490 protein-coding genes, 3 tRNA genes and 1 pseudogene (2 of these 494 cut by a window edge) are annotated in these 461,373 nt (G+C 35.9%); 226 read left to right on the top strand and 268 right to left on the bottom strand.

What is annotated here, in order from left to right:
- From CES88_RS07890 to CES88_RS07880, 3 genes are all read right to left on the bottom strand, one after another.
- Window positions 1-252 carry the 5' portion of a hypothetical protein gene (locus CES88_RS07890; protein WP_290733153.1) on the bottom strand. Its footprint begins 846 nt before the window's first position, so only the first 252 of its 1,098 coding nucleotides appear in the window; the start codon lies at window positions 250-252; its stop codon lies off the left edge, out of view.
- 138 nt (window positions 253-390) lie between these two features.
- Window positions 391-864, bottom strand: a complete 474-nt coding sequence (gene bcp, locus CES88_RS07885) for a thioredoxin-dependent thiol peroxidase (RefSeq protein WP_290733152.1) — start codon at window positions 862-864, stop codon at window positions 391-393.
- A 9-nt stretch (window positions 865-873) separates the two neighbouring features.
- Window positions 874-1,644, bottom strand: coding sequence for a hydroxyacylglutathione hydrolase (locus CES88_RS07880; protein WP_290733150.1), 771 nt, complete (start codon window positions 1,642-1,644; stop codon window positions 874-876).
- Window positions 1,645-1,715: 71 nt separating this feature from the next.
- Between CES88_RS07880 and CES88_RS07875 the strand changes: the two genes are divergently transcribed.
- Together CES88_RS07875 and CES88_RS07870 are read left to right on the top strand one after the other, a co-directional pair.
- Window positions 1,716-2,972, top strand: coding sequence for a M48 family metallopeptidase (locus tag CES88_RS07875; protein WP_290733148.1), 1,257 nt, complete (start codon window positions 1,716-1,718; stop codon window positions 2,970-2,972).
- 196 nt (window positions 2,973-3,168) lie between these two features.
- Entirely contained in the window at window positions 3,169-3,396 is a 228-nt protein-coding gene (locus tag CES88_RS07870; protein WP_290733146.1) for a hypothetical protein, read from the top strand.
- 2 nt (window positions 3,397-3,398) lie between these two features.
- Here the strand turns inward: CES88_RS07870 and CES88_RS07865 are convergent, their stop codons facing one another.
- A complete protein-coding gene (locus CES88_RS07865; protein WP_290733144.1) occupies window positions 3,399-3,863 on the bottom strand; it encodes a methylated-DNA--[protein]-cysteine S-methyltransferase in 465 nt (154 codons plus the stop codon).
- Here CES88_RS07865 and CES88_RS07860 point away from each other — a divergent pair.
- Window positions 3,862-4,500, top strand: a complete 639-nt coding sequence (locus CES88_RS07860; RefSeq protein WP_290733142.1) for a hypothetical protein — start codon at window positions 3,862-3,864, stop codon at window positions 4,498-4,500. The genes CES88_RS07865 and CES88_RS07860 overlap by 2 nt on opposite strands.
- On the opposite strand, the gene CES88_RS07855 is transcribed toward CES88_RS07860, so the two are convergent.
- Both CES88_RS07855 and CES88_RS07850 read right to left on the bottom strand, forming a co-directional pair.
- Complete coding sequence (locus CES88_RS07855; RefSeq protein WP_290733140.1) at window positions 4,492-5,238, bottom strand: GAF domain-containing protein; 747 nt, start codon at window positions 5,236-5,238, stop codon at window positions 4,492-4,494. The genes CES88_RS07860 and CES88_RS07855 overlap by 9 nt on opposite strands.
- 11 nt (window positions 5,239-5,249) lie before the next feature.
- The gene (locus CES88_RS07850; RefSeq protein ID WP_290733138.1) at window positions 5,250-6,101 is read right to left on the bottom strand and encodes an alpha/beta fold hydrolase; all 852 of its coding nucleotides are present in this window, start codon (window positions 6,099-6,101) and stop codon (window positions 5,250-5,252) included.
- Between the two features lie 86 nt (window positions 6,102-6,187).
- Here CES88_RS07850 and CES88_RS07845 point away from each other — a divergent pair, with 86 nt between their 5' ends.
- Together CES88_RS07845 and CES88_RS07840 are read left to right on the top strand one after the other, a co-directional pair.
- The gene (locus CES88_RS07845) at window positions 6,188-6,571 is read left to right on the top strand and encodes a hypothetical protein (RefSeq protein ID WP_290733136.1); all 384 of its coding nucleotides are present in this window, start codon (window positions 6,188-6,190) and stop codon (window positions 6,569-6,571) included.
- Window positions 6,568-6,993 carry a gamma-glutamylcyclotransferase family protein gene (locus CES88_RS07840; protein WP_290733134.1) on the top strand — a complete coding sequence of 142 codons (426 nt, stop codon included), beginning with the start codon at window positions 6,568-6,570 and terminating at the stop codon, window positions 6,991-6,993. Before CES88_RS07845 ends, CES88_RS07840 begins: the two co-directional genes overlap by 4 nt.
- Here CES88_RS07840 and CES88_RS07835 read toward each other — a convergent pair whose 3' ends face one another.
- On the bottom strand, window positions 6,994-7,125 hold the full coding sequence (locus CES88_RS07835; protein ID WP_290733132.1) for a hypothetical protein: 132 nt from the start codon (window positions 7,123-7,125) through the stop codon (window positions 6,994-6,996).
- Between the two features lie 324 nt (window positions 7,126-7,449).
- Here CES88_RS07835 and CES88_RS07830 point away from each other — a divergent pair, with 324 nt between their 5' ends.
- Window positions 7,450-7,866, top strand: coding sequence for an ApaG domain-containing protein (locus CES88_RS07830; RefSeq protein ID WP_290733130.1), 417 nt, complete (start codon window positions 7,450-7,452; stop codon window positions 7,864-7,866).
- Between the two features lie 2 nt (window positions 7,867-7,868).
- On the opposite strand, the gene CES88_RS07825 is transcribed toward CES88_RS07830, so the two are convergent.
- From CES88_RS07825 to lipA, 5 genes are read right to left on the bottom strand one after another with little or no spacing between them, the layout of a single operon-like run.
- Window positions 7,869-8,666, bottom strand: a complete 798-nt coding sequence (locus CES88_RS07825; protein ID WP_290733128.1) for a DUF2797 domain-containing protein — start codon at window positions 8,664-8,666, stop codon at window positions 7,869-7,871.
- A complete protein-coding gene (locus tag CES88_RS07820) occupies window positions 8,667-9,350 on the bottom strand; it encodes a hypothetical protein (protein WP_290733126.1) in 684 nt (227 codons plus the stop codon).
- Window positions 9,351-9,352: 2 nt separating this feature from the next.
- Complete coding sequence (nth, locus tag CES88_RS07815; RefSeq protein ID WP_290733124.1) at window positions 9,353-10,009, bottom strand: endonuclease III; 657 nt, start codon at window positions 10,007-10,009, stop codon at window positions 9,353-9,355.
- Between the two features lie 52 nt (window positions 10,010-10,061).
- Window positions 10,062-10,805, bottom strand: coding sequence for a hypothetical protein (locus CES88_RS07810; protein ID WP_290733122.1), 744 nt, complete (start codon window positions 10,803-10,805; stop codon window positions 10,062-10,064).
- Window positions 10,802-11,767, bottom strand: a complete 966-nt coding sequence (gene lipA / locus CES88_RS07805) for a lipoyl synthase (RefSeq protein ID WP_290733120.1) — start codon at window positions 11,765-11,767, stop codon at window positions 10,802-10,804. The genes CES88_RS07810 and lipA overlap by 4 nt, the downstream gene beginning before the upstream one ends.
- Before the next feature lie 247 nt (window positions 11,768-12,014).
- Here lipA and CES88_RS07800 point away from each other — a divergent pair, with 247 nt between their 5' ends.
- From CES88_RS07800 to CES88_RS07785, 4 genes are read left to right on the top strand one after another with little or no spacing between them, the layout of a single operon-like run.
- A complete protein-coding gene (locus CES88_RS07800; protein WP_290733118.1) occupies window positions 12,015-12,440 on the top strand; it encodes a hypothetical protein in 426 nt (141 codons plus the stop codon).
- A 56-nt stretch (window positions 12,441-12,496) separates the two neighbouring features.
- A complete protein-coding gene (gene yidD, locus CES88_RS07795; RefSeq protein ID WP_290733116.1) occupies window positions 12,497-12,712 on the top strand; it encodes a membrane protein insertion efficiency factor YidD in 216 nt (71 codons plus the stop codon).
- Window positions 12,690-14,075, top strand: a complete 1,386-nt coding sequence (locus CES88_RS07790; protein ID WP_290733114.1) for a D-alanyl-D-alanine carboxypeptidase — start codon at window positions 12,690-12,692, stop codon at window positions 14,073-14,075. The genes yidD and CES88_RS07790 overlap by 23 nt, the downstream gene beginning before the upstream one ends.
- A 9-nt stretch (window positions 14,076-14,084) precedes the next feature.
- The gene (locus CES88_RS07785) at window positions 14,085-14,528 is read left to right on the top strand and encodes a 6-carboxytetrahydropterin synthase (RefSeq protein WP_290733112.1); all 444 of its coding nucleotides are present in this window, start codon (window positions 14,085-14,087) and stop codon (window positions 14,526-14,528) included.
- A 50-nt stretch (window positions 14,529-14,578) separates the two neighbouring features.
- Here CES88_RS07785 and CES88_RS07780 read toward each other — a convergent pair whose 3' ends face one another.
- Window positions 14,579-15,487 carry a MerR family transcriptional regulator gene (locus tag CES88_RS07780; protein ID WP_290733110.1) on the bottom strand — a complete coding sequence of 303 codons (909 nt, stop codon included), beginning with the start codon at window positions 15,485-15,487 and terminating at the stop codon, window positions 14,579-14,581.
- Between the two features lie 87 nt (window positions 15,488-15,574).
- On the opposite strand from CES88_RS07780, the gene CES88_RS07775 reads away from it, so the two are divergent.
- The 4 genes from CES88_RS07775 to CES88_RS07760 are packed head-to-tail and all read left to right on the top strand — an operon-like array spanning window position 15,575 to window position 19,842.
- Window positions 15,575-16,951 carry a TIGR01777 family oxidoreductase gene (locus CES88_RS07775; protein ID WP_290733108.1) on the top strand — a complete coding sequence of 459 codons (1,377 nt, stop codon included), beginning with the start codon at window positions 15,575-15,577 and terminating at the stop codon, window positions 16,949-16,951.
- Between the two features lie 14 nt (window positions 16,952-16,965).
- Window positions 16,966-17,916 (top strand): DUF523 and DUF1722 domain-containing protein, encoded by a 951-nt coding sequence (locus tag CES88_RS07770; RefSeq protein WP_290733106.1) that lies wholly within the window; start codon window positions 16,966-16,968, stop codon window positions 17,914-17,916.
- Window positions 17,916-19,214, top strand: a complete 1,299-nt coding sequence (locus tag CES88_RS07765; RefSeq protein ID WP_290733104.1) for a deoxyribodipyrimidine photo-lyase — start codon at window positions 17,916-17,918, stop codon at window positions 19,212-19,214. Before CES88_RS07770 ends, CES88_RS07765 begins: the two co-directional genes overlap by 1 nt.
- 37 nt (window positions 19,215-19,251) lie before the next feature.
- Entirely contained in the window at window positions 19,252-19,842 is a 591-nt protein-coding gene (locus tag CES88_RS07760) for a flavin reductase (RefSeq protein WP_290733102.1), read from the top strand.
- Here the strand turns inward: CES88_RS07760 and CES88_RS07755 are convergent.
- The 3 genes from CES88_RS07755 to cysS all read right to left on the bottom strand — a co-directional run bounded on the left by CES88_RS07755 (window position 19,832) and on the right by cysS (window position 24,897).
- The gene (locus CES88_RS07755) at window positions 19,832-21,334 is read right to left on the bottom strand and encodes a bacteriohemerythrin (RefSeq protein ID WP_290733100.1); all 1,503 of its coding nucleotides are present in this window, start codon (window positions 21,332-21,334) and stop codon (window positions 19,832-19,834) included. The genes CES88_RS07760 and CES88_RS07755 overlap by 11 nt on opposite strands.
- Before the next feature lie 71 nt (window positions 21,335-21,405).
- Window positions 21,406-23,427 carry a primosomal protein N' gene (gene priA / locus CES88_RS07750; protein WP_290733099.1) on the bottom strand — a complete coding sequence of 674 codons (2,022 nt, stop codon included), beginning with the start codon at window positions 23,425-23,427 and terminating at the stop codon, window positions 21,406-21,408.
- 6 nt (window positions 23,428-23,433) lie between these two features.
- A complete protein-coding gene (cysS, locus tag CES88_RS07745) occupies window positions 23,434-24,897 on the bottom strand; it encodes a cysteine--tRNA ligase (protein WP_290733097.1) in 1,464 nt (487 codons plus the stop codon).
- A 102-nt stretch (window positions 24,898-24,999) separates the two neighbouring features.
- Here cysS and CES88_RS07740 point away from each other — a divergent pair, with 102 nt between their 5' ends.
- Both CES88_RS07740 and cdd read left to right on the top strand, forming a co-directional pair.
- Window positions 25,000-26,328: a dihydroorotase gene (locus CES88_RS07740; protein ID WP_290733095.1), complete on the top strand. Its 1,329-nt coding sequence runs from the start codon at window positions 25,000-25,002 to the stop codon at window positions 26,326-26,328.
- On the top strand, window positions 26,328-26,732 hold the full coding sequence (gene cdd, locus CES88_RS07735) for a cytidine deaminase (protein ID WP_290733093.1): 405 nt from the start codon (window positions 26,328-26,330) through the stop codon (window positions 26,730-26,732). Before CES88_RS07740 ends, cdd begins: the two co-directional genes overlap by 1 nt.
- On the opposite strand, the gene CES88_RS07730 is transcribed toward cdd, so the two are convergent.
- Window positions 26,729-27,010 carry a hypothetical protein gene (locus tag CES88_RS07730; protein WP_290733092.1) on the bottom strand — a complete coding sequence of 94 codons (282 nt, stop codon included), beginning with the start codon at window positions 27,008-27,010 and terminating at the stop codon, window positions 26,729-26,731. The genes cdd and CES88_RS07730 overlap by 4 nt on opposite strands.
- A 184-nt stretch (window positions 27,011-27,194) precedes the next feature.
- Between CES88_RS07730 and folE2 the strand changes: the two genes are divergently transcribed.
- Window positions 27,195-28,115 carry a GTP cyclohydrolase FolE2 gene (folE2, locus tag CES88_RS07725; RefSeq protein WP_290733091.1) on the top strand — a complete coding sequence of 307 codons (921 nt, stop codon included), beginning with the start codon at window positions 27,195-27,197 and terminating at the stop codon, window positions 28,113-28,115.
- A gap of 47 nt (window positions 28,116-28,162) precedes the next feature.
- Entirely contained in the window at window positions 28,163-29,350 is a 1,188-nt protein-coding gene (locus CES88_RS07720) for an endonuclease/exonuclease/phosphatase family protein (protein WP_290733090.1), read from the top strand.
- A gap of 7 nt (window positions 29,351-29,357) precedes the next feature.
- Here the strand turns inward: CES88_RS07720 and CES88_RS07715 are convergent, their stop codons facing one another.
- From CES88_RS07715 to CES88_RS07650, 14 genes are all read right to left on the bottom strand, one after another.
- Window positions 29,358-30,767, bottom strand: coding sequence for a chemotaxis response regulator protein-glutamate methylesterase (locus tag CES88_RS07715; RefSeq protein ID WP_290733089.1), 1,410 nt, complete (start codon window positions 30,765-30,767; stop codon window positions 29,358-29,360).
- A gap of 2 nt (window positions 30,768-30,769) precedes the next feature.
- Window positions 30,770-32,632: a CheR family methyltransferase gene (locus CES88_RS07710; RefSeq protein WP_290733088.1), complete on the bottom strand. Its 1,863-nt coding sequence runs from the start codon at window positions 32,630-32,632 to the stop codon at window positions 30,770-30,772.
- 13 nt (window positions 32,633-32,645) lie between these two features.
- On the bottom strand, window positions 32,646-34,883 hold the full coding sequence (locus CES88_RS07705; protein WP_290733087.1) for a methyl-accepting chemotaxis protein: 2,238 nt from the start codon (window positions 34,881-34,883) through the stop codon (window positions 32,646-32,648).
- A 36-nt stretch (window positions 34,884-34,919) separates the two neighbouring features.
- A complete protein-coding gene (locus tag CES88_RS07700; protein WP_290733085.1) occupies window positions 34,920-35,330 on the bottom strand; it encodes a cache domain-containing protein in 411 nt (136 codons plus the stop codon).
- A 208-nt stretch (window positions 35,331-35,538) separates the two neighbouring features.
- Window positions 35,539-36,045, bottom strand: a complete 507-nt coding sequence (locus tag CES88_RS07695; RefSeq protein WP_290733083.1) for a chemotaxis protein CheW — start codon at window positions 36,043-36,045, stop codon at window positions 35,539-35,541.
- Window positions 36,045-38,174, bottom strand: a complete 2,130-nt coding sequence (locus tag CES88_RS07690; protein ID WP_290733081.1) for a chemotaxis protein CheA — start codon at window positions 38,172-38,174, stop codon at window positions 36,045-36,047. The genes CES88_RS07695 and CES88_RS07690 overlap by 1 nt, the downstream gene beginning before the upstream one ends.
- 209 nt (window positions 38,175-38,383) lie before the next feature.
- Window positions 38,384-38,458 (bottom strand) — tRNA-Val (locus CES88_RS07685).
- 83 nt (window positions 38,459-38,541) lie between these two features.
- Window positions 38,542-38,961: a VOC family protein gene (locus CES88_RS07680; protein ID WP_290733079.1), complete on the bottom strand. Its 420-nt coding sequence runs from the start codon at window positions 38,959-38,961 to the stop codon at window positions 38,542-38,544.
- Window positions 38,962-39,131: 170 nt separating this feature from the next.
- A complete protein-coding gene (gene lon, locus CES88_RS07675; RefSeq protein WP_290733077.1) occupies window positions 39,132-41,552 on the bottom strand; it encodes an endopeptidase La in 2,421 nt (806 codons plus the stop codon).
- A gap of 382 nt (window positions 41,553-41,934) precedes the next feature.
- Window positions 41,935-43,293 (bottom strand): DUF3373 family protein, encoded by a 1,359-nt coding sequence (locus CES88_RS07670; RefSeq protein WP_290733076.1) that lies wholly within the window; start codon window positions 43,291-43,293, stop codon window positions 41,935-41,937.
- Between the two features lie 13 nt (window positions 43,294-43,306).
- Window positions 43,307-43,561 (bottom strand): hypothetical protein, encoded by a 255-nt coding sequence (locus CES88_RS07665; RefSeq protein ID WP_290733075.1) that lies wholly within the window; start codon window positions 43,559-43,561, stop codon window positions 43,307-43,309.
- A gap of 215 nt (window positions 43,562-43,776) precedes the next feature.
- Complete coding sequence (locus CES88_RS07660; protein WP_290733074.1) at window positions 43,777-45,948, bottom strand: methyl-accepting chemotaxis protein; 2,172 nt, start codon at window positions 45,946-45,948, stop codon at window positions 43,777-43,779.
- Window positions 45,949-46,078: 130 nt separating this feature from the next.
- The gene (gene clpX / locus CES88_RS07655) at window positions 46,079-47,389 is read right to left on the bottom strand and encodes an ATP-dependent Clp protease ATP-binding subunit ClpX (RefSeq protein WP_290733072.1); all 1,311 of its coding nucleotides are present in this window, start codon (window positions 47,387-47,389) and stop codon (window positions 46,079-46,081) included.
- A 16-nt stretch (window positions 47,390-47,405) separates the two neighbouring features.
- Window positions 47,406-48,014 (bottom strand): ATP-dependent Clp protease proteolytic subunit, encoded by a 609-nt coding sequence (locus CES88_RS07650; protein WP_290733070.1) that lies wholly within the window; start codon window positions 48,012-48,014, stop codon window positions 47,406-47,408.
- Between the two features lie 310 nt (window positions 48,015-48,324).
- Between CES88_RS07650 and CES88_RS07645 the strand changes: the two genes are divergently transcribed.
- From CES88_RS07645 to CES88_RS07635, 3 genes are all read left to right on the top strand, one after another.
- Window positions 48,325-48,927 (top strand): peroxiredoxin, encoded by a 603-nt coding sequence (locus CES88_RS07645; RefSeq protein WP_290733068.1) that lies wholly within the window; start codon window positions 48,325-48,327, stop codon window positions 48,925-48,927.
- An 85-nt stretch (window positions 48,928-49,012) separates the two neighbouring features.
- A complete protein-coding gene (locus CES88_RS07640) occupies window positions 49,013-49,615 on the top strand; it encodes a DedA family protein (RefSeq protein ID WP_290733066.1) in 603 nt (200 codons plus the stop codon).
- A gap of 130 nt (window positions 49,616-49,745) precedes the next feature.
- A complete protein-coding gene (locus tag CES88_RS07635) occupies window positions 49,746-50,051 on the top strand; it encodes a hypothetical protein (protein ID WP_290733064.1) in 306 nt (101 codons plus the stop codon).
- A 94-nt stretch (window positions 50,052-50,145) separates the two neighbouring features.
- Here CES88_RS07635 and CES88_RS07630 read toward each other — a convergent pair whose 3' ends face one another.
- The 9 genes from CES88_RS07630 to CES88_RS07590 all read right to left on the bottom strand — a co-directional run bounded on the left by CES88_RS07630 (window position 50,146) and on the right by CES88_RS07590 (window position 58,548).
- Window positions 50,146-51,207 (bottom strand): porin, encoded by a 1,062-nt coding sequence (locus tag CES88_RS07630; RefSeq protein WP_290733063.1) that lies wholly within the window; start codon window positions 51,205-51,207, stop codon window positions 50,146-50,148.
- A 151-nt stretch (window positions 51,208-51,358) separates the two neighbouring features.
- The gene (locus CES88_RS07625; protein WP_290733061.1) at window positions 51,359-51,928 is read right to left on the bottom strand and encodes a hypothetical protein; all 570 of its coding nucleotides are present in this window, start codon (window positions 51,926-51,928) and stop codon (window positions 51,359-51,361) included.
- Between the two features lie 3 nt (window positions 51,929-51,931).
- Window positions 51,932-53,242: a PhoH family protein gene (locus CES88_RS07620; RefSeq protein ID WP_290733059.1), complete on the bottom strand. Its 1,311-nt coding sequence runs from the start codon at window positions 53,240-53,242 to the stop codon at window positions 51,932-51,934.
- A gap of 156 nt (window positions 53,243-53,398) precedes the next feature.
- Window positions 53,399-54,508 (bottom strand): hypothetical protein, encoded by a 1,110-nt coding sequence (locus tag CES88_RS07615; RefSeq protein WP_290733057.1) that lies wholly within the window; start codon window positions 54,506-54,508, stop codon window positions 53,399-53,401.
- Between the two features lie 5 nt (window positions 54,509-54,513).
- Window positions 54,514-55,479: a hypothetical protein gene (locus CES88_RS07610; protein WP_290733055.1), complete on the bottom strand. Its 966-nt coding sequence runs from the start codon at window positions 55,477-55,479 to the stop codon at window positions 54,514-54,516.
- Window positions 55,480-55,565: 86 nt separating this feature from the next.
- Window positions 55,566-56,783: an aminotransferase class I/II-fold pyridoxal phosphate-dependent enzyme gene (locus CES88_RS07605; protein WP_290733053.1), complete on the bottom strand. Its 1,218-nt coding sequence runs from the start codon at window positions 56,781-56,783 to the stop codon at window positions 55,566-55,568.
- A 7-nt stretch (window positions 56,784-56,790) separates the two neighbouring features.
- Window positions 56,791-57,264, bottom strand: coding sequence for a pantetheine-phosphate adenylyltransferase (gene coaD, locus CES88_RS07600; protein ID WP_290733051.1), 474 nt, complete (start codon window positions 57,262-57,264; stop codon window positions 56,791-56,793).
- Between the two features lie 59 nt (window positions 57,265-57,323).
- Complete coding sequence (locus CES88_RS07595) at window positions 57,324-57,905, bottom strand: RsmD family RNA methyltransferase (RefSeq protein ID WP_290733049.1); 582 nt, start codon at window positions 57,903-57,905, stop codon at window positions 57,324-57,326.
- A gap of 19 nt (window positions 57,906-57,924) precedes the next feature.
- Window positions 57,925-58,548: a hypothetical protein gene (locus CES88_RS07590; RefSeq protein WP_290733048.1), complete on the bottom strand. Its 624-nt coding sequence runs from the start codon at window positions 58,546-58,548 to the stop codon at window positions 57,925-57,927.
- Between the two features lie 267 nt (window positions 58,549-58,815).
- On the opposite strand from CES88_RS07590, the gene CES88_RS07585 reads away from it, so the two are divergent.
- Window positions 58,816-61,644 (top strand): hypothetical protein, encoded by a 2,829-nt coding sequence (locus CES88_RS07585; RefSeq protein WP_290733046.1) that lies wholly within the window; start codon window positions 58,816-58,818, stop codon window positions 61,642-61,644.
- Window positions 61,645-61,698: 54 nt separating this feature from the next.
- Window positions 61,699-63,330 carry a ChaN family lipoprotein gene (locus CES88_RS07580; RefSeq protein ID WP_290733044.1) on the top strand — a complete coding sequence of 544 codons (1,632 nt, stop codon included), beginning with the start codon at window positions 61,699-61,701 and terminating at the stop codon, window positions 63,328-63,330.
- On the opposite strand, the gene CES88_RS07575 is transcribed toward CES88_RS07580, so the two are convergent.
- Complete coding sequence (locus CES88_RS07575; protein ID WP_290733042.1) at window positions 63,327-64,778, bottom strand: ATP-binding protein; 1,452 nt, start codon at window positions 64,776-64,778, stop codon at window positions 63,327-63,329. The two genes, CES88_RS07580 and CES88_RS07575, sit on opposite strands and share 4 nt — an antisense overlap.
- Window positions 64,779-64,975: 197 nt before the next feature.
- Between CES88_RS07575 and CES88_RS07570 the strand changes: the two genes are divergently transcribed.
- Window positions 64,976-65,866 carry a TonB C-terminal domain-containing protein gene (locus CES88_RS07570; RefSeq protein WP_290733040.1) on the top strand — a complete coding sequence of 297 codons (891 nt, stop codon included), beginning with the start codon at window positions 64,976-64,978 and terminating at the stop codon, window positions 65,864-65,866.
- Here CES88_RS07570 and CES88_RS07565 read toward each other — a convergent pair.
- Both CES88_RS07565 and CES88_RS07560 read right to left on the bottom strand, forming a co-directional pair.
- Complete coding sequence (locus CES88_RS07565) at window positions 65,859-66,284, bottom strand: hypothetical protein (RefSeq protein ID WP_290733038.1); 426 nt, start codon at window positions 66,282-66,284, stop codon at window positions 65,859-65,861. The genes CES88_RS07570 and CES88_RS07565 overlap by 8 nt on opposite strands.
- Window positions 66,274-66,747 carry a hypothetical protein gene (locus CES88_RS07560; RefSeq protein WP_290733036.1) on the bottom strand — a complete coding sequence of 158 codons (474 nt, stop codon included), beginning with the start codon at window positions 66,745-66,747 and terminating at the stop codon, window positions 66,274-66,276. The genes CES88_RS07565 and CES88_RS07560 overlap by 11 nt, the downstream gene beginning before the upstream one ends.
- 154 nt (window positions 66,748-66,901) lie before the next feature.
- On the opposite strand from CES88_RS07560, the gene CES88_RS07555 reads away from it, so the two are divergent.
- Window positions 66,902-67,642 carry a hypothetical protein gene (locus CES88_RS07555; RefSeq protein ID WP_290733034.1) on the top strand — a complete coding sequence of 247 codons (741 nt, stop codon included), beginning with the start codon at window positions 66,902-66,904 and terminating at the stop codon, window positions 67,640-67,642.
- On the opposite strand, the gene CES88_RS07550 is transcribed toward CES88_RS07555, so the two are convergent.
- The 7 genes and pseudogenes from CES88_RS07550 to clpS form a co-directional block, all read right to left on the bottom strand.
- On the bottom strand, window positions 67,639-68,589 hold the full coding sequence (locus tag CES88_RS07550) for a hypothetical protein (protein WP_290733033.1): 951 nt from the start codon (window positions 68,587-68,589) through the stop codon (window positions 67,639-67,641). The two genes, CES88_RS07555 and CES88_RS07550, sit on opposite strands and share 4 nt — an antisense overlap.
- Window positions 68,564-69,655: an aminopeptidase gene (locus CES88_RS07545; protein WP_290733031.1), complete on the bottom strand. Its 1,092-nt coding sequence runs from the start codon at window positions 69,653-69,655 to the stop codon at window positions 68,564-68,566. Before CES88_RS07545 ends, CES88_RS07550 begins: the two co-directional genes overlap by 26 nt.
- Window positions 69,643-70,260: an autotransporter domain-containing protein gene (locus CES88_RS07540; protein WP_290733029.1), complete on the bottom strand. Its 618-nt coding sequence runs from the start codon at window positions 70,258-70,260 to the stop codon at window positions 69,643-69,645. The genes CES88_RS07545 and CES88_RS07540 overlap by 13 nt, the downstream gene beginning before the upstream one ends.
- Window positions 70,261-70,357: 97 nt before the next feature.
- On the bottom strand, window positions 70,358-71,836 hold the full coding sequence (gene miaB, locus CES88_RS07535; protein ID WP_290733027.1) for a tRNA (N6-isopentenyl adenosine(37)-C2)-methylthiotransferase MiaB: 1,479 nt from the start codon (window positions 71,834-71,836) through the stop codon (window positions 70,358-70,360).
- Between the two features lie 572 nt (window positions 71,837-72,408).
- A pseudogene (locus tag CES88_RS07530) lies at window positions 72,409-72,489 on the bottom strand (histidine biosynthesis protein HisIE); the annotation flags it as partial.
- 540 nt (window positions 72,490-73,029) lie between these two features.
- A complete protein-coding gene (gene clpA, locus CES88_RS07525; protein WP_290733025.1) occupies window positions 73,030-75,387 on the bottom strand; it encodes an ATP-dependent Clp protease ATP-binding subunit ClpA in 2,358 nt (785 codons plus the stop codon).
- 9 nt (window positions 75,388-75,396) lie between these two features.
- Entirely contained in the window at window positions 75,397-75,750 is a 354-nt protein-coding gene (clpS, locus tag CES88_RS07520; RefSeq protein ID WP_290733023.1) for an ATP-dependent Clp protease adapter ClpS, read from the bottom strand.
- 128 nt (window positions 75,751-75,878) lie between these two features.
- Between clpS and CES88_RS07515 the strand changes: the two genes are divergently transcribed.
- A complete protein-coding gene (locus tag CES88_RS07515; RefSeq protein ID WP_290733021.1) occupies window positions 75,879-76,382 on the top strand; it encodes a TerB family tellurite resistance protein in 504 nt (167 codons plus the stop codon).
- 11 nt (window positions 76,383-76,393) lie between these two features.
- Here CES88_RS07515 and CES88_RS07510 read toward each other — a convergent pair whose 3' ends face one another.
- The 5 genes from CES88_RS07510 to lptC all read right to left on the bottom strand — a co-directional run bounded on the left by CES88_RS07510 (window position 76,394) and on the right by lptC (window position 81,391).
- Window positions 76,394-77,566 (bottom strand): hypothetical protein, encoded by a 1,173-nt coding sequence (locus CES88_RS07510; RefSeq protein WP_290733019.1) that lies wholly within the window; start codon window positions 77,564-77,566, stop codon window positions 76,394-76,396.
- A 135-nt stretch (window positions 77,567-77,701) separates the two neighbouring features.
- Window positions 77,702-78,070: a ribosome-associated translation inhibitor RaiA gene (gene raiA, locus CES88_RS07505; protein WP_290733017.1), complete on the bottom strand. Its 369-nt coding sequence runs from the start codon at window positions 78,068-78,070 to the stop codon at window positions 77,702-77,704.
- A gap of 70 nt (window positions 78,071-78,140) precedes the next feature.
- A complete protein-coding gene (gene rpoN, locus CES88_RS07500) occupies window positions 78,141-79,613 on the bottom strand; it encodes an RNA polymerase factor sigma-54 (protein WP_290733015.1) in 1,473 nt (490 codons plus the stop codon).
- Window positions 79,614-79,649: 36 nt separating this feature from the next.
- A complete protein-coding gene (gene lptB / locus CES88_RS07495) occupies window positions 79,650-80,381 on the bottom strand; it encodes an LPS export ABC transporter ATP-binding protein (protein ID WP_290733013.1) in 732 nt (243 codons plus the stop codon).
- A 2-nt stretch (window positions 80,382-80,383) separates the two neighbouring features.
- Window positions 80,384-81,391, bottom strand: coding sequence for an LPS export ABC transporter periplasmic protein LptC (gene lptC, locus CES88_RS07490; RefSeq protein WP_290733011.1), 1,008 nt, complete (start codon window positions 81,389-81,391; stop codon window positions 80,384-80,386).
- A 227-nt stretch (window positions 81,392-81,618) separates the two neighbouring features.
- On the opposite strand from lptC, the gene mutS reads away from it, so the two are divergent.
- The 4 genes from mutS (at window position 81,619) to CES88_RS07470 (ending at window position 86,538) form a co-directional block, all read left to right on the top strand.
- Window positions 81,619-84,279, top strand: a complete 2,661-nt coding sequence (gene mutS, locus CES88_RS07485) for a DNA mismatch repair protein MutS (RefSeq protein ID WP_290733009.1) — start codon at window positions 81,619-81,621, stop codon at window positions 84,277-84,279.
- 55 nt (window positions 84,280-84,334) lie between these two features.
- The gene (locus CES88_RS07480; RefSeq protein ID WP_290733007.1) at window positions 84,335-85,027 is read left to right on the top strand and encodes a murein L,D-transpeptidase catalytic domain-containing protein; all 693 of its coding nucleotides are present in this window, start codon (window positions 84,335-84,337) and stop codon (window positions 85,025-85,027) included.
- Window positions 85,028-85,136: 109 nt separating this feature from the next.
- A complete protein-coding gene (locus CES88_RS07475) occupies window positions 85,137-85,742 on the top strand; it encodes an RDD family protein (RefSeq protein ID WP_290733005.1) in 606 nt (201 codons plus the stop codon).
- Window positions 85,705-86,538, top strand: coding sequence for a transporter substrate-binding domain-containing protein (locus CES88_RS07470; RefSeq protein WP_290733003.1), 834 nt, complete (start codon window positions 85,705-85,707; stop codon window positions 86,536-86,538). The genes CES88_RS07475 and CES88_RS07470 overlap by 38 nt, the downstream gene beginning before the upstream one ends.
- Here CES88_RS07470 and CES88_RS07465 read toward each other — a convergent pair.
- On the bottom strand, window positions 86,533-86,814 hold the full coding sequence (locus tag CES88_RS07465) for a hypothetical protein (protein WP_290733001.1): 282 nt from the start codon (window positions 86,812-86,814) through the stop codon (window positions 86,533-86,535). The genes CES88_RS07470 and CES88_RS07465 overlap by 6 nt on opposite strands.
- 86 nt (window positions 86,815-86,900) lie before the next feature.
- A complete protein-coding gene (gene aspS / locus CES88_RS07460) occupies window positions 86,901-88,688 on the bottom strand; it encodes an aspartate--tRNA ligase (protein ID WP_365992708.1) in 1,788 nt (595 codons plus the stop codon).
- 35 nt (window positions 88,689-88,723) lie between these two features.
- Here aspS and CES88_RS07455 point away from each other — a divergent pair, with 35 nt between their 5' ends.
- A complete protein-coding gene (locus CES88_RS07455; RefSeq protein ID WP_290732999.1) occupies window positions 88,724-89,236 on the top strand; it encodes a DUF192 domain-containing protein in 513 nt (170 codons plus the stop codon).
- Here CES88_RS07455 and CES88_RS07450 read toward each other — a convergent pair.
- The 6 genes from CES88_RS07450 to CES88_RS07425 form a co-directional block, all read right to left on the bottom strand.
- Complete coding sequence (locus CES88_RS07450; RefSeq protein ID WP_290732997.1) at window positions 89,208-90,050, bottom strand: hypothetical protein; 843 nt, start codon at window positions 90,048-90,050, stop codon at window positions 89,208-89,210. The genes CES88_RS07455 and CES88_RS07450 overlap by 29 nt on opposite strands.
- 96 nt (window positions 90,051-90,146) lie before the next feature.
- Window positions 90,147-91,064: a hypothetical protein gene (locus CES88_RS07445; RefSeq protein ID WP_290732995.1), complete on the bottom strand. Its 918-nt coding sequence runs from the start codon at window positions 91,062-91,064 to the stop codon at window positions 90,147-90,149.
- 75 nt (window positions 91,065-91,139) lie between these two features.
- The gene (locus tag CES88_RS07440) at window positions 91,140-91,367 is read right to left on the bottom strand and encodes a YggT family protein (RefSeq protein ID WP_290732993.1); all 228 of its coding nucleotides are present in this window, start codon (window positions 91,365-91,367) and stop codon (window positions 91,140-91,142) included.
- A 42-nt stretch (window positions 91,368-91,409) separates the two neighbouring features.
- On the bottom strand, window positions 91,410-92,321 hold the full coding sequence (locus CES88_RS07435) for a YhjD/YihY/BrkB family envelope integrity protein (RefSeq protein WP_290732991.1): 912 nt from the start codon (window positions 92,319-92,321) through the stop codon (window positions 91,410-91,412).
- Between the two features lie 314 nt (window positions 92,322-92,635).
- Window positions 92,636-92,905, bottom strand: a complete 270-nt coding sequence (locus CES88_RS07430) for a hypothetical protein (RefSeq protein ID WP_290732990.1) — start codon at window positions 92,903-92,905, stop codon at window positions 92,636-92,638.
- Between the two features lie 6 nt (window positions 92,906-92,911).
- A complete protein-coding gene (locus CES88_RS07425; RefSeq protein WP_290732988.1) occupies window positions 92,912-95,233 on the bottom strand; it encodes a DNA polymerase II in 2,322 nt (773 codons plus the stop codon).
- Window positions 95,234-95,610: 377 nt separating this feature from the next.
- Here CES88_RS07425 and CES88_RS07420 point away from each other — a divergent pair, with 377 nt between their 5' ends.
- From CES88_RS07420 to pheA, 4 genes are read left to right on the top strand one after another with little or no spacing between them, the layout of a single operon-like run.
- Window positions 95,611-96,702: a chorismate mutase gene (locus tag CES88_RS07420; RefSeq protein WP_290732986.1), complete on the top strand. Its 1,092-nt coding sequence runs from the start codon at window positions 95,611-95,613 to the stop codon at window positions 96,700-96,702.
- A 21-nt stretch (window positions 96,703-96,723) separates the two neighbouring features.
- Window positions 96,724-97,881 (top strand): pyridoxal phosphate-dependent aminotransferase, encoded by a 1,158-nt coding sequence (locus CES88_RS07415; RefSeq protein ID WP_290732984.1) that lies wholly within the window; start codon window positions 96,724-96,726, stop codon window positions 97,879-97,881.
- Complete coding sequence (locus CES88_RS07410) at window positions 97,878-98,606, top strand: prephenate dehydrogenase/arogenate dehydrogenase family protein (RefSeq protein WP_290732982.1); 729 nt, start codon at window positions 97,878-97,880, stop codon at window positions 98,604-98,606. Before CES88_RS07415 ends, CES88_RS07410 begins: the two co-directional genes overlap by 4 nt.
- Window positions 98,603-99,424 carry a prephenate dehydratase gene (gene pheA, locus CES88_RS07405; RefSeq protein ID WP_290732980.1) on the top strand — a complete coding sequence of 274 codons (822 nt, stop codon included), beginning with the start codon at window positions 98,603-98,605 and terminating at the stop codon, window positions 99,422-99,424. Before CES88_RS07410 ends, pheA begins: the two co-directional genes overlap by 4 nt.
- Here the strand turns inward: pheA and CES88_RS07400 are convergent.
- Both CES88_RS07400 and CES88_RS07395 read right to left on the bottom strand, forming a co-directional pair.
- The gene (locus CES88_RS07400) at window positions 99,421-100,023 is read right to left on the bottom strand and encodes a septation protein IspZ (RefSeq protein WP_290732978.1); all 603 of its coding nucleotides are present in this window, start codon (window positions 100,021-100,023) and stop codon (window positions 99,421-99,423) included. The genes pheA and CES88_RS07400 overlap by 4 nt on opposite strands.
- Window positions 100,024-100,058: 35 nt before the next feature.
- Window positions 100,059-101,045, bottom strand: a complete 987-nt coding sequence (locus CES88_RS07395) for a WYL domain-containing protein (protein ID WP_290732977.1) — start codon at window positions 101,043-101,045, stop codon at window positions 100,059-100,061.
- A 105-nt stretch (window positions 101,046-101,150) separates the two neighbouring features.
- On the opposite strand from CES88_RS07395, the gene CES88_RS07390 reads away from it, so the two are divergent.
- On the top strand, window positions 101,151-101,645 hold the full coding sequence (locus tag CES88_RS07390) for a hypothetical protein (RefSeq protein ID WP_290732975.1): 495 nt from the start codon (window positions 101,151-101,153) through the stop codon (window positions 101,643-101,645).
- Here the strand turns inward: CES88_RS07390 and CES88_RS07385 are convergent.
- The 13 genes from CES88_RS07385 to CES88_RS07325 all read right to left on the bottom strand — a co-directional run bounded on the left by CES88_RS07385 (window position 101,607) and on the right by CES88_RS07325 (window position 113,388).
- Window positions 101,607-102,482: an RluA family pseudouridine synthase gene (locus CES88_RS07385; RefSeq protein ID WP_290732973.1), complete on the bottom strand. Its 876-nt coding sequence runs from the start codon at window positions 102,480-102,482 to the stop codon at window positions 101,607-101,609. The two genes, CES88_RS07390 and CES88_RS07385, sit on opposite strands and share 39 nt — an antisense overlap.
- The gene (locus tag CES88_RS07380; protein WP_290732971.1) at window positions 102,472-103,332 is read right to left on the bottom strand and encodes a flagellar motor protein MotB; all 861 of its coding nucleotides are present in this window, start codon (window positions 103,330-103,332) and stop codon (window positions 102,472-102,474) included. The genes CES88_RS07385 and CES88_RS07380 overlap by 11 nt, the downstream gene beginning before the upstream one ends.
- Window positions 103,333-103,365: 33 nt before the next feature.
- Complete coding sequence (locus tag CES88_RS07375; RefSeq protein WP_290732969.1) at window positions 103,366-104,142, bottom strand: MotA/TolQ/ExbB proton channel family protein; 777 nt, start codon at window positions 104,140-104,142, stop codon at window positions 103,366-103,368.
- Between the two features lie 183 nt (window positions 104,143-104,325).
- Window positions 104,326-105,783 carry a hypothetical protein gene (locus tag CES88_RS07370; protein ID WP_290732967.1) on the bottom strand — a complete coding sequence of 486 codons (1,458 nt, stop codon included), beginning with the start codon at window positions 105,781-105,783 and terminating at the stop codon, window positions 104,326-104,328.
- Window positions 105,780-106,478 (bottom strand): hypothetical protein, encoded by a 699-nt coding sequence (locus CES88_RS07365; protein WP_290732965.1) that lies wholly within the window; start codon window positions 106,476-106,478, stop codon window positions 105,780-105,782. Before CES88_RS07365 ends, CES88_RS07370 begins: the two co-directional genes overlap by 4 nt.
- Window positions 106,479-106,541: 63 nt before the next feature.
- Entirely contained in the window at window positions 106,542-106,871 is a 330-nt protein-coding gene (locus CES88_RS07360) for a hypothetical protein (protein WP_290732963.1), read from the bottom strand.
- 332 nt (window positions 106,872-107,203) lie between these two features.
- Window positions 107,204-107,422: a hypothetical protein gene (locus CES88_RS07355; protein WP_290732961.1), complete on the bottom strand. Its 219-nt coding sequence runs from the start codon at window positions 107,420-107,422 to the stop codon at window positions 107,204-107,206.
- Between the two features lie 262 nt (window positions 107,423-107,684).
- Window positions 107,685-108,848: a chorismate-binding protein gene (locus tag CES88_RS07350; protein WP_290732959.1), complete on the bottom strand. Its 1,164-nt coding sequence runs from the start codon at window positions 108,846-108,848 to the stop codon at window positions 107,685-107,687.
- A 2-nt stretch (window positions 108,849-108,850) separates the two neighbouring features.
- Window positions 108,851-110,194, bottom strand: coding sequence for a replicative DNA helicase (dnaB, locus tag CES88_RS07345; RefSeq protein ID WP_290732957.1), 1,344 nt, complete (start codon window positions 110,192-110,194; stop codon window positions 108,851-108,853).
- 100 nt (window positions 110,195-110,294) lie between these two features.
- The gene (gene rplI, locus CES88_RS07340; protein WP_290732955.1) at window positions 110,295-110,915 is read right to left on the bottom strand and encodes a 50S ribosomal protein L9; all 621 of its coding nucleotides are present in this window, start codon (window positions 110,913-110,915) and stop codon (window positions 110,295-110,297) included.
- A gap of 1 nt (window position 110,916) precedes the next feature.
- A complete protein-coding gene (locus CES88_RS07335; protein WP_290732953.1) occupies window positions 110,917-111,975 on the bottom strand; it encodes a DUF2232 domain-containing protein in 1,059 nt (352 codons plus the stop codon).
- Between the two features lie 20 nt (window positions 111,976-111,995).
- Window positions 111,996-112,619 (bottom strand): 30S ribosomal protein S18, encoded by a 624-nt coding sequence (rpsR, locus tag CES88_RS07330; protein WP_290732951.1) that lies wholly within the window; start codon window positions 112,617-112,619, stop codon window positions 111,996-111,998.
- A gap of 151 nt (window positions 112,620-112,770) precedes the next feature.
- Window positions 112,771-113,388 carry an LON peptidase substrate-binding domain-containing protein gene (locus CES88_RS07325; protein WP_290732949.1) on the bottom strand — a complete coding sequence of 206 codons (618 nt, stop codon included), beginning with the start codon at window positions 113,386-113,388 and terminating at the stop codon, window positions 112,771-112,773.
- 127 nt (window positions 113,389-113,515) lie between these two features.
- Between CES88_RS07325 and CES88_RS07320 the strand changes: the two genes are divergently transcribed.
- The gene (locus CES88_RS07320) at window positions 113,516-114,181 is read left to right on the top strand and encodes a winged helix-turn-helix domain-containing protein (protein WP_290732946.1); all 666 of its coding nucleotides are present in this window, start codon (window positions 113,516-113,518) and stop codon (window positions 114,179-114,181) included.
- On the opposite strand, the gene CES88_RS07315 is transcribed toward CES88_RS07320, so the two are convergent.
- The 3 genes from CES88_RS07315 to CES88_RS07305 form a co-directional block, all read right to left on the bottom strand.
- A complete protein-coding gene (locus CES88_RS07315; RefSeq protein WP_290732944.1) occupies window positions 114,178-115,758 on the bottom strand; it encodes an Rne/Rng family ribonuclease in 1,581 nt (526 codons plus the stop codon). The genes CES88_RS07320 and CES88_RS07315 overlap by 4 nt on opposite strands.
- 24 nt (window positions 115,759-115,782) lie before the next feature.
- A complete protein-coding gene (locus tag CES88_RS07310; RefSeq protein WP_290732942.1) occupies window positions 115,783-117,003 on the bottom strand; it encodes a NupC/NupG family nucleoside CNT transporter in 1,221 nt (406 codons plus the stop codon).
- A 93-nt stretch (window positions 117,004-117,096) separates the two neighbouring features.
- Window positions 117,097-117,525 carry a hypothetical protein gene (locus tag CES88_RS07305; RefSeq protein WP_290732940.1) on the bottom strand — a complete coding sequence of 143 codons (429 nt, stop codon included), beginning with the start codon at window positions 117,523-117,525 and terminating at the stop codon, window positions 117,097-117,099.
- A 119-nt stretch (window positions 117,526-117,644) separates the two neighbouring features.
- Between CES88_RS07305 and CES88_RS07300 the strand changes: the two genes are divergently transcribed.
- The 3 genes from CES88_RS07300 to CES88_RS07290 all read left to right on the top strand — a co-directional run bounded on the left by CES88_RS07300 (window position 117,645) and on the right by CES88_RS07290 (window position 121,252).
- A complete protein-coding gene (locus CES88_RS07300) occupies window positions 117,645-118,994 on the top strand; it encodes a thymidine phosphorylase (protein WP_290732938.1) in 1,350 nt (449 codons plus the stop codon).
- Window positions 118,995-119,008: 14 nt separating this feature from the next.
- The gene (locus CES88_RS07295) at window positions 119,009-119,827 is read left to right on the top strand and encodes a purine-nucleoside phosphorylase (protein WP_290732936.1); all 819 of its coding nucleotides are present in this window, start codon (window positions 119,009-119,011) and stop codon (window positions 119,825-119,827) included.
- 108 nt (window positions 119,828-119,935) lie between these two features.
- Window positions 119,936-121,252, top strand: coding sequence for a 3'-5' exonuclease (locus CES88_RS07290; RefSeq protein ID WP_290732934.1), 1,317 nt, complete (start codon window positions 119,936-119,938; stop codon window positions 121,250-121,252).
- Here the strand turns inward: CES88_RS07290 and CES88_RS07285 are convergent.
- The 6 genes from CES88_RS07285 to CES88_RS07260 form a co-directional block, all read right to left on the bottom strand.
- On the bottom strand, window positions 121,249-122,772 hold the full coding sequence (locus CES88_RS07285; RefSeq protein WP_290732932.1) for a histidine kinase dimerization/phospho-acceptor domain-containing protein: 1,524 nt from the start codon (window positions 122,770-122,772) through the stop codon (window positions 121,249-121,251). The two genes, CES88_RS07290 and CES88_RS07285, sit on opposite strands and share 4 nt — an antisense overlap.
- Complete coding sequence (xseA, locus tag CES88_RS07280; protein WP_290732930.1) at window positions 122,769-124,058, bottom strand: exodeoxyribonuclease VII large subunit; 1,290 nt, start codon at window positions 124,056-124,058, stop codon at window positions 122,769-122,771. The genes CES88_RS07285 and xseA overlap by 4 nt, the downstream gene beginning before the upstream one ends.
- Window positions 124,059-124,150: 92 nt before the next feature.
- A complete protein-coding gene (locus CES88_RS07275; protein ID WP_290732928.1) occupies window positions 124,151-125,563 on the bottom strand; it encodes a S41 family peptidase in 1,413 nt (470 codons plus the stop codon).
- Window positions 125,564-125,577: 14 nt separating this feature from the next.
- Complete coding sequence (locus CES88_RS07270) at window positions 125,578-126,642, bottom strand: M23 family metallopeptidase (protein ID WP_290732926.1); 1,065 nt, start codon at window positions 126,640-126,642, stop codon at window positions 125,578-125,580.
- Window positions 126,630-127,421, bottom strand: coding sequence for a hypothetical protein (locus tag CES88_RS07265; protein WP_290732915.1), 792 nt, complete (start codon window positions 127,419-127,421; stop codon window positions 126,630-126,632). Before CES88_RS07265 ends, CES88_RS07270 begins: the two co-directional genes overlap by 13 nt.
- A complete protein-coding gene (locus CES88_RS07260; RefSeq protein WP_290732913.1) occupies window positions 127,409-128,113 on the bottom strand; it encodes an ABC transporter ATP-binding protein in 705 nt (234 codons plus the stop codon). Before CES88_RS07260 ends, CES88_RS07265 begins: the two co-directional genes overlap by 13 nt.
- Window positions 128,114-128,416: 303 nt before the next feature.
- Between CES88_RS07260 and CES88_RS07255 the strand changes: the two genes are divergently transcribed.
- Entirely contained in the window at window positions 128,417-129,277 is an 861-nt protein-coding gene (locus CES88_RS07255; protein ID WP_290732911.1) for a hypothetical protein, read from the top strand.
- Here the strand turns inward: CES88_RS07255 and CES88_RS07250 are convergent.
- The 12 genes from CES88_RS07250 to sppA form a co-directional block, all read right to left on the bottom strand.
- A complete protein-coding gene (locus CES88_RS07250; protein WP_290732909.1) occupies window positions 129,274-130,701 on the bottom strand; it encodes an HD domain-containing protein in 1,428 nt (475 codons plus the stop codon). The two genes, CES88_RS07255 and CES88_RS07250, sit on opposite strands and share 4 nt — an antisense overlap.
- 60 nt (window positions 130,702-130,761) lie before the next feature.
- The gene (locus CES88_RS07245; RefSeq protein WP_290732907.1) at window positions 130,762-130,983 is read right to left on the bottom strand and encodes a hypothetical protein; all 222 of its coding nucleotides are present in this window, start codon (window positions 130,981-130,983) and stop codon (window positions 130,762-130,764) included.
- A gap of 115 nt (window positions 130,984-131,098) precedes the next feature.
- Window positions 131,099-132,649: a sigma-54-dependent Fis family transcriptional regulator gene (locus CES88_RS07240; RefSeq protein WP_290732905.1), complete on the bottom strand. Its 1,551-nt coding sequence runs from the start codon at window positions 132,647-132,649 to the stop codon at window positions 131,099-131,101.
- A 138-nt stretch (window positions 132,650-132,787) separates the two neighbouring features.
- Entirely contained in the window at window positions 132,788-134,110 is a 1,323-nt protein-coding gene (locus tag CES88_RS07235; protein ID WP_290732903.1) for a hypothetical protein, read from the bottom strand.
- Window positions 134,111-134,118: 8 nt separating this feature from the next.
- Window positions 134,119-134,916 (bottom strand): TonB C-terminal domain-containing protein, encoded by a 798-nt coding sequence (locus CES88_RS07230; protein ID WP_290732901.1) that lies wholly within the window; start codon window positions 134,914-134,916, stop codon window positions 134,119-134,121.
- Window positions 134,916-135,329 carry a biopolymer transporter ExbD gene (locus tag CES88_RS07225; protein WP_290732899.1) on the bottom strand — a complete coding sequence of 138 codons (414 nt, stop codon included), beginning with the start codon at window positions 135,327-135,329 and terminating at the stop codon, window positions 134,916-134,918. Before CES88_RS07225 ends, CES88_RS07230 begins: the two co-directional genes overlap by 1 nt.
- Before the next feature lie 9 nt (window positions 135,330-135,338).
- Window positions 135,339-136,031 carry a MotA/TolQ/ExbB proton channel family protein gene (locus tag CES88_RS07220; protein ID WP_290732897.1) on the bottom strand — a complete coding sequence of 231 codons (693 nt, stop codon included), beginning with the start codon at window positions 136,029-136,031 and terminating at the stop codon, window positions 135,339-135,341.
- 75 nt (window positions 136,032-136,106) lie between these two features.
- Window positions 136,107-136,949 (bottom strand): hypothetical protein, encoded by an 843-nt coding sequence (locus CES88_RS07215; protein ID WP_290732895.1) that lies wholly within the window; start codon window positions 136,947-136,949, stop codon window positions 136,107-136,109.
- Between the two features lies 1 nt (window position 136,950).
- A complete protein-coding gene (locus tag CES88_RS07210) occupies window positions 136,951-137,814 on the bottom strand; it encodes a hypothetical protein (RefSeq protein ID WP_290732893.1) in 864 nt (287 codons plus the stop codon).
- Between the two features lies 1 nt (window position 137,815).
- Entirely contained in the window at window positions 137,816-138,226 is a 411-nt protein-coding gene (locus CES88_RS07205) for a hypothetical protein (RefSeq protein WP_290732891.1), read from the bottom strand.
- Window positions 138,226-139,455, bottom strand: a complete 1,230-nt coding sequence (locus CES88_RS07200) for a hypothetical protein (RefSeq protein ID WP_290732888.1) — start codon at window positions 139,453-139,455, stop codon at window positions 138,226-138,228. The genes CES88_RS07205 and CES88_RS07200 overlap by 1 nt, the downstream gene beginning before the upstream one ends.
- A 9-nt stretch (window positions 139,456-139,464) precedes the next feature.
- Window positions 139,465-140,403, bottom strand: a complete 939-nt coding sequence (sppA, locus tag CES88_RS07195; protein WP_290732886.1) for a signal peptide peptidase SppA — start codon at window positions 140,401-140,403, stop codon at window positions 139,465-139,467.
- A gap of 142 nt (window positions 140,404-140,545) precedes the next feature.
- On the opposite strand from sppA, the gene CES88_RS07190 reads away from it, so the two are divergent.
- Window positions 140,546-140,851, top strand: a complete 306-nt coding sequence (locus CES88_RS07190; RefSeq protein WP_290732885.1) for a hypothetical protein — start codon at window positions 140,546-140,548, stop codon at window positions 140,849-140,851.
- Here CES88_RS07190 and rlmN (CES88_RS07185) read toward each other — a convergent pair.
- Entirely contained in the window at window positions 140,848-141,918 is a 1,071-nt protein-coding gene (gene rlmN, locus CES88_RS07185; protein WP_290732883.1) for a 23S rRNA (adenine(2503)-C(2))-methyltransferase RlmN, read from the bottom strand. The genes CES88_RS07190 and rlmN (CES88_RS07185) overlap by 4 nt on opposite strands.
- A gap of 76 nt (window positions 141,919-141,994) precedes the next feature.
- Window positions 141,995-142,672, bottom strand: coding sequence for a response regulator transcription factor (locus CES88_RS07180; protein WP_290732882.1), 678 nt, complete (start codon window positions 142,670-142,672; stop codon window positions 141,995-141,997).
- Window positions 142,673-142,778: 106 nt separating this feature from the next.
- On the opposite strand from CES88_RS07180, the gene CES88_RS07175 reads away from it, so the two are divergent.
- Window positions 142,779-143,606: an endonuclease/exonuclease/phosphatase family protein gene (locus tag CES88_RS07175; RefSeq protein ID WP_290732881.1), complete on the top strand. Its 828-nt coding sequence runs from the start codon at window positions 142,779-142,781 to the stop codon at window positions 143,604-143,606.
- Here the strand turns inward: CES88_RS07175 and CES88_RS07170 are convergent.
- From CES88_RS07170 to CES88_RS07160, 3 genes are all read right to left on the bottom strand, one after another.
- Window positions 143,596-144,294 (bottom strand): response regulator transcription factor, encoded by a 699-nt coding sequence (locus CES88_RS07170; RefSeq protein WP_290732880.1) that lies wholly within the window; start codon window positions 144,292-144,294, stop codon window positions 143,596-143,598. The two genes, CES88_RS07175 and CES88_RS07170, sit on opposite strands and share 11 nt — an antisense overlap.
- A 130-nt stretch (window positions 144,295-144,424) precedes the next feature.
- Window positions 144,425-144,832, bottom strand: coding sequence for a hypothetical protein (locus CES88_RS07165; RefSeq protein WP_290732879.1), 408 nt, complete (start codon window positions 144,830-144,832; stop codon window positions 144,425-144,427).
- A gap of 8 nt (window positions 144,833-144,840) precedes the next feature.
- On the bottom strand, window positions 144,841-146,601 hold the full coding sequence (locus CES88_RS07160) for a hypothetical protein (RefSeq protein ID WP_290732878.1): 1,761 nt from the start codon (window positions 146,599-146,601) through the stop codon (window positions 144,841-144,843).
- Between the two features lie 193 nt (window positions 146,602-146,794).
- On the opposite strand from CES88_RS07160, the gene CES88_RS07155 reads away from it, so the two are divergent.
- The 9 genes from CES88_RS07155 (at window position 146,795) to CES88_RS07115 (ending at window position 157,812) form a co-directional block, all read left to right on the top strand.
- Window positions 146,795-147,943, top strand: coding sequence for an acyl-CoA dehydrogenase family protein (locus tag CES88_RS07155; RefSeq protein ID WP_290732877.1), 1,149 nt, complete (start codon window positions 146,795-146,797; stop codon window positions 147,941-147,943).
- A 199-nt stretch (window positions 147,944-148,142) separates the two neighbouring features.
- Window positions 148,143-149,276 (top strand): acyl-CoA dehydrogenase family protein, encoded by a 1,134-nt coding sequence (locus CES88_RS07150; RefSeq protein ID WP_290732875.1) that lies wholly within the window; start codon window positions 148,143-148,145, stop codon window positions 149,274-149,276.
- Window positions 149,277-150,539 (top strand): hypothetical protein, encoded by a 1,263-nt coding sequence (locus CES88_RS07145; protein WP_290732873.1) that lies wholly within the window; start codon window positions 149,277-149,279, stop codon window positions 150,537-150,539. It abuts the gene before it with no gap.
- A gap of 129 nt (window positions 150,540-150,668) precedes the next feature.
- On the top strand, window positions 150,669-151,580 hold the full coding sequence (locus CES88_RS07140; protein ID WP_290732871.1) for a GGDEF domain-containing protein: 912 nt from the start codon (window positions 150,669-150,671) through the stop codon (window positions 151,578-151,580).
- Window positions 151,577-153,307, top strand: a complete 1,731-nt coding sequence (mutL, locus tag CES88_RS07135) for a DNA mismatch repair endonuclease MutL (RefSeq protein WP_290732869.1) — start codon at window positions 151,577-151,579, stop codon at window positions 153,305-153,307. The genes CES88_RS07140 and mutL overlap by 4 nt, the downstream gene beginning before the upstream one ends.
- Window positions 153,304-154,275 carry a tRNA (adenosine(37)-N6)-dimethylallyltransferase MiaA gene (gene miaA, locus CES88_RS07130; RefSeq protein WP_290732867.1) on the top strand — a complete coding sequence of 324 codons (972 nt, stop codon included), beginning with the start codon at window positions 153,304-153,306 and terminating at the stop codon, window positions 154,273-154,275. Before mutL ends, miaA begins: the two co-directional genes overlap by 4 nt.
- Before the next feature lie 63 nt (window positions 154,276-154,338).
- The gene (locus CES88_RS07125; RefSeq protein ID WP_290732865.1) at window positions 154,339-155,208 is read left to right on the top strand and encodes a pyruvate, water dikinase regulatory protein; all 870 of its coding nucleotides are present in this window, start codon (window positions 154,339-154,341) and stop codon (window positions 155,206-155,208) included.
- Window positions 155,208-156,545: a CBS domain-containing protein gene (locus CES88_RS07120; protein WP_290732864.1), complete on the top strand. Its 1,338-nt coding sequence runs from the start codon at window positions 155,208-155,210 to the stop codon at window positions 156,543-156,545. The genes CES88_RS07125 and CES88_RS07120 overlap by 1 nt, the downstream gene beginning before the upstream one ends.
- Window positions 156,535-157,812, top strand: a complete 1,278-nt coding sequence (locus tag CES88_RS07115) for an Nramp family divalent metal transporter (protein WP_290732862.1) — start codon at window positions 156,535-156,537, stop codon at window positions 157,810-157,812. The genes CES88_RS07120 and CES88_RS07115 overlap by 11 nt, the downstream gene beginning before the upstream one ends.
- Here CES88_RS07115 and CES88_RS07110 read toward each other — a convergent pair.
- From CES88_RS07110 to CES88_RS07095, 4 genes are all read right to left on the bottom strand, one after another.
- The gene (locus CES88_RS07110; RefSeq protein ID WP_290732860.1) at window positions 157,801-159,846 is read right to left on the bottom strand and encodes a serine/threonine-protein kinase; all 2,046 of its coding nucleotides are present in this window, start codon (window positions 159,844-159,846) and stop codon (window positions 157,801-157,803) included. The two genes, CES88_RS07115 and CES88_RS07110, sit on opposite strands and share 12 nt — an antisense overlap.
- Window positions 159,847-160,010: 164 nt before the next feature.
- Window positions 160,011-160,526, bottom strand: coding sequence for a hypothetical protein (locus tag CES88_RS07105; RefSeq protein WP_290732858.1), 516 nt, complete (start codon window positions 160,524-160,526; stop codon window positions 160,011-160,013).
- Window positions 160,527-160,529: 3 nt separating this feature from the next.
- Complete coding sequence (locus CES88_RS07100) at window positions 160,530-161,420, bottom strand: alpha/beta fold hydrolase (RefSeq protein ID WP_290732856.1); 891 nt, start codon at window positions 161,418-161,420, stop codon at window positions 160,530-160,532.
- Complete coding sequence (locus tag CES88_RS07095; RefSeq protein WP_290732854.1) at window positions 161,404-162,171, bottom strand: GYF domain-containing protein; 768 nt, start codon at window positions 162,169-162,171, stop codon at window positions 161,404-161,406. The genes CES88_RS07100 and CES88_RS07095 overlap by 17 nt, the downstream gene beginning before the upstream one ends.
- A gap of 167 nt (window positions 162,172-162,338) precedes the next feature.
- Between CES88_RS07095 and CES88_RS07090 the strand changes: the two genes are divergently transcribed.
- Window positions 162,339-163,763, top strand: coding sequence for a hypothetical protein (locus CES88_RS07090; RefSeq protein ID WP_290732852.1), 1,425 nt, complete (start codon window positions 162,339-162,341; stop codon window positions 163,761-163,763).
- An 18-nt stretch (window positions 163,764-163,781) separates the two neighbouring features.
- Here the strand turns inward: CES88_RS07090 and CES88_RS07085 are convergent, their stop codons facing one another.
- The 3 genes from CES88_RS07085 to CES88_RS07075 form a co-directional block, all read right to left on the bottom strand.
- A complete protein-coding gene (locus CES88_RS07085) occupies window positions 163,782-164,843 on the bottom strand; it encodes a cyclic nucleotide-binding domain-containing protein (RefSeq protein ID WP_290732850.1) in 1,062 nt (353 codons plus the stop codon).
- Between the two features lie 20 nt (window positions 164,844-164,863).
- Window positions 164,864-166,027 (bottom strand): thiolase family protein, encoded by a 1,164-nt coding sequence (locus tag CES88_RS07080; protein ID WP_290732848.1) that lies wholly within the window; start codon window positions 166,025-166,027, stop codon window positions 164,864-164,866.
- Between the two features lie 73 nt (window positions 166,028-166,100).
- The gene (locus CES88_RS07075; RefSeq protein ID WP_290732846.1) at window positions 166,101-166,439 is read right to left on the bottom strand and encodes a hypothetical protein; all 339 of its coding nucleotides are present in this window, start codon (window positions 166,437-166,439) and stop codon (window positions 166,101-166,103) included.
- 66 nt (window positions 166,440-166,505) lie between these two features.
- On the opposite strand from CES88_RS07075, the gene CES88_RS07070 reads away from it, so the two are divergent.
- Window positions 166,506-166,943, top strand: coding sequence for a hypothetical protein (locus CES88_RS07070; RefSeq protein WP_290732844.1), 438 nt, complete (start codon window positions 166,506-166,508; stop codon window positions 166,941-166,943).
- Between the two features lies 1 nt (window position 166,944).
- Here CES88_RS07070 and CES88_RS07065 read toward each other — a convergent pair whose 3' ends face one another.
- From CES88_RS07065 to CES88_RS07045, 5 genes are all read right to left on the bottom strand, one after another.
- Window positions 166,945-167,421: a GNAT family N-acetyltransferase gene (locus CES88_RS07065; protein ID WP_290732842.1), complete on the bottom strand. Its 477-nt coding sequence runs from the start codon at window positions 167,419-167,421 to the stop codon at window positions 166,945-166,947.
- Between the two features lie 117 nt (window positions 167,422-167,538).
- Window positions 167,539-168,627 (bottom strand): hypothetical protein, encoded by a 1,089-nt coding sequence (locus CES88_RS07060; protein WP_290732840.1) that lies wholly within the window; start codon window positions 168,625-168,627, stop codon window positions 167,539-167,541.
- Window positions 168,628-168,731: 104 nt separating this feature from the next.
- Window positions 168,732-169,874, bottom strand: a complete 1,143-nt coding sequence (locus tag CES88_RS07055) for an acyl-CoA dehydrogenase (protein ID WP_290732838.1) — start codon at window positions 169,872-169,874, stop codon at window positions 168,732-168,734.
- A gap of 11 nt (window positions 169,875-169,885) precedes the next feature.
- Window positions 169,886-170,689, bottom strand: coding sequence for an enoyl-CoA hydratase-related protein (locus tag CES88_RS07050; protein ID WP_290732836.1), 804 nt, complete (start codon window positions 170,687-170,689; stop codon window positions 169,886-169,888).
- Window positions 170,679-171,530, bottom strand: a complete 852-nt coding sequence (locus CES88_RS07045; protein ID WP_290732834.1) for a 3-hydroxybutyryl-CoA dehydrogenase — start codon at window positions 171,528-171,530, stop codon at window positions 170,679-170,681. The genes CES88_RS07050 and CES88_RS07045 overlap by 11 nt, the downstream gene beginning before the upstream one ends.
- Before the next feature lie 245 nt (window positions 171,531-171,775).
- On the opposite strand from CES88_RS07045, the gene rpsT reads away from it, so the two are divergent.
- Window positions 171,776-172,036: a 30S ribosomal protein S20 gene (rpsT, locus tag CES88_RS07040; RefSeq protein WP_290732832.1), complete on the top strand. Its 261-nt coding sequence runs from the start codon at window positions 171,776-171,778 to the stop codon at window positions 172,034-172,036.
- 75 nt (window positions 172,037-172,111) lie between these two features.
- Here rpsT and CES88_RS07035 read toward each other — a convergent pair whose 3' ends face one another.
- A complete protein-coding gene (locus tag CES88_RS07035) occupies window positions 172,112-173,068 on the bottom strand; it encodes a hypothetical protein (RefSeq protein WP_290732830.1) in 957 nt (318 codons plus the stop codon).
- Window positions 173,058-173,702: an LPS assembly lipoprotein LptE gene (locus CES88_RS07030; RefSeq protein ID WP_290732828.1), complete on the bottom strand. Its 645-nt coding sequence runs from the start codon at window positions 173,700-173,702 to the stop codon at window positions 173,058-173,060. Before CES88_RS07030 ends, CES88_RS07035 begins: the two co-directional genes overlap by 11 nt.
- 94 nt (window positions 173,703-173,796) lie before the next feature.
- On the opposite strand from CES88_RS07030, the gene CES88_RS07025 reads away from it, so the two are divergent.
- Complete coding sequence (locus tag CES88_RS07025) at window positions 173,797-174,333, top strand: DUF721 domain-containing protein (protein ID WP_290732826.1); 537 nt, start codon at window positions 173,797-173,799, stop codon at window positions 174,331-174,333.
- Here the strand turns inward: CES88_RS07025 and CES88_RS07020 are convergent.
- The 7 genes from CES88_RS07020 to CES88_RS06990 form a co-directional block, all read right to left on the bottom strand.
- Window positions 174,304-174,876 carry an RsmD family RNA methyltransferase gene (locus CES88_RS07020; protein WP_290732824.1) on the bottom strand — a complete coding sequence of 191 codons (573 nt, stop codon included), beginning with the start codon at window positions 174,874-174,876 and terminating at the stop codon, window positions 174,304-174,306. The genes CES88_RS07025 and CES88_RS07020 overlap by 30 nt on opposite strands.
- Window positions 174,827-175,423 (bottom strand): Sua5/YciO/YrdC/YwlC family protein, encoded by a 597-nt coding sequence (locus CES88_RS07015; protein ID WP_290732822.1) that lies wholly within the window; start codon window positions 175,421-175,423, stop codon window positions 174,827-174,829. Before CES88_RS07015 ends, CES88_RS07020 begins: the two co-directional genes overlap by 50 nt.
- Window positions 175,420-176,430 carry a hypothetical protein gene (locus CES88_RS07010; RefSeq protein WP_290732820.1) on the bottom strand — a complete coding sequence of 337 codons (1,011 nt, stop codon included), beginning with the start codon at window positions 176,428-176,430 and terminating at the stop codon, window positions 175,420-175,422. Before CES88_RS07010 ends, CES88_RS07015 begins: the two co-directional genes overlap by 4 nt.
- 224 nt (window positions 176,431-176,654) lie before the next feature.
- Window positions 176,655-177,704, bottom strand: coding sequence for a hypothetical protein (locus CES88_RS07005; RefSeq protein WP_290732818.1), 1,050 nt, complete (start codon window positions 177,702-177,704; stop codon window positions 176,655-176,657).
- Between the two features lie 7 nt (window positions 177,705-177,711).
- A complete protein-coding gene (locus CES88_RS07000) occupies window positions 177,712-179,082 on the bottom strand; it encodes an MlaD family protein (RefSeq protein ID WP_290732816.1) in 1,371 nt (456 codons plus the stop codon).
- 12 nt (window positions 179,083-179,094) lie between these two features.
- Window positions 179,095-179,844, bottom strand: coding sequence for an ATP-binding cassette domain-containing protein (locus tag CES88_RS06995; protein WP_290732814.1), 750 nt, complete (start codon window positions 179,842-179,844; stop codon window positions 179,095-179,097).
- Between the two features lie 2 nt (window positions 179,845-179,846).
- Window positions 179,847-180,647, bottom strand: coding sequence for an ABC transporter permease (locus tag CES88_RS06990; protein WP_290732812.1), 801 nt, complete (start codon window positions 180,645-180,647; stop codon window positions 179,847-179,849).
- Between the two features lie 161 nt (window positions 180,648-180,808).
- Between CES88_RS06990 and CES88_RS06985 the strand changes: the two genes are divergently transcribed.
- The gene (locus tag CES88_RS06985; protein WP_290732810.1) at window positions 180,809-181,558 is read left to right on the top strand and encodes an FHA domain-containing protein; all 750 of its coding nucleotides are present in this window, start codon (window positions 180,809-180,811) and stop codon (window positions 181,556-181,558) included.
- A gap of 19 nt (window positions 181,559-181,577) precedes the next feature.
- On the opposite strand, the gene alr is transcribed toward CES88_RS06985, so the two are convergent.
- The 3 genes from alr to CES88_RS06970 all read right to left on the bottom strand — a co-directional run bounded on the left by alr (window position 181,578) and on the right by CES88_RS06970 (window position 184,739).
- Window positions 181,578-182,705 carry an alanine racemase gene (alr, locus tag CES88_RS06980; protein ID WP_290732808.1) on the bottom strand — a complete coding sequence of 376 codons (1,128 nt, stop codon included), beginning with the start codon at window positions 182,703-182,705 and terminating at the stop codon, window positions 181,578-181,580.
- Between the two features lie 3 nt (window positions 182,706-182,708).
- Window positions 182,709-184,169 (bottom strand): hypothetical protein, encoded by a 1,461-nt coding sequence (locus CES88_RS06975; protein WP_290732806.1) that lies wholly within the window; start codon window positions 184,167-184,169, stop codon window positions 182,709-182,711.
- Between the two features lie 78 nt (window positions 184,170-184,247).
- On the bottom strand, window positions 184,248-184,739 hold the full coding sequence (locus tag CES88_RS06970; RefSeq protein ID WP_290732804.1) for a shikimate kinase: 492 nt from the start codon (window positions 184,737-184,739) through the stop codon (window positions 184,248-184,250).
- Window positions 184,740-184,830: 91 nt separating this feature from the next.
- Here CES88_RS06970 and CES88_RS06965 point away from each other — a divergent pair, with 91 nt between their 5' ends.
- From CES88_RS06965 to glyA, 8 genes are all read left to right on the top strand, one after another.
- A complete protein-coding gene (locus CES88_RS06965) occupies window positions 184,831-185,397 on the top strand; it encodes a DUF177 domain-containing protein (RefSeq protein ID WP_290732802.1) in 567 nt (188 codons plus the stop codon).
- A gap of 106 nt (window positions 185,398-185,503) precedes the next feature.
- Window positions 185,504-185,713 (top strand): 50S ribosomal protein L32, encoded by a 210-nt coding sequence (gene rpmF / locus CES88_RS06960; protein ID WP_290732800.1) that lies wholly within the window; start codon window positions 185,504-185,506, stop codon window positions 185,711-185,713.
- A gap of 174 nt (window positions 185,714-185,887) precedes the next feature.
- Window positions 185,888-186,889, top strand: a complete 1,002-nt coding sequence (locus CES88_RS06955) for a beta-ketoacyl-ACP synthase III (protein WP_290732798.1) — start codon at window positions 185,888-185,890, stop codon at window positions 186,887-186,889.
- A 14-nt stretch (window positions 186,890-186,903) separates the two neighbouring features.
- Window positions 186,904-187,857, top strand: a complete 954-nt coding sequence (gene fabD / locus CES88_RS06950) for an ACP S-malonyltransferase (RefSeq protein ID WP_290732796.1) — start codon at window positions 186,904-186,906, stop codon at window positions 187,855-187,857.
- Complete coding sequence (fabG, locus tag CES88_RS06945) at window positions 187,854-188,618, top strand: 3-oxoacyl-ACP reductase FabG (protein ID WP_290732794.1); 765 nt, start codon at window positions 187,854-187,856, stop codon at window positions 188,616-188,618. The genes fabD and fabG overlap by 4 nt, the downstream gene beginning before the upstream one ends.
- Before the next feature lie 33 nt (window positions 188,619-188,651).
- Entirely contained in the window at window positions 188,652-188,876 is a 225-nt protein-coding gene (gene acpP, locus CES88_RS06940) for an acyl carrier protein (protein WP_290732792.1), read from the top strand.
- Between the two features lie 113 nt (window positions 188,877-188,989).
- Window positions 188,990-190,231, top strand: coding sequence for a beta-ketoacyl-ACP synthase II (fabF, locus tag CES88_RS06935; protein WP_290732790.1), 1,242 nt, complete (start codon window positions 188,990-188,992; stop codon window positions 190,229-190,231).
- 11 nt (window positions 190,232-190,242) lie between these two features.
- A complete protein-coding gene (glyA, locus tag CES88_RS06930) occupies window positions 190,243-191,493 on the top strand; it encodes a serine hydroxymethyltransferase (protein WP_290732788.1) in 1,251 nt (416 codons plus the stop codon).
- 17 nt (window positions 191,494-191,510) lie between these two features.
- Here the strand turns inward: glyA and CES88_RS06925 are convergent, their stop codons facing one another.
- The 3 genes from CES88_RS06925 to CES88_RS06915 all read right to left on the bottom strand — a co-directional run bounded on the left by CES88_RS06925 (window position 191,511) and on the right by CES88_RS06915 (window position 194,426).
- Window positions 191,511-191,858, bottom strand: a complete 348-nt coding sequence (locus CES88_RS06925) for a hypothetical protein (protein WP_290732787.1) — start codon at window positions 191,856-191,858, stop codon at window positions 191,511-191,513.
- Window positions 191,855-192,841: a hypothetical protein gene (locus CES88_RS06920; RefSeq protein WP_290732785.1), complete on the bottom strand. Its 987-nt coding sequence runs from the start codon at window positions 192,839-192,841 to the stop codon at window positions 191,855-191,857. The genes CES88_RS06925 and CES88_RS06920 overlap by 4 nt, the downstream gene beginning before the upstream one ends.
- Window positions 192,842-192,914: 73 nt before the next feature.
- Window positions 192,915-194,426: an FMN-binding glutamate synthase family protein gene (locus CES88_RS06915; RefSeq protein ID WP_290732783.1), complete on the bottom strand. Its 1,512-nt coding sequence runs from the start codon at window positions 194,424-194,426 to the stop codon at window positions 192,915-192,917.
- A gap of 192 nt (window positions 194,427-194,618) precedes the next feature.
- On the opposite strand from CES88_RS06915, the gene nrdR reads away from it, so the two are divergent.
- The 4 genes from nrdR to CES88_RS06895 are packed head-to-tail and all read left to right on the top strand — an operon-like array spanning window position 194,619 to window position 196,547.
- Window positions 194,619-195,104 (top strand): transcriptional regulator NrdR, encoded by a 486-nt coding sequence (gene nrdR / locus CES88_RS06910; RefSeq protein ID WP_290732781.1) that lies wholly within the window; start codon window positions 194,619-194,621, stop codon window positions 195,102-195,104.
- Window positions 195,085-195,558 (top strand): transcription antitermination factor NusB, encoded by a 474-nt coding sequence (gene nusB / locus CES88_RS06905; RefSeq protein ID WP_290732779.1) that lies wholly within the window; start codon window positions 195,085-195,087, stop codon window positions 195,556-195,558. Before nrdR ends, nusB begins: the two co-directional genes overlap by 20 nt.
- A 1-nt stretch (window position 195,559) precedes the next feature.
- On the top strand, window positions 195,560-195,952 hold the full coding sequence (locus tag CES88_RS06900; protein ID WP_290732777.1) for a hypothetical protein: 393 nt from the start codon (window positions 195,560-195,562) through the stop codon (window positions 195,950-195,952).
- Window positions 195,945-196,547, top strand: a complete 603-nt coding sequence (locus tag CES88_RS06895; RefSeq protein ID WP_290732775.1) for a hypothetical protein — start codon at window positions 195,945-195,947, stop codon at window positions 196,545-196,547. Before CES88_RS06900 ends, CES88_RS06895 begins: the two co-directional genes overlap by 8 nt.
- Before the next feature lie 23 nt (window positions 196,548-196,570).
- Here the strand turns inward: CES88_RS06895 and CES88_RS06890 are convergent, their stop codons facing one another.
- The 3 genes from CES88_RS06890 to greB form a co-directional block, all read right to left on the bottom strand.
- A complete protein-coding gene (locus CES88_RS06890) occupies window positions 196,571-197,359 on the bottom strand; it encodes a class I SAM-dependent methyltransferase (RefSeq protein ID WP_290732773.1) in 789 nt (262 codons plus the stop codon).
- 76 nt (window positions 197,360-197,435) lie between these two features.
- The gene (locus CES88_RS06885; RefSeq protein WP_290732771.1) at window positions 197,436-197,816 is read right to left on the bottom strand and encodes a DUF6165 family protein; all 381 of its coding nucleotides are present in this window, start codon (window positions 197,814-197,816) and stop codon (window positions 197,436-197,438) included.
- Window positions 197,813-198,301 (bottom strand): transcription elongation factor GreB, encoded by a 489-nt coding sequence (greB, locus tag CES88_RS06880; protein WP_290732769.1) that lies wholly within the window; start codon window positions 198,299-198,301, stop codon window positions 197,813-197,815. Before greB ends, CES88_RS06885 begins: the two co-directional genes overlap by 4 nt.
- An 88-nt stretch (window positions 198,302-198,389) precedes the next feature.
- Between greB and def the strand changes: the two genes are divergently transcribed.
- From def to CES88_RS06865, 3 genes are all read left to right on the top strand, one after another.
- Window positions 198,390-198,926, top strand: a complete 537-nt coding sequence (gene def / locus CES88_RS06875) for a peptide deformylase (RefSeq protein ID WP_290732767.1) — start codon at window positions 198,390-198,392, stop codon at window positions 198,924-198,926.
- Between the two features lie 86 nt (window positions 198,927-199,012).
- Window positions 199,013-200,281, top strand: coding sequence for a hypothetical protein (locus tag CES88_RS06870; RefSeq protein ID WP_290732765.1), 1,269 nt, complete (start codon window positions 199,013-199,015; stop codon window positions 200,279-200,281).
- On the top strand, window positions 200,278-202,218 hold the full coding sequence (locus tag CES88_RS06865) for a phosphatidylserine/phosphatidylglycerophosphate/cardiolipin synthase family protein (RefSeq protein ID WP_290732763.1): 1,941 nt from the start codon (window positions 200,278-200,280) through the stop codon (window positions 202,216-202,218). The genes CES88_RS06870 and CES88_RS06865 overlap by 4 nt, the downstream gene beginning before the upstream one ends.
- Here the strand turns inward: CES88_RS06865 and CES88_RS06860 are convergent.
- Both CES88_RS06860 and CES88_RS06855 read right to left on the bottom strand, forming a co-directional pair.
- Window positions 202,215-202,499, bottom strand: a complete 285-nt coding sequence (locus CES88_RS06860) for a hypothetical protein (RefSeq protein WP_290732761.1) — start codon at window positions 202,497-202,499, stop codon at window positions 202,215-202,217. The two genes, CES88_RS06865 and CES88_RS06860, sit on opposite strands and share 4 nt — an antisense overlap.
- An 8-nt stretch (window positions 202,500-202,507) precedes the next feature.
- Window positions 202,508-203,251, bottom strand: coding sequence for an SDR family NAD(P)-dependent oxidoreductase (locus CES88_RS06855; protein ID WP_290732759.1), 744 nt, complete (start codon window positions 203,249-203,251; stop codon window positions 202,508-202,510).
- A gap of 81 nt (window positions 203,252-203,332) precedes the next feature.
- On the opposite strand from CES88_RS06855, the gene CES88_RS06850 reads away from it, so the two are divergent.
- The 11 genes from CES88_RS06850 to CES88_RS06800 all read left to right on the top strand — a co-directional run bounded on the left by CES88_RS06850 (window position 203,333) and on the right by CES88_RS06800 (window position 214,764).
- A complete protein-coding gene (locus CES88_RS06850; RefSeq protein ID WP_290732757.1) occupies window positions 203,333-204,154 on the top strand; it encodes a sulfite exporter TauE/SafE family protein in 822 nt (273 codons plus the stop codon).
- A gap of 63 nt (window positions 204,155-204,217) precedes the next feature.
- Window positions 204,218-204,294 (top strand) — tRNA-Asp (locus tag CES88_RS06845).
- 311 nt (window positions 204,295-204,605) lie between these two features.
- The gene (locus tag CES88_RS06840) at window positions 204,606-204,944 is read left to right on the top strand and encodes a helix-turn-helix transcriptional regulator (RefSeq protein WP_290732755.1); all 339 of its coding nucleotides are present in this window, start codon (window positions 204,606-204,608) and stop codon (window positions 204,942-204,944) included.
- 18 nt (window positions 204,945-204,962) lie between these two features.
- A complete protein-coding gene (locus CES88_RS06835; protein WP_290732754.1) occupies window positions 204,963-205,319 on the top strand; it encodes a hypothetical protein in 357 nt (118 codons plus the stop codon).
- A 512-nt stretch (window positions 205,320-205,831) separates the two neighbouring features.
- Window positions 205,832-206,281: a hypothetical protein gene (locus tag CES88_RS06830; RefSeq protein WP_290732752.1), complete on the top strand. Its 450-nt coding sequence runs from the start codon at window positions 205,832-205,834 to the stop codon at window positions 206,279-206,281.
- Complete coding sequence (locus CES88_RS06825) at window positions 206,281-206,907, top strand: TetR/AcrR family transcriptional regulator (protein ID WP_290732750.1); 627 nt, start codon at window positions 206,281-206,283, stop codon at window positions 206,905-206,907. The genes CES88_RS06830 and CES88_RS06825 overlap by 1 nt, the downstream gene beginning before the upstream one ends.
- Window positions 206,908-206,918: 11 nt before the next feature.
- A complete protein-coding gene (locus CES88_RS06820; protein ID WP_290732748.1) occupies window positions 206,919-211,457 on the top strand; it encodes an efflux RND transporter permease subunit in 4,539 nt (1,512 codons plus the stop codon).
- Window positions 211,454-211,864: a hypothetical protein gene (locus CES88_RS06815; RefSeq protein WP_290732746.1), complete on the top strand. Its 411-nt coding sequence runs from the start codon at window positions 211,454-211,456 to the stop codon at window positions 211,862-211,864. The genes CES88_RS06820 and CES88_RS06815 overlap by 4 nt, the downstream gene beginning before the upstream one ends.
- 178 nt (window positions 211,865-212,042) lie before the next feature.
- Window positions 212,043-213,377, top strand: a complete 1,335-nt coding sequence (locus tag CES88_RS06810) for a cytochrome ubiquinol oxidase subunit I (protein ID WP_290732744.1) — start codon at window positions 212,043-212,045, stop codon at window positions 213,375-213,377.
- Window positions 213,377-214,450, top strand: coding sequence for a cytochrome d ubiquinol oxidase subunit II (gene cydB, locus CES88_RS06805; RefSeq protein ID WP_290732742.1), 1,074 nt, complete (start codon window positions 213,377-213,379; stop codon window positions 214,448-214,450). The genes CES88_RS06810 and cydB overlap by 1 nt, the downstream gene beginning before the upstream one ends.
- A gap of 8 nt (window positions 214,451-214,458) precedes the next feature.
- Complete coding sequence (locus CES88_RS06800) at window positions 214,459-214,764, top strand: hypothetical protein (RefSeq protein WP_290732740.1); 306 nt, start codon at window positions 214,459-214,461, stop codon at window positions 214,762-214,764.
- 1 nt (window position 214,765) lies between these two features.
- Here the strand turns inward: CES88_RS06800 and CES88_RS06795 are convergent, their stop codons facing one another.
- The 9 genes from CES88_RS06795 to CES88_RS06755 form a co-directional block, all read right to left on the bottom strand.
- Window positions 214,766-215,200 carry an OsmC family protein gene (locus tag CES88_RS06795; RefSeq protein WP_290732738.1) on the bottom strand — a complete coding sequence of 145 codons (435 nt, stop codon included), beginning with the start codon at window positions 215,198-215,200 and terminating at the stop codon, window positions 214,766-214,768.
- Between the two features lie 88 nt (window positions 215,201-215,288).
- Window positions 215,289-215,915 (bottom strand): peroxiredoxin, encoded by a 627-nt coding sequence (locus tag CES88_RS06790; protein ID WP_290732736.1) that lies wholly within the window; start codon window positions 215,913-215,915, stop codon window positions 215,289-215,291.
- 79 nt (window positions 215,916-215,994) lie between these two features.
- Entirely contained in the window at window positions 215,995-216,687 is a 693-nt protein-coding gene (locus CES88_RS06785) for a VIT family protein (RefSeq protein WP_290732734.1), read from the bottom strand.
- Window positions 216,688-216,720: 33 nt separating this feature from the next.
- Complete coding sequence (locus CES88_RS06780; RefSeq protein ID WP_290732732.1) at window positions 216,721-216,996, bottom strand: DUF1971 domain-containing protein; 276 nt, start codon at window positions 216,994-216,996, stop codon at window positions 216,721-216,723.
- Window positions 216,997-217,007: 11 nt separating this feature from the next.
- Window positions 217,008-217,535, bottom strand: a complete 528-nt coding sequence (locus CES88_RS06775; protein WP_290732730.1) for a sulfur transferase domain-containing protein — start codon at window positions 217,533-217,535, stop codon at window positions 217,008-217,010.
- Window positions 217,532-218,017 carry a sulfur transferase domain-containing protein gene (locus CES88_RS06770; protein WP_290732728.1) on the bottom strand — a complete coding sequence of 162 codons (486 nt, stop codon included), beginning with the start codon at window positions 218,015-218,017 and terminating at the stop codon, window positions 217,532-217,534. Before CES88_RS06770 ends, CES88_RS06775 begins: the two co-directional genes overlap by 4 nt.
- Window positions 218,018-218,023: 6 nt before the next feature.
- Window positions 218,024-218,431 carry a DUF6691 family protein gene (locus tag CES88_RS06765; protein WP_290732726.1) on the bottom strand — a complete coding sequence of 136 codons (408 nt, stop codon included), beginning with the start codon at window positions 218,429-218,431 and terminating at the stop codon, window positions 218,024-218,026.
- A complete protein-coding gene (locus CES88_RS06760; protein WP_290732723.1) occupies window positions 218,428-218,841 on the bottom strand; it encodes a YeeE/YedE family protein in 414 nt (137 codons plus the stop codon). The genes CES88_RS06765 and CES88_RS06760 overlap by 4 nt, the downstream gene beginning before the upstream one ends.
- 10 nt (window positions 218,842-218,851) lie before the next feature.
- On the bottom strand, window positions 218,852-219,712 hold the full coding sequence (locus CES88_RS06755) for an MBL fold metallo-hydrolase (RefSeq protein ID WP_290732721.1): 861 nt from the start codon (window positions 219,710-219,712) through the stop codon (window positions 218,852-218,854).
- Window positions 219,713-219,809: 97 nt separating this feature from the next.
- Here CES88_RS06755 and CES88_RS06750 point away from each other — a divergent pair, with 97 nt between their 5' ends.
- Window positions 219,810-220,430 (top strand): Crp/Fnr family transcriptional regulator, encoded by a 621-nt coding sequence (locus CES88_RS06750; protein ID WP_290732719.1) that lies wholly within the window; start codon window positions 219,810-219,812, stop codon window positions 220,428-220,430.
- On the opposite strand, the gene CES88_RS06745 is transcribed toward CES88_RS06750, so the two are convergent.
- Window positions 220,427-220,897 (bottom strand): Dps family protein, encoded by a 471-nt coding sequence (locus tag CES88_RS06745; RefSeq protein ID WP_290732717.1) that lies wholly within the window; start codon window positions 220,895-220,897, stop codon window positions 220,427-220,429. The two genes, CES88_RS06750 and CES88_RS06745, sit on opposite strands and share 4 nt — an antisense overlap.
- A gap of 228 nt (window positions 220,898-221,125) precedes the next feature.
- Here CES88_RS06745 and CES88_RS06740 point away from each other — a divergent pair, with 228 nt between their 5' ends.
- The 3 genes from CES88_RS06740 to CES88_RS06730 are packed head-to-tail and all read left to right on the top strand — an operon-like array spanning window position 221,126 to window position 223,104.
- Window positions 221,126-221,929, top strand: a complete 804-nt coding sequence (locus CES88_RS06740; RefSeq protein ID WP_290732715.1) for a sulfite exporter TauE/SafE family protein — start codon at window positions 221,126-221,128, stop codon at window positions 221,927-221,929.
- Complete coding sequence (locus CES88_RS06735; RefSeq protein ID WP_290732713.1) at window positions 221,926-222,435, top strand: DUF3365 domain-containing protein; 510 nt, start codon at window positions 221,926-221,928, stop codon at window positions 222,433-222,435. Before CES88_RS06740 ends, CES88_RS06735 begins: the two co-directional genes overlap by 4 nt.
- A 42-nt stretch (window positions 222,436-222,477) precedes the next feature.
- The gene (locus CES88_RS06730) at window positions 222,478-223,104 is read left to right on the top strand and encodes a class I SAM-dependent methyltransferase (protein ID WP_290732711.1); all 627 of its coding nucleotides are present in this window, start codon (window positions 222,478-222,480) and stop codon (window positions 223,102-223,104) included.
- Window positions 223,105-223,120: 16 nt separating this feature from the next.
- On the opposite strand, the gene CES88_RS06725 is transcribed toward CES88_RS06730, so the two are convergent.
- Together CES88_RS06725 and CES88_RS06720 are read right to left on the bottom strand one after the other, a co-directional pair.
- Window positions 223,121-223,984 (bottom strand): hypothetical protein, encoded by an 864-nt coding sequence (locus CES88_RS06725; RefSeq protein ID WP_290732709.1) that lies wholly within the window; start codon window positions 223,982-223,984, stop codon window positions 223,121-223,123.
- Complete coding sequence (locus CES88_RS06720) at window positions 223,956-224,162, bottom strand: hypothetical protein (protein WP_290732707.1); 207 nt, start codon at window positions 224,160-224,162, stop codon at window positions 223,956-223,958. The genes CES88_RS06725 and CES88_RS06720 overlap by 29 nt, the downstream gene beginning before the upstream one ends.
- Window positions 224,163-224,577: 415 nt before the next feature.
- Between CES88_RS06720 and CES88_RS06715 the strand changes: the two genes are divergently transcribed.
- Window positions 224,578-224,754, top strand: coding sequence for a hypothetical protein (locus tag CES88_RS06715; RefSeq protein ID WP_290732706.1), 177 nt, complete (start codon window positions 224,578-224,580; stop codon window positions 224,752-224,754).
- A gap of 135 nt (window positions 224,755-224,889) precedes the next feature.
- Here CES88_RS06715 and CES88_RS06710 read toward each other — a convergent pair whose 3' ends face one another.
- The 8 genes from CES88_RS06710 to CES88_RS06675 form a co-directional block, all read right to left on the bottom strand.
- The gene (locus CES88_RS06710; RefSeq protein WP_290732704.1) at window positions 224,890-226,092 is read right to left on the bottom strand and encodes an ISL3 family transposase; all 1,203 of its coding nucleotides are present in this window, start codon (window positions 226,090-226,092) and stop codon (window positions 224,890-224,892) included.
- A 231-nt stretch (window positions 226,093-226,323) separates the two neighbouring features.
- Entirely contained in the window at window positions 226,324-227,013 is a 690-nt protein-coding gene (locus CES88_RS06705) for an endonuclease (protein ID WP_290732702.1), read from the bottom strand.
- Between the two features lie 38 nt (window positions 227,014-227,051).
- Window positions 227,052-227,321: a hypothetical protein gene (locus CES88_RS06700; protein ID WP_290732700.1), complete on the bottom strand. Its 270-nt coding sequence runs from the start codon at window positions 227,319-227,321 to the stop codon at window positions 227,052-227,054.
- A 2-nt stretch (window positions 227,322-227,323) separates the two neighbouring features.
- Window positions 227,324-228,949: a protein-glutamine glutaminase family protein gene (locus CES88_RS06695; protein ID WP_290732698.1), complete on the bottom strand. Its 1,626-nt coding sequence runs from the start codon at window positions 228,947-228,949 to the stop codon at window positions 227,324-227,326.
- Between the two features lie 80 nt (window positions 228,950-229,029).
- Window positions 229,030-230,226 carry a PilT/PilU family type 4a pilus ATPase gene (locus CES88_RS06690; protein WP_290732696.1) on the bottom strand — a complete coding sequence of 399 codons (1,197 nt, stop codon included), beginning with the start codon at window positions 230,224-230,226 and terminating at the stop codon, window positions 229,030-229,032.
- A gap of 75 nt (window positions 230,227-230,301) precedes the next feature.
- Window positions 230,302-230,823 carry a YgjP-like metallopeptidase domain-containing protein gene (locus CES88_RS06685; protein ID WP_290732694.1) on the bottom strand — a complete coding sequence of 174 codons (522 nt, stop codon included), beginning with the start codon at window positions 230,821-230,823 and terminating at the stop codon, window positions 230,302-230,304.
- Between the two features lie 18 nt (window positions 230,824-230,841).
- Window positions 230,842-232,200, bottom strand: coding sequence for a hypothetical protein (locus tag CES88_RS06680; protein WP_290732692.1), 1,359 nt, complete (start codon window positions 232,198-232,200; stop codon window positions 230,842-230,844).
- Window positions 232,201-232,304: 104 nt separating this feature from the next.
- Window positions 232,305-233,564, bottom strand: a complete 1,260-nt coding sequence (locus CES88_RS06675; protein WP_290732690.1) for an Hsp70 family protein — start codon at window positions 233,562-233,564, stop codon at window positions 232,305-232,307.
- Window positions 233,565-233,636: 72 nt separating this feature from the next.
- Here CES88_RS06675 and CES88_RS06670 point away from each other — a divergent pair, with 72 nt between their 5' ends.
- A complete protein-coding gene (locus CES88_RS06670) occupies window positions 233,637-233,828 on the top strand; it encodes an SEC-C metal-binding domain-containing protein (protein ID WP_290732688.1) in 192 nt (63 codons plus the stop codon).
- A 33-nt stretch (window positions 233,829-233,861) separates the two neighbouring features.
- Window positions 233,862-234,164 carry a DUF1330 domain-containing protein gene (locus CES88_RS06665; RefSeq protein ID WP_290732686.1) on the top strand — a complete coding sequence of 101 codons (303 nt, stop codon included), beginning with the start codon at window positions 233,862-233,864 and terminating at the stop codon, window positions 234,162-234,164.
- A gap of 11 nt (window positions 234,165-234,175) precedes the next feature.
- Here CES88_RS06665 and CES88_RS06660 read toward each other — a convergent pair whose 3' ends face one another.
- A complete protein-coding gene (locus tag CES88_RS06660) occupies window positions 234,176-234,919 on the bottom strand; it encodes a helix-turn-helix domain-containing protein (protein WP_290732684.1) in 744 nt (247 codons plus the stop codon).
- A gap of 110 nt (window positions 234,920-235,029) precedes the next feature.
- Here CES88_RS06660 and CES88_RS06655 point away from each other — a divergent pair, with 110 nt between their 5' ends.
- The 4 genes from CES88_RS06655 to CES88_RS06640 all read left to right on the top strand — a co-directional run bounded on the left by CES88_RS06655 (window position 235,030) and on the right by CES88_RS06640 (window position 237,290).
- Window positions 235,030-235,155, top strand: coding sequence for a hypothetical protein (locus CES88_RS06655; protein WP_290732682.1), 126 nt, complete (start codon window positions 235,030-235,032; stop codon window positions 235,153-235,155).
- A gap of 102 nt (window positions 235,156-235,257) precedes the next feature.
- Window positions 235,258-235,773 (top strand): NADPH-dependent FMN reductase, encoded by a 516-nt coding sequence (locus CES88_RS06650; RefSeq protein ID WP_290732680.1) that lies wholly within the window; start codon window positions 235,258-235,260, stop codon window positions 235,771-235,773.
- A 308-nt stretch (window positions 235,774-236,081) separates the two neighbouring features.
- Complete coding sequence (locus tag CES88_RS06645; RefSeq protein WP_365992784.1) at window positions 236,082-236,453, top strand: tRNA-binding protein; 372 nt, start codon at window positions 236,082-236,084, stop codon at window positions 236,451-236,453.
- Between the two features lie 72 nt (window positions 236,454-236,525).
- Window positions 236,526-237,290, top strand: coding sequence for a DUF3703 domain-containing protein (locus CES88_RS06640; RefSeq protein ID WP_290732676.1), 765 nt, complete (start codon window positions 236,526-236,528; stop codon window positions 237,288-237,290).
- A gap of 3 nt (window positions 237,291-237,293) precedes the next feature.
- On the opposite strand, the gene CES88_RS06635 is transcribed toward CES88_RS06640, so the two are convergent.
- The gene (locus CES88_RS06635) at window positions 237,294-237,578 is read right to left on the bottom strand and encodes a hypothetical protein (protein WP_290732674.1); all 285 of its coding nucleotides are present in this window, start codon (window positions 237,576-237,578) and stop codon (window positions 237,294-237,296) included.
- Window positions 237,579-237,751: 173 nt separating this feature from the next.
- Entirely contained in the window at window positions 237,752-239,032 is a 1,281-nt protein-coding gene (locus CES88_RS06630; RefSeq protein ID WP_290732672.1) for a chloride channel protein, read from the bottom strand.
- A 75-nt stretch (window positions 239,033-239,107) separates the two neighbouring features.
- On the opposite strand from CES88_RS06630, the gene CES88_RS06625 reads away from it, so the two are divergent.
- The 11 genes from CES88_RS06625 (at window position 239,108) to arsH (ending at window position 246,195) form a co-directional block, all read left to right on the top strand.
- The gene (locus CES88_RS06625) at window positions 239,108-239,659 is read left to right on the top strand and encodes a GNAT family N-acetyltransferase (RefSeq protein ID WP_290732671.1); all 552 of its coding nucleotides are present in this window, start codon (window positions 239,108-239,110) and stop codon (window positions 239,657-239,659) included.
- Between the two features lie 82 nt (window positions 239,660-239,741).
- The gene (locus tag CES88_RS06620) at window positions 239,742-240,473 is read left to right on the top strand and encodes a YebC/PmpR family DNA-binding transcriptional regulator (RefSeq protein WP_290732669.1); all 732 of its coding nucleotides are present in this window, start codon (window positions 239,742-239,744) and stop codon (window positions 240,471-240,473) included.
- 13 nt (window positions 240,474-240,486) lie between these two features.
- On the top strand, window positions 240,487-240,930 hold the full coding sequence (locus CES88_RS06615; protein WP_290732667.1) for a GyrI-like domain-containing protein: 444 nt from the start codon (window positions 240,487-240,489) through the stop codon (window positions 240,928-240,930).
- 20 nt (window positions 240,931-240,950) lie between these two features.
- Window positions 240,951-241,526 (top strand): LemA family protein, encoded by a 576-nt coding sequence (locus CES88_RS06610; RefSeq protein ID WP_290732665.1) that lies wholly within the window; start codon window positions 240,951-240,953, stop codon window positions 241,524-241,526.
- Window positions 241,527-242,276, top strand: a complete 750-nt coding sequence (locus tag CES88_RS06605; RefSeq protein ID WP_290732663.1) for a TPM domain-containing protein — start codon at window positions 241,527-241,529, stop codon at window positions 242,274-242,276.
- Window positions 242,276-242,893: a TPM domain-containing protein gene (locus tag CES88_RS06600; RefSeq protein ID WP_290732661.1), complete on the top strand. Its 618-nt coding sequence runs from the start codon at window positions 242,276-242,278 to the stop codon at window positions 242,891-242,893. The genes CES88_RS06605 and CES88_RS06600 overlap by 1 nt, the downstream gene beginning before the upstream one ends.
- An 11-nt stretch (window positions 242,894-242,904) precedes the next feature.
- The gene (locus tag CES88_RS06595) at window positions 242,905-243,618 is read left to right on the top strand and encodes a Bax inhibitor-1/YccA family protein (protein ID WP_290732659.1); all 714 of its coding nucleotides are present in this window, start codon (window positions 242,905-242,907) and stop codon (window positions 243,616-243,618) included.
- 59 nt (window positions 243,619-243,677) lie between these two features.
- Entirely contained in the window at window positions 243,678-244,079 is a 402-nt protein-coding gene (locus CES88_RS06590; protein ID WP_290732657.1) for a MerR family DNA-binding protein, read from the top strand.
- 13 nt (window positions 244,080-244,092) lie between these two features.
- A complete protein-coding gene (locus tag CES88_RS06585; RefSeq protein ID WP_290732655.1) occupies window positions 244,093-244,515 on the top strand; it encodes an arsenate reductase ArsC in 423 nt (140 codons plus the stop codon).
- Window positions 244,508-245,548 (top strand): ACR3 family arsenite efflux transporter, encoded by a 1,041-nt coding sequence (arsB, locus tag CES88_RS06580; protein ID WP_290732653.1) that lies wholly within the window; start codon window positions 244,508-244,510, stop codon window positions 245,546-245,548. The genes CES88_RS06585 and arsB overlap by 8 nt, the downstream gene beginning before the upstream one ends.
- Window positions 245,548-246,195 (top strand): arsenical resistance protein ArsH, encoded by a 648-nt coding sequence (gene arsH / locus CES88_RS06575; RefSeq protein WP_290732651.1) that lies wholly within the window; start codon window positions 245,548-245,550, stop codon window positions 246,193-246,195. Before arsB ends, arsH begins: the two co-directional genes overlap by 1 nt.
- Window position 246,196: 1 nt before the next feature.
- Here arsH and CES88_RS06570 read toward each other — a convergent pair whose 3' ends face one another.
- Window positions 246,197-246,589, bottom strand: a complete 393-nt coding sequence (locus CES88_RS06570; RefSeq protein WP_290732650.1) for an SET domain-containing protein — start codon at window positions 246,587-246,589, stop codon at window positions 246,197-246,199.
- Window positions 246,582-247,037: an SET domain-containing protein gene (locus CES88_RS06565; RefSeq protein WP_290732648.1), complete on the bottom strand. Its 456-nt coding sequence runs from the start codon at window positions 247,035-247,037 to the stop codon at window positions 246,582-246,584. The genes CES88_RS06570 and CES88_RS06565 overlap by 8 nt, the downstream gene beginning before the upstream one ends.
- Before the next feature lie 193 nt (window positions 247,038-247,230).
- Here CES88_RS06565 and CES88_RS06560 point away from each other — a divergent pair, with 193 nt between their 5' ends.
- Together CES88_RS06560 and CES88_RS06555 are read left to right on the top strand one after the other, a co-directional pair.
- A complete protein-coding gene (locus CES88_RS06560; protein ID WP_290732646.1) occupies window positions 247,231-248,172 on the top strand; it encodes a RimK family alpha-L-glutamate ligase in 942 nt (313 codons plus the stop codon).
- 9 nt (window positions 248,173-248,181) lie between these two features.
- The gene (locus tag CES88_RS06555; RefSeq protein WP_290732644.1) at window positions 248,182-249,144 is read left to right on the top strand and encodes a succinylglutamate desuccinylase/aspartoacylase family protein; all 963 of its coding nucleotides are present in this window, start codon (window positions 248,182-248,184) and stop codon (window positions 249,142-249,144) included.
- 26 nt (window positions 249,145-249,170) lie between these two features.
- Here the strand turns inward: CES88_RS06555 and CES88_RS06550 are convergent, their stop codons facing one another.
- Complete coding sequence (locus CES88_RS06550) at window positions 249,171-249,470, bottom strand: hypothetical protein (RefSeq protein WP_290732642.1); 300 nt, start codon at window positions 249,468-249,470, stop codon at window positions 249,171-249,173.
- A 167-nt stretch (window positions 249,471-249,637) separates the two neighbouring features.
- Window positions 249,638-251,128: a SulP family inorganic anion transporter gene (locus CES88_RS06545; RefSeq protein ID WP_365992782.1), complete on the bottom strand. Its 1,491-nt coding sequence runs from the start codon at window positions 251,126-251,128 to the stop codon at window positions 249,638-249,640.
- Between the two features lie 185 nt (window positions 251,129-251,313).
- On the opposite strand from CES88_RS06545, the gene CES88_RS06540 reads away from it, so the two are divergent.
- The gene (locus CES88_RS06540) at window positions 251,314-251,853 is read left to right on the top strand and encodes a YceI family protein (protein ID WP_290732639.1); all 540 of its coding nucleotides are present in this window, start codon (window positions 251,314-251,316) and stop codon (window positions 251,851-251,853) included.
- A 1-nt stretch (window position 251,854) separates the two neighbouring features.
- Here CES88_RS06540 and CES88_RS06535 read toward each other — a convergent pair whose 3' ends face one another.
- Together CES88_RS06535 and CES88_RS06530 are read right to left on the bottom strand one after the other, a co-directional pair.
- Window positions 251,855-252,766 carry a RimK family alpha-L-glutamate ligase gene (locus CES88_RS06535; RefSeq protein ID WP_290732637.1) on the bottom strand — a complete coding sequence of 304 codons (912 nt, stop codon included), beginning with the start codon at window positions 252,764-252,766 and terminating at the stop codon, window positions 251,855-251,857.
- A 99-nt stretch (window positions 252,767-252,865) separates the two neighbouring features.
- Window positions 252,866-254,215, bottom strand: coding sequence for a M14 family zinc carboxypeptidase (locus tag CES88_RS06530; protein WP_290732635.1), 1,350 nt, complete (start codon window positions 254,213-254,215; stop codon window positions 252,866-252,868).
- Window positions 254,216-254,374: 159 nt separating this feature from the next.
- On the opposite strand from CES88_RS06530, the gene CES88_RS06525 reads away from it, so the two are divergent.
- Window positions 254,375-254,638, top strand: a complete 264-nt coding sequence (locus CES88_RS06525) for a hypothetical protein (protein WP_290732634.1) — start codon at window positions 254,375-254,377, stop codon at window positions 254,636-254,638.
- Window positions 254,639-254,640: 2 nt separating this feature from the next.
- Here the strand turns inward: CES88_RS06525 and CES88_RS06520 are convergent, their stop codons facing one another.
- Window positions 254,641-255,033 carry a hypothetical protein gene (locus CES88_RS06520; RefSeq protein ID WP_290732632.1) on the bottom strand — a complete coding sequence of 131 codons (393 nt, stop codon included), beginning with the start codon at window positions 255,031-255,033 and terminating at the stop codon, window positions 254,641-254,643.
- Between the two features lie 112 nt (window positions 255,034-255,145).
- Between CES88_RS06520 and CES88_RS06515 the strand changes: the two genes are divergently transcribed.
- Both CES88_RS06515 and CES88_RS06510 read left to right on the top strand, forming a co-directional pair.
- Window positions 255,146-255,604: a CBS domain-containing protein gene (locus CES88_RS06515; RefSeq protein WP_290732630.1), complete on the top strand. Its 459-nt coding sequence runs from the start codon at window positions 255,146-255,148 to the stop codon at window positions 255,602-255,604.
- 20 nt (window positions 255,605-255,624) lie between these two features.
- Window positions 255,625-256,326 carry a response regulator gene (locus CES88_RS06510; RefSeq protein WP_290732629.1) on the top strand — a complete coding sequence of 234 codons (702 nt, stop codon included), beginning with the start codon at window positions 255,625-255,627 and terminating at the stop codon, window positions 256,324-256,326.
- On the opposite strand, the gene CES88_RS06505 is transcribed toward CES88_RS06510, so the two are convergent.
- Window positions 256,323-257,537 carry a glycoside hydrolase family 3 protein gene (locus tag CES88_RS06505; protein WP_290732628.1) on the bottom strand — a complete coding sequence of 405 codons (1,215 nt, stop codon included), beginning with the start codon at window positions 257,535-257,537 and terminating at the stop codon, window positions 256,323-256,325. The genes CES88_RS06510 and CES88_RS06505 overlap by 4 nt on opposite strands.
- Window positions 257,538-257,754: 217 nt before the next feature.
- Here CES88_RS06505 and CES88_RS06500 point away from each other — a divergent pair, with 217 nt between their 5' ends.
- Entirely contained in the window at window positions 257,755-258,648 is an 894-nt protein-coding gene (locus CES88_RS06500) for an alpha/beta hydrolase (RefSeq protein WP_290733279.1), read from the top strand.
- Here CES88_RS06500 and CES88_RS06495 read toward each other — a convergent pair whose 3' ends face one another.
- From CES88_RS06495 to CES88_RS06485, 3 genes are read right to left on the bottom strand one after another with little or no spacing between them, the layout of a single operon-like run.
- Window positions 258,649-259,269 carry an HAD family phosphatase gene (locus CES88_RS06495; protein ID WP_290732627.1) on the bottom strand — a complete coding sequence of 207 codons (621 nt, stop codon included), beginning with the start codon at window positions 259,267-259,269 and terminating at the stop codon, window positions 258,649-258,651.
- Complete coding sequence (locus CES88_RS06490; RefSeq protein ID WP_290732626.1) at window positions 259,269-259,697, bottom strand: hypothetical protein; 429 nt, start codon at window positions 259,695-259,697, stop codon at window positions 259,269-259,271. Before CES88_RS06490 ends, CES88_RS06495 begins: the two co-directional genes overlap by 1 nt.
- A 15-nt stretch (window positions 259,698-259,712) precedes the next feature.
- Window positions 259,713-260,729, bottom strand: a complete 1,017-nt coding sequence (locus tag CES88_RS06485; RefSeq protein ID WP_290732625.1) for an NAD(P)/FAD-dependent oxidoreductase — start codon at window positions 260,727-260,729, stop codon at window positions 259,713-259,715.
- 118 nt (window positions 260,730-260,847) lie between these two features.
- Between CES88_RS06485 and CES88_RS06480 the strand changes: the two genes are divergently transcribed.
- Together CES88_RS06480 and CES88_RS06475 are read left to right on the top strand one after the other, a co-directional pair.
- Window positions 260,848-261,315, top strand: a complete 468-nt coding sequence (locus CES88_RS06480; protein WP_365992642.1) for a methylglyoxal synthase — start codon at window positions 260,848-260,850, stop codon at window positions 261,313-261,315.
- A gap of 25 nt (window positions 261,316-261,340) precedes the next feature.
- Window positions 261,341-261,541 (top strand): hypothetical protein, encoded by a 201-nt coding sequence (locus tag CES88_RS06475; protein WP_290732622.1) that lies wholly within the window; start codon window positions 261,341-261,343, stop codon window positions 261,539-261,541.
- Here CES88_RS06475 and CES88_RS06470 read toward each other — a convergent pair.
- Together CES88_RS06470 and CES88_RS06465 are read right to left on the bottom strand one after the other, a co-directional pair.
- The gene (locus CES88_RS06470) at window positions 261,527-262,354 is read right to left on the bottom strand and encodes an RluA family pseudouridine synthase (RefSeq protein WP_290732621.1); all 828 of its coding nucleotides are present in this window, start codon (window positions 262,352-262,354) and stop codon (window positions 261,527-261,529) included. The genes CES88_RS06475 and CES88_RS06470 overlap by 15 nt on opposite strands.
- A complete protein-coding gene (locus tag CES88_RS06465) occupies window positions 262,354-262,647 on the bottom strand; it encodes a hypothetical protein (RefSeq protein ID WP_290732619.1) in 294 nt (97 codons plus the stop codon). The genes CES88_RS06470 and CES88_RS06465 overlap by 1 nt, the downstream gene beginning before the upstream one ends.
- 52 nt (window positions 262,648-262,699) lie before the next feature.
- On the opposite strand from CES88_RS06465, the gene CES88_RS06460 reads away from it, so the two are divergent.
- Genes CES88_RS06460 through lgt form a run of 3 tightly spaced genes read left to right on the top strand, consistent with a single transcriptional unit; the run spans window position 262,700 to window position 264,908 of the window.
- On the top strand, window positions 262,700-263,608 hold the full coding sequence (locus tag CES88_RS06460; RefSeq protein ID WP_290732617.1) for a radical SAM protein: 909 nt from the start codon (window positions 262,700-262,702) through the stop codon (window positions 263,606-263,608).
- A 12-nt stretch (window positions 263,609-263,620) separates the two neighbouring features.
- Complete coding sequence (locus CES88_RS06455; RefSeq protein WP_290732615.1) at window positions 263,621-264,085, top strand: DUF2489 domain-containing protein; 465 nt, start codon at window positions 263,621-263,623, stop codon at window positions 264,083-264,085.
- Between the two features lie 28 nt (window positions 264,086-264,113).
- Entirely contained in the window at window positions 264,114-264,908 is a 795-nt protein-coding gene (lgt, locus tag CES88_RS06450) for a prolipoprotein diacylglyceryl transferase (RefSeq protein ID WP_290732614.1), read from the top strand.
- Here lgt and CES88_RS06445 read toward each other — a convergent pair.
- Complete coding sequence (locus CES88_RS06445; protein WP_290732612.1) at window positions 264,900-266,615, bottom strand: hypothetical protein; 1,716 nt, start codon at window positions 266,613-266,615, stop codon at window positions 264,900-264,902. The two genes, lgt and CES88_RS06445, sit on opposite strands and share 9 nt — an antisense overlap.
- Before the next feature lie 125 nt (window positions 266,616-266,740).
- Between CES88_RS06445 and CES88_RS06440 the strand changes: the two genes are divergently transcribed.
- Window positions 266,741-267,748, top strand: coding sequence for an AI-2E family transporter (locus CES88_RS06440; RefSeq protein WP_290732610.1), 1,008 nt, complete (start codon window positions 266,741-266,743; stop codon window positions 267,746-267,748).
- On the opposite strand, the gene CES88_RS06435 is transcribed toward CES88_RS06440, so the two are convergent.
- From CES88_RS06435 to CES88_RS06425, 3 genes are all read right to left on the bottom strand, one after another.
- Entirely contained in the window at window positions 267,745-268,416 is a 672-nt protein-coding gene (locus tag CES88_RS06435; RefSeq protein WP_290732608.1) for a hypothetical protein, read from the bottom strand. The genes CES88_RS06440 and CES88_RS06435 overlap by 4 nt on opposite strands.
- A gap of 78 nt (window positions 268,417-268,494) precedes the next feature.
- Window positions 268,495-268,698, bottom strand: coding sequence for a hypothetical protein (locus tag CES88_RS06430; RefSeq protein WP_290732606.1), 204 nt, complete (start codon window positions 268,696-268,698; stop codon window positions 268,495-268,497).
- Window positions 268,699-268,706: 8 nt separating this feature from the next.
- Window positions 268,707-269,054 (bottom strand): response regulator, encoded by a 348-nt coding sequence (locus CES88_RS06425; protein WP_290732604.1) that lies wholly within the window; start codon window positions 269,052-269,054, stop codon window positions 268,707-268,709.
- Between the two features lie 132 nt (window positions 269,055-269,186).
- Between CES88_RS06425 and serS the strand changes: the two genes are divergently transcribed.
- Complete coding sequence (serS, locus tag CES88_RS06420; RefSeq protein WP_290732603.1) at window positions 269,187-270,455, top strand: serine--tRNA ligase; 1,269 nt, start codon at window positions 269,187-269,189, stop codon at window positions 270,453-270,455.
- Between the two features lie 84 nt (window positions 270,456-270,539).
- A complete protein-coding gene (locus tag CES88_RS06415; protein WP_290732601.1) occupies window positions 270,540-271,181 on the top strand; it encodes a response regulator in 642 nt (213 codons plus the stop codon).
- A gap of 257 nt (window positions 271,182-271,438) precedes the next feature.
- Here CES88_RS06415 and CES88_RS06410 read toward each other — a convergent pair whose 3' ends face one another.
- The 3 genes from CES88_RS06410 to CES88_RS06400 are packed head-to-tail and all read right to left on the bottom strand — an operon-like array spanning window position 271,439 to window position 273,135.
- Window positions 271,439-271,993, bottom strand: coding sequence for a M23 family metallopeptidase (locus tag CES88_RS06410; protein ID WP_290733277.1), 555 nt, complete (start codon window positions 271,991-271,993; stop codon window positions 271,439-271,441).
- Entirely contained in the window at window positions 271,981-272,493 is a 513-nt protein-coding gene (locus tag CES88_RS06405; RefSeq protein WP_290732599.1) for a GNAT family N-acetyltransferase, read from the bottom strand. Before CES88_RS06405 ends, CES88_RS06410 begins: the two co-directional genes overlap by 13 nt.
- A 36-nt stretch (window positions 272,494-272,529) precedes the next feature.
- Complete coding sequence (locus CES88_RS06400) at window positions 272,530-273,135, bottom strand: zinc-dependent peptidase (protein WP_290732597.1); 606 nt, start codon at window positions 273,133-273,135, stop codon at window positions 272,530-272,532.
- Between the two features lie 169 nt (window positions 273,136-273,304).
- Here CES88_RS06400 and CES88_RS06395 point away from each other — a divergent pair, with 169 nt between their 5' ends.
- From CES88_RS06395 to rapA, 4 genes are read left to right on the top strand one after another with little or no spacing between them, the layout of a single operon-like run.
- Entirely contained in the window at window positions 273,305-274,402 is a 1,098-nt protein-coding gene (locus CES88_RS06395) for an AAA family ATPase (RefSeq protein ID WP_290732595.1), read from the top strand.
- The gene (locus CES88_RS06390) at window positions 274,393-274,761 is read left to right on the top strand and encodes a hypothetical protein (protein ID WP_290732593.1); all 369 of its coding nucleotides are present in this window, start codon (window positions 274,393-274,395) and stop codon (window positions 274,759-274,761) included. The genes CES88_RS06395 and CES88_RS06390 overlap by 10 nt, the downstream gene beginning before the upstream one ends.
- A gap of 15 nt (window positions 274,762-274,776) precedes the next feature.
- Entirely contained in the window at window positions 274,777-274,935 is a 159-nt protein-coding gene (locus CES88_RS06385) for a hypothetical protein (RefSeq protein WP_290732591.1), read from the top strand.
- Between the two features lie 18 nt (window positions 274,936-274,953).
- Window positions 274,954-277,659: an RNA polymerase-associated protein RapA gene (gene rapA / locus CES88_RS06380; RefSeq protein ID WP_290732589.1), complete on the top strand. Its 2,706-nt coding sequence runs from the start codon at window positions 274,954-274,956 to the stop codon at window positions 277,657-277,659.
- Here the strand turns inward: rapA and CES88_RS06375 are convergent.
- Together CES88_RS06375 and CES88_RS06370 are read right to left on the bottom strand one after the other, a co-directional pair.
- On the bottom strand, window positions 277,649-277,861 hold the full coding sequence (locus CES88_RS06375; RefSeq protein ID WP_290732587.1) for a hypothetical protein: 213 nt from the start codon (window positions 277,859-277,861) through the stop codon (window positions 277,649-277,651). The two genes, rapA and CES88_RS06375, sit on opposite strands and share 11 nt — an antisense overlap.
- A gap of 79 nt (window positions 277,862-277,940) precedes the next feature.
- A complete protein-coding gene (locus CES88_RS06370; RefSeq protein ID WP_290732585.1) occupies window positions 277,941-278,885 on the bottom strand; it encodes an HD domain-containing phosphohydrolase in 945 nt (314 codons plus the stop codon).
- A gap of 158 nt (window positions 278,886-279,043) precedes the next feature.
- Here CES88_RS06370 and CES88_RS06365 point away from each other — a divergent pair, with 158 nt between their 5' ends.
- Window positions 279,044-279,679, top strand: coding sequence for a DsbA family protein (locus tag CES88_RS06365; protein WP_290732584.1), 636 nt, complete (start codon window positions 279,044-279,046; stop codon window positions 279,677-279,679).
- Between the two features lie 10 nt (window positions 279,680-279,689).
- Window positions 279,690-280,253 (top strand): peptidylprolyl isomerase, encoded by a 564-nt coding sequence (locus tag CES88_RS06360; protein ID WP_290732582.1) that lies wholly within the window; start codon window positions 279,690-279,692, stop codon window positions 280,251-280,253.
- Between the two features lie 18 nt (window positions 280,254-280,271).
- Here the strand turns inward: CES88_RS06360 and CES88_RS06355 are convergent, their stop codons facing one another.
- Complete coding sequence (locus CES88_RS06355; protein WP_290732580.1) at window positions 280,272-280,724, bottom strand: GNAT family N-acetyltransferase; 453 nt, start codon at window positions 280,722-280,724, stop codon at window positions 280,272-280,274.
- 88 nt (window positions 280,725-280,812) lie between these two features.
- Here CES88_RS06355 and CES88_RS06350 point away from each other — a divergent pair, with 88 nt between their 5' ends.
- Complete coding sequence (locus tag CES88_RS06350; protein ID WP_290732578.1) at window positions 280,813-281,838, top strand: hypothetical protein; 1,026 nt, start codon at window positions 280,813-280,815, stop codon at window positions 281,836-281,838.
- Here the strand turns inward: CES88_RS06350 and CES88_RS06345 are convergent.
- Window positions 281,832-282,860, bottom strand: a complete 1,029-nt coding sequence (locus CES88_RS06345) for a serine/threonine protein kinase (RefSeq protein WP_290732576.1) — start codon at window positions 282,858-282,860, stop codon at window positions 281,832-281,834. The genes CES88_RS06350 and CES88_RS06345 overlap by 7 nt on opposite strands.
- 177 nt (window positions 282,861-283,037) lie before the next feature.
- On the opposite strand from CES88_RS06345, the gene CES88_RS06340 reads away from it, so the two are divergent.
- On the top strand, window positions 283,038-284,873 hold the full coding sequence (locus CES88_RS06340) for a hypothetical protein (protein WP_290732574.1): 1,836 nt from the start codon (window positions 283,038-283,040) through the stop codon (window positions 284,871-284,873).
- A complete protein-coding gene (locus CES88_RS06335) occupies window positions 284,870-285,586 on the top strand; it encodes a Type 1 glutamine amidotransferase-like domain-containing protein (RefSeq protein WP_290732573.1) in 717 nt (238 codons plus the stop codon). The genes CES88_RS06340 and CES88_RS06335 overlap by 4 nt, the downstream gene beginning before the upstream one ends.
- Here the strand turns inward: CES88_RS06335 and CES88_RS06330 are convergent.
- Complete coding sequence (locus CES88_RS06330) at window positions 285,573-286,676, bottom strand: peptidogalycan biosysnthesis protein (RefSeq protein WP_290732571.1); 1,104 nt, start codon at window positions 286,674-286,676, stop codon at window positions 285,573-285,575. The genes CES88_RS06335 and CES88_RS06330 overlap by 14 nt on opposite strands.
- Window positions 286,677-286,686: 10 nt before the next feature.
- Between CES88_RS06330 and CES88_RS06325 the strand changes: the two genes are divergently transcribed.
- Complete coding sequence (locus tag CES88_RS06325) at window positions 286,687-287,313, top strand: class I SAM-dependent methyltransferase (protein WP_290732569.1); 627 nt, start codon at window positions 286,687-286,689, stop codon at window positions 287,311-287,313.
- Between the two features lie 7 nt (window positions 287,314-287,320).
- Here the strand turns inward: CES88_RS06325 and CES88_RS06320 are convergent, their stop codons facing one another.
- Genes CES88_RS06320 through cmoA form a run of 3 tightly spaced genes read right to left on the bottom strand, consistent with a single transcriptional unit; the run spans window position 287,321 to window position 289,381 of the window.
- Window positions 287,321-287,692, bottom strand: coding sequence for a YbaN family protein (locus CES88_RS06320; RefSeq protein ID WP_290732568.1), 372 nt, complete (start codon window positions 287,690-287,692; stop codon window positions 287,321-287,323).
- The gene (gene cmoB, locus CES88_RS06315; protein ID WP_290732566.1) at window positions 287,673-288,653 is read right to left on the bottom strand and encodes a tRNA 5-methoxyuridine(34)/uridine 5-oxyacetic acid(34) synthase CmoB; all 981 of its coding nucleotides are present in this window, start codon (window positions 288,651-288,653) and stop codon (window positions 287,673-287,675) included. The genes CES88_RS06320 and cmoB overlap by 20 nt, the downstream gene beginning before the upstream one ends.
- Entirely contained in the window at window positions 288,653-289,381 is a 729-nt protein-coding gene (cmoA, locus tag CES88_RS06310; protein WP_290732564.1) for a carboxy-S-adenosyl-L-methionine synthase CmoA, read from the bottom strand. The genes cmoB and cmoA overlap by 1 nt, the downstream gene beginning before the upstream one ends.
- Before the next feature lie 127 nt (window positions 289,382-289,508).
- Here cmoA and CES88_RS06305 point away from each other — a divergent pair, with 127 nt between their 5' ends.
- The 4 genes from CES88_RS06305 to CES88_RS06290 all read left to right on the top strand — a co-directional run bounded on the left by CES88_RS06305 (window position 289,509) and on the right by CES88_RS06290 (window position 294,704).
- On the top strand, window positions 289,509-290,195 hold the full coding sequence (locus CES88_RS06305) for a hypothetical protein (protein ID WP_290732562.1): 687 nt from the start codon (window positions 289,509-289,511) through the stop codon (window positions 290,193-290,195).
- Entirely contained in the window at window positions 290,188-290,874 is a 687-nt protein-coding gene (locus CES88_RS06300; protein WP_290732560.1) for a response regulator transcription factor, read from the top strand. The genes CES88_RS06305 and CES88_RS06300 overlap by 8 nt, the downstream gene beginning before the upstream one ends.
- 113 nt (window positions 290,875-290,987) lie before the next feature.
- Complete coding sequence (gene acnA, locus CES88_RS06295; RefSeq protein ID WP_290732558.1) at window positions 290,988-293,660, top strand: aconitate hydratase AcnA; 2,673 nt, start codon at window positions 290,988-290,990, stop codon at window positions 293,658-293,660.
- Window positions 293,661-293,798: 138 nt separating this feature from the next.
- Window positions 293,799-294,704: a fatty acid desaturase gene (locus CES88_RS06290; RefSeq protein ID WP_290732556.1), complete on the top strand. Its 906-nt coding sequence runs from the start codon at window positions 293,799-293,801 to the stop codon at window positions 294,702-294,704.
- Here the strand turns inward: CES88_RS06290 and CES88_RS06285 are convergent.
- Entirely contained in the window at window positions 294,691-295,590 is a 900-nt protein-coding gene (locus CES88_RS06285) for a hypothetical protein (RefSeq protein WP_290732555.1), read from the bottom strand. The two genes, CES88_RS06290 and CES88_RS06285, sit on opposite strands and share 14 nt — an antisense overlap.
- A 132-nt stretch (window positions 295,591-295,722) precedes the next feature.
- On the opposite strand from CES88_RS06285, the gene CES88_RS06280 reads away from it, so the two are divergent.
- Entirely contained in the window at window positions 295,723-296,322 is a 600-nt protein-coding gene (locus tag CES88_RS06280; protein WP_290732553.1) for a hypothetical protein, read from the top strand.
- Window positions 296,323-296,324: 2 nt separating this feature from the next.
- Here the strand turns inward: CES88_RS06280 and CES88_RS06275 are convergent, their stop codons facing one another.
- From CES88_RS06275 to CES88_RS06240, 8 genes are all read right to left on the bottom strand, one after another.
- Window positions 296,325-296,792, bottom strand: coding sequence for a Dps family protein (locus CES88_RS06275; protein ID WP_290732551.1), 468 nt, complete (start codon window positions 296,790-296,792; stop codon window positions 296,325-296,327).
- Window positions 296,793-296,892: 100 nt separating this feature from the next.
- Window positions 296,893-297,471: a hypothetical protein gene (locus tag CES88_RS06270; RefSeq protein ID WP_290732549.1), complete on the bottom strand. Its 579-nt coding sequence runs from the start codon at window positions 297,469-297,471 to the stop codon at window positions 296,893-296,895.
- A gap of 123 nt (window positions 297,472-297,594) precedes the next feature.
- On the bottom strand, window positions 297,595-297,999 hold the full coding sequence (locus tag CES88_RS06265; RefSeq protein WP_290732547.1) for a hypothetical protein: 405 nt from the start codon (window positions 297,997-297,999) through the stop codon (window positions 297,595-297,597).
- A 12-nt stretch (window positions 298,000-298,011) separates the two neighbouring features.
- A complete protein-coding gene (locus CES88_RS06260) occupies window positions 298,012-299,844 on the bottom strand; it encodes a DUF4105 domain-containing protein (RefSeq protein ID WP_290732545.1) in 1,833 nt (610 codons plus the stop codon).
- Between the two features lie 114 nt (window positions 299,845-299,958).
- The gene (locus CES88_RS06255; RefSeq protein ID WP_290732543.1) at window positions 299,959-300,987 is read right to left on the bottom strand and encodes a succinylglutamate desuccinylase/aspartoacylase family protein; all 1,029 of its coding nucleotides are present in this window, start codon (window positions 300,985-300,987) and stop codon (window positions 299,959-299,961) included.
- Window positions 300,984-302,201 carry a RimK family alpha-L-glutamate ligase gene (locus tag CES88_RS06250; RefSeq protein WP_290732541.1) on the bottom strand — a complete coding sequence of 406 codons (1,218 nt, stop codon included), beginning with the start codon at window positions 302,199-302,201 and terminating at the stop codon, window positions 300,984-300,986. Before CES88_RS06250 ends, CES88_RS06255 begins: the two co-directional genes overlap by 4 nt.
- Window positions 302,198-302,647, bottom strand: coding sequence for a RimK/LysX family protein (locus CES88_RS06245; protein WP_290732539.1), 450 nt, complete (start codon window positions 302,645-302,647; stop codon window positions 302,198-302,200). Before CES88_RS06245 ends, CES88_RS06250 begins: the two co-directional genes overlap by 4 nt.
- Window positions 302,647-305,850: a S41 family peptidase gene (locus CES88_RS06240; protein WP_290732537.1), complete on the bottom strand. Its 3,204-nt coding sequence runs from the start codon at window positions 305,848-305,850 to the stop codon at window positions 302,647-302,649. The genes CES88_RS06245 and CES88_RS06240 overlap by 1 nt, the downstream gene beginning before the upstream one ends.
- A 154-nt stretch (window positions 305,851-306,004) precedes the next feature.
- Between CES88_RS06240 and CES88_RS06235 the strand changes: the two genes are divergently transcribed.
- From CES88_RS06235 to CES88_RS06215, 5 genes are all read left to right on the top strand, one after another.
- Entirely contained in the window at window positions 306,005-307,129 is a 1,125-nt protein-coding gene (locus tag CES88_RS06235) for an aminotransferase class V-fold PLP-dependent enzyme (RefSeq protein WP_290732535.1), read from the top strand.
- Between the two features lie 11 nt (window positions 307,130-307,140).
- The gene (thiI, locus tag CES88_RS06230) at window positions 307,141-308,346 is read left to right on the top strand and encodes a tRNA uracil 4-sulfurtransferase ThiI (RefSeq protein WP_290732533.1); all 1,206 of its coding nucleotides are present in this window, start codon (window positions 307,141-307,143) and stop codon (window positions 308,344-308,346) included.
- Window positions 308,347-308,507: 161 nt separating this feature from the next.
- Window positions 308,508-310,778: a carboxy terminal-processing peptidase gene (locus tag CES88_RS06225; protein ID WP_290732531.1), complete on the top strand. Its 2,271-nt coding sequence runs from the start codon at window positions 308,508-308,510 to the stop codon at window positions 310,776-310,778.
- Window positions 310,779-311,006 (top strand): hypothetical protein, encoded by a 228-nt coding sequence (locus tag CES88_RS06220; RefSeq protein ID WP_290732529.1) that lies wholly within the window; start codon window positions 310,779-310,781, stop codon window positions 311,004-311,006.
- 18 nt (window positions 311,007-311,024) lie between these two features.
- Window positions 311,025-311,672: an RDD family protein gene (locus tag CES88_RS06215; RefSeq protein WP_290732527.1), complete on the top strand. Its 648-nt coding sequence runs from the start codon at window positions 311,025-311,027 to the stop codon at window positions 311,670-311,672.
- A gap of 2 nt (window positions 311,673-311,674) precedes the next feature.
- Here the strand turns inward: CES88_RS06215 and CES88_RS06210 are convergent, their stop codons facing one another.
- Window positions 311,675-312,763 (bottom strand): PilT/PilU family type 4a pilus ATPase, encoded by a 1,089-nt coding sequence (locus CES88_RS06210; RefSeq protein WP_290732525.1) that lies wholly within the window; start codon window positions 312,761-312,763, stop codon window positions 311,675-311,677.
- Window positions 312,764-313,990 (bottom strand): C1 family peptidase, encoded by a 1,227-nt coding sequence (locus CES88_RS06205; protein WP_290732523.1) that lies wholly within the window; start codon window positions 313,988-313,990, stop codon window positions 312,764-312,766.
- Window positions 313,991-314,078: 88 nt separating this feature from the next.
- On the opposite strand from CES88_RS06205, the gene CES88_RS06200 reads away from it, so the two are divergent.
- Window positions 314,079-315,056, top strand: a complete 978-nt coding sequence (locus tag CES88_RS06200; RefSeq protein WP_290732521.1) for a glycosyltransferase family 9 protein — start codon at window positions 314,079-314,081, stop codon at window positions 315,054-315,056.
- Here CES88_RS06200 and CES88_RS06195 read toward each other — a convergent pair.
- Window positions 315,037-316,686, bottom strand: a complete 1,650-nt coding sequence (locus CES88_RS06195) for a hypothetical protein (RefSeq protein ID WP_290732519.1) — start codon at window positions 316,684-316,686, stop codon at window positions 315,037-315,039. The genes CES88_RS06200 and CES88_RS06195 overlap by 20 nt on opposite strands.
- Window positions 316,687-316,693: 7 nt before the next feature.
- Window positions 316,694-317,632, bottom strand: a complete 939-nt coding sequence (locus CES88_RS06190) for a hypothetical protein (RefSeq protein ID WP_290732508.1) — start codon at window positions 317,630-317,632, stop codon at window positions 316,694-316,696.
- Between the two features lie 64 nt (window positions 317,633-317,696).
- On the opposite strand from CES88_RS06190, the gene CES88_RS06185 reads away from it, so the two are divergent.
- The gene (locus CES88_RS06185; RefSeq protein ID WP_290732506.1) at window positions 317,697-318,698 is read left to right on the top strand and encodes an enolase C-terminal domain-like protein; all 1,002 of its coding nucleotides are present in this window, start codon (window positions 317,697-317,699) and stop codon (window positions 318,696-318,698) included.
- Here CES88_RS06185 and CES88_RS06180 read toward each other — a convergent pair.
- Entirely contained in the window at window positions 318,695-319,939 is a 1,245-nt protein-coding gene (locus tag CES88_RS06180) for a hypothetical protein (RefSeq protein WP_290732504.1), read from the bottom strand. The genes CES88_RS06185 and CES88_RS06180 overlap by 4 nt on opposite strands.
- Window positions 319,940-320,105: 166 nt before the next feature.
- Here CES88_RS06180 and CES88_RS06175 point away from each other — a divergent pair, with 166 nt between their 5' ends.
- The 3 genes from CES88_RS06175 to CES88_RS06165 all read left to right on the top strand — a co-directional run bounded on the left by CES88_RS06175 (window position 320,106) and on the right by CES88_RS06165 (window position 323,533).
- A complete protein-coding gene (locus CES88_RS06175; protein WP_290732502.1) occupies window positions 320,106-320,891 on the top strand; it encodes a hypothetical protein in 786 nt (261 codons plus the stop codon).
- 81 nt (window positions 320,892-320,972) lie between these two features.
- Window positions 320,973-322,364: a lytic transglycosylase domain-containing protein gene (locus tag CES88_RS06170; RefSeq protein WP_290732500.1), complete on the top strand. Its 1,392-nt coding sequence runs from the start codon at window positions 320,973-320,975 to the stop codon at window positions 322,362-322,364.
- A 32-nt stretch (window positions 322,365-322,396) separates the two neighbouring features.
- Complete coding sequence (locus tag CES88_RS06165; RefSeq protein ID WP_290732498.1) at window positions 322,397-323,533, top strand: glycosyltransferase family 1 protein; 1,137 nt, start codon at window positions 322,397-322,399, stop codon at window positions 323,531-323,533.
- Here CES88_RS06165 and CES88_RS06160 read toward each other — a convergent pair.
- Both CES88_RS06160 and CES88_RS06155 read right to left on the bottom strand, forming a co-directional pair.
- On the bottom strand, window positions 323,520-323,909 hold the full coding sequence (locus CES88_RS06160; RefSeq protein ID WP_290732496.1) for a biopolymer transporter ExbD: 390 nt from the start codon (window positions 323,907-323,909) through the stop codon (window positions 323,520-323,522). The genes CES88_RS06165 and CES88_RS06160 overlap by 14 nt on opposite strands.
- Before the next feature lie 9 nt (window positions 323,910-323,918).
- Complete coding sequence (locus CES88_RS06155) at window positions 323,919-324,437, bottom strand: MotA/TolQ/ExbB proton channel family protein (protein ID WP_290732494.1); 519 nt, start codon at window positions 324,435-324,437, stop codon at window positions 323,919-323,921.
- 225 nt (window positions 324,438-324,662) lie between these two features.
- Here CES88_RS06155 and CES88_RS06150 point away from each other — a divergent pair, with 225 nt between their 5' ends.
- Both CES88_RS06150 and CES88_RS06145 read left to right on the top strand, forming a co-directional pair.
- On the top strand, window positions 324,663-324,968 hold the full coding sequence (locus tag CES88_RS06150) for an HPF/RaiA family ribosome-associated protein (RefSeq protein WP_290732492.1): 306 nt from the start codon (window positions 324,663-324,665) through the stop codon (window positions 324,966-324,968).
- Window positions 324,969-325,158: 190 nt separating this feature from the next.
- Complete coding sequence (locus CES88_RS06145; protein WP_290732490.1) at window positions 325,159-325,545, top strand: hypothetical protein; 387 nt, start codon at window positions 325,159-325,161, stop codon at window positions 325,543-325,545.
- 22 nt (window positions 325,546-325,567) lie between these two features.
- Here the strand turns inward: CES88_RS06145 and CES88_RS06140 are convergent, their stop codons facing one another.
- From CES88_RS06140 to pstS, 7 genes are read right to left on the bottom strand one after another with little or no spacing between them, the layout of a single operon-like run.
- On the bottom strand, window positions 325,568-327,391 hold the full coding sequence (locus tag CES88_RS06140) for an ATP-binding protein (protein WP_290732488.1): 1,824 nt from the start codon (window positions 327,389-327,391) through the stop codon (window positions 325,568-325,570).
- A complete protein-coding gene (locus CES88_RS06135; RefSeq protein WP_290732486.1) occupies window positions 327,384-328,109 on the bottom strand; it encodes a response regulator transcription factor in 726 nt (241 codons plus the stop codon). Before CES88_RS06135 ends, CES88_RS06140 begins: the two co-directional genes overlap by 8 nt.
- Before the next feature lie 2 nt (window positions 328,110-328,111).
- On the bottom strand, window positions 328,112-328,780 hold the full coding sequence (gene phoU / locus CES88_RS06130; protein WP_290732484.1) for a phosphate signaling complex protein PhoU: 669 nt from the start codon (window positions 328,778-328,780) through the stop codon (window positions 328,112-328,114).
- A gap of 10 nt (window positions 328,781-328,790) precedes the next feature.
- A complete protein-coding gene (gene pstB / locus CES88_RS06125; RefSeq protein WP_290732482.1) occupies window positions 328,791-329,555 on the bottom strand; it encodes a phosphate ABC transporter ATP-binding protein PstB in 765 nt (254 codons plus the stop codon).
- On the bottom strand, window positions 329,552-330,415 hold the full coding sequence (pstA, locus tag CES88_RS06120) for a phosphate ABC transporter permease PstA (protein WP_290732481.1): 864 nt from the start codon (window positions 330,413-330,415) through the stop codon (window positions 329,552-329,554). Before pstA ends, pstB begins: the two co-directional genes overlap by 4 nt.
- A complete protein-coding gene (pstC, locus tag CES88_RS06115) occupies window positions 330,412-331,425 on the bottom strand; it encodes a phosphate ABC transporter permease subunit PstC (protein ID WP_290732480.1) in 1,014 nt (337 codons plus the stop codon). Before pstC ends, pstA begins: the two co-directional genes overlap by 4 nt.
- An 8-nt stretch (window positions 331,426-331,433) precedes the next feature.
- Window positions 331,434-332,420, bottom strand: a complete 987-nt coding sequence (gene pstS, locus CES88_RS06110; RefSeq protein WP_290732478.1) for a phosphate ABC transporter substrate-binding protein PstS — start codon at window positions 332,418-332,420, stop codon at window positions 331,434-331,436.
- Between the two features lie 238 nt (window positions 332,421-332,658).
- On the opposite strand from pstS, the gene ggt reads away from it, so the two are divergent.
- A complete protein-coding gene (gene ggt, locus CES88_RS06105) occupies window positions 332,659-334,446 on the top strand; it encodes a gamma-glutamyltransferase (protein ID WP_290732476.1) in 1,788 nt (595 codons plus the stop codon).
- Window positions 334,447-334,508: 62 nt separating this feature from the next.
- Here ggt and CES88_RS06100 read toward each other — a convergent pair whose 3' ends face one another.
- Both CES88_RS06100 and CES88_RS06095 read right to left on the bottom strand, forming a co-directional pair.
- Window positions 334,509-334,730: a hypothetical protein gene (locus CES88_RS06100; RefSeq protein ID WP_290732474.1), complete on the bottom strand. Its 222-nt coding sequence runs from the start codon at window positions 334,728-334,730 to the stop codon at window positions 334,509-334,511.
- A gap of 163 nt (window positions 334,731-334,893) precedes the next feature.
- Window positions 334,894-335,916 carry a hypothetical protein gene (locus CES88_RS06095; protein WP_290732472.1) on the bottom strand — a complete coding sequence of 341 codons (1,023 nt, stop codon included), beginning with the start codon at window positions 335,914-335,916 and terminating at the stop codon, window positions 334,894-334,896.
- Between the two features lie 248 nt (window positions 335,917-336,164).
- On the opposite strand from CES88_RS06095, the gene CES88_RS06090 reads away from it, so the two are divergent.
- The gene (locus tag CES88_RS06090) at window positions 336,165-337,067 is read left to right on the top strand and encodes a hypothetical protein (RefSeq protein ID WP_290732470.1); all 903 of its coding nucleotides are present in this window, start codon (window positions 336,165-336,167) and stop codon (window positions 337,065-337,067) included.
- A 99-nt stretch (window positions 337,068-337,166) separates the two neighbouring features.
- Here the strand turns inward: CES88_RS06090 and CES88_RS06085 are convergent, their stop codons facing one another.
- The 7 genes from CES88_RS06085 to CES88_RS06055 form a co-directional block, all read right to left on the bottom strand.
- Window positions 337,167-337,700, bottom strand: a complete 534-nt coding sequence (locus CES88_RS06085; protein ID WP_290732437.1) for a hypothetical protein — start codon at window positions 337,698-337,700, stop codon at window positions 337,167-337,169.
- A gap of 187 nt (window positions 337,701-337,887) precedes the next feature.
- Window positions 337,888-338,823: a dipeptide ABC transporter ATP-binding protein gene (locus CES88_RS06080; RefSeq protein ID WP_290732434.1), complete on the bottom strand. Its 936-nt coding sequence runs from the start codon at window positions 338,821-338,823 to the stop codon at window positions 337,888-337,890.
- A 1-nt stretch (window position 338,824) separates the two neighbouring features.
- A complete protein-coding gene (locus CES88_RS06075) occupies window positions 338,825-339,793 on the bottom strand; it encodes an ABC transporter ATP-binding protein (protein ID WP_290732431.1) in 969 nt (322 codons plus the stop codon).
- Between the two features lie 2 nt (window positions 339,794-339,795).
- Window positions 339,796-340,680, bottom strand: a complete 885-nt coding sequence (locus CES88_RS06070) for an ABC transporter permease subunit (RefSeq protein WP_290732428.1) — start codon at window positions 340,678-340,680, stop codon at window positions 339,796-339,798.
- Between the two features lie 5 nt (window positions 340,681-340,685).
- Window positions 340,686-341,702: an ABC transporter permease subunit gene (locus tag CES88_RS06065; protein WP_290732425.1), complete on the bottom strand. Its 1,017-nt coding sequence runs from the start codon at window positions 341,700-341,702 to the stop codon at window positions 340,686-340,688.
- Complete coding sequence (locus CES88_RS06060; RefSeq protein WP_290732421.1) at window positions 341,702-343,297, bottom strand: ABC transporter substrate-binding protein; 1,596 nt, start codon at window positions 343,295-343,297, stop codon at window positions 341,702-341,704. The genes CES88_RS06065 and CES88_RS06060 overlap by 1 nt, the downstream gene beginning before the upstream one ends.
- Before the next feature lie 120 nt (window positions 343,298-343,417).
- Window positions 343,418-344,164 carry an endonuclease gene (locus CES88_RS06055; RefSeq protein WP_290732418.1) on the bottom strand — a complete coding sequence of 249 codons (747 nt, stop codon included), beginning with the start codon at window positions 344,162-344,164 and terminating at the stop codon, window positions 343,418-343,420.
- Window positions 344,165-344,416: 252 nt separating this feature from the next.
- Here CES88_RS06055 and CES88_RS06050 point away from each other — a divergent pair, with 252 nt between their 5' ends.
- Window positions 344,417-346,195 (top strand): L,D-transpeptidase, encoded by a 1,779-nt coding sequence (locus CES88_RS06050; RefSeq protein WP_290732415.1) that lies wholly within the window; start codon window positions 344,417-344,419, stop codon window positions 346,193-346,195.
- Between the two features lie 52 nt (window positions 346,196-346,247).
- Here CES88_RS06050 and CES88_RS06045 read toward each other — a convergent pair whose 3' ends face one another.
- From CES88_RS06045 to CES88_RS06035, 3 genes are read right to left on the bottom strand one after another with little or no spacing between them, the layout of a single operon-like run.
- Window positions 346,248-346,907: a metallophosphatase domain-containing protein gene (locus tag CES88_RS06045; RefSeq protein WP_290732412.1), complete on the bottom strand. Its 660-nt coding sequence runs from the start codon at window positions 346,905-346,907 to the stop codon at window positions 346,248-346,250.
- Window positions 346,904-348,043, bottom strand: a complete 1,140-nt coding sequence (locus CES88_RS06040; RefSeq protein ID WP_290732409.1) for an MFS transporter — start codon at window positions 348,041-348,043, stop codon at window positions 346,904-346,906. Before CES88_RS06040 ends, CES88_RS06045 begins: the two co-directional genes overlap by 4 nt.
- Window positions 348,040-348,396, bottom strand: a complete 357-nt coding sequence (locus CES88_RS06035) for a hypothetical protein (RefSeq protein ID WP_290732406.1) — start codon at window positions 348,394-348,396, stop codon at window positions 348,040-348,042. Before CES88_RS06035 ends, CES88_RS06040 begins: the two co-directional genes overlap by 4 nt.
- Before the next feature lie 45 nt (window positions 348,397-348,441).
- On the opposite strand from CES88_RS06035, the gene CES88_RS06030 reads away from it, so the two are divergent.
- On the top strand, window positions 348,442-349,212 hold the full coding sequence (locus tag CES88_RS06030; RefSeq protein WP_290732404.1) for a nitroreductase family protein: 771 nt from the start codon (window positions 348,442-348,444) through the stop codon (window positions 349,210-349,212).
- On the top strand, window positions 349,212-349,760 hold the full coding sequence (locus tag CES88_RS06025; RefSeq protein WP_290732401.1) for a hypothetical protein: 549 nt from the start codon (window positions 349,212-349,214) through the stop codon (window positions 349,758-349,760). The genes CES88_RS06030 and CES88_RS06025 overlap by 1 nt, the downstream gene beginning before the upstream one ends.
- Here CES88_RS06025 and CES88_RS06020 read toward each other — a convergent pair.
- A complete protein-coding gene (locus CES88_RS06020; protein ID WP_290732398.1) occupies window positions 349,747-350,598 on the bottom strand; it encodes a hypothetical protein in 852 nt (283 codons plus the stop codon). The genes CES88_RS06025 and CES88_RS06020 overlap by 14 nt on opposite strands.
- A 59-nt stretch (window positions 350,599-350,657) precedes the next feature.
- Here CES88_RS06020 and CES88_RS06015 point away from each other — a divergent pair, with 59 nt between their 5' ends.
- From CES88_RS06015 to CES88_RS05995, 5 genes are all read left to right on the top strand, one after another.
- Window positions 350,658-351,107: a response regulator gene (locus tag CES88_RS06015; RefSeq protein ID WP_290732395.1), complete on the top strand. Its 450-nt coding sequence runs from the start codon at window positions 350,658-350,660 to the stop codon at window positions 351,105-351,107.
- Window positions 351,108-351,280: 173 nt separating this feature from the next.
- Complete coding sequence (locus tag CES88_RS06010; RefSeq protein ID WP_290732392.1) at window positions 351,281-351,775, top strand: DUF4402 domain-containing protein; 495 nt, start codon at window positions 351,281-351,283, stop codon at window positions 351,773-351,775.
- A gap of 124 nt (window positions 351,776-351,899) precedes the next feature.
- Window positions 351,900-352,679, top strand: coding sequence for a hypothetical protein (locus CES88_RS06005; RefSeq protein WP_290732389.1), 780 nt, complete (start codon window positions 351,900-351,902; stop codon window positions 352,677-352,679).
- Between the two features lie 80 nt (window positions 352,680-352,759).
- Window positions 352,760-355,189, top strand: a complete 2,430-nt coding sequence (locus CES88_RS06000) for a hypothetical protein (protein WP_290732386.1) — start codon at window positions 352,760-352,762, stop codon at window positions 355,187-355,189.
- Window positions 355,186-355,593: a DUF4402 domain-containing protein gene (locus tag CES88_RS05995; RefSeq protein ID WP_290732383.1), complete on the top strand. Its 408-nt coding sequence runs from the start codon at window positions 355,186-355,188 to the stop codon at window positions 355,591-355,593. The genes CES88_RS06000 and CES88_RS05995 overlap by 4 nt, the downstream gene beginning before the upstream one ends.
- Here the strand turns inward: CES88_RS05995 and CES88_RS05990 are convergent.
- Window positions 355,590-355,859: a hypothetical protein gene (locus tag CES88_RS05990; protein WP_290732380.1), complete on the bottom strand. Its 270-nt coding sequence runs from the start codon at window positions 355,857-355,859 to the stop codon at window positions 355,590-355,592. The two genes, CES88_RS05995 and CES88_RS05990, sit on opposite strands and share 4 nt — an antisense overlap.
- Window positions 355,860-356,134: 275 nt before the next feature.
- Between CES88_RS05990 and CES88_RS05985 the strand changes: the two genes are divergently transcribed.
- A complete protein-coding gene (locus CES88_RS05985) occupies window positions 356,135-358,126 on the top strand; it encodes a CocE/NonD family hydrolase (RefSeq protein ID WP_290732377.1) in 1,992 nt (663 codons plus the stop codon).
- Here CES88_RS05985 and CES88_RS05980 read toward each other — a convergent pair.
- Window positions 358,123-360,594: a U32 family peptidase gene (locus CES88_RS05980; RefSeq protein ID WP_290732374.1), complete on the bottom strand. Its 2,472-nt coding sequence runs from the start codon at window positions 360,592-360,594 to the stop codon at window positions 358,123-358,125. The two genes, CES88_RS05985 and CES88_RS05980, sit on opposite strands and share 4 nt — an antisense overlap.
- A 108-nt stretch (window positions 360,595-360,702) precedes the next feature.
- Here CES88_RS05980 and CES88_RS05975 point away from each other — a divergent pair, with 108 nt between their 5' ends.
- Window positions 360,703-361,335: a hypothetical protein gene (locus CES88_RS05975; protein ID WP_290732371.1), complete on the top strand. Its 633-nt coding sequence runs from the start codon at window positions 360,703-360,705 to the stop codon at window positions 361,333-361,335.
- Window positions 361,336-361,356: 21 nt separating this feature from the next.
- Here CES88_RS05975 and CES88_RS05970 read toward each other — a convergent pair whose 3' ends face one another.
- The 3 genes from CES88_RS05970 to rlmN (CES88_RS05960) form a co-directional block, all read right to left on the bottom strand.
- Window positions 361,357-361,779, bottom strand: a complete 423-nt coding sequence (locus tag CES88_RS05970; protein WP_290732368.1) for a hypothetical protein — start codon at window positions 361,777-361,779, stop codon at window positions 361,357-361,359.
- Between the two features lie 80 nt (window positions 361,780-361,859).
- Complete coding sequence (locus CES88_RS05965; RefSeq protein ID WP_290732365.1) at window positions 361,860-363,194, bottom strand: serine protease; 1,335 nt, start codon at window positions 363,192-363,194, stop codon at window positions 361,860-361,862.
- Window positions 363,195-363,290: 96 nt separating this feature from the next.
- Window positions 363,291-364,364 carry a 23S rRNA (adenine(2503)-C(2))-methyltransferase RlmN gene (rlmN, locus tag CES88_RS05960; RefSeq protein WP_290732362.1) on the bottom strand — a complete coding sequence of 358 codons (1,074 nt, stop codon included), beginning with the start codon at window positions 364,362-364,364 and terminating at the stop codon, window positions 363,291-363,293.
- Between the two features lie 66 nt (window positions 364,365-364,430).
- Between rlmN (CES88_RS05960) and CES88_RS05955 the strand changes: the two genes are divergently transcribed.
- Window positions 364,431-365,225 carry a tRNA threonylcarbamoyladenosine dehydratase gene (locus tag CES88_RS05955; RefSeq protein ID WP_290732359.1) on the top strand — a complete coding sequence of 265 codons (795 nt, stop codon included), beginning with the start codon at window positions 364,431-364,433 and terminating at the stop codon, window positions 365,223-365,225.
- A gap of 21 nt (window positions 365,226-365,246) precedes the next feature.
- Complete coding sequence (locus CES88_RS05950) at window positions 365,247-365,906, top strand: TatD family hydrolase (protein ID WP_290732356.1); 660 nt, start codon at window positions 365,247-365,249, stop codon at window positions 365,904-365,906.
- On the opposite strand, the gene CES88_RS05945 is transcribed toward CES88_RS05950, so the two are convergent.
- Entirely contained in the window at window positions 365,896-366,576 is a 681-nt protein-coding gene (locus CES88_RS05945) for a ParB/Srx family N-terminal domain-containing protein (protein WP_290732354.1), read from the bottom strand. The genes CES88_RS05950 and CES88_RS05945 overlap by 11 nt on opposite strands.
- Window positions 366,577-366,756: 180 nt before the next feature.
- On the opposite strand from CES88_RS05945, the gene CES88_RS05940 reads away from it, so the two are divergent.
- On the top strand, window positions 366,757-367,440 hold the full coding sequence (locus CES88_RS05940) for an START domain-containing protein (protein WP_290732351.1): 684 nt from the start codon (window positions 366,757-366,759) through the stop codon (window positions 367,438-367,440).
- Window positions 367,441-367,498: 58 nt separating this feature from the next.
- Window positions 367,499-367,906 (top strand): response regulator, encoded by a 408-nt coding sequence (locus CES88_RS05935; protein WP_290732348.1) that lies wholly within the window; start codon window positions 367,499-367,501, stop codon window positions 367,904-367,906.
- Here the strand turns inward: CES88_RS05935 and CES88_RS05930 are convergent.
- Both CES88_RS05930 and CES88_RS05925 read right to left on the bottom strand, forming a co-directional pair.
- On the bottom strand, window positions 367,903-368,913 hold the full coding sequence (locus tag CES88_RS05930; protein ID WP_290732345.1) for an ATP-grasp domain-containing protein: 1,011 nt from the start codon (window positions 368,911-368,913) through the stop codon (window positions 367,903-367,905). The two genes, CES88_RS05935 and CES88_RS05930, sit on opposite strands and share 4 nt — an antisense overlap.
- Complete coding sequence (locus CES88_RS05925) at window positions 368,910-369,914, bottom strand: putative zinc-binding metallopeptidase (RefSeq protein ID WP_290732342.1); 1,005 nt, start codon at window positions 369,912-369,914, stop codon at window positions 368,910-368,912. The genes CES88_RS05930 and CES88_RS05925 overlap by 4 nt, the downstream gene beginning before the upstream one ends.
- Window positions 369,915-370,131: 217 nt before the next feature.
- Between CES88_RS05925 and CES88_RS05920 the strand changes: the two genes are divergently transcribed.
- The 5 genes from CES88_RS05920 to leuS all read left to right on the top strand — a co-directional run bounded on the left by CES88_RS05920 (window position 370,132) and on the right by leuS (window position 376,972).
- Complete coding sequence (locus CES88_RS05920) at window positions 370,132-370,563, top strand: hypothetical protein (RefSeq protein ID WP_290732340.1); 432 nt, start codon at window positions 370,132-370,134, stop codon at window positions 370,561-370,563.
- A gap of 57 nt (window positions 370,564-370,620) precedes the next feature.
- A complete protein-coding gene (locus tag CES88_RS05915; RefSeq protein WP_290732337.1) occupies window positions 370,621-372,558 on the top strand; it encodes a prolyl oligopeptidase family serine peptidase in 1,938 nt (645 codons plus the stop codon).
- 64 nt (window positions 372,559-372,622) lie between these two features.
- Entirely contained in the window at window positions 372,623-373,723 is a 1,101-nt protein-coding gene (locus CES88_RS05910) for a FliG C-terminal domain-containing protein (protein ID WP_290732335.1), read from the top strand.
- Between the two features lie 96 nt (window positions 373,724-373,819).
- Window positions 373,820-374,083 carry a hypothetical protein gene (locus CES88_RS05905; RefSeq protein WP_290732334.1) on the top strand — a complete coding sequence of 88 codons (264 nt, stop codon included), beginning with the start codon at window positions 373,820-373,822 and terminating at the stop codon, window positions 374,081-374,083.
- A gap of 114 nt (window positions 374,084-374,197) precedes the next feature.
- On the top strand, window positions 374,198-376,972 hold the full coding sequence (leuS, locus tag CES88_RS05895; RefSeq protein ID WP_365992604.1) for a leucine--tRNA ligase: 2,775 nt from the start codon (window positions 374,198-374,200) through the stop codon (window positions 376,970-376,972).
- A 36-nt stretch (window positions 376,973-377,008) separates the two neighbouring features.
- Here the strand turns inward: leuS and CES88_RS05890 are convergent, their stop codons facing one another.
- Window positions 377,009-378,055, bottom strand: coding sequence for an ABC transporter substrate-binding protein (locus CES88_RS05890; protein ID WP_290732332.1), 1,047 nt, complete (start codon window positions 378,053-378,055; stop codon window positions 377,009-377,011).
- 126 nt (window positions 378,056-378,181) lie between these two features.
- Here CES88_RS05890 and msrA point away from each other — a divergent pair, with 126 nt between their 5' ends.
- Both msrA and CES88_RS05880 read left to right on the top strand, forming a co-directional pair.
- Complete coding sequence (gene msrA, locus CES88_RS05885) at window positions 378,182-378,769, top strand: peptide-methionine (S)-S-oxide reductase MsrA (protein ID WP_290732329.1); 588 nt, start codon at window positions 378,182-378,184, stop codon at window positions 378,767-378,769.
- 70 nt (window positions 378,770-378,839) lie between these two features.
- Window positions 378,840-379,247, top strand: a complete 408-nt coding sequence (locus CES88_RS05880; protein ID WP_290732326.1) for a MerC domain-containing protein — start codon at window positions 378,840-378,842, stop codon at window positions 379,245-379,247.
- Here the strand turns inward: CES88_RS05880 and CES88_RS05875 are convergent, their stop codons facing one another.
- The gene (locus CES88_RS05875) at window positions 379,248-379,664 is read right to left on the bottom strand and encodes a Fur family transcriptional regulator (protein WP_290732323.1); all 417 of its coding nucleotides are present in this window, start codon (window positions 379,662-379,664) and stop codon (window positions 379,248-379,250) included. It lies immediately after the preceding gene.
- Window positions 379,665-379,758: 94 nt separating this feature from the next.
- On the opposite strand from CES88_RS05875, the gene CES88_RS05870 reads away from it, so the two are divergent.
- From CES88_RS05870 to CES88_RS05855, 4 genes are all read left to right on the top strand, one after another.
- Window positions 379,759-381,123, top strand: a complete 1,365-nt coding sequence (locus tag CES88_RS05870; protein WP_290732320.1) for a CobW family GTP-binding protein — start codon at window positions 379,759-379,761, stop codon at window positions 381,121-381,123.
- Window positions 381,120-381,743: a peroxiredoxin-like family protein gene (locus CES88_RS05865; protein WP_290732317.1), complete on the top strand. Its 624-nt coding sequence runs from the start codon at window positions 381,120-381,122 to the stop codon at window positions 381,741-381,743. Before CES88_RS05870 ends, CES88_RS05865 begins: the two co-directional genes overlap by 4 nt.
- A gap of 107 nt (window positions 381,744-381,850) precedes the next feature.
- A complete protein-coding gene (locus CES88_RS05860; RefSeq protein ID WP_290732314.1) occupies window positions 381,851-382,321 on the top strand; it encodes a DUF3015 domain-containing protein in 471 nt (156 codons plus the stop codon).
- Entirely contained in the window at window positions 382,306-384,171 is a 1,866-nt protein-coding gene (locus CES88_RS05855) for a DUF4105 domain-containing protein (RefSeq protein ID WP_290732311.1), read from the top strand. The genes CES88_RS05860 and CES88_RS05855 overlap by 16 nt, the downstream gene beginning before the upstream one ends.
- Here the strand turns inward: CES88_RS05855 and CES88_RS05850 are convergent.
- From CES88_RS05850 to ung, 9 genes are all read right to left on the bottom strand, one after another.
- Window positions 384,168-384,728 carry a hypothetical protein gene (locus CES88_RS05850; protein WP_290732308.1) on the bottom strand — a complete coding sequence of 187 codons (561 nt, stop codon included), beginning with the start codon at window positions 384,726-384,728 and terminating at the stop codon, window positions 384,168-384,170. The genes CES88_RS05855 and CES88_RS05850 overlap by 4 nt on opposite strands.
- A 57-nt stretch (window positions 384,729-384,785) precedes the next feature.
- Complete coding sequence (locus CES88_RS05845) at window positions 384,786-385,535, bottom strand: methyltransferase domain-containing protein (RefSeq protein WP_290732305.1); 750 nt, start codon at window positions 385,533-385,535, stop codon at window positions 384,786-384,788.
- On the bottom strand, window positions 385,519-386,337 hold the full coding sequence (truA, locus tag CES88_RS05840) for a tRNA pseudouridine(38-40) synthase TruA (protein WP_290732302.1): 819 nt from the start codon (window positions 386,335-386,337) through the stop codon (window positions 385,519-385,521). The genes CES88_RS05845 and truA overlap by 17 nt, the downstream gene beginning before the upstream one ends.
- A gap of 10 nt (window positions 386,338-386,347) precedes the next feature.
- Entirely contained in the window at window positions 386,348-386,719 is a 372-nt protein-coding gene (locus CES88_RS05835) for a hypothetical protein (RefSeq protein WP_290732299.1), read from the bottom strand.
- Window positions 386,720-386,773: 54 nt separating this feature from the next.
- Window positions 386,774-387,277 (bottom strand): YbaK/EbsC family protein, encoded by a 504-nt coding sequence (locus tag CES88_RS05830; protein WP_290732296.1) that lies wholly within the window; start codon window positions 387,275-387,277, stop codon window positions 386,774-386,776.
- A gap of 285 nt (window positions 387,278-387,562) precedes the next feature.
- Entirely contained in the window at window positions 387,563-388,288 is a 726-nt protein-coding gene (locus CES88_RS05825) for an ABC-2 family transporter protein (RefSeq protein WP_290732293.1), read from the bottom strand.
- A 65-nt stretch (window positions 388,289-388,353) separates the two neighbouring features.
- The gene (locus CES88_RS05820; RefSeq protein ID WP_290733275.1) at window positions 388,354-389,067 is read right to left on the bottom strand and encodes an ABC-2 family transporter protein; all 714 of its coding nucleotides are present in this window, start codon (window positions 389,065-389,067) and stop codon (window positions 388,354-388,356) included.
- Window positions 389,068-389,152: 85 nt separating this feature from the next.
- Complete coding sequence (locus CES88_RS05815) at window positions 389,153-390,145, bottom strand: ATP-binding cassette domain-containing protein (protein WP_290732290.1); 993 nt, start codon at window positions 390,143-390,145, stop codon at window positions 389,153-389,155.
- Window positions 390,129-390,824 carry a uracil-DNA glycosylase gene (ung, locus tag CES88_RS05810; RefSeq protein WP_290732288.1) on the bottom strand — a complete coding sequence of 232 codons (696 nt, stop codon included), beginning with the start codon at window positions 390,822-390,824 and terminating at the stop codon, window positions 390,129-390,131. Before ung ends, CES88_RS05815 begins: the two co-directional genes overlap by 17 nt.
- Before the next feature lie 51 nt (window positions 390,825-390,875).
- Here ung and CES88_RS05805 point away from each other — a divergent pair, with 51 nt between their 5' ends.
- On the top strand, window positions 390,876-391,205 hold the full coding sequence (locus tag CES88_RS05805) for an acylphosphatase (RefSeq protein ID WP_290732286.1): 330 nt from the start codon (window positions 390,876-390,878) through the stop codon (window positions 391,203-391,205).
- Here the strand turns inward: CES88_RS05805 and CES88_RS05800 are convergent.
- Complete coding sequence (locus CES88_RS05800) at window positions 391,202-392,083, bottom strand: serine protease (protein WP_290732283.1); 882 nt, start codon at window positions 392,081-392,083, stop codon at window positions 391,202-391,204. The two genes, CES88_RS05805 and CES88_RS05800, sit on opposite strands and share 4 nt — an antisense overlap.
- A gap of 93 nt (window positions 392,084-392,176) precedes the next feature.
- On the bottom strand, window positions 392,177-393,070 hold the full coding sequence (locus CES88_RS05795; RefSeq protein WP_290732280.1) for a 1,4-dihydroxy-2-naphthoyl-CoA synthase: 894 nt from the start codon (window positions 393,068-393,070) through the stop codon (window positions 392,177-392,179).
- 102 nt (window positions 393,071-393,172) lie between these two features.
- Here CES88_RS05795 and CES88_RS05790 point away from each other — a divergent pair, with 102 nt between their 5' ends.
- Both CES88_RS05790 and CES88_RS05785 read left to right on the top strand, forming a co-directional pair.
- Entirely contained in the window at window positions 393,173-393,646 is a 474-nt protein-coding gene (locus tag CES88_RS05790) for a YbaK/EbsC family protein (RefSeq protein WP_290732277.1), read from the top strand.
- Window positions 393,643-394,689, top strand: coding sequence for an ABC transporter ATP-binding protein (locus tag CES88_RS05785; RefSeq protein ID WP_290732274.1), 1,047 nt, complete (start codon window positions 393,643-393,645; stop codon window positions 394,687-394,689). Before CES88_RS05790 ends, CES88_RS05785 begins: the two co-directional genes overlap by 4 nt.
- Here CES88_RS05785 and CES88_RS05780 read toward each other — a convergent pair.
- Both CES88_RS05780 and CES88_RS05775 read right to left on the bottom strand, forming a co-directional pair.
- Window positions 394,686-394,916 carry a hypothetical protein gene (locus tag CES88_RS05780; protein ID WP_290732271.1) on the bottom strand — a complete coding sequence of 77 codons (231 nt, stop codon included), beginning with the start codon at window positions 394,914-394,916 and terminating at the stop codon, window positions 394,686-394,688. The two genes, CES88_RS05785 and CES88_RS05780, sit on opposite strands and share 4 nt — an antisense overlap.
- The gene (locus CES88_RS05775) at window positions 394,906-395,883 is read right to left on the bottom strand and encodes a FecR family protein (protein WP_290732268.1); all 978 of its coding nucleotides are present in this window, start codon (window positions 395,881-395,883) and stop codon (window positions 394,906-394,908) included. Before CES88_RS05775 ends, CES88_RS05780 begins: the two co-directional genes overlap by 11 nt.
- 214 nt (window positions 395,884-396,097) lie before the next feature.
- Between CES88_RS05775 and CES88_RS05770 the strand changes: the two genes are divergently transcribed.
- Together CES88_RS05770 and dtd are read left to right on the top strand one after the other, a co-directional pair.
- On the top strand, window positions 396,098-397,057 hold the full coding sequence (locus CES88_RS05770; RefSeq protein WP_290732265.1) for an FHA domain-containing protein: 960 nt from the start codon (window positions 396,098-396,100) through the stop codon (window positions 397,055-397,057).
- Between the two features lie 8 nt (window positions 397,058-397,065).
- Window positions 397,066-397,500, top strand: coding sequence for a D-aminoacyl-tRNA deacylase (gene dtd / locus CES88_RS05765; RefSeq protein WP_290732262.1), 435 nt, complete (start codon window positions 397,066-397,068; stop codon window positions 397,498-397,500).
- 1 nt (window position 397,501) lies between these two features.
- Here the strand turns inward: dtd and CES88_RS05760 are convergent, their stop codons facing one another.
- Window positions 397,502-397,735 (bottom strand): hypothetical protein, encoded by a 234-nt coding sequence (locus CES88_RS05760; RefSeq protein WP_290732260.1) that lies wholly within the window; start codon window positions 397,733-397,735, stop codon window positions 397,502-397,504.
- A gap of 188 nt (window positions 397,736-397,923) precedes the next feature.
- Here CES88_RS05760 and CES88_RS05755 point away from each other — a divergent pair, with 188 nt between their 5' ends.
- The 3 genes from CES88_RS05755 to CES88_RS05745 all read left to right on the top strand — a co-directional run bounded on the left by CES88_RS05755 (window position 397,924) and on the right by CES88_RS05745 (window position 399,231).
- Window positions 397,924-398,187 (top strand): hypothetical protein, encoded by a 264-nt coding sequence (locus CES88_RS05755; RefSeq protein ID WP_290732257.1) that lies wholly within the window; start codon window positions 397,924-397,926, stop codon window positions 398,185-398,187.
- Window positions 398,188-398,298: 111 nt separating this feature from the next.
- A complete protein-coding gene (locus CES88_RS05750) occupies window positions 398,299-398,655 on the top strand; it encodes a hypothetical protein (protein WP_290732255.1) in 357 nt (118 codons plus the stop codon).
- Window positions 398,656-398,661: 6 nt separating this feature from the next.
- Window positions 398,662-399,231, top strand: a complete 570-nt coding sequence (locus tag CES88_RS05745) for a hypothetical protein (protein ID WP_290732252.1) — start codon at window positions 398,662-398,664, stop codon at window positions 399,229-399,231.
- Here CES88_RS05745 and CES88_RS05740 read toward each other — a convergent pair.
- The 4 genes from CES88_RS05740 to CES88_RS05725 all read right to left on the bottom strand — a co-directional run bounded on the left by CES88_RS05740 (window position 399,228) and on the right by CES88_RS05725 (window position 402,840).
- Window positions 399,228-399,977, bottom strand: a complete 750-nt coding sequence (locus CES88_RS05740; protein ID WP_290732249.1) for an alpha/beta hydrolase — start codon at window positions 399,975-399,977, stop codon at window positions 399,228-399,230. The two genes, CES88_RS05745 and CES88_RS05740, sit on opposite strands and share 4 nt — an antisense overlap.
- Window positions 399,965-400,924 carry a M14 family zinc carboxypeptidase gene (locus tag CES88_RS05735; protein ID WP_290732246.1) on the bottom strand — a complete coding sequence of 320 codons (960 nt, stop codon included), beginning with the start codon at window positions 400,922-400,924 and terminating at the stop codon, window positions 399,965-399,967. The genes CES88_RS05740 and CES88_RS05735 overlap by 13 nt, the downstream gene beginning before the upstream one ends.
- Window positions 400,925-400,940: 16 nt before the next feature.
- On the bottom strand, window positions 400,941-402,398 hold the full coding sequence (locus tag CES88_RS05730; protein ID WP_290732243.1) for a YiiX/YebB-like N1pC/P60 family cysteine hydrolase: 1,458 nt from the start codon (window positions 402,396-402,398) through the stop codon (window positions 400,941-400,943).
- Window positions 402,399-402,498: 100 nt separating this feature from the next.
- Window positions 402,499-402,840, bottom strand: coding sequence for a hypothetical protein (locus CES88_RS05725; protein ID WP_290732241.1), 342 nt, complete (start codon window positions 402,838-402,840; stop codon window positions 402,499-402,501).
- A 98-nt stretch (window positions 402,841-402,938) separates the two neighbouring features.
- On the opposite strand from CES88_RS05725, the gene rarD reads away from it, so the two are divergent.
- From rarD to CES88_RS05710, 3 genes are read left to right on the top strand one after another with little or no spacing between them, the layout of a single operon-like run.
- Complete coding sequence (gene rarD / locus CES88_RS05720; protein WP_290732237.1) at window positions 402,939-403,826, top strand: EamA family transporter RarD; 888 nt, start codon at window positions 402,939-402,941, stop codon at window positions 403,824-403,826.
- Window positions 403,819-404,643 carry a hypothetical protein gene (locus CES88_RS05715; RefSeq protein WP_290732234.1) on the top strand — a complete coding sequence of 275 codons (825 nt, stop codon included), beginning with the start codon at window positions 403,819-403,821 and terminating at the stop codon, window positions 404,641-404,643. The genes rarD and CES88_RS05715 overlap by 8 nt, the downstream gene beginning before the upstream one ends.
- Before the next feature lie 21 nt (window positions 404,644-404,664).
- A complete protein-coding gene (locus CES88_RS05710; RefSeq protein WP_290732231.1) occupies window positions 404,665-405,468 on the top strand; it encodes a hypothetical protein in 804 nt (267 codons plus the stop codon).
- Window positions 405,469-405,539: 71 nt separating this feature from the next.
- Here CES88_RS05710 and rpsD read toward each other — a convergent pair whose 3' ends face one another.
- Window positions 405,540-406,166: a 30S ribosomal protein S4 gene (gene rpsD / locus CES88_RS05705; RefSeq protein ID WP_290732229.1), complete on the bottom strand. Its 627-nt coding sequence runs from the start codon at window positions 406,164-406,166 to the stop codon at window positions 405,540-405,542.
- Window positions 406,167-406,407: 241 nt separating this feature from the next.
- On the opposite strand from rpsD, the gene CES88_RS05700 reads away from it, so the two are divergent.
- Together CES88_RS05700 and CES88_RS05695 are read left to right on the top strand one after the other, a co-directional pair.
- Complete coding sequence (locus CES88_RS05700) at window positions 406,408-406,794, top strand: hypothetical protein (RefSeq protein ID WP_290732226.1); 387 nt, start codon at window positions 406,408-406,410, stop codon at window positions 406,792-406,794.
- Window positions 406,795-406,874: 80 nt separating this feature from the next.
- Window positions 406,875-407,384 carry a hypothetical protein gene (locus CES88_RS05695; protein WP_290732223.1) on the top strand — a complete coding sequence of 170 codons (510 nt, stop codon included), beginning with the start codon at window positions 406,875-406,877 and terminating at the stop codon, window positions 407,382-407,384.
- Between the two features lie 41 nt (window positions 407,385-407,425).
- Here CES88_RS05695 and adeD read toward each other — a convergent pair whose 3' ends face one another.
- From adeD to CES88_RS05675, 4 genes are all read right to left on the bottom strand, one after another.
- Window positions 407,426-409,177 (bottom strand): adenine deaminase, encoded by a 1,752-nt coding sequence (gene adeD, locus CES88_RS05690; protein ID WP_290732220.1) that lies wholly within the window; start codon window positions 409,175-409,177, stop codon window positions 407,426-407,428.
- Window positions 409,174-409,836, bottom strand: coding sequence for a hypothetical protein (locus CES88_RS05685; RefSeq protein WP_290732217.1), 663 nt, complete (start codon window positions 409,834-409,836; stop codon window positions 409,174-409,176). Before CES88_RS05685 ends, adeD begins: the two co-directional genes overlap by 4 nt.
- A gap of 8 nt (window positions 409,837-409,844) precedes the next feature.
- Window positions 409,845-410,609 (bottom strand): aminotransferase class IV, encoded by a 765-nt coding sequence (locus CES88_RS05680; protein WP_290733274.1) that lies wholly within the window; start codon window positions 410,607-410,609, stop codon window positions 409,845-409,847.
- An 89-nt stretch (window positions 410,610-410,698) separates the two neighbouring features.
- A complete protein-coding gene (locus CES88_RS05675) occupies window positions 410,699-411,199 on the bottom strand; it encodes a rhodanese-like domain-containing protein (RefSeq protein ID WP_290732214.1) in 501 nt (166 codons plus the stop codon).
- Between the two features lie 85 nt (window positions 411,200-411,284).
- Here CES88_RS05675 and CES88_RS05670 point away from each other — a divergent pair, with 85 nt between their 5' ends.
- From CES88_RS05670 to CES88_RS05660, 3 genes are all read left to right on the top strand, one after another.
- On the top strand, window positions 411,285-412,520 hold the full coding sequence (locus CES88_RS05670; RefSeq protein WP_290732211.1) for a hypothetical protein: 1,236 nt from the start codon (window positions 411,285-411,287) through the stop codon (window positions 412,518-412,520).
- Between the two features lie 12 nt (window positions 412,521-412,532).
- Complete coding sequence (locus CES88_RS05665) at window positions 412,533-412,913, top strand: response regulator (RefSeq protein WP_290732209.1); 381 nt, start codon at window positions 412,533-412,535, stop codon at window positions 412,911-412,913.
- A gap of 82 nt (window positions 412,914-412,995) precedes the next feature.
- A complete protein-coding gene (locus tag CES88_RS05660) occupies window positions 412,996-413,745 on the top strand; it encodes a YebC/PmpR family DNA-binding transcriptional regulator (protein ID WP_290732207.1) in 750 nt (249 codons plus the stop codon).
- A gap of 40 nt (window positions 413,746-413,785) precedes the next feature.
- Here the strand turns inward: CES88_RS05660 and CES88_RS05655 are convergent, their stop codons facing one another.
- Genes CES88_RS05655 through CES88_RS05640 form a run of 4 tightly spaced genes read right to left on the bottom strand, consistent with a single transcriptional unit; the run spans window position 413,786 to window position 415,052 of the window.
- Window positions 413,786-413,992: a hypothetical protein gene (locus CES88_RS05655; RefSeq protein WP_290732205.1), complete on the bottom strand. Its 207-nt coding sequence runs from the start codon at window positions 413,990-413,992 to the stop codon at window positions 413,786-413,788.
- Window positions 413,993-414,385 carry a Grx4 family monothiol glutaredoxin gene (gene grxD, locus CES88_RS05650; RefSeq protein WP_290732203.1) on the bottom strand — a complete coding sequence of 131 codons (393 nt, stop codon included), beginning with the start codon at window positions 414,383-414,385 and terminating at the stop codon, window positions 413,993-413,995.
- 10 nt (window positions 414,386-414,395) lie between these two features.
- A complete protein-coding gene (locus CES88_RS05645) occupies window positions 414,396-414,650 on the bottom strand; it encodes a BolA family protein (RefSeq protein ID WP_290732200.1) in 255 nt (84 codons plus the stop codon).
- A gap of 15 nt (window positions 414,651-414,665) precedes the next feature.
- Complete coding sequence (locus CES88_RS05640; RefSeq protein ID WP_290732197.1) at window positions 414,666-415,052, bottom strand: hypothetical protein; 387 nt, start codon at window positions 415,050-415,052, stop codon at window positions 414,666-414,668.
- Window positions 415,053-415,159: 107 nt separating this feature from the next.
- Here CES88_RS05640 and CES88_RS05635 point away from each other — a divergent pair, with 107 nt between their 5' ends.
- Window positions 415,160-418,051, top strand: coding sequence for a helicase C-terminal domain-containing protein (locus CES88_RS05635; protein WP_290732194.1), 2,892 nt, complete (start codon window positions 415,160-415,162; stop codon window positions 418,049-418,051).
- A 123-nt stretch (window positions 418,052-418,174) separates the two neighbouring features.
- Window positions 418,175-418,705 (top strand): hypothetical protein, encoded by a 531-nt coding sequence (locus CES88_RS05630; protein WP_290732192.1) that lies wholly within the window; start codon window positions 418,175-418,177, stop codon window positions 418,703-418,705.
- 90 nt (window positions 418,706-418,795) lie between these two features.
- Here the strand turns inward: CES88_RS05630 and CES88_RS05625 are convergent, their stop codons facing one another.
- Window positions 418,796-419,539, bottom strand: a complete 744-nt coding sequence (locus tag CES88_RS05625; protein ID WP_290732189.1) for a hypothetical protein — start codon at window positions 419,537-419,539, stop codon at window positions 418,796-418,798.
- A gap of 45 nt (window positions 419,540-419,584) precedes the next feature.
- Here CES88_RS05625 and CES88_RS05620 point away from each other — a divergent pair, with 45 nt between their 5' ends.
- The 23 genes from CES88_RS05620 to CES88_RS05510 all read left to right on the top strand — a co-directional run bounded on the left by CES88_RS05620 (window position 419,585) and on the right by CES88_RS05510 (window position 444,404).
- Entirely contained in the window at window positions 419,585-420,028 is a 444-nt protein-coding gene (locus CES88_RS05620; RefSeq protein ID WP_290732185.1) for a potassium channel family protein, read from the top strand.
- A 21-nt stretch (window positions 420,029-420,049) separates the two neighbouring features.
- Window positions 420,050-420,403: a SirB2 family protein gene (locus tag CES88_RS05615; RefSeq protein WP_290732183.1), complete on the top strand. Its 354-nt coding sequence runs from the start codon at window positions 420,050-420,052 to the stop codon at window positions 420,401-420,403.
- Window positions 420,403-421,728 (top strand): MATE family efflux transporter, encoded by a 1,326-nt coding sequence (locus CES88_RS05610; RefSeq protein WP_290732181.1) that lies wholly within the window; start codon window positions 420,403-420,405, stop codon window positions 421,726-421,728. The genes CES88_RS05615 and CES88_RS05610 overlap by 1 nt, the downstream gene beginning before the upstream one ends.
- Window positions 421,725-422,387, top strand: a complete 663-nt coding sequence (locus CES88_RS05605; protein WP_290732176.1) for a class I SAM-dependent methyltransferase — start codon at window positions 421,725-421,727, stop codon at window positions 422,385-422,387. Before CES88_RS05610 ends, CES88_RS05605 begins: the two co-directional genes overlap by 4 nt.
- Window positions 422,388-422,422: 35 nt before the next feature.
- Window positions 422,423-422,911, top strand: a complete 489-nt coding sequence (locus CES88_RS05600; protein ID WP_290732171.1) for a YchJ family protein — start codon at window positions 422,423-422,425, stop codon at window positions 422,909-422,911.
- A 224-nt stretch (window positions 422,912-423,135) separates the two neighbouring features.
- A complete protein-coding gene (locus tag CES88_RS05595) occupies window positions 423,136-424,476 on the top strand; it encodes a Na(+)-translocating NADH-quinone reductase subunit A (protein WP_290732168.1) in 1,341 nt (446 codons plus the stop codon).
- The gene (locus CES88_RS05590; protein ID WP_290732166.1) at window positions 424,477-425,682 is read left to right on the top strand and encodes an NADH:ubiquinone reductase (Na(+)-transporting) subunit B; all 1,206 of its coding nucleotides are present in this window, start codon (window positions 424,477-424,479) and stop codon (window positions 425,680-425,682) included.
- A 9-nt stretch (window positions 425,683-425,691) separates the two neighbouring features.
- Window positions 425,692-426,453, top strand: a complete 762-nt coding sequence (locus CES88_RS05585) for a Na(+)-translocating NADH-quinone reductase subunit C (protein ID WP_290732164.1) — start codon at window positions 425,692-425,694, stop codon at window positions 426,451-426,453.
- Entirely contained in the window at window positions 426,453-427,070 is a 618-nt protein-coding gene (locus tag CES88_RS05580) for an NADH:ubiquinone reductase (Na(+)-transporting) subunit D (RefSeq protein WP_290732161.1), read from the top strand. Before CES88_RS05585 ends, CES88_RS05580 begins: the two co-directional genes overlap by 1 nt.
- 3 nt (window positions 427,071-427,073) lie before the next feature.
- Window positions 427,074-427,685 (top strand): NADH:ubiquinone reductase (Na(+)-transporting) subunit E, encoded by a 612-nt coding sequence (nqrE, locus tag CES88_RS05575; protein WP_290732159.1) that lies wholly within the window; start codon window positions 427,074-427,076, stop codon window positions 427,683-427,685.
- Between the two features lie 24 nt (window positions 427,686-427,709).
- Window positions 427,710-428,936, top strand: coding sequence for an NADH:ubiquinone reductase (Na(+)-transporting) subunit F (nqrF, locus tag CES88_RS05570; protein ID WP_290732156.1), 1,227 nt, complete (start codon window positions 427,710-427,712; stop codon window positions 428,934-428,936).
- Window positions 428,937-429,010: 74 nt separating this feature from the next.
- Window positions 429,011-430,228, top strand: a complete 1,218-nt coding sequence (locus tag CES88_RS05565; RefSeq protein WP_290732153.1) for a DEAD/DEAH box helicase — start codon at window positions 429,011-429,013, stop codon at window positions 430,226-430,228.
- Between the two features lie 163 nt (window positions 430,229-430,391).
- On the top strand, window positions 430,392-431,105 hold the full coding sequence (locus tag CES88_RS05560) for a hypothetical protein (RefSeq protein ID WP_290732150.1): 714 nt from the start codon (window positions 430,392-430,394) through the stop codon (window positions 431,103-431,105).
- Between the two features lie 97 nt (window positions 431,106-431,202).
- Window positions 431,203-431,517, top strand: coding sequence for a YbjQ family protein (locus tag CES88_RS05555; protein ID WP_290732147.1), 315 nt, complete (start codon window positions 431,203-431,205; stop codon window positions 431,515-431,517).
- The gene (locus CES88_RS05550) at window positions 431,517-431,963 is read left to right on the top strand and encodes a heavy metal-binding domain-containing protein (RefSeq protein WP_290732144.1); all 447 of its coding nucleotides are present in this window, start codon (window positions 431,517-431,519) and stop codon (window positions 431,961-431,963) included. The genes CES88_RS05555 and CES88_RS05550 overlap by 1 nt, the downstream gene beginning before the upstream one ends.
- 7 nt (window positions 431,964-431,970) lie before the next feature.
- Entirely contained in the window at window positions 431,971-433,452 is a 1,482-nt protein-coding gene (locus CES88_RS05545) for a hypothetical protein (protein WP_290732141.1), read from the top strand.
- Between the two features lie 83 nt (window positions 433,453-433,535).
- Window positions 433,536-434,717, top strand: coding sequence for a HAMP domain-containing sensor histidine kinase (locus tag CES88_RS05540; protein WP_290732138.1), 1,182 nt, complete (start codon window positions 433,536-433,538; stop codon window positions 434,715-434,717).
- Between the two features lie 63 nt (window positions 434,718-434,780).
- Entirely contained in the window at window positions 434,781-435,797 is a 1,017-nt protein-coding gene (locus CES88_RS05535; protein ID WP_290732135.1) for an FAD:protein FMN transferase, read from the top strand.
- A gap of 9 nt (window positions 435,798-435,806) precedes the next feature.
- On the top strand, window positions 435,807-436,046 hold the full coding sequence (gene nqrM, locus CES88_RS05530) for a (Na+)-NQR maturation NqrM (protein ID WP_290732132.1): 240 nt from the start codon (window positions 435,807-435,809) through the stop codon (window positions 436,044-436,046).
- 132 nt (window positions 436,047-436,178) lie between these two features.
- Window positions 436,179-438,908 (top strand): 2-oxoglutarate dehydrogenase E1 component, encoded by a 2,730-nt coding sequence (locus CES88_RS05525; protein ID WP_290732129.1) that lies wholly within the window; start codon window positions 436,179-436,181, stop codon window positions 438,906-438,908.
- Window positions 438,909-438,919: 11 nt separating this feature from the next.
- On the top strand, window positions 438,920-440,149 hold the full coding sequence (gene odhB / locus CES88_RS05520) for a 2-oxoglutarate dehydrogenase complex dihydrolipoyllysine-residue succinyltransferase (protein WP_290732126.1): 1,230 nt from the start codon (window positions 438,920-438,922) through the stop codon (window positions 440,147-440,149).
- A gap of 14 nt (window positions 440,150-440,163) precedes the next feature.
- Window positions 440,164-441,567, top strand: a complete 1,404-nt coding sequence (gene lpdA / locus CES88_RS05515) for a dihydrolipoyl dehydrogenase (RefSeq protein ID WP_290732124.1) — start codon at window positions 440,164-440,166, stop codon at window positions 441,565-441,567.
- Between the two features lie 140 nt (window positions 441,568-441,707).
- A complete protein-coding gene (locus CES88_RS05510) occupies window positions 441,708-444,404 on the top strand; it encodes a hypothetical protein (RefSeq protein ID WP_290732121.1) in 2,697 nt (898 codons plus the stop codon).
- On the opposite strand, the gene CES88_RS05505 is transcribed toward CES88_RS05510, so the two are convergent.
- Window positions 444,385-445,413 (bottom strand): hypothetical protein, encoded by a 1,029-nt coding sequence (locus tag CES88_RS05505; protein WP_290732116.1) that lies wholly within the window; start codon window positions 445,411-445,413, stop codon window positions 444,385-444,387. The two genes, CES88_RS05510 and CES88_RS05505, sit on opposite strands and share 20 nt — an antisense overlap.
- A gap of 108 nt (window positions 445,414-445,521) precedes the next feature.
- On the opposite strand from CES88_RS05505, the gene CES88_RS05500 reads away from it, so the two are divergent.
- The 3 genes from CES88_RS05500 (at window position 445,522) to CES88_RS05490 (ending at window position 448,740) form a co-directional block, all read left to right on the top strand.
- On the top strand, window positions 445,522-447,858 hold the full coding sequence (locus tag CES88_RS05500) for a PilZ domain-containing protein (protein ID WP_290732113.1): 2,337 nt from the start codon (window positions 445,522-445,524) through the stop codon (window positions 447,856-447,858).
- A 202-nt stretch (window positions 447,859-448,060) separates the two neighbouring features.
- Window positions 448,061-448,306, top strand: coding sequence for an AbrB/MazE/SpoVT family DNA-binding domain-containing protein (locus CES88_RS05495; RefSeq protein ID WP_290732110.1), 246 nt, complete (start codon window positions 448,061-448,063; stop codon window positions 448,304-448,306).
- Window positions 448,306-448,740 carry a PIN domain-containing protein gene (locus CES88_RS05490; RefSeq protein WP_290732107.1) on the top strand — a complete coding sequence of 145 codons (435 nt, stop codon included), beginning with the start codon at window positions 448,306-448,308 and terminating at the stop codon, window positions 448,738-448,740. The genes CES88_RS05495 and CES88_RS05490 overlap by 1 nt, the downstream gene beginning before the upstream one ends.
- A 93-nt stretch (window positions 448,741-448,833) precedes the next feature.
- Here CES88_RS05490 and CES88_RS05485 read toward each other — a convergent pair.
- Window positions 448,834-448,920 (bottom strand) — tRNA-Leu (locus CES88_RS05485).
- 138 nt (window positions 448,921-449,058) lie between these two features.
- Here CES88_RS05485 and CES88_RS05480 point away from each other — a divergent pair.
- The 5 genes from CES88_RS05480 to CES88_RS05460 are packed head-to-tail and all read left to right on the top strand — an operon-like array spanning window position 449,059 to window position 453,859.
- Window positions 449,059-450,579 (top strand): hypothetical protein, encoded by a 1,521-nt coding sequence (locus CES88_RS05480; RefSeq protein ID WP_290732102.1) that lies wholly within the window; start codon window positions 449,059-449,061, stop codon window positions 450,577-450,579.
- A 60-nt stretch (window positions 450,580-450,639) separates the two neighbouring features.
- On the top strand, window positions 450,640-451,161 hold the full coding sequence (nuoB, locus tag CES88_RS05475; RefSeq protein WP_290732099.1) for an NADH-quinone oxidoreductase subunit NuoB: 522 nt from the start codon (window positions 450,640-450,642) through the stop codon (window positions 451,159-451,161).
- The gene (locus tag CES88_RS05470; RefSeq protein WP_290732097.1) at window positions 451,148-452,764 is read left to right on the top strand and encodes an NADH-quinone oxidoreductase subunit C; all 1,617 of its coding nucleotides are present in this window, start codon (window positions 451,148-451,150) and stop codon (window positions 452,762-452,764) included. Before nuoB ends, CES88_RS05470 begins: the two co-directional genes overlap by 14 nt.
- Window positions 452,761-453,162 carry a 4Fe-4S dicluster domain-containing protein gene (locus CES88_RS05465; protein WP_290732094.1) on the top strand — a complete coding sequence of 134 codons (402 nt, stop codon included), beginning with the start codon at window positions 452,761-452,763 and terminating at the stop codon, window positions 453,160-453,162. The genes CES88_RS05470 and CES88_RS05465 overlap by 4 nt, the downstream gene beginning before the upstream one ends.
- Window positions 453,149-453,859 (top strand): glycosyltransferase, encoded by a 711-nt coding sequence (locus CES88_RS05460; RefSeq protein WP_290732090.1) that lies wholly within the window; start codon window positions 453,149-453,151, stop codon window positions 453,857-453,859. The genes CES88_RS05465 and CES88_RS05460 overlap by 14 nt, the downstream gene beginning before the upstream one ends.
- Here CES88_RS05460 and aat read toward each other — a convergent pair.
- The 4 genes from aat to CES88_RS05440 are packed head-to-tail and all read right to left on the bottom strand — an operon-like array spanning window position 453,856 to window position 458,278.
- Window positions 453,856-454,527 carry a leucyl/phenylalanyl-tRNA--protein transferase gene (gene aat / locus CES88_RS05455; protein WP_290732087.1) on the bottom strand — a complete coding sequence of 224 codons (672 nt, stop codon included), beginning with the start codon at window positions 454,525-454,527 and terminating at the stop codon, window positions 453,856-453,858. The genes CES88_RS05460 and aat overlap by 4 nt on opposite strands.
- Window positions 454,514-455,620 carry an arginase family protein gene (locus tag CES88_RS05450; RefSeq protein ID WP_290732084.1) on the bottom strand — a complete coding sequence of 369 codons (1,107 nt, stop codon included), beginning with the start codon at window positions 455,618-455,620 and terminating at the stop codon, window positions 454,514-454,516. Before CES88_RS05450 ends, aat begins: the two co-directional genes overlap by 14 nt.
- A gap of 8 nt (window positions 455,621-455,628) precedes the next feature.
- Complete coding sequence (locus CES88_RS05445; protein WP_290732081.1) at window positions 455,629-456,573, bottom strand: NAD(P)-dependent oxidoreductase; 945 nt, start codon at window positions 456,571-456,573, stop codon at window positions 455,629-455,631.
- Window positions 456,557-458,278, bottom strand: coding sequence for a YiiX/YebB-like N1pC/P60 family cysteine hydrolase (locus tag CES88_RS05440; protein WP_290732079.1), 1,722 nt, complete (start codon window positions 458,276-458,278; stop codon window positions 456,557-456,559). The genes CES88_RS05445 and CES88_RS05440 overlap by 17 nt, the downstream gene beginning before the upstream one ends.
- Before the next feature lie 171 nt (window positions 458,279-458,449).
- Here CES88_RS05440 and map point away from each other — a divergent pair, with 171 nt between their 5' ends.
- Window positions 458,450-459,226, top strand: coding sequence for a type I methionyl aminopeptidase (gene map / locus CES88_RS05435; RefSeq protein WP_290732076.1), 777 nt, complete (start codon window positions 458,450-458,452; stop codon window positions 459,224-459,226).
- The gene (locus CES88_RS05430; protein WP_290732073.1) at window positions 459,226-460,047 is read left to right on the top strand and encodes a (2Fe-2S)-binding protein; all 822 of its coding nucleotides are present in this window, start codon (window positions 459,226-459,228) and stop codon (window positions 460,045-460,047) included. The genes map and CES88_RS05430 overlap by 1 nt, the downstream gene beginning before the upstream one ends.
- Here the strand turns inward: CES88_RS05430 and CES88_RS05425 are convergent.
- A complete protein-coding gene (locus tag CES88_RS05425; protein ID WP_290732071.1) occupies window positions 460,018-460,641 on the bottom strand; it encodes a hypothetical protein in 624 nt (207 codons plus the stop codon). The two genes, CES88_RS05430 and CES88_RS05425, sit on opposite strands and share 30 nt — an antisense overlap.
- Before the next feature lie 143 nt (window positions 460,642-460,784).
- Between CES88_RS05425 and tatC the strand changes: the two genes are divergently transcribed.
- Window positions 460,785-461,373, top strand: the 5' portion of a protein-coding gene (gene tatC / locus CES88_RS05420) for a twin-arginine translocase subunit TatC (RefSeq protein ID WP_290732068.1). Its footprint extends 146 nt past the window's final position; only the first 589 of its 735 coding nucleotides appear in the window; it begins with the start codon at window positions 460,785-460,787; the stop codon falls past the right edge of the window.

The raw sequence follows: 461,373 nt of genomic DNA, 5'->3' as shown, positions 1-461,373 counted from the left end.
TTCTATTTTTACTTCTAAGTTGTCCTTGGCCCAATCTGTCTCAAGACATTCTTTCTTTCTATAGCTTGACTTAACTTTATTGCAGGCCTCTTTCTTTCCTTTTACTTTCTCTGGTAGGAAAGTCCAATCATTCTTACCCTCATCGTGAACTATATCGAAGAGGTTCTCAACATTGTAAGACATAAGCTCAATAGATTTCCCAAGACATGGAAGACTTGCAAATATAACTAACGAAATTAAGAGTGATTTCAAAGTAATTCTCCTGAAAGGTTGGTTTCCCCTTTCTAGCAAAGTCCTCACTGTTTTTCTAGAATTCTTATGTCAAAGTTTGATTAATTATGAAATTTATTTAGAAGAGAGATGAAAGAAACCATCTCTCTTTTCGGATACTTAAAGATTAACGTTAAGCCATTCAATTAGATCATCATGATGCGTCTTAGTTTTGAACTTATCCATAATATGAAGTAGCTTTCCGTCTTTTCCGATTATAAAAGTCGTTCTAACAACGCCCATATACTCTTTTCCCATAAACTTTTTTAAGGCCCAACAACCATACTTCTCAGTAATTTTATGTTCAGGATCTGAAAGTAAATCAAAATTTAGCTCATCTCTTTCAATGAATTTTACAAGCCTCTTTTCTTCATCAGGAGAAACCCCTAGCACAACAGTATTTAACTTCTTAAGAATAGCTTTACTATCTCTGATCCCCTGAGCTTGAACAGTGCAACCAGGTGTCATTGCCTTTGGGTAGAAATAGAGAACAACATTCTTCTTACCCTTAAAGTCCTTAAGAGAGACTTTTTCACCATTTTGATTAACCATTGTAAATGCTGGTGCTAAATTACCTACTTTTGGAAGTGACATGCTTTCTCCTTACCATTTATTTCTCAATTCTCTTAATCTTAGAAAAATTTCTTTTTCTGACTCTACATTACCACTTAGTCGACTGACAATTTCTTCATTATTTAATCTAAAGAAAGTATTAAACTCTCTCTCATCTGCCACTTTAAAATTCATTTTTGTTGAATCAGCGCTCTTTACTTTCTCAAGCCAAGTGCAGGCGCATTTATTACTGGGTTCTCTATCCAGAGTAAATTCTAAATTATTCTGAATGTAATCGTGCCCAGGATAGAGAATGACATGGTCTTCCAATGAATGAAACTGCTCACTAATAGTCTTATAAAGAACTGCCGGGTCCCCACCGTTATGACAATTTCCAACTCCTGCATTAAAGAGCGTATCTCCCGTAAAAATGGCCACTACTTTTTTCTGGTAAATATACTTTAGACACAAGTGCGCAAAAGTATGCCCAGGAGTATCCATAACCTCTAGCTCTCCATCTCTTACAGCGACGCAGTCTCCTAAGGATAAATACTCATCAACATGAGGGATTTTCCCTTTGGCATTTATATGTGCCAAAACCCTAGCTCCAGTCTTCTCTACGATACCTGCATTTCCGCAATAGTGATCAAGATGTTCATGGGTATTAATGATCATTTCTATTTTTAAATTTAGGGAAGAAGCAAAGTCGAGCATTTGATTTGCGTCAAACGGATCGACACACACCGCATTTCCATTTTCTCTTTCAATTAAATAAGAAAAGTTTCTAAGTGGACTAAAAGTATAGATTTGATGAACAAGCACTTTGACACCTATTTTTAATTACGAGTAAAATCTCTATGTTATTTCATTAACTCAAATCACTGAGGACAATTATGCAAGCAGCTGAAGCCGTAACTAAGGCCTTCTTATTCTTTCTTTTTTCAAAATCTCTCATTGAGTCGTATCTCGATAATAGAAATAGAAAGCACATCTTGGCCAATAGAAATTCTGTACCTGAGAAATTTAGTGGTCAGATCACTTTGGAAGATCATCAAAAAGCTGCAGATTATTCAATTGCAAAAATCAAAGTTTCTAAAGTTTTTAATTTCGTTGAGCTTGTTATTCTCCTGATTTGGACACTTGGTGGTGGAATCGAGGCGCTAGATAAATTTGCAAAAAGCTTTGGTCTCTCGGAGTTAACAACCGGCGTTTTCTTCTTTGCCATCTATATGCTAATTAGCCTTCTTCTGGGACTGCCACAATCAATCTATTCTACTTTTGTTTTAGAGGAGAAATTTGGTTTTAATAAGACGACTCCTAAAACATTTATCATTGATATGCTCAAAGGAATTGCCCTAGGTGCAGTTATTGGCTTTCCAATTATCTACGCTATTCTTTGGATCATGAATGCCCTCGGAACTTATTGGTGGACTTATGCGTGGGTTTTTCTCACTCTTACTCAATTCGTAATTATTTGGGCGTATCCAAGATTCATCGCACCTCTCTTTAATAAATTTTCAGAGCTTGAAGAAGGTGAAGTTAAAGATAAGGTTGTTGCTCTTTTAGATAAGACTGGGTTTGAAAGTAACGGTCTCTTTGTTATGGACGCAAGTATTAGAAGTAGTCATGGGAATGCTTACTTCACGGGATTTGGAAAGAACAAGAGAATTGTCTTCTTTGATACTCTTATTAAAAATCTTTCACCTGATGAAGTGACAGCTGTTCTCGCTCACGAACTCGGACATTTTAAAAAGAAACATATCGTGAAAGGTTTAGTTAAATCTGTAATTCTAAGTTTCATTGGTTTTGCAATTCTAGGATTCCTAGCTGACTGGGTTCCTTTCTTTACTGGACATGGAGTGGCCACACCAAGTATTCACGCGGCCCTACTTCTCTTTATGATGGTATCTGGAGTCTATACATTTGGACTGATTCCACTTAATGCCATGACTTCAAGAAAGTATGAATTTGAAGCTGATGAATTTGCAAGCCAATATGCTAATGCCAAAGACCTAATTACCGCACTTGTAAAACTTTACAAGCATAATGCGAGTACACTTACTCCAGACCCAGGATATAGTAAATTCTATCATTCTCATCCTCCTGCACTAGTTCGTGTAAAGCATCTTGAATCACTCATTAAGGCCTAAGTAATCTCTTGGAGTTGGTACAGTTTTGACACCAACTCCACTTTTTCTTCTGACAGTTTCAACCATTTTCTTACATCAAATCTCTAAGTTACCGAAACACCGTGTCAATATATTTTATATAGAAAAAACTTTTTTGACACGTAGAGAAAACAAGTCCATTTTGAACAAGTAAGACTTATTTCTGTGAGAGGGAATTATGAAATTATTAATTATTTGTTCAATTCTTTTTAGTGTGATGACAAGCGTGAGCGCTGCTGGAAAAACTCAAAAGCAGAGACCATTCAACGATGAAGGGCCAAGATGTAAAGAAGGTTGTGGAAAACCTGACAGACTAAAGGCCGAACCTAGCTATATTATTCTTTCAGCATCTAAAGATCCTAAGCCTCCATTTAACGATGAAGGACCAGGTGGGTCTAAAGGGTAAGACTAGATATTAATAGCTACTCCTTCAATTGCGAGTAGCTTTTCTTTTAATCTCAATCCACCTGCATAACCACCTAAACCACCATCTGATTTAATGACTCTGTGACAAGGAATAATAATTGGAATCCTATTCTTATTATTAGCTCCCCCTACTGCTCTTTGACCACCTTCTAGATTAATCGCTTTAGCAATCTCTCCGTAGGACTTAACTTCACCGTACTTAATTTTCTGTAACTGCTTCCAAACAGACTTTTGAAATTCAGTCCCTTCAAGATCAAGCTTAATTGAAAATTTCTTCAACTTTCCATCTGCATAATCATTTAGCTCTTTAGTAACAGTCTTTATAAATTTTTGATCCGCAGATGATGATTCAACTTTGCGAGGAATTGTAAACGAGAGTAAACTTAATCCTTTACTAGAATACTGAATATAGAATTTACCCAACTTAGTACTTAGGATTGCGTCCATGAAAGTTATCTCCGTTATTGATTGTGCTACCGAAACACTAACAAATAATTGCTACAATCGACTAGTGGATTCTTTCCTTATACCTATGAAATTCCACTGCCCTTCAATGTTTGGAATGGATAGCTTAACTTGCGACACCTCAAGTGCATATATAATCCTTGGAAGTTATTCTAATGTTGAAGACAGACTTTCTTGGCAGAAAGAGCTCGCTGAATTTACTCATAGAAAACTTAATGAAGGAATCCCCGTCCTAGGTATCTGCTTCGGTCATCAACTCATGGCCGATTACTACGGTGCAAAGGTCACTAAGAATAGTGGAGAGCTTCCCCATAATGGTGTGAGAAAAATTAAAATAGAAAATGAGGGGGAGGCGACTTTCTTTGTGGCACACAATTTTCAAGTCACAGATCTTCCACTATACCTAGAAAGACTTGCTACATCCAAAGAATGCCAAAATGAAATCATCGCTCATACAGAGCTTCCCTTTATAGGTGTTCAAGGACATCCCGAAGCTTCGAAGTTCTTTGTATCTAGTACTTTAAAAGATACTCTTATTTCAAAAGACCAACAGGAGCTCGCTTTTAAGAATGGATTAAACTTTATTAGAAACTTTCTTCTTAAATACGAGCTACTTTAAAGGAAAAGTTAGACAGTAGTCTTTCATCTTCTCTTCGATTTCTTTTGAAAAAGCTGCTTGAAGATTAGAGTCGATATCAAGTTCAGCAATGCAGTCCCCGTAGGAATTTTGAAGAGGTATAATTAACTCTGACTTTGTTTTTAAACTACAAGCAATATGTCTTTCATCACTATGAACATCCTCAATATTTACAACTCGCTCCTCTCTTAGAGCGAGCCCACAAAGACCTTCAGAAATAGGAATCTTCACATGTTCTGTAGACTCTCCGATATAAGGGCCAAGAAGTAAGTCCTCAGACTTTTTCTCAATCAAGTACTCTGTTTTATAGTAAATCCCTATCCAGTCGGCAATTTTTGGAATCATATTCTTTGCTTCAAGAATCCACTTATAAACCTCAACATTATAAGTTAATTCCCTAGAGTCAGTCCCTCCTCTTAAAATAGGAGACAAACTCTGTGTAAGCTCACTAAGGATTAGACTTTGCCTCTCAGTCAGTTCATGCTTTAAAGGTATTTTTACTTGCAGTGCACCTATAACTTTTCCAAAAGACTCTATTGGAAGCATGAGCTCTCTTTTCTTTTCAACCTTTTCTTTTTTAAAATTTAAAACACCAAGAGAATTATTCGTTGATGATAATAATTCTAAAGACTCGGCTCCCTGAATATAAAGAGCTAGTGCATAGTCACAATCAAGAACATTGAGTAAGAAGAGATTTTTTATTTCTACATTTATATCCACAAGTAATCCTATTATAAAACTGAAATTAATGACTCTTTTAAGAATTCAAAATACGGTGTTCTGTACTTCTCAATCTCATTGTGAGTTTCATGATAAGCATCTTCAATTGGCTGAACTTTAAAACTCTTATCTACCATACTTAAGTAGTGCTTCAATTGGCCAATACTAACGACTCTATCTTCAGTTCCATATGAGACAAATGATGGACAAGTGATTCTAAGAGGCTTTGAGAATACTTCTTTTGAAGCTTTTACCATTTCAAATAAGAGTTTTGAGTGAGGCTTCAAAATATTAAATTCATCCTCAATATACTTCTCTTTTACTCTTGAATCATGAGAAAGATAATTAAGATCAACAAGACCTCCAAGCTTTATTGAAAATGGCATCCCCGCTAACTTTTGAACAAAACCAATGGGTGAGATATTCATTAACTCTCCAAGAGCTCCTGGAAAGCCTGCAGGAGGAGCATTTAGAAAAACAGCATCAGGATAATTTTCCTCATCAGCTAGAGTTTGCATATAGCCCGCAGTAATGAGAGCTCCCATCGAGTGTCCAAATAAACAAAAACTTTCCATTTTATAAGATTTCTTTAAAAAGAGTATAACTTCTTTTAAGTCACTAAAGAAAAGTGAGAAGTCTTCAACATATCCTCTCTTTCCCCCCTGACTTCTTCCGTGACCTCTAATATCGTACTTTAATATATTGAAGCTATTTCCAAAGAGCTCATCAATATAAGAATGTCTATTTAAATGCTCACCTATTCCATGTGTAACAATTAACCACTTCTTCTTTCCACTTTCAGAAACTTCTAAGTGCAATTCCTTTCCATCAATAGTTTTCAAAAATTTATAATCGCGTATCACATAAACTCCTTTTATTTCCTCTATAATAGCTTATTTTACTTATTATTTCACTTTGAGAATAATTAACTTTGCTTTAGAATATGTGAATGTACTGTCCAAAATGTTTAAATAATACTTTAGCAATTAACTCTCGTGGCGTTGTTCATTTAATGATCAATGGCAAGAAAATGGATTCGGGAAGATTTCTCTTCAATTTTGGCGAGATGACTAATAACGAACTCATTGAAGCTTTTACAGAGAAAATTGAAAGTTTCTTTAAGTGGTACTCCAATTTTCAAAACCAAGACCCTATTGCTCTAGTAGAGCTTTACACAAGTGATCTAAGTTGTGAAGACGGGTGCCCTATTCCAATTGAACATTATGTATCAGTAATTGATCTTCTCATAAAGAAAGAGACACTCGATAAAATACTAAACTCTGCAGCAGAGAAGTATAGTATGACGATTGAACTCAACCACGAGAAAAATTGAAGATTTTCGTATTTGGATCACTTTTAAGCCAAGATGTCTTAAATATTGTTCTTGGAGAGAATCACATTCGCCTAGATAAACTTCCAATAAAAGAAATAAGTAATTTTCAAGCTTACTATGTAGAAAACGAAGACTACCCTATGCTTGTAGAAAAAGAATACGAAGTTCTCTCAGGAAAAGTTATTACAATTGATAATAAAGAACACTTGGATAGACTTACTCATTATGAAGGTGAAGAAAATCCTTTGAAGATAATTTCAGCTGATGATTCCCTTTACGCTTTTCTCGCAGACTCCACACTCACTCCAAGTCCTAAAAAATGGGACCTTAACAACTGGCTTCAGTCCCCTGCTTATAAGGACTTTCTAGAACGCGTGAAAAAATTCATGTCTCAAATTGAATTAGGTTTAGACAATTGGTAACTAATCTTCTCCAGAAGATCTCTTAGAGCAAGCGAGCTGCTCTGAATACTTTTCTAATTTTCTCTCGGCCATTTCTTCAAACTCTTTTTCCATGTCATCAGATATCTCTATTTCAATTTTCTGTTCGGACATAGTCTCTCTCCCTGCCAATTCAAATAACTTTAAAACTAGAAAAAGAGTACCACGTTCAATCATATTTTTTACTTTCAACTACTTAGAGAGTGAAGAAATCACCGAAGCTTTGACGATAAAATATATTTAAAAATGTAAATATTTCCCCATAATATCTAGTTTTTACGAGGAAATTAATTCTATATAGGTCAAATTAACTCCCTCAAATTATTGCCATTATTCAAACTTAAGAGATCTTCTAAGTCTCTTTAGGGAATATTGATTTTACTAAAATTCAAAACCGTATAAAATTAATTTAAGTGCGCTCAACGATAGGACGAAGTCATGCTAGAGCTTAGAAAGGTTCATACTCTTTCAGTAAAAGTGGAACCGATTTATATCCCAGAACTATCTCAACCGGCCAAGAAGGACTATGTTTTCAATTACACTATTACTATAAGTAATGGTGTAGAAAGTGATATTCAAATTCTTGGAAAAACTCTCTTCTTTAGAGATGGAAAGAGGAAAGAAGTTTGTATTGAGTATGATGAGGTCAATGAAGAGCAAGCATGGGTCCCTGCCGGAGACTCTTACGACTACTCAGAGTTTCATACAATGAGAACTTCAACAGGAAATCTTCGCGGAAGCTTACTTGTTCGAGTCATTGAGACAAACGAAGAATTAGAAGTAGAAGTTCCCCTCACATTTTTTAGAATTTTTAGTAATAAAGAAATTATAAGCTTACAAAAAGTCGCAAGGTAGCTTTAGAACTCTACTGATATAAAGTATCCTTGATGCTTTCTCATATTAATCACACCGCAGTCAAAAATTAAATACTGCCCCTTAATCCCATTTAGAGTTCCCTCTATCTCTGGATTCTTATCAAAACCAAGTGATTTAATTTTTGTTGGATACTCATTCACAGGATATTCGATGTGAATAACTTCTTCATCTAAATCTTCCGCATCGAAATCGTCTAATAAATCTGCAAATTCTTCAAAGAGATTTTCTCTCGCTTCCTCTAGATCAATTTCATCCACATCATTTTGAAGCATCTTTCTCCAATTTGTTTTATCGGACAAAGACTTTGAAATTTCTTTTTCTATAAGCCCAGAAGTTAGACGATCATCAACCCTAAGAATTGGTAGTGCATAGGTCGCCCCTTGATCCATCCAACGGGTTGGAACTTGAGACTCTCTTGTTATTCCAATTTTCAAATGACTTGAAACAGAGAGATAAACAATATGAGGTTGAAAGCAATTTGCCTTTCCCCACTCTGGCTCACGGCAAGTTCCGTCCGCAAAGTGACATAGCTCAGGTTTCACAATACAGATATCACAGGCAGCAAGTTTTTGAGAGGCCCTAAAAGAATAGCCCTGATTGTAGCTCTTCGAAATTTTCTCACCTGTTGAAATACAATTTATCTGACCATCGAAAGTAAGCTTAACTTTCTTTCCGATTAAGTCATTCATAAGTAGAAGCTCTTCTCCAATTGGAAGTTCATACTTCACCGGGGAAGAGAGAGTCGTTTTCATTTTTAAAATATTTCCACTTACTTTCATCTACGACTCTCTTAGAAATTTATCTAGTCCATTAACTACAACAGGTGGAACTTCATGTGCACCTTGAAACTCTATATACTCAGGAGTATTCTCAGACTTCTCTAAAAATAATTTTAAATCTCTCGCCCCAACTATTGGAAGAACAGGATCACTGATGCCATGACTTTGGAATATCTTAAAAGGAAGCTTCGTATGGCAGGCCTTCTTCCATACGTCTTCTGCAACCATTGTCGATGAAAGCAAGAAAAGCTTATCTACTAATTCTGGATTATGAAAAGCAATATCAGCACTTACCATAGACCCCTGCGAGAAACCACCTAAGTAAACTTCATCGAATTCACTTTTAAGTTTCAAAAGAACACTTTTAACTTTATTTCGAGCTTCTTCAATTCCTTCTGGAATATGTCCTTTAAAGAAGTCTGTAAAAGTTCCGTTATTAAGAGCTTTCTCTAGCCCATACATATCAATTGGAAACCAACATCTTCCTGTTTCATAAGGACCCATTGAAACAGATTGGATACCATTTAAGAAAAACCAAGATGGATTTCTATCCTTAATTACGATGTCTGCAAATGGAACGAAATCCTGAAAAGTAGCACCGTACCCATGTAGGACAACGACAGCAATCTTTGAGTCTCTTCTAGTTACAATTGCATCAATATCTTCAATTCTTTCAACTTTCATTATTAAGCCTTTTGGTATTTCTTAGGTCTCTTTCTATCTGGGAAACATGCTTGGCAGAGCTCACACTGAAGACCGTCACATTGTCTTGCAGTACAATATTCCCTACCAAAGAAGATAATTTGTAAATGAAGCTTATTCCAGCGATCTTTTGGAAAACACCGCTTTAAATCTTTTTCAGTTTGAACAACATTCTTCCCATTAGTCAGCCCCCACTGTTGTCCAAGTCTATGGATATGAGTGTCGACTGGAAATGCAGGTATCCCAAATGATTGAGCGAGAACAACTCCGGCCGTTTTATGTCCGACACCAGGAAGCTCTTCTAGATCTTCAAAGTTTGCAGGAACTTCTCCGCCATGCTTCTCCAAGAGTATTTCACTGAGTCTATGAATCGCCTTTGCTTTTCTAGGCGCAAGACCACAAGGCTTCACAATCGCTTCAATTTCAGCAACCGTTAACTTTATCATATCTTCAGGACAAGTAGCTTTTGCAAAGAGAGCTGGAGTTACTTGATTCACTCTAATGTCCGTGCACTGAGCAGAAAGTAAGACAGCAATCAATAATGTATATGGATTTGTGTGATCTAAAGGAACAGGGGTTTCTGGGAAGAGTTCTTCAAGTTTCTCATCTATGTACGCTGCGCGTTCTTTCTTTGTTTTCATCAAAACAAAGTACCAAAACAGGGACAATTATTCTAGCAAACTAAGAAGTTTTTTAGATAAAGAGAGAATTAGATTTTGAGCTTCCCTTTAATAAGCTCATAGAAATTACTTCAAAGAAATCCTCCCTTCCTGAGACGACTTCCTCCAAACAAATATAGCGACTTCCACTAAGTCCACAAGGATATACTTTCGTTAGAAGGGCCTGCATCTTCTCATCTCTATAAAGGTTTAGAGCAAGCCCGTGATAAGTAATGAACTTATGAGAACAAAGTCCAATAGAAGCAAGCTTCTTATCTTCATGCCAAAGGCCTATTAAGTCGTGCTCACACGTTAAGTTCTTTATAGAGAATTGTGTTTCTAAGAGATCTTGAATTTCTCGAAGAACTCCTTTTAGAAAGTCCATTACTTTAAGTTTTTGATTTTCTAAACTAATAATTGGATAGAGAACCAGCTGCCCTGGGTAGTGAAAGGTAATTCCCCCTCCTCTTTTGATATCATATAAAGGAACTTCTATTTCTCCTCGAAGCTTTTCGTCAAAATCAACTAGATTATTATCTGCTTTAGTTCTTCTTTGAAGTCCTCTACCAAGAGTTAGGCAATGAGAATGGTTACAAATAATAAAGACTTTCTTTTCTTTATTAACAGAGACTTTTTGAATTATCTCTCCTTGAAACTTTAGAGCAAGTTCATAGTCCCAATTCTCTTTAATTATAAAGAACGTGTCTCTGCCCTTTGAGAAGATATTCTCTAGCTTTAGATCAAACTCAATAAGGTCTATGCCCTCAAAGAAAATCAAATATCAAATCCTTGGTCTCTCAAATGCTTCAAGTAATCTGCCGCCTTGTAACTACTTCTTACGAGCGGTCCACTTGCAACAAACTTAAATCCTTTTTCATAGGCAATATTTTTAAGTTCTTCAAACTCTTCAGGTTTATAATACCTAGTAACAGGAAGATGTCTTGGAGTTGGTCTTAGATACTGACCAAAAGTGATAATGTCACAATCAACCGAACGTAGATCATCCATACACTCAATTAATTCATCAAGTGTTTCACCAAGACCTACCATAACAGAAGTTTTCGTTGTCGTTTTAGGAAACTTCTCTTTATAAAATTTTAAACAATCTAGAGTTTTTGTATAACCGGCCCTTCGATCTCTTACAACATGAGTAAGTCTTTCGACTGTTTCAATATTTTGAGCGATAACAAATGGTCTTGCGTTGCCAAGAGTTAGCATATGCTCCTCAACCCCGTTGAAGTCAGGAATTAAAACTTCCACAAAAGTAGAAGGGTGATGAGTTCTTACAGATTCAATAACTTTAGCAAAGTGAGAAGCTCCAAAGTCAGGAAGATCATCTCTATCAACACTTGTAATTACTAAATAATTTAAAGACATCACCTTTGCCATATTGGCAGCATTAGCGATTTCTTCTTCGTTAATAACTCCTTGAGGGTTTCCTGTATCTACATGACAAAATTTACAGGCCCTAGTACAAGTTCCTCCCAAAATCATCATTGTTGCAGTCTTGGCGGCCCAACACTCTGAGAGATTAGGACAACTCGCCTCTTCGCAAACAGTCCATATTTTATTTTCTCGAAGATTCTTTTTTAGATCTTTATAATTATCTCCACCAGGCAAGCGAACCTTAAACCAGTCTGGTTTCTTTTCTAGATTCGAAGGTCTTTTGGCCCGAAGAAGCTCTTGGGCCTTCTCTCTCTTTTGTCTGATTTTTTCTCTCTGCTCGTCGTAATCGTACACGCTTTCCCTCTTTATTTTTTTCTAATATGCTCCACCGCCCAAAAGCTGTAAAGACTGTGAGCTCCATTGGTAGAGTATTTACAATTAGTTAGGCCAAAGTAGTTTCATATTGGAGGACATTCTTGCCCCATTACCCCTAAGGTGACACCAGCTTTTACAAGATTTCAATATGTTACTTTTGGCATACGCCTTGCTTTACCAAGAGTGAGATCAAGAGGGTCTCAGGTAATGAAGAAAAGGAGTTCACATGAAAAATAAATTAACAGCCCTACTAATTATAAAGCCATTAATCATTCTCGCTCTTGTCATTGCTTTTAAGCCCTCAGCAAACCTTGTAAAGACAGAGACTTTAAGTGAAGAGATTCAATCTATGAGAGGCTACTTCCTAGAAGATCAAACCTTAAAAATAGTTGTTACCCACAAGAGAGTGCAAATGCTTAAAGATAAGATTTTAAAATCAAATCAGAGAATCATAGAAAATCATAAGGATCAATTCGTGAAGATGGTAAAAGATTTTAATTTGGCCATTGAAGAATTCGAGAAACTTACTGAATATAAATCTAAGAATTGGAATAATAATAGAAAGAAATTCATCTCTTTAATGAAAGGTGTCGAGGCCCAGCAAATGGATCTGCACCAACTCCTAAGTCAAAGAAGAACAGTTAGTATCTAACCCTCAAAATCAATCGTCTATTGGCCAAGAGTAACTTCTTAATGCTATAAAAAGCTATGCGGAAGTTACTCATTTTTCTTATTAAAATCTATCAAGTGGCCATCTCCCCAATCTTTGGAAGTAAGTGTCGTTTCTACCCTAGTTGCTCTCATTATACGAAAGAGGCCATCACTTCACTTCCTCTTCATCTTGCACTATTCTATAGTTTAAAACGAATCTCAAAATGTCACCCATTCCATAAAGGCGGTTATGATCCAGTTCCTAAGAATTAGTCTAATTTGTCTCCTGACTTTAAATTCTCACTCATTTGAGTTTAAATTTAAAAATACAAAGAGTGAAAAAGTCTCTATTAACTTCTCTGAAATTCAAGGTGCTAAAATATTCACACAGTCAGATGAAGAAGTTATTACTCCAGCATCAGTCTTGAAAGTTTTCAGTATGTCTTACGCTCTAGATACGCTTGGAGCTGACTTTACATTTAAGACTAGAGTTTTCTATACAGGAAAAATTTTTGGGGACACTCTTCAAGGTGATCTCTACCTCGTGGGCGATGGAGATCCTTACTTAAATCATCCTCAATTAATAAACCTAGCTTTAGCTGTACTAAGAAAAGGTATCAGAAAAGTCTCTGGTTCACTTTTCTACGATAACACTCTATTCCCACAGGTTGATACTCTCTCCAAGCTAGGTCTCGGTGATCAAACTTATAACCCAAGTGTTGGAGCACTCAATGCAGAATTTAATCGTCTAAGTATCTGGACGAGTAGTCGTCCACCTAAATCAATTATCCCAGGAATGCCATTAAAGATTGAAGAAGCGAAAAGTGGTTTCATGCCAACTCAAGACTTTAGATGGAAAGATAGTGATCAAGAGTCGTGGTGGATGAAAAAAGGAGCGAAGCTTTCTCTAAGAACAGATCTTCCAATTAGAGATGCAGGAATGTGGAGCACGAACCTTTTAAACTTCCATCTTCAATCATTTGGAATTGAAATTCAAAATGTAGCAATGAAGAAGCTTCCAAAGAATGCGAGATTCATCTCAATTGAAGAAAGTCTACCTCTATGGAGTTTAGCCACTCTTACAATGGAATATTCTAATAACCTTCTAGCTGAAGCGATTGCTCTTCGCGCCTGTACAAGAGCAAAGATCAAACCTCTAAATCAACAAGGTTGTGCCATAGATCTCGCTAGATATATTAATTCAAAAAATCCTTCAAAAATATTTAATGCCTCTGGTCTATCAATTAATAATGAATTAACGGCCAAAGATATTTCTACCTTTTTAAAAAATAATTTCACTAAATCTTGGAAAAATCACACACTACTTAGCCTCCTCTCCTACTCTGGACAATCAGGCTGGATTAGAAATAGACTTGCTGAGCCCGACTATAATCTAAGAGTTTTTGCAAAAACGGGTTCACTTGATTTTGTAAATAATATTGCGGGATTCATTAGAACAAAGAATAATAAGTGGTATAGCTTTAGTCTCTTACACACAGAAGACAAAAAGAGAGATGCCCTAAGTAAAGAAGATCCTAAGAGTTTTGAAGCACTTAAGAGTCAAGCGAATTCTTGGAGAAAGAGCTCTTTGGATAGAGTTGATCAATTTTTAAAAGACTTTATAGATAATAACTAAGGAATATGAATGACAGAATTTATCTCAACAAAACACTTCATAGGATTTCCATGTACTCATAGACAATGGAAGGCCGATTCTCATTGTAAGTATGTTCATGGTTACTCAAGATCGTTCTACTTTGAATTTAAATCAACGGAACTTACAAAAGAAGGATGGGTTGTAGACTTTGGAGGATTAAAAGAAGTAAAGGTTTGGCTCGACGATATGTTCGATCATACTTTCTTAGCATCTTCTGATGATCCATTCCTAGATACTTTTAAACAACTGGATATTGATGGAGTTATACAACTCAGAGTTCTTCCAAATGCAGGAATGGAAGGTACTGCTCAGTATGTCTATGATCAGGTGAATCCAATGATCAAAAAACTTACTAATAATAGAGCGTGGATTTCAAGACTTGAAGTTAGAGAAAATGAAAAGAACTCCGCAATTTTAATTCCTAAAGAGTAAAGATAGGAAGTAGTACGAATTGAGTTCGTACTACTTTTCAAATAATTTAGTTAGAAAAATGATCTCTCTATTAATTCATCAAATTTTTCAAAACTATCCATGATTTTAATTTCTTTAATATTCTCAAAGTCTGGAAACTCTAAACTCCATCCCCCACCAAGAATCACAGTGGTTTCTCCAATAAGGAATTTATCTAAACTCTTTAAGTAGGGGATCATATTCTTTTCGTAATTCCACTGGTCAGAAGATACGACCCCCATAACAACCGTTTTTACCTTAAGAGCATTAACTGCTTCTGCTAAGCATTCTGCGGGGTGGGATGCTCCTAGATAACAGGTCGTAACTCTATTTGATCTACAAAGAATATCTGCAATTAAAATTGAAAGCTCGTGCAAATTGCCATCAGGAGTTGCGAGAGCTATTCTCTGATCAGTATAGCCAATATTTGGAAGGTTGATTTGACCAAGCTGCCCTCTCACAATTGTTGAAACAATATGCTCCTGAGTCACGGAATAAACTCCCTTAGAAACTTTCAATCCAATTTCTTGCATCAACGGCAAGATTACCTTAAAGATAAAATCTTTTGAGCCAACACTCATTCTCAAATGTTGAAGCTCTGAAGCGACACTATCAATATCGTAATTTGTTAAGTGCTTGAATAATTTTGAAATACTAACACCTGTAAGTCCTACAGAATTAGTGCCTAAGTCTTCAGAGTTTTTCTTAAGAGTCTGCAAACTCGAAAGAGATAGCTTTGCAAGAACTGAGATGGAGTGCTCCCGATCTAAGAGGAATCCTATAAGTTTCGCTCTTTCAAGGTCCTCCTCACTATAAAGCCTTTGCCCTCCCTCACTTCGAACAGGGCTAAACGCCTGATATCTCGTCTCCCATGTTCTAATCGAATGAGGAAGGACACCGCAAGCCTTTGACAATACTTTAATTCCGACAATATTTTTCATAATAGACTCTAATTTCAACAAAATCTTGATTAACTAGTGTATAGTCTAATACGTAATCAAGGATTAATCAACAGCGGAGACAGAAAGGTGAAAATACTAATTACTGGAGCCACAGGCCTAATTGGCACAAGACTTTTAGAAACTCTCATTCTTAAAGGATACGAAGATATTAGAGTCCTAACTACAAATAAAGAGAAAGCTAAATCTAAAATCAGTTTTCCTATTGAAATTTGTGAATGGAATCCGATTGCTGGCACAATAGAAAAAGGAGCTCTAGAGAATGTAAGTATTGTCTTTCATCTCGCAGGAGAAGGTGTTGCTGAAGGAAGATGGAGTGAAAAAAGAAAGAAGAGTATTTTAGATTCCAGAGTTAAGGGAACAAGTATTTTATTAAGAGAGATTAAAAAGTCTTCAACTACTCCAAAGAAGTTCATTTCTTCATCTGCAGTTGGTATCTACGGAAGCAGCCTTTCAGACAAAACTATTACATCAGAAGACTCTCTTGGAGAAGGCTTCCTCGCCGAGATTTGCAAAGCATGGGAAAATTCCCTAAGAGACCACGACATCAAAGGAATGAATGCTCATACACTTAGAACAGGTGTTGTACTTAGTGAGGAAGGTGGCGCTTTAGCAAAAATGCTTCCTCCATTTACTCTTGGTCTTGGAGGAAAGCTTGGGTCAGGTAAGCAGTATATGAGTTGGATTCATATAGATGATCTTGTAAATGCTTTCCTATTTCTTATGACCAATGACTGTAAGAAGTTTTCTTATAATGGTGTCTCGCCTACTCCAGTTACAAATCTTGAATTTACAAAAGTACTGGGAAATGTTCTTAAGCGTCCTACAATCTTTCCCGTACCAGGAGTTGTCTTAAAATTAATCTTTGGAGAAATGTCTGAAATTCTCCTAGAAGGACAAAGAGTTTCTCCAACACATCTAGACGCCGAAGGATTTGAGTTTAAGTATAAGAACCTCTATTCAGCTCTCAGCAATATACTAAAATACAATGTTAAGGGTGAAGTTTTATTTAAGCGACATCAATGGGTAAAGTCTCCACTAGAAGATGTATTTCAATTTTTTTCGGATGTTAAGAACCTAGAAACCATTACTCCTAAAAACCTAAGTTTTAAAATTGTAGGAATGAATACCGATCAAATAAAAACAGGTTCTCTCATTGACTATAAATTAAAAATTCATGGAATTCCTGCGAAATGGAAAACAAAAATAAATAACTTTGAAAAAAACAAGTCATTTATCGATGAACAACTCAAAGGTCCTTACTCAAAGTGGGTTCACCAACACGACTTTCAATCTTTAAAGAATGGAACGTTAATTTCAGATAAAATCGTATACAAAGTTCCCTTTGGAATTCTTGGTAACCTTGTATCTGGCTGGTTTATTTCAAGAGATGTAAAAAGTATTTTCAACTATAGAAATGCAGTCATTGATAGAAAGTTTAATTAACGGGAGCCATGAACATGACTAAACCTAATATTGCCATTAGCTCGTGCTTACTAGGAAATCTTGTCAGGTATGATAAAAATCACTGCCAAGACAAGTGGATCATTCAGGAGCTTTCAAAGTTTGTTAATTTCGTTCCCGTTTGTCCAGAAATGGAAATGGGTCTTGGGGCTCCAAGAGAGGAGATTCATCTTTATTTTAACAAAGAAGATAAAGAAAATATAAAACTAAGAAAGAAATTTGAAGGCACTGACCTTACAGGCCTTGCTCTAGAAACATACTCTAGAATGAATGCTACATTAAGCAATAAAAGCATTGATGGTTTTATTCTAACAAAGAAATCCCCTTCATGCGGTTTAGATAACGTTAAGACTATTCAACTTGATGATTCAAAAGTCGTGACGAGATCCACAGGACTATTTGCAAAAAATGTTTTAAGTAATTTCCCATCCGTCCCAACTATTGATTCGGGAAGAATGATAAATAAAGTTCTTAGGGAGAATTTTATAAAATCGGTCTATGCTCACTATAGACTGAGGAATACAGAGAGAACCCCTGCCGAATTTCAACAATTCCATCAAAAGTATAAGTATATCCTCATGGATCACTCTCCTAAAGAACTAAAAAGACTAGGACAGATTGTCGCAAATGCAAAGAAGAACGACATAGAAGAAAGTTTTCAAGAGTACAGAACTTTATTGTTTAAAACTTTTAATAAAGAAGCGACGACAGGAAGAAGATTCAATACTCTTCAGCATCTCATGGGGTACTTCAAGAAATACCTAACAGCAAAAGAGAAAAGTGAAATAGTTTCACTTTTAGAAGATTTCAAAAATGGAATTATAAATCATATAGTTCTCTTGAAATTTTTTGATTTGCTTACAAAGAAATATGAACTGTCATACTTAAATGGACAGTACTACTTCATGCCTTATCCTAAAGAATTGAAATTAGCAAAAGAAGTATAATGAAAGAAAGAGTTAATATATTCTGGTTTAGAAGAGATTTAAGGATCAAAGACAATAAAGCCTTTTACCACGCCCTATCGTCTGGACTAAAAGTTATACCTATCTTTATATTTGATAAAAATATTCTAGATAGCCTAGATAAGAATGATGCAAGAGTTAGCTTTATTTATGACTCTCTCATAAAAATAAATGAGGATCTATCTTCATCAAACAAAAGCATTAAAACATACTTCGACACCCCTAAAAAAGCTTGGTCTCAAATACTGAAAGAATTCAATATAGAGGAGGTATTTGTCAACGAAGACTATGAGCCTTACGCATTAAGAAGAGATCAAGAGATTTCAAAACTTCTTCAAAAGAAATCTATAAAAATGAATTCCTATAAAGATCAATGTATTTTTGCAAAGAATGATATTTTAAAGAAAGATGGTACTCCTTATACTATCTATACGCCCTATAAGAATAAATGGCTTGAGAACTTAAGCCCCAAAGATCTTGCAAGTTTTAGGTCTGAAAAGCTTATTGATAATATTTCAGATAATTTTAATAAATACTTACATGACCTAGAAGAACTAGGTTTCAAAAGAGGGGAAGTAAAAATCCCGACAAGAATATTGAGAAAGAAAAAAATAGAGTGCTATGACAAAACAAGAGATATCCCCTCTCTCGAAGGGACATCTCTTATTGGTATCCATTTACGCTTTGGCACAATAAGTACTAGGCAGGCCGTAGCTATTGCTCATCAAACCAATGCCACCTGGCTGAGCGAACTCATTTGGAGAGAATTCTTTATGCAAATTCTCTATCACTTTCCTCATGTGGCGGAATCTTCGTTTAAAGAAAAGTATAATGCGATTAAGTGGAGAAATAATAAAGAAGAGTTTAAATTATGGTGCGAAGGAAGAACAGGCTTTCCATTGGTCGATGCAGGAATGAGAGAACTCAATAACACAGGCCATATGCATAACAGAGTAAGAATGGTTGTAGCAAGTTTTCTAGTTAAAGATCTTCTTATTGATTGGAGATGGGGCGAAAAATACTTTGCTTCAAAACTCCTAGACTTTGATCTCGCCTCTAATAATGGAAATTGGCAATGGGCTGCAGGAACAGGCTGTGACGCTGCTCCTTACTTTAGAATTTTTAATCCTATGACCCAATTAAAGAAATTTGATCCAGACCTAGTCTATGTAAAGAAATGGGTTCCAGAATATGGAACAGAGAACTATACAAAGGAAATGATTGATCACAAAGAAGCTTATCACCGAGCAATATTCACCTATAACAAAGCAGTTAAATAATATGACAAATGAAAATCAAATATTCATATCTAACACTATGTTTAAAAATTTTGATGATAGAAAACGAGTACGTTTTATTAACTCATTGTCAGGAATAAAGTCTGCTAATTTAATTGGTACAATTTCTTCAAGTGGACAAACAAACCTAAGTATTGTGAGCTCAGCCTTTCACCTTGGAGCTTCGCCAGCATTACTTGGAATTATCATTAGGCCTGATATTTCTCCACGACATACGCTCGAAAATATCAGATCGACCAAAGTACTTACTCTGAATCATGTAAACGAAAATATTTATAGAAATGCTCACCAAACAAGTGCCAGATATAAGAGAGAAGTTTCTGAATTTGAAGCCTGCTCCCTCACTGAAGAATACCTGGAAAATTTCAAAGCTCCCTTTGTAAAAGAATCACATGTAAAAGTAGCACTTGAGCTTTCAAGAGAAGTTTCTATTAAAGAAAATGGTACCCATATGCTCATCTTAAAAATTCTTGGAGTATGGATACCAAAGAGAATAATGAATGATGACGGCTATCTCAACATAGAGGATACGCAAGCAGTCTGTGTTAGTGGTCTAGATACTTATCATTCAATTCAAAAACTAGAACGACTCCCCTATGCTAAGCCGTAAGTTTAGCTCTGCTCTCTTGATAAACACCGGCATACTTAGTATCCACCCCCATAATATGACTTATGAGCCAATTTTTAAGAAAGCCCACTAATTTAATTTTATCAACAGTACCATTTCTTATACTCTCTTCAAAGCTTCGAAGAAATGAAAGAAGGTTATCATGGATTTTTTTATGAGCATCATATTCTTCATAATTGAAACTTCGCATAAACTCTTCTTCATGGGTAAAATGTTCAACAGTGTAGTCACACATATCATTAAACTTTGGAAGCATTTCTAAAGAGGTTTCTTTATTTAAACTTTCAACAAGTAGATTTATTTTTTCGACTAGAATTTGATGTTCATCATCCATGTCGTCGACATGAATCAAATAGGAGTCATCCCATTCGAACAACTCAGCATCATTAGATTTAATTCTTTCATGACCAGTTGTTGCAAAAATCATTCTAGCAACAACTTCATCTAACTCCTCTGATTCTTTTGATACGCTATAAGCAACTTGTTTAGATTGCCCTACAACAAGGTTAATCTTTTGATTAACTTGATTTAATAAATTTACGGCTTTTGTTATCTCCTCTACTCCAATCCTCTGCTCTTTACTCGCAGATGAAATTTCTAGAACAGATCTATTTACCTCATCAATTCTCATCGATATATCATCTAAAGAGTTATCACAAAGAGTAACTGCAACTTCTCCTAGCTCAATACTTTCTTCACTCGTTGCTGATATTTTTTCAACTGCAATCTGACTCTCTTCCACAATTTCATCAACTCGTAGAACACTCTCTTCTAACATTTTAGATATCTCATTTGCAGCGCTACCACTAAGGTTTGCTAAGTTACCAATCTCTTCTGCTACAACTGAAAAACCTTTCCCGTGCTCTCCGGCTCTCGCCGCCTCCACGGAAGCATTGAATGAAAGAAGCTTAGTTTGAAAAACAATATCATTAATAATTTTCGTTCTTGTATTAATCTCTTTTATTACATTACTAATTTCTAAAATCTTTTCATTTGAATCTGAAATATATTTTGAAAAAGAAATATTTCCATCTTTTATTTTTATAAAACTATCTTTTAAATTATTAACTGCTTCCTTTCCCTTCCCAGATGCATTAATACATTCTGATGAAAGAGTTATCGAGGTTTCGCAATGAGATGAACTCCTTGCTGCCATGGCATTAATTTCATCGAGAGCTATTGCTGTTTCATGTAGTGATTCAGACTGTTGCAATGAACCTTCTTCTAGTTCACGATTTGTATTTAGAATTTGATCAGATGTACCTAATATGACTCTATTTGATTTCTCTAGTCTCTTTAACTCACTTTCAATTCTAGCCATTGATACCGACTTTTTAAAAAATAAGTAATAGATAATTATATTAGAAATAAGAAGGGAGATAAGCCAAATAAGCTTAGATACTGTTAAATAAAAATTGGATACTGACAAAGCCAAAACTCCAACAAAGAGAACAACTATACCTATTTTTTTCATATTCACTCCTAGTACATATTCTAACGGTGTACCAAGTAGTGGTGTGAGTTAATTTTTGGTTAAGAGAAATTTTAGAAAATTTGATAAGGATCAACATCAATCTTATAAGTAATTGAATTTGAACGGATATAAGACCTTTCAAAATAACTTAAGAGCTTATGAAGATGATTAATATCATGTGCCTTAAGAGCGATATACCAAGTGAATTGGTTAAGTCTCTTTTCTATCATCGCTGGACTAGGGCCAAGAATATCTACATCAAGACCATTCTTCGACGCCACTTCTTTTAAAGAATGGGCAACAGAAATTACATTATCGGTTAGCTTTCCTCTAAATCTAGAGTTGAAATAAATCGCGGCCATTTTTGAAAAGGGTGGAAATCTTGAAATATCTCTAACAACTAATTCATCTTCATAGAATTCAGAAAATGAATGATCTTTAATATAATCAAAGACCTTGTTAGACGGGCTCAATGTCTGAATGAGAACTTTCGCATCAGGAGAATATCTCCCAGCACGCCCATTGATCTGAGTAATGAGCTGGTATGCTTTTTCTATTGCACGAAAATCAGGGAAGTTCATAATAGAGTCAACGCCTAAAACTAGAACAAGATTAACTTTCTCAAAGTTATGTCCCTTAGAAAGCATCTGTGTTCCTACAAAGACATCAATTTCTTTATTATGAAATCTATTTAATTTATCTTCGAGTTGCTTAACATTCTTTATTTCATCTCTATCAAATCTCTCAATATTGTAATTTGAAAGGTGTGCTTGTAGTACTTCTTGAATTTTCTCTGTTCCGAATCCCTTTTGTAATAAACTCATATTTCCACATTCGGGACAAATCTCAGGCATGGGAATTTCGTAATCACTATGAGCACTTTTTAAGACATTCTTGCTCTTGAAATAGCGAAGTGGGGTGTTTGTATTTGGATCTTCAAACTTCTTTCCACAGCCTCGGCATTGAATATGATTTGCAAAACCTAATCTATTCACAAAGACTAATACTTGTTCGCCTAGCTCAAGTTTTTCTTTTATCGCTTCTAATGCCTTTGAATGAATTGGCCAAAGATCATTCTCTTCAAAATTTCTTCCCACTGTCTTCTTTTCTTCTCTACAATCAATCAACTCAATCGCAGGAAAACCTCCCGACGCTCTCTTCTCTAGTGGGTAGTAGTTCTCACTTTTCTCAGAAAAAGAAAAGAAATTCTCAACAGTTGGTGTTGCGGACCCTAGGACAATTGGACAATTGGAAAGCTGCGCTTTCTTTATCGCCACATCTCTTCCATTATAAGGACAGCGATCACTCTGCTTAAAGGACTGATCATGCTCTTCATCAACAATGACAAGACCTAAATTCTCGATTGGTAAAAAGACTGAACTCCGGACTCCCATCACAAGTACAGGACGATCACTTTCTTTGAGTTCTTTCCATATCGTATTCTTTTCAGAGTCTCCTACACCACTATGGTAAGGAAATACTCTGCAGTCTAAAAACTCGGCAAATGTATTGGTAAACTGGGGTGTTAAGTTAATTTCAGGAAGCAAGAAGAGAATAGACTTCCCCTGCTTTAGAGTTTCCTTCATTAGACTTAAGTAGACAGATGTTTTTCCAGAGCCTGTCACTCCATGAATGTAGTGACGATCAAACCCCTTAGAGACTTTTGAAAAAATACTTTCAAAAGTCGCTTGTTGATCATCATTGAGAATGTGAGGGAGTTCCTTTCCAGATCCTTCCACAAATTCAACTTTACGAGGCTTTTTTAAAATCTTTGGTAAACACTCAATAATCGTCATACCAAGATTGTAGTGGTAGTAGCGAGACATCCACTCATAGAGTTTCAGCTCTTTTTCACTTAAACAAAAGAGATCAATTTCTTTTGAAAGTACTGGCTTTAACTTATACTTATCTAATTCGTCTTGAACTGACTGGGAACTTAATCCAGACTCTATAACACAACCTGCGGCATTTCGCCTTCCAAGAGGAACTTGAACCAAATCCCCTCTCTTAACATCAAAATCCTCAGGGCATTCGTAAGTAAGAATTCCTTCGGGACCTGGGTATTTAACGGCAACTTTGCAGTAAGTAGTCACTATAAATTAAACCTTTACGTTCCACTTAACTCCGTCATCAGTGTCTTGAAAATCAATCCCCATTGCATGAAGAGCATCTCTAGCCTCATCGGCCTTGGTCCAGTCTTTATCTATTCTAGACTGCTCTCTCATTTTAACTAACTCAAGAACTTTATCTCTATCGATTCCTTTTTCTTTCAACATAATTTCATCAATTGAAGATAAGAAATCATTTGGCTCCTCTTGAAAGAGTGCCATCATTTCTCCATATTTTAAAATCCATTCTTTGAATGTATTGGCGGTAGTCCATGAGTTAATGTCTTTCTTTTTCTTTAAGATATTTAAAGCATTAAATGCTCTAACAGTTTCAAATAGAGTTGCTATAACTTCACCTGTTCCAAAGTCATCATCAAGAGATTTTTTAATCTTTGCATCTGATTGCTTTAAAAGTTCTGAAAACTTCTTTTCAACTTTTCCAGACTCATTCTTTTCAAATGTTTCAACAACTGTATTAATAACATTTAATGTTTCATAGACTCTTCTAAGTCCCGAAATTGTTTGATGTATTTTCTCATCGGTCACATTGAAATTACTTCTATAGTGAGCTGAAAGCATTAGGTACTTTAGAATCTCTGGATGGTACTGATCCATAAATGCACGTCCTGTAATGACATTTCCTAAAGACTTCGACATTTTCTCATCTTTAAGATTTATAAATTCATTGTGCATCCAGTAGTTACAATACTTAGTACAATTACAACCTTCTCCTTGAGCAATTTCATTTTCGTGGTGTGGAAAAATTAAATCAATTCCACCACCATGAATATCAATCGTTTCGCCAAGGATTGCCTTAATCATGGCAGAACATTCAATATGCCAACCAGGTCTTCCCTCTCCCCAAGGAGAAGTCCAATGAGGTTCACCTTCTTTAGACGGCTTCCATAGAACGAAGTCATAAGGATTTCTCTTTCTTGAATCGACTTCAACTCTTTGACCTGCATTGAGTTCATCGAGATTCTTATTAGAGAGCTTTCCATAATCAGCATAGTTGTCGATTGAATAGAAAACTTCCCCATCAATTTCATAGGCCTTATCATTTTTAATAAGTGTCGCTACGTAATCAATAATCTCATCCATATACTCTGTTACTTTTGGATTATGAGTATGCTTCTTTAACCCAAGACGATTGAAGTCTTTTTCAAATTCTGCAATATATTTTTCAGAAATAACAATTGGCTCGACACCTTCGTCATTTGCTTTCTTGATTATTTTGTCGTCCACATCAGTGTAGTTATAAACGAAAGTAACATCATATCCACTAAGTTCAAGCCAATTTCTAACTAAGTTAAAAGTTATGGCCCCTCTAAAGTTTCCAATATGAAGAAGATCGTAAACAGTTGGCCCACAAAGGTAGAGCTTTACCTTTCCACTTTCAAGTGGCTTAAATTCTTCTTTCTTATTGCTCAGAGTGTTATACAATTTAAGTGACATTTTCTTTCTCCATTTACTTCTTTTTTAGCACAGCGTTTTCTATTTTCAAAAGTCCAATGTACTATAAGTTTAAAATTTTAAACGATTAGGGGCCTAAGAACTATGGAAAAATTTGATCTAATTATTAAGGGCGGTACTTGTGTACTAAAATCTGGTTTAAAAAAGTGTGACCTTGCAATTAAAAATGGGAAAATCACAGTAATAGAGCCTCACTCCGACGCTAATGCGACTAAAACTATTGATGCCACTCACAAGCATATATTCCCTGGATTAATTGACACTCAGGTTCATTTTAGAGAGCCGGGGCTTACTCACAAAGAAGATCTCGCCTCTGGATCACTTTCTGCAGTTCTTGGTGGAGTCACAACCTACCTAGAAATGCCCAATACAACACCTCCAACAACAACCAAAGAGTCTATTTTAGAAAAGATAGAAATTGCGAGTTCAAAGTCTCTCGCAAACTTTGGTTTCTACATGGGTGGTACGGCCGATAATTTAGAAGAGCTCAAAAAAGCGAAAGATATTGAGGGATGCTGTGGAATTAAGATTTTCCTTGGAAGCTCTACTGGAAATCTACTGCTTTATAGAAGAGATAAATTAGAAGAAATTTTTAAGAATACGACGGGAATCATTGCTCTTCATTCAGAAAATGAAGAGATGCTAGTTGCCAGAAAGAAAATAAGAGATGCTGCAACAACGGCCCACGCTCACCCTGAGTGGAGAAATGTTGAAACGGCCCTCTCTTCAACGAAGAGAGTTATAGAAATCGCTAAAGAGTGCAAGAGAAAGGTGCACGTTCTTCATATTACCTCAAAAGATGAAATTGATTTTCTTGCAGAAAATAAAGAGCACTGTACTGTAGAAGTAACTCCTCAACATCTTACTCTTTCTGCACCAGAGTGCTACGACAAGCTTGGAACCTATGCTCAAATGAATCCTCCAATAAGAACTGCCGATCACACGGCAGGACTCTGGGGAGCACTAAAGAAAGGTGTCGTTGATGTTATCGGTTCTGATCACGCTCCTCACACTAAAGAAGAAAAAGATCAAGGATATCCAAACTCTCCTAGTGGTATGCCAGGAGTCCAAACGATTTTTCCAATCCTTCTTCATCATGTAGAAATGGGAAATCTTTCGCTAGAAGAAGTAGCAAAGTATCTCTGCTTTAATCCTGCGAAACTCTACGGACTTAATAAAGGTCACCTGGAAGATGGTTTTGATGCCGATATCACCATAGTTGATATGAATGAGAGAGTAGAAATAAAAAATGAAGATATGGCCTCTAAGTGCGGTTGGACTCCCTTTAATGGATATACATATAAGGGAAAAATAAATTACACTATCGTTGGTGGAAATATTGTTGTTGAAAATGGTGCTGTAAATAAGACGCACTTTGGAAAACCGATCAAGATTAATCAAAGGAATTTCTAATGGATGAATTAATAGATAAAGCTTATAAAGTTGCTCTGGAAGCTCGAAAGAATGCTCACGCACCTTATTCAAAATTTCTTGTCGGTTCAGCAATTAAGATTAAAGGGCACGACGATATTTTCCCTGGCTGTAATGTTGAAAATGCAAGCTATGGAGCAACTATTTGTGCTGAGAGAAATTCATTAATTGGAGCAGTAGCAAGGCTTGGAAAAGTTGACGTTGAATTTGTTGTTGTTGCTTGCGATACAAAACCTGTGACTGTGCCGTGTGCTCTCTGTTTACAGGTCTTAAGTGAATTTGCGACACCAAGCACACCTATTCACTTGGGAGATTTAGAATCTGTTAAGAAAACAGTTCTCTTTGGCGATCTTCTACCGATGCCTTTTAATACACTCGATTGTTAATTCATCGAGTGTAGTGTTTTTCTACTTCCGTAATCACACTCAATACACTGAGCAGATTCCTCCATTACTAAAGTTGTACAATCGGCCCAATGAGTAATAATTAATTTCTTTCCGCAAGTCGGACAATCTTCAATGGTCTTTGTCACTTCTTCAATATCACCGTGATACTTTTCAAGGTGTTCAAGCTCAAATGCTCTTTCTCTTACACTCATTTTCTTCCCTTTTAGGTTAACTTCATCTCTATCGGTGTAGCTCTTTAAAAAGTGAGGAGTTTTCATTGGAGTAAAATAGTTAAAATACTGGAATAAATCAGTAAAAAATATAGGCTAGAAGCACCCTAACTTGTCATTTTTACTTAGTTTTACATTTGTCTAATCTTTATAGCGCTATAATTTGATATAATTTGCTAAAGCGTCAAAAAATAGGTATTTTTTTGGCCTAATTTGCAAGTAAGGATTAACGATGGATTTACATACTTTACGAAGTAACCATTCAGATATTATGGACTGTGAAGTTAAAGACTCGACAGGACTAAATGATTTTCAAAAACTCTCAAATGAATTTGGAGTTGCAATCCCAAAAGTTGGAATTGAAAGATTTAGAATTCCACTAAAGTTTAAGCATGATGATGGATCAATCATGAGCCATGACTGCGAAGCCTCTATGTTTGTCTTCTGTGACGCGCATAAAAACGGTGTAAATATGAGTCGTTTCTGCGCCATCTTACAAGAAGAGTCAGAAATTTCGGCCATCGATAATGCTTTTTTTAAAAAAATTCTACACCGCTATAGAACAGACCTTCGTGACTCAAACACAGAAGAGTTAATACCAGAGTCATTTCTAAAATTAGATTTTAAATTTCCAGTAAAGCAAAAGTCTCTAAAATCTGAAAACTGGGGTTGGCAATATTATAATTGCTCACTCGAAGGAAGAGAGAATAGAGACGGACAAGTCATCATGAGTATGACTGTTAACTTTGAATACTCTTCAACATGCCCATGCTCTCTATCAATGGCAAAGCAATACGAAAAAGGCTTTGCCAGTGGAGAAATCACTGAAGGGAATGGAATAGCTACTGCCCATAGTCAAAGATCAAACGCAACAGTAACAATTGACTATAATATGGAAAAGCCCGTATCACTTATTCAATTAATTGAAATGTTACGTATTGCTCTTCCAACTGAAACACAGAGCTTAGTTAAGAGGCTAGATGAACAAGCATTTGCTATTTTAAATGGTGAGAACCCAATGTTTGTAGAACACTCTTCGAGAAGAATTAGTGCTGTTCTAAATCAAGAAGAAGCAATCCTAGACTGGAAAGCAAAAGTAGAACACTTCGAATCTTTGCATAGCCACAACGCGGTTGCGTATATATCTAAATAAATGATAAAAAGGTTTCTAACGTGAGACCTTTTTTATTTGGATATACTATGAAAACTACTCTCCTATTACTTTCCCTCATGCTTACTTCATGTATGAAAGATACAGTCAAAATTAATGTTCTTCATTACAATATAAAGGAGCTTGATTCTTTAAAATTAAGGGATCAGTCAAATAAGCAAATTGCAGCGGTAAGTGAAGTTATCTCAAAATTTGAATTTGATATTTTCTCTCTAAATGAAATTCAATATGACCTTCCAATGATTCCCAATAAAGCGCTAGATACAACGGGACAAAATATAAACATCCTGGCCAAGAGATTAGGTCTCGAGAATTACTCTGCTATTTTCTATCCTGCCAACACAGGAATGAAGGCCAATCGCGATCCACATGGAAACTATATTACAGACTTCAAAACTCCTGAATCCAGACAGCTCGCCGATTCTGTTAATTTTGGACTCTTCCCAGGGCAGTATTCAACGGGAGCACTCATAAAAAATAATATCAAGATACTTAGCTCAAAGAGTATTCAAAATGTAGTATGGAAAGAGTTTAACACTACTATTGATCTAAAAAAATATACAGATAATAATGGAAAACCACTTCCAGAAAACATGAAACTATTTGATAAGAATTTTACAGATATACTTGCGGAGAAAGACGGATTTAAATTTCACATTATACTCTTACATACTGTGCCAGCTTTTCACTTTGGAAATAAGAAGTCTCCTAATTATGATAGGAATGCTGATCAATTAAGATTTTTAGAATGGTACTTAACGAGTGACACTGATCTTAATATTGCGGGATTAGATGTCGAACCTCTTAAGAAGGATGAGCCCTATATTGCAATGGGAGATTGGAATACAGAGCTTTCAAATAATAAGAACCCTGGAAGTGCAGTTCTTAGAAGTTTGAAAGAGAAATCTACTTTTTGGATGAAGGAACCTTTAAAGGTTACTAATGAAGGCCCTTCTTTTGCCCCGGAGAGATTAAGGCTTCAATTAGATTACATTGCCATCAGTAAACACTTTAAAGTCCTTGAGGCTGGGGTTTATAGCCCTAAAGAAGATAGAAAAGATCTTGGCTGTGAGAAAATTATCCCAGGAGAAAATATCCGCTCATATACACAGAAAGAGAATAAGAAAACTTGTTTTTCAAGTTTTAACAAAGACTTTTTAAATGCAAAGTCTGCTTCTGATCATTTTCCGATTTGGGCAAAATTAGAAGTAAAGTAGCGAGCCTCTAGCTCGCCTGCTCTCTTTTAAAGCTCTGAGAGAACTCAACCATCTTCTCGGCGATATTCTCTTTATGAACAACCTCTGAGGCTCCTCCCAAAGCAATGGCCTCTTTAGGCATTCCAAAAACGACGCAACTCTCTTCGCTTTGCGCGATCGTTAGAGCTCCGAGATCTTTTAATTTCTTTATACCTGCAGCTCCATCCTTTCCCATTCCGGTAAGAATAACTGCAATAATATTTTCTTTTGCCGTTACGCTCTCAAAGGACTGAAACATATAATCTACAGAGGGTTTGAATCTATTTACAGGTGCATCATCAGTAATTTGAATAACCTTCTTATCTCCTCTTCCTTTAATTTTCATCTGCTGTCCACCAGGAGCGATGTAAACGTGGTTATTTTTCACGACATCTCCATCACAGGCTTCTGTAACGGTGAAGGGACAAAGGCTATTTAGTCTGTCAGCGAAGGCCTTAGAGAAAACGGCGGGAATATGTTGAACAATCAGAGTCGGAGGGATATTACTTGGAAGTCCACAGAGAATATCTTTCAACGCAGTTGTTCCCCCGGTTGAAGACCCAATAACAATCGTACAATCCTGATTAAATATATTCTTAGATCTATTAATAATACTTGATGAACTTCGACGATTACTTTTAAACTTTGAAGCTTCAAGAACTTTTTCAACCATTAATGGTCCAACGATTGAGAGTTCTTCAATTTTTGGCTTTTGAATATAATCGAAAGCTCCACTTTCTAGAGCATCTAAAACCAAAGGTCCTTCCTCAATACTAACTGACGTAATCATTATCGCAGGTATTTTATACTTAGGCTGAATAATCTTTAGAAGCTCAACACCATTCATTTCAGGCATATGAATATCTAAAGTAATAACATCAGGTTTGTGTTTACGAATCAGCTCTTCTACATCACTAGGTTTTTCTGCCGTTGCAACAACATTAATTTTTTCTGACTTTGATAGAACTTTTGTTAGTAAGTTTCTAATCGTTTTTGAATCATCTACGATTAAAACATTAACAATTTTATTATCAACTTTTTTCTCTTCTTCCTTGCTTACACGAAGCTTTCCTTCGTTTGGATAATAAACAACTTCAAACTTCTCATCTCTCTGAACAAGCTTCTCATCTTTAAATTTGATTCCTTCTATTCTAGACTTTACTTCTCTAAGAAAGCTGGCACTACCTACAGACTTTATAGTCATCATACTTTTTATAGTATTTAACTCTTTCTCCGCCTTCTTTAAAAATTCTTCAAAGAGACCTTTCTTAAAGTCTAAATTACTTAATAGAGTTGCACAGGACTTACCAGATTCAACTTCAAGACATATAAAGCACTCAAAGTTTACTTTGAAGTAAAACTCCGATTGAATACTTCCAGTAAAGAAATTCTTTTCCACCTTTATTTCCTACTTAAGTATTCTGAAGACATATAAGCAAAACTTGTTACAGGAACAATATCTGTGGCTACTTCACTAAGAGATGAATTAATTCCAATATCTTCGATAAGTAACTGAGCATTCCCCCAGTTTAGAATTTTTTCACCACTATGTTTAGAACATTGTCCAAATATCATCACAGAAGTTTTCGAATCTTGATGGTGATGATGGGCCTGTTCAAATACTTTTTTAAAATCTGCAATATATACTTTTCCAGCTTCAAACTTACCGTTTACAGAATCAATAACCTCGATAGGGTATTTAATCTTATCACTCATATCTTCTTTCAAGGCTTCTAAAATATTATCTTGTCCCTCAAAAAGCATTAGTGTTGCAGGCTGTGCTCCATGTAACTCATGGAAGAACTTCACTACCTTCTTTTGATCAGAAATCGAAGAAACAAGAATTCTAAATTTTGAAGAAGGATCTTCAATTATTATTTCTTTTTCAAATTCTTTATCAACAGAACTTATATGTTGCTTTGTTAAACTCTTATCAATATATGAAACACGAACCTTTGTTTTAATCTCTTCCCCTCTCTCAAGTAAATTATTAAGAGCTGGCTTTTCGATAAAATCAGAAGCTCCTGCACGTAGACATCTCATTGCAGCATCAGAGTCATCTCTCGATGCAGACGATATCACTACAACGGGAGGATGATCTGTATCATAGTACGTCTCAAGATATGTTACTCCATCCATTTCAGGCATATGAATATCTAAAGTAATGACATCAACTTTACCTTTTAAAAGTTTCAGCTGATCTCTCGCATCAATTCCATTGTTAGCAGTTCCTACAACCTCAAATTGATCATCACTAGTAAAAACTTTCTTAAGTAATGTTAAGATACTTGAAGAGTCATCAATACAGAAAATTCTAAGTTTCTTAGGAATACTCGTCACAGCTTCAACAACAGGTGTAATAGGAGTTGTCACTCTATCAGCAATTGTCATAGCTGGTTTAACTTCTTCTATTACTTTATGTCCATAAACTGATGGTCCACAATTTCGAAGACCTACTTTAAGAGCACTTAGAGACTCTGATATTCCTGAATAAAGAAAACCATCTGTATATAAGTGTTTTAAAAAGTTACTTGTTATTTCTTCAATCTGCTCAGTTTTAAAATAGATGAAGACATTTCGGCAAAAGATGATATCAAACTTTTCACTACGCATTTCTTTTTGAAAAGTGAGTAGATTATAAACTCTGAACTCACATTTTTCAGAAATACTCTTCTTCGCTTTAACAAAGTCTGAAATCTCCCCTGTCCCTCTCGCCCAGTGATTTGCGAGATAGTTCATAGGAACTGACTTAATTTCTCTACGGTGGTAAACACCATTCTGTGCGATACGTACAGATTCTGGATCAATATCACTTCCGATAATTTTATACTTCATTGTAGGGTCTATTTTTGGAAGATAGAAGTCGAGAAACATAGAAAGAGAATAGACTTCTTGCCCACGACTACAAGCTGCCGACCAAATTTTTATAGTATTCTCACCACGGGCCTTAACCTTCCCAATAAGTTCTGGTAAGTTTGTTTTCAAATGTTCAAAATGTGTAAACTCTCTAAAGAAGAATGTATGGTGAGTAGTCAGCAAGGAGACAAGAACTCCGGCTTCTTTTTCTTTGTGTAAATCAATGTGACGTATATACTCTTCTGCAGTTGAAAGACCTAGTTCGCTCATGCGTTTCTTGATACGTGTTTGAACCATTAACGCTTGCTTTTCGCCTAAAACATTTCCAGAAATTCGAGCAACAATCGTACTAACTTTTTCAACTAGTAAATCGTAAGAATCTTCAACTAGTTTATTTGCAATGCTCATGTATTATCCTTATTTAAATATCTTCAAAACGACTATCTTCACGACTTGGTAAATCGTGACTCGCTTTTAAATTTACTTCTTTGGGAGTACTCAATTCCTCTCCTTCACTCTCTACCTCTTCGGCTCTTTTCACAGGTGAATTTAAAGAAATATCATGAACTTCTGCTGTCTTATGGTTATCTTGTTTTTTCGAGCTAACTTGCTGTTTTTCTTTTGAGCTCTCTACGATTTTAGATCCTCCAGAAACTAGAAGACTCAAACTTTCCACTACTATAGACAATTTATTAGCTTGTCCATTAAGTCCTTCAGATGACTCTAGAGCTTCTGTGGAAATAAGTGATGTCTGATGAGTCATCTCATCTAATTGACTCATGGCCTTTGATACTTCCTCAATTCCAATTGCTTGCTCATTTGAAGCATTAGTAATTTCAGAAACTTTATCATTCACTTCTAAAACATTTAATAAAATTTGGTCTAAGACTTGTTCACATTCATTTGCCGTCCTAGTTCCCACATCAACTTTCTCTTTTCCAATATTTGAGAGAGACTCTAGCTTTGATTTTGAATCAGCGACAATCGCTTCAACTTTTTTGACACTCTCTCCAAGCATCTCACTAATTTCGGTTGCAGCACTCCCACTAGCAGTTGCCAGAGAACCAACCTCTTCGGCCACCACAGCAAAGCCCTTCCCATGCTCTCCTGCTCTTGCAGCTTCAACAGAAGCATTAAAAGAGAGAAGTTTCGTCTGAAAAACAATATCATTTATTATGTCAGTCTTACTTCCAATCTCATTAATTACTGTAATAATCTCATTCATTTTCTGACTAATATTATCCATCTCTTTAACGATATCTGAATTTGATCCATTTATTTCACTCATTGCTGTAATCATACTAGTAACAGAAACCTTACCTGCTTCTGCGACCTCCTTTGATTCTCTAGACTTTTGGCTTGAAAGCTCTACATTCTCTAAATTTCTACTAACCATTGAGGATAGTTCATCTAGAGTTGAAACGGTCTCCTGTATCGCTGAGGCTATTTTAGTTGAACCATCACTTAGATCAACTGAATTTGATTTCATTTTATCAGCATTTCCACTCACTTCTTCAGCAACACTTCCAAGAATCTTATTAGCGTCAGCAATTGGTTTAACTAGTCTCTTTGTTACGAAAGCTCCAATAACAATAATTACTACAAGTGCTATTCCCGAAAGAAGTGACATTGAAATCATCATTGCCCTAACGGGCGCAAACATTTCTTCGGTTTGAATTTCAGCAATTAATCCCCAAGTATTCCCAAACATCTCAACATTAGAATAGTAGCTTAGGACTTCTTTTCCATTAGGATCTATAATAAAGTGAGTTCCAGCATTTTTTTCAATTGCCTTATCAATTGACTCTGAATGAACTTCTTTCTTATTCTTAAATGAATCAATAACATTAAACTCTTCTTTATTTACAAAGAAGTCTGTTCTAAGTAGATTGTCAAATCCTACTAAATAGACTTGACCAGTTTCTCCCATACCGACACGACTCGACATGATAGAGTTCATTTCATTTATATTAATCTGAGAGATTACAACTCCCATATTGTCGCCTTTATTAATTCCTTCAGATAAGTGATCGAATTCAGCTCTCTGTCTTATACAAAAGAACGATTGTACTGAATTAGTAACAGGGTTAAATTCGTACTCACTAAAGTGAAGACCAGCTTTTTCGTCAGCAAGAGCTGCTTGATAACACTTAGTAAGAAGAGAATCTTTATACTTCCCCTCATTTAAATTTCGTCCTAGGTAATCCCCTTTGGAGTCCACCTTTGCTGACATTATAACTTGAGAATCTAAAGAAACTAACAAGATATTCTCTAATGAAAAATCTTGTACTAATTCCTTCGTTCTATCACCGTAAATTTTCTCTAATTCTTTATACTGGGTTGTATTTATATTCTGATCGGTACCAGGAAAAAGACTCGCACCATAGAAAGCACTCTCATAAGCTAAGAATAGACCTTCAATCAGCCTGTTTTGCCCCAACCTTTCTGAGAATGTCTTTGTCTGTTTCTCAAATACGGTGAGACGATTCTTCATCATCTCACCCATACTTGAAAATTGATTTATAGACTGCGCTTGTAGAGCATTTTTTGACTTAAAATAGGAAACACTAGCAACAATTGATATGCAGACAAAGCCTACAATCACAATGGTTAAAAGTAACTTAAATTGAAAACTCTTTTGTTTTTGTATATTACTCACTTATCTATTTCCTATTTTTTCTTATTCTAATTCTAATTATTTCCAAACACCTGCACCAGCAATCCATCCCAGATCACCACCACAAACTTTTACATACGAAACTTTTGGTGTTGCTTTTTCAGCACCTGGTTTTGCCCATACATAATCAACCCAGCCACCAGCAGCATTTGCCTTAGCCATTTTGTCGAACTCAACAAATAGAGCTTTTCCGTTTTCATCTTTACTAGCTTTTAAAGATTTTCCATTAAGTCTTCTCTTAATTGGATGAAGAACCATATTCACATCTTTATCTTGAATCCAAACGTAGTTTGATCCACAGAAACGAAATTTACCAATTTCTCCTAGAGCTCCCTTCCCTTTTGAAGAGATAAGCCCACACATTTTTTCAACCGACTCTTTTGCTTGTTCTTTTGTGCAGTCTGCTGCATTCACACTTAAAAACGACATTCCAATCATACTAGCTACTAGCTACTAGCTACTAGCATTTTTTTAACTTTCATAAGTTCTCCTTTTATATTAACTACTTCGGCTATTATCGCTGAATATATAAGAAAAATTATTAAAGGATAAAAAATTAAAGTTTTCTTAAGGCAAAAAGAAGGCCATCTGTTCTAGATGGCCTTCTTTATTTTAAATTTCTTTTATTAATTTGTGATTAAGCAGCTTTCTTAGCAAGAGCGCTTACGTCTTTTATATCTAGAACTTTAGCGACATTTAATAAAACAGTTAGAGAGTCTTCTTTTCTGTAAACCCCATAAATATATTCAGCGTTTACTTGAGTTTCAATTTCTGGAACCTCATTAATATCTTTTAACGTAAAAGCTAGAACTTTATTAATAGAGTCAACAACAATTCCTAAGTTCATGCCATCAAGGTCCACAATAATAACGCTCTCTTCAGAGTTATTTTCTTTTGCCTTAATTTTTAATTTTGTTCTCATATCAACAACTGAGATAACTTGTCCTCTTAGATTCATAATTCCTAAGAAGTGGCTTGGAGCCTTTGGAATTGGTGTTGTCTCAGGAACAGATATAACTTCTCTTACAGATAGAAGTGGAATTGCATACTCCTCTTCTCCTAAACTGAATTCTAAGAAGCGCTGTAGCTCTGAGTTTTCTTCACCTACAATTGATAAGCTTTGATTTAGTTTTTCTTCGTTCATTACGCCACCTTTCCTATTAAATCTTCTTTAATACTTGAACTTTTCTTCATTTTCCCACTATATAATTCATTCAGATCTAGAATAAAAGATGGCTTCCCATCACCTAGAATTGAACTTCCCATAAATCCTTTACTACTTTTAATTTCATTTCCAAGGTTTTTAATAACAACTTGTTGCTGATGTAAAATATCGTCAACAAGAACAGCAAATGGATGTTCTGCCGCTTGTATAATAATTGCAATCTTATCTAAAGAGTTTCCCTCATCCATTGCTACAGACAAAGTACCGCCAACACTAAATAGCGGAAGTATCTGTCCTCTTAGATTTAAACACTCACCCCAGCCTGTTACTTTACTCACCATTTCTTTTGTTGGCTTTAAAGACTCATGAACCTGTGAAAGTGGTATGATAAATTTATTATCACCAACTCTAATAACCATTCCATCGATGATTGCCATCGTTAATGGTAGAACAACTTTAAAAACGCTTCCCTTACCTAGTTCTGTTTTCACTTTAACTTCACCAGAAAGTTTTTCAATATTTGTTTTAACAACATCCATTCCTACACCACGTCCAGAAACTTCTGTGACTTGTTCTTTTGTAGAAAAACCTGGATGAAAAATGTACTGAATTATATCTTCATCAGAAATTTGCTGATTCTCTCTTATAAGACCTTTTTCAATGGCCTTATTTCTAATAACGTTTGCAGGAATTCCTTTACCATCGTCAGTAATTTCAATAACAAGATTATTTCCTTCATGGTAAGCACTTATTCCAACATTTCCAGCTTCACTCTTGCCTGCCGCGATACGCTCTTCCGTGCTTTCAAGACCATGATCCACTGCATTTCTTACAATGTGTACAAGAGGATCAGCGAGGTGCTCTAAAACTGTCTTATCAATCTCAGTCTCTTCTCCATTTAATTTCAAATTAACTTTCTTATTTAGAGTTTTCGAAGTATCCCTAACAATCCTATTCATTTTTTGAAGTGTTGACTTAACTGGAACCATTCGTAGAGACATAGATATTTCTTGAATTTCTTTAGAGAGCTTACCAAGTTGTGAAATTGACTTATTCATTAACTGATCTTGGGAAGCGGCAAATCTTCCTTGATCAAGAACTGTTTGGAGAATAACTAATTCCCCAACAACGTTATTTAATTTTTCAACTCTTGAAAGAGAGACTCTTATACTTTCATCTTCTGTCACTTTCTTTACGGGCGCTGATTTCTTAGCTGCCAACGGAGTAATAGTTTCAGGTGTCGTTGTAGTCTTTTCAATTGGAGTAATTGACGGTGTATCATCAATTGCATTATTAAATTTTAATCCATTTTTTTCAGATGAATTCTTCTCAAGCTCGGCCATTACTGTTTCATCACAGTTTCCAAGCTCTCTTAAGGCCTCAAGTGCCGCTGCTGAGATCTCTGGTTCTTCTTGCTCAACTTCTTCAGCTTTAAAAGCTTCCATAGGTTCACTAAAACTTATTCCACCTTCAAGTTCGGCCATAACCGATTCATCACAGTTTCCAAGCTCTCTAAGGGCTTCTAGTGCCGCTGCTGAAATCTCAGGCTCAGAAGAACTTTCATCTTCTGCTTTTTCAGAAATAGCTTCATCAAGAATACCATCTAGGTCTTCAGTATCATCTGACTCCCAGTTATCTGCGTTAGCCACAAGCTCTTCACTTGGCACTTCAACTTCTTCAATCACTGGGTCTTCTACAGCCTCAACAGAAGCTGCAACTGCATTTCCACCGAGTGCATTTAAAATATTAGCTACAATTTCAGTGCTATCAAACTCGGCATCCATATCATCTTTTAATCCATGGATCATATTTGTTATATGGTCATTACACTCTAGAAGAAGTGAAACCATACTATCTGTAACTGCAAGATCACCTGTTTTTAACTTTAAAATCAAGTTTTCCATTTCGTGAGTAAACTCAGCAACGTTTCCAAAACCAACAGCTCTAGAGGTTCCTTTTAAGTTATGAGCAAGTCTGAAAATTTGATCTAGAATTTCAGTACTCTCTTTATCATTTTCTAATGCTAGGAAAGACTGTTCCGTGTCTTCAAGTAATTGAAGAGACTCGTCTAGGAAATCTTCTTTTAGTTCTTTTTCAAAATCATCCATCTCATAACCTATCTATGTGAACTTCACTGTTCTATTTCAAGTACTTTTCGACATTTTAAGCTTTAAGTTTAAATGAATTACGAGCATTAAGAATAAATTAAGGTAGACGTACTTTCGGCAAGTTAGGTGCTATGAAAATGGACTATTGTTTATTTGGGGCCTAGAAATAGAAAAACCTTCAATAAGAAGGGTTTAAATAGAGAAAAATCTGGTGGGGGTAGCAGGGATTGAACCTGCGACATCTGCCTTGTAAGGGCAGCGCTCTCCCACTGAGCTATACCCCCAGATCTATTCGTTTGAATCGAGGGCTAGAATATATATCTGGCCCATTTTTGTCAATTTTTTTTTAAAGAAAATTAAAAACTTTCTACCAACTTCCAGAATTTTCCATAGAAATAAATGGCTCAACAGGTGACATCGCCTTTCCTGCCTGCAAGAGCTCTATTGAAATTCCATCTGGGCACTTAATAAAGGCCATATATCCATCTCTAGGAGGTCTTAAGATAGTGACCCCACTATTCATGAGTTCTAGACACTTTTCATTGATATTATCCACCCTAAAGGCCAAGTGACCGAAGTTTCTCCCTTCTGAATAGGCTTTCTCTTCTTCCCAATTGTGAGTGAGTTCAACTTCCGCCTCTCCCTCTTCAGTCGCCAAGTAAACCAGAGTAAACTTTCCATTTGGATAATCATTACGTCTAATCTCTTTTAGCCCTAATTTATTCACGTAGAAATCTAGTGATTTCTCTAAGTCTAAAACCCTAATCATTGAATGCAAGAATTTCATGTCATCTCCCTTATCGAAGATTAGATTAAATCCATATTATTCTAATGTCATGTGAAGAATTTAATAAGGAAATTTTGTCTAAGAAAAAGAAAAGGGAGAACAATGTCTCCCTTTTCACCCCAATACCATCAAGCAAAAAAATACCACTTTTTTAGCTGATCAAAAAATTTTTAATTAGCAACTTCCATCGCCGGAGTATCTGAATCGATAACCTTAAGCTGAGGAGCCACATGTTGCATAAATTGCTCAGGATTTTGTAGTTCAAGAGCATTCTTTAAAACATTATCAACTTGGTAACATGGAATTATTGTTAATCCACTCTTTACCTCTGCAGGGATCTCAGGAAGATCTTTCTCATTCTTTATTGGAATGATGACGGTTTCAATTCCCGATTGCTTAGCTGCAAGTAATTTTTCTTTAAGTCCACCAATTGGAAGAACACGTCCTCTAATTGTAACCTCTCCAGTCATTGCAACATTCTGTTTAACAGGTATTCCTGTAATTGCAGAAGTCAAAGCAGTAACCATTGTGATACCTGCGCTTGGACCATCTTTAGGAGTTGCCCCCTCTGGAACATGCACATGAATATCATTCTTCTCGTACCAGCTAGCATCAATTCCTAGCTGAGCACTTATTGATCTTACATAACTAAGAGCTGCAGAAGCTGACTCTTGCATCACCTCACCAAGTTTACCTGTAACTTTAACTTGTCCTTTTCCAGGAACTGTTACAACTTCAATGTGAAGTAACTCTCCACCTACAGAAGTCCATGCAAGTCCATTTACTAAACCTACTTGAGGCTCTACTTCGATAGCTGTTCTATCAAATCTCTTAGGTCCAAGATACTTCGTTAGTTGTTTAGGAGTTACGTTAAACTTCTTACCTTCAGCATGCTCTTTAGCAACAACTTCAGTAGCAATTTTACGACAAACAGTATTTAGAAGTCTTTGAAACTCTCTAACTCCAGCTTCCTTCGTGTAACCTCTAACTACTTCTAGAACAGAATTATCATTCATTGCAATTTCGTAATTATCTAAACCATTACTCTTGATTGCTTTTTGAAGAAGATATCTCTTACCAATTTGTAGTTTTTCTTGCGGCGTATAACCAGAAACACTAATGATTTCCATTCTATCTCTAAGTGGTCCAGGGATTTTCCCAAGATCATTTGCAGTCATGATAAACATAACTTGAGAAAGATCGTATTCACACTCAATATAGTGATCAGCAAAGTTCTTATTTTGTTCTGGATCAAGAACTTCTAGCATTGCTGCCGCAGGATCACCTCTCATATCAGAACTCATTTTATCTATTTCATCTAAGAGGATTACTGGATTACTTGTTCCAGCCTTCTTAAGAGCTGAAATAATTTTCCCTGGCATGGCCCCAACATAAGTTCTTCTATGTCCTCTAATTTCAGATTCATCTCTTACTCCACCAAGAGAAATTCTTACGAATTTTCTATCAAGCGATTCTGCAAGAGATTTTGCAATTGAAGTTTTACCAACACCAGGAGGACCTGCAAGGCAGAGAATTGTTCCCTTTCCTTCATCCTTAACGAGAGATCTTACTGAAAGATATTCAACAATTCTTTCTTTAACATCTTTCATTCCATAGTGATGACTATCTAGAATTTCCCAAGCTTTACTCACGTTATTGTCGTCAGTAGTGTATTCACCCCATGGAAGATTCGTCATCCAGTCAATATAGTTTCTAACAACGGCTGCTTCAGCAGACATTGGAGACATTGACTTAAGTTTCTTAATTTCTTTTAAAGTTTTCTCACGAGCTTCTTCTGGCATAACTTTCTTAGCAAGCTTCTCTTCCATCTCACTGATGTCAGACTTACCATCATCTTTTTGCCCAAGCTCTTTTTGAATGGCATTCATTTGCTCATTCAAATAATATTCTTTTTGAGATTTTTCCATCTGTTGCTTAACGCGAGTTTTAATTCTTCTCTCAACGTTAATAACTTCAATCTCTCCTTGCATTTTTTCAAGAAGAAGGTGAAGTCTATCTTCAACATTTACAGCTTCAAGGATTTCTTGTTTCTCAGGAATTTTCATACTCAAGTGAGCTACGATAATATCCGCTAATCTTGAAGGATCAGTGATTGAAGAAATACTCATAAGAAGTTCAGGTGGAATTCTCTTATTAAGTTTTACGTATTGTTCAAAAGTACTTTTAATACTTCTCATTGTTGCTTCTAAATTTACAACGTCAACAACATCAGCGTGTGACTTTGTAACTTCGGCCCAGTAACCTTCAGGCTTTGCAACAAATTCGTTAATATTTGCTCTATACTTACCTTCAATTAATACCTTTACAGTATTGTCAGGTAATCTAAGCATTTGAATGATGTTAACAACAGTTCCTACATCATAGACATCACCCCTTTCAGGATTTAGAACATTGGCGTCTTTTTGAGTTACAAGGAATAATTCGTTGTTGTTCTTCGCAGCTTCTTCTAAAGCAGCAATCGATTTCTCTCTACCGACGAAAAGTGGTACCACCATATGTGGAAAAATGATGACGTCTCTTAGTGGAAGAAGAGGGAACCTCTTTGAGTCAACAGACTTGTTGTCTGACATAGTACCTCCTGCACTACTGGTATTGGTTGGGAAAACATATTAGCGGACTTCATGTCTCTAAAAATATGTCTTGTATAAATTGTCTCGTAAAATCAAATCTGGGTCAAAAAAAAAGTGAAGGCATCCTTTTCCTCTAAAAAAAATTTATACTTCGTAATATCGCCTCTCTAGGGCCTTTTATAGCTGATAAAGTACTGATTATTTGTTAGTAAAATAAAATGTCAGAAAATGTTATTTGAAAAAAAATTAATCACTTATTTTTAAAAGTGACTAAATGTTAGATAACTCTCACCTGCTGGTGCAGGCAGGCACTAATCAATAAAAAAGGCCACTCCTAGGAGTGGCCTTAAACTTCAAGTTATTAGTAGTGGTTAATTACCAATTAGAAATTAAATTGTAAGCTTGAATAGATTGCAGATCTCTCTGTTTCTATATCTGTAGGAGCACCTAGGTAAGCACCTAAGAAGTTTGTTCTCTTAGTTACACTCTTTTGCCAACCAACTCTAAACTTAAAGTTTTGATCAATTGGTTGAAGCCAGAAAACGTGCATTGAGTTTCCACCTCTAGGAGTATAGAAACCTACAACATTCTTTGCTGTTGTATCATAGAGAAATGCATCTTCATCTGAATCTAAATATTCAAACCCTAGAACTGCTTTTCTTAAAACTTTAAATGGCATTTCATAGTTCAAATTAAGAATCCAAGCATCACCATCTAAATCTGTGTCTCCAGTTGTTCCACCGTACCATGTACCAAGTCCAGTGAATTGCCCTTTTCCTTGTAGATTTCCTTTTAAGAACGAGAATCCAAAAGATAGACCAGTATTCGCGATACCATTGATCTCTAAATTTAAAACATGTCTTTTAACATCAAGCTGAGCATTACCAGTGGCTGTTGTAGAGTTAAAAGCATCTAGTCCTGTGAAGCTTAGATATTGGTAGATAACATGAATTCTTCTTGCCCAAGACATATTTGTTCTTTCATACTCGGCCATTAGAGAATATACATCAGCAGTTTCATCTACTTCGTTTCCACTACCGTCTTTTAAACGTTTACTAGATTCACTTATATTCCTTTGATTAAATGGTGTATAAATCCCTCTAAATTTAAAAGCATTTCCATTATAAGAATTTGCATAAGTAAGTGCCATACCATCAAATACTCCACCAAATACAAGTAGTGGATACTGACCCATCATAGGGCGACTTTCTTGAAAGTGCTTAGGAGCTCCATCAATTGTTGGAAGTCTACCAACGGTGAAAGTTAAATTATCTGTAAAGCTGTAATTAACAAAAGCTCTTTCAAGATAAATTCTTGAATTATCTGTTCCTTGCCCTTCTCCAAGCTCATTAAAGGCACCATCACCAGTATAGTTTCCACCACCTTTATTTAGAGTATTCATATACTTTGACATCGCCAATCGACCAAAGAAAGATAATTTCTTTGTAGGTGTTGCTGTTATGTCTATTTCTGAAAAGATTCTGTGATGTTTAACTTCATCTTTTGTACCCGCAGCAATTGTCTTAGTTGTAGTTGGAGCATCAAAACTTCTATAAGAATAACCTTTCTTATACTCTGTTTTAGCTGCATCAAACCTATATTCTAAACTCCCAGAAAATGACCACCAATTTTCATAACCAGCATACTCAAGAGCTTCTACTCTTTCTTCTAACGTTTGTGCTTGAATACTTCCAACACTGGCAGTAGCAATTGCACTTAATACTAATATTTTCTTTAACATATTTCTCTCCTACTTATCCACCAATTGATGATGAAGCGTCTTTACATTGAAGCGTACAATCACCAACAGTAATCGTTGCTGATGAACAAGTTTTTAATTTAATCACATTTCCAGCTCTACCAGGTGTTGCAAGAGCGGCTGCATCTGCATCACTTTTCCCACACTGGGTCTTTACTGCTTTAATGAAATCATCCTTCGCACCTGCATGAGCTTGATATGAAAAGATCAGCGCATAAAGAGATACGAAAGCACATAAGGCTTTAAACATAAACACTCCCTCGTTTATTAATTATGAATTAAATAAGTATAGATAATATTTCAAAAGTATTGAAATAAAAATAGAAAAATAAATGGAAACTTATGGCACTAAAATAAAGTATATCTCTCACAATACAGTCATAGAGGTCTTTTTGAGTCTTTCACCCAATAGTAGAAGACAATACCTCTCAACTACTTAGTGAAATAATTAATGTTATCTTTAGGTTAAATATCTTCAAATCGAGGGTCATCTCCTTTTGGAATGTCTGACCCAACGACCTGAGGCTCTTCTTTGATAGATTCCTTAATATCTTCTTTTTTAGAAGTTTTCTTCTCTGCTTTTTTAATATTCTCTTTTTCTTCTTTCTTTTTAAAGTTAAGAATATTCTTATCATTCTTTTTTATAGGAGAAGATACGTTTCTTCCCTTTCCTCCAACAACCTCATTCTCTAAACTTTCAACAACACCATTTAAGAAGTTAGATTCTTCATTTAATTGTTTAGAGCAGTTGAGAGTCCTATCAGCAATCTGAGAGTTCTCATGTGTTGAAGTTTGTAATTGATTCATGGCCTCTGCAATTTGAGAAACACCTTGATCCTGTTCTCGCGTAGCTGTCGATATCTCATCTGCCATAACTGCGACTTTCTTAATATCTTCTACAATACTATTTAAAGCAGAGTCACATTTTCCTGAAATGGCAATTCCCTCTTCAATCTTATTCTTTGATTTCACCATTATTTTTTCGATTCCATCCTGCGACTCTCTTACAATTTTTTCAACTGTTGAAATACTATCTGCCAGGATTCCTCCGATTTCATCTGCGGCCTTACCACTCATTTGAGCAAGATTACCAACTTCTTCAGCAACAACAGCAAAACCTTTTCCATGCTCACCAGCTCTCGCCGCTTCTACCGAAGCATTGAATGAAAGAAGTTTAGTTTGAAAAACAATATCATTTATCACTTTTGTTTTTTCTGATATTTCATTAATAACTTTTACAATGTCATTAAATTTCTTATTACTTTCAGTTGTCTGCTCTAAAATTTCTTCATTACTAGACTTTATCTCATTCATTGAATCGAGAACTTGTGAAACAATTTTCTTTCCTTCATTTGCATTATTCTCTGAACTCTTAGCGACTTCAACAGACTTCTCTGCATTTTGAGCACTCATCTTTACCATTTGAGATACTTCGTCGAGAGTTGAAGCTGTTTCTTGAATTGCCGATGCCTGATGAGTCGACATATCAGAAACTTTAGATGACATACCTTGAAGATCATCTACAAGGCCCACTGTACGGCCAAAACTCTCTTTCAATCCAGATATAACCTCAGTCAATTTCTTATATAGATTATTTGATATGAGGTAAGAAACAATAAGGCAAATAACTAACATAATACCAAACGTCCAATAGAATAGTTCTCTAAGGGTTCTAATATCTTCAAATGCAACTTTTGGATTCATCCCTACGATTACGGACCAACCAATTGAGCTAACGAACTTCTCATTTTCAATTTTTTGAAAAGCATAGAGAGATTCATTACTTCCAAAGAAAGTATTTGTAACAAGACTTCCCTTCTTTCCTTCTTTTAGCTCTTTTGAAACTTCATTATTAAAAGAAAATAAATTCTTACCAGCCTCTCTCTGTATAACATACGCTCCCTCTTTATTTCTCCCTAGAGAAGAAAGAAGATCTCCATTTGAATCAAGAATGTAAATAGAGATGTCATCTTTACCTGAAGACTTAAGAGAGTGATAGAGAGAGTCAAGTTCACTTTCAACCCACTGGTAATTTGTAAATGCAGTTAAAACTCCGAGAGGATCACCATATTCATCTTCCAATAAAGTTGTAAAGTGTGTTCCATACCTCTTATTTCCATAGGCTTTTGAAATTAATTCATCATTCTTAGGTTTTCCTAGTCTTGAACCAAAAATTTTCTTTTTAAAGTTTTGAGTTAATTTGCCACCAACGGTATCTTTGAACCATTCTTCATTAGAAAAATTATGTCCTTCAAAAACATTCGATTGAATTGCCTTACCATTTGCATTGATAGACGAACTTCCAATAAAGTTCCCTTTCATATCTGTAATAATAAGAACATCATTCATTGGGTAAAGAGTAATGATTTCATTCAAGATAAACTTCATTGTTTCTTTGTCTTCATAATTTTTAAGAGCATTATTTTTAGCAAAGGCCTGCACATTATTATACTGAGAATAGAATACTTGTGAGACTGAGTTTGAAAGAGAATCTGAGTAAAGTGAAAAGCTATCGACAATGCTTGCTCTTTGTTTTTTTAGACCTTGTTCAAATTGGAATAATACTATTAGACCAAAAAGAAATACCATTCCACCCGAAATAAATAGAAGCTTTGTCTTAAGTTGCACTTTTCTCATTTTCTTTCCTCAATTAACAATATAATATTCATTCTGATCGGTAATTATAGAAATTTAATTAAGAGATATAAAAAAAAACCCCAGGTTATCTGGGGCCTCTTTAAAAAATTAATGTTTTCTTAAGCCTGAGTTACGAAGCTGACTCAATATCACTCTTCGCCTTAAGAGTTCCACCTGTTCCACCACGAGGAGTTCTCTCTCCTTCAATAGTCTTAGGTGATTCTGTTCCTTCAATTGAAGCCTTTGTAACAATGATTTTACAAATTTTTTCATTAGATGGAACTTCATACATAACATCTAACATAGTTTGTTCAAGAATTGCTCTAAGCCCTCTCGCACCTGTCTTCTTACGAAGAGCAGTTGAAGCTACTTCTCTAAGAGCATCTTCTTCAAATTCAATTTCAATTCCATCATACTCAAAGAGCCTTTGGTATTGTTTTGTAATAGCATTCTTTGGCTCAGTTAGAATTTGAACAAGGGCCTCCTCATCTAATTCCTGAAGAAGCGCATTAACAGGAAGACGTCCAATAAACTCTGGAATAAGACCAAATTTTGATAAATCTTCCGCCTCAATTCCACCAAGTTTTTCAACCACTGATTGTTGAACTTTTTCTTCTTTTGTTACAAGTCCCATTGGACGTTTTGTAAGTCTCTTCTCGATAATTTTATCAAGACCAACAAAAGCTCCTGCAACGATAAAGAGAATATTCTTCGTATCTACCTGAATAAATTCTTGTTGTGGGTGCTTTCTTCCCCCTTTTGGAGGGACGGAAGCAACTGTTCCTTCAACGAGTTTTAGTAGTGCTTGCTGAACACCTTCACCAGAAACGTCTCTAGTAATTGAAGGGTTCTCACTCTTTCGCGCGATCTTATCGATCTCGTCAATATAGACAATTCCACGTTGAGCTCTCTCAACATCGTAATCGCAAGATTGAAGAAGATTTAAAATAATATTCTCAACATCCTCACCAACATAACCAGCTTCAGTCAAAGATGTCGCATCTGCAATTGCAAATGGAACATTTAAATACTTCGCTAGAGACTGAGCAATTAAAGTCTTTCCAGAACCTGTTGGTCCCGCTAAGAGAATATTTGATTTTGACAGCTCAACTTCGTCTTTACGACCTTTCGTTGCACTACCATGAGAAACTCTCTTATAGTGATTATGAACAGCAACAGAGATAATCTTCTTCGCTCTATCTTGTCCAATAACATAGTTATCAAGATGAAGCTTAATCTCGTGAGGCTTAGGAACATTGTCTAATGATGCTTTACTTGTAGACTTAACAGAGTCTTCATAAATAATATCATTACAAAGTTCAATACACTCATCACAAATATAGGTACCAGGACCTGCGATTAGTTTCTTAACTTCTTTTTGAGACTTTCCACAAAAGTTACATTCAAGAGTACTATTGTAGCTACCATTTTTCTTAGTCATTACGCTGGTCCTTTATCTATTTCTTTTTTTCAATTATGTGATCAATAATACCAAGCTCAATCGCTTCTGATGGAGATAGGTAATTATCTCTATCTGTTGCAGCAACAATCTTATCCATAGTCATCTCTTTAGAAGAGTGATTAATATAAATGCCATTAAGTTGATCTTTTAAATCTTGTATCTCTTTCGCTTGAATCTGAATATCTGAACACTGTCCCTGCGCTCCACCAAGAGGTTGGTGAATCATAATTCTAGAATGTGGCATTGAATATCTCTGCCCTTCAGCACCTGCAGTCAATAGAAGTGATCCCATTGAAGCAGCTAAACCCACACAGTACGTGTGAACTGGACAAGAAATATATTGCATAACATCGTAGATACCGAGTCCTGCATAAACAGATCCGCCTGGACTATTTATATAGAAATGAATTGGAGCATCTGGATCATCTGTTTCTAGAAAAAGCATTTGCGCCATTATTAAATTAGCAACAGTATCATTTACCTGTGTTCCAAGGAAAACAATCCTATCTAATAATAGTCTTGAATAAATATCGTACTGTCTTTCCCCACGCGCCGTTTGTTCGATAACAATTGGATTTGGAATGTGCATTTTGGGATTACTCATGGTTTTCTACCCTCTGTTTTATTAAGTAAATGATCGTATTCTTTAGTACTTGTCGTACTACTTCTTAAAATACTTTAATCAAAAGACTAAACTTTCGAGATTAATGGCACAATAGAAAACCTTTAACTTCTTGAGTTATTTCAATACTTTACTTGAACAAAACGATTATCATCAAAAAAGCCTTATACAGACTGATAAATACACGCTGCACTAGTTAGACGGTTTAACCTACCTAGTCTTGTAATTGCCCATATTTGGCCTTAAAGTCTTAAAAAATTATTTTTAATCGAAAAGCATAAAGGAGACTTTCATGACTACAGAAACTGTTTATCCAACATCACTAGTTGGTAAAGAAGCACCAGAATTCAAAGGTCAAGCCGTTGTAAATGGTCAGATCAAAGAAATTGCACTTTCAGACTTCAAAGGTAAGTGGAAAGTACTTTTCTTTTACCCATTAGATTTTACATTTGTTTGCCCAACAGAAATCACTGCATTCTCTGATAAAATTGAAATGTTTAAGAGCCTAAACTGTGAAGTTATCGGTTGTTCAGTTGATTCTGAATTCTCTCACCTCGCTTGGACTCAACAGCCAAGAAATAAAGGTGGACTTGGGGAAATCAACTACCCACTTCTTTCTGACTTAACTAAAGACGTAGCTAGAAGCTACGGAGTTCTTATGGACAATGCTGTGGCATTCCGTGGAACTTTTATTATTGATGACAACAACATTGTTCAACAATGTTCAATCAACAATCTATCTGTTGGTAGAAATGTTGAGGAAGTTGCTCGTCTTGTTGAAGGTTACCAATACACAGCTCAGCACGGAGAAGTTTGTCCTGCTGGTTGGAACAAAGGTGCTGACACAATGAAGCCAGATCCAACTGGTTCACAAGAGTACTTCACAAAGCTATAATTTTTTAATAAATTTTAAAAAGTTTATAAATGAAGGCCACAATCTTGTGGCCTTTCTTTTTTCAAGGGCCCGAAGATAAATGGAAATGATACTTGAATATATCCAAGCTAACGTAGCAATTGCACCTTACCTAATTTTTGGACTGCTCTTTCTCGCAGGTTTCAATATTCCAGTCTCAGAAGATGCCATGCTCTTCATTACCGCACTAATAGCAGTAAAAAATCCAGAATACACTTATCAATTATTTGCAGGTGTTTTCCTAGGCGCTTATATCAGTGATCTTATCTGCTACGCTTTTATGGGAAGATATCTTGGAAATAAGATTTTCAAATCAAAATTTCTATCTTCTATTGCCTCCCCAGAAAAAATTGAAAAAGTGAATAACTTCTACAATAAATATGGAATCATGACTCTCCTTATTGGAAGATTCATTCCCTTTGGTGTTCGAAACGCACTCTTTTTAACTGCTGGTCTTGGGAAGATGAATGCCTGGAAGTTTGCGATAAGTGATCTCATCGCCTGTACTGTCTCATGTGTCTCCTTCTTCATCCTCTATTACAACTTTGGAGAGACAGTGATTGAGTATGTTAAAAAGGGAAATATAATCATATTTTCTTTTGCTATAATTGCTGGAATAGTCTTCTTTATTAGGAAGAAAAAGAGCAGGAAAGACCTTAACACTCTATAATTACTAGCTTTTCACAAAAGTTGTGTAAATTATATAATCGCTCTGCGTTCTCATTGTTTTTACAGATTCAATCTGTCATAAAGAGTTCACAAAAATTGTGAAACTAGAAAACACTAAAAATGAGAATTGAATGACAGCAGATAACTCAAAAATTATATCTTTAAAAAACTGGAAAGAAGCCGCTCTTGAGCTAAGAGAAGAAACTTCATTTCTAAACTATCTAAAGGCATTAAGTTTCCATGATCTCATGAATGAAGCTGAGTCTGCTAGAAATGAATTGAACTCAGGTTCAATCAATAAAGAAGTTACCTTAAAATCTAAAACTATTTTAAAAGAATTTTCAAATAGATTAAAAGCTGACGGATTGAGCGCTGGAATAATCTCAATTACTGAGTCTGCTGAAAAGAAATTATCAAAGCTCAAAAGCTTCTTCTAATAGTAGAGATACTATTAAACCCTCTTTTTCGATATACATAAAAAAGGCCACTCATAAGAGTGGCCTTAGTATTTAAAATCTTTAAAATTTCAAATTAGAATTTAACTACAGCACCAACAGATAACACAGTTGCATCATTATTAGTTGCAGTACTAGTTGAATCTTTATTGTCTAATAAAGAAACAATTGTATTCATAGATACATTCTTATTGAATGCATAATCATAACCTGCAGAAATTTGAGAACTTTCTTCAGTAGCTGCTCCCACTTCTTCTTCTAATTTATAGTAAGCTACTTTTGCAGTATGCGCTGCCATAGCATAAGTAAGACCAGCAGTCATTCTAGTAGTTTCTGTTGAAGCACCTGTGAAAGGCTTAACTTCTTGCTTAGACCAACCAGCCTTGAAAGTAAGATCTCCAAAACCAAGAACTGTACCAAAGTGAAGATTAGAGTTATCAGAGTTAGAAGACATTGCCCAATGAGTATAAGAAGTTTGAAGTCTTAAGCTCATTGCATCCATTTTCTTATCAAATGATAGTAAGTGAGTTGTATAAGTTGGTTGTCCACCAGCAGAAGTCGCAGTATTTGATCTATTATCGTTCTTATCAACAGAAACTGTATACTGAACACCAGAGAATACTGGAGTTGCATACTTAATTACATCTTTTCTTGATCTATACATGAAACCAATTCCACTATCTTGACCTTCAACAAATGTAGCGTAATCAATACCAACACCAGAAGCTACCGTGCCTGTAAAAGTATCAACTTTTAATACAGCAAGTGCATCAGCTGTATAATCTTGACCCATTGTTAAAGTACCGTAGTTAGATACTAAATCAATTTTAGCAAGTCTAATTCTAAGACGTCCTGAAGAACTAGCCCCAGAGTCAGCAGCAGAAGAATTCAAACCAAGCTCTAGAGCATAGTTAGCAGTTAGAGAAGAATTGATCTCGTAAGAACCTTTCGCTCCAAGTCTTGATTCAGAGTTATCAGTATCGATAACACCAGTCATAGATTTTCTATTGGCGAAATCTTCTTGATTTACATACATGTAATTCTTCGTTAGTTTTCCGTAAATAGTTGGCATTGCCATTTCTGCTTGCGCAGTTGTTGAGATTGCTACTAGCGCAGCAAGTCCTAATACTTTTTTCATTCATCCTTCCTTGCTATAGAATTTAAAAAAGTTTTTAATTTTCAATTGTATAAGTCTATTACTTCTTTAAGAAAAATTAAAGAAAGAAAGCAATCAAAATAAAAAATTAATAAAAAATTAATGAAGAAAAAAATAATTACGAATGGAATAATTAAAGAGATTCTAGTGATTGATAATCATGGAGAACTTTCTGTCTAAGAATTGAAAGCTTTTGAGACTCATCATAGCCGAGAAGTTTTGCAATATGACGAATAAGTGAAATTCTCTCCTCATCATTTGCATGGGACTCAAATAAATTTAGAAGAAAGATTGTATTCTTAGCGAAAGTTGAAACGTAATTTTTAATAGATTGTTTAGCTGAATCGCTGGCCAAAACAAATTCACAGCCGATTCTTGTTACAAAGATTTGATCAACTTCACTCATACCTTCAAATTGCCTAACGGTTCTAGCTTTGACTCTAATAATATTCGAATCAAATTCTTCAATTTCAAGACTCTTAAGCCTTGCTGGACTTACAGAATGAAATTCAGGAAATTGTGGTAAGCAAAGCATCAGCGGAATGGCATTGATTTCAGGAACAGAAGGAAGGTTTTCAAGTAGTACTCCCCCTTCTGAGATATTCAAGGACTGCGCTCTAAAAACATAACAATCGCTCTGAAAGAGAGCGATTGTTTTTAAAGGAGATCTTAAATGTTTTCTCTTAAATTTTGCGTCGGCCATAACTTACAGAAGCTTACTAGCAACCTCTGAAAGTGCTGATCTCTCACCAACTTTAAGTGAAGTATGAGCAACAATATCTTCAGCTTTAAGTCTCTCTACACAATAAGAAAGACCATTATTAATTTCATCTAAGTAAGGACTATCAATCTGCTGTGGATCACCTGTTAAGATAATCTTCGTTCCTTCACCCGCTCTTGTAATAATAGTTTTTACTTCATGAGGAGATAAGTTCTGGGCCTCATCAACAATTAAGTACTGACCAGGAATTGAACGTCCTCTAATGTAAGTAAGGGGCTCTACATGTAAAAGTCCGTGTTCTATTAAATCATCATATGAAGAGTTTCCACCTTTATGTTGATTAAAGAGAAAATCCATATTATCAAAAATTGGTTGCATCCACGGAGCAAGTTTTTCATTCACATCCCCTGGTAGGAAACCTAAATCTTTCCCCATAGGTTGAACAGGACGAGAAACTAATAGTCTTGAATATTTCTCTTGATTAATAGTCATTTCAAGACCTGCAGCAATTGCGAGTAGAGTCTTACCTGTTCCCGCTTTCCCGACTAATGTAACAAGCTTCACATCATCATTGAGAAGAGCATCAAGAGCAAATTGCTGTTCCATATTCTTTGGGTAAATTCCCCATATCCCTTCTCTCATTGGAATAAGAGGAACGATTCCCTTCTTAGAAAGTGAATATCTTCCAAGGGCCCTTTTTCTATCATTTCCTTTTTCTTGAAGAATTAAGTATTCATTAGGATAAATATCCATTTCCTCAGCATCTTCAAAAGCAAGGTGACGATTTTTTTCAAAATCAGCGAGCTCACTTCCTTCAACTTCTAGAGTTCTATGACCGTGATAAATCTCATCAAGAGAGATATTCTTCTTTCCATAGTCTTCGGCGTCAACGCCTAAAATATCGGCCTTAAGTCTTAAGTTAATATCTTTAGTGATAAGAATTGAATCCTCACCCTCTTCTTTTAAAGCAAGAGCTGATGAGAGAATTAAGTTATCATTAATTTTTAAATCAATAACTTCGTCGTACTTGCTTTTAACTCTCTTATCTACAGAGATAATTAATTGTCCACCGTGCTCCAGAGCGACACCTTTTGAAAGTGAACCTTGCTTTCGAAGATCATCAACTAATCTTGAAAAATGTCTCGCATTTCTCCCGTTCTCATTTTGATCTTTCTTAAACCTATCCACTTCTTCAACTACAACAAGTGGAATAAAGACATTATTATCCCCAAATTGAAAAATTGCAGTTGGGTCAAAGAGAATAACGTTAGTATCTAGGACAAAAGTCTTTTTCAAAAGAAACCTCCACAAAGAGTGCCAAAAAGCCTCTTAGTTATATAAGAATGTGTATGTAATAAATGATTTTTAAGATAGGAAAATGAAATAGTCTCATCCTTGATTATTTCCATTCCCTTTAATTGTAGATAAAAGACTAAGAAGATGCAAAATAAATTAGATATCTATGTCAATATCGAAGAGATTTAGCTGAAAAACAGCTCTTTTTCCTTCGGATTCCTTATATTCTACCCCTAACTCATTGCTATAGAACCCTGCGATAAGTTTAAATGGCCAAAGCCTTACCTCTAGACCATAACTTACATAACCCTCAGAGTACCCTCCAAGTAAAGATACAAAGGGAAGATCTAACTCTAATCCAAGGTGAAGTTTTCTTGCAAAAGGCATGTAAACATTTAACGGGTGAAGATCTGCTGAGAGTGAGTAAGCCACTATTCCAAAATTCTGCTTCCAGTTTACCCCAGTATTCACAAACATTTCTTGTTCAGGAATATCAACGTCACCTGAAACTTTTCGAAACTTTGTTCCGCCAACATCGAGAATACTTGCCCCCCATGAAAGTTCACTAAAGCTAGACTTCCAAACTTGTTCAAAACCTATATCAACTCCCCACGCCTTCCCTTTTGACCAACCTAGAGCATTTCTAATATCATCAACGCTTTCAACATTACTTTCAATCTTACTAAGAAGCTCTGTTCCAAAGAGGTCGTAAACCCCAGAGAGTCCTTCTCTTTGTGTATGTTTTAGAGAAATTCCAATAGAACTTCTCATTCCTGTTTTGGCCTTTTTACCTTTACCAAAATTAAAGGCAAAGCCAGCAACAAAACCTCTATCAACTCTATAGTCTATATCCAATAAGGGATGGATTGCATTTTGCAGAAGAAGACTCGTTCTCGTCTGAGCAAAGAGGTTGAACCCAAATGTTGCCATTTTAAGTCCAGGAAAAGCTCCTGCTTGAATATAGACAGGAAAGCCTAATAAACGATCGGCTATTGCGGCTGCATCGCTCTTTGGAAAATCTTTAAAACGATCCACTTCATCTAGAGCGTTAGTCACACCTATTTGAGGATTTAGTGGCGATATTTCTACGCCTGTATTTCTTCCAAGAGCAGCAGGGTTATAGAAGAGAGTAAACTCATCATCCGCTCTCGCAGTATAAGCATCCCCTAGAAGAAGAGCTTTAGAGCTACGTCCTAAGTGAATCACCTCTTGTCCAAAAATAGGAAGAGAAGAGAGAAATATAAATAGAAGTAAAATTCTTTTCAAATTTTCTACCTATGTAGTGTTTCAAAAACTGCTGCGTAAAAATACATTATGTCTTCATCGTTTCCATCAAAGAGAGACTCACATCTTGCTTGTGATGTCGTATCAAAAATTCGTGTATCAAAGGTTGGTTTAACAGCAGTAATACCAAGTTTTGCTAACTCTACTGCCGTAGAAATATTTGCAAATTCGGAAAAGTCATCACCTGTGAACGTATCGATAAAGCTATCCAGAGTATCTACGAAATTATTAAAGAGAGTAATACCAGTACAAGCATTTTCAATATTTACTAAATCAACGCCATCAACTAACTCAGGGTGACCCTCATCAGAACCGTTAACACAAACACCAGTTGTGCCAAGAACATCTAAGAAAGCATTTACGTTAGCGTTGTAATCAAGGTAGCAAGGATTAGTACTAGTATCGTTACCTGCTCCTTTTATGCCCGTAACAAAAGAAGCATTACCAAAGTAGAAAGAAAATTTTCCAAGCTGAGTTAGTGATAAGTAGAAAGCAAAAGAATTCAACTCCATTCCCTTACTACCAAAGAGAGCGCTTCTCATGTCCGATGTCGGATTTGTTGTTAATGAAGTTCCGCCTGCGTATAGAAGTGTATCTAAAGCAAGCTTTGAATAAGTGTATGAAGCATTATCGAGTCCATCAATTTCACTAGTTGTAAAAGTACTCATCGCTCTAAGAAGTAAATCAGGATCAGAAACTTTTTCCAGATCAGTTCCAAAGAGAGTTGTAGTCTTATAACCAGACTTACATGCATATGCAGAAGCTAGCGTTTTAATAAAGGTTGGATTATTTGGCTGAGAACCTTCGCTCTCTAGAATAGTAATTGCACTGTCGCAGTCGCCTCTAGTAAGCGCAAGATTCGCCCGAAGAACTGCATTATCTACTTTCTCTTCACTCTTTCCACAAGAAAGTAGCAACAGCAATAGAGATAAAATTAAAAATGATTTATACATGAGCTTTCCTCTCGGACAAATTTGCCCGATACCGATCTATTATCTCCTAAAGAAGGTAATAGACGGTAGAGAGAAAAAAACTCTAATTAATTTAGTTTTACAAATTTGATAATTTTATCAAATGCTTCAGAAAAGAGCTCCTTTGTACTAACTAGAGATAACCTAGCAGTATTAGGGGCTCCAAAAGCTTCCCCTGGAACAATAGCTACGCCTGTTTCAGTCAAAAGCTTTTCGCATATTTGACTAGAATAGTCCGCCATATCTTCAGAGTCCTTTCTGAATTCCTCAATAATTGGAGTATTAGAAAAATCTATTAAGAAATAGAAAGCTGATTTCGTTTGATACCAGCACTGAGAAAGTTGATTTTCACGCAGCTTGTCCTGTACCACTCTTGCATTTTCACGCAAGTGAGACTTAATTGGATCCAAGTAAGTTGGTATTAAATTAAAGTTAAAACCAACAAGTGCTTTTTGAGTTAAGCTATTCGCTCCCGAAGCTGTTTGCCCCTGAAGTCTAGACATTGCAGAAACAACATCTTTAGGGCCAATACAAAAACCAATTCGAAGTCCTGTTAGCGCCATATTCTTTGAAACACCATCAACAATAATAGTTCTCTCAAGAAGAGATTTATCGTATTGATAAAAGTAAGTAGGCTTTGGATCAAAGTAACTTAATTCAAAATAAATTTCATCACTAATAATTATAACATCAGGAAACTCGAGCATTAAACTCGCAAAAGACTTCATCCACTCTTCACTATAGTGAACACCCGAAGGATTATTGGGACTGTTGATTACAATCGCTTTTGTTTTCTTATTCAGTACACTTCTAATGTCTTCAATATTTGGTTGAAAGTCATCATAAATACTAGCGCCGACAATAACAGGTTTTCCCTCATAGAGATTTATAATTTCTGGATATGAGAGCCAATAAGGAGCGAGGACAACAACTTCGTCTCCTGGGTCAATAATTGTTGCAAAGATATTTGAAAGAGAATGCTTTCCACCATTGGATACAATAACATCATGTGTGGAATTAACATCAACCGATCTTGACTCATTAAAATAAGTTAGTGCCTTTTCTCGAAGATCTTTTAAGCCTGATACTGGCGAGTATTGAAAGCTATTCAAAAAAACAAGTTCATTTCTAAGACTTTCAGTAAATTCTACAGCGGGTCTAAATGGTAGTTGTCCTGCTGTTAAGTTCCAAACTTTCTTTCCTTCACTTTCCATACTTAGTGCAAGTGAGTTTAACTTTAAAGTTATACTTTCAGAAATACCACTAACTCTCTTACTTATTTTCATTTATACCTCAGGCTTTTTTTAGCCAACTATTAATTACATTTGGAACGAATTCACTTACATCACCATCGTGCTTATAAACTTCTTTTACAAGTGATGAAGAGATATAGTAATTCTGTCCTTCCGTCATAAGAAAGACTGTTTCAATTTCAGGATAAAGTTTATTATTCATAGAGGCCATTTGAAATTCAACTTCAAAGTCTCCAGTCGGTCTTAAACCACGGATAATTGTATCTATACTTTTCTTCTTAGCATAATCAACGAGTAGCCCATCCCAAGAATCTACTTTTACTCTACTTTCATCTTTAAAATGTTCTTCCAACATCTCAGTTCTTTGCTCTACGGAGAAAAGTGGAACCTTACTCGGAGAGACTGCTATTAAAACTGTAATCTCATCAAATAAGTTTAATGCTCTTTTTAAAATATCATCATGACCATTTGTAAAAGGATCAAAAGTTCCTGCATAAACAGCTTTCTTTACCATTTAGAGCTCCATAGAATTAATTCTTACTTGGGTATTTTAACTTAGGATTACAAAATTGCCTAGCGAACGATGAGAATAAAGCTCGTTCCTTGTGAGTAACTTTTCATATCGAGAAAGAGATTTTCCAAATATTTTTTCTTAACACCTTTTTGTTCATCAGACTCAATCCAAAGCTCCCCTTGAAAGTCGACTTTTGAAATAAGATCGATACATTTGTGATAAATATCATGCAGCAAGTAAGGAGGATCTAGAAAGAGAATCACCGACTCCTTTGCTTCATCGTTCATCGTTTCATAAGTGTGCAAAAAGCTCTCAAGCCACTTTACAGCGTTTGATTTTATTAACTCCACTTCCCCCAATTCACCTGAGGCTTTGCTAATGGATTCTACATTCTTCTTAGTAAGTGCAAAAACCTTTGAGTTTGGTTCAATTAATGTTACTGACTCAGCTCCTCTTGAAAGAGCTTCGAGACCCATTGCACCCGTTCCTGCGCACAAGTCATAAAATCTATAGCCAGACATATCTTGCCTGGCATCAAATATCTTTCTTCGAAGCATTACTGAGGTTGGACGAATTAAATCACCCTTAGGAACTAAAAGGGCCTGACCTTTGGCCAAACCCCCTAATATTTTTATAGACATTTATTAAACCGTTTTATGATTATGCAGCTTTCTTTTTAGCGGCATTTCCAGAAGTGGTCAAAGGAATATTGAAGTTCACTCCCCCATCCATTGTCACAGTGCAACCGTGCTCACTAGTAATTTCAATTAGAACTCCACCCATCTCAACGCATAGTCCCTGCTCACCATCAACTTTCAAAGTTGCAGCTTCAGTTCCTATTTTGAAGTTTAAATTGAAGTTCATTGTTCCCTCTGCGGAAAAGTCCATTGCTGCACCGTCTGCTGTTGAAACTTTTCTTTCGCTTGTAGGCAAAGTAACAACGTTGTCAGCAATTTCAGCTACAACATCATCTTCCATTTCATTGATTAACTCATCGGCCATCATATCATCTTCAGAGTCTTCAAATTCTTCTAAAGAGGCTTCAGGACTTGTTGCCTCTGTTGCCATCTCCGAAGCCATTGAGGCGACTTCATTATCAATTTCATTTTGTAGGTTAGTTTTCTCAGAACTTACAACCGCTAGTTCTTCTGGAGTACGTTCACCCTCTTCGACGAATTCTTTCTCGAGACTCTCAATTTCACTCATTATATCTTTGAGTTCTGAGTCGTTAAAACTCTGCTCTGCGATCTCTTCCATTGCTTCGTCAAGTTTCGTGTCTTCCATGCTATTTCTCCTACAATTTCTAGCAATACTGCGCGTAACAATAATTTACATAGACTCATCGACCTCAGATGTAAGAAACTTTAACATTTCAGAAAACTTTATTTATTTCAATACCTTACAATAGTAATCCACTATTACTCACAAAGATAAAAATTGATTGTGAATGACTTTTTAGGCCCATTATTGTAGAAAGTCCTACCCACAATTAATAACTGAGAACTATTACAAAATGCACTACGCGAAAAGATATATATTCGGTGAAGAGAATTGAGTACTAAGTACTTCAAGGCCCAATCTTGGCTAAACTCAACACCTTCTAGAAATGGCCTGCGCCCTGAAGATTTAGAAAATACTCTTCAAGGCAGCCTTGATCTTGAGCTTCCAATGGAAGCTAGCGCGAAGAACTACGTCTTTAAACCTCAAAACTTTCTCGTTCCAGGTTGGAGCGGAGAAGGCCTATTTTCCAAGCCAGGTTTCGTTGTAAAAAAGGCGCACAAGCATTTGATCTCAGACGCGAAGTCTCAATTCAAAGAAATTATAAATAGAAATATTTCTCAGCACAAAATCATCTATAATGAATTCTCAATCTTCTTAGAGGCTAGAAAAATTGAAGGCTACCCAATTGATAGCCCAATTAAATTCTCGAACTATATCTCTAGCGCTAAAGAATTTGATGAAGTTGTAACCGAGTTCATTGACCTCTACTGCTTTCGATCAGTTATTGTTTATCTTTATAAGGCTAGATTTCTTCTCGTACTTGCAAAGAGAATGGAAATCAGCTTTGACAAAATTGATCTACACAACCCGAACTCTATTCTAAGTAGAATATTTAAAACTGGCTCTAGCTCTGAGCTAAAGTGTGAATCTTTTAAAATTCACCAATTCAGCTGGTACAGACCATCACACTTTGTTTCTGAAAGTATTAGAGAAATTAAAGAATGCTTAACTCTTATTTCAACAACCGAAATGATTAAGCTCGCGACCTATGATCTAAGTAAATTAGAGTATTCTCACTCATACTCCCATAAGTCATTTGGACTTCTAATTAATAAGCTACTTATTCATTTTCCAAAGTGGTTAGAGAATTCAAAATCAGAGAAGGCCTACCCACTCTATGGTTTACTTAACGGAAAATCCAGCGAGAGAGTTAGCGCCCTAACAACAAAGTTTGCAGGAAATAATCTCTCTTCTCTGAGTCTTTCCCATTGGATGGCCCAAGAAAATAACGTCATTCAAAACTGGAGTGAAGTCATCTGCCCAGAGTTTAAAGGCGATGAATTTTTTCAAGGCAAGTTCACTCAGATTTGCCAAGAAATACAATTTCTAACATTCTTAGTTGATCTTGCAACTTATCAAGGACACGATCTTCTTGGTCTTATCTGCAAGATCATGAATGATAAATTCACAAAGTCTAATTCAAATGATGCCGGACAGATGTCAATTTTTGGAAGTTCAGACATAAAAACAACTCGCACAACTTATGACAGAGTTGTTTTAAACCTGACAGACTTACCGAAGAAGAACCCTCATCACTTCTTAATGGGAAAAGTTTCAAATGAGTTAAAAGATCTAAATAGAGATGGATACTTATTCGTCTTTACGAATCAAAAATTCTTTGTTCCATCTCATAACGATAAAGTGGAACAGTTTTTAAAAGATGTAAGAATTGAAGCTATGTTTAACCTAGATCAACTAAATGGTCGTGGTGAGATAGCGAGCTTTCTCTATGTCTTCAAAAAGAGAAAACAATTTACACAACCAGCTTTTCTAACTCCAATTGCAAGTTCAGAAAAAGAAGCATGTTTAAGCTTTAACTGGAGTGGGAATTTAGAAATATTTAATAAATTTGAAACTTTTGTAGACGAGTTTCAAAATTTTATGGACACAAAGTCATGTGCTGCAACACCTGTCTATCAAGCAGAGCCTTGCGCTAATCTATCTTTTGACTTTCACCAAGACGCTATTCTTGATGGACTACTCTTAAGTTCTACGAGTAAAGACTCTTCGAGTATTACACACCCTAGCTTCTTTAAGAATTTAACAAAGTCATGTGTTCCTCTTGATTCATTTTTTCAAATTGAAAGTTTTGCATCTGAACAAGCTCAATCTAAGAAAGGAAATCTTACTTCAGACTTACTGGGTATTACGATAAGAAAAGAAGAGCGCTTCCCTCTTCTTCTCATTGTGAACTACACTAATCCTAAAGATATCACTCTTGAACTAACTAGCGCAGATGTCTACCAAGCAAAATTAGAAGAATACGGAATGGCCTATTTTCAATACTTCGGCCTTATTCCAAAGAGAAATGATATTAATTTAAATGTTTTTAGAGAGTATTTTAATACTCAACTTGGAAGACAAATTATTCAATTATTTTTAAATGGTGGTGACACTAAGATTAAGTCAAAGTTAAGATCTCTCTTAGTGCCTAAGTTCTTCCTTGAAAATAATCATATACCGACTCATATCTTGGATGCTTTTAAGGTATTCAATAATAGCTCAAGTGAAATTTTAAACTCTCACCCAATAGAGTTAACTGGAGCATTTGATCAGTCAGTAAACTTCTTAAATACTACTGAACAAAAGTATCCTTGGCACACTCTAGGAATGATTTCTCATTTCAAGCTTTCACTTACTAGAGCATTAGAAAAGCTCGATCATACCCCTACAGAAATTTTTAAGAATCCTGTAATTGTTGAGCAATTAGTAAGTACATCCTCTCAGAGTATTTACCCTAAGAGCGCCGATATATTTGTAAGAATGCCTCTAAAAAACCCTGCTCACATCCATCTTCCACTAACTCAAGTTGAAATTGGAACAGAGGGAGAGAATCACTACGTTGAGCTACTCTCAGGGGAAAGTATTATTATTCAACTCTATACTTCGAGTAATCTCGCCCAATTTATAAAATTCATCCTATCCTCTGCTCTAGGAATGGAAATCTCTTCTATACTTCAGAATATGAAAGTTCCATCAGCTACTAATATTGATATGATTCTTTCAAATCATTCAAGTTTAAAAGATGCACTCATTGACCTCCAAGAGAGATGCTCTAAGAGAATACTTTCAATCCTTACTACAAATATCAATTCTTAATTACTTCCCAAGAATTCGTTTTCGACTATAATAGAATTAACAATTGAGTGCGAAATGAAAACGGACATAAAGAAGATACGAAAAAATATTTACCAATATATGAAGACAAAGGCCCATGCACTTGAAGGGAATTTGTCAGAAGAGTTAATCTCTTATCAGAGAAGTCAAAATAGATACTCTAATAGAGATTTTCTTATTTCAAGTTTTCAAGCTCTTGTTAAATCACTAAAGAAGTCTAAAGTTATCTATCTTGGAGATTTTCACTCCTTTGATCAAAGTTCAAGAAACTTTCAAAGAATAATGAGACCTTTAACAAGCTCAAAGAATCCTCTTACCTTAGGTGTAGAATTTGTTCACTTTGAAAATCAAGTTCATATAGATAACTACTTAGAAAATAATATTACAGAAATTGAATTTCTTGAGAATATTCATTACTACGAATCGTGGAGATTTCCTTGGAATCAATATAAAGTCTTCTTTGATCTTGCCAGAAAAAATGGCTATAAAATCTTAGCTCTAAACTCCAATGGTACCCTTTCCAAAAGAGATAAGAGGGCCGCTGAAATTTTAAACGAGTATATAAAAAATAATCCAAAGGATAAATTACTTGTACTCTTTGGAGAATATCACATTACTCCAAGTAAACTCCCTAGGCAGGTTCTAAAGAAAATAGGCCCTAAATTTACTCAAACAATTGTGCATCAAAATCTCGATAAGGTTTACTGGAAACTTGAAGAAACAGAAATGGGGCGAAAGAAAACTCAAGTGATTGAGTTTGATGAAAATGAATTCTCCATACAGTCTTCAGCACCTTGGGTTAAATACGAAAGTATGATTTACTGGTATGAAAACCTACTCGAAGATCCTGAATTTGATATACATCAATATATGATGGAGTCTGGACTAAAGAGCTTTACAGAAAATGCTAATGACACCTTCTTATTTCTAACAGAGAAAATGACTACAGCATTAAACTTTAAAATTCCAAAATCTTCCCTAGAAGACTTTAATCTCCACGACCACCAAAAGATGAGCTTTATTTTAAAAAAGGCCGAATCTATCAAGTCTTCATCTGTTTCTAAATATTTCAAGGGTTTGGTTGTAAAAGGTCGAAGCTTTAAAGTACCTAATACCAATGACTACTACTGCTCAAACTACTCTATTAATAGGCTCTCCTATTTAGGTGGAGTACATATTTGGCACTTAAAGAGAAGTCTAGATAAATTACAGACAGTAAAGATTCTCTCTAGTAGTTCTCAAGAAAAGAAATTCACTTTCCTCGTTTATCAATTCTGCTTTGCCTACTTTTGCTCTAAGGTGATTAATCCATACCGAAAGTGTGACCTCTACGCTGATATATTTGAAAAATCAAAAATGAAGGAGAATAGCGATAGTATCTATTTAAAGAAGTGTTTAGAACTTATAGAGCACGACCAAAGAGATATAGACATAAACTATACTCTCAAAGGAATGCCTCTCGATAAGACTTATAAAATGGCAAAGATTATTGGTTATATGTTTGGAGATTTAATTTTTGATTTTCATTTTGAAAAGAACTCAAAAAAATATCAAGATATTTTAAATATTCTTTGCTCAAGGGATATTACACAAGAAAATTTTATTGAACTTAGCAAGTCCGTACTTCCTAAGAGAAAGTACAAGACTTACAAGAAGAGATTCTTCTAGAATGATTGTTGCTTAATGGCCTCTAAGATATCCCTCTTAGTTCCCGCTTGAACACTCGCCACTCTTTTACTATTAAGTTCAGCAGATTTCATCACAACTTGAACTTTTCCACCTGAAATTTTTCCGTCTCGGTAGAGATTTTCAAAAGAAATTGAACCTAGGGAGTCTTCAATAAGCTCTTTAGAGATTTGAAGAGATAGAGGCATATGTTGATCAATATCACCTAATCCATTAACTGCGGATAAGAAATCTTTTGAAAATCCCTCTCCTGTATCTACAAGATTTACGCAAACATTTGATCCAATTCTTTTAGCATCTACTGAAATTCGCCCTGTGGTACCTCCCACCTGACAATTCTTAACTGCATTCATTATAATATTATAAACAACTTGCTCAACAGCTTCATCTTCCCCTTGAACACCAAGATTTTCAGCAATGTTTAAATCAATGATTACACCTTCTGCCAGCAATTTATTACTTAGGTGATTAACAACCTTTGTAAGGGTTTGATCAAGACCAACTACAGGACCCTGATAAGTTTCCTCTATGGCTTCAGAGATAGAATTGCCTTCTGCACTTCTAACGATAGAGTCAATCGCTTCCGATTGGTTCCAGATATTATCAATTTCAACCTCTGTTACATTTCTATTTGTAACCATTGCTTGAATTTTCCCTACGGAATCTTTAGTAGGGTTAAGAGTGCTTAGTGCATGGAATTGAGAAAATAGCTTAGAGCAATAAACTAATTGATTTTGCTCGAGGGCATCTTTAATAATTGTTGCAACTTCAGAGTGAACAATAGCATCACCACTTTCAATTCTATCTCTAGCATCTTTTTCTGAATTTGAATTTCTCTGCTCAAGGCCTCTTCTTTGAGCAAAATCCCATAGAAGTAAGAGAGGTACAATAAAGCATAGACTTATTAAGAGTATTGTTAGATTACTCTTTGAAAGAGAGATACTACTCTCTTTACTCATAAGCTCTCCATCAACATTATCGTATTTCATTTCTAACTTTTCAAATCTATCGCTAAGATTGCTAAGGATGACTTCTATATCTTTTCCAGAAAATGAATTCGAGCTTTCTTCTAATCTCTCATGAAACCAATGAATGTCTGAAATAAGAGCATTAAGAGTCTGCCCTAGCTTCACAGCATTTGCAGCAAAGATTTCTTCAGCAAAACCACTAACCTCACCTAAACACTCTTCAGTAGTTTTCATAAAACCAGACTCTAAGTACATTGATGTAGAGTCTCCAATTACTTTAGCTGTGTAACTTTGATTTAATCTCGAAAAGCAAGTTGAAAGATTACTCTTTAAAGAGGAGATATCTGATATTTTAACATTCAATTTATGCTGAAAAACACCAGTCATAATAAGTAGTGCAGTAGCTCCTACTCCAATGATGGCCTTCTTACTTTTCAACCAATTTTGAACTTCGTACTTCATATTTTCCTATCCTTGGAAAAACAATTGAGGACTATTAGTAAATTAAATCCTTTAACTTATTGAAAATCTGTAGCAGTAAACAAGCTGCTACTACTATTTTTGCAAGTTGAGATTGCCGAGTCAAGGAGTGGTGAAAAATGCCTTGATATTTTAATAAACCCTATCTAAACACTTGTTATCTGGTATACATTATAAAGATGAATACGCGGTCAAAATTTCAATTCGAAAGTTATGGAACTTCACTAGCACTCTCAGTTCTTCTCAATATCCTTCTTGTGATATTGACTTCGCTCGTATTTAAAATAGACCCACGAATCCCGGAGAATTCTAATCCACTACTCGATGGTAAGCAGGTTATTAATATAAAATCTTTCAGAACTGTTGGGGTAAAAAATGGAAAGAAAAAAGATTTCTCAATGCCAACGAAGAACCCTACCAAGCAATCTTCCCCTTCAAAAAAAAGTGGTCCCAATGGAGTTAGCCTAAGTCAACTAGGTTCTGTAGCTGAAAAATCTAGCACGGAGGCAGCGAAGAGAGTCTCCCCAACCCGCTCTATTGAATATAAGAAATCTGAATCTAATTTTTCATTCACAGCTAAACCCCCTTTAAAGCAGAGACTACATAAACAGCAGCAACAGCTACAAGGCGACGTACTTAAAAATCTTGCGGCCAACCCTAGTTTTGCAAGTGCTCTTAGCAACAAAGGATTTAACGTTCAATTCGATCCACCTGAAGGAATACCTGAAGATGAACTCAATAGTGTTGAGAAGATATTCTATAGTTTTCAAAAGAGAACCTATGAGACTTACTTAAATTCATTTTTAAAAACTTACTATGGAAATTTGACGACAAACCCAGCTCTCAAAAAAGATCTCACTTCTCAAAGACATAGACTAAATGCGAGAGTTCAATTTGACCGAGAAGGAAACATCGTTTCAGTAAAGATCCTAAAGTCTTCTGAGAGTGACTCTGTCCATAAGTTATTTGAAACGACATTAGATCAAATGAGGTCAATCCCCAATCCTCCTAAAGACCTTCTAGGAAAAGATGGAAACTTTACGATCTACTACTCACTATATATTAATTAAAAATTTTCAGATAGCTCCAAACCGTTGTCACAAGACACAAGCTTAAAACAACAGGCTTACTTAAAATAGCGTCTTTGAAATCAGAAAAGAATATGAGTGCTTGTCTATTCACTTCATTCATTCTCTTTCTCTTCAGTAGATGTACTTTTCTTTTTACTTTCTCTGTAGCAAGAACGGCCTCAGAAGAGAAAATCACTTTTACTTCCTCAGTCGAAGTAACAAAAGGTATTTGCTTTAAGAAGACTTTTCGATCGTTCTTCAGTCTTAATAATTTCTTATTGCAAGTATCACAATTTTCAAAATGTCTTGAAAGAAACTCTCCAGCCAGCTCTCCATTTTCTAAAATCAATGATGCTTTATGCGAATGAGGACATCCATATTCCTCTTTACTTACTACGTCCATGTGATTAGTTGACATCTGTTGGTCTTCCTAGATATTCGTAAACAGAGTTTACTCCCATATGATACTTTTCTATGGCCACGATTCTATCAGCGCCAATGATTTCTCCAATTCTTTCCCAAGAAAAAGAAAGCTTTTCTCTAACAAAGACAACCGCTCTACTCTCCAATGAGGTTCTATAAAAAGGCCCAAAGCCATGAGGAATCGTAAAACTTCCACTTAGTTGACCAACTCTTCTCTTTGCCAATCTATAGACATGAGAATAGAGAATAGTTGTTAAACGTAACTGATCCTTTCTGAGACGTTCTTCATTTACATAGTAAATTGGAAACTTCTCTGCCACATCCTTATCAATTAAGATTAGGTCAATCGCATCTATAACTAACTGCCCAGCCTGTAAATCATCTGGTAGCAAGCTATATGCAAAAGGATAAAGTTCATTAGATTTTGTTTTAAAGAATTGTTCTAAGTGTTCGTTCATTACTAATATTTTACTCTCGCCCACTAGTGAGCGCAATAGCTAAGACCATAATCATTTCATACACTTAAATATCCCACGAAACTACTCAACATAAAAGCTAAAGTTTTATTAACTTTGAGTCGATAAAACTAAGGAATAAATATAAGGGCCAATTATGAAATGGAACAATTTAAATTTTATTATTCTTTTAATCGCTTCACTCACACTTACATCGTGTGTGGAAACTAAAACAAATAAGAAGAGCTCAGATACTTCAACAACTCAATCGACAGTACTCTTGCCTAATAATAATGCAGGTAATGGAGATTCCGATGATGGATACGTAGATGATTCAGATCTTCCAAGCTACTACGACCTACCTCCAGTAAGTGGAGGTCCTGAAGGCGTAATTGTTCACGGAACAAATCATCCAAATCGAAATCCACCTCCAAATGGAATTTTCTGGTCATCAGAACGAAATATGAGTTCAAGTAACCAACAGATCTTAAAAACAGATTCTAGATTTAACATTAGGTTGATGGCGCTTTCAGCTCCAAATCAAAATACTACAGACTCAAATGGAACAAAGTGTTCTCAACTTCCTGTTGGATATCAAAAACTTCAAGTAAGTCTTTGTGTAAGAAAACAAAATGGAGCTTGTGTTTATATGCACTTATTTAATGATTTGTATGTAAATGAATGGTCGCTAACAAAAGAATTCAACATTCCATCAAATACAAATGATCCACTTGTAATCGACATTATCGATGTCAAATGGGACTTCAGCTGCACTTGGGATGGAAGCAATAATTCAAGTTACTGTCCTTATAGTGGAGTATGGGATCAAGACTGCGTAAGATTTAAAATGCAGGTCTCAACTGACGGAACTCAAGATCTTCCAGGAGGAAGATACTAGAACAAGTCAATAATATCTTCACAGAGGTTTCTACCATAGGCTTTAGAAACCTCTACCACTAATCCTGGACAAGTAATATTTACTTCTGAAATTGATTCTCCAAGAATATCAAACGCAATCCAATGAACTCCGTGTTCAGCTAGCTCTCTACAAATATCTTCACAAGACTTTCTCTGCGAGTCAGTGAGGTCATAACGAGTGTAACTTGCCCCTTGAGCAATATTCGCTAAGAACTCTCCCTTCTTTGGAACTTTTAGAATAGATCCTAACTCTTGCCCTTTAAAATAGAAGCTTCTCACCTCACCATCTTGAACTTCTTTGGCAAAAGGCTGAGCCACAACAGGACCTTGATAATCTTTAACCTTCTCTTTAAAAATAGAGAGAAAATCACCTTCTAGTGAAATCTTCTCAACACCAATTCCTTGATATAAGTCTAGAGGCTTCAAAATAAGCTCTGTATGGCCTTTTGCCATAATTCCTTTAACGTATATGGAAAAACCATCTAGGGAGCTTCCTACGTATGTTTCTAGGCTTGATTCATGCTCATACGCGTAGAGTTTTTCATTGAATAGTAAAATTCCATCAGGATCATTCAAAATCTCAACACCGAGTGTTTTAAAATATCTTTGCATCCACAAAAATCTTAAGTATCTACCGTCAAAAGGAGGATCTAATCTCATGTGAAAACAACTCTTATCATCTGCTTCCCAAAATCGGGACTCAGTCATCTTGAAGTTCTTAATGTAGCAGCCGTCATCTTCAAACTCCCCTTCAAAATCAAAGACCTTAAGTTTAGGGATTTCATTATTTACGACATAGAAATCTTCTTCAAAAATTAATGCAACATCCAGACCTCGTTTCTTTAGAGTGAGGGCAAACATCAGAGTTGAATCTTTTTTAATAACTAATTTTTCAAGGGGATCAATTAAGAGAATATGCTTTTTCATCTGAAGACCTATTTTTATTGAAGAGCCACTTAGAGAAACTCTTCTCCTTATCTGCTCTTTCAAATTCATTGAACTCTTTTTCAATATAATGAAAAAAGTCTTTTAGGTCACCTGATATTCGGTTTCGTAGAACTAATAATTCATCTACTTTATTTTCATAAGTCATAAATGCTGCCAAAGAAGCCTGGTTCCACTCTCTCTTGAGATAATAACACTTATCGTCAGCAATTTGGAATGACTTACAAGTAGACTTCAGCTTAGGCTTAATAACTTCTTTAACAAATTTCTCAACAAAAGGATTAGCTTCCTCTATTGTTTTAAAATTTTGAGCTCTTAAGTCCTTATCTAACTTTCTGGCCAATTGAACTAAATTCTTGGCCATTTCTTTATTTAACTGACTTTCTTCTTTTACTCTCTCTTTCAATCTTAAATCATCTTTGAAATATTCTAAGGCCATTTCTTTTCCAAAGTAGTTGGCCAAGTTCTCATTAAGCTCAACTTCATCTTTGATGAAGAAGATAGTGTGAAATAATTCATGAAAAATCAGTTCTGCTAATTCAAAGTCATCAAAGTAAAAGAAAGAAGAAAGTATTGTGTCTGTGAAGTAGCCTAAAGTAGAATATGCATAGACAGGTCGAGTATATGTAACAATTCCTTTCCTATTTAAATCTGCAGCAAAAGAATCGGCAGAAGACTTCTTAAAAAAACCTAAATAAGGAAAACATCCCATAATTGGAAAGCACTCCTTCCTCGCTTCAATTTTATCAAAGTCAGAAGAAATAACTAAATAAGTGACAGCAGCATCGTGAAGAATCGTTGTCTTATTATAAATACTAGTTTCTTTCTTATTCCAATACTTATAGAAGTACTTTTTATAAACTTGAATTTTCTTAATCTTGTCTTTGTCTTTCTTAGAATATCTTACATCGTTTAGAATACTTTCATTTTCTTTAGCCGTTGCAAGCAACTTGACTTGTCCAGTTCCCTGCTCAACCAAGTAGCCAAATTTTGCGCATGAACTAAGAAATAAAAGAGATGAAAAGAGGAAGAGTTTTAAAGTAACCAAGTGAAGCCAGCAGTGTATCTTAAATCATCTTTAGCACTATTCCAGTCAAAGGCCCTAATATAGGTTTGAATAGAACCTCTTAAACTAAGTCTTTGAGTTAATCTAAATTTCAAACTAAAGGTTCCAAACATAGAGTCTTGCCTTTGCTTAATTTCTGGAGAGACTGATGTGAAGCTATTTCCGGAAATATCACTTCTTACCGTATAGTTCGTTTGAGTTCTTTTAAAAGTCCTAGCGTAACCAAGACTAATTGAAGGTTGAATTAATGCTTTTCTAGATGCAAATGATTGTCTAAGTCCTAAACCGTAGGATTTAGTTTCAATATTGGTTTGTTGTCCTAATATTGAAATATCTAAATCATCATAAGTAACAGTTTCATTGATCACTGTCTTATCACTATTTTCCATGTAATTAATTTCAAGAGCTGTATACTGCCAAAGGTAAGTAGCAATTGAGCCAGACCAAGTTCTAGATGTATTCTTACTATCTCTATTAGTTCCAAAAACATCTTTGTCATAACTAAAATCCATTCCAAGTTCAATCATGGCATATGAATTCAATGAAAGTAGTAATGTTAATAGAATTGTAGAAATTTTTAAGCGCATAGTGGACACCTCAGTCATCTAATATTCTACTATTTTCTGAGTGTACTTTCCTCAAGTGGCACTATTTTCACACCACTCGAGTTCTATCTATCTAATTTTACTGGAGTGTTGGTATTCTCTTCCCTATTACGGTTTGTAATTCTCCTTGGCAAGAGAGGGCCGTTGTCTCAATGACTTTCACATCTACCCAATTCCACTGAAGATTTTGTTCTGGATCCTTCGGCAGAAAGTGAACAATTCTATTGCAATTAGTTCTTCCCTTCCACTTTGTTTCACCTTTAAAAGTTCTCTTTCCTTCAACTAGAATTCTAAAAGTCTTACCTTCCATTTCTTTTCTAACATCGGCCTGAATTTTTAATTGGTGAAGTTGAATCTCTCTAAGTCTTGCTCCGCGAATATCATCAGTTAAATGATCTTCAGATCTAGCGGCCCTAGTCTTATTTCTCTTAGAATAGGCATATGAGTAAATGAAATCAAACTTCGCATCATCTAAGAGTTTTAGAGTTGCCTCATGTTCTTCATTTGTTTCATTAACAAATCCCGCGATAATATCTGTCGAAATAATTATATCAGGTTGAATCTCTCTAAGCTTCGCCACTCGGTCCAAGTAGTGCTCAACTGTATACTCTCTATTCATTCTCTTTAAGACAGTATTTGATCCTGATTGAATTGGAAGATGAAGATGTTTTGATAGCTTCTTTGAAACTCCATGAGTCATAATTAGCTCATCTGAGATGTCATAAGGATGACTAGTTGTATATCTTATGATCTCCAGTCCTTCTAGTTTTTCAAGTTCAAGTATAAGTTGGGCAAGTGACTCTCCATTTTCTTTTCCAAATGAATTCACATTTTGTCCAAGTAAAGTCACTTCTTGAATACCTTGATACTTAACAAGTCTTCTAATATCTTCTACGACTTCATTTACTTTTCTTGAACGCTCTTTTCCACGAGTATAAGGAACGATACAATATGTGCAATATTTATTACAACCTTTGATAATATTCACGAAGGCCTGTGGTGTTCCATGAGAAATTTTTGTTTCAATAGAAAAATTTTCTGATCTATCCCAGCTATTGATAAAGAACTTTGAGTCTCCAGCATAAGTTCTATAAACCATATCGTTTATTGAATCAATTGTGTCTGGCCCAAAAGCAAAGTCTAAATGTTTATATTTTTGAATTAATTCCTTTCCTTCAGTTTGAGCAACACAACCACCAACTCCAACAACTAGATTATCTTTCTTCGCTGCTTTCTGATGCTTCATATTTCCAAGATGTGAATAGAATTTATTATTTGCAAGATCCCTAACAGCACATGTATTGAAGAGAACAAGATCGGCGTCTTCAACTTCTTCGGTTTGAGTAAAGTTCAAGTTTTTAAGGTGTGCCATAATTCTGTCTGTATCATGGTAATTCATCTGACAGCCGTATGTTTTCATCCACACTTTTCGTGGAGGAAATATAACTTCTCCCATTTGAACTAATCGAACTCCTGACTTTTCATCAGTAAACCATTCTTCTCTTGGTCCATCAATAGTTCTAAGTCCCAATCCGCTTGGTGCTTCAGTAGTATCCATAAGTAATCTCCGAATCAAAAGAATCAATAACCTTCAACCATTCAGATCAAAAAGTCCTCGAAACTCACACAGTTGTTAAGCCTGCTGATTTAGTTTTATTTGGCCGCAAGTTATCAATAACACGTTTGAAAGTAAATATTCATTTTAGAAAATGTCATTATTACTTCATGTAAACAGCTGAAATTACTATAATTTAAAAACGGCCACTGTTAAAATAGCCTGTGGGTCAGTCAGGGTAAATTGAGAGAAAGCAAATGAGAAGGCCTCTAACTTATAGATTTTATTTACAAAAATGTAGATTTCTTAAATTTGAACCAAAAAAAAGGCCACTCATTGAGTGGCCCTTTAAGTATTTGAGTAAAAATCAATTACTTTTTCTTAGCTGGAGCTTTTTTTGTAGCTTTTTTAGGAGCTGCTTTCTTAGCTGGAGCTTTCTTAGTAGCTTTTTTAGGAGCTGCTTTCTTTGTAGCTTTCTTAGCTACTGTTTTCTTAGCTGCTTTCTTTGCTACTTTCTTAGTAGCTTTCTTTGCAACTTTCTTCTTAGTTGCTTTTTTTGCTACTTTCTTAGCAACTTTCTTAGCAACTTTCTTTTTAGTAGCTTTTTTAGCTACTGCTTTCTTTGTAGCTTTCTTAGCAACTTTCTTCTTTGCTACTTTCTTCTTCGCTACTTTTTTCTTAGTTGCTTTCTTAGCTGTTTTCTTCGCAACTGTCTTTTTAGCTACTGCCTTCTTAGTGGCTTTCTTCGCTACCTTTTTAGTAGCTTTCTTCTTTACTGCCATGACATCCTCCCGGCTTTTAACACTTATAGATTCAGAATAAACATAATTTTATTTTAACGCAAATAAAAAAATACCCTTTTATTACGAATCTGTTAAAAAAAAAATTAAACAGTTTATAAACTGATTTCGGTTTTAATTTAGAATTACTTTACAAAAAAAAATGACCACAACGAAACCGTCGATGAACACAGGAGTTTCACAACTTCATTTTCTAATGTTTTTATGATTTTTATAAAAATATCATCTCTTTTGAATGAATTTGAATACAAAAATGAAGGGAATTATTTTTTTGATTTATTTTTAATTATTTTGAGTAAAAAGCGCAAAATATGCCTCTGGAAGCGAAAAAAGGACAACTATAATTGGCATATTTCTATGTTTTTATCCAAAAATAGTGTCCTTTAAAGTTAATTCTTAGGAATATTTAAAAGTAATTTCATCTTTGTGGTCTAAATCGATAATAACTTTTCCGCCTTTCGATAGTTCACCAAATAGAACTTCATTTGAAAGTGGCTTCTTTATTTGCTGATCAATAATTCTTCCAATAGGTCTTGCTCCCATCTTAGGATCATAACCAGTCTTAGCTAACCACTGTCTAGCATTCTCAGTTACTTCAATTTCAACATTCTTAGAAGCAAGTCTACTTTCTAAATCGAGTAAAAACTTATCAACAATCTTCACTATAAATTCATTACCTAATTTATTAAAGTGTATGATTGCATCCAGTCTATTTCTAAACTCTGGGCTAAAGAAGTTCTTAAGAGTTTGGTCTCTCTTAGCAGTATTACCTTCTGACTTTGCTTGTCCTAAGCCAATAGACCCTGCTTCCATTTGTTTAGCACCAGCATTTGTTGTCATAATAATGACAGTGTTCTTAAAATCAGTTGTTCTTCCCTGCGCATCAGTTAGAGATCCATGATCCATGACCTGAAGAAGAATATTATAAATATCTGGATGAGCTTTCTCAATTTCATCTAGTAATAAAATACAATGTGGATTCTTCTTTACAGCGTCAGTTAGTATTCCCCCGTTATCATATCCAACATAACCTGGAGGCGCTCCAATCAATTTAGAAACTGAATGCTTCTCCATATATTCAGACATATCAAATCTTTCTAAATGAGAACCTAAATTGTGCGCTAATTGTCTCGCTAATTCCGTTTTACCGACCCCAGTAGGTCCTGCGAAGAGAAAACTCGCCATTGGCTTACCTTCATGCCCAAGACCTGATCGAGAGAGGACAATAGCATCTGAGACCTTTACAACGGCTTCATCTTGTCCATAAATAACGAGATCAAGATTAGACTTTAAATTCTTTAAACGATCCCTATCATTTCCAGTAACACTAATCTCTGGAATCTTAGCCAGTTTCGAAATAATAGCTTCGATATCTTTCTTTGTTATATTTTTCTTTCTCTTATTCTTTGGAAGTAAGTGAACTCTCGCACCGACCTCATCGATAACATCAATAGACTTATCAGGATTTTTTCTATCCCCTAGAAATTTATTTGAAAGATCAACAGCTGTTCTTAAGACAACATTTGAATACTTCACACCATGGTGATCTTCAAACTTAGACTTAAGACCTTTTAGAATTTGGTAAGTATCTTCTAAAGACGGCTCATCCACATCAATTTTTTGGAACCTACGACTAAAAGCATGATCCTTTTCGATAAATTTTCTAAATTCATCATGTGTTGTACTTCCAATACATTTTACTTTTCCGGATGAAAGCGCTGGCTTCAAGAGATTTGAAGCATCCATACTTCCACCATTAGTTGCTCCTGCTCCCATTACGGTATGAATTTCATCAATGAAGAGAATTGCTCTCTCACCTTTCTCTTGAATATCATCTAATTCTTTTAAAACATTTTTTAGTCGCTGCTCAAAGTCTCCACGAAACTTAGCTCCAGCAAGTAGAGCGGCCATATCTAAACTAAATATAGTAGTTCCATTAAGAACTTCAGGAACACTTCCTTCTTCAATACATTTAGCAAGTCCTTCAACAATTGCGGTCTTTCCGACCCCGGCCTCTCCAACTAGAAGAGGATTATTCTTTCGTCTTCTGCAAAGAATTTCAACAATTCGGTCCAACTCAGAACTTCGTCCAATGAGAGGATCAATTTTATTTTTTCTAGCTAGAATATTGAGATTTACACAATACTCTTCAAGCGCAGCATTCTCTTTTTTCTCTTTTCTAAGTCTAGAAGGTGTTATTCCGCCTTCGACCTCAGAGTTGTCAACATACTCATCATCACTTGAAGTTGGCTCATCTGCTCCGTGTGCAATATATTTCACAACATCGAATCTTTCGATACCATGTTTTTGAATTGAGTAGAGAGCAAAGCTTTCTTTCTCTTGAAACATCGAAATAAGAATATTAATTCCCATAATATGTCTCTTTCCAGAAGACTGAACGTGTATAGCAGCTCTTTGAATAACTCTTTGTAGAGAAAGAGAAATTTCTGGTTGATATTTTATTCCATTTTCACTAGCAAGCTTTCTAAGTTCTTCGTCTACAAATTGCTGCTTACTTAGATTTTGAACTTGATCCTCTGTTAGAATACTGAAATTTGATTGATCATTTAAAAATGTAACTAAGTCTTCCTGAATCTCATCTACATTGGCACCCAAGTCGTGAAGAACGTCAATTACCTGATCATCATCTAACATTGCAATGAGAACGGTTTCGAGAGTTAAGTACTCATGACTTTTTTCATTTGCAATTTGAATAGCTTGATTAATAATTTCTTCTAGCTTTTTTGACATCATAATTTCCTCTTAGGCTTCTGGTTCAATAGTGCACTTCAACGGGTGACCGTTCTCCTTCGCTTCTTGATTTACCTTCTCTGCTTTCGTCTCTGCAATTTCAAAGCTATAAACTCCACAAATACCAATTCCTTCGTTGTGTACTTTAAGCATAATTGCTTGAGCTTCTTCTAAGTTCTTTGCAAAAACTTTCTGCAAAATATAGATGACAAATTCCATGGTGGTGTAGTCATCATTATGAATGAGTACTTTATATTTACGAGGCTTCTTAATTTTAACCTTTTTAATAGTGGCGACACCTCCTTCGCCGTACTCATCCTCCTCACTTAAGATGGGGTTGAATCTTCTATCGTCAAGGTTATTCATTTTTTCATATATAGACATTGTTAACTCTCATTTGCCTTTAGTGTTTAATATTATTATCCTTTTATTAAATAGTCTTTTCAACTAAACAAAGCTGAATTGATATAAATTTAAACAAAAAGGTTATAACTATGAGTTTTTGGGACATATTTATTGGAAAAACGGAGTCAAAACCGATTTCCAAACTACAATCAAGCATACTTGAGCAATTTCCTAACTATACAGAGGAAAAGCGTATTCTCCTCACTTGTCTAGCCGGACTTTGTGCAAGAGTCGCTTATGTTGACTTCGACATTTCATCAACTGAAAAAGAAGCTATTGAAAGATCTTTAATACAATGGATGAACCTAAGCGAGAAAGAGGCTGACTTTGTTGCAAGTAAGGCCTTAGAAGAAGTTAAGGAATTATCAGGTATTGAGCCTAGAAAATATTGTACAGCTTTAAATGATATCTTAGACAATTCAGAAAAACTACATGTCTTAGAAACACTCTTTCAAGTTTCAGCAGCAGATGGAAATGTAGAAGAACATGAAAGCGAAGAAATTAGAATCATAACAACTGGGTTTCTCTTAGAACATAAACACTTCATTGCGGCGAGAGCAACTGTTGCAAAATTTATTGGAGCACTTAAATAATATAAAATATTTTACTTACAGTACTTAGAGACGACCTTCTCTAGGTACTTCTCTGGAATTTTTGTTCCAAATTCTAAAGAGCACATTAAATTACCCTTATCTCTTTCAAGTTCATAATAAACAACTTCTCCACTCTTTGTATCAAAGTATTCAATATAGCAATCTTTAAACCCCAAAGTATGTCCGAACTCATGAGCAATTGTCTTAACTCTCTCGGTTCCAAATAAATTCTTATTTAAATAAATTGTACTTAAATCATTTAAGGACACTCTAGAGAGTCCAGCATCTACCAGCTCTAACCTTGCTCCACTACTTCCCAATTTAAACTTTACTTCAATATCATCTCTTTTCCAGTTCTCAGAGATCGCATTCATGAGAGAGACACTATTTGTATTTTGGTATATCGGAATTGTTAATACTTTCTTATCTGTTTGTTCGCATTCAATTTCTAAAGGCGACTCATTCATTCCAAAAACTTCCTGATTAAAGAAGCTTCTTACTTGTTTAAGAATTTCTCTTACAAACTCATCTTCTCCGCCATAAATTGATGCAATATCATAGTGGACTCTACAGTAGCTCTTCCTCTTAAAAAGCGAGCATATATTAATTGTCTTCTCTCTTTTTTCCTTTTGAAGAATTTCTCTATCAGGCATTAATGTAGAAAGACAATTCTCTTCACAGAACATTGTTTCAAGTTCAATAAAGTCGTTGAGCTCTTTTGCATTATTATCTATAAGATTAGTTAAGTGACACTGATGAAAAGACCATCTATCAAAATTAATTCTAAGCTTTTGAACTCTTCTCTTAATCTCTCTAAATTCGCTATTTGTAACAGTTGTCTCACTCTTTAAAGTAATTACATTTTGAATATCTTCAATACTTTCTTCAATGAGAACTTCACTTAATATAATTGGAGAAAAAGAAGACCTATTCGATTTAAAATTTCTCTTTTGAGGTTTTAAAATAGGATCAAAGACTTTAAGTTCACTAAGAGAATCTTCAAGCGCAATTATTCTAGAGTTCAAATCAAGCACTCTTTCTCCACCGCAGCTCTTTGATGATAGAGCGGCTTCTATATAAGCAGCGTTATCATCCACATCACTTTTCGAGTTCTTCTTAACTCCACAAGACGTAAGAGTTAAAGAGGTGAATAAAAGTACGAATAATGTCAAAAATTTAGACACTAAATTCTCCTAAGTAGCTAAAATATGCTTAAAGCATGAATGCTACTTAATATAATCCAAATTCAGTGCCAAGATAGAAACAAAAAAGCCTCCAATTCAGGAGGCATTTTTGTAGTTTAACTTTTTTGGAGTAGATTAAGCTACGTAATCTTCGTCGTACTCTGCCCAGGCCATTTCAGGGTCATTGATTTGCATTTCCCTAACGCCTTGTCTCTGCTTACTGTTTTTCCACTTGCCTTTCTTCTTTTGTAATTGTTTCTCTAATTTATCAACAACTACATCAATAGTCTTATAAAGGCTGTCGGAGTGTCCCGTTGCATGATAATGGAAAGTCGGTCCACCAAGGTCTACTTCTGCGTAGTGGTTGCCCTCTTTCACGTAGCAACTCCACTTTAGATTAATCTCACCGTCAATAAACTTCTTAAGCTTAGCTGACTTTTCGTGGATTCTGTCGTCAAGTGATTGAGTGTGCTCTAAATGAAGAAATGTGATAGTCACTTTCATAAACGTCCTACTCCTGTCGTTATATTATTCCTACACTTTGTCAGTGTATGAAACTTATCGTAATAAATTATTAAGATTTTACCTTTCTTTTTGAAGAAGATTCGATTCCTAGCATCTCTCGGTACTTAGCTACTGTTCTTCTTGCAACCTTAACGTCATCACGACTTAAAAGGTCGGCAATTTTCTGATCAGACAGAGGCTTCTTAGGACTCTCATTAGCAACAAGTTCTTTAATTTTAAGCTTTAGAACTTCACTCGAAATATCATCAGCCCCATTTTTTCCACCGATTCCTGTATTAAAGAAGTACTTTAATTCAAATAGTCCAATTGGAGTGTGCATATATTTATTTGTAGTTACTCTTGAAACTGTCGATTCATGCATTCCAATTTCATTGGCGACGTCTTTAAGAATCATAGGCTTTAAATACTTTGGACCTTTCTTAAAAAATTCTTGCTGTTGTCTCACAATTGCTTTTGAAACTTTATAAATTGTTTGTTGTCTAGTTTGAATAGACTTTAGAAGCCATCTTGCAGATTTAAGCTTATCCATAACGTATTCACTTGCTTCACTCTTTTCACCTTTTGAAGTCGCAAGTAACTCTTGATAGAGTTTTGAAATTCTAAGACGTGGTATCCCTTCATCGTTAACCTGAACCACGAACTCTCCTCCAACTTCTACAACATAGATATCAGGAGTAATATAGTGAGTATCTTGATCGGCAATTAAACGACCTGGCTTTGGATGAAATTGATGAAGAAGTTTTGCTGTCTCCATAATAATATCTGTCGAAGCACCAGTTTCTTTACTAATTTTAGTAAAGTCTTTTCGGTGAAGATCTTCTAGGTGAAAAGTAATTATTTTTTCTAATAGTGGAGATCTCTCTTCAGCAATTCTTGCTTGAGCAAGAAGACAGTCTGTTAAGTTTGCAGCTCCACACCCAACAGGGTCAAAACGTTGAACCATTTCAAAAACATCAAATGCGTGATCTCTATCTAGTTCAGTCTTAGAAATAATCTCATCGTACGAAACTCCAAGATATCCATCGTCGTTAATATTGTGAATAATTTCAATTCCAAGATCTAGCTCTTGATCAGTAAGCTCTTCCATGCGAAGTTGCCACTCAAGGTGATCCGCAAGAGACTTTCCTTTAGAAATAATATTTTCATAATTTGGTGTATCGTCATTTGAAGCAGGACCAACCATCGAAGGTGTCGATGAAGAATTATTATAAGTCTCTACATACTTTTGCCAATCAAAGTCATCATCTTTTGAAATAACTGGAGCTTCATCGAAGTTCTCACTTCTTGCTTCTGCTCCTTGGCTTTCTAATTTTTCAACATTGTAATCGTCTTCAGACTTTTTATCAGGAGATTCGTTTCCATTACCAAACTCTTCGAGCATTGGATTTTCAACCATCTCTTCGGCAATAACAGAAGTCATTTCAAGGTGAGTTAACGTTAAGAGCTTGATCGCCTGCTGCAATTGCGGCGTCATCATCAAGTTTTGAGATTGTTTAAGACTTTGTGAGATCTTAACTGCCATAGTTCCACCTTTTATTATTAAAAAAGTTGGGTGACATTACATCTTAAATTCGTCACCCAAATAGAACTTCCGTGCTCTTTCATTATTTACAATTTCATCTGGTGTTCCACTAACAAGTAGTTCACCACTATTCATAATATAGGCCCTATCAACAATCCCTAAGGTTTCCCTTACATTATGGTCTGTGATCAAGACTCCAATATTTCTATTCTTTAAACTTCGAATCACTCCCTGGATGTCACTTACCGCAAGCGGGTCAACACCAGCGAAGGGCTCATCGAGAAGTATAAACCTTGGCTCCAATGCCAGTGCTCTTGCTATCTCAACCCTTCTTCTTTCCCCTCCTGAAAGTGCTGAACCAAGTGACTTTCTAATATGTCCTAGTCCAAAATCTTCCAGTAGAGATTCGAGTAGATTCTGCCTTTTCACTTTAGGCAATTTTCTATTCTCTAAAACAGCGTAGATATTTTCTTCCACTGTTAAATCTCTAAAGACAGAAGCTTCCTGTGGTAAGTAGCCTACCCCTTTAAGTGCTCTAATATGAATTGGATACTCAGTGAGTTCATCTCCAGAAAGTTCTATCCTTCCTTCATCTGCCCTTACTAATCCTACAATCATATAAAATGATGTAGTTTTTCCAGCTCCATTAGGTCCTAAGAGACCGACAATTTCACCTTGTTCTACTCTAAGGCTTACGTCTTTTACGACAGTTCTACCCGAGTAGGTTTTCCTGAGGTTGGTGGCCTCTAGAAAGCTTCTTTCTTCCATAATTACCTTAGTATAAAATTAGTGTTCGCATCATCTACTTCAACAACTTCGTTATTCTCACGGAGCACTATTTTATTTCCAGTAATTACATCACTTTGTTGAAAAACCTTCGGGTAGCCAGTGAGAATAATTTTACTCTCACTCATCATACCCTCAAGTTTTTCACCAAAAGCACGTCTTTCAAAGGAGGAAACACGACCATCCTTTTCCAGTTTTACTTTCTCTACAACCTTCACATCGTCATAAAGAACGAAATACTTGAGCTTTTTGTTATAGTTTTCCAGAAATATTTCTCCGCGGTGAGAATCCGCCTTAAGTTGTTGTTTTTCCAAGTGCACTTTTTCAAGTAAATCGATTTGTAGAGTCACCATATTTACGTCAACTTGTTGGGCCTTAAACCTAATACTTTCCTCGTAAACACGTTTTCTTTTAATGATTCCTCTCACATCACCCTGATAGCGACTTCTATCTTTTGAAGGCCAAGTGACAGCACTATTGGACCAGACCTTAATATCTTCCTTACTCTTGTTCTTCATGGAAATACTCGTCGTTTCTACATTTCCTGTTGAAACGATTTCGTCTTTATTCATATGATAGATTGTTTTATCCGCAGTTAAAGTTGAAGTTTCCATATTGAACTTCACTTCGTTTTCAAAAATGACTTGGTCTTCCTGCCTAAAGAGAAAACCTTTTCTGGCTTCATACTGAACAGGTTCCCCATTATTAGTGAAGGCAACACCACGGGGTTCAACAAAGAGAGATTTCCCCGTCGCTGAATTCATAGAAAGTTCTTTGGCATCTAAGTGAAGAACTGGCTTCTGATCTTTTACTCGATAAAATGAAACAGTTTCAAAGTAACTTTCTTGATCGTAATTCTGTGAATCGTCTTGACCTTGATTTTTTAAGGCCTGAGATCTCTTCCATTCTACACTTTCACCCCATAGAGCTATGAAACCCATGGTAAGTAAGAAACTAAAGACAATGACTGATTTCTTGATAATATTAAGCAAAATTACGCTCCGCACCTTTAGAGAAGATTATATCACTCTTCCTCTCGGGTAGCACATGGCTAATATAGTCTCGTTTTTTTCATTATTTTTCAATAACTTATTAGCTCACTCTGGAATTACTTAGAGGTTTTATTTTACGATCAAATTCCCCCTATGTTACTGTGCCCCTACGAAAAAACTTCAATTTAATCAGGGATTTAACTTTGTCCACACACACACTAGACACCTTGAATGAAATAATAAACCACGGTGTAAAATTGACTCCGATGATGGTTCAATTCTACGATATAAAGAAAGAATATTCAGAGCACTTAGTTCTCTTTAGAATGGGTGATTTCTATGAAGTTTTCTTTGATGATGCAAAGAAGGCCTCTAAGCTTTTAAATATTACGCTCACTCAACGTGGAAAACTTGGAGACTTCCCTATCCCAATGGCGGGAATTCCACATCATGCAGCAGCTGTCTATATAGATAAGCTGAGTGCCTTTGGTATTAAGGTTGCGATCTGTGAACAAATTGAAGATCCAAAAGAAGCTAAGGGAATTGTAAAAAGAGCAGTTGTTCAAGTTGTCTCTCCAGGATTACCTTATGATTTAGAAAAAGCAGATGGAGCTGATCACAAGTATATTGCTTCTGCTGTAAAAATAGAAAATGATTACTACTTGTCTGCAATTGATTTTACGACAGGTGAATTCAGCGGATATAAGCTCACTAGTACAGAAGACTTCTTAGATAAGCTTAGAATGCTCGCACCAAAAGAGTTTATCTGCGCCATGGGAGATTGGGATGAGTTAAAAGAGCTAGACACTCTTCTTGGTGCACTAGGAGTACTAAAGACTCATCTCTCTAAAGAATATTTTTCTGAAAAATATACAGAAATCTATATTGAAAAACTTATTCCTTCTTATAAGAGAGATAAAGTTATTTCTACTTGTAGTGAAATCCTAGCTCCAATTGGAGCTCTCGCCTACTATATTTGTTCAACACAAACTACAGAGAACTTCTGCCATATTAGACCTTTTAAAATGACTAGTGAAAAAGGTCACATGAAGGTAACGGCTCCAACACTAATTGGTTTAGAAATTCTTCCAAAATCTAGAGAGACCTACAAAGATTCTCTACTTGGGTTTCTCGATAAAACAAAGACGGCGATGGGCTCAAGGAATTTAAAGCAAGTTTTTATCAACCCTCTGAATGATTTAAATGAGATTACTGAAAGACAAAACTTTGTAACTTACTTCTTAGATAATTCAGAGATTTTATCTGACGTTAGAGAAAAACTTAGTGATGTAAGAGACCTAGAAAGAATTATGGCGAAGGTTTCAACTAATAAGACAACGGCTGGAGACCTCTTAAACCTTTCAAGAGCTGTTGCCACTTACGAAGATTTAAAAGATGTTTTCTCACATGAGTCTGCAAACTTTCTTTCAACTCTTAAGAAAAATGAACTTGGTATTCTAAAGAAATTATCTAAGAGAATTGAAGAAACTATCAATGACGAAATTGGAGCAGCTCTGGAGAAAGGAAACTTAATCCGAGAAGGTTGCGACAAAGAAAGAGACCGCCTCGCTAAAATGAGCACTAACACAGCAAATGAGCTCTTAGAACTTGAAGCGCGCTACAGAGAAGAAACAGGTATTCCTAAACTTAGAGTAAAGTCTAATAATGTTGCAGGCTACTTTATCGAGATTTCCAAAACCCACTCTGATAAAATCCCTGAAAGCTTCAAGAGAAGACAGACCCTAGTTAACTCTGAGCGATATACGACAAAAGAGCTAACTGAATTTGAAAAAGAAATCTTCTCAGCAAAAGAAAAGTTAGAAAGATTAGAGAGAGAAATTTTTAAAGGTCTTATTGCTGAAGTTACTGAAAATAATGCTGCCATCATGATGCTTTCAAAATCACTTGGACTGCTAGATGTCTTTCAAAGTTTTGCATGGGTAGCAAACCAAGAAGAATTCATTAAACCAGAGATGCGTGATGATAGAAAACTTTCTAACCTTGAAGGCGCTTGGCATCCTCTTATAAAATCAATTATTAAAGATCAATTTGTTGCTCACGACCTAAGATTAGATGAAGAGTGTTACTTTGGTTTAATTACAGGTCCCAATATGGCCGGTAAGACAACAGTTATGAGAGAGGTTGCAATTATTCAACTTCTTGCTCAAGTTGGCTCTTTTGTTCCTGCAGAGAAAGCGGAAATTGGTCTCTGCGACTACCTCTTTAGCCGTCTTGGCGCTAGTGATGATATCTTAAAGGGTCAATCAACATTCATGGTTGAAATGGCCGAAACAGCAGAAATCCTAAGACACGCGACCGATAAGTCTCTTATTATTCTAGATGAAGTTGGTAGAGGAACTTCTACTTATGATGGTCTTAGTATTGCTTGGTCCCTTGTTGAGCACTTTGTGAATAAGACAAAGGCACTAACTCTATTCGCGACCCACTATCATGAACTAATTGATATTGTAGATCAACTTCCTGGTGCGAAGAATTTAACAGTTGAAACTTTTAATAAAGATGGAAACGTTCAATTTCTCTATCGTCTAATTGAAGAAGGTGCTTCACAGAGTTTTGGTATTTATGTTGCCAAGCTTGCAGGTCTTCCAAAATCGATTCTTGATAGATCTTCACATATCTTAAAAAGCTTAGAGCACGATAGTAGTCATGAGAATTCACTTCCTTCTGTAAGTTCAGAAAAAGAAATGATCAAAAATTCTAATTCACAATTGAGCTTCTTCGCAAGTCCAGAAGTGATTGTTGAAAGAGAAATACCTGAGCATCTTCAAAAGCTTGAACTCAATTTAAGTGAAGTCGATGTGATGAATATGACTCCACTTCAAGCACTGAATAAGCTTAGTGAGCTCAAAGAATCTCTTAGACAATAATTTCGCTCAAGTATAAATCCCTAAAATATTCATAGCTTACTCCGAGAAGTAAGCTATGAAAAAATTAATCTTACTTACATTCTTGTTTTCTTTTAACACTCTGGCCTTCGATGGATACCATATTGAAGGACGTGAAGAGACTATTAATCACTTTGTAGCAGAGGGAGTTCCTGAGACTCCTCTAGTTGAGGCAATGGATTTCTTTGAAAGAAAATCTCATCTTCTTAGTAATCAGAGATTTATTACAATTGGTGATTTCTCCCAAAGCTCTAGAGAGAAGAGACTCTATATTATGGATCTTCAAACGGGAGAACTTCAAAGGGAGTACGTCGCTCACGGAAGTGGAAGAAATAGAATTGGTTTTCCAAACGGAGATAGAAATCACGATGGATACCTAGACAAGTGCATGCATTCAAAGTTCAGTAGAAGAATTAGACTCGTAAAACATAGACGTTTTGGAATGACTCGTCCTGGATTTATGAGAGTAGATAGCACCTACTTTTCAAGTAAGTTCAATTACAATTCAATGGAAGGACATAATGCCATTAGACTAACAGGTCTTGAGAGTTCCTCCTCAGATGTTAGACCCAATGCTGTTGTCTTTCACGAAGCTGACTACGTTAAAAACTACTCAAAGATTCAGGGACGTACCCTTGGTTGCCCAGCAATAGCAGTTGGCAGAATGAAGACAGTTCTACCTAAAATAAAAGGTGGAAGTCTTTACTATTCTTACGTTCCACAGTGCTAAGGACATACCCGACCACATAGGTCGGGAGCATTTTTTTCCCGACTAAAGAAAAGCTCAAAATATCCTCTATTCATTCAAGATTCCCTCTCGAAAAGTCGATACGCCTACTATGTGGAAGAATGAAGAAAACGTAACACATTTATCAGCGGCCAAACCTCCAAAGAAGAGTCTAGTTAAAGATCGTATGTATGCTTTTACTATGGACTTATTTCTTATTGGCATTATTAATAAAGCGATAATGTTTACTTACCTAAACTTCATTAAAGCATTCTTCTTTCAACTCCCTCTTGGAGTTAGAGCAAACCTAGAAGATAAGCTCTACGCGGTAAATTCTATAAACTTTCTAGTTGTCTTCACAGGTTATTTTTTACTTTCCTACTATCTCTCAGAGGGAAAGACTCCAGGAAAAATAATGTTCAACTTAAAGGTACAGTGCCCTCACACTCATAGTGATCAACTCTCTCTTAAAACTTCTATTCTTAGAACTATTGGATACTTTGTAACAATACCTACAGGTTTTACACTTTTACTAATACCTTGTTTTAGAAAAGATAAGAAAGGAATTCCTGACTGGCTATCTGATTCATTTGTAATGAATTCCGATGAAGAGTATTACATTGAATCTCTCGAAGACACTGGCTCTTCTAAAGTGACATTACTCTTTCCAGAAGATCCTATTGCAAAGAAAATTTCAAGTAATAAGAAAGCTTCATGATAAATCTCACCTTGTTTCAAACCTTATAGAGCATTACAATATTGGAATGACAAAAAAATTATCTCTTTTACTATTTCTAGTAATGACCTCAACAAGCCATGCACTCCCTTTTAAAATTTGCTATGAAAGTCCTCACTTCTTTCCATACGACACAGATGGAGATAAGAGTCAAAGGCTCAGCGTTGTAATTAAAACAATCAATGAAGCAAGTAAGGAAACAGGATTAAAAGTTCAATACATTAGGGCCTCATGGGATAGGTGCCTTAAAGACATTGAATCAAATAAAGTTGATGCTCTTTTAACGTCTCTATGGACAAAGGAAAGAGATAAAGTAGCCAGCTTTCCTAAGAATAGTAATAACCAATTAGATAAGAGTTTATATCTCTTAAAGGCCCACTATAAGATTTATACCCATATAGATTCAAAATTATCTTGGGATGGGCACTCACTTTCCAATATAAATGAGGGGATTAGCGCACCAAAGAGCTATATTGCAAGTGAAAAGCTAAAAGGTATGAAAGTACTTAAAGAAACTGATATTAAAGTTAAACAGGCATTTGATCTCATTTTAAAAAAGAGACTTGATGGCTACGTTGTGCTCAAAGAAGTCGCCGATATCATTTTAAGTGAATACCCTAGAAAGTATTTAATAAAGGAATTAGAAAAAGATTTTCTTACTGACTATCTCTATATTCCAGTCAGTAAGGAATTCGAAAAGAAGTCCCCGAAGAAAACAAAGAAGTTCTTTGAAGAACTAGCAAAAGCTAGAAAGAAATATATGCCAAATGGTTTATAGAAAATCAGAAATATCTTGAAATAATTCTTCAGCTCTCTCTTGGATCTTTAAGGCCATAAATTCATCATCAGATAAGTGACGAGTCTTTTCAAAAGGTGCCATGACTTTCACTTTTTCAACTGTAACTTCAGCACTCCCAGATTCCCAAGGACGAAGAACCCTCTTCTTTCTAGATCGACCAGAGAGTTTTTCTTCCTTTCTCTCAAGAATAACATCTAAAATAGATTTTACTCCATTAGATGCTTTCTTATTAATGTCACTTAAACTAATGGCCATAAATTCCTCTATCCTATTAGGATATCAGAATTCTAATTATTTAAAAGAGAATTTAGGCCCAGAGAATTTGGGCCTAAATGAGTTATTTACTTCGTCCAGTTAAAGTGAAGTTCTTTAAGCTGAGCTTCGGCCGGAGCAGAAGGAGCTTTAGACATTAAATCGCTTGCAGAAGTTGTCTTAGGAAATGCAATTACATCTCTAATAGAATCCGTTTTCGCTAATAGCATTACTATTCTATCAAGACCAAAAGCAAGCCCACCATGTGGAGGAACTCCGTAATTGAGAGCTTCAACAAAGAATCCAAATTGTGATTGAATTTCTTCCTCTTCCATTCCAAGAACTTCAAACATTTTCTTTTGAATATCTTGTTCGTGAATTCTTATTGATCCCCCACCAAGTTCATAACCATTACAAACAACATCGTAAGCTTGTGCTGGCATATCTTTTAGTGATTCTGAATCTTTTGGATCTGCGCCAATAAAAGTCGCTTTCTGATCAGGCTTAATCATTGTGAATGGGTGGTGACGAGCAATATATCTCTTACCGTCTGGATTCCATTCGAGAAGTGGGAAGTCATAAACCCATAAGAACTTATAACCTTCTTCAATTATTTCTAGTTTCTTTCCAAGATATCTTCTAAGAGCATCTGCACAAGCATGGGCCGCATCTAAATCAGTATCAGCACAGAATAGCCAAGTCCCATCTCCAGCATTCTCTTCAAATGCGCATAGTGACTGGTAAATTTCATCAGTAATAAATTTAGAAATTCCTGCAGATCTCTCCTCTCCCGCAACTTTAAAGAAGGCCACACCTTTTCCACCATGTGGCTTAACCACATCAGTAAGAGCATCTGTATCCTTTCTTGAAAAAGCTCCCATAGCAGCTGGAACAAAAATCGCTTTAATTAATCCGTTTGCCTTAGCGACACTTGAGAATACAGAGAAGTCAGAGTCTTTAAAAATATCTGTTACAATTCTATGCTCTAGCCCAAATCTTAGATCTGGTTTATCAGAACCATAGCGAGCAAGAGCTTCATCATAAGACATCATAGGAAGAGTAAATCCGTCTTCAAGTTCAAAAAGCTCTCCAAGAATTTTCTCTACAATATTTTTAATATATTCAGGAGTCGCAAAAGAAATCTCCATATCAATTTGAGTAAACTCAGGTTGTCTGTCAGCTCTCAAATCTTCATCTCTAAAACATCTACAAATTTGAAAGTACTTATCAGTAGATCCAATCATTAGAAGTTGTTTTAAAGTCTGTGGAGATTGAGGAAGAGCGTAAACTTTTCCAGGATGAACACGAGACGGAACAACATAGTCTCTCGCTCCTTCCGGAGTTGATTTATAAAGAATAGGAGTTTCAACTTCAATGAACTTCTCTTCTTGTAAAATTCTTCTAACCGTATTTGTCGTCTTAGATCTTAGAGCGAGAATATCTTGTAACTTCTTCGTTCTAAGTTCTAGGTATCTATACTTTAGGCGTAGATCTTCTGTAGCCTCGACCTGTCCATATGGAAGAAAAGGAATATTATCAATATCATTTCTAGAAAGAACTTCAAGTGATTCTACTTGAACTTCAACAAGTCCTGTATCCATTTTCTTATTCTGAGCATCAGAAGGTCTCATTGCAACTTTCCCCGTTGCTTTAATGACTGACTCAAGAGCACAATCTTTTAAAACAGAGAGGTCACCTTTGAATTGTTCAAAGCCAAGCTGAGTTAATCCATACTTATCTCTAACATCAATAAAGTGAAGTGCCCCAAGGTCTCTATACTTATTTACCCATCCACAAAGCGTGACAGTTTGCCCTACTTGATCTTCTCTAAGCTCACCACAATTGTGAGTTCTCATTAGTCCCTTTAATTCGGCCATTTGCTTTATCTCCCCTCATAATTTAGAGTTAAGTCATGAAGACATTTATAACGCATTTTGCACCGATGCTCATTAAAAATATTCTTAAAACCCTAATAATATTGCTCTGTCTCTCTAGCTGTAGCTCTTCTAATACTGTATTTAAAGACAGAAAGAGAGTTACTCTACTCATTGACGGTAAGCACTCTATCGAGACCATTCTCTCAATTAGTGATGAAGAAAAAAATCTAGGCCTAAGTGGAACGAAGAAAGAAGAATTTAAAAAAGACCACGCAATGCTCTTTCATTACAAGAAAGACGGACTGCGCAAATTCTGGATGCCCAACACACTTTTTGACCTAGATATCTTCTTTCTTGATTCCAATATGAAAGTAATTGCAGTTGAAAGAAATGTTCCTCATCATCCCGGCGTCCAAGAGCCTCCGAAAATTTACAGAACAAAAGTTTATAATTGTAGACACGTCTTAGAAATGAGAAGTGATTCACCCCTGGCAAAAGAGCTAGAGGTGGGAGAAAAGGTTATAACTTCGAAAGGCTCTTATCTCTAGGGAAGAGAATTAAGTACTCATCTCTTGCGATAAAACCTAAATTATCTCTTACAAGTTTTTTCTGGTACATCGAGTTCTTTCCAATTTTCTTAATTTCAATCGCCAAGTTTTTGTTTTCAAGTATGATTCTTTCTTGTTCATATTGCTTCTCTTCTAAAAGATTTAGCGATGAATAATAATCCATCACTCCTCCTCCAGAAAATACGAGTCTAAAAAGTAAGAACGTGCAAAAGGCCCATCCAAACTTTACAAGATAACCAACAAGACTTCTGTCACTATTATTTTTAGATTTAGTATTAACTTTTCTCTTTGCGCTCGTATAACCAACTTTTGCAGGGGCCTTAACCGCCGCCTTTCTCATTGGAGTTAGAAATTCTGCTTCATCAGGCTTTCCGACTGTTCTTCTTGTTGCTGTTACAGAGGGCTCTGCTTCACTAGCTTCTTTCTTTTTTAAAAGACCACCACCCCAAGATCTACCACTCTCTCCACTTGAAGACATTTGAGCACTAGGCTCACTACTAAATCGGCTGGCCGGTCTCTTTGGAATTCCTGACGGCGTTCCTGAATTTTGAGCGGCCCTCAATCTTTCAGATATATTTCGAGATCCTGCTCCAACAGGTCTAGGACCAGTAGAGCTAGAAAATAATGGTCCATCGGTCGAAGCACTATTCGCCTGACCTTGAATATTATCTCTCTTTGCTTGTTTCGCGCGATTGCGCTCAATTGCTTTTCTTAGACGATCACTTGCCGGATCTGCACCAGCTGACGGTGCACTCTGAGCTCCCCTTTGATGGGAGTCGAACGAAAATTCCAATTTAAACATCCTGTTTAAAGTTTAGTACTCACAAAACCATCCTAATTTTGTGACAACATCCTGTTATTACTATTCTAAAGGAAGAGAGCATTCTGCTCAAGGGTTATTATTAAGAATTTCTTCCACTGAAATCCAAAAACCTCTAACCGCTGCAACTTCCTGTAGGAAAATAACTAATCTCTGATGATCGACAGTTAAATCGGCCGGATCAAATTCAAAGTTAAATTCACCTTTTTCAAAAATATCTTTAAAATTTAAAAAATTACTGTCATTTAAATTAAATGGTTTTATTTCAAAACTCTTATCCGAAGTAGAATACTCAGAAATTGAAAACAATCTTCTAAGAAGACCTTCACACTTTGAAAACTTAAGGGAAGAAATTCCTCTATCCCCTATTGGACCTAGCCTCATGAACTGTTGATCTCTTTCTACAGACTGCGCCTTAAAGTAGACTTTCATTCCATTTTCATTACTTTCAAGCCACCAGCTAAAACCAGGATCGCTCAAATTACAAACCATTTCCTCTTGAATTGGAAATCTCTTATTAAGAATATATTCTGCTATCATTTCAGATTGTTCGATCGAAGATGTTTCAAAGTAATGAATACCAGATAATTCCTCTCGGTCATTAATTTTTAACTTCTTCCAACTACCTTCTTCATCATTCATCACGCTATGAACTGACTCATTAATATTGTGGCAAAGAATTCCTCTTACACAGAAGGTTGAAACGCCTGAGTCTATTTTAAAAATAAGACCTGGAGATACTGGAAAAACTGATTCAAGAGAATGTTCTACACCCTCTTCTTCAAAGTCTATTGCAATTTCTTGTGGGAGTTTTTCATCAAAACTAGATTCTTCGCTGACTTCTACAACAACTTCTTCATTTTTAGAAAATTGAAAATCCCCATCAAAGAGTGATGGTTGTCCAAAGTCCTCTGAACCTTTGAGAGCTTCGCTCAAGGCCATTGTTTCTTTTGCTAAAAAATCTATATCTATATATGGCGAATCCATTCAGCCCCTTTTTCATCCATGAAAAAAAGTAAACATACTAAAATTGTGTACTAAACGAATTAAAAAGACAAGCTTTTACCAGAGAGCTTTTAGAACAGAAAGAATGACAACAACAATTAAAGGAGAAAAATCGAAAGGTAAATCATTTGGAAGATATCTTCTCACTGGTCCACATGTGTAATTGGCCATCTTATGAATTCTCATTACCCAAATATTTCTTCTATATTGAGGTAGATATGTCAAAATGACATCTACAAATAATAGTAAAATATATAATTCAATAAGTGTTCTAATTAGACCCACAATATTCTCCTCTTAGAAAATATATCTCTTTTCCAAGATAATTCAAGTCGCGATACGTTTAAGAAATAACTTCTTGTCTAATAATGTTGTACAAATACATGTTCCAAAGTAGAAGAAGCTCATTGTAAAATAAATCCAAATCACACCAACTATAAGTGTATAGTAATCACCATAGTTTTTAATCAATCCATCTCTCACATATATAAAGTAAATCCAAAAGAGATTTTTTCCAATTATCACTAAGAGACTAAAAATCATAGCCGCTATTACTGACTGCTTAAGAGTAAGTTTCCAAGAAAAGAACCACCTATACAAGAAAGCAAAGAAGGTAGTAAAAATAACTCCATGAAAGACATTTGATTTTAATACGTAAGAAAATCCATAATTAACATTAGAGAAATAGGCACTTATTTTTAATAAGCTTGGGAAGTTAGTGGTAAGAAAATTTACTACAATATTATTTGTTAGAAATTGACCTGAATAAAAGAAAATGGATGGAAGAAAGAAGAAGAAACTTAGAGAAAGAATTGTAACACCAATAACAAAAATTCCTTTTAAATGTTTAACAAACTTTAAATAACTTCTATCTTCTGTAATTAAATATAAACCATTCCAAATTGAATCGAAGAACGAAAGTGATGAAATCAAAAGAATTCCAAAGTTAAGGATAGTGAACTCTCCCCCAGCAAAGAGTGGACCTTTTACAATAGTTTGAATTTGAGTAAGAATTTCTGGTGCGACATCGGGAAAGAAACTTTCAACAAGATTGAAAATCTGTAATTGGGTGGAGTTAATATCCCCAATAAATAATCCGACCACTCTAATTAAAAGTAAGAAGAATGGAACAACTGTTAAGAGCATATAGAAAGTAGAAGAAGAAGCGAGAGTCGTTCCCCTCTTTTTCTGAAACAACAAAATTGAAGTTGCTAATAAATTATAAATATCTTTCATCATAGAAATCTATTCTACTAAAAAATAAAAATTTGTGAGGAAAAGTTAAGGACCCTCTCAGATCCAGCTAAAAATCTGAGAGGGTAATGTTACAAAGACCAGGAGAATGTCAATGGATATGTAAGTCTTTGTAAATCAAAATAACACTTTAATTTCAACAACTTAATCCACCTAAAGATTAAGTTCCTACCTCATTGATAAATCACTTTCGACTTTTTTGCAAAAGAATTAATAGATGATTTGATAAATGTTTAAGTCTTTTTTAACGCACAGAGCGTCCAGTGAATAATATTAAGAAGTTGGAAAATTGGGGTAAATCACTTGTCTAATTCGTTCTTTAGTAAATTTGTTTTATTTACTTCCTCACAGGCCAATTCATATTTAAGCTTACAGCTCTTCTTCAAATATCTCTGGGCCTCATCAGGACTCTTCTCTCCCGAGTGGAGCTTATGCGCAACAAAGCAAGCAGCCCCATTTTCCTCGTTATCACAGAACCAGCTATAGACTTCGAGTTCATATCTTGTGTAAAGAACTGTCGCCATGAAAATGATAAAGACAAAGGCGGCCATTTTATATTGATACTTCATAAAACCTCAAAAGAAAGATAATTGATCTCCACAAATGATATCATCAAAACTCTTATCAAAAATTCCTAACACAGAATCAACGAGAGGTTTTATTTGCTTTTCGATATAGTGCTCGTAATCAATATTTGAATATTCAAGCTCTATAGGAAAAGGACCAGATGTTGTCATAATATATTCAATACTCTTCATTTTGCTCTGACCAGTCTTTTCTTCAAGAATTTTTGCAGCCTTCACATGGGGAGGAATTGACTTAGTATACTCTGAGATAGATTTTGTTAATCTCTTCCTATAAACAAGTTGATCATCAAACTCGCCATTCTTAAGTCTATCAACATAACCTTTAATATAATTTTCATAATCTTCATCATGAAAGATTTTTTCAAAGAGAGTGTATTGAAAATTCTTCGCTAGTTTTGTCCAATCAGAGCGAACAAACTCCATTCCAGAAAAATAAAGTTTATCCCCACTTTCTGTCTGAAGAAGTCCTACATACCTCTTTTTGGCCCCTCCCTCTCCTCCTCTAGCATATGGAAGAAATAGCTTCTTAAAAACTTTTTCAAATTCCATTTCAAGGTGAGACTCTACACCAAACCTTACCTCTAGCTTCTTGGTAAGAAATTCATTTGCACGTCTTGCAAGCTCATTGGACTTTTCTTTAATCTTATAAATATCTTCTTGCCTTAATTGAACAAAAACAGAATCCGTATCTCCATATAGGACTTCATAACCGAGGCTCCTAAAAAACTCTATCGCCTCTAAAAGAATCCACTGTCCTGTCTCTGTAATAGCACTTGGAAGATCCGCATGATAAAAGCGACAACCAGGAGAGCCCATAACTCCATAGAATGAATTCATTAGTATTTTTATGGCCATAGACAGGTGATCATCCCCAATAGACTTAGCCTGCAACCTCTTCTCAAATAACTCTGTTATAAAGCTAGGAAGTATATTTTCACTTCGAGAGAACTCATGACCCGAAGGTGTTTTTACCGGATTAATATCACTCATAATTCTTGAGTAAGGATCAATTTTAAAAGTTTTTATAATTGAAGGATAGAGACTTCTAAAATCTAAAACCACAACATTTTCGTAGAGACCGACTTTAGGCTCCATCACATATCCACCAGCAGCGTGAGCGTCTCTTTGAATGTCTAAAACATTTGGAGCAACAAAGCCCTTTCTATGAATCAAAGGAAGAAGGAAATGATCAAAAGCTGCTGTAGATAGACCTATCCGGTCAAGTTGTAATCCAGAAATTTTCGAACGAGTAATACATAGATCAATCATTTCTGTCTTATTAAAAATATCACTTACGAGAGTACAATCCATCAGATTATACTTTGCGAGAGATTCCTTATCTTCTTTAAATCTTCTTTCAATCTCTTCAACTTTACTCGTACCTGTTGCACTAATATCTTTATTTGCACCCAGAAGTTCATGAGCAACTGTATCTAGTTTGAAATTTTCAAAATTATAGAAAGCTCCTCTAAGGGTTGGAGGGCCGTCTAAAACGACTCTTCCAGGAATAGAACAAGTATAGGTTCCACTCTTTCTCTGATGAATTTTAACTTTCTCTCCATCTCTTCCAAGATAAAAAGGAATTCCATATTGAGTATACTTTCTTTCGAGAAAATCAAGGTCAAAGCCAATGACATGCCAACCAATAATAATATCTGGATCTTTTTCGAGAATATTTTCTTTAAAAGCGAGAAGAACTTCCTTCTCTCCTTTGTAGTAAGTGAGCTCGTCACTGATGACTTTATTTTCATCAGCAACCATGAAAACGTTCTTAAACTCTATTCCTTCTCCGAGCTGATAATGAACACCTATAGAATAAAGGTCATTTCCAAAACTCGTTTCAATATCAAAAGAGAGAACTTTAAGTTTAGCTTGGTAATTGGCTTTCTTTATTTGAGGATTCGTAAAAATTCTAAGTCTTCCTCGCTCATGGAATTCTCCCTGAATTTCAACATCACCGTTAATAAACCTCTCCATTAAGTAGCGTTCATTAGGCCTTATGTCTGATTCAAAAGTTCTTATTCCATTCTCTGCGAGAAAGTCTCTTGCTGTATACAAATCACTTTGCTTTGAAAAATAAAGAGCGTCTACGCTTTGCTTTGTAAAACTCTTAAGCCCTACATTCTTTCTCTCTAAAAGCTTAGGGATATTTATAGATTGATGCTTTGATTCAATAAAGAAAACAGGACGAAAGTTTGTGATCACAACTTTTGTCGGCCCCCTATCGGTTGAAAGATAGAAATTCAATTCTACGCCACTGGTTGAATCAATAAAGTTAGAAGTGAGAATAAAGCCTTTGGTATTTTCCATATTGCTTAGTTATATACCGAGAAAGGGCATACGCCAATGAAATCGCTTTAAATGCTTTTAGATTTCAATACGTTGAACTAGTATTTAGGCCGTATAATTCATTTACACCCTAGGGATTTATTACACTTAGATGTGGATTATTAGTAAGTTAGCTTATTATTAAATAAAGCGAGAGAAAATAGAGCTTCTGCGACTAAGAGAATGCTTAACAAGTATAATATTTAATTATACTAAATATGAATATTATTAATTTTATTTTAAAAACAATACAAGTTATATATAGGGCTAGACAAGTATTAAGGAAGAGATTTTAGCCTTGATTTAACTACAAAGAAACCTATAGTAATAGACTGCTTTAATTACTTCTGGAGAAGACGATGGAATTTTTGCCACTCAATAAATGGTTACCAAATTTACAAAAACCTTTAGTCATCGCAGGTCCATGCTCGGCAGAAAGTCATGAGCAAATGATGAGTACAGCGCGAGAGATTGCAAAAATTCCAGACGTAAGAATATTTAGAGCTGGAATCTGGAAGCCTAGAACAAGGCCTAATTGCTTCGAAGGTGTTGGAGAAGAAGGATTAAAGTGGTTAGCTGATGTGAAAGCAGAAACTGGTCTTCTTACAACCACTGAAGTTGCCAATACTCAACACGTTGAACTTGCCCTAAAGCACGGAGTTGATATTCTCTGGATCGGAGCTCGTACAACAGTATCCCCTTTTGCAGTTCAAGAAATTGCAGATGCACTAAAGGGAACAAATATTCCTGTGATGGTAAAAAACCCAGTCAATCAAGACCTTGCCCTTTGGATTGGGGCCCTTGAAAGAATCGCTGGTGCAGGAATAAATAAAATAGCTGCAATTCACAGAGGTTTCTCAACAGGAGATACTTCAAAATATAGAAATCTTCCTCTTTGGAAGATTCCAATTGAGTTAAAGAGCAAGTTCCAAAACCTTCCTATCATCTGTGATCCAAGTCATATTGCAGGTAAGAGAGACCTCATAGCTTACGTCTGTCAAAAAGCAATGGACGCAGACATGGAAGGCCTCATGGTAGAAACTCATATTGACCCTTCAGTTGCTCTATCTGATGCTGCCCAACAAGTAACACCAGAAGCTTTACATGCAATTATTCAAGGACTTTCACTTAGAACTGAATTTGGTATAGATAGAACATTTGAACAAGAATTAGATGCTCTAAGAGCACAAGTTGATAGAGTTGATCAAGAAATACTTGAAGCGCTAAAACAGAGAACGGAGATTATCACACAAATAGGACAGGCCAAGAAAGAGAAGAATATTATGCCTCTTCAAATTCAGAGAATGGATGAGCTTATGAAGAAGAGAATTGATCTTGGTAAGAGTTTAGGACTAACTGAAAATTTTGTAAAAGATATCTATGACACAATTCACAGTGAAAGTGTTCGTATTCAAAGCCAAATAGTGAACGACTTTGACAGCAAAAAATAGAAATCTGTGTATAATAAACTCATGGAAAATTCTAAAAGAGTAAACAGTATAGAACCTTCGAAAAGTATTTCACTATCTGCAAAAATTGCAGAGCTAAAGAAACTTGGAGAAGACATTATAGGTCTTAATGTGGGAGAGCCTGACTTCGCAACCCCTGCCCCAATTATTCAAGCGACAATAGCCGCTCTGAAAGACAATGAGACTCGCTACTCTCTTGTTCAAGGCCTAGATCAACTCCGAGAAGGCATCGCCTACTACTTAAATAAGAAGTATACTTTAAATGCCAATAAAGACCACATCCTCTTAGGTAATGGTTCAAAGCATATTCTCTATCTTATTTTTCAAACACTCTTAAATGATGGCGATGAGGTCATCATTCCATCACCTTACTGGGTAACTTTTCCAGAGTCAGTTAAGTTGGCCGGTGGAGTACCTCGCTTTGTAGAAACAAAGAAGAACTTTCAACTAGATCTAAAGACGATTGAAGAGGCCATCACCAAGAAAACAAAGGCCATACTTATAAATACTCCCAATAATCCTACAGGAGCTGTTTACAATGCAGAAGATTTACAGGGAGTTGTAGATTTAGCAGAGAAGTATGATTTAAAAATTATCTCTGATGAAGCCTATGAAATACTCACTTACAATAAAGTTAAACATGTTAATATATCATCTCTAAGTGAAGTTGCTTTTCAAAGAACGCTAACCGTTCAGTCTTTCTCAAAGAGTTTCTGCATGACAGGCTTTAGAATTGGTTATCTATGTGCAGAAAAATCATTTATTGATGACGTAAATAAACTACAGGGACATCTCTCTGGAAATAACTGTACTTTTGCTCAGTACGGAGCACTTGAGGCCCTTAGATTAGATGCGGGGCTTATTAGAATTTTAACCAAAGAGCTTGAGACTAGAATGAAACTCGCCCATGAGCTCTTCAGTGAATTCTTCCCTATTCAAAAACCAGATGGAGCTTTCTATCTCTTTCCAGATGTTAGTGATTTAATAAAGAAGCTTGGACTAAAAGGAAGTGAAGAACTTTCTCTATATCTTCTTGAGAAGGCAAAGGTTGCAATACTACCAGGGATTGCTTTTGGAATGGAAAATCACCTGAGAATATCTTTTGCTCAAAGCAGAGAAGAAATTATTGAAGCTCACAAGAGAATAAAGGCAATACTATGAAAGTTGGTATTCTAGGCTTTGGACGTCTTGGAAAGTTACTTACAAGAAACCTATCTAAGGATGCGACGACATTAGTCTATGACGTAGAATTAAATGAAAGAGAAGTACTTGAAGCTGGAGCAACAATCTCCTCACTTGAAGAAATTTGCCAATGCCCTATTCTCATTCTCTGCGTTCCTATCTCTGTAATAGAAACGATTGCAAAAGAGATTTCAACACTTGTTACTAAAGATACACTTGTGGTTGATGTATGTTCTGTAAAAGTTCATCCAATGAATTTACTCATGAAGGCCCTTCCAGAAGAAACTGAAATTCTTGGAACTCACCCAATGTTTGGTCCAGACTCCGCCGCAAAGAGCCTCTATGGTTGTAAAATTGTTCTATGTAAACAGAGAATAGAAGAAGAAAAGTACAAGAATATAAAAGGATACTTAGAGTCTCATGGTTTAAAGGTCATTGAAGCAACAGCTCATGAACACGACAAACAAATTGCGAATAGTCTTATTCTTACCCATACAATTGGTAGAACTCTCATGGATATGCAATCTAAAGAAATGGAGATAGATACGAAAGGATATAGACGATTGTTAAAGATTCTAGAAACAGTTGAAAATGATAGTGTTCAACTTTTCAAAGATATGAACAAGTACAACCCTTATGCCAAAGAGATGAGAGAGTCTCTCTCCTCTTCACTAGAAAGAACATTAGAGAGCGCTCTCAAATGAAAATAGCATTTCAAGGTAAACGAGGCGCCTATAGTGAAATGGCCATCAGGCAGTACTTCACTAATTCTGTAGATCCTATTGGTTTTAATCTTAGTGAAGAAGTTTGCTCTGCTCTTGAAGAAGATGATGTCGCCATCGGTGTACTTCCTGTTGAAAATAGTATTGTTGGAAATGTTGCGGTTAATGTTGATCTTCTTTTAAAGCATCACTTCTTTATTATTGGAGAAATCTATCTCTCCATAAATCACTGCTTACTTGCTAGAAAAGGAGTTAAGCTCAGTGATATAAAGACGGTTAAGTCTCACCCTATCGCTCTTGCCCAGTGCCATGACTTTCTAGTTAAAAATGGAATCAAAGGCATTCCAGAATTTGATACCGCAGGATCTAGTGAACTTCTCTCAGAGAGCAATATCACAAATGAAGGAACTATAAGTTCTTCTCTCAGTGCTGAATATTATGGACTAGATATAATCTGTGAAGAAATTCAAAAGGTAAATACCAACTTCACTCGCTTTGTCATTTTTGTTAAAGAGAAGAATATTCCAGAAGGTCTTAAGCTTGAAAAAACAAGTATTGCTTTCTCCACCAACCACAAGCCAGGGGCCCTACTTAGTTGTCTCCAAGAATTTGCAACCTTTGGACTAAACTTAACAAAGATTGAGTCTCGCCCTATTCCTGAGAATCCGTTTATGTATACTTTCTTTGTTGATTTTCTTGGTTCTATTCACGATGAAAATGTTAAGGACTGCTTGCTTAAATTAAAAGAGCATACAAGCTCAGTTAAAATTCTTGGAAGTTACCCAAAAGCAAAATTCTAAGGTTTAGTAGATAAGAGAACTTCCTTTTCCATCTTTGATCTGGCGTAATCTTTTGCTAATTTTCGACTCCAAAAGATTTCAAAGATATAGAAAATAGCGAAGAGAATATAATTTCCAATTGTTTTAAAAAAGGCCCAGACATCAGTACTCTCATAAATGGCAACATATCCCATAAAGAGTCCTGTCACAAAGAAGTAATAAGTGAGATGTCTCTCCATGGAACTTACAAAGAACATTGGAGGTTTTGACTTTAAAGGTAAACTTTCTAGGAATTCAACAAGTAGGCCTTTTCCAATTTTTATTCGATAAAACATAAAGCTAGAAACACCAACTCCTGTGATCGCAGGCTGGAGCTTAAACCATATTCCCTCTTCACCTAAGAGACTCAAGCACCCAAGAAATAGAATAAGAAAGAAATTCGCTTTAGAGATAGTATGAACATGTTTAACTATAATTTTTTCGGCAGTTATTTCTAAGATCGCAAGAATTAAGCCACCAGTAATCGCAATTCTAACAGGATAGTATTCATCTAAATACCAATATGCAATTGCAGGAAGAAAAGATATGAGAAAGAAACTCTTAGAAAATGATTTATCCATATTATAGAACTAACATGGATAAATCCCTTTTGTCATTAACCAGCTTTCTTATAGTCCTGCTCTAGTGACTCTAGTTTAATTTGACAGTAATCTAAATATTTCTTCTTCAGACTACTAGGATCTAAAATTTCAATATGATCTTTTATACTTAATATCCACTCAAAGAGCTCATCACACGGCTCCACTGATGCTGCCCAAATAAGATCACCATTCATATTTGTTGTAACGTATGGATTACCAAGAAATTGATAGGCAGGCCTAAGATCCACCGATTCCGATGAGATTATCTTCAGGACAAGCCTCTCTTCTTGACCCGTAATAGCTCGCACAGCAGAAATAAAATCATTTATTTCAATAGAGCTAAAGTTGGGACTATAATTTGTTTCAAGATCTATTTTAATTTTGTTAATTTCTAAAATATTGAAATAGATAAGACATCTATCATTGTAGTCTTCACCAACAAGGCAAAGCTCTCCCTCTAGAAAAACAGCTTTCCTTGGATAGAAGTCTATACATCTCTTATCGTGTAGCTCTATATTTAAACAAAAGTCTCGACTCATGGCCTCTTCTGTTTTCTTTAAAAAATCTCTATGTTTTAAGTCAAGGTTTTCAAGTAATTCAAACCTCTTTTCTTCATCGTGAATCGCTTTAAATAGATCATGCGAAGAATACTCAGCTTCAACTTCGCTGAGCTTTTCACTAAGAATTTCATAGTGAGCTGTTCCCGACTCTTCTTGCATCTTTGGAAAGTGGGCCTGAAAGGCAAGCCACTCTTTGAAAGTTAGCTGCATTGAAATCATATATTCTGCTTTTACAGGATGAATATAATTTGTTCCACTGAGTTCAGATATTTCAACAAAGTAATTTAGGTTTTGTAGAAATGAGACTGCGTCGGTAAATAGGTCTTCGCTTATTTCTGATACATTTAAAAATTGTTTTAAAGGCATGGGCTCGTTGAGATTTTCTAGACAAGTAAGGAATGTCCAGAATTCTTCCTTTAAAATCAGTGAGTTATTGTGCATTAACGTTTCCTTAATAAAGACAATCTAAATAACTTACCATTCTTATCGGTTATTCTCTCAAAGCTCTTTAGTGATTTTTATTAAAAAAGAGTGCATAATAGGTCTATGGCATCGAAATTACTTACAAAGTACCCTATTCTTGCAGTTGGTATCCTACTAATGACCCTCTTTCTCTTTCAACTTAGAGACAAGGGAATCTTTCAATCGCGAAGAGAGAGTATGACAGCAAGTTCCTGTAAAGCGGTAGGAGTGATGCTCAATAAGAGAATTCCTTCCAATTGGGATTCAACTTGCGAGGGAAATAATCTAGCAATTTCTATCAATTTCGCCATCGAAGAAAAAAGTTTCAAAGACGTTGAGAACTTGCGGGCCATTATGTACCGAGACCTTGCTAATGATTTGATCTTAATTGCTAAGAACTCTCCAAGTGATAGTTTAGAGAGAACTGATATTGTACGAGTGAGAATGAATCATTCTAAACTTGAAATAAATGCTGTTACTGAGGGACGCTTTATTGTGAAACTCTCAACTATAAAATCAGCTGAGCTAATAAAAGAACATTTAAAAGCAACTGTTCAAGTCAAAGAGCTTAAGAAATAATTCATCTTTTAATGAAGTAACCTCAAAAGAAATATCTTCAATTCTTATTTCATACTTATAGGCATGTAGGTAAACTCTCTCACTTGAGGTCCCTTCATATAATGTATCTCCAAGGATAGGAAAGCCTATAGTGCTAAGTTGACAGCGAATCTGATGCCTCACTCCTTGCCCTAATTCAATTTCCAAAAGGGAGAGGTCACTCTTTTCATCATATTTTAAAAGGGAAACCTCTATTGCGACCTCTCTCTCTCCAGAGTCACATGAGCGCATTCTTGCCCCCTTCTCACCATAGCTCTCTAGATAGTGAGAATGCTTTCCTTCTAATTGAAACTCTCCCGAAACAATAGCCAGATAACTCTTCTTCTTAGCACTCTCCAAAAAAGTACCACGTACCTTTTGGTATATTTCCTTACTTTTTGCAAAGATCAGAACTCCACTAGTTTCATGATCTAAGCGGTAGAGAAGTCCAGATTCAGCCTGTTCTGACTTATCTAAAAATACACTCCAAGAGTTTCTCGATCGAAGAAAATTTACAATAGTACTATTCTCCCCGTAGCTCAGCGGGTGCCCATGAATGCCTTTTGGTTTATTAATAGCGATAAAATTCTCGTCCTCTTTTAAAATCTCTAACTCTTCTCCCTTATAGACAGGGTTTACAAAACCTAAGTTGAGAATCTCTAAAGGAATAAAGACTTCCTCTCTCTCTCTTAAGGAAGATTGTAATTTCTTTTTGGAAATATATTTCTTTATAAGAGATTTAGAAAAAGAGAGCTCCTTTGTTAGGAGCTCTTCAAATGAATTAAATGAAGTTAATGTGCAGAAATTTTTATCTTGCATCTACTTTATGACCTTCAGTGTTTAGATCTACTTTTCTCAAAATAAAATCAACTCGTCTAGATGCTCTTTCAATTTCTTCCTGCTTACGACCAGGAATATTTTCAGGCCTTATATCACCATAGAAAACAGTTGTTATTTGTTCAGGTTTTACCCCTCGTCTAATAAGTGATCTTGTCACAGCACTTGCTCTCGCGGCAGAGAGTTCATAAGCATCTTTTGTTTTATCTTTTGAGACTTCTCCTCGACTCGAATACCCTTGAACAAACACAGACCAATCTTTATTAGTTAAAAGTGTTACAAGTCTAGAGTAGACATCAATTGAAACTTTCGAGTTATCTATTTCAAGAGTTCCATACTTAAAGAAAATTTTATCTTTAACTTTTACTTTTATTCCTTCAGGCATTTCATAAATGTTTACAGAATCTGAAAGATTGAATTCATAGAGATCATTCTTCATCGTCTTTAATTCTTCATCAGACTCTCTATTGATTTCATGCTTATCTAGAATCCCTTCCATAGTCAAAAAATCGATTGGGAATGGTCTTACCGGCTCCTGGGAGTCAATCATCGTCGGTGAATCATCTGGCGACTTCCCTCTTTGAATTACTTCACCGTGCTTTAAAACGTTTCCACCAAAAGCATCTCGAATTGAACCAAGAGCTGCTTCATACTTTGCAGTCTCAGTTTTAGCAAATGAAAGTAGAAGAACAAAGAATGTTAAAAGAAGTGTAACGAGGTCAGAGAATGTGGCCATCCAACCAGGAAGCCCTGGAGCACATTCAGGGCATTTCGTTTCTTCAACTTGAGGAGAATCATCTCCTCCTGCCATATTTTCAGCTTCTTCAGCCATATTAAACCTCGTCTTCCATAACGATTATAAACTTTATTCAGCAGCAGCCGCTTCCTCATTTCCACCATCTCTTTGAGCCGGAGGAAGAAAGGCATTTAACTTTTCTTTAATTAATCGTGGATTTTCTCCTGCAACAATTCCAAGAGTTCCCGCAATAATTATATTCATTTTAGTTGTTTCAAGTCCCGACCTAAAAGAAATTTTATTCTTAAGAGGATTACAAAAAACGTTTGCAATAATTGCACCGTAGAATGTTGTAAGAAGTGCAACGGCCATTGCAGGACCAATTGCCGAAGGATCAGAAAGGTTCTGAAGCATCTGTACGAGACCAATCAGTGTCCCAATCATTCCCATCGCCGGACCATCATCGGCCATTCCAGAGAATACATCAGCGCCAACTTTATGTCTCTCCACCATCGCATCAATTTCTAATTGAAGAATTGAAGCGATAACTTCAGGAGGTCTATTATCTGCAGCAAGAGTCATTGCTTTCTTTAAGAATGGATCATCAATTGGAACTTTCTCTAGAGCGAAAACAGATTCTCTTCTTGCTGTCTCTGCAAGATTTCCGATTTCTTCGATTGTGTCCTTTGGATCACTTGGAGAAAAGAAGAAACCTTTCATTGCAAATGGAACAATATTTTTTAAAACTTCCATTGGCCATTTAAAGAAGGTTACCCCAATCATACCAAGACCAACAACTAGTGTTGAAGGAACATCAATAAAGATACCTAAATCCCCACCTACGAGAATCGAACCTAGGATTGCAGCGGTTGCTACAACCAAACCAATAATGGATGCTATATCCATAATCAACTTCCTTGTGATTGCTTTTATAGTCTAACTATCGGAAATTTTAGAAGCTCCTTTAAATTTAATTAATGAAACTTATTGAAAGTCCAAATAGTTCGATACTTCTATTATAAGTAAGTTTCTATGTATTTTCGCTATGATAGCTTTTACCTAGTGATGACCGAGCAAGCCAGTCGGAGACTAGAGAGAATTAAGGTAGTTTGAGAACTCTTTCTTCTCTTCTTTAGAGAGTTCTCCCCCAAGTGGCATTCTAATGCTTGAATCTTTTGAGTTAATTCTTTTTAGGATTTCATCTTTATGAGATTTAATTTTTTCCTTATCAAAGAAAGGAATACTTCCTTGATGGCAAATCATACATTTTACTTTCACCATTTTCTTAAACTTATTTTCAACCTTCACTACTTTCGGCTTTTTAATTTCAGACTTCTTTAAAGCCTCACACATCAGAGCAATATCTCTATCTTTTGATTGCTCCGCAATTTGCTTACACAATTCGCCAGAAATATTTAGAACCATGACCTTATTCGCTCCATTCGCACCTTCCCAATCAGTACAAACATCTTGCCAAATTTTTGCAAGCTTACTAATGGAATCATCAAAGCTAGCACCTTCAAAACATTCCCTAGCCTTATCTATTGACTTTGGAATAACTTTTGGAAAAGAGCTATAGACGAAGCTTAAATCACTTCCTCTTTGGTCTAAGTAAACAATTCGATTATCTTCTAGGAAAACAGGATAATAAGAATTCCCCTTATTATTTTGAGTCACAGGGATAACTGATTTTGTATTTCTATCGTAGACAAATATATTTCTTACTTCAGCCCTATCGTTAAAGTTTGGAGGCATTTGTAATTCTCTAGAATTCTGACTAGCGGCCCATTTGCTTACAGTCTCCGTCACATGAAAGACGACCTTACTATTGTCTCTACTGAAGTCCGCTTTTCCAGATGGGAAATCCAATCTTTCAACTTCTTGAACACTCTTCCCTCCGTTATCTATTCTATAAATTACAGTTTGATTCTCGTTCACATCTAAACTTGTAAACTCCTGCCCATCTTTAGAAATCATTGGAAGACGTAGTTGAGGTAAATTTTGCAGATGATCTTCTGAAGTATGTGAATAGAACTTCTTTCCGTTTAGTGAATAATCTCTTAGAGCGACACTTCCTACTCTCTCGTCATAGCTTAGTACTCTATAATTATTCCCACCAAGCGTTCCTACACTTTGATACGTTCTTGATGTTTCCATCTCAGTTGTAACTAACGACTCATCAGGATTACCACGAAAGCTTCTCTTAATATCCCAATCTTTCATAGGAATGAGATTCAATGTCCAATCCTTCTTCCCTGGAATTCTCCAGTTTATAGAGGTCATGACTTTGCCATCAACACTTGGAACAGGGTCAGCACTTCCAGGAATTAATAATTCCTCTCCTGTCTCAGTATCTAGTCTCCAATTCTTATGATTACCAATATAGTAGATATATCTTCCATCGGGAGACGTTTTAAAGAAATAATTTGGCTTATGCTTAGGTGTTACTCTCTTTAAAACTCTGTTCTCGTCTAAATGACAAAGTCGCTTATCTATTTTTGCATTTAAAGAAAAAGAAATAAGAAAAAATAGGAGAGAAAATTTCAAAGAGTTACCCCTAGGTGCTTCTTTATTAAATCTTGTAAAGACTTCTTTCCATTAAATCCCGGAACTCGCTTTATCAATTCACCATCTTTATAAAAAATAGTACTCGGATAGTGAATCGTTGCTCCAAAGGCTTCAAGCTTTCGAGAGTTCATTCGCTTCAGATAATCTAGTGGCAAATCAAACTTCTGAATTGATTTATTCGCAAGATCAATATCTGCATTTAAGTCTAAAAGAATGGTCACAGAAATCTTTAAAGATGATAGATACTTCTTCATTTCAACTAACTCATACACAGAAAGTGACATATGTGGTGACCACAAATAGATCACTCCCATCTTCTCCTTCTTCAACAGCTGATCAAGATCTCGGTCCAAGAATCCTCCATGTGAGGAAGATATTTTTAATACTTTCATTTTACAGTCTGGCGCTGAAAATTCTAATTTAAGATTCACTCCATTTTGAATGGAAGTAATAAGAGACTTATCTGCCCCAGCGTCAACTTGTACCTTTCCCCCACTCTCAAAGTCTGTCGACACACTTCCGTCTAAACTCTTCCTCCATTCTTTAGGTTCGCCAAGAGACGATATGGCCTTAAAAACAGCATCAGAACATTTTAATTTTTTTAAAAGTGGAGCCTTTTGGGCATATGACAGTGGAGTCGAGAGAATGAGAATTACTATTGCGAAAATCTTCATTCACTTATTATAGGCTAAATAAGCACTTCGCTCTAGATAGGTTAAAACCTACCTAGATACTATTTAGATGCTACAAGTTGCTGTTTCAAAGTTCAGATCAAATGCACTCGCTGTCTGAGATAACTCAATAGAATCGTCTATTGCAGCAAGCTTTAGTAGAGTACCTTTATCAGTCTTTAAGAAAATTCCTTTCCTAGACTTCGACACAACTTCAAGAAGTTGGTTTCGGCTTTTACCATTTTCCTCAATAGTCACTCTAGCGGCATCACCATTGATGAACTCAAGCTTAATCTTGCTTCCATTTGCATGGACATTTTGACATTCAACTACACTTTTCCTTGCTTGAGCACTGAAAGAGGCCAGAACTAAAAACATCCAAATTAACTTTTTCATAATTTCTCCGAAAAAAGTCTTCTTTATAAGGGGCGGTTTAAACCACTACTCCAGCCCATTATAAACCCTATGGGAATTTTTTATAGGTTAAAAAAGCTTAATTTTTGGTAAACGACATAAGGTACCGTAAGGTACCACGTACCTTACGTTATGAGTGCTGAGTCAATAAAGAGGCTTCGACACACAACTCATAACATTAGGTACGTGGTACTTTTTGGGAAGTACTTTTTGGGAATAAAAAAACCCGGCCGAAGCCGGGTCATTAAAAAAGATGTCTACCCTTAAATTGAAAACAACTCCTATGTTTCCCCGCCCAAGGCTTAAGAGTGTCATCAACCTCTTACGTGTTCAATTGTCGATTCCAAATAAATGGCCATCGACTTTCTAAGCTGGGACATTGAAATAGGCTCTTCATCTAACAAAAGTTCCTTTTTGATGAAATCAATTGGAAACCCTGTCATTTCAGAAAGCGCTGAAAACGAAACCGTTTCTTCCGTACTGGTCGATTGTGAATTCAATTCTGCCGTACTGGCCAAATCTTGTTGTGTCATTCCTACACTCCTTTGTACCCTACTTCAGCTAGTCTCCAATATTTAAGATTATCTTATTCTTAATATTAGAAAGACCTGTCCTTGCCGAAGGCCCATGTTTTTTTATGGTGCATAAAAATAATACTTATCTCGTTTTAACCATGTCAAATAAATGAGTGTTCTTACAGCGAATTGTAAGACTTTATTAGATTCTTCAATTAACTATAAATTGTTGAATTTATAAGATTATTAGAAAAATACTCAGGTAAGAATAGAGCGTCATTTAAAGATTTCTTACAAAGCTATCTTTCTTAAGATACATCTCCAGAAACTCTTCATCCACTTTACTAAGTAGTGTAATCCCTCCACCCGCGTGGTAGTGCATCATTCTGGACTTCAGTTCAATTTCCGCTGAGCGAATATTTATAGAGGATGCGAATATCTCCTCATCAATTAGAATTGTGCTTCCACAGTAAAAACCACGGGGAGATGATTCAATATTTTTTAATATTTTCATTACATTAATTTTTGGGGCTCCAGTAATACTTCCCCCAGGAAACATTGCTTTTAAGATATTCAATAGAGATGTCTGCTCTCTAAGGTCGGCCTCAACAACGGAGTATTGATGAATAATTCTTGGAACAACTAATGGAGCACACTTCTTGGCGACTCTCGCTACCTGTAGATCAATTCTAGTCAAATCATTACGAAGCATATCTGTAATCATATTTAACTCGCCCTGATCTTTCTTGGAAGACTTAAGCTTACGCCACGCCTCCCGCCAGTTCTTCCCTCTAGGTAGTGTCCCCTTAATTGGCATTGTCCATACTTTTGGACGAGCAGAACTCAAGTCTCCCTGAAAGAGACACTCTGGAGAATTACTCAAGTAGAGCCTGTCTAAAGTAGGAAGATATGTAGCATGTGCATAGAGAGATCGATTCTCTTCAAGCTCCCATAGCTTGGAGCAAATCTCCTCAGCACTAAAGTCCTGCTTCCATCGATAGCTAAAAGGGAAAGTTAAATTGAATTGATAACAATCTCCACGTAGGAGATGCTCATATCCCTTCTTAAATGCATCTTCGTAGGCCTTCTTAGAAACAGCACTAACTGGTAAAGGCTCAAGGGATGGTATACCTTCTAAAGGCTTCCACTGCTCTCTCACGCTATACTCTACTTCAATAGCAAGAGGAACAGAGGTAGAAGGAGTTGAAGTCTCATTAAGAATTTCACCTAACTCATAGAAGAGATGAGAAATATATTTTCGTTGAATTCGAATACTGTCTAAATTCGATTTACTTTGTTCTAAATGTTCTAAGAAATCATAAATAGAAATATCACTCTTCACTCCTGTTAAGAGATCAATTGAATGATTTAAGAAAAATAATCTCGCATAATTTGGCCTAGAGTACTTTACGAAGTGATCTCCAAGCCAGAAGACTGACCACATAATTAATTCTGGTTATCTATATTGAAGGCAGGATTTTCAAAGCTTGTGTATTGACCAATCCAAGATAGCTTAGCCGTCCCAGTTTCCCCGGCCCTATTCTTACCAACAATAATTTCAGCAATCCCAGGCTCTTTCGTATCAGGGTTATAATACTCGTCTCTATAAACGAACATGATGATATCCGCATCCTGCTCAATCGCTCCAGATTCACGAAGGTCACTAGTCATTGGTCTCTTATTAGGTCTTGATTCAACACCACGGTTCAGCTGAGAGAGAGCAATAACAGGACAACCAAGTTCCTTTGCCATTGCTTTTAATCCCCTCGACATCTCAGAGATCTGTTGCTCTCTTGACGGGTTCTTAGTGTGAGAGTTCATAAGTTGAAGGTAGTCAATAATGATTAGACCAATCCCTTGCTCAGTTTTAATTTTTCTGCACTGAGATTGAATATCTAAAATTGTAGAATCACCGGAGTCATTAATAAAGATTGGGAACTGTGAAAGTTCTTGTACTGCTTTTCCAATGCTACGAAGATCTGTATCTAAGAAATTCTTCTGTCTGATTCTCTTTGAATCAACTTTCGCTTTTTGAGAAAGAAGTCTCATGGAAAGTTCGTTTGATAACATCTCCAGAGAGAAAACAGCAACTGGAAGCCCTGAAGTCGCACAAGCATTTTGCGCAATATTAAGAGCAAGAGCAGTCTTTCCCATGGCAGGACGAGCGGCAAGAACAATTAATTGCCCTGGCTGCATCCCAAGGAGCATCTCGTCTAATTTTGGATAACCTGTTGGCAATCCATTTATTTCACCAGGAACTCTCGAAGTATCTTCAAGCTCTTTTAAGTTAAGTTTTAGACATGAATTAAGTTTTTGCATCTTTCCAGATTTGGCTTCATTTGTAAGTTTGAAGAAACTCGACTCTACTTCTTGAATAAAGTCTTCTGACTTACCACCAAAGTCATACCCCATTGAGGCCACACGCTCGGCAGTTCTGATAACTTCTCTCATACCAGACTTATCTTTAACAACTTTTGCGTAGTGATATATATTTGCAGCAGAAGCCTGATCTTCAACAATCTCCATAACAGAAGATTGTCCTCCGACAACTTCAAGCTTTCCTAATTCTGTTAATTTTGAACATACTGTGACGAAGTCAATTGGTTGATTTCCACTATTTAAATCAGCAATTGCTTCATAAATAACCCCGTATTGTGGGTGATAGAAATCTTCACCCTTTAATTTTAAGTCACTCATTTCATCAAAGGAATTTCCATCAATAATTAAACATCCAAGAAGAGATTTCTCGGCTAGTAGATCGTGGGGCAATTGTTTAATATTTTTTTCCATTGGAAATCTCCAGAAATTAGACTTTTAATTTAATATAGGCCCAAGGGATTAACCTTGGGCCTTAGATGTAACATACGCTACAAAAAATCTGGACTAAATCTTAAGATCTTAAGATTCTGTTGGCTTCTTCTTTAAGTTTTTCTTCTTCAGTAAGTTCTTTTACTTCGTCAGTAACTTCTTCTTCGCCATTTTCTTTTGCAAGAGCTGCTGCTTCAAGAGCTGCTGCTTTTTTCTTATCAGCATCTTCTTGCTTCTTCTTCATTTCTTCAGCTTGAGCAGGATCAAGAGTAACATTTACTTTGAAGTTTGCTTCAACACCGTCAAATAATTTAGCAATAACATCAAAAGTTCCAAGAGCTTTGATTGGGTTAGGAACTACAATCATTCTCTTTTCAATTTCGATACCTTGAGCTTCTAATTCTTTAGCAATTTCTAAGTTAGAAACTGTACCAAAAAGTTTTCCAGAACCAGCTACTCTTCTTACGAATTCAAGAGTTGTTCCTTCTACTTTCTTAGCTCCAGCTACTGCTGTTGCTTTTTGTCCTTCCATCTTTGTTGCAAGAACTTTTTGTTGGTGGTTAAGATGTTTTGTATTTGTTTCATCAGCAAGTACAGCAACTCTATTTGGAATTAAATAGTTTCTTGCATAACCTTGAGAAACATTTACGATCTCACCAACATTTCCAAGAGTTTTTACTCTTTCTGTTAAGATCACCTTCATATTATATCTCCTTCATTTTATTCTTTTTTTTTAAGAACTTTCTAAAATCAATCCAAATGTTCGCCACTCCCAATATTGCTACCGCTTGATAGCCCATAAATATTGAAAGAATAACGATAACACTTCTAAAAAATCCAAAAACGCCATAAGCATCTAGTGCGTCTGAGATAATTCCAAAACCTTGAAAGAAATAGAAAATACCTAAAGAGTAGACCATATTCAGACCAATTGTTTCCATTAATTCATTCTCAAGCACATAAGTTCCAAGAGGAATTAGTGCCATCGCAACGATTAAAACGTAAACAAATTGCTCTGGAACTTTAAAGCGAACAAGGTCTTTCATCTTATAAGGATAATCGTGAAATTGACGCCAAATGAGAGAGTTTCTCATAAGCATAAATTGCGAAATCCAAAGGATGAAAAATGTTCCAACAAACGCTACTGCGAAAGTCATCTTTAAAACTAAGAGAGCTACTTCTTTTGGTTTTTCAATAATATATTTCATGGCCTCGGCTTGCTCTCCGCCTTCAGCTAAAAAATTATCAAAACCTTTACTTGTCTTTAAATTATCCCCTACGAGAATAACTCCCTCTGTGAAAATATCCATTGGAGATTTTCCAGAAACAAGGACAAGCGTACCGAAAATCAATGCAATAATTGCAAACATTGAAAAACCATTTTTAAGAAATCCAGAAACAGGGTTTTCCTTTTTCCAAACTACTCGCGCCGTTACAAATGCCACAATGGAAGAAACCAGAAAGTATGAACTCATCATACGAACACTAGCAAGACCAGCAGAGGCAAAAGACACTCCAATGATAATAGCTATTGTCGCCACAATAAGTGACCAAGTCTTTCCTTTTCCGTAAAGCAAGAATGCAATACTCATTGGAACAGGTGCAAAAACAAATAATGGTCCCGCAACAGACAATAGTAATGAGATGACAGCTAGAAATACGAGCTTCCCATTAGTCAATTGACCAAAAATCTTCTCACGAGCTTCTGAATCAGAACCCTTTGAAGTTTTTAAGTAATTGTTATCGTCGTTTTGGTTAGTCATTTTACAATCAGTACCTTGAATTACTCAGCTAAAGTATTTGTAATATGACTTACAACACCCATGTTTCTCGCTCTCTTAATTGCAGTATCTGCAAGTCTGTGAGCTTTACGGCTAATACCTGAAACACGACCTGGATTAATCTTTCCAAATTCGTTAATTAGCCAACCATAAGTTTTTGGGTCTTTCCAATCTGGAGTGATGTTGTTTGAAGCAAACCAACAAGACTTTCTTCTAGAGAATCTCTTCTTGTCTTTTTCAAGATCACTGTCAGAATCGTTTTCATCAAGAATACTTCCGTTATACTTCTTAGAAAATGGAGACTTGAATTTCTTCGCGAACTCAACACCTTCTTCAGCAGTATCACCGATTTTAACGATCATCTTTTTAATGATAGTCTCGTTAATTCTTAGACGTCTTTCGATTTCAAGGTTTGTTGCACCATTACCAGAGTATACAAAGTATAGGTAATGACCAGTTCTAACACCCTTAGATGTAGCCTGTGCAAAATGCTTGTTACCCCAGTCATCAGAGATTAATACTTCACCAGCATTTGCTCCAACAACATCAGTAACCATAGTTTGAAGAGCTGCTCTTTGCTCCTCAGTAGTTTCCGTCTTAGCCACTACGGCCAATTCATAAATCATAAAAACCTCCCGGACAATTTATGGCCCCACCTAGTTAATGATGGAGCGAGATTTACGCAAAAATGTTTCGAAAAGATAACAAAAAAGGGGGGAAAGGTAAATGGCCGAAGCTCTTTCTTTATAGCCCATAACTATCTGTTATTAGGTATTTCTAGCAATTAAAAATAAGATACTGAATCTTGTCATTAATATCGCTCATTTCTAGAATTTCCTGTTTGATTTCAGGTGATTCAATCAGTAATTCAACGTAGAGTCCAACAATCCTACAGGGCTGCGTCAAACAAGGGTTCAAAATATCTTTTTGACACTCAAGCTTCACTGTCTTTGAGACCCATTTCTCCAACTGAGTTTTAAGTCTTCTAAGTAGCAGTATATTCTCTGGCTTCAATTCATTTTGATCTAAGAGCTCTTCATATTCACAAATAATATAAGGCGCACTTGAATCGATAACTTTTGTGACCTTGCCTTTAATTTTACCGGGTAGCATTATCACCATTGATCCATCAGCACACTCTTGCACGACTTCTGGTACTCCCATACAAAGTGTTTTATGAATATGAGGTAGCGCCTCGTGAAGAATACTAACGCAACTAGACTCAACAGCTTTATCCCCTTCTAAAAGTCCGTAAGCAAGTGCAATGGGAATATTTTTGGCACAAGCATCCTTCACCATCTGCAAATATCTTGGCTCAAAGATATTCAAAGGCTTACGCGTACCTGGCTGCAAAGAAATCTTTGGAAGTGGAAATATAAATACAATTTTGGACATTTTTGGATAATAGTAGTCTCTGCTAAAGTAAGCAAGCTCTTCTAGAAAGGGCCTAGACAAAAACCTCAATTAATAGTCAAGAGAACTTAAGTTTTCACAAAATGTGATCCCCTTTATCATTTCGACTATGAGTAATAACTTTCAAATATATTTACTTGGATTAAACTTTAATCAGACTCATCCCTTAATTAATGGACTTGAGGATGACTTCACTATTATTAGAACAGATAGCATTGAAGAAGATCTCATTGCAGAAGAAGCTCCTCTTCTTATCATTTTTGACTACAAGCTAAAATTAAGTTTGCATAACTTATTGAACAAAGCTCTTGAAGAGTCAATTCCAACAATAGCAATGATTCAATCTCTCAATGACCAAGAAGCAACAAAGTTAACTCTATTAGAAGAAGGCTTTGAAGATGTCCTCTCCTTAGAGATGAGTGATGAAGAAAAATTAGCGAGAGTAAAGAGAAGTGTTAAGCGCTATTTAAAAACAAGTAGAAAGGTCATTCAATACCGCGATCTAAGTCTCGACAAGAAATTTGAAACGGCCATCTACAAACAGAGAAGTCTCAATCTCTCAAGAATAGAATTTAATATACTCTACACATTATTTGATCATGCGAAAGTTTTAGTCTCAAGAGAGAAACTCATCCGATCGATTTGGAAATCGACGAAGTCCAATAATCTCAACACACATTTAGCCAATATAAGAATAAAATTAGAAGGAACCCCGATCAAGATTATCACTCAAAGGGGGCAAGGTATTAAAGCTGTTTTAGAGCCTGATAATTAATATTCTTGAGAGAAAATCTCATATTGTTCAATATGATAATTATTCTCTGAGCGAATCTGTAAAGACTTACCATAACCTTCTTCAAGATTTTCGATTAAGTCTAAATCATCTCCGCAAAGCCTAGCTGTAACTTCTGGATGAGCGTAAATATAAACCTTATTTCCAGAGGCCTTAGTTAAGACTTTAAGTAGCTCTCTAATCAATTCGTAACAAACCGTTAGAGTCGATTTAACTTTCCCAGTTCCTTCACAATACGGACAAGGCTCACAGAGGACACGTGTAAGAGTATCTCTCGTTCTCTTCCTCGTCATTTCGACAAGGCCAAGGCCAGAAATAGGAAGAACATTTGTTTTAGATCTATCTTTTTTCAGAGCTTCAATTAAGAGATTGTAAACCATATCTCTATGCTCTTCTCTTTCCATATCAATGAAATCAATAATGATGATCCCACCACAATTTCTTAAACGAAGTTGGTAAGCGATCTCTTTAACGGCTTCCATATTTGTTCTAAGAATTGTCTCTTCTAAATTCTTTCTACCTACAAATTTTCCCGTATTCACATCAATAGAAACCAGAGCTTCTGTTTGATCAATATTTAATGATCCACCAGAGCGAAGAAAAACTTTATTACTAATTCCTCTTTCGATTTCCATATCGACACCAAACTTTTCAAAAATCGGCGTTTGATCATCGTAGAGCGTAGTCTTTCCCTTCATTGATGGAAGATACTTCGTTGTAAATTTCTCTACTTCTTTTTGGTTTTCTTTCGAGTCAGTGATGATTTCTGCAACATCCTCATCTGTAATATCTCTAAGAAGTCTTTGAATGAAATTTAAATCTCTATAGCAAACAGTTGATGGCTTCGCCTTTTCTGCTTTCTTTTGAACATCTTTCCAAATCTTCACAAGCATATTGTAGTCAGATTTTAAAGTTCTATAACTCTGTCCCTCTGCTACAGTCCTAGCGATGACACCTTTTCCTTCCGGTCTAATAGTGTCTAGAATTTCACGAAGTCTCTCTCTCTCACCTTCATTTTCAATTCTTCTAGAAACTCCTGTGTGCTCAATAAATGGCATGAAGACAACGTGTCTTCCAGCAAGAGTAATTTGTCTTGTAATACGAGGGCCCTTAGTTGAGATTGGCTCCTTCGCTATTTGAACAAGTATCTCTTGTCCTTCTTTTAAAAAAGTTTCAATAGTTGCGTGCTCTGGGCGAAAACGCATATTTACAGACTCATTTAAAGTCGAAAATTCATCGGGAATAACTTCACCAATTCTCTCTTGCGACTCTATCATCTTGCGCGTTTTCTCTGCCATCTCTCTCTGTTCTTGAAGAGTTGGAATATAGGCATCATCTACATAGAGAAATGCGGCTTTTTCCCAGCCAATATCAACAAAGGCAGATTGCATTCCAGGAAGAACTCTTAAAACTCTTCCCTTAAAGATATCTCCTACCTGAGGAACTTTATCTTCACCCTCTCTCATTCTCTCCATGAGGAAGTCGAGAATTTCACCATTTTGAACTAGTGCCGCACGACACTCATTCAAGGTTTGATTAATAATTAATTGCTTACCCATATTATTTTATTCCTTAATTAATTCTTATAAAAACATTCCTGCGACAGCGGCAGTCATCAAACAAGCAAGTGTACCACCTACCATTGATTTAAATCCAAGCTGGGCAAGATCTTTTCTTCTATCTGGTGCGAGAACACCAATTCCACCAACTTGAATAGCGATTGAACTAAAGTTAGCAAAACCACAGAGAGCGTAAGTTGATATAGCAATAGATCTTGGAGAAATTGATCCATCCGCCATGGCCTTTGTCAGATCAAGGTATGCAACAAATTCGTTTAAGATCATTTTCTTCCCTAATAAGCTTCCAACAATTTGGCAATCGGCCCAAGGAACTCCAAGTAGCCAAGCGACTGGTGCAAATAAATATCCAGAGATTAACTCCATTGAAAGTTCAGGATAGTTAAACCACCCACCAACAAAAGAAAGTAGACCATTGAACATTGCAATGAGCGCGATAAACGCCAAGAGCATTGCTCCTACATTTAAAGCGAGCTTTAAACCTTCACTTGCTCCATTAGCGGCAGCGTCTACTAAATTCGTTGTCTCTCTTTCAACTTCTAGCTTGAGATCTCCAAGAGTCTTTGACTCTTCTGTTTCAGGCACTAATAACTTCGCACAAACTAAAGCCGCTGGAGCCGACATAACTGATGCGGCAAGAAGATGAGCGGCATCAATACCAAAGCCAACGTAGGCCGCTAGTACACCACCAGCAACAGTGGCCATACCACCAGTCATCAATGCCATTAACTCCGACTTCGTCATCAGAGAAATAAAAGGCTTGATCACAAGTGGAGCCTCAGTTTGCCCAGCAAAGACGTTAGCTGCAGCAGCAAGGGATTCACCACCAGATGTCCCCATAACCTTCACCATGACTTTTGCCATAAAACGAATTACCACTTGCATAAACCCTAAGTGATAGAGCACTGACATAAGTGCACTCATAAAGAGAATTGTAGGCAGAACTTGAACGAAGAAGATGAAACCAAATTTATCTATCCCAGTTAAACTTCCAAAAATAAATTTTGATCCCTCGTTTGTGTAAGCGAGAATTCCCGTAAAAAATGTTCGAGCAAATTCAAAGAATGCTTTTCCAAATGAAGTTTTTAAAATGATCAGACCAAGAAAGATCTGCAAGCCAATACCTGAGACGACGGTTCTCCAAGCGACTTTCTTTTTACTTGTACTCATTAAATAAGCTGCGAGAATCATGCACAATAGGCCGAAAAAAGAAATGAATCTTTCCATAGTAATCTACTCCATCATTAGTTCTGATAGACTTTAGCAAAGCGAAGAGCAAATGAAAACTCTTCGCAAAGCAGCAATGAAAGAAAAAATTAATTAAAACGAGAAGTTGTAATTAAATGAAGGAATACTCTTTGTTTGAGATAAGAATGTCTTTTCAATCTCTGACTTTTGCCAAGCTACTCTTCTCGCTGTTGAGAATTCTTCAGCTGATTCGATTGAGCCAGACTCTATTACGCCTTTACTCTTAGTAGCCTGCTGCCATGCAACGATTCCAACACCTGCAATGATACCAATAGCGCCACCCACAAGAATATTTTTCAGGTGATCCTTTGGCTCTTTAGTGAAAGATAGAGTTGAAAGACCTAAGACCGCACCGCCGAGCCCTATGGCCGCAACAGTTGTCAAATCCCCTACTGACTCTTGTAAAATACCTGCTTCACCTTCAGCAAATGCGCACGGCGAAAAACTAAGAGTTATTGCACTTAAAAGTATTAAAAGCCTATTACTAATTTTATTGAACATTAAAACCACCTTAAACGGGCATTTACAGTTAAAGGCCCGGCGAATATGATGTTGTTTCCTTTCTTTTTTAGAAAGTTATATATATTACGATGCTTTTTTTTTAATAATGAGTCAAGTACATGAAAAATCTCGAAACAAATTATAAATTTTCCGCCTACGACATTATCGCAAAAAAACGCGATGGTTACAAATTAAGCGATGCAGAAATCAAATGGTTTATTGCTGGAGTCACTGACAAGTCTGTTTCAGACTATCAAATGAGTGCTCTACTAATGGCCATTTATCTCAAAGGTTTTGATAAGTCTGAGACTGCTTCTCTAACTGACGCCATGCTATTTTCAGGATCTACGATAAACTTTGAAGGCGTCGACGTTATCGACAAGCATAGCACTGGTGGTGTTGGCGATAAGGCCTCTTTTATCCTAGCACCAATTGCTCATGCTGCTGGCGTGAAAGTTCCGATGATGGCCGGTCGTGGTCTCGGTCACACAGGTGGTACCATTGATAAGGTTGAGTCCATCAAAGGTTTTAAAACTTCTCTAACTCTCAAAGAGTTTAAAGAAGCTGTAGACAAGAATAGAATGGCACTTATTGGCCAAACAGGAGAAATTGCTCCTGCAGATAAGAAGATTTATGCCCTAAGAGATGTGACTGCAACAGTTGATAGTATCCCTCTAATTACTGCCTCTATAATGAGTAAGAAACTGGCCGAAGGTGCTAATGGTATCGTCATGGATATTAAGACTGGCTCTGGCGCATTTATGAAAACTCGCGCTAATGCTCGGGCCCTTGGAAAGAGTTTAAGAGATACAGCAACTCGCTTTGATAAGAAAATGCTTACAATGATTACTGATATGAACCAACCTCTTGGTGAAGCTGTCGGAAATAGTTTAGAGATTATTGAAAGTATCGAAGTCTTAAAAAACCGTGGTCCAAAAGATATTACAGATATCTCAGTAGAACTAGCGGGCGCTATGATCTACCTAGCAGAAATAACGAAGACCTATAAAGCTGGAGTTAAGAAGGCGAAAGAAGTTCTAAAGAACGGGAAGGCCTTAGAAAGTTTTAGAGACCTCATTCGACTTCAGGGCGGTGATGAACTAGTTGTTGATGATTATTCAAGACTTCCACTCGCAAAGAATACAAAAGAAATACTTTCCACAAATGCTGGCTATATTACTTCTATCGCTTGCCAAGAATTTGGAGAGCACGTTGTGACTTTAGGTGGTGGAAGAAAGAAGACGGAAGACCTCATAGATTTTGGCGTTGGTTTTATTGTCCATAAGTGTGTTGGTCAAAAAGTTAAGAAAGGCGAAAAACTAGTGACTGTTTACTTTAATGATAATCAAAGAAAACTAGTTGAAGAAATTGAAGAAGAAATTTTAAAACAAAATATAAAGATTAAGGCGACTAAGCCTAAGGTATTAAAACCGTTAATTTATGATATTGACGAAAACCCACTCTGTTAAAATTGGAAGAGACGATGTACGAAAAGCTAGGAGCAGCCGCTGCTCATATAAAGAAAATAAAGCCATGTAGTCCAAAAGTTGGAATCATTTTAGGTTCTGGGCTTGGCGATTTTGTTAACCAAATTGAAGATAAAACAATTATCTCTTACGATGACATTCCTTTCTTTCATAAAACTACTGTTGAGGGACATGCTGGACAATTAATCCTAGGAAAAATAGAAAATACAGAAGTTGCCATTCTTCAAGGTAGATACCACTCTTATGAAGGCCTTGACATGGACGACGTTGTTTTTCCAACAAGACTTCTTTCTACTTTAGGTGTTGATACTCTTATTTTAACAAATGCAGCTGGTGGTATTAATACAAATTACAAATCAGGTGATCTCGTTATCATTGAAGATCATATTAACATGACAGGAAAGAATCCTCTTCTTGGGCCAAATATTAAAGAAATGGGTCCTCGCTTTCCAGATATGACTAAGGCCTACCATCCAGAACTTCGAGAAATTATTCAAGCATCCGCTACGGATCTTGGCTACACGATGCAGACAGGAATCTATGCCGGAGTTCTTGGACCAACTTATGAAACACCTGCAGAAGTTAGAATGCTAAGAATTCTTGGAGCTGACGTTGTTGGAATGAGTACAGTTCCTGAGTGTATTGCTGCCAATCACATTGGAATGAAAGTCTGTGGAGTAAGTTGCGTGACAAATATGGCCTCAGGAATCGAGAATGTTGAATTAAAACATGAAGATATTAAAGATGAAGCTCTTAGAGTCATGGAGAAATTCACAAAAATTCTAAAAGAAACAGTTAAGAGAATCGGAGCTTAGAGACTTCTGGGGGGAGTTAATTCCCCCTTCAATATTTCACTAGGCTTTATTAGAATATTACTACTATAACCCAAATCCACACGAGCGAATGTTCGGTGAAGGTCATCCATGTCAGAAGCATTTGAACTCATAAAGAATTTAGAATTTTGCGTCTTTGATTTAGAAACTACTGGCGGAAACCATAAGTCAGATAAAATCATTGAAATTGGCCTAGTAAAGATTAGAAACTTTGAAGTCATTGCACAGAAAAATTATCTAATAAAACCAGAAATAAGAATCCCTGAATTTATTCAAAAATTGACTAGTATCAAAGAAGATGACGTCAAAGACTCCCCTATCATTGAAGATGTCATTGATGAGATTTTAGAATTTATGGGAGATTCAATTCTTGTTGCACATAACACAAGCTTTGATGTTCCTTTCTTTAATTCTGTTCTAAAAAGACTAAAAAAGCCGATTTTAAAAAATAAGAGCCTTTGTACGAATCTAATGACAAAGTACTTAATTCCAAACCTCATGAACTCAAACCTAAATTACATGAGCAAGATTTTTGGAATTCAACATAAGAAAGCTCATAGGGCCCTTGATGATGCCTTGGCCACTGCGGATCTGTTACTTATTTACCTAAGAATATATATTGATAAAGGTATCACTAAGATTAACCACCTCTACTATCCTAGAGGAAGGTATGAGCTAGACAGGGCCAACTTCAAATCAGAAGATAAAATAGAAGATATAAAAGAGAAGTTTGAATCTCTTAAAACTCCGCACATTGTAACGATTAAGGGAGAGAATGGAGTCATCCTCTTCGCTCTTCCTTGCAATAATACAGCGGCTGAAAGAGAATTAATTTATTCAAAGCTAGAGTCTCTTGACTGGAAGAACCTAACGATTAAATTAGTTGGACCATTTTTAGAGGCCTTAATTAACTATAGCAGCCTATTTAATAAAGTAGATTCAAGTGACAGAGGCGAGATCACTCGATTTCTGTGGAAAGAACATCTCCCATCAGAAAAGCCTCCACTTAAAGACGATATAAGAGGTGACAACTTACTTGGGAATAACTTTGGTGACTTTATTATTATAAATAATTTAGTTCCCGAGCAGTATATTATTTATCCTGTGAACTCACTCTCTCAAAAGTCTGAACTTGTCTTTAGGTATCCAGGTCATAAGAAGAAATTAATTCAATATATAAATTCAAAGTCTAATAAGCTTAGTAATAATAAGTTAAAGAAAACTTTCTTTAACCCACTCTTTAAGCAATTCTTAGATATCTATATTTTAAATGAGAAAGAAGCTGGGAATCTATTTGTCTTTAAAAAGAGTCTACCCGCTAAAAATCAAGAAAATTTCTTCCAGCAAATGGAAGCTTTTCTAAAAGAAAATCCAAACCCGCACTCATATCCAAAATACTATATTTAAGACTTTTTAAGATTCTTTATTAAAATAACACTTTCTTCACCTAATATCTCAAGCTCCAAAAGACTAATTAGGTGAAGAAGTAATTTTGATTTTGAAATAACATCGTAGACTTTCATCTCAGGAATAAATCGAAGTTTAATTTCGTTAACTTCTTCTAAGACCTCTATTTTAATTTGATCAAACTCTCCAGACAAAAGTTTCTGATGATGCCCTAGAGTAAATGCCTCACTTAAAATTAAGTAGAAAATCATTGATGAGATACTATTATTTAAACTTCTTGAAAATGGTGTTCTCTGTTTATAGTCAAAAACCATTTTCAGATTAGACTCAACCATTCTTGACCTTAGAAGTTGAAGAGATTGATCTACAGAACTTTCAAGTGTATCAATATGTGCATGAGTAGGATCAAGCTTAGAAAAGCCTAGAAAAACTTCAATCAACTTATGACATCTCCTCGCTCCTCTTTCCATATCGCTTATAAGATGTTCAGATTCTTCACCAATATCATCTTCAAGTTTTAAGAGAGTAAGTGCTGCCAATATTCCTGCAATTGGATTATTTAATTCATGTGCAATAGAGCCCGAAATAATTCCTAACTCTTCTGAAGTAATACTTAGACCACCTTCTCGTATTGAAGATTTATCAGTGATGAAAATATAGGAAATATACTCTCTTCCTTTAATCCTAAGAGGTGTCTTTAAGACTTTATAGAACTTATCAATGCGCTCTACTGTTTCTCCATTTTCTAGCTTTAGGCAATCACTTGCATAGAGTCCTAGAGCTGAAAAAAGAGTATTATGAATGACCAACTCCCCTTTCGACGAAATCAAGCAAGAAGAGAAGTTTAAACTATTTAAAATAATCTCCCAATCACTCTTAGTATATTTTTCGAGAGCTTCTTTTTCTCTTTTTTGATCCTGATAGATAATGAGTAACCCAAGAAGTAGCTTACATTCATCATCTATCTCTTCACCGCTCGAAAAACAGAAATATAGGCCCGACTCTTTTGAATGAGTTCTAATTATAGACTGATAGTTCAAGAACTTCTTATCTTCTAAGAGATCCTCAGTACTGTTAATGTGAATATTTATATCGAAGTATTCAAAGAGAAAATTTTTCAACTTTTCTCTCTCATTCATTTCAAAAATATCTCCCCATGAAGAAAGAAAATTCAAAAAATCATTTAAAGGAAAATCACCAAAGCTCGATAGTTTTGACTTAAAAAATGAATTAAAAAGCTCTTTTTCACTTTCACTCATAAAGAGCCACTGCTCTTGAGAAAGAGATTCTTCAATGAGAGAGAGGATGCTCACAAGGTATTTACTTGAAAAATTAGGAATAGTGATTGTTCTATCTCCACATAGAGACGGAGTTCTCACAATTTGCCATCCTTTAAACTCTAGATCTTCGCACTCACTAATAAGTAAATTATGGTGACTTCCGCTAACCCAACCTGAAGATTTTAAAAAGTTTTCAACTTCAGGACTCTCTAATGTAGACGAATAAGTTCTAAAGCTCACACTTTACTCACTTTATTCTTACCATCACTAAATTGAATACTTAAGGTTGCTCCATTAGGAAGAGCAGTGAACTCTTTTGAACTTGCCACCACATGACCATCTTCACTTGTCACATAACTATATCCTCTTTCAAGAACATTGTTAGGACTTAGAGCATTTAATAGCTCAATAGACTTAGAGACTCTATGCTCTCTATCTTTAAGTATATTATCTAGACTGGCCTTCATTCTCTTCATATTATCATCAATGCGAAACCAATGATCATGGAGACCGATAAGCTCGACGTCTCTTTTTTCTAAAGAACATTTCTCTAGCCTAAATTTATAATCTTGAAAGAGATTATTTACTCTTGAAAGAAGTGCCTCTGGTCTAAGTGCTCCCACACGGTCTCTTCTAGAATAAATTATATTTTTCGCACTATTATTTAAGTGTCTTCTCACATTTTCAATACGAGAGAGAATTTGAGTCTGCCCTTCACTTAAGACTTGAGCAGCAGCGGAAGGAGTCTCACAGCGCATATCACTTACAAAGTCTGAAATAGAATAATCAACTTGATGTCCTACAGCGCTAATAATTGGGATAGGGCAATTATAAATATCCCATGCTAAGGCCTCATCATTAAAGGCCCATAAATCTTCTAAACTTCCTCCACCACGAGTAAGAACGATAACATCAACTTTATTATTTGGATTATCTAGAGAAAATTTAATGGTATTAAAAAGAGACTTTCTAATGGAAGCTGCCGCTCCATCACCCTGAACGAGGGTCGGAACAACGAGAATATCTGTCCAAAGAGTCCTTCTCTTCATTATGTTTAGGAAATCTTGTAGCGCCGCTCCTCTTAGAGCAGTTATTACTGCAATCTTCTTTGCCATAGTTGGAATTTTCTTTTTCACTTCGAGATCAAAGAGCCCTTCCTGCGCTAGCTTTTTCTTTAATTTTTCAAACTCTGCAAGAAGATCTCCTCCCCCTCCAGCTTTTGTTATTCTCTTTGCAATTAATTGAAAAGATCCTCTCTTTGCATAAACTCCAATGCTTCCAATACACTGAACTTTATCCCCATCTTTTAGCATCTTTACTTCAGGATTTCTTAAAGCATCCATTTTAAATAAGCAGGCCGAAAGAGAAGAATTTCTATCAGATAAAGTGAAGTAATAATGACCAGAAGAAGAAAGAGAGAAATTTGTGACTTCTCCCTCAATAGAGACACTACGAAATTGACCTTCTAAGAGGCCTTTTACTTTTCCCACAAGGGTTGAAACTGAATCATAGCGAATATTACTCATGGGAAAATACTAGCAATTTAGAGACAATATGCAAATTTTTAGAGAAAGAAAAAGTGCCGATTAAGAAGAATCGGCACTGAGTTATTAGTCTTTTATTTATTCATTTTCTTAAAGAGATCAAATGAACGTATATAATTAACCGCTTGCAGAACTTGATAATCATCACTTGGGTTATACTTAATCATCCACTTATTCTTATGATCTTTCTTCTTATCTTTTTTAAGCTTTTCAAGCTTCTCCATTCTAAGTTTTCTGTCTTCTTTTTCATTCTGAATTCGAAGTTTCTTCTCTTCCTTTGTCTCAATAGTTGCAGTTAGGTGATTCTTTAAATCAGATTCTCTAATATAACCCTGCTCTTTCTTATTTTCCGTCACCCAATTGGCTTCAACTTCATCAACAAAGACGTCTGGAACAATTCCTACAGCTTGAATCTTTCTCCCTTTAGGAGTCATATATTGAGCAATAGTAAGTTTGACACCTTTCTCATCATCAATTTTAGCAACTGTTTGAACAGAACCTTTTCCAAAAGATTGAGACCCCATTATAATTCCACGTTTCATATCTTGGATCGCTCCAGAAACAATCTCACTAGCAGAAGCTGATGAAGAATTAATAAGTACAACAAGAGGTAGGTCTAATTCTTTATAACCTGATTTTTTTACGTATCTTATTTCTTTATTCTTAGGGTCTCTTCCCTCAGTACTAACAACAATTCCATCTTTTAAGAAGATCGAAGATACATCTACTGCTTCATCTAAAAGTCCCCCTGGATTTGATCTAAGGTCTAGAATAATTCCTTTGAGGCCACCATCTTTCTTTGTTTTCTTTCTAATATCTTTAAGTGCATCAATAATCCCTTCCGCCGATCTCTTTTGAAATTGCTTCAGTCTTACAAATGCATAATTCTTTCTTACCACATCATATTTAACTGGCTTAATCTTGATTGTTTGCCTAGTAAGAACAAAGCTCTTGATACCATCTTCATTTTCACGAACAACGCCGATAGAGATTTTATCTCCATTCTTTCCACGCATTTTATCTACTGCTTCTTCAAGCGTCACGCCAATCGTAGATTCATGATTGATTTCAACAATTCTATCACCCGGAAGGATTCCGGCCTTAAAAGCCGGTGAATCCTCAATAGGAGTTACGACTATTAGATGTCCACTTTTTTGAGTAACTTCAAGACCAAGACCACCAAACTCTCCTTGTGTCTCTTCTTGCATTTTTGCAAAGACTTCTTTATTTAAAAAGGCAGAATGAGGATCAAGTGTATTCATCATTCCTTTTATTGCACCTTGAATAAGCTTATCTGTATCTACTTCTCTATAGTATTGAGATTCAACGAGAAAAAGGACTTTATTAAAGAGCTCTAATTTTTCAAATCTTGATTTTGTAACAGCGAGGACCTTTTGCGTACCCACAAAGCCCATAAGTAAACCACCAACAGAAAGCGAAATACATAGAGCGATAGCTCTAAAGCTTCGCGCACCCTTTTTTTTCATAATTGTTCCTTAAACTATATTTTTACGTTGTTTAGATTATTCTTTGCTAAGAAATTATCATCCATCAAGAGTGAAGTATTCTGAGCGATATTCTTCTTTCTCACTTCAAAGTATAATTTCCCTAATTCTCTCGACTTACTATTTACCAGAGTGTATCCAAGAATTTCTCCAGAGGCTACACTTTGTCCTTTCTTAACTTTACTTTTTAATTGTCCTAGGAAAATCGATCTTGTCTGATTTCCATGTTCAATCATTATAACATTTCCATAATTTGATAATGACCCTATGAAAGAGACTTTTCCATCAATTGTATTCTTTATTGGTTGCTTCGATCTAAACTTAAAGTTAATTCCTTTCTTTCCGTACTCAACACCGACATAGTCTTCAATTGGTGATGAAAATTTATATCCAACAAGAACGGGCTTGGAACTACTCTTTTCCTTATTCTTTGTATAAGTAATTTTTGATTTTAATGAAGATATCTCAACAGAGAGATCACTCTTCTTCTTCTCAATTGAAACATACTGAGAAGCGTATTCTTTTTTCTGGTTTTCTAAATTAGTAATAACTTCAAGAATTTCTCTCTCATTCTCTTCTAATCCTTTAAATGATTTCTGAATTTCATTATACTTGAGTTGCTTCAGCTCCAAGATTTGCTCAATTGACTTAAGTTTTAAGATCTTTTGAGAGAGTGCTTTTGCCATCATCTTCTTAGTCAATAGATCGGCGCTAGTTTCTTCATCATTAAAAGAGTTCGCAACGACAGACCCTAAGAGATTCTTCACTCTTACTTTCTCTTCTCTTACTACTTCAATGTACTTTTCAATTTTTTCGGAGTTCTTATAGATTTGATTTTCAATTTGTCTCTTCGATTCAAGAATCTCTATATAATCTTTATTTCTTGTACTTAAATTCTTCTCTAAATTAATTATTCTAGCATTTATTTTCTTTAAGGTTCTTTCTTGTGATCTCAAATTCTTTCTAAGATCTGAGATCGTAACACTCTTTGCTGCAAACCCTTTAGCACAGCTAAAGAGCAAGATTAAAAGGAATAATAATTTCGGGGCTATTCGTGCCACTGTAGATTCCTAAGTTGAATAGATGAAAGAGCTGTAATTAAGCAAAGTCCTATAACCGCTCCGACTGTACTTAAATCACCAAATGAAAATGTTAAAGAGAAACAAAGAGCAAAGAGAGTTGCCATTCCTGTAAGCATTACTTTTAGACCTACCTTACTTCTTCTTTGAAACTTCTCGATTAAGTATGAACTCTGCTGAACCTTTGTTGAAAATACTATTGCAATGAGCCCCCAAATAATAAGACTCGCAACACTTACAACAGTAATTCCCCACTCTTTAAATTGTGAGAATAATTGATTCTTTAATTGTTCAGCTTTTGAAATTGCATTAACAGCTCCAAGAGTTAGCTTAGAAGATCCAACCAAACGAACGAGATAGTCTCTAATCAGGTTCTGACTTCTTTCTTGAAGATTCTTATCTAAGATGACCTTTAAACCTGCATAGTCTAGGTCCATATCCTCAATCTTCATTCCAAGATCTAAGTTAGATAAAACCTTTGTTACTTGATTCTGTATTTCGTTCTCTCCTAAGATCTCTACTCTATTTACCCCAGGTAACTCCGTCAGTTTTCTCGAAATACGTTCATGATTTTCAGCCCCTGAAATTAACGCATGAAAGTAAGGTCCAGAACTCAGATTACCGGTGTCATTAAATACGCTCTTTTCAAGACTCGTAAAATTCAATGATCCTACAAGTAAGACTAGAGAGGTAGTAATAAAGAGTCCTCCCCAAACTGGATTATTCTTAACATTTTGAAAAAAGCTACTTAAATAAAACATGCATGCCCCGAATAAACTAACTTACCTCCGTCTAGATGAACGATTCTCCCCGAGAATTGCTTAACCAATTCTTTATTGTGAGAGGCCCAAATGACTGTAAGTTTTCTTTTTACATTATATAGATTTAAAATATCGAATATTTTTCGTGCACTCTCTGCATCCAGAGAACTTGTCGGCTCATCACAGACAATAATATCGGGTCTTGAAAGAAGTGCTCTGATGATTGCAATCTTCTGCTTTAATCCACCATTAGCGTTCTTCATTTTGATATCTAAACGATCTGTAATTCCGACGATTCTTGATAGTTCCATTATATCTTTATCAAATTCTTTTCTAGAGTTATAAAATTTTGGATCAAAGCAGAAGTTAAGATTCTCTCGACAAGTAAGGTTCCCCAAAACTCTTAAGTCCTGAAATACTTGTGAAATAAAAATAGAAGAGTCTGGTCTCTTCACTCGTCCACTGTCAGGCTCTATATCTCCAGCAAGCACTCTTAGAAGAGTTGTCTTCCCTGCTCCAGAAGCTCCAGTAATAAAAACAACCTCACCTCTTTCCACAGAGAACTGAACATGACTAAGTCCAATTGTACTTCCAAAATTTACAGAAACATCTTCTAGATAGAAGAGATTTTTTGATGTGAAATTTGAGCGATTTTGTGAGCTTTGCGTTTTATGAAACGAAGTGTTGATCATCCTGACCTATCCTTAGAAAATAACTATTCAAATCATCCTAATTTGAAGCTGCATTATCTGCTACAGCTCTTTTATTCTACCCAATTGCAGGATTTTAGTAAAGAAATCCATTAGATAAGATCGATTTTTGAAATTTTTTCGCTACTAAATGCTCTATTTCACATACTCACTTTACCTGAGTAAAGACATCAGTTTCAAATTGGCCCCAATGCGCGACGTGGCATTCGTCATATTTAGGCCAGACATATCTTGAGCCCTCAAGTTTGCCATGATAGAAATTAGTCTAACTTCGAAGGAGTCGTTATGAATATTCAAGCTTGGGAAATGGAAAAAGATTTAATTCTTTCTACAAGAATTAAGCATTATTCAAATAATTTTACAGCACTAGGTTACTATGACTTAGTTTATGTAGAAGTTGATGAGAACGACTGTCCGATTATTAACTCTGATGGAAGAAGCTATAGTGCTTTCACTTCAAAAGAGCTCGCTCATAGAAGTAAAATTCAACTAGAACTTGAAGATATTATTGGAAATGAAATTCCACTGTCATCTAAAACGGTTAATTTAAAATCTTTCATGATTGGTGACTTAACTTTCTCTCTTTCTGATAGTAACGAAATTCGCTTCATTAAAATTAATCCTATTCAATTTAAGGACAGTACAGAAGTCACTCTCCTACATGAAGAAGTATTAATTATTCCTATTAAAGATGCTCTAACTTCAAAATATATCTTAACTTCAGCTGACGAATCCATGGCCCTTCTTGCCATCAAGCCTGATGATGAAAAGAGAATGGGAATGGAGCTAGTCTTCTATTGTCTTACGACAAAGAATCTTCCTGATGATTTAGAGGAACGCGAAGAACTTCTCAATAAGAGAATCGCAGAACTATCTTTTTACAGCTCAAGAGTTCCTATTAGAAAAGGAAGTAGTTCAATTCTCTGTGTAATCGTGAACCTAGAAAACTCAATGGAAGAAACTGCTTTCATTAGAAATTATAGAACGATGGATAATCATAGCGATGTTATTTTTGTCACAAGTGATTTGAAAATTAAAACTGGGGATTTAGAAACTATTCCCTACGATGGAGAGAGCATTGATACTGTCTTTATGCCAATTATCAACTGGCAAAGTAGAAACCACAATACTCACTCATTAGTTTAACTCGAAATTAATCCCGCTTTAATTAACCTCTCGTGTGTTTTCATTGAGCAAAACACATTAGGGGTATAATTCATTTTCTTATGAAGACTTGAGATAACAGAATTCTCTACATCGGCTAACAGCTTAATGTCTCCATTCTCGTAACTAATCTTCACAGGATCTCTCTCTAATAAGAGATTAGACTTCTGTCCATTCTTAGCAATGGCCTTAGGAGATTTCACATAGATAATATCTTTCTTAGGAAGATCTGGAAGAATCCAATCTGAAGGATCTCCATTCTTAGCAATATAGTCTTCTAATTCTTTTACTTTTGCTTGAGCACGTTTAACGATTCTCTCGTTGTCACTTGCTTTATCTTGATCAAAGAGAATTTGCTTAAACTCTTCACAGTTAATTGTCTTAGCACCTTTCTCTAAAAGAAGTGTTAAGGCCATATCTTTTATATGTGGGACCTTATCAAGATCTCCATTGGAGTAATGCTTTTGAACCAATGTTATAAAGTAATTATCGTTGAAGCCATAGAACTTCATTGGATCATTGGCAATCATATCTAGAAGATCGCTATACCTATAGATATAACCCTTTTCTAAGAAGTGAAACGTTATTCTCTCAGCAATAGCATCATACTTAGATCCTCTTGGAGAACGTATCACCTGAGAGTACCAAGCAAACCTAGACATGAGGAAATCTTCAACACAGTGAAGAGCATTATGTCTAATAGTTAAGATATCGTGTTGATTTACTTTCTTTACTTCAAAGTGATGCAGAAGATAATCTCTATCGTAAGCACCGTACTTAAGACCTGTGTAGTGAGCGTCGCGGAGAAGATAGTCCATTCTGTCACAATCAATTTCAGAATGTAGAATTTGGTTCGCTAAAATTGATGGGTCCACACCTTTTACAAGGTCTGAAATTGTTTGCGGGTCTAGCCCATACTTCTTTAAAATATGAGTAATCCCACCTTCATAATCGGTATTTTTAATAATGAATGATCCAAGATTTTCATGGTCATCTTGAAGACCTTTTCCACCTTTACAATTAGTTGTTTCACCAAAAGTAATATAGGCAGATTCAGTTGTATGAGAGAAGACAAATGTTCCGAGATCGTGAAGAAGAGCGCCAATCCTAAGAGTCTTATGATAGACCGCTTCTTTAGTTAGACACTTCTCATCCATTAGCTCTTCATCAGAAACACCTCTTGAACACGATTGTAAAATTCTATGAGCATTAAACATTACTCCAATAGAATGCCCAAAGCGCGAATGTTCGGCACCTGGAAAAACATAGAAGCTGAATCCTAATTGCTTAATCCATCTTAATCTTTGATAGAATGGTGAGTGAATGATTTCATATTCAACTGGTGTGAGCTTTATAAAGCCATAGATAGGGTCGAAGACAACTCTTCCCTTTTTATTGACGTCCATGTTCAACCTCAGGAATTCTTTATCTAAAAAGAATACCGGCCTTCCCGGCCGGATTTATACTTATTGTAACTTTGCTTTTCTTTTTGCTTTTGCTTTCTTCTTTCTAGTTTCTTTCTTTTCTTTTTGCTTTAGACTTCCGACTAGGGCTGAAAGAACAAGTTGAGCTTCTCTTCTAAGTCCATTATCTTGAACAAATCTATAGAAGTTTTCGATATCTGCTGCAGAACGAAAATTTCTAATACCTTTATTTTCGAATGCAATTGTATCTGTAGTCGTACTCACGGCTCCTCCTTAAAAGAACTTAATCGCCCCAAAATGTCTTTTGAGGCGAATTTCAATAATACTTAGTATGTTTCAATAATTCAAATTTAATTTTTACACAGTGCTCTTAGTCTGATTAAGCTTCTTTTGGCTCGATCATTCCATATGAGTGAAGCTTGTTATAAAGAGTCTTCACTGTAATTCCTAGAGTTTTAGCTGTTTTAGTCTTATTTCCACCTAGGTGCTCTAGAGTGTGACAAATATGCTTTCTCTCTAATTCATCAAGAGTCATTTCACTAAACTCGATTACTTTAGAATCACTTACTTCTTCAACTTTTTCAGCTTGAGAAACACTTTCTGACAAGTGATCTTTCTCAACAATCATTCCATCAGAAAGAATAAACGCTCTCTCCATTACAGATTGAAGTTCTCTAACGTTTCCTGGCCAGTGATAATCTTGAAGTGACTTCAACGCTCCAGGAGCTAGTGACTTTTGAAGATCAGCGCTCTTACCTTTGTTTAAGAAAAATGATGCAAGCATTTCAATATCTTCAACTCTATCTCTTAGAGCTGGCGCTCTTAGTGACATTGTATTTAGTGCGTAGAAAAGGTCTTCTCTAAATAATCCCTTGTCTACTAGCTCAGAGAAATCTCTCGCGCTTGAAGCGATGATTCTAACATCTGATCTATAAGGAATCTGACCTCTTAATCTAAATGCCATTTTTTCGTTAATAAATTTGATTAACTTTGACTGAATCATTACAGGCATTGATTCGATATTATTAATAAAAAGTGTTCCGTTATTTGCTTGTTCAATTAATCCTAATCTTACGTTATGTGCTTCTGTGAAATCTCTTGCTTCTTCACCAAAGAGTTCAATTTCTAATTGTGCTTCACTTAGAGAAGAACAATCGACAGAGATAAATGCTCCTTCTTTTCTCGCACTTCTGCAGTGTACTCTTCTAGCAATCATTTCCTTACCTGTTCCAGACTCACCTAGAACTAGCGTTGCAACGTCTACTGCTGCTACCTTATCTGCAACTCTAATGATTTCTTTCATAGAGTCTGATTTACCGATAATATCTTTTTCTTCAATTCTGTAAGAATCTAAAATATTTACACTTGATTTACTCTGCTCTAGTTCTTTTTCTTTTGCTTCAATTTGTCTTGATAATGACTCATTTAAGAACTTAGCTGATAGATAAATTTTCATGTTCTTTACTGGTTTTTCGATGGCACCAAGAATCTCTAAAACATCTGTAATGTCTTCTCTAGAGAATGCTCTATCTTCTGAAAGCGACTGAATATGAATTGTTCCGATCATGAAACCATCACAACCTAGTGGTAAACAAAGCTCAGCAACAGTGTCTCCGTTATCATTAGAAGAGAATAAAGGATCTCTTGAAATATTATTTGAGAAGTATGATTTCTTTGTTCTTAAAACGTAACCAGCAATTCCGGCACCCTTTTCGATAATCTGACTATTTTCAACTGACTGACCATTTTCACTTACTAGTGAGCTTGACCCATTTTCTCTTACTCTAAGAATTCTCACTCTATCGCTTATTACGATCTCATTTAAGCATTTTGAGATTTCATTAAAAAATACTTGCTCATCTAGAGTTGATAATAAGATAGACGATAATTCTTCAATTCTTGTAGAGTTTTTAGCCACCATCTCAGTCATTGTTCATCTCCTAGTCAGTTATATTGATTTATTTAATTAATTACGCTAAGCGTTAACTAAGAAAATAATACAATGCGCCTGAACTTTTTACAAGACTAAAATGCTCGGGTGTTCATTTTTTTTACTGTATTTTCCCAATTACAGCAACTTAGTCCATCTAGGAGTTGTACAATTTCCAAAATTTTCAGTGATGGCCCCTATAATTTCTCCATCATTGTCCATTATGTATATATTTTGTACGGCCTTGGTCCTAGAGAGGACTCTTTGACTAGAAAAGGCTATAAACTGTCCATCATTTGAATAGGTAGGGTCTTCGTTAGAACCAAAGTCCTTAGTTAACCTAGCTAAATTATTACCATCACTGTCAATTCTGAAGATATCAAAACGTGTGTCTAGCCATGAACTAAAAGCAATAGTCTTACCATCTGGAGCAAATCTTGGAGTAGCATTAAACTTTCCAACATAACTAATTCTCTTCACAGCTTTAGTTTTCATATCCATTGTATAAATCATTGGCTTCCCGGCCCTTCCAGAGAGAAAGGTCATAACAGAACCGTCAGTATTAATCGAAGGGTCTACGTCCGGCGAGTAGCTATTAGTTAACCTTGTCAGCGCTTGCGTCTTCAAATTCATTATAAAGATCTCAGCATTTCCCACATGGCTTAGAGTCAAGAGAATGGACTCACCGCCAGGCATGAAGACTGCTCCTGAGTTAAGCCCGCTTCTATTAGATACAAGAGAGTTTCTCCCCGTTTTTAAATCATAGACACGAAGATTTATATTTCTATGCTTAGAAGTTTCATTCTTTATAAGAGAGTAGAGAACTTTTGTTCCATCATGTGAGATTGCAGGTGAAATAACGACTCCTCCGTGGCGAGTAATTCTCTTCTTATTCCCTCCATCAAAGTCCATCATATATAATTCTTTAACCGGCTCTGCTCTTGTTCCATGACGATCTGAAACGAAAATCATTTTTGAATTAAAGATAGAATCTTCTCCAGTGATTTTCTTATAGGCCACGTGAGCAAATTTATGAGCAATTTCTCTAGGGTTATTTCCTTCAAAGTCATACTCTTCCTCAGAAATAGTTTCCCCCTTACCAACATCGTGGGCCGAGAGTGTGACTTTTAGTCCATTAGAAGATTGCTTAAAGAATCCTCTAATAATATAACTAATTCCCTGTGCCTTATAAGAAGAGTAGCTCAAACTCCCCTCTCCTATTGAAGAGAGATCTTTTTTTACAGAAAACTTCTTCATATAAAATGAAAAATCATTTCTCACAACATCCATTATAGTAGAGGCGTTTGAAATACTATTTCCAGTTACTCCATTTTGAAGGATTGGTTTTGCAACTTCTACTTTAGAAAGTTCTAACTCCGCTTCACCGACAGCGACTATATTAATTTGTGCCATAGTGGAATAAGTTAATAACATAAGTATTAAACTAATCATTTTCTTCATCTCTACTCCTATAGTGGAAACCCTAGAACAATCTCACCCTTAAGGGCATTTGCCCTACTCGCCGATGGGACGTTGGAAAAAGGTGCAGCAAGCTCGACTGCCTTGATCGCTCTGTTATCAAATTCCTTCTCTCCACTAGATTCAAAAATTTCGGATCTAAGAAGAGAGCCATCTGATTTTAAATATATTCTAATTCTACACTTTAAATTTTTATCTAAGAGAAACCCTGGAAGTTTCCAGTGCTGCTTCACTTCTGCTGAAACCGTTGAAGCATACATTTGAAATTCACTAAGTTCCTGGTCAGATCGTCCCGTTCCAGAAAGAGCGACGCCTTTAGATATCTTATTTCCTTCGGCCACTAATTTCTTTAAAGTATTAGAGTCAACTCCGATTCCCTGATCAGAACCTTTCTTTTCAACTTCTTTGTATTTCTTTTTTTCAACCTTCTTAGCTGACATTCCTTTCATCATGTCTAAGAAGTTTGGCTTTGCTACTTTCTTCTCAAAAACAGTGTCATCTTTATTAATTACTTCTGCCGCTTTCTCTGACGGTTTTTCTACTGCAGCTTCTCCCTTAGCAGGAACTTGCATTGTCTTTAACTCTTTTAATGTAAACTTTGGCATTGAAACCATATCAACTTTAACAGAAGCTGAAATAAGTTTTATATTGTAATCTCTCGTTTCAGAAATTTTATCGTGAACTAATTTTCCAAATAAAAAGAAGAGCGCAACAAAACTCAGATGGAAGAAAAATGACCAACTAAAGTAATACTTAAATGTTTTATTACTTACAGTATTCACACTCATTACTTTTTCTCAATCTCCGTGACTAAGGCAACCTTTAGAATCCCTTCTCTTTTTAGAAAAGACATAAGTTTTGCAACATCTCCATACTTCATTCCAAAATCAGCTCTAAGAAAGAGAGTATCTGTTTTATTCTTTGAAAATAAGCTTTTCACTTCGGGAATAATTTCACCTCTTAAAACCTTTGTTTCACCAATATAGTAATCTCCACTTGCAGTAAAAGAGAGAACAACTTGTGTTGTATTTAAACTGATTGGATTTACTTCTTTTGTTTTTGGGAGATCAAGCTTAATTCCATTTAGCATCAGAGGAGCTGTGATCATAAAGATCACGAGAAGAACTAACATAACGTCTACGAGAGGGGTTACATTAATCTCTGATATTGCTCCCTTCTTATTTCCAACATTAAAGGCCATAACTTCTTCCTATTTTGCTAGTGATCTTTCCACAACATTTAGAAACTCTTGTCCAAAACTTTCCATCTCAGACTGTATGTGAGCATTCTCATTATTAAATTTATTATAAAACCATACAGCTGGAATAGCTGCGACAAGTCCTACTGCAGTAGCAACTAGCGCCTCGGCAATCCCTGGAGCAACAGCATCTAAAGTCGCACCACCACCAGCAAGTCCAGTAAATGATCCAATAATTCCCCAGACTGTTCCAAATAAACCAACAAATGGAGTTACTGAACCAATACTTGCCAGCGTCGAGAGAAACTTTTCAAGTTCTACGTTAATTTCATGAACACCTTTCTTCATTCCCCTTTCAAGAAATTGGAGCCCATACTGAGAGAAATGTTTCTCTAATCGATCCTTATCGTCATTTAAGGCATCTTTTAACTTTGAGAGCTCTAGATAGCCATGAGTAAAAAGAGAGCGATGAGGAGACATTGATAAATTGTGACAACTCTCCATTACTTCTTTTAAAGAAGATGAGTTCTTGTAAACCTCTAAAAAGTCTCTACTATTTTCTTCTAATTCTTTAATTAACTTCTTCTTTTTTAAAATTATTGCCCATGATACAACCGACGCAATAATTAACGATAAAAGAACTGCCTTAACAACGAGACTTGCATCTAGCATAATGTGGAAAATATCTAATTCACCTGTAGTCAAAATGAACTCCTTAAATTTAGTCAAAGTATTACTATTATTTTATACGGTTAATAAAAAGCTGCAACCGGCAATGGTTTATACTTGATCTTCTAAATCGGAATTCTTCCTCTTTAAATAAATCATGTAACCAGTAGATACTAATGTAAGAACGACAAAGAGCAAGAGATTTGGCGCTTGCATAGGCATTAAATAAGAAAAGTCACTTCCCCAAATAAAATCTACTCCAAAAAGAGAAATTAATGGACAAATAAATATTGCTAAAATGAGTAAAGGATAACTCCAACTCTCCTCTCTCCAATAAGATGAAGAGAAACAAAGAATGAGATAGAATGGAAGAGAAGCAAGCGCAAAGCTAGAATGTGTAAAGACATGAACATTTAAAATATAACTTAGTGTTATAAAGAGAATTGTTTCAATATTTCTCTTTGTCTTAGACACTTTATAGATATTCTGAAGAAATAAGAGAAAAATGACTTCCGAAAAAATATAAATTAAAGATCCAAAGTATGAGGAGAATATTTTAAAGAATTCAAATGTTACTCTCTCGGCTACAATAGGTTTTAAAAATAAAATTGCAAAGACAAGATTAAAGACGATCAAGGTTAAGAGATTTCTTTTTGGAGCAGAGTAATTATCCAAGAAAAATGTACGAAGAGGCTTTCTAGATGTTGATCGTATTGAAATAAATTTACTAATAATAAAGAAAGCTATAATTTTCACAAAAGAAGCAATTTCCCATCCTTGATCAAAATTCCAATTCTCAACAATATTTAAAGAGTGATCTAATTGAAGATGAAAGAATGTTATGACTGAAGAGACAATGAGATAAACTGCCCAACAAAGAAAGAAATAAAATAGTATAAATGAAAGATGAATGAGAAATCTCTTTTTCTCTTCTGCGGCCTTATTCTCTTTCATATTACTTTGGAGTTAGCCAATTAAGCTGAAGCTCAGGAGAAGGATAAATCTTCACGTATTGCTCGTATAAAGTATTCGCCTTGACCAAAGTATCAATTTTTCGAAGTAGTGAAAAGTAAGCATTCCAAAGTTTTAAATTATTCTTTAGAATCTGCTCCATTTCTTTTGTTATCGTAAACTGCTGCTTAAAATTAAATCCTTCAGAAAGAACAATCTGGTCATACTTTTTTAAAATATTTTTTATTAGTTCTTGATCAACCTTCTTCCCCTGAAAGTTTGAACCAAGCATGGCCTTCATCTCTTTTGTCATTGCCATCTCTTGGAAAAAGCCTTGTTTCATACGGATATAGTTTTCAAAGAGAAGAATCGATATCTCTAATTTTGTTAAATCCATTGTTCTAATAAAAGGAATAGAAAGCAAGAAGAGAACTTCATTCTTTCTATAAGGTAGAGCAAAGTGAAAGACATTTGGAGAATCCACTAATAGGATTTTAAATTTTAATTCAAAAATACCTACGCTCTTTAAAACTTGCTCAAATGATTCATCAAGTCCGTAGTCGGGTTTCTTAACATTCCATTTTAAAATAGAAGCATTCTTAACTAACCAATACTCACTTATAAATGGCCAGAACTCATCTTCACTTGGAAATTCATATCTGGCCTTATCTTTTTCTAATCTCTTCTTCTTCTTATCTAGAGCAATCAGAGATTTCTTACGAGCAGCTTCCTCTAACCCATCACTTTTAATCACATCTTTTATTTTAGAAAAATCGATAAGCTCATTTTCCATTTCTTCTTTTGACTTTTCTGCACCAAAGCTAAGAGAGCATAATATCAATAGAGTTATTACTAGTTTAGATTTCATATTAATTAGCTCTCGACTTACCGGTTACATATTGGTCATATAATTTACCCCAATAGAACATATCGTTTATCTCTAGATTCATTGAATCAAAGAACTTTGGGTACTTATCTTGAAAGCATTCTACTTTTGTCGCAGAAAGATAATCTCCGTTCATATATCCATCGTAAGATCCCACTTTTACAATCTTCCAAGTCCTATTAAAGAGAACTCTTGAACGAGTTTTTGAGATCATTTTAAATACTTTCACGGGATGTCCACACTCAGTCGTTGTCAAATAGATCGAATGCTTTGAAGGGCTCTTATGTACTTGAGCAAATATTTTATTTACGTACATGACCTTATCTAGAACTTTCGTTTGTTCTTGGGCCATTGTTACATTTAAAAATAAGAATAATATTAAAAATTTCTTCACTATACCTTCCAACGGAATTGGATTGTTTCCCATGAATAACACTGGGGACAACGCCAGAATATTTCATCAGAATTATATCCACACTCATTACAGTAATGCTTCGTTAATGATTGGTGAAAACTATTTAAAAAGTCTTTTGTATACTTAACAACATCTTCACTCTTTCCTAAGTCTATTAAGAGTTTAATGTATTCGCTATAAATTGCCTGAGAAGTATGAGGATGGCTCGCAACCCAAGGACTCATAATGGCATAGGCTTTTTCTAATAAGTTTCTAGACTTAAGAAGTCTCACTTTAGAGAGAATCACTGATGGAGAATTTAAGAATTCACTATCATCTAATTCTAAAAAATAATCTCTAAGCATACTAAGTCTTGTACTATATTGTTCTTGCTCTTCCTCTGCTCCCTTAAAGCCTTGTTCAAGAGATTCAAAAATAAAAGAGGCGTACATAGGATGCTCTTTTAAAAGTTCTAGCAGTGAGAACTTTGCCTGCTCTAAATTTCCATCGTGAAGTTGAACCCTAAGTCTTAAGATTTTTGCTGATACAGAAGGTGCAAATCTAAAAGCATCCTCTAAGTCTTCCCTACTCTTAGAAAACTCTCCTTTCTCAAAGAAAATTTTAGCTTTCTGAACAAGTATATGAGAGATCGTCTCCGCTTGATTATTATGCCCCACTTTTGAAAGCATTATTCTATAGTGATAGGCTTGATCCCAGTCTTCAACATCTTCATAAATTCTACATAGAGATTGAATCACTTCGAATTGATCTCTATTAATTTTTAGAACATCTTTATAAGTCTCAACCGCCTTATCTATGAAACCACCCTTATCAAAATCAATAGCAAGTTCCTTCAAAGCTCTTAAACGATGAGATTCAGAAATATTTTCTCTCGCAATAAGAGACCTATGAATACTAATTGCCTTTTCAATTTCACCATTACTTCTAAATAGCCCTCCGAGAGCGAAGTAAGTTTCAATTGTTTCTCTGTTGATATCAACAGCGTTTAGTATTTCCTTAATCGCAAGGTCTTTATTTCCAGAAATTAAATACTGAGTAGCATTTAAGAATACTTTTGATTGAGCTTCAAAAATAGAATTTCTATATCTCTTTGAGAGCTTCACTCCCGTGTCTTTTTCAACAAGATAATGAAAGAAGAGAATTGTCATTATAACCACCGCAACGATGGCCAAAAGATATTCTTGAATCCATTCTAAATATAATTCCAACTTATATTCCTATTTACCAAATATTAACATTGGCATGTAATCTACCATTGTACTTAGACGAATATTACTCGTCGCTTGATCTAAATTATCAACAAGATCCCAAAGGCCACTCTTCTTTTTCTTCTTTATATATTTAAGAGCAAATTCGCCTTCCAAGTTTAGCTCCTTATGAATAGCTCTCCCTGCTGTCCAAAGGCCTCCAAGCTCATCAACAAGACCTAAGTCCCTCGCTTCTTCTCCTGAAAAGATTTGTCCCTGAGCCAGTTCAATAATGTCTTTCTTTAACTTATCTTTCCTAGTTTCTTCAATAGCACCCATAAATTGTCTATGTACAACTTTGATCATACGATTCATGATGTCTGACTCTTCTGTCGTCATGCCTCTATGAGGTGAACCAATATCTTTGTATTTTCCAGCTTTAACAGGAGTGGCCTTTACTTTAATAAATTCGTAGAGCCTTGAAAGGTCTGTGAAGTTCATTATGACTCCAATTGAACCAGTAAGAGTTCCCGCTGAAGCATAGATTCTTCTAGTGGCAGCGCCTAAGTAATAACCTCCACTAGCAGCAATTGCATCAAAGCTTGCGTAGATTGGCTTCCCTTTAGACTCTTTATCTTCAGGATTATAAGCACTATCTATTCTTCTAATTTCTTCATAGATTTCTTGCGTTGGACCAACGGCTCCACCTGGAGAATTAATTCTTAGAATAATTGCCTTAACAGACTTATCCTTCTCAGCACGCTCTAGAAGTTCAACCGTATTTTTCGCTGACATTATTGGGCCAGAGACCTCAACGACTGCAATTTGTCCTTTCTTATTTTGGGTATCAAAGACTTTAGACTCGTCATTAAAGACTTTTACAGTATAGGTCGCAAAGACCATGAGAATTATAAAGAAAAGGAATACCATTAAAAGGATTCCAATAACTGCCCTGTTTTTAGTTTGCACTCGAATTCTCCATCTTGGAAAAATTATTATTTCCCTATATCTTCCCAAAAACAATAGGTTCCGTAAACTTAACACAAAAGATTCCCTAATGTTTTTTAGTAATATGTCGATAAATAGTTGAGAAAATGAATATGGAGTCAATATGAGACAAGCAATTCTAGCAACAATTTTATTATTAGTGACTTTTGGTGCTTCTGCAGAGAATTATCAAGCTCCTGAAATCAAAATTTCAAGACACCCAGACCATTCTGGTCAGGTAATAAAGAAAGGTGATTGGGATTCAAAGTATAAAGTAGAAGAAGAAAGCCTTCCAGATAGAGATGTTGCTTCGGAGCCTGAAGTGACCCCTAAAAAGAAGAGAACTCCATCTTCCGAGAGAAAGCCATCTTCAAAGTCAAAGAAGCCAAAGGTTGAACCATGGCCGTTTGATCCTTCTGAAGCAGACTAATCCGCCCAAAGATTTAGCTTATCGTGCTCACTTTTAAGTTGACCACAAGCTGCAAGAATATCAGTTCCCTTAGTAATTCTCGTCGTACAAATATATCCCCTACGAATCAATTCATCCTGAAACCATTTTATTTGCTCATCGCTTGGTCTCTTAAACTTTGACTCTGGATACTCATTAAAAGGTATTAAATTAACCTTAGAAACCTTCTTGTCTAGAAGATCGCTTAAACCGTCCAAGTCCTCTACTCTATCATTTAACCCGGCAATAAGAATATACTCGTAAGTAATCCATCTATGGGCCTTAAGAGGTATTTTCTTAATCGCGTCGAATAGTCTTGTGAGGTCATAGGCCTTATTGATAGGCATGAGTTCTGTTCTAATATTATTATGAGCTGCATGAAGAGAGATCGCCACATTCACGGGAGGAAAGTCTTGAAGCTTTTCAATCTGAGGAACTAAACCAGAAGTTGAAAGAGTGATCTTTCTCTGCCCAAGCCCAATCCCTTTCTCTTCCATAAAGACACGTGTTGCTTGTTTTACATTATTAAAATTATGGAGAGGCTCTCCTTGTCCCATATAGACAATATTTGTAAGCCTAGATTCCTCATCTACATTTTCTTTTAGCCACTTCGTAACAGCGACGTACTGACCGATAATTTCTCCACTAGTAAGGTGCCTCGTTAAGCCCATCGTACCTGTATGGCAGAAAGTACAGCCAATAGCGCACCCAATTTGAGATGAAACGCAGAGAGTGAGTCTATTATTCTTTGCTGGAATCGCTACAGCTTCCACAGTATTTGAGTCACTCATACCCACAAGGAATTTTCTCGTTCCATCAGTACTGACCCCATTCCAAACAATTTTTGGAATAGAGAGATCAAAGTTTTCTTGAAAATGTGTCTTGATTTTTGAAGAAACATTGGACCACTTGTCTAGATCAAACTCGTATCTTTTAAAGATCCAATTATAGATTTGATCCGCTGCGAATTTGGCAAAGCCACCTTCTTTTAGGTGGTCTCTTAGCTCTTCAAGCGTTAATGAATATAGTGAAGTTTTCTTTTCACTCAAGTGAATTCCCCAGAATAAATTTTACAGAGGAATACATAACTCTTATTAAGGGCTTACACAAGCGTTCAGGGAAAGTTTACACTCGCAGATTGAGTACAATTCCCCTCGCTTTGACTACACGAATTTCAATACTTGGATCAGTGAGCTTCTTTCTTAAATTAGAAATGTGAGTATCAATAGTATGGTGTCCAACATCATTTGTGGCCCAAACACTTTCAGAGACTTGCTCCTTTGTGACAATTCTCTCCGCATTCTTCCATAGAACGTAGAGAATCTTATACTCCGTAGGTGTTAAATCAACAACTTCCCCGTTAATTTCAACTCTTTGAGTATCTGTTATAACTCTCGTTGCCCCATGCCTATAAATTACCGGCGTGTCCTTAGATAGTCTATTAATTCTATTGTTTACACGCGCGAGCAATTCTCTGGAAAGCACTGGCTTTAAGATATAGTCATCAGCACCTAATTCTAGTCCATCAACTTTTGTTTGAACTTTTGTAATACTTGAAAGGAACATTACAGCTGTCTTAGTCAGGTCAATAAATCTCGATATTTCTCTAAATACATCAAGTCCATTCATCATCGGCATATTAATATCTAATATAATTGCATCAAATTTATTTACTTTGAGCATGTCTATCGCTTTTAAACAGTTATTCTCAGCAACAACATCAAATTCCTTCGAGAGAATTTCAGAGATGGTATCTAGCATGTCTTGCTCATCGTCGAGCAGAAATATCTTCTTTTTTTCCATACCTAATTACATCAATTAACAGGACGTTACGCAAGATTAAAAAATCATTATTTTAAATACCTTAAACTTTCGTTAAACTATAGACGAAAAGGATTTAAAGGATCATATGAAGATATTAGCTCTTGGATTACTCTTATTTATAAATTTTCAAAATAGTGCCAATGCATGGCTTGGAGTAGAAGTCCCTGAAGATGATAATGTTATTAAGCCCTTTGGTCATTCAAAGAAAACTGAAATTGAAAAAGAGACAATAGATGTCTTTGTCTGGAATATCTACAAAGCAAATAAAGAAAACTGGAAAGAACAATTCACTGCTCAAACTCCTTCGTTTGATTTCTTTCTCCTACAGGAAATGCTTACAATTCCGCTAGTGGAAGAAATTTTCAACAATACAGAAGAAGCAAACTTCACAACAGCAACCTCATTTATCTACAAAAAAAACTCTCAAAGAACAGGTGTTGCAACAGGTGCTAAATATTCTCCTTCATGGAAGAAGTTTTTAAGAAGTAAGAAGAGAGAGCCAATTCTCTCAACTCCAAAAATCACTTTATTTACAAAGTACCCTATAAAAGGTTCAAGCGAAGAACTACTTATTGTGAATATTCACGCCATCAATTTTGTTTCATCTTTTACACTTCACTCCCAACTCAAGGATGCTGCAGACATCATCAAAGAACATAATGGTCCTTCAGTTTTTGCCGGAGACTTCAACACTTGGACTCTGGAAAAACAGATTTTTCTAAAGAAGATTACAAAAGAAGTTGGGATGACAGAAGTCACGTTTAAGAATGATGATAGAAAAAAGATGTTCGGATGGATTTTAGACTTCATCTTTGTAAAAGGTTTAGAAATCGTTGATTCGAAAGTTCACTCTGACCTTGATGGTTCGGATCACAAGGCCATTAGTGTAAAGTTAAAATTTATTAAACACTAGCTTCAGCAGACTTATCTTTCACTAAGCTAATGCCTCTTCCCTTACTCGCCTTAATTGCGTAATCAAAGCCATTAATTTTTCTTCTTAAATTACAAATGTGTGTATCAATTGATTTAGATTTTCCATAACGGCTATCAACCCATAGAGACTGAACAAGGGACTCTTTAGTATGTAGTCTTTCAGGATTTCTAACCAATGTTAAAAGAATCTTAAACTCGATTGGAGTAAGTAGTCTGTCTTCAGATTGAATAAATGCTCTTTGATCACTTATATTTAAAAATAAATTTCCCACTTTCAATTCTAGAGCTGTGGACTGACTATACTTCTGCACTTTATTCATTAGTCTTGCGTTTAACTCGTTCATCGAAATTGGTCTTGTGACAAAATCATCAATTCCATAAGAAAACGCTTTCACTCTATTTTCTACAATATCAGAAGACGAAATTAAAACTAGGCCAACTTGTAAACGATCAACTATCATCAATAAGTCGTTTAAGAAATCAAAGAACTTCCCATCGGCAGCGCAATCATCTAAGAGAATGAGGTCGATATCATTCTTCTTAACAAGAGTATCCAGTAAAATTTCTCTATTATTAAAGAACGATGTTTTAAAATTACTTGAAAGAACTGTTTTTAATTTAAGATGATTTTCAATATTCTCATCAAAATATATAATCTTTGCTTGCATAACTTCCCTGTAGTAGATATTTCTTACTTAGGAATTTTAGCAAAAATTAGAGTTATTATAAGGTAGAGAAACCTCAATTTTTCTTGATAATTCTGGTAATTTCAATTAGTTAGAAGGAATGCTATTCCATTCAAGTTCTATCAAAAACCTTTTGTAGAAACGATTTTCTTTGAGTTACTGAGATATTTTCAATTAAGTTCCCTCTGTTATTTAATGAATCGAGGAGATCACTAACTTTTGAAGACTCTTCAATAATTGAATTAAACTCATCCATTGAGTGAAGACTTATATATGGAAGTTTCATTTCATCGCAAATATAAAAACAGAATTTTGTAATTTCATCAACACTGATAAAAGGTCCAAGTCCAATTTCATTTTCTGGATTTTGAACATTAAACTCATAGCAATACTTTTCTAATTGCTCAGGCTTTATGGCACCTTCATTAGTTAAAACATGGAGTAAGTAATAAGAGCCTTGAGAGTGAGATAAATCATTCATTGGACTTTTATACCTATAAATTGCAATTAACTTATCCATTTATCCACCTATGAAAAAACACCGAAATCAATAGAGAACGAACCATCTGGCAAGAGCTCTCCCTGAATTTCATGCTGTTGAGTTGAAAGATCACAATTATATTCATCAATTATTTTTAGTAGAGCAAAGTTCTTAGCAAATTTTAATTTCACTTTCTTCTTATAACTTGTTGGGTTGTAAATACTAAGTCTTCTTACTTCTTCGTAGTTAAGCTCATTAACAGAAGAGCCTCTAGTTCTCCAGAAGACTTCAATATTATCGGAAATTTCAACACTGATATGTTGCACTTCAAAAGTTCCGATGAGCTTCTTCCAAAAGTTTACTCGATCGATAATTCCACGGGTAAGAAGTTTTTCACCATTAAAGACAATGAGCTTCCCTTCTCCTAATTGAGCGTAAGAAACTTCAGTGAGAAAGTTTACTTTTTCTACTTCTAAATTATTTTCTAGAAAGAACGATTCCAATCTTCTTGCTAATCTAGTTTCAAGTTCAGAGCTATCTAGTATAACTTTTCCACCATTCATAAATATTTTAAGAATTGTTTTAAAGTCACTCTCAATCAATTCTGCACCTTGCACGAAGAAGAACTGATCTAAGACATTCTTCCCCTCTCTCCATCCAAATGAATCTTTATCAATATAAGAAAAACAGCTATAGAAATCAGTATTTAAAGCGTCTACTAACCCTAAGCTACTCCAAGTTTTTGCCCCATCTTCAAAGCGAACAAGGTTGAAAATATTTAAAGTATTAAAGTGAACACCTTCATTTTCATAAACATCGTCTTCTGAAAGCTTTTGAGCTAAGAAAGTCCCCTCTACCATCTCAGAAAGCTGTCTTCCCAAAACTCCCTTCTTCTTTCTCTGTGGTAATAGAATAGACGAAGGAATAACTCCTCTTGCAATACATTTTGAAATATCTTTGGAGTATTTTGAATTTAAATCATTGGCACTCATTCTATTTAAAAGGTCTTCTAAAGATCCTCCTAGAAAAGAAAACTTCAATGTCCCTTCCCAATTAGCACCAACTCCAGCACTTAAAGCCTCTAAATAAAGTGATGTAATTGTTTCGGAAAATTCTCTTTTTACAATGGCCTCTTCCTCGATGGACTCAATGCCTTGAAACTCAGAATTATCTCTAAGAGCACGGGCCTTGAGAAATCTACTAAATGCCTGCTCAAAAACTTTTGAATAATCATCTAAGTAACTGACGTACTCATCATTTTCTAAATTTCCACAAATATAGCCGTAGACATCAGAAGTGATTCCACTCTCAGAAAGATATTGTCCGAACTTTGAGCAAAATTTCGAATAGGCTTGAAAAACTCTTGGATCGTAAAAGGAATAGAGTTTATTAATATTCTCTTCGTTATCAATTATACCGTAGGCCATGCCTTCTTTATTTAGAGAGATTGATCTTGCAAGAAGATGCGGAACTCCACCATTTACCAAGAAAGGAACTGGAGTAAGTGGCATAAGGAAAGTAATCTCTTTTCCTAGCTCACAAGCAATATCAAATAATTTCTTTAAATCTGTTTCTGGCTTCGTTTCAGCAAAATCGTAGCTATCACCCGTGTCTGAATGAAAAGACCAATTTACTGGTACTAATATCTTATCACCCTTACTAAATTCTTCTAATTTAGTCTTCCATAGAGATGATGAAGTTTTCCAGTAAAGAAACCAATTCTCTCCGGGAAATACTGCGTCTGCATCTCTAGTCACAGGTGTCGTTAGACTCAATGAATACCTCGTGTCTGCACTTATATCTTCCATGATTATTCCTTAAACCCTTAAAATTCTATCAATTTGTTTAAAATGATGTAAAGCATCTTTTATATAGAATTTCGCGAAGACCCTAAGACTTGTCAGACTTTCCCTCCATTTGATATAAAAATTGCGTCAATTTCACAATAAGTCATTGAAGACACTCAATAAAATAGACCTGCGAATTCAAAAGGATTATTAAATGTGGTTTTTTACAGAAGAAGAAAAACAAATTAAGGAACTCTGCGCAGACTTTGCACGTAGAGAACTTGCTCCAGTTGCGGAGAAGCACGATACAGATGAAACTTTTAATATTGAAGCTTTCAGAAAAATGGGAGAGCTCGGAGTCCTTGGTATTACCGCCGATCCAAAGTATGGTGGAGCAGGAATGGGTGCCGTTGCTGCAACGATCGTTATGGAAGAGTTTGGAAAGGCCTGTGCCTCTTCAACTTTAAGCTACCTCGCCCACTCAATCCTTTGTGTAAATAATATTCAAAATAATGCTTCAGAAGAGCAGAAAGAAAAATACCTCCCAAAACTTATTTCTGGTGAGCATATCGGTTGTATGGGAATGAGTGAACCAGAATACGGTTCAGACGCTGTCGGTATTCAAACAAAAGCTGAAAAGAAAGACGATCACTACCTTCTTAACGGAACAAAGATGTGGATCACAAACGCTGAGTACTCAGATGTGGCCTACGTCTATACAAGAACTGGAAAAGAGAGAAAGAACCTTTCGACCTTCATTATTGAAAAAGGTGCCGAAGGATTTTCTGTTGGAAAACCAATTCATAAGATGGGGATGAGAGCATCACCGACTGGGGAACTTGTCTTTGATAATTGTAAAATTCCTCATTCTGCCCTTGTTGGAAATGAAGGTGACTCTATTTACCATATGATGAAGAATCTAGAACTTGAGAGAATTACAATCGCTGGAATCTCCCTAGGAATTGCTCAGGCCTGCGTTGATCAATGTGTAAAGTATGCGGGAGAGAGAGAACAATTCGGTAAAACTCTTGGTAATTATCAAATGATTCAGAAGATGATTGCAGAAATGGCCACTGAAACTGAGATGATGAGAAGATTCTTATACACTGTTGCCAAAGAATACGATGATGGTAAGAAAGGACCGATGGTTGCGGCTCAGGTAAAACTTCAAATTCCTAAGATGGCGACAAAAATTGCATTAGATGCTATTCAACTTCACGGTGGATACGGATACTCAAGAGAGTTTCCAGTTGAAAGAATGATGAGAGATAATAAGCTAAATGAAATTGGTGCCGGAACAAATGAAGTGATGATTATGATCATTGCAAAAGAGCTACTTGCCCTTAATAAAACTGCTAATTAAAATCATGGCCCTAAGAAATTAGGGCCACTATACTTTTCTCAAAGAACGCTCCCTCCTCATAATTCAAAGATACCAATACTATAAGTTATTAGAACTAGGTCTCATTTTTCTTCTTCCCTCTTCTAATATTGCTAAATCATTGAGTTTTTTGCTACTATCCACTCTAAATTTAACAAGAAAATCAAGCAGGGGAACTTACGTGTTAAGTGAATTACAACTCGAATTATCTAATCAACTAAAGAGATTTTGCCTAGATAAAATCGAACCTCATATGGAAGAAGATGACCACAATGAAAACTTTAGAATGGATATTTATAATCAAATTGGAGAGCTAGGCGTAGCGGGAGTTACAATTCCAGAAGAGTTCGGCGGAGCTGGACTTACTTATCAAGACCTCTGTGTGGTTCTAAGTGAGCTTGCAAAATCTTCAGTCTCTTATGCTGTCACTCTTTCAGTTTCTGTTATGTCTCAGTCTATTTTAAATGAATTTGGAAATGAAGATCAAAAGAAGAAGTACCTTCCGGCATTAACAAGTGGTGAAGAAATTGCGGCCTTCGCTCTTTCAGAATCTCACTCAGGATCTGATGCTGCTGCACTTAAAACAACTGCAAAGAAAGTTGAGGGTGGATATATTCTAAACGGTACAAAAATGTGGATTACCTCAGCGGGAATTGCAAAAACTTATATCGTTATGGCGCGCACTGGTGTCGAAGGACATAAGGGAATTTCAGCGTTCATTGTTAGAGATGGAGCAAAAGGTTTCACATACGGCAAGAAAGAAAATAAAATGGGTTGGAAAATCTCTCCAACCAGAGAGCTTGTGTTTGAAAATTGCTTTGTTGCAGACTCTGACCTTCTTCAAACAGAGGGAATGGGATTCAAAATCGCCCTTAGTGCTCTAAGCCGTGGTCGTATTACAATAGGATCAATTGCCGTCGGTCTCGCTCAAAGAGCTCTAGATGAAGCTGTTAAATATTCTCTTGATAGGAAACAATTCAACCAACCAATCTTCGACTTTCAAGGTCTACAATTTATGATGACTGATATGGCAACTGAGATTGAGTGTTCAAGACTCTTAGTCGAAGAAGCCGCAAGAAATTTTGATAGCGGTATTAAAAATCAAAAAATCGCCTGTATGGCAAAACTTAAAGCAACTGATACTGCGATGAAAGTAACGACAGATGCAGTACAGGTCCTTGGCGGAGTTGGTTACACTAGCGAATATCCTGTTGAAAGATTTATGAGAGATGCAAAAGTTCTTCAAATTGTAGAAGGAACAAATCAAATTCAAAAAGTTGTCATCGGAAGATGTCTAAAACAAGAGTACGTATAGATGAATATTGAGCTAAATAGTCCCTTTGATAAAGACCAATCACTTTTTAGCGAGAGTTTTTTAACTGAAAAACTCAACGCCTTTAAAGAAATTATTAAAGACCCAAGCATTGGCTTCTTTCAATTAGCAGATAATGTAGAGCTCGCAAAATCTTGCGAAGACTTCTATGCTAAAAATAAAGACATTAAAACTTTTGTTCACGTTGGAATTGGCGGAAGCTCACTTGGTCCTGAGATGCTTGTGTCTGCTCTTGGAAAGAGTGATGTACGTTTTGAGTTTATCAATAATATTGATCCAGAAAGAATTCTAGATCAATTGACAGGGATTAACCCCGCCGACGCCCTCTTCTACTTCGCTTCCAAATCAGGTGGAACAGCAGAAATGACTGCGGCCATGGCCCTTATAATTAACTGGCTAGAGGAAAAAGGGTTAACTCAAAATGAATGGAAGAAGAAATTTGTTTTTGCAACTGATCCTAAGAAAAGTATTCTCCTAGACTTAGCAAATGACCTAGATATTCCAACTCTTGATATTCCATCTGATATTGGTGGAAGATTCAGTGTTCTAACCCCCGTTGGACTTCTTCCAGCACTCTACGCAAATATTGATATTTATCAGCTTTTAGCAGGAGCAAAGAAAGGTGCTGCTAATTGTCTTAATGAAGATGTTAAAAATAATGAGCTTTTAAATACATGTTCTCAACTTTTCGATCTAAAAAACTTCGACATTACTCAGACAGTTTTCATGCCTTACTCATCAAAGCTTAGGGACTTCTGCTTTTGGTTTGTTCAACTTTGGGCCGAGAGCTTAGGAAAGAAATTAAATACTAAGGGAGAAGAAGTCTTCACTGGGCTTACTCCTATTCCTGGATATGGAGCTACAGATCAGCACTCTCAAATGCAATTATTTATGGAAGGTCCGATGGACAAGTGCCTTCTTTTATTGGAAATAGAGAAATTTTCTTGTGACTTCTCTCTTAACTCAAAGCTCGATTATCCATCATTCAATAAGTTATCTAAGCATAATTTATCTGACCTCATGAAGGCCGAGCTTTATGGTACGATAAAGGCCTTAAAAGAAAGTGGCATACCGCATATTCATTTCAAGATTAGTGAGAATAACGCCGAAGCTATGGGAGAGCTTATTATTTTCTTTGAAAGCTTAACTGCTCTAATGGGTCATTATCTAGATGTGAATCCATTTGACCAACCAGGAGTCGAACTTGGAAAAGTCTACGCCTATGAAAAGCTTGCAAATAGTTGAGTATTTCAATTGGACTAGGAAGTAATGTAAGCAGTTGTATTAAGAGGCCCTTGGGGCTAGAATTGTGAGTAGTTAACAACAATAAATTCATATATATTTTCAGATATTGATAAGAAGAAAGGTATAAAAATGAGTGACGATTCTACAGTTGTACTAACCGACATTAAAGCAGCGTTGGCTTCAGCAGAAAAAGAAGCTGAACAAAAGTCTGCGGCCCTCTTAGTTGTTGGTGGAGATTTAAATGGAACAATCTTTGACTTAAATCAAAGAGAAGTTACATGTGGAAGAAATGCAGACAATGTAATTCCTCTAGAGTTTAATGGGATTTCAAGACATCATTTTAAAGTTGTAGATCAAGGTGATGACAACTGGTCTGTTGAAGATACAGGTTCAAAGAATGGTACATTTTTAAATAATAAGAAAATTGAAGGATCTGTTGCTCTAAGTAAAGGCGATATGATTAAGCTTGGAAGTATGGCCCTTAAGTTTCTCCCAAAGGGAGATCCTGAGAGACTAACTTACGACAAGTTAAGTATGGAAGCCAATACTGATGGACACACAGGTTGTTACAATAAAACATACTTCAATAATAGAATTGAACTTGAAGTAAAGAAGTCAAAAGTAACAGGTGATCCTCTTTCACTAATCCTCTTTGACCTTGATCACTTTAAATCACTTAATGATAATTATGGTCACGATGCTGGAGACTTCGTTCTTAAAGAACTTGCTCATATAATAAGAGGCGGTGGCGTTAGAGATAACGATGTCTTCGCTAGATACGGTGGGGAAGAATTTGTTATTCTTCTTCCAAAGACAAATTTAAAACAGTCTTTTGAAATTGCAGAAAGACTTAGAAAACTTGTTCAAGATCATGACTTTAACTATGAAGGAAAGATTCTTCCAGTAACCGCTTCTATTGGTGTTGCAGACTATCGCCAAGGAGTTACAAATGGAACAGACCTCTTTAAGAGAGCTGATGAATCAGTTTATAAGTCAAAAGAAGGTGGAAGAAACCAAGTAAACTTCTATCGAGCGCAATGACCCTAGAAGAAAAACAGCATAAGATAAATCTCCTTCCGGAGCATTTAATAGATCAGATCAAGGCCGGTGAAGTAATTGAAAGACCGGCCTCACTCGTTAAAGAGCTCCTCGAAAATTCGCTCGACGCAGGCTCTACAAATATAAAAATTACGATTATTGAAAATGGACTTGAACTCATCTCTATTGAAGATAATGGTGATGGGATTCTCTTTGAAGACCTTCCCTATGCATTTTGTAGACACGCGACTTCTAAGATTGAAAGATTTGAAGATATTTATAATCTCTACAGCTTTGGCTTTAGAGGAGAGGCCCTCGCTTCTATGGCAGCCATTTCTAGGATAACTTGCTCTTCTACCCCTAAATCTAATCCAAAGAATGGTGGAAAAATTGTTATTCATGGGGCAAAGGAAATGTCTCACACACCCGTCCCAGGAAAGAAGCACGGAACTTCCCTCTTTATAAAAGATCTCTTCTTCAATACACCCGCTAGATTAAAATTCATTAAATCTAAGACTAGTGAAAAGAATGCCATGAAGAGAATTATCAATGCCTTCATTCTCACAAACCCTCAAACACAATTCTCAGTGAAATGGGATGATAAAGATAAGAGTATTTTTAAACCTGTTGAAAAAGAAAATCTTAAAGAGAGAATAAAGACAATAATTCTACCTAAGAATGCTAGCAATAAAGAACTCTATGAGTTTTCTGGCGAATATGAAGGTCATAGCGTTCATGGATTTGCTTCTGCACTAACAAGTAAAGGCAATGCCGGAAAAGGTCAATACCTCTTTGTAAATGGAAGACTCTTTACTGACAGACAAATTCACGCCTCGATACTTAGAACTCTAGAGAAAGTGTGGCCATTTGGAGAGACTGGACACTACTGCGTAATGCTAGACGTTCCACCAACTCAAGTTGATGTAAATGTTCACCCTAATAAAACACAAGTTAAATTCTTTAAGGCGAATATTGTTTTCTCACTAGTCTCTGCGAGTATTAAAAAATTTATTGATGAAAATACAGAAGAATTAATTAGACCACAAGAAGAGCTCTTTTCAGAATCAGAACAAAGAGATCAGGGCCTACAAATGTTTTCTAATAATCCATTTTCAACTTATAGCAACCAAGGCACTCGCCCTAGTAGCTTTAATTTTGATCGATCGAAGATTACAACTGCCACGATCAATGAAGATTCCAACCCTATTCAACTAAATAGACTCAATGATAGATACCTAATTTATCAAGATGAAACTTCTACTAAGTCAATGATTGACTCTTTTTCACTCTTTATCAATTATTGGCTACATGATTTTAAAAGAAACTTCCCTTATATTGAGTCCCAAACAACTCCCCTCTTAATTAGTGAACCTTTTCAATTGGGTGATAAAATTCTAGGTAATTTAGATTTTTTAAAGAGCCTTGGACTAGAAATAGATAAACTTGATGAAGAAACATTTGCACTAAGAACTATTCCAAGCTGCCTTGACTCATTTAATATTAGAGAAGTTTTAAGTGATATTCTAAGAGAGATTAATCACCTAGAACTCAGTAAAGAAAACTTTGAAGACGTTTTAAAAGAACTAATTAATAACCTAGATATTAGAGATTTCTTTTTAAGCGATTTCTCAATTATTCATATTCTTAAAGACTATTCAATGATAGAAGCACTACAAACAAAGTCCATTATAAATTTAGATAATAAAGTTTTAGAAAAGCTCTTTAAATGACTACTAAGAAAATCATCATTATTTCTGGTCCAACAGCATCTGGTAAAACATCTACGAGTATGAATATATATGATCAACTTATCCGAGTAGGATTAAGGCCAGCGATTGTAAATTTTGATTCACTACTATTTTATAAAGAACTCTCCATAGGAACAGCTAAGCCTACTCAAGAAGAACTTCAAAATTATGAACACCATCTTGTAGACATCAAAAGTGCTAAAGAGCCTCTAAATGCTTCTGAGTTCTTAGAATTAGCTGACAAGACCTTAGACAATTTAATCGATGATGGAAAAATTCCTATATTTGTGGGTGGATCAGCCTTCTATGTAAGGGCCTTTATTAAAGGAATGTATGATTCAACCCCTATCTCCGAAGAACTCAGATTATCAATAGAGAAAGAGTATAATCAAAAAGGAATCTCCTTTATTAGGGAGTTTCTAAAAGAAAATGATCCAATATCTTTTGAAGCTCTTCACGAAAATGATCATTACCGAAATATTAGGGCCTATGAGCATTTCCGAGCAACTGGCTCTCCAATTAGTCTTGAAAAAGAAAAGGCCGAAAAAAATAACCCTTATGACTTCTCAGTTAACCGACTAAAAGGTTTTGAGATTATTCATATCTACTTAGATCTTCCAAAAGATGAACACTGGAGTATTATTAAAGATAGAACTTCTAAAATGATTGAGAGTGGACTTATAGAGGAAGTAAGGAATCTTCTTAATAACGGATTCACAGGTAAAGAAAAACCCCTCACCTCTATCGGCTATAAAGAAACAATACAATTTATTAATGGAGAATTCTCAACCCAAAATGAATATATTGAGCGCATCGCAATATCAACTAGACAACTAGCGAAGTCTCAAAGAACCTTCTTTAATAAAGTGACCCCTAAAGATATATTTCACCCTCTCAAAGACAAGAATAATATAGTCAATTTAGTCATTTCAAAGTTAAAAGTAGACTAGGCTTTTTTTTCTCAATCTCTTGTTAAGCCATTAAATTTGTTAAAATTAATAAAAGGAATTTTTATGGCATCACTTCCAAGAAAGTTAAAGATTATCATTATTTCAGATGGAACAGGAGAGACAGCAACCGCTATTTCTAGGGCCATCATGACTCAATTTCCTGATCGAGAAGTTTACTTCACTCGCTTTAAGAATGTGAGAACAAATGAACAAGTTGATGCCATCTTCACTGAGGCGGCCATTCATCATGATTTAATTATCTATACAATAGTTACGAGTGAACTAAGAGACTATATTGGTGTTGTAGCAAGAAATCGTCACGTACGTGCGCTAGATTTAATTGGGCACGCACTTACTGCTTTTTCAAATTACTTTGAACAAGAACCTAAATCAGAGCCTGGTCTACTCCATGCCGTTAATGATGAATACTTTAAACGTGTTGCAGCTATGGAGTTTACTTTAAACCATGATGATGGAAGAAATCTAGAAAGTTTAAATTTAGCAGATGTTGTACTTGTTGGAATTTCAAGAACAGGAAAAACTCCACTCTCGGTTTATTTAAGCCAGCATGGGGTAAAAGTCGTAAATGTTCCTCTAATAAAAGGAACAGAAATCCCTGATTCTCTATTTAAAATAGATCAAAGAAAAATATTTGCTCTTACTATTAACCCTGATGCTCTACTTGAAATTAGACGAAAGAGATTAACAAACTTAGGAGCTGCAAATCACACTGGTGATTACGCAGAACAAAGTAAAGTTATCGAAGAACTTGAATGGGCCAACGATCTATTTAGTGAAAATAAGAGATGGCCAGTTTTTAACGTAACAGACAAAGCAATCGAAGAAACAGCTTCTGAAGTATTGAGACTTATAAATATGCGTAAGAATAATATTTTCAAACAGAGCAAGAGAAACGAAGAGCGTGAAGACTAATGAGTATATTTAAAAATTTCTACGACATTCAAATTCATTTCTCAAATGCTATTGGTACTAAAATCATAAATGAAGATGGAATAAAGCTTGGTATGCTCTGTGACTTCTTTGTTGATTATGAAGAAGTTTATCCACTCGTTCTTGCAATCCAGTATAAGAGATCAGGGCAATCGTTCTATATTTCATGGAATGATATTATTGAATATTCACATAAGAAAATTATTGTAAAGAATAATAGCTTTCAAGGGAGAAGTAGAACTTACCCTAAGGCCACTACAAGTAGAGTTATTACTCCAATATTAGCGAATCAATTCACTGGAGACACAGTCGAATATCCTCCTCTTGGAAAAATTGTTCTAGATAGGCAGATTGTTGATACTGCTGGAAAGAAAGTCGTTCGTGTAAACGATATTCAAATGATCAAGGCCGGAAGCAACTTAAGAGTCACTCACGCGGCTATTGGTTTAAAGTCAATGATCAGAAGGCTTGGTTATGAAAACTTTATAGATAAGATTGTTAGTATCATAAGACCTAATTCAAAATATCTATCAAGTGAAATACTTATCAACTGGAAATTTGTTCATGCAATTCCTAATAAAAGTATTCAATCCTCAGTAAAATTAAACTTATCCAATGAAGATATTAAAGAACTCCATCCAGCTGACCTTGCAGATATCCTAGAGGATCTCGACAGTCATGGACGAGGAATTATTTTTAATAATCTAGATGCTAAAATGGCTGCTGAAACTCTTTCAGAAGTCGACGATGAACTTCAAGCAACACTTCTAAAGAATGAAGACCCTGAAAGAGCTGCCGACATTATTGAAGAGATGGACACTGATGATGCTGCCGATATTCTCAATGAAATTGGAGGGGCTACAGCAGAAGATATTATTTCTAGAATTGAAGATGATGAAATTCTAGAAGAGATCCAAGAACTACTAGTCTATCAAGAGAATACTGCCGGAGGACTAATGTCTACAGAGTATCTCTATGTTGAGCAAAAAGATAAGAAGTCTGACATCCTTGAAAAAATCCAAGAAGAACATGAAGACCTCGAAACAATTTACGCCATCTATGTTGTAGATGCTGATCACAAACTTATAGGTCATTGCTCTCTTAGACAGCTAATTACGCAGAAAGAAAATATTGAAGTTTGTGAAATTATGAATACAAAAGATATAAAATCTTTAAAGCCCAATGTTCCTTGGAAGGAAGTTGCAAGCTTTATGAGTAAGTATAATTTAATTTACACTCCTATCATTGATGATTCTAATGAGCTACTCGGAATTATCTCCATTGATGATTTACTACCACGGTTACTAAATGAACGATAAAACAGAGAAAAAGGGCTCACCTAGCCTTTATACTAAACTGCTAATTCTTCTCTCTATTGTTGGACCTGGAATTATTACGGCCAATATAGACAACGATGCTGGAGGAATAGCAACCTACTCTCTAGTAGGGGCAAGGACTGGTTTTAAACTACTTTGGACACTTGTCCCAATTACTGTTGCACTTGTTATGGTTCAGGAAATGTCTGCAAGAATGGGCATTGCTTCAGGAAAAGGACTTGCCGATCTAATCAGAGAAAAGTTTGGCCTCAAAGTAACGTTCTACTCTCTGTTTCTACTTATCTTCGCTGATCTTGGAAACACTATGGCCGAATTTGCAGGGATAGCCTCTGCTGGTGAAATTTTTGGTATCTCAAAGTATGTATCAGTCCCTTTATGTTCTCTATTTGTTTGGCTTCTCATCACAAAAGGTAATTATAAAACAGTCGAAAGAATTTTCATTGCAGGTTGTGCCATCTATCTCTCTTATATTGTATCAGGCTTTATGATTGGACCAGATTGGGGAGAGGTTGCTAAGGCAACATTTATTCCAGACTTTGATGTTTTAACATCGGAAAATATGCCCTTAATTGTGGGCCTTGTTGGAACATCAATTACTCCATGGATGCAATTCTATATTCAATCTGCAGTAGTAGAAAAAGGTATATCAACAAAGCACCTCTGGCATTCAAAGATTGATGTAATAGTTGGATGCTTCTTTATGTTTCTTGTAACAATATTTATTATTATCTGCTGCGCAGTAACTATTCATAGCGCAGGAGTTAATATCAATACAGCAGCAGACGCTGCAAGAGCATTAGAACCACTTGCGGGAAAATATTCAAGCATACTCTTTGGAGTTGGATTATTTAATGCCTCTATATTCTCAGCAGCTCTACTTCCTCTAGCGACAAGCTACTATGTTTGTGAAGGTATGGGATGGGAATCTGGTGTGGATAAGACCTTTAAAGAAGCTCCTAACTTCTTTACAATATTCACACTATTAATCTTAATTGCGGCGGCAATGATTCTTATTCCGGGAATAAATCTTTTCAATATCTTAATTTGGACTCAGGTTATTAATGGTGTTCTTATACCTGTTATTCTTCTCTTTATCATCAATCTCTGTAATGACCCCGACATAATGGGAGAATTCACGAACTCCACAGCCTATAATTTTATAAGCTATGGAATTGTTCTATTAATGTTCTTGATTAATGGTGCCTTGATCTATTACGAGGCAATTCAGAGATTTTTTTTAAATAATTAGTTCACAGAAATCGACAACTGCATCTTCAATTAATTCAAAGTCGATTTTTCTTTCTATATTTTGCTTTCCAATCTTATAGAAGATACTTTGAGGAGTTGGAACACCCTTCTCTGTATTCTTACTACTGATTGGAAATGGAATCCCTCTTCTTCCTCTAAATGGAAGCTCTTCCTCTCTGGGTTCTCCAAACATAGTAAAGCTAATACTTCCTCTAGCACAACTTCTAGACATCTTTAAGTATCCATATCCTTGATAGCTAGTTTCTTGAACTTCAATACTCTCATTATCACCTTCTGCTGGTGAAATTTTTTGAATAAAGTGCTTACGTCCAGAAGTCTCAACTCTCAACCAGTGATCTTTTCCAGAAGCAACCTTGAATGAGTTTAAAAAATCCACTTTTATTTGGTTACCATCTATAAATACGTTCTGCTTATGCTTATTAAATCCCTTAAGTGTGATCGTAGCCTCTCCAGCCTCTTCTTTAATGACATCAACACCTGCTTCACTCTGAGTATCAGACGAAGGAATTCTCTTAGTAGTGTTTTGAGTGGCTGGATTTGACTTTACTTCAAGCCCTACTAATTCTTTAACCATATTCATATTTGAATACCCAAAGAATAATCCTCCAGCAAGAACTGCAATTGAGGCGACTTTCGTAACTAATCCACTGTCTTTTTTCTTTTTTACTTTCTTAATAGTTGTTCTACCAGAAGATGTTTTTCTGGTTTTAGTAGCATCTGGTCTTGAAACTTTTCGTGTACTTCCATCGATTGATTTATTTACAACAGTCTTTGGCCTAGCTTTTCCTATTGATAATTCTTGAGTTCCATCGGCCAGATGACCAAATTTCTCATCTATATCAACACTAGACTTAGTTTGAGCTCTTGATCTCGCCCTAGTCTTTGTTTTTGTAAGTGGTTCCTCTTCTTCAAACCCAAAGTCGAGAACTTGCTCCTTTCCTCTATCTGCAGGACTTGCATCAGACTCTACAGACTCTCTTTCAGAACTAGAAGCTCCTCCAGTTCCACCAATCTGTTCCCTCTTTAAATCTTCAAGATAAGGTTTTAAATCAATTTTTCCAAACTCAAATAGCTTCTCTCTATCTTTTTTAATCTCTTCTTTAAATAACTCTTTTGCAAAGAATCCTAAATCAGATGAATTAAAATCAGGATAGTTAGAATATAGGAACTTAATAAGAGCTCTGTTAAGTTGGTCTAAGTTTTCAAATCTCTTATTTCTATCTTTGCTTAACGCCTTTAAAACTATTTCATCAAGCTCTTTAGGAACATTAGGGTTAATACTAGAAGGTGCTGGAACTTTACATTCCTGAATCTTCTTTAAAACAGCAAGATCATTAGAAGCTTTAAACAGCTTTCTAGAACAAAGCATTTCCCAAAGTGTAATACCAACGGCAAATTCATCGTAACGAGGATCAAGCTCATGTCCCTCTAAGTATTCTGGAGCAAGATAAGAGAGTTTCCCTTTGATTGTTCCAGCCTGTGTTGCTTCTGAATTTGTTTCTGTCTTAGCGATACCAAAGTCGATGACTTTAATTGCACCATCAAAAGTCAGCATGATATTATGCGGAGAAATATCTCTATGAATAATTTGTAAATCTTTCCCTGTTAATTTATCTGTCAAAGTATGAGCATAATGCAAACCTTGGCAAACTTGGGTAATGATATAAACTGAAATTTCGACAGGAAAAACAAATTTTCTTTCTTTTAGTTTATCTAAATATTCTTTTAGATTTCGTCCGTCACAATACTCCATTGCAACAAAGAGTTGATCTTGTTGCATTCCATAGTCGTATGTTTGAACAATATTTGGATGTAAGAGACCAAAAGTAGTTTTAATTTCATCCATGAACATAATTCTAAAATTTTCATCTTTTGAGAATTGAGGTTGAACCATTTTTATGGCCACAACTTTGTCCGCTTGCTCACCTAGAAATCTAGCACGACAAATTTTTGCCATCCCACCATCTATTAGGTGATCTAAAATTAAATAACGACCAAATCTTTCTCTATCCACAATACAACCTTATAATAACCGACGTATTATATTTTATTCATCTACTCATCGGTTATCGTCATAAATTCTTGAGAGAAAAGACAGTTTAAAACTAGCCGCCACACCACATAAGCAACTGAAATCACAATAACATAGTGACTTTTTTATTGAAAATGTAGAAATCTTTAGAAAGAAATTGTCTTAAAATTTGGAAATTCAACCTTGAGACTATTACCCAAGTTTGATTTAGAACAAAAAATTGCAATATCATAGAGTTGGAAAGAATTCGTAATATATTGGGGATGAAGCCTTAGAGCTCCTGCAAATTCATTCATAATATATTTTTCAAAGCCTTGGGAGCTGGCCTGCTTTATGAAGTTATTCTTTGAGATTACTTCGCTTGCACTTGAATAATATAGGGCAAGGTAACTCTTAGAACAGCTCTTTAAAGAAACTTTTTCCGAAGTTGAAAACCAGTCATAGAAGGGAGAATTTGGTGTAACTTCTCCAAGAAGAACATCAAAAACCATAGTCATTTCTTGGTACCAGGAAATCCTCTTGAGTTTTAACTCATCTTTCCAAGAACTATTTCCTACAGAGCCTCCCGCAAGCTCAAAGTCATTAACTTGGACAATATTTCTTCCAGTTAATGAACACGATGTAGTAAGTAAGAGAGCTAACAAGAGAATGATTTTTTTCATAAATTACCTATGGATATCTTCTATCCAATTATAAATATCATTAAAGACCTTGTCTCTATTTTTTTCATTGAAGAGATCGTGACCAGAATGCGCATACATACACTCACTTGCTAATTGCTTAGGCATTCCCTTCATAAATAGTGAGCATTTACTCCAGTTTACAAGAAAATCATTCTTCCCAAGTAGCATCAACAGTGGAACATCTAAGAAATAAGAGTAATCGAGCAATTGCTTGCTCTTTCTAACAATTTCTTCAACCAGTGAAATAGACATGTAATGATTGATAAGAGGATCCGAGTTATAACTTTCAATTCGAATTCTATCGCTGGTTAAATCACCTCCCTTAATTTTATAAGGGAATCGTATCTTACCTGCAAATTGATTTATTTTTTTTAAAACACTTTCATAGAAGTTATAAATCTCAATATTCAAATAAAGAAGTGGATTACTAAGAATAACAGAGCTTATTTGTGTTCTAGCGATTAATTCATATTTTTGGATATAGGATAGTGCAACTAATCCACCTAAACCCTGTCCAATAAGAACTTTCTTGGTATCATGTGTTTCGTCTTCATTTAAAATAAGATGAAGGTCTTCAATATACTCATCAAAGTTTTCCACATAAGATCGTGTTCCCGAACTTAGCCCGTGTCCCTTCAAATCTAAAAATGTAATATTAATTTCTTCATCGAACTTCTTCCATAAATCTTTTGCTAGAAGCTCATAGCGACCATGATGATCGCATATATCGTGTAGAATTATAAAGTGGTGTAAGACTCTTGTTTTCTTGGTCTTCCACTCTTTTACGTAGAGGCTTTCTCTCTTTGAATGAGATTTTATGCTAAAAGAGTTTACCTCTAAGAACTTAAACTCTTCCCTAGCCTCTATTAACATAGCTTTCTATTGAGCTCTTCGCTTCATTATTTAGTTCTATAAACCTTAATGAAAATCCTTGTCCGCCATCTAGTAATCTTACAATCTCACCCTTTGCTGTAAAACAGTAATCAGAATTGTCAGGATGAACATTCATCGAAACTTCTTCTCCGACAGATCCTGGAAAATTAGAGACGAGTATTTGTAATCCACCAATTGAAATATCTCTACAAACACCTTCAAAGAAGTCTTCATGATCATGAAAGAACATTCTAGCAACAAATGGTTTTCTTAAATTCTTTCTTCTATCAATTTCGTCAATAACTGGAGGCATAGTATTAAAGAGACTTTCATAAATTGGCACATCGGCCAAGAATATCCATTCTTTCATCTGCCCTGGTACATAGATAAGAGTTTTTTCATTTATTCTCTTTTCAGAAAAAGCCTGCACTAATTCATCTAGATCATAAGGCCCATACTCAACTTCTTGAGTCCCTCTATCTATTCCAATTTTAATCATAAATATTTTTTCTGACTTAGAAATTCCTTTCCAGTTGAAAGAGCTACTTTGTGAAGGAGCTTCTTCCAATACTTCTGCGCCAAGCAGGTGGCCAAGTTCTTCAACTTCATGGAACTTCTTCCAATTATCAAATCCTTTAGTCCAAATATAACTTTCAGAATCTAAGGCACCACTCTGTAAAAGCTCTCTTAACTTAGGCTCTTCCACAGGCCCAACACGATCTTTTCCTTCTACATAATACCAACTAGTCATTATACTCTCCGAACAATTTATTATTACTAACTTTCATTTTAACTCACTGAAATCCTGTGTCATTGGCGGATTTTTTGCCCAAATTCTTATTAAGTCGTATGAATCCGCTCAAGTTTTCAACATTTTCTTCCGATTAAGCTAAAGATAAAAATTATTTTGAGGTCAACATGATTAAAAATAATACTAAGTGGATACTTATATTAATTACTTCTCTACTCTTTCTCTCCTGTAACAAAGAAGAGTTCGGTGTGGGTAAGCAAAATTCTACAATTTCAACAGCTCCAGTAGAGACAGGTAGCACTGATGTTTGTTCAGACTATACATTAATTAGACCACCAGTTGATCTCCTCTTTCTTTGGGATAATTCAACTTCAACTAACTATATACACCCAGATAAGAAGTCAGCACTCAATAATACACTTAATTATATTTCTGATAGATTTGATTATCAGGTTATGATTGCTCCCCTTGTTGGTAGTGGAAATAATAACTCTTACTTCTTTAGTAGAGCAGGAAGTACTCCTGCTGGTGTTAATATTATTTCAAAATCAAGTGCTGTCTCAGCAATTGAAGCGCTACCTTTGCAAAATGGTGCAGCTGAAGCAGGTGGCGCAAGAGCAAGAGATCTCATTAGAAATAATATAAACAATGGGGTCTTTAGACCTAATGCTTATACAATCATAGTTCTTCTTTCTAATGAAGATGATGACAGTTATGTGCAAAATGATTATGGATCAAACTTAACTGAAGCAAGAAAACTTGGTGATGGTATAACTCATGACCTTCTCTGTTTAAAGGGAGGTACTTATAATGGAAGTTATAGAAACTCCTACTCTGCTTACCCTACAAATTGTAGTGGTGTTACAAAACTAAATTCTTCAATGATGAGGTTTCTAACAATTGCGCCAAGCTCTAATATCGCTTACAAGAAAATCTCTAGCAATATTGCAGTTAGTGGAAACTATAGTCAGTCAGACTTTACAAATCTCTCTGGAAGTTCCTTTTCAAATATTTTTGATCAAGTGAATAGTGTTATTGCTGATCAAGTAATTAATCATAAGTATAACTTCTGGCCTGTTGCTGGATCAAACGTAGAAGTTGACTCAGGTTCAATACGTGTCTTTAGAAATAATGGTTCAGAGCTAGATTCTGGAGAATTTAACTATATTGGAAAACAGACAAATAAGAATACAAGATATTATCCTTCAGCAGGAGAACCTTACACAGGTCATATGCTTGAGTTAATCGGATCAGGCGAAGTGGTTTTTCCAAATTGTTTAAAAGTTACTTACAAAGCTCCTGCTGCTTACTACGGCTATTGCCATCTTCCGGCTCAACCACTAGAGAGTAGTATTGAAGTTAAAATTAATGGTACCTTAATTAGTAATTCCAAGTGGGAACTTCTAAAGACAGGAAGCTCTCCGAAATATTTTGCAAGTAAGAATATAAGAATTAAATCATCTAGTGATTTCTCACCAGAGACTCCAGCAGAAACAAAGTCTGGTTACTTTATAAAACTAGACCCAAGTGCCGTTTATACAAATAGCCAAACTTGTAATGTGACATACCACTCAACAGGACAGGTAAACTAACTAGAAGGATTATTCCTTCTAGTTATTCCCCGATTTTTCATCGTTAACTTTCTTGACTGCATTCATCATACGAATAGATGGGTAGAGCTTCTTTAGTTTAGAGTAGTGAACAACTGAAGTTAGCTGATTTCCTTCTCCGACAAGAATATCTTCACATAATTTACAAGTGACGGCATCCCTAATATCTTCATCAGAAATAAGAACCTTTTGCTCTTTAAAGTCGCTTAGAATTGATGAGATATTTGCCTGCCCCTTCTCCTTGTCTAATCCTGCTTTAGCTAATTGTCTTAGAATTGCACCAAGAAGAATTTCACAGCGTTTTGAAATTTTTATTTTCTTAGCATCCTCAGTTATTCTCTGAGTATTAAAGAAGACTAACATTTGTCTGAACTGATCTATATTTGAAACTCTCATTAATTTTGGTAGGCCATCGGGATCATTTGCTAGTTCAACAAAGTTACTATCAGTACAAATTCTCATAAACTCTTCATACTTAACTTCTGAGAAAGCGTAGATATCAAACATATAGAATTTCAACTTATTCATATGAATTTCCATCTTATTATCTTTAAGCTCTCCATGAGACTTAAACGTAAGATAGAGTGTCGAGAGAAACTTTATAATATCTGTGGAATGGAAAAAGACATACGACCCCACCCCTCCATCAGTACTTCTACCGACCGAGTTTGTTTCGAGTTCTTTCACTTTTGTATTTGTTTTTCTAAGTCTATCTGCGAGAGTATTAATAATAGTCTTAAACCATGGATTAAGGCCTGACATTGTTTTTCCAAAGGCATTGTAAGAAATTTCAATGACCTCTGTCGTAACTAGAGCTGCGGCAGAACAACTTCTTCTATTGGCCTTTTCATCGAAGTAACCCATCTCACCAATAACTTCACCAGATCTTAGAATCGCCAAATCAACGAAGCCTCTACCTTTTGGTATATAGAGTCTTATTTGACCTTTTTGAATAATATATAGAGAGTCAGCGGGATCATTTTGATTAAAAATAATCTCTCCCGCCTTAAATGTTCTCATTCCTGATTTCTTAGCGACTTGCTTCCCTGCTGTCGTTGTCATTTAAACTCTCTTTTTATCTTTTACATTCTTTCAATAATTAAACTAAGCGCTTCACCACCACCAATACAGATAGCGGCCATACCGTACTTTGCATTTTTCTTTTCTAAAGCATTCATTAGGGTAACAACAATTCTTGTTCCAGAACACCCAATAGGATGTCCTAAGCTAACACCACCACCAAATACATTTACCTTATCTCTGCTAATTTTAAACTCTTCCATTGCCGCCATTGTAACAACAGCAAAAGCTTCATTAATTTCAAAGAGATTTATATCTTCAATCTTTAATCCTGCTTTATCTAGAGATTTCTTCATGGCCTCTACTGGAGCAGTTGTAAACCAAGTTGGATTTTGGGCATGAGATGCCCAAGATAGTATTTTAAATTTTGCTTGGTCTTTGTATTCTTCACCTGCAAGAACAACTGCCGCAGCACCATCATTTATTGTTGATGCGTTCGCTGCTGTAATAGTTCCGTTCTTATCAAAAGCTGGACGAAGAGCTGGAATCTTTTCAAAGTTAGCTTTAAAAGGTCCTTCATCTTCAGAAACAATTGTATCGCCCTTTCTACCTTTAATTGTGACAGGAACAATTTCATCTTTGAAGACACCTTCACTTGCAGCGCTTTGCGCTCTCTTAAAAGATTCAATTGAAAATTCATCTTGCTGTTCACGAGTAAATTTATACTTCGTCACACATTCTTCTGCACAATTCCCCATAGGTCTGTCAGAATAAACATCCCAGAGACCATCCCATTGCATTGAGTCCTTCATTTCAGCACCGCCAAATTTAGCAACTCCTACTCTTGAATTCATAATTAAGTGTGGAGCAAGAGACATATTCTCCATACCACCAGCAATAACAACTGAGTTATCTTCACATTTAATAGACTGAGCCCCCATGATTATAGTCTTAAGACCTGAACCACAGACTTTATTAACTGTTGTACAAGGAACAGATTCTGGAAGTTCAGCAAATAGTGCTGCTTGTCTCGCAGGAGCTTGTCCAACACCAGCTGTTACAACATTTCCCATAAAAACTTCATCAACTTTTGAAGTCTCAATACCTGATTTTACAATGGCACCTTGAATTGCCGCGGCCCCTAATCTTGGAGCAGGAACACTTGATAGTGCGCCTAAAAAACTTCCACTAGGTGTTCTCGCACCCGATAGTATATAAACTGACATAGTGTCTCCTTTTGCATTGTTAGTCCGAAGTATTAAACCATAGCTTACCTAATTCGTAAGGCCCAAGGACGCCTCAGCAACATCTTGCAATGCGAAAGCTTTGATCAAAATCACTCTGCTCTTCTTCATCAAATTTAAAAGAAACTCTATTGATAATACTTTGATCTGCGTAGTCAAATATAGGGATTAAGTTACTAATCTTATACTTCTTCCATTTACCTGAAATTTTAAAGTAGATTTCCACAAAGTCTAATTTCTCTAAGATCCCAAGGGATACAGGCGTTGAAAAAATCAGCTCGGTGCGATCAATTTCGGCAAATTCCAAACAAGTTTTATCCCAACTCTCTCTTCCTGAAAGCCTCTGGTGAACTATAACTTTAATTCGTTTATTTCTTGTGATTAGACTTCGCATAATCGTCTTGCTCCTTGCCTCTATATAGTGTAAATCTCCCATACAAAAGCTTCAAAGAGGTAATAAATGCTATCGAGAAAAGAACAAAATAGTCAGGCAATCGCGCTACCTGAAGAGTGGACTAAGAAAGTCTGTACTCTTCTTAACGAAGTCTATGAAAGTAACTGTAAAGCCGAAGGTAAGACCATTGAAGTCTACGGTTCAACTTATCCTGACGAGTTCTTATTCATCTCAACTCTTGTGGATACAAACGATGAAAGAGTGGCCTCTGTGAGCTATTTTATTTCTGCGGACCTAGACAAGAAAACAAATCCTGAAAAGATGCTAAACGACTTAGTTGACTCAATTGGTGCGTTTTTCGACATCTACTTTGGAACAAAAGACTGGGATGACTATCAAGCCGAATGGTTAGAAACTGAGTTTAAAGGACATAGATTCTTTTATAAGATTTCAAGAGAGAATATTGCCCTCCACATAATGGCGGACAATTTACTAAATCAATAAATTAAATACTCATGGAGAGATGATATTGCTGAGTCTCTTCATTGAATTTTTCTTGCACAAAACCTAAATTTTCATAGAGTGTTCTTGCTATTCCATTCGCGTGAAAGACACATATTTCAATTTTCTTTATACCCTTCTCTTTAAGAATCTCGCGCCCCTGATTCATAATAAGACGCCCAAGACCTCTTCCTCGATATTTTTGATCTAAGTAAATATCAAAACCAAAGGCTGACTTCTCATCATAATTAAGCTGAACCCAAATATATCCAGCTTCTTCCCCTTCAAATTCAACAACTCTCCAAAGGTCCTTATTAGCATTTGTCGTGACAGGATTCATTTCATTATTCTCAGAAAGCTCTACCTCTATTTCATCAATTTTCTTTGAAGTGGCGAGAGACATTTCTCTCAAGAAATTCTTATAAGAGAATTCTCCATACTCTTTAAATTGATCTTTGGTCATTTCCTTTAATAAAATCACATTTACTCCTAATTCAAATGCCTTGAATTTAATTTTAACACAGAATAATTTTTTTATTTTTACTAGGAATTATTTTTTCAGGCAAAAAAAAAGCCTCGGAAAACCGAGGCCACAAACTTATTCGTCGTTAAGGTAACTCTTAGAAGAGGTTCCCTTTGTCTGTTCAAAAGCGATGTCCTGATCTTCTGCATCTTCACCGTCATCATTTAGGTCAAAATCAACTTCATCAGCATCAATTCCTAAATCTTTTAATACAGCAAAGAAAGACTTCTCATCAGTTAAATCCTCTAAGATAGACTCTAAGTGCTTAAGAGGATACTTATTAACAAGCTCCTCAATGAACTCTTGAAGTTTTCCTTCTTCTAGAATTGAATTTCTTCTCTTAACTTCATTCCAGTTCTTAATGTAATGAAAACGACAGTATCCAAGAGTTGTTACAGGGTTGTCACAATTTTTCTCAAGACACTCATCCGTATCTTCAGTAAAGAAACTCAAAGACTGGATAGCCTCAAATATTTCATTTAGAGAGAAGTCATCCGCCAGAGAAACAATCTCTTCCGTCAGTTGATCTCTTGCTTCAAGTAAATCTTTTTTAGAAGATTTCTTTGACTTCGATTCAACAACTTCTTCCTCTCCAAATAACTCAATTTTTTCTTCTTTAATCGACTTATCGACTGCGGCCTTCGCCTCTTTCTTATTACTTTTCTTAGAAACTGGTGTTTTCTTATCAGCAGAAACTTTAGCCGCTTTAACCGTATCTTTTTTCTTAGGAGCAGACTCTACTTTCTTCGCAGCAGGTTTCTTCTTCGCAGAAGCAGTCGCCGCTTTCTTTGCAGTTGTCTTCTTTTTAGTCGCAACTTTCTTTGCGACCTTTTTTTCAGCTTTCTTTACTGTTTTCTTCGCAACTTTCTTCGCTACTTTTTTTGCAACTTTCTTCGCAGTTGTTTTTTTCTTAGCAACTTTCTTAGCGACTTTTTTCTCAGTTTTCTTTGCCACTTTCTTCGCGACTTTCTTTGCTACTTTCTTAGCTGTAGTTTTCTTTGCAGTTGGCTTCTTCTTAGCAGTAGAAGTTGATGTTTTCTTCGCAACTTTCTTCTTTGCAGTCTTCTTAGAAGACGTCGCTGCCTTTTTCGTAACTTTCTTCACAGTTTTCTTAGCTGTTTTCTTCTTAGCCATTCCAATATTCTCCAAGATCTTTTTTAACAAAGTAGACTTCCTATAAAAAAAGATTAGCCCTGTTTTACACAGGGCTTCATTTTTATAATACTATAAGACTTATTCGTATCATTATTGAGTATAATCAGCAAGCTTTACTGAATTTCTTTAAGCTCACTCATTGCAATCACAATTCTCTGAACCTCAGAAGTTCCTTCATAGATTTCAGTAATTTTGGCATCACGGAAGTATCTCTCAACAGGGTACTCTTTTGTATACCCGTTTCCTCCACAAACTTGAATGGCCTTTGTCGTTATCCACATTGCAGACTCAGAAGCAAAGAGCTTAGCGTGAGCAGATTGCTTTGAATAACTCATTCCCTTATCTTTAAGTTGCGATGCTTCATAGATAAGAAGTCTTGATGCAGCAATTTTCGTACTCATATCTGCCAACATAAACTGTATGGCCTGTAAGCTTGAAAGAGGCTTACCAAATTGAACTCTCTCATTAGAGTATTTCAGAGCATATTTAAATGCTGCTTCTGCAATTCCTAGAGCCTGAGAAGCAATTCCAATTCTTCCACCATCAAGTGTTCCCATCGCAATGCTAAAACCTTTCTCTTCCACACCAATCAAATTTTCTTTTGGTACTTTTACTTTATCTAAAGAAATTTGAGCTGTTGAAGACCCTCTAATTCCGAGCTTATCTTCACACTTCATAACTTCAAAACCTTCAGAGTTAGTTTCTACAATAAATGCAGAAATCCCTTTATAGTTTTCAGTCTTTCTTGTTTTAGCGAAAACGATAGCAAGTCCAGCTTCTTTACCATTTGTGATAAAGTTCTTAGTCCCAGTAAGCTCGTAGTAATCACCTTTATCTTCAGCAAATGTTGTAAGTGATCCAGCATCTGAACCGGCGTTTGGCTCACTTAAACAAAAGCAACCAATCAACTCACCTGAGGCAAGTTTTGGAAGATACTTCTTTTTTTGTTCTTCGTTACCATATGCAAGAATTGGATAAGTTCCAAGTGAAGTATGTGCAGAAACGAGAACACCAGTAGAAGCACATCCTCTAGATATCTCTTCAACGATGATCGAGTAAGATGTGTAATCCATTCCCGCACCACCATATTCTTCTGGAATATAGCTTCCTAAGAATCCATTCTCACCTAACATCTTAATTAACTCTTCAGGAATTTTTCCCTCTGAATCTATTTTTGCACCTCTTGGAGCAACTTCACTATCTGTGAACTTTGCTACTAGATCTCTAATTTCTTGATAATCACTCATTACACTCATACTTCTTCCTTTTATTTTCCTATAAATACTGGTTTTCTTTTTTCAACGAAGGCAGCTGTCCCCTCTCTCATATCAGCAGAGTTAAAGATTGCTCCAAAGGCCTTTGCTTCAACATTTAGTCCATCTGTAATAGTTAAATCATTACCTTCATTCATTACTCTCTTCGCTTCATAAATAGCATGAGGAGAATTTCTCATGGCCTTAGAGAGATATACCTTAGCTGCTTCTATCATTTCCTCTTTAGATTCAAAAACAGAAACAACAAGTCCTATCTCTTTTGCTTCTTCGATAGCAACATTGCGACCTGAGTAAGTTATTTCTTTAGCTCTATTTCTACCTACAAGTTTTGATAGTCTCTGAGTTCCGCCAAAACCAGGAATTAGGCCAAGCTTCACCTCAGGTTGACCGAATACGGCAGTCTTTGTTGCAAAAATAAAATCACAACTCATTGCCATCTCACAGCCACCACCAAGAGCATAACCATTCACACAAGCAATAACTGGGATGTTTAATAATTCAAAGAGAAGTGTATTATCTTGACCTAATCGAGCAAAGGCCTCTGCCTCATCAGCAGACATCAATGTCATCTCTTTAATATCTGCTCCTGCAATAAAGGCCTTCTCTTCGGCTCCAGTCAGAATCATTCCTTTCGCAATAGTGAAGTCTTTATTAGCTTCCATAAATTCTTTAAGAAGAGCATTTATCTCCGAATGGACTTGATGACTTAAAGCATTTAAAGCTTTCGGTCTATTCACAGTAATCGTTGCTATTTCATTCTCAACTTCAAAGAGAATCGTTTCATAATTAGTATTCATAAACACCCTTTCCAACCTTACGACCAAATCTTCCTGCCGTTACATACTTCTTAAGAAGAGGACACGGTCTATACTTAGTATCGCCAAGTCCTTCGTGTAAGACTTCCATTATTGCAAGACATGTATCCAGACCAATAAAATCTGCAAGCTCAAATGGACCCATCGGCTGGTTACAACCAAGCTTCATTGCATTGTCTATTCCGCGAGCATCCGCTACACCTTCAAATAGAGTGTAGAAAGCTTCGTTAATCATTGGCATAAGAATTCTATTTACTGCAAAACCTGCAACATCATCAGCGCGAACTACAGTCTTTCCCATTTTTTCAGAAACTGCTTCAACTGTATCAATAGTCGCCTTACTCGTTTCTAGTCCTGTGATCGTCTCAACTAACTTCATAACAGGAACAGGATTCATAAAATGCATTCCCGCAACAGCTTCAGGCCTTTTCGTTACTGCTGCAATTTCTGTAATAGAAATTGATGAAGTATTAGTCGCTAAAATCGCTCCCTCTTTTGCGACTGCATCTAATTGCTTAAAAATTTCAAATTTAATTTTCTTATTTTCAGTAGCGGCTTCAATTAAGAGATCACAGTCTTTAAGTGCTGCCATATCAGTAATACCAGTCAACCTTCCCTCAACCTCTGAAACAAAAGAATCATCCCACTTACCTTTTTCAACTCCTCTTTTGAGTTGTTTAGTAATGAAGTCTAAACCAAATTTTAGCCCTTCTTCAGAGATATCAAAAACGAGCACATTATAACCAGACATTGCCGCGACCTGAGCAATCCCTCTCCCCATTTGGCCAGCGCCAACTACACCAATTGATTTGATTTCAGACATATAGAATCCTTTGTCGTAAATAAGCTATGAAAATTCCACACGATCATACGGCCTTTACCACCATTTCACAAACACGTAAGCTGTTGAAAATCTATTTAAGTTACTGAAATTCATCGTATTTCTTTCAACTCTTGCAAATAGTGGGAATAAGCTCTTGCCATTAACACTTATATGATCTAAAAAGTATGTTCTATACTAAATATTAATGAAGTGCATTAAGTAAGTACATAACGTAGGAGTGACTTGTGGCAAACCACAAATCTGCGAAAAAAAGAGCAAGACAAACAATTGTAAGAACAGAAAGAAACGTTGAGAGAAAATCAATGACTAAAAATGTTGTAAAAGCTATCCGTACAGCTATCGAAGCTAAGGATAAGGAAACAGCATCAGGTCTTTTGGTTAAGACTCAAAAGCTTTTAGCAAGACTTGCTAAGCACGGAGTTATCAAGCATAACACTGCTGCTAGAAAGACTTCTAGACTAGCTTCGCAAATTAATAATCTTTAATATTTAAAGTATTATAGATATCGGAAAAGGAGCCTTTTTAGGTTCCTTTTTTAGTTTCTATAGAATGAAATAAAGTTAAAAAGACGAGAGATACTCAAGTCTCAACTTATTTTTAAGTAGTGCACTTTTAGACTTAGCATCTATTTCAAGCTCACCAAATAAATGAGACTCCCTCTGCAATTCATCTGTTGTCCAGGCCTTTGCATGAGATAAGATTTCTCTATCGTACTTACTCAGACGACTCTTTCCATCACAGTAACTTGTGTCCATCATTTTAAAGAGATGTCCCTGCATGAAATTAAAAAGTGATCTCAACTGTTCAAAATCTATTTCTTTAGAGCTAACCATCCCAAAGAAGTGTGACCTCTTCTTAGTACAAAAGAGGTTTGCCAACTGAAAGTGGTCAAGCTTACTGGGGCGAATTAATTTTTGAATATATTCAAGCTTAATATCATTTCCACCAGGGAAGTATAGACTAATTAAATTTATCGCTTGGAAAAACTCATAACTAGTATTTTCAAGGGCCGTTAGAAGATAGTTCTTCACGTTCATAGGAAGTGATAGTTTGAAGTAATTACAGATAAATTCTAAGTGTTGAAGACCTTCCCAAAACCTTGGTGCATCGATACGAATAAATTCCGCTTCCATTTTCTTAGAAAGTTGCTCAAAGTTTTTAGACGGTTTAGAAAAACTTAAAATTAGGAATTGATTAGAAATTTCTAATGGATTTTCTTCTAGCCACTTCTTCGTATTTGCTGGAAGATTTTGGGCCTCAATTACAAGGTAGCTTTCATTATTTCCAAAAAGAGAAATAGTTTTAAACTTCTCTTCTAGCCAATCAATGGTTATGTCAGAGGCATTAATTTTAAAATAATCCCCGCTCTCAGTGAGTTCCCTAGGCATTGTGGCCAAGAGAATATGTGAAATGAACTCATCACAGAATTGAAAAATATAAAGTCCAGGTTTACTAGAATTTATAATCGTCTGATTAGATTTAAGAAAATCCCATGGGAACCACTTACTAGAAGGCATTTAAAACTGTCTCCCTAAAGGTACTTCCAGCAGAAACGGCTAAGGCCTCTACTGCTTTATTCAAAATTTCTCTATTTTGTGTTGAGTTAGTAATGGCTCCTCCATCTGGTCCCTGAGTGAGATCAAGGTAGCGAGAGAAGCTAGTAGTTAAATCAATCGTACTTGAAAAGATAACCTTTGGGTGTTGCTCAATAAAGGGAAGAAAGTCCTTATTCAAAAGCTTCATATCAACTGCTGTAGGACTTTTTATTAAGACAATCACAAGTGCTAATTTGATAGTGGTTTGATTAGGAACATAGAAATCTCTCCTTCCGGGAAGATCTTTAATCAATGTTGTTCCTGTTGTTTGGTAGAAACTATTTCTTCTATCTGTAGAAGTAATGATACCGATAAGAGTAGCATCTGCTTTATTACTATTTCCACTATAGATTTTAAGAGTCGTATTTTGAGATAAAACCGAGCTAATATTCTCAGTCATGGAGGTGCTAGCATTAGGAACTAGGGACTTATTTAAAAAATTAGGAATTGCCACAGATTTTACACCATAAGTAGCAAATGGATTATTTTGATAACGAAACTGATACCCCGCACAAGAGTAAAGAAGAATAAGGCTTAAGAGTGATAAAATCTTCATAAATACGTCATCTATTGTTTATATTTTTAATTAAATTAATCTACCACCTCTTAACACGGTTGCCAATTCTGCTGATTTGATAGAATGTTACGAAGTGAAGAAAACCAGTCAATTTACCAGCTTAAAGTGTCTGCTTGAAAAGAATGCATCAGGTGGCGTCAGAGCATCAAAGGCCAAGTACTTTGGACAGGATACCTTTGACTTTTTTTCTCTTATTGAGGTCTGGCCAACAATTGTTGGAGAAAAACTTGGGAAATATACAATTCCTCTAAAGAACCATAATGGGAATTTAACTGTTCTCACAAATCATTCAGCTTTTTCGCAACAGCTTGGTTTTCTTGAAGAAGAAATAAAGAAGAAAATTATCGCGAGATTTCCTTCTCTAAAAGGAAAAATTAATCGCATTTACTTTAATTACAATACAGAGCACTTTAATGGACAAGTCTCTCTCTCTAATAAAATTCTAAAAAAAGATACGAAGGATGTAGAGAAAGAACAAATTATCTTTCATAAGTACTCTCCAGTATATAAGCAATTAAAAGTAGAAGCTGATAAGCTACTTTCAGAAATTAAAGATGAAGAAATAAGAGAAGTTCTTAGTTCAATCTACATCCAAACAAAATCTAAATAGACCTACTTCTTCGTAGTCGCCCATTCTAGTGATTCTCGAATCTAGTTCCTCTAAGTTATCTCTATGCGAAAAGTAAGCTACTCCTCCAGGATTAAGGCAGTCCTCAACCTTTTTAATTAGATCTTGAAATTTAAAATTCATTGTAAAGCGACATATATTTCGATTAGCATCACTTCCTAGTCTTGAACGAGAAGGATCAAAGTACGGAGGGTTTGCAAGAATAACATCATACTTCTTCTTGTTTAGAAAATCTTTAAAGTTTGTAATGTGAATACTGTAATTACACGTTAGAATTTTTGAGTTTTCTTCAAGGTGGTTTTTAAACTCTTCTTGAAGCTCAACAAAGGTTATATCTTTAACAGAATTGTGCCGAGTTTGAAATTCTATTGAAATAACCCCACTACCTGCAAAGAGTTCCAGGATACTTAAAGATTTCTTTTCACTTTCTAGTTCAGTCGCCAAAATTGCAAGTTCAACACTATCCCGTGAAAATTTATAAAAATGTGGTTGAGAGTAATTTAAAATGTTCTCTAATTTCTTCAATATACTTTCCCTCTCGAACTATTTGAACACCACTATTGCTGTAGAGAACTATAGTGGATGATCGCCCAGAGCATTTTGTCTCAGTCTGCCCGCTAAAGTATTCATTACTCATAAATTTATGAAAGAAATCATCTGCATCGCTTAGAGATATAATAGGAGGTCGCTTTGTAAGATTAAGGCTTGTGGAGGTTATTGGCCCTCCAACTTCCCGAAATATCGGTCGAAGCTCATCTGTGTCCATACAACGAATTGTTAAATAGTCACTATCTTGGCAAATCCACACGGGAAGATCTACTTTCGCCCATTGCTTAGGAACGCCGATTGTTGACTCAAATTCAAAGAATTTATTCAACCACTCTCTCGAAAACTCTTTCGGAAGATTAATATATTCATTAATCATTTCAAAACTTTGAAAAACGATACTGAGAGGTTTCTTATTCGCATGACCTTTTATAAGGGCTATTTTATCATAACATTCTTTAGAGAATATACTTCCGCCAATGCCCCAAACTGTATCTGTAGGATAAACAAATAATTTTTTTTTCATAGTATTAACCACCAGACAAAGTCTTCTCTTTCCTCACCCATTTCTATCAACTTCATTATAGGAAAAGATGTCTCTCGTCCATCAAGAAGAGCTCTATGAAAGTAATTTCTTTTTAAAGTAAAAATTGGCTTCTTAAACTCACTATCTTTCAAACTTAGATTTTTTTTAACGATTGAATCTTCTAATAAGTCTAAAATTACATAATCACTCGTTAAGCTCTTCCCATAGGCCGTACTCAAAGAGTCGACAATTTGAGTACGTGTCTTATCATCTGGAGAGAGATTGTCTTTAAATATCCAATAATCTAAAATATTAAGTCTCTTCAATATTCGAGATTTTTCTATTTTAGATATAAACTTCTCTTTATCTTTATTTGATATTCGATTGATAACAGCCTTCATCCAAAAAGAAGGAAATGACGTACCGTAAAGAGTTGTACGCATATTTTCTCTAATTTCATTCAGTGACCAATCAAATGAATTTGATTCAAACTTAATAATTTTCCCTTCTAAATCTAAGAAATGAAAATTTGAATCTAATATTCTTATTAATTTCTCATCTTCTAAGGATTCTCTTAGATTCGAAAAAAGATCATTAATTAATTTAAAATATTTTTCTTTATTACTCTCAGAAATAAACTCTTGAGAAAGATCATTTATATACACTACTTCATTTATAGATATTAATTTCTTGAAGTGTTCAGCTAGAAGTCCTTTATTTCCTATTTGTCCGTAACCAACACTAAAGAGAAGGCTGCTTATAAAGGAAGACTTCGAGCTCTCGGCCTTTTCGATTAATTTATTATAGAGATTAAATCTATTTAGCTTTGATTTGTTATTTTTGATCAAGGACATGATAGAGGATATTTCATCTAATTCATTTTTACCTGGGTACTTAGCTTTCCAAATACTTTCAATATTCTCCAGCTCTTTCTTTGAAAAACCTCGAGAATGTAAAAAGCTTAAAATCTCTTTTAGATTATTTCCCTTTTTATAAGGATAGTGCAAAATATCGAGAGTTCTTTCAGAGAACTTCGGGTTACATTTCTTAAAAAAACTTTTAAATTGCTCATTTAGAAGAAAGTCCGTTTTAGATAAAGCTATCGCGAGCTGTAAGTCAAACTCACTCTTATAATTACATTCTTCAATATCTGGAATACTTGAAACAAGAACTTTTAGGCCATCTCCCCCTATTCGAAATGCAATATTGTAGAGGTTTCTTACCAGAGGAGTTAATTCAAAAAAGTTTTTTTTTTTACTTCTCCATTATAGAGTGACTGAGCTTGAACATTTTGTATCAAAGGATTTGAAAATCTAACAACTTCGCTATTAATGATGTTAGTAAAGTAGTAATAAGCTCCAGAAGCAATTACAAGAATAAGAAAAACGAGGACATAGAAAAGGTACCGATCATTTCTCTGCGGCTTGGAGACCTTTTTCTTGCTTGAAGAAGAAGATTTTTTAGAAGTCTTTTTCTTACTTACTGATGATTTAGCTTTTTTTTTTGTAGATACTTCTTTTGCTGCAGGAGGAATATCTGGAGTAACATCTTCCATTACTTGTGGAGGCTCTGAAAATACGATGTCGTCTTGTGTAATATCTGCAGAACTTAAATCAAAATTAGGGTCAGTAGCATCAGGATCAAAACTCTCTGCCGCAGGGGCTGACACATCCCCCATATCTGGATACTCCAAATCATCACCATCAGGGAGCTTTCCCTCTTCATCATGACCTGGCTCTTGATTTTCCACATGAGCATTCATCTGAACAGGAGCTGACTTCGGAGCTGTCGATGGCTCCACCACAGGCTTAGAAACAGCGACAGGGTTAACTTCAACAATTCCCATATCTGGATATTCTAAATCTTCATTACTTGGAGTTATCACTTCCTCTGAAGGAGACCCCATATCAGGGTAATCAAGATCATCTTCAACAGGAACGACAGGGTCACTACGATCTTCTATTTCGAGAGAGTCTAATTCATGACTCGGGCTAGGCATTGTGCTTGGATTAAGAGAACCCGTATTTTCTGTTGGCTGATGGGTATTTGCAGTTAGAACGTTTGGAGCTTCTGAAATAGGATTAAACCCTTGTGGTATATCTCCATGAATATACTTTTCAACAAGATTCTCTTCTTTAATAGAAATCCAGTATCCATTTCCACTCGTAACTTCATCGTCAGGAGCTAATGAGCCTTTGTTAACAAATTCAATAATCTTTTGTTTTGTAACTGGACCTAAAATTTGCTTATTTTTAGTTCTTATTAACCAACACTTTTCCATTTCTTACCTATAAGAAAAAACCAAGTAAACCTTTAATATCTTCATCATTAAATCGAAGACCAAGACTAAAGAGAGCTGACCTATCTTTAGTTGCTAAATCTACACCTGATACTTTACCGTAAAATACATTCCATAATTGAACTTCAGTTGAAAGCCTTAGATTTGGACCAACATGATCTCTATAATCAAAGACATCGAAAGAGAGCCTAGTCGCTCCATTAAAGAGATCATAGTCTATCCCTGCACCACCAGTAGACTCTATAATTCCACCTCTTACATATAAGTCATGAAGTTTTCTACCGATTTGAACATCAAAGCGAAAGACATCCTTCTTCTTAACTTTCTCTGTTTCAATCGTTGTTACGCCACCTACTATTCTAGTTGTTTGTTTTTCAGACTCAGGCCCATAATTAGACGAACTCAAACCTAAAATATAAAACCTCTCCGGCGAAGGAAAAATTCTAAGGGCTCCACTTGTTGTACTACCTTCTTCGGTTCCAGCTCCCATGAACCCAGAAAGTTCAGTTCTAATATCACTTACTCTTCCAACAATTTTATTCACACTAGAAAGTGTTTGCTTAACTTCATCCGCAATTTCTTCTTCAACAAGAATTTTCCCAAGAGTTCCTTTACCAACTTTAATGTCTGCTACAAGCTGCTTCATATCCGCAGTCATTGCATCTGCATTAGCAAGAATTTTTCTAAGATCCTTCATAGCACTATCTTGCTCTTGATCATCAGTTTGAAAAGCGATTTGTTCAGTGAATCTTTCAAGGTTCGCAATTAAGTTATTCATTCTTTCTTCATTGCCTTGAATAACGTTCTTCAGAGACTCTGTAGCAATTCGAGCATTTGCAGCAACTTGAGTAAAGTCATTAAGAATCTTTTTCACAGGAGAAACCTCTCCCTCCGGAGCAATTGACTCTCTTAAAGTTTTCATCATAACTTTTACATCTTTAAGAACGTCACTTGCATCTTTTACAAGTTTCTCAACACCTGCTCCTTCATCAGAAACAATGAAAGCATTTTCAGTTAATCGCTCTTGAGAGTCACCCATGTGAATTTGAATATACTTATCACCTAGAAAACCAACAGTCTTAACCTGAAGTTTTGAATCTTTCACTATCACAACTTCATCAAGAACCTCGAAAGTAATTAAGGCTTGATTTCCCTGTAGCTCAATTTTCTTAATTCTACCGGCATTAATACCCGCAACTTTAATTGGAGTCTTTGGAAAAATCCCCGAAGCATCAGTAACAATAGTTCTGTATGTTACATATTCTCCAAAGCCAGATTGGTTAGAAGTGATCTTTAAAGACATATAAGCAACCATCGCCATAGTTGCAATGGCCATTAATCCAATTTTAAATTCGTTCATAGCTTATACTTCTCATAAATTAATAAATTCCTGCACAAGAGGGTTTGTTGATTTTTTAAATTCTTCCACAGGTAAGTACTCAACAATACTACCACGGTCTAAGAAGGCTACAAAGTCAGAAATCCTAAGGGTAGCTTTTACGTCATGTGAAATGATAATTGACGTCATTCCTCGGTCACTATTTCTCTCTGCTGTATCTACAATTAAATCGTTGACCATTTTTGTCGTAATTGGATCAAGTCCTGTTGTAGGTTCATCATAAAGCATAATATGTGGATTAAGAGCAAGTCCTCTAGCGAGTCCCACTCTCTTTCTCATTCCACCAGACAATTCAGATGGTAAGCCTCCATAGGAAACTTCTTTAATACCTACTGATTGTAAAAGATCTTTAGACTTTTCAAGAATTTCTTCTTCTGAAAGCTTTGTGAACTCTCTCATTGGAAAAGCAACATTTTCCACAGCACTCTTAGAATCAAAGAGGGCCGCATATTGAAATAGCATTCCAAAGTTTTGTCTAAATTCTCTAAGCTTCATTGGATCAAGGGTTGAAAGATCACTCCCAAGAACCGAAACTTTTCCGCTAGTGGGCTGGTGCAGACCAAGCATATGTTTTAAAAGCGTAGACTTTCCTGCACCTGAGAAACCTAAAATCGTGGTAATTTTATTTCTTGGAATATCAAAGTTTAAATTATTTAAAACTGTATGTTTTCCAAATATCTTTGTTAAATTAGAAATGCTAATGGCAGGATTTTCAAACTTCATGATCAAAGTACCTGAATTAGAAAACTGGTTAAGAAGTAGTCTAAAACGAGAACAGAAATCATTCCCCAAACAACAGCAAGATTTGTTCCCTTCCCCACTCCTTCAGCACCCTTTGTTACATTAAATCCGAAGTAAGTTCCTATAACGGCAATAATAAAACCAAAAACTGTCGCCTTGATTATTCCTTGAATAATGTCACCAACGAACATAAATTCACCGAGTTTTGACAAATACATAGTTTCGTCAATCATCAGGGCCACTGTTCCAACAATATATGATCCAACATTTCCAACAAAGAGAAATGCTATACTTAACATTGGAAGAGCAAAAGTTGCGGCAAGGATTCTCGGAACTGCTAGATATTGATAGCTGTCAATTCCCATTACTTCTAAAGCATCCACTTGTTCTGTCACTTTCATTGTTCCAATTTGAGCGGCCATTGCAGCTCCAGCTCTTCCAGCAACAATGAGTCCACTTAAAACTGGAGCAAGCTCTTTTGCGAGGGAGATCGCGACCACCGAACCAACAAGTGAATCTACATTTATTAATTTAAAACCAAAGTAAGTCTGGTAGGCCATTACCATTCCAGTAAAGCTTCCGGCCAAAGTGATAATAAAAAGGGATTTATTCCCAATAAAGTAGAACTGCTCAGCAAAGAGTTTAAATCTAAAAGGAGGTTTTAAAATCCAGTAGAAGAATTTAGAAATGAAGCGACATATATTACCGAGACCTTGAATGTTCTCGATTGTAGCCTGACCAATCATTTCTACAATTTTTTTGAATTGTGTTGTTACTAGAGTCATTACCTGAATAAAACCGTCAAATTAAATAAGTTATTAATTATATATGTGATAAAATTGTAAACGAACATTTACCTCTAGGCGAATTTAAAACTAGAAATATTTAAATAATTTGTAAAAATGCCGTTGAGTATCTAAATGCGCTATTTATAAGGTAAGAAGTTGTGAAATTTTATCTAATTAACTTAGAATCTTCTGATTTTTTTGAAGTATTGGACCAGCTTAGCGTAGGAAGAAAGGATAACTGTGATCTAGTCCTAAGAGATGATCTCGTTTCAGGTAGGCACTGTAGGTTTCATATAAAAGAGCATCTACTCTTTATTGAAGATTTAAATGCTTCAAATCCAGTTCAGATTAATAACCTTCAAATAGAATCAAATTCAAAAGTAAAATTAAGAAACAAAGATAAAATCAAAATTGGCTCAATAGAGTTCTATTTAAGTACACAATTGCCAAAGAATGAATTAACTTACAAATCTCTTATTCTAGAGAAAGTAAAAATACATGAGACCTTTGATTCTGACTTAGACTTTGAAAAGAATGAAAAGCACTGGAAAGACAGTAACGCTCCACGCCCTCAAATAAATAGAAAGAAGCCCAAGATTCATAATCCCTCTTCTTCTAACTCTAATCCAGTAAATTCAGGCGGCGACACGTTAGAGGATTTACAAGTACAAGTGATTAAATTATCAGAAAATATGACATTACTAAATGAGAAACTTTGTAAAACAAAGAAGTTTTCTGGAGAAGAGATTCAAGAAAAAATTTCTCTTTATTCTGAAAAAATAAGTCACTATACAAAGAAAAGAGATGAAGTTTTTGCGATTCAAAACCTACAAGAACAACTCTTGGAATTAAAGAATAAAAAGAAGGAACTCGAGTTTAAAATTCGAAATCTCGACCCCGAAAAATAATGGCTATAATTCTTTCAAATTAAGAATAAATCTTAGGAACTCTCTGAGTCAGATTGATAAATACTTCGTAAGGAATAATTTTGACATCCTGACAAAATTCACTAAAGCTCTCAACTGAATGATTCCAGACTGTGAAAGTGTCCCCCACTTTTAGCTCTGGCAAGTTATCACTTGAAAAGAAAACTTGTGCCATATCCATATTTACTCGACCGACAATTTTTCCAGCAATATCTCTATGATATAAATGCGCTCCGAGATAGCGAGTTGAAAAACCGTCTCCATATCCAAGAGCAATAATGGCCACCCTTCCTGCCGATGGGCAAGGTGTCGCACCATAACCAACAGGCTGTCCCTTCTCTACATCAAAGAGAGAGATGACATAAGTTTCAAGTTTTGAAATAATTTCACCAGTCCACTGACTAAGCTGCGAGTACTGCGGAAGCAATGAACTTGGCCCATACATCATAAGTCCTGGTCTAACATGAGTTTCTAAAAGACCTGCACCTTGCTCAATGGCCCCAGAATTTGAAATAGAACTAGCTTCAACTTCAATATTAGCATCTTTAAAAGATTTCTTAATTTTCTCAAAATTTTCAAATTGTAAGAGGTTTCTCTTATTGGTTTTTATTGGCATTGAGGAAGAAGATAAGTGAGTCATTAAATGATAGACTGATTTTCTTCCTGCAATTTTAAGACTCTTAATCACTTCATCAACGCTAGACATCTCAAGCCCAAGTCTATTCATACCAGTATTAAACTTTATAAAAAGTGGGAAGTTTTCAAATTCACGATTTGTTAAAATGAAATCTAGATCTTCTCGATTTGAGATGACGGGAACAATTCTTCTATTTAAATAAATCTCAGCACACTCTCTAAGCTCAACTTGAACGTCGGAAAATACATAGATTTCAAATTCTAGATCGTATAATTCTTCTCTAAGTAAAAGAGCTTCTCCAAGACTAGCGCATCCAAATTCAGTTATCCCAAGTTTTTCGACACTGTGGCGAACAATGGGAATTACGCCATGCCCGTAAGCATTGGCCTTAACCATAAAAATAATTTTATTATTTATACAAATACTTTTGAGTTTCTTAAAGTTACTTTCTAATTTTTCAAAACTAATGATGTGCCTAGAGCGAAATCTCATATTTTAAAGAGTCCTCTCCGGAGCTTTTCCCCAAACAATTTCCTGAGTCTTTTTCTTTATTGCAATAGACTCTAATTCATCGAGAGCAGAGAATTTAACATCTTCAACGTGAAGAAGATAGGCCTCTGCTGAGGCTGGAATCATTTTTATTTCAGGCTTTAAGTTTTTAGAGAGAAGAGCATCTGCTCTCTCAAAATAGCGCCAGTAAGAAAAACGTACGCTTATATTTTTCAAATGGCTCATCACTTGATCGACGTGTTCATGATCACAAACAACACCGATATTTGAAACACCCATTGAAATAAATTTTAATTCATAACTAAATGTAGAAGTCACTCTTGTAACGAAGTCTTGAAAGAATTCTTTCCAAGAAAACTCTCCCGAGTCTCCTACTCTTGCCGTCTGAATTAATTCAGAGAGGTCAATATCAACGAGAGCAAATTGATTCTTGATATCACCAACTGAGGCCATTTTTATTTGCTTATCAAAGAGAGAGAAAGCTTCCCAAGGAGTTATAAATCTTGCTTCTCTCTTAATAACAGCTTTTCCATTATCTCTAAAGTAAGCATAGATTCCATTTAAGTGACTCTCTAGAGAAGACCAGTCAATTCTTTCGGCAAGCTCCATGTCATTTAGTTTTAAGTAAATAATTATATCTGGATTAACATCACTACCTGTGACATTGAGAGACATCACTTCGCCACCAAGTAACTCAACAGCAACTTGAGAGCTCATATTTTGAGCGAACTCTGCGATCCCCTGCTTACAAGTTTTTCCAAGAAAGAGCGATGGTACAGAAACATACTTCATCGACTGCCCTTCAGGAGAAACAAGCCTTTGGCCATTGGCACTTAATTCAACAAAAGAAAACTCTACAATATCTTGAAGCTCAGAAAAAACTGTTTCACATGCATCAAAGAAATCAAATGAAGTTCTCTTAGCACTATCAAATTTTGTAAAAATACCTTTTAAATATTTCTCAAAATAATTATCTTCTTTGTAAACCTGAGAGACTTCGATAAGACCTCGAACTTGATTGAATAACTTTCCTTTTTCAAGTTCAAGATTACTCAGCATATGCTCATATGAGATCATCTTATTTAGACGTTTTAAAATAGACTTGATTTGCCCTTTATAATTTGCGCCGTGAAGAATTGTTCCAAGGTTTAAGAAATCAAAAGTTGAATGAAGAAGAGGAGCTGAGCCTGTTGTAAAATAAAAGGCCATTGGCATTTGCTCATTGATCACGAATGGGTGCTTCTTTAGAAGTAAATTCCCTTCATGCATTTTCTTTACATCAATTAGAGAGAGAGTTGGTAGTACTTCAAGAGTACCATTCCAAAATGAATCGAGATCTTCATAATAGTGCGGAACTACTCCAAGCTCGCGGAAGATATCCGAAAACTCTTTGGCCAGTGCCATATCTTCAAGCAATAACGCGACTGTTAAACTATTCGAATTCATATTTTTCTCCCATTGGCGAATATCTCCATATTATGACTTTCTTTACACGATACGTCTAATATCAAAACCATGGCCGCTTTAAAAAAAAGATTTAAGAACAGTCCAATTTGTTGGCCAGACCTGAGAATCAGAGGGCAGAGAGCAGTCTTGAGCTTTTTCAAAGACCTCCTCCCGCTGAGTAAAGAGAGCTAGAAGCTCCTCGCGGCCCTTATCCAATTGAGGTCTATTTTCATCGCCTTTAATTCTCTTCATCGCCTCTTCAAATGTAACTGCGAGATGTAAAATTTTAACACCTCTTTTGGAGAGAAGTTCTCTATTTTCTAATGAGTCGAGGGAGCCTCCGCCAAGGGAGAGAAGCCCCTCCTCCCCAATAGAATCAAGAGCCAAGGAAAGAGATTTACTTTCAAATTCTCTAAATTTCTCCCATCCGCTCTCACGAATAAAGTCCCCTAGCTCCTGATTTAATTGCTCACTCATAAATTTATCTAAATCAACAGAATTGGCCTCGGGATACATTTTTAAAAATGATGTTTTCCCCGCTCCCATAAATCCACAAATAGCTATAATCACAAAAACCTACGTCTGAAAAAAAGATATATCCAATGTACTTTTAGCTTCTTATAAGCTACAAGCCCTACATATTTACTATGAAGAGGCTACCATGTTGCAAAGAGACATAAAAGACAAACTAGACGAGTATCCAAGGCTCGAAAGTTTTTTAGAGGAAGAGAGAGAATATCATCTCGATAAATCATGTGAGTGGGTTAATGACTTACTTGCCGAGCTAGAAGAAAATCTAGAAGAGCACGAAAAAGATCCTGAAAATAGAAAAATGACCGTGAATCTTAGAATTAAGAGAAAAGGAATCCCTAGCTACGGCGAAGGACTGATCGTTCGCGGAGATTTTGACTGTAATTTTCTTACTCCTTGCATTAAATGCCTCGCCCCAGCAGCAGAAACAGCTAGAGGAGAATTTAGCGCTGTCTTTATAACTGATAAGTTTGAAGATGCAGAAGAATTCGACGAGAATTTATCTGTCTGGGCAGACAATTCAGAACTAGAAGTTTACTTTCACAATAGAGGAAAGTGTCACATTAAAAAAGTTGTTCATGAGCATATTTATCTTGGTCTCAACCCATACCCTCTGCATAGTGAAAGCTGTAAAGGCCTATGTGGACAATGTGGAAGTGACTTAAATCACGACGATTGTGGACACGGGGCCCAATAAGTCCTATAGAATGAGTTAAAAAGCTTGATAAATGGGTTAATATAGCGTAAATATTCACCCTTATTAGAAAAATAATTAAGTTAAAGTTACATATCTGGAGTAGAAGATGGCAGTACCAAAGAAGAAAACCAGTGTTTCAAAAAAAGGTTTAAGAAGAGCTGGGCAACACCATAAATTATATGCAAACAACAATGTTGTAGTTGATAACACAACTGGTGAATTAACTAAGAAGGGATGTATTTCTCCATCTGGTTTCTGGAAAGGTCAAAAGATCTTCGAAACAAAAGCAGATAGAGAAGAAACTACTGAAGAGTAATTCTTTTTAAAATAAAATTTAAAATAAATTAGAAGCAGAATTATTGGGAAACTAATTTTTCTGCTTTTTTGCGTTCATAGTCTAAATATCCCCTACCTCCTCTCTCTCAATTAACTCTTTTCATATCGAAAGCAAATTTGTTATTTTACTACCTCATAAAGATAGGAAGGAAAAATGACGGAATATAAGGTAAAGATTAAAGGGACAGGAATGTTTGTTCCTAAGAAAGTTTTAACTAACGATGATCTTTCAAAAATGGTTGATACAAATGATGAGTGGATATTTGAGAGAACAGGTATTCGTGAGAGAAGAATTTCAAATACTGAAGGTGGAGAATTCCCAAGCGACATGGCCTACCATGCAAGTCTTCAAGCTCTGAAAGCAGCGAACCTAGAACCAAACGATATTGACATGATTCTCTTTGGTTCAGTTACTCCTGATTACAAACTTCCAAACACAGCAGTTATACTTCAACAAAAATTAGGAATTACTAATCACTGTGCAGCTCTTGATATTGCAGCTGCTTGCTCAGGTTTTGTTTACGGAACTAATATGGCACAAGCAATGGTTAGAACGGGAATGTTAAAAAATATTTTAGTCGTTGGTTCTGAAATGCTTAGTACAGAAGTGAACTGGGAAGACAGAGGGACCTGTATTCTCTTTGGTGACGGATGTGGTGTTGCAATCATAGGAAGAAGCGAAGAAGGCGAAGAGTCTGATATTCTCGCAACTCACCTAGGAGCTGATGGCACAGGTAAAGAATTCTTTGACCAACCAATTGGAGGAGCTGTTCATCCTCTTACGGCCACACACCTTGATGATAGATCTCACTTCATGCAAATGAAAGGTAGAGAAATGTTTAAAGTTGCAACAAGAACTCTCGCTCAGAATGCTAAAACAGTTTTAGAAAAGGCGAATTTAAAATTAGAAGATGTAGATTGGTTAGTTCCACACCAAGCCAATATTAGAATTATCGAAACAACAGGAAAGCTTCTTGGCATTGATCCTGAAAAAGTAATCGTAAATATAGACAAGTACGCCAACACTTCTGCCGCAACAGTGCCAATGGCATTTCATGAAGCAATTCAAGACGGAAGAATTAAACGTGGTGACATCGTACTATTTGATGCTTTTGGTGCAGGACTCACGACAGGGGCCACTCTACTACGTTACTAAACTAAGGATTAGAAATGACAAAATCAGTTACTCTATTATTCCCAGGTCAAGGTGCTCAGTATGTAGGGATGGGAAAGTCTCTCGAGGGTCACACAGCATTCAACCTCTTTGAAAAGGCAAATCAAGCTCTTGGCTTTAACCTAACTCAAATGATGTTTGAAGGACCAGAAGATGATCTCAAACTTACTAAGTTCACTCAACCTGCAATCTTAAGTCACTCTGTTGCTCTCTTTGAAAAAGCAAAAGAAATTCTCGAGGAAAAGAATGTAAAGATCGATCGTGTACTAGGTCACTCTGTTGGCGAATACGCAGCCCTTGTTGCCGCAGGAGCGATTTCTTATGAAGATGCTCTCAATGCAGTCCACCTTCGTGGAAAGTATATGCAAGACGCTGTTCCAGAGGGAAAAGGCAAAATGTTTGCCATCATGAAAGTTCCACAAGAAAAAATTATAGATGCCTGTAAAGCGGCTAGTCAGGAAGGCTCTGAAGTCATGCCAGCCAACTTTAACGAGCCATCACAAATTGTAATATCTGGAGAAGCTAATGCTTGTGATAGAGCTGTTGCATGGTTAGAAGAGAACTGGACAGAGCCTTATAGAGCGGTTGAGCTAAAAGTCTCGGCACCATTTCATTCATCATTAATGAAGCCTGCTGCAAATAATTTACATAATGCTTTCACTAGCATTGCATTCAAAGACAGCACTCTTCCTTATATTGCAAATGTTGATGCGAAAGAATATCCGGCAGGAACAAGTGCTCAAACAATTCAAGATAATTTAATTAAGCAAGTCGATGGTTCAGTACTCTGGACTCAAAGTATTCAAGAACTTCCTGATGACACTATTTGTATTGAATGTGGACCAGGAAGAGTTCTCATGGGACTTGTTAGAAAAATAAATAGAAATATCAAAGTCATCTCACTAGATAAAGAAGGTGCCTTTGATGAGCTTAAGGAGCTTCTATCATGATGGCCAAATTTGAAGATTTAAAAGACAAGATAGTTTTAGTTACTGGAGCAACAAGAGGAATTGGAAAAGCAATTGCAATGAACCTTGCCTCTCAAGGAGCTCACGTTGTTTTTAATTTCCGTGAAGGAAAAGAAGATATCGCTAAAACGATCGAAGAAGAATTAAAAGCTGCCGGTGCAACAAATGCAACAGGTGTTATGTTTGATGTAACTAATAGCGAGCAAATAAAAACGGCCCTTGATTCTTTTAATAAAGAACACGGAGCGATTACGGGACTTGTAAACAACGCAGGAATCTCGAAAGATCAAATTGTTCTAAGATTAAAAGAAGAGGATATCGCGCAAACAATTGATACAAATCTTAAAGGATCAATTCTTGTAACGTCAGCTCTCTCGAGAGCATTCCTTAGAGCGGAGAATGTTTCAGTGGTAAATATTAGCTCTGTTGTAGGTCTTATGGGAAATCCTTCCCAAATTGCTTACGCGGCCTCGAAAGCCGGAATGCTAGGATTTACAAAGAGTTATGCTAAGGAACTAGCCTCTAGAAACGTAAGATGTAACGCAATATGTCCAGGTTTTATTGAAACAGATATGACCGAAGCACTTGATGAAAAGGTAAAAGAGGCGTATCTTGCTTCGATCCCGTTAAACCGCCTTGGTGATGTAAAAGAAGTGGCTAACCTAGTGAATTTTTTACTAAGTAGCGCCTCATCATATATTACAGGGGAAGTTATTAAGATTGACGGCGGATTATATATTTAAGTAAAGTATTCAAACACATATAAGGAGTAAACAATGGAAGAAAAAGTAATTAAACTTGTAAGTGATGCAACTAAGATTGATATTGCAAAAATCAACGCAGGAACTAGCTTCGTAGACGATCTTAACCTTGATTCACTAGACATCGTAGAGCTAATGATGAAAATGGAAGATGAGTTTGGAGTAGAAATTCCAGAAGAAGACGCAGAAGGTCTTAAGTCTGTATCTGACGTTGTTACTTACTTAGAAAAGAAACAATAAGAATTTAAATAAAATCAGATAAAAAAAAGGGAAGCAACTATAGGCTTCCCTTTTTTTTTACACTATATTTTATGTGTTGAAATTCAATATTAAAAATAGCTGAGGATCTACAAATGAATAGAGTTGTTATTACAGGAATGGGAGCCATCTGTGGTCTTGGTCATTCACTAGATGAAGTATGGGGAAATATCGTTGAAGGTAAGCCTGGTATTTCAAAAATTGAAAATACTCCAATCGAAAAACTCGCAGTGCAAATTGGCGGCGAAGTTAAGAACTTTGAAATCGATCCTGAAATCTTAGAAGCAAAAGAAGCTTCTAGATATGATAAATTCATTCACTTCGCTCTTCACTCAGGCTACGAAGCCTGGAGAGATGCAGGTCTTGAAAACCACACTTATAGTCCCGAAAAAATCGGATCTATCCTTGGTGTAGGAATGGGTGGTTTCCCAGAAATAGAAAGATCATACGAAACATTTATGGAAAAAGGTCCAAGAAGAATTTCTCCATTCTTTATTCCAGGAATTATTCCTAATATGGCCACAGGTCTTTTAAGTATTAAGCTTAACCTCCAAGGTGTGAACTACACGATTGCTTCGGCCTGTGCTTCGGCAGCTCACGCAATCTCTGCAGCAGCTTTTGAGATCATGGCCGGAAGACAAGATGTAATGATCACAGGTGGTGCAGAATCTGTTCTTTCCAACCTACCAATGGGTGGATTTATTTCAATGAAGGCACTTTCAAAAAGTATTGAAGAGCCAGAGAAGGCATCACGTCCTTTTGACGTTGATAGAAACGGATTTGTTATTGGTGAAGGTGCAGGAATTTTAGTTCTAGAAAATTACGAATCAGCAAAAGCTCGTGGAGCAAAAATTTATGCTGAAGTTGTGGGACATGGAACTTCAAGTGACGCTCACCATATTACAGCTCCTCATCCAGAAGGTGATGGTGCTTATAGATGTATGAAGATGTGTGTTGATTCAGCAGGTATTACTCCTGATAAAGTTGGCTATGTAAACGCTCACGGAACTTCAACACCACTTGGAGATCTTGGAGAAACTAAGGCAATTAAGAAAACTTTTGGAGATCATGCAAAGAATATGTATGTCTCTTCTACAAAGTCTATGATTGGCCACCTTCTAGGTGCTGCTGGTGGAGTCGAAAGTATTTTCTGCGCAATGGCGCTTTATAAAGGAATTCTTCCTCCAACAATTAACCTTGATAATCAAGACCCTGAATGTGATTTAGATTATGTTGCAAATAAGGCAAAAGAAGTTCAAGTTGAGTACGCACTTAATAACTCATTTGGTTTTGGTGGAACAAACTCATCACTTCTTCTTAAGAGATATACTGAATAAAAGGATTAAATATGTTTCATAAAGATGCAAATTCACTTAGCATAATGGACTCTGAGATTACAAAGCTAGTAGAACTAGAAAGAGTAAGACAAGAGGAAGGACTCGAACTTATTGCTTCAGAAAATTATACTTCTAAAGCAGTAATGGAGGCGCAAGGAACGATACTTACAAATAAGTATGCCGAAGGTCTTCCAGGTAAGAGATACTATGGTGGTTGTGAAGTTGTAGACTCTATTGAAACTCTAGCAATTGAAAGAGTTAAGGAATTATTCGGAGCAAAGTTTGCCAACGTTCAAGCTCACTCAGGATCAGGGGCCAATATGGCGGCCTACTTTTCACTCTTAGAAGTTGGCGATAAAGTTCTTGGAATGAATTTAGCAGAAGGAGGCCACCTTACTCACGGTTCGCCTGTTAATTTTTCAGGAAAGTTATTTGAAATTATCCCTTACGGACTTGATCTAGAGACTGAAACGATTGACTACCAAGCACTAAGAGAGCTTGCAATAAAAGAAAAACCAAAGATGATTATTGCTGGAGCTTCAGCATACCCTAGAACAATTGATTTTGAAAAATTTAGAACTATTGCCGATGAAGTTGGTGCATACCTCATGGTTGACATGGCCCATATTGCTGGTCTTGTTGCCGCAGGCCTCCATCCTAACCCGGTTCCTCACGCTCACGTTGTCACATCGACAACACATAAAACGCTTAGAGGACCAAGAGGTGGAATCATTTTAACTAATGACGAAGAACTAGCAAAGAAGATCAACTTCAATGTCTTCCCTGGAATTCAAGGTGGACCACTTGAGCATGTAATCGCAGCAAAAGCAGTCTCTTTCAAAGAAGCACTAGACCCTAGTTATAGAGAATATCAAAAACAAGTCATCACCAATGCAAAAGCTCTTGGAGAAAAACTTCAAAGCGAAGGGATTGAAATTGTTTCGGGGGGAACTGATAATCATCTTCTACTTTTAAAGACTGACTCTGTTAATCTATCAGGAAAGAAGGCCGAACACGCTCTTGAGGCTGCAGGAATCACTTGTAATAAGAATATGATTCCTGGAGATAAGAGGTCTCCATTCATTACTTCTGGTGTAAGAATTGGAACTCCGGCGATTACAACAAGAGGATTAACAGAAAAGCACATGGATCAACTTGGTGCTTGGATGTCTAAGGCATTAAAGAATCATGATAATGAGGAAGTGTTAAAAGAAGTTAGGGCCGAAGTCTTAGCTCTATGTAAAGAATTTCCTGTCTACTAAACTATTTCGCAATCAGACTAGAGGCAGCTCTTGCCTTTAGTCTCTGGATGCTTAGTGACTTCGAGAGTAACGTTATCAGGATTGCCAAAAGTTATGAACTGAATAGTTAAAGTCATTTTCTTAGAATCAAATGAAAATTTTCCAGAATCATCATCTCCAGAACATTTGTAACTACCCGAATCATTAGTACAGAAGAATATCTCTTCTCCTTTAAGAGACTCCACAGTGACAAAATTTTTCTTGGAACTATTCTTAATTTTAAGCTCTATATTATTTTGTTTTTCAAGTTTAAAACTATAGCAGAAGTCTTTAGCAAAAGATTTTGTAATCGCTAGACATAGGAATATCGCTAGAATTAATTTCATTTTCCTTTCCTAGGTCCACAGTTTTTTACGTCATCTATATCTTGCATACCGTCAGCATAATTAACAACCATTGAAGGCCCATTCTTCGCAAGCTCCTTAATCATCCAAGCATTACTTCCTGCAATTGAAGGACATCCATGACTTGATTGGTACGGAGAGACGTGCATATACTTATAATCTACAGCACTTCCATTATTTGTTGATTGTAGTCCAATTAAGGCAAGAGCATCGGCCTTATTATCTTTAGCTTTTCTTCGAATTTCTTTATAGCCAGACTTTTGGCTACTGAAATCAAACGTCTTCATTCCTGTAAGAAAGACACCTTTGACCGTAGACTTTTGACTTGAAACATTTTTGAATTTTGGACCTGTTCCCATATTGAAGTAAGACTTTACAACCTTTCCTTTACAGATATCGATGTAATACATTCTTCCTCTATAGGTACTCAATTTTTCTTTCGTATTATTGATAACGATTTGGCACTTATTTGGAATACCATTTTTAAGAGCTCCCTCAAACTTACCTCGTGTCATGCCGCCAATAGAATAGTGTCTTGTATCTCCTAACATATAACAATTCTTATTTTGGAAACTCTTTGAATTTTTTTTGAAAGCTTTTAAAGCGTAAGTTAGTGCATCTTTTGGAACTTCACCATCTGTGAATAATTTCTCACAGTTTTGAATCCACTTCTTTCCGAGTTCTGGATAATTACATAGTTCATTCTTTGAAGAAGCTCTTTTCGTTTTACTTGCCATAAACCTATCTTCAGCAACTGGGCATGATGCTCTGTTACCGCTCAACTTTTCATTAATATAATCATTCACATCATATGCTGATGGCATTTTTTCAAAGTTCTCTGTTAATTTCTTCGCATCTGAAGAAACATCTGGACTCAGACTCTGACCAATAGAACCCAAGTCACCCGTCTTTCGACAGGATGTTAAAACTAAAATTAATAGAACAAAGAAACTAGAATATTTCATTTATACACTCTCACTAAAAGCTTATCGGCTCTAAATGGATTAAACTTAAACAGAAGGCTTTTCAGCGAAAAATCTATTTGATATCAAATGGATAGATCTCTCCTAAATTTTTAACCTTAGTAGGTGAAATTCTTCTAAAAATATCTGATCTTTTCAACTTATTTGGGTGGTCCACTCCTGCACTTCCAAGAATTTCTCTAACTGAGTTAATAGTTTCTTGATGAAAATTATTAATACGAACCCCTTTATTTTCGACATCAAGGCCCCAAGATAAACTCTTATCCTGAGTCGCAATTCCCGCAGGACATTTATTTGTATTACAAATTAAGGCCTGAATACAACCGAGGGCCAACATCATTGCCCTTGCTGAGTAACAAGCATCTGCACCCAATGAAATTGCTCTTACCATATGAAAGCCTGTAATGATTTTTCCAGACACAAGAACTTTAATCTGATCTCTAAGTCCATACTTCTTTAACGTATCACAAGCAAGGACAAGTCCCTCCGTCATTGGCGTTCCAAGACTATCTGAAAATTCTAGAGGAGCGGCACCTGTTCCACCTTCTCCGCCATCGATAACAATATAGTCAGGATAATTATCCCTCTCTTTCATTCTTATACAAAGCTCTTCGAACTCATGTAATTTACCAAAGCAAAGCTTTATGCCTATAGGCTTTCCTCCACTCAGATCACGTAACTTTTGAATAAAGTCAATTAACCCATCACTATTATGAAATTCAGTGTGCCCTGGAGGTGATATTACTGCCACAAACGGTTTTACTCCACGAATTCTCGCAATCTCTGGTGTATTCTTCTTTGCAGGAAGAATTCCCCCGTGACCAGGCTTCGCCCCCTGAGAGAGTTTTATCTCAATCATCTTCACAGACTCTCTTGTTGCATTCTCAATATACTTTTCTTCAGAAAAATTTCCATCGTGATCTCTCGCTCCAAAGTATCCCGTTCCTATCTGCCAAATAATATGACCTTCATGTTTTAAGTGAAAATCACTGATACTTCCCTCGCCAGTATTTTGAGCAAATCCACCAAGACTTGCCCCTTTATTTAAGGCCTCAACAGCATTGCCACTTAGAGAGCCATAGCTCATAGCAGATATATTTAAAATACTTGCATTGTACTTCTTTGAGCAATGCTTAGAGCCTATTTCAACCCTTAGATTCTCTAAAGGAACTTCATGCTCACTTAGAGGATACATCGAATGATTAATCCACTCATAACCTGGTTCGTAAACATTCACTTGTGTTCCAAAAGGCTTTGTTCTTAGAACACGTTTTGCTCTTTGATAGACAACACTTCTGTTAATTCGATTTATAGGAGTTCCATCGGTGTCGCTTTCTACAAAGTACTGATAGATTTTTGGACGAAGCTCCTCCATTACATAGCGCAACCTTCCAAATAAAGGATAATTCTTCTTAATAGTATGCTTAGTTTGTGTAAGATCATAAATCCCAACCAACCATGACGGTAGGAGAATAATCAACCACAGTGACCACAACGGGTGTAGGTAAATCAGAAAAGACGCTACAGGAATTGTAACCACACAAAATACAATGAACCACTTTCTCATGAATTTCTCCCTTAACAACTCCCTAACGGGTAATTCACTGAAAATATTAAGAAAAGAATGGAGTCTCTTTATTAAAAGAAGAAACTCATAAGCGATTGAAATTATATGTATATTTTTCAGACATTTTAAATAATGCCTTGCCAATGAAGCCTCATATAACGTAAAAAACCTTTTAAATTATTAGGAATTACTATGCATTGCCCAATTTGCCACGTTACCGACACAAAAGTTGTAGACTCTCGCTTAATGCCAGAGGGTTTAAGTGTGCGCAGAAGAAGAAAATGTGAAGGTTGTGATAATAGATTTACGACCTACGAGAAAATTCAAATTCAAATGCCAGCCGTGCTCAAACATGATGGTAGACGTGAAAGCTATAACCGAGACAAGATTCTAAGTGGTCTCAAAAAAGCTTCTCAAAAAAGACCCGTTTCAACAGAAGACCTTGAAAAGCTAATGGAAAAAATTGAAAGGCATATGCTCGAACATTATCCAAAGGAAGTTCCTTCCAATGTTGTCGGTGAATTAACAATGAAAGAACTACTTCATCTTGACCCAGTTGCATATACAAGATTTGCTTCGTTCTATTGGGATTATAAAGATATTGAAGGATTTGTTTCTTCTTTACTTAAAAACCTTACAGCTTCAAAAGGAGTAGAACGTGAGCAACTTCAGCAATAAGACAATTGCCAGAGAATTTTCATTTAAACTAGTTTATAAAGTACTATGCTCAAACGAAAATCTTCTAGATCTCGTTCTAACCAAGAATCCAAAAGCTGAATATGAAAGGTTCATCGAAGAATTTATCAAGTCTTGTGTTGAACCAGATGAAGAGCATCCAAATAACCAACTACCTTCTGGTTCGCAAAACTTTGCGCTCTCTCTTTCTGGTGGTGTTTTTACAAGTAAATCAACTCTAGAGTCAGAAATTAGTAAGCACCTTCATAAGAGAAAGATTCATCAATTAGAAAAAATTGATTACGCTCTCTTAATGCTTGGTGCATATGAGATCCTCTATGTTAAGGCGACACCTAAGCCAGTCGTTATAGACGAAATGGTTAACTTGGCCAAGAAGTACGGAACTGCAGATTCTTATTCTTTTATAAATGGAACTCTAGACTCAATAGGAAAATAAGATGGATAAGGAATTATTAAACACAATTGATAATTCTATTAATTCCATTCTTTGGATCAGTGAAAAAGAGTTTCAAAATTCAAGTAGATACTTCCAAGAATTCAACTATCTCACAAGCGGAATTCTTGAGAAAAAAGAATCGAACCTCGTAGGTCTCTATCAAACACAAAGTTTTAATAATATTTTAAATATTGCCTTAATTAATAAGGCAGCAGATCAATCAACTCTCTTAGCAGTAGAGTCTACCCTATCAATACTAATTAAAGACTCTCCAAGTAAAATACTTATTGTCCACGAAGGTGTGGAAGATAAATTAGTCGAAAAGTTTTCAAAAAAATATAAGAAGCATACTTTCCTAGAATTTTCTCCAAAAGAGGATACTACAGATGAATAAGTTAATCCTACTTTCTCTCACTATGATTCTCTCACTCTCATCTCTTGCAGACTGTGAAAGAGAATACGACAAATTTAAATTAGTCGCCCTTACAGAGCCGGTAATCACTCCAATTAGAACAGGAGTGTACTTCTCAACAGGTGCAATTTCTTCTACAGGTGCGACTCTCGGAGGAACTCTCTCCTTAAATATAGAACTAAGTACTGCTGGAATTCTCTATGGTGCTGCCTTCACTTATGAAGGGACTTACTTTATTAAAGCAACTATTTCAAACTTCAAGAAGTTCAAAGGCAGAGCTTACGCTCAAAGGTTAATTATTGAATCTAAAGTTGGTCTCGGGGATACGCTAGAAGAATTCATTGACGATGTAAATGAAGGCCTCAATGACTATACTCAACTATCAAAAGAGCAAGTTATTGATGAAGTGCTACTTGGGAACTCCACTTTTGATTTCTGCCAAACGAGAGAGACTATGTTCACTCTTAATAATATAAAGAACCATATAATTAAGAAATATACACCACTTAATGATGTTGAACCTGATTATGACTATGATTTAGATATCGATATTATTGATGGTGGATACGAAAACTAAAAAACCGGCCTAAGCCGGTTTTTTTATTTTAAAGCACAAATATAAGTGACCCAAGATTCACAATTCTCTTCGACCTTGGCCGGATAGAAGTTTCCATCACCTCCACCGTCGCCATCCTCGCCTTCCCAGTATGGAATGACACTTGAGAATCCTGCTTCTTTCATAATATCCTGAAGCTCTGTTAGCCCCCACATTCTCCAATCATATGTAAAAACTTTTTCATGCTTCTTACCTTGATACTTAAAATGAATGTAGTACAAGACCTCTGAAGTTATTGGATTAAATTTATCGCAATCCCAGAAATATGTATGATCATCATGGTCCGTTTCCTCTACCATTTCTTGGCAAGCATCTGTTCCACCAAATAGATCAATAAAGAATGCTCCATTATCATTTAGTCCCTCTCTGACTTTTTTAAAGTAATTAAGAAGGACTGCTCTTTCTTTAAAAATAAAATAAGAGAAATTAAATGCAACAACAATATCTGACTTGAATTCTCTGCTGTCTAAAACATTTCCTTCAATATAACTCATTCTTGATTTTTCAGCTTCGCTTAATCTTGAATAATGATTCTCTCTACCGTATTTAATTGGCTCAGAGTCTAAATCAACCCCCCAGGCCTTATGCTCTGAAGATTGCTTCACCCAATCACAGGCCATAGCAGCTGTACCACCAAAATCTTCTCTTAGTGTGAAGGGTTTCTTCTTAAAATACTTACGATACTCTTTATTGATAAATTCAATATCTGTTTCATGGTTTTGAACTGAAGATTCGTAAAGTTTATACTTATCTTCAATTGATAGCTTTGCCATCAAGGACTCCTCTAAAATATTTTTTAAAAAATGTACCATAGATCAATGAGAATGTTGAAGAGATAATAAAAGAAAACTAGTATTCTTCATAAGATTTTACTTCTTTCATAGAAGATCCGTACTTATTATTCACTTCATTCTTTACTGCAAAGCGCTGATCATTAGTTATATAAACTGAACGGGCCAAGCTTATGAATTGAGAAGAGAAGTCACTTCTCTTCTCACATTCACGAATATCGTCCTCTATTTCCCATAACTCCGTATTAATCTTTTGAAGCTTAGATAAGTAATTCTCAATTCCACTTAGACGTAATTCCTCAAGAGTTTTATTTAAAGCCTTATATTCAGACAATACTAAATCTGTTTTACTAGTATCTTTTATTTTCTCCATTTTAATTTTTAAAATAGAGATTTTATCTACTAATTCACCAAGAGAAACTTCACATTGTATATTCATAATATTTCCTTATATTCGACTTTTATAATTTCTAATTCAAACGTATTTCTAGGAGCTGTAATCGTAACTGAGTCTCCAACACTTTTTCCAAGAAGAGTCCTTCCAATTGGTGACTTCCAACTCACCCATCCCTTTGAAATATCTATTTCATCAATTCCAACTATTGTATAAATCCTTTCCTCTCCCTCTTCATTTTCAACTGTAACCGTTGCTGAGAATTGAATCTTTTCAGAATTCATATCTAGAGGATTTATAACAACCGAATCTTCAAGTCTCTTCTTTAAAAACCTGAGTCTTCGATCAATTTCTCTAAGTCTCTTCTTACCATAAATATAATCAGCATTTTCAGAACGATCTCCATTCCCTGCGGCCCAAGCAATCGTTCTTGTGGTCTCTGGTCTTTCAACTTTTATAAGTCTTTCCATTTCATCTGAAAGCTTCTTGAAGCAAGAAGGTGTCATGTAGTTACTTTTACTTTGTTGCAAACAAGAAATCCTTATTGATTCGTACAGATAAGTATTAATTCTAGCGACTTTTTCAAATTTATTCTATCATGGATTTACAGGAGTGATTATGGCGATAAAAGAATTAACTAGAATGGGAAACCCAGTACTTAGAGAAGTCGCTCAAGAGTATGATATTTCAGCTATTGGTTCTGAAGCTTTTAGCTCTCTTATTGATGACCTCGTTGATACAATGAACGAAAATGGTGGCATAGGTATAGCCGCACCACAGATTGGTATTTCTAGCCAAGTAGCGATTATAAAAATCCCTGGAGATTCAGAGAGATATCCAAATGCAGCAGAGAGCGAATTATTTATTATAGTGAACCCTATAATTGAAGTTCTCGATCAAGAACTTCAAGGTTTCTGGGAGGGGTGCTTGTCTGTTCCAGGGCTCAGAGGTTTTGTCCAAAGGCCTAGGAAAGTCAAAGTTACTTACTACAACCAAGACGCTAAAAAGTCAGAAATTGTCTTAGAAGACTTCTTAGCGACAGTTTTTCAACATGAGCTGGACCACCTTTTTGGAAAACTCTATATTGATAGGGTTAAGGACTTAAGCAAGCTAAGCTATGAAGATGAGTATGTACAATTTTGGTCAAACACATAAGCATTTGAAATGACTTGCTTAAGTTTAAATTGAGCTAAACAAAATCTCTCAAAATACCGATAAAAAATAGGATTTGAGGGAAGTAATTGAAATATTCACGACGTTACAAACACATTCTTATTTGGATACCGTTCTCCATTTTTATTTTACTAGTGGCGACTTATTCACTATCTAATTTCTATGGGCCTTATTATCAATATTGGGCCAATCAAATTCAATCTGTACAACAGGATAGATCCATTGCAAGCTCAATCGGAAGTCTTGAGTATGATGCCTATAAGGACTACTTCTACGGTAATGCCTTTAATAAATACCTAAACTATAAAATATCCTCTGAAGTATGGAGTAGTGGCACTACAACTAATTCTAATATCTTAACAGTGAAGGCATTCCAAGAAGCGATTCAAGTAACGCTTGAAGAAAATAAAACTAAGGGAAAGCCTATTGTAGAATTATTTCAAGAAAATATTCTCTCCTCATCAACCGAGAGGTTTATAAAGCTCTTGAAAGAAAGTGGTATGAAAGAAGGAAAATTTCAAGTTGATATTCACTTTCAACCTCAATTTGAACAAAGCTTAAGCTTTAAAAATGAACAATCTACTAATCAGCTCGTTAATATAAATCATTTAACTCTTAAGGAAGAATTAGAGAAATCAAATCCAACGATTACAGAGTCTGTCTTTAATTCGAAAATGTCCTCATCTCAGAAACGTTATCAATATAGCGGAGGAACAATAAGTGTCCTAATAGATCTTAAAAAAATCAAGAAAGAGGAACCAATCGCTCAAGTTCGCTTCAGAAGATACTTTCGCGCAGATGACCTTACTGAGCCAGACCTTGAAATTAGCTCCAATAACCTAAAAGTAAAAATGCTTCATCTCGTATCCCTCAAAAAAAGTAACCATAACTTTATTACTGTTGATCTATATAAAGATATATTACTTAGCTCAAAGAAGTCGAAAAGAGATAGACTTGAAATATTCTTTGGAAAGCTTGTTCCATCAATAAAGAAAGAGGGGAAATGGTTAAAGTCTAACTTTAGCCAAATTAATAATGCCTCTATAACTACTGGAGACTTCTTTCTACATGGAAGATATACAGCTTCAACAATAAAACTAAAAACTAAAATCAAAGTCGAAAAGTTGGTCTACTCCTTTGAAGAAAAGAAGTTTACTAAAGACTCTTTGATTTACGTTCAATTAAATGGTCGTGTTCCCGCATCAATTGATAAACTAAGAGAGAGTTTTCTCATAAAAAATATTTTTCGAGAAAATATTGCAGAGAAATTAATTCGATCATTAGAATTAGATAACTTTCTATATGTTAGTGACGAAAACTCAGTAGGTAGTCTATGAAGAACCTACTCTCTATTTTCATCCTTCAATTTTCCCTATATTCACAAGGAAGTAACTTTAATTTACAAGAAAGAATAGAGATCAGCAGCTACTATAAAGATTCATATGCTATAGTATATGGAGACTCTTCTTATTCTGATTTAGGAGAATTTAAAAAGTCTATTCAAAAGCTTGACCGAGAAAAAAAGAAAGAAGCCAAGGCCTTAGTGGATGAGCTCTCAAGTATAATTCCCACAGACTTCCTAAGACCAATTATTTACTGGAAAGTAATTTCTCCAAACCAGAGAAACCTTAGTCAGACTCTTGCTTATATCATGACTTATAAGGCAAATATTCTTCGTGATAGTTATCAGTCTCCACTAGTGAGTTCCGAAGAAAAAGAGAAAGTAAAAAAGATAATTACTAAGATTTATCATAGAAAAGATATCACTGAAAATAACTTCTACGACTCTTTAATCAATGACTTTAGACAGAAGTCTAATCTAATTTCTAGTTTTTCTGATCTTAAGAATTTTATCTTGGCCATAAAAGAAACGAAGCCGATCTCCTATTCCTTGCAAGAAGGGCTGAAAATATCTCCCTATACTTTAAGTTTTTCAGGTTTGATACCAGGTAATCAAGTTGAAATATTCAACAAGAATGCCACTGATAAAGAAAGAATTGATTGGTATTTAAACCAAGAGAATAAAGACCTTACAGAAATGCCTAAGACAAAGCATGGGCAAGGTCATATTGCATTTAAAACAGACCCTATTTTCATCAAAGTAAAAGAGATGATTGTAGAAGCTAAAGAATCTATTTTCATAAGTGTAAGAATTATAGATGGAACTCTTGGCATGACTGTCATGAAATACCTTTTAAGAGAAACTGAGAAGAAACTCTCTAAGAACTCAAACTTCAAAGTATTTATTCTCGTTCAAGAAGAGACTCAGACTTTAGAGTACTTAAAATTGGAAACGAATTTAAGGGTTAAGCTAAGAAATAATGTTTTCTTAGTGAAGACATTTGATGAAGAAAGAGAGAATAATTCAAAATTAATTGTTATAGATGCTAATACTGAAGAGCCTCAGGCCCTTGTTGGATCTAAGAATTGGAGTGATCACTCTGGAGGATATTTCTTTGATAACGATATTTGGATCAAAGGTCCTGCCGCTGCACTCTTGCAAAGCAACTTCTACAGCGATTTTGAAACTGCCCTCCTAAAGAGTTCTCAGTACTTAAATAATTCCAAAAATATTTTAGATACTTTTAAAATAAGAAGAGATTCTTATCCTCTTTTAGGTGATGAAGTCGTTCGTCTCGCGGAATCGTCTTTAGACGGAAAGATTAAGAATACAAGAAATATAGTCATAGACATGATTAGAAATGCCAAATCCCATATCTACATGGAGCAACTCTATCTCTATGACTCCTATATTATAAATGCTCTTATTAAGAGAAAGCTTGAAGTGCCAAAGCTTGATATTAGGATACTAGCTGATCACAATAGTAACGTTGGCCTAAATGGTCTTCCTAACACGATCTACTTAAGAGAGCTCAACTTATATAATATTGAAGTCAAAGCGAGAAAGACAACTTCTAGCGCAAAGAATCTTCCAAATGGTGAACTGCAAATTTATCATCAAGAAAATCACAGAAATACTCTCTCTATTGATGGAAAAACTCTACTTACAGGTTCCGCCTCTCTTTCTCCAAATTCACAAGAGGGAAATACAAGAGAGATCGGTGTTCAAATATTTGATAAGAAATCAATTCGAAATTTTGAAAATAATTTTCTACTGACATGGAATGATCGAAATAAAGTGATGGATTTAGATATTCAAAACTTTCGTGCAACTATCGACAATTCGAGTCTCTCAAAAGAGATCTCTTCACTGATTAACGCCATTGCATCTAGCCTGATAAAAGCAAAAGATGAGCTTAAAAAGAAATTCTAATCTTCTTTATTTAACTGCGAAATATCACAACCAGTATCACCACCTTGAAGCTTAAAGGCCTCTTGTTTTGGTTTTACAAGCTTTTCTTTAATTTCCTCTTCCGTATCGCAAGATTCATCTACTTTCTTTTTTAAATCAGAGAAATCGTCCTTAACTGAAACGGAATTAGCGTTCTTTGAAAAGTCATAATGAGGCTGAGGTTTCGAAGTCTCTAAAACCTTTGTTTCTTCCTTATTACAACTGATGAGAATTAATAGTGATATAAGAATCGTTTTTTTCATAACAGTACCTACTTACTATAATTTGCAATCGGCATTTGCATAAATGCTCTATACATCCACCTTGGTAGTCTCTCTAGTATAAACATTACTGTTTTCATTTGCCATGGAAAAACGAAGAGAACCTTCTTTCTGTCTAAGGCCTTTCTAATTTTCTTAGCGGCCTTCTCAGAACTCATAAGCCACGGCATTCCGTGATCATTTTTCTGAGTTAAAGGAGTATCAACAAATCCCGGAGCAATACAAGTTACGTCTATATTAAATGATTTCAAATCCATTGAGTAAGACTCACAGAGTTTTAACACTGCTGCTTTAGAGGCTGAGTATGATGATGCTCCAGGAAGCCCTACCATTCCAGCAACACTTGCAACCGCGGCGAGGTGACCTTTCTTATTTGGAAGCATATTCTTAAGTGCAGCTTCAAAAGTATTTAAGACACCTAAGACGTTAATATTAATTACATCTCTAGAGGCTACGAAGTCGGGTTCCTTAGTTTTACTACCAACACTTCGACCGGCACTCGCAATCATTAGATCGAGAGAGCCTTCACTAAATTCATCTACTGCTGCAATTAACTCTTCTCTATTTGTGACATCGACTTTATAGGTCTTTAAGTTCTTAAACTTTTCAAGAGCGCCGGTTTCAATTCGAGATAAATCTCTGCCACAGATCCCAACAATATGATCATCCTCTAAATATTCTTTTGCTAGCGACCAACCAATTCCAGTTGTCCCACCCGTAATAAAAATTTTCATAAATTATCCTTTTGTCTATTCTATCTAAGGAAATGAATGTGGCAACTGTACATCTCCTATTTGCCTCTATAAACTCTAATCATGATACTTTTAGGACTTGTAATTACTGGTATTTTCGTAGGACTACTCTCCACTTTCTTTGGAGTTGGCGGAGGAATTCTGATCGTTCCTACCCTCTACACGTTCTTCTCTTACCTCCCCCCTCAAGTAGTCATTGCAACATCGCTCACGCTTATCTTCTTCAATTCTTTTAAGAATGTTTTCTTTTTTATAAAGGCGGGAGTTAAGCCAAATTTTAAATATCTTGCTCCCATTGCTCTCTCCATGCTTACAGGTGTGATTATTGGTGGAAAGCTCACGCTGCTTATGGATGGAAAAACTATTAAACTAATCTTTAGCATCTTTGTTTTTCTCATCGCCCTTAGAACTATTTTAAATAAGAAAGAAACTAATAACGAAGAAAAGTGGGCCCCTGAACTCAATATGAAAACAATCCTGCTTGGTATACTCACAGGTCTCATAGGAGGTCTTATTTCGGGAATGACAGGCCTTGGAGGCGGGGCTATCCTCGTTCCACTATTTATAGTTATTCTAAATATTCCCTTTAAGCTCCTCTCAGTTAATAGTAACACCTGCATGGTAGTTGGAACTTTCACAGGAATGCTCACATACCTACTACAACCAACTCCAACTTTTGTTTTCAACTATAGATTTCTAGAAATGGGACAGGTGGGATATGTAAATTTCTCAGTGGTGATCGCACTCTTCATCGGTTCGTCTCTTTCTTCTAAGCTTGGAGTAAGTTGGACACAGAGAGTTAGCCCAAAGCTCGCCAATAGATTATTCTCGGTACTGCTACTGGTCATTTCAATAAAAACTTTTGTCTCTTCACAATTTTATTAAAAAAGACCAATTTCTCTATTGACTCTACACCTATAAATCCTTATATTTAATCTCACGAAATGCGGGGGAGTAGTTAAGTTGGTTATAACGTCGCCCTGTCACGGCGAAGGCCGCGGGTTCGAGTCCCGTCTCTCCCGCCATTTTTAGTACATAAAAAAGCCCGTCTCTGATGGGCTTTTTTAATTCCCTAAAATCACACGGAAGACCTTTCAATAGTTTAAATAATTCAGTTTTTAACAAAATCACAGTAGATCACAAAAAGTCACGATCGTTGCCTAAATTTTGCCTACAATTTGCCTACGACTAATTCAGTCACAATTTTCATCCATATTTTTACCCTAACCAACTTATAGAAAATGGGAATTCATAATCAATTTCCATCACTTCTAGATATTAAGTTGGTTATAGAATTATCAAAGAGCGATTCACAATCTAACAAAAGGAGAAGAACGTGAATTTAGCTTTACAGGAATGCGAGAAGCTTCCAACAGCACAAGTTTTTAGACATCTGCGCATCTCAGCTGGAATGAGAATAAGGGACTTAGCGAAGCTTCTAGGAGTTAGTCACACCCTTATTTGCCACTACGAGCAATCAAGACAACCGATACCGTCAGACAGGATAAAGGATATGTGTCGAATTTTTAATCTCACCCTTGATGACTTGAATAAGTTACTAAAAAGCGGAGATATACCCATAAACCATAAAGATGAGTGTCACCTTTTAATATCCAAAATGGATAACGAAAAGCTCAAGACTGTATACCAAGTTTTAAAATCAATGGCATCTTAACCATAAAAGGAAATTAACATGAACGGTAAAAAGCAAACACAAATAGTAAGTACAATTGGCAACAGAACAACATTACCAATAAAACGAAAGACAAAAGAGCTAACAGACAAACTTTTGAAGAAGTTAAACAAGACCAAGCTTGGAAGTAAAATTTATCCTGATGATTTAGTTCAATTTTGGGTTAGCAAGATGAATGATGATCTATGTAAAGAATTACAACAATCTAAAATCACAATTGTTGATGAAATGCCAAGAATAAGAAAACTATGGGAAGACAAAAATATAAAAATATCTGATGAGAAATGGGAGCTAATGAAGATAACTGGTGAACTAACAGACTTTTTTAGACAGCACTCTATGATCAAGTTGCAATAACAATTTACAATAAGCTAGGACATTTTTTGGGATGTCCTAGCTATTACAAAGGAGTGCTCATACGTGAGCAATATGAAAAAAATCAATTAGCATCCGTGCATACTTAATTATGAATTATAAAAATGAATCTGGGAAATATACAAAATAAAGAAGTGGCCTAAGCCGCTTCTTCTGGTACACTTTCTTTAATATATTGTTCTAGATCATGTAGCCAATAGTTTGGAGCGACACGAGACTATATTCGAATCTTCTCTTAGTATTTCAAAATTTTTTACAAAAATATCTTTACCAAACTCATTCTTTATATTTTCAAGCTCTTGCATACGATTTAACTGCCGACAAGTTTTATTTATTTTGAAAGTAATCAATAAAAACAACACTCTAGGTGTAATGAAGCGATATATTCACGTAATTACATTATTATTTAGTTGCATTTGCAATTACTTACACCTATAACTATACACCCGTATAGTTATAGGTCTCATAAAAAAATAGGTCAAAAAAGGATAAAAATGAATAAATTAATCTGTATCGTTTTAGTAATTACATTAAATACTGCTTTTTCTAATGAGCACAATCACAGCAAAGATTCAAAAGAACATGATCATTCTATATCCTCTGGTAAAGTAAAAGATCTTGGTGCTAAGAAGTTTATACCAACTGAAGATTTAAAAATTCGAATGGAAAAAATACTCAATCTTGTTAAAAAGAATAAAAAAAATAAAGATAATAAAACAGAAGTTAAAAAGGTGGGTAAAGCTATTTCTCTGGTAATAAGTGATATCTTCAAGACTTGTAAACTAGAGCCTGATGCGGATGAGGCTATTCACCCTGTACTTGCCGGAATTTTGACAGGATCTTCAGCTTTTGAGAAAGGGGACTATAAGACTGGCTTAAGTAGAATTCATGAAAGTTTACTAGATTATGAAAAACTTTTCTCACATGAAGAGTGGAAGCATTAATGTCTAGAAAATCAACAAATACTGATAAAAAGCTCTTGGTTGAGGGACGAAAGTTATTAATAAAGAAAGGTGCATCGAATTTAAGCATAAGAGAAGTCTCAACAGCAGCAAAAGTAAACTTAGGAATGTTTAGTTATCACTTTGGTAATAAAGACAAGTTTATTAAGTTGATACTAAGTGAAGTATATGAAGATTTTTTTGTGGATTTTGAATTAATTGAAAAAGAAGATAATCTCGCAACCCTTGAAAGCCAATTATTATCAATGGCAAAATTTGCTAGAGATAATCGTCATCTAATCCTTGTCCTTTTAAACGATATTCTAAATGGAGAAGAAGCTGTTCGAAAATTTGCTCGATTAAAAATGAGAAAGCATTTTATGATACTCGCAAAAACTATAAAGGATTGTCAGAAAAATAAAATTCTAATAGAAGCTCCCCTACCTCTTATTCTGACTCAAATTGCCGGTAGTATTGGACTTTCAAATTTAATACCAGGCTTACTCAAGAATTTAGGTGTAAATAAGGTTTTTGATCTAGGCGTGAGTGCCGTCAGTAAAAAACTGATGACGGATGAAGCAATCAAAATGAGAGTTGATATAGTTATTAAAGGACTCAGAAGAGAGTAAATAAGGATATTATGAAAAGCGTAACATTATATTTTATTAGAAGGCCTATACTTGTTAATTTTATTTTAGCTTTAAACTTTATACTCGGTGGATATTTCATTTACAAAGTCCCAAAAGAGGCATTCCCTGGAGTTTCGATGAATCAAATTGTCATTGTAACTAAATATCCGGGAGCTTCTTCAAAAGATGTTGAATTAAATGTTACTGGAAAAATCGAAGACAAAATTGCTGAGATTGGCAATATCAAGGAATTTCGATCTAGCTCTATTGAAAGTGTATCGAGAATAACAATTTTTGCTGATGATGATTTAAATGATTTTCAATTTAAAGATTTACTAGCAGATGTGCAGTCTGAGATTGATAAAATAGATGATTTTCCTTCCGACATAGAGGGGCAACCCGTTATTACCAGTGTAACGACCGAAGATAGACCCATTATGGAAATAGCATTTTCAGGTTCATATGATCTTTTGAAAAACAAATTACCTCAAATCGAGGATGACTTAAGAAAAGTTTCTGGCGTATCAAGTGTAACAACGGTCGGGTTACCTGACGAAGAAATCCATATCGAAGTGGATGCTAAAAAGGCCTTTGATAGGGATATTGATTTAAATTCAGTTTACTACGCAATTAACTCAAGAAATCAGGTGGGAACTGGGGGGACGTTAGAATCCTTTATCGCTCAAAAGAAGATTGTATCTTTCAATAAATACGAAAAAGCTGAAGACGTTTTAAATACAGTCATTAGGATGTCTCCAGACGGCCAAGGGGTCTATCTTGGTGATGTCGCGAATATAATTTATCGACCGAAAGACGATAAACTTATAGTCAGAAATAATGGTATGCGTGGTGCAACCATTTTGGTGGCCATTCGCAGTGGTGTTGATCAACTTAAGGTGTCGGACAAAATAAAAGAACTCCTTAAGCTAGAAGAGCTTCCTACCGGAACAAGTTACAAACTCAATAACGATGTTTCAGATAATGCTAGAAGCAAATTTACCTTATTGAAAAATAATGGGCTAATCGGCTTTGTACTCGTCCTTATATTACTATTTTATTTTTTAGGAGGTAAACCGGCTTTTTGGACTGCCTTTGGAATTCCGTTTACTGTATTTGGAAGCATGATTTTGTTTGTGCCAATGGGACTGACTCTAAATTCAGTTTCAATGGGAGCATTTGTCATTGTTTTAGGAATGATTGTTGATGATGCGATGGTTATCAGTGAGCGATTTGATGTAAATATAGAAAATGGTGAAAGTCCAGAGGAAGCAGCAAGCAATTCGGTTGGAAGGCTATGGAGGCCTGTTCTAGCAGCTTCATTAACAACAATTACAGCATTTTTACCATTATTGGCACTGGGAGGTTTGCCCGGAAAATTTATATGGCAAATGCCAACAGTTGTAATGATCGCATTATTTGTATCATTGATAGATTGCTATTTGCTGTTACCGGCCCACTTAGCACATGGATCAATAAAGAAAGGTGGCTATAAAAAGAATAGTGTTGTTATATTTTGGGAAAATCTTTATGAAAAAATACTTACCAAAGTTCTAAAATTTCGCTATCTCGCAATACTAGGGTTTCTTGGATTATTTGTGTTCAGTGTATTCATTGGAGCTACTAAGGTTCGGAAAGACTCCTTTCCTCAAGAAGCGTCAGAAGGATTTTCTCTAAAAATTACTTTAGAAAAAGGATACGCTCCAGAAAAGGTAGAAGCAATAATAAAGGATGTTGAAAATAGCATTGGAAATTTAAAAGAGAATGAACTTGTTGGGTATACCACACGAATAGGAACTCATAGTTTAAGTTCTCTTACAAATTTTGGAACTGAGGAAAATTTAGTCTCATTCTTAGTGTATCTGACTCCATATAGCGATAGAGAAAGAACCGCTCAAGATTTAATAAATGAAATAAATAGTAAACATTCAGAGACATTTAAATCTAAAGGGTATGATTTAGAGTTTGATCTAATGAGGATCGGGCCACCTTTAGGTGAACCTTTTGAAATTATTATGTCTTCTAATAAAAACGAAGATAGAAAGGAATCGTCTGATAAAGTTATTAGTTTTTTGAAAAAAATCAAAGGTATCTCTGATGTTAAAGATGATTTCATTCCGGGAAAAGATGAAATTAATCTTAAATTAAACTACAAGAAAGTTGCTCAGGCAGGATTAACGCCTGTAGATATTATAAGAACCTTGAGAATTGCTTTTGATGGACAGGTCGTAACGGATTACTCCTCTATAAATAAGTCCTATGATTTTAGATTAAGGCTGGACAAAAAATCGAGAGGTGACTTTGATTTTATTTCCAAGCTTCCTATCGCAAATAAGCGTGGTCAACTAATTAAGCTTGATACGATGATTGACTATGAAGAAAGACCTTCTTACGCTGAGATTAAGCATTATAATGGTCTACGCTCAACTTCTGTTACAGGGAACATTAATACCAAAGAGATAACCGCAGTGGAAATGCTTGATGTATTTAAGTCAAAGTTCGTTAAAGAAAAAAATATTAAATATACGATTAGTGGAAGACCTGTAGAAGAGGCAAAGATTTTCTCAGGACTAATAATAGCAGCAGGTTTGGCCATTGTTGGGATATATTTTATTTTAAGCTTAATGTTTGATTCATACGCAAAACCCTTTTTGATATTAACGGTAATTCCTTTTGGAGTTGTGGGAATATTCTTGTCTTTTTATCTTCACAATTTACCTATTTCAATGTTTGCTGGAATTGGACTCATTGGGCTTGCTGGAATAGTAGTAAATGATTCAATCGTTCTAGTGGATCATATAAATCAGCTTATGAAAGATAATGGTGGCTTTTCTAAAGAGCTACTTATTCAGGGAGCCAAAGAAAGATTAAGGCCAATTTCACTGACAACAATTAGTACTGTGCTGGCCGTCGCTCCTACTGCTTACGCTATTGGTGGGTATGACCCTTTATTGTCTCCTTTGTCTTTAGCAATTCTTTACGGACTTCTATTTGGTACTACCGTTGTTCTACTTTTTATGCCCACATTATATTTAATTGGAAATGACTTAGGGGATAAGTTTAAAAAATATAGAGGTGCTAAAATGAACAATATAGCAATGCTACTTATTTTTTCAGTGGTGGGAGGGTTTTTACCTGAAAATGCTATTGCACAGGAGAAATTGAATATTTCCTCAATAGTAAAAATATTAGAAGAATCGAATGAATTTAAAATACAAGATGAAAACGCAGTTCAAGCTGAATATCAAGAGAGTGGAGTTGACGGTATGCTTGATGGGAAGTTATCAGCAAAGCTATTTAAGTATACATCCGAAAACTATCCAAATCCTCCAATTACATTAGATTCAAAGAAAGAGGGTTATGGGCTTTCTTTAGATTACGAGAAGCTGACTTCTTATGGTTTTAAATTTGGGTTAGGTGTTGGTTTTGAAGACAAAGAAATGGGAACGATCCCAAGTAACAATCAATTCTCCTTGGATGCCATGGATAGTGTTTATAAGACATCAATCGCAATTCCATTGTGGAGAAATTTTGGCAGCCGAGAATACCACTTTAAGAAAAAGGCAGTATCGCTACAAAGGAAAGGTATTGAATATAGGACACAAGCTGAGAAGGATAAGGTTGCTCGTGATGCCATTGTCATTTATTGGAATTTAGTTAAATTAGTTAGAGAAAAAGAAATTGCTCAAAGTTCTTTAGATAGATTCAAGGGACTCCATAAGCATAATTTAGTAAAAAGAAAATCAGGCATTATTAGTAAATCAGAACTTCTTACCTCAGAAGTTGAAATAACTAACCGACAAAAAAATCTAGCAGAAATTAATTCAAAAATAGAGATTGAGAGCATAAAGCTAAAATCTATTTTAGAAATTGGATACAACCCAAAAATATCCATAGAGCAAATGAAGATTTCAAAATCTTTACTGAGTCTTTCAGATAACGAGGTTGTAAATATAATTAAAGAAGGTCTGGTGAGTTCTCAAATAAAAACAAGGAAAGAAATTTCTGAAAGCTTACTGAGAATTGAAAACGAGGCCGCAAAGTCAAATGTTGACTTATTTGTTTCACTAAAGAGCTTTGGCCGAGGAGGTGGGATTAGTGAATCCATTGAGGAGAACTCTCAAGACAAATACGAAGTATATGCAGGCATAAGTTGGGACTTTGATTTAGGAGGAAAGAAAAGCTCAAGTAATATTAATATGGCCCTGAGCCAGAAACGACAAGCTGAATTTAGAGAGAGACAAGTAGAATTAAATTTGAATAATGGCTTTGGAGAAATTAAGGGTAGAGTTCAATCAAATACAGAACAAATAACTTATTTAAAGAAAATAATAGTTCAGCAGAAAGAAATTTTAAAAGCTGAAAAAAAACGATTTAAAAATGGTAAAATTACAACTCTTGATTATGTCAAATTACAAGAAGCATATGACCGAAGCTCACTTCAAATTATTGGGTTAGAGTTTTTAAATGAAGTAACATCTCTTAACCTTTTTAATACCATTGGAAAAATGGAGATATATTTAACTAAATATAAAAATGGAGAAACCCTATGAAAATCAATAGTAAAAAAGACAAGATGATTATTGGAATTCTAGGCTTGCTTGCGATTGGATTTGGGATTATGACAATAAAGTCTGGTGGCTTTGCCCTATTTGGTGGTGAAGCAGGCAAGCAATTTGCTGGTAAATTCGTTCCATTTGTCCTCTGGTTTAACTTTATTGGTGGTTTTTTCTATGTAATTTTCGGAATTGGCATATTTCTAAAAAAGAAATGGGCTTTTTCTCTAGCGATAACTTTAGCCATCACGACCCTACTTGTCTTTATTGGTTTTGGTATTCATGTGTATTCAGGTAAAAGTTATGAGATAAGAACGGTTGGTGCCATGACACTGAGGTCAATCTTTTGGATTCTAATCTCTATTTTATCAAGAAATCGATTCCTAGTTCAGACTTCCACTTGAGTGAAACTGGCTGAAATAAATAGTGTATCCTAATTGACATAGCTATCTTGAAAAATGGAGATGAAGAAACATCAAAAAGAGTGGTTTCTCACTTTTCCTGACGCACCTCAGAGTGTATAATTTTTTAAATAAAAACAATAAATGGAGACGGTATTAGTTTAGATTGTACCGAAGATATATGGAAGATATAATTTTTTATGATAGGCTTCAGTTTGCCTTTACCATAACATTTCACTACATTTTTCCTCAACTAACGATGGGACTCTCACTCATAATAGTTTACTTCAAATGGAAATTCTTAAAGACTCAAAACGTTAGATTTAATAACGCAGCTAAATTCTTCATGAAAATTTTTGCTATCAACTTTACTATGGGGATTGTAACTGGGATTCCAATGGAGTTTCAGTTTGGAACTAACTGGGCAAAGTTCTCTGAACTTACAGGCTCTATAATTGGGCAAACCTTAGCAATGGAGGGAATGTTCTCATTTTTTCTAGAGTCGTCTTTCTTAGCTCTGTTTATATTTGGTGAAAAACTCATGAGCCAAAGGATGCATTTGCTTGTTGGGTTTCTCGTCTTTCTCGGCTCATGGCTTAGTGGCTGGTTTATACTTGCAACAAATGCATGGATGCAGCATCCAGTGGGATATGAAATTTTAGAAAATGGAAAATTTGTACTCACTAACTTTTCAGAGTTATTCACTAATCCTTGGCTATTACCAGCATTTCTTCATAACCAAATGGCTTCAATGGTGACCTCCTCAGTAGTCGTCGCAAGTATAGGTGCATTTTATCTACTAACTAATAGACATATTGAGGATGGAAAGCTTTTTCTTAAGACAGGTGTAATATTTGGATTGATATCAAGCTTTCTTGTAGCAATGCCAACAGGTGATATGAACGCTAAAAATGTTGTTAAATACCAGCCTGCAACCTTTGCTGCAATGGAAGGGATTTTTGAGACTGAAGAAGCTGGCTCGGAAATTATTTTAATTGGTCAACCCAACATGGTTACAAAACGAATTGACAACAAGATCGCTGTTCCTAATATCTTAAGTTTATTAACTTATTCTTCGTGGGACATACCCGTCAAAGGTATGAATGAATTTAAAGAAGAAGATCTTCCGACGAATATACCAGCTCTTTACTATAGTTATCATATAATGGTGGGGCTTGGGACGATCTTTATAGCTGTTTTAGCTCTTGCATGCTTAATGATGTGGAGGAAAGCTCTATATGTCTCTAAACCAATTCTTTGGGTCATAATGCTTTTATTTCCCTTCCCGTACATTGCCAATATCACGGGGTGGTATACAGCTGAACTTGGACGCCAACCCTATTTAGTGTACGGGCTTCTTAAAACTGCAGATGGAGTTTCTCCAACAGTGTCAGCAGGGAATACAATTTTTACACTTTTAGGTTTTGTAGGTCTTTACATGGTTCTAGGATTATTATTTTTATTATTAGTTGGTAAAGTTATACATCATGGACCTAAATATATGGAAGATGAATAATGGAAGTTTTTTGGTTTATTATTATTGCATTAGTACTTGTGATGTTTTTCATACTCGATGGATATGATTTTGGAGCTGGTATCATTCATCTTTTTTTTGCAAAAGAAGAAAAAGATAAGCTAGTTATTGCAAAGTCAGCAGGACTTTTTTGGGATTCAAATGAAGTTTGGCTAGTTGCCGCCGGAGGACTCCTCTTCATGGCATTTCCAACATTTTATGCATCTGTATTTAGTGGATTCTACCTTCCATTAATGATTGCCCTATGGCTTATTATTTTTAGAGCAACTGGACTTGAATTCCGAAATCAATTTAAGCTTCAGGTATGGAAAGACTTTTGGGATAAAGCATTTGGAGTGTCGAGTCTTTTATTATCTTTAATATTCGGCGTTGGGCTTGGGAATATTGTAAGAGGAGTAAACTTTGGTGGAGTTATAGATGGTGTTTCATCTCATGAACCACAATATTTCTTTTTACCATTTTTTAACTCTAGCTTCAGTCCTCTATCAACTGAACCCGGGATTTTTGATTGGTTTACAATCATGATTGGATTTATTTCTACAATAACCTTAGCTATTCATGGAGCAAACTGGATAATTCTAAAAACACGTTCATCTATTAATCAAAAACTTAAAAGTATCATCATAAAGTTAAATATTGTGCTGTTAGTTCTCTCTGTAGCGGCACTTCTAACACTTAGCTCTATTAAGTCTTTACCCATCGAAAATTTCACAAGCTATCCCATTCTTTGTATATTTCCACTTATTTATATTGGTACTTTGGTTGGCCTGTTTTTTACTAAAAAGTTCAAAAAAGAAACAACAGCTTTTATATTATCCTCTTTAATGATTTTCTCGGGTTTATCGACAACTCTACTTTCACATTTCCCAACACTTTTACCTTCAACAAATGAGCATAACCCTCCCCTAACCATTTATAATACATCTACTACGCAATATCCTTTATCTGTGGCTATATATTGGGGAATCATTGGAATAATCTTAATGGGTATTTATATGCTTATTCAAAAGAGATTACTTACTGGAAAAATTGATGATTTTAATTATGATCACTAGGATTGGATATGCTTGAGTCCTTAATATCTTTATTTAGTATTTTTATTGGCGTAGCAGCTTCAAATATTACAGGTCTCTTTTTAGAAAAAAAATGGATGACAACAAGTAATTCAATTGCTGGGGTTTTTGGAAGTATTTTCTTAATTAAAGCTTTTTCTCGGCTAGGATTTGCCCCTCAACATATTGTGGGCTTTCAAAGTATTAATTACTTACTTTTTAGTATACATATACTGATGTCTATTACAGGTGGTAGTCTTATGGCCTTACTTTATTACAAGTTACTCAAAGAAAAAAAGAAATTCGAGGCACTTTAAATTATTTTTTCGCCTTTACAATAATTTTGGGAACTAAGATAAATTCAGTATTCATAGACCTTGTTACCAAACAAGTTTTTTTAACCTTATCTAGTACTTCCAAATATTTGTCTACATTACTTTTACAGCAAATAATTAATCGAGGAAAAATAGTAGCTTTTGTAAATCGATAACCAGAATCAGTTTTTTCCAGCTGAGCTTCAACCTTGACTTCTATACTCTCCCAGTCCATTTTTTTAAACTTAGCGATTCCTTTAAATGTCAGAATATAACAACTGGAAATACTCGCTGAAAACAAATCTTCAGGTGTCCAAAATCCCTCTGGCCCTTTGAATTCAGGAGGAGGCGTCACAATGAGATCGTCTTTCCCATCAGAAGACGTTCGCAATTCAACTGAATCAGGTACCGCTACAGACTTTGTTGTATACATTGACATATATTGTTCCTCGTACTTTCTAAGCTATTCAAATATTTATAAATTAGCCACCAACAACTTTGAAATGCAGCCATTGGTGGCGAATTCTTTATACGTTAGTATATCTTAAGTATGATCTAACTTCCTCAAAACCTTGAGGAAATTTTTTCTTAGCTTCATCATTTGTTACACTTGGTGGAATAATTACCTTGTCACCAACTTGCCAGTCAGCTGGGGTTGCGACACCAAACTTATCTGTTGTTTGAAGCGCATCTACAACTCTTAAGATTTCATCAAAATTTCGACCAACACTCATAGGATAGGTCATAGTAAGTCTAATCTTTTTATTTGGATCAATGATAAAAACAGACCTTACAGCTGCTGTTGCACTTTGGTCAGGGTGAATCATTTCGTAAAGCTTAGCTACTTTTTGATCAAGATCGGCAACGATTGGAAATTGAAGATCAGTATTTTGAGTATCATTCACATCTGAAATCCACTTATTATGCTCTTCCACTGAATCGGTTGATAAACCAAGTGGCTTAACATTTCTCTTTTCAAACTCTGATGCTAGTTGTGCTGTTCTTCCCATTTCAGTTGTACAAACAGGTGTAAAATCAGCTGGATGACTAAAAAAGAAACACCACGAGTTTCCAATAAATTCATGTAAGTCGATTTTTCCTTTTTGTGAATCAATTTGAAAGTTAGGGGCAGTATCGCCCAATAGTAATGACATATAAACTCCTTTGTAAGTGTTATACATAAACAAGTATAACTTTATATTATTAATAATCGAACTACGTATCAATATAGCATTATGATATCATAAATAAATATCCAATTAATGCTGTAAATCCCATTGCTGCAGCTCCCCAAAAAGCAACTCGAATTGAACCAATCCATAGTTTTGCGCCACCACTTTTGGCGGCAACTCCTCCCATTACAAGTAATGCAAGAATAGTAACAAATACTTCTGAAAAAACTAAATTTTCTATATCAACAATAAGAATTACTAAAATTGGCAGAATTGCTCCAGCTATAAAAGTGAATGCGGATACTAATGCCGCTTGCAGGGGTTTTGCTTTATGTTCATTTACAATACCAAGTTCATCTCTAAGGTGTGCATCTAATGCATTATGATTTGTTAGTTCATGAGCAACTTCAAGAGCTAATTTTTCACTTAAACCTCTTTTTAAGTAGATATTTTTAAGCTCAATCAATTCTGCTTCTGGCTCATTTTCGAGTTCCCACTTTTCTTTTTTTATATCTGCTTTTTCAGTATCGGCTTGAGAGCTGACAGAAACGAATTCACCCGCAGCCATCGACATTGCACCAGCAATGAGTGCTGCGATAGAAGTAGTAAGTATTTCTTTTTCAGAAAGACCCGAACTTGTAACACCCACGATTAGGCTAGACGTAGAGATAATCCCATCATTCGCTCCTAGTACAGCAGCTCTTAAAAAACCAACATTCGTTATTTTATGTAATTCTCTTTGATTGTGTCTCATTTATTTCCTTAAAACAATCTAACTAGGATTAGTTTACTTATAGAATTCGACATAGAACTCTACCTCTCCTTGCGCTTTCACATGGTGGGAAACTTGAGGCTCTACAACACCAAATTTCTGAATGCTTAACTCAATAATTTCTTCGGGATCATTCTCAATAACATAAATTAATGTTCCTTTTAGAATACAAATTTTCCCCCATGTCCCCTCTTTTGTAAGATGACCACTTGAAAGAGTATTAGGAATAGAATTTTCATTGTAGCTAGGAGTTTTTTTATAAGCTGTAACGTTTTTTGGTAAATCTTTCATAAAACCTCTCTTTAGTTATTTTCAAAATATTTTTTTAGTTTATTAATAGCTTCTGGCTTATTTAATCCATGAGCTTTAGCCGTATTTATTGATTCTTTTTTTGAGAAACCATGATCTTTATAAAAATGAGCACCAACCCAAATACCGACTCTGTTTCCACTACTACAATGAATAAGTATTTTACCTTTATCCTTGTTTTTCATTACTTCTTTCGTGACTTTTGAAACATAGTTATTGTCTAGTTTCATTTTTTTTGGGAATGGAATATTAACATAAGTCATTCCTGATTTTACTATTAACTTTCTTTCATTTTTCTCATCATGTTCGCTTGGTTCTCTTAAATTGATAATTGTTTCAAAGCCTTGTTCTTTTAGTTTAGCCCAATCTTTATCATCAGGTTGTTTAGAAAAATATATGGTTCCATATCTATTTGATTGTAAATTTTCTCCTATTCTAATATCACTTTCACTCTTACCTTTTTTATGAGCACAAGCATTAAGTACAAATACACCTATTATCAATAATATTATTCTTCTCATCTTTTATCTCCTTTGAAAATTTTTTCATAAACTTGATTTTTTGTTGATTCATTTATCATCCCAATTCTGACACCAAAACCAAACGCTCTTTGCCTTGGATGACCACAAACCATCGAGGCATGAAGTGCCATTAATGCTCCAACTCTGTTCCCAGAAGCACAGTATACTATTTTCGGTGATTCATTTTCATTAAGAATTTCACTAAACTCTTGTACCTGATCAAAGGTTAAGCTAGAAATATCTGTTATTGGAAAATGAATATACTTTATTCCCTTTATTTCAAATTGCTCCTTATCATTAAATAGCGTTTCATTATTTCCCTTTAAATCAATTGCAACTTTAATTCCTAATGAATTCAAATAGTCTACTTGTTCATCAGATATTACCTTTGATGCAATATATATATTATCAACTCGAATAAAATGATCAAAAAGGATTGATTCTTTCTTATCTTCAATATCTGTTAAATTAAAACATTTCATAATTCCTCACTTCTCATAAACTTTATATGCTCCCATTCCAACGAGCATAGCTAATATAAAAATGATAATACTTGAATTAAGGGTTACTAAGTTTACTATCGCTGGCCCGGGACAAATACCAAGAAGGCCCCATCCCGCACCAAATAAAACTGCTCCTGATATAAGTTGTTTATCAACCTTGCTTGATTTTGGAAGAAAATGTGTATCTGCACATATCGGCTTCTTTGTTTTTAAATATTTAAATGAAAAATAATTAAAACTAACAGCACCAAGCATAACGAATACAAGAGAGTAATCCCAGTCGCCTAATATATCTAAAAAACCTCTCACCTTTTCAGGGTTTATCATTCCTGAAATCGACAGTCCAATGGCAAAGAGAATACCCGAAACTAAACTTATTATTTGCGCTTTCATTTTATAAGCCCCTCTATAGTTACAGTTATCATTCCTACTAATATAAAAGTAATAGTTGCTATAATTGATCTTTTTGCCATTCGAGACATGCCACAAACCCCATGACCGGACGTACAACCGTTTCCAAGCCTTGTACCAAACCCCACAAGTAATCCTGCAATGATGACTTTGATTAAATTATCATTAACTGAATAATTAAAAAGTTGAGGCGATGAAACATAAGTCATTCCCCCTCCAATAAGAAGTCCCAGTAGGAAATTATATTTCCAAAAATGTTCTTTTGCTGGTCTTGAAATAACTGAAGATAAAATTCCACTTATCCCAGAAATTCGACCGATACCTGCAAGTAAAATAGTACTAGAGATACCAATTAATATTCCACCACCCAATGGGTATAATATATTTTCCATTTGCAATCTCCTATTTCCTTAGAGGAATTTTTAAGTAGTGACTTTCGTTGTCTTCAGCTTTTGGAAGCTCTCCTGCACTAATGTTTAATTGAATACTTGGCAATAAAAGTCGTGGTGCAGTTAAAGTTGAATCTCTTTCATTTCTAAATCGAATAAATTCTTCCTCTGTTGTTGATGCTTTTAACTGGATATTTCGACTTTTATGCTCACCAATTGTTGATTTATACTGAAGCTCACGTCCATTGGGTTGATAATCATGTGCAGTAAATGTTCTAGTATCATCTGGCAATTTATATAGTTTTTCATGAACTGAATGATAAAGTTCTTTCGCACTTCCTCCGGGAAAGTCGCATCTGGCAGTACCGAAGTCAGGCATAAAAAGTGCATCTCCAGTAAAGAGCATATCATCAATTAAGTACGACGAGCATGCTGGAGTATGTCCCGGAGTAAAAATTGTTTTAATCTCAATCGTTCCTGCCTTTAAAGGCTTATTTTCCTCCAATAGAACATCAAATTGGACTCCATTAGTATTAAGATCTTTAAGATTATAAATATTTCCAAAAACTTCTTGAACTTTTGTTATATTTTTTCCAATACCAATTTTTATACTTGGAATCCTTTTTTTAATTTCAGAAGCTCCTGTTAAATGATCTGCATGAGCATGAGTCTCAAGTACATAGTGAACTTTAAGGCTCATCTCCTCAACGAAGTCGAGAACTTGATCTATTGACGCATAGGTCAATCGAGAGGCAGCAGGATCATAGTTAAGCACCGAGTCAATTAATACTGAATCCTTAGTTTTTTCGTCATAAACTATATATGTTAACGTACTAGTATCCTTATCAAAGAAGGCTTTTAATTTGTGTGACATATCTATCTCCTAGGTTATTATTTAATTAATATAACTATAGAGTGCTTTAAAAGAAAATACTTTGATGGGGCTCAAACTATATATTTATGGGTGAAAAATGTTTTATATTAACGTAAAACCACATATTAAACACAAAACTGAGCATACCTACAAGCGTGGCCAAATCATTTATAATGAGGGTGACTTTCCTCAAAATTTATACTTTATAGAGTCAGGAATGATTGGACTCTTTTATATCTCAGAGTCAGGCAAAGAAACATTTTTTCGAGTTTTTGGAAAAAATGATATTTTGGGGCACCGTTCTTTTTTTGCAGAAGAAGCATATCATGCATCTACAATAGCGCTTAGCCAGACAAGTGTAGTGAGAATATCAAAAGAAGAGTGTTCAAGGATTTGTTCAGAAAATCCATTACTACTTCGTGATCTTGTTAAGTCAATATCAAAAGATCTTGGTAAAGTAGAATTAAGGATGGCAGGGTTATTAGATAAAAGTACACACAAGAGAATATCGGAGTCTTTAGTTTTTTTGAAACTAAAGTATCCTGAGTATGTATGGACAAGAAAAGAAATTGCCGAATACTCAGGAAGTACTTTTGAAACAGTTGCTCGTGTAATGACTATTTTAGAAAAAAATAGTTATATTGAAAAGGATGGTCGAGACTTTAAAATTCTCGACCATGAAAAACTTATTTCCATTCCCCCTAATGATCTTCTTTAGCCTAATAAGCTTTTAAGCATCCAAGCAGTTTTTTCATGATACTCAATCCTTCCACCAAGAAGACTATTCGTCCCTTCATCATTGGCATTCTCCAATAAAGGTAAAATCTCTTTAGCAGTTCTTACTACCTGCTCATGGTCTGAAAGCAGATTCACTATCATTTCATTAGAGTTACGATCTAATTGTTCATCTTCTTTAACGGAGCTAAGCTTTGAATATTCAGTGTACGAACCAGGAGCTTTAAAATCTAAAACTCGAATTCTTTCAGCAATTTCATCTACAGCAAGGGCAAGCTCTGTATACTGCACTTCAAACATCGTATGAAGACTTTGAAACATTGGCCCTGTAACATTCCAATGATATTTGTGTGTCTTTAAGTAAAGCGTATATGTCTCAGCTAGTAATTTAGACAACCCAGCTGCAATATCATTTTTTTTACTTTCATTAATACCAGTTTTAATACTCATAACGGATCTTCTTTATAGTTGTTATCAAATAAATTATAATACATTAAACAAAACAACCTTGATGGGGCTCAAAGTTATTTATTTTTTTTCATTATAGTATTTTTAAATAGGAATTTATAGTTAGATTGTCTCATATAATTTATTAAAATACTTTATCTGGAAGTAAAAACAGTAAGTTAAACAAGTAAGAGAAATGATGATTTTATAAAAGCAACTTTGGAGTAATAAATGATTGGATACATACTTGCTATACTCATAGGATTAAGCTTAGGCCTACTCGGCGGAGGAGGTTCAATTTTAACTGTGCCAATACTTGTCTATGTCATGAAGATGGATGCAAAGTTAGCTATTGCTCTAAGTCTAGCAATTGTTGGGATGACAAGTTTAATCGGAGTTATACCTCACTTTAAAAATAAGAATGTAGATTTAAAAATGGTACTAATCTTTGGCCCATTTGCCATGGTTGGAACATTTGGTGGGGCCAAAATCAGCCAGTTTATTTCAGGTCAATCACAACTAATCTTTTTTGCAATTATAATGATTATCGCCGCATTTTTTATGTTTAGAGGGAGAGAGGAAGTAGAAAGAGCTACCTTAGAAAAAAATAGTAGTAAAAAAGACCTTTTCTTTCTTGCTCTTCAGGGTATTTTTGTTGGGATCATTACAGGGGTCGTTGGTGTAGGTGGTGGATTCCTTATAGTTCCCGCACTAGTATTACTAGCAAAATCACCAATGAAGAAAGCAGTTGGAACATCTTTATTACTCATCGCTCTAAATTCACTGACAGGATTTATGGGTTATCTTGATCAAGTAACTGTACCTTGGGAGTTTCTTTTTAAATTTAGTTCGTGTTCAATTGTGGGAATATTCATAGGTTCTTACCTTGTAAGATTTATTAGTCAAAATACTTTAAAAAAAGGATTTGCTATATTTCTCATTCTCATGGGATTGTTTATACTATATAAAAATAAAGAGACGCTAATAAGTAAATCTTCAATGTTCACCGTAAAAGTGCAAGGAATCTACGCATGAAACTAATAATTCTATTCACGACATTTCTTTTATCTCATTCTAGTTTTGCTGAAAACAAAGAAGATATTTTGTCAAAAATAAAAATTTTCCAAACAGCACTTAAAGTTGAATTACAAAAAGGCATGAAGAAATCTCCACTAGAGGCTGTTACAATTTGTAATGTAAAGGCTCCTGAAATAAAAAAGAGCTTATCAAGTCCAAACACTCAATTTGGAAGAGTCAGCTTAAAAAATAGAAATCCTTCCAATTATCCAAAAGAATGGATGCTTAAATATATTGAAGAGTTTCATAACAAAGAAACTAAAGAACCTTATACTGTAGTTAAATTACAAGATGGAAAACAAGGACTCTTAAAACCAATTATTACGATGCCTCTATGTTTAAAATGTCATGGAACAAATATTAAAGCTGATTTACAAGAAAAAATTTCTAAATTATATCCAAAGGATAAAGCTGTAGGTTACAAGGTTGGTCAAATCAGAGGTTTTTTCTGGTCTGAATTTTAAAACATCTTTTCAATTATGTAACTGAAAAATAAATGATTAAATATGACTACAGAGAATAAAAGCATTCAAAAATTTTGGGATGACAGATATAGCAGCGATGAATATTGTTACGGCAAAGAACCTAACAGTTTTCTATTAGAGCATTACTTTAGGCTAAAGAAAGGTGGTAATATTTTATGCTTATCTGAAGGAGAAGGTAGAAATGCGATTTTCCTTGCTTCAAAAGGGTTTAATGTTACTGCTGTTGACCTGTCCTCAAAAGGAAAAGAAAAAGCACTTAAATTTGCAAAGGAACATAAGCTCCATATTACGTATGATATTGCTGATTTAAAAGACTATAATTTGGGTGAGTTTAAATGGGACGCTATCATTTCGATTTCAGCACATCTTCCTTCAACTATTAGAGTTCCTTTACATTTATCAATAAAAAAAGGACTCACAAATAACGGCATATTTCTTCTTGAAGGATACAATATAAATCAGATTGATCTCAAGAGTGGTGGCCCAAAAGACAAAGATATGCTTTTTTCAAAGGCACAATTAGAACACGACTTCAACGGCTTCTCAATAGAGCTATCACGAGATATTATTCGCAATTTTAGTGAAGGAAAGTTTCATAAAGGAGATGCTTCTGTTACCCAGTTTATTGCTAAAAAAACTAATTACTAAAACTGCGATTCAACTGTTATAGTCCTTTCAGAGTCTGCTTGTAATGCTTCAATCTCTTATCAGGGACAATTATTATTTTATCTTTAGCAGATATATGACCGCCATAAACAATATCGTAATCAAGTGAGAATATATGTTTAATGCTCGTATGATTCGCCATATTCAAAATCATTGCATCAGAATACCCCATAGCGGTTTCTGCACATATTTGAGTGGCCATACGCCATTGTACTTCACCCTCTGTAAAAAACTTCTTAGACTCAATATCTCTTGTCGTTAAGTAGTGACACATATCATCTAAGATTTGTTCATATTTTTCGAGTCGTGGTAAAAGTGTATCCTCGCACAGCTTAATCCAGCCAAGTTCATTTTCAATTGTTCTGGCCCTAAAGGCTTTTTTTATATTTTTGATTTCGGAGTCTTTGAAGTAATTTGCATCAATAGAAAATTCTTTAATATCATACTCTAAAGTATCAAAACCTTCTGCTTCTAATTTCTTTTCTAATTGTTCTTGTTTTTGAACTTCTTTATTTTGTCTATAATTTCTAGCTCTAATTTGACTTTGAATTTCTTGATGACATTTTGATGTTAGAATTTGCTCTTCATTGTGTGAGTTATATGCACTTATGATCGCTTTGGTAATGATCATACGTCTACAGTATTCTAGAAATTCGGCTTTTGTAGTGACAGTTGTAAATAAAGTATAACTTTGAGTTTTATTTTTTAGATCATTAAAGAACTCTCTTACAAGTGAATGATCCTTATGGTTCTTATCTTTAGCTGCAATAATTACATTTGCATCTATTATTAGATCAACATGGCCTGACGTCCCTATTGATTTGAAAAAGTTTCTAAATCCTATCCTGTTTGCTTTGCTCAACACTCGCTTTCCTTATCTTATCAACTGAAGAAGCTGAAATTTCAGTACTTTCATTTTCTTCAAAAATCTCATCTTTGTAGATTTCATATAATTCATCTTTTAATTTATCCGAAATAACGACATCATCTAACTTGTCCATTTCTTCCATTGCTTCATTAAAATCTTTCTTTTTAGTCATAACTTGCTCCATTGGTTAAGAACAATATAACATATTCCCAACTGCCCGTAACTCTCCGAAATTACTGACTTTCTTTCACACCTAACCAAGATGAATCATATCAAATAAATTAAATATTGTCATTTTAGACCATTAACTTGGTTAAAACTCCAAAGCATTTATAGACCTAAAAATGCTCGACCGTGGATCGCCCCGCCATTTTATATTTGATCAGATACCAACTATCTTGATCATAAAAAAGCCCAGTTTAACGACTGGGCTTTTTTGTTTCTGGGGTAGTAGAGACCAGGATCCCAAAATATTTCCAAGCCCAAATTTCAAGCTCTTATTTTCACTACCAGTTAGTAAAATTATTACAATCGAAATTTGAAAAATTCATATTTATGCTAGGTTAGCAAAAAAATCAGGACATCATATGAACCATATTAAAACACTAGATAATGTTAGTATTTCGCAAGGAATTTGCGAGTACTGGGATATTCGAATTGAAGAAACGATTAAGACAGAAATCATTTATCAAGATTATGAACTAACGGTTATCCTCGGGCGGCAGTGGAAAGAGCTCAAAACCTTCGATCAAGATTATGCTTAGACCATTCCTAAATGATAAAATTCTTCCTTTATTAATCTAACTATCGGTTTTCTTATTCAAATATTTGAGTTTTATTTATAGCTTCTCCCAAACATTATAAAATGAGTCCTTAAAAATAAAATGAGAAACTTAAAACTATCTACAATCGTAAATTAAACGAAGCCTATAGTTTTCAAAATTTCTATACCCGTAGGCCTTTCTCTGTATTAGTTTGGCCTTACGATTATACCCTTCAGTCCGTCCATTAGTGAGTCTAGTCCTAAAATAATTTAATATTTCTCGTCGCCATTTCACTACTGTTTTTCGAAGGGATTGAACAATCTTTCTTCCACTTTGTGCCATCTCATCTGTAAGCTTTGTCATCGCTTTACGTGCTCTTTTGAAACCTTTAATATTATAAATAAACAGCATCCTCTCTTTGAACTTATACATCTCTTTAAGCTCTGGAAAAAGGCTATTAATATGTCTTACAACATGTCTTTCTGAGAAGCTTAAGCGCTCATGGTTTTTTAGATAAAGTCTTCGAACAGGGCTGTTCCTAGATTTTAAAAAATATGGATGTTTCATCACTTCAATTCTTATTCTATTTAAAGCATGATTGAAAAGTTTAACGACATGAAATTTATCACAAGTAATAATTGCATTTGGAAAGTGCTTAGTTACAAATTTCTTATATGATCCAGACATGTCCATGACGACATTTTTTACATTCTCTCGCCCTTTGATATCCATAATCCTCGAGTTCTCTAAATCATCCATAGATCTTCCTAGAATAGCTTCCCGGACACGATTATTATTATAATCAACAAATATAGATGTAAATTCTGTGGAGTGACTTTTTGAGTTTCTTAGAAAGGAATGTTCATCAACACCAACTGTTGAAGACCATTCATTTTGCCACTTTTTATTTTCTAACTTTAACTGTTCATAGAAAGCAGTGTAGACAAGCCATGATGAGCATTGAAGTTGTTTTGTAACTCTTTTTAAATCTGAAAAGTTTGAAGCACACCAACGAATGTGAGATCTAAATCGTTGAGTAGTTTTAAATCCTTTTTTTATTCCAGGAATTGGTTCTCTAAAAACAGACTTACAGTTGGGACACTTGAATCTTCTCTTTTTAATCTTTAAGAAAATGAGCTTGTTTCTAATTGGAATATCTTTGATGTGAACAAAAACACGATCATGAACTTTATAAGATTTTGTTGCACATTTAGGGCAGACTTCAAACTCATTAGTTTTGTAGCATTCAAATTCAATAACGTAATTCTTAAGATTTCTTTTTTTGGTAAATTTTAGTTCAGGTAAGGATAAAAATTTGTTAATCTGAGACTCAAGCACGGGTAATTCTCCTTTTAAATTTGTTTGTTGCAGAAGAATTTTATCAGATTGAAATATCCGTGCTTATCTTGATCTTTTTAGTCTTGATTCATCGTGTTCCACTGTCTAACGAGAAGAGCCGTTATCTTTAAAATTGAGGCAACTGATTCTCAGCATATAGAGATTGAAAGCTTCTTTGATGGACTTCTCTATTCTTAGAAATGTAGGCGAAGACTATATTGGCTCGTTCGACTAATAGTCTCTTATAATATTGATGAATTCAGGATTTGTAATGAAGGGATTAGAGTTTCCTTGAATTGCTCTGATTATTTCATTTCTCTCAAGCTCTCTATTATCAACAGGATCTAATTTATGCCAAGCCCTTAGTGTTACTTCCTGATCTTCATCGATTGGGAGATTATATCTAATAGAGAAGTAGAACATAGCTCTAGCTACATTTCCTTTGTGAAGGTCTTGTGGCTCAAAGCAGTCCTGTGAAAATTGATCAAAGCCGTAAATACTTCCATCCATTTGCCAGTAATCATATTCAGCATTACAAAAAGGAAGGTTTGCTCTTTTACTATTTGATTCCTTGCTGGTCACAAAGAGGTGGTGCATATCGCTATTGGCCGGAAGCTCTTTTGCTCCCTTTGATTGAGGCCATGTATGTTCAATATTTAAGTTAAAACCTTGCTCGGCCCTTTTGATTTCTAATTCTGTTGGGTCTTTATAATATCTCTTCTGGCACTGACTTGGTGTATAGACACTACAAACAACTCCATCAATATTTTCAACAGTTGAAAAGAGTACTTTTTTTACATCTTGGTAAGAAAGAGCAACATGATTTCTCTTGGCCATTTCTGTAATCGTCGCGCGAGATACTTCTTGCGCTAATGTTGATAGAGAGAAGAGTATAATGAACAGAGATATGATATTTTTCATAACGACTAAATATGTTAAAAAGGGTGAAATGTCTAAAGCTATGGGTATTTTTTCTTAGATTTGCAGCCTATGATTTCTAACTTATTAATATCCCATTTAATGAGAACTTCTCTCTTTTCTTTTACTGAGATATTTAGGCATTTTATAAACTTAGAAGAACTCTTATAGATTGCGGCCTTCTCTTTAAAGAGAATATGATATTGTGACTTGGACACTTTCTTAATAGAAGCGACGTTCACTTTTCCAGTTAGCTCTTTTGAGTTGGCACTAATTGAAAGCACAAAGAATGTAATGATAAATAATTTCATTCTTACTCCCATCGTTCCCACTCTTCATCAGATGAAGGAGCGCCACCATACTCTAGCATGGTTTGAGCGGCCATACTCATTTTGTCAGATTCTGAAAGCCTCTTATTATATTCTGGCCAGTAGGGAGTTGAATTTGTCACACTATAACTGGTCTTATTATAGAAAGCCGTATTTGTTGGAGTCGGAAATGAAACTTGCTCGGTTTCATCAAAGTTAACTTCCATTGTCTTGGCCCACTCTTTTGGTGTTATTGGTTTCTTTGAAATAGAAGGATCAATAATCATCTCTTGAACTTCTCCGTTCTCTCCCTTGACATAGACAAGAGGAGCAACGTGGTAGCCCCAATTCATACCCTTTGGTTGCCCCGGAATTCTAAGCGAGCCCCTAAGCCATGCCTTGTCTACATGAATGCCTTCTGCTTCAAACATTCTCGCCATAAGGTGGGCCCGAGCGTAGCAACCATCATAAGTGTAGCTCCAAGGAATATCACTTCTATTGAGTGCCTGATCAAGTAATTCCTGTGCTCTTTCTAGGGATATGGTCTTCTTGCTCATGACTTCAAGTTCAAGGGCGCGCTGGTAACCTTCTGGCGCGTAGTATGCCCCTTTGTAATAGCAAGCGTTCCCCGGAATAGAATCTTTATTTATATAGTTACTTTCTAATATTCCTTTTGCTAGATCAATATATTGAAGCATTGATGTATTTTGTAAATCTCTTTGAGTTTTTTCAAAGATATCAGAAAAAACTTTCAATGTTTTTGGTCCACAAGACTTCAGTTGGGAAGACAAGAAGCTCATATAAGATGGCTCTTTTAAACTCTTAAATAGTCTTGGGTTATTTTTAAAGTTTGAAGGCACTAGCATACTAGATTTGAATACGCCCTCTGGATTTTTTGCATAAGTAATTAATTCATTTCCATTTTCATCATAGAGGCCAAGCATAGTGTTTTCTGGTACAGAGAAATTACTACCTTTAAATCCAAAGGATTCCATATTAACCATAAAGGAGTTTTGACTTCGAAGAATAATTCTTTCAAAACCTTCTGAGTCTTTCTCGCAGTTGAGTAGGGGACAATTCTCTTGGGGACTTTTTGAGCACTTAACTTCTTGTCCATCACTAAGTTTGATTTTGAAGTTCTTGATTTTTAAACTTTCTTCAACTTTTTCTTTCTTATCTTCTATTTCAAATTTTGCTTTCTTGTAAAAGTCAGCAAGCTCTTTATTGTCAGTATCAATTTCTTGTTCAGTATTATTTTTGAAAAAATCTGAATAGAGGTATCTTTCATTATTTATATAATCATTTATTGGGCCTTGATATTTAGGAAGTTCTTCTTCGGTATAGAAGCTTTGGCTATCAAAGCTCGCCGCATAGACAAAACCTCCGTCTTTGTCTGAAATATTATAGACATCAACAGAGCTGTATTTTCCAGAAGAGTCTCTCTTTAAAGCGACATAATCCCAGTCTTTACTTTTTATAAGGAACTCTTCACCTTTTGAATTTTGACAGTGAAATAACTCTTTAGGACCATCGGTTGAGCAGTTTCTTAATTCACCTTCTCCTTCAATACTTACATTGTAGGCGAGAGTCGAAGTCGTACTTATAAATAGTAGAAGTAGTAGTTTTAGCACTTTAGTTTATCGGTATAAACCTGAGTATTGCTTAGAGAAAAGTGGTAAGTAGCAGAATATACAGAAATGGGAGCTACTGACTAAGCAAGATCAAGAGAAAGCTCACCACTTGAAGCCTCTACTTCATGTTCAGCTGTTGAGTCATCATCTCCAGCTGAAGAAGACTCTTCTTTCTTTTCTTCTTGCTCTTCTTTGTCATTTTCATTGTCTCCGAACTCTAGATTTCTTTCAAAGTTAGTAGGAGAGGATGCAGCGCCACTGGCAACATCAAATGTAATGCTCTTGGCCCTATAAAGCTGGGTTAAATGCTGATCAAAAGACTGCATTTTTCCTTTGGACTTTTCAATTGTAATATACATCTTTGAGAGGTCTTCTTTTCCACTAATGCAGTCTTGAATACCTACTGTGTTTACCATAATCTCTTGGGCACAAATTCTTCCTTTACCATCTAGTGTTGGAAGGAGACGCTGGCTAATGGAACCGAAGAGACATTCAGAAAGTCTAAGTTTAACATTATCTTGCTCTTCAGGTGGAAACATGGACACAATTCTATTGATAGTAGATGGGGCATTTGTCGTATGAACAGTCGCAAAGACTAAATGACCTGTTTCTGCAGCCTTCATTGAAATTTGAATTGTCTCAGCATCTCTAAGTTCACCAATAACGATAATATCTGGATCTTGTCTTAGAGCACCTCTTAGAGCGTCCTTAAAACTATCAGTGTCTTCGCCAAGTTCCCTTTGAGTAATCCTCGATTTTTCAGATGTGAAGATAAATTCAATTGGATCTTCAATTGTTAAAATATGCTCTTCTCTTGTTCTATTTATTTCTTGGATTATAGAAGCTAAAGTCGAACTCTTTCCTGATCCTGTAACACCTGTCACTAGAACGAGCCCACGTTTTGCGTTAACAAAACCTTGAAGAGCAGGAGGAAGTCCAAGCTCTGCCATAGTCGGAACTTTAATATTAATAACTCTCATAATGATAGCTATTCGACCTTGAAATTTTAGAAGACTAATTCGAACTCTACAAATGGTTCCAAGCTGATAGGAGCCATCATATTCTTTTATTGTTTCTAAGTTTTTTAATATATTCTTATCTTGAATTATTGTGTGACAAATTGTGAGCATATCTTCTTTCGTTAGAATATCGCCTTTTATTTTTTTGAGACCACCCTTCATTCTAAAATAAGGATTTTCTCCCTCTCTAAGGTGAATATCACTGACCCCATTGGCCGTGGCTAACTTTAAAAGCTTATGAAAGGATTCTTTACTCATTGACATGAAAGCTATTCGGAATGTTTGGGAGAAAATGAATAAGTTTTTTCTCTTAAAATACTGAAACAATTTAAATTATTTAACAAATGATCCATCATAAAGATTTTCACCTTGATCTAGCAGAGTTAAATATAAGCGTAGATCAAATTCAACTTGATGATAATCTGGTTGCATATGAATACATAATTTATAAAAGGCCTTATTGTGGTCTTTTTCTTTGAAGTGAGCGAGTTCGTGGACGACTAGCATTTCAAGCATCTCTTTTGGTGCATCTTTTAAACTTTGAGCAATTCTAATCTCATGTTTACTCTTAAGTTTTCCTCCATGATTGCGACTGACAAAGGTATGGGTTCCAAGTGCATCTTTGATTATATCTCTCTGCTTTTGATAAATGACCTTACTAAGTTGAGGAACATTTTTCATGTACAAATCTTTCAATTCATTTACGTACTCATAGAGTTGTTTGTCTGAATTTATGCTATGTTGATTAGGATACTTCTTAAGAAGGTACGACTTTAAATTGCCACTTGAAATTAGGTCTTCTATTTGCTTCTTTAAAGCATCAGGATAATTTTTAAAATACTTCGCAATAGGCATTAGACTTCTCCTAGAGAATTAAAAGAAGCTGGAAATATAATGACGACAACTTTTAGCCGGCTTAAGGTAGTTTTGCGCATTGGAGAGAATTTCTCGCGATCGATAATTAATGAGTCCATAATCATTCTTGAGGTTTTCGGTAATTTTAAGCGATGCAGAGTCATTTGTCGTATTAGATAGTATCCGTTCTAGATTTCTTGCGATTGCTCCCGCAACATCATCTTCTAGTTCTTCGTCTAATCCAATTGTATTTATTCTCTGGTATAAGTACATGAAAGTATCAAGGTTATTAATACTTCCTAATATTTTTTCAGTAAACATAGAGAAGTAGTAGGGAGTAAATTTTCCTAAGCGCTCTAGCAGTAATTCAAGCTCTGGTAGTTTGATTATACCTTCTGGAAATTTTGAAAGTTGGTTATCAATAAAGTCTTTCTGGAGCATTGTGAAAAAAGAGGCCATGTGAGTAGTTCTCAAATCATTATAAACTTTCAGTACTTCAGTGTGACTTGATAATTCACTTAATTTTACTTTCAGGTCATCAAGTTTAACTTTATCAATTGCTGCTTGTTCTAGTCTTTGGGCTTCAACCTCTTCTTTTACTAATTGAAATATTTCTCTTTCAAATTCGCTGATTTCTCTAGGTATATTTATTCTTTGACCGTTTTCGATTTTGAAGATTTCCTCCCCATTCTCATCTAGAGCAACATTATTACTCATAAATAAGTCGCTTCTAAAAATTATTTGTGAAGAAGGAAGCCTTGCAAGTTGATGACCTGAACTCCAATCTAAGAGAGACCACTTGTTTTTTTCAATAGAGTAGACTAATTGTTCTAAGTGAAAATCTCCAATTGATTCGTATATTGCAGTCTTTCTTGAGAAATCTAGAAGTGAATTAACAATACGTTTTTTTTCAATCTCATCAATGAATTCATTTCTCGCAAGAAATGTTTTTAGATTGAAATCGTGCTCGACTAGATCAACTAATAAGTATGAATCTTTATAGTAGTCATATATTCTTGGGATAGGGAGCTTTGAGTCCATCAACTCCTGATAGCCATTGTAAGTGTGATTTATAAATCTCTTTCCATCACTTATAGTGTATCTTTTCTCTTCATTTCCGTGTGGAAGTCGTAGAGCAAATTCTTTATTTACTTCTTCGTCGAGAACTCTAAGAATTATAGTTGTATTTCCACTCCCGAGAACGTCCTTATAAACAAAACTCTTATTTTTTAGATGTATTCTTTCGCCGGCTTTTAAATCACCTGAGAGGATACTTCTTGAGAAGTCATCATTAAAAGAACCCTCTTCTTGAAAGAGGTTAAGATCAGCAGACCAAGTTGAGAGACTAAATAGATAGAGTAGAATAAATATTTTCATTACTCCTATATATAGCAATTCATATGCCAAAATATAACGTCCCTTAGGTAAGTGAGATCTTAGAATTGTCTATTTATTAGACAATTTGTAGTATTTGGAGACAATTAGAGAAGGGTTGCGTATTGAGATAATCCGCCAACAACTGACTGGTAAATGTCATGTTCGACAAGTTTTTCACTCCCAAAAACTTCCTTCAAGCGATTTTGAATTTGAGTGAATTGAGCTGTTCCACCCGTAAGGACAACTTCATCAACTTGAGATGGGTTGAGACCTGATTGAGTGAATACTTCCATCATTGCATTGATAATTTCTTCAACGACTGGTTCCATGGCCTCTACGTATTTTTCTTTCTGAATTTCCTCTTTGACATCTATATCGCCATAGGAAAAAAGAAAGGTATGAAGATCTATATCATTAGAGCAAATTGTTATTTTTGATTTCTCTATTTCTTGAAAAACCGTATAGCCTAGTTGGTAGTCAACGAGGGAGAAGAGTTGATCAAGGTGGCGCTTATTTTCCTGATCCTTTGCAAATGGATGAATAGTCTTTAAGTATTCCCATGTCTCTTTTTCTCGAAGCTGAGTGATGAGGGCAGGAGAGCATATTTTCTTTAGAAGAGCTCTCGGGAATGTTAGAGTTTGATTTCCCATTGGGAGTGTAAAGCTAAACTTCGCACCAAAGTGCTTCGCTATAAACTTTCGCATCATCTCACCATCAAGAGAGTCTCCAGCTCTGTAGACTCCAGAAAGGCCTAGGATATCATCTTGGGTATATTGACCCGTATGTAATTGCATTAGAGTGAAGTCAGAAGTCCCTCCTCCAAAGTCAGCAATTAGAACAATCTTTTTTTCTACATTATCTTTATCAAAATCTAGTCCAGCGGCGAGAGGTTCTGGACAAAAATGAATATTAGTAAAACCTGCAAGTTCACAGGCCTTTCGCATTCTATCTTCAGCAAGTTGATCGTTTTCTTTAGATAGTGAGTATTTTGCAGGCCGACCCATAACAACATTTTCAACTTTCATACCAGTAAAAAGGTCTGCGCGCTCTTTCATTTCTCGTAGAAATATAGCGATGATTGCTTCAATCGAGTACTTCTTATTGTGGATCTCTGTCCCCTTAAAGTGTGGGTCAGCAAGAAACTTCTTTAAGGACCTAAAGAATCGTCCTTCACCATTATTTTCAGTATACTCAGCGATTGCTTCTTCACCAAAGAACCACTCTCTTTGACTCATTGTAAAAATTAAGGATCTAAGGATAAAATTACTATCCCCTTCCATTGGAATCGGTGTAATCTCATTAGAGTCTGAGATATGGTTAATAAGTGAGTTGGATGTTCCAAAGTCTATAGCGTAGTAGTTCATAGCGCTTTCTACTTTAACACTTCATCTTAAACCATTCAATCGAAGATTATTATTTATAGCTAAGGATTAATGATGACTAATGAAATTAAAAAAGAAGAAGCAAAGGAAGAAGTGGGACATGTTCACGGTCCAAATTGTAATCATGGGCATGATCATCATCATGAACAGTTGAGGCCAATTGTAAGATCAAGCGCAAAAATTGGTCGTAATGATCCTTGTTCATGTGGAAGCACGAAGAAATTTAAAAAGTGTTGTGGAAAGTAAAGTCATTGATAACTTTTAAGAATAGGAATACTTATGAGCTATGAGATGATAGTTGGTTTACAAGTGAAGAATGACGAGCAGTACGATCTCTATCGCCAAGCAATGACTCCTTTGTTAGAGAATTATGGGGGAGGCTTTCGTTATGATTTTAGAATTTCTGAAGTATTGAAAAATGAAGAAGGGCGACCAATTAACCGCGTTTTTGCCATCTTCTTTGAAGATAAGAAAAGTATGGGCTCTTTCTTTGCCAATGATAAATATCTCGCAATTAAGGCGGAGTTCTTCGAGGGTTCTGTTGAGGCAACAACAATAATCTCTGAGTATGTGAGAAGTTGATCGTATAAAGTTCACGAAGACCACCAGGAGAACTTTCCAGTAAGAAAGAAGCTTGAGAATATACTTGCATGCTTTGATTTGGAGATAAGTTCAACTTTTGAAATTGCTTTATAGCGCTCGACAAGTTTTCTCAATTCTTTGTTAAACTCTTGCTGAGAGTTTTCATCTAAAAGAATTTCAGTAATAATCAAATTATTCTTTGAGTCGGAACTGAGATCATTGAGTTGCGCCTCTTTTGTTTCTTGCGTAACTCGTTCTAAAATATGGCCAGAGTATTTCTTCTGCAGTGATCCATTTGGAATCCACTTAAAAGGGAAGTCCGCTAATAGTTTTATTTTGTCATATTGCCATCTTTCAATGAGTTCAAGATTTTCAAGAGTCTTTAAAATCTTATTACTTTGTTGTTCTGTTATTGCTAACTTCTCAATAATATTTGAGACACTTTCTTTAAGAACTAGTAAACGAAAATATCGAAAGTTTTTTAAGTCTTTTGCTAAAAAGAGCTCTTGCTGTTTTGAGAAGTGGTAGACCTTACTTCTTTGGTGAGATGCTCTTTCACTTACTTCGAAGAAATCTAGGCCTATACTATGACATAATTCTATGAGTTTACTTAGGGATACATCATCATTGTTTAAGAGTCTTTTGACTGTCGCTTGAGAAATATTCATTTCCTTTGAAAGATCTTTATAGTGAAGACCTTTTTCTCTTAGGGAAGATTTTAAGACATTTTGGATTCTCATAATTTCTGTTTTCATAAAATGCTCACTCTGAGGTCATATTTTGATACTTTATTGTTTAATATTTTAATTCAGGTCATTTATAGTAACTTTGTAGTGATGATAAATCTAATAAATAGGGGTTTTAAATGAAGAAGAAAATAACGTTATTTTTAATCGCAATTCTTACTTTTTTCGGAGCAATTGCATACGCAGGAGGAGGGGCTGGAGCAGCCTGTAAGATTCATCCTGATTTTTGTGGAAGTCCTAAGTAGAAAAAGAGGGGACCTATTTTCATAACCAGCGTAGTACTTGTGTGATTCTTTGATTTAAGGAGGCTAGAGAGTTATCATAAATAATATTAAGGAGAAGGTAGCATGGGCCCAACTAAGCAAGTTGAAGTTGTTGCATTAAATGGAAGTGTTAGAAGAAATTCATCTAATGGACTTTTGCTAAAAGCATTGAATGATCTAGTGGAGTTATCTATATATGAATCACTTGATCTATTGCCACATTTTAATCCCGATATCGATGAGCCAGAAGTTGTCATAGATTTTAAAGATAAGGTTAGTGCTGCAAGCTATCTGCTAATTGTTACTCCTGAGTATGCACATGGGGTTCCGGGAGTATTGAAGAATGCTCTTGATTGGCTCGTTTCAGATGAAAGACTTCCAGGGAAGAAAGTTATTGTCTTTGTTTGTTCTGCTGGGAGTGGTGAGTATGCAATGAGTTCGTTGCTGGAAGTTTTAAAGACAATGTCTCTGTCAGTTTCTTTAGATAAATGCTTTCAAGTGAATGCGATTCGTTCAAAATTCATGGGGAATAGGCTAATAGATAAAGACTTGAAAGAAGTGCTCGAAAATCTAGCGAAAAAAATACTTTCAATCAGCTAAGGAAGTATTTTTAGAAATCCAGCTGCAAATTGATGAGTATCTCCCGGCCAACGAGCGGTGAGAAATTTTATCTCGAACAGTGAACTCCATGGCAGATCTCTTCGATAGGTTTATCTTTCTCAAAAAAATCTGAATATGATTTTTTAAAAGATCAGACTCCAAATTCTCTTTTCAGTTAAGATTTTCCAAGGAATGGCACATTCTCTAGGGTCAAGATCTGTTGTAGGAATTGGAATTAAAACTTTTTTTATCATATACTTATCATAATATATTTTTTTATATTTAATGAGAACGATAAAGGGATGAGCATGCATTTAAACTTTCAACCTAGCCAGCCGGCAGAAAAAGAGATAGCTTTTGATTATTTTTTAAATGTAGATATGCGGATAGGGGAAGTTTTAGAAGTTAAAGACTTTCCTGAAGCAAGGAACCCAAGTTATATTCTAAAAATTGATTTTGGTGAGGGCATAGGCATAAAGAAATCATCAGCACAGTTAACTGTCCATTATGCGAAGGAAGACCTATTGGGAAAGAAGGTTTTAGCTGTCGTGAACTTCCCTTCAAGACAAGTCGGAAAGATTATGTCGGAAGTTCTAGTTATGGGGTTCTCTGATAAAGAAGGTGGCATTGTTCTCTTTGAGCTTGATAAAAATGTTCCAAACGGATCCAGGCTTCACTAATTTAATACTTTGATAAAGACTTTCATTTTAGTATGATTTAATTAACCTTTTAATAAAGTTTAGAGAGTTTTTATGCATCAAAAACTAAAAGAAGCGTTTCATAGAGAACTCAAATCGGGGAAAGAGTTATTCTTCTTAAGCCGATTTGAGGAGTCTTTTTCTCATTTAGAAAGAGCTCATATCTTAGGTCAGATGGATGTCATGGCCCATACCATTAGTCATTATTGGATGCTTAGAATTGCTATAAGAACGAAGAGCTGGAAAGATACGTGTGGACAGATTATTCGTATTCCTGCGGGAATTGTGGGTTCTGCTGTAGGTATTGTCCCTACGGGTAACACCGGTGGTAGCAATGTGAGCGCAACTAAATCAATGGATATACCAAAAGACCTTCAAGAATTTTTAAAGTACGGAGATACTATGAGTACAAAAATAGAGAAGAATTCAAAAATATTTTTAAGGCTTGCTCTCGCTGCAAGTTTTCTATCAGCTGTCGCTGACCGATTTGGTATTTGGGGAAAAGCAGGTTCCCCTGGTGTTGCGTGGGGAAATATGGAATCTTTTTTAGGATATACAGCAATGCTTAATCCTTGGGCCCCTGAATTTCTTTCTAACTCTTTGGGATATGTGGCAACAGGATTGGAAGTTGTTTTAGGAGTATTTTTAATTATTGGCTTTAGACTTAAAGAATCGTCACTTATTAGTTTCGTACTTCTATTAATCTTTGCTCTTAGCATGACGTTCACTGGAGGAGTTAAAGGTCCTCTTGATTATAGTGTTTTCACAGCATCGGCAGCTTCTTTATTATTATTCTCTTCTTGTAAAAAAGAAGTATAGGAATTAGGAATTCCTATACATTCTTCTTAAGGCCTTTTGATTTGTAAATCTCTTGGCCTTAGGGTTTGAGCCCTTTAATTTAAGATCTTTTCTCACATAAAATTTTCTCTTTTTAAATTTTCTATTCTTATACTTTCTTTGAAGTTCTTTAATTTTCTTCTTTCTATCTTCATAAGTAATAGAGGAAGTTGTGGAAGAACTTCTTAAAGAAAAGTTTCTTCTTGAGTGTTTTAAGTCAAAAAGTACATAGTTAAGCGCACCAATGATGACAATGGTAAATATTCTCATGAATACCTCTACAAATTTAAATGGAATAAATGAATTTAATTAGTAGATAAGTGTATTCATGATAATCACCTCAGAGTTAAGTTGAATTTTTAGGGGAAAATATAGGGGGAGTGATTATTTATTCATAGTAAAAACATAGTAGCATAATTTTAGATAAAAAAAAAGAGTACCTGTTAAGAGTACTCCGTTTGCATGATACTTTTTGATACAAGGGCCTTCGTGACTAGAACGGCGGTAAGGCATGTTCCAAAGCTAACAGGCAGTAATGATAATGATCCTGTCATTTCAAGAACTATAAGAGCGGAGGAAACTGGAGCGCCTGAAATCGCTCCAAAATAAGCACCTGCTCCGATAAGTGCCGCTACAGGATAGATATCTGGTGAGATACCTAGAAGAGGGGCAATTTGTGTAAAGCTGAGTAGCCCAACTCCTGCTCCAAAAATAAGTAGTGGTGCGAGTGTTCCTGAAGTCGTTCTTGAACTAACTGCGAAGGCCCACACAACTCCTTTTATTATTGCTAGTTTTATAATTAGAGAATAGCTGTCTTGTATTTCAAAAAGAGATTGAAGAAGTTCGTAGCTAGGTCCTAGAATATCTGGATAAAAGAATGCGAATACTACAAGAGGGAGAACTCCAATCATCGGCCACCACATCCAGTGCACGGGAAGTTTTTCATAGCAATCTTCGAAGAACTCCACTGCATAAATTGAAAGGGCTGCAGTTACTCCTAGGATAATGGCAACAATTCCAAAAGCTCCAAGTACTTCTGGGGTTAAATGAAAGGCTTCAAAATTTATGTGAAAGAGAGGCTTTTCTCCCATAAAGATTACTCTTGCGATATAAGCGAAGAGTGAAGCGATTGCTATTGGAAAGAGGTTTTTAATATTTTGGTTTCTGGTAAATAATTCTGACACTAGAAATACTGCACCAACAGGAACTCCAAAGACTGCAGAAATTCCAGCAGCCGCGCCAGCGGCCAAGAGGATTTTTTTCTCGGTCTCTTTTAATTTAAATAGTCGTCCGATGAAAGATCCAAAGGCTCCGCCCATTCCTATGACAGGACCTTCTGCTCCGTATGGACCACCGGTTCCAATAGAGATGGCACAGGCGATTGGTCTAAGCCAAAGAAGCTTGAAAGGAATATTCGATTTGTGAGATTCTATTCTCTCTATGACTTCCGGTATTCCATGACCTCTGATTCCATGGTCTAAATATCTGGCCATTAAACCGAGGGATAGGGCCCCTATAAGAGGTATAATAAGTATCAGATAACTTCCAGCATGAGGGAGTTCATTAGAGTGTAAATCAATCTCTCCAAAGAAAGTTAAATTGGAAATTGCTCTAATTAAAGCAAGTAAGAATTCTGCAGCAAAGAACATGAGAATTCCTAAGGCAATAGAAAGTAGTACAAGCTTCCAAGAAGCAGGAAAAAGTTTTTTAAGAAATGTTTTCATTTGCGCAATGTAGTTGAATAATAAGAGAATGTAATTTTGCACCGTTTCGACGCGGAGAGCATTAGAGGTGAAGTGATGATTATAGAGACAGAGAGATTGATTTTAAGACAGTGGAAGAACTCTGATATAGAGCCCTTCATTCAATTAAATTTAGATACTGAAACGATGAAGTTCTTTCCTTCAACTTATGGAAGAGAAGTAAGTGAAAAATTAATAGAGAGGGAGCGCGAGAGAATTAAGCAAGATGATATTGGACTACTTGCTGTTGAAGTGAAAGAAACTGGGGAATTTATCGGTTTTATTGGCCTTGGTAGACCTGCTTATGAAACTCCTTTCACGCCATGTACAGAGATTGGTTGGAGAATTTATAGAGACTTCTGGGGAAAAGGCTACGCAACTGAGGGGGCTAGGTCAGTGATAGAGTTTGCTTTTACAGAACTGGGGCTTGAGGAAGTAGTCTCCTTTACTTCTAAATTAAATAAACCTTCAATAAGAGTTATGGAAAAAATTGGAATGAAGCGAGACCTCGGGGGAGATTTTGATCATCCAATGGTTGATGATGGAGACAAATTAAAAAGGCATGTTCTCTATAGAATAAAGAAAGATGATGCGATGCGATTGCTATAGTAAATAGAGACTAAAATTTCTCTATCACTTACTGATATGATATTAATTAACAATATATTATTTAAATTTACCAAGAGGATTTATGGGAAGAAAATGGGCCAATATTGAAAAGAAGAAAGGCGCAGCTGATAAGTTAAGAGGACAAATATATACGAAAATTCTTTTTGAAGTTCAAAAGGCCGTTAAATCTGGTGGTGATGATGCCAGTACAAACTTCCTACTAAGAATTGCACTTGAAAAATGTAAGAAGAATAATGTTCCAAAAGACAATATTGATAGAGCAATTAAAAAAGGTCTTGGTGGTGATGACGATGGTTTTGAAGAAGTAACCTATGAAGGTTATGGGTTAGACGGCGTTGCAATCTTTGTTGAGACTTCAACAAATAATACAACGAGAACTGTTGCCAATGTGCGCTCATACTTCAATAAGGCCGGAGGTTCACTTGGTACGACAGGAACATTACAATTTATCTTCACTCGAAAAGCTGTCTTTGAAGTTCCTCAAGGGGATTTAGATGAAGATGAGTTTACACTAGAGATGATTGATTGTGGTGCGGAAGAAATAGAGCTTGAAGATGGTATTTTTGAGGTTAGTGGGCCGATGGAAGTTTTTGGATCAATCTCTAAGAAATTAGAAGAAATGAAACTAGAACCAGAGGAAGCTGGTCTTCAGCAAATTCCAACGACTTTTAAAGAGATTTCAGATGAGTCTTATCTTAGTAATATGAAATTAATTGAAAAGCTGGAAGCAGATGATGACGTTGTAACTGTTTATCATAATATTCAATTTAGCGAACACTTTAATGATCTATAAAGGCTGAGGCTTCATGGAAATAGTGCAATTAGAAAGTATTCAGTTGAAAGGTATTTCTGTGAGAACAAGAAACTCTAATGAGATGGATCCTTTAACTGCTAAAATTGGAAGTCTTTGGGAGCGTTTCTATAATGAAAATGCAAAACACTTAAATTCTAATTCAAGTGTTTACGGAGTTTATTATTCTTATGAGTCTGACGCGACAGGAGAGTTTAATGTTTTAGCAGGGTCTACTTTTGAAAATGTAGGTAGTGAACTCTCTAAAGTGTCTACTGAGAAAGGAAAGTATATGGTCTTTTCAAAAGAAGGCGAAATGCCCGGTGCAGTTATCGAGGCTTGGCAAGAGATTTGGTCTTTTTTCTCAAAAAGTGAATGCAGCTATAATAGAGAATATCTCACTGATTTTGAAAAATACATCGGCACAAATAAAGTCGAAGTTTATATTGGTATAAAATAATAAATTCTATAGGAGAATAAATGAAAATATTAAGTTTAGGTTTTATCATGCTCTTGCTTACATCATGTGGAATGCAAAGTATTCCAACAGCTCTCAATGAAGTTGATGCACAGTGGGCTGAGGTTCAAAACCAATATAAGAGAAGAAGTGATTTAATTCCAAATCTAGTTTCTACAGTGAAAGGTTATGCTAGTCATGAGAAAGACACTCTACAGGCCGTTGTAGAAGCAAGAGCAAAAGCGACTTCTGTAAATGTTAGCGCAGATAAGCTAAACACTGAAACTCTTGGGAAATTCTCTAAAGCACAGAGTGGACTTTCATCTGCTCTTGGAAGACTAATGGTTGTTGTTGAGAAGTATCCTGATTTAAAGGCGAACGCAAACTTTAGAGACCTACAAGTTCAGCTTGAAGGTACTGAAAATAGAATTACTGTTGCCAGAAATAGATATATCCAATCTATTAAGGCCTTTAACAATTTAATCACTGTACCTCCAACATCTTGGTATAACTCAATATTTTTAAAGCATGAGAAAAAGCCACAATTTGAAGTCGAGAATCTTAAGGAAGCGCAAGAAGCTCCAAAGGTGAAGTTCTAGATGTTGAAAATAATTAAAATTTTATTATTTTCAATTCTAACTTTAAATACTTTTTCAAAAGAAGTTCCAAGATTAAGACCTGTAGTTGATGAAGCAGGTCTTCTGTCGAGGGAAGCTGTTTCGGCACTTACGTATGCTCTTGAAGATATCAAAAAGCAAACAACGAATGAAATTGCTATTTTGACTGTGGATTCTCTGGAAGGTGAGCCTATTGAGAGTTATGCCATTAAAGTTGCTGATCAGTGGAAGTTAGGACAGGCGAAATCAGATAATGGAGTTCTCTTACTGGTTTCTCTAAAAGATAGAAAAATTAGAATAGAAGTAGGACAAGGACTTGAAGGTTCACTCCCTGATATTACTTCTGGAAGAATTATTAGATCAATGTCTCAGTACTTCAAGAAAAATGATTATCAATCAGGAATAATTCTTGGTGTCAGTCAGATCGTAAAGCATACAGGTGGAGAGCTTAGAAATACTCCTCGTGTTCGTGGACATAAGTCTCAAGGGGGATTCTCCTTTCTTAGTCTTCTCATCATTATTATTCTCGCTAGCATCTTTGGTCGTGGAGGCCGAGGTGGTGGGGGAGGATTCCTTGCTGCCATGTTGATAGGAAGTGCGATGGGAGGCGGAAGAAGCTCTAGTTACGGAGGCTCCAGAGGAGGAGGCTTTGGTGGCGGAGGCGGTTTTGGCGGAGGCGGTTTTGGCGGCGGCGGAGGATTCTCCGGCGGTGGCGCAAGTGGAGGTTGGTAGTGAAAATATCAAATGAAGATAGAGCATTTATTAAAAAAGCAATTGTCGAGGCTGAACTTAAAACATCGGGAGAAATCGTGCCTGTCATTTTGTCGAAGTCAGACTTCTATCCGGCAGCGCACTTTAGACTAGCTCTTTTTTTTGCATTTCTCTTTGCTCTTCTTACTTATAACTTCTATGACTTTGAAGATTCAATTACTCTCGTTTGGGTTCAAATTCCAGGAATGATTTTAGGCTACCTCTTAGGATATATACCTTTTCTAAAGAGACTTGCTACGACTAAAAATGAAATGCAAGAGGAAGTTTTTCAAAGAGCTTTAGAGGTTTTTCATTCAAGTAATGTTTCTAAGACTAAAGACAGAACAGGCATTATGATTTACGTCTCTCTTCTAGAGAGGAGAGTCGAAGTTATGGCAGATAATGGAATAGCGAGCGTTGTTGCTGAAAATTATTGGGATAGAATTGTTTCAGACCTTATCGCTCACATTAAGACAGGGGAGATTATTAAAGGTCTTTGCGTTGCAATTACTGAGTGTGGAACTGAGTTAATCGAAAAATTTCCAATTGCTTCTGATGATAAAAATGAAATAACAGATGAACTTATTACGGACCTATAAAGGAGCTCGTTTTGAATACTGCTAATATTTATAGAACTGAACAAAGTATAAGTGAGGAGAACGCCCGCTTTATGAGTGGTGTTTATAGATGGATGACCATTGGAATATTGCTCACTTCATTTATTTCGTACTATGTATCACAGTCTAGGGAATTAATTGAAATGATTGTAGGAAATAAAATCATTTTCTATGGTCTAATAATTGCTCAACTTGGAGCAGTCTTCTTTCTTTCAGCTAAGATTAAAACGATCTCCGCTTTTGCTGCTACCTCTGTTTATCTTCTCTATGCAGGACTAACGGGGTTAACTCTCTCGGTAATCTTTTTGATCTATACAAGTGAAAGTATTCAGTCCGCCTTTATTCTTTCGGCCTTCTCATTTGCGGGATTAAGTGCATTTGGATATTTTACTAAAAGAGACTTAGGCCCTATTGGAACATTTTGTCATATGGCCCTTTGGGGAATGATTGGTTTTGCAATTCTTTCAATGTTCTTTCCAAGTCTTATGAGTTCTGGAGCTAGTAAAATTTACGGTATTTGTGGTGTCGTTGTTTTTTCTGGACTAACGGCCTACGATACTCAGAAGATAAAGGATTCAAATATTATAGGTAATGAGGGAAGTGAAGAGGATAGAAAGGAAACTATCTTTGGCGCTTTAACACTATACTTAGACTTTATTAACCTCTTCTTGTCTATTCTTCGCCTCATGGGGAATAGAAGAAAATAGTCCCAATTCTAAAGAAATAATGTAGACTTGACTCCGTACTATGGTACGGAGTGTATACTATGTCTATGAAAGAAAAACTTACTATTGGAAAACTCGCTGAAGCGGCTAATGTCAATATCGAGACAATTCGCTTTTATGAGAGAAAAGAGCTCATTAAACAACCTCAAAAGACTGGAAGTTTTCGCACTTATTCTGATGACTATGTTCAGAGAGTGATCTTCATAAGGAGAGCACAGGAGTTGGGATTCTCTCTTGCTGAAATTGGAGAATTACTCGCACTTAGAATTAAAAAAGCTTCAAAGTGTAGCGATGTTCTAGAGAGAGCTGAACAAAAAATAGCAGAAATAGATTTAAAAATTAAAGACTTAAAAAGGATGAAGAAATCCCTGAAGGGACTCGCTGACTGCTGTGAAGATACTAGTCTTCCACTTAGCGAGTGTCCAATTTTAGATTGCTTTTAATAGGAGAAGAGAAGTGAATATATTATTTCTATGTACTGGTAATTCGTGTCGTTCTCAAATGGCCGAAGGTTGGGGGAAGTCTTTATTTTCTAAAGAAAAATTTAATTTTTATTCCGCAGGAACAGTTAAGCATGGATTAAATCCTAGAGCCGTTAGTGTCATGAAGGAAGCTGGAGTTGATATTTCAGGACATATTTCAAATACTGTTGATGAATTTGAAGATGTAAAAATGGATATCGTCTTCACTGTTTGTTCTGATGCAAATGAGAATTGTCCCTACTTTCCTGGAGGGAAAATTATTCACTTTGGTTTTGATGATCCCCCTCGCCTGACAAAAGAGATAACTGATGAGGAAGAGATTCTTTCTGTATATAGAAGAGTTAGAGATGAGATAAAGAGTTTTGTTGAAGGAATTGAGGGATATATTAATGGATAATCAAATTGAAAATAAAAAAAGTATCAACTTCTTTGAAAAGCATCTTACTACTTGGGTGATTCTTTGCATTGTCTTAGGAATACTTATCGGTAGAAATTTTCAGGGGGCAGTTGAGTCCTTGAGTCTAATGAGTATTGCAAGTGTAAATATTCCTATCGCTATTCTGATTTGGTTTATGATTTTTCCAATGATGGTTCAAATTGACTTTACTTCTGTTAAGAATGTGGGAAAGAACCCTAAAGGTCTTCTTCTTACTTTATTTATAAATTGGCTCGTTAAGCCTTTTACTATGGCATTCTTTGCATGGATATTCTTTGAGAAATTGTATATGGGACTTATCTCTCCAGCGATGGCCAAAGAATATATTGCGGGGGCCATACTACTAGGTGCCGCTCCATGTACAGCTATGGTTTTTGTATGGTCATACTTAACTGATGGAGACCCTGAGTACACTTTAGTTCAGGTTTCAATTAATGACTTAGTTCTTCTTGTCGCTTTTATTCCTATTGTAAAACTACTTCTTGGAGTAACTAATATAGCCATTCCATTTGATACTTTGTCGGCTTCAGTTATTATTTTCATCGTTGTTCCGCTATTTTTTGGAGTTATTGTAAATAAGGTACTGAACAAGACTTTTGGTAAAGAGTGGTTCAATGAAGTTTTCTTAAAGAAGCTGAGACCACTTTCCATCACATCTCTTTTAACAACTCTTGTTTTATTATTTGCTTTTCAAGGTGATAAAATTATCTCAAATCCTGTGGATATTCTTCTCATTGCGATACCTTTAGCCATACAGACTTACTTTATTTTCTTTTGCGCATGGTTCATTGGAAAGAGAATGAATCTTCCGCATTGTATTCTTTCTCCAGGGTCAATGATTGGGGCCAGTAACTTCTTCGAGCTTGCAGTTGCTGTTGCAATCGTTTTGTTTGGGATTAACTCTGGAGCTGCTCTTGTAACTGTTGTAGGAGTTCTTATCGAAGTTCCTATTATGTTAAGTCTCGTTAAAATATCAAATAAATGGAAATACTAATGAAGTATCTAGAAAATGAAAAATTTAATTTAAAAATTAATGAAGTAACTTCTTCGGAGCACAGACCAAGGATTTTAATTCTCTATGGATCTCTTAGAGAGCGCTCATATTCACGTCTTTTGGCCGAAGAAGCGGGACGAATCTTAACCTTTATGGGAGCAGAAGTGAAATTCTTTGATCCAAGAGGGCTTCCTTTATTTGATAATGAAGAGTCTGTGGATCACCCAAAGGTAAAAGAGCTTAGAGATCTAAGTCTGTGGTCAGAGGCCCATGTTTGGTCTTCTCCAGAGCTTCACGGTAATATGTCTGGATTGCTTAAAACTCAAATTGATTGGATTCCTCTTACTCTTGGAGCTGTTAGGCCAACTCAAGGAAGAACCCTTGCTCTAATGCAAGTTAGTGGTGGGTCTCAGAGCTTTAATGCTGTAAATAATATGCGAATACTTGGTCGTTGGATGAGAATGATTACAATTCCCAATCAATCAAGTGTTGCAAAGGCCTATCAAGAGTTTGAAGAAAGTGGGGATATGAAGGCCTCTGCCTTTAGAGATAGAGTTGTCGATGTCATGGAAGAGCTAATGCGTTTTACTTATTTAACTCGCGATCAATCAAATTTCTTGGTCGATAGATATTCCGAAAGAAAATAGATTATAAGAACTTTAGGTGGAAATCATCTTTGTCAGAACTTTCAAAGTAATTATAAAGAAGTTCTTCATCTTTAGATATATTTCTTAAGGCATACATTGTGTTTAGATCTTTTGAGTTCTTAACATTGTAATCGTGGGCGTGATGATTCATATATTGGGCATTATCTGAACAAATAAAGTACTTATCTCTTTCTTTATAGGCAAAGTTTTGAAGTGTTTTAAAGGAGGGACTGCTAAGAGTTTCTTTTAAATCATTCCACTCTTTAATGGTATAGGAGTGGTCAATCTTTTGATTGTAAGTCCAAATGATTTCTCCTTGTTGAATATCATTCTTTGCAAAGAGACCGAGTCCATGAAATATTGAATCGGAGACATAAGTTTCTACGTTAAGCATAGTGGGGAACCTTCCAATTCTTGTAGAGTAGCTCTAGAGCATTCTCTTTTGTTTCAATATTGCAGAAATCCCAGTTGAAGAAGTCATTATGATCATAGCAATTGTGGTAATTCTCTATAAGCTCCTCTCCTTTTTTTATATCTCTAATTGCAATTTCTTGGAAATTATCTAGAAAGGCAATGTTGGAATTTTCACCATGATTAATATACTTACTATTATCTAGAACGTGCCATACTTGGTCATTTCTAAGGTAGGAGTAAGTTAGGTAAGTGAGAATCTCTTTGAAGCTGAGCTGTTTACAGAGATTTATAAAGTCATAAGCTGCAATTAAGGAAGTTGTATCTGCACTATATTTCCAGATAGGTGTTCCTTCAGAAATATCTTCATCTGCAAAAAGGCCTTTCCCGTGAATAGGCGATTCCTTTATAAATGTTTTGACTAGCAACATTGAAACTCCTCTAAGGATGATTGTAAGGCCAAGAATGAGGTTAAGAAAAATCGTTTTTTTATCCGTATAGATTAGTTTTAAATTAATTAAAATTTCATTTACTTAGGTTTCCATTTTAACGCTTAGGAAAAAGTGAATTAAATTGAGGGAAAAAACGAGTTTTAATAATTTATTCAGGGGAGGATAATCTTGCTTGAGTATTAGTTTTGAGGGAATGATGAAGATAGGTCTATTAAGTAAAAGTTCTGAGAATTATTCAAATTCAAGAATTTTAGAAGAAGCGCAGAATTTAGGTTTAGATATAATTCATATTGATTACACGAATTGTGATCTTATTTTAAATAATGAAAAGCCTGACATTCTTTATAATGGACAATCTCTTAGTGGGCTTGATGCAGTTATTCCTAGAGTAGGAATTTATAAGAGTATATATGGAATGGCGGTGCTAAGGCACTTTGAGGCCATGCACGTCTACTCATTAAATTCTTCTCTTGGAATTGCTAGAGCGAGAGATAAACTAAGAACCTTACAGATTCTCTCTAAAAAGAATTTACCTTTTCCAAATTCTGCTATTTCAAATGATTCATTAAATGCATCAAAACTTTTGGATAAAGTGGGAGGAACTCCTGTCATTATTAAATTAACTGAGGGGCTTCAGGGGAAGGGAACTGTTCTTGCTGAGACAAAGCAGTCTGCAAAATCTATTATTGAAGCCTTTGGATTAACGAATACAAGTTTAATTTTACAAGAATTTATTAAAGAGTCGATAGGAACTGACGTGAGAGTATTTATTCTCAATGGAAAAGTTATTGGCTCCATGATCCGCTCTTCTAATGGCGAAGACTTTAGATCAAATCTTCATCTAGGAGGAGAGGCCAAGAAAGTAAAACTGACTCCAAGAGAGAGAGAAATTGCAGTAAAGGCAGCGAAGGAATTTAAGTTAAATGTAGCTGGAATTGATATTTTACGAAGTGATAATGGGTCTTTGATTCTTGAGGTAAATTCATGCCCGGGGCTAGAGGGGATTGAAAAGGCGATGGATAAGAATATCGCAAGACTCATACTTGAATTTGTGGTGTCAGAAGTTGAAAAAGTTAAATCAAAACCCTCATATCATAAGAGAACTCACTTATAAGGATTAAGTATGGAAAAAACTGTCTACGTTAAGGTTAAAGACTCTATACAGCTTTCTAGACTTAAGAGAGGTGTCGTTCATAGATTTCAAGTTCACTTATCTGACAATTCTCTTGGTGTTCCATGGAAGCTTCCCGTTATTATTATTCAAGGGAAGAGGAAAGGAAAAGTTCTAGGTATAACTGCTGCAATTCATGGAAATGAGCTCAATGGTATATCTACAATATATAAGCTTATTCAAGAAGTAGACCCAATGAAGATGAGTGGAACGTTGATTCTTATTCCTATTAGTAATGTTCCAGGTTATTTAAAAAATCAAAGATACTTCATAGATAATGTTGATTTAAATAGAATTATGCCAGGTAAGTCCAAGGGGGCAGCCAGTAGTATCTATACACATCACTTGATAAATAAAGTTATTAAGAAGTTTGATTATCTTCTAGACCTTCATACGGCGAGTATGGGAAGAGTGAATAGTCTCTATATTCGCGCGGACCTTGATAAACCTGAATGTCGCAATTTAGCTTATCTTCAAAATCCACAGATTATTGTTCAAAAGAGCGATGAGAGTGGAACTCTTAGGGGCTGGGCAAATGACAATGGTATTAATGCTATTACTATTGAAATTGGAAATCCAAATGGGTTTCAGCATAAGCTTATTGATGAGACCTTACTCGGAATTTTAAATACGATGAAGTATTTAAAGATTATTGAAGGAAAAGTTAGAAATATGGTTAAGACCACAACAATTTGTGATCACTCTTTTTGGTTATATTCTTCCAAAGGTGGACTTGTTGATGTCTTCCCCGTAATTGCAGAAAAGGTTGAAAAAGGTCAACTAGTTGCAAAAGTTTATGACGTATTTGGACAGGTTCGAGAAGAAATCTTTAGTACGCACTCGGGTATTGTCATTGGAAAAAATATCAGACCTAATTGTGATGCAGGAACTAGAGTTCTACACCTAGGTATTTAGAGAGGGCCTAATTAGGCCCTTTGATATTAGTATTTAAGTGTATTGGAATAACCTATAACATCACAGCTATAGTTAATATCCATTTTTAACAAGTAGATACCACTATAAGTGTTGAAGAGCGCTTCATACTTTTCAATACTATTAGTAAGTACCTGAGTTTTTGTAAGAGTGATTTGATATTCAATTTCAACCTCTTCAAATGAAACATTAAGTTCCTGAGAGAGTATATCCATCGCTTGGTATTCTACAGCATTTCTACATTCGTCAGCGTACGTTGAAGAAAGAGTTAGAGAAATAGCAAAGAGTATTGAGATTATAAGTTTCATTTTAGCTCCAGTGGTTTTCTTCTTTATTCTCAATTTTAGAAATAGTAGTCAATAAAAGAGTTTTGCCTCTTTGGGAGAATTGAAATAAATACTAAGATTGTGAAAAGAAATAGAAGGAATCAGAAGTTCTGTGAAAAGGGGACTTCTTGAAAAGTCCCCTAAAAAAGCTATATTCTCTTGGCCTTTGAAATATGCCCTGCTTTATTGATTACACTAGCACAGTCTGGACTAAGGTTTGTGATGAAAACATCTTTATTTAATCGGCTATATTTCTCTACAATACCGTTAATTACTTCAATACTTGAAAAGTCACATACTCTTGAGTTTTCAAAATCGAGATAGATATTATCAGGATCCTCTTTTGCGTCGAAGAGGTTTTGAAAACTTTGTACTGAACCAAAGAAGAGTGGACCACTTAGTTGATAATGCTTTCCACCTTTTTCATCTGTATAGATATTTGCTTTTATTCTCTCTGACTTCTTCCAAGCAAAGACAAGGGCCGATACAACTACACCACAGAAAACAGCTATTGCTAGATCTGTGAAAACTGTAACTGTTGAAACTAGAATAATGACAAAAGCGTCAGACTTAGGAATCTTTCCTAGAACTCTAAAGCTTGACCACTCAAAAGTTCCAATAACTACCATGAACATGACACCTACGAGTGCTGCTAATGGAATAAGTTCAATAAGCTTTGATCCTACTACTATAAAAAATAAGAGAAATAATGCAGCACTAACTCCTGATGCACGCCCACGTCCACCTGAGTTTACGTTGATCATACTTTGACCAATCATTGCACAACCACCCATTCCGCCAAAGAAACCCGTGAAGATATTAGCTAAACCCTGCCCAAGGCACTCTCTATTAGTGCTTCCGCGAGTTTCTGTTACTTCATCAACTAATTGAAGAGTCATTAAAGATTCGATGAGTCCAATCGCTGCTAAGATACATGAGTATGGTAAGATAATTTTTAACGTCTCCATACTGAAAGGAACCTCAGGTATGTGAAGAGAAGGAAATCCTCCACCTACTGATGCCATATCGAGAACGGTTCTAGTATCTAGGCCCATTAAGTGGACAATACCTGTTACTGTTAAAATCGCGGCAAGAGATGAAGGAATTATTCTTGTCACTTTTGGTAGGAAGTGAATAATGAACATAGTTAAGAAAACAAGTCCTAACATTATCATAAGATCATTTGTGTGAAGCCAATGAGAAATTCCAGCTGCATCTGTAAATTTGAATTGAGATAATTGGGCCATGAAGATGATGATGGCCAGGCCATTTACAAAACCAAGCATAACCGAATGAGGAATAAGCCTTACAAACTTTCCAAGCTTTAAAACTCCCGCAAGCATTTGAATAATTCCCATGAGAACAACTGTTGCAAAGAGGTATTCAACCCCGTGATCTGCGACGAGGCTAACCATCACAACAGCAAGAGCTCCAGTTGCTCCTGATATCATTCCCGGTCTTCCACCAAAAATAGAAGTAATAAGTCCAACCATGAATGCAGCATATAATCCAACGAGAGGATCAACTCCTGCCACAAATGAAAAAGCAACAGCTTCAGGGACAAGTGCAAGAGAGACAGTTAGTCCAGATAAGAGGTCATTCTTTATTGTTTCTCTAGATTTAGAGATTAATTTGAAAATCAAAATTCTTCCTTTTTAAAATTGTATATAGAAGATAGCTTCAAAGTAGTAAATATTCAAACCTAAAGTGGGATGCTGCGTGGGGTCGCTCTTTGTTTACTATTGCCTAGATAAATTAAGACTGAATAACTGTAATTCCCACTAATCTTGATCTAACATATTTAAAACTTAACAATGAGGTTACTATGAAATTTATTTTATCCTTCTTTCTTTTTTCTTCACTCACTTATGGGGCTTGTTTTAAAGACGCTAGTATCAATTGGAGTGCTTATAAAACACCTGCTAAAGCAGCCGTCGGAGGAACTTTTAAAGGAGTGAGTTTTACAAACAATAAAGGAGAGAAGGCGAGTGAGATATTAACGGGAGCAACTTTTAAAATTGATGCTTCAACTGTTTCTACTAAGGACAAGGGAAGAGACTTTAAAATTGCAAAATTCTTTTTTTCTACTCTTGAAGGCGGAAGCGAAATTACAGGAGTTGTAAAAAAGGTGACGAACAAGGTTCTTACAGTTGCTATTACAATGAATGGTAAAACTTTAGATATTCCACTTAGCTACACTTATAAGAATCAAAAGCTAAGTGCTAAAGGTGTGATAGATGTTTTTGATTTTGCAATGAATGACGAATTAAGCGCATTGAATAAAGCTTGTGCAGCCCTTCACGAGGGGAAGACTTGGAGTGACGTTGCTATAAGTATTGATGCAACTTTCACTTCTTGTAAGTAATTTACTTCTTGCGGAAATTTCCAAGTCTAACGCGGAGGAAATGAAAGATTTCCTTCGCAACATCCATATCTAGACATTTTTCAATTGTTTCAAACCCTGGTGCCGAATTTGCTTCACAGACTTTAAAGTGAGAACCGTCAAAGAGTAAGTCAATCCCTGCAATATCTAAATTGAAGGCCCTCGAAACCTCTAGGGCGAGCCATTCAATTTCTGGAGTAAGTTCAAAAGCACGCACTTCTCCGCCTTGTGAGTAGTTGGCCTTGAAGTCTCCCTCTTTTGCCACTCGTTCTACGCAACCTAGAACCCTTCCTCCAAGAGTGAAGACACGAAGGTCTCTACCTTTACTTGATTTTATAAATTCTTGTAGAATAATATTGGCATTAATATTTGTAGATTCTACAAGTTGCATCATGTCAGCTAAGTTTCTCTTTGTTTCACAGAGAAAGACTCCAACACCTTGTGAACCGCTAAGTGTTTTTACAATGACAGGAAAACCTAAGTTCTTTTCAATGAAGTCAACATCAACAGGAAATTTCACGAGCATCGTTTTTGGCACAGGCATATTATACTCAGCAAGAATTTGATGAGAGTACAATTTGTCTTTTACTATCTCGATACTTTCAGACGTATTGAATGATCTTACACCGAGTCTCTCTAAGTGACGTATGACCGCCAGATCAAAATAGGTGGTATAAGCACCCATTCTTGGAATGATAAAGTCGGGGAGGGGAACGAGTTCACCTTTTAAGTGAATTGATTTTCTATTTTCCCAAGTGACAGTGATATCTATATCTTTTGGACTGACAATTTTTAAATGAATACCTTCAGTCTTAGCTGTTTCCATTAATCTTGCAACAGCATAAGATTTCTTTAAGAATTTTGAGTCTTCCTTGTAGAGAAGCCAACCTTCCATTTATACCACCTAGTGAATTATAGTTTATGAATCTGATCGGAGATTTAATCAATAATCTTAAGCTCATTTATTTAAGATTATTGATTAATAAGACTCGAATTAGATCGAGTAAAAATTCCCATTAGTTGAAATACTATGGTCATTAATGTCAACTTCTATTTCTTTATTTAGTCCATTTGAGATTATCTGAATTCTATATTTTCCAGGTGAGAGCACTTTGTAGAACTCTTTCCCATTTACAGGGATTGACTCTATCCTTCTTAGTTTTTCGTTCTCTATTTTATCAATAACAACATTAAAGTTTCTAGCTTCTTTAAGCTTTACTCCAAAACCTTGATGAATACTTTTCATATAATCAAAGAGAGAGTCTCTATTCTTATCGTAGTAAGATTGAACTAGGTCATAAGTTGGCCATTTTGAGTGCGATAGCTCGATTGTTACCTGAAGGTCCTGATGCCAGAAGTAACTCCAGTCCTGCATTCCTCCGTTAATCTCATACCATTCGTAGCCATTAACAATACCATCAACAAATTCTCTGTTATCTCTCATTGAAGGAATTTTTCTAGCATATTCTTTAGAGAGATCCACAACAAGATTCTTGTAAGGAAAGTCGTCTCTCTTAGTGTCCCAAGGGTAGTTTACTACTTCTGTTCCGCCGTGAAAATTTGCTGAAAGAGCAAAGTGCCTCTCTGATTGAAACTTCATCATGGCGACTGTTTCTTTTTGGTGATCCCTTTCAATATTGTCAAAGATACTCACTTCAAAGAAGTTATTCTTGGCATCTCTATCTACGTCTGGAAAGTCTCTGTTGAGATCTCTCCAATTTCCATTTCCTCTTCTTCTTCCTGCTGCTCCATCTGGGTTTAGAGAAGGCATAATGAAAATCTCAGTATTATTTACGAGAGCTGATGTTTCAGGATCGCCAGCGGTGTAATTGTGAGCGATTTCTTCAAGAAGAGAAACCATCATCTCTCTTCCAACTATTTCATCACCGTGCATATTTGCGACATATTTAAATTCTGGCTCTACTTCATCTACTTGAACATTATCAGAAATTTTCATCACCCAAAGTTCTCTATTTTGCTCCGTCTTTCCAATACTAAAAAGTTTAAAAATACTTGGATATTTCTTTGCTAGATCTTTTAATTTCTTTCCAATTTGTTCAGGACTTGGATACGTTGAAAGAGCTTTTTCTTTTTGCCCTAGATTGAGTGAGTAGTATGAGAAGGGAGAGTTCTTTGTTAACCAGCTTCTTAATCCTTTTGGACCATAGACTTCATACCCCTTACTCGTTGGATGATCTACTGTGAATATTCCTTGTTGGTGAATTTTCTTTAGAAGCTCCCTAGATCCGTCATTTACGAAGAACCCTTCTTGAACAACATTCCTGGAATTTGCCTGTACTGAAATTGCAGAGACAAGTAGTGATAGCAGAATGATTTTTTTCATAAATGACCTTTTTCTAGAGATATAGAAATTTACACCTATTTAAAATTCACAGCAATAAATGTGAAAAAAAGTAAGTAAAAGTAATTTTATTTGAACGAGAAAACAAAGGGTTATAAGATTAAAACTTTATTAATACTTAGGGAATAGAATGAAAGTATTATGAAAGCTCAAGTAAACTTAATCTTTATTCTTTTCATTCTCACGATTAGTTTTTCTCATGGGAATTCGTTTGTCTATGAAGAGGCGGCTGAACTCTATTGGCCAGTGATGAATATAGATGAAATTGAAAAAATCGAAGAAGATAGTAGACGGCCTTCAAGTGAAAATCTTGAGGAAGAAAAGAGTTATAAGAGTATTGAGGAACTTCAAAATCTAGTAGATGTTTGCTGGTATAGATGTTCTTTTAGTATTGATCATAATTGAGATTAGGCGGCTTCTTCCTCCCCGTAAAATTCATCAATAAAAGCTCCAATATCGTAGAGAGAGGCTTCGTCTTCTTTATTGATAATTGTTGTAAAAGGAATTTCCTCTAGCTGTTCTCGGGGAAGATCTTCTCCGAGATCGTCGATAACAATAAGGAAGAATTGATCTGCAAATTCCTTATAGAGATCAGTGTCAAAGAGCGCAGGGGAGAGACTGTCTAGGTAAATCACTAAACATAGCGTAGGGGATTCTCCGACGACCTCTTCTAATTCTGTGAGATTGTAGACTTGTCTGACTTCACAATCATTACTTGAGAGTTCGTAAGAAAGCCTTGTCTGAGCTTGCTCATTCATTGATAGTACAAGAATATTGTCGTGGTGAAATATTCTACTCATGCACTTTATTATAGGGGGCAAGTGTGAAGAAATTGTTAATAAGAACTTTCAAATTTCGTTATTATATTTATAGTAGTTCGCTATAATTTCCATACCTTATAAGGAGGTTTCAATGGTTAATTATACTCCAGCTGTTATGGGAAAGTCTGAAAGCAGTTCTCAGTCTAATTCTGGTCATAGAGTTCGTGAATTCATGACTCTTAACTTTCAAACAATCTCTAGGAATCAAACCATTTTGGGAGCGTCAGAAATGCTTATTGATCTAGATCTTACAGGTGCCCCTGTTGTTGATGAACATGGCGCAATGATCGGGTTCTTGTCAGAAAAAGATTGTTTGAAATATGTTCTGGATGCCAAGTACTATAATCACGCTCCTTCGAGTGTTACTCATTATATGTCTACGCAGGTGATGTCCATTAGCCCTAATGATAACTTGACTCATGTGGTGGAGCTCTTTCTTAGAAATAATTATCAAATTTATCCTGTATTAGAGGAGGGAAGAGTTATTGGAACGGTTTCCCGAAAAACTATATTAAAAGCAGTTTCTGACTTAAATGAAGCATCCTGGTGATTTAGTATCGTGAGGATTTTATGCAAGAACTTAGAGTTTTAGTTGCAGATGATAGTGAAGACTTCTTCTCTTTATTAAAAGAGCGTATTGGAGTTCTTCGTTATGATGTAAATTTCATGTACGCTAAGAATGGCTATGAAGCACTGAACTTTCTTCGAAATGAAAGAGTTCAGCTTCTTATAACTGATTTCTATATGCCAGTCATTAATGGTGTTGAATTAATAAAGTCATTGAAGACTTTGGATGAGGCTTTTAGACCTAAAGAAGTTGTTGTTCTATCTGCTTATTTGGAGTCGGGAACTCCGACCAAGGATTTAGAGTTCGTAAAGTTTCTTCCTAAGGATGATTACTATTCTGATCTGGTTCATATTATTAGTGACCTCGCAGAATCTTTAGATGAGTTTGAAGGGGACGAAGATACTTATTTAAGAAATGTTAGAGTCGATATTATTGGCAAGAAATTTGTAGATATTGTTCATGCTATGGAATTAGATATTCGAAGTGTTACCGTACATGATCCTCACTTAATTTTTGAATGTGAAAAAGACGAAGTGGTTGATTGTATAATTACATTACCAAGTAAGAATAGAGTAAAGACTAAAGGGAGAGTTAAGCGCTTGCTTGGTGCTAGTGAAAAAAATTTTAAAATAGAGTTCTTTGATTTGAACTTAGAGAATCAAGCCAAATTAGAAAACTTCTTGAGAAAAGAAGTCGCTGCTTAATTCTCCATTTTCTTTAGTTTTTTAAATACCTCATAATTTTTCTTCATAAGAATTTTGTCGAGGACTGACTTCTTGTTGGCAATCCCTCTTTTGAGAGTAGAGACTTGGGCAATATCAAAATTCTTAATAAGTTTTAACTTCTTTTTGAGACTCATTATTCTATTAAATGATGAATTGATTTGATCTATTGTGATTCTATCCTCGTCTAAAAGCTTATGAATAGCTTTGTGGACTTTAAAAGCGATCTCTTTCTCATAGATAAGGTTATTTCCAAAAAGAAGAATATCAACACCTGCATTTATTGCTAATTCTATTGCTCTTTCGAAACCGTAATGATCGGTGATCGCACTCATATTCATATCGTCACTTATGATAACACCATCATACTTTAATTCCCCTCTAAGGAGGTCTTGAAGAACTTTCTTGGAGAGAGTTGCTGGATAGTATGGATCAAGAGAGCCATTGAAAATATGGGCAGACATGAGAATATCTACTTGATTCTGCTTAATCATGTCAGTAAACGGAATGAGCTCAAGATCTCTCCACGTTTCAGTTACATCTACAAAGCCCTTGTGTGAATCGCCTTTAGATGACCCATGTCCTGGAAAGTGCTTTATGGTCGTTCCAATATTTTGTTCATGGTGAGACTTGATAAAAGCGGCAACATGTTGACTTACTTTCTTTGGATCTGAAGAGTAACTTCTTTCAATCTTTCCAATTACAGGATTGTTTGGATTCGTATTGACATCAGCACTTGGGGCAAAGTTTAAATTGATGCCGACGGACTCTAGGTCTTTGGCGAGTTTCTTACTTTCACTATAAGTGAAATTTAAATTATTTTTCTTTCCAATTTCTTCAGGGGAGAGGACTTTATGGAAGCCGTGTCTTTGTTTGAGTCTTTGAACTAGTCCACCTTCTTGATCTACTGTAATCAAAAGAGGAATTTCACTTTCTCTTTGAACTCTCTTTGTTAGATCAATTAATTGATCTTTATCAATGACATTTCTCTTTCTCGATTCAAGTTTTACATCATAGTCGAATAAGATGATTGACCCAATTTTAGACTGCTTAATATCTTTGACTACTTGATGGTTTACATCTATTTCGCTTCCTCTAAAACCTACAAGGATCATTTGACCAATTTTTTCGTCAAGGTTATATCCTGCATGAATTGTATTAATAAAAATCAAGAAAACTAAAAACAAGCGCATACTATCCTCTTTCAAAATGTTCACAACCTCTTCTCGGAAGATAAGAGGGATATTTTAAAAATAGTTGAAAACCTTTTTAGTCAACTAAGGAGCTTAACTTGTCAGAACTTCTCAACTTTTAATTTTTAACTGAAAAAAACTGCCGCTCATTTATAAAGTTGGAAAGAATTTAGGTCGAGAAAGCCTCTATAACTTTAATTTGGAGGCGTCTGTGAAGATGTTCTTAACATTGACTCTTTTACTATTAAGTCTCTCTTCAATGGCGGAGACAGGGCTTTATATATCATCTGGTAAACGTTTTGATGTGACAGATGTAGAGGGAGCGATGAAAGAAGTTCTTGATGGAAGCAGAGCTCGTTATATAAATATCTTTATTCATGGAAGAGGAAAGCATCCAGAGAAAGGTCTTGGTGTTATCTCTGAAATTGAGGAAAGTTTTGGTGTTAAAACAATCATGTTTCATTGGCCGTCGTGGAAATCGGCTGTTGAAAGACCTGTTGGAAATGCAATTTCTTCGGCCGAAGATCTTTCAAAGTTTCTCTCTGAATTAAATGCCTATGTTAGAAGACATCCATTAAAGATGTTTGGAGTAAAGCTGAACTTACTTGTTCATAGTATGGGAAATATTGTCTTTAAAGAAATGGTTGAAAATTATTACCATCCGGGAGACTTTAAAGCGAATTTATTCTCTAATCTCTTAATAAATGCCGCAGATGTTCCTGCTCGTGACCATGCCGGTTGGGTAGATAGAATTGACTTCTCAAAAGAGAATTATATTACATATAATGATAACGATATTGTCCTCTTTGGCAGTGAACTCTTAGATAAATTCAGTAATGACTATGAAGATTATGAAGGAACAAGACTAGGGAGAAACCTTGATAAAGCGGTTAAAAAGAATAAGAGTGATAGATCTAGTAATGCAAAATATTTAAATATTTCTAAGTTAGCCTCTAGGGGGCATCGGCATTACTTAGTGGAAGATAAGAAGAAGTTTGCTGAACTTAAAAGTATCTTTACAAGAATGTTTAAAGGGCGTAGTCCATATTTAAATAAGAGAGATGGTGTCTATAAAGTGAAAGATAATATTTATTACTTTAGACATAATTAATTAGAACCAATTTACGGCCTTAAAGGGAATTCCACTATTCTTAGCAGCTTGAATGCCTGCCTCACTGTCTTCAAAAATAAAAGCTTCCTCTTTAGTGATGTCTAGAAGTCTTAGGGCTTCTAGGTAGGGAAGAGGGTCTGGCTTTGTCCTTTGGCAATCATCTCTGGTTAGTATTAAATCAAAGAACTTTTCAATACCTTCTTTCTTTAGAAGCATTAACGCGGGAACTTTTTCTGATGCTGTTATCAGAGCGAGTTGATAGCCGTTGCTCTTAAGATCTCTAAGAAGCTCCATTATTCGGTCATCAATCAATATTTCAGATTCATCTAGTAATTTTAGGAAAATACTATTTTTTATTTCTAGGAAATTTGGAAGACTTGCGTTGATATATACTTTCAAATCTGCGTAGACAAAATGATCTGCAAGACCATGATATCTTTTAAGAAGTTCTTCTTTTGTGAATTTCTTAGAAGAAGATAATTGTTTCAGTGTTTCTTGTAATGCTCTTGCATGGAGAGGTTCAGTATTGACAAGAGTTCCATCCATGTCAAAGAAAATAGACTTTACCTTAGTGATCTTGCGTAGCTCTTCAAATGTCGGAATATTCTTAAGAGATTCCATTACAAGAAAGAGGTAACAATTGTAATTAATTTCTTGAAGATATTTCCTTCTGCTTCAACTTCCATTGAGTCTTCTAAATCTTCAACTTCTTTTGTGAGATCACTCATATTTAAATCACCCAGAATTTTCTCTGTTAACTGATTAAGTATGACTTCTTCCTCTGGTACTAGTCCATCCCTCTTGAAGATCGTATTGGCGAAGCTTACAAGCATTCCTCTCTCTCTTGGATCTAGAGAGGCCAATAGAACATCGTCGAGCTTGATTCCATTTCTAAAGTCATTAAGTAGTATTTCTTTTTGCTCTTTTGTAAATGGAATCTTCTTCAAGTGCTCATCAAGCCATAATTTCTCTTCGTTAGAAACTTTATTATCAACTTGAACGAGAGCGATTGTTCCTCTCCACATTTGAAACTTACTTTCACTTATCATAAACCTTCCTTTTTTTTAATTATCTCCTTTTTTTGCTCTAAACTCTAGAAGTTGTTTTTGCCTTCTCTCTCTTCTTATTTTAGCATTTATATCATCTGCACTATCAACGGCGGAATCCCAAGCGGTGTAAATTTGCTTCTTGATACCCGCCCTTAAATCTCCTGCTATGTAGAAGTTTTCAATAGATGATTGACCTTTTTCGTCGGTAGTGACAAAGCCTCTTTGATCGACTTTCGCACCAAGCTCTAGTGCAAGCTCGTTGTAGACGATAACCCCAAGTGAGACAAAGGCGTTCTGTGCATGAATAATACTTCCATCATCAAGAATAAATCCTTCAAGTATACCTTCTTTCTTGTCTCCTAAGAAATCTACAATTTCACCTTCTTCTACGTTAATACCGTAGAGTTCTATAAGCTCTTTTGTTTCATCGTCAAACTCTGGTGATTTTCCATTCGTCATGATTGTTAAATTTGGAATATTATATCTCTCATTAATCATAATTGAGACCCAGGCCGCAGAAGTGGTATGACCAATGACAGCGATTTCATTATCCTTAGTGTGGTGACCATCACATCGAACGCAGTACTCTATTGCTTGACTGTTTGCAAAAGGAAAAATTGCTCGAATATCATTTTCGATAAAAGGTTGAACATCCATCATTCCTGTCGTGAGAATAACGTATTTAGTTCTCCATTTCTTTTCATTAGAATCTATAAGAGTAAATATCCCATCACTTTCTTTTTTTATACTCTTGATCCCTGTGTTTTTTTGTGGAATGAAAACATCTGCATACTTTTCATCTGAGAGGTAGTCATAGGCCTGTTTGTTAGGGTTATTTATACCTTGTTTGAAATCTAGAAAACCTGGAATATTTTCAACTTTTCGTACCCACATCGCGCGTGATTTTTTCTTATTCTTTTGGTTGCCAGGAAAGAAGAGTGTTTCGTCGTTATTTAAAACCGAGCGAAGTGCGGCCATAATTCCAGCTGAACCTCCTCCAATGACTGTTGTTTCATATATTTTTTCATTCATATTAACTCCTTTTGTATAGTTTATATCAATGCTTCGATGCTATCTAATTGATATTCTCTATCAGTAAATAGATTAGTTAAATTATTGAATATTTGATAAAATAAGTGAATATGCACTAATGGAGACAGAGATGATTAAGGTATCAAAGAATATTGCCCTTGTGGCCCACGACTCAAAGAAGCCAAAGCTAATTAAGTGGTGCCAAGAGAATATTGAAATTCTTAAGAAGCATAAACTCTTCACGACGGGAACAACTGGTACCTTAATCGAGCAAGAGTTGGGCCTGAGTGTGACTAAATTTATTTCGGGTCCTTTGGGTGGAGATCAGCAGATAGGTGCAAAAATCTCAGAGGGAAAAATAGATCTTCTTATATTTTTTTGGGACCCATTAGAAAGTATGCCCCATGATCCAGATGTAAAAGCTTTATTGCGTTTGGCCACTGTGTGGAATATTCCTCTCGCCTGTAATCAAACAAGCGCAGACTTCTTAATTTCTTCCCCGTTGATGGGAAAGGAGTATCAGAGAGATTTAGAGCATCTAGACCGCTACAAGAAGGATAGAAAAGTACTCACTTCAAAGTCTTAGACATTGATGTGGGGCGTATGGATAAATGGAAGCTATAGGCCTACAAAGTAGTCAGTTAAATATTGGAGTAGCATTGGCACATATAGCAAAAATTGGTAGAGCATTTCTAGTAGGACAGGGAATTTTATATCCAGTTCAAAAAGGTATCCTAAAGGTCGGCCCTTTAAAGCCGACTTCAAAGAAAATTAGAGTAACAGGTCTCAAGAAGAAGTTAAAAAAGTCTTAACTCTTCAGGTAGAATAAACATATGATCCTCTTTTGAGATCGGATCTTTAAGTTCAAGTTTATGGGCAACTAACTTCAGCCCATCATCATTCTTATTATGACGTCCATACTTTGGGTCGCCAATTACTGGGTGCTTGATTTTTTCAAAGTGTTGGCGAATCTGATGATATCTTCCTGTTATAATTTCAAGTTCAACAAGTGAGCTATGCTCTAGTTCCTCGTGAACTTTATAAATCGTTTTTGCACTCTTTCCTTCTAGTTCGAAATCAATTTCTCCTTCAGGAGTTCTAAGTGTACCAAGTACTTCTGCTTGATAGAATTTTCGAATAAGTCTATTCTTCATGGCGTTTGTAAAAATTCGTGCCACTTTATCTCTGTAAGCAATAATCATTAATCCTGAAGTTTCACGGTCAAGTCTTTGAATGAGGTAGACATGAGGTTTTGTTTTTTCAATATGTCGAATAATTGAGGCCTGATCGCCAAACTTTGTTCCCTGTGAAAGGACACCCGCTGGCTTATACCAAACACCCCAAGACTTTGTTTTATAAACTTGTTTGACTAGAGACATATCTACTTCTGGAAGATTTGGGTCATAGTGACATTCTATATAGTCTTCAGAGGTTAATTCTGTTTTTACTCTTCTAATTCTATTGAGTGGGCCAACGCCTTTTTTCTTTATCCAAATCCCACCATTGCTTGCATGTTTCTTTATGAGTGACTTCGAGAGAGGAGTCACTTCTGCTAGAAAGTCTAGAAGTGTAATACCTTCTTTTCCTTTAACTTTTCCTCTAAAAGAGAATTTATGAATTTCCATTATATTCCTTGTGAGATTGTCCACGGACATCCGGGACAACCTGATTGACAGCAAGCTTCCGCTTTCCAGTCATCTTTTTTATTAATATTTTCGTTCACTTCATAGAACGACTTTCCATCTCGGTCTTGAAGAAAAGTGTAGTCCATTGGTGACTCCCAAGGAGCATCAACAGTTCCAAGAAGAAGTGAGAGCTTAAATTGATGAGCAGTTTCTTTATCCTTGAATACAATAACGTGCTTCTCATTACTTATAGAAGTAATCCAGTACTCTTTTTCATCTGTAATAAAATTCATGTTTATGGTATTCATCAGGTCTACATATCATATTATTGAAAGAGATTAAACTATGTATGACTTTCCTATAGAGTACGAAGAACCAGTATTTAGACCGCCATCAGAAGGGCGTAGTTTTCTACTACAGGTGACTATCGGCTGTTCTCACAATCTGTGCACTTACTGCAATATGTATCGCTCAAAGAAGTACCGAGAAAGAAGTTTAGAGGAAATTGAGTTAGAAATTAAGAACACTCATGAGTATTTTCAGAGGCTTAACTATACTCCTCGGAAAGTCTTCTTTTGTGATGGTGATGCTTTGGGGGCGAGTACTGAACTTCTCTTAGGTGCTTTGAAGCTTGTTAATCACTACTTTCCAAGCGTAGAAAGAGTTGGTGTCTATGCCACGGCCCAGAATATGTTAGATAAGAGTAGGGAAGAGTTAGAGCTCTTGAAGCAAAATAAGCTAAGTATTGCTTATTTAGGAATGGAGAGTGGCTCTGATCAGGTTCTTCACCGTATTGTTAAAGGAAATACTGCTGCGGACATGGTTTCTGGCTGTGAAAAGCTTCATCTTTCTGGGTGGGATATCTCAATAATAGGAATGTTAGGAATTGGTGGGCGTAAATTTAGTCAGGAGCACGTGAGTGAGACGGCCGCGCTTATTAGTAAAATTTCACCAAAGTTCTTCTCATTGTTAACGACTGTTGCTGTCTCTGGAACTCCTCTTAAGCGAATGGTGGAGAAGGGAAATTTTGATATGCTAACTTCAAGAGAGTTAACTACTGAAATGCGAGATATTTTAAAATTAATTAAGCCTTCCAATCGAGAGATTTTATTCAGAGCAAATCATGTGTCTAATCAATTTCCTTTGGGTGGTCGATTAAATCGTGATACAGCTAGTTTGGTAGAAACGCTAAATGCTTGGATCTTAGAAATTCCTGAAGGAGTTTATCCAAAGACACCACAGCATATGTTGTAAGAGGATATAATTTTGTTAGAGAAGTACTTTTTTGAAATTCTAGTAGGCCTTATTTTTTTGATCTCCTTATTAAGTACTCTTATTTTCTTCTTGGCGAAGAGAATTCAGCAACAGAGTAGCTTTGCAAAAGAGAGTTTAAAGAATACGAGAGAGAAGGAAAAGTTTATTTTAGAAAGTCTTGATATTATCTCTAAGGCCCTCATCCAAGAGCAATGTGAGGTTTCAGAGGGATGTATTAGAATCCGAATGTTAGTTGATAAGTCAAAGATGTTAGACTCCTCAAAGAAAGATTATGAAGTCTTCTTTAATATGTACCAAGAGTTAAAAAACTTTAAAACTCATGAAAAGAGAAATGAGTTAAGCAAACAAGAAATAATGAAAGAAGATATAGATCGATTTAAAGTAGAAGAAAAGTATCAGGCTAAATTCTTAGAGGCGGTTCAAATTCTCCACGCAGATGTAAAAGAGCTTCTTTAGTCACAAATTTCTATGCTATCATATTTAAATGAATTACTACGTACATGACTTATCTCCAATGGCGGTTGAATGGGGATGGTTTATCCTTCCTTGGTATTGGCTTTCTTATATAGCAGGTTTTTTCATTGTTTATTTTGGAGTGATGAGTTTATCTTCTAAGAAGAAAATCACTCTCTCAAAGAAGTTGATTCATGACTATCTCTCAATCGGCTTTCTCTCTCTCGTCCTTGGGGGAAGAATAGGCTACATTCTTATATATAATTTAGGCTACTATCTAAAAGAACCAATGAAAGTATTCGCTCTCTGGGAAGGAGGGATGAGTTTTCATGGGGCAATTATTGGAATTGGTCTTTATACTTTCTATCAATCAAGAAAGTATAAAGTACCATTTTTAACCTTCACTGACGCTATCAGCATCTTTGCTCCAATAGGTATTTTCTTTGGAAGAATTTCAAATTTTATAAATGGAGAACTTGCAGGGAGAGTGACGGATGTTCCATGGGCCGTAATCTTTCCTAAGTTTTATAATGGAGAGCCTAGGCATCCTTCGCAAATTTATGAAGCGTTATTAGAAGGGTTGACTCTCTTTCTTATTTTATTTTTCTTTGGAAGAAATAAGCTAAATAGACGAGGCTTTTGTACCGGACTCTTTGTTTCTTTCTATGGATTCTTTAGGTTTGTCATTGAATTCTTTAGAAGTCCAGACCCTCAGATTGGTCTCTACTTTGGGATTTTTACCATGGGACAATTTCTCTGCGGAGTAATGATTATCATAGGGGTAATAATTATTCTAAAGAGTGACGAAGAAGTATCATCACTCTAAAAGAAAAACGGCATCTTTAGAAAAATCACTATAAAAATCTTCGTAGGTGGCCCTTTGAGCACTAATCTTTTCTACTTCAACTTTGTAGAGCTCTCTGTAATTGTCAGGAATCGATTTGAAATCATAAATATCAACTTCTCCTCCTTTTAGATCGCCATTTTGAGTCGTCCAAGCGGAAAAGACTCCCGGAAATTTCTGCATTAAGTAGTCAATCATACATCCTGGGAATAGTTCTAGAGTGAGCCTTGCACAGGAATGAAGTTCGTCTTCATTGATAACAATAGAGTCATACATCGTTTTAATTGACTCTGAAAGATCTTCTCTTGTTTTCTTCTTCCTTGCCTCAAGGATCTTAAAAGTAACTCTTAACCTTTTGATATGTTCAAGTTCTTCCATATAGCTTTCTTTTTGATCTTCTGGAATATTCTCGTAATCAAATGGATTGAAGTCTCCACTTAAAATTGCAGCTTGAAAGAGAACTGGGTATCTCTTTTCAATATATTCTTGAATACAATTTAAGAATTCTTTTTCTTCTGGAAGCTTTACACAGGCATACTTCTTATTTTCTCCCCACATAAAGTATTCTTTTAAACCAATCCAGATTGAAGTTCCTGAACCAGTCGCAAAGGCTCCTAGAGCAGTTCCTTGGAAGACTCTGGCATATCCATTGGTGAAGAACTTTAATCGATCTTTGTCTTGATCTGTCAAAAGCTCGTTCATCACCTTCTTTCCATCTTGAACTTTTTTGAAGGTTTTCACTGTTTTAGGAAGAGCTGCAATTTCTTTTCTGATGGATCTATTCGCTATTTTATTTATTCCATACTTTGAAGGAGTGAAGTTTAGATTATCAATGGCCTCTTCAAATTGCTTCAACTTTAGTTTTAGTGTTTGAAGAGTGCCCGCTGTAATTCCTTCTGTATTATTGATGTAGTACTCAAGCTCTCGGTGAGTAATGATGAGCTTATCTTGTAGCATTGCTTGTTGAATGATTCTCTGCTTGATAACGCCTTCATCAAACCACCAGTCGAACATTCCACCGTCAAGTTCTGTAATTCTCTTATCCAGTTGTTTAATATAGTATTGAAGGTTCTTATCGTCCTTGTAGAAGATCATCTTCTCATGGACTTCTTCTCCATTCTTTACAAAGATGAGATCAACTTCGGCCCTATTTCCTTCGAAATTATACTTCTTTAAAATATCTCTATTATAGGCAAGAGAGACCCTTTCATTGATGAGATCGTTTAGCTCTTTCTCGTAGTGAGTGTACTTAGTGAACCATGTATCAATTGTTTTTAAAACTGACTCTTCATCTTTATTGACTTCTACTTGATCTACTGTCTTTCTGAGAAACTTTGCATAAGCAGCAGCGCTGGCAACAGTTTCTTCTTCATCGTACATATAGAAAGACACATACTTATTATCATTCCAGTTTTTAAATGTATGAGTCCAAGAGTCTTTAAATTTATTCCACCAGCTCTTCTTTGGTAATTTTATTTGCATAGTATTAGTAGACCTTTTAATAAGATCTTTATTTTCAATCTCTTTTAAAAGACTTTCATTATAATCGTTAGTAATAAACTTTCTAACGACATTGGCGCAATTTGGATCGTCTTCTATACTTGCGGGAGTTCGTGAGGATGTTGGGGTCAACACGCTTGAGCAAGAGAAGAGCAGGGCAATTGAGAATATATAGATATACTTAGTCATAGTTCATCTCATCGGATACTTGACAGAAGAACTTTACTATTTCTTCGTAACGTATTGATTTTTAGGGATATTGTACAATTCAACTAATGTGGCTACTATTAACTACTTAATAAGTGGAGGTTTTCTTGAAAGATACATACGATCGTATAAATAATGTGTGCTTAGTGATTTTAACATTTATCGCTTTTACAGGAGCACTCATTTATACCAAATCGATTTTGATTCCATTTGTAATTTCTCTTTTTATTTTCTCTGTTTCTGGCCCTTCAATCGATTGGTTTGAGACAAGGTTGAAAGCTCCACGTTTTATTGCGGTGGTTCTTACAATGGGAATATTTATTTTCTGTTCAGTTTTAGTAAGTATCTTCATTGTAAAAAGTTTAAATACATTTATAGATGGAATAGGGGATTACCATATTCGTTTCACTCTTGCTGTTGACTCTGTCATCGCTTTTTTAAATTCTTATAATATTGAAATTAACCCTGATGTAATTAAGAGTACAATTCAAGAACTTCCAGTTCTTTCTATTTTTAAAAAGTTCTCTGGTAGTCTAATGATGTTTATCTCAAATACTATTTTAATAGTGATCATGGTGCTCTTTCTCATTGCGGGAGAAGGCGTAACAAAGATTAATAATGATATGGTCAAACAAGTTCACTATAAAATTTCTAAATATGTCGCAACAAAGTTTTTCATGTCTTTTATAACAGCATTACTTGTAGGAATTCTACTATTTAGTTTAAAAGTAGATTTAGCTTTTATGTTTGTGATTTTAACTTTTCTACTAAATTTTATTCCAAGTATTGGCTCAATCATTGCTGTACTGATTCCTCTTCCTGTTCTATTTCTACAATTTGGACCAGGTTTTGAACTTGTAACTGTAATGAGTATATCAAGTGCAATTCAATTTAGTATTGGAAACGTTGTAGAGCCAAAGATTATGGGAGAGAACCTTGGGTTACACCCAATTGTAATACTTCTCTTTCTACTCTTTTGGGGGCTTGTCTGGGGAATTCCTGGAATGTTCCTTGCTGTTCCTATGACCGCTGTAATGAAGATTGTTCTTTCTAAAATCGAAACGACGAAGACTTTGGCGGAATTACTTGGTGGGAAGTTACCTACCAATCTCTAGATCAGGTCAACTGTTTGTGCTAGCCTTTGCTCATTTTGAAATTGTGGGCATTGGCGCTCAAAAGTGTCGAATTCTTTGAAATTGTCAGTCGAGCTTTGAATGCAATTATAAGTTGTTCTTAAGCTCTTTATTTTAGAACAACTTCTAAGAATTTTTTCTTCAATACAATTGAACTTCATCTCTGCAGAACTCTCTGTGGCCAAGTGATAAGCAGAGTTTGGAAGTCTATGTTTTATTCTAAGGTTTAAATGCTTCCTTAATTTCGTATCTAAAGCGATTGTATATATAGTGTGTATCGCATGATCTGAGAAATTCTTTAAAATACACTGGTCTTCTTTTTCAAAAGTAATCCTCTTATCTTTAAAGCTCCAGTTAAAGAAGTCAGCATTCTTTTCTTTATTTTCACTCTTTTGAATACTGCTCTGGCAATTACAGAATTGATCAATTTGGGTGAGAAATTCATAATACATACTAGAGGTTTGATCAGTCGTAAGATTAGGGTAGTGAGCTTTAGTGAAGGGGTGATTTAAGATTTTCTGAATACATTGAAATTGAAGGGATTTAGTTTCTTGATAGTCAGATATATCTTTTGAGAACGTACTCAAGCTCAAGAAAAAGAGAATGATGAGATGAGAATAGCGATAAATAGGCGCCTCCTGCTTGCTCATATACTATATCGTACCATGAACAAAGGCTTCTAGAGGGCAAAAAAGTGGAATGAGCCTATTAATGGTGGGTTAGGAGGTCTATTTCTTCTTTTTATTGATCGCTTCTTCGTATTTCTTGATTTCTTCTGGAGATAGGGAAGAGCGCTCCATACTCTTGATGCTCTTCATGGAATTCATCATTTCATCACATTTGTGGACGGTTCCATCTCCCTCAACTGGAGTGAACTTTCTTCCTTCCTTGAGCCATGAAATATCTTTGCTACAAAATTTACACTTTGCCATTATTTTTCCTACTTTGCTAAATCTACAATTTTCTTAATGTCTTCTACTGAGAATGGCTTCTCTAGTATCATATCTGCCTTCTGAAGAACAGGGTCATGACTCATCATGTCGCTTATGGCAGAGAGAAAGACTATTTTGGCATCAGTGTGAGGTCTAATTTGCTCAAAAAGCTCAACCCCATTGATCTTTGGCATTTTTATGTCGAGCAGAATGATATCGAAGTTATTGGAAAATAGTTGTGCCGGGGCATCACTAGATTCATTAACTACGACTACTTCGTGACCTAGGAATTCAAATTCTTCTCTAAGACAGTCTGCTAAGATTTTTTCGTCGTCAACAATTAGTATTTTTTTCATAAATTTATTATTACACGAGTTTGGTTATTTGCAACAAGTTTGACTGTGTGCGTACTGTGTCAGCCTTTGATTATTAGAGACTTTTGTAATAAATTGGTCAATATAATTTTTTCCCAATATTGAGGTACCTAAATGTTAGATATTAAGTTCATCAGAGAAAATCTAGACGCTGTTAAAACGGCTGCAAAAGTTAAGAATATTGCATTCGATTTTGACCAATTACTGTCTTTAGACAAAGAAATATCCGACCTAAAGGGAAAAGTTCAAGAACTTCAAGAAAAGAGAAATAGTCACTCAAAGAAGATCCCAAAGGCCTCGGCAGAAGAGAGACCAGCTCTTATAGAAGAGGGAAGAGTTATTGGTACAGAGCTAGACGCTATGAAGCCTTCGCTTACAGATAAAGAAGCTGAGTTTAGAAATCTACTTTTAACGACTCCAATGGTTCCATCTCCTCTCGCGCCAATAGGTAACGATGAGAATGATAACGTTGAGGTTAAGAAATTTGGTGAATTGCCAAACTTTGATTTCAAGCCTCTCGATCATGTTGAAATTTTAGAGAAACAAGGTTGGGCCGAGTTTGAAAAGATCGCTTCTGTAAGTGGGTCTAGAAGTTACTCTCTAAGAAATGATATGGTTCTTTTAGAAATGGCGATGCATAGATATGCTCTTGAAAAGCTTCAAGCAAAAGGTTTTACTCTTGTTTCAACTCCTTCTCTAGCTAGAGAGGAAGCACTTGTTGGAACTGGTCACTTTCCTACAGGAAAAGATCAAGTTTACTATCTTCCTGACGACGACCTTTATTTATCGGGAACAGCAGAGGTTCAATTAAACTCTCTGCACGCAAAAGATATTTTAACAGAAGACAAGTTACCAATTCTCTACGCAGGCTATTCTCCTTGCTTTAGAAGAGAGGCGGGAAGCTATGGTCGAGATGTAAGAGGATTAATCAGAGTTCATCAATTCATGAAAGTTGAGCAGTATGTAATTTGTAAGAACTCTGCTGAAGAATCAGATAAGTGGCATAAAATCCTCTTAGAAACTTCTGAAGAAATTGTTCAAGACTTTGAGCTTCCATATCGAATTGTGGAATGTTGTACAGGAGATATGGGAACTGGAAAAGTTCGTATGTATGATATTGAATGTTGGGTGCCTTCAGAAGAAAAATACAGAGAGACACATAGTTGTTCTCAGTTGCATGACTGGCAATCAAGAAGAACTAATACAAGATATAGAGATAGTGATGGGAAAGTACAATTTGTGCACACTTTGAATAATACAGCAGTAGCAACTCCAAGAACGCTTGTTCCTTTCTTGGAGTGCCATCAACAAGCAGATGGTAGAATTAAAGTTCCAGCGAAACTAAGACCTTACCTTGGTGGACAAGAGTACCTAGGGAAGTAGTCAGTTACTTAAAGGGGGATTCTTTCCCCCTTTCTTAAGAAATCTTAATTTGAGATAATCTTCATGTTCTAAATGGAGAAGATCTTGAATATCCTAATTGTTGATGATGATGAAATTACTTCAAAATTAATTGAAAAGAGACTCAAGAAAAGAGGCTTTCATACTTCTATTGTCAATGGTGGAGTGGATTGCTTACATCTACTAAAGCAGAGTCCCCATTACTTTGATTTGATACTCCTAGATATTATGATGCCGGATATGACAGGGCTTGAGGTCATGGAGGAAATTAGAAAATCCTTTTCTCAAGTTGAACTTCCTATCATTATGACAACTTCAATGAGTGAAACCTCAGACATTGTTTCTGCCCTTAAGCTTGGCGCAAATGATTACGTGATGAAGCCAATAAATATGGAGATTTTAGAAGCTAGAATGAAGACTCATCTCTCAATTAAAGAGATGAATATAGAAAATATGAAAAAGAGCGAGCTAGAAACTGCTAATGCTATGATTGTGACTTATCATCATGAAATAAATAATCCTTTAGCAATTGCTCTTGGGTATATTGAAAAGTGTGAGATGACGGGAAGCTTAGAAGGCTTAGATAAAGTTCATGTCGCACTTGATAGAATAGCTGATATCGTAGAAAAAATTAAGCATGTCTCGCAGGAAACCTCTATTTCTAAAGAGGACTACGCCAACGACCAGAAGATGATTAAGTTAAAATAAAATCTTCTTGAATTATCAATAGAATTTATATCAACAGATGTCATACAATTTTAGAAAGGTATTAATGACAACTATCTGTAAATTCATTAGCATAAATATATAGAACAAATTAGTTAATGGATGGAGTCGTTAATGAAGTCAATTCTTCATTTTTTGAAGATGCTATGGATGGCGTTTGCAGTTGGGATTGGCATGGGAATTTTTATTCCTGTGACATTTTCAATAGCTCTGCCTTTTGGGTTACTCAATGTTGTAGTTCATGGGCAAGGCTTATCATTTTTAACGGCCCTATAGCTTTTTCCAAGTTCTAGGCCAAGAAGCGGCCCGTACTGTGTCGCTATGGTCACAGGAAGTGACCTTCTTTTATACTGATTTTTGTCTTTTCGATAAACTTCAAAGTGTAAATGAGGGGAGTCACTAAAGCCGGTGTTTCCAGAGTATCCAATCAATTCACCTTCTCTAATTATTTGTCCTTTTTTTACTTTCACTCCATTAAACTTTAAGTGAGCGTAGAGAGCAAAAGTATTATCGCTATGTTTGATGTGAATAAAGTTTGCATCTTTTATAAATTTCTTTGATGTTCCTACTTTCTTTGAATCGTTCTTTATTTTTAAAATAGTTCCGGATCTTGCGGCATAGACAGGAGTTCCAACTTTTAAATCAAAGTCTAAACCATACTCTAGAGGAGCTTGATGACTATGCTTTCCATTCCAAACTTGAAGAAGTCTATAGGATGCACCTTTTTTATAGGGAAGTGAGTATTGGCAATTAGCGAGTGATAAATTGGTAAAGAGGAAGACTAGTAGAAAGATAAGTCGGCCTCCATTTTTAATAGACCTCCACCTGCATGTTTTATGGAAAACCCTTCAAGTGAGTGGATGAAGTTTATCATTTTAGTGTTAGTGCTCTCAAGCGTTCCATCTAAAAATTTAATACCATTACTTTTTGCAACTTTTATAAGCTCTAGTGTGACTTGTTTAGCGAGCCCCTGACCTTGAATTCTATCGATGAGTGTTATCGCAAATTCGGCCCTCTCTGGATCGGCAGACCTGTGATATCTTGCGATTCCTACGCCTTCAGCATCGCCTGATTCATTAACTTCTCCTAGGGCAAAAGCGAATCTATCGACACCATCTAGCTCCGTTAGGCTTGAAAGTTCTTTATCGTTGAATTCTTTTTTGAAACCGTGGAAGCGGTTGTAGATTGACTCTGGGGACATTTTCTTAAGACCTTCAACTAAGTTGATCTTATCATCAGCTCTCAGAGGTCTTAGAATATAGTTTTTTCCATCTTTGGACTTTAGCTTTATCACGGCTCTAATATACCACGCAGCGAGGTTAGGTCATATTTATTTTATCATTAAAAATTCTTTAGCTTCGCTATTTGAAATTGGCCAGATTCCTTCGCTCAATTCTTGATGAATTCTCAGAAGGTCTGAGTCTTCAAATTTTGAAAATCTCTTATCTGCCTTAAGCCATAAGTAGTAAGTATTTTCGAGTAAGGTATTCTCAGGGGTTTCAATGAAGAGCTTCTTTCTTTCATTATCCCAATAAAGAGTGAAGGAGTTTCTATTTTTAAATTCTTCCCACTTTGTGTAGGGAAGAACTGTGATAGGACTTATTTTCTTATAGAGATTTGATGTGGCCCTTTGTTGATTTAAAAGAGACATTTCAAAGCTAAGAGCAAGCCTTAAATCAATATTTACTTCTAGACTTTCGAGGCCTTTAATTTTCTTTTGGGCGACGAGTATTTGAGTCTTCTTACTGACTTGAATTTGTTCCCTTTTATTTAATTTTTGAAATAAAGAATATCTTTTGGAAATTTTCTGACTCCATCCGGAAGGCATTTCATACTTTAGAATATGAGAATTAGAGAAGAGATTAAATAGAATTTTAGAGATTAGAAAGAGAATCGCTAAACAGATTATAGAGCCAATAATAATTGATGCGTGCATGGTTATTCCTAGTTAGAGACGATAATAACAATTCTTTTTTATTCTAGGGAGAATTTCTTCTCTTTGACATGTAGTGTCTGATTATATGAGTACTTTAGTCTGAACAAACTTTGACACTCTATCCCTTTGTTTTCTATAATTTAAGGATACTCAAAACAGGAAGATAAGAGTGAATGAGACTTACTACCCTCTAAAGAAAGTGGCGGCTATTTTTGGTGGTCCAGAACTCAAGGAAGAGATTACTAGGCTAGAAGAGTCTGGTGTTATTCCTTCTCAAGTAAAATATAGATCTGGTGCTTTATACCGTAAAGGTTTTAAAGAATCTGACCTCCCATTGATAGGGGAGAAAGTGGGATTTTTTAGAAAATTCTCTTCTCCAGTAAGCCTTTGCGTATTTACAACAAAGGGTGGAGTTCTAAAAAGTACTCTTGCGCTCAACCTTGCAAGGACAGGAGCGCTACATGGACTTAAGACCTGTGTTGTTGGACTCGATATTCAGGGTGATGTCACGACCGCTCTAGGTTTTGATGACGGGATTGAAGACTCTGGTGATCTTAATTATATTTTAGAGAAATTAAATAGAACTAAAGGTTTGTCTGATGTTTTCTCTAACTCTGTTAGATTAAATGAAACAATTGTTTCTACTGATAATGAAAATCTCTTTCTCATTCCCGAAACACCTGAACTCGTGGCCTTAAACGATTCTCTAAGTAATATTAATAGAAGAGAGTTTTGGTTAAAAGAAAAGGTTATTGATCCTTTGAAGCAGCACTTTGATCTTATTATCATGGACTGCTCTCCTAATTGGAATAAATTGACTACGAATGCTCTAGTGGCCTGTGATGCCTTAGTTTCTCCACTTGAATGTAAGATTAATAATTTTAGAAACTTTAAGGTTTTTTCTACTTTCTTAGAGGAATTTAAAGCAGAGATGAGAATGAACTTTGAGTCTATCTTTGTTCCAACTAAGTATAGTCTAAACAGAAAGCTCAGTCAGGATATTTTGGAATGGTACCGTGGAAATGTAGAAGGCTGCATTGCCGGAGCAATTAGAGAAAGTGTCTCTGGAGAAGAAGCTACGGCGATGAATAAATCTCTGATAGAGCATTGTCCGGGAAAAGTTGTCTCTGACGAAATGATGTCTGTTTTAATGGAAGTTCATGGAAGAGTTGAGGCCTTAATTGAGCAGAGAGATTTTGAGAGTCAAAATACTGATAGCTATAACTATGGCACTTCGACTGAAAGTCAGGAAAATGTATGGCGATAAGATTAAATGATGTTACTGCAAAGAATAAAGCAACGAAAGTAAAAGCTACTGAATTAGAAGAGCAGAGAGTTCTTAGACCTTGGGAAACATTTGATAAGTTGGGAGCGCAGACGCGAACAATTTCAGCTCGAGAAGCGGTTAAGAATGCTAGGAAGAAGGTTCAAGAGAATAATGAACTGGTAAATAAGCTGCGAGAAGGCTTTGTTGAGATTGAAAAAGCGAGAGATTGGGATAATTTTGTAGATAGTAAGCAGATGAAGTTGGATCAAGAGATCAAGGAGCTCTCATCTGAAATGAAGAAGATTAATACTAAACCCGGCGTAATTTCTTTTTTTAAAGAAATGTTTAAGGCCCAATAAATATAAGAGGAGATTATGGGAAAGAATAAGGTAAGAAAGCCTAAGACAAATAAAAAACCTCTAAATCCAAAAGTTACAGCGCAAGACCTTAAGAGAGGAAAGACCAATCTTTACATTCTCTATGTAATGATTCTTGTCGCATGTGGATTACTGTTCTATGGTCTCGGAAATTAAATCCTAGGGATATATTAAATGAAGAAATTTACGATTGGTCAAAGATGGATCAGTGAAGCAGAACCAGAGTTAGGTTTAGGGATTTTGAACAACCTTACGGATAAGACAGTCTCGATTGTTTTCTCCGCCAGTGGTGTTGAGAGAAATTACGGAATTAAAACTTGTCCAATTAAGAGAGTTCTCTTTGCTGAGGGCGATGAAATCATCATCGAAGAAGGGGAGAAGCTCGTCGTCGATAAAGTCACTGAAGAAGAAGGACTTGCTTTCTACTTATGTGGTGAGAGAATTATTTCGGAATTAGATTTAAGTGATCTTATGTCATTTAATAAACCTGAGGATAAACTCTTTAATGGCCTCTGCGATCCTCATGATCACTTTCAGCTAAGATATGAAACATTAAAATATAAGAATGAATATAGCGGGCTTGAAGTTAAGGGATTGTTAGGTCCTAGAGTAAGTCTCATCCCACATCAACTCTATGTTGCTAAAGAAGTCTTTAATAGACCAATTCCAAGAGTTCTTCTTGCGGATGAAGTAGGACTTGGAAAAACAATTGAAGCAGCGATGATTATTCATCAAATGCTTATAACTAAGAGAGCGCAGCGAGTTTTAATTGTTGTTCCCGACTCTCTTGTCTTCCAGTGGTTTATTGAGCTTCATAGAAAGTTTTCCCTATCTTTCACTGTTATAAATCAAGAAACAGAATTAATGGAAGGAAGTAATCCTTTCTTAGAGAATGAAAATGCAATTGTATCCTTAGGACTCCTGAGGGGAGCTGAGAAGGCCAGAGAACTTCTAGACCAAGCTGATTACGATATGCTTGTTGTGGATGAAGCTCATCACCTAAAGTGGTCACAGGAGAAGTCATCTCTCGAGTATGATCTCGTTCAGAACTTGTCTGCAAGAATTAATGGTGTATTACTTCTCACTGCAACTCCTGAACAATTAGGTCTAGAGGGACACTTTAGTCGTTTAAAGATTCTTGATCCAGACAGGTTCTTTTCTTATGAAGATTTTGTAAAAGAGCATGAGAGCTTTGAACACTTTGCTGGAATTGTTCGAAAAATTGAAGGCTCAGTTGAACTTGATGTTGAAGAAAAAGAGCTTCTAGCATCTGTAGATATTGATGCAACAAAAGGTAAGGAAGAAATTATATCTGACTTATTAGATAGGCATGGTACGGGAAGAATCTATATTAGAAATACTAGGGAGAGGATGAGAGAAGTCTTTGATTTCTTTCCGGAGAGAATTCTAAATGAAGCGATTATAGATTTAGATGAAAAAACGGATAATTTAGATGTAAATATATTTAGGTCTAAGGCCTTCTGGCTCTTAGAGAAGTTGGAAGACTTAAAAGGTGAGAAAGCTCTCCTTATTTGTAAGTCAAAAAGTAAAGTTCTAGCTCTTGAAAAATTTATTAGAGAAAATGCGGCGAGTACCAATACGGCAGTCTTTCATTCGGACTTATCGTTAATGGCAAGAGATAGACAAGCAGCTTACTTCGCAGAGCCAGATGGTGCTCAAATTCTTCTGTGTACAGAAATTGGTTCAGAGGGGAGAAACTTTGAATTTGCATCAAATCTAATTCTCTTCGATCTTCCTTCAAACCCTGATTATTTAGAACAGAGAATCGGAAGACTTGATCGTATCGGTCAAAAGAGAGACATTCAAATTCATGTTCCTCTGGTTAAGGATTCGAGTGAGCACTTACTTTTTAGATGGTATCAAGAAGGATTTAATGCCTTCACTGACTCTGCGAAGTGCGGAGGAATACTTTTTAGAAAGTTCAAAGATAGAGTAGAAGATATTCAAAATATTGATATTGAACAACTCATCTCTGAAACGAGACAAGAGTACAAACTCGTGACCAAAGAGCTTGAAGAGGGACGCGATGTTCTTATTGAGAAGAACTCTTATAAAGAAAATATTGCATTAAAAATTAGATCTGCAATTAGAGAAATTGATAATTCAAGTGAGCTAAGAAATTATTTAGACTCCGTCTTTCATCATCTAGGAGTTGATTCAGATGATATCAATCAAGATACTCTTTTTTTAAGACCAACTGAGAATATGCTCCTACCTCATTTTCCAGAGCTTGATAGAGATGGAAAGACGTACACCTTTAATAGACTGATGGCGCTAGAGAGAGAAGAATTTGGTTTTCTTACTTGGGATCACCCAATGGTTCAAGGAATTAGTGACTTGATCATTAGTGAAGGACTTGGTTCATATAGTGTTGCTAAGAGAAGAGAGTCAAAGGGAAATAAGATATTCTTTGAGTTCTTCTTTATTTTTGAGACCATTCATAATCAAGAATTGGAATCTAGTAAATATTTTCCACCAAAAATTATTAGAGTTCTCCTAGATAATACAGGAGAAAATTTTTCTGATAAGTGGGATAAGGGCTTCCTAGATTCAAAAGTAGGTGGAGCTTCAAAAGAAGATATTATTAAAGTATCGAAGTTCCCAAAGGCCGGAGTTGCTAAAGTTATTAATTCTGCCAATGAAATTGCAGCAAAGGTTGCAGCGATGGAAAAGGAAAGCTTTAAAGAGAATTTAATAAGATCTATTACTCAAGACGAGGAAAGGTTAAATTATCTTAAGAAAATTAATACTTCTGTAAAAGATGAAGAGCTTCAGTGGCTAGGAATGAAGAAGAATGAGTTACTCATAATTCTAGACCAGTGTAATGTAAGATTAGATAGTTTTAGAGTTATTCTTTAGTAGTAAACTTTTTAAGGTCATTCTTAGTAAAACACTCACTAATACTTGCTCCATGCTCTTTTTCTAATTTATCTAAGCGAGCGCCCAAGATCAGTTGATTGAGGGCCTTCTTACATAGAGCTCCGGTATAATGAAGATCATATTTAGTACAGTAGTTATCAAATTGATTTGATTCCGTATGAAAGCCTTTGAATTTCTTCATAGAGAGTATTTCGCATTCATTTTTTGTAAAATCTGTCTTACTACAAGAAAGCAGAGTAAGAGAAAGAATTAAGAGTATTTTATAGATCAAGAATTCCCTCTTCTGTTAACACTTCTTTGAATTTATTTAATAAGTCTAACTCAAAGTTTCCAAGTTCATCTATTAATATTTCTTTAATGGCTTCTTTAGGAGTTAACTCTGTTGTAATAACGATTTTATCATAGATATTTACAAGAGAGAGGATATACTCGCTCTGGCTCAATTTGACTTTCTTATTAGGACCTTCTCCTGACTTTACTTCCTCGTGATTTGTTATAAGCTCCATCGAGGCTTGATTGACGTAAGGTTTATCTTTTAGAACAGAAATACAATCTTTTACATGTGCGCCATAGGCGAGCTTTTCTTCAGGTGTAAGTTCTTTCTTATTCTTATTAAATAATTCTCTTGTTTCTTCACTCAATTGCATAAGACCAATATCATGAAGTAGTCCAGCTACCGCAATTTCATCTAATTGATCTTCTGTGAGTTTCATTTTTTGACCAAGCTTAGTGGCCAAGGCACTTACGTTCAGAGAGTGCTTAACTATCTGCTCATTTTTTTCAACAGGCTTTCCAAAGATCGCCTTCATGGCCTCAGGGTTTGATGAGATACATTGCCTTAGTGTTCTTGCTGCATTTTCAGTCATCTTATATGACGACTCGCTCTCTGGGTCTTCCTGCATTCTCTCTAGAGCTGAACCACAAGCTCCTTCTACGAGATTCACTTTTTCATCAACTGTCGCAGTTTCCGAATTCATGGTTTCCATGAGCAGATTATCTAAAAATTTCTGGTAATTTAATTCATCGGACTCATCTATATAGAATTTTGCGATCTTTTGTTTTTTTAATTTCTTATATTTTTCTTCCTCAATTTTGGAACCTTTTGATGCATAAGGAATATATTGTTCCTTAAAGAAAATAAAGAGATCGAAAGTAAGCTCACGATTTGGTTTCACTGTACTTATGCGAAGAGGTGTATAGGCCATATTTTTCCTGATAGGTTGAATTACCTATATTTTATGAATGATTTTGATAAATTGCATCCTTTTTTTTTAGTTCCTGTTTTTAGATAGCTGAGTAAAATAGTTCTCCTTGTGGAATATCTTTGATAAAGTAATTTAAAAATAAACAGTTTAGGTTAAATATGGATTTTTACTTTGATTTCTTATCACCTTATTCTTACTTAGCTTTTCAGTGGCTTAAGAAGAATAGATCACTTTTAGACAGTCTTAGTATTGAGATTAACTTTCATCCCACTATTTTGAGTAAGTTAATTCATAGCTACGAAACAAAGGGACCTGCAGAAATAGAAAGTAAGAGAAATTATCTCTTCAAGGATTGCCTGAGGTTCTCTTCTTTAAATAAAATTCCATTTAACACGCCTAAGACTTTACCTTTTAATTCTCTCTACGCCCTTAGACTAGTTCTAGCTTGTCCTAAAAATAAGAAGTTTGATTTAATCGATTCAATTTTCACTAAAGGATGGGGAAGAGGGGAAGAAATAGGAGAGGAAGAAGAGCTTTTTGAAACTTTGAAAGAGAATGATCTTCCTGAATCTTTAATGGAAGAGACAACTTCAAAAGAAATTCGTAAGGAATTAAAACAGGTACTTAGTAACGGGATAAATAGAGGAGTCTTCGGGCTTCCTACATTTATTTATAAAGATGAGCTATTTTGGGGGAATGATTCCACGAAGTATCTAGAGTTATTTATTGCTAATAAAGATCCAATAGATCAGAATAAATATGAGAATTTTTTAAAAAGCCACCCATTTAACTAGAAGAGGAATTATGAAATATATTCTAATTACATTACTTACAATGCTTAGCTTGAATACATTTGCTAAGAAGAATACTTTTGTTGTGATGGAAACATCAATGGGAAATATTGAAATTAAATTATTTGATGAGTCTGCACCGATTTCAGTTAAAAACTTCCTTACTTATGTTGATGAAAAATTCTATGAGGGGACAGTTTTTCACCGAGTGATTGATAACTTTATGGTTCAAGGTGGTGGCTTTGATATAAATTTAAAAAAGAAGAAGACACATGCGCCTATTAAGAATGAAGCAACTAATAGAATTTCTAATACAACAGGAACTATCGCCATGGCGAGAACAAGTGTAGTGGACTCAGCGACAGCACAGTTCTTTATCAATGTTAATGATAATGCTTTCTTAGATCATAGAGGAACAGGTGGGAGTGAATTTGGTTACGCCGTATTTGGTAGTATAAGTAAAGGAATGAGCATCGTTAATAAGATGAAGAAAGTTCAAACAGGAAGAAATGGTAATTTAAGTGATGTGCCTGTAGAAAATATTCTTATTAAGAAAGTCTATAGAAAGAAAGAATAGAGTTAGGCCCTATTGGGCCTATTCTAGCCATTCGAATAAGTCATAATGTTCTTTTGTCATGCCAATTTTCTTATAAACTTCCTGAGCACTGAGATTTCTTTTGTCTACATAGAGGCGAAGCCCTGCTAAGTTTTCATCATCTCTTACGTGTTCTTGTAAGTATTGATACATCTCTTTAAAAATTTTCTTTCCTCTCATTTCTTTAATTACGAAGACTGAGTGAATCCAGAGAACATTCTTGCATCGCCAATCACTCCACTCATTAACTGTTAATAGAGAGGCGATACACTCTCTCTTATCATTAAGCGCAACAAAGTACTTTCCTTTACTTGAATCATCAAATACTGAGGCCACCCCTTTTAAGACAATGTCTAGATCTAATTCTAATTCCTCAGTTTCTCGGGCCATTGCTACCTGGAATTTGGCAATAGTATTTAAATGATCGTCTTTATTTGCTTGTTCAACATTCATGTATTTTTCCTATCTGAAACTTGTATACTAGCTAGAGTCTAGTATAATTGATGGAGTTAGTATTTGTTAAGGCAGAGAGCGGTAAAGAATGAATGAGTTAAATGAAATGTGGGAAGACAATTGGAAAACTGGAGTGATCGAGTCTTCAAGGAGAAGATATCTTTTGAAAGAATTATTTCCTAAGATCTCCACTAACACTGATCTTCTAAAATACTTTATTCTTGCTCATATTTACAATCTCTCTACTTCCGAATTGCTTTATTCTGAGAAAAACCTTCTTACTGCTTTTCAGCAAGGAGAGTTTAAGGAAAAGGAACTATATCTTGTATGCTACTTCAAAGAATTTTTCTCAGATAAATTTCTAGAACTTTTAGATGCATCTATTAATTCTGAATTATCCAATAAGTGGAAATTTGCAGAACTAAGTAAGAACTTTTCAAGCTTTTCCAAAAACCATTGGGGAGAACTTAAGAAATGCCTGAGTCACTTCCAAGGAGTTAAGGCCATTCTTCTTGTGAGAAGAGATAGGAAGTTTAAGGGAAGACTTGTTCTCTTAAATGATTCGGGTGAGTTAGTTTGTGAGAATAAGAAAATCTGGTCGGTTGAGGCCTTAGCAAAGGGAAGAGTTAATAAGAAGTTCTTTCTTCCAAATGGAGATACTCCCACAGGTTTTTATTCTATCGACTCAGTTATGCCTGAGGCAGATCAGCAAAAACTCTTCGGTAAACATAGAAGACTTAAGATTGATTTTGTAGAAAGAAAAGAAATTGAAGAGAATTTTTCAGAAATTCTTCTAGAGCATTCTTGGTGGAGAAGTGGAGTGATTGCTTCAGAGCTCTCGAGGTCACTTCTTAGAATTCATGGAACGGGTCTCAAGAATAGAAAAATCTATAGTAAGTACTATCCTTTTGTGACTACTTCAGGCTGTATTTCTATGAGAGAGGATCGCTCTATAGAAGGACAGAGAATTCTCTTGGATAAATTAATGGAGAGTTTAAAACTTTCTCCGTCTATTGATAATGAAGTCGAAATCCATGGTCATCTCTGTGTCATTGAATTAGATGATAAGAGCTCTAAAGTGACACTAAAAGATATTGTCGAGCTAGATCAATAATAGACTTCAGGGTTTAAAGCATTCTTTATTAAATTCAATTGTGTTCTTAAGTCTTGAATTTGAATTTCCCAGTAGTGGTGTTCAGCAAATTGTGGGAAGTGCAGTTTGAATGAAGGATCTTCCCATCTCTTAGATATCCAAGCGCTGAAGTGAATAAATCTTAAGGTTCTAAGTGGTTCAATGAGCTTTAATTGTTCTCTAGGAAAAGGTCTCATCGTTTCATAAGCTTCAAGTAGTATTGCTCTGTCTTGAATTGCATATTGATCAATACCAGGAATAGCTAACCAAATATCTTGAACCTCTGGTCCCATAACCATGTCATCTAAATCAATCAAATGAAAAGAGGCATCACCTCTTCTGATAATATTTCCTAAGTGACAGTCACCATGAATTCTAATAAATTTCTCTTCATTAAAGAATGGTTCACTTAAATTACACACTTCATTTACAAGATCTTTATAGGTTCCTTCAAGGTAGGGAGGGATTACTTTAGAAGAGAGTAGATAGTTTAGGTTTTGCCTTCCATAAACTTCAGGGGTGATCTTCAGTCTATGTTTGGCCTTCTTTGAAGCACCAATTGTATGCATACGCGCTAAGGTTCTTCCAAGAATTTCTAGGTCATCAATATTCATTTCATCTGGTGCTCTTCCACCTTTCTTTGGAAAGAGACAGTAGAAGAGACCAGAGTTCTCATCAAGAAATACTGACTCGCCATTGATGACGTGTGGAGCAATCACTGGAATTTCACTTTCGGCCAATTCTAGAAGGAAGTCGTGTTCGTCCTGGATTTGTTCTTTTGACCATCTACCGGGACGATAGAATTTTGTAATAACAAAGTGTTCTGATGGATTAGGTGAGTCTGAGTAAATTTCAATTTCATAAACTCTATTTTCCATAGAGTTCAAAACCATGGCCCTACCTGTTGTTTTAAATCCTAGCTCATCTACACAAGAGAGTACTTTTTCGGGGCTGAGTTCATAGAAGAATTGAGTTTCTTTATCTCCCCATATTTGTGTGGCCATTTTCTCTCTCACTTTAAGTTGATTGTTCTTGTCGAGTTTACTCTGAAATTAAGTACTTGTCCCTTACTTTAAAAGTCCTCATCGGAAAAATTGTCCTTTAAAAATGAGAGCTTACCCTAGTTTGATATAATTTAGTCAACAAAGTTTTTGTCAAAGTGCGACAATCTAGGCGAATAAATGACAAGTATTAAAAAAATTAAAAAGAATGAACAAACTGTATTTAATTACAAGAAATTCCAACAAATTGATGGAAGACACCCTCTACAAAAAGAAGTTCCTGACTCAACAGTGAATTATCAAGTGAGAAGTCGAAAGGGCGGGAAAGTTTCTTTCTTTAATTTTAATCTCGCAAAGGAAATGGGTCTAATCCCAAAGAACCATCCGGCCGAAATGACAGACGAACTTCAAGAGAAAATCTTAGAAACTTTCAGTCTCGTTATTATAAATGAATACGACATTATAAATGAAATTGAATATCCAGAAGAAGAGATTAAGGACCATAAGTATATGGCAACGAGGTATCTTCAATTACAACATCCTAATAAACAGGGAAAGACTTCTGGGGATGGAAGAAGTATCTGGAATGGATCTGTCACGAATAAAGGAGTGCGTTGGGATATTTCAAGCTCTGGAACAGGGGCAACTTGTCTAAGTCCTGCTACTCATATTTATGGTAAATACTGGGAGACAGGTGATCCAACTATTTCCTATGGTTGTGGATATTCAGAAATAGATGAAGGAATGGGAACACTTTTCTTTAGTGAGATTTTCCATAAGAATCATATTGAAACAGAAAGAGTTCTAGGAATAATAGAATTTCAAAAAGGTATCGCGATTAATATTCGTGCGCAGAAAAACCTTCTAAGACCCTCTCATATGTTTAATTATTTAAAACAGGGCGATTTTGAAAATCTTGAGAGAATGGTTAATTACTATATTTCAAGAGAAGAGAGTAATGGAATCTTTAAAGATGTTCCAAAATCAAGAGTTAAGAAATTAGATTACTTCCTAGATAAGCAGACTGATATATTTGCACATATGGCAGCAAGATTAGAAGACGAGTATATATTCTGTTGGTTAGACTGGGATGGAGATAATATTTTAATGAATGGTGGAATTATAGATTATGGTTCTATTAGACAATTTGGTCTCTTCCATAGTGAATACCGCTATGATGACGTTGAGAGATATTCGACAAGTATTTTAGAACAAAAGAATAAGGCCCGCTATACAGTTCAAACATTTGCACAGCTAGTAGACTTTCTAAAGACTGGAAATAGAAAGTCTATCAAGAGCTTTGCAAAGAGTTCGGCAGTGAAGAACTTTGATAAAATTTTCTTAGAAAAGAAGTTAGAAAATCTTCTCTTTAAAACAGGATTTAGAAGAGCTGACGTTGCTTACTTAATTGAAAATGAACATAAGACAGTAGAGAAATATTTAAAGGCTTTTTCATACTTTGAGAGATCAAAATCGAAAGAGGGGATTCACGAAGTTGCAGACGGGATCAATTGGTCAGCAATTTTCTGTATGAGAGATCTTCTTAGAGAATTACCTCAACTCCTTCTTGTTAGAGGAGGGAAGCATCTAAGTTATGAGAGCTTTATTGAAGTTGTTAAGTCATCTTATGCAACAGAAGAAGACCTTGTCATGACAACCAATAGACGAAAAATGATAACGAGCTTTCAAAAAAACTATGAGCTACTTTGTGTAAAGCTTGCAGCAAAGAAAGATTTAACTCTGAATCAAATGCTTCTGGAATTGACAATGAGGTCTAGTATTATAAATAAATATGACCGAGTGACAGGAGATTCCATTTCAACAATTGTTAATAAAGTTTTAAGCAAAAAACCAAAAGTTAAGCCTGAACAGTTATTTGACCTTGTTGAAGAGTTCTGTATTTATCAAAATTTTGATCCAAATAAATCTATTGAAGAGCACCGAGAGAAGAGAGTTCAAACTAAGTTTGTAAAGAATATGTTGCAAATTGTTCGAGACTTTAGAGAGGGTCTGTGAAGTTAGTTTTCTACTCTGGTGGCGATAAGGACGATAACTTTGAACTCGATGAAATCACTTTAAATTTAACAGGGAAGAGACGGCCTGTTATGGCGTTCATACCTTCTTGGTCTTATGAGTCAGAATATGACTTTAAAGAATTTGTAAATCAGTACGCACGTCATGGTGTTAGTCAATTCCTTCATTTTCCAATTGATATTCCCTTTGATGAAACACTCTTAAAAGAAGTATTAAAGAGCGATATCATTCATCTCGATGGCGGAAATACATTTTACTTTCTAAAGTACCTTAGGAAGAGTGGAATGATGAAGCACTTAAGGGAGTTTGTTGCTCGCGGAGGTGTTCTAACTGGGCTAAGTGCTGGTGGAATAATTATGACCCCTCGTATTCTTACCGCTAGTTTTCCTGAATTTGATAGAGATGATAATGATGTGAGAATTTCAAACTTTAAAGCAATGAATCTTGTTCGCTTCGAGTTCTTTCCACACTATCGTAATTCAAAGAGATATGACGATGATCTCATAAAGTATTCCCAAGGTATCTCAATACCTCTCTACGCCCTTCCTGATGGGAGTGGGATAATCATAGAAGATCACAGTATTAAATTTCATGGACCTTGCTACTGCTTCTTTCAAGGAAAGAAGATGATCATTAACTCTAGACTACCTTTAAAAAAGTACTCAGCATTTGAAAATGGATTTAAATTTTCTTAAAAGGAAGCTTTCTCTTTAGCTCTGGAAAAAGATCTTTAATCTGTTTGTCTTCTTCATCAATAAAATTATAGATAGGGTCTTGAAAGTTATGATCATGAATTTGATGAGCACTATGAGTCTTTGTGGGTTCAAAACCTCGGGCTATTTTATGTTCACCTTGGGCGCCTGCTTCAAAAACGGCTATATTATTTCTTATACAGAGCTCTATTCCTTGATAGTAGCATAGCTCAAAGTGAAGGTTCTTATACTCTTCAACTGCTCCCCAGTATCTTCCATATAATTTATCTCTTCCTATAAAGAAAAGTGAGGCAGCAACCAAATTTTCTTGGTCAAAGGCGCCGATTAAACGTGTAGAGTCGCTCATATTTGTAAAAATATAAATAAAGAAGTCCAAATTTAGATAGGCATAGGACTGTTTCTTTACAATTGTAGAGGCATAGAGCTTATAGAAAATAGTGGCATATTCTTTTAAGAGTTCAGGTTTTATTTCTCTAATTTCTAAGTCAGTAAGACGTTCTCTTCTTATTTGTTTTGCCTTCTTACTCTTTAATTTAAAGAGGAACTCTTCAAAGTTTTTATAATTATAGTTCTTCCAGTGATATTGAAAGGAAGTTCTCTTCTTATAGTCATTTGGAATTAGCTCTAACTCATCTTCTTCGAGAAAGAGGAGGTGCTTTGAAGTACAATTATGTAAATTGGATATTTTGCATATTTCTTCAAAGAGATAGGGAATATGCTTTTTATCACTATAAAGAAGAGTTCTATTTGTTGCAGGAGTAAAAGGATTTTGAGCTATGAGTTTTGGGTAGTAGTTATATCCATATCTTTCATAGAGGTTTGCCCAAGACCAATCAAAAATATATTCACCGTAACTATGACTTTTAAGGTAGATCACGCAAGCAGATTTTAATTCTTGGTGTTCACTAATCGTTATGTAGAAGGGAATTTGCCCACGCTCTTCTCCAATACAATTTGCAGCCTCTAGAGCTCTATGGAAGTGATAGTTGTTAAAGATATCATCAGGATGTATAAGTTGGTTCCAATCACTTTCTTTGATATGATCTATTGAAGAAAAAATTTCAACTTGCATAGAGGTTCCCATGGATTCAAAGCTCTCAGATAAATTAAAGTCTATCACAGAGACTACTCTTGGTCATTATAATGGAAGATCTATCGATTTTTGGAATGGTACTAGAGATCATGATGTTTCACAAAATATAGAGGCTTTGTTAAGCGCTATTTCGGGGAAACCTCCTTTTTCAGTTTTAGATTTTGGTTGTGGCCCAGGAAGAGACATCTTAAATTTTAAAGAGCTTGGTCACAATCCTGTAGGGCTAGATGGGTGTGAAAACTTTTCTAAGATGGCGAGAGAGTATTCAGGATGTGACGTTCTTCATCAAAATTTCTTAGAGCTTAATTTACCTAAGGAGAACTTTGATGGAATTTTTGCAAATGCCAGTCTCTTTCATATACCAAGAAGTGAGTTTAAAAGAGTTCTACAGGACCTTGTCGATTCATTGAAAATGGGAGGTGTTCTCTTTTCATCAAATCCAAGAGGAACTGCAGAAGGTTGGAATGGTCAGCGTTGGGCCTATTATATGGAGCTTGAAGAGTATCAAGCTCACTTAGAGTCAGTAGGATTAGCCTTAGAGAGTCATTATTATCGCCCTAGCGGTTTACCGAGAGAGCAGCAACCATGGCTTGCCTGTATTGCTAGGAAGAAGTAATTCTTTCTTAATGCGATTTTCTTGTGAGAATAAAGATTAGAACAGAAGTTCCTATGATTGTGCTTATAATCTTGAAAATGATATGCACTTGAACGAAGAGAAGAGTGTAGCCAAAGAGAAGAATGATCATTGTTGTAGAAAGTAGTTTGGCCTTTGGACGAATGATTTTATTTTCTTCCCAGTCTCTAATCATTGGTCCAATTTTTGGTCTCGTGAGTAGCCAGTGATGAAGTTTTTCACTTCCTTTTGAGAAGCAATAGGCACTCAATATTAAGAGCGGTGTTGTTGGTAAAAGTGGGAGAAATATTCCGACGATCCCAAGCGCAAGAGAGATGAAACCGAAGAAAATAAATAGAGCATTAGATGTTTTTGAGAGCATTTTGCGCTGGCTTCTTTCTTGCTTTTAAGCAAAATCTCATCGGAGCGGGATGCCCTTCAATTGTTCTCGTATTGTCATTTGGATCGAGAAAATCCTCAAGAGATTGACTAGGAGGTGGACACCAGTCAGTAAGCCTTTGTTCTTCAAATGTCAGAGGTGTCGCAGAGATGACCTCTACATCAATAAGCTTCGCTTTCTTGCACCAATTAATAAAACAGCTAAGTGTAGGAACAAAGAAGACATTTCTCATCTTAGCATATCTATCCTCTGGAAAGAGTGCGTAGCTCTCTTCTCCTGGTATTCCTATCGTCTCTATGATTGCTTGCCCTCCAGGCTTTAGGGCATCTCTTATTTGAATAAGTTGCTCTAAAGGGTGACGATGATGATAGATTATTCCCATCGAAAAAATCACGTCGAACATTTCTTTGAATGAATTTAAGTGTTCAACTCCAAACATTTCAAAGTGAAGATTGGGAATATTGGCAAAGTGTTGTAGAAATTTAAACTGAGTTTCACATTGAATAACAGGATCAATCCCTAAGAGTAGTTCTGGTTGTTGCTCAGCCATTCGAAAGAGAAAGTAGCCGTTATTGCAACCGATATCTAGAACAGTCTTTCCCTCTAAGTGGTCAACATGATCTTTTAAACGATTCCATTTAAAGTCACTCCTCCATTCTGCATCTATTAATTCACCGTAGAAATTAAAAGGTCCTTTTCGCCATGGAATTAATTCTTTGGCGAGTTCGATGTATGTTGGATGGACATTCTCTTTAATCCCTATTGTTACGGCATCGGTTGATAGGTCTGTGTGATGAGTTTCAAGTTTTGGTAGTCGGTTTAAAATATCTTTTAACTCTTTATTAGACTTTCTATCAATCCAAGTATCGCGCTCTTTCTTTAATTCTTGGAGAAATTCAAAGTCAAGATTATCCCTGTAGGGAGAAAGGTAGTTAAGAGTCATTACTTCACCCCAAGATAGCAGGCAAAGTTATACCATCTAAAAATCATTTCAACTTTCTTGAATCCAGCTTTCTTTAGAAGCTCAATTTGCTTTTCTGGAGTTATTGGAATTAGGACATTTTCAAGAGCTTCTCTTTTTTGAGAAATTTCTAATTCTGAATATCCATTTCTTCTTTTAAAGTCGTAGTAGAGCTCTATTAGAAGGTCGTTAACTGTGTGACCAGAGGACTTAATCTTTTCAGAGAGAATGAACATTCCCCCTTTGTCTAAAGATTTATAAATCTTCTTCAAAAGGTCAGGCCTCTCTGTTGGTTTGATAAATTGTAAAGTGTAATTCATTATGATCATGCCGGACTTTCTAAAGTTGACGTCTGCAATATCGTTACAAATTAATTCAGCATTAGTGACTTTATTTTTCTTTATTTTTTCAGAAGCTTTTTCAAGCATTGGTGCTGAGTTATCAATTCCAATATAGTCTGGAGTTTTAATGTCACGCTTTTTAAAATGCTTATCTAGAATTGAAATTGTTGTAGCAGTGGAGCAACCAAGATCATAAATTGCTCCGCCTTCGTATTTTCTATCAACTAAGTCTAAAATGATTCTATGAATTTCATCATAGAAAGGAACCGAACGACTCACCATGTCGTCAAAAACCTCTGCGACATCATGGTTAAACTCGAAGCTCTTGATTGAACCCATTTCTTTAGCGAAGAATTTATCTTTTTTCATAACTTTCTACTAGCATGTACTAATAGATTTGTCTTTTCTTAATAAACTCTTAAGAAAAAATTTATTTTGCCTAGATGCAATGAAGGTTTTCGCTTATAATTTAAATTACAACAACATGGATGTACTTATGTCGAATCTTGAATTGAAAACTTATGTTGATGCACTGCTTGAAACTTCCTCGGTTGCTGCTCATGATATCTCAGGTCAAGTGCACGTGATGCAATTTTGTGTAGAAGAGTTGGAAGAGCACACTTCAGATGATGGAAGAAAATATCTCGATCGTTTGCAGAGTAGTTTAGATGAACTTACAGACATTATAACATTTTACAGAAGTTATATTAAAAAGGCAGAGCTTACTGGTGAAGAAGTAAATGCCTTTGATCTGATCGAGAAGATCCTTGCATCAGTGAGAATAAATTTCTGGAATGAATTTAAGAAGGTTTCTTTTAAAACGGATGTCGGTAGCGAAGACTGGAAGTTAAGCGTCTCATGTGCAGAAGTTCACAGTGTGATCTTCTCTGTGTTGGCCATATATTTAGAAGAGCTCAAGAAAGGGCAAATAGACGAGTTTGAGGTGGGTTTGACACTAAAAAAACTTGACTCTCAACACTGTCAGTTTACACTAGTTAGTAGCAAGCCTGTGGAAAAACAAATATTTGAAATATTGGACGAGAGTTCATCTCCGGGTGCAAAAGTAGTGAGAAAGAATCTAGGTCATGAGATCTTATTAAATTCTCCTCTCTACAAAATGGAAGTTACTTCAACTAAGAGTAACTTTAAAGTTTCATTGAATTTGAAGGTATTAAATGAGTGATACAATAGCGACAAATAAATCAATTTGGATTTTGGAAGATGATAAAGGCTGTCAATTTGTTTATGAGCAGACTCTTGATCATCGTTACTCAACAAAGTACTTTGAAAGATTAGATGAGTTCACAATTGCGCTTGAAAACACTTCGACTGATGAACTTCCTCAGATGATTATTGCTGATCTAATGTTAGGGGATGGAAACTTTCTAAACTTCCTTACAAATTCTAAAGACTCAAATATTTTAAATATCCCTTTTATTATTGTTTCTTCTATCGATGATATCGATGCTCTTAGATTCTGTTTTAAAGAAGGTGCTCTCGATTATTTAACGAAGCCATTTAAGAAGAACGAATTGCTCGTGAAGATAGAGAATGTTGTCTCTGGTCCAGCAAGGCCTAGCCTCGCAAATTCAGGGCACAAGAAAGTTAAGATTGATGGGATCGATATTGATAACCTCACTTCTAAGCAGAAGCAGCTACTTTCTCTCTTCCTAGATTCTAGAGATAGAACTGTAACAAGAGATGATATTTTAGAAAAAGTTTGGGGGAGGACAAATGTTCATCCAAAGACTATTGATGTTCACCTGTATAATCTTCGAAGAAAGCTTCACACGGTGGGTTATATGATTCGCTCTGAGGGCGGTGGACGTTGGGCCTTATTGTCCGACCGAGTAGATGCCTAGGCTATTGCGTTTTTTCATCCTTTAAAATTTTTAATTCTCCTTGTCTAGGTGATGTTTGCTCTCATTTAAAGTATAATTCACTTAAATTGATTTATAGAAAGAGGAGGTCCTAAATGAGTAAGGTTAAAAAATCCCTTAATGTTAATGGTAAGAACTACGCTTACTTTTCAATTAAAGAAGCTAAGGCACTAGGTCTTGGAAATGTTGATAAACTTCCAAAGTCTTTAAAAGTTCTACTTGAAAACCTTCTTCGAAATGAGAATGGAACAAGTGTTACTTGGGGTGATATTGAAGCATTGAATAAGTGGGCCGACTCTCAAAAGTCTGATCATGAGATTGCTTATCATCCAGCTCGTGTTGTTATGCAGGACTTTACAGGTGTTCCGGCTGTTGTTGATTTAGCTGCAATGAGAAATGCTATGAATGTTCTTGGCGGAGATGCCCAGAAGATTAATCCTCTAGTTCCAGTTGATCTTGTTATTGATCACTCTGTTCAAGTTGAGCACTTTGGAACAAAGGAAGCGTTTGAGCAAAATGTCGAACTTGAATATGAGAGAAATGCAGAAAGATATAATTTTCTTAAATGGGGACAGAAGGCATTTAATAACTTTAGAGTTGTTCCTCCTGGTACAGGAATTATTCACCAAGTAAATCTTGAGTACCTTGCCGATGTTGTTTGGACAAATGAAAAAGACGGGGAAGTAGTTGCTTACCCAGATACTTGTGTTGGTACAGATTCCCATACAACTATGATTAATGGTCTTGCCGTTCTTGGTTGGGGTGTTGGTGGTATTGAAGCTGAAGCGGCAATGCTTGGACAGCCTGTCACAATGCTTATACCAGAAGTTGTAGGATTTAAGTTAACGGGGAAGTTACAAGAGGGAATGACTGCAACTGATCTTGTGCTAAATGTTGTTGAGTCTCTTCGTAAGCACGGAGTAGTTGGTAAATTTGTAGAGTTCTTCGGACCGGGGATGAGAGACCTCTCTCTTGCAGACAGAGCAACTCTAGCGAATATGGCACCTGAGTATGGAGCAACTTGTGGATTCTTCCCGATTGATGAGAAGACTATTCAATATATGAAACTCTCAGGTAGAAAAGAAGAAACTGTCGCTCTGGTTGAGTCGTACGCAAAAGAGCAGGGACTTTGGGCCTACGAAAATGAAGCAGATCCTGTGTTTACTAGTGTTGTTGAATTAGACCTTTCAACAGTAACTCCATGCATCTCTGGACCTAAGAGACCACAGGATAAAATTATTCTTGATGGTGCAGACAAAAAATTTACGGAAGAGATTTTTCCAAAAGTATTTGGTTATAATCCATCAGACTTACATAAAGAATTTAATGTTGAGGGGAAAGAGTTTAAAATGAAGCATGGAAACGTAGTTGTTGCTGCAATCACTTCATGTACAAATACTTCTAATCCTTCTGTTCTCGTTGCCGCAGGACTTGTTGCTAAGAAAGCTGTAGCTCTTGGTTTACAATCTAAGCCATGGGTGAAAACTTCTCTTGCTCCAGGTTCTAAAGTAGTAACTGATTACTTAATTGAGTCAGGTCTACAAGAGCATCTTGATACATTAGGATTTAACCTAGTTGGTTACGGATGTACTACTTGTATTGGTAATACAGGTCCTCTTCCAGCTCCAATTTCAAAGTCAATTAATGAGAATGATATTCTTGCTACTTCTGTACTTTCTGGTAATAGAAACTTTGAAGGAAGAATCTCCCCAGACGTTAAAGCAAACTTTCTTGCTTCTCCTCCACTTGTTGTTGCATATGCAATTGCTGGTAACTTAAATATTAATGTTGCCACCGATGCGCTTGCAAAAGATAAGAATGGAAACGATGTTTTCTTAAAGGATCTTTGGCCATCAAATAAAGAAATTGAAGAGGTTGTTTTAAAGCACATTACTTCTGATATGTATAAAGCTAGATACTCAAATGTCTTTGATGGTGATGAGCTTTGGAAAAAAGTAAAATCTCCTGAAGGTGAGTTATACGACTGGGATGAGAAATCAACTTATATTGCTAATCCAACTTTCTTTGAAAATATTAAAGATGGAACAATTGATACTTACGAAGTTAAAGATGCAACGATCCTAGCTCTTCTAGGAGACTCGGTTACTACTGATCATATTTCTCCTGCTGGAAATATTACAAAAGATTCTCCAGCTGGTAAGTGGTTAATGGATAGAGGAGTTAAGCAATATGACTTTAACTCTTATGGGTCACGTCGTGGTAATCACCATGTCATGATGAGAGGAACGTTTGCGAATATTCGTATTAAGAATGAGCTTGTTCCAGGTGTAGAAGGAGGATATTCGAAGTTTCTTCCAACTGGTGAGCAGATGTCGATTTACGATACAGCAATGAAGTATAAAGATGCTGGAACTGAACTTGTTATTATCGCAGGTAAAGAATATGGGACAGGATCTTCAAGGGATTGGGCCGCGAAAGGAACAAATCTTCAAGGTGTAAAAGCCGTTATTACAGAATCCTTTGAAAGAATTCACAGATCAAACTTAATCGGTATGGGCGTTCTTCCGTTACAATTCCCGGATGGTGTTACAAGGAGGACTCTTGGATTAACTGGATCAGAGAAAATTTCGATTAAGTCTCCTGATGGAACTCTTTCTCCTAAGCAGAACTTTGAGATGACTATTGCTAGAGAAGATGGAACAACTGAAAGTGTAACTCTTGACTCAAGAGTAGATACTTTGGATGAACTGAATTACTTTAGAAATGGCGGAATCTTACAATACGTTCTAAGAAATCTAAATTCATAAGTGGTAGAAGGGCCCGAAAGGGTCCTTTTATTTCTCTAATTCCAAATATCTAGATCACTTTTACACTCCTTTTACAATCAAATGACACCACTCTTGCTATCCTAAAGCTGTCCTAAACACACACGGAGGTTGGGCGTCATGGAAAGAAAGAATATTGATTGGGTAAATACACTATTTCTCATACTCACTCCCGTTACAGCAATTGGTTTAACTGCACTACATATATATAGAGATGGATTTATGCCTTCTATTTTTATTGCGGCTCTGATCTTTGCTTGCTTTTGTGGAAGCTCAATTACAATTGGCTATCATAGACTTTTCTCTCACAGAACTTTTGAAGCCTCTGCGCCAGTAAAGTTCTTCTTATTAATTTTTGGTGCTGCAGCTTTTCAAAACTCTCTTTTAAAGTGGGGGAGTGATCATAGAGTTCATCATAAGTTCTGCGATACGGAGAAAGATCCATATAATATCAATAGAGGATTTTTTTGGGCCCATATGGGGTGGGTAATGTTTAGAGAACCTTCTAAATTTGCCGACGAATTTCCAATGTCCAAAGATTTATTAAAAGATAAGATGGTAGTCTGGCAACATAGATACTACCTTCCAATAGCAGCACTCGTGGGAATTGTACTCCCTGGAATTATTGGTTACTTCATGGGAAGTACTCTGGGTGGCTTTGCTGTTATCGGTTTTGCGAGAATTGTCTTTGTTCACCACTCAACATTCTTAATTAACTCTCTTTGCCATGTTCTAGGTTCTAAAACTTACTCTGATGAGCATACAGCAAAAGATAGTCCTATTATGGCGCTTTTTACATTTGGAGAGGGTTACCATAATTTTCACCACACTTTCCAGGCCGATTATAGAAACGGTGTAAAGTGGTACCATTTCGATCCAAGTAAGTGGACAATTTGGACACTCTCAAAGATTGGAATGGCCGGAAAGTTAAAGAGAGTTCCAGACCATACAATTAGAAATGCAAGAATTAAAATGCAGCAAAAGAAATTTGCCGCAAGTGGTTCTGCTGAACTTATAGGAAGTTAGGGATAACTATTATTTGATTTGGAGTCGAAAGGCCTGAACCTGCAAGAATTCCTACAAATTCTCCAGTGGTAGAATCAATTTCAACTAAGTGATGATAAGTTGCATCCGCCGCAATAATATTTCCATTTGCGAGTTGAGCAACACCTCTGGGTGAGGGAAGAATCGCGGAATCATTGTAAGCAATATCAAGGTCTCCAAAAGTAGAATCATAGACTGAGATAGTATCTGTTGTGCCAGACCATGCTGTAACAATACTTCCATCTGCTAGCTCTGTACAACCGTATCCGTCAGTTGTCCCTCCAATTCCTGAGACATGAGTATTTTCCATTGTACCATCGGCTTCATAGGTTCTTACAACATCATTTGTTCTAGAGCATACGATGAAACCACCATCGGCCTTTGCGAAGACATTTTCAACTCCATTAATTCCTCCTGAGAGGGGAAAGCCGTCTGTAATTCTTGTTCCGTTTGTTGTGAATTTTTCAACATTATTTGATTCTGCCACAAGAATGCTCCCATCAACAAGTTGAGTTACTCCTCTTATATTTCCTGTAAGGTTGGCATTTTGAATAATCGTTCTAACTGTTCCATCAATTGCAGAAATTCCGACAACTCTATCTGATCCATCGACAGCAACCATGACTTCAAGAGTATCGTGCTTCCAGCCAACTCCATAAGGAATTTCAGCATTATTTTCAACATCGTAGAGAACTCTCTTAAATGTACCGTTGCTCGAATAGAGAACTACGGAATCATTTGTAATATTCGTAACGACAATATCTCCAGGGGAAACAATGAAGTTTGAACTAGTAGGAATAGGTTCTTCCTTACAAGCGAAGAGTAGAAGAGTGAAGAGTAGAAGTAGTTGAGCTTTGAACTTGGGCATAAGTCGTCCTTTTGATAGTTCCCTAAGCTATTCTAGCAATTCTAAACATTTGATGTGTAGTATCGGAAAAGTCTTCCTTAAGGAATCTTTACTTATTAATTGATACAATTAATACAGTTGAGGAGTTTCGTATTGACTCATATTAAAATTTTAAAAATTATTACATTCTTTATTCTGTCTCTAAACGCAAGTGCTTTGACCTATATAGGTGTGGCAGGCAATTATTCTAAGGTCAGTTACGAACCAATGGAGCAGTATAATGTTAAGCCTGCTGGAGCGGGACTTGGCTATTTAGTCGGCTTTAGAAGTGGCTTCCTAGGCCTAGAGTTTTCTTATGTCGGAACGAGTGCAACAGGGGAGATTATTCACGATGGTCTTTCTAATACGATTAATCACGATCAAAAATCATATACTTTAAATATGAATGTTTTCTTAAATCCAAGACTCTATTTTAAATTTGGCTACGGAGTTTATAAAGTAAATCATTCTTTAGAGACAGATGTTGCAGATTACACGAGAGAAGCAATTGCTAATACTTATGGATTTAAAAGCGAGAGTCATGGTGGATTAATATATGGCCTAGGCTTTGATTTTTTCAAAGTAAATAGAGGTCTTAATGTCTTTGCTTCATTAGACAGATATCAATTTGATAGTGAAGGAACAACAACGACTGTTCAACTAGGGATAAAGTATCTCTTCTCCCTAGGATTCCAGTCGTTGATTAGTAGATAAAATTATTCGAGTAAACTTCTTAACATCCAAGCTGTTTTTTCATGGTACTCAATTCTAGCACTTAGTAGTGAGAGAGTTCCTTCATCATTACCACCATCTAAAATTGGAAGAATATTCTTTGCAGTATTAACAACTTGTTCATGACCACAGAGAAGTCCTTGAATCATTTGATTGGCTTCAGGAGAAGTGTCGTCTTCTTTGATACTAGATAGCTCAGCAAATTCTTTATAAGTTCCTGGAGCTTTTACTCCAAGAATTCTAATTCTCTCTGCGATCTCATCAACAGCAAGAGCAAGTTCGTTATACTGTGTTTCAAACATTAAATGTAGAGTAGTAAACATTGGACCGGTAACATTCCAGTGGTAGTTATGTGTTTTTAAGTAAAGAGTGTAACTATCCGCGAGTAAGTGACTAAGTCCTTTCGCTGTTTCAATTCTCTTTCCTTCTTCAATTCCGATATTGATACTCATAGTAAACTCCTTTGAAGTTTCATTATTAAATTAAGTCTATTATGACGAGAATCTACCGAAGGGTCAATTAGGTAAAGACGAATCGATAAGTGTGGAATATTTATGACTTTTCTTGAACACTATAAAGCTTAGAAAGAAGTCCATTTTGGTGAGTAAGGATTTGAGTGAGTTTTTCTTGCTGAGAAATATCACATGACTGATCTTTTCTAATTAAGTCGGCCTTGGTTATAATTTTTGAAGTCGCAAGAAACTTACCATAGAACTCATCTTGCTTTGCAATAGCTGTTGTTTCTTCTTCTAATTTCATAATTGCGTAAGAGCAGTCATCGAATTTCTTTAATTCGCTCTCTAGTAGACTAAGTTCTATTTGGTGTTTAATAAGTAAGCTCTTTTGATATTTAGCGCGTTTTGAAAGAGAGTAGCAAAATTTCTCATTCTTATATTTCTTGGTCGCTAATTCTATAGAGAAGAGTCCTTCTCTCACAATATTTAAAGCGGCACTTCTAAGGCCATTTCTTTCTAATTCTTTTACTTTATCAATGTGGTAACTAATATCTAAGACTCTACTTGAGAGGTCTTGATAGCTTACATTCTGAATAGAGTCACATCGATACTCACCATCACTCGCATAAGAAAGTGTAGAAAAAGCAATGAATAGTGTTGTTAAAACTTTTTTCATACTATTTATGAAGCAAAGTTTAGGCCAGAATTTTAACGCAGTTTCAGTAGGATAGGGTGACTAAGGCTTAGACAGTGAATAAAATAGCGCCACATAAGGATATATGTGACGCTAAAATATAATCTACATTTCGAGTAGGTAAGCTTCAAGAATTTCTTCGTCAGATAACTCAGTACCTTCATTAACAGCTCTTGTCTCATCTACAAGGTCTTGAAGTTCATTAGATAGAACTAACTTTCCTTCTTCAGCTGTAGCTAAAGTAAAAGTAATTTCAGACTCTAGGAAATCTCTATTGTAATCATTGTCAGCGTCGGCACTTGTTAAAAGAATAAGTGATGAAGCAAGTAGACCATCAAAGAATCCGTCACCATAATCAGAACCATTTCTGTGAGTATGAGAAACTGTTCTACAAGTTTGAACTCTTTCACCATAACGGTTTCTTGTTGTTCTACATCTTGTCTCTCTGTGAGCAAGTACTTGTTGTGATGCAAATAATAAAACCATTGTACTTAGTAATAACTTTTTCATTCAAAATCTCCTTTATAAGACACTTTTAAGTGCTTCTTTGATTATTGTTTTGTTATAGTTTGCTTCTTCCATTTGTAAAAATTCTTCTTGAAAAACAGTTTTATATTTTTCCTGTAAAAGATTTTTCACTTCCTTTAATTCCTCTTCTGCTGCAAAAACTTCCGGTGAAATCGTACTTTCTAAGTCGCCAGTTTGAGGAATACCGTAGCCTTTATTCTCTGAATTAGTACCAAAGATAATAATATTTTTTAGCTCTACAATCTTTGTGAAAATCTCTCTTGTCTCCTCATCGCTATCTTGTTTTGAAGAGATTGACTGCATCTTGGAAAGTAGTTCATTGTTAGTTACGTAATTCGCTTGAGACTCTATGGCAAAAAGATCTAAGAAGTTCTTTCTATCTTTCTTTTTTACTATCGCTTTGATGATCTCTCTTCTCTTTAAAGTTGGTAGTTTTGAGTACTGCTGAATATCTCTTACAGCCTTATAATCATTTTTGAAATTTCTCTCTCTTCTTTGAATATTTGGAGCTTTAATTTTCTCTCTAAAAGATTTCTTGAATTGACTTTTTAAATTATCAAAACTTAGGCCTAGATTAGGAGCAAAGCTGCTGTAGAGAAGACCGTTTTCTATATTGAGTTCTCTATTGGTGAATGAGAAGTCTTTGGAGAGGTTATTCTCTTTAATGTATTTGTAGATACCAACTGGTGTTAAGACACCTTTTTTGTAAATATCACTTTTATTCTTCGCTATTTGAATTAACTTGAACGCTTCATCAGCACAGTTATTACTAAAGAAGTAGTACTTTCCGGAGTATTCCCAATAGATTCGAATGAGATGATTTAGAAAACGCTCTTTCTCAACTTTAGTTAAGGCGAGAGGGATACTTTCAAGATCTCTAAGTTCTGCTCGATTATACTGTCTCTTCATTGCATCTAAGCTTGTGATAGTCATATCACTTGGGTATTGACCAAGAATTCCTTTGATTGCATTAATTGAAACGTCTGAAACTTGAGCGAGAAAACCAACGACAAGAAATTTTCCTCTTTGTCTGCATTTTTCTAATGACCAACTTTGATCGCAGAGAACTAGTTTATACATACTATGTCCCCATCTACTCATCATCGCTTTTCCTTTAGAGGCGAAGAGATAGTGAATTTCTCTAACATTTTTAAAATCTAGATTTACTAATTCAATCCTCTGCGTATCTGAAGTTGAAATTTCAGAAAGAGAGTTACACTCAATATTTTGAAAAGGAGTATGAGCAAATGATTCTTGATATGCGCTGTAGAGATTTGGTCTTCTACACTTATATTCAGGGTCTAGAAGAAAGTATTCAAAGTTAACTGCCAGAAATTCCTTTGGAGAAGAATACTCGTAGAGATTTGGTGATCTTTCTGCATAAGTATTTAAATTTTTCTTCGATTTCTTTAGATTCCAGAAGCCGAGGCTTAGAAAATTATTTTGCTTATGTAGCTTTTCATTTTTTGAAAGAGTGTCTTCATAAGCGTGAAGGTACTCATGTAAGAGAGTTGAGAGGGCTGTCTTATAATAGTTCTTATGCTTACAGCTAAACTCTATCTCTTCGTTTGGAGCTAAGTACTTCTTTAGTTGTTCACTTAAAGTAATCTCGCCATCTGAGTACTTTCCATAGATGAAACCTTCTCGGTCACAAGGAGATCCTAGTTGGTTTTCATTCATTCTCTTAAAACTTACTTTGATATTGGATACATCCATTTTCTTTGGAAGTAGAGATTTCGCCGAAGAGATAAAGTTCTCCGTAAGATCTCCAGCCGAGACTGATGCACATATTAGTAATGTAGTTAAAGTAAGCAAGTGCCTCTTCATCTATTTTCCTCATCTAGAATGATGAGCTTTTTTACCATTTTTAGAGATACTCGTGGGGTAAATTGAAATTATTACTTATAACTAAAGGACTTGTAAGTTACTTAAAGTATTAACTTACTCATCCTCGCCATAAAGTTCGAGAGCTTTTTTCACTTTCGTTGAGTTTTTAAAGGTGGCCAGGTGGAATAGAGCGTCTCCTTGATTTACTAGAGGGAGAACTGAGAGACCGACAAGAATACCATCTTCTTTGGCATGAATATCAATTGATTCTCTACCAAAAGTGTTGGACACGCTTGCTAGAAGATCACCATTTTTAACTCTATCACCAATCATTTTATTAAAGTGAACTGTTCCGCTATGAGGAGAGCGAATCCAGTAACTGGAGTTTGCTATAAAGACATTCTTTTGAAGTTTTGGCTTCTTTGAGGCAGGTTTCTTTATCATGCCAATTTTTTCCATGACAGAGAAGCAACCTTTTATTCCTGATCTAATAACACTTTCATTAAAACGTAGGGCCTCTCCCCCCTCAAAGAGAAGAGTAGTTACTTTCTTCGTTCTTGCTGCTTCTCTAAGGGAGCCATCTCTAAGTTTAGAATCAATAATAACAGGGACTCCAAAACTCTCTGCGAGCTCTCTTGTTTTCTCATCTTCAAGGCATGCTCTAATTTGTGGAAGATTTGTTCTGTGGATGGCACCTGTATGAAGGTCAATCCCGTGAGTACATTTATCGATGACTTCTTTCATGAATAACTTTGCCATTCTACTGGCGAGGGAGCCACCACTAGTCCCTGGGAATGAGCGATTAAGGTCTCTTCTGTCTGGGAGATATCTAGACTTATTATTAAATCCAAAAATATTTACTACTGGAACAAGTATGAGAGTTCCTTTGATATGGGTAAGCTCTTTTCTCTTTAAAATTCTTCTAATGATCTCAACGCCATTGAGCTCATCTCCGTGAACAGCTGCACTAATAAATAGAGTTGGTCCGCCGACTTTACCTCTAATGACCTCAATTGGAATTGAGAGGGGAGTGTGATCATAAAGTGAGGCAACTTCTAGAGAGAGATTTACTCTCTTTCCTCTTTTTATAGAAGTTTTGCCAATCTTTAGAATTTCTGGGTCTTTATTTATTTCCTTACTCACTTTTGTACTTCTAGCTCTTTAGCTTTTTTAATATCTTTTACTTTTAACTTCTTAATCTTAGGTTTTCTCTTCTTTCTTGTTTTTAGAGGAATAAGGTCCTTCATTGTATCTAGTCTCCCAAAACAGAAGAGCTTATCTCCAGCTTCCAGAACTCGTTCGCCTTTAGGATTTGGGATAACTTTTCCATTTCTATGGAGAGTTAGAACATTGATATCTTTTTCTTGAAGGCCTGATTCAATAATTGAGTTGCCAACAAATTCAGATTCCTTTGGGATAAAAATTTCTGAAACACCAAATCCTTTACTCACTGAGAGCTGTTGACGAATATCAATTTCTGGGAAGTCTACTTGTCCTGCTATGTAATCAATAAAAGCTCCAGCGACATCTATCTTTGTACAACCTTCAATTCCTTCTAGGCCTGGTGAAGAATTTATCTCCATGATCTGTGGGCCATCTTTTCCTTCAAGCATATCGACTCCTGCAATACCAAGGCCCATAATCTTTGCGGCCTTAATAGCAACTTCTTTATACTCTTCGGAGAGTTCTACCATTTCTGTTTTTCCACCACGGTGGACATTGCTTCGAAATTCTTGTCCTTGAGCAACTCTTCTCATCGCTGCAATCACTTGATCACCAACGACGATTGCGCGAATATCTTTTCCCTTACTTTCCGCAATGAATTTTTGAACAAGTATATTTTGTTTCTGACTTTGAAGTAGTTCAATGATTGATGTTGCAGACTCCATCGTGTGAGCAAGAAGAACTCCAACACCTTGAGTACCCTCTAAGAGTTTTATCACAACTGGAGCGCCTCCGATTCTGTTGATGGCGGGAATAATATCTTTCTTATCTTTTACAAAAGTAGTGTAAGGAAGTCCTACATGATGTTTACTTAGTATTTGAAAACTTCTAAGTTTATCTCTTGAGTTTAGGATTCCATCGGCAGTATTCGCTGAGTAGATATCCATGGCCTGAAATTGTCTAACAACTGCAGTTCCAAAGTAAGTTATAGATGCTCCGATTCGAGGTAAAATGGCATCAAAGTGACCTAATCTCTTTTGATTGTAATAGAGATCTGGATCACCTTCTTCTAAGTCGAGGGCAAACTTTAAAGTATTTAAGACTTTCACTTCGTGGCCTCTGATCTTACAGGCTTCCACAAGTCTTCTCGTACTATAGTTATTCTTTTCTCTAGATAGAATTGCTAATTTCATTTCTTCACACCTTTCTTGTTACAGTAGAATGATTTACCCGGGTTTATTAGGAAGCGATTCTTGATAGCTTCTCTTCCAAGTAACATTTTAAATCCCATCTCATCACGATTAGATAGAGTCAGCTCAATTATCCAAACCTCATCTAATAACTTTACTCTCGTTTCAATTACTGGTCTTCTTTCTACTTGTCCATTTGAACTTTTAATATTTCTATATTCTAAAACCTTTGCCTTACAAGGTATAGAGACTTCTCTCTTCTTTTTCACTGTGTGAATATTAAATTTCACAAAGTGTACTCCTAAGCGCGAATAGGACTCTAAATCAAAAGCATGTAGCGAGGAAGTCTTAGCACCTGAGTCCACCTTGACTTTGATATCTGTTCCTCCAAGATCGGGGAGAGAGAGTTCTTCTCTCCAACCAATTATCTTTAGTTCTTTCTTCTTCATTAATATCCCTTTGGCAGCTTTGGAGCTTTTAAGTTTGGTTTTTTACTAAAGTTAGGCTTTATAGAAGGAGTTCGCTTGTGTTCTTTTAGAACAACTTCAATTGCTTTATCTAATTGAGGATCTCTTCCATGGGCCCAATCATCTGGTGTTATATCGATTTCAATATCTGGATCAGTTCCGTAATTTTCAACATCAAAACCAACATCGTTAAACCAAAAAGAAAATTCAGGCTGACTTGTTAAAGAGAAGTCACTTAGAGAATGTCTAGGCCAAATTCCGATAACTCCTCCCCAAGTTCTCTTTCCAATGAGCTTTCCTAAGTGTAACATTTTAAATGAGTGAGAGAAAATATCTCCATCACTTCCTGCGTGCTCATTAGTAATACAAACAAGAGGGCCATTTACAGAATAGATAGGGTAGTGACTTTCCCCAAACCACCGGCTTGTGTTAAAGGCCAATACTTTCTGTTGTAACTCTTTTAGAAGAAGTTGTGATACACTTCCACCGCCGTTATAGCGGACATCAATGACAAGACCTTCGCATTCGCTTTCAAGAGAGTATGCCCTCCAAAATTCAGACATTCCCTTTAAGCTCATATCTGGAATATGAAGGTAACCAAGTTTTCCATTAGATTTCTTCTTTACGTATTCTCTATTTGAATTAACCCATTGCCTGTAACGAATAGTTACATCATCTTCAGACGTTCTTACTTCAAGAATTTCTTTTTTCTTGGCGCCCTTTCGGAGAATTTCAAGGGATATATTCGTGTTACATTTATTCTCTAGGTGTAAGCTTAGAGATATTTCATCTTGGAAACTTTCCCCGTCAACTGAATAGATTTGATCTCCAATATTTAAGGAGACTCCCGGCTTTACAAGTGGAGAGTGATGACCTTCAAGCCAGCTATCTCCGCGGAGAATTTCAGCGATGATAAAGCTCTTGTTCTTGGAGTTAAATGTGAACGTTGCCCCCAGAAGTCCACTAGAGTAGGGGTGACCTAAGTTTGGATATTCACCTCCGAATTCATAAGCATGGCTCGTTCCAAGTTCTCCCTGCATTTCCCAGATGAGATCACTAAATTCACTACGAGTATTAATTCTCTCTAAAAGAGGTAGGTATTTTAAATAAACATCGGCCCAGTCTATCTTAGACATATCGCTTACCCAGAAATGTTCTCTTTGAAGAATCCATGCTTCTCGGTACATTTGCTTCCATTCTGGTCTTGGACTAAATTTTACTTTTAATCTGGTCAGGTCTACCCAGCCGTCCGTTTTATTATAATCCTCTTCTTCTGATGGCTTCACTTCTAGATTGATAATTCTTAGCTCTTCTTCTGTTTCACAAATGAGATACTTTCCTCTTACTTGAATTCTCTCAGGAGAGACTTGTGTGAGGAGAGTTTTGACTTTCTTTTCCTTCAAAGAATAACTAACTAGTTCATAGCTGCTGTTATCCCATCTCGTTGAGTTCGGATCGTTAGGTCCAACTAACGCTTTTAAAGAAATTATTTGATCTTTATAGGTGAATAGTTTTCTATGGCCACCCTGTGAAAAAGGAAGAGATTCGATTCTGTCCTCTAGCGTATTCCAATCAATCTTGATTTCTTCTTTATTTTTCGATTTCTCATCTTCCTCTTCTTTTTCTACCTCAAAGTTTTTAAATAATTGAAGTGGTGAAGAAGTTTTTTCAGCAAGAGTTATGGCGTAGACTTTTGCTAGAAAAGGAAAGCCATACTGAAAAATAAATTCAGAACCGCATGGATTAAACTCTCGACTTCCAATAAAGTATAAATACTTTCCACAATCACTAAAAGTAGGGGAAGTGTCAGCGAGAACATTCTTGATCGTTCTATGGGTCTTCTTTGATTTTGAGTCATAGACTTTAATTAATTGCTCTGACTCAGATTCTTTCTTAACATAGCATAAGAGCTGACCATCTTTTGACCAAGAGAGATCTCCAATATGATCTCCTGAACTCTGGTCAATTTTTTGAGTATTCTTCTTTTCAAGATCGATAATAAATAATTCATTTCTATTATTAGCAAGTGCAATTAAAGGCTGAGTTGGATTTGGAACTAGCTCAAAAACTTTTCCCCAGTCCTGTTTTTCTAGAACAGAAGTTTCTTTCTGAGTGGCAAGGTCAAAGTAAATAAGATGTTCTTCATTTTCATGATCAAGCTTTAATGAACATAGAATTTCTTTTTCCTTTAGAAGAGCGACTCTTGGAAGCTTATAGCGAGACGCTTGATCTCCAAGTCTTATTGGAGCTCCTCCCCATGGTGGAACTACAAATAGCTTTCCTCTTGCAGAGATGGATAATTTCTGCGCATCTTTAAATATATCAAAATCTTGTAGATAGTCTTCGGCGCTTACAAACCTCTCTCTCGCTTGTAAGAACTGAGAATTGATTTTTATATCTAGAGAGAAAGTTTCATTGGTCATCAAATTGTGAGAGTGAATTCTAGCATTTGCTGTGAAGACAATTATTCCTTGAAAGTGAGAGAAGCTTCTTACGTAGAATTCACTTTGATGTGTGTGCCTTTTAAGGTTTGTACCCTTCATATTCACTGAATATATATTTCCTATACCTTCATGATCAGAGACAAAGAAGACTCTTTCTCCAATAATCTTTGGACAAGTTAAGTTGGTAGGAATCTTTTTAAGAATTTGTTTAAATGGGCGCTCTCCACTTTTTATCCAAATTGTTCCCGCTGTTCCACCGCGGTATCTCTTCCATCTGGCAGGATCTCCATTATTCTTTCCAAGAACCTGAGTGTTCACACTTTCTTCAAAGAATGTTGCAGGACCTAGGTTCTTTGCAGATAATTTCTTTGAGTGAATATCTAATTCATAGATAAGTGTTTCTCTTCTTGTGAAGTGTTCGTGAGAAGATGTGCACAGGATTGTTTGGTCATCTTTCCAGCCAATGACTTTCATTCCTTGAGAGTAAGTGAGCCTTGTGGGGATACCCCCGTCTTTGGGCATAAGATAAATATCTCTTCCACCTGAAAGGGTAGATGTGTATGCTAAATATTCTCCATCAGGAGAAATTTTAAGACTTGTAATATTTCCTTTTTCGGCAGTAACTCTTGTGGCCGGTCTACTTACGTCGGATAAGTCTTGTAACCAAATATCATCATCGGATATGAAGTAGAGCTTATTCTCATATATTTCTGGGGAGCTGTAATATCCAACTTGTGACATGGGTTCTTCCTTTAATTAAATAAAATATCATCTAATTGTAGACGTACACAGTCGAATAATCCAAACCTTAATTAGGAGAATTTAGTCAACAAGCTCCTTTGACAATGGGTGTTAGTTAGGGCATGATGGCCAATCAAAAAAGTAAGGAATATTGATGATTTATTTTGATCATGCAGCTTCAACTCCTATTGTTGAAGCTTCTTTAAATATATATACCGAATCTCTTGTTGAGGATTTTGCTAATCCCTCTGCTGCACATAAGCTTGGAAAGAGCTCTATGAAGAAAGTGGAGAGAGCGAGAACTCAAGTCTTGAAGCTACTTAAAGCAAAGAAAAGTGATCAATTGATTTTTCTCTCCTCTGCCACAGAGGCAAATAATTTAGCAATTAAGGGAGTTCCATTAGAGAAAGGCTCGAGAGTACATTTCTCTTTAGGGGATCATCCTTCTACTGTTGAACCTGTAAAAAGTCTTCTGGCTGAACAAGTTGAAATTCCCCTTCAGGTAGGAGGAGGAATAAATGAAGAGGCTTTTCTAAAAACATTAAATGAAAACTCTAAATTGATCGTTCTAAGTCATGTGAATAATCAAAGTGGAAATCTCTACAATATTTTAAGTCTTGCAAAGAGAGCAAAAGAAATAATTCCAGGGATTCATATTCATGTCGATGGGGTTCAGGCATTAACTAAGGTTGAGGTGAATCTTTCAGCGCATATTGATACTTATACAATCTCAGGCCATAAAATCGGGGCCCCTAAAGGTATTGGTGCATTATTTATAAGAAATGATGTAGATCTTAGGACTCAACTTCATGGTGGAGGGCACGAGTTTGGAGTAAGATCTTCAACAGTAAACACTCCTTTGATTCTCTCTTTTGCTGAGGCCATTCGAATAGGTTTTGAGAGTAGAGAGAGTGCTTTTTCTCATATTGAAGAAGTCAACTCTCTAATGAGAAAAGAATTAACAAAGAGAGAGTTAGGAATAGAATTTCCTTTCTCTTTTGAAGAGACTTCTCCTTATATTTTAAGCTTTCTCTTACCTTCAATATCTAGTGATATTGTTCTAAGGCATTTAGAGATGAAAGAAATATTTGTTGCGAGCTCTTCGGCATGTTCTTCAAAAGCGAAGGGTTATAATGCTGGCTTTGATGCTATGAAAATACATGAGTCTCAACATAAGTTTGTTCTTAGAACATCTTTTTCAAAAGATTCAACGGTTTTAGAAGTTCAAGAATTTGTAGAAGAATTTAGTAAAATAATAAGAGAAATAAAAAGTCTCTAATAGGAAAGCATATGTATAAGAATTTAATTATTAATATTGATGAACTATGGCTAAAAGGTAAGAATAGAAAGCATTACTTTAGATCTCTACAAGAGCACGTTCATCTCGTAATTAGAGCTCATGCACCCGAAGAGAAAGTTCGTTTGAAAAATGATCAACAACGCCTTGTCGCAGAATCTGAAATTGGCTTTACGAAAGAATGTATCGATTCATTAGTTAAGGTTCCAGGGGTCTCAACTGTTCAGCCTGCAATAAGTATTGCTAGAGAGAAAGAATTAATTCTTCCTGCTATTGTTGAAAAACTTAGGGGAGAACTTACTGAGAGAATAACTACTTTCAAAGTTAAGTGTAAGAGAGTGGATAAGACTTTTCCTCATGGATCAATGGATTTGCAAAGAGAGCTTGGACACTTTCTTTTAAAAGAATTTTCTCAATTAAAAGTTGATGTTCGAAACCCTGAGATTATGATTGATGTAAAAGTTCTGCAAAATAATATTTACATTTCAACAGAGAAGCTGACGGCTACTGGAGGACTTCCTGTTTCAACGAGCGGTCATGTTATAACATTAATCTCTGGAGGTTTTGATTCTCCTGTCGCAAGTTTTATGATGTCTAAAAGAGGTTGTAGGCAAGATTTTATTTTCTTTTACGCTTACCCATATGTTGGTGAAGAGGTTAAAGAGAAAATTCTAGATATCTGTAGTGTTCTTAGTCAGTATCAAAGAGGTTGTAGACTTTGGGTTGTGCCATTTGGAGAAGTTCAAAATGCAATAGCAAAGGATTGTCATGAGGAATATAGAACAATTCTTTTTAGAAAGTATATGGTTGAAACTGCAAACTTACTTGCAAGTAGAGTTAAGGCAGATGCTTTAATTACAGGAGACGCTCTTGGTCAGGTGTCGAGTCAAACAATGAGGAATATGTCTGTGATGGATAATTTCTCTAAGAAAATAATCTTGAGACCATTGGTTGGTTTTAATAAAATTGAAATTATTCGATTAGCGCAAAAAGTTGGAACTCACGATATTTCAATTATTCCACATGATGATGCCTGTAGTCTTTTCTCTCCGAAGCATCCAGTCATTAAGGCAGATTATGTTTATATGAGAAATTTTTCTAACGACAATGACTATAATGACCTCTTAAAGAAGGCACTAGATGAGTCTGAGGTGTACCGCTTCGATGTACTAGGGGAGTATGAGGAGATCTCCAAGTAACCGATCTCTTTAGGCCGTTAATTTTTTGACATTCAGTTAACAATAACTTTTCTTATCTGTGATATTTTTCTCACTTTATGGTGTCGTCATTTAGACGTATCATATAAAGATGTAAAATTACAGGACTATGCCTTTATCGTATATTCCAAGTTGGAGAAAAGATGAAAAGAAAATTAAGCCTTCTATTAATACTAACGCTTGTCTTCGGATTACAAGTTAATGCAAAAGATTCTAAGAAAGTTGCACAGACAAGTTTTAAGAAAGAAGATGCTAGAGATGTAGACCTTATTACAGCTGACATTGTTCCAAATGTAAAAAGAGAAAAGCTCATAGGTAATATTCTTCGTAATGCCTTGGAAAGTTATCATTATAGAAAATTAAAAATTAACAAAGACCTATCTGAAAAAGCTTATGCTGAATTTTTTAAGAAAATTGATTACGGAAAACAATTTTTCTTAAAAAGTGACATCAAAGTTTTAGATAAATATAAATCTGAAATGCATAATGAATTGATGTCGGGAAAACATGTTCTTGTTGATAACGCAATTAAGATTCTTAGGGAGAGAGTTGTTGAAGTTGATAAGGTAAGACAAGAAGTTTTTAAGAAAGAGTTTGATTGGAATTTAAAAGAAAGTCTTGAACTTGATCCTGAGAAAAGAAACTTTCCAAAGGATCACAAAGCTCTAAAAGATCATTGGAGAAGAGTTTTTAAACAAGCAACTCTTAATAGATATTTAGGACTTAAAGAAGAGCAAGATGAACTAAAGAATCCTAAGAAAGACGACAAGAAAGATAAGGTCAAGAAGAAGTCTTCTAAGAAAGAAGAGAAACCTGAAATTTTAACAGATGTACAAATTAGAAAGAAGGCACACGAAGGTATTTCTAAGAAATATAAGAGCTTCTTTAGTCGTCTAATGAAGGATGATAGAAGTGACTATGAAGAGAAGTTCTTTAATGCAATTTCATCTATATATGATCCACATACACAATACCTTCCACCAAAGAGAAAGGAAGACTTTGATATTGATATCTCTGGAAGTTTAGAAGGAATTGGAGCAGTTCTTTCTGAGGAAGACCCATATATCAAAGTTGTGAAAATTGTTCCAGGTGGGGCTGCTTGGAGAGAGAAAGGATTAGAAGTTGATGACTTAATCCTAGCTGTAGGACAAGAGACGGGAGATTTTGTTGATCTTGTTGGAATGAGGGTTGATGATGCCGTTAGATATATTAGAGGTAAGAAGGGAACTATCGTAAAGCTTAAAGTTAAGAAAGCAGATGGTTCTAGAAAGCAAATTGAAATTGAAAGAGATGTCGTTCAGATTGGTGAATCTTTTGCTAAATCTTCTGTTTTAGAATTAAAAGGTCTTGGTTTAAAAGTTGGATATATCCATGTACCAAAGTTTTATAGAGACTTTGAGAATTCTTCAATAAATTGTACTGCAGATGTGAGAGCTGAACTAGAGAGAATTAAAACAAAGGGTGTTGATGGAGTTATTCTTGATCTTAGAAATAATGGTGGAGGAGCTTTAGAAGACGCTAAACAAATGTCAGGTCTATTTATCGAGAAAGGTCCTATTGTTCAAATTAAAAATCACGATGGAAAAGTAGATGTTTTAGAAGATACAGATACAACTGTGACTTATGCAGGACCTCTGATTGTAATGACAAATAGATTTTCTGCATCAGCTTCGGAAATTTTGGCGGCAGCTCTTCAAGATTATGAGAGAGCTGTTATAGTTGGTGGCGCTCATTCTCATGGAAAGGGAACAGTTCAAGCGGTTTTAAACTTAAGTCATGGGCCTCTTCAACAATTATTTGGATCTCAGATGGGAGCACTAAAGGTAACAATTCAAAAGTTTTATAGAGTTAATGGAGGGTCTACTCAATTTAAAGGTGTAACTCCAGATATCATTATTCCTGATCCATATGAATACACTAAGAGTCGTGAGCAAGATTTAGAATATGCTCTTCCATGGGATAGAGTTACTCCATTGAAGTTTAAGCATTGGGACAAGAATAAGTTTGATATGAGTACTCTTAAGAAGAGAAGTTCAAAAAGGGTCGGAGAATCAAAGAGGTTTTCTAAAATTAAAGAGTCTGTTAGTTACCTAACAAAGAGACGTGAAGATACAAAAGTTTCTCTTAATATCGATGATGTAATTAAAGAAGATAAGAGAAATAAAGAAATGTCAGATAAGCTTAAGCTTGATGAAGTGAATGAAGATCTACTTGTTTCTTTTTATGAAGATAGTGTGAGAATGCATGAAGAAATTAAGAAGGGTGATGAGAAGACATGGCAAAAAGGCTTTAAGACAAGAAATGAAGATTGGACAAAGCAGCTTCGTCAAGATGCGGGATTAGAAGAAGCTCTTTTCATTCTAAATGACATGATTCATATGCAAAAAGGTAAGAAGCTTACGGCGGTTAAATAAATGAGTATAGATAACACAGAATTAGATGAAATTATGGATAAGCTTGAAAACTTAGAAGATGAAGAGCTTGCGGTCGTAATGTTAAAAGAGTTCAATCAAGCAACTACCAAATTAGGGGAGTTGCTTATGAACTTAAATAAAGACCTAAGCCACGGACAGTGGAAAGCTGCTTGTGATGAAGCTAAGAAAGAAGTTGATAGAATTGTGGAAGAGATTAAATCGTTATAAGAAGGATTGGTTTTATTCATGTCAGACGATAATGGAAATTGGGACTTTAAGCTAGATGAAGAAGTTGCACCTAAGAAGAAAAAAAACACAGGTAAACCTCTTCTTAAAAATGCTAGAAAAGAAGGAAAGTTAGGACTTGATGCGAATTCGGTACCAACTCGAAAATCTAGAAGGCAGATGGCCAGGGAAGAGGGTGGTACTTCAATTAAGGGAAGAGATATTATCGATCCCGCGGCTCACTGGCGCAGGGGATTGGCATTTTTCGTTGATTTAGTCATTTTAATTTTAATCGTATCTCTGGGGCAAGGTGCTGGTGGGATGTTTTCAGATTTTGGGCAGTCGATTGAAGAATTTCTAGGTCCTGTGATTATTAATACTATTCCTCTAGAAGTTGGGGGATTAGTCATTGCTTTCGCTATGCACTTTCTTCTTATAATAGTTCCAATGGCCTCTTCCCAGAAGTCTATTGGGAAGAAAATTTTTAAATTAAAAATACTAGGAACCATGAAACCTAAAGCTCCTCTTGGAGTTATTGTCATAAGAGAATATATAGCCAAGCCAATTTCAATAATCTCTGTGATTGGAATACTTATGATACCTCTAAATATGAGAAGAAGAGGACTCCATGACTTTATTTCAGGAACGCTAGTCCTAGATAATCTCTAGGACTATTCGAAGTCTAGCATTTGTAAGAAGTCAGATTCAGATTCAACAGCAGCAAGGGCCGTTTCTTTTGTTATATAATCATCATTATATAAGTCCATAATATGTTGATCAAAACTTTGAGAACCAGTTCCTGATCGACCTTTTCCTTCTTGAATAATATTGATGATTCTATTTAAAGGCTCTTCTCCAAGAATACATTCTCGAATACCTGGGCTCGTAAGCATGATTTCTTGAGCAATGGCTATCCCTGACTTTGTATTTGCTTTTAACATTCTTTGAGAGATTGTGGCCTTTAATGAAGTGGCAAGTCTCTTCTTTATTTCATCTTGCTCTTCATGAGGAAACATTGAAATAATTCGACTTAGTGTTGAGATTGCATTCGTAGTGTGAACAGTTGAGAGGACAAGGTGCCCAGTTTCTGCAGCTTTTAAGGCGATAGAAATTGTTTCGGCATCTCTCATTTCTCCAATGAGAATTATGTCTGGATCTTGTCTAAGGGCGGACCTTAGGGCCACTGAAAAGTCTGGAGTGTCAGTTCCGATCTCTCTTTGAGAAACTCTCGACTTTATATTCTTATGAATATATTCGATTGGGTCTTCTAAAGTGACTATATGAGACGATCTCGTTCTATTCATATGGTCAATCATTGCAGTAAGTGTTGTTGATTTTCCTGATCCAGTCGCACCAGTGACTAGTACAAGTCCTCTCTGAGTTTCTGATATTTTCTTAATGACCGCTGGCAGGTTCAATTGATCAATGGTAGGTATCTGAAGTTTTACAAGTCTAAGAACAATTCCAAAAAGACCATTATATTTGAAAATATTGTAGCGTATTCTACATAGCGATTCTATCTCCATTCCACCATCAAGTTCAGTTAGATGATCTAGGTCGATTTCAAACTTCTTATCTTTTGTAATTATTTTAATAATATCTTCTATATCGCTCGTGCTAAATGGCTTTGATTGAACAGGAATAAGTTCACTACTTATTCTAAGGCTAGGTGATTCATTGCTTCTGATATGAACATCACTAGCATTATTTTGAGCGGCTACTTTTATTAGACTTGTAAAGTTCTGTAGGCTAAATGCCATTTATAAACTCCTTATTTTTGTCAGCGCCATAAAAGGATTCTTGACCTTATACATTGATAACCATTTCTCTGTGATGCAGCCATATCCACCAGCCCCCCAGCCCTTAGTCCAACTATTAACTGTTAGATAACAAATCCTACCTTCTGAGTTAAGCTTTTCTGGTAGTTTCATGTGTCCAATTAGAAGCAGAGCGTGTCCATTAGCATGCTCATCCATTTTACCACCAACAAGTGAATCTTGGTAGGTAATGATTCCTGTTGTTGTGTAAAAATTGGGAGAAAGCTTTACTCCAATAATCACAGGAGTATTTGCGTTAAGAGAATTTAGAAGAGCTTGAGATGAATTAACTTTCTTATAGCTCTCTATTTTTACGGCACCTCTTTGGCAAGTACTTCCAAGTGGAATTTGGGTCTCATTTCCAGGTAGGGATTCTCTAATATAAGGACAGTCTCTTGAAATTGGTATATCTAAATTGGCAGATTTTATACTATTGTCATAGGCATAACTTATCCAGCTTCCTTTCTGCGAACAGGGAGACTTCTGGCAATAGGGCTTTGATGCCCAGTAGAGGTATTGTTCTGAAATTTCAATATCAGATTGCTTTTGCCTGAGTAGAATTTCAACGGCAGAAGCTCCAGCAAAGGCACTACATGTAGGTCGTCGGCCCTGGTCTTTAACGCTAATATCAAAGGCATTTCTTACGACAAAGTAGTCCCTTCCTTTTTCGAGAGAAATATTCTTTGGTAGCAGTGTGACAGCATTTGAGCGACTAGCACCAGCAGCACTCTGCATCTCAAAAGTATTTTCTTTGTAGTGAGATAAATTCTTTAAAAATTTATCTCTAGATTTTTTCCATTTTAGCCTAGTCTTTGCAATTTGCTGTTTTTGATCGGCCAACGTTTTCTGTGTCGTCTTTTTTAAATTTGTAAGACCTTGCCTATATTCTTCATATATATTCTTTGGAGCGTGGCTCTCTACTTTCTTTTGTTGAATCAATTTCCTATTTCTGGCCTTTATTTCTTCTAGCTTTCTTTGCCCAGGGGAGAGTTCTCTCTTTTTTTCTACAGGCACTTCTTGTTTTCTTACAATAGGGGTAGGGACCGGAGAAATCTGCTCTTTACTAATTGGGGGATGTCCTAGTTCCTGCCAAAGGGTAGCGATAACCTCATTTTCTTCCGATGCACTTATGGAGAAAGAGAGAATAAAAATAAAGATTAAATATTTCATAGAAAGCTCTGGTTAATGTGTATTTACCAATAATATGACTTTATACAACTCTTGGGCAAATTAAAAAAAATCAGGTATTATAATTGAGATGAATAAAACCCTAATTATCAGATTTTCAAGCTTTGGAGACATTGTTCAGTGTATGAGTGTACTGAATAAGGTCAAAGAGAATATTCCAGGAGAAATTCACTGGGTGACTCGCGCTGATATGTCTTCGCTCTTACTTCTAAACAAGAGTGTGGATAAAATCTGGAGTTTTGAAAAAGAGAAGGGGATTATCGGACTAATTCGGTTGGCTTTAGCACTTAGGAGGGAGAATTACTCTCACGTCTACGATGCTCACTCAAATCTTCGCTCTAGAGTTATTTCACTATTTCTCTTTCCTCCAAACTTCTTAAGAAGAAGTAAGGAGCGAATGAAGAGGTTGCTGCTTTTTACATTTAGAAAGAACCTCTTTGATAATCCCTATAGAGGTATTATTAGCTATCTTCGTCCTCTTCGGCAATGGGGTATTAAGGATGCTCTAGACTTTAGTCCTGAAAGCTGGAGCTTTCAAAATATAGAACTAAGTGAGTATTTTGAAAAAAACTCCATCGTGATAGCTCCTTCTGCAGCTTGGGAAATGAAGCGTTGGCCAATATCCCATTGGAAGAAGTTAATTGAATTAAATCCGAATGAGAGTTTTACAATACTAGGTGGGCCTGGGGATAGATTCTGTGAAGATATCAGGGCAGTTGCACCAGAGAGAGTTTTTAACTTGGCCGGAAAGTTGAGCCTCATTGAGAGCTGCTATATAGTCAATCAGTCTAAACTTTTAATCAGTGCAGATACAGGACTTATTCATGTAGCAGATATTTTAGGGCGCAAAGGAATCTCTTTGATGGGACCAACTGCGTTTGGTTTTGCAACAGGTAAGCATATTAAAACACTTGAAGTGGAGCTTTCATGCCGTCCTTGCACAAAGGATGGGAGAGGCTCATGTTCCCAAGATACCTGGCAGAAATGCATGGTTGATATTACACCCGAGAGAGTGACTAAAGAAATCTCTAGTCAACTTTCTTATTGAGAATTTCTTTTCTAAGTTCCCAGAGCAGATGACTAATATAAGGTCGTCTCTTCTCTTTTGTTGAAACCATTAAGAGTTTTGTAATTTTTAAGTTCACTGGATCTGAAAATAAGAGAATAAGCATCTCTTGAATAAAATTGGTTGAAAGAGTGATATAGTTATCTGTCCCAACCCCTAACTTTACTCCTTTCTTTTCCCACCATGAAAATGGATGATCTTTATAATCAGGGAAGCAACCAGTGAGTTTTAAATTAGAAGAAGGCAGTGCCACAAGTGAAACCTGCTTATTAATCATTCTATTTAGAACATCATGTTGATAGTGTTCAACTTCTCTTGCGGTATGAAATTTTGTCTTAGTGAAACTTATAATTTCGTCGTCAGTAAGAATAGAACCTTTAAGGATTTTATTCCTCACTGATTCATCGTGCCATTCCATATCTTGAATCTCATTAAATTCTTGTCCATTTTCTTTTAGAGGTTCTCCTTTTTGATTCTTCTCTAAAACCCTTTGCATAAGGGAGTGGTAGTAGAAGTTAGGATTAATTCCTAGGGAGAGACCGTGTTCAAGAGTATCGATATGCCAAATATTCATCGCATTATCAACGGACTGCACACCCTTTTTTAAAGTCTTCCAAGTTTCTCCGTGGTGTGATCTTATTTGAAAACCATTGTACTGCAGTCTTCTAAGTCCTGATTTCATTTGTTTAAAGTGAACCTTACGATACAACTCTTTTTCATCACCAACAGTGTCTACTTCTGAGACATAGGCCCGTAGGAATGTATGCTTGTCTAGAATATTTAATAGAGAATTCACTTGCGCTTCAAAGTGATCTTTCTTTGTTTTATAATTTTCAGAATCAAAGAAATCGTTCTCTTTTCTAAAACTTGGAGAGAGTACGAATTTAAAAAATGAATTATCTTTTTGAAATTTCTTAAAACCATCGAAGAGACCAAGGACAACATCTTCTTCCGTAATATCCTCAATACCAGGAACTTTTTCTGATTCTATTGAAGTGGATCTAGATAGGGTGAATTTTAATCTTATTTGACCAACATTGTATTTCGTATAAAGCTCTTCTGCCATGTGATAAGCAGCGTCTTCATGGGCCTTTCTGTCTACTAAAACTAGTTTTGCTAGATAGAGAATTTCGAGGTACTTTCCAAACTGCTCACCATCTTTCAATCTTATTAAATTATCTACATCGTCAATTGAGTTAATGGGAATAGAGTTTTCACCGTAGACATCTTTAATCTTTTTTTCATAGAGCTCTTTATTATCCCCTTCAAGTAGTTTCTTGAGCCTTGGATAAATAAATTCTGCATTTAAAGACCCTGTTAAGTGAATATGTTCTTCGTTGTATGGAATTGGAAAAGATTTAAAGAATCCAAAGAGAGCTTCTCCTACAGGGTGTAGTAGAAGAGTTGAGATATCAACTTCATCAATTTGAAATCCTGTTAAAAGGTGATTAAATTCAAGTAGAGACTTTTCGACTAAAGAATTCTCTTTCATTTTTATAGATTGAAGAAGAAGTTCTAAGGTATCGCTAAGAGAGATTCCATTTGTCTCACTTATAATTTTTACTAACTCAATTTGTAATTGATTGACGAGTTGTTCTCTTTTCTTTTTCATACGACACCTATTTCTTTAGTTGTGCGTAGGCCTTATTTACGGTTGCAAGATTACTATTTAAAATAGAGATTTGATCATCTGATAAATTTAGCGAACTAAACTTATCGGGATGAATCTTAGATGTGATTTTCTTATAGGCTTCTTTAACCACTTTTTCATCAACATCTTGATCTCTAACTTCTAGTACCTCTAGGGCCCACTTCTTTGTATTCTCCTTGCTTGTCGGAGAGATTGGGCGCAACCTTTTGAAAAGATTCAATTTTTCTTGATATTGTTCAAATATTTCCTCAGTCTCTACCTCAGAAAACTCTTTATCTATAAATTTAATAGTGAGAAGTTCAGCAGGGAGAAGGAGTTTTTCTAATTCAGTCCTAATACTATGCTCTTCTAAGTTCAATATTGTAGAAAACTTAGAGTATTTAAAAGATAGGAGAGCTTTTTGCTCGTCTATATTCTTTGAAGAGTTTAATAGATTGGTCCAGAGAACACTATTGTCATAGACTTTAGTCCATACCTTTAGAAGATTGTCTTTATTTTCCTCTAAAGTTCTCTCGAAGAAAAACTTTACGATATGGCTCAATCCGCGAGTATTTGAAGTATCACCTAGAAGCTCTTTTGAATTTCTAATATACTTTGAATCAATATCACCCCATTCTAGAGATTTTAAAAGATCCATCATTTTTTCTTTGTCATCTGACTCTAGAGCTTGAACCTTTGCTCTTAAGCTCGTGTCTTCTAATGATTGAGATTGGAGAGTAGGAGATAGGTTAAATTGGTTCTTTTTCTTATTAATTAGAGAGTCAATATCAAAGTCATCCTCTTGTTTCTTTCCTGTAAATAGCTCATGAAGTGAGGTTATAAATCCACTTCCAAGAACTTTGAAGATAATCAAGATAAAAATAATGACAACAATGTACTGAGACAAATCTTCAAGCTTTAAATTCATAGTAAAACAGGGGATAATAGTAATATTACTATCTATATTAAGTTGAGAGTGGAAAGTTGTCATTATGAGTATTTGGAAAATTAAAGAAATTGAGTTACCTCTACGTTTTTCTTGGACAATTTCGAGAAACTCTTGTGATGTTAAGAAGAACTTAATAGTTGAGTATAATAGTAATAGTGTTCTAGGTCTTGGAGAGGTGGCCTTTAATTCTAGATATGGAGAAACTCTCGAATCAATTAAAGAAGAATTTAAAAAGTTTGTAACTATCTGTCCTAATGCTATTTCAACTCTCGCTGATCTTGAACCAATATTTAAAAAGGTAGATATTTCAAGTTCACTAAGGTTTGGAATCGAGTCTGCATTTATTCACAATATGGCCCACATTGCAGAAATGTCCGTGACTCAAATAATTGGAGCCAATTCATTGTCAAAAGTTAGAACATCTTTCTCTATTCCAATAATGGACCCTGGAAAAGTTGCAGACTTCATTAGTTCAAATAAGCTCACAAGATTTAGTGCTCTTAAGCTTAAGGTTGGGGGAGAGAACGATATTGATTTCTTAAAGGAAGTTCAAAAGAATTACGACGGTCCTCTTCGAATTGATGCTAACGAAGGATGGAGTAATCCAGATGAAGTAATGAACCTCCTAACGGGGCCGCTTAAGAAATTTAATATTGAATTCTTAGAACAGCCTTTCACAAGCAGCTCTCATGAGGAATATTTAAAACTAAAACCTATTAGTCCTGTTGAAATTATTGCTGATGAATCTATTACTAATGGTGAAGTGAATCGAGATCTTGCTAATCAATTCCATGGTGTAAATATAAAATTGATGAAATCAGGAAGTTACTTCAAAGCTCTTAATCAGTTGCGAGCGGCTAGAGAGCTGGGAATGAAAACAATGGTTGGTTGTATGGTTGAAACTTCTCTAGGGATAAACTCTGCCATGAATATTGCTTATGGAGTGGACTACTTAGACTTAGATGGTTTTCTATTGCTAGAGAAAGATCCATATAATTATCTCTACGAAGACTCAGGACTTATTTTTCTGTCTCACTTACATTAGAAGAAGAATTTAAAGTCTAATTCATACTGCGAATGTTTCGGAGTATTTCTTCCTGCAATCTTTTTCTGTGCTCTTAGAGATACAGATAGTGGCATAACAAATTTCTGCATTTGATAGAGTGAGACTGTACTGAAATTTGCTGCGACTCGAATATTGTGTGATTCACTATTTGTATTATGGGCCAAGATTTGATTTGCTTCCGTGTTCTTTGACTCATACTTTGAGACACCTTGATTTTCTACCCCGTAAGTTGCAGATACAGATGCCCAATGTGTAATATGATAAGTTGGCCCAAATGAAATATTAATTTTATTTCCAAGTTTTTCTGAGAAATTATCAGTTTTTCTAGACAGGGGAAAGTCATAACTCTCAGGGACTCTAAGTCTCTTCTCGCTAGACATTTGATAAGTGTAGCGAAAGTTTAAATCTAGATCTAACTTTCTCTTGAAAAAACTCTTTCCTAGGAAGGCCTCTGCAAAAATATCCGATTGTCCGTCTCCAAATGAAATATCTTGAAGAATATCAGGATCATCAACTCTACCTGTTGGTAGAACAAGACCACCGGCAATGGCTGCTCCATAAGTTTCTTTTTCTAAAACTTTGTAAATAACACCAATTTCTGTGTCTCCAAGGCCTTGTGCCTCCCAGTTTCCAATTGGCTTATATTGATAGTAATTAACAATGATTGATTGAAGTAACTCTTCTTTAGCATCTGGAAGCTGAGCAGTGATATCTCTAACAACTTTTTGTTCAGCAGTTAAAGTTCCATTTTGATTAAGCTGATTGATAGTCGCTTGATGATTATTACCTTTTGTTCTTGAAATATTTAATTTTACATTTGCATTGTATATAGGAACAGAGAAGTAAGCCGTTAGTTTATTAGTAATACCCCAGCCGAGACCAAATCCATTTACTGAAACTCTTCCTTCAGCATCGGCAGAGTACTCACCAAAAGTGAAGTCGTCATAGGCCGCAGAATTAATGCTTTTTAATTGTTTGAAATATTCTTTAGTGGCCTCATTTATAGATTCAAGGTTCTTCGCATCGAGACTTTCTCTTAAAGCGTATTTACTTTCAGTTGTACTAGAGCCGTAGTCTGAATTAATACCATCAGTAAGAACATGGCGATAACCACCGAGCCTAACTCCTTTTGGAAGGGTGTCGTAGCTTGCGCCAATTGCGTTTCCAATTGAAAAGGAGAGAGCAGTGGCTATAATTGTCGTTCTTATGGTTTGTTGCATGGTGTTATTGTAGTCTAATTTCATTTAAATAATAGTGACTGTGAAAAAAGTATAAGACTGTTAAGTTACTATTTTTATTGATATTTTTCATGAATGAAATTTATTCATAAATCTTGATAATATTTTTCAGAAGAGGTATAACGCATAGCATTCAAGATGGAGATTTATGAAAAATATAGGACTCATTCTACTTATTATCTTAGTTAGCATTAGCTGCTCAAAAGAGAAGATTACTCCCGCATTTGGGATTGAGACTCTTGAGTCTCAATTAGAAGATAATGCTGTTGAGCTTTCGTATGATGTCGATGATATCAATGTAGATGCTTTTGGGGGAGAAGTTCGCGGAATTGGCGGAGATGTAGGAGATATTCTACAGCGCTTAATTGCAAGCTTCGCGGATATCGAACTTCAAGAAGGAAATGGTTCTTATATTCAGCTCGATGCTATGACTTATGAGTTTCCAGAGCTTGATGATATTGACTTTGATATTTTAAAAGAAATTGAATTCACTGGCGCAGAGGTTAGGTTAGTAGATACCTCTGAAGTCGTTGTTGACGGGGTTAAGGCCGATGGTAAAGTTACAGAAACAACAAGTACTGCTGTTGATTTGAGCTTTGTTCAATCACTTGATGTTTATTTAATTGTAAACCAATTACCAGCTTCAATTGCTTCCGTTAAGCCTGTATATACTGATACAGAGACTCCAAACCCCGTGTACGATGGAAAGCAGTCAGCTATTTTATTTAGCTATCAGAGAGACTCTAAAATTGAAGATGATTGCGATTTTAAATGTTTTAAAATGCAAATTGACAATGGAAGAGTGAAGGAAATATTAAAGAATAACAGAACTTTTTCAATCGACATAAGGCTTAAGGTCGATGCCGTTCCAAAAGCAAATTTAAGACTGAAAACAAAATTTGATTTTCTTATAAAAATCAATCCAGGTTTTTAACCAAAATTCTTTCCGCGTTTAATTTTTTTAGATCCTTATGTAGAATGGTAATACTCTTCAATATTTCAAGGATCTGTTATCGTGAAAAAACTGAGCATTTTACTCCTACTTCTTATTACTTCTAGCTGTTCTCACATCGGTCCTCTGATGGGGAGGAAGAAGAATAGTTCTCCAAAGAGTATTGCAGCTCTGACTTCTAATAAGACTTACGAGAGTGTGAAGATTGATACAACACCTAGTAGAAAAGAGGAAGAGGTCAAAGTTGTGCAGACAACTGACCCAATTGAAGAGAAGAAATCATTTCTAGAAAAAATATTTCCAGCGACGGTCCAAACAAGAGATAAAGATGCTCTTAATCTTAGATATAAAGAGAAGCACTATAAATTTTGGAAAAAATACTTTTCAAAAAGAGAGAAGGCACGTTTCCAAAGGCATATGAGTAATGGTGTTAAATTTGAAGAGATCGTTAAAAGTGTTTTAGAGGAACATAAGCTACCTGCAGATCTATTCTATGTAGGTTTAATAGAGTCTGGTTATAATACGCATATCAGATCTCATGCATCTGCTGTTGGTCCTTGGCAATTTATTAAGGGAACAGGGAAGAGGTATGGATTAAAAATTGATCGATATTTAGATGAGAGAAGAAATATCTACAAAGCTTCACATGCAGCAGCTAATTACTTTAAAGACCTCTATAATATATTTGGAAGTTGGGAATTAGCTCTCTGCGCTTATAATGCCGGAGAATATAGAATCATTAACGCAATCAGAAGAGGTAATACAAGAGATTATAGAGAACTTGTAAAGAAGAAGTTAATTCCAAGAGAAACAATTAATTATGTTCCAAAAGTTGCAGCGGCTAAGTATTTGTATGAAAACCGTAAAAAGTACGGACTTAAAACAAAGAGTGTGGACTCTTCTGTCTACTTAAATGTTGATGAAGTTGAAGCAAGAAAATCATTTTCAATTTCAAAGGTCTCTAAATCTTTAAATATTAGTCTTAGTAAAATGAGAATATTAAATCCAGAAGTAAAAAATGATTGGGTAGCTGTAACTAGAAGAAGTCCTTTTAAATTACTTTTGCCAAAAGGGTATGAAGGACGATTTGCAAATTTAAGTTTTGCGAGAAAACCAACAGTTGCAAGTCGAAGTGTTACTCAGTCTGTTAGTCGCAGTGTAAGTTCTGTCTATAAAGTTAAGAGAGGGGATAACTTAATTGAAATCTCTAGAAAATTTGGGCTACCTGTAAAGAAAATTAAGAGAGTAAATAAATTAAGGTCGAGCAAGATTATGATTGGGCAACGTCTTTCAATCCCTATTAATGTGAGTCGTTATAAAGTTAGAAGAGGGGATAATCTAACAGAAATTGCTAGAAAATTTAATACTTCTATAAAGAGAATTGTTGTCGCAAATAATCTTAGAGGTCATCGAATTTATAAAGGGCAGAGTCTAATCATTCCTAGTGAAAGCTAGGCAACCGGAACTTTCTAAGTTAGAATAGCTGAATGAAAATAGGTTTTGATGGGAAGAGAGCTCTCCATAATTTAAGAGGACTCGGAAATTATAGTCGTACTCTCATTAAGAGTTTAGATGAGTATTATAAAGAGAATGAATACCTTCTCTTTTCTCCTGAAGCCAAGAATCAAGAACTCATTAATTGGTCGAAAGATCTAAGCTCAAGTTGCGAAATTATCTCTCCCCAAGGGTTAATCTCAAAGAACTTCCCAAGTATTTGGAGAAGTCTTCTCTTAAAAAGCGAACTCGAAAATAAGCACCTCGACGTTTACCATGGATTAAGTCATGAATTACCGCCAGGAATTAGCCAGTTAAATACTTTAAAAGTTGTAACGATTCACGACTTACTTTACTTAAAATTTCCGCAATTCTTTTCCTTTGTAGATAGGCAAATATACCACCGAAAATTTATGTATAGCTGTAAGGTAAGTGACATCGTAATTGCTATCTGTGAGCAAACCCAAGCTGATATTGTTGAGTACTTAAAAGTTCCTGAAGAAAAAATCCATGTGATTTATCAGAGCTGCTCTCCTGACTTCTATCACGATAAGTCAGATGTAGAGCTAGGTAAAGTGAGTGAGAAGTACTCTTTAGAAAAGCCTTTTATTTTTCATATAGCTACAATGGAAGAGAATAAGAATACCCTTGGGATAGTTAAGGCTTTTAAAGAAATTTATAAAGAGATTGATGAAGATCTTATTCTTATAGGTAGAGGCAAGAAGTATAAAAGTGATGTAATTAATTATATTAACGAAAATAAATTGAATAAGAGAATAAGAATTTTAGATGATGTCATAAATGATGATATTCCTGCTATTTTTCAATTAGCAAAACTCTTTGTCTTCCCATCTTTCTATGAAGGTTTTGGAATACCAATTATAGAGGCGCTCTTTTCAAAGACTCCTGTTATTACAAGTGTGGGAGGATGTTTTCCTGAGTCTGGTGGCCCAGCAACTAGGTATGTGGATCCTTATTCTGTTAAGGAAATATCAAATGCAATGCTTGAAATTTTAAAGGATGAGAATTTACAAAGAGAAATGGCCCAAAAGGGCCATGAATTTGTTCAAAAATTTGATTGGAGAAATACTTCTAACGATTTAATGAATCTCTATCTTACTCATCTGTAATAAGTGAAACATTGGTGAGTTCGTACTTCTTAAGTTTCCCAATGAGAAGGACTACACGGTCGTATTTAACGTCTTTATCAATCCTAAGATCAATTGGCATAGTCTTTTTGGTAACTCCTTTTAAAGTATCCTCTAAAGACTCTAAGGTTGTCTTTGTCCCATTATAAGCAATCTCTGTTTTTGAAAGCTCGATATAAATTGTCTTTTGCTCTCTTTGAGCACTTTCACCTTTCTCTGTTTTTGGAAGATTAAGTAAGAGTGCCATTTCATCTTTCTTAAATACAGTCGAAACCATAAAGAAAATAAGAAGGAGAAAGACAACGTCAATCATTGGAGTAATATCGGGAGCAGCCGCTTCTCTAGATCTTTTCTTCATGAAGCCTCCTTATAAAACGTCTGAAAGTAATTCTTTCTCTAATCTCGTTTCAAATTGATCAACCATACCAATAAGGTAGTTGTGTCCAATATAGTGAGGGATAGCAACGATCATACCACCAACAGTTGTGATAAGTGCCATTGATATTCCTTGTGCAAAAGAAGCAGGGTTATTCAGTCCCGTTTGTGACATGACTTTAAAGGCCACGAGAACTCCGATAACAGTTCCAAGTAGTCCAAGAAGAGGTGATATTGAAGCAATGATCTTTACGGTATTTAAACCTTTCTCTAATCCTGAAATATGAGTTGCTAATTCTTGTTTTGCGATTTCAATAATAGTATTTGTATCACCATCTTTAGTCGTAGTTTTTACTTTCTCACTAAGTTCAGCAGCAACTTGGTTCGACCTCTTTGACTCTTTAGTAAGTATAAAGAATTTTGAAAGCATAATTGCAAATCCAACAATATTTAAGGCAAGTAGTATGTACATAATGACTCCACCTTGTTCTATATAATCAATAACTCTCATTAATTCTCCTTAAAATAAAAACATTGCTTATATTCTCTTAAAGTTGGTAATTTTTTGCAAATATATAAGAGAAAGGGGTGTGTCATTTCACTAAAAAGCAAAAAAGTCGGCCTAAATTTACTCAAACTTTACAAAATTATGACTACATCTAAACAGCTTTTCGTTTGAAGAGAGTAATATGATTCTTAGATAAGTAATAAACTTATTAAACATCGGAGGTTTTAGATGCAAGTTAGTTATCAACATGTAGACAAGTCAAACTCTTTAAACGAATTTGTTGAAGATAAGATGAAGCACTTCTCACAGAATAAGGAAAAGTTTTCAAATATAAATTGGAATATTTCCAGAGAAGGGGGTCTTTATAAGGCCGTGGTTCGATTTAAGGCCAGTGGAAAAATCTTCAAAATGGAAGGGAAGGCCGGGAATGCCTACGCTTCTGTTCTCAAAGTTTTTCGAAAAATGAAGAGTTCTTTGCCTAGAAAAATAAAGTATGAGCAGAGATTACATAGGAAACATCCTAATCTTCATTAACTTCAATAGCCTAGGGTTAATGACCCTTGTTTCGTACTAAGAGTGCTCATTACTCTCTGTCTCCCTCTCAGTGTCTCTCTCGCTGGGAGGGCGACTTTAATGTCAAATATCTATACGGCCCTTTTCTTTTTTACAATAACACTCTGATAGAGCTCTAAAATTGCTATATTTCTTAGAAAAAGGAGTTAGCGTGAGAGCTTTAGTATTATTGATATTTCTATGTATATGTGCGAAATCATTTGGAGAAGTTTATAGAGTTCAAGATAATGAGCAAAACTGTGAGCTTTATCTCTCGTCGACTAGTATTTTCATGGAAAACTTTGAGGTGTCACAACTTGAGAAAGTTAGTTCAATGCCAGCTCTAGTTTTCCAAAAACATAATCAGCAAATTAACCTTAAAGGGCTTTGGGCATTTACTACTTTAGTAGATGACCTCGCGGTTAAAGATAGTGAGTTAGAAGAGATTATGTCTCATAATTTCCATTCAGTTTGTCTATCAAGTAATAAGGAAATTGTTCACTTAGAAAAGAAGAGAAGACTTTTTAATGATTTTAATGATCTCGACAAAGTAGAGTAATTATCTATGAAGCCAAGGGGCCTTATCCTAAAGACCCCAAAGGGATAGTTATTTTAAAACTTACACCTCCAAAATCGTTGGAGAAAACAGAGATAGAACCTTTATGTTTTTGAACAATGTGTTTGACGATACTTAATCCTAGACCGGTACCACCAAGATTTCTAGATCTACTTGAATCAACTCGGTAGAAGCGCTCAAAGACTCTCTTTTGATGAATCGGATCAATCCCCGGGCCGTCATCTTCAACGTATAATTCAAATGAATTCTCTAGGGCCTCCCATCTTATTAGAATTTTTCCGTCACTCTTTCCATACTTATAGGAATTATCAATGAGATTGGTAAGAACTTGTTCAATTAAGCCAGCATCAATGACGACATTTTGAGCATTAAAAGTACACTCTATGAGTTGCTTCTTATCTGCATGAACCTGTTTCAAATTCATTAGAACTGTCTGTGTTAATTCCTCTGTAGAAGTCTTATTCAGTTCTAACTTATGTTTAGATTCAATAAGAGATAAGTTTAGGATTTCTTGAAAGAGAATCGCTAGTCTATTAGAGTTATGCTCAATTTTACTTAGGGCCTCTTTTACAATAGCGTTGTCTGATATATCCTTTATTCCTTGAAGAATTTGAACATAGCCCTTCATTGCCGTTAGGGGCGTTCTAACTTCATGAGAGACATTTGTAACAAAGTCTTCACGCATTTGTTCGGCAAGTTTCTTATGAGAGATATTTCTAAAATTACAGATTGCACCCAGAATTTTTCCATCATTGGAAATAAGAGGGCTAGTTGTAATATCGAACCAGCCTTTCTCAGATCTTCCGGCCATCTCTATTTCAATATTTCTAGCTTTTATACTGGTCTTGTCCTTTAAAACTTCCCGTAGAAGTTCGTGTACTTCTCGCTTTCTTGAAATTTCGACTAGCTTTAGGCCTTTCATTTCTTTAATTTCTCTAGTCCTATCCTCAGTGAAGAAGTTCTTGTAGAAACGCTGATTAATGAAGAGAATATTCTCATTCGTATCAATGGCCAAAATCGCATCGGAGTTACTTTCCATGAGGATTGAAAACTTCTTATTTTCTATTTGCAGCTCTTTTATATAGTTGGCAAGTTCTACTTCTGCTCTGTCTAGAGTTCTTTCGACAAAGTGCCACTCATCATCTAATGGAATTGCGGTGTCTAGATTATTTTGACCTGTTTTTAAATTTTCTAAGTTGGAAATCTTTCTAATTAAAGAGCGCAGTGGAAATGAGACTTGTAGAGAGGTCCATAAACTAAGTAGAGAGGTGAGCACTAGCAGTGGAATAAAGAAGATGATAATGGATTTATCAAGCTTCTTCATTGCAAGAGCAACCTGTCTAAGAGGGACAGCTTGCCTAATGATGTAGCTCTTTCCAAGAGCTTTAAAAGTCATCGCACCATAGATCATATCTATATCAGCACTTTCACTAAATCTCTTTGAAGTTCCAAGACCTAGTTGAATTGCATCTCGAACTTCTGGTCTGTAGAGGTGATTATCTAGCTTCTTTGCGTTTAAGTAATTATCGCAGACAACATTTCCCTTCATATCTATTAGGGTGTATCTGGTAGACCAATCTAGTCTTAGTGATTTACACCATGCTACAGGGTCTATCTTTTGAGTAGTAATAGAGTGTTTAATAAGCTCTAAAGATTCGACTACTTGATTTACTGACTGGTTCGTAATGTAGACCTTTAAAAAATATCTGGCAGAAAAAGCGGTAACTATAATAATAATTGTTGTAAGAATAATTTGTGATAGGGCAATTCTTTTAAAGAAGCGCCATGGGACAGAATTAATAAATTTCTTAATTCCACTTTCAGACATAACTTTTTACTCTATATCCAATTCCTCGAATTGTCTCAATAAGTTCTGAGTGTTCTCCAAGCTTTTTTCTAAGACCAAAGACGTGTGTATCAATTGTTCTATCTGTAACGTGAACGGGTCCGTCTTGAATAAACTCTACTAACTGATTTCTTGTCAGAACTTTTCCAGGCTGATGTAAGAAGGCAACCATTAGCTTATATTCACTTAAGGTTAAGTCTAGATCACTTCCATCAATACTTACTTTACACTGACTCTTGTCAAGACTTACAGGACCTAAGGAGATAATCTCTTCACTTATTTCTTTTGACATCTCCATTTGTTTAGATCTTCTAAGAAGAGATCTGACTCGCGCACTTAGAATATTTATATCAAAAGGTTTGTTGATGTAATCGTCGGCCCCGGCGTCTAGCCCTTCGATAATACTCTCTGGCTTTGTGAGTGCAGTAACCATGAGGATTGGTCTCTCTTTCGTTTTCTTATAGAGTCTAAGAAATTTGCAAATCTCTAACCCATTTGTTCCGGGTAACATTCTATCTAATATGTAGAGATCAATTGGAGAGCTGTTTTCTCTTTCGCTAGGGGAGGATTGGATAAATTCAAGAGCTTCTGTTCCATCCTCAATAACGGTGACTTGAAAATCCATTGACTGAAGTTGAAGTTTTAATAGGTCTGAAATATCTCTTTCATCTTCGACTACTAAAATATGATTCTTAGACATCTCTATTCCTCTTGTCCCTTTATGATGACTTTATCTTCTTTTCTACGTCCAAATTTTACATCAGCATTATGCCTAATGTCTGCACCAGTTTCTAAAAATATAACATCTTCTGCAATATTAGTAGTTTGATCTCCAATTCGCTCAAGACATTTTGCAACACGTATAACGGCAAATCCTTCATCAAAATTAACTGTCTCGGACTTCATCTTCTTAATGAAGTCTCTCATAATGTCTCGGTACAGCTCATTTACTTCCTGATCATGTTGGATAACATCTGTCGCTAGTTTTGAGTCAAGTTTCACGAAGGCATCGATACTATTTCTAAGCATCATTTTCACTTCATCATTTAAAGCTTCAAGCTGTGCATAGCTCTTGCTGAGCTTCTTCATACTTCTCTTTATATTCACAGCTTGATCTGCAATACGCTCTAGTTCTGAATTTATTTTCATCACAGAGAGAGCTATTCGAAGGTCAGTTGCGGCAGGAGTTTTTAGAGCAATGTATTTAAAGACAAGGTCATCAATATCTGTATGAAATTTATTCACTTCATTCTCATAAATGAATATTTCATTAATTGTGACTTCTTGCTTTGAAGAGTTATCGACAATAGACTCAACTGATGTTGCCATTTTTAAAATCATTTCTCTTAAATCTGCACTTGAGATTTCCATAGTTATCCTTTTATCCAAATCTTCCAGTAATATAATCTTCGGTTTTCTTTACTTTAGGGGTAGTGAAGATATCTGAACTAAGTCCATGTTCAATTAAATCACCTAAGACAAAGAAGCTTGTATAGTCTGCGATTCTTGCGGCTTGTTGCATATTGTGAGTCACAACAATTACTGTAAATTCTTTCTTTAACTCACTCATAAGCTCTTCAATTTTTGCTGAGGCTATTGGGTCTAGAGCAGAAGTCGGCTCATCCATAAGTAAGACGGAAGGATTCACTGCCAACGCTCTAGCGATACAGAGTCTCTGCTGCTGTCCTCCTGAGAGACTTGTTCCAAGTTTATGAAGCTTATCTTTTACTTCGTTCCAAAGAGCAGCTTTTCTAAGGCATTGTTCAGCGACACTCATAAGGAAAGATTTATCCTTAACTCCTTGGAGTCTAAGACCAATCGTCACATTATCTAAAATACTCATGGCCGGAAATGGATTTGGTTTTTGAAAGACCATTCCAACGTGCTTTCGAAGCTCTACAGGATCAACACTCTTTTCAAGAATATTTCTACCTTCTAGAATGATTTCGCCTGTTGCTTTTGCTCCAGGGACTTCCTCATAGATTCTATTTAAGCATCTTAGAAATGTGGACTTTCCACAGCCTGAAGGGCCAATAATTGCTGAGATAGACTTTTCTGGGTAGTCTACAGAAATTCCTTTCACCGCATGAAAATCTTCATACCATACGTTAAGATTTTTAACTTCTAAGATAATATCACTCTTCATTTAGAACCTCTGCTTATTAAATTTCTCAAGCTCCCGATCTTTACTAAAAGCCTGGCGATAAGATTAATCCCGAGGACAAGTATTATTAGAACGAAGGCTCCCGCCCACGCCTGTCTTCTCCAGTCATCAAAAGGGGAGATCGCGTATTGATATATTTGTACAGGTAGAGATGCCATTGGTTCATCAATTCTGTAGCTTAGATACATATTTCCAAATGCTGTAAAGAGTAGAGGAGCTGTTTCGCCCGCTGCTCGTGAGATTGCTAGCATTACCCCTGTAATTAGTGAGGATAAGTTTCCTCTTACTACAATATTTAAAATAACTCGCCATCTTGGAAGTCCAAGAGCAAGACCGGCCTCTCTAATATGGTTTGGGATAAGTTTTAAGATCTCTTCTGTTGATCGACAGACAATAGGGAGAATAATTATGCTAAGAGCGACTCCGCCGGCAATTGCTGAAAAGCTTTTAAAGGGAACAACGATAAGAATATAAGAAAAGATTCCAATGATAATTGATGGAACACCTGTAAGCATATCGATAGAGAAGCGAAGGAGTGCCGCTGTCTTACCCTTTCCAAATTCACTTAGATAAATTCCACAGAGAAGTCCTGTTGGAATAGATATTAGGCTTCCGATAGCAACTAAGTAGAGTGTTCCAAGTATCGCATGCCTCATTCCTCCTCCTACTTCTCCAACGGGTTTAGGAAGAGCAGTAAAGAAGTCAAGATTAAGAGACGAGGCTCCCATTTTGAAAACGTAACTAATAATGAGAAATAGTGGTAGAAGAACAATCAATGACGAAATATAGAGCATTGAATGAAAGAAAATATTTTTAAATTTTCTCCAAGTTAAATAATTCATGATCTACTCCTACCGCTTCTTTGCTTCTTCCAAACGATCGCTCTCGCCAGTCCATTTATGATGAAGGTAATAAGAAATAGTAATAAACCAATGTAGCAGAGGGCCGAGAGATGAAGGTCACTATCAGCTTCCGCATATTCATTGGCAATAACAGAGGCCATTGTCGCGGCTGGAGAAAAAAGTGATGCTGTAATAGTTGGAGAGTTTCCAATAACCATTGCTACCGCCATGGTTTCTCCAAGGGCCCTTCCAAGCCCTAGGACAACTCCACCCATAAGACCCGAAAATGAAGGTTTTAGAAGGGCTATTTTTATCATTTCAAAGCGGGTTGCTCCAAGAGCAAGAGCCGCTTCTTTTTGAATCTTAGGAACAGTTTTTAAAACTTCTCTACAGATTGAAGTGATTGTAGGAGTAATCATTATAGCAAGAATTATTGCAGCAGTTAATATTCCTATACCAAAACTCGCACCTTGAAAGAAGGGGAGGTAGCCAAAATTATCTTTTAGAAAAGGTGTTAGAATATCTTTAACAAAGGGTCCTAAGTAAAAAATTCCCCAGAGTCCAAAGACAATACTTGGAATGGCGGCAATCATTTCAACAAATAGTGAAATAGTTTTTGCTATTTTGGTTGGTAGTATTTCATTTATAAATAGTGCGACTGCAATGCTAATCGGAGCTGCTATAAGTATTGCAAGAGCTGAAGTAATAAGTGTACCGAAGATAAAAGGAAGGGCTCCGAACTCATCTTCAACGGGATTCCAGTTATCAGTGAGCGCATAGCTAATACCAAATTCTTTAATTGCCGGCATGGCTGCATTTACTAGCATGAGAATCATTCCGAGCAGAAGAATAATTACTAAAGTCGCAATTGCTTTTATAAGTAAGTAGGCGAACTTATCTTGTTCGCCATAAGTAAGAAACTTCTTCTTAGAACTTTGAATAGATATAGAGATACTTGAAAAATTATCTTTCAAAGTATTCTTTTGAATATTTTCTGTATCTCTAATCACTAATAATCCTATTTAATTTCGTTTAGCATTCTCGTTGCAAGAGACTTTGGAAGTGGAGCGTAGTGAAGCTCTTCTGCCATCGACTGACCTTTTGTAAGGGCCCAGTTTAAGAACTTTTTAACTTCTTTTAATTGTGCATCTTCTTTTTTCACAGGAAGAAGAATGTAAGTAAAAGCTGAGATAGGATAAACTCCTTTACCTGCTGCATCTACGATAGAAGTTGTAACGGCCGCATTCTTATCTAATGTCGCAGCTGAAAGAGAAACACCTTTTACAGATGGTTTTGTAAACTCACCGGCTTTATTTTTTAGAGCTACAGTTGGTAGGTTATTTTTAAGAGCGTAAGCAAGTTCAACGTAACCAATAGCACCATCTGTTTGCTTGATTGTTGCAGTTACACCTTCATTACCTTTAGATCCAATACCTACTGGCCACTTAAGTGACTTTCCTCTACCAACTTTCTCTTCCCACTTCTTAGAAACAGTGGAGAGGTAGTCTGAGAAGATTGAAGTTGTTCCCGAACCATCAGCTCTTCTAACAACTAGAATATCTTTATTTGGAAGTTTAAGTCCTGGGTTTAAGTTCTTAATTCTTTCATCATCCCACTTTGAGATAGAACCCATGAAGATCTCTGAAAGAGTCGCACCATCTAGTTTTAGCGTCCCACTCATTTCTAAGTTAAAGGCAATTGATACTGCTCCAAGAATTGTTGGGATATGCTTTACTGGCCAAGCTGCTTTCTTCTTATCTTTTTCCTTCATAGGAGCATCAGAAGCACCAAAGTCTACTGTCTGCTTAATTAATTGTCTGATACCACCACCAGATCCAATTGATTGATAATTGAACTGAACATCCTTATTAAGTTTGTTATATTCTGAGAACCACTTTGAGTACATTGGATATGGAAATGTTGCTCCTGCTCCGTTTACTTTTGTGACTGCATAAATATTTGTTGTAATTAGTAATGCCATTAAAAGTGAAATGAACTTTTTCATTTTGTGTTGCTCCTTAAGCCAATTTAAAAATACTTGATTAATTTATAGCAATATTTAGAGCTCGCTTTGTTAGGATTGTGTTAGATGAGTATTTGATTTCTCTTGTTAGAATCTAGGGAAGTTATTAGCTCTTGTCGCAGTTAGTTAACTAGCTGTGTTTACGTCAAATCTATGATTCTACTAGTCAGCTCTCTTCATACTCGTTAGAGTATTCCCATTAAATTTTTTTGAGGTACCTATGAAGAAAATATATATTTTGGCCAGTCTAGTTGCTCTTAGCTCTTGTTCTGCATTTAAAGTTTCTATTCCTTATGAAAAGGAGATTCACTATGTAGACCTCGCTAAAGGTGAGAAAAAAGAAGATCATGAGAAAATTACAAAGAATATCAATATTGCGACTCAAGGAGCATTTGCTACTAAGGCCGCTTATAAAATATTTAAGAGTGGTGGAAATATTATTGATGCTGCGACAACGGCTTCATTCGTTCTCGCCGTTGAGAGACCACAGTCAACAGGAATAGGGGGAGGAGGTTTTGCTCTCTTTCACGACGTAAAGAGAAATAAGGATTTCCCACTAACTGTAGACTTTAGAGAAAAAGCTCCACTTAATGCTCATGAGAAAATGTTCTTGGATGATAAAGGTGAAGTTATTTCAAGAATGTCTCTAGATGGAATTTTTTCTGCTGGTGTACCTGGTATGGTTGCCGGAATGTTGGAGCTGCATAAGAAGTATGGAAAGCTTCCACTAGGTACTGTAATGAAAGATGCTATCTCTCTTGCAAGAAATGGTTTTAAGATTTATCCAGAACTCGCTTTTGCAATTTCTAAGAGAGAAAATATTATTAAAAGGTATAAGGCCACTTGTGAAATATTCTGTAATAAAAATGGAGAGATTTTAAAAGAGGGAGACCTTCTAATTCAAAGTGATCTTGCAAGAACACTTGAAGTAATTTCAAGGAAAGGAAGAGATGGTTTCTATAAGGGAAGTATTGCTAAGGCCCTTGTCAAAGAACATAGAAGATTAAACGGACTAATGACTCAAAGAGATCTAGATAAGTATGATGTTAAGTACCGTGATCCAATTAGAGGAGACTATAAAGGTTATGAGGTCTTCTCGATGAGTCCTCCTAGTTCAGGTGGAGTTCATATTATTGAAATTTTAAATATTCTTAGAAATGATGACCTTAAAACATATGGTCTTCAGCACTCAAAGACTGTTCACTTAAGGGCCTCAGCAATGCAGGCAGCTTTTTCTGATAGAGCGAATTACTTAGGGGATACAGATTTTACATACGTCCCAGTTAGAGGTCTGACTTCTAAGAAGTATGCAGATGATGTTCGCTTTTCTATACCTGAAAATAAGGCGCTAAATTCTCTTTGGTCTAATATGAATGAGCCATCTAAGTTTGAAGCAAAGAACGATAGTGAGCTTGTGCAAAAACACGAGTCTCCTGAAACTACTCACTTCACTATTGCAGACGGAGAGGGGAATGTCTTTGTTTCAACACAAACTTTAAATGGGTACTTAGGTTCAGGAGTTGTTGTTCCTGGTACGGGAATTCTCTTAAATAATGAAATGGATGACTTTGCGACAAAGCCGGGGGCCAATAATTTATTTGGTGCTGTAGGTGGAGAGAAGAATCTAGTTCAACCGGAGAAGAGGCCGCTTAGTTCAATGTCACCAACGATTGTAACAAGAGATGGAAAGGCGGTTCTAGGGCTTGGTTCACCTTCTGGAACAAGAATACTTACTTGTGTAGTACAAACGATAATGAATTATATTGACCACGGTATGCCTCTCTATGAATCTATCGCAGCAACGAGAGTTCATCACCAGTGGAAGCCAAATATTCTCTATGTAGAAGAGAGTGGGCTACCTGCAAGAACTATTAAAGAACTAAAGAGAATGGAACACGAAATAGAATATAAAAAGCTTGGTTGTAGAGTTCAGGCCATTTCGTTTGAAAATGGAAATCTTCATGGAGTTTCAGATCCACGGGGTAGGGGATTAGTTTTAGGGGATTAGTTATTTTGAATTGACCCCAATTGAATCGGGGTCAATTTCAATCGAGCTCTCTAGCTAGGAAATTACTGAAGTGTTGAGTTGACGTAAAGTCTAAAACACTTGTCTTTCGATCTACGAATCATGCATGATCCTTTCTCACGACTTTCGATAAGAAAATCATAGAATTCAGGCATTTCATCAGCAACTTCTAATACTGATTTTCCTTCGTGTTCACCAAAGTCGATAACGACTTGGCATTCGTCAATGATCCCTGTGACAGGACTTATTTCTTGATACGACGCCATGTTCCCTCCCTAGAACGAAAAACGTAAATTTCTTATGAGCAGTGGAAGAAAATCAGCGGTCCGTGCAAAATTTTCCCCATACTTTATGATGGAATACTGAAAACGAATTGTAAAAGAAAAAAGTAAATAATTTCAGAGCGTTAGATTAAAACGGTCGGTTACTTTAAGAGTTTCTAAAGAAGACACTTTTAAAATATGTCACGATAAGCCTAAACTCGGTAGGGTAGTCATCGCTAATGAGTGCTTTGACTAGGTCTAATGAGTCGAAGAGACTCGTAGCATTTCGGTAAGGTCTTGGTGTAATCATAGCAGCAATAACATCAGTTATAGAAACAATCATCGTCTCAAAGCCACTAATCATCTTGACGCTCTTCTCATCAAGTCTAGAGGTGTCAGGAACATGAAGGTCATTGGTTAAGAGTGAGAAGAGATGATGGTTCTCAATTACTGCCATATGTGCAGGTGAGAGCTTTATTCTTCCTTGCAGAATTTGAATACTAATTGTGGGATGTGAGCGCAGGAGTTCAGAATCTTCATCCGAGAGAGTTATTTGATCATACTTCTCCAGGGGGATAACGCTCATTCCAATATCTTTAAAGTAACTAGTTAAAAAGAGTGATTCAACTTCTTTAAAACTGTAGACATGACTCTGCTTTAAAACACCAATGAGAAAGAGGGAAGCAAGAAGTGGTTGAGCGAATACAAAGTGATGTTTTTGCTTAATGAATTCTTTATAAAGCTTTTCATGTATCTCAGGTCTCTCATAGAGAAAAGCACAGAGATTTTTTACAGATTGATATTGTAAATTTAGTGTGTCGTCATTTGTAGGGTCATTGTAGAGGTAATTCATATTCAAAGTGAGAAGGCCAATTTGCTTTCTTCCTTTTTCTACAGGGTCTCCAATTGAAAGTGATCTCGTTACATTTCTTAAATTATTCTGTTGAAGGTCAATTAAGTTCTTTCTCGTATCTTGATGGACAAAAATAGTAGAGTGACTTTTGGCGATAAGGTCTTTTAGAACTTGTCCGTTTATAAAAGAATGTTTTCTGAGAATGAGTTTATAAAGCCCATCTGACTTTCCAAATATATCGCATGGAGTTTCAGTTAGAAAAAATAACTCTCTAATTGAAATTGGAAGAAGTTGAAAACTGAGTGAATTTTGTTTTAAAGCATCAAAAGCCGTCATTACTCTATAATATCGCTATTTTAAACCACTGTCGATTTGAGTACTGAGGGGAATAAATTGTCTTTAAACGCAGAGAAAGTTGGCAATTTCCCAGATTTCTTGGCCAAGAGAAATCTATTGTTTTCTTTACTCAACTATTCGTAATTATAGATATGACAAATCTTAACCATAATTTACTACCAATGATTACTGGCTCCTCTATAGTAGTATTTAGTAGAAACTTCAAAAGCATGAACAAAGTGGGTCCTATGAAATTAGTTGAATATATTCATTCGAATACTTTTAAAGATAATTATAAAATCAGTTCGAATGGTGAGTTATTCTTTCATTGGGCCAATTGGCGTGAAACATGTAAAATTCAAAAAGATCTATTAGGTAAGGGAGTCGATCAAATTGACTTCATTGATAATACTTTGGAGTCCCTAAAGACAAAGAGCGTTTGGTTTCAGAGAAATCTTAAATCTGTTAAATCAAATCTCTATGAACTCTATGAAGCTTATCTTGATCCTAGACTTAAGGCCACTTGGCACGATATTCAAAAAGACACACTTGTTTCTCTTCATCATGAAGCGGGACCATATATTTCTCTAACTTCAATGCGCTGGATGGACAAGTCCACTTATAGCTTCTTTGTTTACCGAAAACTTTTAACTGGATACTTTCCTCTTAGAGAGTTTAGATTATCTGCTAATATTGAGTTAATTGCTGAAGTCAATCATTCTCCACTTAATAGTATTAAGACAAAAATAACTCAATTTTCTAATAGAGGACTAATTCTCTCTATTGACGGTCACTCTTTTAGCAAAGTGAAGAACTCTGAAAATATAAGTATTAAAATAAATTTAAAATCATTTAAAAGTAGTAAGACGTTTAATTGTCTAAAGAACTTTGATGCCAATCATGAAGAGGCCAATGATTATATGCATATTAAAGGAAGTAGTTTTAGAAATAGTGGAAACTTAAATAATGCTGATTATAGTAACGGAAGTGAATACTACTTCTTTATTCCTTACTCTGAAATTTCCTTTGTAAATAGAAACGAAGGCGCCGCTGAAGTTTTCGGAAGAATGGTTTCGTTAGCGGAAGAAGGACTGCGCGAAGAGATCTCTAAGATTTCAATTGTAAGTGAATCAGCGCTAGAAGTCGCTTAGTGAGTGTTAGCTCACTATTAACAATAACTGATGCGACTAGAGTAAGATAAATAAGGGTAGTTTTAAAAACTACCCTGTTTGAAAGAATTTCTCCGAAATTCACTTCTTAACCTCAATATCTTTAATTCCAACTGTTCCAAGTAGAAATACTTTATTCGATTTAAGGTGAAGTACGTGAACTTTCTTTCCATCTTTTAGAACTTCCCAGTTATCACCAACACGGTCGATCTCTAACTCATAACTCTTTCTCGTACCTTTAGCTCCATTGTAAAGAGTATCGAGCTCTAAGTTCCCGCCATTATGAGCAGCAAAGTTATCACTCTTTAAATTTACAATTTCATACTTATCTCTTTTTTCAAGATTCACTCCGTCAATAATCTTATTGAGTGGAATGAGCTCTCTTGATACACGTACTTTATTGTCATAAGTATCTTTATAGAATTTCTTAATATCTGAGTTCTCGTCAGTATCAATGACCATTTTAAAAATAGTAGGCGTCTCATCATTAGTAATAGTAATTAGTGAGCTCTCTACTGCTAAAGCGTTAATTGAAGTTAGTGAAAATAGCATTAGTGCCATCACTAGAGTTTCTCTTTTTAATAAAGCATTAATCATAGTCGAATTACTTTTCATTTTCTCTCTCCTTTATGAATTTGCTTGTTACAGGTGACTATGCCACATCAATGCCAACTCATAATCTGTGAATTCTATGGTTTATAGATTGAGAAAATGGCCCCAGATATTTCTGGTGCCGGAATGATACTCTTTTACGGTGCCGGGAAGCACCGCTGTGTAATTTTTATAGGGGGGTGTTTAATAATTAGACTAGAAAACAAGCAACTCTTCTTCCGTCAACTTCACGAAGCTCAGGAGTTTCTATAGCACACTTCTCTGTCGCTATTGGACAACGTTTATGAAAAGCACAACCAGTAGGAGGATCCAGTGGAGAAGGAAGTTCTCCAGAAATAGGCTCATGATCGTTCTTGTCTTTTGACACCGAAGGAGAACTTGCAATAAGAGCTTTAGTGTAAGGGTGTAGAGAGTTATCGAAGACTTTTTCTCTTGGTCCGTACTCAACGATTTTTCCAAGGTACATAACTAAGATATCATCGCTAATATGATTAACTACATGTAGATCGTGAGAGATAAAGAGATAAGTTAAACCCATCTCATCTTGTAATTCCATTAGGAGGTTTAAAACCTGTGCCTGAATAGAGACATCTAGTGCAGAGACTGGTTCATCGCAAATGAGAATTTTTGGTTGTAGAGCAAGAGCTCTAGCTATTCCTAATCTCTGTCTTTGACCACCACTAAACATATGTGGATAGCGCTGGGCCATCTCTGGGCGAAGACCAACTTTCTTCATCAATTCGCAGGCCTTATTAAAACATTCTTTCTTTGAGAGTTTTGTATTAATAAGAAGTGGTTCACTGATGAGTTGCCAAGCTTTCTTTCTTGGATTCAAAGAAGAATAGGGATCTTGAAAAATCATTTGAATAGCACTCTTAAAGTCTGATTTACTAAGTCCATCAATACTTTGATTTTCTATTTTTATTGAACCATTTGTTCTCTCTTCTAAGGCCATAAGGGCCTTCGCTAGTGTCGACTTTCCGCAACCAGATTCACCAACAATTCCCAGGGTTCTCTGCTTCTCTACCGAGAAAGTTACGCCGTCTAGTGCCTTAACGAGAGCGCTCTCCTTGAATGACTTTGTTATTGGATAATGTTTCTTTAAACTTTCAACTTCTAAAATCATTTTAACCTTCACTCATTGGATAGAAACAACTAACTTGGTGGTTTTCTTCATTTAAAACAGGTCTTGAAATAGAGCAATCATCTTTTACTTTAAAACATCTTGGATTGAATTGGCAGCCCTGTGGTCTTGATCTTAAATCGGGAACCATTCCTGCAATGGATGAAAGAGGAGCTCTAAAAGTCGTAGCATTACTTCCTGGAAGAGATTCTAAAAGACCTTTCGTATAAGGATGTTTTGGACTATGAATCACTTCATCAGAAGTCCCTGTCTCAATAACTTCTCCTGCATACATCACTTGAATGCGATCTGCATTTTCTGAAACAACACCAAGGTCGTGAGTCACAAGAATCATTGCCATATTATTCTTGGCCTGAATATCTTTTAAGAGTTTTAAAATTTGGTCTTGAATTGTTACATCTAGTGCTGTTGTAGGCTCATCAGCAATTAAGAGTTTTGGGTTACAGGCAATTGCCTGAGCAATCATCACTCTTTGACTCATTCCTCCTGAAAGTTCGTGAGCATAAGACTTGGCCCTCTCTTTTGGGGCCGGAATTCCCACTTGATCTAATAGTTCAAAGACAAATTCCTTTCTTTCAAGCTTACTGAGATCTCTTCTATGCATTTCAAGTGTTTCTTCTATTTGATATCCAACAGTGAAACAAGGGTTTAAAGCAGTCATTGGGTCTTGAAAAATCATCGCAATATCAGAACCACGAATTTTCTGCCACTCTCTTTCTTTTAGCCCAATAAGCTCTTGCCCTTGAAACTCTAGTTTGTCAGCAGTGAGTTCAGCTGTGTCAGGAAGAAGTCCCATTAGAGCAAGATTCGTTATAGACTTTCCACAGCCTGATTCTCCTACTATTCCAAGTGTTTCACCTTGTTTAATATGAAAACTTAGATCGCGTATGGCGTGTAGTATTCCTTTGGATGTGTGAAATTTTAAATTTAAATTTTTAATATCTAGTAACATTATTACCTCTTTAGTCTTGGATCTAGTGCATCTCTGAGCCCATCTCCAAAGAGATTGAAACCAAGTACTGCAAATAGAATACAGAGACCAGGGAGTGTGACCATCCACGGTGAACTTTCAATGAAAGGTCTCGCGTCTGCCAACATGATTCCCCACTCTGGAGTAGGGGCCTGAGCACCAAGTCCTAAGAACCCGAGAGCTGCAGCATTGAGAATTCCATCACTAAAACCAAGTGACGCTTGAACGATTAGAGGGGCCATACAATTAGGAAGAATTTCTAAGAACATTATTCTTACTGAGCTTGCTCCAAAAGTTTTAGAGGCCATCACGTATTGCTTCTTTTTTTCTGCAAGTACCGAGCCTCTCACAATTCTTGTAAATCCTGGAATGGCAACAATTGCAACAGCAATAATCGCGTTGGAAATACCTGGACCCATTACTGAAACAACAACGATGGCGAGCAGAATAGAAGGGAAGGCCATGAGAATATCAATCATTCTCATGATCACTCTATCTACCCAGCCTCCATAGTAACCAGAGACTAGTCCTAGAATTGTTCCAATACTGCAAGAAATAATAACAACAAAGAACCCTATCAACATTGAAATTTGAGCACCATAAATAAGACGGCTTAAAATATCTCGTCCCACGTCATCTGTCCCAAAGAAGTATCTAGCAGTTCCGCCATCAGAGAAAAGAGGAGGTACTCTTAGAAAGCTTGGGTCAATACTGGTTGGTCCATAAGGGGAGAGTAGTGGTGCCAGTAGTGCAATAAGAGTGAAGAGAATAATTACGACTAATCCAAAGATCGCGCCTCTATTCTTTGAGAATTGTTGCCAAAACTCTACTAGTGGATGATCTATTTCTTCTGTATTTTTATTTTCCATTTAAATTATCTCATCTTTGGGTTGACGATGGCGTAGACAAAGTCGACCACTAAATTAATTAGAACAATCATTGTCGCGATAAAGAGAACTCCACCTTGAATAACTGGATAATCTCTAGCGTTGATACTCGCAACTAACCATTTTCCAATTCCAGGCCATGAGAAGATGGTCTCTGTAAGTATGGCGCCTGTTATGATGGAACCAAAAATTAATCCAACAACTGTAACAATAGGAATAAGTGCATTTCTAAGGGCGTGTACTACAATAATTTTCTTTATTGGTAATCCCTTTGCTTTCGCTGTTCTTATATAGTCTTCACCAAGAACCTCTAACATACTTGATCTGGTCATTCTTGCCATCACCGCTAGAGGAATTGTTCCCATAGCAATTGCTGGAAGTATGAGGTGTGAAAGAGTTGAGAGAAATGGACCGATTCCTTCGTTCGCTAAATTTTTTGGAAGGAGAGTGTCTATTAACATAAACCCTGTTACTACATCAACGTCGTACATAATAGAAATTCTTCCTGACACTGGTGTAATACCCAGCTGAACAGAGAAGAAGAGGATAAGAATAAGTCCCCACCAAAAAATTGGCATGGAGTAACCAACAAGTGACCCTCCCATTAGGAGGTAGTCGTAGAATGAATTTCTCTTGAGTGCTGCTAGAATTCCAAAGGGGATACCGATTATCGCAGCAAAAATAATGGCACAAATTCCAAGCTCTAGTGTCGCAGGAAATCTTGAGAAGAATTCACTTGTCACAGATCTCTTTGAAACAATACTCGTTCCTAAATCTCCGCTAAAAGCTTTTTTTAGAAAAGTGAAATATTGCTCATGCATTGCTTGGTCAAGTCCTAGTGCCTTTTGCATTTTTGCGTAGACAATAGGATCAGCACCTCTTTCTCCGAGCATAAGCATTACAGGATCGCCAGGGACAAGACGTATTAGAACAAAGGAGAGAATCGAAATCCCTACGAGAGTAGGGATTAAATCTAATAACTTTTTAAGAATGAATTTTAGCATTATTTTAGTTCCACAGTTTTAAAGATATCTCCACCAAGTGGATCGATCTTATATCCTTTTACTTTATTGCTCATTGCTCTAAAGATTATAGAGTGAGCAATAGGAACCCATGGGGCTTGTTCTTTGAAAATAACTTGCGCCTTCTCATAGAGGTCTGTTCTCTCTGCGAGATCAGTGACTCTCTTTGCTTTTACAACAAGGTCTTCAAAGTCTTTATTACACCATCTCGCATAGTTTGATCCCGCTTCAACAGCTGAACATCCAAGAAGAGTATAGAGGAAGTTATCTGGATCACCATTATCGCCCGTCCAACCAAGTTGAACCATAGCGTGCTCTCCTGCTGATGACTTCTTTAGGTAAGTAGGCCACTCATAAGAAACAAGCTTGGCCTTAATTCCAACTTTTGCAAGATCTGCTTGCATCATTTCACCCATCTTCTTTCCATTAGGGTTGTACGGACGAGTTACAGGGAGAGTCCAAATTTCAGTTTCAAAACCATTTGGAAACCCAGCTTCTGCTAAGAGCTTTTTAGCTTTTTTAATATTGTAGTCGTAATCAACGATACTATCATCGTATGACCAAATTGTAGGAGGTAGAGGATTCTTCGCTAGTTTAGCATGACCTAAGTAAATAGCGTCAATATATGCTGTTTTATTTAAAGCGTGATTAACTGCTTGTCTTACTTTTAAATTTCCAAAAGGCTTCTTCATTGTGTTCATGGCAAGGTAGCCAACATTGAGACCTGGACCTTCAAGTAGAGTGATGTCTTTATTCTCTTTCATTGAACCTAAGTCTGCAGGAGATGGTTCAATAATTAAGTGACACTCACCAGTTTTTAACTTTTGATATCTAACTGAAGCATCTGGAGTGATAGCAAATGCTAGACGACTAACTTTGGCCTTTTCTCCGTAGAAATCTTTGAAAGCTTCAAACTTAATAATATTATCTTTTTGGTAAGATTTGAAAACAAATGGTCCTGTTCCCACTGGAATATTATCCATGTCACCAAGCTTAGCTTCTTTGATTAATTTATCACCGTACTCTTTTGAAAGAACACTCATAAAACTCATGGCCATATTGGCAAGAAATGGAGCCTCTTGTTTCTTTAAAATGATCTTAACGGTATGATCATCAACCTTAACAATATCCTTGATAAGATTTCCCATGTCCATTCCATTGAAGTATTCATAAGTACCACCACTTACTTTGAAGAATGGGTTTGATTCATCTCTCATTCTATTAAAAGAGAAGAGAACGTCATCAGCATTGAAATCTCTTGTAGGGGTGAAGTACTTAGTCGTATGAAACTTAACACCTTTTCTTAGGTTGAAAGTGTACTCAAGCTTATCTTCTGAAATTGACCAACTCTCTGCAAGAGCAGGAACAATTTTAGTCGATCCATATTCAAACTCTACGAGACGATTATAAATAGTGTGAGCGGAAGCATTATTTGAAGTACCATCTGTTGTAATTTGTGGATTGAAGGCCGTTGGGCTTCCCTCTGAACAATAAACAAATGTACTCTTGTTGGAACCTTCTTTTACGCAAGACGTGAAAAGTGCGCAAAGGGCTACGAGTGTGGCCAATTTCTTCATGGAATAATACTCCTCTTAAATGTGTTTTAGGGGAGCAATACTACCTGTAAAGAAGAGGTGTTGACAAATAATTGCGTGAAAACTTATCGATGCAAAGGGTCTATACAAAGTTATTTGATTCTAAAAATCTTCAATAACTTCAACTAGTCCCGGCTGCTCTATAAATGGATTTGAGTTACCTTGAATGCTTAGAATTTCACTATGTCTATCTTTCTCGGCTTGATCTACTGGGTCATCATGGTGCCACTTTCTAAGCCATTTTTCTTGAGCGCTTGGAATTCCTTGGCTATAGCGAACCGCGAAGTAGAACATTGCTCTGGCAACATTTCCACGGTGCTCAATAGGTGGCTCAAAGCAGGTTCCAATTCCTGGAGCAGTTCCTAGACTAGACATATTATTTGTCCACTTTGTATTGCTCACTTCGCAGAATGGGTAACTTGATCTAATTGAATTTACTTCTGAGTTAGCTGGAAAAATATGGTGAAGATCACTTACTGCAGGCTTCTTACTCGCGCCCTTACTCTTTGGCCATGTGTGTTCTGCGTTCATTACTCTATGATTTGGGATTGAGGTCGTTCTGATACACTCTTTAGAATATACTGAGCATACATCCCCATTTACGTTGTCTAGAGAACCAAACATTTCTTCTCTAGCTCCTCTATAACTTAAACTTCTACTTTGCTTACTCATAGGACCTAAAATTCTCTTTAAGTCTCTATCGCAAGTTCCAATGAGCTTCTTGTATTCGGCCTTAATTTCTTTAGAAGAAGTTAGTTTCATCCAGGCGTTCTGACAGCTTCCTGTTCTTGCCCATGACGAGGCCATGGAGAGGAAAGTGACAAGGCATAGAGCTACTATTTGTTTCAACTGATAATCCTAAGTTACGAGGTGCACCGAATGTAAGACCATTGGAGGAAAAATTCAAGTAAAGTTTTGATAAACCTTATACTTAACATTAGCTAGGCTAGGTAAAAAGTTCAATTTTAGTATTCCTACAAGAAATCAATAACTTAGATTAGGTAATCTTTACATCAATGAGTGAATCACGTTGATGTGAGGCGCTATTTTCTGTATTTTCGGGAGGTAAATGTAAATTGAAAAGTTTGTCAGGAGACATCTATGAGTAAGTCCCTTTTAATTTTGGCCATGACTGGTGCGCTAGTTACAAGTTGTGGTGGAAGAAATGAAAAGTATCCTAATACAGGAAATGTTGCCTATGAGAAAATGATGGGTGCCATGACTTCAATTAGTGAGATTGAAGTAGGTAAGAATTATTATACGACTACGGCGTTAACTGTTAGAGATGAAAATGGGAAGAGGCTTGGTACTCTTTCTCGTCATGATAAAGTGACAGTGGTTGCTACAGGAGCTGATGACTACGTTGAAATTACATTTAGAAGAATGAGTTATCAAAATATTGCGACTTCAAATAAGTACTTTGTTTCTTTTAAATACCTTCTTGAAAAAATTGAGGATTATAAGGACTTCGATGGAAAGTACTTTGTTATTCAAAACCTTGCGACAGAGAGACTTAGAGTTTATGAGAAATCATGTGACGCTAAGAATGTATGTCTAAATAAAATGGTTATGGAATCTGAAATGGCCATTGGTGAAGATACTAAAGAGACGAGAAGTTATGTTGGGTCTTATAGAATTACTGATTGGTGGAAGTTCTATCAAGATCATGCCGCACACTATCCTTCTTGGTACCAAGAAGATTATCCTATGCCACCAGAGGCAGGGTCGTCATTTCTAAAGTGGTTTAAGAGCAAGTATATGCCAGAAGAAAATGGAAAGAAGAAAGGTGATATGCGTGGAGCTTTTGGTTGGTACACAGCTTGGGTTGGACCAAATCACCATTCTCAGTGGACACACGGAACTGTTGGTTGGGGATCTGACAAAGATAGTTTGATTAAAGCAACTAAAGAATACTTTACGAATTTAGTGGCGAACCCAAGAAGTTCTGGTTGTTCTAGAATGAATAACGAAGCGATTGCTTACTTAAGAGACATACTTCCTGTAGGAACGCCTATTATAAAAGTTTATGCGAAGGAAGCACTACTTGATGGTCATAGATCAAATTATAGAGTTAAGACAAAACCTTGGAACTATGTTCTAACAAAGAATAATGCTTACTCTACTAAGAACTTCTCTGCTAATAAAGATGAAGTTGAAAGTAGAAATATTCCAATGAGTAGAAGATTAGAAGAAGGAACATTTGTTATGGATGCGTATCCAACAATGTTTAACTTCACAGAAGGTGAGGATCTTGGTTCGTACGAAGCAAAGACAAAGACTACTGGTAATGTTTACAGAATCGAAGAAGATAAAATGAAAGGTGTCTTCTATGTAGATGCTGGATTACTTGAAGATTATGCACATCCAAAGCATGAGAAAATCGGAAAAGGTGGATTTAATAATGAAATCGCTCCGTCTTACATGATTATGGATCGTTCGATTGATAAAACAATGGCAGTTTATATTGCGGATAAAGATCAAGATGAAAATGATAACTCAGGTGTTGAGTATCACGAAACTGTAAAAGTTGAGACAAGAGGAAAAGCAGATCTAAGTGGTGAAGATAATGACTTCAGTACTGAGATTGAAAACTTATTTGTAACAGGTAGTAAAGCAGAGAGAGATAGTAGTCCGCTAATTAGACTACAGTTAGATGTTGGGGTATTTGCAAACTTTATTATGACTCCAGTTGAAGATGACGAATGGGACTTAGTTGTTTCGAATGAAACTCTAAACTCAACGAATTCTAAAGTCGAAGAGTTTGTGAAAAGATTTTTTAAGAGAGGAGTAAGTGCTCCTGTCAGCGTAAGTGTTGGTTCAAAGGAAGTTACGATTACTAAGAAACAGGGTCGTAATATTGAGTTTACTTATAAATTCTAAAAAGTCTTAAGAGGCCAGCGGAGGAAGAAATTCTTTCGCTGGTTTTCTACGTTTAAATTTCAAATATTATTGGTTCAAAAGTAGGTTTATAGGATTCATCCATAATACTTGCATTCACAAATAAAGTACCATTTCTCTTTAAAGTCCCATGAGAGCCGTGAATATGTCCGAAGATATGGGCCTTAAGATCCAATTTATTAACGGTATTTAGAAGATCAATATCACCAAGTTCTGGACTATTCTTTTCAGGGAAAGCGCGATCTAAAATTCCAAGAGGAGGACCATGCGTGATGAGAATATCTGTGTCCTTAGGGATTGCTCTCCAGTGCTTTAGAATTTCTTCGCCAGCGGCCCTATTAAAGGCCCAATCTCTATACTCTAAATTAATTGGGCTTCCCCAGATTTTAATTCCATCAATTTCAATTTGACGGTCATTTAAAACAATCACTCCCTCTAAGAAATGAGAAGCAAATTCATAATCAACTTCAAAAATCCAATCATGATTACCAGGTACTAGAATTATGTGTTGATACTTATCTTTTAAAGAAAGAAACCAATCTCGTAAATCTGTGAGTTCACTCAACATAAGTTCTCTATTTGAACTTACATTCTTTGGAAGTAGAGAGAAGTCCCCTGAGTGAATAAGAAGATCTCCCTCTGGAAGGTTTTGTAGATAAGCTTGGTGTGTATCAGAAATCGCAACAATTCTCATATTGAACTCTTATCGCTCTTTAGAAAAATAATTAAGGCACCTAGTGCAAGAAGGCTTAGAAGAGGACTTAGCAGAAGAGCGATATTAGCACCATAGTTCTCATTTATAAGGCCAAAGACAAAGTGCATGGAAGCGAGCATCACCCCAATCCAAGTCATGACAGAAGTAATCATATAATCACTCTTCTCTTTAAAGGTCTCTACTAGAAAGTCCATTCCCATTGGAAAAGCGTAGGACATGGTAAAGCCACAGAGAGCGAGAAAGAGAGGGTGGATATAGAGACCGCTAAAGAAACAGACAAGTGTTGTAATATGAGAGAAGATCATTAAGTGTTCGCTCTTAAAATTAAATGACTTTAATGAAAAGAGTAGTCTTCCGGCGCATAGACTTAAAAAGAAGAAGCTCAAATAGTATCCAGCAGTGATCTCATCAAACTTTAGAACGGTTCTTAAGTAGTATGGAAGCCTAGTTGAGATAACAATTTCACTCGCGACGTAGGCGCCTAGGAGAAGTCCAAAGAGTATTCTAAATCTTACTGGAACATTTTGATTCTCTCTTTGCTTTTCTTGAGGTTCTGTAGGAAGAGTTTCTGTCTTAGCGGTAATAAGTATGACAGAGAAAGCAATAATTCCACTTACTACGAAGTAGGTCTTCCAGTCTCCTCCATGCTTAATAAGAAATGCCAAGATAAATGGAGCAAGTAAGGACGATAGGCCGTAGATTGCATGGAGGCCTGAGAAGAGTCTCTTCCTAGAGGAGCTCGTCGAGCCTTTAATCACTAGGACATTCATTGTAATTGTACAAATTGCGAGGCCAAGACCTAGAAGGACTGAACTTACAATTAAAAGTGTGTAGCTAGTTTGAACTCCTGTTATGTACATGAAGAAGCCACTTAGTGCCATGAGCGACAGGGAGATTCTTGTTGAAACTACAGGACCTAGTTTGGGGAGCCATTTTACAGCAGTGAGATTCACTAAGAGGCTTATGAAGCTTGCTACTGAAAAGATATAGGAGCCTTTAGCTGGTCCAATGCTGAGGTCTTCTAAAATCGCATTATATGTAGGTGATCTTCCATTATCTAAGAGTGATAAGGCAAAGAGACTAAGGTAGCCTAGAGCTATAAATCTCCAATTCATATATTTCCGCGCTCGTAGTAACCTCTGCACGTTGGAAGACATTGTTGAATACTTTTTATTTTTCGACCCAGTTTTATTCCTTTTCTATTTGCAGCAAGGTCCTCCCAATCAGGTGTCCCAAAGCCTAAGAGATCTGCAATTTCTTTGGCTACACCGACAGAGAAACTCTCTACAACACCACACTTTCTACTTAGAATACATGAATAGGAGCAATGTTTAACTTTATCAAATTCCGTTTTAGGGATTATTGATTTATATTTATGGAGAGTCAGAGTCGAACATAGAAATTTCTCTCTGGCCGAAAGGCTAGAATTTATTGAAAATACAATAAGACAAATAGTTAAATATTTCATAGATAGCACTCTATAAATAATGAAGTTTAAAGAAAAGGAAAAATCATGAGCAATGACATATTTTCAGAGGTGGCCGATACTGGTTACAGGGAAGAATTAGAGAGCATTAATAGCGAAGAATTCTTTAAGGTTCTAAAAAGCAGAAGAAGTGTAAGGGTCTATAAGGACGAGCCTGTAAAAGAGGAAGATATGCAGAAGATCTTAGATGCTGCTGTCTTGGCACCTAATTCTTCTAATCTTCAGCCATGGGAGTTTTATTGGGTGAAGAATGCGACGAAGAAGGCAGAGCTGGTAAAAGCCTGTCTTTCTCAACCGGCAGCAGCTACTGCTCCTGAGTTAATTGTTTGTATAGCGAGAACTGATACGTGGAGAGAGAACGCAAAGACAATGCTTGAGTTCTTAAATAAGAAAGAGGGAGTTCCTGCAGCCGCTAAGTCATATTATGAGAAGTTGGTTCCATTGGCCTACTCTCAAGGACCTCTTGGAGTTTTTGGGCTTATTAAGAGGCTTGCAATTTTTATCACAGGTTTTAAGAAAGTGACTCCAAGAGAGCCTGTTTCTAAATCTCAGATGATAACTTGGGCAACTAAGTCCACCGCCCTTGGGTGCGAAAATATTATGCTCGCAGCTAGAGCTCTTGGATATGACTCTTGTCCAATGGAAGGAGCAGACTCTAAGAGAATTAAGAATATTCTTCACCTTGGAAGTGGCGCCCACTTTGTTATGGTGATTAGTATTGGAAAGAGAGATGATAAGGGAGTTTATGGTGAGCAGATTCGCTTTGATAGAAGTCATTTTGTAAAAATTCTCGAATAATGAATGAAGTCTTTCTAAAGAGTATTCAAAAGATACAAGAGAGCTTGAAGAGTACAGGCTTTCTTAGAGGTCGTACGTTTGAAAACTACAAGGGGAATTACTTCTGTGATTGCTCTTCTTTATTTACATCAATTTTAAAGATTGAAAACGCTGAGCTTTTTGAAAGGATAAGTCGGGGAGATGAAACTTTAAAGAGTAGTGATTACTTTTCTTATGCGAGAGAGCACAATCTCTTTGTCGATGAGATTTCTAAGCTTAAGCTTGGAGATATTCTCTGTTGGAAGAAAGATCATATACCAAAGAGTGGGGATAGCGGTCATATGGCACTTGTTATTTCATTTCCTGCAAGAGAAGAGGATCACTTATATAAAGTAAGAGTCTTTGATGCAACGAAGACTCCTCATTCTAACGACTCTAGAGAGGAGGACGGTGTTGGAGAGGGAGATCTCTACCTACAAACTGATGCGATAGGAAAGATAATTGGAGTTCGCTGGAGCGATCAAATTCAAAAGATAAAGAGAACTCCAATTATCGCTATTCGCCTTTAATTCTATCGACTATTGCTCCTGCAAATCTTTCGGCAGAGTCTTCATCAAAACTTAGATAGAGAGCTGGTTCAATTAATTCAACTTCTCCAATATATCTCCATTGTTCTTCTTGGTTCTTTAGAAGATCAACTCTTGCAAAGAGAGTATCAGTTGAAATTGAAGAGAGGGCACTCTTGGCATAATTAATTGTACTTGTATCAGGAGTAAAAGAAGTAATAGAGCTTCCAAATTCTTCTTGTGATCTATAATCATTCTTCTTTGGAATTTTTAAAATTGCGTGGGAGAATTGACTATTAAAAAATATGAGAGAGATTTCACCATCTGTAGAAATACTATCTTGAAAAGGCTGAATGATTACTTCTTCTTTTGATTCCTTTCTGAACTCAGAATTTCTTTCAATAATTTGAATTCCAGAAGCTCCTGCTCCAACTAAAGGTTTCGTAATTAATTTTTCGCACTCAAATAGGTTAAAAGCTTCTTTGATACTATTAATTGTTTCAGTTCTCTTTATGGAGGGAACAATTTCAAATCCTTTTTCCTCTAGCTCAAATAGGTAGGACTTATTATAGTTATTTAGAATAACTTTCTTTGAATTAAATAATTTCGTGTGACTTGGGAGAGTATTTAGAAAGGAAATGAATTTTTCAATTTTCTCAGTGTAGTCCCATGTGGATCTAACGAGAGCACAATCATAGTCCTCCCATTCAACATTTGGATCATCCCATATTTCAAAAATTGCTGTAATACCTTGCCTCTTTAAAAAGGCAACTATGAGATTATCGTCGTTACAGGCCTCGGAGTTAATTTCTCTACAGGTAAGAATTGCAAGTCTTATCATACTGGTTTTCCTAGTGTTTAAGGATTTTTATACTTTATTTAAAGGAATTATACTTGTTTATGAGAGACAATGAAATAATGGAGCACAAAATATTAATGGTTGATGACTCGGAAGAGATGCATGAGCTGTATAAGAAAATTATTGAAAAAATGAATGCTAAGAATTTTGGAATGCAATTCTCACTAGAGCATTGTTTCCAAGGTGAGGTAGGAGTTTTAAAAGTAAGAGAAGCTTACCGCAATAAAGATCCGTATTCGTTAGTGATTATGGATATTCGCATGCCTCCTGGCATTGATGGAATTCAAACCATTAAGCATATTCGAGAAGAGTATCCACAAACTGAGTTTATTGTCTGTACAGCTTTCCAGCAATATTCCTGGGAAGATTATTTAGAAATCTTTGGCCCCACAGATAAAATTCTCTATATCAATAAGCCATATAATAAGACTACGATGAAACAATTGACTCTCTATGTCTGCTCAAAGAATCCTATTAAAAGCTCGGTCTAAAGTGTTACTCTTGGCCAATTTCTTCATTAAGGTTTGTCTTCTAAGACTCTGTTAAGTAAAGAAATCTTTAAAAATATGTTCCTATCTATTTAGTTTTACTTAAGGGTTAATTTTCTTAACCGATAAATAATTATCAATATTAAGAAAGTTAACCATTCTAATTAGGGGGAATGATGAAGAAGACTTTTAAGAAAGTATCAACAACAATGTGTCTTTTAGGATTATCAACAGCGGGACTTATGTCAGTAGATTTAGCAAAAGCTGCTTCTGACACAGCTCAGGCCCTTGCTGTCGTTACAGCAGCAATCAATATTTCACAAGTTGCAGATCTAGATTTTGGATCTTCAGTTCAGGGTGATGCTGCTTCTACTGTAGCTCCAGGTGATGCAACTGCAGCAGAGTTTGCTGTTACAGGGCAGGCGAGTACTGCCTATACAATTACTCTACCGGCCGACGCTACTGTAACTATGATTACTGGTGGTGGTGCAACTGCTGATGAGCAGATTGCAGTAAACTCTTTTGCCTCTACTCCAGCAGCTGGAGCAAACGGATTACTTGACGGTACTGGTGCGCAAACTTTGAAAGTTGGTGCGACAAGAGCGGCCCTTTCGGGGACTCAGACTGCAGGGAGTTACGCAGCTAACTTTACTGTAGACGTTGTTTACTAGAAATTACAAATAGTTAGATAATTTCATGGCCCCTTCTTCACGGAGGGGCTTTTTATTTCCACCTTACATTCATCAATATTTTTAGAGATAATGTCTTTAACTACTTGAAAAAATGGAGAAGTTAATGAAGTTAAGAATACTCTTTGCTGTAAGTGTCCTTTTACTTGCGGCAAGTACTTATGCAAATCTACAGGTCTTTCCAACAAAGATTAAATTATCGACGAGATCAAAAGTTTCAACTGTGACGATTAGAAATAAGGGAACGTTTAAAACAACTTATAAGTTGAGCGCTGTTTTCTACAAGCAGTCTTTTGATGGTCAGATGAAGAGAATTGATGACCCTGGAGTGGGCTCACATTCTATTATTAAATTTCTTCGCTTCTCTCCAAGACGAGTTACTCTCGCACCAAATGAAGAACAGGTGGTTCGCTTTATGGTGAGAAAAACTTCTAAGCTCTCTCCTGGAGATTACCGCGCTCATATTCGATTTGAGCCAATAAAGAAAGAAGAAGAGAAGAGTGGCGGAAGAGATAATCTGGTTATGATGAAGATAGATGCTAGAGTCGCAATTAATGTCCCTATTATTTATTCGCATGGAAATAGCAGTGGGAAAATTAGCTTAGAACAATTCGCAATCTCTTCCAATAAAGAAGGAAGCTTCTTTCATGTCATTATGAAAAAAGATGAATCTATTTTTCCTTTTGGGACGTTTAAAATCTTTCGCCTTGATGGAGGAAAAGAAGAGTTTATCTCAGTTGTAAATGGCGTGAGCTCTTATATTCCAGAGAGAAGATTCACTTTTAAAATTGAAGACTTCAAAAAGAAGAGAGGGAATTATGAAATTCGCTTCTTTGAAAATGAATTTGCAAAAACTCCTTCGGCAAAGGATCAGTTTAAGTTTTGATAAAATCTCTTTACCTTCTATTTATGCTTTCTTCTATGAGCACTTTCGCTCAAGGGGATTGGTATAATTATGAGAGAATTATGCTGATTAAATCAAAGAAGAATTTTATTTTAAACGAAGGACTTCTCACTTATAAAAAGAATAATAAGTGGTATCTTCCCCTAGAAGATCTCTTTGATTCAATTGGTATAGAATATAAATTTGCCAAGAATCAAAGAGTGATAGAGGGGTTTCTCTTTGATGAGAAAAATGGTTATCAAATAGATTTAGATCAATGTGAAATGAATCTTTTGGATAAAGTTAAGAAAATTGATTGCACAAGCTTTATTGCTCTTGAAGATTTTGTGCTTGTCGATGTGGCGACTCTTGAAGAAATTACTCCTATTAAATTTAAAATAAACTCTCTTAATTCTTCTATTGTTTTAGAATATCACTCTCTATTTCCTCCAGAAGCTAGAGATGAGAGGGCTTCTAAGAAATCTTCCAAAAGAGGTGAGATCGTATCTTATCCAGTAGAGAGAAATAAGAGAGAATGGATAGATGGATTCAATTTTGATCAATCAGTATCGCTTGAGTCAAGTAAGTCTAGAGATGGGCACACTAGAACATCTCTACGTCACGAGACCTCCCTCTCTGCTGAGGTTTTAAAATCAGAGCTTTATACTGACTACAGAGGGATTGGAAAGAGGCAGGAGTCTTTTTGGTTAAGTCTTGAGAGGAATGATTATAGAAGTCGAATCTTTGGAGATGTAGGGCTAAGTGAAATAAAGCTTATTCACTTTAATGCGCCTACGGTAAATCTCGTTGGTGGAGGAAAGCAAATTACTGGAGGCTATTTTTCAAATAGATCTCTTCTTCGATCCAAGAATTTTTCAAAAGAAGACTTTTCTGGCCCTCTTGAGAGTGGGTGGGAAGTAGAACTCTATCACAATGATATTCTTATTGGGAGGCAAAGCGGTAGCTCTTTAAAGCAGAGGTATGAATTTATTGGGGTCGATTTATACTACGGTCTTAACCGCTTTCAATTTATTTTCTACGGACCTAAGGGGGAGAGAAGATACGAAAATAGAAATTTAAATATAAGAGATAATTTCAAAAATGATGGAAAGATTATAGTCACGGGAGCGATGGGTAAGGATAGCTCTAAAGAGGATAATTATACCTTCTCTCTTTCAAAGAATCTCTTTCAAAGAGTGCAATTAGATTTAAATACAACACGAAATTTTGATGAAAGAACCCTTGAGTCAACGGATTACTACGGAGGGTCTCTAAGTACTTTTCTTGATAGCACTCTTCTTGATACAAATTATATAACTGATGGTAAGGAACGTGCTTTTGAAGCGTCTGCTAAATTTAACTTTCTAGGTGTTAATACCAATCTATCCTATATTAATAACACAGGAGTGAAGTCAGACACTCTAGGGCAAGAGAATCCTATCGACTATTCATGGAAGGGATACTTTCTACTCCCTTTAAAATTTATTTCAAATTTACAAATGTATACGAGTTTTAATTATAAGAAGAAATATGGTGTGACTCCAAAGTACTTAGATCTCTTAAATAGACTCTCATTTTCTATTATGAATTTCTATATTTCAAATAGCCTTAGCGTTGAAAACGATGTTGTCTTTAATGAATTATTTTCTCGTTATACATGGGGGCATTCGACTTTGAAGTTAAAAAATAGAATGAATAAAGAAGGCCTAAGAGATAGTGAATTTGGTTATTCATTTTCAAATAGAAAGAAGCATAGCTATAGCTCAAACTTGATCTATGAATTTGATACGAGAACAACTTCTTTAAATCTTAGGGCCGACAAGAGGTTTGAAAAACTCTACGCAGGAGTCACTCTTGAAGCGACGAATAAGAAGAGTTATGGAGTAGGTCTAAATCTAACCTATGGACTCGTCTTTGACAAAGAGAGTGGAATTAATCTCTATAACAAGAGAACTAGTGAGTACGCCAATATTAAAAGCTTGGCCTTCTTTGATAAGAATGGTGATGGGAAAAGAAGTGCTGATGAGGGAGTTATTCCTAATGTTGAATTTTACCGACTCTCTGGAAATGAAAGACAAGTGACAAATAAGTTTGGACATGCCTTCTTTTCTTTTGTTCAACCCCTTGTTCCAACGGATATAAAAATTAGTCTTCAAAATATTGAAAATATTTACTTGAAATCAAGTACCTCTGGAAAGAGAGTTTGGGGAAGAGCTGGGAAGACTGCGCTTCTTGAATTTCCTCTGAGGATTGAAGGAGACGTTGAAGGAGAGATTGAGTTTTCTAAGAAGACAAATTCAAAAGAGAGATTAAAGGGAGAGATTCTATTAGATGGTAAAATTTATAAAGAGTTTCAAATTGAAAGAGATGGTTATTTCTATATTCAAGGGATTATCCCTGGGAAATATACTTTAAAGATTAAGTGTGAAAAATGTGTCGGACGAGATTATAAGAAAGAATTTACGATGCCTAAAGAGGGCGATAGTATTTTCTTTGAAGGGGTGAAGATATGAAGGTATTGATACTTTTGCTTATTTCTATTAGTAGTTATTCAAAACCAATCAAAGTTACTCAAGTTCAAGACCTGGAGTTTGGAATTCTTGTCCAGGGAGATTCTTCTAAAATAATTCCTCCAAACTCTAATAATCCGAATAGTGCTGTATTTGATGTTACTGGAGACAAGAATACCTCTTACTCAATCTTACTTCCTACTCAAATGTCAATTAGTCTAAATGGATCAGGATCTAACCCTATTATTATCAATAACTTTAAGTCTGTGCCAGCTGCGGGGGCAAATGGATTGCTCGATAAGAAAGGTAGGCAAACTATTGGTATTGGAGCAACTCTTACAAGTATAAATGTAACTCAGCCTCCAGGGAATTATTTCGGAACTTTTACAGTGGATGTAATTTACTAGAAAAATATTTCAATTTTCTTATTCTGTGGAGTTTTTAAAATACCCTTCTTTCCTGAACTTCTTGTCATTGTTCCATTTGTAGAATGAATGAGAATCATTTGGTTCGGAGCAACTCTTATCCCACTAGAGTCAATAGTGAGCTCTCTCTTCTTCTTTATACTTATTTGAATTTCGGCAAGGGTGTTGACTTGCATCGTGGCCCGCGCAGAAGCGGATTCAGCGCGAATATCTAGAGAGAGAATAAGTAATAGTGTTAGGACTTTCATCTCTTAGATATTGAGGCCATTTCCTAGGGGAGAGAGGGATTAATTTTGCGTTTATCAAGACCTATTAAGCTTTTAAAGCTGGTTCTCCATAATTAGAGATAGGTTAAGAAAGTAAAGATTTAGAAGAGGGCATTGTCTATATTTGATCTAACTTTTCTAAACTCTTGTATTCTTGTGAGAGACCTGAAAGGTTGTCAGATATTTAGAAGAGTAGTCACATGTCAGCTTTTTAGACACTTAATTTCAGTAGTTTACTTATTTTCAGGAGTTTATCTTTGGTATGTATTTTGCTCTTATTAATGGGAAGTACTTACAATAAAGGTGTCGACATGAGAAAAACAAGCTTTCTTCTTCTATTTATTCTTGCGAGTTTCTATTCTTGCTCTAAGAAAGAAAAGAGTTATGAGTATACAAAAGTCGTATCTGAGATTGAGTTCTTAAATCAACAACAGCTAAAACAGAGCTCTACTTTATCTTCTGGTGAGCAATTTAGTTTAAATACAAAGAAAATTTCAAGTGGTGAGAAATCGCTAAATCTATCCGATAATCTATGCCTCTTAATTAATAAGAAACAGCTTGATAATCCCTTTGAGTTTGAAAAATACTTTTCAAAGAATATTAAGTTCAATGATTTTAAGAGTTATACAAATCAGATTACACAATTATCAAATCACTGCTATTCTTCTGAAATTATTATGGACCACTATCCAATCAGCATTATTAAATTAAATTTAGCTGGTGATAATTCACTCTATGCCTTCTTTAGAGTAGATAAAGAAAAGCTTATTCAGTCTTACTACTTTCTTTCTGCAGTAGGTTTAAACATTACTCACGAATTAGTAAGAATGAGTGATGGTGAAGAAATTTCTTCAATTACTTTCAGTAATCCTAATGTAAAGAGAGGAACTTTCTTTATAAAGACTCCATATCTTCATACAAGTAGTTTTGGTTACTATATTAATTCTGTAAATAGTTTGATGAAAATGAATATGAATGTAGTCATCCAATCAAATAGAGGCTCTCATGCTTCGACAGGTAACTTTAAATGGCTTCACGAAAAGAATATTGAAGACTCAAAAGAGACAATTGAGTGGATCACTAAGCAGAAATTTTCTAATGGGGCCGTTATATCCTACGGTGTATCCTATGATGGCTATAATGCACTTGCTGCAGCAGCGAGTAATGCAAGAGGGCTTATTTCTGCAGTTGCTTGCAGTGCTCCCTCTAACGCTGAAACGGACTCTTTTACTGCAGGAAAGACTGTAGAGTCGAGATTATTAGACTATATTGCTGAGAGAGAAAATCCAGATCAACTTTCTCTCTACGATGAGAAATTCTCATATCTCTTTTCTAAGAATACTCCTTTTGAAGACTATGACAATCTTCTCTATGGTAGAGATATTGCAGATTGGACAGATTTAACTAATGCAAGAGAGAATGGAGAACTTAGCGAGTACTTTAAAGAAAGGTCTATTCTAGAGGAGCTTAAAGAGTCACATATTCCAATCTTTCATATTGCTGGAACAGATAACGATCAAGATGGGAGAGATACTGTCTTGGCCTTTGAAGCTCTAAGAAATGATTCGATAAATCCAAAGAATCACTTCCTATACTTACATCATCAGGGGCACGGTTGTGGTGGATTCTTTGAGAAAGAATTTGCATTTAATTTCTTGCAAGGAAAAATGAAAGATTTAAAGAGTGAGTACCGTGACCATTCAGAAATTCCAACTGGATCAAATAATGTTGAAGGAGATTTTAGAGAGTTAACTCTAACTCTGGGGACTGAAGCCCGTCCTGCTATTTTAAATAATAGGCTAGATATTGCTGAAGGTAAGTCTCTTCAATTTGGAGGGGTGCTTGAAGAGGATTTAGTCGTCAATGGAACTTTGAAATTAAAATTTACAGCAAAATCCTCTCTAAAGAAAACAGCTGTTATTGTTTCTCTCTTTAATACTGAAAATGGTGAGTGGGAAGTTCCTCATTCAATGACTTATGGAATTAGTCGAACTTCAATTTACTTCGAAGATAATAGTGAAGGGGAGTATTCTCTAACTCTTCCTCCAATGTTTTTTAAGCTTAATAAAGGCGAGGCTATTCTTATTAGTCTTTCTGCAGCAGCAGATAGTTTTGTAGATTTCTTTGTTCGTGAAAGAGAGAATTACTATGAGATAAATGCAGATGCTGGATTTATTGAGGTATTAGATTCAAGAGTGAATTTAACTCTTCCTGTAGAAGTAAAGAAAGAGAAGTTGGAAGAAGCCTAGAACTTCTTCCTGTCAATGTAGGAATCTTCTTTGAAGATTTGTCCCGATGAGAGTCCGTAGTTTTCATGGAGACCTAATTCTTTATTGAGCTCTGCTGGTTCTATTTGATTAGATAATAGATTCGTAAAGGCCAAGAGCTTATTGTAAATAGTTTTCGCATCTTCATGGAGAGCTTCAATTCTAAAGAGGCTCACTCCAATGGCCTCACATTCTTTTAAAAGAGTAGGCGCAGAGATGGAAGTGGCATTGTACATGGTATTTCTGCACTCGGAATCTGCCTTGATGAAGTGCTTATTTCCAAAACTATCATGTAGTTCGACTTTGTGTTTTTCACAAGGCTTCCCGCAGTCTTTAAACGATTTTCCATTTGAAAGAAAAGCTGCGTACACACAGTGTTCCATATGAAAGCTTGGCATATACTGATGAACTGTTATTTCAAAGTTCTTATTCTCAGAGTGTTCTATTAAGGCCAAAAGTTGATCTCTATTTAAGTCGTAACTAGGAGTAAGAGAACTTAGTCCCTTCTTAAATAGGTAAGATGCGGTGACGGAGTTTGCAATATTTAAACTAAAGTCTCCGATCACTTCTTGCTCGGGATCATGCTCTTTAATAAACTGAAGAGCTCCTAGGTTTCTCACTAGAATAACGTCAGGTTTAATTCTAAGTAGTAGCTTTAAATGATGATATTCACCAGGTTTTAGAATCCTATTGGTCGCTATTGCGGACTTTATTCCATACTCTCTTAAGAGGTCTAGAGATGTTTGGTAATCTCTTCCAAATTCATAATCTAGAATAATGAAATCTAAACGCTCTTTTATTACTTGATTTGAACTTATTAGAGGAAGAACCTCTTCTAACTGAGAAATTTCTCTTAGTAGGAGCCTTATCTTGGAATCTCTCTCTTGAAGTCTCTCTTTTGAAGAGGGAAGAGTTACTTCATTTAAGTCTCTCACTGGAGCAGTTGTTAGCTCTTCTAAGAGTTGAGAAATAGCTCTTTGTCTAAGCTTCTTTAAAGTCTTATTTGGAATAAAAGGTGGTACTTCTGATAATTCGACCTTTGGTGATTCACAGATAAAAGGAGTAGCACTTAGAGCGCTAATTTCCTTTTTTATTGAATCAATATTAACGTCATTCTTTGATGGCTCAAGAATTAATTCATCAGTAATAGTTATCACTTTTTCACTTATTGAGGCCGTTAGTTTTAACGGCTGTCCACAGTGAGCTTCTAAGTTTACTTTGATAGGTCTTCTGAGTAAGGAGTGCTTATCAGTAAAAGACTTACTTAGATCTTTTGTAATCTTTGGAGAAGAAGTTTGATAGATATTATAGCCTTCTTTGATAGCACTCACTTTAAAGTCTTTTTGAAAATAGATTTCAAAGCGTCTGTTTTTAAGAGTTCTAATATCGTAAATCATTCCCCCAGTTTCTTTCTTCTTTGGTTCTGATACGCTCGCAAAGAGAAGACCATCTCCCTTTTCTAAATTTCTATCAGAAGCAATAATTACTGAGTTCTTTCTGACTTCTTGAACTTGACCAATTTTCAGTCCACGATTACTTCCAAAAGTTCCGTCAACTAAGTCTTGGTGATTGACTCCGTGGAGCCAGCCTGGGAAGAATCCTCTAGAGTAGGTAATTGCCATTTCTTCTTTAAGATCTTTAGTCGGAGCTTGATGATCAATCGCCGCTCTATAAGAATTTGCTACGCTCGCAACAAAGAGAGGGCTTTTGAGTCTTCCTTCTACTTTTAAGGAGTCGACGCCAATCTCTCTGAGTTGATCGACTTCATCAATTCCACAGAGGTCTTGTGGAGAAACAAGATACTTCTGATCGATGAGATCAACCTTCTTATCATCTACAATGAGATCATACTCAAAGCGGCAGCTCTGAGCACATTGCCCGCGGTTAGCACTTCGTCCACCTATGCTCTCACTTGTAAAGCATTGTCCTGAGTAGGCAACACAGAGAGCTCCATGGACGAAGACTTCTAATTCTTTATCTGTATTTTCTTTGATTTTTTTAATTTCACTTAGACTATTCTCTCTTCCAAGGACATATCTTTCGATGTCTAAGTCTTTTGTCATTTCAATGGCGAGTTCATTGGTCACTGTCATTTGAGTTGAGGCGTGAATTATTTGCCATGGCGCCATCTCTTTTATGAGTTTTACTAGGCCTAGGTCTTGTACAATGATCGCATCTGGCGAAAGAGGAAGAAGCTTTCTTAGAAGCTCCATTGCTCTAGGAATTTCTTGTTCAAATATAACGATATTAAATGCCACGTGAACTTTTACATCATATGTGTGGCAGAGTTTTATAATTTCTTCTAATTGCTCGAAGCTATGATCAGTGGTTCTTCCTCTAGCATTAAATTCTGGCATACCCACATAAATGGCATTTGCGCCATTGTGAATAGCGGCCTGGCACATCTCAATATTGCCAACAGGGAGGAGGAGTTCTGGTTTCTTTGTCATAACCTTGGATAAGTAGCAGAGAGTACTTGAAAGTACAACGCAATTGAAAAGAATTACACGACATAAAGAGGTGAATTTGTTATAAAAATGAATATCAAGGTGAAAACAATGCAAGAAAAATTAAAACTCTTTTTAAGTTCATTTTCCTCTCTATTAGACTATGAGAATAACCACCAATGGTCCCACTGGATGACCTCTGTGGAGAAGATGCTGGATAAGAGCTTTTCAGACTCCTATGATCACTATTCTAAGGCCTTCGGTGGTGCTGGAACGTTAAATGATATTCATTTCTCCGATCCTTGGAGCTTGAGTCTATTTTGGAAGCTAAGATCAATTATTGGAATCTACTTTCAATGTATCGAACTTGATAAAGATGTTCTAACTCAGTTAAATGAATTTAAGAATGAGAAATTAGAGAACTTAAAGGTTCACTGCTGTTCGAATTGTAACGCTCGCTTTGTCACGCAGAGAGACCTTATTCACACGCAAATTCCTTCTAAAATAAATCAACTCATTCTTGAAGATATTTATACGACTCCGATGAAAACCCTCTATGAACGCTTTGCTGTTCTTAGAAAGTCTAGCCCCGAACTTCTAGAGGAGCTGACACCTACAATTGAAGAGGATTGGGAAATCGTGCGCGCAGACCCTTGGTATCAACCATGTGCGAAGTGCTCAGAGAATGCTCTCAAGTTACAAAATTATAAGTATGATGGAACTAAGTGGTCTATGCTCACTTAGTTCCTGTATCATGTTTAATTCTTACTTCAATTTGTTTAGCTTAGAATGATCCTTATTGTAGTAGAAGAGCATCCTGTGACTTCTATAGTAATCCATTACATCATGTTCATGCTTGAGTGTAGGGTGAGCAATAACCCAACTTAGAGCAAGCATTGTTGTTGCTAGAGCTGAAAAAATAATCCCCGATAGAGAAGGGCCTGAAGCGAGTAGGTATTGCTCATAGGCAATGTAATAAATAAATAGAGAAGCTATAAAAGTAAAGACATGAAAGTGTTCATGGGTCTTTAGAAAGTAGATACTATGGTGCGAGTCTATCTCGTCGTAGAGTTCCTCCTGACTTATTTTCAAGTCACCATTTTCGACCATCGTCTCTTCGACCTTGTAGTACATTTCTACTTCATCGTCTTCAGCTTCTGAGATTGGGTTTAATTGAATTGAGAGCATAGAGACTCCTTGGTTACCTTTACATTTATAGGATAGCCAAGGAGTGTGAAGATTTTGTGAAAAACGTCTTTTATTTAGCTTTAATTTTTAAAGATCTCAACAACTTGAAGGAGCTCTTCTCTACCTTCCTTACAATCGACAACACTAGATTCTAGCCAATTCGTAGGCTCATCATGTGAAGCCGTGTGTAGAGCACAGAGGTCTAGAAACTTCGTTCCTGCGAGGTAGCTTTCGTCGCCTAGTTTAACCTGTACGTTAAAGGCGATACCTTTATTTGAGAGTGTGAGAGTAGAGTTTTCAAAGAATTCTGCAAGAATACTAGATGCCGAAGCAACTTTTGGAAGTCCAGTCACTTTGGTAATTCTTGTTACATCTTCTCCACGACATTCGTCGTCCTTACATTGGTAGACAACTCGACACGAACTTCCATTACCATCACTTGACCATGAGTAGTCAGTTTCTCCTCGAACGAGAATTCCCTCTACGATACCTGTTGTTGTATTGAAAACAGGAGAACCTGAATTTCCTCCAAATGTATCTAGATTTCCAACAAAGTACCAGTCATTGGTATTTGTTCTAATATTTGCTCCAGCGGCAACTTTCATTGGAAGACCTGAAGGGTGACCCATAACTGTTATTGGATCGTCTTTCTTTACTTCACCTTCAGTTCTAAAAGAAAGTGGTTTCGCGTCTTCAACATTTCTATCTAATTCAATGACTGCAAAGTCTGCCTTAGTTGAATCACTTAGTTGTTGAGAAATAATTTTCTTACAAGAGTAGACTTGATTCTCCGCTAACTTTGTAACACCCTCTTTAAAACCAAAGGCCCATTGGTAGCTATTACAATCGGCCTGGTTTTCAACACAGTGACCTGCTGTTACAAGAATATTCTTTCCAACAAGAAAGCCAGAACATCTTCCTGGGTTAATTTGATTCGCAAATTGCTCGGTTGGGCATAGATTCATACTTTCTTGAATTGTTTCGGTAGAGAGTTCTCCATTGGTTCCTATATCGCTTTTGGAGATTTGAACCGCTACGGCCTTTGACCATTCTTGATGTCTTGGATCAGTTGAGGCCGAAATATCTAATCTATCATCCTTTCCGTATATGACTTTGGCGGAGAGAAGTTCATTCACAGTACTTTGTTGAACGAATTTATTTAAGTCACTAGTTAAGTCATAGACTTTTCCGTCTACCGTACATTTTTCTGGATACTTTGCAGTAAATGCAGAAATCGATTGTTTGAAGAGTTTAAATTCTCCCGTCGTTGTACTTGGCGAGTAAATATCCACAAATGATTGCTTAAGTGAATTATAGTCTTTTTGGAAAGTGTCTTGGCATTTTACAACTTCATCTTCACATGAAGCTAGTGTTAAAAGTAAACCTAGTGAAATAATTAAATTTAATTGACGCATATATTCTCCCTGGAAAATATAGAATCATATTTTATAAACCCCTAGCAATGCTTAATCAGGGGTTATGTAATAAAGTAATAATGAAGTAGGGAAAAGTTAGAAAATAGAGTGTTCCTGCAATTTCTCTTTAGTGTTTAGTTGTCCACAGGCGGCCAATATGTCACCACCCTTTGTCGTTCGAATTTTAGCGTTTAGCCCGTATTTCTCAAGGCCGTCTCTAAAGTAGAGAACTCTTTCATTTGTGGGTCTCTTATAAGGAGTACCAGGAAACTCATTAAAAGGAATAATATTTATAAGAGAGCGTCTATTGACTAACCACTTGGCAAGTAACTCAATGTCTTCATCTCTATCATTTAAATCTTTAATCAGAAGATATTCATAGGTGATGAATTGCCTTTTTAATAATTTAATCTCATCAAGGTTCTTAAAAAGAGTCTCAAGGTTAAACTTCTTATTTAGAGGAATTAATGTACTTCTATGCTCATCAACTGGTGAGTGAAGAGATAGGGCAAGATTTATATTTGGAAGCTCTGAGTATCTTTTTAAGCCGGGTAAATAACCCGCAGTAGAAAGAGTTATTTGTCGAAAACCTATATGAAGTCCCTGAGCAATAAGAAAGATTTCAATGGCCTTTTTTACATGGTCAAAATTGTGAAGTGGTTCTCCCTGTCCCATGAAAACAATATTAGGAGGAGCTATCTTTTCAGGTCTATTTTCTCGGAGCCACTTATAGGCAATAATATACTGTCCCACTATTTCATGGGTCTCCAAATTTCTGGCGAGTCCCTGCTTACCCGTAAAACAAAAACTGCACTTCATAGCACAGCCTACTTGGCTAGAGAGACAAATAGTATACTTCTTGGCGAAGGGGATAAGAACCGTCTCTACTTTATATCCATCTCTCATTTCCATGAGAAACTTTACTGTTAAATCATCTGATTTCTGAATTTTTGAAATTTTTGGAAGCTCCAGAGAATAATTTTCTTTAATAAATCTAATTGAGTTCTCAGCGATATTGGGAACATTGTCTAGCGTTGAATTAAAGGTTTTATAGAGGTTTCGATAGAGTTCAGTGGCTCCTAATTCTTTAAAACTATTCCTTGAAAACTCATTTTGAAGCTCGTTAAGGGTTAGGCTATAAATGGAAGTGAGCTGTGGTGTGTATTTCATCGTCATTATTATATATTCTGCAAAGTTAGCTTTTGCAACTGGATGAAGTTGTGTTAAATAAAAAAAATGAGTGAAGAAAATTATCGTTTTAGTGGAATTTCAAGATTGTATGGGGCACAAGCTCCTAGCGCTCTTCGTTCTGCCCATATCTGTGTCGTTGGAATCGGGGGCGTAGGATCATGGACCGTTGAGGCTCTTGTTCGCTCAGGAATTGGAAGAATCACAATGGTTGATCTAGATGATATTTGCATAACAAATGTTAATAGACAGCTTCACGCTCTCGATGGAAATATTGGAAGACTAAAAGTTCGGGCCCTTGAAGAGAGGTGCTTGCTCATTAATCCTGATGTGAAGATTAGTGCTATTGAAGACTTCTTAACGAGTTCTACTGTTGCAGATATTCTTTCAGAAGAGTTTGACTATGTCGTTGATGCTATAGACTCTCTCGACAACAAGGCAGTACTTGTTGATGAATGCCTAAAGAGAAGTATACCTATCATTACTATTGGTGGAGCAGGCGGGAAGCAAGATCCGACGAAGATCCTTGTGGATGATTTAGCGAACTCGTGGAATGACCGTCTACTTCAAAGGCTTAGAAAGAAGCTTAGAAGAGAGTACTCTTATCCAACAGATAGAACTCCTTTTAATATCAAAAGTGTCTTCTTACCTGAACTTCCCTTTCTGGCACAAGATGATGGAAGTGTTTGCCAAATAAGAAAAGAAGAGCAGAAAAGTTACCGTCTAGATTGTTATACAGGATTTGGAAGTGCTGCTTTTGTTACAGGAACTTTTGGTTTTGTTGCTGCTAGTGAAGTGGTGAAAGATATTTGTTCTAAGTCTTCAGATTTTGTAAAAAACTAAAACCGATCTATAATCTAGTTAATGTACTTAAACTTTCATACTCATATTTTAAAAAACGATCCAGAAGTTATCAACTTCTATAATGTTGATATTCGCAAGGGCACAGTAGAGTTTACTAAAGGTGATTTTCGTTGCGCTGGAATTCATCCTTGGTGGATAGAAAGAAAGCACTTGGAAAATAGAGATTATTTTAAAAAGTTTTTCTTAGAGAGCGATTTTCTTTGTATGGGAGAAATGGGATTAGATAGATCTTTTAAGAGTACTTCTTTTGAAACTCAGGAAGAGGTCTTTAAGTTTCAATTAGAAATTGCTTCTTTAAGAGAGGACTCCTTTATTATTATTCACTGTGTGAAGGCCTATCAAGAAGTTTTAAATTGCGTAAGAGATATCGGTTTTAAGGGTCACTTAGTTTTTCACGATTATAATGGAAGTGAAGAGATGACTCAGAAATTAGTCGAGAGAGGGGATTACTTCTCTTATGGTAGTATGCTCTTTCGAGAGAACTCAAAGGCCATGAAGTCTCTAAGTTTAATACCTAATAATAGACTCTTTATAGAAACTGATGATCAGCAAGAATTTTCAATCTTTGATGCGTATAAGAGAGCTTCAACTCTTCTTTCTATGGATTTAAAAGATTTAGCTGACCAGTGTATGAAGAACTTTCTAAGGATTAAGGGATAATTTTTTCTTTAAAGCCTGGTAGATTGCTCGCTTCACTACTATGGCAAAGTTTGAGAGCGGCTTTCAGTGCTCTTTGATAATTTCTATCGCTATTAATTCGGATACTCTGGAGGTAGAAGAACTCTGCCCAAGTAAACTCTAGAAAAGGAATATCTACTTTATCAAAACAACCTTCTTCTCTCGCAAAGTAGGCTAAACTTCTATAAGGATTGTCTTTTAAGCTCTCAATATTTTCAGGAATATCTTGGAAGTTAAGAGTGTTAAAATTATCGTCTTTTAAGTAGAGAAATTTCTCTCTTTCCATTTCTTGCGCAAAAGTATTCCAATTCTTATTCGACCAGTCATGGATGATTTTAAGGTAGAGTCTCTTCTTTTCTTTTGGTATATCCGCTTTTAAGAGAGCGAAGCTCAAGTGATGGTGATCGATGATCCAATACTTCTGATCGGGTCCAAGTATCGCAGGAGTCCATTTCTCCTTAAGATAGTTGTCAAGAGAGTCTTTCTTATACTTTTTTAATATTTTTCTTACTTTATCAGGAATTTGGTCGAGACCAATAAAGGCCTGAGTCGGATGAATTTCATTAAGTGAAACAAGTTTTTCTTTCTTAAAGACTTCAGATCTTACCGATAGAGAAGAGAGAATAAATAGAGTAACGAGAAGGCTTTTCATGCGTCGATTCTACCGAAGGTAACTTGAATAGCCAAGTCGGTTATTGTTTTGATTCTATTCTATTTTCTTGTGTTTCTATATATAACTATCTAATTTTAGTAATATTTGTTAGAAATTTCCCATATAAAAAATACTTCTTTGTGGTAGCATTAGATGATTCAAATATTAAGGACGATTATTTTGAAAGTACTTTTACTACTTGTATTTTTAATATCTACAACTTCTCTCGCAAGTAATGACTTCACCGAATTCTTCAATCCTTCAGGGTGGGATAAAGTCTACACTAAGAAAGGAGTAGTCGTTTACTCGCAGAAAGCGAAGGACTCAAAAATTGTAGGCTTTAAAGCAGAAGCTATTTTGGAAGCACCTTTAGAAAATATTTTATCTCTACTAAGAGATGTTGAGGGAACGATTAGATGGGCTCCAAATATGACAGAGAAGAGGACAATTAAAGAATTTAACGATCTAAAGGCTACTACTTATAGCAATAATGATCTTCCGTGGCCTGCTGCGGATAGGGATATGATCTTGATGAATGAATTAAGGTTAGATGAAAAGAATAAGTTCTTAGTAGTTGATACTTACTCTGTAGAAGATAAGAATTATCCCCCAGTTAAAGATATTGTTAGGGCCGAAATGTCCTACGGAACTTTAGAGTTTAGAAGACACGGAGAATTCTCTTCTGTTCGAATGACTTTGTTGGTAGACCCAAAAGGTTCGCTACCAATTTGGCTCGTAAATATGTTGCAAAAAAAGCTTCCTTACCAATTTCTTGAGTCACTAGAAGCTGAAGCTAAGAAAACAGCGATACCTTTAAAGCCTGGAATTAAAGCTTTACTTAAGAAACTAGATAATTTGAAATAGACCAAAAATCTTCACAATTACTCTGATTTCCTTAAGCTATAGATTCTATAATTCATTTATGAGAATCAATCCTGACATGAATATTCTAGTTGTCGATGATGATATAGATGTTCGAAACTTTATTACAACTTTACTTCGAAAGAATGGATTTAGAAATATCCATGAAGAAGTTAATGGAGTAGGTGCAGTTGACTTTATAGAACAGGCCTTCCTAGAGAATCAAAGAGTTGATATGGTCTTAGCTGATTGGGAAATGCCAGAACTTGATGGTATTCATTTTCTAGACTACCTAAAGAGAAATGCTGACTTTAATGAAATTCCCTTTGTTATGGTGACTTCTGATACTGATCGCTACCATGTTGTAGAGGCCATTAATCGAGGAGTCTCTCAATATCTCATCAAACCCTTCGACGAACAAAAATTACTTTCAAAAATAGAAGAAGTTCTAAAGAAAAAAAGAGCTTAGACTTTCTTTGCCCAAGACTTTGCAAGCTTTAAAATCTGAGTAATAAGCTTTGTGTATTGAATTTCTCTATGAGCAGCACTAGAGGCAAATTCATCTTCGCGGGCAATATTTGGATTTGGATTAACTTCTATGATGTAAATGTCTCCATTACTATTCATTCTAAGGTCAACTCTAGCATAGCCATTTAGGTTTAAGTGCTTGTAGGCTTTCTTACAAATATGTTGAATTCTCTTCACTGTCTCCGTATCAAGTTCTGCGTGCTCTGTTTTAATTCCTTTTCGGTCTCTATACTTATTATTCCACTTCGCTCTATTAGAATAGAGCTCCTTTTCAGGCTTTTCGACTTTTTCAAATTTTAATTCCCATATCGGTAGAGTTTTTATTTGATAATTCCCCATTACTCCAACATAGAACTCACGCCCTTCAATAAACTCTTCAACGATGGCATCGACACCTATTTTTTGATTTATATATTGAACTCTCTCTCTGAGTTTTTCTTCGTTGTAAACAATTGAAGCCTTGGCAATGGCAAGGGAAGCTTCCTCTGTTAAACATTTTACAATGAGAGGGTATTCTAAGTGCTTTAACTTTCTCGTTTTCTTATTCTTTGGAAAGACTTGAAACTGAGGGGTCTTCAATCTGTGAAAGAGAAGAATCTTCTTGGTGAGTGCTTTATCTCTAGCAAGCATAAGCCCTCGAGGATTACATCCTGTGTAGGGCACTCTAAGTAGTTCTAAGTAACTCACAACATTTTGATCAAAGAGAACTTCACCATCAAATTCTTCGAGTAAATTGAAAATGAGAGTGGGTTTAAATTCATCAATAGCGTTCTTTATGACTTTTAAATCACTAATGACACCACAAGGGAAAACGCTATGTCCCAGCTCTCTAAGTGCTTTGATCACATCGTATTCAGTTATCCATGGGACTTCATCTTTATTAAAATCTTTCTCTTGAATATCTTCAGGGGGGACAAGGTCTTTATGCATTAGAACGAGTATTTTCACATGATGACCTTATTCTTTCCTTGCTTAACGTAGTGTAGAGTTGATTTACTTAGTAACTGTATAAGAGTTTCTCTCGTTTGAGAGATAGGCATTTTAAGAGTGAGGCTCTTATCTCTACATTCACCTTTGAGCTCTTTTAAAACATCTCTAACTATATAATGATACTGATTCGTATTTTTTGCAACTCTTATGCAAAGCTCTCTCTCATTTAAAGTAATGAAACTAAGCGCATTATTCTTTCGACCGGGGCTAAAGACTTTACTTAAATTCTTTCCAAAGATTGGAGCTTTGTACTTACTTTTTATTTTTTCTTTTCTACTAAGATAAGTTCTAAGCGTAATTCCTAATGTGGAAATTTCATCGACAGTATCTTTATTTTTTAAAAGTGGACGCTTTCCTCTGATGGACTTCATAGTTTTGTCTACATAATTAAGCTTTTCTAGCGCTTTCCAATTCTTATATTTCTCTTTCCAATTAGACTTTGGATCTAACCACACAGCAAAGGTTTCGGCCCAATCTTCATCAGGATGAGCCTGGGCGTAATTTTCTCTTATGTGTTTTACATAGTTTTTTGAGAAAGGCTTTCTGATATAGTCTTTTGGATATTTAAGAGAACTTCTTCCAAAAAGATTCTCTCTCTCTTGGCAATTTCTTAAATTATAAGCATTATCTATTGCGTGACCAACTTCATGTCTTATTAATTTTAAGCATTCAATCTTTGTACTACCTTCAATAAAGCCAATTCTTTCTTTTTCAAGTTTTGAGATTTCTTTATTAAAGAGATAGAAAGGCAGAGCAATTCCAGGGATACCATCAGCGCAAAACCAATCGTCTGAAATCCAAAAATGAAAATGAAAATTGATTCCTTTTATTTTTAGTTCTTCTCGAACAATTTGAATACATTCCTCTGCGAGACTTCCTTTTATTTGAAGTGCTAAGAGACAAAGAGGTGTATTTAAGAGCGAGCTATTTGCTCTCACTCTTTCGAGAGTTTTCGCCATACGTATTTGTAAGCCTATTTGGGATTCTTTACAATAAGTTACGTCTTTTTTACTCATTTTAGAGGCATTTTTATTAGCAAGAAAAATTGCCACAAATCTTAAGATTAGAAGTTTAAGTAATTGTAAAAATAGGTTTACTAATTAAATTAAGTTAATAGTTAATTTTTTCTTCCGATAGTAATTATACTAAGACAAACCTTTAATTCGGATAATACTTATGGACACTGAAATGCTGACATTCTTTGTTGATGAAATAAAGCAGATTAGGAACTCAATGACAGTCTCTATATCTTCACTAATTGAGACTAAGTTAGCTGATAGTTCTAAATTTGAAGAAGTCGGGCAGATGGTTGACCGAATCTATGGAACGGCTGCAACGCTAGGGTTGACTGAAATTAGTGAATACACAAAAGCTGTTAAAGATGTAAGTTACATGGCCTCTGCTAGTGAAAATGAAGCTGGTAAGAAGAAAGTTCTTAAATTCTTAATTAAGTATGTCGAATTGAGCGATCTTATTTGCGAAAGTATTTTTGATAAGAAAGAGTTATCCAAAATAAATCTTCAATTAAAAATAGAAAAGTCTAAGGCCAATCTCTTGAACCAAAGAGAGTTCTTTAGCGTTCAAAAGAAATCTTGTGCCATAGAATAATAGACATCTGCCTATCTCCATTTATAATAATTAAAAAAATATAAATGGAGATAGAAAATGCTTGGTAAATTTATCTTAATGGCCTTGTGCCTCTTAATTCTCTCTTGTGAAAAAAGAACACAAATGGGCTACTCTGGTCACGGTGTTGAGGCCATTGATGCGAAGACTTTATCCAAGTACGCACCAACTGCAATTCCTAAAAATCTTTCTACAGAAATAGAAGCGGAAAATGAAATCCGCTCAACCGGACTAGGGCAATTGACGCCAGACGGGAAAGAGATGTTCTTCTCTTGGTCTGTGACAGGGGTTCGGCAAATTTGGAAAATCGAGGGGCCAAAATCTTTCCCAATTCAAATGACTGGAGGAGAGAATGGAACTTCTCTCGAAGATATAACTAATGATGGGAAACGTCTTATTCTCTCTAGAGATCATGGGGGCGATGAGTATCCAAGTCTATTTCTTCAAGATGCAAGAAATGGTGGAGAGCTTATTAAAATTTTTGGTGAAAAGAAAATAAAGGTCAGCTATCTAGACCAAAGTGAAGATGGAAGCAAGATCTACTATAGAGCAAATGATATAGCGCCAACAACTTGGGGGATTTACGAGTACGATATTACTTCTAAGAAGAGAGAGCTTCTCTATCAAGGAGAAGGTTATTGGTACATTGTTGAGCTCGGTCAGAATGGTGAAATGATCCTAGGTCATGCTCTCGGAAATATTGCTAGAGAGTTCTATCTCTTCAATAGAAGAACTAAGAAAGTAACACCGTTACTAGGTCAAGGAGAAGAGGAGAGTTACTATCTTAGATACTCTCATATAACTGGTAAATTCTTAGTCTTAACAAATAAATTTGATAATTTTAAAAGACTCTATTCCTACGATGGAAAGAATTTTGAGGCGATAACTGAAAAGTTAGAAATGGATATAAATAGTATTTCTATTGCTAAAGACTTCTCCCGCATTCTCCTGCGCTACAATGATCAGGGATATTATAAAATCAAAGCTATTAATGGAAAGAGTTATGGACCTATAAAGCTTCCTGATTTTAGTAAGGCCACTCATACTTTCTTTGGTTCTACAACAAGAGACTCTCGCTATACAATTTTTAGTCAAGCTTTCTACAATAGGCCGCGCGTAAGTTACGTCTACGATTGGAAGAAAGGAACAATGCAAGAGTGGACGATTCCAAGCTCTCCTGAACTTGATACGAGCCACTATACTAATTGGTCTCTTGAATATTATCCTGCTGCAGATGGAACTCAAATTCCTATGTTTGTAAAAAGACCAAAGGAGTGCGAAGTGAAGACTTGTCCTGTGATTATTTCTTTTCATGGAGGCCCTGAGTCTCAATCTAAGCCTGGATTCAGTCCAGGAGCTGAACTCTTCACAAAGAGAGGGTTTATCTACGTTATGCCAAATGTCAGAGGTTCTAGTGGCTATGGAAAAGAATGGTTGAATTCAGATAACGGCGCAAAGAGATTGAATGTTATTACAGATATTAGAGATAGCTCCATTTTCATCAAGAAGCATTGGGCCAAGAATGGGGTAGTACCAAAGGTAGGTATTACTGGAGGATCTTATGGAGGCTACTCAACTCTCTATGGAATGACTGTTTTTGCAGATCATTTCGATGCAGGTGTTGCAAGAGTTGGAATGAGCAGTCTTGTCACATTCTTAGAAAATACAGCAGAATACAGAAGATATTTGAGAGAGACGGAGTATGGAAATTTGAAGAGTGACCGTGAAGTACTTGAGAAACTCTCTCCTATAAATTACCTAAATAAAGTGAAGTCGCCATTACTTATTATTCAAGGAGCCAACGACCCTAGAGTTCCTGCAGGTGAGGCTATTCAATTTCAAAGGGCCCTAGAGAAAAATGGAGTAAAATCATCTCTTATTCTCTTTCCTGATGAAGGACACGGTGTGAAGAAGAGGGCCAATCGAACTCTAAGTACTGGCCATACGCTTAACTTCTTTATCCAGTGGCTAAAATAATATTCTCTCTTTAAATTTCTCTAAAATCTGAGAGAATAGAATAGCTTAAGGAGTGAGGTTTTTTATGAAAATGTGGTCTACATATAGAAAAGATGTAATTAAATCGAGGTTACTGCAAATAATGGAGAGCGGAGATGAGGTTACTGTTTGGCAGAGTCGAGACGAAGAGAAAATAAAATTTCAAGCTTCTTTAATTGAAGTGACTGATTCCAATACTGTAATTGAATTAGAAGATAGCTATAGAAATGCAGATTATAAAATTACGAAAGACAAACCTCTATTTGTTCACTATGCCAAAGGGGATGCTCTATTTAAGAAAGATGCTTTTAAGTCTGAAGGTCTAAAAGTCATTATGAAAACTCCTGTAGAGTTAATGATGAAAGAGAGAAGGACTGTTGAGAGGTTCTTATTTAAGTATCAAGACTTTAAAAATGTTTCTTTCAAAGTTGGAAGTGATGAAAATGTTGAAAGTCTTTCATGTATATTGAAAGATCTATCTGTTCAAGGTCTAGGGATGGTTCTTCATGAAAGTGAAGCAAGCAAACTATCAATAGGTGATAGTCTTTATATCACGTCGATTACAGATCAAAATTTAGATACAGGTCTACTTGCTGAGGTTTGCTATCTGACTCCTTATAGTGTTTCAACTGAGTCAGAATCAAATCTTGTTAAGATAGGTGTTAAATTTTCGGTCTCTCTTGAGAGTGTGACCTATAAATCAATTAGTTCTGTTATTTCTAAGAAGCAGTTAAAACAAAAGGGGCTTGAGGTTTCTACTTTTAATGGCCTAAGTGAAGTAGAGCAAGAGAAAGTTCTTAGGAAAATTTCTGAAGAAAACTTTGCTTTGGCCAATAATATTCGAGAGCAGAACGAAAATATAGATAGATTACGCTACCTAACTCTTGAAATGAAGAGAACTTTTCTTCTTCAAGTGAATTTAGACTTATTGGCAGCGTCTTTAAGATTATCTTCAAAAGAATTGATCTATGACCTTATCAGTGAAGTGACTGACACAATGAGAGAAGAGTTTCTCTATAAACTTGATCAGCCTAAATCCCCATCGGCAATAAATAAGGCGCAAGATGAAATCGTCAAATTCATTAGGTTGAAAGAGAAGATGGGGGAACTTGTTTTAGATCCAACATCTTTTGACGTGCTCGTTTAATTAAAACTATTTAGACTAAGAAAAATCTTCACGGCTTATTGGCGAAGTCTCCTATTTTCAGTAGAAACCACTTTTATAATTTAATAGGAGTGGAAAATGAAAAAACTAATAGTAATTTTAGGTTTAACTTTAATGACTTCTGTAGCTTCGGCTTCAGTATACAAAGTTTGCGTTGCTCAGGCTCAAGAAGCTTGTAAAGAATCTCAAGACTTTAACTACTGTTTTGACTATGTACTAGCTGACTGTATTGATTATAACAATGGTTACAGCAAGTCTGTTCCAGCTTGTGAGAAGTACTGTTCAACTCTTCCTGAAGCAACTCAAAGAGCGATTTGCCTACAAACTTGTAGCCCACTTTAGTCTCTAAGAAAAAACCAAAAGGTACCACGTACCTTTTGGCTTCCTGTCCCTTTTCCTGTACAATTTGCCCTTTAAAATTCTCTATTTCAAAGTAAACTCCAAAGGAATGTTGCAATGAGTTATAATTTTCAAGAAATTGAAGCTAAATGGCAGAAGTATTGGAATGATAATCAAACTTTTAAGGCCGAAGAAAATAGCACAAAACCAAAGTACTATATTCTAGATATGTTTCCATATCCTTCGGGAGCAGGTCTTCATGTTGGACATCCTCTTGGCTATATCGCTTCAGATATTTTTACGAGATTTAAGAGACTAGAGGGCTTTAATGTTCTCCACCCAATGGGCTACGATGCCTTTGGACTTCCTGCCGAACAGTACGCCATTCAAACGGGAAGACATCCTGCAGATACTACAAGAGAAAATATTGCTAGATATAGAGAGCAGTTAGATAAGATAGGTTTCTCTTACGACTGGAATAGAGAAGTTCAAACTTGTAATCCAAAGTATTATAAATGGACTCAGTGGGCATTCATTCAAATGTTTGAGCACTACTATGATCTTGATGAAAATAAAGCGAAGCCAATAAGTGAATTAATTTCAAAACTTTCTAAAGAGGGAAGTGCTGGAGTAAATGCTCACTGTAGTGAGATGGAAGCTTTTAGCGCTGATGATTGGAAGAACTTAAATGAGAAAGATAGAGAGAATACTCTTCAAAATTACCGACTAGCATTTCTTGCAGAGACGGCGGTGAATTGGTGTCCAGGCCTTGGAACAGTTCTAGCTAACGATGAAGTAAAAGACGGTCTCTCTGTTCGTGGCTCTCATCCTGTAGAGCAGAAGAAGATGCAACAGTGGTGCTTAAGAGTTTCTGCATACGCTCCAAGACTTCTTGATGGACTAGATGAGCTCAATTGGTCAGATTCTCTAAAAGAGATGCAAAAGAATTGGATAGGAAAGTCCGTAGGCGCAGAAGTTAAATTCGCGATAAAAGATAGTAGCGAGAAAATAGAAGTCTTTACAACTAGAGCGGATACGATCTTTGGTGTGAGCTTCATGGTTCTTGCTCCTGAAAGTGACTACGTTGACTTGGTCACAACGCAAGGGCAGAGAAGCGAAGTTGAAGATTATCTTGCAGCAACTAAGAAGAGAAGTGAGAGAGATAGACTTGCTGATGTAAAGCGTGTCTCAGGAGTCTTTACTGGTTCTTATTGTATTCATCCATTTACTGGAAAAGAAATCCCAATTTGGATTGGTGACTACGTTCTTGGCGGTTATGGTACAGGTGCTGTAATGTCAGTTCCAGCTCACGATTCAAGAGACTACGCATTTGCAAAACATTTTAATATTCCTATTACTCAAGTTGTTTCAGGCGGGGATATCTCTGAAGAGTCGTATGACGCTAAAGATGGAACAATGATGAATTCTGATTTCTTAGATGGACTTTCTGTCAAAGAGGCCATTGCTAAAATGATTTCAGAAGTTGATGCAAGAGGAATTGGAAAGAAGCAAACAAACTTTAGACTTAGAGATGCCATTTTCTCTAGACAGAGATATTGGGGCGAGCCATTCCCGATTTACTTTAAAGACGGAGTACCAACTCCACTTAGCCTTGAAGACCTTCCGCTTCAACTTCCTGAAGTTGATAAATTTCTTCCAACAGAAGATGGACAACCACCTCTTGGAAGAGCTGAGAATTGGAAGACAAAAGATGGTCACCCTCTCGAGATGTCTACTATGCCTGGCTTTGCGGGATCATCTGCCTACTATCTTAGATATATGGATCCTCATAACGAAGAAGGTCTTGTTTCAAAAGAGGCAAATAATTACTGGCAAGATGTTGACCTCTATATTGGTGGAGCGGAGCACGCGACAGGGCATTTAATCTATTCTCGTTTCTGGAATAAATTTCTCTTTGATATTGGTTACGTCTGCAAAGAAGAACCATTTAAGAGATTAGTTAACCAGGGAATGATCCAAGGGCGCTCTAACTTTGTCTATAGAGTTAAGGGAACAAATGAATTCATCTCTCTTGGTCTTAGAGATAAGTATGATACTCAAGAAATTCATGTGGACGTAAATATTGTTCATAACGATCAATTAGATATGGAAGCTTTCAAAGCTTGGAGACCTGAATTTAAAACAGCGACTTTTGTAACAGAGAATCACGACGGTAAAGAGGTTTACAATTGTGGATACGCCGTTGAAAAGATGAGTAAGTCCATGTTCAATGTTGTAAACCCTGATACTATTGTAGAAAATTATGGAGCCGATACACTTAGACTCTACGAGATGTTCCTAGGGCCTCTGGAACAAGCAAAACCTTGGAATACAAATGGTATTGAGGGAGTTCATAGATTTCTAAAGAAAGTTTGGAATCTCTTCTATCAAGAAGAGAAGCTTACTCTCTCTGACAATGCTCCAACAGCAGAAGAATTAAAAGTTCTTCACACTTGTATTAAGAAAGTAAATGAAGATATTGATTCATTCTCTTTTAATACTTCTGTGTCGGCATTTATGATTTGTGTGAACGATCTGGCAAAACTGAAATGTAACAAGAGAGAAATTCTAAGTGACTTAATTGTCCTTCTTTCTCCCTTTGCTCCACACTTCTGTGAAGAGCTTTGGAGAGAACTTGGAAATACTGAAAGTATCTCTGTTGCTAAACTTCCTGAACTTAATGAGTCATACTTAGTAGAGAGTACTCATAAATATCCTATTTCAATTAATGGAAAGATGAGATTTCTTATGGACATTTCTCTAGATGCTACTAAAGATGAAATTGAGAAACTTGTCCTTGAAAGTGATGAAATTCAAAAATGGCTGGAAGGAAAAGAAATTAAGAAGAAAATTATTGTTCCTAAGAAAATTGTTAATATTGTTGTAGGTTAAAAAAAATAAAGGCCCTAGTGAATTCTAGGGCTTCTTCTAAATACCTTGTAAAATATTAAAGTTATACTTCGTCTTTTTGGTATAGAATTTTGAATAATTCTTATAATTTAGTGAATCTTTATTTAAGATAAATTTTTGATAAATTTTCTTTGCATTTTTAATAGTCGCAAGATGGAAAGGACTTTTATAAGTAAGTCCGAAGTCATTCTTAAAGTCTATTCCTTTATGATAGTCAAAGAGGGCGACGAGAGCAAAGGCCAATTCTAAGTAGTGACCACCAACAGAGCAGAGTTGTTTCTTGTCCATGACATTTTTTATTCCGCTTGAAGTCCAGTCAATTGAGCAAACTTGATAACCACCTTTTCTAGATTCTTGAATTGCTTCTGCCATGAAGTCACTGGCCACTAAGAAACCACAAATATTTGGATAGCGGCCTTCGATATAGGGAAGCATTTTTCTCACTCGATCTTTCTTCCAGTTTCCATAGAGCGATTGTCGTAAATTCTGTCCAAGTTCTTTTGCTACCTTTGCAAATACTTGCTCTCTGATAAGGGATGCATTTGAGAGATGTGTTCCATTTATTGAAACAATATCACTTCCTTCTTTGCAATGCTTTCCAACTTCCTTTGCTACTAGTGTTGCAGCTTGCTCTTCGTCAGGAAAGAAGCTTCCTATCCAATTCTTAAACTTATCTCTTGGAGATCCAATTTCTTTTTGATCTTTCTTCGTTAATTCAATATTTACGAGCATTACTTTTATATCAGTAGCGGCTAAGAGTTTTAAAGAGTCATAAATATTGCTCTTAATTGGAAGGATCATAATATATTCAGGTCTAAACTCCTTAGGTCTATTCACAATTTTTTCAATTTCTTTAAAATAGTAGGAGGGGTGAGAGTTAGAGTAGAGAACTTCTAGTTCAACACCTAAGTCCTTTGCTGCCTTTTGAACTTGATAGGTTGTAATGGTCCAAAACTCATTCTTTGTATCTTTTGGGTCTGGGGAAACAAAGACAACTCGCGGTTGAGCTTTTGCCCAGACTGGCATTATGACAAATAAACTGGCAATTAAAATGAAGACTTTCAAATCAAATCCTTAAGTAGTGGATAAGCTAAGATTCTATCAATAAATTGTCACAAAATTAAAGTGAACTTCACTAAACTTTAGAATACTTTATAATGTCTAAAGTATTGAACTAGAAAAGGAAGAATTATGAAGAATATCCTAATCGTAATATTGCTATTCTTGGGCGCAGCTCACCTTGCTAGTGCTAAGGAAGATATTAGGAAGGCCACTTTTGCTGGCGGGTGCTTTTGGTGTATGGAAGGGCCATTTGACAAGCTTGAAGGAGTTCTGTCGACAACTTCTGGCTATATTGGTGGAGAGAGTACTAGTCCAACTTATAAGGCGGTAAGTTCGGGAGGGACGGGGCATACAGAGGCTGTAGAAGTTACCTTTGATGCGAATAAGGTAAGCTATGAGAAGCTTCTAAGTGTTTTTTGGCGCAATATAGATCCAACTGATAATCAAGGGCAATTTGTAGATAGAGGGAGCCAGTACCGACCAGGGGTTTTCTACTATAATGAAAGTCAGAAAGAATTGGCGAGGAAGTCGAAGCTTCAGCTCGCTGAGAGTAAGCGTTTTAAGAAAGAAATAGTGGTAGAAATAACTAAAGCAGGGGTTTTCTATCCGGCCGAGGAATATCATCAAGACTTCTACAAGAAGAGTCCAATTCGCTATAAATTCTATAGGTTTAACTCGGGCAGAGACCAGTTTTTACAGAAATATTGGAAAAAGTGATATATTTTTTGCAATCTAGTTGCATAAAAATAAGATTCTGAGTATAACTCTCTTACTGAAGAGGTAAGAGATGAATCATGTACAACAAGAAAGAATGGATAAACTAGGGATTATGCTCTCTCTATCTTGCTGTGTTCACTGCTTAGCAACTCCATTTATTCTTATGGCCGCACCGGCCCTTGGTGAGTACTTTCATAGCGAACTCATTCATATAATTCTCTTTCTCTTAGTTGCCCCAATAGCTCTAATAAGTTTTCTTAAAACATATAAGCACACTCAAAAAGTTAGACCTCTTACTCTTGGAGTAATTGGCCTATCAGGACTATTCATTGCAATGTTGCTTCACATGGTTGTTGAGAGCGGTTCTTCTATAGGGCATATTCACGAAATTGAAATTATAGTGAATATAGTTTCAGGCTTAATTCTTGTTACAGGACACTTTTTTAATTTTAAAGATTCTCTCTGTAAGCACTGTTAGTTATTTATTTTGGCAATTTGGGCATATAGCGAAAAATTCTAGTTTGTGTTCCACATCTTTGTAACCCATCAACTCTATTTTTTGATCAATCTCTTCAACGAAGCAGTGATCTAGAACTATAACTTTTGAGCAATCTTTACAAATTATATGGTGGTGATGATGCCCTGGGTGATTGAATTCATAACGGGCGAAATCTTCGTCAAATCGAATACTATTTAGAATATTACTCTCTTTAAATTGCTTGAGAGTCCTAAAGAGTGTGGCCCTATCGCAGAGTCCATCTTCAAGCTTTTCAAAAATTTCATCGGCAGAATACGGACCATGTTCTCTTGTAAGTAGCTTTAATATAGCGGCCCTTGGCTTTGTAAAACTAAGGCCAGCTTCTTTAATTATTTTCTTTATATCTTTCTCATTCATGGATTTATGTTAACAAATAATCAGCAGACTAGCCACCACTTGATTTTAAGGTAGAATATTTCAAGAACGAATAAATATTAGAGGACATATTGCTATGCAAGAACTCATTCCAGTCACATTAGTTGTAGGGTTTCTGGGCTCCGGAAAAACAACTTTCATTAATAGTATTTTAAATGGAGATCATGGAAAGAAGATCGCTGTCATTGAAAATGAGTTTGGTGAAGTAGGAATAGATGAAGAAATTTTGACAGGCTCTGAAGATCTCTTAGTCGAAATGAGCAATGGTTGTATTTGTTGTTCTATGAGAGGAGACCTTGTCGAGTCTCTTACGAAGTTATTAGCAAAGTCTAAGGACTTCGAGCATATTGTTATCGAAGCTACGGGAATGGCAAACCCCGGTCCAATTATTGAAACCTTCTTTTCATCAGATATTCTAAGCGAGTCTTTTACACTCGACTCTGTTATTGGTCTTGTTGATAGTGGCCACTTTAGAAAGAATGTCGATAAGTTCGAGCATAGCGAGCAGATTGCTTTCTATGATCAAATTGCTTTTAGTGAAACGATTCTTTTAAATAAAGTTGATATGACTTCTAAAGAAGAATTAGAAGAAATAAAGAATGATATTTCAAAGAGAAATCCACACGTCACATTAATTGAAACAATTGAGGCGAAAGTAGATTTAAATAAGGTGATGGGGACGAGATCATTTGATCTCTCTGTAATAGAGAAGACAATGCCTAAGACTTCGGGAGTAGAGTATCCATTTAGCTGGGGGGGGATTGTAACTCTTAAGGCCGGATTTTATAAACTCAATATCGGGCACGTTCATCATAATGAGAAAGTAGTTTTCTTTAAAGTTGATGAGGCTGAATTTACTGATCGCATGACTAGCTACGCTTCTTCTATTTTCTTTTCGCCTCAAAGAAGAGCGAAGAGAGGGGCAAATATTAGTGTCGATGAGCACACTCTCTTAGATTTTGAAGGGGCCCACGATGGAAGAAATATTTTAGATATAGAGTTTGATGGAAGTTATGCTTTCTTTTTCACTGATGACCCAAGTCATTTACAGGTTGAGATTATCAACAGAGAAAATCAAGTTATCTCTTTTGAAAATAGTAAGTCCTATAAGAAAGCTCAGCACTCCCATGGTGATGAAGTGAATTCTATTTCTTTGGAATTTGAAGGAGCGCTAAACCCCCAGTCATTTGAAATGTTTTTAAATGTACTTTATACCCAGTACAAAGATGAAATCTATAGATCTAAGGGAGTGTTGCACTTCTTTGGTAATCCTCAGAGAGTTCTCTTTCAAGGGGTGTATTCTTCTTTAAAGTTTGATCATGGAAGAGACTGGGAAGAAACAACAAGTAGAGTGAATAAAATTGTATTTATAGGGAAAGGTTTAATTGGTTCGAGCTTAGAGGCCGGCCTTAAAAATTGTATAGTCGAGGAGACGAAATGAGATTTCTAGTATTGTTAGGATTACTTTTTACTGTGAGTTGTGCTTCAACAAATATGAAAAAAGAAGCAGTTGTAAGTAACGCTTATGAAGTTTCTCCAATTATCAATGGGGCAGTCGTTCCAAATTCAATGGTTAGAAATATAGATGGTGTAGAGGTTGATTTAAATAAAGAATTACAAGGAAAGAATACTGTCCTCGTATTCTACCGAGGAGGATGGTGTCCTTATTGTAATCTTCAACTACAAGGACTAAGAAAAATTGAAAAGAATTTGAATAAACTAGGTTGGGAGATTGTGGGAATTAGTCCTGATTCACCAGCTTCTCTAAAAGAAAGTATCTCAAAGAATAAATTAACCTATACTCTTTACTCTGATAGTAGCGCTAATGCAGCAAAAGCATTTGGTCTTGCCTTTAGAGTTGATGATAAAACTAATAAAAAGTACTTAGGGTATGGAATCAACTTGGATAAGGCTTCAGGGGAGTCACACCATATCCTTCCTGTTCCAGGAGTTTATCTTATAAATTCTAAGGGTGAGATTGTTTTTAATTATATTCATCCTAATTACAAAATCAGACTTAAAGAGTCGATTATTTTAAATGCTGCTAAAGAGTTAAAATAACTTGGTATTTCCCCAACTTGATTGTTGGGGGGAATAAATTAAAATTATTTCAGTTTTTCATTTTAATAGGTATAATTTCTAAGGAATTATTTTTTCACGGAGGAAAAATGAAAAAAATACTACTTATCGGTGCTCTACTTATTTCTACACACGCGTTTGCTGGAGATTCATCGTCTGGTTGTGGGCTTGGTTGGGCCGTACTAAAGAAGAACTCTCTTATTTCATCATTCACGAGAACTTTTATCAACGCAACATTTTCAAGTACAATTGGAATGACTTTTGGAACTTCAGGATGTGCGCAACACAGTATTGTAAAGAATGAGAGTAAGATCATTCACTTTGCAGAATCAAATTACTACCAACTCCAAAAAGAAATCGCTCTTGGAAAGGGAAGCTACCTGACAGCTTTCTCTGGACTTATTGGTTGTGGAAATTCTGTTGAATTTAATTCAAAAATTCAAAAAAACTTTGATAAGATTTATCCTGAATTATCAACGACTCCAACAACAGCTCTAAAGAATATTCTTCAGACTGTTCAAGGTGATCAGGAGCTTTCAAGAAATTGTCAAATTATCTAAGAATATCACTTTTTATAACACTGGCCCTCAATTCATTGAATCTAAGGGCCAGTGATTTACTTCAAGATAAAATTCAAAAAGTTTCAACATTCAAGTACTGGAAAGGATTAATTCACTTTCAGGGTGGTTTTTTTAAAACTGAGTCTCTTGCTGACTCTGAGAGTTTCTTTCTTGCAAAGAATGGAAAGCATGATTTAGCCAAAGAGCTTGCTGCTAATATTAAAGCATTCAAAAGTATTGAAAATACTTATACTCCCCAGAAAATCCCCGCTCAATGCGCGTTTCCTGAGCGCTTTAATTTTATAAAGAAGAATTTTCCAGAAATAAATTTCAAAAGTCCAAAGTGTCCTCACTTTAAAAGATGGAAGAGTGCAGTTGTAGGGGAGAGTCTCTCTCTTGTCTTTGCTTCTTCTTTTGTAAATAATCCCTCGTCTATGTTTGGTCATACTTTTTTAAAATTTAATAAGAAAGGAAATGAGTCACTAAGTAAGGATATGTTCAACTACGTGGTGGCCTTCTCTGCTAAGGCCGATGATAAGCCAGGGCTTCTCTATGCTATAAAAGGTCTCTTTGGAGGCTACAAGGGAATAGTTGATGTTCAACCTTTCTATCAAACTCTAAGAGAATATTCTAAAGTAGAGTCGAGAGATATTTGGGATTATCAATTGAGTCTTACTAAGCCCCAAGTAGATGCACTTGTTAATCATATATGGGAGCTCTATGCCAATGCTAATTTTGACTATTACTTCTTTGATGAGAATTGTACTTCCGTCTTAGTCCGAATTCTAAGTCTTGTGACTAATATTGATCTTGATAAGAAGATGAGTGGATACTCGCTTCCTACTGATTTTCTTCGCGTTCTAGTTGATAGTCACTTAGTAGAAAAAACTTCTTATTATCCTTCTCTTAGAAAGCAATTCTTTGCATCATACGATTCTTTAAGCAATTTACAAAGGGATAGCTTTTCTAAAATTCTAGATGAAGAGTCAGAGATTGGAGATAGAGAAACCCTTAGCTCTCTAGTTCACTACTACGATTACATAAGACATGATCATGAGAATAAGGTTTCTAGTGAATTTCAGCAGGCCCAAAAAAGAATACTCTCTCTTAGTTCTAAGAAAGGAAAGTCAAAAGAGATTACTGCGAAGACGCCTTCAGCTCCAGAGGAGGGACATCTTCCTGGACGAATTGATTTGATGTATGGAAAGGAAGGTTCATCAAAGACTAGCATTCTAACTTTTAGACCGACATTTCATGCTCTTATTGATCCCTCTGAAGGTTATGAGCCTTGGTCGCATATAGAATTATTTAAATTGAGTGCAAAGTTTAATCATAGTCAAAAAGATTTAGTCCTAAATGAATTTCTATTTGCTGAAATTCAAAGCTTACCCGATTTTAAATTTCTAGATACCAATACTTCGTGGAGTCTAGATTTAAGGGCGACTCCTCTATACGAAGAGGGAAAGATAAACTCTTATAAGGGAAGTTTTAATTTGGATATGGGGCTTTCTAAGCATAGTGAGTACTTTCTCTTTAGTATTTTAACTGGAGCGCGAATAGAGGGACATAGTAGCTTTAAAAATAAACTTAAAGTTGGACCTAATGTGAAAATTAATATTGGGGTGAATCTCTTTCAAACGAAATTAATCTTGGAGAGTAGTTACTTTTACTCGCTCTTAGAAGCTAAAGAGAAGATTCATAGAGATTATTTACAAACGAAATTACAGTTGAGTTCAAATATTTCTAAAAGAATTTCTATAAAATTAGAAGGGACCCACTTCAGCGACATTGAAAATATTAACAAGGCGACCTATCAGAGCTATCTCTTTGGAGTAGGGATCTACTATTAGGCTAATCCTTTATATCTCTTGGCCAGACGCTCGATTTCGATTTTTTGTTTTTGCTGGAGCTCATCGATTTTTTCTTTATAGCTTTCGTTGATACTTGTAATATCTTTAAGATTTCTCTTACTAGATTTTTCAAGACGTTTTGAATTAGTAAGTTTCACTTGATTTAACTCGTGATCTTTCTTTTCTAAAATTTCTTGGAAGTTCTTACTCACTCTTTGAAGTTCAGTTCTAAATTCATTTCTACTTTGAATTCTCTCTTCTTTAAATCCTTCTTTGAGTTCATCAATTTCTTTCTTATGTCTTGCTTTGATTTCTACAATTTTTTCTTTAATATCATTACTGGCACCCCCTAATTGAACATCATAAGACTTTGCCGTATTAATTCTGTCTTCTTCGTAGGTATCCACAATATTATTAACTTTATCATCATGTGCAATCTCTTTAGAGTCGAGTTGTTCTTCGTAGCTATTTTTGAGTTCGTCAAATTGCTCTCTTCTTCTTGATTCGAGCTGTCTGATTTCTTGGGAATGGTCGTAATTGCTATCGATTGTACTCATAGGTAACTCCTTAGTAGAAGTATACAATGAGAGGGGGGGTTCTTTGAGATAGAAAAATTAGCCTCTCTTAATAATAAGAGCTAAGCGACTAGTATTACAAGTATCATGTAGTTGAATGTTTTTGTCGGCTTCTTTGTTTTTTATATTCCAGAGATTGAAATAACCTTCATCTACAAATAAGTCATTATATTTTTCTAAGAGATCTTTAGAGGACTTCCAAAAGTTGAAGTCATCTTTCGTAAAATCTGTAAGAGAGTATTCTAAATGTAGACTTTTTATTGCTTTTAAAACTTTTGAATTCTCAAATTCTTCCATGGTTAATGTGAAGATGATGATAATTTTTCCATGAGAATCGAGGAGACTAAGTAGCTTCTTAAAGTACTTCTTGTAATTATTAATCATATAGAATGAATCAATGAGTATAATAGTAGAATATTTGGAAGAAAAAGAGTGTTCTAGAAATTTTCCTCTTATAAATTGGGCCGACTTTGTTTTCTCTGGGCATATTGAGAAATCAATACCCGTTGCAGTTAGTTGAAACTTAGAGCTTAAGTACTTCGTCAACTCCCCATTACCACTACCAATATCTAAGAGAGTGGAAGGCTTCATTCTTTGAAGTTCTTCTTCTAGGAATTCTCTCTGATTTACACTCAGAGTATTCCAGCAGGAGAAGTCTACGCCGTGGAGTTCTTGGCAGTAGGATTTATAAGATTTTGACTTATTAATGTCCATGTAAGTTCTTGCAAAAACTTCTGGAGCATTCTTTAAAAAAAATAAATTATTAATGAATTTATTGAATCTCTTCATTTTTCTTCTTCTTTGACTTAAGCCCTTTAAAGGGGTCACGTATAAAGTCTATTCTATTTAAGTAGAGTCCTGAGCCTGGACTAATAAATCCTGTCTTTCTAAACTCTGTCGTTTGAAGAGACTCAAGAATATCTTCTGTACTAGTTTTTCCAAGACCAATATTGATAAGAGTTCCCATGATTATTCGAACCATCTGTTTTAGAAACCCACTTCCTTCGATGATTAAGGCAAAAGAATGAGCACAGTCATTCTCTTGTATAATTCTTTGGTCCTCTACAATTTCACAGCGATATATTTCTCTTACTTTCTCTGAATTCTTTGCGGCCTTAAAACAGAAGTTTGTGAAGTCGTGAGTACCGACAAATAACTTTGCGGCTTCCTGCATTTTTTCTAAGTCTAATTTCTCTTGAATATTATGAAAGTAGGGAGACTCTAAATCTTTTTTTTCATTTTTAAAAATATAGACGTATTCTTTCTTACTCGCAAAGTAGATGACCTTGAAGTGATTATAAGTTCTTTCACAACGCTTCACTCTTATATCATTGGGGAGAGTTCTATTGAGCCCTTCGAGTAGATCAATAGGTTTGAAGTCTTCTTCTATTTGGACAAAGCAAATATTTGCTCTAGAATGAACTCCCGTATCTGTCCTACTAGAACCCATAGTTCTAATTTTCTTTGAAGTTGTAATTTCTTTAAGGGATTTTTCAAGAGTCCCTTGAATGGTATTGAACTCTTTTTGTTTTTGCCAGCCAAAGTAGTTTTGGCCATCGTAAAAGAGTTCAATATTATAGAAGTATTTCATAGAGGATAATTTAGATTATCCCCATATCTTTACCTTTCTTTAAAAGGTTCTCTTTATCTTCTTGGCTCATACCAAGAATCATTTCTTGAATAGATTCAAGTTGCTCTGGAGTCATATTCGCCATCATATCTTGGGCCTGATTCATGAAGTTATCATCAAGAACCTCATCTTCAAACTTATAGAAAACTACCTTGTCTACAGTAAGTTCACTATGATGACCTTCCTCTTTCAATACATCTAAAACTTTATTGAAACTGAGTCCTTTATTGTCTGCAACTTCGTACATTTTCTCTAAAGGAAAAGAAATACTCTTTTCTGGATATCCGTGATTGCGCAGGTTTTTTAAAACTTGTTCTTTAAAGTTATCGAGTTCTTGTGACATAATTTCCCCTTTGGAGATATTTTTCCATACTTAGGGGAAATTGTCACGAAAAGGCTAGTAATCTAGGTCTTTACAGACAAAGTTGTCCTTGTGCAGCTTAGATATATTTGCGAACACGGGTCTTTCAATTCTGATAAAATCCTCTAGCGAACATTTCATTGCATCAGTATGTGTGCCAGCATTGAAGTAGATTTCCGAATCTTCTAGTAGGCTCGTCGAAGCTATAATATCCATTCCATAGAGATGACCAAAGATAGGAGTTGTTCCTATTTCGCAGTCATTGAATGCTGTCTTTAATTCTGTCTCTGAAAATAAGGTGACATGCTTTGCTCCTAGTTCCATTTCAAGATGTGCTATATCTAACTTGTCACTGGCCGGGAGTATCGCAAGGTATTCTCTGTCATCAGCATGAATAGCGATAACTTTTGCAAGTTGATGTTTGGGACAATGGATGGAGTGAGCAACATCTTCTGCTGTGTATGCTGCGGGGTGTAGTATGTGTGAATACTTCACTTTCTTGGAGTCTACGTATGCTGTAAGTTTCTTTGGTACTGTCATAGAAACCCCCTTATATGCCAATCTTAGTGAGAAAGTGTGAATGAAGTATAGATAAACTTAAGATGTATATTAAAGATTATATGAATAATCAGCTATTTAGATAGTCAAATCTCATAATTATCAAGAAATCTTTAAGTTGTTTCTCTTGTATGCGGTGGATTATCCTGCTAAATATTAGATATAGAAGTTTTTCACAAAAATTAATTTTATCTTGAGGAGCAATCCTCATTAAGGCCTCGGGTACAAATTAGCAGCGCATATCGTGCCCGAGGCCCCATATAAGACCTAGCTTGAAGCTGACTCATATTGATTAATTGCCTTTTTCCAAATAAATTGTAAGACTCCGAAACTAATTATGATCGCTATGATGAGATAGATTAAATAATCCCATGCGGAGTGATCAAAGAGAAAGTGTACGGGAGCTGAGCCAATCAAAAGTATTGGCACTGCGATTGTGAAAACTTTTCGTGAGAGTGAAGAGTAAATAAAGTTAGGCCACCGACTTAAATTTTGAAATTGCATTCGTAGAAAATTAATACCCATGCCTTCTGTCATCCAAAACATACTTGTTGAAATTATGAATTCTAGAATTGCAAGTAAGGTAAAGCCTAATAAGACAAGTGCGGGTAGTGAGATCCAAGAGATGAGATCTAGCTCAACTCTTCTTCCGAAGTAGATGAGACAGGCCCAGACGACAGCAGTATTACAAATACTCGATGTTCTTATATGTCTAAAGAAGCAGGTGAAGATAGAGCTGATAGGCTTTAAAATAGTAAAGTCCATATTTCCTGATTTTATATCTCTAGATAGAACCCAAAAACTTTCACTAATTAGAGTCATGTGAAGGTGATCAATACACAACATAAATGAAATGAAGAACATGAGTTGGTCTTTATTCCATGGGCCAATAGTTTGAACATGATCAAAGATGAAGCTGACTGTCATTAGGCTTGAGAAGTAGAAGAAAATATCCATCAATATAAGTAGAAAGAAATTTAATCTAAAACTCATTGACTGAGAAAAGCTAGTGCTAACAAACTTTCTGTACACACTTAAGTGGTGTCTGATTTCTCTTATCACATTCCCGCCGCAGTATAGAGTTTCATTCCTCTTTTCCAAATCAACTTATTAATAAGAGCAAAGAGTATTGTCCAGCCAATGATAATAAGTGGAGCCGTCGTTAGAAGAGGAAGTTTTCCTTGAAAGATCTTAATCGGGTAGTAGCTCAGATAAGGAAATGGAGTGTAATTTAAAATTTTCACTGCCCATGCAGGATAAAGTTCTAGTGGGAGAATAGCTCCAGAGAGAAATGCAGACATAATTTGAAGGAGTACTCTGAGTATCCAAGTTTCCTCAAGCCAAAATGAGAGAATTCCCGTCATATATTGAAGGGTGAACCACATAAGGCTAACAAGAAAGCAAAAGATGTAGCCATTGAATAAAGTTACTAGGGTAATACTTTCAAAAATTCCTAGTAAGAATATTGAGAGAATCGTTATTCCTGAAATAAAAGTCTGTAAGAATTGAAATGAAATAAATGAAGCCGTATGAAATTCCCAAAAATTAAATGGATAAATTAAGTAAGTAGAAATTCTTCCCATTCGTATATCTTCTGCAAGGTTATGGGAGGCGTATCCTCCTGCAATGAGAGAAACCACTAAACTCCAGGCGTGATAGTTAATCATTTGAGAAAAAGAGTAGCCTTGTATGATTAGATCTTGAGTCCCATTATAAATAGAAGACCAGAGATTATACTTTATAAAGAAGAATACTAGTGAGGGGCCAATCACTTGTAGAAAGAAATTAAACCTGTAAGCAGTTTGTGTGGACCACGAAATACGGATTGTCTGAAGCCACTTAGATAGGTTAGGGAAGTTACTTATCACTGAGTATCTCTGGATTTTCGATTAAGGTCTTCATCACTTTTTCTATGGGAAGAATTTCCGTATTAAAATCTGTCACTTCAAATTCTTGAATAATCTTTGAGCTAGCTGATCTAAGTTCTTCTTCAGGAATTAAGAGTTCAACTTTTAAATCTGAAAGGCTCCACTCAGGTCTATAATTCGAAAAGAGAGAGCTTGTTTTATCTACAGAATTCTTAAAGTGAAAAGAAACTCTCTTTTCATGCCCGAGTATATTTTCAAATTCTTCTATAGCGCCATCGTAGGCCTTCTTCCCTCCGAGAATGAGAACAATTCGAGAACAGAGCTCTTGCACGTCGGCCATATAGTGAGAAGTTAGAATTATCGTACACTTATTCTTTTGGTGATAATCTTTTATAAATTGTCTAATGCTCTCCTGTGCTACAAGATCTAGTCCAATAGTGGGCTCGTCTAAGAAGATTACCTCTGGAGAGTGGAGAAGAGAGGCCATGAGTTCCATTTTCATTCTCTCTCCAAGGGAGAGTTTTCGCACGTGAATATGCAAGAGATCTTTGACTTTTAAAATTCTACTCATGTGCTCAATTTTTATTTTAAATTCCTCTTCTGGAATTTCATAATACTTTTGCAAAAGAAGAAAGGAGTCCATTGCAGGAATATCCCACCAAAGCTGAGACTTCTGTCCCATCACGAGGGCTATTTTCTTTCTAAAAGATTTCTCTCTCTCGCTTGGATTATGTCCTAGAACGTTTATCTCTCCGTTTGAGGGAACTATAATTCCCGTAAACATTTTCATCAGAGTTGTTTTTCCCGCACCATTTGGCCCGAGTAACCCAACAATTTGTCCACTTGGTATGTCTAGGTCAAAACCTTCGACTGCATTTTTTAGAGTGTAATCTCTTTTGTAGAGAGATTCGACAGAACCCATAAAGCCAGGTTTCTTTTTATAGCTCTTGAAGCTCTTCGTTAATTTATTTGTTGTTATCATTAATATTCCAATTAATTTCTTCTAAGCCATTAGTTCTTAAATAGTGATTACATTGTGAAAAAGGTTTACTGCCAAAGAAGCCTCTATAAGACGATAGAGGAGAGGGGTGAACAGACTTTATAATAAAATGCTTTGTTGTATCTACTTTCTTTGCTTTCTTTTGAGCGCCGCTTCCCCAGAGAATGAACACGACATTCTCGCACTCACTATCAACGAGCTCAATGATTTTGTTCGTGAATATTTCCCATCCTTTCTTTTGATGAGAAGCCGCTTCAGATTTTCTAACTGTCAGCACGTCATTTAAAAGAAGAACTCCTTGTCTTGCCCAACTGGTAAGATTTCCATGGAGTGGAATTTCAAGCTTTAGGTCGTCAGCAATTTCTTTATAAATATTTCGAAGTGAAGGAGGGATTTTAACTTCCTCTAAAACGGAGAAGCTAAGTCCATGGGCCTGCCCTTCTCCGTGATATGGGTCTTGCCCGATTAGAACTACTCTTACTTTATTTAAAGGAGTTTGATTTAAGGCCTCAAAAATATTTTCTTTTGGTGGATAAATAACTTCTTGGTTTTGCTCTTCTTGGGTAAGAAAACTTTCTAAATTTTTAAAATATTCTTTTTTAAATTCATCTTTTAGTAATATTTTCCAACTAGAATGTAAGGGGATATTTGTTAAATTCATTTCTTAAATTTATACACTTTGATACTATTTAGCAAAGCTAAGGTGAGTGATATGAAAGAAAGTTTTAAAGTATTTGGAAAGGTTCAGGGAATAATGTTTAGGCAGACCTTTATTAGGTCTTGTCATAGGCGTGGATTGGTCGCAGGAGCCACAAATAACACTGAAGATAGAGGTCTCGTCACTTGTAGTGTTGAGGGGGAGACCAACGAAGTTTACAAGCTTAAAAATGATTTATTAGAATTGAAAGAGCTTAATTCATGGGGCTCTCATGTTGAACGTCTTGAGGTGATGGAAGATTTTCAAGAGATTTCTGCTCACGAAGTCACGACTGATAATGTAGACTCTTTTAAGTGGACTGATGGCGTGAAGTTCTTTCTTTAATAAATATACTTTTCAAAAGGAATTGTTGTAATTCTAGAAACATCTTCGCCACGACAATTTCCCTCTTTGCAGATCATGAGATCGTAGCATCCAAGTCTATTTACAAAATCTTTTTCTCCTCTTACAAGGATTCCTTCGACTTCTAAAGTTTCTTCATTAACAACCGGAGAACCTGAGTTCATGTGAAAGGCATCTAGTTCGGCAACGAAGTAGTGTGGAGCAATATCGCTTCTTATTTTCCCGTTGGTTGCCACCTTTAAAGGAAGGCCACTTGGAAATCCAATTAGTGAAAGTTTTGTCTCAGGGTCCATTTTTCCATACTTTCTATAGTTGAGGGGAGTCCTATCAGTAACTTTTCGGTCTAATTTTATTATCGCCCAATCTTCTAGTGTTTCATCTTTAACTAGCTTTCTCTCTAAAATCTTTGAACACTTATAGATATTAGAGTTTGGAATTCGGTAGCGCTTATAAGGACCTTCTTTCTCTCCGAGTAGATCAATTCTGTAATCAAAGACAAATGATTTTGAATTACAGTCCCAATCAGTTTTAATACAATGACCCGCCGTAAGAACTACGTCAGGGGCAATAAGAACAGATGAGCATGAAGCGGAGATAATTTGGTTCTTAAAAGGTACGCTTGGGCAATATTCGATTGTATCTTCTAACGTTAGAGAAACTAATTCTGTTTTTTCTCCAATTTTCTTTAAGGAATAATTTGAAATAATCGCAGCAACAGATTTTGAAGCCTCTTCTATTCTACTATTTTCAAGCTCAAAGGGTTCGTAGCGATCATCTTCGCCATAGATTACTTTAAAAGGACCAGCATTTATCTTAAGACAAATTAGAGGAAGAATTAAAAAGAGTGAGGCTTTTTTCATGAGTGAAATGTAGTGATTATCACCCTCTTTGGCCATTAGGTGATAATCTTTACATTGAACATCTGCGTCAAAACACTTTTTATCTACTTGAAATTAGAAGTGATAAGGAAAGCTTGAGAAGTCTTGATCTCTCTTTTCTAGGAAAGCGTCTCTTCCTTCTCTGGCCTCATCAGTTCCATAAGCGAGCCTTGTAGCCTCACCTGCAAATATCTGCTGACCAACTAGACCGTCATCTAATAAGTTAAAACCAAATTTTAACATTCTCATGGCAGTAGGCGATTTAGAGTTTATTAATTTTCCCCATTCAAGAGCAACATCTTCGAGTTCGTTATGAGGAACAACTTTATTAATCATTCCCATATCGAAAGCTTCCTGAGCAGAGTAGTTAAGACCTAGGAAGAAAATTTCTCTCGCTCTCTTTTGTCCACATTGTCTTGCTAGGTAAGCGGAGCCGTAACCAGAGTCAAAGCTTCCAACGTCAGGATCTGTCTGCTTAAAGACAGCATGCTCTTTACTTGCAATAGTCATATCGCAAACCACGTGTAGAGAATGTCCTCCGCCAACTGACCAACCAGGTACAACGGCGATAACAACCTTAGGCATAAATCTAATGAGTCGCTGAACTTCTAGAATATGAAGTCGTCCAAGTTTTGCTGGATCTTGTTGGCCTTCATCGCCAACATACTTATAACCATCCTTTCCTCTGATTCTCTGATCGCCACCAGAGCAGAAGGCCCAGCCTCCGTCTTTAGGTGAAGGACCATTACCTGTGATTAGGACGCAACCTACGTCAGAGCTCATTCTCGCGTGATCTAGGGCGTGATAGAGTTCATCTACAGTTTGTGGTCTAAATGCATTTCTGACCTCTGGTCTGTTGAAAGCAATTCTTACAGTACCTTGGTCTTTAGCGCGGTGATAAGTTATGTCTGTGAAGTTGAAACCAGGAACTTCTGTCCAAAGTTCTGGATTAAAAATATCTGAAACCATTTTGTTCTCCTTAAATGTAATTGCCTTTATTCATCTCTTTTTAAAATGTGTCAAATTTAGAGTGCTTCTTTACAGTTTCTGGCCCATTGTGTAATTTTGGCCATGGATAAGACAGAGCAAATAAGAAAATTCCTAGAAGAGAATTCAGTCACTTATAAAGAAGTTGATCATGCAGCGGCAGAAACGTGTGAAATGTCGGCAGAGCTTCGCGGTGAGAAAATTGAAATTGGTGGAAAGACACTACTCTTTAAAGATAAGCAGGGGTTTAAACTCTTTGTCATTTCGGCGGCCCTGCAAGCAGACTCTAATAAAATTAGAAAGATCTTAGGCTCTCAGAAACTACGCTTTGCTCATGCGCAAGAGTTAATGGAGAAGTGCTCAGTAGTGAAAGGGGCGCTACCTCCATTTGGAAGACCTCTACAAGATTTTGATCTCTACATAGACGAATCAATATTTCTCAATAAGTCTATCGCATTCAATGCAGGAGTACTGACAAAGTCGTTTATCTTAGATATTGAAGACTATAAGAAATTAGTAGAACCAGTAATCTGTAAATTTAGTAAGGACATTCTTTGAGGCCATTACTTCAAGTTAGAAATTTAAGAAAATCATTTGATCATAAATCTATTGCGGCGATTGAGGATCTATCTTTTGAATTAATGAGTAACGAAATTGTAAGCATTATTGGTCCAAGTGGGACTGGAAAGAGTACCCTCGTAAAAATGATTGCTGGAATTATTTCAAGTGATGAGGGGGACATTACATTTCTTGATGGAAGAGATTTAAATTCTTTTAAAGCATCTCTCTCCTATGTTCCTCAAGAGCTATCTCTTGATAATAATAAGACGGTCTTTGAGAATATTGGAGTTCATTTAATTGAAGAAAATGAAGAGAAGAGACATCATGCGATTAGAGATATGATTGAGGTCTTTGGGCTACAATATAAAGACCATAAATTTCCAAGTGAATTATCTACTGGTCAAAAGAGTAGAGTGGAGATGGCAAAGGCCCTCGTGACTCATCCTAAACTCCTTGTTCTGGATGAGCCTTTTGCTAATCTGGATAGAAGTCTAAGAGATGAAATTAAGAGTGAACTCGTAGAAATTTTAAAACTGAGAAAAATCTCCGCTCTCATCGTGACTCACAATCTTGAAGATGCCTTTTCCCATTCTGATAAAATTATGGTTTTAAATGACGGAATAATTAAGCAATACTCTTCGGCAAGAGAGGTCTATACAAGGCCAAGCGATGCATGGGTGGCAAGCTTCACTGGCTCTGTAAACCTTATGGCCGGAAGTGTTTTGAAGATAGAAGGTGAGAATTATACGCAAAGTAATAAATTAGACAGCTTTAAAGTTAAGTGCTTTGATTCAAGAATTAAAGAAGGTGACTTTGCTTATACTCTCATTCGTCCTGAAGCCTGTTATATATCTGAAAATGGAAAGTACAAAGGCAAAGTAAAGAGGATTATCCACATGGGCGCAAGCTTTGAGGTATGGGTTCAAATCGAAGGGATTGAAAAGTTTAAAATTCTTGCAACTCATTCAGATAAGGTTGAGTTAAAGAGATCTATACGCTTTGATATTCATCTTGATCAGTGTCAACTACTTTCAATCTAATGAGACATACACTTATTTTCTTTTGCTAATTGCTTAGTGATGTCTAGAGCATCTTCTTTTAAATACCAATGAGAGTTTATTTTTTTTCCATTGATCTTTACTTGGTAGAGGCTATCTTCCCAGTGCTTTTCAAGAGAGCAAGTATCAGTTGTTGGAATAATTTTAGCCGAACCACAGCTTGTGATAAATAGAGTAATAGTTAAAAAGGTTAGAGTTTTATAAATCATAGTCAAATTCATCACAGTCTCTCTCTCTTCTAAATCTTTCTAACTCACCACTTCCTGGAAGTGACTTATAAAACCAGTAGAAGCATTGATTATCGGCCCTGAGTTCTTCTCTTCTAAGAATTGCATCTCTAATATCAGAAGGCTCTTTCTTTAAGTTTCTTCTCTCTTGTATTTTAATTTTTTCTTTTTCTTCTTTTTCTTTTTCATCTTCACTTCCACCAAGAATTAGTCCAAGAGCACCAGTTGCACTACCTATCGCAACTCCTACTTTTGGAAGAGGGGGAGAGGAGGCGCTTATGTCAGGAAAGAGGTCTTTCATTTCTTTAATTTTTCCCGTGACATCGGCTAAATTTGGAAGAAGGCTTAGTTCGTCACTTAATAACTTCTCTACAATTTTAGGATCAAGTCTTCTAACTTCTTTAGAGAGTTGATAAGTATTGGTATTGATGGCCTCTCCAGCTTTTAGAGTAAACTCTTGTGTCTGTGCAATTGTTGTTTTTAAATTTCCCTCTAAAAGGGCCACATCTGAAACACCTTTGGCATTTGCGATATAGGAATTGGCTAAAAACTCTGTTCCTCTAACTCCTACAGAAACTTGATTCGCTAGAAATTGTACGCTTTGATTTTCTGAAACCTTTTCTTGAATTTTAGCCCGGAAATTTCCCCTAATAAAATTAAAAATATTTCTTCGATCTTTCTTAGAGTACTTCTTAATTTGAAGCTCACTATTGGGGCCAAGAATAAGGTTAGTTCTATCTAAGAATGAAATCTTAATGAGGGACTTCTCTCCTGTTGTTACTATATCAAGTTCATTTAGAAAGGAGCCCTTACTTAGTGGAGACTTTGCATTATTTCTTTGGACACTGGCTTCTCCCTTTATGAGAATGATTTGGCCGACTTCAAGCTCTTCGCCATATACTTGGAAGAGGAGTATATTTAAAATTAGTGTAAGAGTTAGGAATCTCATTACTTCTCCAGAAATATCTTTTCTTTAGTTTATCGACATAAAAGGGTATTTTATTTAGTAATGCCAATTGTTCTTTGCTTACCAATTAGTAATAATCAATGAAAAAACAACGTCTTATGATTCTTTTCTAAATTATACAGGAGAATGACCGATAGAATTATATACTAATATATAAGATATATTATTAGTTTTACCATTTGGGAGGATTTCCACCGTGTCAGATAAAGCAGTACCATTCTTTTTTGATTCAACTAAAGAAGTAGTCATAGAGTTAAGTGATAATATGACTTTTGGAAGAAATAAGGAGTGTGACTACTCTGTTATCGATCATAGAGTGAGTGGTGTGCATTTTAAGGTCGTCGTTAAGAAAGATGATGTTTATATCATCGATCTTGAGTCTTCAAATCGAACAAAGCTAAATGGTGCCGAAGTTTCGCCTAATCAAGAAATGAAATTATCTCTTAAAGATAAGGTAAAGTTTGGTGAACAGCAATTCTACTTCTTTTTTGAGCCAATAGAGACTTTCCACATTCCAGAAATAACAAGAACTCTGACGATTTCAAATACGGCAGATATTGTTGATGAAATGCTTGGAGAGCCTTCAGACTATAAAGGAATCAACCTTTCTCTTGGAAGTAATAAGAAGGGAAATCCTCTTGCTGAATTAAAGAAGTCAAAGGCCTTAGTTGATGAATATGAGCAAGCATTAAGATTAGCTTTAACTGAGATTGAAAACAGAAATGCAGTCTCTAAAGAATATGACAGCTTGATGATGAAAATTGAAAATAGTAGACAAGAGCTAAGGAATGCAAAGTACGAAGATAAGATAAAAATTGAAGAAGATCATAAGAGCTTTAATTTCTCAATAAATGAGATTAATAATTCTATTAGGGAAGCTCAGGAAAAAATTAATAATTGGAAGAAAGATATCGAAGAAATTCAAAGTAAAGTAGAAGAGGTAAAGAGGCTCGAATTAATTTTTGAATGTCTTGAAAATGATGAAATTGTTGAAGAGAAACTTTCAAAAGAGCTTGAATTTTTTAGAGCCAAGAATTTAGATGAAGTGAAGGCGGATCTCCAAAGAAAAGTTAAAAGTGAATTTGATAATTATAAGAATCTCCAAGAAGAGTATTCGGATATGTTAAAGTATAAAAAGAGCCGAGTAGCTTCTTAAGTTAAAGTATGAAGATAGTCGTTCAAAGATCACTCCAATCCTCAGTCACTGTAAATAATGAAGTCGTAGGTACTATTCCTAAGGGAATGGTACTTTTAGTTTGTATGGAAAAGAGTGATACTGATCAATCAGTCCAAAAAGCTGCTGAAAAAATACTAAATTTAAGAATCTTTTCGGATTCTGAGGGAAGAATGAATGAGAATATATCTAAGTCTGGTGGAGAAATTTTAGCCGTCAGCCAATTCACACTCTCTTGGCCTGGAAAGAAAGGCAATAGACCTAGTTTTGATAATTCCATGGAGCCAGAACTTGCTAATAATTTCTTTGAGAAATTCTGCAATCTATTAGAGCGGAGTATCGTTGTGAAAAAAGGGATTTTTGGGGAAAATATGCAGGTCACTATAGGCAATGATGGGCCAGTGACCTTCTTTCTAGAATTCTAACTTACTTGTGATTTAAACCAGTAGAGTTTGCTCTATTTTCTTCATCTTTCTCGGCCTTAACCGCAGATTTCCAAAGTCCAGCAAAAATAGCAAAGAGGATTATGAAAAATACCAGAATGTGAACTACTTCAATTTGTAGAGATGTCGCCACCATTTCGTGATTTCTGGCGGGAACCATAACTTCACCTTTTGGAACTATTGATGTCTCATAAACTTTTACATTCTCATTACTCATAGAGTCATTCCTCATATAACAATAAATTTAAAGATAATTACCTAATATATTTACATTAAAAGACCATAATGGTCACGAAAAAGGCGAAATTTTTCTAAAAATAATTAAAACGAGAGTATTTGATTAAAATACTAAAGTATTTCTCTTGAATTATCGATAGGTCAATTACAGAAAACAAGGGGAATAAAATGAAAAAGATTTTAGCACTTAGTGCTATGGGTTTAATGTTCGCGTCTTGTTCTAGTGGAAATGTTGCTTCAAACTCACCAGCATTGGCCGAGAGGCATGTAGCCTCTCTCAATCAGCCAGTATGCACGGTGGAGCATCATTCAAGGAACAAGAACTGGTACAGGCTCTCTGTTAACGGTGAACCTCATAACGAGCATTGGTATAGCAAGAAGCAAGTTATGCGGATAAAGAATAACTATGTTCAAAAAGGTAAATGCCAATAATTAATCTCTAAGCCTCACTCTCAAAAGTGAGGCTTTATCAGTTTTTTTCATTTCTCATTTAATCTATTAGTTCTCATAATAAATATATATTTAATCAAAAAGGAGTTTGATATGGCCAAGCTAATTAGGTTAGTCGCGGTTTTTAGTATTCTTCTACTTTGCGTAGAAGCATTTTCTAGTGAAGAAGTAGAGTCTGATAAGTCGAGAGGTAGAGTTATTCAAGGACATGTTATCTATGGTCCGACACTCACTTGTGAATTGTGGAATGATTCTTATAGACCAATCCGTGTGATGAATTATACTTACGACATTTACTTTAGAAATAGATTTGGGCAAGTTGAACTTGCAAAGAGAACTTTCGATTGTCGCTACAATTGTAGAGTGAGAAGTCAAACATCACAGGTTTTTACAGGGCCTTTGAATAATGGACCAACTATTTCCGCCAATTGCTTTGCATTTGTAAGATAAGATCCATTGCAGAAGTATTTATTATTTCTTTTAATTCTTGTATTCCAATCGTGTAACTCACTTGAGGGTGGGTTACATAATTTTACTACCTACTCCTTATTAGACGGTGGGGAAGAGATTGAGCTAACTACTGGTCTTGTTCCAGTAAATTTAGTTCTTAAGTCTAAGCGACTCTTTACTATAGAGTATTTAGACCATTCCTTTGACTTTAAAATACCTAAAGACCAAGCTCTTCCTGATTATGCGGGAGAAATACGCCTGACTTCTTCTCAAGTAGGGCAAGAGTATGGAGTGTATGCCAAGATCAGTACGACTATATTTCAAGGGGAGCTTATTAGGGAGCAAGAGGATTGTTCTTGGGTCGAGAGATATACTACCTGTGATGAAGATAGAAACTGTCGGATAGAATATCGTTCTCGAAATGGGGTGAAAGAAGTTAGTTTTAGTAATAATATTCATCAGAAATTAATTACGCTCAATCTAAATGTCGATGAAACGGGTGAAATTATTTCTCAGTTTCTGGGTCAGAAAACTCTAATTAAGAAAGTTTATCGCTACGAAAGTACTTGTTATTAACTTTTTTTAAAGTCTCTAATCTTCTCAATAATCCATTCTCCATCATCAATGGGGAGGTCATGTCCAGCAGTAGGGTGGAGGTGAATTGGAACATTGAAGTATTTCGAAATTTTCTTTGAACACTTACAATTTGTAAATCGATCATTCTCAGAGGCGAGCACGAGGTAAGGAGTTTGAATTTTCTTTGGAAGATTAAATTTTGAAGCAGCAAATAGTTGCTTAAAGAAGTTACTAATCTTAATTTGTCTCTTCTTTGCAAGCTCTCCCCATTCCTTTGCAATGGATTGATCTACATTATCATGATTCGTAATAAGATTAAGAATAAGTTCCTCTCTTTTATGGGGATCATTAATAAAGATTGTTTTGGCCAGAGACTTTATTGCTAGGGGAGATATTCTTTCAAAGGGAAGTGATAATTTCTTAGTTGAAGAATTAATCGTAACTAGTAGTTCAAAGTCTTTTGGGTACCTCGCACACCAATCCATGGCAATCATTCCTCCCAGAGAAATTGCAAGAAGTGACCACTTCTTTTCATTCCCTCTTTGCACTAACCACTTGGCCCTAATGAAGTCAGTCATTCCTTTTATACTTAGAGGAACGGCTTCGTGGAGAGAGTCTCCTGCACCTGGTAAATCAAGGCAGAGAACTTCGCCTTGAAAAGCATCTTTCATTTGTGTATCAAAGTTAACCCAATGGCCTTTTTCTCTTGCTAGTCCTCTCAGTAGGACCCAATTTACTTTTTCCATACTTCCCAATTCTTTGTTATATTTGAAAAGAAATCAATTAATAATAAATGTCTTCTCATCGTTCTATCATAGCGATGATTCTTTATGGGATTGAAAAAACCTAGTTTAGAAAAGATTTGTATAGGATTCTTCTTTAACCAATTCCACGAGCCCATTTCAAGAGTCCATGGAATGAAGTCATGTTCTTTAAAATTCTCTTCCTTCCAATCAAATAAGTAATCCCAGAGGTCTCCATGGGTTGTGTATTGATCCGATTGGGGTTCTATTTGATAAATGTGGTGTGGAATTGTTCGATCAAAGACTTCTTGAATTTTATTAACTTGCTCGATCGCAGGGAAAGTCTCTGAACTCTTTGCATAGGGATACCAAAGTCTGTCTTTAAGTCCAAAGCCTGAGTGAAAGTCAATGACAAGGCACTTATTTGTTTTACTAATGATTTCTTTTATAACTTTGCAAAGAGTCTCTGACTCTAATTGCATAGGAGTATTCTTCTTGCCTCTATACCAAGGGAGGAGATGACTAATTCTATGACCACCTACGAGAAAGAGCGATTTGGTTGTCGCATCTACTGGAGCATTTCTCATAAGGTCGATACCATTACCATTAGATCTTTTATTGTGAGCGACTCCAACAGGGTTAACTATGGGAATGGCCACGAGGTTAAATTGATCAAAGAAATTTTGTAAATCCTTATTCCATTTTAATTGCTCGAAGAGAAAATTTAGGTAAGAGATAACAACATGGGTGCCAATCTTTTCTAGGCCATGAACTCCTCCAACTAGAACGAGAGTAGGAGAGGAGTTGGGAGCGTTTCCAACTTTAAATTGGTGTATAGGATAATCTAAGCCTTTAAATGAGATAGTCTGAATGACTTCTACACTTGCAATCGATGGCCTATTCAAAATTAATTGCTGTATTTCAATAGCTTCTGGAAATTCCTTATTCATGCTCTTATTATGATCGCTACAGCCTAAGAGTTCGAGTTTTATTTATACATTTATTTACTAATTTAATTGCACGTCTATGATTTCTCTCATGCTTGACACTGCACTGCTTATATCTTTGAACAAATGAGCCATTTGGAAGCATTGTGAAGTTCATAAGATTTCCGAATTCTTGCTTTGTATAGAATTTGGCTCCATTCTTTCTATCACCCTTAACGAAAGTGATATATTCGAGAGGAGAGTTTTCATAGAAGATAGCTTCGGCCATTCCATTTGGAGTAATAGTATTTCTTCCTAGAATATAGTCTAGAGGCCATTTCACATCTCCGTATGAGAGATAAATAATTTCAGAACAGGTAATTTTAAAAGCAGTGTCAGCATTGAAAGAGAAGTCATAATTCTTTCCAATCTGTTCTGCGAGTATTTTATAAACCTTTAAAATTTCTTTAGTAGATCTCTTTAAAATTCCTTTCACTCTTACTTGGGCGTAATCATCTAGATCCATCCATTTGTTAAACTCTGCGAAAGTTGTTCCCCATTTTCTCATTTCAAAAATAGAATTGCCTTTTTCAATTTGCTCTCTAAATGGATCGAGCTCTCTTGCGTTCCAAATACCCATTTCAATGAGTTGATCTTTGGTTCCTATCCAAACAGCATTGTGTCCCCAATAACCAGGAATAGTATAGTCTGTTAGCTTATAAGACTTCTTTTCAAAAATAATATCTAGAGGTTTTAATCCTCTTAGTATCTTATCTTTTGCAACTTGATCATCTCTAATTTGTCCACCATCTCCCCATTCAATAGGTCCTGCGATTGCGCCAAACCCTGAGCTGAGTCCTGAAGTTGTTCTTGATAGAATTGTCGAAACATAATCACTAAAGTAATTCTTCAGACTTGCAAAGTTTGATAGGTCTTCTTTTCTACTGCTCTTGTATAAAATAATAGAAGCACTTTCTTCCTTCTCAGATAATTTCTTTGCTCTATTAATTAGAACAGGAAGTGCTTCATTCACTTTATGAGCTAGAACCTCTTTAAAGAACTCTGTGATGGAGTTATTTAGAATATTAGATTGATCTAAAAGAATATGTCTTAGTTCAGTATTATTCATATAGGTATCGTAGAGTGCTTGAGTTCTTTCAATAAGCTGAAGGGCGCGCAGTGATTCTTTTGGACTTGAAACTGTATCTAGAGACTTTTTAAGATCCCTACGATAAGGAGCACTTTCTTCTAAGTATACTTGCCAGCTCTCTTTGATAATATATAAAAAGAGTCCATTACCATTTGGTCTATTCCATAGGTATTCTAGACTATAAGAACCTAAGTTTAGGGTGTGCTCATAAATTTTCTGATGAGTGTCTTCGGACTTATCTCTACTTATAACGACTCTTTCTAAGTTCTCCTCAAAGCGTGCAAGCTCAGAGCTCCAAATATTTGAAGAGCAAAGAAGTAGAATGAGTAGACAGAGACTTTTTTTCATTGATTTTCCTATAAATAAATTAATACTTATTTATAGCGAAATCTTGGACAAGCTTCTAGGAATGGTGAAATGATTACTGCAGTGTTAGAATTTTTGACAGTTAATCAACCTTGGCCCACTCTGGCTTTAAGTTGTTGGAATCACTTAGTTTCCACTGCTTTAGGATGTGATCAATAATGCCAAAGTCTGCAAGGGCTTCCTCTAATTCTTCTGGAATCTCCTCCTCGTCAGATGACATCAGAAGGCCAGTTGTATAGTGTTTTAGGGATTCACCTTTCTTTGTTGTAGTTACTTCAATGGAGTAGACGCGGATGAGGTCTTCTCGTAGATCGTCTAAGTCTTGTATGGTAAAGCTTGAAAGTGGGTTAAAGGGCCTATAGTTTTCGTCTCTATTGATTTCAATCTTAAAATCAATCCCTTCTATTGTTGTTGAAAATTTCATGAATCTTATTTACCTCTTATAGGTAAAGTACCATGTAAAGTAATCTTGTAAAACTAATTTCTCTAGTCCTCACGATTGGAAATTGCTATAAATTAAGCATGAATAGTGGTTATCTTGCAGGTATATTTTCTTTTGGTTTTTGGGGATTAATTGCTCTGTATTGGAAAGAGTTATCTGCATTTGATTCCTATGAGCTCTTAGGTCATAGGATATTTTGGGGTGTTCTCACATTCTTAGTTTATATTCTATTCAAAAAGCCTTGGGGAAATCTTAAAGCATGTATTGATACAAAGAAGAAGAGACAATCTCTCTATCTTACAACGGGGCTAATATTCTCTAATTGGTTTGTCTTCGTTTGGGCCGTAGGTAGCGGACATGTTCTAGAGGCGAGTATTGGTTACTTTATTAATCCTCTGATTAATGTTGCTCTTGGGGTTTTTATTCTCAAGGAAACACTTAGGCCTAGGCAGAGAGTTGCGGTTGTACTTGCTTTTCTTGGCCTCGTCATTCTTCTTTCAAGTGGAGTTGGGCGTATTGATATTTCTTTATTCTTAGCCTGTACTTTTGGTACCTACGGACTTTTAAGAAAGAGAATGAATATTCCTTCTATGGAGGGGTTATTCTTTGAAATGCTCCTCTCATTAACACCCATTTTGATCTACTTCTTTTATAAAGAATTTAGTGGTGCGGGACTATCTTTTTTCAAAGTGAGTAGCCGTGAGCAATTTCTTGCAGCTCTTGCGGGAATTGTTACTTTAATACCACTTGTGACTTTCAATTATGCAGTAAAGAAAATTCCTCTGATTAGCGTAGGTCTGCTACAATATATTGCACCAACTCTTCAATTCATATTAGCTGTCTTCGTTTACGGAGAACTTTTTACGAAATCACACGCTTATGCATTTAGTTTGATTTGGGGTGCGCTTATCATATATACTTTTGACTTAGTTACTTCTACTAGAACTCAAAGGGTTGCGAGTGCGTAAAGCATTTACATTTTTTTCAACAATAGATTCTAAATTATTTATTTTAGTAGAGGATGGAGAGAATCCTTCGCTACCAAGTCATTTAGATATTAGAGGGAAAGAGCTTTCTAAACGTGAAGGTGTAAGGTCTTTCTTTTCTTATGAAAGTGAAGCAAGTGAAGTTAAGGGACTAAAGTGGAGAGAGCTACTTTCGATCTCTCACTTTGCAAAAGGGGATGGGGCTATTGTATGCGAAGGTCTTGGAGAATTATTTCCAATCTTCTTAAGAGAAAAATCTCCTCTTCCAAAGTTATTTTTAAAAGAAAGCTTTAATCACGATACTATCACTTTCTTTGGTGGGAGTTTCAATCCATGGCACGAAGGACATTCTGAATGTCTTAGAAGATGTCCATCTGAAAATGTTGTTATAGTTCCAGATCGTAATCCCTGGAAAGAAGAGATGGAGATAGATTGCTTCTTTAAATCTTTTATGGAGCTAGCAAGAAGGTTTGAAGAAACGCAGTTCTCTCTCTTTCCTGGCTTTTACGGACTAGAGCAACCAAACCCAACTGTTGACTGGCTCCCTAGAGCGGAGTTTACTAAGAAGTTTCTTCTCATTGGTGACGATAATTTCTGTACTTTTCTAAAATGGAAAGAGGTTGAAAAATTGGCCAACTCTTTAGAAGGTATTTTTGTCTTAAATAGAAATCATTCACAGACTGAAATAGAGGGAGCTATCCAAGAAATTTTGGCAATAAATCCTAATCTAAGAGTCGAGATATTGGGAGAGCATGACTTTATGTCATTGAGTTCCACAGAACTTAGAGCAAAGAAATAAAATCATGATATAATTTCTCCTATGATAAAGAGAAATAAATCACATATTGAAGAAGATATTCCCCATATTGGTGATGAGGGGAAGAAGAAGTCTAATCGGGTGAATGTTCATTCTACAACTTCTGACTTGAAAGGGGTTGGAGGATTGTTAGAGAGCTTTCTTAGAAAATTCAAAGCTCTATCTTTTGGTCTAGCCATGCTCCCCATTGGAGTTGCCTATATTTTCTGTCTTGGCTTCTCCATTTTGCCGGGCTACTTATTGGTTGAGTTTACTTACAACCATATTCATTTCTTTAAACCTCTCTTTATTTCTTTGTCTCTTGCTGGAGCTTATCTGCTCTATGGAATTTCTATTATTTTTGTCGTTCCTTTCTTTAATAAAATTATGTTTTTAAAACTTAAGCCTTGGAGAGGAGGGTGGTACTCTCTCCAATCTCTTCCTTGGTACTACCATAATGCTCTTGTTCAGTTAGTGCGCTATACATTCTTAGATCTTGTTACTCCTACTCCGATCAATGTTCTCTTCTTTAAAATGATGGGAATGAAAATTGGAAAGGGAGTAATGATCAACACAACTAATATTTCAGATCCTTGCTTAATTACTTTAGAAGACAATGTTACTATTGGTGGTTCGGCAACCCTCTTTGCTCATTACGCTCAGGGAGGTTACCTTGTTATTGCTCCAACAATTATTAGAAAGGGAGCAACAATAGGGTTAAAAGCTTCTATAATGGGGGATGTTGTTGTGGGAGAGAAAGTAACAGTGAAGCCTCACTCAATCCTTCTGCCAAAGACTCGAATCAATAAGGGTGATAAGCAGATTTAATATCTTGTTAATTTCTTTCAAAAAAAAAGGCCTCTTTCGAGGCCTTTCGTATTTTGTAACTTTTTTTGAAATTACTTAACTTTCCAGTAATATTCGATCACAAATTGTTGTTCGAATTCAAATGGAATGTCAGATGGAAGAGGAAGGTCGATCATAGTACCTTTCTTCTTGTCAGCTTCAATATTGTAACAAGCTGGAACAGTGGCCATTCTTGGAGACTCAATTGAACCTTTGTAAAGTTGGTTGTTGTAACCTTTATCAGATAGAGTGATTACATCACCTTTTTTAACGATGAAAGAAGACTTATCAACTTTCTTACCATTAACCTTTACTTGTCCGTGAGCAACCATTTGAGAAGCTGCAGACATTGAAGGTGCCCAGTTAAGTCTAAAAAGAACGTTGTTCAGTCTTGACTCAAGAGTAGATAGAAGTGTTTCCATCCATGGCTTTGTTTGGTTTTTCTTCGCTTGTTTAACATAAGCAACAAGTTGCTTTTCACGTAGACCGTAGTGGTAAACTAGCTTTTGTTTTTCTTTTAGACGAACAGCATAGTCAGAAATTTTCTTTCTTCTGTTACCGTGAACACCTGGACCGTATGGTCTTCTTTCTAGTGCACCAGCTTTACCTAGACCTGGAAGTTCAAGACCTAGTGCTCTCTGGATTTTAAAACGAGATTTTCCCGTAGTTGCTTTTGCCATTTCAGACTCCTTAACTGTGTGACTTGGGGTATATGGCGATCACGTATCACATCTTAATATTAAGACCCCGCGTCAAATTCTGGAATACGTGTCCGATGTTTTTATCTAATTTACGAAGTACTGTCAACGCAAAAGAGCTCTTAAACCTTCGAAAGTAATAGATAATCTTTGCCATTTTCAGCTATTTACGCTAAATTTTATTGGCAGTACATTAATATTTGTTGAGATATATGGAGAATTCTTGAAAATTCTAGATATACAGAAGAACCTATTGATCTCCCACTTAGGCCTTGTTGGCATTAATGAAGAGCTCCTAGATACTTTTCCGATTCAAAACTTAATCGATAAGTCTGATGATCAGGTTTGTGTGGCCTTTAATATTCACTTTGAAAAAGTGAAGGCAGAAGTTCTTCTAGAAGTTGTAGAGATCGTTTCAAAAATCCTAGAGATAGACGCAAAATCAGTTGAGAGAAAGGGAAGCGAATCTACAACATTTATGGTGCAAGTCTTCTATGACAGTCTCACAATGCACTGGAGTGACCGCGCTTGCCTAAAATTTGAAGAATTGGCAAATGAGCTAAAACCACTTGGTGTAAAAGTAAGTGCCAACGTTTCAATCAATAATTAGACTTGGCCATATGTGTCTATTAGAAAATTTTCCTTCATGTTAAAATAATTTAAAACTATTCAAGGATTGAAGGAGTAATCATGAACTATGAGTCTATTAAGGACATTAAAAAGAAAGAACTAGAAGCAATTGGTATTATCGGAATGGATACTGATGGAAGCTTTGAATTTTCTGACTCAGTTTTAGATGATGATATGGATGATATAGAAATACAGGGCAAGAAAATTCTAAAGAGCATTAAGCCAACAGTAAAAAAGAAAGCTGTAAAAGCGAAGACCGCTACTAAACCAATTGAAGAGAAAATTCTTCAAACCCCAAAGAAGTATATAATTCAATTTAATAAGAATGAAACTGAAGAAGCGGAGCTTGTTTTTGCTACTCTCGCTGAGCTTGGAAGTGAAGTAGAAATTAAAGACATTTTTAACTACGTGATGACGAAGGGCTTCTCAGCAGAGGATAAGTTTCAGATTCAAAAAATAGCTTCGAGCAGACTTTTAGAAGAGAAGTTAAACAAGTATCTAAAAGAAAATAAGTTGAAATTAGATAAGGAAGAATTACTTCTTCACCTTTTAAACGAAAAGATTCAATAGAAGTGATATTACCACGCACCGATAAAGTGCGTGGTAAAGACTTAGTCTTTTAAGTCTATAAACTCAAACTTTGTCACATCAACTAACCCTTTATCAGTGATTTTAAGCGATGGAATAACTGGAAGGGCGAGAAATGCCATTTGAATAAAAGGCTCATTTAAATGAACATCAACTTCTTTACAGGCCTTTTTAAGTTCAATAATGCCCTCAGTTAAGACTTCCGCGGTTTCTAAACTTAGAAGCCCTGCAATTGGAAGAGCAAGAGAAGCTGTGACTTTTCCGTCTTTTACAACACAGAAACCACCTCCCATTTCGATGAGCTTGTTGGCGGCAATGGTCATGTCGCTTTCATCGGCACCTATCACAATAATATTATGAGAGTCGTGAGCAACTGAAGAAGCAATAGCGCCACTGGATAATCCGGAGCCTTTAACGAGTCCAAGTGCAGGCTTTACACCTTTTCCATATCTCTCAATAACACAGATTTTTCTAATATCATCGGACTCAAATTTAGTGCCGTCATATTTAACTTTTAAGTGATTAGTAATAATTTCATCTTTTACAATTTCAATGACGTTATAGGTTCCTTTTGAAAATTCAAACTTTATCTCAGTAGGAGAGAGAGGGCTTCTCTTCATTGTATTTTCGATAGGAGGTTTTGATTTTTCTAAGTTTTCTTTTAATGATTCTTCAATCTTATGCTCTTTAACTGGAAGACCTTTCATAAAGACTTCACTAATTTCTACATTCTTATAATCGCTAAGAAGGACGATGTCGGCCTGTCTGCCCGGAGCAATGAGTCCTAGCCTCTTAAGTCCAAAGTGTTTTGCTGCTGAATAAGAACTTAGCCTGTAAGCAACGTGAGGTTCAATTCCAATTTCATTTATCATTTTCTTCACGAGATAATTGATATGACCTTCGTTAAAAATTTCATAAGGATTTCGATCATCAGTACAAAGAAGGCACTGACAAGAGTTAAAGTCATTTACAAGAGGGGCAAGAGTTTTTAAATTCTTTGCAACAGAGCCTTCTCTAATAATGAGGGCCATGCCTTTTGATAGTTTCTCTCTACCTTCTTCTTGAGTAATTGTTTCGTGGCAATTTTGAATACCTGCCGCAATATAAGCATTAAGAGCTTTTCCTTGAACTAGTGGACAGTGACCATCTAAATTCATCTCTTGAAACTCTTCCACCTTATCTAGCACTTCATCGAATGCGTTAATGACTCCTGGGAAGTTCATCATCTCAGCAAGTCCTAAAACATTTGGATGGGATTTATAGGCCTTCATCTTTTCGAGAGGAAAAGGTCCACCATTTGTTTCAAATCCTGGAAGGGCAGGAACACATGAGCTAACCTGTACGAAGAGATTTTGTTTCATGAGTTCACTACATCTTAGAAACCAGCTAAAGCCTTTATCTCCCATTACATTTGTTATTTCATGAGGGTCACAAATGGCAGTAGTTGTTCCAAGAGGAAGAGTCAGTCTTTCAAATTCAAAAGGATGCATCATTGAAGATTCAATGTGAAGATGTCCATCAATAAAACCTGGAACAGCAACGGCTCCCTTGGCATCGATAGTTCTCTTGGCCTTTTGGTCTAGATATTCAAGACCAGTTCCCGCAATAGTTTTTCCTGCGATGGCAATAGCGCTTTCATTGATACCACCATTTACAAGATCCATAACTTTTACATTCTTAATGAGAATATCAATTTCGCCATCACCTCTCGCAACACTTAGTACATGCTTGAGTTCTTCTCTAGTGAGTTGCTGAGTATTCTTTGATTGAATCATTTTGAGTCCTTTAAAATATTATTTTTAGCAATGGCGCAGATAGAGTCATCTTTAGAAGTGTAGCAAGACCTTGTAGCGTAGCTCTCTGCTAAGTCAGCTCTTCCTATGGCCTTGAAGTAGAAGGCCATTTTTAAACAAGTTGCGAGAGAGCTTTTCTCACACATCTCAGATGCTTCTTTGATCACTTCATTACTAACCGCTAGGTCTAAGCTGATAAGTGTTGAAATATTTGCGTAGAAGTAATCTTCTAGATTTTTATTAGTAGGTTTTAAGTTTAGGAGGATATCTTCTAAAGAGTTTCTACTATTTGAATTTCTAGCCTTGAAGTCGACTCCCGATTTCTTTAAATAACTGAGAATTTCTAGCGAATAAGGACCTTCTGCTAGGTAGAAGAGAATATGTTTTTTCTGGTCACCGAGTGATTCAAAGTTGATACCTTTTTTTAAAGCGCCATCAATGTCTTTAAAACTTAATTTCTCTGCTCTACTGATGAGATAGCTCTCCTGCGTTTTGTGAGTATTACTAAAGAAAGTATATGTCACAAGGATGAGGGCTAAGACTCCCATTCCCATAATGAAAGGAGCACGTCTCTTTTTATACTTATCTTCTGCTAGAATTTGTAAAAGTTTACGAGCATTAGTCTGTGCTTTATTTTCCATAATTCTTCCTAAATACCATTTGTCTTCTTGTAGAGTTCAAGCAACTCCAATGTCATTAAACCGGGCTTCCCCTTTCCAATAGATTGATTATCAACTTTTGTAATGGGAACTAGAAGCTTTGTAGTACTAGTTAAGAAACATTCGTCTGCAGACTTTAAGAAGTCCTCGTCAAAATTTCTCTCACTCACGTTATAAGAGTTTTCTGCGGCAATTTTTAAGAGGGACTTTCTCGTGATTCCACCGAGGAGTCCCGCCTTGATCGGTGGAGTGATGATTTCACCGTCTTTTATCACCCAAATATTTGATGTGGTGGCCTCTGTAATTTCGCCTTTTCCATTTAACATAATGGCGTCAAAAGCACCGGCCTTTTTGGCTTCATTCATGGCCATGACATTATTGAGATAATTTCCAGACTTGATTCTAGGGTCAATGGCATTCTTTGGATTTCTCATTGTGTGTGAAATAATCATGTGTACACCATCGGTATACCACCAGCTAGGATTGGGTGGTAATTCTTTTACAATGATGATGACATTATTCTTAGTGGCAAGTGCTGGGTCTAGTCCAATTTCACCTTCACCTCTTGTCACAACTATTCTGATGTAAGCATTACTTGTATTGAGCTTATCTAAAACAGCAATGAGATCTTTTTCTAAATCTTCCATTGAGAAATCTAGTGGCATATCCATTTTCATGGCACTGTAGAGTAGTCTTTCAAAGTGATCTTCTAATTTAAAAATCTTTCTATTAAAAGTTTGAGTAACTTCATAAATAGAGTCTCCATAGAGAAAGCCTCGGTCAAAAACCGAAATAGAAGCCTCTTTAGAAGAAGTGATTTTTCCGTTAATTGAAACTAGAGCGCTTATTTGTAAACTCCTTCATAGCCCTTTGGTGCAAAATTCCAAGCGTCTGTGTAGACGTGAAGGCGATGAGTTTCATTACCTGACTCAAGGAGGGGAAGTTTACGATGGGCCCAGCCTAGTATTCCTTCTTGTAAATTGTAAGCATCAAATTTCTTATCTCTTAAAATTCGAACGTACTTAGAACTTCTTGGCCCAATAGTGCTGTAGACAATAACTTTTCTTCCTTGGTAATTACTTAAATTTTCTTCGAAAAACTTCTGTGTAATTGAATTTGGAATATAGCTAATCTCTATTTCTGGTTTCGAACGAATATCAATCAGAACGTAGCTTTCTTTGCTTAAAGCTTGAAAATCTTCAATGGAGAGATGATTGATGTCAGAATATTGTTTAGCGATAGTTTCGCCCATAGACTTTACGACTTGAGACTTATTTTCGACTTCTTCTGGCTTAAGACAAGACTGAAGAAGGAGTAATGTGGTCATAATGATAAATGTTTTCATAATTAAGTAATATTCCACGCTTAGCTTTAGCTGACAAGAGCAATAAATTTGACGAAAGTCGTAAATTACTGAGATAATCTAGAGAATGAAATATTTATTATTAAGCGTTATGTGCGCACTCTCTCTCTATTCTGTTTCGGCCAGCACTGTAAGATTGTCTGATACGACAACGCCAGTTGTTAATATTGGAAATATTTATTCCGTCTACAATACTTTAGGAGGGGATGGAACTTCATCGAGTGCTCCTCTTAAGTTGTATATACCTCTCTCAGGTTCGGGAACAACTCAATCGAGTAACCATATTTTAAAAACGGCACTATTTAAGGCCAATAGTACACAAACTCTCAATACAACTATAGACATTGTAAATACAGACACGACCAATGTTCTCTATCCAACTCTGTATGTTAAAGATGACTCTAGTACCAATTATCTCTTCGTTGGAAGATCTTCTATTGGATGTAGCACAAGCTCAACTTGTGAAGACGTTGTTTCTAGTTTTTCAATGGCTTCAATATGTAATTCTACTGAAATAGATTGTACATCAGCTTTAACTGCTCCGATTACTGTGACTTCTTATATTACGCTCTCTCAGCTCGCTGTTGATACTTCAATTTCTGATCCTACTAGCGGAACTGACGGTCTCTTTGTTGAATTGAATATTAGTGGTCGTGTCTATGATTCAACAGTGACAACAACTCTTACTGACCTTGAGAAAGGGGACGAGAGACTAAAGTTGAACTATACAATTTCTGCTATCCAAAATGATTTTAGAGACATCGCAATCTTTGATATCAGTAGTTATAATAGTAAGTTTGGGCTCGCAGGCATTAATGAGATTCTCTCAATTGACGATGATGTGTCAGCTGCAGCTAGTGGAAGTTTTGAAGCTAAGAATTTAGATAATGGTAGGCTGTATAATATTTCTTTTGCAGTTAGAGACTTCTATGGATTCTATACTCCTCTGTCTCCAACAATGAGTGCAACTCCTTTGAAAATTGCAGAGTTTTTAGAAAAGAATCAATGCTACTTTATTTCGGCAGGATTTATGGAGCAACACTATGTTCTAAACTACTTTCGATATATCCGTGATGAATATCTTCTTAAGGTAAAATTAGGCCAGGATTTCGTCGGCTTTTATTATGATACTGCCCCGCAGTACGTCCCGTTTATTCTGGGCCGTCCTTGGCTACAGGCTTTAATACGTGGGTTTGCCTATTGTGTTTACTTCTTTTTTAATTTTGGGGTCTATATTTTAGGGAGTATTTTAATGGTAAGATTTCTTGCTTCTAAGGTTTCCAAAAGTATCATTACCGAGTAAAATAAATTTTATATGATAGAGCGCGGAAACTATAAAGTTCTCATCGTCGATGATGAACCAGACATTTTAGAACTCATGGAAGAAGAGTTTAACTACTATGGCTACAAGACTATGACAGCTGACTGTGGTGTTGATGCTATAGAGAAAATTCGCTCTAATCACTTCGATATTATTGTTTCAGATTATAAAATGCCAAACGGCAATGGAATGGCTGTTCTCGATGAAGTGAATTCTATGAGTGCAGACATTAGGCCCGATTTCTTCTTTGTTTCAGGGCAGGCCGATATTTCTATAAAAGATGCAATTGATGCAGGTGCGAAGAAATTCTTTTCTAAGCCTTTCGATCTAGATGACTTAATTAAAGAAATAGAAAAAGAGCTTACTTCAAAGTAATTTCGATCTCCTCTCAGTTTTCCTTTCGTCTCATTCTTGCTAGTATCCTAAAGTTATTTAAATATACTTAGGAGTATTAACTATGGCAGGACATAGTAAATGGGCGAATATTAGACATAGAAAGGGTGCCCAAGATGCGAAGAGAGGAAAGATCTTCACAAAATTAATTAAAGAAATAACTGTCGCAGTGAAAACTGGTGGTGGTTCCGATCCTGAAATGAATCCACGTCTTCGCCTTGCTCTTCAAAATGCGAGAGGACAAAATCTTCCAAAAGATACCATTCAAAGAGCGATAGATAAGGCCGCAGGCGTTGGGGGAGACGATTACGTCGAAACAACTTTTGAAGGTTACGGACCAGATGGTGTCGCTGTCTTCGTTGAAACGGCCACTGATAATAATACAAGAACAGTCTCTTCTGTAAGAGCTGCATTTAATAAGTATAATGGATCTCTTGGAAAGGATGGGTGCTTACAATTTATTTTTGAGCGCAAAGGAATTTTCTCGATTGAAAAGTCTAAAGTTCAGATGGAAAATGATGACTTTCTAATGGAGATGATTGACGGTGGAGCTGAGGATGTGGACTTTGAAAATGAAGAGTTCATCGTTGTCACCACGGCAATGGAAGACTTTGGTAATGCATCTAATAAACTTTCTGAACTTGGAATTGAGGCCACGGAGGCGGGGCTTGAAAGAATTGCTACTACTAATAAAGAGCTCGATCCAAAACATATCCCAACTTTCATGAAGTTAATTGATGTCTTAGAAGATAACGACGATGTTCAAAAGGTTTATCATAATTGTGAGTTTGATGAATCGATGTTGGAAGAGTAGGTAGGAATAAAAAAAGGGAGCTAAATGCTCCCTTCTTATTTTATTTTTGTGTCTTTAAAAGTTTTGTGACTTTCTTTAGGAGCTCTTGACAGCCTTCTTCTGAAAGACCGTAGAGAGCGTGACTTGTCTGGAGAGGTTTTGCATTATCTCCCGAGGTCTTATAACTTTCCAATCTATTATTTAGATTGTTTCTAAGAGTTCTCATTTTCTTTGGTGACCATTCTGCTAGATCTTCAAATTTTTTCACTTACGCTCCAAGAACTTGAGCTAGATCACCTGAGTGATACATCTCTGTAATGATATCGTTTCCACCAACAAGTTGTCCCTTGAAGTAGAGTTGTGGGTACGTTGGCCAATTTGAAAATTCTTTTACACCTTGTCTGATATCCATATCTGAAAGAATATCAAAAGTATTGTACTTAACATTAAGTGCATCAAGAATTGCTATTGAGTTGGCAGAGAAACCACACTGTGGCATGGCCGCATTTCCTTTCATAAAGAGAAAGATATCACTTGAACCAATTAGTGCCTTGATTCTTTCGTTAAGGTCACTTGCTGCACTCGTTTCTGTTACGGCCGTTGCTCCCTCTTGTGGTACTTTATCTGAACCTAAAATATTAAATGGATTATCATTGCTCATAATTAACTCCTTATAGTTGAATACCTTGAGTATTCGCTTGTTCATGAGTCATTGTCTTAATTTGAACTGCATGAATTTCTTGTTTTAGTTTTTCTTTTAAAATATCCATAATCATTTGGTGTTGTTGAATAAGCATCTTTCCTGCAAATACATCACTTACCACTAGTAGCCCTAAGTGATCTTGAGAGCCAGTTAGATCCGTGATCTGAACTTTTGCGTCTTCGATATTTGATTGTATAAGAGCTGTTAATTCTTCAAAATTCATATGTATTCCTATTGCTTATCTTGAAACGGCCCAGTAGCTCGTCACAAGTGTTAAAATTCTAAATACTAACGTTGTCCAACCAAGGGTTTTATGCTTTGGTCTGATTTTGATATCTCCAGAGAGAAGCTTTCTTCCTGTGATAATCATTAGTATATATAGCACAACTGAACCAATTGCGAAGAAGAGATGAACTTTAAGCATCCAAGGGTTAGTCATAACTTGGACAGCTTTTGCTATGGCGCTTCTTGTTAGTTCAATTTGTAATATAAGTAGGATATCCCAAATAATGACGGCTGACATTATTTTTACGTGAGTCTTTCTTTTTCTTCTAAGGTAAATACCCAATATCATAAGAGATAGAATCAAAATCGATTGAATTTGAAAAATTGGCGCTGTGTTCATAAGCTTTCCTTGTCATTTAAGCTTCACAGACTAAAATAAAATGATGATATTGCCAATATCTATAAGCATTTATAGCACACAAACTGAAGTTATTTTTGGAGACACACATGACACATCCTCTTGGGCGTTGGGCAGTAATTGATATTGAAACAACGGGGATTGATCCAAGTTACGATCAAATTATTGACGTAGGCTATCTTCAGTATGAGGGAACAACTCTTATTAGAAAGTATAGCTCTCTTGTTCAATACGACGGAAAGCTCTCTCAATTTATAAAGAAGCTCACAGGCATTGACTCTAAAATGCTTATAAATGCGCCGAGCTGGCAGGTTGTTTCTCCGGAAGTTATGGATGTCTTCGGTCATCATTTGATTGCTCATAATGCTGAATTTGAAAGATCGTTTCTAAGCGATCATTTCGCAAAGATTGATGATGGTTCAGGAAGAGAAAGTTATGAAGACAGTCTCTACTTTCTGTCTCTTCTTTTTCCAAATATGTCTTCGCTTAAATTAGAGAACTTTATTTGTGATTGGAAAATTGCCGATAGTGAAGAGCATAGAGGTTTTCAAGATTCAGTAGATCTTTTAAAAGTTCTCCTTGTTGCCGTTGCGACTGTTAGAAAAGATACTGCTCTACAGGCCACAGTGGATAGCTTATTTAAGAAATATAATTTAACTGATTACTGGTATTATAAATTCTTCTGTCTAAGTGATGATGAACTCTTAGAACTTGCTGAGAGTGTAGAGCTTGAGCTGGATTCTCACTGTGATATTGCTTGGCAAACTCTTCATCCTGTAAATGAAAAAATCGACGCTGGTGAGAAGTTATTCTCTCTCGACTTTAGCGGTGATAATATTAAAAATATTTTTAGAGACGAAGAAAGCGTAAAGCAAAAGACACCGTTTTATCGCTATAGAGAATCTCAGGAAACATTGGCCTTAAGAGTGGGGCAGTCATTTAAGAATAAAATTCACTCGCTCATTCAAGCGCCAACAGGAACAGGGAAGACGTTAGGGTATCTCATTCCTTCGGCCCTCTTTGCTCTCTCTGAACAAAAGCAAGTCCTAGTGGCCACAGGAACCAAGACGCTCCAACATCAGGCGGTTTCAAAAGATGTTCCTCAGCTTAGAAAACTTCTTGGACTCAATGATGATGAGTTGAAAGTAAGGCAACTTATTGGATCTGGAAATCATCTCTGTGAACTTCTCTTTAGGCAAAGTGTTGAGGAAGAAGACTTACTGACAAATACAAAAGACTTTAAAGAAAAGTATACGGATATGTTCTTTGATCTAGTGTTCTTCTATAACTCAAGAGCGCATGTTGATGATCAAATTACGAGAGGAGACCTTCCCTTTGTAATGAAGAGAAAGATTGAAGATTTCTCCACGAAAGAAAATGATATCACAGTAGATTTTAGATCTTGTACGGGACAGAGTTGTCCATTCAAGGGAGACTGCTCTTACATAAAAGGACTAAGAGAAGCGAAAGATGCTAATATTATCATTGGAAATCACGCTCTAATGTTTTCATGGCCTAGAAGTTTTCCAAGACCGGCCTATGTAGTTGTAGACGAAGCTCATAAGGTTGAAGGTGAGACAACGAGTGCATTCACTTATGAAGTCACAGAAGCAGATTTAAATTCTCTAAATAAGGCACTCATTCATTCCCAGGGAATTGGCTCACTCTTCTACCTACTTGCTCAACATGAAACAACTGAAGGTGAGAGTACGTCTGTTATAACTAATATCAGAGGCGAGATCACTAATACTCAACAACTTCTCCAAGACCATCTAAATGGTTTGCCGACTGTGGTTGAGAGCTATTTTAAAAAGCGTCCAAAGTATACCGATATATTCTGGAATGAAGCTCCGATGATCAATAGAAAGAGAACAGATGAATTGGGAATGGCTATTTATAATCATCTCGATTCTATTCGTTTTATTATTACGAACCTTAATAATTACTTATTACCATATCATTCGAGATGGGACGTGAAAGAGCTTACAGATGAAAATCAAATTGTGGCCTTTACGCGATTTGAAAAATTTGTGGGAGTTCTAGATGATGTTCAAAAAGCTCTTGAAGTCGCACTTGATCAACCTGTTGAAAAAGAGGGCTATACAAAGTCTTTAAAGTATCACGGAGAGTATGGATTAAGTGTGAGTGCATCGCCTGTGAATGTCGGAAAAGTCCTTCATCAAGGTCTTCTTGAAATTTCTGATTCGGTTGTCTTTACTTCGGCGACTCTTGGAAATGATAAAGGTGATCAGGGAAGCCGTGGTATTGAGTGGGCGACAGGTTACTCATACCTAGAGCCTGAGAGAAGGTTTAAGTCTGGCTTCTATCTTCCGGCGACATTTGATTATAAGAATAAGACAAAGGTTTTTCTCTGTGATGATACTCTTCCTATTTGGGATAAGAGTTTTGTGCCACAGACGCTCAAGAAGGTTTCAAAGTTAATTAGAGATCTTAAAGGTCGAAGTCTTTTGCTCTTTTCAGCTCGTTCAAGATTTGAAGTCGCTAGAGAGCTTCTCCTTGAAGAATTTGATGGGGAGATTCCACTCTTTATTCAGGGGATGGGAAATAATGTTGTAGAAGATTTTAAAAATTCTGAGTCTGGAATTCTTCTTGGAATGGAATCATTTGGGGAGGGAATTGATATTCCTGGGGACGCGCTCCAATTTGTCTTTGTCGATAAAATTCCTGATCTTCGAATGGACCTTGTGATTCAAGATAGAAGAGACTTCTACGAATCAAATATTGGAAACGAATTCACTGACTACTATCTTTCTCATAGAACGAGATCCCTTCATCAAAAACTTGGACGTCTTCTTAGAACAGAGAGTGATATTGGTGGGGTGATTGTTGTGGATTCAAGAATTCGCTCGTGGAAGGGGCGAACTATGCAACAGCTCTTGAAGCTTATGGAGCCCTATCAAATTGAAAGGACTTCTTTAGACGCTGCTTGTGAGCAAGTAAAAGATTTCGTTATTCAGTAGGTATTCCAATGAAAGTAATACTTACTCTTTTTCTCGTGGGAATATGACCACTTTTTAAGCCGCGTCTCTTTCGCCAACTAGCTGAATCTTTGTAGAGAGTCTATGTTCATATATACTCTCTCTATGAAGAAATTAATCATTCTATTCTTTTTAATATCAACTAATGCTTGGTCTGTAAGTTGTACTGAAGGGGCTTCGTTTGCTGCAACTTTTAAACTTAAAGACATGTTATCGACCTATGGAGAGCAGTATTTCTATGAGCTAAATAATGATAAGGATTTTATAGGTTTCGTTGGAAATGTTTACGATTACGATGAGGTTTGCAAAAATGAAAATATTGAAAGTGTATTAACGTATCTAAAGCGAGAGAAATTTAAATTCTGCACGTTAGAGAAAGTTGCTGAAGGTTTGAATCTTTCTCTTGATTCAAATTTAAAAGAAGAGAGAGCGATAAGTATTGTCTCCCCTTATATCGAAGCGGATGGATGTTCCCCGGAAGTTACTACTAAACTTGAAGATAATATTGTGGAAGCAAGTCGCTTATTAGAGAAAGAAGTCCTAAAGCCGAAGTTTAATATTACGCTGGCCTGCCGTTTTGTTCAAAAGGCCTTAAGTAAGAACTACGAATTGCAAAAGTCATGTAAGGGCCCGTAAGGTACCACGTACCTTACGTTATGAGTACTGAGTCAATTAAGAGGCTTCGACGCAAACCTCATAACATTAGGTACGTGGTACCTTTTGGGGTTAGTCGAGTTCTCGTTCAGAGAGATTATTTAGGTATTTGATTTCAATTTTTGTTCCGTGCCCGTCTTCTAGGAAGTAGGGGATAGTCACGTGTTGGCTGACAAAACATCGGAGATTTGGTGTTGTCTTGTCGTATTCATCACTGTCGGCCTGCTCCTCAATTTTATAATCGACTCCTTGAACACTATTGCCATCAATCGTCTTTGTCTCGCTTGACTGATTCATGCGCCTAACTGTGATTGCATTAAACTCTGGTTCATTCTCAAAGCTCCACTGATTTGAACTAGAGAGAACGTTGTAGATATTCTTTCCTGTTGGGTCAAACTTCTTTGAACGAAGATAGAGCATGCTTGTGCAAACTGCAGGCGTGGAGATAAAGAATTTTGGAGTTGTATTTAAAACAACGCTCTTAGAATCAGTAGCATTTTCAAAAGTGTACTTAATCGTATTATTCTTACTATTAAAGGAGAAGGTCTCTACAACATTATCATTTCCTAGAACCTTATTAATAATAACAAGAGTAGGGATATAATCTTTATTGATTTTGAAGTCGACAGTAATATTTAAAACTTCACCGGTAGAAGTTCGCGAGATGACCTGACTTTGAAAGAGCATACTTGAGTCACTCTTTTCTTTAAAAACTTCGAAATTCTCTTCGCAGTAAATATTTGTATTTCGTAGGTATTTGTATGCACCGCGATATACCTTGTTGTCTTTTTTCTTTGAATTGTCTGTTAGTCCCATATTACTATTTTACTTAACAAAACAAATTAGGAAAAGAGAGCAATTGTGACCAATAGTAATAAAATCATTTTTAAGAGAATTTTTGAACTAGTCACTTCTGTTGAATTTATTGGCTTAACCGTAATAGGAAATCTCTTTATCTTCTTTTGTTCGGGAATCATTTTCTTTATTGAAAAAGGGGTTAACCCTAATCTGAATCACTTTATGGATGCTATTTGGTGGTGTTTTTCAACAGTGACTTCTGTGGGCTACGGAGATGTTGTGCCAGTCACGGTTCCAGGAAAGGTCTTTGGAATTCTACTAATGCTCCTTGGAACCGCTATGTTTGCTATTTATACAGCTCTCTTTGCCAATGCAGTTCTCGGTGATTACGCTAAGCGCTTTAGAGGACTTTATAGAGGAATCTCTACAGAGGAAGAACAAATCTCTAAATCTGTTGAAGAGTTGAAAAATATCGTCGATAATCTAGATCAAAACGATAAGAAATAAACTGAAAGAAAAGGAAACTCTATGATCTCTTACGAAGTGTACAAAGTGATTCACATTCTCTGTATTCTATTAACTGTTGCAGGACTTGCTGTAGGTTATTACTCTACTCAGCCAAAGCACATTAAAATTATTACAGGAATTACAAGTTTATTAATACTTGTTTCAGGAATGGGCCTACTCGCTCGTATGGGAGTTTCACACGGGGAAGGTTTTCCTGGATGGGTTATGATTAAAATGATGATCTGGCTTATTATTGCAATTGCAGGACCAGTGCTTGCGAAGAGATTATCAAAAGATATTAAGCCAAAAGCTTTTTGGGGACTCGTTACATTATTCTTTATAGCTATTTACTTTGCGGTTAATAAGCCTCTTTAATGAGTAGTAAGTTAAATTCAAGTGGAATTAAGCTCACCTTAGGTGGGCTTTTCTTTTTCTCTCTTCCAAATATCTTTGGCTCCCTGCTTGAGCCAGTAACTGGAATTATTGATACGGCCCTTATTGGAAATATGAATACCACCTGGTTGGCGGCGCTTTCTCTAGGGGTGGTGATTCTAAGCTCTTTCACTTGGGTTTTTAACTTTCTTATTCACACCTCAATTCAATCGGTGAGCGAAGCCTACTCTCTTGAAAATAGTGAGCAATTACATGGTAGGGTGAAAGTCGCTCTACTTCTCTCGCTCGTCGTTGGAGTTTTCTCTTCATTGATTTTATACTTTTGTAGTAGTCCTTTATTTGATTTTGTAGGGGCCAGGGGAGAGCTTAAGCCCCTCGCTCTTTCATACTTTCATGTGAGGCTTATTGGTCAACCATTTTTAATTCTGGGCGGAACTTTAATCTCAATACTTCGTGGATTTGAAAGAGTTAAAGTGTGTTTCATACTCATTGCTTTTTCAACAATCATAAACTCTGGGCTCTCTTGGTACTTACTCTATCATACAAATATTGGACTCTCTGCGGTTGCGTGGGGCTCCGTTATAGGAGCTATTTTTACAGCGCTCTTAGCTCTTCTTTTTGTGCTAAGAATAAGGGAAATTCAAGTTAGAAAATTGGTAGGCTCTCCTCTAAGAGGAGAAGTTATGAGTTTTGGAAGAAACTCTCTCAATATGTTTTGCCGTTCAATTATTCTTACGGGGAGTTTCTTTCTCTGTACTAAGAGTGCGGCAAGACTCGGGCATGCTTCTCTTGCCTCCCATCAAATACTTTTAGAGTTTTGGCTTTTCTCTTCTTTTCTAACTGATGGGCTTGCTTTAAGCGGAAATATTTTAGCGGCAAAGTTTCAAGCGACTAAAGACTTTAAGAGCTTTACTCTTATGAAGAAGAATCTCTTAAAACTTTCTCTTTTCTTTGGAGTTTCTTTTGCTCTTACTTACTTCTTTTTTGAGAATAAACTTCTTCGGATTTTTACAGAGGACGAGTTAGTCTTAGATATTATTTCTAAGGTGTGGCCTTATCTTGCTCTCTCTCAGATCTTCTTATGTGCTACTTATGTTTATGATGGACTTCTCTTTGGGCTTGGGAGATTTGATTTTGTTAGAAGACAAATATTCTACGGCTTTATTTTTTCTTTCCTGCCGTTTATTATATATTCATTCTATAGTGAAAACCTTTTAACCATATGGCTTGGACTCATAGCGCTAGGGGCGTACCGAGTCTTTATTGGTTACATTGGAACAAAGAAATTTAATGGAGCTCTTGGGTGACAATAAAGAAGGGAAGTGAAGGCTTTGATAAAGAGTATTGGGATGTGAATTATTCTTCTCCAGACGAAATGGATGGAATAGGTAATGCTGAAAATCATGCCAAGTATATTAAGGCCACTCTTGATTTGGACTACATAGACATTAGTAGTGTTGTGGATTTAGGGTTTGGATTAGGTCATCTATTTGAAGCTGTAATGAAAGAGTTTATTCCTTATAGAGCGATGGGGATCGAACCATCGGCCCACGTCTTTGAAACAGTTGAAAAAAGAAATATAGCTCCAGTGGATTCAACATCTTTAAAACTTTATAAAATGGATATCCTATCTTGGTGTAAAGACCCGAGATTTAAGAAGCACTTTGATTTAGGAATTTGTACTTCTGTTTTTCAATATCTGACAGATGAAGAAATTAGAGAGATTCTTCCAATTCTTTCAAAGAGAGTGAAGTATCTCTACTTTAGTGTGCCAACTAATAAAGAACTTGATCGTCAAATTGAAGATCTCGAATTTAAAGATGAGTATGCTATTAGGCGTTCTAAGTCTTGGTACCAAAAAGAAATTAAGAAACACTTTACCTTTGTCTCTTCGAGAATTTTGGAGAGTAAATTTCATTTTAAAGAAGAAAATACATTTTTTACTGACTTACTTTTTAGATTTTAAAGAGTAGTATAGTAATCAAAAAATCAGGAGAAAACATGAGCTGTCCTTGCGGTCACGAAGTAGAATATGAAAAATGTTGTGGGCCATTACATAGTGGTTCGAAGAAAGCAGAATCAGCAGAGCAATTAATGCGCTCTCGTTACTCAGCATTCGCTAAGCATGAAGTGGACTATATAATAGCCACTCAAGATAAAGCGAGCCGCGGAGAATTGAATAAAGAAGAAATTGATATCTGGTCAAAAGAAAGTGATTGGAAGAAGTTAGATATTATCGAAACACAAAAAGGTCAGGCCGGAGATAACGACGGAATGGTTGAGTTCAAGGCCACTTATGTAGTGGGGGATAAGGAAGTTGTGCACCACGAGAGAGCGACTTTTACTTTTGAAGATGACGCATGGTTCTTTGTTGAAGGTGATGTTCTTAGAGACGCGGTTAGGCGCGCTGGGCCAAAAGTTGGAAGAAATGACCCTTGCCCTTGTGGTAGTGGGAAGAAGTACAAGAAGTGCTGTCTATTAGCAGCATAACTTCTTCGTATATTCAAAGATGGATAAGGGTGCTACGGCACCTTTTTTATTTAAGTAGGAAAATTTATTTTATTTAAAATAATATTAAGAAAATTATTTTTTTGATTTCTTTATTATGAACTAGTTACATATCGAATTGGTAGGAGTATAAAAAATCAAAGTCTATTTTTTTTATATAGTTATAAAGCTAAACATATTAACGTTTTAACGGGGTTATTACTACCATGATTCGTATTAAGAAGGGTTTAGACGTTCCTTTAACGGGAGTCCCTAAACAAACAATCGAAGCTGGTCCGCAAGTTAAAAGAGTGGCCTTAACAGGTCCCGACTACGTTGGGATGAAGCCGTCAATGAAAGTTCAAATTGGCGACACTGTTAAAGCTGGTCAAGTTCTTTTTGAGTGTAAGAAGAATGAAGGATTAGCATTTACTTCTCCGGCAAACGGAAAAGTAGTAGAGATCAACAGAGGTGCAAAACGTGCATTTCAAACTATCGTTATCGAAGTAACAGGAATTGAACAAGTTCAATTTGAATCTTACAAACAAAAGAGTGTCTCTGACCTTTCTTTTGATGAAGTTAAGAAGTTGCTTCTTGAGTCTGGTCTGTGGACGTCTCTAAGAATGAGACCATTTTCAAAAGTAGCAATGCTTGAAGATAAGCCACACTCTATATTCATTAATGCGATGGACACTAATCCACTATCTCCAAACCCTGAACAAGTGATTGGTCAGTACGAAGAAGATTTTAAGGCCGGTGTTGAAGCACTTTCTAAACTTACTGATGGAAAGACTTTTGTCGCTAAGGCATCTGGATCAAAAATTCAGGCTCCGAGTTGCGCTTCTACGCATGAGTTTGCTGGACCACATCCTGCTGGATTAGTTGGAACACATATTCATCACCTAGATCCTGTTCATGAAAGTAAATTCGTATGGCACGCTGGTTACCAAGACGTTATCGCTATCGGTAAACTCTTTACAACTGGTAAACTTTGGACTGAAAGAGTAATTGCTGTTGCAGGACCAAAAGCTAAGAACCCAAGGCTTTTAACTACTCAGTTAGGTGCAAATATTTTAGATATCGTAGCTAATGAAACACTTGATGGTGAGCTTAGAATTATTTCTGGTTCAGTATTAAATGGTAGAAAAGCAGAAGATTCATTTCTCTACCTTGGACGTTACCACAATCAAATTTCGATTTTAGCCGAAGGGCGCGAGAGAGAATTTCTTGGTTGGCAGTCACCTGGTTTTGATAAGTTTTCTATCAAAAGAACTTTTTTATCTAAGTTCTTCACACCTTCTAAGAAATTTAGCATGACAACAACGACTCATGGTTCATTAAGAGCGATGGTTCCAGTTGGAATGTACGAGAAGGTAATACCTTTAGATATTCTTCCAACTCAATTATTAAGAGCTCTTCTTACTAATGATACTGAGCGAGCTCAACAACTTGGTTGTTTAGAGCTTGATGAGGAAGATTTGGCGCTTTGTACTTTTGCCAGCATTGGTAAAAAAGATTTCGGTCCAGTACTTAGAAAAAATTTAACAACTATTGAGAAGGAAGGTTAGATGAAAGCTTTAAGAGGTTTTCTAGATTCTCAACATCATCACTTTGTTAAAGGTGGAAAGTTAGAAAAGTTCTATCCAATGTATGAAATGATAGACACTTTTATCTACACACCTGGTGAAGTGAGTAGAGGATCAGTACACGTTCGTGATGGGATTGATCTCAAAAGAACGATGACAACTGTGGCAATGGCACTAACAGCTTGTTTACTTTTTGCTTGTTATAATACAGGTCTTCAAGCGAACACAGTTTTAGCAGCTCAAGGTATCTCTGTTGTTGATTCATGGAGAGGGGCCATCATGGCTGCTCTTGGGCTTGGGTTTGACCCAACAAATTGTGTCTCCAACTTTGTTTATGGATTATTATTTTTTGCTCCTGTATTTCTAGTGACAAATATTGTCGGTGGATTTTGGGAAGTGATATTTGCAACAGTAAGAAAGCATGAGATTAATGAAGGTTTCCTAGTAACAGGACTTCTCTTTCCTTGTATTCTTCCTCCTACGATCCCTCTATGGCAAGTTGCTGTTGGTATTTCGTTTGGTGTTGTTTTTGGTAAAGAAGTATTTGGTGGAACAGGGAAGAATTTCTTAAACCCAGCTCTTACAGCTAGAGCATTCCTCTTCTTTGCTTACCCTGGAGAAATTTCAGGTGACGCTGTTTGGACAGCTGTAGACGGTTTCACTGGAGCAACTGCTCTTGGTCAAGCTGCTATTGGTGGAATGTCTGCTATCTCTGTTAGTTGGATGGATGCTTTCTTGGGATTTATGCCAGGTTCAATGGGTGAGACTTCAACTCTTGCTTGTTTGATTGGTGGTGTAATCCTAATTACTACTGGAATTGGTTCATGGAGAATTATGCTCTCTATGCTTGTTTCAGCAATGTTCTTCGCATTTATTTTCAATCAAATTGGTTCTGATACTAATCCAATGTTTGGACTTGCTCCGCATTGGCACCTTGTTATCGGTGGATTTGCTTTTGGTCTAGTATTTATGGCCACTGATCCAGTGTCGGCTTCAATGACTTTTAAAGGTCAATTCTTCTACGGAGGATTGATCGGACTAATGGTTATTCTAGTTCGTGTTGTTAACCCTGCATTCCCAGAAGGTGTAATGCTCGCAATTCTTTTCTCAAATTGCTTTGCTCCGTTGATTGACTGGTTTGTCGTCAATGGTCATATCAAGAAGAGACAAGCGCGAATTAAGGCTTAAGGAGGAGTGATGAAAAGCGAAACAGGAAAAACACTACTTGTTGCATTTCTTCTTTGTATTGTGTGCTCAGTTCTAGTATCTGGTGCCGCAGTAGCTTTGAAGCCTGCTCAAGAAGCAAATAAGAAATTAGATGTTAAGAAGAATCTTCTGATTGCTTCTGGCCTAGTGGATAAGAATGCAACAAAAGAAGAAATTAACGCCGCTTATGCAAACGTTCAATCTCTCTTAGTTGATCTATCAACTGGTGAAGTTGTTGAAGGTGATGTTGAAGCCTACGATCAAAAGAAAGCAGCTAAAGATGCTAAAGAAAATAAGAGAATTGATTCAGCTATTGATGCAGGTAAAATTAGATTTAGAGCAAAAGTAGCGAAAGCTTACCTTATTAAGGAAGCTGGTGAAGTGACAATGATCGTTCTCCCTGTTCATGGAAAAGGGCTTTGGTCAACAATGTATGGCTTCCTAGCTCTTGCTCCGGATACAGTTACTGTAAAAGGAATAGGGTTCTATGCTCACGGTGAGACTCCAGGTCTTGGTGGTGAGATTGATAACCCAAGTTGGCAAGCGACTTGGAATGGTAAGAAGGCCCTCGGCGAAGATTATCAACCAGTACTAAAAGTAGTAAAAGGTGCGGCTAAGTCTGAGACAGAAATTGACGGTCTCTCTGGAGCGACCCTTACTTCTGTTGGTGTGTCTGGTACAATTCAATATTGGTTAGGAGATGATGCTTACGGGCCATTCCTCGCTAAATTTAGAGATGGAGGGATCAAGTAATGAGCCTCAAGAAAACACTATTTGCTCCACTTTTTGATGACAATCCAATTGCTCTTCAAATCCTTGGGATTTGTTCTGCACTTGCTGTTACAACGAAGTTAGAGACAGCTCTTGTAATGTGTATTGCAGTTACTCTCGTTACTGCTTTTTCAGGATTCTTTGTTTCAATAATTAGAAACCACGTTCCTTCAAGTATTCGTATTATTGTGATGATGACGGTTATTGCTTCTCTCGTAATTGTAACGGATCAGCTTTTAAAAGCATTCGTTTACGATGTCGCAAAATCAATGTCAGTTTACGTTGGTCTTATTATTACAAACTGTATTGTAATGGGGCGTGCAGAAGCATTCGCCATGAAGAACGGTCCAATCACTTCATTTGTAGATGGAATTGGAAACGGTCTTGGTTACAGTATTGTTTTAATTTTTGTTGCAGTATTTAGAGAATTACTTGGAAGTGGAAAGCTTCTTGGTTTTGAAATTCTGAAAACGACAAGTCAGGGTGGTTGGTACCAAACGAATGGTATGGCGCTACTTGCTCCAAGTGCATTCTTTTTGATCGGATTATTTATCTGGGCCCTAAGAACTTGGAAGACTGATCAGGTTGAGAAGGAGTAAGAGATGTTAGAACATTATTTAAGTTTATTTATAAAATCTGTATTTGTTGAAAACCTTGCTCTTTCATTCTTTCTTGGAATGTGTACTTTCTTAGCAGTATCTAAGAAAGTTAAAACGGCAATTGGTCTTGGTGTAGCAGTAGTGGTAGTTCAGACAATTACTATTCCTGTAAACAACCTGCTTTATACTTATCTTTTAAAAGAAAATGCTCTTAAGTGGGCCGGTATTACAGGGTTTGATCTATCTTTCTTAGGTCTAATTTCTTATATCGGTGTGATTGCAGCGATGGTTCAAATTCTAGAGATGATTCTCGATAAATTTTTTCCAGCGCTTTATACAGCTTTAGGGATTTTTCTTCCGCTTATTACAGTGAATTGTGCCATTTTAGGTGGTTCATTATTTATGGTGGAAAGAGATTATAACTTTGCGGAAAGTACTGTTTATGGAATTGGGTCAGGAATTGGTTGGGCCCTTGCTATTGCAGCACTTGCAGGTATTAGAGAGAAAATGAAGTACAGTGACGTACCTCATGGACTAAGAGGATTAGGGATTACTTTTATTACTGTAGGTCTTATGGCCTTAGGTTTTCTCTCATTCTCAGGTATTCAACTTTAAGTATTATAAAGAAAGGTCATAACTATGAATGAAATTATACTTGGCGTTTTAATGTTTACCGCCGTTGTTTTGGCCCTAGTGCTCATCATTCTCTTTGCAAAGTCAAAGTTAGTGAGTTCTGGGAATATTAAACTGAGCATTAACGGTGAAAAAACTGTTGAAATCCCAGCTGGTGGAAAGTTACTAAACGCGCTTGCTGATCAAAAATTATTTGTATCTTCTGCCTGTGGTGGTGGTGGTACTTGTGGACAATGTAAAGTTCACGTTCACTCTGGTGGTGGAGAAATTCTAGAAACAGAATTATCACATATCACAAAGAGAGAAGCGAAAGATGGTTGTCGTCTTGCTTGTCAGGTTTCTATAAAAGAAGATATGGAAATTGAAGTTGAAGACGAAGTCTTTGGTGTTAAGAAGTGGGAATGTACGGTTAGATCTAACCATAACGTTGCAACTTTCATTAAGGAATTTATTCTTGATCTTCCTGAAGGAGAGTCGGTACCATTTAAAGCAGGTGGATTTATTCAAATTGAAAGACCTCCAGGTTTAACAATTGATTATAAAGACTTCGATATTGAAGAAGAGTATAGAAGTGACTGGGACACTTTTAAAGTTTGGGATAATATCTCGACTGAACCAGAAGAAACTATTAGAGCGTACTCAATGGCAAACTATCCTGAAGAAGAAGGGATGATTATGCTAAACGTGCGTATTGCTTCTCCACCTCCAAGAGCGCCTAAGGGAACTCCTCCAGGTAAGATGTCTTCTTATATTTTTAACTGTAAGCCAGGTGATAAAGTTACTATCTCTGGACCATTTGGTGAATTCTTTGCCCGTGACACTAAGAAAGAAATGGTATTCGTTGGTGGTGGTGCAGGTATGGCGCCGATGAGATCTCACTTATTTGATCAATTAAAGAGAATCAAAACAGATCGAAAAATTACTTTCTGGTACGGAGCTCGTTCTAAGAGAGAAATGTTCTACGTTGAAGATTTCGATATGCTTCAAGGTGAGAATGAAAACTTTAAGTGGCACTGTGCGCTTTCTGATGCTCTACCAGAAGATAACTGGGAAGGTTATAAAGGATTTATTCACCAAGTTTTACATGATGAATACCTTAAAGATCACCCTGCCCCAGAGGATTGCGAGTACTACCTATGTGGGCCTCCAATAATGAACCAATGTGTGATTGATATGCTCGTTGACCTAGGTGTTGAGAGAGACGATATCATGCTTGATGACTTTGGTGGATGATTAAAATTGTTAAAAAAGTTTGATACTAAAGGCCTACTTCGTGGGCCTTTTTTATTTTAGAGATTGATAGAACTATGAAAGATACAAATACTTTTAATTCATTAAACCTTCTTCCTTCGATTAAAGAAACTCTGAATGAGTTTGGTTTTGTAAAACCTAGTCCTATTCAATTGAAAGCAATTCCGTATCTTTTAACAGGGAATGATCTTCTTGGAATCGCTAAGACAGGATCTGGTAAAACGGCTGCTTTTTGCTTACCTATTTTAAATAAGATTGTAAGTGAACCCCGAGAAGTTTCTCCTTTTCATATTCGCGCTCTAGTCTTAACTCCCACAAGAGAGCTTGCCTCTCAGATTGAGAAGTTTGTACAAGACTTTGGAGATATTGATGGAGTGTCTTCTCTGGTTGTATTTGGTGGAGCGAGAAGAGCGAACCAAGTTGAAAGTTTAAAAGATGGCGTTGATATTTTAGTGGCAACACCTGGACGACTAATTGATCTCATAGAATCTAATCGTCTCTCTCTTGATGAAGTCGAAACATTTATTCTTGATGAAGCAGATATGATGTTAGATATGGGCTTTCTTCATGATGTTAAGGCCATTATTTCTTACCTTCCTGCTAGAAAACAAGTGGCCCTATTTTCTGCAACAATGCCCAAGTCGATTGAACGACTTTCAAAAGAGATTTTAGTCGATCCAGTAAAAGTTAAAGTTGATATTGAATCTACTGTAGTAGAGAAAATTGAACAAAGGCTTTATCCTCTTCATAAGAAGAATAAACTTAATCTACTCCTACATCTTTTAGAGAACGAGGAACTTTCCAAAGTTCTGCTCTTTAGTAAAACAAAAATTGGAGCAGATATCTTAGTCGAAGAACTTTTGGAGAATGGAATTTCTTGTAGTTCCTTCCATAGTAATAAGTCTCAAGCTCAAAGAGAAATAGCTCTAGAGTCTTTTCGAATGGGGGAAATTCGACTTCTTGTTGCAACTGATGTTGCTGCAAGAGGAATTGATATTTTAGACATCACTCACGTTATTAATTACTCTCTTCCGGAGGAGATTAGTAATTATGTTCACCGTATTGGTCGAACTGGTCGGGCAGGAGGTGTAGGCGTTGCAATAACATTCTGTGTATCTTCTGAGTGGAAACTTCTGGAAAGTATAGAGTCTAAGATTAACGAGAAAATTCCTGTCGTCACAGATCACCCTTACTTTACAGAATTAAACACTAAAGACCCTCACTCTAAAAAGAAAAAAGCTAGGCCCAAATCAAAGTCTAAGAAGAAGAGATAACGCACAACTCATAACATTAGGTACGTGGTACCTTTTGTCTGCCTATAAGACAGTGTCTAAGTTTTATTCATTTAGATTACATCTAAGCGCTTGAAAATATGTTGTTTTTTTCGGCATATATCTTGCTTTATAAGAGTATATAAAATTATTCTGAGGGGGATATATGAGAAACCTACAATTTGTAGCTTTAATGCTTTTATCAGCGATTTCAATAGGGCCAAGTCTCTTTGGTTCAAACTCTAGATCACTTGCTTCGGAAGATTGTATTAACTGTGAAGTTAGTCATTCATCTAATTCTGAAGAAATTGAAGAAAATATAAAGAAGCTTAATAAGTCACTGCCGTCTTTGAGTAAGAACGAACAGATTCTCTCTTCTTTAAAAGAGAAGAATAAATGTGGTGAGAATGATTTCGCTTCAAATACTAAATCTAAGGGACGACTTAAGAAAGATCAGAGATTCTTCGTACAAAATGATCCAATGTATTCAGAAGTAGAGGACGCTCAATTTATTTTTGGAATGAATCTTCCTAAAGAGGGAAGACTTCCGTCAACTCGAGAAGAGAAGCCTTATATTGGAAAATCTTTTCAAAATGATTTAGTAATGATCGAAGAAGTTTACAATGGAAGAAATATTGTTGGGTTTAACGTAACTATCTCTCTTTGCTCAGTTGAAAATAAAAAGAAAGAACTAATCTCTAATGATAGAGAATTAGTAGGCCTTGCGTTTAGAGGAGTTTCTCTTGATTCTGACGATACATGCGGACTCTTTAATGATATTGATATGGCGAACTTTACAATGGTTTCTAAGAAGAAATCACTCTTTGGAAGTAATCTTCCTTTTGAAAAGACTATTACCGCTCTCGATTGTGACCTTTAAGAAATATCCGGCCAAGATTCCTTGGCCATTTTTTCTATCTAGTTAACTCAAGATAATTCCTTTACCATTTTCTAATAGACTTATATTAGGAGATGAAATGATTTTATCAAATATCGAAACTATTCCCGGAAAAAATATCGCAGAATATTGTGGACTTGTCTCAGGTTCAACAGTTAGAGCGAAGCACCTAGGTCGTGACATCATGGCTGGACTTAAGAATATTGTTGGCGGAGAACTCAAAGGGTATAGCGAGCTCTTAAACGAGTCTAGAAAAGAAGCAATGGATAGAATGATCATGAGCGCGAAGAATGCAGGAGCCAATGCTATTGTAAATATTCGCTTTTCGACATCATCAGTCGCCCAAGGAGCAGCGGAGCTATACTGCTATGGAACAGCGGTAAGAGTAGAGTAATGGGTTCTCTAATTGCTGTTGGAGTATTTCTCTTTCTAGGACTCTTTGTCGGAGGATTCAATGAACGCAGACATTATAAATCTCTAAGAGAGAGGGAACGCGCCACGAGATCTCTTAAACTCGATAATTGTAAGAAAGTAGTTATTTTAAACGAATCAGTCTTAGAACAGAGATTGGTCATCGGCTCAACAGTGGTTTCAATTGATTACTTTAAATTGATGATCACGGGGATAAAGTCACTCTTTGGTGGAAAGTTAAGAAGTGTAGAGTCTCTTCTAGAGAGAGCAAGAAGAGAAGCCGTACTTAGAATGAAAGAAGAAGTTCCAGACTTCTCAATGATAACAAATGTTAAGATAGAGACATCATCTATATCAAAAGATATTGCAAAGAATCATGTCGGAAGTGTCGAAATTATTGCTTACGGAACTGCAATCAAGATGAAGTAGGTCTATAGTGAGAAAAACAAATTACTCTTCTTTTTGGAAAGGTACAACGACTTGTCTAAATCACAGAGAGAAGGAAATTCTCTCTTACAGACCTAAAGACTTCTTGTATGGAAGAAAGGGGCCTTGGCCTCAACCTTCTCCTGATCATCCTTTTGGGGAGTCTCCTGCTGTTTTAAAAATACCACTTAGAGAAATTTTAGACTGGTGGATATTTGTTGGTCTACGCTATGTTGTAACTCTACTCTTAACACCTTTCATCTACATATATTATCTTTTTAATAGAGGGCTAGTGAGTGTTAGCGATAAGGAATTTAATTCTTACTTAACTAAGTCAATGATGAGTAAGTTCTTATCTCATCAACTTGATAAAAGTGATTTAAATCATTTTAAAGACTATATAAACGAAGATGAAACTTACTTAATTACTGACCTATCTCCTGTTGAGGTGGTCGATACATTTGAAGGTATATTTGTTTCACCTTCTAAAACCTTACTCGAATTACGAGATGGTAAGTATGTTGTAAAATGTATTTACATTGATGACTCTAAAGAAATTTTTACTCCTAAAGATGGAGAGGGGTGGGAGCTCGCAAAATACTTTGTTCTCCAGGGGGCAGCTCTGTGTGCCACATTAGTAGAGCATCCAAGTTTACATTTTCCTCTAGACTCTATAAACGCCATTACTAAAACGGCTTTACCAAAAGAGCATATTCTCTTTAAATTACTCTACCCCCACTTACGTTTCACTCTTCAATTAGAGAATGCAGTGTTGACGTATAAGACCTCACTTCTTCAATCAAAGTGGTGGATGCCTTACGCTCCCTATCCTGGACCATATGATGGATTGAGAGAGTTACTTGTTTGTGGATACAAAGGGATGATTGGAAATAAATCTTATACTGGATATCAATTTTACAGACGTCCAAGAAAGATTTATTCAGAGTATGGTGATTTCTTAAATCTCTACTATGATACAATTCATGATTTCGTTAGCGAAGTACTTGCTGATGTGAAGTGTGGAGATAGGGCCATCGAAAATTGGGCAAATTATATTTCTCCCTTAGTTCCTAACTTTCCTGATGGTAAAGAGATTTTTGAAGAAGGAAATCTCGTTGATACTGTTTCCTACTTTATTTGGGACGTAACTATTGCTCACTCTCTGGATCATTATAATTATGGTGCAATGAATATTCAAAAAGTACCTCTTCGTATTCGTCACACTGCTCCTACAAAAGGAATGAGTTACTTTAGTAGAAAGAAATTAGTTTCAGCAGTTGATCAAACAAAGTACCGTATGTCTCAACTTCTTTTCTTTAAGCCTACGAATGTAACGTGCCTTTATAATACGAATTATAACTTTAAAGAAGAGAAGCTTATAAGAATGAATAAAGACTTCCTGCAGAATTTGCATGAAGCAGAGAGAAGTGCCCTCGTAAAGGGGATTAACTATATGCCATTAAAAGATATTGCTCGCAGTATTCAGTATTAGGTGTAGTAAAACAATCAGCTTTTAAAAAACTTAGGAAATGAAAACCCCTTTTAAAAAATGTATTCTGAAACTAAACTAAATAAATGAATAAAAGTATTTCACTTGAAACTATTTTCTCTGAACTAGACCAAGGAATTAATTGCTATGATTTTCTAAAGAAAATTTCGGCATCTCTTCCATTTAAGGGAGTGTCATTTGTCGAGGTTCCAGAAGTTCTTCCAGCAAAAATTAAATCAAAGTATGTGTTCTCTGCGGGGAGAGAAGTAGAAGAAGTTCAATTCTTTCTTTGTGATACAGTTAGAAGAAAGTTAAAGAATACCATTTGGACACCTGAGAACTTTCTAATAGACCCAAGTAATTTAGATAATCAGGAAGTTATAACTAAGTTTGGAATTAAAGTTCTTTCAAGAATTCCTATTTACTATGACTGTAATAGTATTGCAGGAATTCTCTACTTTGCTCACGATGAAGAAATTCTTTCGGAGAAGAGTGAATTATTCTCGGCTCTAAATGCAATTGGTTCAATCTTTTCAAGATTATACTTTCGTGAATTTGGATGCGACCTGCGAGGTTCTGTAGCAGAAGTTGATTTATTAAAGAAGATGATGGATTCAAACCATGACTTAATCTCGTCAGTTATTCATGACCTTTCTAATCCTTTAACCGTTATTTACTTTGAAACTCAAAAATCTCTTTCAAATAAAGAAAAAGATCTAAATAAGAGTCTCAGGAATATTGAAACTTCTATTGATCATATTTATAAAATTATTGATAGTACTAAGAAGTTCTTTTCAAAGTATAAAGAGAAGGAAGATCTTCAAACGTTATCTATTGAAAACGTTGTGGATTTTATATCCTTTCAATATGGTACTCAGCTCTTAGAAAAAGGACTCAACTTCGAAAGTGAGGGACTTAATTTTGAATTCATCGCCTTTAGAAGTACGTTTTTAAATACAGTCATTGGTTCTCTAATCTCAAACTCAATTCGTTACTCAGCAGAGAAGGCAACGATCAAGCTTTATGGGCGTGAAGTAAATAAGAGAATTGAAGTGGTTATTGAAGACAAGGCGGGTGGATTTCCAGAAGAAGTTCTTGATAACTTAAAAAGTAACTTTAAGTCTAGGCCAACACCATCAACTGATGGAGATATTGGTTCAGGAATGGGATTGGTTCTTGCTAAATCCTATCTTCAAATTATGAATGGCTCTCTTGAGATCGAGAGTCTTGGTAAAGGAAGTCGCATCATTCTTAGAATGTCCAAGTAAGAATTCTCTTAAAATCTAAGCAAATTCATAGCTAAAGAGTCATAAATCTGATAATAAGCAATTATGTATAGATTATTGATTTTATTCATTTTCCTTCTCGGTGTTTCCTCTTGTTCAAAAAGCTCTAAGTTTTTGAAAATACAAGGGCAGACCATGGGAACGACTTATCATATTAAGTACACGAGTGACGGGATCAAACTTTCCAAAGATGAGGTTAAAACTCAGATTGATATGCTTTTAATAAAGGTCAATCAGAGTATGTCGACTTATATGAAAACTTCGGAGATTTCTGAGTTTAATTTAAGTAAGGAATTGGAGTGGAGGAGTGCTTCTTCTGAAATTTTAAAGGTTACGAATAGGGCCTTAGAGATAGGAAGGTTAACAGGTGGCTCGTATGATCCAACCATTGGTCCGCTCGTTAATCTTTGGGGATTTGGTCCAAGTGGGAAGAGGGTTGTTCCAAGCGATGAGGCTATCACCTCTGCTATGGAAGGTGTTGGCCTTGAAAAAATTTCTCTAAATTTAGAAGAAAATCAGTGGAAGAAGAATCACCCTAAGGTCTATGTAGATCTCTCCTCATTGGCGAAGGGCTATGGGGTTGATGTTGTTGCAAATTTACTCGACTCCCTAGGAAGTCATAACTTTATGGTCGAAATTGGTGGTGAGGTGAAAACTAAGGGATCAAAATTTGGAAAGCCTTGGCGAATAGCCATTGAGTCTCCAAATACAGAAAGTCCTGGGAGCTCTTATCAGAAAGTCTTAGACCTTGGTTCACAGTCTCTTGCGACAAGTGGAAATTATAGAAATTTCTTTACGGAAGAACACAAGAATTATTCTCATACTATAAACTTTAAAACGGGGAGACCTGTTGCACATACTCTTGCAAGTGTGAGTGTTGCAACAAAGGAGTCTTGTATGGATGCTGATGCGTGGGCTACAGCTCTTATGTCTCTAGGCTTTGAAAAAGGTATTAAACTTGCAGAAGAATTGAAAATAGCCGCATACTTTGTATATAAACTGGATTCTCAGAAGAACTTTGTCGCAAAAGGGACAACTGAGTTTAATAAACTATTTAAGTAGGTAATAACCATGAAGATGTTTTTAGTATCATTAGTCGTTATGTTAGCAGCAATCGCAGGAATGGCCGTAGGAGTAATCTTTAGCAATAGAAAACTCAAAGGATCTTGTGGAGGTCTTGGTAATGTAATGGGCGAGGATTGTATGTTCTGTGAAAAGAAAGAGGAGTGCGATAAGGCTCCTGAACAGAAGGACGATTGCTTAAAGCTTGAAGTGAAAGACTCAAGTGTTACTCTAACATTGGTGCAATAGAAAATATTGAAGAAAATAAGGGGGCGCAGTTATTGCCCTTGCTTAAAAGTTTCTTCACGAATTGCTAACATAGTAATATATTAACATTATCAAATACGATATAAATTCTCGGGTAAAAAACGGATTTTAATTATGAAAAACCCAATTGACTTCTCTCACTTGTCTAGTTCAGACATTTCTTTTATTGATTCACTTTATGACGACTATAAGCTCGACAGTAATTCTGTCGATATTTCTTGGAAGAAGTTCTTTGAAGGTTTCGAATTCGCGGCAGGCTCTAACGCTGGCGGAGGCGGAGACTTTGATGAGGCGAGACTTAGAAAGGAGTTTAATGTCTTTAGATTAATTCAGTCCTATAGAACTAGAGGGCACTTACTTTCTGATACGAATCCAATTCGTAAGAGAAGAGATCGTAATGCTCAGATTGGCTTATCTGAATATGACCTAAATGCAGGTGATCTAGAAACAGTATTTATCTGTGGCGACTTTGTAGGGCTTGGTCCTTGTAAGTTAAAAGATATCATCAATAAAATGGAAAAACTCTACTGTGGAAAAATGGGCATTGAATATATGCACAGTAATGACACCGAAGTGAGAAGATGGGTTCGAAATAAATTCGAAGTAGGTTCACTTGAAGTGAATTATGAAATCGAAAAGAAGAAGAGAATCTTACAGAAGCTAAATGAAGCTAATGTCTTTGAAAACTTTCTTCAAACTAAGTATACCGGGCAAAAGAGATTTTCTCTGGAAGGTGGAGAATCTACAATTCCTGGGCTTGATGCAATTATTAATAGAGCAAGTGACCTTGGTGCTAATGAAGTTGTTTTTGGAATGGCCCATAGAGGAAGATTAAATGTTCTCGCAAATATTATTGGAAAAACTTACGAGTATATTTTTTCTGAATTTGAAGGAAGTTCTCTAGAGCAGCAAGAGGGGATCGGAAGTGGAGATGTTAAGTACCACATGGGATTTACTTCTGTTAAAGAAGCTCAAAATGGAAAAGATGTCACACTTAAAATTCTTCCAAATCCATCACATTTAGAAACAGTTTCTCCTGTTGTTAATGGATATTGTAGAGCTCAAATTGATATTGCTTATCAAGACGAGTCAAAAATTATTCCTGTTGTTATTCACGGTGATGCCGCCGTAGCAGGACAGGGAATTGTCTACGAGGCCCTTCAGATGTCGGAGCTTCCAGGTTACAGATCTGGTGGAACAATTCACTTTGTTATTAATAATCAAATTGGTTTTACTACTGATTTTACAGATGCTCGTTCATCGCACTACTCAACTTCTGTTGCTAAAACTTTAGATATTCCAATTATTCATGTTAACGGAGATTATCCAGAGCACGTTGTCTATGCCTGCGAACTCGCTGTTGAGTTTAGACAGAAGTTTAATAAAGATATCTTCATCGATATGGTTTGTTATAGAAAGCATGGACACAATGAAGGGGATGAGCCTAAGTATACTCAGCCACATCTCTACGGACTTATTTCTAAAGTTAAGAACCCGCGTGAGTTATACTTAGAAAGACTAATCGAAACTGGTTCTCTAAATAAAGAACTTGCAAAAGAAATGCAGGACAAGTTTAAGTCGACTCTTGCAGATAGACTTAATAATGTTAAGCAAAATACACTTCCAAAGAAATCAAGTGGACCTCATAAAGAATGGAAGAACCTTCGTTGGGCCAAGACTGAGGACTTTGACAAGTCTCCGGAGACTAAAGTTCCTGTTCAGAGATTAGAGAAGGTTTTAAAGGCCGTGGCCTCAACACCAGATGGTTTTCAAACTTTAAAGAAAGCGCAGAAAATTCTTGATAGTAGAAGAATTATGTTTGCAGAGAATAAGATTGATTGGGCACTGGCCGAGCTCCTAGCTTATGGGACTCTTCTTTCTGAAGATGCAAATATTAGATTCACTGGTCAAGATGTTATCAGAGGAACTTTCTCACATAGACATGCAAAAGTTTTTGATGTGAAAACAAATAAGGCCCATTGTGGACTTGCTGATATAGAAGAAGGGCAGGGGAAGATTCATATTTATAATTCACTTCTCTCTGAGTACGCAGTTCTGGCCTATGAGTATGGTTATTCTCAGGCAACACCTAGGGCGCTAAATATTTGGGAAGCTCAATTTGGAGATTTCTCAAATGGCGCTCAAATTGTGATGGATCAATTTATTTCAGCAGGCGAGAGTAAGTGGCAGAGAATGAGTAATATTGTTCTTCTTCTTCCTCACGGCTATGAAGGTTCTGGTCCAGAGCACTCTTCATGTAGACCAGAGAGATACCTTCAAATGTGTGCAGAAAATAATATGGTCGTTTGTAACTTCACAACTCCTGCAAATATGTTCCATGCCTTAAGAAGACAGCTTAAGTGGGAATTTAGAAAACCACTTATTGTATTTACTCCAAAGTCACTTCTTAGACACCCACAATGTGTTTCAACAGTTGAAGACTTCTCTAAAGGTGGACTTCAGGAAATTATTGATGATTCATATGTAAAAGCGAAAGACGTAAAGAAAGTTCTCTTATGTTCTGGGAAAGTTTACTATGATCTATTAAATAAGCAACAAGATGATAAGAGAAAGGATGTGGCCATTGTTAGAGTAGAACAACTCTATCCACTCCCTGATAAGCAACTTTCTAAAGTTCTCGCGAAGTATAAGGGAGCTAAACAAGTGTGGGTTCAAGAAGAGCCAATGAATATGGGAGCGTGGACTTTCCTTCTAAGATGGAGAGATCTCTTTAGCGACATCACATGTATTTCTAGAAAGTCGGCAGCATCTCCTGCAACAGGATATGCAGCGGTACATAATCAAGAACAACAAGAAATTTTAGATAAGGCATTTGCCAAATAAAAGGTTGAATTATGAGCATTGAAATTAAAATTCCAAGTATTGGAGAGTCGATTACTGAAGTTACATTAGCAGCTTGGGTAAAAGAGAGTGGAGACTACGTTGAAGAGGGAGAGATCCTCTGTGAAATCGAGTCGGACAAAGCAACTGTAGAACTTCCTGCAGAGTCTAGCGGGATTTTAACTATCGCCGACTCAGCTGAAGAAGGTGCAGAGCTTGAGATTGGTGCTGTGATTGCTACACTTGATACAAGTGCAAGTGCTCCTGCTGGTGGCGCTCCTAAAGCGGAAGCGAAGCCCGACGAGGAGAAGGTTGCTGCTGAGGTAAGTGCTCCGGCGACAAGTGGTGGAGATAAGAATTATCCTTCTCCAGCCGCTAAGAAAATATTAGATGAAAAAGGCGTTGCTGCTAATTCTGTTTCTGGAAGTGGAAAAGATGGAAGAATTACTAAAGCAGATGCCATGGGTGCAAGTGCTTCTCAGGCTAAAGCAAGCGCTCCTGCTGCAAGTGCTCCTGAACAAGTGGTTCTCTCTGGCGGAGTAAGTCGTGAGAAGAGAGTTGAGAAGATGACTCGTCTTAGAAAGACTATTGCTAAGAGACTAACTGAAGCTAAGAATGAAACAGCGATGCTTACAACTTTTAATGAAGTTGATATGTTTAATGTAATGGCCCTTAGATCAAAGTACAAAGATGCTTTTAAAGACAAGCATGATATTGGATTAGGTTTCATGTCATTTTTTACGAAGGCCTGTACAATGGCACTTAAAGAAGTTCCTGGAGTCAACGCTCAAATTGATGGTGAGAATCTTGTTTACCACGACTACGCTGATGTAGGTATTGCCGTTTCAACTCCAAAAGGTCTTGTTGTTCCAGTTGTTAGAAATGCAGAGAGCATGAGTCTTGCTCAAATTGAAAAAGAAATTCGTCGTCTTGCTTTAAAGGGAAGAGATGGAAAGCTTGGTATAGATGAAATGCAAGGTGGAACATTTACAATCACAAATGGTGGAGTATTTGGTTCAATGCTTTCAACGCCAATTATTAATATTCCACAATCAGCGATTCTTGGAATGCACAATATTGTTGAAAGACCTGTTGCTGTAAACGGGCAAGTAGTAATTCACCCTGTGATGTATTTAGCACTTTCTTATGACCATAGAGTTGTAGACGGTAAAGAGTCAGTAACTTTCTTAAAAACAGTGAAGGAACTTATTGAAGACCCTTCTAGAATGTTATTAGACATCTAATTTAGGAGATTTAAGTGAAAGAATTTGATGTTGTTGTAATAGGTTCAGGTCCAGGTGGTTATGTTTGCGCAATAAGAATGGCGCAACTTGGTTTTAAAACTGCAATCGTTGAAAAGTATCCAACTCTTGGGGGAACTTGTCTAAATGTTGGATGTATTCCATCAAAGGCATGGCTTGAGTCTTCTGAAAGATTCTATGATGCCACTCACCACTTTGTTGACCATGGAATTGAAACAGGAAAAGTTAAAGTAGATATTTCCAAAATGAGTGCAAGGGTACAGAAAGTTGTCTCTGATACTTGTGGTGGAATTGATTTCCTAATGAAGAAGAATAAGATTGAAGTTCTTAGAGGGCTTGGATCATTAAAAGATAAGAATACTGTCATTGTAAAAGGTGAAAAAGAAGAGATTGAAGTTAAGGCGAAAAATATTGTCCTAGCGACAGGTTCAAAACCATCAACTCTTCCATTTATAAAAATTGATAAAGAGAGAGTGATTACTTCTACTGAGGCTCTAAAGCTGAAAGAAGTTCCAAAGCATTTAATTGTTATTGGTGGCGGAGTTATCGGTCTTGAGATGGGGCAAGTCTTTTTAAGACTTGGTTCAAAAGTATCAGTTGTTGAATATGCTGATTCTATGATTGCCGCTATGGATGCAGAGCTTGGTAAGACTCTTCAAAGAGTTCTTAAGAAGCAGGGGATGGAGTTCTATGCTGGGCACGGGGTAACTGCAGTTGAGGCCAAGGGTAAGAAAGTTACTGTTACAGCTAAGAAGAATAAAGACGGTAAAGAAGTTACTCTTGAGAGTGATTACTGTTTAGTTGCTGTTGGTAGAAGACCATTTACTGATGGACTTGGGCTTGAAAATGCTGGAGTACAAGTTGATGAGAGAGGAGTTGTTGTAACAGACTCTAATCTTAGAACTAGTGTCGATAATATTTTTGCGATTGGTGATATTGTAAAAGGTCCAATGCTTGCCCATAAGGCTGAAGAAGAAGGCGTCTATGTTGCTGAGCTTCTAGCCGGACAAAAGCCACACCTAAATTACAATCTAATTCCAGGTGTTGTTTACACTTGGCCAGAAGTTTCTTCTGTTGGACAAACTGAAGAACAGCTAAAGTCCTCTAGTATTCCATATAAGAAAGGTTCATTTCCATTTAAGGCATCAGGAAGGGCCAGAGCAGGGAACGAGTCAGAAGGACTTGTTAAGGTTCTAGCTCATAAAGAAACCGACGAAATCTTAGGTGTTCATATGATTGGAGCTAGATGTGCGGACCTTATTGGAGAAGCTGTTGTGGCCATGGAGTTTAGAGCATCTGCTGAAGATATTGCTCGTATTTGTCATGGACACCCAACTTATACAGAATGTTTCAAAGAAGCTTGTCTTGCGGCAACGGAAGATAGAGCAATTCATATATAATTACTGCCTTTTAGACCGAGTATTTTGCTCGGTCTTGGGCAAAATCATCCGATTCTCTCAATAAAATAGGCTTCATTCAATTTTCATCTAAATATCCTCGATAAGACTAAAGAGTACAATTGCGCAAAATGAGGATCTTCATGACGAAGAAAAAGTTTAACTTACATGAGAAATTAAAATCTGTTACCAAAGGAAAGAAAGAAAACTCTTTCCTAGAACAGACGTGGAGCGTCTATCCTCCAATCATTGAAGAAACTAAGATCTTTAACTTTGATTATAGTATTGATCAAGTTGATGTCGTGACACCTCCAATATTTGATAAAGAAAAATTTCAAACGAAATCAATTAATGAAGTAGAGGAAAAGGTCTCTCCACCAGTTGACTCTCTTAAACACTGTAATATTGAGGCCGAAGAATCTGCAATTATCACATTGAAAAAGTCTAGAAAGAAAGAATTAGATAAATTGAATGATGCAAGAAGAGATGCAATAACTTTAGACAGCGTCCAAGAAACTATTACTAAGAAGTTAGAGTTTGAAAAAGAGAAGAATGTAAATTTTAGAAATTCACTTTCAGAAATGAAAGGCAAGGTAAGTGACTTATCTAAAAACCTTGATGCTTTAAAAAGTGAAAAAATGAGCTTTGAAATAGAGAATTCATCTCTAGAGCAAGAACTTTTAAGACTTGAAGAGAGGAAGACGGAAATAGAAAACGCTATTTCTGAACTAGGAAAGGAAAACGGCCAACTTGCTGAAAAACTTTCAAATTATCACCGCGATAAAAATGAAGTAGAGAATATATTTAAAGCAAATTTCGACCTTATTAAGGACTATAAGAAGCAAATCATTGTAAATAAGGAAAGTATAAATTCACTTCTTAGTGATATCGAATTTAAGAATAAAGAAGTTGATCAGAAAAATGAAAGTATAGAAGTCCTTAAAGATGACTTAGAGGAGTCTAGAACTCTTGAAGCGAATATTCAATCAGAGCTTGATGAAGTTGTCATAGAGTTAAAGAAGTCGGAAAAAGAATTAACTAAACTAAGAGATAAGAAAAAGAATTTAAAGCAAGAGATTGCTGATATTGAAGCAACATCAAAGGAACTTGGAAATAAGAAAGCTTCTCTATTTAAAGAGTATAATGAAGAGGAATCAAGATATTTTTCTTTAACAGAAGACCTTAAGTCTTTAAAGATGGATGTTGACTCTAAGAGAGAAGTTGTCGAATCTCATGAGTCAAAGATATTTCAAATTCAAAAATCCCTCAATGAACTTGAGAACCAAAAGAGTGAGCTTGAAGGTAATTTAATTAAGAGAAAGCAAGATATAGATAAGTATTCAAAAATATTTAAAATAAAGTCCGCTAAGTTAAATCAACTTGAAAGTGATAACTTTTCTCTTAAAGGGGAGGCGGAGAGTCTTCTTAGTTCTATTGAAGAAAGTAAGATTCAGCGAGACTCTCTTGAGAGAAAGCTGAATCAACTAAGAATTGAAAACGATAAGAGTGAGGGAGCAATAGCTCTTTATAAGAAGGAGCTAGATTCAATAACATCAGAAAATAAACTCTATGATGAAAATATTAGTGAATCTATTGCAATTAGAGAGTTAAATTTAGAGAAAGTATCAAAGCTTAGAAAAGAGTGTGAAAAGATATCAAAGACAATTGATATTAAACAAATCCATCTTGGAAATATTCAGTCCAATGCCAATCGACAGATTCTTCAGGTCAGTAGTCTTAAAATTAAAAGAGATAAGAAAAGTGAAACGCTTCAATCCTTAAGTAACCAATTCAATGAAGCAAAGTATAAGATTAAGCAAAGTCTATTAGTGAAGAAATCTCTTACTAATGAAATTCAAAACTTAAATGAGTCTTATTCATTTACGAATAGTAGGTATAAACATCATCAAAACTTACTCGCAGAATTAAAGACTCAGAAGATGAAGAAGATTGACGAGAAAATTTCTCTTGAACATAGAGTAAATTCTCTCATTACCAGTCTTCAGGAATCAGAAAGCGAACTTTACACTGAAAAAAGTATAATGAGTTCGATACAAGGTGAGTTAGATGAAGTAATTAAGAGAAGTAGCGAGTTAAAAGTAGGCGTTGATTCATGCCAAGATAAAATATCAAAAATTAGAGCGAGAAAGAATGAAATTTCAGAGGTTTCAAATAAGGCCTTCTTAAATAAGCAAGTGATGGAAAATGAATTACTTGAATTTGAAAGAATAAAGGGTGCTCTAGAGTCTGAGCTGATACGAGAGCAGGAAGTATATAGTGACTTAAATACGAAGTTTCTAAATATCGAAGCAAAGCATAGGAGACTAGAGTCTACTATCAGTGAATATCAAGACCAGAAGAGTCGACTTGTTGGTCAAATTGAAACAAGGGCCCAGTTAATTTCTAAAAAAGAAGAAGAGTCTATTCATCTTTCTAAAGAGTTACAGCGCTTAGATTTAGAGTTAGATAGCTTTAAATCAGAGTTTAAAAGATCTAACACAAATCTAATTACATCTAATCTAAATGTAACGACAATGAGAGATAGTATTAGGTTAAAGAAGGATGAACTCCAAGCTGTTAAGTTAAAGTATTCATCTCTATCAAATAATACTAAAGATCTTAATGTTGATAAAGAGCAACAACTTGTCCTTATCGATGAGCTTGAGCGAACAAAGAGTCGATATATTCAATTAATTGAAGATATGATGAGTAAGAAGTCTAAGGACGAAGTGAAGCTTTCTGAAGGGAATCAGTATATTGAAAAGCTTAAGAGTGACATTGATGCTCTTAAAGATAATGTCTATGTACTAGAAAAGTACTCTAAGAAGAAGGCCAGTTAGATAAATCTCTTTCATTAACCTTTCCTGAGTAGCTTAATTCTAAAGCATTTTCAGGAGAGGTAATTACCTTTAAAATTCTTTGTTCTCTTTCCTCGTGAATAATTATTTCTAATGAAGTAAAGAATTCCTGAAAAGGACCTAGAGAGTCTGTAAGTTCTAACGAAGAAAGGTTTTGAGGTAATGAAATTCGTTGCCCCTTTATTTCCAGAGTAGCTAAACCATTAATGAAGTCAATGAAGGCTCCCTTTGTTCTAGATACCCAAGTATAGTTTCCATAAATCTTATTATATGCTTTTATCTCTATAAATTTCTTTTGATATAATAATGATTCAAAGGATAGAAGTTCTGTAAGAGGAGAGTTTTTAATTTTATAAGAGTAGAGATTTGAGTCATGTCTCATAGAAGAAAAGGTTGTAAGAACTTCTTTATTAAATAATCTAGAGTCAAGGTCAAGTCTTGGAATTAAGTCTCCATGAGACTCTATGGCCCAAATCATTTGAGAGGAATTCTTACTTACTTTATTTAAAAATGAAGTTAGAAATTCTCCCGTTGGTTGGTAGAGAAAGAGGGCATCGTAACTTCTTAGATCAATCTCTAATATGTCTGCAATAATAAAACTTTCAGTGCAAAGACCTAGTTCATGGGCCTTGTTAATTGCCCACTCAATTCTTTCTGGAACCAATTCTACTGAAAGAAAATGAGTGAAGCCAAGGACTAAGGATAATAAGCTTCCTTTAGAATAGCCTGAGCCAATATCTATAATACGAATTCCTTTTTTTAGAGAGAGTTGTATGAGTAAGAAATAGTCGTACCAACTTGTATTAAGGGCCTCTTCTCGTAGGGTTTCGCTTAAATATAAATTAGAGGGAGTTTCAGATTTTTTTAGAGAGATTTCAATGGAATTATAATCATAGAGAAAGAATTCATCACATAGCAAATTAAAGGCTTCGGGAGAGCTTTCTTTTAATAAATTGCCCCTGAAGTGGGTGATTTTTTCTTTTTTTTTCATATTTCCAGTAAAATCAATAGCTTATGTTTTATTTCTTGAGCAGAAAAAGTCTCTGAGTAATTGAGTTTATCTTTAAAAGTTCCGATATGTTAAGTGAATTAGACCATTTTGGAGGTCCAAATTACTAAGTATTATCTAATTCAGAGTTCTGGTAAGGTTTTAAAATACTGTGATATTTTTGAAATCGTATCCCTTCTTGAAAGCGAAGAGCTTGAAGGGCAGAGCTATGTTTTTGATTTAAGACTTAGGGAGTGGCTTACAGTTGATAACCTCGCAGTCCTAAGGGATACGAATTATCAATTCAAAGAATCTGCAAAAAGAGATCGTCCATCTTTTAATCCTCCTCATAAACTACCTGTGGGTGAGTTCCAATCTCAGAAAGACTCTGACTATGAGTACCTTCTTAGGTATACAAGAAAGTTAAGCAAAATTAATGAAGTGAAAGAACTTTCGATGAGTGATAAGACGGAAACTTATCTTGAAGCGCAGTTAGAGAAAGTTACTTGCGATTTAAACGAAAAGAATACTGAGCTTCTAAACATTAAATCTATTAGTCTTGATTTTGAAGAAGTCATTTGTAGGTTAAAAAGTGAAAACTCTAATCTAAGCTTAGAGATAGCAAAGCTTGAAGATGAAAATATTTCTCTTATTGAAGAAAGAGAAGATCTAAAAAAGTCTTCAGAAAAAGACATCGAAATTTTGAAAGCAGAGTATGAAAAAGAAATTACTTTATGTGACGATATTCAAAAAATAAATTTTAAATTATCGGAAAGAAATAAAACTCTCGCTTATGCTTTGAAGCTAGAGAGAAGTCAAAGAGCAGAGCTTAAGTCTTTAATGGAAAAAAGAGATGAAAGTAGTTTAAAATCCTCATATAGTGAGGAGCTTCTTTCTAAGGCGATGGATTACTTCCTACATGGGCCTATTGGCGGTGATAAGGAAATTTTAGAGAAGAAAATCGCTTTATTAAATAAAGAGTTAAAAGAATTAGATGAATTCTATAATATAAAAATTCAAAAATTAAAAAGAGAATTTAGAGAAGAGTCTCAAACTCAGGCGAAGCATTCATCTGAAGAACAAGAGAGCATCAATATTCTACAAAAGGAGAGAGACTCTCTTGAATTTAAGTATAATAATCTACTCGATTTAAATGAAGTTTTAAATGAGAAAATGGCAAAACTTGAAGAGAGCGCTAAGTTCAATGCTCTTAATAGTGACACTCAGGAAGACTTTAAAGAAAAGTATATTAATCTTGCTAGTAAGTTCAAGAAATTAGAAAAAAGCTATAAAGAACTAGAAGAGCAAAGTAAAACTAAGAAAGCTCCTGATAGTGCAACAAAGTACCTTAAAGAAGAGTTAATAAAAGCTAGAGAGCAAGTAACTTCCTTTGAAACGAGATTAAAAGAGCTTTCACTGGAAAATGACTCCCTTAAAGATCAAAAGAGTGGTGTTCTAAAGTCTGACAAGAAGTTAAATCATTTAATTACTAACCTTCGATCTGATAATAAAACACTGATTGAAAAGTACCATGTACTTAAAGAGCGTACGGCTAAGTACAAGGTCGCTTATAACGATTTGTCTGAAGGTCATAAGAAATTAAAACTAGAGCTTAAAGAAACTCGTTTAAAGTTCTCTGAAATGACTAGTAAGACGAGTGCTATAATTGATTCTTTAAAATCAAAAGTAGAAGGCGCGAAGAATAACTATTCTGAAAAAATAAAAGAGCTAGAAGAAGTTAAGGATAGAGAAAAGACTCTAATGTTTAAAATAGAGGAATTTAAGAAAGAAGAAGTTGAAGCTAAAGAAGCGCAAGTCTCTCTTGAAGTAGAAGCTGATTCAACAAGTAAGGCCGATGAAGAGCTTAAGCGCTTGATTGGTGATTCATTTGAAGTTCCAAATTCAAAGGTTTGGATGATTCAAAACGAAGAGAAAGCTGTTAGTGGTCCATTTGAATTCTCAGAAGTTTATCATATGAAAATTAATGGAGAGCTTGATGGAAATATTAAGATAAAGAAAGGGGTAGACCCTTATAGAGTAAAGGCCGATATTTTTGAGCTTTCTGTCCCTGTTATCACTCATGGTGAAGGGGATAGCATTCGCTACTTTATCAATAGAACATCAATGAGAGTTCCTTTCTATGAGTTAATTACTTTTGAAATAAATGGTGTGGAACATAGAGGCTATTGTACGAGTTTGAGTCTGGGAGGGATATTCCTAGAGTTAAATGAATTAAGTGATGATTTTGTTATTGATAAGACTGGTCGAGTTCTCTTCTCGGCCGGAGCAGTTGATTCTCCATTCCAGTGTGTCGCTCAGGTAAAGAATATTTCTAAGTCTCGTCCAAAGGGGCTTGGCCTTATGTTTGTAGACCTTCCTGATCAGGCGAGAGTAGATATTTCCTTCTATATAAATAATTATTTGAATAAGACAAAGCAAGCAGCTTAATCTTTTTCAAGTTTAGAAATAAAAAAAGCCACTCCGAAAAGTGGCTTTTTTAAAGAATAGTGCCCCGACGTTTCCGGTTATCGAACTGCTATTCTCGAAAAAAATCTGATAAACATCTAGAATTACTTAACTAAAGTGGTTGAAAATAATACCGAAAGGATATATACTGTATGTATACAACAATATATACCAAGGAGTATGTATGTCAGCAATTAAAGAAACAACACTATTTATGAATGGCAGAAGTCAGTCTATAAGGATACCAGCAGAAATGAGACTGGATGGTGAAAAAGCAAACATTCAAAAAATTGGAAATATCCTTATTGTAACTGAATCCAATGCGAGTAATCCATTTCTAGCTCTTGATCTAGCTCAAAGCTTAATTTCAGACGACTTTATGACTGATGGACGTGACTTAAGACACATTCATGAAAGAGAAAATAATTAATGGCCTACCTGTTAGATACCAATATTATTATTGCTCTTCTTCACAAGAAAGAGCCTATTAACTCAACTCTTAGATCTAAGCAGCCTGATGAGTTATTCATCTCAGGAATTACTATTGGTGAAATCTACTATGGAGTTGAAAAGAGTAATGCTAATTACAAACAGAAGAATTTAATTGCAAGAGAAGCAATAATGAACTTATTCAAGCACAACTTCATGGATAAAAATGTTTGTGAAGAATATGGAAAGATTAAAGCAGAACTATTCGCCACAAAGAGCTATTCTCCAAATAATGAAAATGATATTTGGATTGCAGCACACGCAAGAGCGGGATCTTTTGTCTTAATAACTGAAAACCTTAAAGACTTTCAATCTATTACCGGCCTAAGGATCGAATCATGGTCAACTACCCCTCCAACATCAATACAAACATAGATTAGATTTAAAACAAGAAATACAAGAAATAAAAAAGCCCGAATTTAAGTCGGGCTTTTTTATTTCTAATTTAATTGTTTGGTAGATTCTTTATGGTGCCCCGGGCCGGACTTGAACCGGCACGACCTTGCGGTCCCGGGATTTTAAATCCCGTATGTCTACCAATTTCATCACCAGGGCAAAATTGTAAAAGTAAGATTACCAGAGTATTTTAAAATGTCTAGCCTAAGATTTTAAAAAAATGAGATAGGTTGAAAGCTATGAACACTGTGTTAAAATTAAAGTGATTTAAAAAATATTTGAATAGGGATCTTCTAAATGAAAAAGGCACTAATTCTCTGTCTACTCAGTCTCATTGTTAGTTGTGCTAAACGTACTCAACAAGCAACTCCAGTTATTGCAAAGCCTTCATGGATGGCAACAGAGAAAATTTATAATGATCGAAGCTTTGATGGAGAGTTTCTCATTCACCCATTCTTTGATTTAGTGCCATTTGCTTCGGAGACAGATAACTCAATCAACTTTATAAGAACAACGCCTATTGGCTCACTGAGTAAATATGAAATTGATTTACGATCAGGGAAATTGTACCGCTCTCATAATTTCTGTGATCAGGAAGATGTTTGGAAGAAGTACTCTGGGACAATTTATAGACCTCCTTATTCGGAGGGTTTTGTACCAAGATTATTGGATCAATTGGGAACGCCACAGAAGATTGTGGTTTTTGGAAAAGAGAGGTACTTCCAAAAGTATGAAGTTACTCCAACTAGATCTCAGAGAGTTCGAGTTATAGGAGGAGTTCTCTTGCAGTATTGCACGACCTATCCTTGTAGAGGTTATAATAAATGGCAGTCGAGGTTACTTTTAATGGCCGTGAATCCTTCAGACCCCGAGTTTAAAAAAGTTAAAAATCTTAACCAATTAAAAAAGGTCGTTAACTGGGATGAAGCCGTGGCCTTTATTCAAAACTCTAATGGGCGTAAATTGTCAGGAAGTGTTCCAAAACCAAGTTACCGTATTGTGGGAAATATTGGGCCAAGAGAGGCTTTTAAAATTGCTTTGGATAAGGGGCATCTTTTTAAGTTTGATGAGATGAAAACTGTTAGAAATAGTTGTCATGCACTCTACGACCACATATGGAATAATATTAAGGCCATTAGAAAGAATGGTGAAGCAAAATCGGCTGGAAAGAAACTTGCGCCAGTAAATAGAAAGAAAGTTGTCGCCAAGTTAGATACATTTTCAGGAAATGTCTTAAGTGCCGAAGGAACTGAAGCTCCCAGAAGCGAAGTTCGACAGAAAGAATTAGAGATAAGTGATTTCTCTGTATTTTTTAAAAACTTCTACGAGAAATATAAGGATCGCTACAAAACTTGTCAGCAATTTGTTAGAGATACGAGCATCAATGCAGATAAAGAGAGAATGTGGTTCTTTGTCTACCTGACTTCTTTCTTTAACACTGAAGACTCTGGCTATATTTACTCTTGTTCTGGCCGGGCCTGGATCAAAAATCCTATAACGACTTCGGGAAAGAGGCTCTATTCATTTAAAAAGAGAATGAGGTCTTGTACAAGCTCAGAACTGGATTCTGCTTTTGATACAAGTATCAATATTCAAGCAGGACTTAGTAGCTCATTCCAAGAACACTTCCGCTTTATTCAATACGATCATGGAGGTGGGGCAAGTCACCAGAAAATGTATACTTGGATTCACGATTTAGGCGACGGTTACATTTGCGATCAAAAAAGACGCGAAGAGTTACCGATTTTCCCGCAGGACGTTAATTGGAAGAACTTCAAAAATTACAGAAAAGGTTCAAGGGATATAATCGTCAGATAGGTTAGTTTACTTTTGCTTCTTATCTCCTTAAAATAATTGGATATTGTATAAGGAGCTTTCATGGCAAAGAGGCCTGAGCTAAGGTTTGATAAGGTTCAATCCCCAACGGGAATTGATAGTCTTGCGTTAACCACAAGTGCTGATACATTTTTAAATAAATTTAACAATTGGGTGAATACCCACTCCACGGTTCCGTTCACTTTTGCAACGGCCTGCTGTTCAAGTGAGTACTATTCAATTTTTGATGATCAATATCCCGAAGACAACTTCTTTCCTGAAAAATTAGAAGCTCAAAATAGTGACCTGCTCATTATAAGTGGATCTGTAAATTTGAAAATGTATCCGATCTTAAAGAGTATTTACCACGAAATGCCAAAGAAGAAGTGGGTTGTTGTCATTGGTGCATGTCCAATGAGTGGAGGACCATTCTCTTCTTATAATATTGTTTCAGACGTCTCAAAAGATATTCCTGTTGATATTTTTATTCCTGGATGTCCTCCTGGTCCAAAAGAAATTGCACATGGAATGGAATTATTAAAAGAGAGAATGAGAAGAGGAGTTATGGCCTGTGACAATTCATAATGAACTTTCCACCGCATTCTTAAATAAACTAACGATAAAGAGTGATTTAAATACTCTGATTGTGGACGAGTCTAAGGACCTTAAAGGAACTTTAAAGAAACTCCGAGACAACTTTGGCTTCATTATGCTCTTAGATATTGTAGGTTTAGATAATTCTAAGAAGAGTATAGAGGCGTCAGATAAGAGATTTCAATTAAGTTATATTCTACTTAATATGGAAGAGCATTTTAGACTGCAAGTTCTTATAAACTTAAATATTGATAGAAATGAAATTCTTCCGAGTGCTTCTACTCTTTGGACGAATGCTCTTTGGTGTGAGCGAGAAGTTTGGGAAATGTTTGGTATATCTTTTGGAGAAAAGAGTGAGCAGAGATTACTCACTCCTAAAAATATCATTGGATTTCCTCTTAGAAAAGACTTTGAACTTTCTATTGATGAAAATTTTGATTTTGCTGAAGAAGTATTCGAAAAGAATTTAGGAATTCCTAAGTTTAAAGAAAACCTCTTAGATGAAGTTTCTATTGGACCTATTCACCCCGGCCTAAAAGGCGCAATGAAAATGAACTTTGAAGTCGAGGGAGACTTCATACTTCGCTCCAAAATAGATATTGGTTTTTTACACCGTGGAGTGGAGAAGAGTTGTGAAAGTATGCTCTATGGGCAAATTTCTACAGTTACTGATAAGCTAAACTTCTTCTCAAGTGCCGCTAACTCTGTCGGATGGTGTAAAGCTGTGGAGTCCTTAGCCGGAATTGATATTCCTGAAAAAGCAAAGGCCTTTAGAATGGTCATTTGTGAGCTTGCTCGAATCTCTGATCACTCACATTGTATTGCCTCAATGATTAAAGCAACAGGGATTTTTGAAGGAGTTCAAATTTCTCTTCGAATAGTTGATAAAGTCAGTAAGCTCTTTCTTGCCTTAAATGGTTCAGCTAAGGGGAATCACTTAAGTTGTATTGGTGGATTAAACTTTAAGCAACCTCTTGGTTGGAGTAATGACTGCCTTGACGAGTTAAAGGAAATACATTCTCTTTGTAATGATCTTTCTTATCATTTAAATAGAGCAAACTTCTGGAAAGATCGTTTGCAAACATCTTTATTAAACGCTTATGAAGCAATTGACCTTGGAGTGACGGGACCAAACCTAAGATCTTGTGGCGTAAATTATGATATTAGAAAAGTTAGTCCTTATTACTTCTATGAGGATGTAGATTTTGAAATACCTCTGGGGATAAATGGTGATAGTTATGATCGCTTCCTTGTTCGTGTCGAAGAAATGAGGCAATCTTTAAAAATTATTTCACAGGTCCTTGATAGTTTACCAGCAGGAAAGCTCAGAGTTGAAAAAAGCGCTCTTAATCTTGGGCTTTTAACATTTGCACCAAAGACGTCTAGTATTTATTCAATGTCTGAAGCGGTCAATGGCGAACTTGGTTTCTATATCGAATCAGATTCAAGTAATAAACCTTATAGGGTAAAAATTAAGTCTCCTTCTTTCTTCTCTGTTCAGGCATTTTCTAGAATGCTGCCTGGATCAAGATTAGATGATTGTATGATTTCATTATCATCAATGAATATTGTGGCCGGGGAGATGGATAGATGATTCTTGAGCGTGAATTATATAAATCAATTAGTACGACTAGAGCGATATCAAAGTCCTTGCGTGCCTATACTCTTGCTTCTCTAAAATTTATTCTTAAGAGAAAATCTAAAGTTGAAAAAGAAGAGAGAGAAAGAGGTCTTCCTGAATTAAGTTCAACTTCAAGTTGTCATGGGTGCAATGATTGTAGAACAATTTGTCCCACGGATAGTTTTGAGCTTGTAAATAAAGAAGATAAATTAACTCATCTCTTTCTTGACGTAAGAAAGTGTATTTTCTGCGGTCTCTGTGAAGAGGTATGTGACCCTAAAGTTCTAACTTTAACTGATTATAGAAGTTTGGCTTCTCATGGGGAAAGTTCTTGGATAATTGATTTGGCTCAAAAGAATGTTCAAGCATAGAATAAGTATAATTTTCTCCACCTTCAATGAGTTAAGCTTAGGACTCTTGGAGTTAAGTCTTAAATCTCTTTCTAACTTAGAGTATGTGGAAGTCATTGTTGTTGATGGTGGAAGTTCTGATGGAACTCTTGAGTTAATAGAGAATTATCCTGTAAAGTTAATCCATTCAAATATTTCTTCTAGAGCGGAGAGGCTAAATCTTGGAATTGAATCTTCTTCTCATGAACTTATTCTACTTCATCATCCAAGAAGTCTAATTGATACAAAAGGATTAGAGTACTTACTTGAAAACTATAAGAGTATTCAATGGGGTGGTTTTTATCATCAATTTATTGAAGAGCACTTCCTTCTTAAGTTCACCTCTTGGTATTCAAATGAGGTTAGAGGAAAACTTCGAGGAATTATTTACTTAGATCACTGCATTTTCTTTAAGAAGTCGATTGTAAAGAAAATGCCTTGGGTTCCTGAAGTTGTGATCTTTGAAGATACTGAGTTTAGTGAGAAGTTAAATAAGTTACACCCCGCAGTTATAATTCCCTTTCTAAGTAAGACGTCTGCTATTAGATTTAAAAAGAATGGAGTCATTAGGCAATTAATTTTAAATATTGTGATGAAGTTATGCTTCTATATGAAATTCTCTGATGAATTAATGAATAAAATCTATGAGAAGGGTCTAGGACTCAATACGAAGTATTAAAATTTTGGAATACTGGCCGAATCAATATCAGTTTTGGAAAGTCTCTCCATAAATTCATTTCTTGAAATTTCACTTCCACCCATACTTTGAACAACAGGTGTAACCATTTGAGTATCGAGCCAGGTTATCCCCATAGTCTTTAGTTTTTCGATAAGAGTGTAGAGGGCGAGCTTAGAAGCATTATCTTCAATATGGTACATGGACTCGCCGGAAAAGAAGTTCCCAATACAAGTTCCATAGAGACCTCCTACCATTCTCTTTCTACCATCTTTGTAGAGGTAGGTCTCGACACTGTAGGCGTAGCCTGCGTGGTGTAGATTGATGTAGCCATCTATGATTTGGTCAGTGATCCAAGTCCCTGCCTGCTCCTTTCTCTTGGCCATTGCACAGTTCATGATAACGGACTCAAAATTACTATTAAATTCCACCGTCATTTTAGTCCTACTTAGAAATTTTTTAAAACTCTTAGGAAGATGAAAATTTTTTAAATCAATTATCCCGCGGGGATCAGGGGCAAACCATGCAAGAGGAAAATCTTCTGAAATTGGCCATGGAAAAATTCCTCCTTGATAGGCCTTAAGTAATGACTTAACTTCTAGGTCTCCACCTATGGCGAGCAGTCCATTCTCATCGGCCTGCTCAATAGGAGGGAAGTTAAGAATTGCCATCGCTTAGGGCCTCAATGAGAATTGCTGATATTGCGGCCCCTACACTTAGAGTTGTCTGTGGCTCTGGATGAGTGACGTGATCTGCGCAAACAAGTGGAGCTATTTCAACCATATCTGCTCCCGTAATTTTAAATTCCTTCGCAAGTATTTTAATAATACTTATGGCCTGCTCAGGGTCTATTCCTCCTGGCTCCGGAGTACCTGTTGCACTAGCATATTTTTCATCGAGAGCATCAATATCAAAACTCACATAGAGCTCATCAATAGCTTCTTTCTTTAAGTAGGCCACAATTCCCTTAGCCACTTCATTGGCCCCTTTCTCTTTTATTTCAGTCGCCCAAAATTGTTGAACACCAAAAGTATTCTCCCAGTGGGACCTCTCTTTTCCACTTGATCTAATTCCTAACTGAATTAAATGCTCGGGAGAGTCAAGAAAGGGAAGGATATGAGTACACCAACTCCCAAAGCAAATATCAATTCCAAGTCTTTCAACAAGTAGGTCAGTGTGAGCGTCAAAGTGAATAATTGCAGCTTTGATTCCTTGCTTCTTCTTTGCTCTAAGGTAACTCTTAACAAGAGGGTAGCTCACTGAGTGATCTCCACCTATTGAAAATAATTTCTTCTTTGGAAACTCTGTAAAGAGTTGGTCACAAAATTCTTCTGTTAAACTAAGAGCACTTACTGGATAAGAAGAATCTCTATCTTGATAGAGAGCATTTCTACAACTCTCTATTGTCTCAGTGTTTAAATACTTATCGTGTAAAAGGTGAGGGATAACCCTAATATCACCAATATCACTATAGTCTAGTTCAGGATGTTCTTCTAAAAGTGTATTCCTTAAAAATAGTGGTCCCCAATTTGCTCCTCTTTGAATTCCTCCTCCTGTATCACTGCAAACTCCTAGAAGTAGTGGTTTAGAGTTGTGTAGGTTTTCTTTAATAGAATCTTTCCAAAGAGTTTCGATATTTTCGGTAGTCTTATATAATGAAAGGTGAAGTTTCTCCTTCCTCTCTTTTGCAGTATTTACAGTGAAGACTCCATTTCCTGGAGGACATAGTAAGTTCTTAGTTATATCGTAAAATTTCTCACACATAATTATTCCTATATTAAATATCCCTCTTGCATTTTTGACTGCAGGAGAGACTCTCTATTATCTTCTTCAAACTCTTGAATAGACTTTGAATTTAGAAAGCTTTCTATTATTTTACACTCAAATTGAATTATATTCGAATTCAAATGGTTATGCACACCTGCGATATGAGAGGTTAGGCATATATTAGATAAGTTGGAAAATTGCTCTTCCAGAAAAGGCTCTTTTTCAAATACATCTAAGTAAGCAAATGAATTTTGATTTAGCTTTAAGAATTTTATGAGAGGAGCCTGATCAATAAGTCCGCCTCTAGCACCATTTATTATGAGAAGATTAGAGGATACTTTCTCTAGTATTTCTTCATTTATTATTTTCTCGCTAACAGGATTTAAGCTTGCACAAAGAAGTATAATTTCAACATCTTTAAAATCTAGATCACTATGACCTTTAAAGGGATCGTATAGTTTAGGACTTCCGCCAAGAGACTCGACAATCTCTTTAACTTTACTTCCTATGTGACCAAGACCAATGATGAGAATCTTCTTCTCCTGTAATAAATCTCGGTTCCAGAGTCTAGAGGAATCCCATGTCTTCTGATGTGGTATTCTATTTAAATGATTTAGAAGTGCCGAAATGGTATAGTTCACTACCGCATTCATTCTAATTTCATTTCCAATAATGATAGGGCAAGGACAATCTCTTACAAATTGAAAGGAGAAATTATCGTACCCAGAATTAGGGTGAATAATTAATTTCGTCTTATCCGAAATTATTAAATCTTCGACTTCAGTATTGCTATTGGTGATGAGTATATGATTTCTAGATGTGTTTTTTTCGACTTGGTAGTTTATAGGGAATTTATCTTCTAGAATTCTCTGTTCATTTCTTTGGAAATCCTCCCCTTGATAAGAGGAGGTGCTAACTCTGATAATATCTATTTTATTTAAAGTATCCATTGTGACCATCTCTGAAGCTTTCTGCGCTATTGTAGACCTTTTTCTCGTATTCTACACCACAAACTCTTCTTTGAATATGTCTGGACCTTCTACTTCCTGATCTTAATTTTGTCGTAATAACTGTTTTACATCTATATTCTTTCTTATTAAATGCAATTTGCTCGGGAGTGCTTCTAAGAAGGCTTTTCTCATAACCAATATTTTTAGCAAGATCTTCTATACTTCCTTCAATTAAAGTTCCTCTCTTCTTTGACCAATAATTAAGTTCAAATTTCAAAGGAGAGTTATCGTAGAATGTTAATTCCGCTAGGTTGTCAGGTGAAATAGTAGGTCTTCCTAGTATGTAAACTGTAGGCCAGTTAATTTTACCAAAAGCAAAGAAGAGAAGCTCTGAACAAACAATTTTATCAGTTGTTTCAACATCAAAATTGAAGTCATACTTCTTTCCAATCTGATCCAATGCTCTTCTGTATATCTCATACATTTCAAAAGTATCTTTTATCAGAGATTTTTGTCTAACTATTGCAATTTCGTCAATTTCAAGAAAACGATCTAGAGTTGTAAGTCCTACTCCTGGTCTTATGGCCTCAATTATAGTTTCACCTTTTCTAATTCTGTCTTGGTAGGGTTTTATTAAACTTGTTTCCCACATCTCAAGGTTTTTAAGTTGTTCCTCAGTCCCTAAGTAAAGAGCTGCGTGACCGAAGTGACCAGGAATAAAGGTGTCAGTTAGAGCAAAAGGAGTTTTCTCAAAGAGAATATCTAATGGTTGAAGTTTGCTCATTAATTTCTCTTTAACAAAAGAATCCTTATAGAAGTGACCATGTCTCCATCTTACTTTTCCAACAAGGTTTCCAAAAACGCCACTAATAGCATTTGTGACTTTCCCAAAGACTTCCATTAGAGTATCTGTAAAAGTATAATTAGAAATATTCTCTAAGTTATTACTTAAAATCTTTTCAACAATGTGGTCTTGCTCAATTTGAAAGAAGAGAAATTGAACTTCTTCCTCAATTGAGGCTCCTTTTCGTGTGTACTTTTGCTGGTATTCTCTATACTTTTTAAAGTACTCTCTAACTTCTCTTCTATTATCTTCTTCTAAGACGTGAGAGATCATTACAAAGAGTTCATCTATTTTTATTTGACCAGACTCTCTCTTTGTTTTTACAAGATTTTTTACAATTTTTCGCAAGTTAATATGCTTATAGTAGTTGAGGTAGTTATTATAAAAACTCATATAAAGTTTTGTATAAGTGGCCAACCAAAGTAGGTCTTTACCAAATCTTATTGTGTCGCCTGTTTGAAGAAAAGTATTAAGACCATCTGGCTTTGCGTAAGTATTTAGTTCATTAAATTTTACACTAATTCCGTGGTAGATATTTAAGAGAGTTGAAATTTGATAGACTTCTTCACCGTTAACAACTCTTCCACTAGAGAGTGTACTCTTAATTTTTTCGGCCAAGTGAAGAGAGAAGTTATCAACTCTCTTCAAAAGAAGAGATAGTCTTGTAAAGGAGTTACCATTTTCTAGAAAAGTTGCCTCTCCACTTCCCGTTTCAAAATTGACTTCTCCAATTATTCTGGAACTTTCGAGATAGAGTTTATCAGGATTTTCAATATCTCTTTGTAGTTGTTGATTAGAAGCGAAACTGCCTCTAACTAGAAAAACTAGTAGAATAATTCTTAGAAAAATATACTTCTTCATATTAGCTCCCTTAGCTAGCGCATTTATATAAAAGAAGGCTGAGTGCGTCAAATGGATTGTAAAGAATAAAGGGTAATAAAACCCTGAAATTAGGTTAAACACATTGACTTAAGTGGTGATAGAATTTAAAAAAGGTTCAAATGCTATATAAAGATCAAAAAGGACACGGTTATGATTTCAATTAAATCTTCTAGAGAAATAGAATTAATGAGAGCAACGAGTAAGCTAGCATCTCAAACTCTTGAATTTATTGGGCCATATGTTGTTCCTGGGGTCTCGACCGAGGAATTAAATAAACTCTGCCATGATTTCATTATAGAGAATGGGGCCTATCCATCTCCGCTTAATTATCACGGATTTCCAAAGTCTATCTGTACATCGAAGAATGAAATTATTTGTCATGGAATACCTTCAAAGAGGGACGTTCTAAAAGACGGGGATATTCTCAATATCGATGTGACGACTTATTTAAATAAGTTTCATGGTGATACGAATAAGACTTTTTTAGTAGGGGATGTTTCTCCTGAAGTGAAGAAACTAGTTGATGTTACTTATATCTGTATGAGAGAGGGAATTAATCAAGTTCGTCCGGGGGCCCATATTGGTGATATTGGAGCGGTAATTCAAGAGATCGCTCACGGTTATGGTTACTCTGTTGTGGAAGAATATTGTGGACATGGAATTGGAAGAGAGTTCCATGAAGAGCCACAAGTTGTTCACGTTGGTAAGAAGGGGACTGGTCCAGAAATTAAGCCGGGTATGACTTTCACTATTGAACCAATGATCAACCTTGGAAATCGTCACTGTAAAGTTTTAAAAGATAATTGGACTGTTATTACAAAAGATAAGAAGTGGTCTGCTCAATTTGAGCACACAATTCTTTGTACAGATGATGGACACGACATCCTAACTCTAAGGTCTGATGAAGAGAGAGAATTTAGTCTCTAATGAGTGAGTTTAATCAAAGGCCTTTTCTTATTTCTGCTAAGGCCTCCGCTATTGTTGGTGAAAGAACCTATACTATTTTCCTTGATATTAATAATAAGTCTCGCTTAGAAGGATTCTATTTCGAATGTCCGTCTGATGATGAGTTATTTGAATCTTTTAGCGACCTAGCAACTTCATTGGAGAGAGTTCCAATTTCTTCAATCTCATCTAGTGTGTCGAAGTGGAAAAATGAAAGAGAGAACTTCTTTAAAGAAAAAATAATTAATCTTCCTGAGTATCTACTAGAGCAGGCCCTAGCTGAGTATGAGGGAACTAATTATAATTATGAAAATTTAAATACTAAGAGTTCTGATCAATTAATATGTCGCTGCTTTGGTGTCTCAGAGGGACAGATCTTTGATTTATTACAAGCTGAACCAAAGGCTACACTCTTAACTATTGCTGATAAGTTAAAGGCTACAATTGGTTGTGGAAGTTGTAAGGCAGATGTCTCGGCTTCTCTTATAAAAGCAAAGAATGTGAAATTAATTCAGTCAGATGAATTGAAGGCCCTCGATTTAAAGTTTGATACAGATGGAAATCGCATAAGGCCTTTAGGGCTTACTCCTAGTGAGTTTGTTTTAAAAGTAGATGAACTGAAAAAGAAGTGGATGAAAGAGCAGGAGTTAGAGAAGTTTCAAATTGAAATTATTGGAATTAGTGGGCATGCTCTAAGCTTTAAAGTCCTACCTGCTGAAAATGGTCGCTATATTTTAGATACATTTTCTGAATACGCACAAGATAAGTTAGGACTAACTCTTCGTTTTGATCTGCTTCTCTAGATTCTTTTGTTTCTTATCGCATTCTTCATAAATAGCATCTAAGTATTTTAGCTTCGTAAAAATACTATCAATGGACTTCTTATCTTTTAATAATTCTTTTAGGTCTAGCTCTTCTCTTAAATATTGAAACTTATAAGTAAGCTCATAAATTTTGGGAATATTCTCTCTTAAGCAATGAGGATACTTTGTCTGAGTTTGAATTAACGCTAAAAATTGAAAGAAGATCTGTGGTGTTTCTGAAATGATAGATTGATAACCACTTTTATAGAGAGCTTCTAAATTTTGATCTTCAAATTTTACATGTTTAAAAATATCTTCATCATAAAGAAGAATATTTCTAAGGAGGCCAACTGAAGGTGGGTACTCTTTAATTTCACAAATTTCTCGGTAGTACTTAGGTTTTAATTTAAATTCACCAGCGGAAGCAGCCTCATTAATAAAGTGCTGGTTTAGAAAATAGTGAGGACCAGTTCTCTTCTTACTGTGTAAAGTAAGCTCTTCTTGGCCAAGACAGTAGAGTAGGTCCTTTCTCTTTGTATTTTCACCTGCATTTGCAAATGAATTTACAGAAGTAATGAATAAAATAAAGAACATTGGTATTTTCAAGCTCACTCACTTTGCCAAAAACTTGATTCTCATATATAAGTATTTATCGGTATCTAATTAAAATTCTTAAGATTTTAGCATGAAAATGGCCATGAAATCTACCGTAAGTACTGGAGAATTCGTTGAAGGAAATGTCCTTAGTCGAACATTTAGAGGAATTAAGATCGACAATGGTGAGAGTCGTTGCCATTTTAGCGATAAGCTTTATTGTTTGCTACTCACAGGCCGACATTATTTCTGAAATTCTCCTCACACCACTAAGGGCCGCTTTAAATAATAGTAACGGGCAAATCATCTACTTGGGACTATTGGACAAGGTTCTCAGTCAATTTCAAGTGGCCTTCTGGTCTAGTGTGATTATTTCATCACCTCTTTGGTTCTTTCAAGTTTGGAAGTTTATAAAACCAGGTCTCTATGATCACGAAGCAAAAGGTGTCAGACCTTTTATCATTGTGGGATTTATTCTCTTTTGGCTTGGAATTTCCTTTGGATACTTTCTTGTTTTCCCACTGACTTTTGAAACTTTAATGGGTTTTGGTGTCTCCAATGTAACGGCGAATATCTCTCTCAAGGAATACCTCGTCCTGGCATCTAAGGTTCTCGTCTTTCTTGGTATTATCTTCCAGTTGCCAAATCTTCTTCTCATTTTAGGATTTATGGGACTTGTTACAAAGTACTCCCTAAGATCAGTTAGAAGTTATGTCTATGTTGGGTTTTCGG

This window comes from Halobacteriovorax sp. JY17, from assembly GCF_002753895.1.
GTDB lineage: Bacteria > Bdellovibrionota > Bacteriovoracia > Bacteriovoracales > Bacteriovoracaceae > Halobacteriovorax.
Note: the sequence above shows the minus strand (reverse complement) of the source record. Positions and strands in the feature narration are given on the sequence as shown.

Bases quoted from the DNA above. Each gene is read 5' to 3' on its own strand.
- CES88_RS06075 (WP_290732431.1), bottom strand. From the start codon at position 339,793: ATGTTACTAGATATTAAAAATTTAAATTTAAAATTTCACACATCCAAA.
- CES88_RS06290 (WP_290732556.1), top strand. From the start codon at position 293,799: ATGGAAAGAAAGAATATTGATTGGGTAAATACACTATTTCTCATACTC.
- CES88_RS07380 (WP_290732971.1), bottom strand. From the start codon at position 103,332: ATGGCTGAAGAAGCTGAAAATATGGCAGGAGGAGATGATTCTCCTCAA.
- CES88_RS05910 (WP_290732335.1), top strand. From the start codon at position 372,623: ATGAAAATGTGGTCTACATATAGAAAAGATGTAATTAAATCGAGGTTA.
- CES88_RS05565 (WP_290732153.1), top strand. From the start codon at position 429,011: ATGAAAGATACAAATACTTTTAATTCATTAAACCTTCTTCCTTCGATT.
- mutL (WP_290732869.1), top strand. From the start codon at position 151,577: ATGACCCTAGAAGAAAAACAGCATAAGATAAATCTCCTTCCGGAGCAT.
- CES88_RS06615 (WP_290732667.1), top strand. From the start codon at position 240,487: ATGGAAATAGTGCAATTAGAAAGTATTCAGTTGAAAGGTATTTCTGTG.
- clpX (WP_290733072.1), bottom strand. From the start codon at position 47,389: ATGACTAAGAAAAATGGTAGCTACAATAGTACTCTTGAATGTAACTTT.
- CES88_RS07650 (WP_290733070.1), bottom strand. From the start codon at position 48,014: ATGAGTAATCCCAAAATGCACATTCCAAATCCAATTGTTATCGAACAA.
- CES88_RS06300 (WP_290732560.1), top strand. From the start codon at position 290,188: ATGAGTGATACAATAGCGACAAATAAATCAATTTGGATTTTGGAAGAT.
- CES88_RS05640 (WP_290732197.1), bottom strand. From the start codon at position 415,052: ATGAACACAGCGCCAATTTTTCAAATTCAATCGATTTTGATTCTATCT.
- CES88_RS06505 (WP_290732628.1), bottom strand. From the start codon at position 257,537: ATGCGCTTGTTTTTAGTTTTCTTGATTTTTATTAATACAATTCATGCA.
- CES88_RS07610 (WP_290733055.1), bottom strand. From the start codon at position 55,479: ATGTATAAATCATTTTTAATTTTATCTCTATTGCTGTTGCTACTTTCT.
- CES88_RS05825 (WP_290732293.1), bottom strand. From the start codon at position 388,288: ATGAGTTTTAGATTAAATTTCTTTCTACTTATATTGATGGATATTTTC.
- CES88_RS07700 (WP_290733085.1), bottom strand. From the start codon at position 35,330: ATGTCGTTTTTAAGTGTGAATGCAGCAGACTGCACAAAAGAACAAGCA.
- CES88_RS06220 (WP_290732529.1), top strand. From the start codon at position 310,779: ATGAGTATAGATAACACAGAATTAGATGAAATTATGGATAAGCTTGAA.
- CES88_RS07765 (WP_290733104.1), top strand. From the start codon at position 17,916: ATGAAAGAAAGAGTTAATATATTCTGGTTTAGAAGAGATTTAAGGATC.
- CES88_RS05440 (WP_290732079.1), bottom strand. From the start codon at position 458,278: ATGAAGAAGTATATTTTTCTAAGAATTATTCTACTAGTTTTTCTAGTT.
- CES88_RS07410 (WP_290732982.1), top strand. From the start codon at position 97,878: ATGAAAGTTGGTATTCTAGGCTTTGGACGTCTTGGAAAGTTACTTACA.
- CES88_RS05645 (WP_290732200.1), bottom strand. From the start codon at position 414,650: ATGAATTTTGAAGAATTAACAGCTCTTATACAATCAAATATCGAAGAC.
- CES88_RS06035 (WP_290732406.1), bottom strand. From the start codon at position 348,396: ATGAAATATTTAACTATTTGTCTTATTGTATTTTCAATAAATTCTAGC.
- CES88_RS06635 (WP_290732674.1), bottom strand. From the start codon at position 237,578: ATGAGAATATTTACCATTGTCATCATTGGTGCGCTTAACTATGTACTT.
- CES88_RS06895 (WP_290732775.1), top strand. From the start codon at position 195,945: ATGAATAAGTTAATCCTACTTTCTCTCACTATGATTCTCTCACTCTCA.
- CES88_RS07145 (WP_290732873.1), top strand. From the start codon at position 149,277: ATGAATATTGAGCTAAATAGTCCCTTTGATAAAGACCAATCACTTTTT.
- CES88_RS06915 (WP_290732783.1), bottom strand. From the start codon at position 194,426: ATGAGAAAGTGGTTCATTGTATTTTGTGTGGTTACAATTCCTGTAGCG.
- CES88_RS05905 (WP_290732334.1), top strand. From the start codon at position 373,820: ATGAAAAAACTAATAGTAATTTTAGGTTTAACTTTAATGACTTCTGTA.
- CES88_RS07635 (WP_290733064.1), top strand. From the start codon at position 49,746: ATGACAGCAGATAACTCAAAAATTATATCTTTAAAAAACTGGAAAGAA.
- CES88_RS07625 (WP_290733061.1), bottom strand. From the start codon at position 51,928: ATGGCCGACGCAAAATTTAAGAGAAAACATTTAAGATCTCCTTTAAAA.
- CES88_RS07215 (WP_290732895.1), bottom strand. From the start codon at position 136,949: ATGAAAGAGAATAAGGCCGCAGAAGAGAAAAAGAGATTTCTCATTCAT.
- CES88_RS06755 (WP_290732721.1), bottom strand. From the start codon at position 219,712: ATGTCACACAAATTAAAAGCCTTCTTTGATAAGGATACTAGTACGTTA.
- cdd (WP_290733093.1), top strand. From the start codon at position 26,328: ATGGATGAATTAATAGATAAAGCTTATAAAGTTGCTCTGGAAGCTCGA.
- CES88_RS07190 (WP_290732885.1), top strand. From the start codon at position 140,546: ATGAGACAAGCAATTCTAGCAACAATTTTATTATTAGTGACTTTTGGT.
- CES88_RS06090 (WP_290732470.1), top strand. From the start codon at position 336,165: ATGAAATTAGTTGAATATATTCATTCGAATACTTTTAAAGATAATTAT.
- CES88_RS05870 (WP_290732320.1), top strand. From the start codon at position 379,759: ATGCAAGAACTCATTCCAGTCACATTAGTTGTAGGGTTTCTGGGCTCC.
- CES88_RS05875 (WP_290732323.1), bottom strand. From the start codon at position 379,664: ATGAATGAGAAAGATATAAAGAAAATAATTAAAGAAGCTGGCCTTAGT.
- CES88_RS05750 (WP_290732255.1), top strand. From the start codon at position 398,299: ATGGCCAAGCTAATTAGGTTAGTCGCGGTTTTTAGTATTCTTCTACTT.
- CES88_RS05550 (WP_290732144.1), top strand. From the start codon at position 431,517: ATGGGTTCTCTAATTGCTGTTGGAGTATTTCTCTTTCTAGGACTCTTT.
- CES88_RS05915 (WP_290732337.1), top strand. From the start codon at position 370,621: ATGCTTGGTAAATTTATCTTAATGGCCTTGTGCCTCTTAATTCTCTCT.
- CES88_RS06070 (WP_290732428.1), bottom strand. From the start codon at position 340,680: ATGGAAAATAAAAATACAGAAGAAATAGATCATCCACTAGTAGAGTTT.
- CES88_RS06770 (WP_290732728.1), bottom strand. From the start codon at position 218,017: ATGAAATGTTTTAATTTAACAGATATTGAAGATAAGAAAGAATCAATC.
- CES88_RS05835 (WP_290732299.1), bottom strand. From the start codon at position 386,719: ATGTCACAAGAACTCGATAACTTTAAAGAACAAGTTTTAAAAAACCTG.
- CES88_RS06745 (WP_290732717.1), bottom strand. From the start codon at position 220,897: ATGAGTATTAAAACTGGTATTAATGAAAGTAAAAAAAATGATATTGCA.
- rpmF (WP_290732800.1), top strand. From the start codon at position 185,504: ATGGCAGTACCAAAGAAGAAAACCAGTGTTTCAAAAAAAGGTTTAAGA.
- aat (WP_290732087.1), bottom strand. From the start codon at position 454,527: ATGGCAATTCTTAACTTCCCTCCTATTGAGCAGGCCGATGAGAATGGA.
- CES88_RS05445 (WP_290732081.1), bottom strand. From the start codon at position 456,573: ATGGATACTTTAAATAAAATAGATATTATCAGAGTTAGCACCTCCTCT.
- bcp (WP_290733152.1), bottom strand. From the start codon at position 864: ATGTCACTTCCAAAAGTAGGTAATTTAGCACCAGCATTTACAATGGTT.
- CES88_RS07605 (WP_290733053.1), bottom strand. From the start codon at position 56,783: ATGAAAATAAGTAAGAGAGTTAGTGGTATTTCTGAAAGTATAACTTTA.
- CES88_RS06445 (WP_290732612.1), bottom strand. From the start codon at position 266,615: ATGACTAAGTATATCTATATATTCTCAATTGCCCTGCTCTTCTCTTGC.
- CES88_RS06625 (WP_290732671.1), top strand. From the start codon at position 239,108: ATGATTATAGAGACAGAGAGATTGATTTTAAGACAGTGGAAGAACTCT.
- CES88_RS05945 (WP_290732354.1), bottom strand. From the start codon at position 366,576: ATGAAAAGCCTTCTCGTTACTCTATTTATTCTCTCTTCTCTATCGGTA.
- CES88_RS05535 (WP_290732135.1), top strand. From the start codon at position 434,781: ATGTATAGATTATTGATTTTATTCATTTTCCTTCTCGGTGTTTCCTCT.
- CES88_RS05660 (WP_290732207.1), top strand. From the start codon at position 412,996: ATGGCAGGACATAGTAAATGGGCGAATATTAGACATAGAAAGGGTGCC.
- CES88_RS06590 (WP_290732657.1), top strand. From the start codon at position 243,678: ATGTCTATGAAAGAAAAACTTACTATTGGAAAACTCGCTGAAGCGGCT.
- CES88_RS05815 (WP_290732290.1), bottom strand. From the start codon at position 390,145: ATGATAACAACAAATAAATTAACGAAGAGCTTCAAGAGCTATAAAAAG.
- CES88_RS07365 (WP_290732965.1), bottom strand. From the start codon at position 106,478: ATGAAGATTTTCGCAATAGTAATTCTCATTCTCTCGACTCCACTGTCA.
- CES88_RS05460 (WP_290732090.1), top strand. From the start codon at position 453,149: ATGTTCAAGCATAGAATAAGTATAATTTTCTCCACCTTCAATGAGTTA.
- dtd (WP_290732262.1), top strand. From the start codon at position 397,066: ATGAAGATAGTCGTTCAAAGATCACTCCAATCCTCAGTCACTGTAAAT.
- CES88_RS05760 (WP_290732260.1), bottom strand. From the start codon at position 397,735: ATGAGTAATGAGAATGTAAAAGTTTATGAGACATCAATAGTTCCAAAA.
- CES88_RS06955 (WP_290732798.1), top strand. From the start codon at position 185,888: ATGACGGAATATAAGGTAAAGATTAAAGGGACAGGAATGTTTGTTCCT.
- CES88_RS06425 (WP_290732604.1), bottom strand. From the start codon at position 269,054: ATGAAAAAAATACTAATTGTTGACGACGAAAAAATCTTAGCAGACTGT.
- CES88_RS07790 (WP_290733114.1), top strand. From the start codon at position 12,690: ATGATCCAGTTCCTAAGAATTAGTCTAATTTGTCTCCTGACTTTAAAT.
- rarD (WP_290732237.1), top strand. From the start codon at position 402,939: ATGAATAGTGGTTATCTTGCAGGTATATTTTCTTTTGGTTTTTGGGGA.
- CES88_RS07415 (WP_290732984.1), top strand. From the start codon at position 96,724: ATGGAAAATTCTAAAAGAGTAAACAGTATAGAACCTTCGAAAAGTATT.
- CES88_RS06385 (WP_290732591.1), top strand. From the start codon at position 274,777: ATGGGAAAGAATAAGGTAAGAAAGCCTAAGACAAATAAAAAACCTCTA.
- CES88_RS06990 (WP_290732812.1), bottom strand. From the start codon at position 180,647: ATGACTCTAGTAACAACACAATTCAAAAAAATTGTAGAAATGATTGGT.
- CES88_RS06355 (WP_290732580.1), bottom strand. From the start codon at position 280,724: ATGAATGTTGAACAAGCAAATAAAGACGATCATTTAAATACTATTGCC.
- CES88_RS05465 (WP_290732094.1), top strand. From the start codon at position 452,761: ATGATTCTTGAGCGTGAATTATATAAATCAATTAGTACGACTAGAGCG.
- CES88_RS07865 (WP_290733144.1), bottom strand. From the start codon at position 3,863: ATGGACGCAATCCTAAGTACTAAGTTGGGTAAATTCTATATTCAGTAT.
- acpP (WP_290732792.1), top strand. From the start codon at position 188,652: ATGGAAGAAAAAGTAATTAAACTTGTAAGTGATGCAACTAAGATTGAT.
- CES88_RS06000 (WP_290732386.1), top strand. From the start codon at position 352,760: ATGCTGATTAAATCAAAGAAGAATTTTATTTTAAACGAAGGACTTCTC.
- CES88_RS06010 (WP_290732392.1), top strand. From the start codon at position 351,281: ATGAAGAAGACTTTTAAGAAAGTATCAACAACAATGTGTCTTTTAGGA.
- CES88_RS06555 (WP_290732644.1), top strand. From the start codon at position 248,182: ATGGAAAAAACTGTCTACGTTAAGGTTAAAGACTCTATACAGCTTTCT.
- arsB (WP_290732653.1), top strand. From the start codon at position 244,508: ATGGATAATCAAATTGAAAATAAAAAAAGTATCAACTTCTTTGAAAAG.
- CES88_RS06250 (WP_290732541.1), bottom strand. From the start codon at position 302,201: ATGAAATTAGCAATTCTATCTAGAGAAAAGAATAACTATAGTACGAGA.
- CES88_RS07800 (WP_290733118.1), top strand. From the start codon at position 12,015: ATGAAAAATAAATTAACAGCCCTACTAATTATAAAGCCATTAATCATT.
- CES88_RS06515 (WP_290732630.1), top strand. From the start codon at position 255,146: ATGGTTAATTATACTCCAGCTGTTATGGGAAAGTCTGAAAGCAGTTCT.
- CES88_RS06485 (WP_290732625.1), bottom strand. From the start codon at position 260,729: ATGAATGAAAAAATATATGAAACAACAGTCATTGGAGGAGGTTCAGCT.
- CES88_RS06275 (WP_290732551.1), bottom strand. From the start codon at position 296,792: ATGAGTATCAATATCGGAATTGAAGAAGGAAAGAGAATTGAAACAGCG.
- CES88_RS05850 (WP_290732308.1), bottom strand. From the start codon at position 384,728: ATGAGTACAATCGATAGCAATTACGACCATTCCCAAGAAATCAGACAG.
- CES88_RS06610 (WP_290732665.1), top strand. From the start codon at position 240,951: ATGAAAATATTAAGTTTAGGTTTTATCATGCTCTTGCTTACATCATGT.
- CES88_RS06900 (WP_290732777.1), top strand. From the start codon at position 195,560: ATGGATAAGGAATTATTAAACACAATTGATAATTCTATTAATTCCATT.
- CES88_RS06030 (WP_290732404.1), top strand. From the start codon at position 348,442: ATGAGCAATGACATATTTTCAGAGGTGGCCGATACTGGTTACAGGGAA.
- dnaB (WP_290732957.1), bottom strand. From the start codon at position 110,194: ATGGAAAAAAATATTAAACAATTGCCCCACGATCTACTAGCCGAGAAA.
- cysS (WP_290733097.1), bottom strand. From the start codon at position 24,897: ATGTCACTTAAATTGTATAACACTCTGAGCAATAAGAAAGAAGAATTT.
- CES88_RS06835 (WP_290732754.1), top strand. From the start codon at position 204,963: ATGAACGGTAAAAAGCAAACACAAATAGTAAGTACAATTGGCAACAGA.
- CES88_RS05990 (WP_290732380.1), bottom strand. From the start codon at position 355,859: ATGAAAGTCCTAACACTATTACTTATTCTCTCTCTAGATATTCGCGCT.
- nqrE (WP_290732159.1), top strand. From the start codon at position 427,074: ATGTTAGAACATTATTTAAGTTTATTTATAAAATCTGTATTTGTTGAA.
- CES88_RS07785 (WP_290733112.1), top strand. From the start codon at position 14,085: ATGACAGAATTTATCTCAACAAAACACTTCATAGGATTTCCATGTACT.
- CES88_RS06865 (WP_290732763.1), top strand. From the start codon at position 200,278: ATGAAGAACCTACTCTCTATTTTCATCCTTCAATTTTCCCTATATTCA.
- CES88_RS06015 (WP_290732395.1), top strand. From the start codon at position 350,658: ATGAGAGACAATGAAATAATGGAGCACAAAATATTAATGGTTGATGAC.
- cmoB (WP_290732566.1), bottom strand. From the start codon at position 288,653: ATGACTCTTAACTACCTTTCTCCCTACAGGGATAATCTTGACTTTGAA.
- CES88_RS05845 (WP_290732305.1), bottom strand. From the start codon at position 385,535: ATGAAGAGATTCAATAAATTCATTAATAATTTATTTTTTTTAAAGAAT.
- CES88_RS07660 (WP_290733074.1), bottom strand. From the start codon at position 45,948: ATGAGAAAAGTGCAACTTAAGACAAAGCTTCTATTTATTTCGGGTGGA.
- CES88_RS06005 (WP_290732389.1), top strand. From the start codon at position 351,900: ATGAAGTTAAGAATACTCTTTGCTGTAAGTGTCCTTTTACTTGCGGCA.
- coaD (WP_290733051.1), bottom strand. From the start codon at position 57,264: ATGGTAAAGAAAGCTGTTTATGCAGGAACTTTTGATCCTTTTACAAAT.
- CES88_RS07550 (WP_290733033.1), bottom strand. From the start codon at position 68,589: ATGAAAAAGCATATTCTCTTAATTGATCCCCTTGAAAAATTAGTTATT.
- CES88_RS06855 (WP_290732759.1), bottom strand. From the start codon at position 203,251: ATGAAAATTTTTATTACGGGTGGGACAACTGGAATTGGTTGGTCGCTA.
- rpoN (WP_290733015.1), bottom strand. From the start codon at position 79,613: ATGGCAGTTAAGATCTCACAAAGTCTTAAACAATCTCAAAACTTGATG.
- CES88_RS06715 (WP_290732706.1), top strand. From the start codon at position 224,578: ATGAACCATATTAAAACACTAGATAATGTTAGTATTTCGCAAGGAATT.
- CES88_RS06150 (WP_290732492.1), top strand. From the start codon at position 324,663: ATGCAAGTTAGTTATCAACATGTAGACAAGTCAAACTCTTTAAACGAA.
- adeD (WP_290732220.1), bottom strand. From the start codon at position 409,177: ATGATTCAATCAAAGAATACTCAGCAACTCACTAGAGAAGAACTCAAG.
- CES88_RS06665 (WP_290732686.1), top strand. From the start codon at position 233,862: ATGAGCTATGAGATGATAGTTGGTTTACAAGTGAAGAATGACGAGCAG.
- CES88_RS07115 (WP_290732862.1), top strand. From the start codon at position 156,535: ATGAACGATAAAACAGAGAAAAAGGGCTCACCTAGCCTTTATACTAAA.
- CES88_RS07240 (WP_290732905.1), bottom strand. From the start codon at position 132,649: ATGACTGAGATGGTGGCTAAAAACTCTACAAGAATTGAAGAATTATCG.
- CES88_RS06965 (WP_290732802.1), top strand. From the start codon at position 184,831: ATGTTGCAAAGAGACATAAAAGACAAACTAGACGAGTATCCAAGGCTC.
- CES88_RS05800 (WP_290732283.1), bottom strand. From the start codon at position 392,083: ATGAAAAAAGCCTCACTCTTTTTAATTCTTCCTCTAATTTGTCTTAAG.
- CES88_RS07435 (WP_290732991.1), bottom strand. From the start codon at position 92,321: ATGATGAAAGATATTTATAATTTATTAGCAACTTCAATTTTGTTGTTT.
- fabD (WP_290732796.1), top strand. From the start codon at position 186,904: ATGACAAAATCAGTTACTCTATTATTCCCAGGTCAAGGTGCTCAGTAT.
- CES88_RS06650 (WP_290732680.1), top strand. From the start codon at position 235,258: ATGGGCCCAACTAAGCAAGTTGAAGTTGTTGCATTAAATGGAAGTGTT.
- CES88_RS06510 (WP_290732629.1), top strand. From the start codon at position 255,625: ATGCAAGAACTTAGAGTTTTAGTTGCAGATGATAGTGAAGACTTCTTC.
- CES88_RS06360 (WP_290732582.1), top strand. From the start codon at position 279,690: ATGAAATATATTCTAATTACATTACTTACAATGCTTAGCTTGAATACA.
- CES88_RS05635 (WP_290732194.1), top strand. From the start codon at position 415,160: ATGACACATCCTCTTGGGCGTTGGGCAGTAATTGATATTGAAACAACG.
- CES88_RS06210 (WP_290732525.1), bottom strand. From the start codon at position 312,763: ATGGCATTTAGCCTACAGAACTTTACAAGTCTAATAAAAGTAGCCGCT.
- CES88_RS07640 (WP_290733066.1), top strand. From the start codon at position 49,013: ATGATACTTGAATATATCCAAGCTAACGTAGCAATTGCACCTTACCTA.
- CES88_RS07290 (WP_290732934.1), top strand. From the start codon at position 119,936: ATGTCAGAAGCATTTGAACTCATAAAGAATTTAGAATTTTGCGTCTTT.
- CES88_RS06165 (WP_290732498.1), top strand. From the start codon at position 322,397: ATGAAAATAGGTTTTGATGGGAAGAGAGCTCTCCATAATTTAAGAGGA.
- CES88_RS06375 (WP_290732587.1), bottom strand. From the start codon at position 277,861: ATGAAGAAATTCAAAGGCTTTCATACGGAATCAAATCAATTTGATAAC.
- CES88_RS06720 (WP_290732707.1), bottom strand. From the start codon at position 224,162: ATGACTAAAAAGAAAGATTTTAATGAAGCAATGGAAGAAATGGACAAG.
- CES88_RS06820 (WP_290732748.1), top strand. From the start codon at position 206,919: ATGAAAAGCGTAACATTATATTTTATTAGAAGGCCTATACTTGTTAAT.
- odhB (WP_290732126.1), top strand. From the start codon at position 438,920: ATGAGCATTGAAATTAAAATTCCAAGTATTGGAGAGTCGATTACTGAA.
- CES88_RS05430 (WP_290732073.1), top strand. From the start codon at position 459,226: ATGAGTGAGTTTAATCAAAGGCCTTTTCTTATTTCTGCTAAGGCCTCC.
- rplI (WP_290732955.1), bottom strand. From the start codon at position 110,915: ATGAAGGTGATCTTAACAGAAAGAGTAAAAACTCTTGGAAATGTTGGT.
- CES88_RS06885 (WP_290732771.1), bottom strand. From the start codon at position 197,816: ATGAATATACAATGTGAAGTTTCTCTTGGTGAATTAGTAGATAAAATC.
- acnA (WP_290732558.1), top strand. From the start codon at position 290,988: ATGAGTAAGGTTAAAAAATCCCTTAATGTTAATGGTAAGAACTACGCT.
- CES88_RS05610 (WP_290732181.1), top strand. From the start codon at position 420,403: ATGAGTAGTAAGTTAAATTCAAGTGGAATTAAGCTCACCTTAGGTGGG.
- CES88_RS05585 (WP_290732164.1), top strand. From the start codon at position 425,692: ATGAAAAGCGAAACAGGAAAAACACTACTTGTTGCATTTCTTCTTTGT.
- map (WP_290732076.1), top strand. From the start codon at position 458,450: ATGATTTCAATTAAATCTTCTAGAGAAATAGAATTAATGAGAGCAACG.
- cydB (WP_290732742.1), top strand. From the start codon at position 213,377: ATGGAAGTTTTTTGGTTTATTATTATTGCATTAGTACTTGTGATGTTT.
- CES88_RS05860 (WP_290732314.1), top strand. From the start codon at position 381,851: ATGAAAAAAATACTACTTATCGGTGCTCTACTTATTTCTACACACGCG.
- CES88_RS07755 (WP_290733100.1), bottom strand. From the start codon at position 21,334: ATGAAAAAAATAGGTATAGTTGTTCTCTTTGTTGGAGTTTTGGCTTTG.
- CES88_RS05510 (WP_290732121.1), top strand. From the start codon at position 441,708: ATGACGAAGAAAAAGTTTAACTTACATGAGAAATTAAAATCTGTTACC.
- alr (WP_290732808.1), bottom strand. From the start codon at position 182,705: ATGAGATTTCGCTCTAGGCACATCATTAGTTTTGAAAAATTAGAAAGT.
- CES88_RS05560 (WP_290732150.1), top strand. From the start codon at position 430,392: ATGAGAAACCTACAATTTGTAGCTTTAATGCTTTTATCAGCGATTTCA.
- CES88_RS06535 (WP_290732637.1), bottom strand. From the start codon at position 252,766: ATGGAAGGTTGGCTTCTCTACAAGGAAGACTCAAAATTCTTAAAGAAA.
- CES88_RS06920 (WP_290732785.1), bottom strand. From the start codon at position 192,841: ATGAAATATTCTAGTTTCTTTGTTCTATTAATTTTAGTTTTAACATCC.
- CES88_RS07555 (WP_290733034.1), top strand. From the start codon at position 66,902: ATGAAATGGAACAATTTAAATTTTATTATTCTTTTAATCGCTTCACTC.
- clpS (WP_290733023.1), bottom strand. From the start codon at position 75,750: ATGAATAACCTTGACGATAGAAGATTCAACCCCATCTTAAGTGAGGAG.
- CES88_RS07760 (WP_290733102.1), top strand. From the start codon at position 19,252: ATGTTTAAAAATTTTGATGATAGAAAACGAGTACGTTTTATTAACTCA.
- CES88_RS06730 (WP_290732711.1), top strand. From the start codon at position 222,478: ATGACTACAGAGAATAAAAGCATTCAAAAATTTTGGGATGACAGATAT.
- ung (WP_290732288.1), bottom strand. From the start codon at position 390,824: ATGAATTTAACAAATATCCCCTTACATTCTAGTTGGAAAATATTACTA.
- CES88_RS07575 (WP_290733042.1), bottom strand. From the start codon at position 64,778: ATGAAGTACGAAGTTCAAAATTGGTTGAAAAGTAAGAAGGCCATCATT.
- clpA (WP_290733025.1), bottom strand. From the start codon at position 75,387: ATGATGTCAAAAAAGCTAGAAGAAATTATTAATCAAGCTATTCAAATT.
- rpsR (WP_290732951.1), bottom strand. From the start codon at position 112,619: ATGATTTATGAATTGGCCGTAGTGGCTAAGACGGAAACTACTGAGGAG.
- CES88_RS05975 (WP_290732371.1), top strand. From the start codon at position 360,703: ATGCAAGAAAAATTAAAACTCTTTTTAAGTTCATTTTCCTCTCTATTA.
- CES88_RS07225 (WP_290732899.1), bottom strand. From the start codon at position 135,329: ATGGCCTTTAATGTTGGAAATAAGAAGGGAGCAATATCAGAGATTAAT.
- CES88_RS06525 (WP_290732634.1), top strand. From the start codon at position 254,375: ATGAAAGCTCAAGTAAACTTAATCTTTATTCTTTTCATTCTCACGATT.
- CES88_RS07105 (WP_290732858.1), bottom strand. From the start codon at position 160,526: ATGAAAAAAATCATTCTCTTGTTAGCTCTCTTACTTACTACATCGTGT.
- CES88_RS06365 (WP_290732584.1), top strand. From the start codon at position 279,044: ATGGATTTTTACTTTGATTTCTTATCACCTTATTCTTACTTAGCTTTT.
- CES88_RS05425 (WP_290732071.1), bottom strand. From the start codon at position 460,641: ATGTTCTTTATTTTATTCATTACTTCTGTAAATTCATTTGCAAATGCA.
- CES88_RS06570 (WP_290732650.1), bottom strand. From the start codon at position 246,589: ATGCTTAACGTAGAAACTTATGTCTCCGATTCAATATTTCATGGACTC.
- pstS (WP_290732478.1), bottom strand. From the start codon at position 332,420: ATGAAAAAGTTCATTTCACTTTTAATGGCATTACTAATTACAACAAAT.
- CES88_RS06435 (WP_290732608.1), bottom strand. From the start codon at position 268,416: ATGAGCAAGCAGGAGGCGCCTATTTATCGCTATTCTCATCTCATCATT.
- CES88_RS05735 (WP_290732246.1), bottom strand. From the start codon at position 400,924: ATGAATAAGGAATTTCCAGAAGCTATTGAAATACAGCAATTAATTTTG.
- CES88_RS07295 (WP_290732936.1), top strand. From the start codon at position 119,009: ATGTACGAAAAGCTAGGAGCAGCCGCTGCTCATATAAAGAAAATAAAG.
- CES88_RS05805 (WP_290732286.1), top strand. From the start codon at position 390,876: ATGAAAGAAAGTTTTAAAGTATTTGGAAAGGTTCAGGGAATAATGTTT.
- CES88_RS06140 (WP_290732488.1), bottom strand. From the start codon at position 327,391: ATGTCTGAAAGTGGAATTAAGAAATTTATTAATTCTGTCCCATGGCGC.
- CES88_RS07045 (WP_290732834.1), bottom strand. From the start codon at position 171,530: ATGTCTGAAATCAAATCAATTGGTGTAGTTGGCGCTGGCCAAATGGGG.
- CES88_RS07355 (WP_290732961.1), bottom strand. From the start codon at position 107,422: ATGACACAACAAGATTTGGCCAGTACGGCAGAATTGAATTCACAATCG.
- fabF (WP_290732790.1), top strand. From the start codon at position 188,990: ATGAATAGAGTTGTTATTACAGGAATGGGAGCCATCTGTGGTCTTGGT.
- CES88_RS06200 (WP_290732521.1), top strand. From the start codon at position 314,079: ATGAATAAAACCCTAATTATCAGATTTTCAAGCTTTGGAGACATTGTT.
- CES88_RS06265 (WP_290732547.1), bottom strand. From the start codon at position 297,999: ATGAAAAAGTTATTACTAAGTACAATGGTTTTATTATTTGCATCACAA.
- CES88_RS07860 (WP_290733142.1), top strand. From the start codon at position 3,862: ATGAAAGTTATCTCCGTTATTGATTGTGCTACCGAAACACTAACAAAT.
- CES88_RS06350 (WP_290732578.1), top strand. From the start codon at position 280,813: ATGAATGAGTTAAATGAAATGTGGGAAGACAATTGGAAAACTGGAGTG.
- CES88_RS05980 (WP_290732374.1), bottom strand. From the start codon at position 360,594: ATGACAAAGAAACCAGAACTCCTCCTCCCTGTTGGCAATATTGAGATG.
- CES88_RS05670 (WP_290732211.1), top strand. From the start codon at position 411,285: ATGAAATATTTATTATTAAGCGTTATGTGCGCACTCTCTCTCTATTCT.
- pheA (WP_290732980.1), top strand. From the start codon at position 98,603: ATGAAAATAGCATTTCAAGGTAAACGAGGCGCCTATAGTGAAATGGCC.
- truA (WP_290732302.1), bottom strand. From the start codon at position 386,337: ATGAAATACTTCTATAATATTGAACTCTTTTACGATGGCCAAAACTAC.
- CES88_RS05965 (WP_290732365.1), bottom strand. From the start codon at position 363,194: ATGCGTCAATTAAATTTAATTATTTCACTAGGTTTACTTTTAACACTA.
- CES88_RS07680 (WP_290733079.1), bottom strand. From the start codon at position 38,961: ATGAAATTCTTGCATTCAATGATTAGGGTTTTAGACTTAGAGAAATCA.
- fabG (WP_290732794.1), top strand. From the start codon at position 187,854: ATGATGGCCAAATTTGAAGATTTAAAAGACAAGATAGTTTTAGTTACT.
- CES88_RS06160 (WP_290732496.1), bottom strand. From the start codon at position 323,909: ATGAAGAAAAGATCTAGAGAAGCGGCTGCTCCCGATATTACTCCAATG.
- CES88_RS05480 (WP_290732102.1), top strand. From the start codon at position 449,059: ATGAAAAAGGCACTAATTCTCTGTCTACTCAGTCTCATTGTTAGTTGT.
- CES88_RS05925 (WP_290732342.1), bottom strand. From the start codon at position 369,914: ATGGCGAAAACTCTCGAAAGAGTGAGAGCAAATAGCTCGCTCTTAAAT.
- CES88_RS06550 (WP_290732642.1), bottom strand. From the start codon at position 249,470: ATGAAACTTATAATCTCAATACTCTTTGCTATTTCTCTAACTCTTTCT.
- CES88_RS05775 (WP_290732268.1), bottom strand. From the start codon at position 395,883: ATGAGATTCCTAACTCTTACACTAATTTTAAATATACTCCTCTTCCAA.
- CES88_RS06630 (WP_290732672.1), bottom strand. From the start codon at position 239,032: ATGAAAACATTTCTTAAAAAACTTTTTCCTGCTTCTTGGAAGCTTGTA.
- CES88_RS07420 (WP_290732986.1), top strand. From the start codon at position 95,611: ATGGAATTTTTGCCACTCAATAAATGGTTACCAAATTTACAAAAACCT.
- CES88_RS06785 (WP_290732734.1), bottom strand. From the start codon at position 216,687: ATGAGACACAATCAAAGAGAATTACATAAAATAACGAATGTTGGTTTT.
- xseA (WP_290732930.1), bottom strand. From the start codon at position 124,058: ATGAGTAATATTCGCTATGATTCAGTTTCAACCCTTGTGGGAAAAGTA.
- CES88_RS07210 (WP_290732893.1), bottom strand. From the start codon at position 137,814: ATGAAATCTAAACTAGTAATAACTCTATTGATATTATGCTCTCTTAGC.
- CES88_RS07300 (WP_290732938.1), top strand. From the start codon at position 117,645: ATGAAAAATCTCGAAACAAATTATAAATTTTCCGCCTACGACATTATC.
- CES88_RS06260 (WP_290732545.1), bottom strand. From the start codon at position 299,844: ATGAAGAGGCACTTGCTTACTTTAACTACATTACTAATATGTGCATCA.
- CES88_RS05755 (WP_290732257.1), top strand. From the start codon at position 397,924: ATGAAAAAGATTTTAGCACTTAGTGCTATGGGTTTAATGTTCGCGTCT.
- CES88_RS05630 (WP_290732192.1), top strand. From the start codon at position 418,175: ATGAAGAAATTAATCATTCTATTCTTTTTAATATCAACTAATGCTTGG.
- nuoB (WP_290732099.1), top strand. From the start codon at position 450,640: ATGGCAAAGAGGCCTGAGCTAAGGTTTGATAAGGTTCAATCCCCAACG.
- lgt (WP_290732614.1), top strand. From the start codon at position 264,114: ATGAATTACTACGTACATGACTTATCTCCAATGGCGGTTGAATGGGGA.
- CES88_RS06460 (WP_290732617.1), top strand. From the start codon at position 262,700: ATGTATGACTTTCCTATAGAGTACGAAGAACCAGTATTTAGACCGCCA.
- CES88_RS07255 (WP_290732911.1), top strand. From the start codon at position 128,417: ATGAATATTCAAGCTTGGGAAATGGAAAAAGATTTAATTCTTTCTACA.
- CES88_RS05950 (WP_290732356.1), top strand. From the start codon at position 365,247: ATGTACTTAAACTTTCATACTCATATTTTAAAAAACGATCCAGAAGTT.
- CES88_RS07875 (WP_290733148.1), top strand. From the start codon at position 1,716: ATGCAAGCAGCTGAAGCCGTAACTAAGGCCTTCTTATTCTTTCTTTTT.
- msrA (WP_290732329.1), top strand. From the start codon at position 378,182: ATGAAGAATATCCTAATCGTAATATTGCTATTCTTGGGCGCAGCTCAC.
- CES88_RS06185 (WP_290732506.1), top strand. From the start codon at position 317,697: ATGAGTATTTGGAAAATTAAAGAAATTGAGTTACCTCTACGTTTTTCT.
- CES88_RS07005 (WP_290732818.1), bottom strand. From the start codon at position 177,704: ATGGAAAAGTGTTGGTTAATAAGAACTAAAAATAAGCAAATTTTAGGT.
- CES88_RS05495 (WP_290732110.1), top strand. From the start codon at position 448,061: ATGTCAGCAATTAAAGAAACAACACTATTTATGAATGGCAGAAGTCAG.
- phoU (WP_290732484.1), bottom strand. From the start codon at position 328,780: ATGGAAATCTCAAGTGCAGATTTAAGAGAAATGATTTTAAAAATGGCA.
- CES88_RS07155 (WP_290732877.1), top strand. From the start codon at position 146,795: ATGTGGTTTTTTACAGAAGAAGAAAAACAAATTAAGGAACTCTGCGCA.
- CES88_RS05830 (WP_290732296.1), bottom strand. From the start codon at position 387,277: ATGACAGTACCAAAGAAACTTACAGCATACGTAGACTCCAAGAAAGTG.
- CES88_RS05970 (WP_290732368.1), bottom strand. From the start codon at position 361,779: ATGCTCTCAATTCAATTAAACCCAATCTCAGAAGCTGAAGACGATGAA.
- CES88_RS05625 (WP_290732189.1), bottom strand. From the start codon at position 419,539: ATGGGACTAACAGACAATTCAAAGAAAAAAGACAACAAGGTATATCGC.
- CES88_RS07670 (WP_290733076.1), bottom strand. From the start codon at position 43,293: ATGTTAAAGAAAATATTAGTATTAAGTGCAATTGCTACTGCCAGTGTT.
- CES88_RS06675 (WP_290732690.1), bottom strand. From the start codon at position 233,564: ATGAACTACTACGCTATAGACTTTGGAACATCCAACTCACTTATTAAC.
- CES88_RS06660 (WP_290732684.1), bottom strand. From the start codon at position 234,919: ATGAAAACAGAAATTATGAGAATCCAAAATGTCTTAAAATCTTCCCTA.
- rapA (WP_290732589.1), top strand. From the start codon at position 274,954: ATGAAGAAATTTACGATTGGTCAAAGATGGATCAGTGAAGCAGAACCA.
- CES88_RS07250 (WP_290732909.1), bottom strand. From the start codon at position 130,701: ATGGACGTCAATAAAAAGGGAAGAGTTGTCTTCGACCCTATCTATGGC.
- lon (WP_290733077.1), bottom strand. From the start codon at position 41,552: ATGTCAGACAACAAGTCTGTTGACTCAAAGAGGTTCCCTCTTCTTCCA.
- nrdR (WP_290732781.1), top strand. From the start codon at position 194,619: ATGCATTGCCCAATTTGCCACGTTACCGACACAAAAGTTGTAGACTCT.
- CES88_RS07830 (WP_290733130.1), top strand. From the start codon at position 7,450: ATGCTAGAGCTTAGAAAGGTTCATACTCTTTCAGTAAAAGTGGAACCG.
- CES88_RS06810 (WP_290732744.1), top strand. From the start codon at position 212,043: ATGGAAGATATAATTTTTTATGATAGGCTTCAGTTTGCCTTTACCATA.
- CES88_RS06640 (WP_290732676.1), top strand. From the start codon at position 236,526: ATGCATCAAAAACTAAAAGAAGCGTTTCATAGAGAACTCAAATCGGGG.
- CES88_RS05600 (WP_290732171.1), top strand. From the start codon at position 422,423: ATGAGCTGTCCTTGCGGTCACGAAGTAGAATATGAAAAATGTTGTGGG.
- CES88_RS07595 (WP_290733049.1), bottom strand. From the start codon at position 57,905: ATGTCTATAAAAATATTAGGGGGTTTGGCCAAAGGTCAGGCCCTTTTA.
- leuS (WP_365992604.1), top strand. From the start codon at position 374,198: ATGAGTTATAATTTTCAAGAAATTGAAGCTAAATGGCAGAAGTATTGG.
- CES88_RS05615 (WP_290732183.1), top strand. From the start codon at position 420,050: ATGATCTCTTACGAAGTGTACAAAGTGATTCACATTCTCTGTATTCTA.
- CES88_RS07230 (WP_290732901.1), bottom strand. From the start codon at position 134,916: ATGAGTGTGAATACTGTAAGTAATAAAACATTTAAGTATTACTTTAGT.
- CES88_RS06045 (WP_290732412.1), bottom strand. From the start codon at position 346,907: ATGAGAATTGTTGCGATTTCTGATACACACCAAGCTTATCTACAAAAC.
- CES88_RS07730 (WP_290733092.1), bottom strand. From the start codon at position 27,010: ATGAAAACTCCTCACTTTTTAAAGAGCTACACCGATAGAGATGAAGTT.
- CES88_RS06020 (WP_290732398.1), bottom strand. From the start codon at position 350,598: ATGATAAGACTTGCAATTCTTACCTGTAGAGAAATTAACTCCGAGGCC.
- CES88_RS05675 (WP_290732214.1), bottom strand. From the start codon at position 411,199: ATGAAAACATTTATCATTATGACCACATTACTCCTTCTTCAGTCTTGT.
- CES88_RS07265 (WP_290732915.1), bottom strand. From the start codon at position 127,421: ATGTTTTATTTAAGTAGCTTTTTTCAAAATGTTAAGAATAATCCAGTT.
- CES88_RS06850 (WP_290732757.1), top strand. From the start codon at position 203,333: ATGATACTTTTAGGACTTGTAATTACTGGTATTTTCGTAGGACTACTC.
- CES88_RS07825 (WP_290733128.1), bottom strand. From the start codon at position 8,666: ATGAAAGTAAGTGGAAATATTTTAAAAATGAAAACGACTCTCTCTTCC.
- CES88_RS05935 (WP_290732348.1), top strand. From the start codon at position 367,499: ATGAGAATCAATCCTGACATGAATATTCTAGTTGTCGATGATGATATA.
- CES88_RS06815 (WP_290732746.1), top strand. From the start codon at position 211,454: ATGAAAATCAATAGTAAAAAAGACAAGATGATTATTGGAATTCTAGGC.
- folE2 (WP_290733091.1), top strand. From the start codon at position 27,195: ATGGATTTACATACTTTACGAAGTAACCATTCAGATATTATGGACTGT.
- CES88_RS06205 (WP_290732523.1), bottom strand. From the start codon at position 313,990: ATGAAATATTTAATCTTTATTTTTATTCTCTCTTTCTCCATAAGTGCA.
- CES88_RS05725 (WP_290732241.1), bottom strand. From the start codon at position 402,840: ATGAAATTTTCAACAACAATAGAAGGGATTGATTTTAAGATTGAAATC.
- CES88_RS07275 (WP_290732928.1), bottom strand. From the start codon at position 125,563: ATGAAAAAAAAGGGTGCGCGAAGCTTTAGAGCTATCGCTCTATGTATT.
- CES88_RS07350 (WP_290732959.1), bottom strand. From the start codon at position 108,848: ATGTGGTCAGTCTTCTGGCTTGGAGATCACTTCGTAAAGTACTCTAGG.
- CES88_RS05710 (WP_290732231.1), top strand. From the start codon at position 404,665: ATGATAAAGAGAAATAAATCACATATTGAAGAAGATATTCCCCATATT.
- CES88_RS05740 (WP_290732249.1), bottom strand. From the start codon at position 399,977: ATGGAAAAAGTAAATTGGGTCCTACTGAGAGGACTAGCAAGAGAAAAA.
- CES88_RS05525 (WP_290732129.1), top strand. From the start codon at position 436,179: ATGAAAAACCCAATTGACTTCTCTCACTTGTCTAGTTCAGACATTTCT.
- CES88_RS06750 (WP_290732719.1), top strand. From the start codon at position 219,810: ATGTTTTATATTAACGTAAAACCACATATTAAACACAAAACTGAGCAT.
- CES88_RS07260 (WP_290732913.1), bottom strand. From the start codon at position 128,113: ATGATCAACACTTCGTTTCATAAAACGCAAAGCTCACAAAATCGCTCA.
- CES88_RS06325 (WP_290732569.1), top strand. From the start codon at position 286,687: ATGGATTCAAAGCTCTCAGATAAATTAAAGTCTATCACAGAGACTACT.
- CES88_RS06065 (WP_290732425.1), bottom strand. From the start codon at position 341,702: ATGCTAAAATTCATTCTTAAAAAGTTATTAGATTTAATCCCTACTCTC.
- CES88_RS07305 (WP_290732940.1), bottom strand. From the start codon at position 117,525: ATGTTCAATAAAATTAGTAATAGGCTTTTAATACTTTTAAGTGCAATA.
- CES88_RS06085 (WP_290732437.1), bottom strand. From the start codon at position 337,700: ATGAAAAGTAATTCGACTATGATTAATGCTTTATTAAAAAGAGAAACT.
- CES88_RS06740 (WP_290732715.1), top strand. From the start codon at position 221,126: ATGATTGGATACATACTTGCTATACTCATAGGATTAAGCTTAGGCCTA.
- CES88_RS06215 (WP_290732527.1), top strand. From the start codon at position 311,025: ATGTCAGACGATAATGGAAATTGGGACTTTAAGCTAGATGAAGAAGTT.
- CES88_RS05865 (WP_290732317.1), top strand. From the start codon at position 381,120: ATGAGATTTCTAGTATTGTTAGGATTACTTTTTACTGTGAGTTGTGCT.
- CES88_RS07320 (WP_290732946.1), top strand. From the start codon at position 113,516: ATGAGTAATAACTTTCAAATATATTTACTTGGATTAAACTTTAATCAG.
- CES88_RS06050 (WP_290732415.1), top strand. From the start codon at position 344,417: ATGAGTAAGTCCCTTTTAATTTTGGCCATGACTGGTGCGCTAGTTACA.
- CES88_RS05505 (WP_290732116.1), bottom strand. From the start codon at position 445,413: ATGAAAAAAAAAGAAAAAATCACCCACTTCAGGGGCAATTTATTAAAA.
- CES88_RS06860 (WP_290732761.1), bottom strand. From the start codon at position 202,499: ATGAAAAAAACGATTCTTATATCACTATTAATTCTCATCAGTTGTAAT.
- CES88_RS06195 (WP_290732519.1), bottom strand. From the start codon at position 316,686: ATGAAAAAGAAAAGAGAACAACTCGTCAATCAATTACAAATTGAGTTA.
- CES88_RS07325 (WP_290732949.1), bottom strand. From the start codon at position 113,388: ATGTCCAAAATTGTATTTATATTTCCACTTCCAAAGATTTCTTTGCAG.
- CES88_RS06890 (WP_290732773.1), bottom strand. From the start codon at position 197,359: ATGGCAAAGCTATCAATTGAAGATAAGTATAAACTTTACGAATCTTCA.
- CES88_RS06235 (WP_290732535.1), top strand. From the start codon at position 306,005: ATGATTTATTTTGATCATGCAGCTTCAACTCCTATTGTTGAAGCTTCT.
- CES88_RS06655 (WP_290732682.1), top strand. From the start codon at position 235,030: ATGAAGAAGAAAATAACGTTATTTTTAATCGCAATTCTTACTTTTTTC.
- CES88_RS06465 (WP_290732619.1), bottom strand. From the start codon at position 262,647: ATGAATTTTATTACAGATGAAAAAGAGTACTGGATTACTTCTATAAGT.
- CES88_RS07140 (WP_290732871.1), top strand. From the start codon at position 150,669: ATGAGTGACGATTCTACAGTTGTACTAACCGACATTAAAGCAGCGTTG.
- CES88_RS07360 (WP_290732963.1), bottom strand. From the start codon at position 106,871: ATGAAAAAGTTAATTTGGATGTTTTTAGTTCTGGCCTCTTTCAGTGCT.
- CES88_RS06095 (WP_290732472.1), bottom strand. From the start codon at position 335,916: ATGACGGCTTTTGATGCTTTAAAACAAAATTCACTCAGTTTTCAACTT.
- CES88_RS06470 (WP_290732621.1), bottom strand. From the start codon at position 262,354: ATGGAAATTCATAAATTCTCTTTTAGAGGAAAAGTTAAAGGAAAAGAA.
- CES88_RS07000 (WP_290732816.1), bottom strand. From the start codon at position 179,082: ATGAACGAATTTAAAATTGGATTAATGGCCATTGCAACTATGGCGATG.
- CES88_RS07075 (WP_290732846.1), bottom strand. From the start codon at position 166,439: ATGCGAAGTCTAATCACAAGAAATAAACGAATTAAAGTTATAGTTCAC.
- CES88_RS06190 (WP_290732508.1), bottom strand. From the start codon at position 317,632: ATGAATTTAAAGCTTGAAGATTTGTCTCAGTACATTGTTGTCATTATT.
- CES88_RS06345 (WP_290732576.1), bottom strand. From the start codon at position 282,860: ATGGCCACACAAATATGGGGAGATAAAGAAACTCAATTCTTCTATGAA.
- CES88_RS07310 (WP_290732942.1), bottom strand. From the start codon at position 117,003: ATGGAAAGATTCATTTCTTTTTTCGGCCTATTGTGCATGATTCTCGCA.
- CES88_RS05665 (WP_290732209.1), top strand. From the start codon at position 412,533: ATGATAGAGCGCGGAAACTATAAAGTTCTCATCGTCGATGATGAACCA.
- CES88_RS07175 (WP_290732881.1), top strand. From the start codon at position 142,779: ATGAAGATATTAGCTCTTGGATTACTCTTATTTATAAATTTTCAAAAT.
- CES88_RS05490 (WP_290732107.1), top strand. From the start codon at position 448,306: ATGGCCTACCTGTTAGATACCAATATTATTATTGCTCTTCTTCACAAG.
- CES88_RS05995 (WP_290732383.1), top strand. From the start codon at position 355,186: ATGAAGGTATTGATACTTTTGCTTATTTCTATTAGTAGTTATTCAAAA.
- nth (WP_290733124.1), bottom strand. From the start codon at position 10,009: ATGAAAACAAAGAAAGAACGCGCAGCGTACATAGATGAGAAACTTGAA.
- CES88_RS07160 (WP_290732878.1), bottom strand. From the start codon at position 146,601: ATGGAAGATATAAGTGCAGACACGAGGTATTCATTGAGTCTAACGACA.
- CES88_RS07455 (WP_290732999.1), top strand. From the start codon at position 88,724: ATGAAGACATTTATAACGCATTTTGCACCGATGCTCATTAAAAATATT.
- CES88_RS06825 (WP_290732750.1), top strand. From the start codon at position 206,281: ATGTCTAGAAAATCAACAAATACTGATAAAAAGCTCTTGGTTGAGGGA.
- CES88_RS06700 (WP_290732700.1), bottom strand. From the start codon at position 227,321: ATGAAATTATTTATCATTACATTCTTTGTGCTTTCAATTAGTGCCAAC.
- CES88_RS07095 (WP_290732854.1), bottom strand. From the start codon at position 162,171: ATGACTAGTTGGTATTATGTAGAAGGAAAAGATCGTGTTGGGCCTGTG.
- CES88_RS06320 (WP_290732568.1), bottom strand. From the start codon at position 287,692: ATGCTCTCAAAAACATCTAATGCTCTATTTATTTTCTTCGGTTTCATC.
- CES88_RS06800 (WP_290732740.1), top strand. From the start codon at position 214,459: ATGCTTGAGTCCTTAATATCTTTATTTAGTATTTTTATTGGCGTAGCA.
- CES88_RS07055 (WP_290732838.1), bottom strand. From the start codon at position 169,874: ATGAGTGTAATGAGTGATTATCAAGAAATTAGAGATCTAGTAGCAAAG.
- CES88_RS06100 (WP_290732474.1), bottom strand. From the start codon at position 334,730: ATGGCGTCGTATCAAGAAATAAGTCCTGTCACAGGGATCATTGACGAA.
- CES88_RS07770 (WP_290733106.1), top strand. From the start codon at position 16,966: ATGACTAAACCTAATATTGCCATTAGCTCGTGCTTACTAGGAAATCTT.
- CES88_RS05555 (WP_290732147.1), top strand. From the start codon at position 431,203: ATGATTTTATCAAATATCGAAACTATTCCCGGAAAAAATATCGCAGAA.
- CES88_RS07820 (WP_290733126.1), bottom strand. From the start codon at position 9,350: ATGAAAGTTGAAAGAATTGAAGATATTGATGCAATTGTAACTAGAAGA.
- pstB (WP_290732482.1), bottom strand. From the start codon at position 329,555: ATGAAGAGTGATATTATCTTAGAAGTTAAAAATCTTAACGTATGGTAT.
- CES88_RS07565 (WP_290733038.1), bottom strand. From the start codon at position 66,284: ATGTCAACTAATCACATGGACGTAGTAAGTAAAGAGGAATATGGATGT.
- CES88_RS06270 (WP_290732549.1), bottom strand. From the start codon at position 297,471: ATGAAAAAAGTTTTAACAACACTATTCATTGCTTTTTCTACACTTTCT.
- CES88_RS07515 (WP_290733021.1), top strand. From the start codon at position 75,879: ATGAGTTTTTGGGACATATTTATTGGAAAAACGGAGTCAAAACCGATT.
- rpsD (WP_290732229.1), bottom strand. From the start codon at position 406,166: ATGGCAAAAGCAACTACGGGAAAATCTCGTTTTAAAATCCAGAGAGCA.
- CES88_RS05955 (WP_290732359.1), top strand. From the start codon at position 364,431: ATGAGTGAAGAAAATTATCGTTTTAGTGGAATTTCAAGATTGTATGGG.
- CES88_RS06925 (WP_290732787.1), bottom strand. From the start codon at position 191,858: ATGAAATTAATTCTAGCGATATTCCTATGTCTAGCGATTACAAAATCT.
- CES88_RS07315 (WP_290732944.1), bottom strand. From the start codon at position 115,758: ATGGGTAAGCAATTAATTATTAATCAAACCTTGAATGAGTGTCGTGCG.
- CES88_RS07665 (WP_290733075.1), bottom strand. From the start codon at position 43,561: ATGTTTAAAGCCTTATGTGCTTTCGTATCTCTTTATGCGCTGATCTTT.
- CES88_RS06760 (WP_290732723.1), bottom strand. From the start codon at position 218,841: ATGGAAAATATATTATACCCATTGGGTGGTGGAATATTAATTGGTATC.
- CES88_RS06705 (WP_290732702.1), bottom strand. From the start codon at position 227,013: ATGAAAAATATCATATCTCTGTTCATTATACTCTTCTCTCTATCAACA.
- CES88_RS06175 (WP_290732502.1), top strand. From the start codon at position 320,106: ATGAAAAATATAGGACTCATTCTACTTATTATCTTAGTTAGCATTAGC.
- glyA (WP_290732788.1), top strand. From the start codon at position 190,243: ATGTTTCATAAAGATGCAAATTCACTTAGCATAATGGACTCTGAGATT.
- grxD (WP_290732203.1), bottom strand. From the start codon at position 414,385: ATGAGCAATGATAATCCATTTAATATTTTAGGTTCAGATAAAGTACCA.
- CES88_RS06480 (WP_365992642.1), top strand. From the start codon at position 260,848: ATGGAGACAGAGATGATTAAGGTATCAAAGAATATTGCCCTTGTGGCC.
- miaB (WP_290733027.1), bottom strand. From the start codon at position 71,836: ATGGATACTACTGAAGCACCAAGCGGATTGGGACTTAGAACTATTGAT.
- CES88_RS06685 (WP_290732694.1), bottom strand. From the start codon at position 230,823: ATGCCTATTGCGAAGTATTTTAAAAATTATCCTGATGCTTTAAAGAAG.
- CES88_RS07180 (WP_290732882.1), bottom strand. From the start codon at position 142,672: ATGGAAAAAAAGAAGATATTTCTGCTCGACGATGAGCAAGACATGCTA.
- CES88_RS07645 (WP_290733068.1), top strand. From the start codon at position 48,325: ATGACTACAGAAACTGTTTATCCAACATCACTAGTTGGTAAAGAAGCA.
- CES88_RS07125 (WP_290732865.1), top strand. From the start codon at position 154,339: ATGGCATCACTTCCAAGAAAGTTAAAGATTATCATTATTTCAGATGGA.
- ggt (WP_290732476.1), top strand. From the start codon at position 332,659: ATGAAGAAAATATATATTTTGGCCAGTCTAGTTGCTCTTAGCTCTTGT.
- raiA (WP_290733017.1), bottom strand. From the start codon at position 78,070: ATGAAAGTGACTATCACATTTCTTCATTTAGAGCACACTCAATCACTT.
- CES88_RS07540 (WP_290733029.1), bottom strand. From the start codon at position 70,260: ATGCGCTTAAAAATTTCTACAATTCTATTAACATTACTACTTTCATTG.
- CES88_RS07835 (WP_290733132.1), bottom strand. From the start codon at position 7,125: ATGTCCGAACAGAAAATTGAAATAGAGATATCTGATGACATGGAAAAA.
- CES88_RS06620 (WP_290732669.1), top strand. From the start codon at position 239,742: ATGGGAAGAAAATGGGCCAATATTGAAAAGAAGAAAGGCGCAGCTGAT.
- CES88_RS07570 (WP_290733040.1), top strand. From the start codon at position 64,976: ATGAATACGCGGTCAAAATTTCAATTCGAAAGTTATGGAACTTCACTA.
- CES88_RS06430 (WP_290732606.1), bottom strand. From the start codon at position 268,698: ATGGCAAAGTGTAAATTTTGTAGCAAAGATATTTCATGGCTCAAGGAA.
- CES88_RS05730 (WP_290732243.1), bottom strand. From the start codon at position 402,398: ATGAAAAAAAGTCTCTGTCTACTCATTCTACTTCTTTGCTCTTCAAAT.
- CES88_RS05595 (WP_290732168.1), top strand. From the start codon at position 423,136: ATGATTCGTATTAAGAAGGGTTTAGACGTTCCTTTAACGGGAGTCCCT.
- aspS (WP_365992708.1), bottom strand. From the start codon at position 88,688: ATGGCCGAATTAAAGGGACTAATGAGAACTCACAATTGTGGTGAGCTT.
- CES88_RS07580 (WP_290733044.1), top strand. From the start codon at position 61,699: ATGAAAACGGACATAAAGAAGATACGAAAAAATATTTACCAATATATG.
- CES88_RS06370 (WP_290732585.1), bottom strand. From the start codon at position 278,885: ATGGCCTATACACCTCTTCGCATAAGTACAGTGAAACCAAATCGTGAG.
- CES88_RS07400 (WP_290732978.1), bottom strand. From the start codon at position 100,023: ATGGATAAATCATTTTCTAAGAGTTTCTTTCTCATATCTTTTCTTCCT.
- CES88_RS06690 (WP_290732696.1), bottom strand. From the start codon at position 230,226: ATGAGTAAAGAATCCTTTCATAAGCTTTTAAAGTTAGCCACGGCCAAT.
- CES88_RS07560 (WP_290733036.1), bottom strand. From the start codon at position 66,747: ATGAACGAACACTTAGAACAATTCTTTAAAACAAAATCTAATGAACTT.
- CES88_RS06025 (WP_290732401.1), top strand. From the start codon at position 349,212: ATGAATGAAGTCTTTCTAAAGAGTATTCAAAAGATACAAGAGAGCTTG.
- CES88_RS06995 (WP_290732814.1), bottom strand. From the start codon at position 179,844: ATGAAGTTTGAAAATCCTGCCATTAGCATTTCTAATTTAACAAAGATA.
- CES88_RS06135 (WP_290732486.1), bottom strand. From the start codon at position 328,109: ATGTCTAAGAATCATATTTTAGTAGTCGAAGATGAAAGAGATATTTCA.
- CES88_RS06780 (WP_290732732.1), bottom strand. From the start codon at position 216,996: ATGAAAGATTTACCAAAAAACGTTACAGCTTATAAAAAAACTCCTAGC.
- yidD (WP_290733116.1), top strand. From the start codon at position 12,497: ATGCGGAAGTTACTCATTTTTCTTATTAAAATCTATCAAGTGGCCATC.
- CES88_RS06390 (WP_290732593.1), top strand. From the start codon at position 274,393: ATGGCGATAAGATTAAATGATGTTACTGCAAAGAATAAAGCAACGAAA.
- CES88_RS07845 (WP_290733136.1), top strand. From the start codon at position 6,188: ATGTACTGTCCAAAATGTTTAAATAATACTTTAGCAATTAACTCTCGT.
- CES88_RS07385 (WP_290732973.1), bottom strand. From the start codon at position 102,482: ATGCAAGATAAAAATTTCTGCACATTAACTTCATTTAATTCATTTGAA.
- CES88_RS07165 (WP_290732879.1), bottom strand. From the start codon at position 144,832: ATGGATAAGTTAATTGCAATTTATAGGTATAAAAGTCCAATGAATGAT.
- CES88_RS06245 (WP_290732539.1), bottom strand. From the start codon at position 302,647: ATGAAGAAGAAAGAACTAAAGATAATTGGTTGGAGAGAAGAACTCTCT.
- CES88_RS07335 (WP_290732953.1), bottom strand. From the start codon at position 111,975: ATGACTAACCAAAACGACGATAACAATTACTTAAAAACTTCAAAGGGT.
- pstA (WP_290732481.1), bottom strand. From the start codon at position 330,415: ATGAATTATTTAACTTGGAGAAAATTTAAAAATATTTTCTTTCATTCA.
- CES88_RS05685 (WP_290732217.1), bottom strand. From the start codon at position 409,836: ATGGAAAATAAAGCACAGACTAATGCTCGTAAACTTTTACAAATTCTA.
- CES88_RS06305 (WP_290732562.1), top strand. From the start codon at position 289,509: ATGTCGAATCTTGAATTGAAAACTTATGTTGATGCACTGCTTGAAACT.
- CES88_RS07080 (WP_290732848.1), bottom strand. From the start codon at position 166,027: ATGTCAGTTTATATACTATCGGGTGCGAGAACACCTAGTGGAAGTTTT.
- CES88_RS07870 (WP_290733146.1), top strand. From the start codon at position 3,169: ATGAAATTATTAATTATTTGTTCAATTCTTTTTAGTGTGATGACAAGC.
- CES88_RS06330 (WP_290732571.1), bottom strand. From the start codon at position 286,676: ATGCAAGTTGAAATTTTTTCTTCAATAGATCATATCAAAGAAAGTGAT.
- cmoA (WP_290732564.1), bottom strand. From the start codon at position 289,381: ATGAAAAAAGATAAATTCTTCGCTAAAGAAATGGGTTCAATCAAGAGC.
- CES88_RS06040 (WP_290732409.1), bottom strand. From the start codon at position 348,043: ATGAATTGGAGATTTATAGCTCTAGGCTACCTTAGTCTCTTTGCCTTA.
- CES88_RS07425 (WP_290732988.1), bottom strand. From the start codon at position 95,233: ATGGAAAATACCAAAGGCTTTATTCTCACTTCTAACTTTATTGATTCA.
- CES88_RS06400 (WP_290732597.1), bottom strand. From the start codon at position 273,135: ATGCACGCATCAATTATTATTGGCTCTATAATCTGTTTAGCGATTCTC.
- CES88_RS07475 (WP_290733005.1), top strand. From the start codon at position 85,137: ATGTGGAAGAATGAAGAAAACGTAACACATTTATCAGCGGCCAAACCT.
- CES88_RS07480 (WP_290733007.1), top strand. From the start codon at position 84,335: ATGAAAAAATTAATCTTACTTACATTCTTGTTTTCTTTTAACACTCTG.
- nqrM (WP_290732132.1), top strand. From the start codon at position 435,807: ATGAAGATGTTTTTAGTATCATTAGTCGTTATGTTAGCAGCAATCGCA.
- CES88_RS06830 (WP_290732752.1), top strand. From the start codon at position 205,832: ATGAATAAATTAATCTGTATCGTTTTAGTAATTACATTAAATACTGCT.
- CES88_RS07740 (WP_290733095.1), top strand. From the start codon at position 25,000: ATGGAAAAATTTGATCTAATTATTAAGGGCGGTACTTGTGTACTAAAA.
- CES88_RS07120 (WP_290732864.1), top strand. From the start codon at position 155,208: ATGAGTATATTTAAAAATTTCTACGACATTCAAATTCATTTCTCAAAT.
- CES88_RS06670 (WP_290732688.1), top strand. From the start codon at position 233,637: ATGACTAATGAAATTAAAAAAGAAGAAGCAAAGGAAGAAGTGGGACAT.
- serS (WP_290732603.1), top strand. From the start codon at position 269,187: ATGTTAGATATTAAGTTCATCAGAGAAAATCTAGACGCTGTTAAAACG.
- CES88_RS07710 (WP_290733088.1), bottom strand. From the start codon at position 32,632: ATGAGCATTGCAAATAAACTAGTTGAAGATTCTTACGATTTACTAGTT.
- def (WP_290732767.1), top strand. From the start codon at position 198,390: ATGGCGATAAAAGAATTAACTAGAATGGGAAACCCAGTACTTAGAGAA.
- CES88_RS07070 (WP_290732844.1), top strand. From the start codon at position 166,506: ATGCTATCGAGAAAAGAACAAAATAGTCAGGCAATCGCGCTACCTGAA.
- CES88_RS07465 (WP_290733001.1), bottom strand. From the start codon at position 86,814: ATGGCCATTAGTTTAAGTGACATTAATAAGAAAGCATCTAATGGAGTA.
- CES88_RS07695 (WP_290733083.1), bottom strand. From the start codon at position 36,045: ATGAACGAAGAAAAACTAAATCAAAGCTTATCAATTGTAGGTGAAGAA.
- CES88_RS07030 (WP_290732828.1), bottom strand. From the start codon at position 173,702: ATGAAGATTTTATCACTCTTAAGCCTTATTCTTCTTTACTCTTGTGCG.
- CES88_RS05795 (WP_290732280.1), bottom strand. From the start codon at position 393,070: ATGGTTTCAGATATTTTTAATCCAGAACTTTGGACAGAAGTTCCTGGT.
- CES88_RS05580 (WP_290732161.1), top strand. From the start codon at position 426,453: ATGAGCCTCAAGAAAACACTATTTGCTCCACTTTTTGATGACAATCCA.
- CES88_RS07170 (WP_290732880.1), bottom strand. From the start codon at position 144,294: ATGCAAGCAAAGATTATATATTTTGATGAGAATATTGAAAATCATCTT.
- CES88_RS05880 (WP_290732326.1), top strand. From the start codon at position 378,840: ATGAATCATGTACAACAAGAAAGAATGGATAAACTAGGGATTATGCTC.
- CES88_RS06180 (WP_290732504.1), bottom strand. From the start codon at position 319,939: ATGCAACAAACCATAAGAACGACAATTATAGCCACTGCTCTCTCCTTT.
- CES88_RS07780 (WP_290733110.1), bottom strand. From the start codon at position 15,487: ATGAAAAATATTGTCGGAATTAAAGTATTGTCAAAGGCTTGCGGTGTC.
- arsH (WP_290732651.1), top strand. From the start codon at position 245,548: ATGAAGTATCTAGAAAATGAAAAATTTAATTTAAAAATTAATGAAGTA.
- lptB (WP_290733013.1), bottom strand. From the start codon at position 80,381: ATGGAAGAAAGAAGCTTTCTAGAGGCCACCAACCTCAGGAAAACCTAC.
- CES88_RS07375 (WP_290732969.1), bottom strand. From the start codon at position 104,142: ATGGATATAGCATCCATTATTGGTTTGGTTGTAGCAACCGCTGCAATC.
- CES88_RS05695 (WP_290732223.1), top strand. From the start codon at position 406,875: ATGAACTATGAGTCTATTAAGGACATTAAAAAGAAAGAACTAGAAGCA.
- CES88_RS06540 (WP_290732639.1), top strand. From the start codon at position 251,314: ATGAAATTTATTTTATCCTTCTTTCTTTTTTCTTCACTCACTTATGGG.
- nqrF (WP_290732156.1), top strand. From the start codon at position 427,710: ATGAATGAAATTATACTTGGCGTTTTAATGTTTACCGCCGTTGTTTTG.
- CES88_RS07035 (WP_290732830.1), bottom strand. From the start codon at position 173,068: ATGCCTTCTAGTAAGTGGTTCCCATGGGATTTTCTTAAATCTAATCAG.
- CES88_RS06605 (WP_290732663.1), top strand. From the start codon at position 241,527: ATGTTGAAAATAATTAAAATTTTATTATTTTCAATTCTAACTTTAAAT.
- CES88_RS07720 (WP_290733090.1), top strand. From the start codon at position 28,163: ATGAAAACTACTCTCCTATTACTTTCCCTCATGCTTACTTCATGTATG.
- CES88_RS06500 (WP_290733279.1), top strand. From the start codon at position 257,755: ATGTTCTTAACATTGACTCTTTTACTATTAAGTCTCTCTTCAATGGCG.
- CES88_RS07445 (WP_290732995.1), bottom strand. From the start codon at position 91,064: ATGGATTCGCCATATATAGATATAGATTTTTTAGCAAAAGAAACAATG.
- CES88_RS06520 (WP_290732632.1), bottom strand. From the start codon at position 255,033: ATGAGTAGAATATTTCACCACGACAATATTCTTGTACTATCAATGAAT.
- CES88_RS07235 (WP_290732903.1), bottom strand. From the start codon at position 134,110: ATGAAGAAAATGATTAGTTTAATACTTATGTTATTAACTTATTCCACT.
- CES88_RS06240 (WP_290732537.1), bottom strand. From the start codon at position 305,850: ATGTCACAAGTTGGATATTACAGCTCCCCAGAAATATATGAGAATAAG.
- CES88_RS06475 (WP_290732622.1), top strand. From the start codon at position 261,341: ATGGAAGCTATAGGCCTACAAAGTAGTCAGTTAAATATTGGAGTAGCA.
- CES88_RS06775 (WP_290732730.1), bottom strand. From the start codon at position 217,535: ATGAGAAGAATAATATTATTGATAATAGGTGTATTTGTACTTAATGCT.
- CES88_RS06060 (WP_290732421.1), bottom strand. From the start codon at position 343,297: ATGAAGAAATTGGCCACACTCGTAGCCCTTTGCGCACTTTTCACGTCT.
- CES88_RS06975 (WP_290732806.1), bottom strand. From the start codon at position 184,169: ATGAATTCGAATAGTTTAACAGTCGCGTTATTGCTTGAAGATATGGCA.
- CES88_RS05540 (WP_290732138.1), top strand. From the start codon at position 433,536: ATGAATAAAAGTATTTCACTTGAAACTATTTTCTCTGAACTAGACCAA.
- CES88_RS07630 (WP_290733063.1), bottom strand. From the start codon at position 51,207: ATGAAAAAAGTATTAGGACTTGCTGCGCTAGTAGCAATCTCAACAACT.
- rlmN (WP_290732362.1), bottom strand. From the start codon at position 364,364: ATGAAATACACACCACAGCTCACTTCCATTTATAGCCTAACCCTTAAC.
- CES88_RS07590 (WP_290733048.1), bottom strand. From the start codon at position 58,548: ATGGAAGACACGAAACTTGACGAAGCAATGGAAGAGATCGCAGAGCAG.
- CES88_RS07390 (WP_290732975.1), top strand. From the start codon at position 101,151: ATGGCATCGAAATTACTTACAAAGTACCCTATTCTTGCAGTTGGTATC.
- CES88_RS06490 (WP_290732626.1), bottom strand. From the start codon at position 259,697: ATGATAAGTGAAAGTAAGTTTCAAATGTGGAGAGGAACAATCGCTCTC.
- thiI (WP_290732533.1), top strand. From the start codon at position 307,141: ATGTATAAGAATTTAATTATTAATATTGATGAACTATGGCTAAAAGGT.
- CES88_RS06155 (WP_290732494.1), bottom strand. From the start codon at position 324,437: ATGAGAGTTATTGATTATATAGAACAAGGTGGAGTCATTATGTACATA.
- CES88_RS06790 (WP_290732736.1), bottom strand. From the start codon at position 215,915: ATGTCATTACTATTGGGCGATACTGCCCCTAACTTTCAAATTGATTCA.
- CES88_RS06565 (WP_290732648.1), bottom strand. From the start codon at position 247,037: ATGTTGCTAGTCAAAACATTTATAAAGGAATCGCCTATTCACGGGAAA.
- CES88_RS07395 (WP_290732977.1), bottom strand. From the start codon at position 101,045: ATGCACAATAACTCACTGATTTTAAAGGAAGAATTCTGGACATTCCTT.
- CES88_RS07015 (WP_290732822.1), bottom strand. From the start codon at position 175,423: ATGAAAAAAAAATTATTTGTTTATCCTACAGATACAGTTTGGGGCATT.
- CES88_RS07050 (WP_290732836.1), bottom strand. From the start codon at position 170,689: ATGAATACTAATTATGAAACGATTCTCTTTGAAGTTGAGAATGAAATA.
- CES88_RS06735 (WP_290732713.1), top strand. From the start codon at position 221,926: ATGAAACTAATAATTCTATTCACGACATTTCTTTTATCTCATTCTAGT.
- CES88_RS06765 (WP_290732726.1), bottom strand. From the start codon at position 218,431: ATGAAAGCGCAAATAATAAGTTTAGTTTCGGGTATTCTCTTTGCCATT.
- miaA (WP_290732867.1), top strand. From the start codon at position 153,304: ATGACTACTAAGAAAATCATCATTATTTCTGGTCCAACAGCATCTGGT.
- CES88_RS05590 (WP_290732166.1), top strand. From the start codon at position 424,477: ATGAAAGCTTTAAGAGGTTTTCTAGATTCTCAACATCATCACTTTGTT.
- CES88_RS06080 (WP_290732434.1), bottom strand. From the start codon at position 338,823: ATGATTTTAGAAGTTGAAAGTTTAAAGAAACATTATCCAATAACAAAG.
- CES88_RS07090 (WP_290732852.1), top strand. From the start codon at position 162,339: ATGATTAAAAATAATACTAAGTGGATACTTATATTAATTACTTCTCTA.
- CES88_RS07100 (WP_290732856.1), bottom strand. From the start codon at position 161,420: ATGTTAATAGAGGCTAGGGAAGAGTTTAAGTTCTTAGAGGTAAACTCT.
- CES88_RS06225 (WP_290732531.1), top strand. From the start codon at position 308,508: ATGAAAAGAAAATTAAGCCTTCTATTAATACTAACGCTTGTCTTCGGA.
- CES88_RS06285 (WP_290732555.1), bottom strand. From the start codon at position 295,590: ATGCCCAAGTTCAAAGCTCAACTACTTCTACTCTTCACTCTTCTACTC.
- CES88_RS06530 (WP_290732635.1), bottom strand. From the start codon at position 254,215: ATGAAAAAAATCATTCTGCTATCACTACTTGTCTCTGCAATTTCAGTA.
- CES88_RS07430 (WP_290732990.1), bottom strand. From the start codon at position 92,905: ATGAAGTATCAATATAAAATGGCCGCCTTTGTCTTTATCATTTTCATG.
- CES88_RS05780 (WP_290732271.1), bottom strand. From the start codon at position 394,916: ATGATTTATAAAACTCTAACCTTTTTAACTATTACTCTATTTATCACA.
- CES88_RS06340 (WP_290732574.1), top strand. From the start codon at position 283,038: ATGACAAGTATTAAAAAAATTAAAAAGAATGAACAAACTGTATTTAAT.
- CES88_RS06495 (WP_290732627.1), bottom strand. From the start codon at position 259,269: ATGGAATCTCTTAAGAATATTCCGACATTTGAAGAGCTACGCAAGATC.
- CES88_RS06680 (WP_290732692.1), bottom strand. From the start codon at position 232,200: ATGAAAATATTTATTCTACTCTATCTATTTAGTCTCTCAACTTGGTCT.
- CES88_RS05450 (WP_290732084.1), bottom strand. From the start codon at position 455,620: ATGTGTGAGAAATTTTACGATATAACTAAGAACTTACTATGTCCTCCA.
- CES88_RS05920 (WP_290732340.1), top strand. From the start codon at position 370,132: ATGGACACTGAAATGCTGACATTCTTTGTTGATGAAATAAAGCAGATT.
- CES88_RS06645 (WP_365992784.1), top strand. From the start codon at position 236,082: ATGCATTTAAACTTTCAACCTAGCCAGCCGGCAGAAAAAGAGATAGCT.
- CES88_RS07085 (WP_290732850.1), bottom strand. From the start codon at position 164,843: ATGACAACGACAGCAGGGAAGCAAGTCGCTAAGAAATCAGGAATGAGA.
- CES88_RS05790 (WP_290732277.1), top strand. From the start codon at position 393,173: ATGGATAAGACAGAGCAAATAAGAAAATTCCTAGAAGAGAATTCAGTC.
- CES88_RS06795 (WP_290732738.1), bottom strand. From the start codon at position 215,200: ATGTCAATGTATACAACAAAGTCTGTAGCGGTACCTGATTCAGTTGAA.
- CES88_RS07690 (WP_290733081.1), bottom strand. From the start codon at position 38,174: ATGGATGATTTTGAAAAAGAACTAAAAGAAGATTTCCTAGACGAGTCT.